Below are 444,321 nucleotides of genomic sequence, written 5' to 3' on the forward strand. Positions count from 1 at the left end.
GGTCGGTTTCCGACGGTTTGAACAAGGCGAAGTAGACTTCGTTCTTGTTGCTCGAACGATTGAATTGGTTGACCGTTGCCCCTGGGCTGACGAAGGTGGTGTCGGTCTTTAGTACATCCTGGAGGATCTGACTGAAAGCAGCACTCAATTGCGAGGCGTTTTCTGCTGTGTGGGCCTTGCCTTTGCCGTTGGCGGCCAGGTCGTTGAGGAAGGCCTGTGGCTTGGTATTGGGCGCCATGGCGCCCAAGGCAAAGCCGATCGTGTGGGTGGTGATGAAGTTGTCGCCGCTGATTGAGGACTGATCGTTCGCGGCGAGCCAGGTCGCCAGAGTTCGACCGCACTGCTCATCCGAGTCCGAGGCATCGTCTTTACAGTCTGTGCCTGTCCAGCCCTCGATGCCGCCGGTCGACGAGCTGCTGGATCCATTGGCCTGTCCGTCGGTGAGTAGCACGAGGTGAGTAGACTGGCAGGCGCTGGTGATGGGGCTAGTGAAACCACTGCGTTCTCCTCTGAGATATTGCGCAGCGTCGTAATAGGTCGGTACCAGAGGCGTGCCGTTTCTCGCATCCATCGCCTGCACAAGGTCGTTAAGGTGCTGGCGTACGGTATAAGTGCTGGTCGCGAGGCCGCCGCTTTCCAGCTTGATGCGCAGCTTGAGCGCTTGCGCCGGGTTGCTCTCGTAGGCTTTGACTTCGAGATTGGTGTCAGCGTTCTGAACCGACATCAGGGTGATTGCGTTGCCTGGAGCCCAGCCAGGACGGTCGACGACCGCCTGCAGGCCTTGCTTGAGTTCGTCTGATTTGCAGATAACCGGGCTGCCCGCCACCCAGCTGCTAATTAGACAGGTGCTATTCGGGGTGTCCGAGCGATTGGTGATGTTGCGGTTGCTACTGGTAAACGGCAGTGAATTGTCGGCGTTCTCGAAGCGCAGAACGGTGGAGATGTTCGGGCTGCTCTCGGTCTTGGTCGGGGTCAGGAATGCCTCGACAGACATGATCTTCGCGCCCTTGGTCAGTGGTATATCCTCGAAGCGCGCGGCAAATCTGCTGCGCTTGACCGGCAGTGTGGCGTCGCCGAGCACCATGCTCCCGTCCCTCTTTTCATAGGCATCGTTCTTCGGGCTGCTAACGGTCGCCTCGATAATCGGGTTGAGGCAGCCCCCGGTCCCGCCTGTGTAACTGATCGTGAGGGTCGGCTGCAGGCTCGGCGCGGCGTCAAAGCTGTAGGCCGTGCGACTGCCGTTGCCGCTCAAGTGCTCAAGATGAATGGCCAGGGAATTGTTGCCACACCAGTTCCCCAGATTCACCACGCCCTGCACCAAGCTGGTCACATCTGGACCCTGCAGATGTGTTGGCGGGTTGCTGGGGCCCCAGGATGGCGCGTTCCAGGTGACGACCGCCGGAAGTTTGCCGCGGCCAGAAAGGTTGGTGGTGTTGCTGAAGGTGCTGGCGCTGCCCGTATTCTCCGCCCTGACCTGCAGGGTCAAGGGATCGCTGTTGGCTGCCACTGGGACGAAGTTGAGGTATGCCGAGGTGATGGTGGCGCCTTGTGGGATAGCCACGTTCTGGAAACGCAAGGCTGCGCTGCGGGTTCTGCTGCTTGGACTGGATGAGGTGGAGGTGATCCGCAGTACCGGTAGTTTGTCGATCGTACAGCCTATACCTACCTTCATGCAGATGATGTGGTTTTCGTCTTGATTGCCAAGCAGCTGAAGCACCAAGTTCTCGACTGCTGAATTCGTATGTGGCAGGCCGCGAAGTCCGTTGACTTCCTGGGTAATATCCAGTGTGACCGGGTTCAACGGGTTCCACGCTGCATCGGGAAGGCTGCGCCAGGCACTGAAGGTGCGTCCGGTGATGCTGGTGTTGTCGTTCGGCGGCATCGCATTCTTGCTGCGCTCAACCGAAACTTGCGGTTTCAGTGGGTTGATCTGGCTGAGGACCGGATAGATGGTCAGAGTGGCGGAGTTGACTGTGCTGCTGGCCGGAATACCCAGCCCGGAGAAGTACATCAACGCGGTCCCAGCATTCTTGTCGGTCAGCTTAAGTTGGCTCTGGTTGATGCCGACGCAGGGTGTACCCCCGGGTCGAGAGGAGGCGAGTGAGGCATCAAGCAGGCAAGAGTGATTGTCCTTATTCAGGAATGCATCGGCTCGGGCCAGGGTGTAGCTCTTGGTCGAGGAGCCCGATACCTCGAACTTGCCTATTGGCAGCGTTGGTTCATCGATCACCGCGGTGGTGGCATTGCTCCACTGGGTTGCGTCGTCACCGCTGCTCAGCATCTGCGGATTCCCGGCTATCTGCTTTACAGAGCCAGGCAGCGGGGAGTCGATATTGGTAACGGGGTAGACCATGCGCGTGTCGTTGTACTCACTGCGCGGATTCAGGACCATGATCCCGGCGTTAATCGCGCCGGACTGGTTGATGATCGTAGAGAAGGAATCCTTCAGTACCTGCATCCGTGATTGTTCGCCAGGCTCGTTGGGGACACTTTGATCAGTGGTGCTCCAGGCCATGGAACCGGAATTGTCGAGGACGAACAGCACGTTGGGGCGCACGTCAGAGCTGATGGCCGCGCCACCGAAGAAGATCTCGGTGTCGTCGGCAAAACTGACCGCGCTGTGCAGCACCAGGAGGCTGGCAAAGGCGCTAAGCGCCATTCGGTGGAGTGCTGGTGCGCGCTTGGTCATGATGGAGTCCTCGGGTGCTTCAATCGTTGATGCGAACGGGACAAACCTGCTGTTGCTGGACAAATCGAGTGCCGCTGGTGTTTGAGCTTGGAGTAATGGCTTTTCGCCATTTCAGCGTGAGCCCAAGTGAACGCTAGCCCATGGCGGAGGAAGGTGCAGTCAGGGATGACAGGCGAGCCATAGAGGGGGGCGAGCGGCAACTCTGTGAGCTGCTTCGCACTCTGTTTCGGGTGAAAGGCGACTATCTCCGGCATTCCGGACTGGGCGGTCCGCTAGTCGGGGTTGCTTTAGTGACAATGGGAGTCGTCAGGACGCGTTCAAGCAGCAGGAGCAACGGAGGCTTGTTCTGCCGATCGGTAGCGCCAACGTAGGGTGAAAGCCGGTCGAGCCAAGCCCGCTCAGGTTGCGCAGAGCGATGGCGTCTCCGTCAACCACAGCGTCGGAGAAGGTCCCGGAATGCGTTCAGAGGGATGGTGGGAAGGGTAGGAGTGCGGGGCGGGCGGGGCGGGCGGGGCCAGTTGTACCCCTTTAATATCTATCAGGGGGCAGGCGAGCGGAAAAAAGGGCCTTTCGGCCCTCTTTCCTCACAATCCGCGGCAGCCGTTGTTCCAGACATCCACGGCTATCGGGTTGTCCCCCGGAGGGTTGGCCAGGTCGCCGGTGGCAGCCCTGACTCCGGCGGAGTTAAGCGTCAGGGTGCCCCGACCCGCCAAGCGGCTGCCGGCCAGCGGGGTGGCGGTCAGCAGATAGCCAGTTGCCGTGAGGTTCCCCGGCACGATGGTGAACTGCGCATTGCCGTCCACCGGGCTCTGGTCATAGCCACTGGCGGCCAGGTTGGCGCCCTGGTAAGTGTTGTTCTGCGAGCGGAAGCGTTCCATCACATTGGCCGCCCCCACCAGGGTCGCCGTGGCGTCCTGGCAGGCTGCCCGCATCAAGTAGCTCTGGTAGTTGGGGATGGCGATGGCCGCGAGTATGCCGATCAGGGCGATGACGATCATCATCTCGATCAGGGTGAAACCCGTTATTTCCTTCTTCATGGTTATCGCTCGTCAATCCAGTAGGTCGGGCCGACACTGATGTCGACATCCAGCTCTTCGCACTCGGTGCCGATACACAGCGGCGGTTTGCTGCCATCGCCTTCGGGGAACAGCACCGTTCCGGTCGGTGGAATTCCGGCAGTCAGCAGGATGATGCTGCGATCTGCCCGGTCCGGGGAGCCGACAATGCGCTGCTCGGGCGGCGTCGCGTCGAACAGGCTCACGGCATAGGAGCGGCCTGTGCCCTGCACGGCCTGGCAGGAGGCGTTGGCGGAGGTCGAGCTCGGTTCGTAGGTGTTGAAGAATACCTGACCTGCGAAGGTGATGGCTTGGGCGAGCACCTTCTCCCCCGAGCGTTCCATGCGGATATACCAGCCGCCAGTGTTCTTGTTGAACGCGGCCGCCGCGGCGGCCTTCTGCGAGTCGCTTCCTTCCTGAATCAGGTTGAGGGTCGCGTCGTACATGGCCGATTCGGTCAAGGTGGTGTGGGGGGTATTGCTGCTGATGATTGGAGTTCTGAAGGAGTAGAAGCGGTCCTCGGCGCCGGTATCGAGCGGGTGGCCGCGGTAGCCCGAACCGATATTGACCACCAGTGCCTTACCGGCGTTGACCGTCAACAGGGCGACATCCGGCTCGTTGTAGAAACGGCGTAGCTTGGCCTTGCGCTGAGCGGCGGTTTCGCTGCCGGTATCCGGCGGAATCACGCTGGCGAACACGCCGTCCCCGGTCGTCCCGGTGCTGCTGTCGGTGGGGCTGATCAGATTGCCGACGGTGCTGCCGTTGTTGATGAAGAAGCGCCAGACCTGGCCGCCCATGTCGCCGACGAAGAACTGGTCGGCCAGCCCGTCGCGGTCGATGTCGATGGCGCGCACGCTGCTGGGGATGCTGTAACGCATCTTGCTCAGCTGCTGGTGGGCCTGTGCCGGCGAGTTGGTCAGCTCGTTGCTGCCTGACCAGATCAGCGCCCCGGTCACCGCATTGACCACATAGATGGCGTTGCCCTGGTCATCGTTAACCAGCGGGGTGCTGTCCAGTTCGCCAAGGATGGCAATGTCGTCCTGACGGTCGTCATAGCCGCCGGCGAAGATCAGTACCGGGGTCTTGGTGCCGTTGATGTCGATCTTGGTCACCACTGGGGTCGACCAGGTCTGGGACAGGCGGGCGAAGCCGGGAGTCGTCGGGGTGATGAACCAGCGCATCTTGGGGTTGGCGATGTCGGTGACATCCAGGGCGTAAAGGTTACGTCCCCCTCGGCCCATGGTGGCGTAGGCATAGACGAACTCGCCGCTGTTCACCCCGCCAGGCAGCAGGGTGGGGGTCGATGCAGAAGGATCGCGGCCGCCGTAGATCACGCCGTTGCCGTTCACGTCGTTGACCCAGAGCGCCACGGTGTTGTCCATGCCGTAGGGGCGGCCAGCGTTGGAGGTTTTGCCGTTGGTCTTGAGTTTCTTGATGTTGGCCAGCAGCTCCTGGGGCATGAAAGCCATCTGCTCGTCGCCGTTGTTGGTATCGAAGGCCTGTACGTACCCCTCGTTGGTGCCGACGACTACGCTCTGCTCCTCGCTGGCGCACTGGGTCAGGCTGCTGTCGGTGAAGCTGTTGCACTTGTAGGTCACCAGGCGCGGCACCGAGTGCAATGGATCGCTCATCGTCTTGCGCTGGCTGCCGTCTTCGTTCTGGCCGCGGGCCCAGTTGATCAGCGCCGTGCGTTCGCTGGCATTGGCAGCGCCGAGCATCTCCTTGGTGATGGCCGCGTTCGCGTCGGTGAGCAGGTAGGCGCCTGTGCTCAGGCTGGCTGGGGTGACCGGTGAGGTGCCCAGGTAGGTGTACGCCTTGCGGGTGGCCGCATTGGGCAGGCGGCTGGCCGCACCACCCTGGGCGGTATCGTTGCCGTCTGCCACGGCGCTCCAGAAGCTCTTGGCGCCTGTCTTGAAGAAGCCGGTCTTCTTATCGATGGCGCCGACCTTGTCGGCATCGAGGATGATGTCGCCACCGCCGCTGTTGAGCGCGTAACGCTTGAGGTTGCCCACCCAGTTATCGGTGTCCGATGGCTTGAACAGGGCGAAATACACCTCGTTCTTGTTGCTCGAACGGTTGAACTGGTTGACCGTCGCGCCCGGGCTGACAAAGGTTGTGTCGGTGCTCAGCACATCCTGCAGGATCTTGCTGAAGGCGGCGCTGAGCTCAGCGGCGTTCTCGGCGGTATAGGCCTTGCCTTTGCCGTTGGCGGCCAGGTCGGTTAGGAACTGCTGTGGCTGAGTGTTGGGCGCGAGGGCGCCCATGGCGAAGCCGATGCTGTGGGTGGTGATGAAATTGTCACCGAAGGTGCTCGACTGGTCGGTACTTGCCATCCAGGTCGCCAGGCTGCGGCCGCACTGCTCGTCCCAGTCCGATGCATCGGCGCTGCAACTGCTGCCGGTCAGACTGCCAATCGAGGCCTGGGCGCCGTTGCCGTTGGCCTGGCCATCGGTGAGCACCACCAAATGGGTGGTCTGGCAGGCGCTGGTGATGGGGCTGGCGAAGCCAGAGCGATCGCCCCGCAAATAGCGCGCCGCCTCGTTCATGGTCGGTACTATGGGGGTGCCGTTACCGGTGGTCATGGCCTGGACCAGGGCATTGAGGTGCTGGCGCACCGTGTAGTTGCCGCTGGCCAGCCCGCCGTGGGCGACCTTGATGCGCAGCTTGATCGACTGGGCGGGGTTGCTCTCGTAGGCCTGCACCTCGAGGTTGGTGTTGCTGCTTTGCACGGACATCAGCGCCAAGGCGTTACCGGGCACCCAGCCAGCGCGGTTGACGATGCCTTGCAGGCCGGTGCGCAGTTCTGGGCCGTTGCAGACCACTGGCGTGCCGGTCGTCCAGCTGTTGATGGTGCAGGTGCTGTTGGTGGTATCGGGGCGGTTGGTGACGTTTCTGGTGCTGGCCGAGAACGGCGCGGCATTGTCCGAGTTGTCGAAGCGTACGATGGTATTGATCGGGCTACCGATATTGACGGTGTTGGCCGGCGTCACGACGACTTGGGCGTCGAGGATGGTCGCGCCGTTAATCAGCGGCACGTTCACGTAACGGGCGGCGAAGCGGCTGGTATCGACCGGCAGGGTATTGCCGCCCAGGGTCATGTTGCCGTCGCTGTCCTCGAAGACGTCATCCTTCTCGCTGGCAACGCTTGCCTCGATGATGGGGTTCAAGCAGCCGCCGCTGCCTCCTGTGTAGGTCACGGTGAGTGTCGGTTGCAGGCCGGGGGCGCCGTCGACGCTGTAGGCAGTGCGTGAGCCGCTGCCTGCAGTCGGCGTCAGATAGAAGGCCATGGAATTGTTGCCGCACCAGTTCGACAGGCTCACCACTTCCTGGACCAGGCTCGTGACATCGGGGCCTTGTTCGTGAACGGGCGGGTTCTGGTTGGTCCAGGGGGCAGGGCTCCAGCTGTTCAGGGCCACGGTCTTGGGGGTGCGCCCAGCGACGTTGCTGCCGCTGGTAAAGACGGCGGCGTCCGCTACCCGCTCGGCCTTCACCTCAAGGGTCAACGAATCGGCGTTGCTGGTGGCCGGCGCGAAGTCCAGGCGCGCACTCTGGATGGTCGCGCCCTGGGGGATGCCGACGTTCTGAAAGCGCAACGCCGCGGTCTTGGTTTCATTCTGGATCGCGGTGCTGTCGTAGCTGATCACCAGGCGCGGGGCGTTGCTCACGCCGCCACTGCTGCCGCAGTTGCGTGTACAGAAGGTGTAGTTTCTGGTGCTGGTGGCGCGCAGTTTTAGGAAGACTTGTTGCAGCGCGTCCGCATCGTTGTCCAACACCTGCTTGACCAGGTCGGTGACGTCCAGACGAGTTGTGTTCGACGCATTCCAGGAACTGGCCGCAATATTGCTGGTGGCGAGGTAGCTGCGACCGGGGTCGACCTGGGTCAGGTCATTCAGCGCCGCGGGTGTCTTGCTGTCCTGCAGCGTCACGCCGATGGTCGGCAGGTTGCTGTTCTGGTTGTTGGTCGGGCGCAGGTCCAGGTAGGCGCGAAAGCTGGGCTTCAGACGGGCGGCCGCGGGAATGCTGAGGTTACGGAAATACAGCATGGCCGTGCCGATGATCGGCTCGGCGTCGCCGGTATTCGTGTCGTTGTTGGAGCGGATATTGATGTTGTCGCGGTCGTCGTTGCCGCAGGCATCATTATTTTTATTGTGGTCATTGCCCGGCTCGTCCATTCGGCAAGCCCAGTCAATGTTGCTGTAGCGGCTCTGGAAGAACGCGTCGTTGTCCAGCAAGTCGCTGCTTTGACTCTCGACCGTGGTTGTGCTGGTGGTGACGAAGCCCATCTGCAGGGTGCCGCCGTTGATCACGGCCCCTCCGCCCAGTGTGCTTTGGGTGGCGTCGTCGCCACTGACAATGATTTGTGGAGTGCTGGCAACCTGGGTCACCGAACTGGGCAGCGGCGCATCGATGTTGCTGACCGGGTAGACCATGCGGGTGTTGTTGTAGGCGCTGCGGCTATTCAACACCATGATGCCGGCATTGATGGCGCCCGCATTGTTGATGATGCTGGAAAAGGATTCCTTGAGCACCTGCATGCGCGACTGTTCGGAGCCAGACGGGTTGGTGTTGCTGGTGGTGCGCCAGGCCATCGAACCGGAGTTGTCGAGCACGAACAGGACATTGGGGCGGACGCTGTCGTCGATGGCCGCGCCACCGAAGAAGATTTCGGTGTCGTCGGCGTAGCTGACCGCACTGTGCAGCACCAGCAGGCTGGAGAGGGCGCTAAGTGCCAAGCGGTGAAAAGCTGTGAGGCGCTTGTTCATGTTGGAATCCTTGGGGTGTTTCACTTGATGACGCGATCGCGATAGCCCTGCAGGTGCCGGGCATAAGTGTTGCTGTCGACAATCTGGGCTGCAGTAGTGGCATTGGGGTCAAGCGTGGCGCTACTGATGAAGTCGTAGATGACGGTCTGCGGGGTGCCGCTGCCAACCTCGGCATCCAGGCTGTAACCGTCTGCATAGCGTGAGCTCGACTGCATGCGCGCTCTGATGGTTCTGGCCGGGCGCCCCCCTTCGGCGGGGTAATCGAGGGATAGAACCGTATCGGCGGGCGGTGCTACGCCGCCACCGACCTGATCGGTCAGGGTCGCCAGGGCGCTTTCGGAAGCCTGGAAGGCGATGTTGCTTTCCTGGGCGTTTGTGGCCATGCGCTCTTGCAGGGATGAGCTGGTCGAGGCGGTGATCGCCAGAATGGTCAGCAGCAGCAGCAGGATCAAGCTGACGACCAGCACCACGCCGCTCTGCTTACGCGGGCCGTACAGATGTTTCATGGCCGATTCCTCACGTCCACAATGGTGTTGAATACCCGGCGCAGTCGCCTGTCGCCGATGGCCGCCAACTGAGTGTCTCCGCCGATATTGGCGATGGCGAAGGCCTGGGTGTTGGCGTCGCCGGCTATTTCTTCGGGGCTCGACACCACCAGGCTGATCTGCAGGCGGCTGACCTGCAGGCGCAGAGGGTCGGTCAGGTTGGCGGCATTGAACCAACTGGTCTGGCCGGCGTTGTCCACCCCGTAGAGCACCTGGAAGTTGTCGACGTCGGCAATCATGGCCGCGCCGTTCTTGAACAGGGTCGGGCGATTGTTGTTGGTGGCGTCGTTGGCAATGGCATAGGCATTCTCGACGACCTGAAGAAACTGCGAGCCGTCGCCGGTGGGGATGCCGTACAGGCTGGGCGGCGCGCCGTTATTGGCACCCTGCAGGTTGGTGATGGTGTACTGATTGGGAAATGCCGCTTGGGTGATCGGGTCGCCGTTGTCGACACGGGCGGAGGCGACGCCGGTGAAGATGGCGACCTCGTCACAATTGGTCAGGATGAACTCGTAGCGGTTGCCAGCAACGAACGAAATATTTCCGCCGCTGATAAATGTCACCTGGGTCGCGCCGATGCTGGTGGCGCGCATGCGCGTCGGCGTGGCGTGGCGCATCACCAGGCTATCGCTGGCGGTGCCGGCCCCCTCGTTCAGTTCGGCGTTCTGCACGCCCATGGCGTCCAGGGGAAAGACTCTGCTCGAGTTGGCCCGGCTTACCGTGGTGGGGGTGGCGCAGCCTTGATAACCGGTGCGACGAAAGTCCTGCTTGAGCATGTCCAGGGCAATGCGGCCATTTTCCTGCAAACGGGCCATGGACGAGTTGGCCCTGTCGGTCTCGTTGGAGTTGATGAACAGTTGCAGGATACCGAGCAGCAGGAAGGAGCTGAGCAGCAGCGTGATCATCAGCTCGATAATGGTGAGACCCTGTTGTGTGCGGCGACCGCTGCTTAATAGAAACCTCATAGTGCCGCCCTCAAGACAAATGAGCATTGACGAACACCCAAAACCAGTGGGCAGGCCGTGGAGCTGTCCTCCTGCCAGAAGATGGACACGGTGTAGGCGTTTCCAGCGCGTGCAATTGCGCCAGTCAGGTTGGATTGCACCAATTGGGTCTTCCACTCGAACAGGTCCAGGGCCGCCACGTTATTGGCCGTGCAGCCGTTGGCCTTGCAGCCGGGGTCGGCCGGGACTCCCGCGGCGGCGGCGATGACGTAGTTGTCGGTGCCGGTGGCGACGGCGCTGTTCAGGCGCATGCGTTCGATGATGTCGTAGGCCAGCCAGCTGGCCTGACTGCGCGCGGCGGCGCTCTGGTTCGACTGCATGCTAGTCATCATCAGGCTGGCCGTGCCGAACAGGCCGACGGCGAGGATCAGCAGCGCGATCAGCAGCTCGATCATGCTGAAGCCGCGTTGGTGATGGGGGCTCATGGGCATACAACGTCTCCCTGTGCATTGCCTTTGCTGATCCGGCTCTGCCCGGCGGTATTGAGGCGAACCTGGCGTGAACTGTTGGCGCCGCGCGTATCGCAGATTCTCAGCATGGCACCTGCGGTGAGGGTGCCGTCGGTCGAGAAGCTCAACGCGCCGTTGACCCCGCGAATGGTGTTGCCATTGGTCACTGCAGGCATGACGCGCACCAGTTCGGCTGCCGCCGCGCTGCCGTTGTCGTCCACGTCGCGGAACACGATCATGCCTTGCTCCCAGGAGTTGGTGTTGCAGGTGGCCTGATCGGTGCTCGCGCAGATGCGGGTGGTCACCCGGCTGGTCACGGCCTCGCTGCGAGCCAACTGCATCAAGCCCTGCATCTCGTTGACCTGAGTAGAAAGACGACCGTTTTGCATCATGGTGTTGAATTGCGGGATGCCGTAACTGGCGATCAGCGCCACGAGGGCGATCACGATCATCAATTCGATCAGGGTGAATCCGTTGCTCCGATGCATTGCACTGTTTCCACTTGGGCCCATGTGAACCCTAATCCATGACAGCGCGAAGGGTGTCTTCTGCTTGACCAGCGAGCGAATCGGGCGACGAGCTGCAGCTTAGTGGCAGCGGGCGTTGGCGGGGGCTGCTTGAGTTCTCACTCGGCCTGTTAGGTTGATCACAACTTGCTGTTTAGGCGTGTTCTGATCGCATAGCGTGAAGGTCCCGTTCAGCGCCAAAGTGGTGCCGTCGGCTTCGAATTGGAGATAGCTGCGACTGCGGAAGTTCGACCACCGCCAGCTGAAACCGCTGGGGATGTACAGTTGCTGGAGCAACTCCTCGCCGGCATCGTGTTGGCCATTTTCGTTGAGGTCGGTGAAGATCAGCAGCCGGTCGCGCCATTCCCTTTCCTGAGCGCAGGGGCCGAGACCTGAGCAGAGGGTGGTGGTCACCCGTCCTGTTACGGCCGCACCGCGGGCATAATGCAGTGCACCCAGCAACTGATTGGTTGCTTGTGCCTGCTTGTTGCGTTGCAAGGTCGAGGTAAAAGCAGGTAATGCGGAGGTGAGCGTCAGTGTGCCGATCAACAGGCAGCCCAGAAGCTCGACCAACGAGCGGCCGTGCGTCCTTTGCATGGTTCCAGCGTCCTTGCCAGAAGTTGAGCATTCAGTAGAGAAGCAGTGTAGGACGGAATTGTCGTATGCCAAGTCGTGAAAACGCGGAAGTTTGTGTCATCGGCGGGGGCGTCATAGGGCTGTTGAGTGCCTATGGATTGGCTGCCAGCGGTGTGTCGGTGGTGCTGCTGGACCGCCAGCAGGTAGGTGCCGAATCCTCCTGGGCCGGCGGCGGTATCGTTTCGCCGCTCTACCCCTGGCGCTACAGCGCCGCGGTGACCGCACTGGCGCATTGGTCCCAGGATTTCTATCCGCATTTAGGCGAGCAGCTGCTGGCCGAGACCGGCATCGATCCCGAGGTGTACGTCACCGGCCTGTACTGGCTGGATCTCGAGGATGAGGCCGAGGCGCTGGAGTGGGCGCGTCGTGAGCGTCGGCCGTTGCGCCAGGTCGACATGGCGGCCGTGCAACAGGCCGTGCCGGCACTGGCGCGGGGGTTCAGTCGCTCGGTGCAGATGGAGGACGTGGCCAATGTGCGCAATCCGCGTCTGGTCAAGGCGTTGCGGGCGGCGTTGCTGAAGCTGCCGAACGTGACCCTGCGCGAGCAGTGCGCGGTCACGGGCTTCATTCGAGAGGCGGGTCGGGTCCGTGGTGTGCGCACGGCGCAGGGGGATATCCATGCCGATCGGGTGGTGGTCGCGGCCGGCGCCTGGAGTGGCGAGCTGCTCAAGGGCCTCGGCATCGAGTTGCCGGTCGAACCGGTGAAGGGGCAGATGATTCTCTACAAATGCGCGGAAGACTTTCTGCCGAGCATGGTGCTGGCCAAGGGGCGCTACGCGATTCCCCGGCGCGATGGGCACATTCTGGTGGGCAGCACGCTGGAGCGTGCGGGCTTCGACAAGACCCCTACCGAGCCGGCGCTGGCAAGTCTGAGATCGTCAGCCGAGGCCCTGCTGCCGGCGCTGGCCAATGCAGAGGTCGTAGGGCACTGGGCGGGATTGCGCCCGGGGTCGCCGGAAGGCGTACCCTTTATCGGGCCGGTTCCCCAGCACGAGGGGCTCTGGCTGAACTGCGGCCATTATCGCAACGGCCTGGTGCTGGCTCCGGCATCCTGCCAGCTGCTGGCCGATCTGTTGCTGGAGCGTGCGCCGATCATCGATCCTGCGCCCTATGCGCCGGCGGGGCGGTTGCGCTGACGGGCTGGGGCTCTCCGGGTGCATCTGAGCCGGGGGTCAGTCGATCCCCAGCTTCTTCAGCCGGTAACGCATGGAGCGAAAGCTCAGCCCCAGGCGCTGGGCGGCTGCGGTGCGGTTCCAGCGGGTTTCTTCCAATGCCTGCATGATCAGCTTGCGTTCGATGTCTTCCAGATGGTCTTCCAGGTTATCGATCTGCGCCAGGCTCGCCTCGCCGTTTTCGCCGGCGGGGCCGGCGTCGGCCAGGCGCAGGTCGCTGGCGCTGATGCGGTCGTCTTCGCACAGGGTGTAGGCGCGCTCGAGCATGTTCTCCAGCTCGCGCACGTTACCGGGGAAACGGTAGTTCTTGAGCTTCTCCAGGGCCTCGGGGTCGAGCCGGGCGGGGTCCAGGCCGGTGTCGTTGGCCAGGCGCCTGAGCATCACTTCGGCCAGCTTCGCGATGTCCTCGCGGCGTTCGCGTAGGGGCGGCACGCGCAGCTCGATGACGTTGAGGCGATAGTAGAGGTCCTGGCGGAAGCGCTCGGCGGCGACTTCGGCGGCCAGGTCCTTGTGGGTGGCGCAGAGGACGCGTACATCGACCGTCACCTCCTGCTGGCCGCCGACCGTGCGTATCGCCTTTTCCTGGATAGCCCGCAGCAGCTTGACCTGCATGGCCAGCGGCAGGTCGGCGACTTCGTCGAGGAACAGGGTGCCGCCATTGGCTGCCTGGAACAGGCCCTGTTTGTCCTCGACGGCGCCGGTGAAGCTGCCTTTCTTGTGGCCGAAGAACTCGCTCTCCATCAGCTCCGAGGGAATGGCGCCACAGTTGACCGGCACGAACGGCTGCTCGTTGCGCGGGCCCTGCTCGTGGATGAGGCGGGCGACCAGCTCCTTGCCGCTGCCGGATTCGCCGCTGATATACACCGGCGCCTGGCTGCGGGCGAGCTTGAGGATCTGCTTGCGCAGTGTCTGCATTGGCGGCGAGTCGCCGAGCAGGCGGCTGTCGACCGGCTGCTCCGCGCTCTCTTGCGTGCGCAGGCGCAGGGCGGTGGCCACCAGTTCGCGCAGGCGGCCGAGGTCGACCGGCTTGGTCAGGAAGTCGAAGGCGCCGGCCTTGAGGGCGTGGATCGCCGTGTCCAGGCTGCCGTAGGCGGTGATCATCGCTACCGGCACCTGGGGATGACGCTGCTGAATGTGCTGCACCAGCTCCAGACCGGTGCCGTCGGGCAGGCGCATGTCGGTCAGGCAAAGGTCGAACGGTTCCTTGGCCAGCCATTCGCGCGCTTCCTTGACGTTGCGGGCGCTGCGGGTGTCGAGCTTCATCCGGCCGAGGGTGATCTCCAGCAGTTCTCGGATATCGGGCTCGTCATCGACGATCAGGGCTATCTGGCGGGTCATGGTCAGCTCAGCTTGCGCGGGTGGGCAAAGGTGATGCGAAAGCAGCTGCCGCCGTCTTCGCGAGGTTTGTAGTTGAGGCGTGCCTGGTTGCTTTCGCACAGCTCACGGGAAATATACAGGCCCAGGCCGGTGCCCTTGTTCTCGGTGGTGTAGAACGGCTCGAAGATGTGCTGCAGCTGCTCGGCCGGCACGCCGGGGCCGTCGTCCAGCACCTCGAGCACCGGCAGCTCGCTGTCCGTGTCGCGAAACAGCTTGAGCCAGACCTGGCCCTGGCGATGTTGCTGCGCACTGTAGCGCAGGCCGTTCTGCACCAGATTGGTCAGCACCTGGGTCAGCTGGTGCGGATCCATGCGGGTCTGGATGGTGCCGCCCTGGGTCTCCAGGTGCAGTTGCCTGTCGGGCGGCGCCGAGCTGCGAAACTCGCTGGCAAAGCGGTGCAGCCAGTACTTGAGGTCCAGCAGCTGCGGCTCGGCCTGGCGCCGGCGTGACAGTTGCAGCACGTTCTCGATTACCAGGTTCATCCGCCGCGAGTGGTCCTGGATGATCTGCGCCAGGCGCTGGTCGGGGCCCTGCAGGTCCTCCGACTCCTGCAGAAGCTGGGCGGCATGGCTGATGGCGCCAAGCGGGTTGCGGATCTCGTGGGCGATGCCGGCGGTCAGCCGGCCCAGGGAGGCCAGCTTGAGCTGCTGGGCCTGCTGGGCGACCTGGGAAATATCGTCGAGGAAGATCAGCGTCTCGCGCTGCTCGCCGCGTTGCAGTGGCACGAAGCTCGGCTGCAGAACCGGGCCATCGGGCTGGGCCTGCAGGCTGGCCGGACGCAGGGTCGGATTCTGCTGCCAGTGCTGCAGGCGCTTGACCAGCTCCGGGCAGTGGGGATCGAGAATCCTGCCGGCCAGGGCCTCACGGCCGAGCAGGCTGAGGGCGCCCTGGTTGGCCAGCAGCACGCGGTGCTGGTCGTTGAGGACCAGGATGCCGGTGCGCATGCGTTGCAGGATCAGGGCGTTGAGCGCCTCCAGGCTGGCGACATCGGCGGCCCGCTGTTCGGCCAGGCTTTCGCTGGCATGCAGGCGCCGGGTGATGCCCTGGACGAACAGCGCGGCGGCGAAGCACAGGGCGCCGAGGGCGCCGACCTGAACGAACTGGGCGGCGGCGGCCGGTCGACTGAGGCTGAGGTAGAAGGTCAGGTAGATCAGGCCGATGGCGGCGACGGCGGCGATCAGCAGGCCGATACGCCCGCGCAGCAGGATATTGGCGATCGCTACCGCGACCACCAGCAGAGCACCGATGCCGCTGGGGGTGCCGCCTGCGGCATAGAACAGGCCGGACAGCAGGATGATGTCGACCAGCGCCAGGCTGAACACCTGAATGAGGCTGCGTGGTCGCTGCACCACCACGGCGACCAGGATGTTCAGGATCAGGTAGAACCAGCTGCCGTTGCGGAACAGGTCGACGTGGGCCAGGTCCAGGAGGTCGTTGTCCAGGTCGCTGGAAATCAGCAGCACCAGGGCCAGTCCGATGGCCAGGCGGTACAGGTGATAGAGCCGCAGGATGCGTCGACCCTGGGGGCCGCTCAGGGGCAGAACCTCAGTGCTCACCGGATTTCGGGCCTTGTTCCAGGTGCGCCCGGCTGCAGTACCAGCGCTCGTCCTGATTGAGCGCGTGCTCGCGGGGCACGTGTACGCCGCACTGGGCGCAGCGGACCATGGGGGCGGGCTTGCGGCTGGCGCTCTCGGGGCGCTTTGGTGGGCGGATAAAGCGGCGCCACAGCCAGAAGCCGGCGGCAATGATGGCGATCAAGATCAGCAGGCGAAACAGGCCCATAGCGCACTCTTCTCCAGTAAGGCCTGGCAGTTTAGCCAAGCTGGCGGTCCCAGCACAGCGGCTATAGCCTTTGCTGTGCATTGTTTCCGCGGGCGACGATGCGGGACAATGACCGTTCTGCAGCGGCGCTGCCGATATCCGGTGGTGCGGACGGGACTACTTAGGTGGAGGCGGCCATGAGCCAGACCCTGCGTATCGTGATGGCCCAGTTGAACCTGCGCGTCGGCGACGTGCACGGCAACGTCGAGCGGATAGTCGAGGCGGCGTGCGGCGCCCGCGATCAGTGGCAGGCAGACCTCATCGTGTTCCCCGAACTGGCGTTGTGCGGCTACCCGCCGGAGGACCTGCTGCTGCGCTCGAGCATGCAGCTGCGCATCGAGCAGGCCCTGCAGCGCCTGCAGGATCAGGTGCGTGGCATCTACCTGGTGGTCGGCTATCCCTGGCTGGAAGACGAGCTGCGTTACAACGCCTGTGCGGTGATCGCCGACGGCCGCCTGCTGGCCAGCTATTACAAGCAGAAGCTGCCCAACTACCGGGTGTTCGACGAGAAGCGCTATTTCGAGGCGGGTGCCCAGTCGTGCGTGGTGGATATCAAGGGCGTGCCGGTGGCCTTGAGCATTTGCGAGGACATCTGGTTCGCCGAGCCCATGGCCCAGGCGCGGCAGGCCGGTGCACAGCTGATGCTGAGCCTGAATGCCTCGCCCTTCCACCTGGACAAGCAGGCCGAGCGTGAGGAGGTCCTGGCCGAGCGCGCCCGCGAGGGCGTGATGCCGATCGTCTACGTCAATCAGGTCGGCGGCCAGGACGAGCTGGTCTTCGATGGCGGCAGCTGCGTGGTCGATGCCGACGGCCAGGTCTGCCAGCGGGTGGGCGCGTTCAATGAAGGGCTGTTCCCGGTCGACCTGCAGGTCGGGGCCGAGGCTGTGGTTCCGCGTCATGCGACCTGCGCCCCCCTGCCGACCCTGGAGGCCAGCGTGTACCAGGGGCTGGTCATCGGCGTGCGGGACTATGTGCGCAAGAACGGCTTCAAGGGCGTGGTGCTGGGGTTGTCCGGTGGCATCGATTCGGCCCTGACCCTGGCGGTGGCGGTGGACGCCCTGGGGGCGCAACACGTCGAAGCGGTGATGATGCCCTACCGCTACACCGCGCAGATCAGCCTGGAGGATGCCGAGGCCGAGGCCGAGGCGCTGGGAGTGACCTACCGCGTATTGCCGATCGCGCCGATGGTCGAGGCCTTTATGGAGACGCTTGCGCCGGTGTTCGAGGGGCTGGGGCGCGACGCCACCGAAGAAAATCTGCAGGCACGCTGCCGCGGCACGCTGCTGATGGCGATCTCCAACAAGAAGGGCTATCTGGTGCTGACCACCGGCAACAAGAGCGAGATGGCGGTGGGCTACGCGACGCTCTACGGCGACATGGCCGGCGGCTTCGATGTGCTCAAGGATGTGCCCAAGACCCTGGTGTTCCGCCTCTGCGAGTACCGCAATACCCTCGGGGCGGTGATCCCGCAGCGGGTCATCGACCGGCCGCCATCGGCGGAGCTGGCGCCGGAGCAGAAGGACGAGGATTCGCTGCCGCCGTATCCGGAGCTCGACGAGATCCTCAAGCTGTATATCGAGCATGACCTGTCGGCCAACGCCATCATCGCCGAGGGCTTCGACGAGGACACGGTGCGCCGTGTGCTGCGCCTGGTCGACCTGAACGAGTACAAGCGGCGCCAGGCGGCGGTCGGCGTGCGGGTGACCCAGCGCGGTTTCGGCCGTGACCGGCGCTACCCGATCACCTCGGGCTGGCGCATCGGCGACTGAGGGCTCGCCCCGGGTCCGCGCGGGAATAAAAAAGGGAGGCCGTGGGCCTCCCTTTTTTACGGGCTGAGCGGTCTGTCAGTCGAACAGGCCGAAGGTCAGGTAGCTGAGCCAGGAGCGGCCCTCGGACTGGGCTGCGTCCTGTTGCGGCGACTTGAGCTCGTCGGGGATCTGCTCCTTGGCGTCTTCGTACTGGCGAATCACATCCTGGCTGGCGCGGGTTTCGCCCGGCGGCAGCGGCGTGTCGCTTTCGATCAGGCCCAGGGTGGCCTTGGCCAGCCAGGAGCGGGTGTCGGCTTCTTCCTCGCGCGGCACGAACTGACCGTCGACCAGGGTTGGGTGGTCGGGGTAGTTGAGCTTGAGGGTTTCCAGGCTGGTGGCGGCCAGTTCGTCCAGGGTCAGGCGCTGGTAGGCCTCGGTCATCACCGCCAGGCCGTCGCCGACCGCCGGGGTCTCCTGGAAGTTCTCCACCACGTAGCGGCCTCGGTTGGCGGCGGCCACATAGGCGTGGCGGCTCAGGTAGTAGTGGGCGACGTGGATCTCATAGGCGGCCAGCAGGTTGCGCAGGTAGATCATGCGCTGCTTGGCATCCGGTGCGTAGCGGCTGGTGGGGAAGCGGCTGGTGAGCTGGGCGAACTCGTTATAGGAGTCGCGGGCGGCGCCAGGGTCGCGCTTGGTCATGTCCAGCGGCAGGAAGCGCGCCAGCAGGCCGCGGTCCTGGTCGAAGGAGGCCAGGCCCTTGAGGTAGTAGGCGTAATCGACGTTCGGGTGCTGCGGATGCAGGCGGATGAAACGCTCGGCGGCGGAGCGCGCGGCTTCCGGCTCGACGTTCTTGTAATAGGCGTAGATCAGCTCCAGTTGCGCCTGCTCGGCGTAGCGACCGAAGGGGTAGCGCGACTCGAGGGCCTTGAGCTTGTTGATCGCGCTGGTATAGCTGCTGGTGTCCAGATCGCTCTGGGCCTGCTGGTACAGCTCGGTCTCGCTCAGGTTCTCGTCCAGGACTTCGTTGGACGAGCAGGCGGCGGTGAGGGCGAGGATGGCGATCAGCAGCAGGTGTTTCACGTGCATGGCGGCTTGCGTCCCTGTGACGGCGGCTGTCTTGAGCAGGGCCGTCCTGTTATGATGAGCGCCCCCGGTATCCCTGGGGCAAAGACGCCGTATTTAACCACAAGCGTGTAGCCGAAACCAAAGGCTGCGCCCCCGCCGTTGCCGAGCATGTCTTCTATAAATAAGCAGGCCATTCATTTGACCGCCGAGGTGCCGTCCGATCTGGGCGGTCAACGCCTCGATCAGGTCGCCGCCCAACTGTTCGCCGAGCACTCGCGCTCGCGCCTTTCCGCCTGGATCAAGGAGGGGCTGCTGACCGTCGATGGGACGGTGTTGCGCCCGCGCGACATCGTCCATGGCGGAGCACTGCTGGAGCTGCGCGCCGAGCAGGAAGCCCAGGGCGAGTGGCTGGCCCAGGACATCGAGCTGGATATCGTCTACGAGGACGACCAGCTGCTGGTGATCAACAAGCCCGCCGGGCTGGTGGTGCACCCGGCAGCCGGGCATGCCGATGGCACCCTGCTCAACGCCTTGCTGCACCATGTGCCGGACATCATCAATGTGCCGCGCGCCGGCATCGTCCATCGCCTGGACAAGGACACCACCGGCCTGATGGTGGTGGCCAAGACCATCCAGGCGCAGACCCAGCTGGTCGACCAGCTGCAGAAGCGCACGGTCAGCCGCATCTATGAGTGCGTGGTCATCGGCGTGATCACCGCCGGCGGCAAGATCGACGCGCCCATCGGCCGCAGCTCCGCCCAGCGCCAGCGCATGGCGGTGACCGATGGTGGCAAGCCGGCGGTCAGCCACTACCGGGTGCTGGAGCGCTTCCGCTCGCACACCCACACGCGGGTCAAGCTGGAGACCGGCCGAACCCACCAGATTCGCGTGCACATGAGCCATATCGGCTATCCGCTGGTGGGCGACCCGGTCTACGCCGGGCGCTTCCGTATTCCGCCGGCGGCCAGCCAGACCCTGGTGCAGAGCCTCAAGGAGTTTCCCCGTCAGGCCCTGCACGCGCGCTTCCTCGAGTTGGATCACCCGGTGACCGGCAAACGCATGAAATGGGAGTCGCCGTTGCCGGACGATCTGGTCTGGCTGCTCACCCTGCTGCGCCAGGACCGCGAGGCGTTTATCGGGTGAGCACCCGGGCCCATGACTGGCTGATCCCGGACTGGCCCGCGCCCGTGCGGGTCAAGGCCTGCATCACCACGCGCAGCGGCGGTGTCAGCCAGGCGCCCTACGACAGCCTCAACCTCGGTGCGCACGTCGAGGACGACCCCGTTGCGGTGAGCAAGAACCGCCAGCGCCTGGTCAGTCAGCTGGGCTGCCAGCCCGCCTGGCTCAGCCAGGTGCATGGCATCGGCGTGGTCAGGGCGGAACCGGCTCGCGTGGTCGAGGCCGATGCCAGCTGGACGACCACCCCGACTGTCGCCTGCACCGTGATGACGGCCGATTGCCTGCCCGTGTTGTTCTGCGACCGTGCCGGTAGTCGGGTCGCCGCGGCCCACGCCGGCTGGCGCGGTCTCGCCGCCGGTGTGCTGGAGGTGACCCTGGATGCCCTGGACTGTGCGCCGGAGCAGGTTCTGGTGTGGTTGGGGCCAGCCATCGGCCCGCACAGTTTCGAAGTCGGCGCGGAGGTGCGCGAGGTGTTCGTCGGTGCGCATGCCAATGCCGTCGGCGCTTTCGTGCCCAGCGCCAACGCCGGACGCTTCCTGGCCGATATCTACCAGCTCGCGCGCATCCGTCTGGCGGCTCGCGGGGTGACGGCGGTCCATGGCGGTGGTCTGGATACCTACAGCGATCCGCGCTTCTTTTCCTACCGGCGAGCCCCGCGTACCGGCCGTTTCGCCTCGCTGATCTGGCTCGCCGACTGACCCTGGGCAAGGTCATGCGGCTTGAAACCCGTACAATCGTCCTTATCTAGTCTTCATCTCGGCAGGCATTTGTTGGGGCCGTTTCACCGTGCCGGCCTGCTCTCATAGAAAGGATGACGCCATGCGAATCGATCGTTTGACCAGCAAGCTGCAGCTCGCGCTGTCCGATGCCCAGTCCCTGGCCGTCGGCCTCGACCATGCCGCCATCGAGCCGTTGCATCTGATGCAGGCGCTGCTCGACCAGCAGGGCGGCTCGATCAAGCCACTGTTGATGCAGGTCGGTTTCGATGTGGCCAGCCTGCGCAAGGCGCTGACCAAGGAGCTCGATCACCTGGCCAAGATCCAGAGTCCGACGGGGGACGTGAACCTGTCCCAGGACCTGGCGCGCCTGCTCAATCAGGCCGATCGCCTGTCGCAGCAGAAGGGTGACCAGTTCATCTCCAGCGAGCTGGTGCTGCTCGCCGCCATGGACGAGAGCACCAGGCTCGGCAAGCTGCTGCTCGGCCAGGGGGTGAGCAAGAAGGCGCTGGAAAACGCCGTCGCCAACCTGCGCGGCGGCGATGCGGTGAACGACCCGAACGTCGAGGAGGCCCGCCAGGCCCTGGACAAGTACTGCATCGACCTGACCAAGCGCGCCGAGGAGGGCAAGCTCGACCCGGTGATCGGTCGCGATGACGAGATCCGTCGCACCATCCAGGTGTTGCAGCGCCGCACCAAGAACAACCCGGTGCTGATCGGCGAGCCGGGGGTGGGCAAGACCGCCATTGCCGAGGGCCTGGCCCAGCGCATCGTCAACGGCGAGGTGCCGGATGGCCTCAAGGACAAGCGTCTGCTGGCCCTGGACATGGGCGCGCTGATCGCCGGCGCCAAGTTCCGCGGCGAATTCGAGGAGCGCCTCAAGGCGGTGCTCAACGAACTGGCCAAGCAGGAAGGGCGCTTCGTGCTGTTCATCGATGAGCTGCACACCATGGTCGGCGCCGGCAAGGCCGAGGGCGCCATGGATGCCGGCAACATGCTCAAGCCGTCGCTGGCCCGCGGCGAGTTGCACTGCGTCGGCGCCACCACCCTGGACGAATACCGTCAATACATCGAGAAGGACGCGGCGCTGGAGCGGCGCTTCCAGAAGGTGCTGGTGGATGAGCCGAGCGAGGAGGACACCATCGCCATCCTGCGCGGGCTGAAGGAACGCTACGAGGTCCACCACAAGGTGGCCATCACCGACGGCGCGATCATCGCTGCGGCCAAGCTCAGCCACCGCTACATCACCGACCGCCAGCTGCCGGACAAGGCCATCGACCTGGTCGACGAGGCGGCCAGCCGCATCCGCATGGAAATCGATTCCAAGCCGGAGGTGCTCGACCGCCTGGAGCGGCGCATGATCCAGCTCAAGGTCGAGGCCCAGGCGCTGAAGAAGGAAGACGACGAGGCGGCGATCAAGCGCCTGGCCAAGCTCAAGGAGGATATCGCTCGCCTGGAGCGCGAATACGCCGACCTGGAGGATATCTGGAAGTCGGAGAAGGCCGAGGTGCAGGGTTCCGCGCAGATTCAGGAGAAGATCGAGCAGGCCCGCCAGGAGCTCGAGGCGGCGCGCCGCAAGGGTGACCTGAACCGTATGGCCGAGTTGCAGTACGGCGTCATTCCGGACCTTGAGCGCAGCCTGCAGATGGTCGATCAGCACGGCAGGACGGAGAACCAGCTGCTGCGCAGCAAGGTCACCGAGGAGGAGATCGCCGAGGTGGTGTCCAAGTGGACCGGTATCCCGGTGTCGAAGATGCTCGAGGGCGAGCGCGACAAGCTATTGAAGATGGAGGGGCTGCTGCATCAGCGGGTAATCGGCCAGAACGAGGCGGTGGTGGCGGTGGCCAACGCCGTGCGTCGTTCCCGTGCGGGGCTGTCGGACCCGAACCGGCCCAGCGGCTCCTTCCTGTTCCTCGGCCCCACCGGCGTGGGCAAGACCGAGCTGTGCAAGGCCCTGGCCGAGTTCCTCTTCGATACCGAGGAGGCCTTGGTGCGCATCGACATGTCCGAGTTCATGGAGAAGCATTCGGTGGCCCGCCTGATCGGTGCGCCGCCCGGCTACGTGGGCTACGAGGAGGGCGGTTACCTGACCGAGGCGGTGCGCCGCAAACCCTACTCGGTGATCCTGCTGGACGAAGTGGAGAAGGCCCACCCGGACGTGTTCAACATCCTTCTGCAGGTGCTGGAGGACGGCCGCCTGACCGACAGCCATGGACGTACCGTCGACTTCAAGAACTGCGTGCTGGTGATGACCTCCAACCTCGGCTCGACGCAGATCCAGGAGCTGGTAGGCGACCGCGACGCGCAGCGGGCGGCGGTGATGGATGCGGTGAGCAGTCATTTCCGCCCGGAATTCGTCAACCGCATCGACGAGGTGGTGGTGTTCGAGCCCCTGGCCCGCGAGCAGATCGCCGGTATCGCGCAAATTCAGCTGGGGCGCCTGCGTCAGCGCCTGGCCGAGCGCGAGCTGAGCCTGGAGCTGAGCGAGGAGGCCTTGGACAAGCTGATCGCCGTCGGCTACGACCCGGTCTATGGCGCGCGGCCCCTGAAGCGTGCGATCCAGCGCTGGATCGAGAACCCGTTGGCGCAATTGATTCTGTCCGGACAGTTCGCCCCCGGCAGTGCCGTCACCGCCACGGTGAAGGACGAGGAGATCGTGTTCGGCTGAGTTCGCCGACGGCCCCCGAAGCGGCTGTGCTGTTCCGGGGGCGTCTTCTTGTGTGTGAGCTTGCCCTGTCAGTCCTGGCCCCGGCGGCTAACGGATCTTCCTGTAGGTGCGTATAGGCGCGCCGGTCGGGCGGGGGTCAGAGCTGCTCCAGCAGCAGTGCCAGGGCCGCGGCCTGGTCTTCGGCGAGGTCGATGATATGAAAGCCGGCCCAGGAGTGTTTGCCGTCGGCGCCGGGACGGCTCCACAGGCAGTCCGCGCCCAAGGTGATTTCGCCGACCCCCTCGATCACCTGCTCGCTGACCAGGCGGCACTCCACCACGACGTCGGCCATTTGTGGGCGGTCGCTGAACAGCATGAAGCCGTCGGCCGAGAGGTCCACTATCCGTCCGAGGCGCTCCCCGGAGTGCAGGTCGAACACCTCCAGCTGCAGCTCGGTGCTGTGGCGGCTGTGCTTGCGGCGATCTTCCATGGAGGCTCCTTAGGGGGTCTCGGGCGTGCGCCCGGTGAAGCGCTGCAGCACGCGATAGATGGCGGAGAGCGCGCGATCGACCAGGGGCGCTTCGGCCTCCTGGGGCAGTATGCGTACCAGCCCCTGCTCCATTTCGCTGGCCAGCTGGGCGAGCGGTTTGATCGCCGCGCGCTGGCCACTCTGGTCGACGAACATGTAATTGTGTGTGGTCGGGCTGAACCAGGAAAGCTTCAGCAAGCGTTTCTGTGTGCCGGTTTTGAATTCGAACCAGGTGCCGAACTCGATGTGCTCGAGCTGTTTGGCCAGCACCTGGGCGCGGGGCGACGGGCCTGAGCCTTTCGCTGGGCGGCGGACGAGAGCGGCGTCCTCGCCGAGCATGGCGCCGAGGGGGCTCGCAGGCAGCGTGGGGTTGAGCTTGGCAGCGAGTCCGGGTTGCCTGGCTTGTACCGCATGCTGGCAAGCGACCAGATCGTGGAGCAGGCGGCGGATGCCGTTTTCGTGATAGCTGCCCAGTTGCTGCAGGCCCTTGCGCAGGTCCTCCAGCAGCGGCACGCGGAGCGCCTGCAGGCGCTCCCGCTCGGCACCGTCCAGCACGGTGCCGCTCCAGGCCAGCTGTTCGGCGACCTCGCTGGCGCGCTTCCACTCCTTGCTTTGCTCACCGTGACGCAGGAGCGTGAAGACCAGCACGTCGGCCCAGGTCTGCTGGAGGAAATTGCAAATGATGGCTGGCGGTTCGCGCTCATGGAGGCTGCGGTCAATCACGTCAAGCGCCTGCTGGCGCGCGCCGAGCAGTTTGTCCCGCCCTTTGGCCGCTTCGACTGCCCGCCGCTCACGCAAGTCGACCTTGTGCTTGAGGGTCTCGGTGAACTCGTTGAACTCCTCGAGCAGGCGCTCGAAAAGCCGTAAGTCGCCGCTCGAATCCTGAATGACCTGTTCGACCACCCACTGCAGTTTGGCCAGCAGCCCGCGCTCGTCGCCTTCGCCGCCATGCAGCACGCCGGCCTGGGCCATGGTGTTGAGCAGGCGGCGTGCCGGATGGTGGTGCTGGGTGAACAGTGCCCTGTCCTGCAAGGCGATCTTCAAGTAAGGCGTGTGCAGGTGGGAGAGGATGGTCTTGCAGCTGTCCGGCAGGTTGTCGTCGTCCAGGATGAAGTCGAACAGCATGCCGACCAGGTCGACGGTGTCGGCCTCCTTGTCTGCCAGCTTGTGCTGCTCGGGATGCGGGCTGCTGGCTTCCAGCTGCTGCTGCAGGTCGACCTTCAGCCCTTCGACCTGTTGCCGCTGGCTCAGGCGTTGCGCCAGGTCCTCGGCGGACTGGCGTTGCATCCGGTTCAGCGCGTCGAGCAGGTCGCTGGCGCTGTAGGTGCGGCTGGCATCACGCGGCGCAAAACTTGCGATGCTGCGGGTGCCGCCAAGCAAGGGGGCTTCGGCATCGCGCTGGCGCCGCTCGCCGAGCAGAGCGCCAAGACTGCTCAGCAGCTGCGCGGGGTCGACCGGCGGCGGGCCGTCTAGGTTGAGGGATGGCTGCGCGGGCTGAGTGCTGGTGCCGGGGCTGCCAGGTTCGGTGGCGGCGCCAGGGCCGACATGGGCGTGCTGAGGGGCGTGGCCGGTTGTGGGGGTTGTGTCGCCGGGCGCTGCGCTTTGCGGCGTTGCCGGCGGCGCTGCTGGACGCTCGCCGCTGCTGTTGCTGCGCTGGGCGCTGTATTTCAAGTTGGGCAGGACGCCCTCCTCGATCAGGCGCTGGTTCAGGGCCGTATACAGGCTGTCCAGGCTGTGCATGACGTGCTGATCGAACAGGCCGTAGAGAATCACCTTGATGCGCAGCGGGAACGGGCAGGGCGCCAAGGCTTCGCGGAAGGCCTGGGCAATCATCTGCGGGCCGAAGGGATTGCCGTCCTCGCCGAGCTTCCTGCCGTTGTTGAGCAAGGCGAGGCGTTGCTCCAGCGCGAACAGCGCCTGGGCGCAGCGCGATTTGACGCGGCTCACCATATTGGTGACCTGCAGGCTCTCCTCGTAATCCTCGTTCTGTACCAGGGCCAGTTGCTCGGCGTCGACCTCGGTGGCGCTGGGCGCAGGCTTGAGCTTGCCGTCGAGGAAGTCGGAGAAGTTCTGCGAGACCTTCTGGTGGTAGGTCCGCTCGATCTGCGGACGCTGTTTGCGTATCTCGCGCATGCTGTCGAAGAACAGCGTCTGCACCTGGTTGTTCTCGGCGTGTTCCGCGCACTCGAACAGGGTGTCGTCGACCTGGCCGAATACGCCGGCCAGGTGTTCGGCCAGGCGATTCATCACCAGCTTGCGGCAGCTCTGCCCGAGTTCGCCATAGCGTGGCTGTATGCCACGGCTGGCGAGGGTCTGCACGGAGGTCGGGGAGTCTGGGGGCGTGTCCTGGATACTCATGCATTTTCCTGGCAGAAGCCTTACGGCTGGCGCGTCCCGCAACGAACACAGTCTAAGTAGATATAGCAGCCCCTGTCATGACTGCAAAGCATTGTCATAAAAGCACTTTAAGGGGTTGACAGGGCGTTCTGGAACCGTAAAATGGCGCGCCTCTGATGCGGGAAACGGCGAACACCGGGAACGGCAGCAGAGAATTGAAGGATAGAAGTTCCGCGATAGCTCAGTCGGTAGAGCAAATGACTGTTAATCATTGGGTCCCTGGTTCGAGTCCAGGTCGCGGAGCCAATTCTTCAGCCGGGGTATAGCGCAGTCCGGTAGCGCGCCTGCTTTGGGAGCAGGATGTCGGGAGTTCGAATCCCCCTACCCCGACCATTTTTGGGTCGTTAGCTCAGTTGGTAGAGCAGTTGGCTTTTAACCAATTGGTCGTAGGTTCGAATCCTACACGACCCACCACTTTCCCCTCGCTTCATTCGGGCTCCAGGCCCAGGGCCGATATGGCCCGATCGATGCGCTCACGCAGCCTCCGATCCATTTCCTTGCTGCACATCAGATAGCGCAATTGACCCGGTGGTAGATCCGGCATGCTCAGTTGCGCCAGTCTGGCATCGCGCATGTCGGCTTCCGCCAAAATAAAGGGCAGCTCCCGCTCGTCGACCAAGGTGTAGTCAATGCGCCCGGCGGCGAGCATGCGCACGTTTTGCGTGGGCGCCGCGGTGATGCCGCTGTGGCTGGCCTGGGCGAGCAGGGCATCCAGTTCCCCGTAGGAGAAGCCGTCGATCAGGCCCAGGCGCAGCGGACTCTTCAGCAGGGCGGTAAAGCTTGCGTAGGCGTTGACCTGTTCGGCCAGGGTTGTGCGGGTCAGCACGACCATTGGCGTATCGCGGTGGATGGCACGGGAGAACCAGGCATAGGTGCTGCGCTGCTCGGTCTTGAACCAGCCGATCGAACAGGCCGCCTCACGCTCCAGGGCGAGCTTCATTTGAATGCGCTTGGACGGACGCGACTCGAACTCGACCGCTATGCCAGCCTTGCGGAAAATCGCCCGGGCGCGCTCCAGCAGGAAGCCGGTCGGCTCGCCCTGCTCGCTATGGTAGTAGGGCGGCTTCTCGATGTAATAGACGGGCAGGGGCTGCGCTGCTGTCGCGAGCATCGGCAGCAGGCTCAGCCAGAGCCAGGAGGGGCGGCGCATGGGAGGGCCTCTCGGGTGGACGTCCCATGCGCAGTATAGGTGACGGCCCTAGTGCAGCTTCAGGCGTGGCTCGGTGCTGCGGCCGATGCGGTCGCTGAGCATCAGCAACAGCGTGCGGAACGGACCGTACAGCGCCATCTGGTGCATGCGGTAGAGCGACACGTAGAACACCCGCGCCAGCCAGCCTTCGAGCATCACGCTGCCGGTCAGGTTGCCCATCAGGTTGCCCACCGCGGAAAAGCTCGCCAGCGAGATCAGTGAGCCGTAGTCGCGATAGCGGTACTCCGGCAGGGGTTGGCCGTCGATGCGCTGCTTCAGTGATTTGGCCAGCAGCGAGGCCTGCTGGTGGGCCGCCTGGGCGCGCGGCGGCACGTTGCGCCCCTCGCTGCCGGGCTGAGGGCAGGCGGCGCAATCGCCGAAGGCGAAGACGTTGTCGTCGCGGGTGGTCTGCAGGGTCGGGCGCACCTGTAGCTGGTTGATGCGATTGCTTTCCAGGCCGTCCAGATCCTTGAGGAAGCCGGGGGCGCGGATGCCTGCGGCCCACACCTTGAAGCTGGCGGTAATGGTCTCGCCCTGGGCGGTGTGCAGCGCATCGCTGGTCACCTGACTGACCGCGGCGTTGGTCAGGACGGTCACCCCGAGTTTTTCCAGGGTCTGGTGCACGGGCTGGCCGATGCGCTCCGGCAGCGCCGGCAGCACGCGCGGCCCCGCCTCGATCAGGGTGATGCGCATATTCTCCGGGCGGATACGGTCGAGGCCGTAGGCGGCCAGCTCGTGCGCGGCATGATGCAGCTCGGCCGCCAGCTCCACGCCGGTGGCGCCGGCGCCGACGATGGCCACGCTGATCTGGGCGCTGCTGTCGCCCTGCTCGGCGTGGGCGCGCAGGTAGTGGCTGAGCAGCTTGCGGTGGAAGCGCTCGGCCTGCTCGCGGGTGTCGAGGAACAGGCAGTGCTCCGCCGCGCCGGGGGTGCCGAAGTCGTTGGTGGTGCTGCCCACGGCGATCACCAGGCTGTCGTAGCTCAGCTGGCGCTCGGGCATCAGCACCTCGCCACGCTCGTCGAGTGTCGCCGCCAGAGTGATGCGTTGTTCGGCGCGGTTCAGACCGGTCATGCGGCCGAGCTGGAACTCGAAGTGATTCCACTTGGCCTGGGCCACGTAGTTCAGCTCGTCCTCCGAGGAATTGAGCGAGCCGGCCGCGACCTCATGCAGCAGCGGTTTCCAGATATGCGTCAGGTTGGCGTCGACCAGGGTGATCTTGGCGCGGTTGCGCTTACCCAGGGTTCTACCCAGGCGGGTGGCAAGCTCCAGGCCGCCGGCGCCGCCGCCGACGATGATGATTCGATGGGACATGGGACACACTCACAAGGCTTTGAAGAAAGCGGAGGGCGTGCGGTTGGGCGAGCGCGAAGCAGCTCATAGCACCAACCGGCTCAACAGGCGGCTCAAGAGGCCCAGTCCGATTACCACGACGAAGATGATCAGCAGCAGGCGCCAGAGCTTGAATGGCTGGCGCGGGACTTGATGCTGCGGTGCACTCAGGTACTGGTCGACGCGTTTTTGGTCGTCGGGACTCAGGCGGCTGGACATGGTGACCTCGATGGATCGGGCGCGGGCAGCGTGAAGGCGTTCGCCCGGCTCGGAGATGGTGGCCATTCTAGCCGCGGCGCTTACAGCGGCTCAACGTAAAGCTCGTCATTCAATCTAATAATGCCGCCCTGAAGTACGCGGGCAGTGATGCCGCCATGGCCGCGTACTGCCTGGAAGGTCCCGGGCCCCAGGCGCTCCTCCAGGCGGGCGCAGGGTTGGCACCAGCCGGTGGTTTCCAGCACGGCCTGGCCGATGCGAAAACGCCGGCCTTTGAGGCTGAACAGGTTGATGCCGCTGATGGCGATATTGCGGCGCAGTTCCTCCGGGCGCAGCGGCCGATCGGCGGTTCGTCCGATCAAGGCGCCGATCACCGGCAGATGCTCCCACTGGATCAAGGTCACCTGGCGCGCATTGCGCGGCCCCGGGCGGCTGTGGTCGCCGGTCAGACCGGCTTCGCGGCGCGCCTCCACGGCCTCCAGCTCGAGCATGTCGCCGCGTGCTACCGGGCGCACGCCGATCCAGCGTACCTGGCCGTGCTGGGGCACGGTGGCGAGCAGCTCCTGCAGCGGGCTCATAGGCTGATGCCGACGTCGAACAGCACGACTCGGCCCAGGTTGCCGCGCAGGAAATCCGGGGCGTCCGGGTGAGCGAACAGCACGCGGGCGAAGGTCGGGCCGACCAGCGACAACGAGCGCCAGCCTTGGCGCAGGTACTCGGTGGGGGGCGGGAAGTGGCTGTTGAAGTCCGGTATGGCGCGCTTCAGGTTGACGTAGGCGAGCAGGTCCAGTTCGCTAAGATCGAGGCCCCGCTCGCTGTAGTTGTGGGCCTTCTTGCGCAGGGTCGGCCCCAGGCGCGCCTGCAGTTCTGCGGCGGGGATGCGCCGTGGCTTGGCTTCACGGCGAACCAGCTGTTTGAGGGAAAAGGCGCTGCGCCGCCGCTCCAGTTCGGCGCGCCACTCGTCGTTCAGGCGCCGGCCCTCGTCCAGGACGAAGAACACCTCGAAGCTGGCTTCACGAAACAGCACGTCGGGCGGCTCCTGTTCGCCGGCACTGAACTCCTCGAGGCGATGGTCGATATTCAGGGCTTGCAGCAGGCGTTGGCAGACCCAGCGCTCACGCTCCCATTTACGGGCGTTGGAGAGAAAGGCATTGGCTTGTTCGGCCTGGTGGGTGAGCAGGCGCAGGTAGTCGGAGTCATCCATAGCTTCAGCTTAGCCCGCAGGACAGGGCGCTTGGTAGCCCCTTGGGGCTCCTTATCCTGCACCGTCGGGGTGAATCAGTTGGCTCGAGCGACCGCTTGCCACATCCAGGTTGCGCCGGTTGATCGAGAGGGTGGGGTGTAGACTGGCTGCGTTCATCTTCCAGGTGGGGAGCCTTTGTCGTGATCGCGGCTGCGTTGCTTTCACCGGCCAGCCAGTGGGTTGGCTGGCTGCTGTATCTAGCGGTACTGCTTTGGGCGGTGTGGCGAGCGCCGTGGCTGGAATTGTTCAGTGACCTGCGGCGCCAGCACCTGCTGTTCGGCACGGCCTTCGCGCTGTTTCTGCTGTGGCTGGTGCGCCGCGACTTCGATTCCGGGCTGTCCTACCACTTCCTGGGCATGACCGCGGTAACGCTGCTGCTTGACTGGCCGCTGGCGATCCTTGCCGGCCTCGCGGCGCAACTGGGCATGTTGGCCCTGGGGCGTCAGGACCTGGCGGCGCTGGGGCTCAATGGGCTGCTGCTGGTGTTGGTGCCGGTACTGGTGACCGAGCTGTGCGCCCTGCAGGTCGAGCGCGCTCAGCCGCGCAACCTGTTTGTCTATATCTTCTTCTGCGGCTTCTTCCCCGCCGGGCTGGCGGTGCTTTCGAGCGCTCTGCTCGGCTTGGCTGTGCTCTGGATCGACGGGCTCTTCCCGTTTCCCTACTGGCTGGGCGACATGGCGGGCTATCTGTGGCTGGTGATCTTTCCCGAGGCCTTTATCAACGGCATGGTGATCACCGGGCTGGTGGTGTTCTGCCCGGACTGGCTGGAGACATTCAATCGCACGCGCTACCTGTCGGCGCCCTGGCGGGGCGATGACAGGTGGCGCTGAGGGGCGCTATCAGTGCTGGCGTGGGGGGAGTTCGTCGGAAAACAAATCATCTTCCAACTCGTTGCCGGGGATCGCGTGCTCTTCCGACGCCCAGGCGCCCAGGTCGATCAGTTTGCAGCGTTCGGAGCAGAAGGGTCTGCTCGGGCTCTGCGGGCCCCATTCCACGGGAGCGCCGCAGGTGGGGCAGGCGACTGTGGTGGGTGCACTCATGGTTGGCCTCCGCGTAGGGTGAGATAAAAAGTGTGCAGGCGTTCGACTTCGCTGCGCAACCAGTTCAGGTCGCGGTCGTTGGTCAGCACGTCGTCGGCGTGGCGCAGGCGTTCTTCCCGGGTGGCCTGGGCCTTGAGAATGGCCTGCACCTGCTCCTCCGTGGTCTGGTCCCGCTGCATGGTGCGTTGCACGCGCAGCTGCTCGGGGGCGTCGACCACCAATATCCGCTGGGTCAGCTCGTGCTGGCCCGACTCGACCAGCAGCGGCGATACCAGAATCGTATAGGGGGACTCGGCGCGGGCCAGGTAATCGGTGATTTCCTGGCGGATCAGTGGGTGCAGCAAGGTTTCCAGCCAGCGGCGCTCGGTCGTATCGGCGAATACGCGCGCCCGCAGGGCGGCCCGGTTCAGTTGGCCGTCGGCTTGCAGCACCTCGGCGCCGAAGTGCTCGACTATCTTCGCCAGTGCCGGCTGGCCGGGCTCGACCACCCAGCGCGCGGCATGGTCGGCGTCCACCAGATGGACGCCCAGCTCGATGAAATGCTGCGCGACCGCGCTCTTGCCACTGCCAATGCCGCCGGTAAGGCCAAGAATCCAGGGCTTCATAAAAACGGGTGCGGCTCGTGTGGGTGACTGGGCGTCGATTGTAAGGCATGGCGTCATCCGCAGGCCAATGACCGCAGTTGCAAGCAGGCTTTAGCCGTTGCAGATGATCGCGAGATAAGGTTGGTCGGAGGTGGATCTCGGAGTGGCAGACCGGCTGCTTACGAGATGGCGCTAGCTGGCGACTCGCATGGCAGGTGCGAGTCGTCAGCTGGCTCGTTCATAAGATGGGCGTTAGCGAAAGCCGGCAAATTGCAGGTAGGTTCCGGTGATCGGGTCGCCCCACAGCAAGGCGATCCAGCCGGCAATCGCCAGGTAAGGGCCGAAGGGGATCGGTGTGCTGGTCTCGGCATTGCGCAGGCGCAGCATGATCACGCCGAGCACGGCGCCAACCAGCGAGGACAGCAGGATGGTCAGCGGCAGCACCTGCCAGCCACCCCAGGCGCCGAGCATGGCCAGCAACTTGAAGTCGCCATAGCCCATGCCTTCCTTGCCGGTCACCAGTTTGAACAGCCAGTAGACGGACCACAGGCTGAGATAGCCGGCAACCGCGCCCCAGAGGGCATCGCCCAGACTGGTAAATACGCCGAAGTAGTTGGCAACCAGGCCCAGCCAGAGCAATGGCAGTACCAGGGCATCCGGCAGCAACTGGTGGTCGGCGTCGATCAGGCTCATCGCCAGCAGCCCCCAGGTCAGCAGGAGCATGCCGGCGGTTTGCCAGGTGAAGCCGAAATGCCAGGCGACGTAGGCCGATAGCAGGCCGCAGGCCAGTTCGACCAGCGGGTAGCGCTTGCTGATGGGCGCCTTGCAGCTGGAGCACTTGCCGCGCAGTGCCAGGTAGCTCAGCACGGGGATATTCTCCCAAGGCTTGATCTCGTGGGCACAGTGCGGGCACTGGGAGTTGGGCAGGATCAGGTTGAAGGTTGTCTGTTGCGGCTCGCCGGGCAGGTCGAGAATCTCTCGGGCCTGTGCTTTCCAGTCGCGCTCCAGCATCAGCGGGAGGCGATAGACCACCACGTTGAGAAAACTGCCGATCAGCAGGCCAAGGAGCAGGCAGGAAAAAACAAAGGCCGGCAGATTGCCGGCCAGAAATTCAAGCGCCATAAATCAACCGACCACCGCACCGAGCTGGAAGATCGGCAGGTACATGGCCACGATCAAGCCGCCTACCAGTACGCCGAGTACCGACATGATCAGGGGTTCCATCAGCGTGGTCAGGTTGTCCACGGCGTTATCGACTTCGTCCTCATAGAAGCCCGCCACCTTGTCCAGCATCTCATCTAGCGAGCCGGCCTCCTCTCCGATCGCGGTCATCTGGATCGCCATGGTCGGAAAGATACCGGTGGTGCGCATGGAGAAGTTCAGCTGTGTGCCGGAGGAGACATCATTGCGGATCTTGTGCACGGCATTGCGGAACACCACGTTGCCGGTAGCGCCCGCTACTGAGTCGAGCGCCTCGACCAGGGGCACACCTGCGGCGAAGGTGGTAGCCAGAGTGCGGGCGTATCGCGCGACCACCGCTTTGTACAGAATGTCACCGACGATGGGGGCCTTGAGCAGGGTGCGATCCAAAAAATCCCTGAATTTCTCGGAACGCTTGTAGGTTTCCTTGAAGGCAAAGGCCGCGCCGAACATGCAGAACAAGATGACGAACCACCACTCCTGCAGGCCGCGCGAGAGGTTGACGACGATCTGGGTGAAGGCGGGAAGCTCTGCGCCGAAGCCCTGGAACACGCTTTCGAACTGCGGCACCACCTTGATCAGCAGGATCGCCGTGACGATTACGGCGACAGCGACTACGGCGATCGGATAGGTCATGGCCTTCTTGATCTTGGCTTTCAGTGCTTCGGTCTTTTCCTTGTAGGTGGCAATCCGGTCCAGCAGGGTTTCCAGGGCGCCCGACTGTTCGCCCGAATCGACCAGGTTGCAGTACAGATCGTCGAAATGCAGCGGCTTCTTGCGTAGCGACGCCGCGAAGCTGTTGCCCGCTGCTACTTCCTGCTTAACCTCGTCGATCAGCTTGCGCATGTTGGGGTTGTCGAATCCCTCTCCGATGATGTCGAAGGACTGAAGCAGTGGAACCCCTGCCTTCATCATGGTGGCCATCTGGCGGGTGAAGAGGGCGATGTCGAGTGGCTTGATCTTCTTCCCGGCGCTGAACAAGGAGACAGGCTTCTTGCGTACCTTGGTCGGGTTGATGCCCTGTTTGCGTAGCTGGGCCTTGACCAGGGCGGGGTTCTGGCCGGTCAGTTCGCCCTTGATCTTGCCGCCTTTCTTGTCGGTGCCTTCCCAGGTAAAGACGCTGGTCTTCAGAGCTTTGGCCGCCATGGTTTAGTCCTTGGTTACGCGGTTGACTTCTTCCAGGCTGGTGATGCCTTGCATCGCCTTGAACAGCCCGGATGTGCGCAGATCGTTGAAGCCATCGGCCTTCGCCTGCTTGGCGATATCGATGGAGTTGCCTTCTTCCATGATAAGCCGTTGCAGCGAGGGCGTGATTTTAACCACTTCATAAATCCCGACCCTGCCCTTGTAGCCGCCGTTGCAGTTGTCGCAGCCTTTAGGGGCGTAGAGTTTGAAACTGCCGATCTTGTCCTCGGGGAAACCCTCCTTGAGCAGGGCGTCACGGGGGATCTCCACTTCCTGCTTGCAGTTGCTGCAGAGTTTGCGCGCCAGGCGCTGGGCGATGATCAGGTTGACGGAGGTGGCGATGTTGAAGGCCGGCACACCCATGTTGCGCAGGCGGGTGAGGGTTTCCGCGGCGCTGTTGGTGTGCAGGGTGGACATCACCATGTGTCCGGTCTGCGCCGCCTTGATGGCGATCTCGGCAGTCTCCAGGTCGCGCACCTCGCCGACCATGATCACGTCGGGGTCCTGGCGGAGGAAGGCGCGCAGGGCCTGGGCGAAGTCCATGCCGTGCTTGGGATTGACGTTGACCTGGTTGATCCCTTCCAGGTTGATCTCGACCGGGTCTTCGGCGGTGGAGATGTTGATGTCGACGGTGTTGAGAATATTGATGCCGGTATAGAGCGACACGGTTTTTCCCGAGCCGGTGGGGCCGGTCACCAGAATCATGCCCTGGGGCTGCTTGAGCGCGCTCAGGTAAAGTTCCTTTTGATTCTCCTCGTAACCCAGCGCGTCGATGCCCATCTGCGCGCTGGACGGGTCGAGGATACGCATCACGATCTTCTCGCCCCACAGCGTGGGCAGGGTATTCACGCGAAAGTCGATAGCCTTGGTCTTGGATATCTTCATCTTGATCCGGCCGTCCTGGGGCTTGCGCCGTTCGGAGATGTCCAGGGAGGCCATGACCTTCAGGCGTGCGGATATGCGGCTGGACAGTTGGATCGGCGGCTTGGCCACTTCATGCAGGATGCCGTCGGTGCGAAAGCGCACGCGGTAGGCTTTTTCATAGGGTTCGAAGTGCAGGTCGGATGAGCCGCCCTTGATCGCGTCGAGCAACATCTTGTTGATAAAGCGCACCACGGGTGCATCATCCGCTTCACTCCCCCCAGCGGCCTCCTCTTTATCATCATTGACGGCCTCGACGTCCAGCCCGTCCAGGTCGACGTCGGCCAGGTCCTCCATGCCGCTGGTGCCGGCATCGAAGAACTTATCCAGGGCATCGCCTAGCTTGTCGTCCTCCACTAGCAGGGCTTCGGTGCTGATGCCGGTGCTGAACTGGATGTCGGTTACGGCCTGATGACTGGTCGGGTCGGACAGGGCGATAAACAGCTTGTTGCCGCGTTTATAGAGCGGCAGCACGCGGTGCTGACGGCACAGCTTCTCGCTCACCAGGTCCCGGGGTTGGCTTTCCTTGTCGATGGCGGCCAGGTCGACAAAGGGTACGCCGAACTGTTCTGCGGCGATTTCCGCGATCGCCCGGCTCTTCGCCAGCTTGTTCTGCACCAGGTAGGACACCAGGGGAATCTTGTTGCGCAGGGCCTGGGCCTGGGCCTGGCTGGCTGCGCGCTCGTCCAGCAGTTCGGCGGTGACCAGTTGACGAGCAAGGCCGGTCAGGGCGGCGGTTTCGTTCATTGCGCTTCGCTAGTCGGGTGAGTAGAAAGGAATGCGGAACTTATAGCCTAAATAGTGGGGTAAGCCCAAGTGCGGGACGCGCAGGTGACGAAAAATGTCACTAGTTGTCATTGCTCGTGGGTGTGCAGTAGGGGCAGGCAGCGATGTGCCCAGTATATTGGCGGCTTCATGGAGTTGGCACGGCATCTGCTTAATCAATATCAGGTCGCTGACCTTAACCACATAGGAGCTTGTCCATGAAGACTCTCAAGAAGCAAAAAGGCTTTACCCTGATCGAGTTGATGATCGTAATCGCGATCATCGGCATTCTGGCCGCCATCGCCATTCCGCAATTCAATGATTATCGCGCCAAGGCGAACGACACCTCTGCTGTCGCTGATACAAAAAATGGCATCACTGCCATTATTTCGGCTCTGCGCTGATTCGGATCTAGGAGACTTATAATGAAAAAGATTACTCTGCTGTTCGCTGGGTTGATGGCTTCTGGTGTGGCATCGGCTGTGGAGCTTACTGGTACTGGTCCGGTGCGGATGACTGATTGTGCTCTGCTGAATGAAGATGTCAGTATCACCCTGACCACAGGTGTTGAGGCTGGCGTATCGTGTGACGCTGATTCCATTGTTATTTCTGCTTGCCATACTGCGGGCCGCACTACTAGTCGTTCTGCGAACGTTACTACCTGTGTGAATACCGATGGGGACGCCACTACTGGCGTCAATGGTAACGAAGATTGTTCGACTGCTCCGCAGGCTGTAGCAGGGCCGGCTATGCCGACGGCTTCCACCTTGGCGGGTACGGTTATAAGTGAGTATCCTGCAGGTGCTTGCAGTGCGGCAGATGCTGAGACCTACGCTACTTCTAAGCTTTAATAGCTCTGTATATGGCTAAAGGGAGAGTTTTCTCTCCCTTTTTTATTTTTGCGAAGATAGTCAATAGTCTTTATGGTGTTGCTAGGTTTCTGGTTAAGTAGAATCTCCTATTGATTTTTTCATGTGCTGCACGTGCTCTGTTAGTTTGTGGGGTTGGATTCTCTGATGTCGCTTTTGTTGTAGGTTTAGGCCTGCGCTGATGGCTTTGTTTTTAAGGGGTGTGCTGTTACTTTTATATTTCGATGCGCTCTGCGAGTACTCTTTTTTCTTGCGTTTATTCTTGTTCAATTCAGACCCCGTTCCGTAAATAATGCCTATTTTTCACGATCTCCTGACTGCACTGCGTCTGGTCCTCAAGGCGAGGTTCGCCGGGTTGGCTGTCGGCATCTTGCTGGTGGTGGGCCTTGCCATGATCTTGTCCGCCTACTTCGGCGGACGCCAGCCAGCTACCGTGGCGCTGGATGTGGGTTTTTCCACTATCCGCCTGCTGCTGCCGCTGCTGAACGTGCTGCTGGTGCAGGAGTTGTTGTCCCGCGAGTTCGACAAGCGCTATTACCTCAGCTCTTTGACCTATCCGCGCGCAAGGCGCAGTCTGCTGTTCGGGCGTTTTGTCGCGGTGCTTACTCTGCTGCTGGGGGTGTTGCTGGCACTGAGCCTGTTGCAGATTGGTTTAGGGCGCGTAATTGGCGGCATTTACCCCCAGGCAACGCCGATCGCTTTGGGGCAGCCCTATCTGATAGTCATGGCCTTTATCGCGCTAGACATGCTGGTTTTGGCAGCGATGGCGACCCTGCTGGCGGTTGTGGCGTCCACGCCGAGCTTTGTGTTGATCGGCACCTTCGGCTTTATGCTGGTAGCGCGCTCCTATGGGGCCATCATCGACTTGCTCAGCCGTGAGTCCGGGCTAGTAGTAAATGCAGAGGGCTATCGTGCCAGTCTTGGCGTGCTGGGTTATTTGCTTCCGGACCTTGGTGCGCTGGATATCCGAATGCTGGCGCTCTACGGCAGGCCGGAGTTCCTCCCCGCCGACTGGCCCTGGTTGCTGCTCTCCAGCCTGGGCTATGCCATCGCCCTGCTGGCGCTGGCGGTGTGGGCGCTGCAACGCAAGCGTTTCGCCTGATCATGGGTAGCCGTGCTTATTTACCCCTGGTGTTAGCGCTGCTGGGGTTCGGGCTGTTTTCCGCGGCTTCGCAGTGGCGCACCCAGGTGGCCGAGCAGGCGGCGCCGGTAATCGAGGGCCGCGTGGTGATCGCCGCGCCGGTGCTGCTGGTGCTGTTCGGTGGCGACCGCTTCCTCGCCGCCAACCTGGAAACCATGCGCCTGGCCGCCACCGGGGTGGACTGGGGGCAGGCCGATACCGGCTACCTGGTCCGTGCCCAGCGGGAGGTGGCCAAGCTCAATGCCTGCCATGAAGACAACTACTACCTGGCCAACGGCCTGCTCACCTGGGGCGGGGCGGACCGTCAGGGCACAGAGGTGCTGCGCCGGGCCATGGCATGTCGCTTCTGGGACGAGCTGCCGGCGTTTTTCTATGGCTTCAATCAGTGGTTCTTCAACAAGGATATCGCCGAGGCCAGCCGCGCGCTGGACCTGGCGGCGCAGCGGGCGACCGGCAATGCGGCCGGCTTTCGAAAGCTGGCGGTAATGCTGCAGGCGGAAAGCTTCTCAGACGAGAAGCTGGCATTGAGTTATCTGATTCAGCAGCGCGACGCTGCGAGCGAGCCCAAACTACGCGACATGCTCGACAAGCGTGTTGTTCGTTTGCAAGGGCTGGTTGCCTTGCGCGAGGCCCAGCGGCAATTCGAGGCCAAGCATGGTGTCTTGAGTGCTCTGGAACAACTGGTTGAAAGCGGTCTATTGTCCACCTTGCCGGAAGACCCGCTACGCCTCGGATACGAATTGCGAGGAGGTCAGATCATCCTGAAAAAACTAAAGATCGCCGGAATGGAGGATCAGTAGTGAATGCGGCATTGGAATTTCACGGCGTCAGCCAGACCTTTCGCGTAAAGGGCAAAGCGGTGCAGGCGCTACGCGAGGTCAGCTTCGACCTGGCTGAGGGCGAGGTGTTCGGCTTCGTCGGCCCCAACGGCGCCGGCAAGTCCACCACCATCAAGGTGATGCTCGATCTGATCAACGACTATTCCGGCGAGGTATGCCTCTATGGCATGTCATCGCGCAACCCCAAGGCGCGCGAAGGCATCGCCTATGTGCCCGAGTCCCCGGCGTTGTACGAGCAGTTCACGCCGCTGGAGATCCTGCGCATGGGCCTGTCCATGTACGGCATCAAGCGCAAGGATGCCGATGCCTGGTGTATGCAGTGGCTCGAACGCTTTTCCATTGGCGCTGCCGCCAAGCGCCGCATTCGCGAGCTGTCCAAGGGCACGGCGCAGCGGGTGGCCTTGGCTCATGCCATGGCCGTGCAGCCCAAGTTATTGATCCTCGATGAGCCGCTGTCCGGCCTCGACCCGGTCGGGCGCAAGGACGTGGTAGATATCCTCACCGAGTACAAGCAGCAGGGCGGTGCGATCTTCTTCACCTCCCATGTGCTGCATGACGTCGAGCGCATCGCCGACCGCTTCGGCTTCATCAACAAGGGCGAGCTGCTGACCGTGCGCTCTCCGCGCGAGTTGGCGGCGGAGCGGGCCGATCACATGATCGTGCGGTTCAATGCCGAGCAGCCCCTGGTGTCCGACTCACGGCAGCTGCGTGAGGGTGAGTACGAGTGTGAGGTGACCCAGCAGGCGTTGCCGGCCTTTATCGCGCACTTGAATCAGGTGGGTGGGCATCTGCTCACGGTCAAGCCAGCGGTATCGCTGGAGACCGTGTTCTTCAAGATACTGGACGAAGCCGGCCATAAGAGCGAGGCGTCGCCGGCGTCGACAACACACTCCCGGAGCGGTGTGCCGGCCTAGGCTGGGGTGCCACTCAGGCGTCGACCGGTGGGAGCAGTTCTTTGTATGGGCGCTGGGGCAGTGTGCGCTCATTGCACCTGGACAGTTAGTTACAGGCTCAAGCGCATCGACAGATCCACCGCCTTCACATCCTTGGTCAGCGCGCCAATCGAGACATAATCCACCCCGGTCTCGGCGATCGTGCGCAAGGTGCTTTCGTTGACCCCGCCCGAGGCCTCCAGCTTGGCGCGACCCTGGGTGATGGCCACGGCCTGGCGCATGTCGGCCAGCGACAGTTCGTCGAGCATGACGATATCGGCGCCGGCGTCCAGCGCTTCGCGCAGTTCTTCCAGACTCTCAACTTCGACTTCCACCGGCTTGCCGGGGGCGATCTGGTGGGCGGCTTTTACCGCCGCTTCGATGCCGCCGCAGGCGGCGATGTGGTTTTCCTTGATCAGGAAGGCGTCGAACAGGCCGATGCGGTGGTTGTGGCAGCCGCCGCAGGTGACGGCGTATTTCTGCGCCAGACGCAGGCCGGGCAGGGTCTTGCGGGTGTCGAGCAGTTTCACTGCGGTGCCCTGTACCAGGTCGGCATAGTGCTGGCAGCGGGTCGCCACGGCGGACAGGGTCTGCAGGAAATTCAGGGCGCTGCGCTCGCCGCTCAGCAGAGCGCGGGCCGGACCCTCCAGGTGGAACAGGGCGTGGTTGGCGGCGACCCGTTCGCCGTCGCGCACTTCCCAATGCACCGTGACCCGCGGATCGAGCTGGCGAAACACCGCGTCGACCCAGGCGGTACCGCAGACCACCGCCGCCTCGCGGGTGATCACCGTGGCGTGGGCCAGGCGCTGTTCCGGGATCAGCTGGGCGGTGATGTCGCCGCTGCCGATGTCCTCGCTCAGAGCGCGGCGCACGTTGGCCTCGATTTCGGCGGTCAGGTCGGCGAGGGTTAGGTTGGGCATGACGGGCTCCACTGGCTGAGTGGGGCGATTATAGGGATAGCGGGCGCCGATTGGCAGCTGCGGTCTGCGCGTGGCCAGGGTCGGCCAGCTGCTACTGTTAAAAGGATCGTCGGCGGGTTTTGCACTCTGAGGCCTGCGCTGGTGATCTGGCGCTCGCTTTGGTCGATCGCGACCGGTTGTCCGCTATTTGGCGGAATATGTCAGCGCGGCGCTGCGTTTGTCGTGTGCAGCTGGCCGTTCGGCAGCTGACGCGTTACATCTGTGACCTGGGTCATGTCTGGAGTAGAAGTCTGCTCGGTGCGCAAAGGTGCGTCCCTATAATGACTTTACTTTTTGGGATGTTGACGCCAGGACCTTGACGTTACGGATGACGCCCAGTTGATCGCAGTGCAGACCATTACGCCCCAGGGGACGGTCTGCAGGAGGCTAGGAATGAAGACTGATGCGAAAGTGGTGCACCTGAGCAAGGTGGCCCCTGAGCAATCGCCCACTTCGCCGTTAGGAAGACTGCCCGTGGCGCTCATTCAGGTGCGTGACAAGGCTGCCCAGCAGCTCAAGCAGGCATTGCAGGCGCTGTTCGACAATGCCGACGACACCCTGTTCGAGATGGCCGATCGCGCCACCAGCAACGCCGAGCAGAACAGTTTCTTCGAGGCCATGCGCGATCTGCGTCTGAAGCGCAAGAACATCGAGCGCGGCTTCCTGCAGAAGGTCTTCGAATCCTTTTCCACGCTCAACCAATACGAAATCGGCAAGCCGCCGGCCCTGGATGCCATGTCGTTCGACAGCCTGTCCCTGGTGCAGAACGATGAGCTCGAGGAAACGGTGGCCCTGGATGCCATGGTGGCCAAGGTCATGAGCCGCGACAGCATGGCCGTCAGCCACCTGACCGCGCGGCTCAATGCCATGGTCAGCCGCAAGCTCGACGACCGCTCCAACCCGCTCGGGCCCGCCGCGCTCTGTGAGGCTTTCCTGCAGTCCTGTAGCGGCCTGGGCGTGGAGATCAGGGTCAAGCTGATCATCCTCAAGCTGTTCGAAAAGTACGTGCTGGGCGATCTCGATCAGCTGTACGCGGAGGCTAACCAGGCCCTGATCGAGGCGGGCGTATTGCCGGAGTTGAAGTCGACGCCCGCGCGCCGCCAGCCTAGGCGTGCAGCCGGGTCCTCGGCCGCGACGGGCGAGGGCGCCGGCACGCAGCCCGTCGGCGGCGAACATGCCGAGCAGAGCGTGCAGGAGGTGTTCGGCGCCCTGCAGGAGCTGCTGTCCCAGGCCCGCGGCAGTGTGATCCCGCGGCGCGAGATGCCCGCCGACGCCACGCCCATCTCCAGTCATGACCTGATGCGCCTGCTGTCCTATATGCAGCAGCGCGCGCCGGTGCAGGTCGCAGATGACTTCGACGTGCGCGACCAGCTCGGCCAGTTGCTCACGCGGGCCAGCGCCAAGACCGGCAAGGCGCGGGTGGTGGGCGAGGTCGACGAGGACGTGATCAACCTGGTGGCGATGCTGTTCGAGTTCATCCTCGATGACCGCACCCTGCCGGATTCTCTGAAGGCGCTGATCGGCCGCATGCAGATTCCGATGCTCAAGGTTGCGGTACTCGACAAGACCTTCTTCGGTCGCGGCAGTCACCCGGCGCGGCGCCTGCTCAACGAGATCGCCTCGGCGGCGCTCGGCTGGAGCGAGCAGGACGATGCCCGGCGCGACAGCCTGTTCCAGAAGATTGAGCAGGTGGTGCAGCGCCTGCTCAATGACTTCGTCGACGATCCGGCGATCTTCTCCGAACTGCTCGCCGATTTTCTGGCCTTCACCGGCGATGAGCGTCGGCGCAGCGAGCTGCTCGAGCAGCGCACCCGCGATGCCGAGGAAGGCAGCGCCAAGGCCGAGCTGGCTCGGCGCCAGGTCGAACAGGCCCTGAATGAACGCCTGCTCGGCAAGACCCTGCCGGAAGTGGTGGTGCGCCTGCTGCGTGAGGCCTGGAGCAAGGTGCTGATGCTGACCTGCCTGAAGCACGGCGTGGACTCGCCGCAGTGGCAGGCGGCGCTGGCGACCATGGACGATCTGGTCTGGAGCGTGGCGCCGCACGAGGATCCGGAAGCGCGCCTGCGCCTGCTGGAACTGGTCCCGGGGCTGCTCAAGGCGCTGCGCGAAGGCATGGCCAGCGCGGCGTTCGACCCGTTCTCCACCGGCGAGTTCTTCAGCCAGCTGGAGGCGCTGCATGTGCAGGCGTTCCAGCGCTTCAAGCGGCCGTTGGCCGAGGCTCCGGAAGTCGACGAGACGCAGCGCGCGGCGCTGGCCGAGGCGGGAATCGAGTTGCCGCTGCTCGAACTGCCGCCGGACGAGGAGGCCGCCGCTGCACCCATGGTGGAGGTGGTCGAGGAGATCGTCCTGCTGGCGCCGGGCGAGCGGCGCGCCGCGGAGCCTGAAGTGAATCTGCCGGATGACGACGAATCGCTGCAGCAGGTGGACAACCTGCGGGTCGGCAGCTGGGTCGAGTTCCAGGAGGATGACGAACACAAGCTGCGCTGCAAGCTGGCGGCGGTGATCAAACCCACCGGCAAGTACATCTTCGTCAATCGCACCGGCATGAAGGTGCTGGAGAAGTCCCGCATGGGCCTGGCGGTGGAGTTCCGCCGCTGCGCGATCCGTCTGCTCGACGACGCGCTGCTGTTCGATCGCGCGCTGGAGTCGGTGATCGGCAACCTGCGCAAGCTCAAGGGCGCCTGACACTGGCGAGCGCCGTCGACACGGGGCGAAGCGGGCGCTGGGTCTCAAGGAGGCGTGCAAGGCTTGGCCGCGCTGCACGGCTGCTCTAGAGTGAGGGCTCGACCAAGGAGCCGATATGCAGCTGGATCCTCACAGTGGCTGGTGCGCCGGCATCCGCCACTGCCCTTCGCCCAACTTCAATGCGCGCCCGCACGGGGAAATCTCCCTGCTGGTGATCCACAACATCAGCCTGCCGCCGGGCCAGTTCGGCACCGGCAAGGTGCAGGAATTCTTCCAGAACCGCCTTTCGGCCGACGAGCATCCGTATTTCGCGACCATCGCGGCGATGCAGGTGTCGGCGCATTTTCTGATCGAGCGCGACGGCGTGATCACCCAGTTCGTATCCTGCCGCGCACGCGCCTGGCACGCCGGGCAGTCCTGCTTCGACGGGCGGGAAAACTGCAACGATTTCTCCCTCGGCATCGAGCTGGAAGGCACCGACGAGCAGCCCTTCAGCGAGGCGCAGTACGCTGCCCTGGAGGCGCTGATCCGCGAGTTACAGCGCTGCTATCCGGCACTCACTTCGCAACGCATATGTGGGCACAGTGACATAGCCCCGACGCGCAAGACCGATCCCGGTCCGGCATTCGACTGGTCGCGCTTGCGCGCGGCACTGAAGGACAACAAGGAGGCGTCATGAGTTTTCTGGTGCTGTTGCTGGTGCTGTGGGTCGAGAAATTTTCCGCCTGGCGCAATGTCATCCAGCAGGACGGACCCTGGTTGCGTCTGCTGGCGAAGTCCGAGCAGCAGCCGGACTTTATCGAAAGTCCGTGGTTGGGCATCGCCCTGCTGGTGGTGCTGCCGCTGCTGGCCCTGACCCTGGTACTGTCCGTGCTCGAGCCGTTGCTCTACGGCTGGCTGGCTCTGCCGGTGCATCTGCTGGTGCTGATCTACAGCCTCGGCCGCGGCGACCTGCTGGCGGCCCTGGGCCCGTTCCGCGACAGCTGGCGGCGCGGGGATACCGAGGCCGCCTACCTGGTGGCGCGGCGCGACCTGGCCCTGGACGCCGATGCCGAGGGCGCGCTGCTGCAGCGCGTGCAGGGGCACATGCTGTGGCAGGCCTACCAGAGCTTCTTCGCGGTGATCTTCTGGTATGCCCTGCTCGGTCCCCTGGCGGCCCTGGCGTATCGCCTGCTGGCCCTCTTGGGCGAGCACGCCCAGCAGTCGGCCCTGCGCGAGCGCGCGGTACACCTGCGGCATGCTTTCGACTGGCTGCCGGCCCGCGTGCTGGCGGCGAGCTTCGCCCTGGTCGGCAATTTTGTCGCGGTCAACCGGGCGCTGTTGCACGAGCTGTTGAGCTGGGATATCAGCGCCGCCCAGCTGGTGATCAACGTCGGTCGTGCGGCCTGCGAGATTCCGGAGCCGGAGCTCGGCGAGGCGGGGGTCGGCAGCCTGGACAGCCTGTGGCAGCTGCTGGTGCGCGCCGCGGTGCTCTGGTACGCGGCATTCGCCCTGTGGACCCTGTTCCTCTAGCCCGCCGGTCCCCGCTGGAAAAACGGCCGGGCACGACAGTTCTTACCTTCGGCGCGATAAAGGCGGGGTCCTCGGCCGTCGCGCGGCCCTTCACTGACCGGCAACCCGCGTCGTCAGGCGTCGGGATCAGTGTGTTCGCGCGGTGCCGCCGCTGCGCCTGTTTAACCTTAAGTTACACAGGCGCCTGTCGATAACGGGTATATAAGACGCCGTGCTCGACCAGTGCCCCGCTTGGAGTCAGTCCGGGCGCTCGGGTCGAGTTGCAGGGATCGCCAGCGCCGCCGTCAGCAAGTCCGCGCCACCGACCTTGTACACGCCACAACAATTACAACGGGAGACGTCTTGTGAAGACCGTGTTGTATCCGGCCATCGCGCTGATGAACCGCCTCAGCTTCGGCATGAAGTTCAGCCTGGTCAGCGTGCTGTTCTTCCTGCCCATGCTGGTCACCAACTACTACCTGGTGCGCGATTCCTATCGCCAGTTCGTCGGCACCCAGGTCGCCCTGTCCAGCCTCGAGCTGCTCGGCGACAGCCTGTCGCTGCGGCGCGACCTGGAGAGCTACGCCGACCTGTTGAAGGTCAACGAGATCATCGGCCAGTCCGGCCAGGCCGGTGACCTCAATAGCCGCATCAGTCAGCTGCAAAGCAGCCTTAACACGACCTTGCAGGGGCTGGCGCCGGTGGTGCGGGACGCCGAGCAGGTCGCCGAATTCAATGGCAAGCGCGACGAGCTGATTGCCGGGCTGCAAGCCCTGCAGAAGGAGTCGTCGCTGCAGAGCAAGACGGTGCTGGCCAGGAAGCTGCAGGGCAGCGCCCAGGTCTTCATCAAGCTGGTCGCGGGCCAGGCCGGGTTGAGCCAGGATCGCGAGCGGGAAGTGCGGCAGATGACCGAGCTGGTCACCGTGGTGACGCCCATGGTGACCGCACCGCTCAGCGAGGGGCGGGCTACCGGTTCTTATTCGCTGGGCCAGGGCTTCCTCAATTCGGCGGCCAGCACCGAGTTCGACGAGCTGCTGCTGGAGCTGGAGAAGCTGCACGCCGAATACGGCCTCAACCTGCAGGAGGCGCTGGGCGCCAGCGCGGCCGCTCGGGCGGCGCTGCAGGGGCCGGCGGACGCCAGCCAGGCGACCCTGAAGGACAGCGCCCTGCTGTTCGAGGACAAGGTGGTGATCGCCGACACCCTGGACATGCCCTGGCAGCAGTTCTACGACCAGGTCGGCGCGCAGATCGGCAAGACCTATGCGTTCAATGACGCAGTACTGGCCTTCCTCGATCAGCAGTTGCAGGCGCGCCTGCAGGACAACCGCGGACAGATGGTGCTGCTGGCGGCGGCGCTGCTGGTGGTGTTCCTGCTGATCGTCTATCTCTACAGCGGCTTCTATGTGTCCACTCGCGGAACCCTGAAGAGCCTCGGTCAGGTCATGGATCAGGTCGCCGGCGGCGACATGACCGTCAGCTTCAAGGCGCAGAGCCAGGACGAACTGGGTGAGCTGGGCCAGATGTTCAACGAGACCGTGAAGAAGATCCGTCACCTGATCGAGCGCGTCGGCCACACCGTGACCGAGGTCGAGCGTCAGGCCGACCGGGTGGAGCTGGTCTCCGGCGAGAGCAACCAGGCGGTGGCCGGCCAGCGCAAGCAGATCGAGCAGGTCGCCACGGCGATGAACCAGATGTCGGCCACCGCTCAGGAGGTGGCCCGCAGCGCGGCCGCAGCGGTGGGCAGCGCGCAGAGCGTGAACGATGAAACCGTCAGCGGCCGGGCCCTGGTCGAATCCCAGGTCGACAGCATCCAGCGGCTGGCCGGGGAGATCGATCAGTCGGTGGCGGTGATCAATCAGCTGGCCAGTGACAGCGCCTCCATCAGCCAGGTGCTGGACGTGATCAAGGGCATCGCCGAGCAGACCAACCTGCTGGCGCTCAACGCCGCCATCGAGGCGGCGCGCGCCGGTGAGCAGGGGCGCGGCTTCGCCGTGGTGGCCGACGAGGTGCGCAACCTGGCCAAGCGTACCCAGCAGTCCACCGAAGAGATCGAGAAGATGATCAGCAAGCTGCAGGGTGGCGTCGGCGCGGCGGTGAAGACCATGAGCGTCAGTCACAAGATGGCCGATGGCACCGTCAGCGAGTCGGGCAAGGTGCAGTCGGCACTGGAAAACATCCTCGCCGCGGTGGGCATGATCGTCGACCAGAACCAGCAGATCGCCGCGGCGGCCGAGCAGCAGACCGCAGTGGCCCAGGACATCGACCAGAATATCGTCGAGATCAACCATGCCGGCGAGCGCACCGCCCAGGGCGCCAGCCAGACCGAGCAGGCCAGCCGCGAGCTCTCCGAGCAGGTGTCGCACCTCAAGCAGCTGATCGGTGCCTTCCGCGTCTGATCGCCCTTGCTGCGTCCAAGGCCCGCCCTCCGGCGGGCCTTTTTGTTTCCGCTCGAGGCGTCTTGCCCTTTGCCGCGTGGGCGCTGTGGTTTAGCGATCCCAACCGAACAGTTCGTTGGCGTTGCGGCTGCTGGCGGCGGCCAGCTCATCCGCGCTCAGGCCCAGCAGCGGGGCCAGCTCGGCGCAGATGTCGGGCAGGTATTCCGGGCTGTTGCGCTGATTCGGGTGCATGGCGGGGGCCATGTCCGGTGCGTCGGTCTCCAGCACCACGGCGTCGGCCGGCAACTGCCCGAGGACCTTGCGCAGGCGCTTGGCCTGGGGCCAGGTCGGCGCGCCGCCGAGGCCCAGGCGAAAGCCCAGCTTGAGGTATTCGCGGGCCTCCTCGTAGCTGCCGGCGAAGGCATGGATGATGCCGCCGCGCTTGAGGCGAAAACGCTTGAGGGTGGCGATGGTCGGCGCGTGGGCGCGGCGCACGTGGAGCAGCGCCGGCAGCTCGAACTCGGCGGCCAGGGCCAGCTGGGCCTCGAACAGGGCCTGCTGGCCCTGGCGGTCGAGGTCTTCCAGGAAGTAGTCCAGGCCGAACTCGCCGACCGCGCAGAGTTGCCGGTGGCCGGCCAGGCGTTGCAGCCAGCCACGCAGCTCATCCAGGTGCTCGGGACGATGGTCGTCGAGGTAGACCGGGTGCAGGCCGAAGGCGGCATACAGCTTGGCGTCGCCCTGCACCAGATCCCACAGGCGCTGCCAGTTGTCCCGGTAGACGCCGAGCACCACCAGGCGCTCCACGCCCCGTGTCCGGCAGCGCGCCAGCAGTTCGTCGCGATCGGCGTCGAAGTCGGGGAAGTCCAGGTGGGTGTGGGTGTCGATCAGGCGCATGACTGACAGCATCGGCGATTTGCCCCCGGGGCGCCAGTCGTCGGCTCAGTTCACCGGGGCTTGCTGGCGGCACTTCAGGACCCGGGGGATGGCGTCCACGCCGGGCTGGTAGTGGTCCTGCTCGATCGCCTGCAGTGCCCAGTGCAGTACCCGCTCGGCGATCTGCGCGTGCTGCTGGGAGATGGCGTTGACCCGCTGCGGCAGGAAGTCCAGCAGCTGGGTGTCGCCGAAGGTCGCCAGGCGCGGTTCGGCGCGGCCGGCCGAGGCGCGGCCGGCCGAGGCGCGGCCGGCAGAGGTGTGGCCGGCTTCGGCGCCACCCAGGTCGCGGCGTTCGCGCAGGGCGTCGAACACCCCCTCGAGCAGCACGTAGGCGGTGGTGATCAGCGCGTCCGGCAGCTCGCCGGGGCCGTCCAGCAGGGCGCTCATCTGCCGGTAGCCGCAGTCGCGGCTGAACTGCTCGCCATGGCTGACGCTGACGAGGCCGGCATAGCCCGCGAGCGCCTGGCGAAAGCCCTGCTCGCGGGCCTGGCTGATCGGCAGCTCGGCGCGGGCGCCGAGCAGGGCGATATGCCGCGGCGCCGGGTCCAGCAGGCTGGCGGTGAGCAACTGGCCGGCCTGGTGGTCGTCGCTGATCACCGAGCGGATGGCCGCCGGATCGAGAGCGCGGTCGACGGCGATCACCGGCAGGCCGGCGGCGACCAGTTGGCGATAGAGCGGATCGTCCTGGGGCAGGCAGCTGGCGACGATCAGCGCGTCGCAGCGCCGCGAGCGGAACAGTTCGAGGAGCTGGCGCTCGCTGTGCGGGTCGTCGTCGGAGCTGGCGATCAGTAGCTGATAGCCGGCGGCCCGGGCGCGCTGCTCGAGCAGCTTGGCCAGGCGCGCATAGCTGGGGTTCTCCAGGTCCGGCAGGATGAAGCCCAGGCAGCGGCTCTGTCCGCGGCGCAAACCGGCGGCCTGCTGGTCGGGGCGATAGCCGTGGGCTTCGACCACCTCCAGAACCCGTTGCACCGTGGCCGGGCTGATGCGCCGCTTGGCGGCCTGGCCATTGACCACGTAGCTGGCGGTGGTGACCGAGACTCCGGCCAGGCGGGCGATATCGGAAAGTTTCAAGGCGCGGGCCCCTGACGATTGGGCTTCAAGGATCGCCGATTATGGAGTAACGTGCCAGCACTTGATGAAACGATTCAGCAGGCGACCCGACTGGCTATCCTCATGTGAGGTGTCGGGCGCCGGCAGCAAGCCCAGCGCGGCGGTCGGAGGACAATTCATGCTCGAACTGAATGCCAAACAGATCCAGATGGGGCGCCGTGCGCCGGACAAGCAGGCGGCGCTCGAGCTGTTGGCCGACAGCCTGGTCGGCGAGGGGCTGGTGGCGCCCGGTTACCTGGCCGGCATGCAGGACCGTGAAGTCCAGGGTTCGACCTACCTGGGCCAGGGCATCGCCATCCCCCATGGCACGCCGGAAACCCGCGACCAGGTCTACCGCACCGGCGTGCGCCTGATTCAGTTTCCCGAGGGCGTGGACTGGGGCGATGGCCAGACGGTCTACCTGGCTATCGCCATCGCCGCGCGCTCCGACGAACACCTGCGCCTGTTGCAGCTGCTGACCCGCGCCCTGGGCGAGGGCGATCTCAGCCAGGCGCTGCGCGCGGCCGAGCATCCGGAGGCGATAGTCGCGCTGTTGCAGGGCGCGCCCCAGGCCTTGCTGCTGGACAGCCAGCTGATCGGGTTGAATGTGGCCGCCGAGGACTTCGACGAACTGCTGTGGCGCGGCGCCCAGCTGCTCAAGCGCGCTGCCTGCGTCGAGTCGGGCTTCATCGCCAGCCTGGCGCGCAGCGAGCCCTTGCCGCTGGGCAACGGCCTCTGGTGGCTGCACGGCGAGCAAGCCGTGTTGCGTCCCGGGTTGGCCTTCGTCACCCCGGCGCAGCCGCTGCAACTGAATGGCCAGCCGCTGACCGGACTGTTCTGCCTGGCCAGTCTTGGCGAGGCGCCGCGACAACTGCTCGAGCGCCTCTGCGACCTGCTGATCGCCGGTCAGGGCGATAGCCTCAGCCAGGCCAGCTCCACGCGCGGGGTGCTCGAGGCCCTGGGCGGTGAGGTGCCGGCCGACTGGCCGGCGCTGCGTATTGCCCTGGCCAATGCCCACGGCCTGCACGCCCGTCCGGCCAAGGTGCTGACCGAAGTCGCCCAGGCCTTCGCCGGCGAGGTGCGGGTGCGCCTGGCCGGCGAAGCCGGGCCTGGGGTCTCGGTGAAGAGTCTGAGCAAGCTGCTCGGCCTGGGCGCACGACGCGGCCAGGAGCTGGAGTTCAGTGCCGAGCCGGACATCGCCGGCGATGCCCTGCCGGCCCTGGAGGCCGCCGTGCTGGCCGGCCTGGGCGAGACCGTGGAACCGCTGCCCGCCGCCGGGCTGGCGTCCGCGGCGGGGGCGCCCCTCGATCAGGTTGCCGAGGTGCCGGCGCCCACACCCGGTCAGCGCATTCAGGCGGTCGCCGCGGCGCCGGGAATCGCCATCGGGCCGGCCCTGGTGCGCGTCGCGCCGAGCTTCGACTATCCCCAGCAGGGGCAGGGCGCCGCTGCCGAACGCCAGCGCCTGCGGCAGGCGCTGGAGCAGGTCGGCGTGGATATCCAGGGCCTGATCGAGACGACCGGGCAGGACAATATCCGCGAGATATTCGTCACCCACCAGGCCATGTTGCGCGACCCGGCGCTGCATGAGGATTTCGACGCCCGCCTGGCCGAGGGCGCCAGTGCCGAGGCGGCCTGGCACGGCGCGGTGACAGCCGCGGCGCAGCAGCTGGAGGGCCTGCATGACGAGCTGCTGGCCGAGCGCGCCGCCGACCTGCGGGACATCGGCCGGCGGGTGCTGGGCCGGCTGTGCGGCGTCGAGGCGCCCCGGGAGCCCAGCGAACCCTACATCCTGGTGATGGACGAGGTGGCGCCTTCGGATGTCGCCAGCCTCAATCGCCAGCGCGTCGCCGGCGTGCTTACCGCCCGCGGCGGCGCCACCGCGCACAGCGCGATCATCGCCCGGACCCTGGGCATTCCCGCGGTGGTCGGCGCCGGCGAAACGGTCCTGGCCCTGGCCCAGGGCACCGAACTGCTGCTCGATGGCGACCACGGCCTGGTGCGGGTCGCGCCGGACGCGCCGACCCTGCAGCAGGCCAGGCGCGAGCGCGAAGTCGCCCTGCAGCGCCGGGAGCGCGCCCATGCCGAGCGCCTGCGCCCGGCGGTGACCGGCGATGGTCATGGGGTGGAAGTGGCGGCCAATATCGGTTCCGGCGGCGACACCGCCGAGGCCGTCGAGCTGGGGGCCGAAGGCGTCGGCCTGCTGCGCACCGAACTGGTGTTCATGGACCTGGCCCAGGCGCCGGACCAGGCCACCCAGGAGGCGGCGTATCGCCAGGTGCTGGACGCCCTCGACGGGCGCCCGCTGGTGGTGCGTACCCTGGACGTCGGCGGCGACAAGCCGCTGGCCTATTGGCCGTTGCCGGAGGAGTGCAATCCGTTCCTCGGCGTGCGCGGCATTCGCCTCAGCCTGCAGCGCCCGGACATGCTCGAGACCCAGCTGCGCGCCCTGCTCGCGGCGGCCGACGGGCGCCCGCTGCGGATCATGTTCCCGATGGTCGGCACCGTCGAGGAGTGGCGCGCGGCCCGTGACCTGACCCTGCGCCTGCGCAAGGAAATCCCAGTGAACGATCTGCAGCTCGGGGTCATGGTCGAGGTGCCCTCGGCGGCCCTGCTGGCGCCGGTGCTGGCGCGCGAGGTGGACTTCTTCAGCATCGGCACCAACGACCTGACCCAGTACTGCCTGGCCATCGACCGCGATCACCCGACCCTGTCGGCCCAGGCCGACGGCCTGCATCCGGCGGTGTTGCGCCTGATCGAGATGACGGTCGAGGCGGCCCACGCCCATGGCAAGTGGGTCGGCGTGTGCGGTGAGCTGGCCGGCGACATGCTCGCCGTGCCGCTGCTGGTGGGCCTGGGGGTGGACGAGCTGAGCGTGTCGCCGCGGACCATCGCCCTGGTCAAGGCGCGGGTGCGCGAGCTGGACTACCGCCACAGCCAGGCGCTGGCGCGGCAGGCGCTGATGCTGGAGAGCGCGGCGGCGGTGCGCGCCCTGGTCGGGGAGGCGCTCTGATGGCACGGATCCTCTGCCTGACCCTGAATCCGGCCCTGGACCTGACCCTGAACCTCGAGCAGTTGCAGCCCGGGGCGGTCAACCGCTGCCAGGGCTTGAGCAGCCGGGCCGCAGGCAAGGGCCTGAACGTCGCCCAGGTGCTGGCCGACCTCGGCCACAGGGTCACGGTCAGCGGCTTTCTCGGCGCCGCTAACCCCCAGGCCTTCGAGCGCCTGTTCGAACGCCGGGGCTTCGTCGATGCCTTCGTCCGTGTGCCCGGGGAGACCCGCAGCAACATCAAGCTGGCCGAGCGCGACGGTCGGGTCACCGACCTCAACGGCCCGGGACCGCAGGTCGAGGCCGAGCATCGCGCGGCGCTGCTGGAGGCACTGGAGCCCATAGTCGTCGGGCACGACGCCATCGTGGTGGCTGGCAGCCTGCCCCAGGGCGTCAGCCCCGAGTGGTTCGCCGCGCTGCTGCGGCGCCTGCAGGCCTTCGGCCTGCCGCTGGCGCTGGACAGCAGCGGCGCCGGTCTGCGCGCCGGACTGGCGCTGTCGCCCTGGCTGGTCAAACCGAACGAGGAGGAGCTGGCCGAAGCCTGTGGGCTGGAGGCGTTCGACTCGGCCGCGCTGCTGACGGCGGCACTGCGCCTGCACCGTCAGGGCGTCGAGCACGTGCTGCTGTCGCGCGGCGCCGCCGGGGTCTGCTGGCTCGGTCCGGGCTTCGCCCTTCAGGCCACCCCGCCCTCGGTCAGGGTCGCCAGCACGGTCGGCGCCGGCGATTCGCTGCTGGCCGCCACCCTGCACGGCCTGCTCAGCGGCTGGCCGGCCGAACGCACCTTGCGCCTGGCCACGGCGATCGCCGCCCAGGCGGTGACCCAGTTCGGCATCGGAATTCACGACCGGGAGCAGCTCGCCCGCCTGGAGGCAGGCGTGGCGGTGAAGACCCTGGCTTAAAACAATAAGAGGCTCATTCCATGAATCTGCTGATCGTCACGGCCTGCCCCAATGGCATGGTCACCAGCGTGCTCTGTTCGCGCCTGCTCGAGGCCGCCGCCCAGCGTCTGGGCTGGTCCACCCGCGTCGAGGTGCATGATCCCAGGGCCATCGGCTCGCCGCTCGGCGTCGAAGACATCGCCGCCGCCGAGCTGGTGGTGGTGGTCAAGACCGGCGAGCTGGCGCTGCAGCGTTTCGTCGGCAAGCGCCTGGTGCAGTCGACGCCGGCCGCCGCCCTGGCCGATCCGCAGCGCTTCCTGCGTGACGCCGCCGAGCGCGCCACGCCGTTGTCGGCCGCCGAAGCGGGACCGGCGGCGGGGGCGGCCAAGGCGCGGCCCAGGCTGGTGGCCGTGACGGCTTGCCCGACCGGCGTGGCGCACACCTTCATGGCCGCCGAGGCCCTGCAGCAGGCCGCCGGGCAGCTCGACTTCGATATTCAGGTGGAAACCCGCGGCTCGGTGGGGGCGCGCAACGTGCTCGACGAGGCCGCCATCGCCGCCGCCGATGTGGTGTTGCTGGCCGCCGATATCGAGGTGGACACCGCGCGCTTCGCCGGCAAGCGGGTGCTGCGCTGCGGCACCGGGGTGGCGCTCAAGCAGCCGCGACAAACGCTGCAGCGCGCCCTCGACGAGGCGGCGACTCTGGCCGAGGCGACCAGGCAGGACGGTGCCCAGGCGAGCCAGCCGGCGGGGCAGGGCGGCCCCTACAAGCACCTGCTGACCGGGGTGTCCTACATGTTGCCGATGGTGGTGGCCGGCGGCCTGCTGATCGCCCTGTCGTTCGTATTCGGCATCGAGGCATTCAAGGAGGAGGGCAGCCTGGCCGCGGTACTGATGCAGATCGGCGGCGATGCCGCCTTCAAACTGATGGTGCCGGTGCTGGCCGGCTATATCGCCTACTCCATCGCCGACCGCCCGGGCCTGGCGCCGGGCATGATCGGCGGTCTGCTGGCCAGCTCCCTGGGCGCCGGCTTCATCGGCGGCATCATTGCCGGCTTTCTCGCCGGCTACGCTGCCCGCTCGCTGAACCGCTGGCTGCAGCTGCCGGCCAGCGTCGAGGCGCTCAAGCCGATCCTGCTCATCCCGCTGCTGGCCAGCCTGTTCACCGGCCTGGTGATGATCTACGTGGTCGGCCAGCCGGTGGCCGGCATGCTCGAGGGCCTGACCGCGTTTCTCGACGGCATGGGCAGCACCAACGCCATATTTCTCGGCCTGCTGCTCGGCGGCATGATGTGCGTCGATTTGGGCGGGCCGATCAACAAGGCCGCCTACGCCTTCTCGGTCGGCCTGCTGGCCTCGCAGAGCTACGCGCCCATGGCCGCGACCATGGCCGCCGGCATGGTACCGCCGATCGGCATGGCCATCGCCTCGCTGTTGGCGCGGCGCAAGTTCGCCGAAAGCGAGCGCGAGGCCGGCAAGGCCGCCGGCGTTTTGGGCCTGTGCTTCATCTCCGAGGGGGCGATTCCCTTCGCCGCCAAGGACCCGCTGCGGGTGATACCGGCGTGCATCGCCGGCGGCGCCCTGACCGGCGCCCTGTCGATGTACTTCGGCTGCAAGCTGATGGCGCCCCACGGCGGGCTGTTCGTGCTGCTTATCCCCAATGCCATCAACCTGGCGGCGCTGTACCTGCTGGCGATAGTCGCCGGCAGCCTGCTGACCGGGGTGAGTTATGCCCTGCTCAAGCGGGGCGAGGCGGTGGGGCTGGTGGTGGCCGAGGAGAAGGGCTAGGGGCGACGCCCGCAGGGACAGCGTTCGGCGCCTCTGTCGAGGCGCCGAGCCGCAGGACTCAGTGGTGTTCGCGGGTGGCGCGGAACTTCACGTCCGGCCAGCGCTCTTCCATCAGGCTCAGGTTGACCCGGGTCGGCGCCAGGTAGGTGAGGTGGCCGCCGCCGTCGAGGGCCAGGTTTTCCGCGGCCTTGTTGCTGAATTCCTCGAGTTTCTTCTTGTCGCCGCACTCGATCCAGCGCGCTGACCACACGGTGATCGGCTCATACGCGCACTCGACCTTGTATTCCTCCTTCAGGCGGCTGGCGACCACGTCGAACTGCAGCACGCCGACCGCACCGAGGATGATGTCGTTGCTGCGCTCGGGGAAGAACACCTGGGTGGCGCCTTCTTCGGCCAGCTGCTGCAGGCCCTGACGCAGCTGCTTGGATTTCAGCGGGTCTTTCAGGCGCACGCGGCGGAACAGTTCCGGCGCGAAGTGCGGAATGCCGGTAAAGCCCAGCGCTTCGCCTTCGGTGAAGGTGTCGCCGATCTGGATGGTGCCGTGGTTGTGCAGGCCGATGATGTCGCCGGCGTAGGCCTCTTCCAGCTGCTCGCGCTCGCTGGAGAAGAAGGTCAGCGCATCGCCGATACGGACGTCCTTACCGGTGCGTACATGGCGCATCTTCATGCCCTGGCTGTACTTGCCCGAGCAGATACGCATGAAAGCGATGCGGTCACGGTGCTTGGGGTCCATGTTCGCCTGGATCTTGAACACGAAGCCGCTGAACTTTTCTTCTACCGGCTCCACGGTGCGCTCATTGGCGACGCGGGCCAGCGGGCGCGGCGCCCAATCGACGACGGCGTCCAGCACATGGTCGACGCCAAAGTTGCCCAGCGCGGTGCCGAAGAACACCGGGGTCAGCTGGCCGTTCATGAACTCGTCCTGATCGAATTCGTGGCAGGCGCCCTGCACCAGTTCGAGCTGCTCGATGAAGCGCTCGTACTCGTCGCCCAGGTGGGCGCGGGCTTCATCGGAGTCCAGGTGCTGGATGATCTTGGTTTCGGTGCGCTCGTGACCGTGACCGGGGGTGTAGACGATGATGTAGTCGCCCGCCAGGTGGTACACGCCCTTGAAGTCGCGGTAGCAGCCGATCGGCCAGGTGATGGGCGCGGCCTTGATCTTCAGCACCGCCTCGATCTCGTCGAGCAGCTCGATCGGGTCGCGGATGTCGCGGTCGAGCTTGTTGACGAAGCTGACGATCGGCGTGTCGCGCAGGCGGCACACGTCCATCAGGGCGATGGTGCGTGGCTCCACGCCCTTACCGCCGTCGAGCACCATCAGCGCGCTGTCCACCGCGGTCAGGGTGCGGTAGGTGTCTTCCGAGAAGTCCTCGTGACCGGGGGTGTCGAGCAGGTTGATCATGTGCTCGCGGTAGGGGAACTGCATCACCGAGGTGGTGATGGAGATGCCGCGCTGCTTCTCCATCTCCATCCAGTCGCTGGTGGCATGGCGGTCGGACTTGCGCGACTTGACCGTACCGGCCACGGCGATCGCCTTGCCCATCAGCAGGAGCTTCTCGGTGATGGTGGTCTTACCGGCGTCCGGGTGGGAGATGATGGCGAATGTGCGCCTCTTGGCGACTTCGGCGGCCTGGATACTCATGCTGGGGGAACCCGTCGACTGATTGTCGGTCTGTCAAAAAAGGCGGCGATTATACCGGTAAACGGCGAACCGCGCGGCGCCCTGTGCGCCGCCGGGGAAATCCCGGGCCGTGCAGCATTTCGTCATGCCTTGTTTCATATCCGCAACGCCCGGGCCGCGAGCCGACAAAAAGCCGCGCCGCACGGGCATTTTTTATTGATCTCGGCTCCCCCTGGTCCTAAAGTTCGCGGCCGAACGTCCATGCTGGCAACGATCCATCCGGCTCAAGTACTGACGACGAGAGATCGTGCGCGATACTCGGCGACATGCCTTGGGAAGTAGGCGAACCAAAGTGGGGAAACTGATCAGGCGTTCGCGCTTTGCTATTACTTAGTGAGGCACCCCTAACCACCTTTGTATGTTTTGCCATTTGGAGTCCCCCGCATGTCGATTGAGGTTGAAGACTATTACCCGCGCGAAACCTTCCAGAAGATGAAGGCCTTCGCCGACAAGCAAGAAACCCCCTTCGTGGTGATCGACACCCAGATCATCAGCCAGGCCTACGACGACCTGCGCGCCGGTTTCGAGTTCGCCAAGATCTACTACGCGGTGAAGGCCAACCCGGCGGTGGAGATCATCGAGCTGCTGAAGAACAAGGGCTCGAACTTCGACATCGCCTCGATCTACGAGCTGGACAAGGTCATGAGCTGCGGCGTCGGCCCCGAGCGCATCAGCTACGGCAACACCATCAAGAAAGCCCGCGACGTACGCTACTTCTACGAGAAGGGCGTGCGCATGTTCGCCACCGACTCCGAAGCCGACCTGCGCAACATCGCCAAGGCGGCGCCGGGCTCGAAGATCTACGTGCGCATCCTCACCGAGGGCTCGACCTCGGCCGACTGGCCGCTGTCGCGCAAGTTCGGCTGCCAGACCGACATGGCCCTGGACCTGCTGATCCTGGCCAAGCAGCTGGGCCTGGTGCCCTACGGCATTTCCTTCCACGTCGGCTCGCAGCAGCGCGACATCGACGTGTGGGACGCGGCCATCGCCAAGGTCAAGGTGATCTTCGAGCGCCTCAAGGAAGAAGACGGCATCGAGCTGAAGATGATCAACATGGGCGGCGGCTTCCCGGCCAACTACATCACCCGCACCAACAGCCTGGAAACCTATGCAGAGGAAATCATCCGCTTCCTCAAGGACGACTTCGGCGACGACCTGCCGGAAATCATCCTCGAGCCGGGCCGCTCGCTGATTTCCAACTCCGGCATCCTGGTCAGCGAAGTGGTGCTGGTGTCGCGCAAGTCGCGCACCGCCGTGGAGCGCTGGGTGTACACCGACGTGGGCAAGTTCAGCGGCCTGATCGAAACCATGGACGAGGCGATCAAGTTCCCGATCTGGACCGAGAAGAAGGGCGAGATGGAAGAGGTGGTGATCGCCGGTCCCACCTGCGACAGCGCCGACATCATGTACGAGCACTACAAGTACGGCCTGCCGCTCAACCTGGCCATCGGCGACCGCCTCTACTGGCTGTCCACCGGCGCCTACACCACCAGCTACAGCGCCGTGGAGTTCAACGGCTTCCCGCCGCTGAAAGCCTTCTACCTGTAAGCGCAGCCGCTCTACGAAAACCCGCCTTCTGGCGGGTTTTTGCGTTCTGTGGCGCGCCTGGCCAGTCGAGCCCTCGAAAAGTTCCATAGGCATGCAAAATGTTCTTGATTGGTAATGCTTATCGATTAGAATCGCCGCTCTTTCTAATTGGGAGTGATTCGCATGCGCAAGTGTGGCAAGGGTTTGGGCAGTCTGCCGCAACGTCGTTTACTGGCCAGCGCTGTCGCGTCCGCCAGCCTGGTCTTCGGATTCACGCAGTCGGCTATCGCTGCAGATACCAGCAGCGTGACGCTCGAGCCGATGGAGGTGGTGCAGAAGCTGAACAGCTACGGCGTCGAGCGCACCCGCACCGCTACCAAGACCGATACGCCGCTACGTAACGTGCCGCAGTCCATCAGCGTCGTGACCGACACGCAGATTCGCGACCAGTCCATGCAGGGCATGGCCGACGTGGTGCGCTATGTGCCGGGCGTGCAGATGGCTCAGGGTGAGGGCCACCGCGACGCGCCCATCCTGCGCGGCAATGCCACCACGGCGGACTTTTTTGTCGACGGCATGCGCGACGACGTGCAGTACCTGCGCGACCTGTACAACGTCGAGCGGGTGGAGGTGCTGAAGGGCCCCAATGGCATGATCTTCGGCCGCGGCGGCAGCGGTGGCCTGATCAACCGGGTGACCAAGCAGGCCAACTGGACCGACGGCCGTGAAGTCGGCCTTACCTACGGTTCCTGGGAGAACCGGCGGATGACCGGCGACTTCAACCAGGCGGTCAACGAGCGCCTGGCGCTGCGCCTGACCGCGCTGTTCGAGGATTCCAACAGCTTCCGCGACCATGGTGAGCTGGAGCGCTGGGCGATCAACCCGACCGCGAGCTTCGCCCTGAGCGATGCCACCCTGATAGAGGTCGGCTACGAGCACTTCGAGGACGACCGCACCGTCGACCGCGGCCTGCCGTCCTTCACTGCGTCCGGGCGCAGCCGGGGCGAGCCGCTGAAGGTCAATGAGTCCACCCACTTCGGCAGCCCCGACGACAGCTTTTCCACCGCCGAGGTGGATGCGCTGAACGCTCGCATCAGCCATGAGTTCGCCAACGGCGTGCAGTTGAGCAACCAGACCCGCTACGCCGACTACGCGAAGTTCTACCAGAACCTCTACCCCTCCGCGGCCTACAACGCGGCCACCAACCAGGTGCAACTCGGCGCCTACAACAACGCCACCGATCGCATCAATCTGATCAATCAGACCGACCTGACCATCGCCGGCCACGCGCTGGGCTTCGATCACACCTTGCTGGTCGGCGCCGAACTGAGCCGCCAGGTCACGGAGAACTTCCGCGAGACGGGCTACTTCAATGCGGCCGGCACGCAGAAGAATACCTTCGTGACGCCGCAGGACAGCATCTATCAGGGGCCGGTGGTGTTCAGTCACAGCGCGACCGACGCCGACAATGAGAGCGTTGCCGACAACACGGCGCTCTACGTGCAAGACCAGATTCAGCTGACCCAGCACTGGGAACTGCTGCTCGGCGTGCGCTACGACAACTTCAAGGTCGATGTCGACGACTACAAGGGTGGCGTTCACACCCAGCTGGCCAGCTCGGACGATCTGTTCTCGCCGCGCGCCGGGCTGATCTACAAGCCGCTGGACAACCTGTCCTTCTACACCAGCTACTCGATTGCCTACGTGCCGCGCGCCGGCGAGCAGCTCGCCTCGCTCACGGCCAGCAACCGATCGCTGGACCCCGAGGAGTTCACCAACCGCGAAATCGGCGTGAAGTGGGACATCCATCCGCGCCTGGCCGCGACCGCAGCGCTGTACAACCTGGAGCGCACCAATGTGGCCACCGCCGACCCGAGCGATCCGACTCGCTCGATTCTGGTCGACGGCCAGCGCGTGCGCGGTGTCGAGCTGAGCCTAACCGGCAACCTCACCGATGCCTGGCAGATCACCGGCGGCTACGCCTACCAGAACAGCGAAATGCAGACCCCAGGCTTCGAGGGCAACGAGATCGCCCAGGTGCCGCGTGACTCCTTCTCGCTGTGGAACCGCTACGACTTGAACTCGCAGTGGGGACTGGGGCTCGGCGCGATCTACCAGAGCGACGTGTTTGCCGCGGCAGACAACAAGGTCGTGCTGCCAAGCTTCACCCGGTTCGATGCGGCGGTCTATTACACCGTCAGTCCAGAGCTGCGTCTGCAGCTCAATGTGGAGAACCTGCTGAATGAGGAGTACTACGCCTCGGCCCACGGCAACAACAACATCATGCCGGGCTCGCCGCTGGCCGTTGGCCTGAGCGCTAATGTCTCCTTCTGATTAGGTGCGCGGTCGTCGCCTCGACGCACGCTCGGCAGAAGGCCGCCTTACCGGGCGGCCTTCTGCCGACTGAAGCCTGGGGCCATCGGTGCAGTGGCGTGCAGCTGGACCTCTGTCTAGGCGCTTTCGCAGTGTAAATAGCCGGTAAAGTCCGGCAAACGCAATTCGTTCTCATCTAGTATCCGCTGCCCCCGTCACTCCTGCCTGGTGTCCGAACCGTGTTCAAGCAAATCCTCTTTCAGTTGCACTGGTTGCTGGGCATCAGCGCCGGCCTGGTGCTGGGCCTGATGGGCCTGACCGGCGCGCTCTACAGCTTCGAAGGCGAGATCATGCGCGCCCTCAATCCCCAGGTGCTGCGGGTCGAGGTGCGCGAGTCAGGGATGCTGGCCCCGGCCGAGCTGGTGGCGAGAATCGAGGCGGCCGAGGGCAAGACGGTCTCCGGCCTGTCGGTCGATGGTCGCGACGGCAACGCGGCGCGGGTGTTCTTCACCCCGCCGGCGGGCGAGCGGCGCGGGCCGATGCGTTTCTTCGACCCCTACAGCGGCGAGTTGTTGGCGCCGCCGGTGGGGCAGTCGTTCTTCGGCCTGATGCTGCAGTTGCACCGTTTCCTGGCCATGGGCGAGACGGGCAAGCAGATCACCGCCGCCAGCACCCTGGCGCTGCTGTTCTTCTGCCTGTCCGGCCTCTACCTGCGCTGGCCGCGCCGGGCATTGAACTGGCGCGCCTGGCTGGCGCTGGACTGGGGGAAAAAGGGCCGCGCGTTCAAGTGGGACCTGCACGCGGTCTTCGGCACCTGGTGCCTGGTGTTCTACCTGTGCGCCGCGCTGACCGGCCTGTACTGGTCCTACGACTGGTATCGCCAGGGTCTGACCCGGCTGCTCGGCGACGCGCCGGCGGCTCAGCGGGGCAACCCCGGCGGGCGCGGCGCGGCGCCCCAGGCGTTGCCCGAGGTCGATTACCGGGCGCTGTGGCAGGGCCTGCAGGACGCCGCCGGCCCGCAGCTGGCCAGCTGGAACCTGCGCCTGCCGGACCGGCCGGGGCAGCCGGCGAGCGTGTTGTATCTGCTGAGCGACGCCGAGCATCCGCGCGCTTACAGCCAGCTCGGCCTCGAACCGCTCAGCGGCAGGGTCAGCAGGCATGTCCGCTATGCCGACAGCTCCTTCGGTGCGCGTCTGCTGACCAGCGTCTATGCGCTGCACAGCGGCGAGTACTTCGGCCTGGCCGGGCGCATCCTCATGGCCCTGGCCAGTGCGGCCATGCCGCTTTTCGCTATCACCGGCTGGCTGCTGTACCTGGACCGGCGGCGCAAGCAGCGCGCGATTCGGCTGGCCAAGGGGACAGTGGCCGGGGCCGGCGAGGGTCAGGGCTGGCTGATAGGTTTCGCCAGCCAGAGTGGTCTGGCCGAGCAACTGGCCTGGCGTACGGCCGGGCTGTTGCAGGCCGCTGGCATGCCGGTGCAGGTGCAATCTCTGGCCGAGCTGAGCGAGCAGGCGTTGGCGCAGGCCCGTCGTGCGGTGTTCGTGGTCAGCACCTTCGGCGACGGCGAGGCGCCGGACAGCGCCCGGGGCTTCGAGCGGCGCCTGCTCGGCCGCGAAGTGGCCCTCGGCGACCTGAACTATGCCGTGCTGGCCCTGGGCGATCGGCAGTACCGGAAGTTCTGCGGCTTCGCCCGGCGTCTGCACGATTGGTTGGGCCGCCAGGGCGCCCGCAGCCTGTTCGCGCCGGTGGAGGTGGACAACGGCGACCACGCCACGCTGGCCATCTGGCAGCGCCGGCTCGGCGAACTGACCGGCGTGACCCTGCAGGCGCCGCTGGAGCAGCCCTTCGCCGAGTGGCGCCTGCTGGGGCGCGAATGCCTGAACCCGTCCAGTGGTGGCGCGCTGACTTTCCTGGTGCGTCTGCAGCCGCTTGCCGGGGCGAGCTGGCAGGCCGGCGACCTGTTGCAGGTGTTGCCACACAACGCCGAGGGCGCGGTGCCGCGCGATTACTCGATCGCCTCGCTGCCGGGCGATGGCGCCCTGGAGCTGATCGTGCGCCAGGCGCGTCACGGCGATGGTTCGCTCGGCCTCGGTTCGGGCTGGCTGACCGCCGAGGCGCAGCCCGGTGCAATGCTGAGGGTGCGTCTGCGCGCCAACAGCGCCTTCCACCCGCCGGCCGATGCCCGGCCGCTGATCCTGATCGGCAACGGCACCGGCCTGGCCGGCCTGCGCAGCCTGCTCCAGGCGCGCATTGTCGCGGGGCACTGGCGCAACTGGCTGCTGTTCGGCGAGCGCCGGGCCGCTCACGACTTCTACTGCCGCGAGGAGCTGCAGGGCTTGCTGGCCAGCGGCGAGCTGGCGCGCCTGGATCTGGCCTTCTCCCGCGATCAGGCGGAAAAGATCTATGTGCAGGATCGCCTGCGCGAGGCCGCCGCCGAGCTGCATCACTGGCTGGACGAGGGGGCGGCGATCTACGTCTGCGGCAGCCTCGACGGCATGGCCGCCGGCGTCGACCGAGTGCTGCGGGAGGTCCTCGGCGACGCCGCCCTGGAGCACCTGCGCGAGGCCGGACGCTACCGCCGCGATGTCTACTGAGGTGCACGGGAAGGGGCCAGGGGCTGCCTAAAGCGGACCATGGACTTTTCCCGGCGGCGGCGCGGCTCTAAGCTTGTGCCCATGAATAGACGAATACTGCTGAACTGCGACATGGGCGAGAGCTTCGGCGCCTGGAAAATGGGCGACGACGATCTGGCCATGCCCCTGGTCGACCAGGCCAACCTGGCCTGCGGCTTCCACGCTGGCGATCCGCTGATCATGCAACGCACCGTCGAGCTGGCGGTACAGCATGGGGTGCGCGTCGGCGCTCACCCGTCCTACCCCGACCTGCCCGGCTTCGGCCGCCGCCATGTCGCCTGCACGCCGCAGGAGGTGACCGCGCTGGTGCTCTATCAGCTCGGTGCGCTGGAGGCCTTCTGCCGCGCCGCGGGCACCCAGGTGGCCTACGTCAAACCCCATGGCGCGTTGTACAACGACCTGGTGCGCGACGACGCCCTGCTGGCCGCGGTGCTGGATGCCTGCGCCCTGTATCGCAAGGGCTTGCCGCTGATGGTGCTGGCGCTGGCCGATAATCGCCGCGAGCTGGAGTTCGCCGATGCCGCCGATGTGCCGCTGATGTTCGAGGCCTTCGCCGACCGCGCCTACCTGGCCGACGGTCAGCTGGCGCCACGGCGCCTGACCGATGCGGTGCACAAGGAGCCGCAGCGCATTCTCGACCAGGGCCTGGCCATCGCCCGCGGCGAGCCCTTCGCCGACATAGACGGCCGGCCGCTGCAGCTCTGCGCCGACAGCCTCTGCGTGCATGGTGACAACCCCGAGTCGCTGGCCGTGCTGCGGCGCCTGCGGGCGCTGCTGGACGCCGCGTGATCCGCCTCGAGCCGGCCGGCGCCGAGGCCCTGCTGCTGGTGCTGGCGGAGCAGCCCGATGGGCAGTTGCCGCAACGCCTGGCCCTGCTGGCCGCGCGCATCCGCGCGGAACTGGGACCGCTGCTCAGGGACCTGGTGCCCGGCTGGACCAGCCTGCTGCTGCACTACGACCTGACCCGCACCGATCATGAGCAGCTGACCGCGCGGCTGACCCCGTTGCTCGACCAGTGGCTCGGCGAGCCCCTGGCGAGCGAGGCAGGGCGCCTACACGAAATTCCCATCTGGTACGCCGGCGAAGACCTGGCCGACGTGGCGCGGCTGTGCCGGCTCAGCGTCGACCAGGTGATCGAGTTGCACTGCGCCGGCGAGTACCGGGTCGGCGCCATCGGCTTCGCCCCGGGCTTCGCCTACCTCGGCGAGTTGCACGAGCGCCTGGCGCTGCCGCGCCGGGCCAGCCCGCGCACCCGGGTGCCGGCTGGCAGCCTGGCCATCGCCGAACGGCAGACGGCGGTCTACCCGCAGGCCTCGCCCGGTGGCTGGCACCTGCTGGGCCTGTGCCCCTGGCGCCTGTTCGACGCCCGGCGCGAGCCGCCGTGCCCCCTGACGCTTGGCGACCGAGTGCGTTTCGTGGCCATCGACGAACAGACCTTTCGCGCCGAGGGTGGGCCGCTGTGAGCGGCTTGCGGGTTATCAAGCCGGGGCCGCTGAGCCTGCTGCAGGACGACGGTCGCCACGGCTGGCAACACCTCGGCGTATCGCCGGCAGGTCCCCTGGACCGTCAGGCCGCGGCCTGGGCCAACCGCTTGCTGGACAATCCCTGGGGCACGCCGCTGCTGGAGATCGCCCTGGGCTATGTCGAGCTGGAGGGCGAGCTGGACACCTGGCTGGCGCTGACCGGCGCGGAGGCCGCGGCGACCCTCGATGGCCGGCCGCTGCCGCCCTGGTCGCGCTTCGCCATCGGCGCCGGCCAGCGCCTCAGGCTGGCGTACGCCCACAGCGGCCAGCGCGCCTACCTGGCGGCGGCCGGCGGCTTTCACGCCGAGGCGGTGCTGGGCAGCGTCAGTGCCCAGGCGCGCGAGGGGCTGGGCGGTTTGCATGGCACCGGGGAGCCGCTGCGCGCCGGTGACCGCCTGGCCTGCCGCCAGGCCCGCTTCGCCCGTGGGCTCAGCGTGCCCTGGCCCTACCGGCCGGACTACCGGGCGACGCCGCTGCTGCGGGTGATAACCGGCGGCGATGCCGGCAGCTTCGAGGCCGAGCAGCTGGCGCGGTTCTTCGAGCAGACCTGGCGGCTCAGTCCGCAGTCCGACCGCATGGGCGCGCGCCTGCTCGGCGAGGCCCTGCAGCCGCCCAAGCGGCAGTGGTCACTGGGGGTGACGCGGGGGGCGATCCAGGTGCCGGCCGATGGTAAGCCGATCATCCTCCAGGCCGACCACCAGACCATGGGCGGCTACCCGATCCTCGGCTGGCTGCATCCCCTCGATCAGGACCGTCTGGCGCAGTGCCCGCCCCATCACAAGCTGCGCTTCACCCCGGTCAGCGTCGCCGACGCTCAGGCCGAGCTGCGCACCTTCTACCGCTTTTTCGGGCGCTAGAAACGCGAAACGCCGGGCGCGAGCCCGGCGTTTCTCCAGTTCCCTCAGCCCGTTACTGCGGCGCCTCAGGCGTTGATCCGCTCCGCATGGTGGCAGGCCACCTGCCGCGCATCGATCAGGCGCAGCGGCGGCAGCTCGCTGCTGCAACGCGCGTCGGCATAGGGGCAGCGCTTGTGGAAGGCGCAACCCGGCGGCGGATCGAGGGGGTTGGGCAGCTCGCCGGCGATCTTGATCTTCGGCTTGAGCGGATTGGGGTGGATGGCCGGGGTGGCGGAGAGCAGGGCCTGGGTGTAGGGGTGCAGCGGACGGGTGTAGATCTGCTCGCTGGGGCCCATCTCGGCCGGGCGGCCGAGGTACATCACCAGCACCTCATCGGCGACGTGGCGCACCACCGAGAGGTTGTGGGAGATGAACACGTAGCCGGTGTTGAACTCCTCCTGCAGGTCCATGAACAGGTTGAGCACCTGGGCCTGGATCGACACGTCCAGCGCCGAGGTCGGCTCGTCCGCCACCAGCACCTTGGGCTGCAGCATCATCGCCCGGGCCAGGGCGATGCGCTGGCGCTGGCCGCCGGAAAACATGTGCGGGTAGCGCTGGTAGTGCTCGGGACGCAAACCGACCTGCTGCATCATCGCCTGCACCTTCTCGCGCCGTTCGACGCGCGACAGGTCGGTGTTGATCAGCAGCGGTTCGCCCAGCTGGTCGCCGATCTTCTGCCGCGGGTTGAGCGAGGCATAGGGGTTCTGGAACACCATCTGCACGTCGCGGCGCAGCTGCTTGCGCTGCGCCTTGCTGCTGCCTGCGACCTCCTGGCCGGCGATCCGCAGGGACCCGGAGCTGGGCTCCTCGATCAGGGTCAGGGCGCGGGCCAGGGTCGACTTGCCGCAGCCCGATTCGCCGACCACGGCCAGGGTCTTGCCGGCCTGCAGTTCGAAGGACACGCCGTTGAGCGCCTGGACGCTGGCCGGTGGCTGGAACAGGCCGCGCGACACGCTGTAGTGGCGGGTCAGGTCGCGGGCGCTGAGCACCGCCTCGTTGTTGGCTTGGCCGCTCATCAGGCCACCTCGTCAGTCAGGTTAAGGGGGAAGAAGCAGCGCACCGCACCCTGCCCGTGGGCCTCCAGCGCCGGCCGTTGCTCGCGGCAGCGCGCCTGCGCGTAGGGGCAGCGCGGCGACAGCAGGCAGCCCTTGGGGCGGTCGTAGCGACCGGGGACGATGCCGGGCAGGGTGGACAGGCGCCGCGCGCCCAGGCTGTGCTCGGGAATCGCCTGGAGCAGCGCCTCGGTGTAGGGGTGGGCGGGGGCGTCGAACAGCTGCGGCACACGGCCGACCTCGACCGCTTGCCCGGCGTACATCACGCAGACCCGTTGGGCGGTCTCGGCGACCACCGCCAGGTCGTGGGTGATCAGCACCAGGGCCATGTCCTGCTCGCGCTGCAGGTTGAGCAGCAGTTCCATGATCTGCGCCTGGATGGTCACGTCCAGGGCCGTGGTCGGTTCGTCGGCGATCAGCAGCTTGGGTTCGGCGGCGATCGCCATGGCGATCGCCACGCGCTGGCTCATGCCGCCGGAGAGCTGGTGCGGGTAGGCGTCGAGGCGGCTGGCGGCGCCGGGGATCTCGACCTTTTCCAGCAGTTCCAGGGCGCGCTGGCGGGCCGCCTTGCCCTTGAGACCGAGGTGCTGGCGCAGCACCTCCTCGATCTGGAAACCCACGGTGAAGCTGGGGTTGAGCGCGGTCATCGGGTCCTGGAAGACCATCGACAGGTCCTTGCCGACGATGTGCCGGCGCTGCTTGCCCTTCAGGCGCAGCATGTCGGTGCCGTCGAACTGCAGGCTGTCGGCGGCGACCCGGCCGGGGGCCTCGATCAGGCCCATCAGGGCCATCATGGTCACCGACTTACCGGAGCCGGACTCGCCGACTATGGCCAGCACCTCGCCGCGATCGACGCTGATGTCCAGGCCGTCGACCACCGGTACGGCATTGGCGTCGCCGAAGCGCACGCTGAGATTGTTGATCTGCAAAAGGCTCATGGGCGGCTCCTCAGACGGCATTCTTGAGTTTCGGGTCCAGCGCGTCGCGCAGGCCGTCGCCCATCAGGTTGATCGCCAGCACGCTGAGCAGGATGGTCAGGCCGGGCAGCGAGACCACCCACCAGGCGCGTTCGATATAGTCGCGCGCCGAGGCCAGCATGGTGCCCCACTCGGGAGTCGGCGGTTGCACGCCGAGGCCGAGGAAGCCCAGGGCGGCGGCGTCGAGGATGGCCGAGGAGAAACTCAGGGTGGCCTGGACGATCAGCGGCGCCATGCAGTTGGGCAGCACGATGACGAACATCAGCCGGCCCAGGCCGGCGCCGGCCAGGCGCGAGGCGGTGACGTAGTCGCGGTTGATCTCGCCCATCACCGCGGCACGGGTCAGGCGCACGTAGGAGGGCAGCGAGACGATGGCGATGGCGATCACGGTGTTGATCAGGCCTGGGCCGAGGATGGCGACGATGGCCACCGCCAGCAGCAGCGAGGGCAGGGCCAGCATCACGTCCATCAGGCGCATGATCGAGGGCCCCAGCAGGCGCGGGAAGAAGCCGGCGACCAGGCCCAGGAGGATGCCCGGGATCAGCGACATCAGCACCGAGGACAGGCCGATCAGCAGCGACAGGCGGGCGCCAAAGATCAGCCGCGAGAGCAGATCGCGGCCCAGCTCGTCGGTGCCGAGGAGGAACTGCGCCTGGCCACCTTCCAGCCACACCGGCGGGGTCAGCAGGAAGTCGCGGAACTGCTCGCTGGGGTCATGGGGCGCCACCCAGGGGGCGAACAGCGCGCAGAACACGATCAGCAGCATGAACAGCAGCCCGGCGACGGCGCCCTTGTTGTGGGCGAAGGCCTGCCAGAATTCCTTGAGCGGCGAGGGGTAGAGCAGGCTCTGGTCGATGACCGGCATTTCGGTGGAAGCATTCATGGTCCGGTTCTCCTCAGCGCTGATGGCGAATGCGTGGGTTGGCCAGGCCGTAGAGGATGTCCACGACGAAGTTGACCAGGATCACCAGGCAGGCGATCAGCAGGATGCCGTTCTGTACCACCGGGTAGTCGCGGGCGCCGATCGACTCGATCAGCCACTTGCCGATGCCCGGCCAGGAGAAGATGGTCTCGGTCAGCACCGCGCCGGCCAGCAGCGCGCCGACCTGCAGGCCGAACACCGTGAGTACCGGGATCAGCGCATTGCGCAGGCCATGGACGAACACCACCCGGGACGGCGACAGGCCCTTGGCGCGGGCGGTGCGCACATAGTCCTCGCGCAGCACCTCGAGCATCGCCGAGCGAGTCATGCGGGCGATCACCGCCAGCGGAATGGTGCCCAGCACCACGGCGGGCAGGATCAGGTGCTGCAGGGCGTCGACGAAGGCGCCTTCCTCATCCGACAGCAGAGTGTCGATCAGCATGAAGCCGGTGACCGGCGGGATGTCGTAGAGCAGGTCGATGCGCCCGGACACCGGGGTCCAGCCCAGGCCCACGGAGAAGAACATGATCAGCAGCAGGCCCCACCAGAAGATCGGCATGGAGTAGCCGGCCAGGGAAATGCCCATCACCCCGTGGTCGAACAGCGAGCCCCGTTTCAGCGCCGCGATCACCCCGGCGATCAGGCCCAGGGTGCCGGCGAACAGCAGGGCGGCGATGGACAGCTCGAGGGTGGCGGGGAACAGGGTGAGGAACTCGTGCCACACGCTCTCGCGGGTGCGCAGCGATTCGCCCAGGTCGCCCTGGGCCAGGTCGCCGATGTAGTCCAGGTACTGGGCGTACAGCGGCTTGTTCAGCCCCAGGCGCTCCATGGCCTCGGCGTGCATCTGCGGATCGACCCGGCGTTCACCCATCATCACTTCCACCGGGTCGCCGGGGATCAGGCGAATCAGGGCGAAGGTCAGCAAGGTGACGCCGAAGAAAGTGGGGATCAATAGCCCCAGGCGTCTGGCGATAAAGGCAAGCATGGGATGTCGGTACTCCAACGGCTGGATCGGTACGCCGGGTCACATGGCCCGGCGATCTTGTTGTGAGGGGAGGATCAGCGCGGCCTGCCGCGGATGAGGTTCGCCGCATTCATGGCCGTGACACCCGGGCGTAGTTGTTCGAGCCCATGGGGCTCAGGACGAAGCCGCGCACGTCCTTGCGCAGCGCGCTGAACTGTCTGGGGTGGGCCAGGGCGATCCACGGCGCCTGTTCATGAAAGATAGCCAGGGCCTGGCGATACAAGGCGGCTCGCGTGGCCTGATCCGCTACCTGGCGGGCCTGGGTGATCAGGCGGTCGAACGCGGCGTTGCACCAGCCGGCCTGGTTCTCCCCGGACTCAGCCGCCGCGCAGGACAGGTTGGGGGTGAGGAAGTTGTCCGGGTCGCCGTTGTCGCCGGCCCAGCCCATGAACACCAGGTCGTGCTCGCCGTTCTTGGCCCGCTTGATCAACTCGCCCCACTCGAAGACGCGGATGTCGGCGTCGATGCCGATGGCGGCCAGGTCGGCCTGCAGCATCTGCGCGCCGATACCCGGGTTGGGGTTGGTCGGGCCGCCGCCGGGGCGGGTCCAGATGGACAGCTTGAAACCCTCGGGGTGGCCGGCCTCTACCAGCAACTGCCGGGCCCGCTCGACATCGCGTGGCCAGCCCTGCAGCTGCGGGTCATGGCCCCAGAGGGTCGCTGGGTAGGGCGCCACCGCCGGGCTGGCGCCGCCCTCGCCATACTGGGCCCGCAGGTACGCGTCCTTGTCGAAGGCCAGGTTCAGCGCCTGGCGCACGCGCACGTCGTCCAGCGGCGGGCGGCGGGTGTTGATGCCGATATAGGCGGTCAGCAACGAGTCGAGTTCGAGGACCTGCAGGTCGGGATCGGCCTTCAGTGCCGGAATGTCCACCGGCCGCGGATAGAGGGCGATCTGGCAGTCGCCGGCCTTGAGTTTCTGCTGGCGCACGTTGGGTTCGGGGGTGATGGCGAAGATCAGCTTGCCGATCCGCGGCGCGCCGTCCCAGTACGCTGGGTTGGCCCGGTAGCGTACCTGGGCATCCTTGGCGTAGCGCTCGAAGATGAAGGGGCCGGTGCCGACCGGCAGGCGGTTGAGTTGTTCGGTGTTGCCGGCAGCCAGTAGCTGCTCGGCGTACTCGGCCGAATAGATCGAGGCGAAGGCCATGGCCATGTTGGCCAGAAAGGGGGCCTCGGGGTGACGCAGGACGAAGCGCACGCGGTGCGCATCGAGTTTCTCGATGCGCTCGATCAGCTGCGCCATGCCCATGGCCTCGGCATAGGGGTAGCCGCGCAACGAGCTGCCGTGCCAGGCATGCTTGGGGTCGAGCTGGCGCTGGAAACTCCAGAGCACGTCGTCGGCGTCGAGCGCGCGGCTGGGGCTGAACCAGGCGGTATCGTGAAATTTCACCCCCCGGCGCAGGTGGAAGGTGTAGCTCAGACCGTCTTGCGCAATCTCCCAGCGCTCGGCCAGGGCAGGCACCACCTCGGCGCTGCCCGGGGCAAACTGCACCAGGCGCTCGAGAACGGTTTCCGCGGCGGCATCGGCGGTGGTGGCGGCGGTGTACTGGACGATGTCGAAGCCTTCGGGACTGGCTTCGCTGCACACCACCAGGCTGTCGCTGGCGGCATGGACCTGGCTGGCTGCCGCGAGCGCGGCGACCAGCAGCAGGCGGAGTAGGGGTGAGTGTTTTGGCATTGCAGCGTTCCCATGGGTCGGAGAGGCGGATCAGGGGGCAGCCGGATAGGCCGCGCTGAAACGTAACCCGGGCCGGTGGGTAACCGGCCCGGGTATTCACAGGGGAACTACTTGGTGACGCTTACACCGTAGAAGGAGTTCACGCCGAACGGGCTGATCTTGAAGTCCTGCACGTTCTGACGCATCGGCTGATAGACCGTGGAGTGGGCGATCGGGGTGATCGGCACCTGGGCCTTGAGGACGTGCTGGGCCTGCTTGTACAGCTCGGTGCGCTTGGCCACGTCGGAGGTACGCTTGGCCGCCTGGACCAGCTTGTCGTAATCCTCGAAGCACCACTTGGAGAAGTTGTTGCCGTCCACTGCGTCGCAGCCGTACAGGGTGCCCAACCAGTTGTCCGGGTCACCGTTGTCACCGCTCCAGCCGATCAGCATGGTGTCGTGCTCGCCGGCCTTGGCCCGCTTGAGGTACTCACCCCATTCGTAGGTGACGATATTCGCTTTGATGCCGACCTTGGCCCAGTCGGACTGGAGCATCTCGGCCATCAGCTTGGCGTTGGGGTTGTACGGGCGCTGCACCGGCATGGCCCACAGGGTGATCTCGGTGCCTTCCTTGACGCCGGCGGCCTTGAGCAGTTCCTTGGCCTTCTCGGGGTTGTAGCCGGCGTCCTTGATGGTGTCGTCGTAGGACCACTGGGTCGGCGGCATGCCGTTGACCGCCAGTTGGCCGGCACTCTGGTAGACCGCGTCGAGGATCCCCTGCTTGTTCACCGCCATGTCCAGGGCCTGGCGCACTTCGAGCTTGTCCAGCGGCGGGTGGGTGACGTTGTAGGCGATGTAGCCATCGTTGAAGCCGGCCTGGGACGGCATCTTGATGTTCGGGTCCTGCTTCAGCGAATCCAGGTCGGCCGGGCGCGGATTGAGGGTGATATGACACTCGCCGGCCTTGAGCTTCTGCATGCGCACCGAGGCATCGGTGTTGATGGAGAAGATCAGGTTGTCGACCTTCACATCGTCGGGCTTCCAGTAGTCCTTGTTGCCGGTGAAGCGGATCTGCGCGTCCTTCTGGTAACGCTTGAACACGAAGGGGCCGGTGCCGATAGGTTTCTGGTTGATGTCGGCGGCCTTGCCGGCCTTGAGCAGCTGGTCGGCATACTCCGCCGAATGGACCGAGGCAAAGCTCATCGCCAGGTTCTGGATGAACGCGGCGTCCACCTGATTGAGGTGGAAGCGCACGGTGTGCTCATCGACCTTCTCGACCTTGGCGATGTTGGCGTCCATCCCCATGTCGGTGAAGTAAGGGAACTCGGTGGGGTAGGCCTTGCGGAATGGATGCTCCTTGTCGAGCATGCGCTGGAAGGTGAACAGCACGTCGTCGGCGTTGAAGTCACGGCTCGGCTTGAAGTATTCGGTGCTGTGGAATTTCACTCCGGGGCGCAGGTGGAAGGTGTAGGTCAGACCGTCGTCGGACACTTCCCACTTTTCCGCCAGGCCGGGAATGACCGCGGTACCGCCGCGCTCGAATTGGGTCAGGCGATTGAACATGGTTTCCGCGGCGGCGTCGAAGTCGGTGCCGGTGGTGTACAGGCCGGGGTCGAAGCCGGCGGGGCTGCCCTCCGAGCAGAACACCAGGTTGCTGGCGGCGTGGGCGAAGGGGGCGCTGGCGATCAGCCCAGCAACGACCATGGCCTGGATGACGGCGTTTTTACGCATGTTGACCTCATGTTTTATTGTGGTTGTCAGCGTGAGGGGCCCCTTGTGGAGGCCTCGCAAGAAACTATGCAGGGCATATTCCCGAGGCAAGTGGCATCTTGGACAGAGCCCAGCAACTGTAGGCGTGCTGTACGTAGTTGTCGCATTTACGAAACTTTACGCCCGCCAAGCTGGCAAAACGCCGCCATCCGGGGAGGAGGGCGGCGTGGTGGTGTTGCCCTGTTGCACTGCGCGATCAGGGCATCAGCACTTCGATGACGCCGTCGGCGTTGACCGTCACCTGGCTGGTACCCGCTTCGATCTCCGGGGTGGCCGCCGCGTCCATCATCGCCATGCCCTTGGCCATGCGCATCGGCATTGGCGGCTGGAAGCCGCCGCTGCTGAGGTTCAGGCTGATCAGCTTGTAGCCGCTGCCGCCGAGGGCCTCGGTGGCCAGTTGGGCCCTGGATCTGAAGGCCGCTACGGCGTCCTTGAGCAGGGTATCCTCGTGCTGCTTGCGGGTCGGCGTGGCGATGCTGAAGTCCATGCCGCCCATCTTCAGGGTCTTGAGCATCTCGCCCGTGAGTTTCGACAGGGTGGCGAAGCTGGCGCTTTCCAGGCGCAGCTCGGCGCGCTCGCGCCAGGCGGTGATCTGCTGGTTCTTGTCGTCGTACACCGGGTAGCTATGGCGGCTGCCGAGGGCGACGCTGACGCCTTCGGCGCCACGCGCCTGCTTGACCGCATCATTCAGGGTGCGGGTGATCTGCGCGGCCAGGGCGGCGGGATCGCTGTGCTGCGCTTCGCTGTAGAGGGTGACGTGCATCAGGTCATGGGCGATTTCCTGGCTGACCTCGGCGCGCAGGGCGACCTGGTTGTAACGGGGATCGTCGGCCTGGGCCGCGAAGCTGAGCAGGGCGGCGGCGCTGAGGGCGAGGACGCTGGCGAGGCGGGACAATGGCTGCATGGCAACTCCTTGTAAGGGTGGGGGCACGGAGGGTGCGACAGGTTCCTGAGGTTAGACGTAGCTGTTCGACTGCGCGGGTTAATTCCGGTTCCACTGCGTAGCAGTCGCCCGTTCTGCTGCGGCCAGTTGCCGCACGAGGGCGAGCGGAGCCTTGGTTATACTCGCTCGGCTCGCAAACCGCGGCTATTTGGAGAGCCCATGCTCGCACCTGTGCAGTTGTTGTCGGCCAGTCGGCAAAATCTCTGGCGCCTGACCCTGATCCGCATCCTGGTACTGGCCGCCCAGGCCGGCTCGGTCGGCCTGGCCTACAACTCCGGGCTGCTGCCGCTGCCCTGGCTGGAACTGAGCGTCACCCTGTGCATCTCGCTGATCCTGTGCCTGCTCACCGCCGTGCGCCTGCGCGGCCCCTGGCCGGTCACCGAGCAGGAGTACGCCGTGCAACTGGGCTGCGACCTGATCATTCACAGTGTGCTGCTGTACTACACCGGCGGCTCGACCAACCCCTTCGTCTCCTATTACCTGGTGCCGCTGACCATCGCCGCGGCGACCCTGCCCTGGCTGTTCACCATCGTCCTGTCCGGCCTGGCCCTGGCCGGCTATACCCTGTTGCTGGTGTGGTCCCATCCGCTGGAGCTGCCGCCCGGCCCACGGGAAAGCCTGCTGATCTACGGCATGTGGCTGAGTTTCGCCCTGGCCGCCGGATTGATCACCTTCTTCGTCGCCAAGATGGCCGAGGAGCTGCGCCGGCAGGAGGAGTTGCGTGCCGAGCGCCGCGAGGAGGGCCTGCGCGATCAGCAGCTGCTCGCCGTGGCCACCCAAGCCGCCGGCGCCGCCCACGAGCTGGGTACGCCCCTGGCGACCATGAGCGTGCTGATCAAGGAGCTGCGCCGCGAACATCAGGAACCGCTGCTGCAGGAGGACCTGGCGGTGCTGCAGGAGCAGGTCAAACTGTGCAAGGAGACCCTGCAGCAACTGGTGCGCGCAGCCGAGGCCGATCGTCGTCAGTCGGTGGTCGAGCAAGCCTGCGTCGAGTGGCTGGAAGCCGCGCTCAACCGCTGGCACCTGATGCGTCCCGAGGCCAGCTACCGCTATCAGTGTGTCGGTCGCGGCACGCCGCCGCGGCTGATGCCCCCGGCCGACCTGACCCAGGCCCTGCTCAATCTGCTGAACAACGCCGCCGATGCCTGCCCGGACGAGCTGGACATCCGCCTCGACTGGGACCATCAGTGGCTGCGCCTGAGCATCCGCGATCATGGCGCCGGCGTGCCTTTGGCGATTGCCGAACAGCTCGGCCGGCCGTTCTTCACCACCAAGGGCAAGGGCTTCGGGCTCGGCCTGTTTCTCAGCCAGGCCAGCGTCACCCGTGCCGGCGGCACGGTAAAGTTGTATAACCACGAAGAGGGCGGCACGCTCACCGAGCTGAAGTTGCCGCGTGCCTATGGCCATAGCTGATGCCGGCCCGCAAGGAGTGAACCATGAGTGAAGAGCCGCTGTTCGAAGGCGAAGAACAACCCCACCTGCTGCTGGTCGATGACGATCCGACCTTCACCCGGGTGATGGCGCGGGCCATGAGCAATCGTGGCCTGCGGGTGAGCACCGCAGGTTCCGCCGAGGAGGGCCTGGCCCTGGCCGAGCAGGACCTGCCGGACTATGCGGTGGTCGACCTGAAGATGGAAGGCGACTCCGGCCTGGTGCTGCTGCCCAAGTTGCTGGAACTGGACGCCGAGATGCGCGTGGTGATCCTCACCGGCTATTCGAGCATCGCCACCGCGGTGGAGGCGATCAAGCGCGGTGCTTGCAACTACCTGTGCAAACCCGCCGATGCCGACGACGTGCTGGCGGCGCTGCTGAGCCAGCACGCCGACCTGGACAGCCTGGTGCCGGACAACCCGATGTCGGTCGATCGCCTGCAGTGGGAGCACATCCAGCGGGTGCTGGCCGAGAACGAAGGCAACATCTCCGCCACCGCACGGGCCCTGGGCATGCACCGGCGCACCCTGCAGCGTAAATTGCAGAAGCGTCCGGTACGGCGCTGAAGTTCAGCTCGCCGGGCGCCAGTCGATGGCTGTCCGGGGTCGCGCCCCGGACCCGATGCGGCTGTGCGGAGCGCCGATGATTTCTGTGCGCTTGGCAACGATGATGGAGCGGATTCGGCGATCGGCTTGCTATCATTAGGCTCCTAAGTAACTGCCTGTCCTGGGGCTGTCATGCTCGTCGCTATCCAGCAAACCCTCGTCATCACCGCGCCGGTGTTCTCCATGTTGTTTCTCGGCGTGGTGCTCAAGCGCCTGGGCTGGATCGACGCCGCGTTCATCAACACCGCCTCGGCCCTGGTGTTCCGCGGCACCATGCCGACCCTGCTGTTTCTCGGTATCATCAGGGCGGATCTGGGCACCGCCCTGCAGCCGGCGCTGATCGGCTACTTCGTGCTGGCGACCCTGGCGACCTTCCTGCTGGCCTGGGGCTGGGCCATCCTGCGCTGTCCCGAGGCGGATCGCGGCATCTACACCCAGGGCGCCTTTCGCGGCAACAACGGCATCGTCGGCCTGGCCCTGGCCACCAGCCTCTACGGCGACTACGGCCTGGCGGTGGGCAGCGTCCTGGCCGGGGTGGTGATCCTCAGCTACAACGTGCTCTCGGCCATCGTCCTGGCGATCTACAGCCCCAACGCCAAGGCCGATCCCCGGACCATCCTGCGCAGCATCGTGAGCAACCCGCTGATCATCGGTGTAGTCCTGGCCATCCCGGTCGCCTACTGGCAGCTGGCGCTGCCGGACTGGCTGCTGACCTCCGGCGGCTACTTCGCGCAGATGACCCTGCCCCTGGCGCTGATCTGCATCGGTGGCACCCTGTCCCTGGCGTCGCTGCGCGAGAGCAGCGGCATCGCCCTGAGTTCCAGCGCGATGAAGATGGTCTGGCTGCCGCTGTTGGCGACCCTGGGCGCCTGGCTGTGGGGCTTTCGCGGCGCCGACCTGGGCATCCTGTTCTTCTATTTCGCCAGCCCCACCGCCGCGGCCAGCTTCGTCATGGCGCGGGCGGCGGGTGGCAATCATCAGCTGGCGGCGGCGATCATCGTCATCACCACCCTGGCCGGGGTGCTGACCATCAACCTCGGCCTGCTGCTGTTGCAGTGGGGCGGCTGGGCCTAGGCTCGCGCTGTTCAGGCCGGGCGTTGGCGCTGCCAGGCGCGGGCGCCGATCACCAGCAGGGTCATCGCGGTCAGCGGCAGGGCGTAGCCGAGCATGGCGTCGGCGAAGGTCTCGGCAAAGGGGCGGTCACCGGCGCTCAGCACCAGGTACAGGGTGTAGGCCGCGTAATAGGCGACAAACAGCAGGCCTTCCCAGCGGTTGATGCGGTAGCCGGAGAAGAAGATTGGCAGGCATGCGATGGCCACCGCGATCATCACCGGGAAGTCGAACGCCAGGGCATTGGCCACCACCGGGATCGGCAGCGGCGACACCAGCGAGGCCAGGCCCAGCACGCAGAACAGGTTGAAGATGTTGCTGCCGACGATGTTGCCCACGGCGATGTCCCGCTCGCCCTTGAGGACCGCCATCACCGAGGTGGCCAGCTCCGGCAGCGAGGTGCCGACGGCCACCACGGTCAGGCCGATCACCAGTTCCGACAGGCCCAGGGCGCGGGCCAGCCCGACCGCCCCTTCGACCAGCAGGTTGGAGCCGCCGACCAGCAGCACCAATCCGCCGATCAGCAGGCTCAGGTCGATCAGCCAGGCGCGGGGTTTGGGCTGCTCATGCAGACCGTATTCCGCGGCGAATTCGTCGCCCTCGGCGGCCTTGTCGCGGCGGCTGCTGACGATCAGGAAGGCGGTGTAGGTCAGCACCCCGGCGAACAGCAGGGCGCCATCGAGTCGGCTCAGCTGGCCGTCCCAGGCCAGGGCGAAGGTCAGCAGGCTGGCGCCGATCATGATCGGCACGTCCAGGCGGATCAGCTGGCGCGATACCACCAGCGGGGCGATCAGCGCGGTCACGCCGAGGATCAGCAAGACGTTGGCGATATTGCTGCCCAGCACGTTGCCGATGGCCAGGTCGCCGCTGCCGTTCACCGCGGCCTGCACGCTCACTGCGGTTTCCGGCGCGCTGGTGCCGAAGGCCACCACGGTCAGGCCGATGATCAGCGGCGGGATGCCGAATCGGGCCGCCAGCCGGGCGGCGCCGCGCACCAGCACCTCGGCGCCGACGACCAGCAGCGCCAGGCCAGCGATCAGGTAAACGAAGGTCATCGTCGTCATAGCGAAGGGCTCCAGAAAAGTGCGGCCAGTGTAGCCATCCGCACGCATGGAACCAGAGGGGCGGGGCGGCTATTGGTAACCGCTTGTAAAGGCTGGCGGCTTCAGTCGGCCAGCTGCTGCACGCGCACCGGCACCACGCCGGCGCGCAGCATGTCGAGCTGCTCGGCGGCCTTCTTCGACAGGTCGATGATGCGGCCGCGGGCGTAGGGGCCGCGGTCGTTGATGCGCACCACCACGCTCCTGTCGTTGCGCAGGTTGGTCACCTGCACCCGGCTGCCGAACGGCAGGCTGCGGTGTGCGGCCGTCAGCGCATGCTGGTCGAAGCGCTCGCCGCTGGCGGTCTTCTTGCCATGGTGGCGGGCGCCGTAATAGGAGGCGCGCCCCTCGGCGCTGTAGCCGTCGTCGGCCAGGCGTTGGCCGGCGCAGCCGGCCAGCAGGGCGAACAGCGCCAAAAGCAGAGTGAAACGATGCATAGGTTGTCTCTCCGGATGGATAAACGCCGGGGCAAGCCCCGGCGTCGCATGGTGCGGACATCCCTGTTGTGCTACTTGGGCCGTGCGGCCCGGCTCAGCCTTCGAGCTTCTTCTTCAGCAGTTGGTTCACCTGGCCAGGGTTGGCCTTGCCCTTGGAGGCCTTCATCGCCTGGCCGACGAAGAAACCGAACATCTTGCCGCGCTTGGCTTCGTCGCTGGCGCGGTACTGCTCGACCTGCTCGGCATTTGCCGCCAGGACCTCGTCGAGCATGGTCTCGATGGCGCCGCTGTCGGTGACCTGCTTGAGGCCCTTGGCCTCGATGATCTGGTCGGCCGAGCCTTCGCCATTCGCCATGGCCTCGAACACCATCTTGGCGATCTTGCCGCTGATGGTGTTGTCCTTGATGCGCAGGATCATGCCGCCCAGCTGCGCGGCGGACACCGGCGACTGGTCGATCTCCAGGCCCTCCTTGTTGAGCAGGCTGGACAGCTCGCCCATCACCCAGTTGGCTGCCAGCTTGGCGTCGCCGCAGCTCTGCTGGACCTGCTCGAAGTAGTCGGCCAGCTCGCGGCTGGCGGCCAGCACGCTGGCGTCATAGGCCGACAGGCCGAACTCCCGTTCGAAGCGCTCGCGCTTCTGCACCGGCAGCTCCGGCAGGCCGGCGCGGATTTCTTCGAGGAAGCTCGGCTCGATCACCACCGGCAACAGGTCGGGGCAGGGGAAGTAACGGTAGTCGTTGGCTTCCTCCTTGCTGCGCATGGAGCGTGTCTCGTCCTTGTTCGGGTCGTACAGGCGGGTTTCCTGGACCACCTTGCCGCCGTCCTCGATCAGCTCGATCTGCCGCTGCACCTCGTGGTTGATCGCCTTCTCGATGAAGCGGAAGGAGTTGACGTTCTTGATCTCGGCGCGGGTGCCGAACTCGGTCTGGCCCTTGGGCCGTACCGAGACGTTGCAGTCGCAGCGCAGCGAGCCCTCGGCCATGTTGCCGTCGCAGATGCCCAGGTAGCGCACCAGGGCATGGATCGCCTTGACGTAGGCCACCGCTTCCTTGGCGCTGCGGATGTCCGGCTCGGAGACGATCTCCAGCAGCGGCGTGCCGGCGCGGTTGAGGTCGATGCCACTCATGCCGTGGAAGTCTTCGTGCAGGCTCTTGCCGGCGTCCTCTTCCAGGTGGGCGCGGGTGATGCCGATGCGCCTGACCGTGCCGTCTTCCAGGGTGATGTCCAGATGGCCCTTGCCGACGATGGGGTCATCCATCTGGCTGGTCTGGTAGCCCTTGGGCAGGTCCGGGTAGAAGTAGTTCTTGCGCGCGAAGACGTTCCTCGGCGCGATCTCGGCGTCGATCGCCAGGCCGAACTTGCAGGCCATGCGCACGGCTTCGGCGTTGAGCACCGGCAGGGTGCCGGGCATGCCGAGGTCGACCAGGCTGGCCTGGGTGTTGGGTTCGGCGCCGAAGCCGGTGGCGCTGGCGGAAAAGATCTTCGATTGGGTGCTGAGCTGTGCGTGGATTTCCAGCCCGATCACGGTTTCCCATTGCATCGTTCGTGTTCCTCAGAATCCGGCTGGCGCGCGGGTGTGCCAATCAGTGACTTGTTGATACTGGTGCGCCACGCCCAGCAGGCGGCCTTCCTGGAAGTACGGGGCGAGCAGCTGCACGCCCACCGGCAGACCGTCGACGAAGCCGGCGGGCATCGACAGGCCGGGGATGCCGGCCAGGTTGGCGGTGATGGTGTAGATGTCTTCCAGATACTGGGCGACCGGGTCGTTGTTCTTCTCGCCGAGCTTCCAGGCCGGGTTCGGCGTGGTCGGGCCGAGGATCAGGTCGACCTCGTCGAAGGCGTTGAGGAAGTCGTTCTTGATCAGCCGGCGAATCTTCTGCGCCTTGAGGTAGTAGGCGTCGTAGTAGCCGGCCGACAGGGCGTAGGTGCCGACCATGATGCGGCGCTTCACTTCCGCGCCGAAGCCCTCGCCGCGCGAGCGCTTGTAAAGGTCTTCGAGGTTGACCGGGTTCTCGCAGCGGTAGCCGAAGCGCACACCGTCGAAACGCGACAGGTTGGAGCTGGCTTCCGCGGGGGCGATCACGTAGTAGGCGGGGATCGCGTGCTGCATGTTCGGCAGGCTGATCTCCTTGACGCTGGCGCCGAGCTTCTTCAGCTCCTCGACCACCGCCATGACTTTCTCGGCGATGCGCCCATCCAGGCCGGCGCCGAAGTATTCCTTGGGCAGGCCGATGCGCAGGCCGGCCAGCGGCTGGTTGAGGGCTGCCAGGTAGTCGTCTACCGGCTGGTCGACGCAGGTGCTGTCCTTGGGGTCGAAACCGGCCATGGCCTGCAGCATCAGCGCGCAGTCCTCGGCGGTGCGCGCCAGCGGGCCGCCCTGATCGAGGCTGGAGGCGTAGGCGATCATGCCCCAACGCGAGACCCGACCATAGGTCGGCTTGAGGCCGGTGAGGTTGGTCAGCGCGGCCGGCTGGCGGATCGAGCCGCCGGTGTCGGTGCCGGTGGCGGCCGGCAGCAGGCGGGCGGCCACGGCCGCGGCCGAGCCGCCGGAGGAGCCGCCGGGCACGTGCTCGAGGTTCCAGGGGTTCTTCACTGCGCCGTAGTGGCTGGACTCGTTGGCCGAGCCCATGGCGAACTCGTCCATGTTCAGCTTGCCCAGGGTCACGGCGCCGGCGCTGGCGAGCTTGTCCACCACGGTGGCGTCATAGGGCGCCTTGAACCCGCTGAGGATCTTCGAGCCGCAGCTGGTCAGCACATTCTTGGTGCAGAACAGGTCCTTGTGGCCGATCGGCGCGCCGAGCAGGGCGCCGCTTTCGCCATTGGCGCGGCGTGCGTCGGCGGCCTTGGCCTGGGCCAGGGCCAGCTCCTCGGTGACGCTGATGAAGCTGTTGAGCTGCGGGTCGAGTCGCTGAATACGCGCCAGCAGGTCGCGGGTCAGTTCTTCGGCGGAGAATTGCTTGTCGGCGAGTCCGCGGGCGATCTCGGCCAGGGTCAGTTGATGCATGGCTTGGCTCATTCCGTTACTCGATGACTTTGGGGACCAGGTACAGGCCGTTTTCCACGGCCGGGGCGATGGCCTGGTAGGCGTCGCGCTGGTTTTCTTCGCGCACCTGGTCGGCGCGCAGGCGCTGGGTGGCTTCCAGCGGGTGGGCCAGGGGCTCGATGCCGGTGGTGTCCACCGCCTGCATCTGATCGACCAGACCGAGGATGCTGTTGAGGGTCTCGGTGGTGCGCGGAATATCGTCTTCACTCAGGCCCAGGCGGGCCAGGTGGGCGATTTTTTCCACGTCGGAGCGTTCAAGCGCCATTGGGGTTCTCCAATACGAGGGCAGCCAGTGGAAATGTGATCGGGTCGCCGTGCAGGTGAAATCCTGCAGGGAACGGATGCCGTGAGCTGGCGGTCAAAGGCCGCGATGATGGGCTCTGGAGCCCGGAAAAACAGGCAATCTAACATATTGGCGCCTTGCTCAAAATCCCTGTCGTTGTTAGAGTTTGCCGCACTTTTTTACCCACGCGTTGCCTAGGGTCACTCTCCCATGTTCAAGAAACTGCGTGGCATGTTTTCCAGCGATCTATCGATCGACCTGGGCACTGCCAATACCCTTATTTATGTCCGCGAGCGCGGCATCGTGCTGAACGAGCCGTCCGTGGTCGCGATCCGCACCCATGGCAACCAGAAGAGCGTCGTCGCCGTCGGAACCGAAGCCAAGCGCATGCTCGGCCGTACCCCGGGCAATATCTCCGCCATTCGTCCGATGAAGGACGGGGTGATCGCCGATTTCAGCGTCTGCGAAAAGATGCTGCAGTACTTCATCAACAAGGTGCACGAGAACAGCTTCCTGCAGCCTTCGCCGCGCGTGCTGATCTGCGTGCCGTGCAAGTCGACCCAGGTCGAGCGTCGCGCCATCCGCGAGTCGGCCCTCGGTGCCGGCGCCCGCGAAGTGTTCCTGATCGAAGAGCCGATGGCCGCGGCCATTGGTGCCGGCCTGCCGGTGGAAGAGGCCCGTGGTTCGATGGTCGTCGATATCGGCGGCGGCACCACGGAAATTGCGCTGATCTCCCTCAATGGTGTGGTCTATGCCGAGTCCGTGCGGGTCGGTGGCGACCGTTTCGACGAAGCCATCATCACCTACGTGCGCCGCAACTACGGCAGCCTGATCGGTGAATCCACCGCCGAGCGCATCAAGCAGGAAATCGGCACAGCCTATGCTGGCGGCGAGATCCGCGAAGTCGACGTACGCGGACGCAACCTTGCCGAAGGCGTGCCGCGCAGCTTCACCCTGAACTCCAACGAAGTGCTGGAAGCGCTGCAGGAATCCCTGGCGACCATCGTCCAGGCGGTCAAGAGCGCCCTGGAGCAATCGCCGCCGGAACTGGCCTCGGACATCGCCGAGCGCGGCCTGGTGCTGACCGGTGGTGGCGCACTGCTGCGCGACCTGGACAAGCTGTTGGCCCAGGAAACCGGCCTGCCGGTGATCGTTGCCGAAGACCCGCTGACCTGCGTGGCCCGCGGCGGCGGCAAGGCCCTGGAGATGATGGATCGCCACACCATGGACCTGCTGTCCACGGAATAACGCGCCTGCCCCAAGTCTCGAGCTGCAAGCCGGGTACCCGCCCGCTTGCAGCTTTTTATTGTCGCCTGACGTCTTGAGGAGCCGCCCATCAAACCGCTATTCACCAAAGGACCTTCGCTCGGTGTGCGCCTGCTGGTGCTGGCCGTGCTGTCGGCCGCGCTGATGGTGGTGGATGCGCGCTTCACCGTGTTGCAGCCGGTGCGCGGCCAGCTCGGCGTGATAGTCGAGCCGGTGTACTGGTTGGGCCGACTGCCCGTGACCCTCTGGGAGAGTACGACCGAGGAGTTGAGTTCGCGCAGCGAGCTGGCGGCCGAGAACGAGAAGCTCAAGGCCGAGCAGCTGATGATGCAGCGTCGTCTGCAGAAGCTCGCCACCCTGACCGAACAGAACGTGCGCCTGCGCGAGCTGCTCAACTCCGCGGCGCTGGTCGATGACGAAGTGCTCGCCACCGAACTGATCGGTATCGACCCCAACCCCTTCACCCACCGCATCCTGATCGACAAGGGCGAAAAGGACGGCGTGCTGCTCGGCCAGCCGGTGCTCGACGCGCGCGGGTTGATGGGCCAGGTGGTCGAGGTCATGCCCTATACCTCGCGGGTACTGCTGCTCACCGACACCACCCACAGCATTCCGGTACAGGTCAACCGCAACGGCCTGCGCGCCATCGCCAGCGGCACCGGCAATCCGGAGCGCCTGGAGCTGCGCCACGTGGCCGATACCGCGGACATCAAGGAAGGCGATCTGCTGGTCAGCTCCGGCCTGGGGCAGCGTTTTCCAGCGGGCTACCCGGTGGCCACGGTCACCGAGGTGATTCACGACTCCGGTCAGCCCTTCGCCATCGTCCGCGCCGTGCCGACCGCCAAGCTCAACCGCAGCCGCTACATGCTGCTGGTGTTCACCGACACGCGCAGCCCGGAGCAGCGGGCGACCGAGTCGGCCGAAGCCCAGGAGGCCGCCGATCGCCAGGCCCAGGAGCAGGGCCAGGCGCCCGCGCAACCGGCGGCGCAGGCGGTCGTGCCGGCCGCGCCGGCCACGGAACAGGAGGGCGGCCAATGATCGCCGTACGTGCGCGCAACGTCTGGGTCATCTGGCTCAGCCTGGCCTTGGCCCTGCTGCTCAGTGTGGCGACCCTGCCGAAGTTCATGGAGATCGGCCGGCCCCTGTGGCTGGCGCTGTTTCTGACCTATTGGGTGCTGGTCCTGCCGCATCGGGTCGGCATGGCCAGCGCCTGGTTCATCGGCCTGCTGGCCGACGTGCTCAACGGCACGCTGCTGGGGCTCAATGCCCTGGTGCTGACCCTGATCACCTTCCTGGTGCTGAGCCTGCACCAGCGCCTGCGCATGTTCCCCCTGTGGCAGCAGAGTATGGTGCTGCTGGTGGTGTTCGGTCTGGCCCAGTTGCTGCACTTGTGGCTCAATGCCCTGACCGGCAGCCGCCCGCCGACCCTGGCGTTCGTCCTGCCAGCTGTAGTCAGTGCGCTGTTGTGGCCGTGGGTCTATGCCTTGTTGCGCGGCGTGCATCGGCGTCTCGGCGTCAATTAATCCGGGGGCTGCTCAGCCAGTACCCGACAGGGAGAGGTCTTGATGGCCACGCTTTACCTGGCTTCGGGATCGCCGCGTCGACGCGAGCTGTTGACGCAGATCGGCGTGCCCTTCACCACCCGTATCGCCCCCATCGATGAAACCGCCTTGCCGGACGAGGCGCCCAGCGCCTATGTCGAGCGCCTGGCGCGGGGCAAGGCGCTGGCCGCGCTGGCTACCCTGGAGCACACGGACGATGCCGTGGTGCTTGGCGCCGATACGGCGGTGGTGCTCGATGGGCGCATCCTCGGCAAGCCGGCGGATCGCGACGAGGCGTTGGCCACCCTGGCGGCGCTGTCCGGTCGCGAACACCAGGTGCTGACCGCGGTGGCGCTGGCCTCGGCCAGCCGGGTGGCGGTTCGGGTGGTGGTCAGTCGGGTCAGCTTCCGCCCGCTCAGTGGCGCAGAAATCGCAGCCTACTGGGCCAGTGGCGAACCCGGGGACAAGGCGGGCAGCTATGGTATTCAGGGCCTGGCGGCGGTATTCGTCAGGCAGTTGCAGGGCAGCTACTCGGCGGTGGTCGGTCTGCCCCTGTGCGAAACCGCCGAGCTGCTCGCCGAGTTCGACATTCCCTGCTGGCAGTCGTTGCCGGCCCCCGGCTAGTCGGTGCTGGCCGCAGCACACCGAAGCGCGGCGCCCCAGGGCGAGAGCCCCGGCGCAAGCCCCCATGCAGAAGAGATGGACCCATGAGTGAAGAGATTCTGATCAATATCACGCCAATGGAATCGCGCGTGGCGGTGGTGGAAAACGGCGTATTGCAGGAAGTGCATGTCGAGCGCACCCAGCGCCGCGGTATCGTCGGCAACATCTACAAGGGCAAGGTGGTGCGGGTGCTGCCGGGCATGCAGGCGGCCTTCGTCGACATCGGCCTGGAGCGCGCGGCGTTTATCCACGCCTCGGAAATTTCCAGTCGCGAGGGCCAGGCGGTGGAAACCATCAGCGCCCTGGTGCACGAGGGCCAGAGCCTGGTGGTGCAGGTCACCAAGGACCCGATCGGCAGCAAGGGCGCGCGCCTGACCACCCAGCTGTCGATTCCCTCGCGCTACCTGGTGTACATGCCGCGCACCAGCCACGTCGGCATCTCGCTGAAGATCGAGGACGAAGGCGAGCGCGAGCGCCTCAAGCAGGTGGTCGCCGATTGCGTGAGCGCCGAGGGCATCGAGGAGGCCGGTGGCTTCATCCTGCGAACCGCCGCCGATGGCGCCGGCGCCGACGAGATTCTCATCGACATCCGCTACCTGCGCCGCCTGTGGGACCAGATCGCCGCGCAGATGCAGACCGCCCCGGCCCCCTCGGTGATCTACGAAGACCTCAGCCTGGCCCTGCGTACCCTGCGCGACCTGGTCAGCCTGCGCACCGAGAAGATCCGCATCGACTCGCGGGAAACCTTCCAGAAGATCGCGCAGTTCGTCGGCGAACTGATGCCGGAGATTTCCGACCGCCTGGAGCACTACCCGGGCGAGCGGCCGATATTCGACCTGTACGGCGTCGAGGACGAGGTGCAGCGGGCCCTGGAGCGCAAGGTGCCGCTCAAGTCCGGCGGCTACCTGATCATCGACCCGGCCGAGGCGATGACCACCATCGACGTCAACACCGGCGCCTTCGTCGGTCATCGCACCCTCGAGGAGACCATCTTCAAGACCAACCTCGAAGCCGCCACGGCCATCGCCCGCCAGCTGCGCCTGCGCAACCTGGGCGGGATCATCATCATCGATTTCATCGACATGGAAGACGAGGAGCACCAGCGCCAGGTGCTGCGCACCCTGGAGAAGCAGCTGGAACGCGACCACGCCAAGACCAACATCATCGGAATCACCGAGCTGGGCCTGGTGCAGATGACCCGCAAGCGCACCCGCGAGAGCCTCGAGCAGGTGCTCTGCGAGCCCTGTATCTGCTGCCAGGGGCGCGGCAAGATGAAGACGGCGGAAACCATCTGCTACGAGATATTCCGCGAGATCCTCCGCGAGGCACGCGCCTACCAGCCCGAGGGCTACCGGGTGCTGGCCAACCAGAATGTGGTCGACCGCCTGCTCGACGAGGAGTCGGGCAACGTCGCCGACCTGGAGAGCTTCATTGGCCGCACCATCAAGTTCCAGGTCGAGACCATGTATTCCCAGGAGCAATACGATGTGGTGCTGCTGTGATACAGCGCGCGCCGTTCAGGGATTGAGCTGAATGGACGGACTGGCCCGCGGGGTCGCCGCTCTTTTGCGTTGGACGCTGGCGTGTTGCGCCCTGCTGCTGGTGCTGGCGGCGCTGTTCGTCAGCCTCGGCCGCGAACTGGTGCCCTGGGTCGCCGAGTACCGGCTGCAGGCGGAGGACCAGGGGCGTGCGGCGCTTGGCCTGCCGCTGGCGATTGGCCGCCTGGAAGGTCGCTGGCAGGGTTTCGCGCCGCTGCTGATCGCCCACGATCTGCGTGTCGGCGAGGGCGTCGAGGCGCTGCACCTGGACCAGGTGCGGCTGCGCCCGGACCTGCTGGCCAGTCTGCTGGCGCGCCAGTTGCGGGTGGCCAGCCTGGAGCTGGAGGGGCTGCAGCTCAACCTGCGTCAGGACGAGCAGGGCGCCTGGTCGCTCAAGGGCCTGCCCGCGCGCGCGGACGCCGGGCCTGTCGATGTCGAACGATTGTTCGGGCCGCTGCAGGCGGTCGAGCGTCTGTCCCTGCTCAACAGCCAGGTGACCCTGGACGCCCAGGATCATCCGGTGCAGACCCTGACCTATGTCAACCTGACCCTGCGCAGCGGCGCCACGCGTCAGCGCCTGGACGGCCGCCTGCTGCTGCCCGATGGCCAGCCGCTGGCCTTGCAGCTGCGCTCGCGGCTGCGGGCCGAGCGCTGGCGTGACGCCAAACTCGAGCTGTACCTGAGCCTGCCGCAGAGCGACTGGGCGCGCTGGTTGCCGCCCAGCCTGATGGCGCAGTGGCGCGTCCGGCGTTTGCAGGCCGGCGGCGAGTTCTGGTTGTCCTGGGCCGACGGCCAGTTGCAGCGCGCGGTGGCGCGCCTGCATGCGCCGCAGCTGCAGGCCGGCTATGCCGAGCGCGACGCGGTGCGGCTGCAGGATCTGGCCCTGAATGCCTACTTCAGCCGCACCGAGCAGGGCTTCCAGGTCCTGCTGGACGACGTGGCGCTGAGCCAGGGTGACGAGCGCTGGGGCGAGGCCCAGGTGGCGCTGAGCCAGGTGCGGGACAGCGCCGAAGCCGAAGAGCAGTGGCTGCTGTCGGCCGATCGCCTTGACCTGGCGCCCTTGGTGCCGCTGGTCGCCGCCCTCGCCCCGCTGCCGGACGCCAGTCTGCAGCTGCTCGAGCAGCTGCAGCCCCATGGCGAGCTGCACAACCTCCAGCTGGATTACCGGCCGCGCACCGAGGGTGCCAAGCGCCTGCAGTTCGCCGCCAACCTCGCGCGCATCGGCTTTGCCGCCCACGAGGCTGCGCCGGCGGCGGAAAACATCAGTGGCAGCCTCAGTGGCGATCTGGGGCAGGGCGAATTGCGTCTGGATGCCGAGGACTTCGTCCTGCACCTCGACACCCTGTTTCCCAAGCCCTGGCACTACAGCCGGGCCAATGCCCGCCTGACCTGGAGCCTGGACGAACAGGCCTTCACCCTGCGCAGTCCCTATCTGCGGGTGATCGGTGAGGAGGGCGAGATCGCCGGCGACTTTCTCATCCGCCTGCTGCGCGATCCTAAGGCAGAGGACTACATGGACCTGCGGGTTGGCCTGCGCCAGGGCGATGCGCGCTACACCGAGAAGTACCTGCCGACCCGTTCGTCCGGGCTCAGCCCGCAACTGGCCAGTTGGCTGAAGAGTGCCATTCGCGGCGGTGCTGTCGAGCAGGGCTACTTCCAGTACCAGGGCTCGCTGAACAAGGGGGCGGCGGACGCGGCGCGCAGCCTCAGCCTGTACTTTGCCGTACGCGATGCCGAGCTGGCTTATCAGCCGGGTTGGCCAGCCCTGCGTCAAGGCCGTGGCGAGGTGCTCATCGAGGACAGTGGCGTGCGCGTGCGCCTGGCCGAGGGGCGCCTGCTGGAGAGCCGGGTGACCCAGGCGCTGGCCGAGATTCCCCACGCCCCGCAGGGCGAGGCACCGCGCCTGCAGCTCGAGGCCGATCTGCACAGCAGCGTGAGCGATGCCCTGAAGATCCTGCAGGACGCGCCCATGGGGACCGCCGAGACCTTTGCCGGCTGGCGCGGCGAAGGCTCGTTGAACGGCCATCTGCGACTGGATCTGCCGCTGCAGGCGGGGGCGCCGGTGGCCGTGGTGGTCGATTTCGCCACCGAGGACGCGGAGCTCGAGCTGGCCAATCCGCAGCTGCAGCTCAGTCAGCTGCATGGCGCTTTCCGTTACGACACCGCCAGCGGCCTCAGCGCGCCGGACATCCGTGCCCAGGCCCTTGGCCATGCGCTGCGGGGCAAGGCCGTCGCCGAAGGCAGCGGCGGTCGTCCGCGCAGCCGCATCGAGGCACGCGGGCAGGTGCCCCTGAACGAGTTGGCCGCCTGGCTGGGCGTCGCCACCGAGCTGCCGCTGAACGGGGTCTTGCCCTATCGCCTGGGCCTCAATCTGGACGGCCCCGACAGCCAGCTGCGCGTCGACTCGACGCTCGAGGGCCTGTCTATCGACCTGCCGGCGCCGTTCGGCAAGCAAGCCGATGTGGCGCGTGACGCCAGTTGGCGCATGACCCTGGGGGGGGCGGAGCGGCGCTACTGGTTCGACTACGCCGACCTGGCCAGTCTGGCCTTCGCCGCCCCGCCGGGCGTGCTGAACCAGGGCCGTGGCGAGTTGCGTCTGGGGGCCGGACCGGCCCTGCTGCCGGCGGCGCAGGGGCTGCGGGTGCGCGGACGGCTGTCCGAACTGGACTGGGCGGCCTGGCAGGACGCGCTGCAACCCTACGCCCAGGTGCCGCGGGACGATGCCCAGGCACTGTTCAAGGACGCGCAGCTGAGGATCGACCGTTTCCGCGGCTTCGGCAGCACCCTGGACAACCTCGCCGTGCAGCTCGGACGCGGCGCCAGCGCCTGGGATCTTGACCTGGACAGCCAGACGCTGAAAGGCCGGGTGAGCCTGCCGGATGTGGCCGCGGCGCCCATCGCGGTCAATCTGGACTACGTGCGCCTGCCCCCCGCCGAGCCGAAGGGCGCGGTGGAGCCGGACAAGCCCGACCCCCTGGCGCAGGTCGATCCGCGGCAGATTCCGGCCCTCGACGTACGCATCGATCGGGTGCTGCAGGGTCAGGAGCTGCTGGGCGCCTGGTCGCTGAAGGCGCGACCGTTTGCCGAGGGGGTGCGTTTCAGCGACGTGCGCCTGGAACTCAAGGGCCTGCAGCTGAACGGCGGCGGCGGCTGGCAAGGCGGGCCGGGCGCCAGCAGCAGCTGGTACAAGGGGCGCATGGAGGGCAAGGACCTGGCCGCCGTGCTGCTGGCCTGGGGCTATGCGCCGACGGCCAGCAGCCAAAGCTTCCGCCTGGACGTCGACGGCCGCTGGCCGGGGTCGCCGGCCTGGGTCAGCCTCAAGCGTTTCTCCGGCAGCATGGATGCCTCCCTGCGCAGTGGACAGTTCTCCGAGGTGCAGGGCTCGGCGTCGGCGCTGCGGGTGTTCGGCCTGCTCAACTTCAACTCCATCGGTCGGCGCCTGCGCCTGGACTTTTCCGACCTGCTCGGCAAGGGGCTGAGCTACGACCGGGTCAAGGGGCTGCTGGTCGCCAGTGACGGGGTGTTTGTCACCCGCAAGCCGATCGCCCTGACCGGCCCTTCGAGCAACCTGGAGTTGAACGGCACCCTGAACATGGTCAATCAGCAGATCGACGCCAAGCTGCTGGTCACCCTGCCGGTGACCAACAACCTGCCGCTGGCCGCGCTGATAGTCGGTGCGCCGGCCATTGGCGGCGCGCTGTTCGTGGTGGACAAGCTGCTCGGCGACCGGGTGGCGCGTTTCGCCAGCGTGCAATACGACGTCGAGGGCGACCTGGCGGACCCGAGGATCACCTTCGACAAGCCGTTCGAAAAGCCGCAATGACCCCATTGGGCCATGCGCCCGGCTGTCATGACTTGTAAGCTGGGGGCTCAGAGCCCCTTGAGGTGGACACCATGAGCCTTGCCGTGATTCAGCTGGTCAGTCAGGACGATGTCCAGGCCAATCTGGCGTGCGCCAGACGTCTGCTGGAGCAGGCGGCAGGCGCCGGTGCCCGCCTCGCGGTGCTGCCGGAAAACTTCGCCGCCATGGGCCGTCGCGACCTGGCGGCCCAGGGCCGCAGCGAGGCCCTGGGCGAGGGACCGATCCTGCCCTGGTTGAAACAGGCCGCCCGCGACCTCAGATTATGGATAGTCGCCGGCACCATCCCTTTGCCGCCGGACGGCCAGCCCGAGGCCAAGGCCCATGCCTGCTCGTTGCTTGTCGACGAGCATGGCGAGCGGGTGGCGCGCTACGACAAGCTGCACCTGTTCGACGTGGATGTGAGCGACAGCCGCGGCCGTTATCGCGAGTCCGACGACTATGCCCACGGCGCCCGGGTGGTGGTGGCCGATACGCCCGTTGGGCGGTTGGGTTTGACGGTCTGTTACGACCTGCGTTTCCCTGAGCTCTATGGCGCCCTGCGCGAGGCGGGCGCCGAGTTGATCAGCGCGCCCTCGGCCTTCACCGCCGTCACCGGCGCCGCCCACTGGCAGGTGCTGATTCGCGCCCGGGCCATCGAGACGCAGTGCTACGTGCTGGCGGCTGGCCAGGGCGGCAGTCATCCCGGTGGTCGTGAGACCCATGGGCACTCGGCCATTGTCGATCCCTGGGGATGCATACTGGCCGAGCAGGCCAGGGGCGAAGCGATGCTGCTGGCGCTGCGCGATGCCATCGAGCAGGCGGCGATTCGTCAGCGCATGCCGGTAGCCCGGCACAAACGATTTTTTGCAGCGGCCGACCCGCGGCTGCCCGGTTTGGAGTAGTTATGAACGAGATGTTGATGTCCGTCAGCGAGCACCTGTTGAGTCCGGGTGGCCTGACCCTCGACCACCTGCCCGGGGTGCTCGGCGAGTTGGCCGGCCCGGGGATCGACGCCGCCGATCTGTATTTTCAGAGCCAGATCTCCGAGACCTGGGTGCTCGAAGATGGCATCGTCAAGGAGGGCAGTTTCAACCTCGACCAGGGCGTCGGCGTGCGCGCGCAATCCGGCGAGAAGACCGGCTTCGCCTACAGCAACGCGATCACCGCCGAGGCGCTGAGTCAGGCGGCCGGCGCGGCCCGCTCCATTGCCAGGGCCGGCCAGCATGGCCGCGTGCAGGCTTTCAGCAGCCCGCTGGTCAGCGCCCTGTATGCCCCGGACAATCCGCTGGACGTCATCGACCGGGCGCAGAAGGTCGAGTTGCTCAAGCGCATCGACCAGGCCACCCGCGCCCTCGATTCGCGCATCAAACAGGTCACCGTGAGCCTGGCCGGCGTCTGGGACCGGGTGCTGGTGGCGGCCAACGATGGCAGCCTGGGCGCCGATGTGCGGCCGCTGGTGCGCTTCAACGTCAGCGTCATCGTCGAACAGAACGGTCGCCGAGAGCGCGGTGGTCATGGCGGCGGTGGCCGCACCGACTACCGCTATTTCCTCGACGAGGACCGCGCCATGGGCTATGCCCGCGAGGCGCTGCGTCAGGCCCTGGTCAACCTCGAGGCGATCGCCGCACCGGCTGGCAGCATGCCGGTGGTGATGGGCGCCGGCTGGTCCGGCGTGCTGCTGCACGAGGCTGTCGGGCATGGCCTGGAGGGCGACTTCAACCGCAAGGGCAGCTCCGCCTACAGTGGCCGCATGGGCGAGAAGGTCGCCTCCAGCCTGTGCACCATCGTCGACGACGGCACCCTGGCCGAACGCCGCGGCTCGCTGAGCATGGACGACGAGGGCACGCCGAGCGAATGCACCACGCTGATCGAGAATGGCGTGCTCAAGGGCTACATGCAGGACAAGCTGAACGCTCGCCTGATGGGCATGGCCTGCACCGGCAACGGTCGCCGCGAGTCCTATGCGCACCTGCCGATGCCACGTATGACCAACACCTACATGCTGGCCGGCGAGAGCGATCCGGAGGAGATCATCCGTTCAGTGAAGAAGGGCATCTACTGCGCCAACCTCGGCGGTGGCCAGGTCGACATCACCAGCGGCAAGTTCGTCTTCTCCACCAGCGAGGCCTACCTGATCGAAGACGGCAAGATCACCGCGCCGGTCAAGGGGGCCACGCTGATCGGCAATGGCCCGGAAGCCATGAGCCGGGTGTCGATGGTCGGCAACGACCTGGCCCTGGACAGCGGCGTCGGCACCTGTGGCAAGGATGGCCAGTCGGTGCCGGTCGGCGTCGGCCAGCCGACGCTGAAGATCGATGCGATCACCGTCGGTGGCACCGGCGCTTGATCAAGTGCGTCCGGGCCAGGTTTCCATGGCCCGGCCGAGGACGCAGGGTTAGCGCAGTCCGCGCTGGGCTTCGTCCAGTTCGCGGATGTACTTGAAGATTTTCCGCGAGGCGGCCGGCGCCTTGTTCTGCGCCGCCTCGTGCTGCGCCAAGCGGATCAGCTGGCGCAGGTGCTGGCGGTCGGCCTCCGGGTAGTCGCCGACGAAGGCCTCCAGGGTCTCGTCGGTGCCATTGATCAGGCGGTCGCGCCAGCGCTCGAGGTTGTGGAAGCGCTCGTTGTACTGGCGGGTCGAGGCGTCCAGCTGGTCGAGCAGGGTGGTGATGGCGTCGATGTCTTGATCGCGCATCAGCCTGCCGATGAACTGCAGGTGGCGCTTCCTCGCCACGTTGGCCGTGTGCTTGGGCGCTTCGGCCAGGGCGCGGCGCAAGGCGTCGGTCAGGGGTAGCTTGTTCAGCAGGTCGGGCTTTAAGGTGGTCAGGCGCTGCCCCAGGTCTTGCAACGCATGCAGCTCGCGTTTGACCTGGGATTTGCTCTTCTCGCCGGAGAAGTCGTCAAGGTATTCAGGCATGGGGGTGGTCCAATGGAAAACGCCGTCATGATAGCAGCAAGTTTCCGGCTGCAAGCGTTCGGTCCGCGTCGGGCCTAGCTTGCCGTCCATCGTTCAGGAGTGTGTATGAGTGCAGTAGAAGGGGTTGGCCCCGCAGCGGTGCCGCAGTTGCAGGCCCAGGTCGAGCAGATCATCGCCGAGGCGAAGAAGCAGGGCGCCAGTGCCTGCGAGGTGGCCGTGTCGGTGGAGCAGGGGCTGTCCACCAGCGTGCGGCAGCGCGAGGTGGAGACGGTCGAGTTCAACCGCGACCAGGGCTTCGGTATCACCCTCTATGTCGGCCAGCGCAAGGGTTCGGCCAGCACCTCGGCCAGCGGTGAGGCGGCCATCCGCGAGACCGTGGCGGCAGCCCTGGCGATCGCCAAGCACGCCTCGGAAGACGAGTGCGCCGGGCTGGCCGATGCCGCGCTGATGGCTCGCGAGCTGCCCCAGCTGGACCTCTACCATGCCTGGGCGATCAGTCCCGAACAGGCCATCGAGCAGGCGCTTGCCTGCGAGGCGGCGGCCTTCGCCGCCGACAAGCGCATCAAGAACGCCGATGGCACTACCCTCAACACCCATCAGGGCTGTCGGGTGTATGGCAACAGTCACGGCTTCGTCGGTGGCTACGCCAGCACCCGGCACAGCCTGAGCTGCGTGATGATCGCCGAGGACGGCGGGCAGATGCAGCGCGACTACTGGTACGACGTCAATCGCCAGGGCGAGCTGCTGGCCGATGCCGCGGATATCGGCCGCCGTGCCGCGCAGCGGGCGGTCAGCCGCCTGGGCGCGCGGCCGGTGCCGACCTGCGAGGTGCCGGTGCTGTTTTCCGCCGAGTCGGCGACCGGCCTGTTCGGCCATTTCCTCGCGGCGATTTCCGGCGGCAACCTCTACCGCAACTCCTCCTTCCTCGAAGGCGCCTTGGGCCAGCAGCTGTTCCCCGAGTGGCTCAAGCTCGACGAGCGCCCGCACATCCCGCGCGCCCTGGGCAGTGCGGCGTTCGACGGTGACGGTCTGGCGACCTACGGCAAATCCTTCGTCGAGGGCGGCGAGCTGCTGTCCTATGTGCTGGGCACCTATTCCGGGCGCAAGCTGGGCATGCCCAGCACGGCCAATGCCGGTGGCGTACACAACCTGTTCGTCAGTCACGGCGACGAGGATCAGCAGGCGCTGCTCAAGCGCATGGGACGCGGCCTGCTGGTTACCGAGTTGATGGGCCACGGCCTCAATCTGGTCACCGGCGACTACTCGCGCGGCGCCGGCGGTTACTGGGTGGAGAATGGCGAGATTCAGTTCCCGGTGCAGGAGGTGACCATCGCCGGCAACCTGCGCGACATGTTCAGGCAGATCGTCGCGGTGGGTAACGACCTGGAGTTGCGCAGCAATATCCGCACCGGCTCGGTGCTGATCGAGCGGATGACGGTCGCCGGCAGCTGACGCTTCGGTACGGTTGCACAACGATAAAGGGGGCTGTCCGCCGCGACGGACAGCCCCCTTTATATGGGCGGAAGGTTATTCGCCTTCGTCGAAGTAGTTGTTGATCAGCGCGACCAGCGCCTCGAGCGCGTCGCGGTCCTGCTCGCCTTCGGTGTGCAGGTGGATCGGTGTGCCCTTGCCGGCGGCCAGCATCATCACCGCCATGATGCTCTTGCCGTCCACCAGGCTTTCCGGCGCGCGACCGACCTTGACCTTGCAGGGGTAACGCCCGGCCACGCCGACAAACTTGGCCGCTGCGCGCGCGTGCAGGCCCAGCTTGTTGATGATGGTGATTTCGCAGGAGGGCATCGCGGCGGTTCCTTAGCTGAGGTCGCGGTGGCGAACCTGGACGTTCTTCAGGATGGGTTTCAGGGTTTCGCCAAGGCGGTTGGCCAGGTACACCGAGCGGTGATGGCCGCCGGTGCAGCCGACCGCGACCGTCACGTAGGCCCGATTGCTGGCGGCGAAGCGCGGCAGCCATTTGTTCAGGTAGGCGAGGATGTCCTGGTACATCTCCTCGACATCGGCTTGCGCGGACAGGTACTCGACGACCGGCTGATCGAGCCCGGAGTAGTCGCGCAGGTCCGGCTTCCAGTACGGATTGGGCAGGCAGCGCACGTCGAAGACCAGGTCGGCATCCACCGGCATGCCGCGTTTGAAGCCGAATGACTCGACCAGGAAGGCGGTGCCCGGCTCCGGCTGATTGAGCAGGCGCAGCTTGAGCATGTCGCGCAGCTGGTAGAGGTTGAGGTGGGTGGTGTCGATCTTCAGGTCGGCCAGGTCGATGATCGGCCCGAGCAGCTGGGTCTCGTCGGCAATGGCTTCGGCCAGCGAGCGGGTCTCGCTGGTCAGCGGGTGGCGTCGACGGGTCTCGGAGAAGCGCTTGAGCAGGGTTTCCTCGTCGGCATCCAGGTAGAGCACGTTGCACTGGATGTGCCGGGCGCGCACTTCGTCGAGCAGTTCGGGAAAACGCTTGAGCTGGCTGGGCAGGTTGCGTGCGTCGATGGAGACCGCCACCTGGGGGTGCAGCAGCTCGGTATGCAACAGGGCGCGCTCCGCCAGCTCCGGCAGCAGGCCGGCGGGCAGGTTGTCGATGCAGTAGAAGCCGTTGTCCTCGAGCACATCGAGGGCGGTGCTTTTGCCGGAGCCGGAGCGACCGCTGACGATGATCAAGCGCATGGGGCTAAGTCCTAACGGCTGTTTTGCACGTCCACCACGACCTGGTACAGGGACTCGCTGCTTTGCGCCTGGCGCAGGCGTTCGCGCACGTCGCTGCGGTCAAGCATGCTGGCGATCTGGCGTAGCAGTTCCAGGTGCTCGTCGGTCGCCGCCTCGGGTACCAGCAGGACGAACAACAGGTCGACCGGGGCACCGTCGATGGCGTCGAAGTCGACTGCTGCATCCAGCCGCAGCAGGGCGCTGATCGGGGCGCTGCAGCCGGGTAGGCGGCAGTGCGGAATGGCGATGCCGTTGCCGAAACCGGTGGAGCCGAGCTTTTCGCGGGCGATCAGGCTCTCGAAAATGTCCTGTCCATCCAGGTCGGGCAGCTCGCGCGCCACCAGGTTGGCAATCTGTTCGAGTACGCGTTTCTTACTGCCGCCCGGCACGTTCACCAGGGAACGGCCGGGGGTCAGGATATTTTCAAGTCGGATCATAGGAGGTGAGCGAGGTCAGCGGGCCATGGCGCCCTGCTGGCGTTCGAGCTGCTTTTCCTTGTGCTTGATGAGTTGTCGGTCGAGTTTGTCGGTGAGCAGGTCGATGGCTGCGTACATGTCGTCGTGTTCGGCGTTGGCGACCACTTCGCCGCCGGCGATGTGCAAGGTCGCTTCGATTTTCTGCTTGAGCTTCTCGACCTCCATGGTGACCTGCACATTGGTGATCTTGTCGAAGTGGCGCTCCAGTCGATTGAGTTTCTCGTCGATGTAGTCGCGTAGGGCGTCGGTCACATCCAGTTGATGTCCACTGATGTTGACTTGCATACCGCTTTCTCCTTGTTGCCGTGTGTAAGAGGCAGGCTGTGGAGCCTGCCGCGGGAACACCTTGGCGTGGAAGACTGTGGCACTTCGCTCCCCTCGCGAGCCGGTTTGGCCGCGCGTGGACATGGAGCGAGCGGTGCTCTGTTGTGTGTTGACCTGTCTTCCGTTGAGTGCCGCCTTACATCAACCGCTTGCGCTCACTGGAGGGCGCTATACCGAGGGATTCACGGTATTTGGCGACCGTGCGGCGGGCCACTTGAATGCCCTGTGCCTCCAGTAAACCAGCGATCTTGCTGTCACTCAACGGCTTTTTTGCATTTTCCGCGGCCACCAGTTTCTTGATGATCGCGCGGATGGCGGTCGAGGAGCATTCGCCGCCTTCGGCGGTGCTGACGTGGCTGGAGAAGAAGTACTTCAGCTCGTAGATGCCTCGCGGGGTATGCATGAACTTCTGCGTGGTGACCCGCGAGATGGTCGATTCGTGCATGCCGACCGCTTCGGCGATGTCGTGCAGCACCAGCGGCTTCATCGCCTCGTCGCCGTAGTCGAGGAAGCCGCGCTGATGCTCGACGATCTGGGTGGCGACCTTCATCAGGGTCTCGTTGCGGCTCTGCAGGCTCTTGATGAACCAGCGGGCTTCCTGCAGCTGATTGCGCATGAAGGTGTTGTCGGCGCTGGAGTCGGCGCGCTTGACGAAGCCGGCATACTGCGGATTGACCCGCAGGCGGGGCATGGCTTCCTGGTTGAGTTCGACCAGCCAGCGCTCGTTGTGCTTGCGCACGATGACGTCCGGCACCACGTACTCCGGCTCCCCCGACTGGATCTGCGAGCCGGGTCGCGGGTTGAGGCTCTGGATCAGCTCGATGACCTGGCGCAGCTCGTCTTCCTTGAGCTTCATGCGCCGCATCAGCTGGCTGTAGTCGCGGTTGCCCAGCAGGTCGAGGTAGTCGCCGGCCAGGCGCTGGGCTTCGGCCAGCCAGGGCGTCTTGGCGGGCAGTTGGCGCAGCTGCAACAGCAGGCACTCGCGCAGGTCGCGGGCGGCGATGCCGGCCGGCTCGAACTGCTGGATGCGGTGCAGTACCGCCTCCACTTCGTCGAGCTCGATGTCCAGTTCCGGGTCGAAGGCCTCGAGCACTTCCTCGAGACTCTCCTGCAGGTAGCCCTGCTCGTTGATGCAGTCGATCAGGGTGACGGCGATCAGGCGATCCTTGTCCGACATCGGCGCCAGATTGAGCTGCCAGAGCAGGTGGCTTTGCAGGCTCTCGCCGCTGGAGGTGCGGGTGGTGAAGTCCCACTCGTCGTCGTCGTTGCTCGGCAGGCTGCTGGCGCTGGTCTGGTAGACGTCTTCCCAGGCGGTGTCGACCGGCAGCTCGTTGGGGATGCGCTCGTTCCACTCGCCATCTTCCAGGTTGTCCACCGTCTGCGAGGTTTCCTGGTAGCTGGTCTCCTGGTAGGGCTCTTCCTGCTTGGTGGCCGGGGTGGGGGTGTCGGCGCCATCGGCCATGGGGTCGGAGTTGTCGAAGTCGTCGCCGTCTTCCTGGCGCTCAAGCATCGGGTTGGACTCCAAGGCCTCCTGGATCTCCTGTTGCAGATCCAGGGTGGACAGTTGAAGTAGGCGAATGGCCTGTTGCAGCTGCGGGGTCATCGTCAGCTGCTGGCCCATCTTCAGGACTAGCGATGGTTTCATTGCAGACCTTTTATACCGGCGTCTGTGCGCGATCCACTACAGGGCGCCGTGGCGCCACTAGGAAGCAAATTATATGCCCGACCCCGAGTGTTTTGCCTAGCTCTTGCTGCAGTTCGGCGGTGAAAAGCCGCAGCTAGAGGCGGAACTCGTGGCCCAGGTAAACCTCTTTGACCATCTGGTTGGCCAGGATGGCGGCGGCATCGCCTTCGGCGATCAGTTGGCCGTCGCTGACGATGTACGCCGTTTCGCAGATGTCCAGGGTTTCGCGCACGTTGTGATCGGTGATCAGCACGCCGATGCCCTTGGCCTTGAGGTGATGGATGATCTGCTTGATGTCGCCGACCGATATCGGGTCGACCCCGGCAAAGGGCTCGTCGAGCAGAATGAACTTGGGCGAGGTGGCCAGCGCGCGGGCGATCTCCACGCGGCGCCGTTCACCGCCGGACAGGCTCATGCCGAGGTTGTCGCGGATATGGCTGATGTGGAACTCCTGCAGCAGGTTCTCCAGCTCGTCACGACGCGCGGCGCGGTCCAGCTCCTTGCGGGTCTCGAGGATGGCCATGATGTTGTCGGCCACGCTGAGCTTGCGGAAGATCGAGGCTTCCTGGGGCAGGTAGCCGATGCCGGCGCGAGCGCGGCCATGCATGGGCTGGTGGCTGACGTCGTGGTCGTCGATCAGCACGCGGCCCTGGTCGGCCCGTACCAGGCCGACGATCATGTAGAAACAGGTGGTCTTGCCGGCACCGTTGGGGCCGAGCAGGCCGACGATCTGCCCGCTGTCGATGCTCAGGCTGACGTCGCGGACGACCTGGCGGCCCTTGTAGCTCTTGGCCAGGTGTTGGGCTTTCAGAGTGGCCATTGCTACTGCGCCTGCTGGTCGGCTGGTTTGTTCTTCGGCTGGATCACCATGTCGATGCGCGGGCGCGGCGTGGACACCTTGGTGCCGGTGGCGCGCCCGGCGTTGACGATCTGGCGCTGGGTGTCATAGACGATTTTCTCGCCTTCGAAGGTGTTGCCTTCCTGAATCACCTTGGCCTGGTCGATCAGTACGATGCGCTCGCTGGCGGCGAAATACTGGATGGTCAGGCCGTAGGCCTTGACGATCTGCTTGTCGGCCGCCGGCTTCTGCTCGTAGTAGGCGGGCTTGCCGACGGACGTGAAGATCTCGATATCGCCCTGGGCGTTCTGGGTGATGGTCACGGTGTCGCCGGTGATCTTCAGCGTGCCCTGAGTGATGATGACGTCGCCGCGATAGACGGCCACGCCTTGCTTGTCGTCCAGCTCGGCGCTGTCGGCTTGCACGCGGATGGGCTGGTCACGGTCGGATGGCAGCGCCCAGGCGCAGGCGCTTCCGAGCGCGGCGCTCAAACTGAGTAGAAGGGGGAGGGTTTTAACGAACCTCATGCTGGCCTCTTACGTTGGACAGCAGGAGCATCCTGCCGTCATTCAAGTACGCTTTCATTCCTTGCGCCGTGGTCACCCCGTTCGCCGCATCGATTCTAACGGCTTGCTGGGTCTGCGCATATTCCTTCTCGGGGAACAGTGTCAGGCGGCTGGTGGTGAGAATCGTGGGGCGGCCCTTGGCGTCGGTACGATCGACCCGCACCTGGTCGATCAGTTCGACCTCCTTGCCTTCGGGGGCCACCTCGCCCCGGGCGCTGCGAATCTTCCAAGGGTAAGCGCTGCCGCGGTACAGGTGCATGTTCGGCTCGGTCAGCAGGGTGATGTCGCTGGCCTGGACGTGCTCCAGCTTGCTGGCCGTCATCTCGTAGTGCAGTTTGCCGTCGGCCTGATACTGCACGGTGTTGGCATTGACCACGTAGAAGTCGATGGCGTTTGGCGTGCCCACCGCCGCCGGCCTGTCCGAGAAGCTGTCGGGGTTGATATTCCAGTACCCGACGGCGGCCAGCAGGGCGGCGGCGAGGGTGAACAGGACCGGTGTCAGCAGTTTACGCAGCATAGTGAGCTCTACAGGTAGGCGGCTTGGGCGGCGTCGAGACTGCCCTGGGCGCGCATGATCAGCTCGCAGAATTCGCGGGCCGCGCCTTCACCGCCGCGGGCCTGGGTCACCCCGTGGGCGTGCTGGCGGACGAAGCTGTCGGCGCTGGCGACGGCCATGCCCAGGCCGACTCGGCGTATTACCGGTAGGTCCGGCAGGTCGTCGCCGAGGTAGGCGACCTGTTCATAGCTTAGGCCGAGTTCGCCGAGAAGCTCGTCGAGCACCGCCAGTTTGTCCTCGCGGCCCTGGTACAGGTGCTGGATGCCGAGGTTCTGCGCGCGGCGCTCGACCACCGGGGTCGTGCGCCCAGTGATGATGGCGGTGCGCACGCCCGAGGCGATCAGCATCTTGATGCCGTGGCCGTCCAGGGTGTTGAACGTCTTGAACTCGCTGCCGTCGACCAGGAAGTACAGCTTGCCGTCGGTGAGTACGCCGTCGACGTCGAAGATGGCCAGTTTGACCGCGCGGGCGCGGTTCTGCAGTTCGGGATTCATTACATCACTCCTGCGCGCAGCAAATCGTGCATGTTCAGCGCGCCGATCGGCCGGTCGGCTTCGTCGACCACCACCAGGGCATTGATCTTGTGGTCTTCCATGATCTTCAGTGCTTCGGCGGCGAGCATTTCGGCGCGGGCGGTCTTGCCGTGCACAGTCATCACCTCGTCGATCCGCGCCTGACGCACGTCGAGGCCGCGATCCAGGGTGCGGCGCAGGTCGCCGTCGGTGAAGATGCCGGCGAGGCGGCCATCGGGCTCGACCACTACGGTCATGCCCAGGCCCTTCTGGGTCATTTCCAGCAGGGCGTCGCGCAGCGAGGTGCCACGCCGCACCTGGGGCAGGCTGGCGCCGGCGTGCATCACGTTCTCGACCTTGAGCAACAGGCGCCGGCCGAGGGCGCCACCCGGGTGGGAGAAGGCGAAGTCTTCGGCGGTGAAGCCGCGGGCTTCGAGCAGAGCGATGGCCAGGGCGTCGCCGAGCACCAGGGAGGCGGTGGTGGAGGAGGTCGGTGCCAGGTTCAGCGGGCAGGCCTCCTTCGGCACCCGGGCGTCCAGATTGACCTCAGCGGCCTTGGCCAGTGGCGAGTCCGGATTGCCGGTCATGCTGATCAGGGTGATGCCCAGGCGCTTGATCAGCGGCAGCAGGGTAACGATTTCCGCGGTCGAGCCCGAGTTGGAAAGGGCCAGTACCACGTCGTCGCGGGTGATCATGCCCATGTCGCCATGGCTGGCCTCGGCCGGGTGCACGAAGAACGCAGTGGTGCCGGTGCTGGCCAGCGTCGCGGCGATTTTGCTGCCGATATGCCCGGACTTGCCCATGCCGACCACCACCACCCGGCCCTTGCTGGCCAGGATGAGTTGGCAGGCGCGGACGAAGTCGCCGTCGATCCGTTGCAGCAACTCTTCAACCGCCTCGAGCTCGAGGCGGATGGTCCGTTGTGCGGACTTGATCAGCTCATTGGGTTGATTCATAGCGTTAGTCGTGGGCAGGCCGAGGAAAAAGGCGGCGATTATAACGGGAAAGTGTCGCCTGCTCACCCATGAATCCTGTGGTCGCCGTCTCAGTGTCGCGTCGTTACCCGGTCGACATCTTGGGCGAGTCAATTGGCCGGTGGTATAGTGTGCGGCTGTTTCGGCCCGTCCGGCTGGCGTGGTGTCCTAGGTGCGGGGCGGCGCGTCTACCAGGGAGGCTGTTCGCAAGGAGTCCAGATGAGCGCCGAGAGTCAGTACGCGGTCGAGCTGAAAGGTGTGAGCTTTCGGCGAGGCGACCGGGATATTTTCAAGAATGTCGATATCCGCATTCCGCGCGGCAAGGTTACCGCGATCATGGGGCCCTCCGGCTGTGGCAAGACCACGCTGTTGCGCCTGATCGCCGCGGAGCTCAAGCCGCACCAGGGCGAGGTATGGGTCAATGGGCTCAACCTGCCCAAGCTCTCGCGCAGTGAATTGTTCGACATGCGCAAGCAGATGGGCGTGCTGTTCCAGAGCGGCGCGCTGTTCACCGATCTCGATGTGTTCGAGAACGTGGCTTTCCCCCTGCGCGTGCACACCCAGTTGCCCGAGGAGATGATTCGCGACATCGTGCTGATGAAATTGCAGGCCGTAGGGCTGCGCGGCGCCTATGAGCTGATGCCGGACGAGCTGTCCGGCGGCATGAAGCGGCGTGTGGCGCTGGCCCGCGCCATCGCCCTCGATCCGCAGATTCTGATGTACGACGAGCCCTTTGTCGGCCAGGACCCGATCGCCATGGGTGTGCTGGTGCGCCTGATTCGGCTGCTCAACGATGCGCTGGGCATTACCAGCATCCTGGTGTCCCATGACCTGGCCGAAACCGCGAGCATCGCCGACTACCTCTATGTGGTTGGCGACACCCAGGTACTGGGCCAGGGCACGCCGTCGGAATTGATGGAGTCGGACAACCCGCGCGTGCGTCAATTCATGCAGGGCACGCCAGATGGGCCGGTGCCGTTCCACTATCCGGCGGTGAGCTACCGCGACGACCTATTGGGGGGGCGCTGATGCGCAAGACATCTCCGCTCGAGCGCGTTCGTCTGTTCGGGCGCGCCGGTCTCGATGTGCTGGCCACGTTCGGGCGATCGAGCATTTTCCTGATGCGGGCAATCTTCGGGCGTGGCACCTCGGGCAAGCCGCTGCAGCTGCTGATCAAGCAACTGTATTCCGTGGGGGTGATGTCCCTGGCGATCATCGTGGTGTCCGGGGTCTTCATCGGCATGGTGCTGTCGCTGCAGGGGTTCAACATCCTGGCGCGCTACGGCTCGGAACAGGCGGTCGGGCAGATGGTGGCGCTGACCCTGTTGCGCGAGCTGGGGCCGGTGGTCACCGCCCTGCTGTTTGCCGGTCGCGCCGGCTCGGCGTTGACCGCGGAAATCGGCAACATGAAGTCCACCGAGCAGCTGTCCAGTCTGGCGATGATCGGGGTCGATCCGCTCAAGTACATCGTGGCGCCGCGACTGTGGGCCGGTTTCATCTCGATGCCGTTGCTGGCGATGATCTTCAGCGTGGTCGGGATCTGGGGTGGGGCGATGGTCGCCGTCGACTGGCTCGGCGTCTACGAGGGCTCATTCTGGGCGAACATGCAGAACAGCGTTTCCTTTCGCGAGGACGTGCTCAACGGTGTGATCAAGAGCCTCGTTTTCGCCTTTGTCGTCACCTGGATCGCCGTATTTCAGGGCTATGACTGCGAGCCGACCTCCGAAGGCATCAGTCGCGCCACGACTCGAACTGTTGTCTATGCCTCGCTGGCAGTACTGGGCTTGGACTTTATTCTGACCGCTTTGATGTTTGGAGACTTCTGATGCAAAACCGCACACTGGAAATAGGTGTCGGCCTGTTCCTGCTCGCCGGGCTGCTGGCGCTGCTGCTCTTGGCCCTGCGCGTCAGCGGCCTGGCGCTGGGCAGCGGCGACGATACTTACAAGGTCTATGCGCACTTTAACAATATCGCCGGTCTAACCGTGCGGGCCAAGGTGACGATGGCCGGGGTGACCATCGGCAAGGTGACGGCGATCGATCTGGATCGCGACAGCTACACCGGTCGGGTCACCATGGCCCTGGACAATAGTGTCGATAACCTGCCCGCGGACTCGACCGCATCGATCCTCACCGCTGGCCTGCTCGGCGAGAAGTACGTCGGCATCAGCGTGGGTGGCGAGGAGGAGCTGCTCAGCGATGGCAGCACCATCTACGACACCCAGTCGTCCCTGGTGCTGGAGGACCTGATCGGCAAGTTCTTGCTCAACTCGGTCAATAAAGACCAGTCCAATTAATCGGAGCTGTAAAGATGTTGAAGACGCTGCGTAATAGCCTGTTTCTGCTGCTGGCGGCCCTGCCGCTGTTTGCCGTGGCCGCACCCAGCGCCCACGAGGTGGTGCAGCAGACCACCGCGACCCTGCTGGCCGACCTCAAGGCCAACAAGGAGGAGTACCGCAACAATCCGGATGCCTTCTATACCGCGCTGAACAACATTCTCGGTCCGGTGGTGGATGTCGACGGCATCTCCCGCGGAGTCATGACCGTGCGCTACTCGCGTCAGGCGACGCCTGAGCAGATGGCCCGCTTCCAGGAGAGCTTCAAGCGCAGCCTGATGCAGTTCTATGGCAACGCCCTGCTCGAGTACAACAACCAGGATATCCGCGTGCTCCCGGCCAATGCCCAGCAGAGCCCGCAGCGCACTTCGGTGGACATGGAGATCAAGGATGGCAAGGGGGCGATCTACCCGCTGTCCTACACCATGGTCAGCGAGGGCGATACCTGGAAGATGCGCAACGTGATCATCAACGGCATCAACGTCGGCAAGCTGTTTCGCGACCAGTTCGCCCAGTCCATGCAAAATCATGGCAATGACCTGGACAAGGTGATCGATAGCTGGACCGAAACCGTGGCCAAGGCCCGTCAGGGCAAGGGCGAGTCGTGACCAAGGCGAACATCTCCGAGTCCGCTGCCGGTGAGATCCGTCTCCGCGGCGTGCTCGACTTTCGTACCGGGCCGGCTCTGCGCGAGCGGGGCGGCCAGTTGATCGGCGCCAGTCGCGCCGATACCTGTGTGATCGACTGCTCCGAGGTGGAGAAGTCCAGCAGCGTCGGCCTGGCGTTGCTTCTGGCGCTGGTCCGCGATGCCCAGGCGGCAGGCAAGGAGCCGATGCTGCGTGGCCTGCCCCAGGACATGCGCGAGATCGCCAAGGTTTCCGGCCTGCTGGAGATCCTGCCGCTGCAGGATTGAACAGCGGCGCCGGCAAGGGGGCAGTCGCCCCGTCGTCGAGCAGGGTTAGCGGGCGCAGGGCATTTTTTGTATGATGCTCGGCCCGCAGGCCTAGGCTCTGCTGTCGTTAATCCATACGCCGATCGAGGTTGAGCATGCAGGCCTTAGAAGTGAAGAGCCTCCTGGAGGCTAAACTGCCGAACACCCAGGTGGAAGTTGAAGGTGAAGGCTGTAACTTCCAGCTGAATCTGATTAGTGATGAGTTGGCCGCCTTGAGTCCGGTCAAGCGTCAGCAGCAAATCTACGCCCACCTCAATCCCTGGATCGCCGATGGCAGCATCCACGCGGTGAGCATGAAATTCTTCAGCCGTGCCGATTGGGCCACGCGCTCCTGAGGCGACGAGATAGCTATGGATAAGTTGATTATTACCGGCGGCGTGCGCCTCGATGGCGAAATCCGCATTTCCGGGGCGAAGAACTCCGCCCTGCCGATTCTCGCCGCGACCCTGCTGGGCGATGCGCCGGTGACCATCTGCAACCTGCCGCACCTGCACGACATCACCACCATGATCGAGCTGTTCGGGCGCATGGGCATCGAGCCGATCATCGACGAGAAGCTCAGCGTGGAAGTCGACGCGCGGGCGATCAAGACCCTGGTTGCGCCCTATGAGCTGGTCAAGACCATGCGCGCCTCGATCCTGGTGCTGGGGCCGATGGTCGCGCGCTTCGGCGAGGCCGAAGTGGCGCTGCCCGGCGGCTGCGCCATCGGCTCGCGCCCGGTCGACCTGCACATCCGCGGCCTCGAGGCCATGGGGGCGCAGATCGATGTGGAAGGCGGCTACATCAAGGCCAAGGCGCCGGAAGGCGGCCTGCGTGGCGCGCGCTTCTTCTTCGATACCGTCAGCGTCACCGGTACCGAGAACATCATGATGGCGGCCACTCTGGCCAAGGGTCGCAGCGTGCTGGAAAATGCCGCGCGCGAGCCGGAAGTGGTCGACCTGGCCAACTGCCTGATCGCCATGGGCGCCAAGATCGAGGGCGCGGGTACCGACACCATCACCATCGACGGCGTCGAACGCCTGCATGGCGCGCGTTTCAGCGTGATGCCCGACCGCATCGAAACCGGCACCTATCTGGTGGCCGCCGCCATCACCGGCGGCCGGGTCAAGGTCAAGGACGTCGATCCGACCACTCTCGAGGCGGTGTTGTCCAAGCTGCAGGAGGCCGGTGCGGAAATCACCAGCGGTACCGACTGGATCGAGCTGGACATGAAAGGCAAGCGGCCGAAGGCCGTGACCCTGCGTACCGCCCCCTATCCGGCGTTCCCCACCGACATGCAGGCGCAGTTCATCGCCCTCAACGCGATCGCCGAAGGTACCGGCACCGTCATCGAGACGGTGTTCGAGAACCGCTTCATGCATGTGCATGAAATGCTGCGCATGGGCGCGCAGATCTTGGTCGAGGGCAACACCGCCATCGTCACCGGCAGCGAGAAGCTCAAGGGCGCGCCGGTGATGGCCACCGACCTGCGCGCCTCCGCCAGCCTGGTGCTCGCCGCGCTGGTCGCCGAGGGCGATACGCTGATCGACCGCATCTACCACATCGACCGTGGCTACGAGTGCATCGAGGAGAAGCTGCAGCTGCTGGGCGCCAAGATCCGCCGCGTGCCGGGTTGATTCGCCGCGGCGCATAGCGCTGTCCGCCGCCGGCCCGCTAGGGCCGGCCTGGTCCAGGTTCAAAGGAAATTTGCGTCATGCTCACCATCGCGTTGTCCAAGGGTCGCATTCTCGACGATACCCTGCCGCTGCTCGCCGAAGCCGGCATCGTGCCGACCGAGAATCCGGATAAGAGCCGCAAGCTGATCATTCCCACCACCCAGGACGATGTGCGCCTGCTGATCGTGCGGGCCACCGACGTGCCGACCTATGTCGAGCACGGCGCGGCCGACCTCGGCGTGGCCGGCAAGGACGTGCTGATGGAATACGGCGGCCAGGGGCTGTACGAGCCCCTGGACCTGCGCATCGCCAAGTGCAAGCTGATGACCGCCGGGGCCGTCGGCGCGCCGGAGCCCAAGGGGCGCCTGCGAGTGGCGACCAAGTTCGTCAACGTGGCCAAGCGTTACTACGCCGAGCAGGGCCGGCAGGTCGAGGTGATCAAGCTGTACGGCTCGATGGAGCTGGCGCCGCTGGTCGGCCTGGCCGACAAGATCATCGACGTGGTCGACACCGGCAACACCCTGCGGGCCAACGGCCTGGAGGCCCAGGAGCTGATCGCCACCATCAGTTCGCGGCTGATCGTCAACAAGGCCTCGATGAAGATGCAGCACGCACGCATCCAGTCCCTGATCGACACCCTGCGCGAAGCGGTCGAGACGCGACACCCCAGCTGATACCTCAGGCGCGGCAAAAGGCCGCGCTCGCCTATCCGTGTCATAGCCAATTTTCTCGGGCGTCCATGCGGTGGGCTTGGTAGCCTAGCGACGCCCGAGCATTTGCCAATCATGAGGCCCGCTATGACTGCTCCCATCGCTATTCGCCGACTCGACGCCGCTGACCAGGACTTCGCCCGTCATCTGGATCATCTGCTGAGCTGGGAAAGCGTATCGGACGACGGCGTCAACCAGCGCGTGCTGGAGATCATCGATGCGGTGCGCAGTCGCGGCGATGCCGCCCTGGTCGAATATACCCAGCGTTTCGATGGCCTCGAGGTCGCCGGCATGGCCGACCTGATCCTGCCGCGCGAGCGCCTGGAGCTGGCCCTGACCCGTATCACCCCGGCTCAGCGTCAGGCGCTGGAGACGGCCGCCGAGCGGGTGCGCAGCTACCACGAGAAGCAGAAACAGGACTCCTGGCACTACACCGAGGCCGACGGCACCGTGCTCGGCCAGCAGGTCACCCCGCTGGACCGCGCCGGCCTCTATGTGCCGGGCGGCAAGGCGTCCTACCCCTCATCGGTGCTGATGAACGCCATCCCGGCCAAGGTCGCCGGCGTTCCGGAAGTGGTGATGGTGGTACCGACCCCGCGCGGCGAGATCAACGAGCTCGTCCTGGCCGCCGCCGCCATCGCCGGGGTCGACCGGGTCTTCACCATCGGCGGCGCCCAGGCCGTGGCGGCCCTGGCCTACGGCACCGAGAGCGTGCCGCCGGTCGACAAGATCGTCGGCCCGGGCAATATCTACGTGGCCACCGCCAAGCGTCACGTGTTCGGCAAGGTCGGCATCGACATGATTGCCGGCCCTTCGGAGATTCTGGTGGTCTGCGACGGCCAGACCGACCCGGACTGGATCGCCATGGACCTGTTTTCCCAGGCCGAACACGACGAGGACGCCCAGTCGATCCTGGTCAGTCCCGATGCGGCCTTTCTCGACCAGGTGGCGGCGAGCATCGCCAAGCTGCTGCCGACGATGGAGCGCAGCGAGATCATCCGCACCTCCATCGAGGGGCGCGGCGCGCTGATTCAGGTGGCCGACATGGCCCAGGCCATCGAGGTGGCCAACCGCATCGCCCCGGAACACCTGGAACTGTCGGTGGCCGACCCCGAGCAGTACCTGCCGCAGATCCGCCATGCCGGCGCCATCTTCATGGGTCGCTACACCGCCGAGGCCCTGGGTGACTACTGCGCCGGACCCAATCACGTGCTGCCGACCTCCGGTACCGCGCGCTTCTCCTCGCCGCTGGGGGTGTACGACTTCCAGAAGCGCTCGTCGATCATTTTCTGCTCGGCCGATGGCGCCTCCGAGCTGGGCAAGACCGCCTCGGTGCTGGCTCGCGGCGAGTCGCTGACCGCCCATGCGCGCAGCGCCGAGTACCGCATCAAGTTGTGAAGGTAGGGTGCGCCATGCGCACCTCGTGATCATTCGGTGCGCACTGCGCACCCCAGCAATTCGAGGAGAGAAGGGCAGATGAGCAAATTCTGGAGCCCCTTCGTCAAGGACCTGGTGCCTTACGTGCCGGGCGAGCAGCCCAAGCTGGCCAGGCTGGTGAAGCTCAATACCAACGAGAACCCCTACGGCCCCTCGCCCAAGGCGATCGCGGCGATGCAGGCCGAGCTGAACGACAGCCTGCGTCTGTATCCCGACCCCAATGGCGACCGCCTGAAGCAGGCGGGCGCCGACTACTACGGGGTGCAGTCCAGCCAGGTATTCGTCGGCAACGGTTCCGATGAGGTGCTGGCCCACGCCTTTCACGGCCTGTTCCAGCATGGCAAGCCGCTGCTGTTCCCGGACGTCACCTACAGCTTCTACCCGGTCTATTGCGGGCTGTATGGCATTGCCTTCGAGACCATCGAGCTGGATCAGCAGTTCCAGATCCGCGTCGAGGACTATGCCCGGCCCAACGGCGGCATCATCTTCCCCAATCCCAATGCGCCGACCGGCTGCCTGCTGCCGCTGGAGGCCATCGAGCGCCTGCTGCAGGCCAGCCCGGACAGCGTGGTGCTGGTGGACGAGGCCTACATCGACTTCGGCGGCCAGAGCGCGATTGCCCTGGTGGATCGGTACCCGAACCTGCTGGTGACCCAGACCCTGTCCAAGTCGCGCTCGCTGGCTGGCTTGCGGGTCGGGCTGGCGGTCGGTCATCCCGAGCTGATCGAGGCGCTGGAGCGGATCAAGAACAGCTTCAACTCCTACCCTCTGGATCGCCTGGCGATTGCTGGCGCGGCCGCGGCCTTCGAGGACCGCGCGTATTTCGACAAGACCTGCGCAGCGGTGATAGACAGCCGCGACGCAGTGGTGGCCGGACTCCAGCGGCTGGGCTTCGAGGTGCTGCCATCGGCGGCCAACTTCGTCTTCGTCCGCCACCCGCAGCACGAAGCCGCCGAGCTGGCGGCGCGTCTGCGCGAGCAGGGCGTGATCGTGCGGCACTTCAAGCAGGCGCGGATCGCTCAGTTCCTGCGCATCACCATAGGTGCGCCGGAGCAGAACCGGGCCTTGCTGGATGCGCTGAACGCACTCTAGGCGTGGCGCAGAGAAAAGCCGGGAGCGCGCAAGCGCTCCCGGCTTTTTTATGGCGGCACCGCCGCAGGGGCGGCGATTGTCAGTTGCCGTTGGCCGGCGGACGAACCCCGATGGTTGCGCTCAGGCGCAGCAGTTCGGCGTTGCGGATCACTTCGATGTGGATGGATTCGCCGGGCTTGGCCCGCGCCACCTGGTTCATCGAGCGGCGGCCATCGCTGGCCGGCTCGCCGTCGATGCTGAGGATCAGGTCGCCCGGCTGCAGGCCGGCCTTCTGCGCCGGGCCGCCGCGGTAGATGCCGGCGACGACGATGCCAGGCTGGCCAGCCAGGCCGAAGGATTCGGCCAGTTCCGGGGTCAGCGGCTGTACCTCGATGCCCAGCCAGCCGCGAATCACCTGGCCGTGCTCGATGATGGCCTGCATCACCTCCAGCGCCAGCTTCACGGGAATGGCAAAGCCGATGCCTTGCGAGCCGCCGGACTTGGAGAAGATCGCGGTGTTGATGCCGACCAGGTTGCCCTGGGCGTCGATCAGCGCGCCGCCGGAGTTACCGGGGTTGATGGCGGCGTCGGTCTGGATGAAGTCTTCGTAGGTATTGAGGCCCAGCTGGTTGCGCCCGGTGGCGCTGATGATGCCCATGGTCACCGTCTGGCCGACGCCGAAGGGATTGCCGATGGCCAGGCTGACATCACCTATCTTGATGTCGTCGGAGCGGCCCAGGGTGATCGAGGGCAGGTCCTTGAGGTCGATCTTCAGCACTGCCAGGTCGGTTTCCGGGTCAATGCCGATGACCCGGGCCAGGGTTTCGCGGCCGTCCTTCAGGGCCACCACGATCTGGTCGGCGCCGCTGACCACGTGGTTGTTGGTAAGCAGGTAGCCTTCCGGACTCATGATCACGGCGGAACCCAGGCTCGATTCCATGCGCCGTTGCTTGGGCAGGTTGTCGCCGAAGAAGCGGCGGAATTGCGGGTCCTCGAACAGCGGGTGGTTCGGTTTGTCGACGAACTTGGTGGTGTAGAGGTTGGCCACCGCCGGCGACGCCTGGCTGACCGCATCGGCATAGGACGCCGGGCCTTGGTGCTGGCGGCCGTACAGCGGTGCCTGGCGCAGCTGCACGTCCTGGCGCGGCAGGCCGACCCACTCGGGGAACTGTTGGATGATCAGCAGTGCCAACAGCACGCCAACCAGCAGCGGCCAGCCGAGAAATCGCAGGGCCTTGAACATCAATGAAATCCTGAGGGTTGCGAGGGCCTGGGGAGCCCCTTTAAGGTGCGCCATTATAGAGGGGGCTGCCCTAGAGCGCAGCGCCCTGTAACAGTTAGAGAGGAATCTACATGGCCATTGCCCTGACGACCCTGGTTGAAGAGGCCGAGCGCTACCTGGGCGCCGCGCGCATCAGCGACTACTGCCCCAACGGCCTGCAGGTCGAGGGACGGCCGCAGGTGCGGCGCATCGTCAGCGGGGTCACCGCCAGTCAGGCGCTGGTCGACGCGGCGGTGGAGGCCGAAGCCGACGTGCTGCTGGTGCATCACGGCTACTTCTGGAAGGGCGAGAATCCCTGTGTCACCGGGATGAAGCAGCGCCGCCTGAAGGCGCTGCTGGCCCACGACATCAGCCTGCTGGCCTATCACCTGCCGCTCGACCTGCACCCAGAGGTGGGTAACAACGTGCAGCTGGCGCGTCAGTTGGACATCACCGTCGAGAGGCTGCTGGAGCCCGACAACCCGCGTACCGTCGGACTGCTCGGCTCCTTGGCCGAGCCCATGACCCCGCATGACTTCGCTCAGCGCGTTCAGCGGGTGCTCGGCCGCGAACCGCTGCTGATTGAGGGCGCGGGTCTGATCCGCCGCGTCGGTTGGTGCACCGGCGGCGGTCAGGGCTATATCGATCAGGCCATCGCCGCCGGCGTCGACCTCTACCTTACCGGCGAGGCCTCCGAGCAGACCTTCCACAGTGCCCGGGAGAATGGCATCAGTTTCATCGCCGCCGGCCACCATGCCACCGAGCGCTACGGCGTCCAGGCCCTGGGCGACTACCTGGCGAAACGCTTCGCCCTTGAGCACCAGTTCATCGACTGCCCCAACCCGATCTGAGCCGGGCAGTCTTGCCTCGTCGGTGGCCGAGTCCAGGCGTCGGCGGGGTGGTGCAGGCCTGCCAGGTCGCCGCTGCCTGGGCTCGACTGGTCCGCTGGCGGGTCACTGATTGGCCGGAGCGGGCGGCATAAAGCTAGATTTTTTTGATCTAACCGGGCGCCTCAATAGAAGCTTGCGTCGTGATAGAGTGCGCCCTAGTCCCTGGCCCGTCGGCCTCATCACACAGCAATCCGTGAGTAGCCATGCTCGATAAACTGACGCACCTCAAACAGCTGGAGGCGGAAAGTATCCACATCATTCGTGAAGTGGCCGCCGAATTCGACAACCCGGTGATGCTCTATTCCATCGGTAAAGACTCCGCCGTGATGCTGCACCTGGCGCGCAAGGCGTTCTTCCCCGGCAAGCTGCCGTTCCCGGTGTTGCATGTCGACACCCGCTGGAAGTTCCAGGAGATGTACAAGTTTCGCGCCAAGATGGTCGACGAAATGGGCCTGGACCTGATCACGCACATCAATCCCGATGGCGTGGCCCAGGACATGAACCCCTTCACCTACGGCAGTGCCAAGCACACTGACGTGATGAAGACCGAGGGCCTCAAGCAGGCCCTGGACAAGTACGGCTTCGACGCGGCCTTCGGCGGCGCCCGGCGCGACGAGGAAAAGTCCCGGGCCAAGGAGCGCGTCTACTCCTTCCGCGACAGCAAGCACCGCTGGGACCCGAAGAACCAGCGCCCCGAGTTGTGGAACGTGTACAACGGCAAGGTCAAGAAGGGCGAGTCGATCCGCGTGTTCCCGCTGTCCAACTGGACCGAGCTGGACATCTGGCAGTACATCTACCTGGAGCAGATCCCGATCGTGCCGCTGTACTTCGCCGCCGAGCGCGAGGTGATCGAGAAGAACGGCACCCTGATCATGATCGACGACGAGCGCATCCTCGAGCACCTGTCGGATGAGGAAAAGGCCCGCATCACCAAGAAGATGGTGCGCTTCCGTACCCTCGGCTGCTACCCGCTGACGGGTGCGGTGGAATCCACCGCCACGACCCTGCCGGAAATCATCCAGGAGATGCTCCTGACCCGCACTTCCGAGCGCCAGGGACGGGTCATCGACCACGACGCCGCCGGCTCGATGGAAGAGAAAAAACGCCAGGGCTACTTCTAAGGATTCCGAACCATGAGTCATCAGTCTGATTTGATCGGCGAGGACATCCTCGCCTACCTGGCCCAGCACGAACGCAAGGAACTGCTGCGCTTCCTCACCTGCGGCAACGTCGACGACGGCAAGAGCACCCTGATCGGGCGCCTGCTGCACGACTCAAAGATGATCTACGAGGATCACCTGGAAGCCATCACCCGCGACTCGAAGAAGGTCGGCACCACCGGCGAGGACGTCGATCTGGCGCTGCTGGTCGACGGTCTGCAGGCCGAGCGCGAGCAGGGCATCACCATCGACGTGGCCTATCGCTACTTCAGCACGGCCAAGCGCAAGTTCATCATCGCCGACACCCCCGGCCATGAGCAGTACACCCGCAACATGGCCACCGGCGCCTCGACCTGCGATCTGGCGATCATCCTGGTCGACGCCCGCTACGGCGTGCAGACCCAGACCAAGCGGCACAGTTTCATCACCTCGCTGCTGGGCATCAAGCACATCGTCGTCGCGGTCAACAAGATGGACCTCAAGGACTTCGATCAGGGCGTGTTCGAGCAGATCAAGGCCGACTACCTGAAGTTCGCCGAGCGTGTCGACCTCAAGCCGACCACCCTGCACTTCGTGCCAATGTCCGCCCTCAAGGGTGACAACGTGGTCAACAAGTCCGAGCGCTCGCCCTGGTACGAGGGGCAGTCGCTGATGGAGATCCTCGAGACCGTGGAGGTTTCCGGCGACCGCAACTTCGACGACATGCGCTTCCCGGTGCAGTACGTCAATCGCCCGAACCTCAACTTCCGCGGCTTCGCCGGCACCCTGGCCAGCGGCATCGTGCACAAGGGTGATGAGGTGGTGGTGCTGCCGTCCGGCAAGGGCAGCAGGGTCAAATCCATCGTCACCTACGAGGGCGAGCTGGAGCAGGCCGGTCCGGGCCAGGCGATCACCCTGACCCTGGAAGACGAGATCGATGTGTCCCGTGGCGACATGCTGGTGCACGCCGACAACCGCCCGCAGATCCGTGACAGCTTCGACGCCATGCTGGTGTGGATGGGCGAGGAGCCGATGCTGCCGGGCAAGAAGTACGACATCAAGCGCGCCACCAGCTACGTGCCGGGGACGATCGCCAGCCTGCAGCACCGGGTCGATGTGAATACCCTGGAGCAGGGCGCGGCCAGCAGTCTGCAGCTCAACGAGATCGGCAAGGTCACCGTCGCCCTGGATGCGTCGATTGCCCTCGACGGTTACGACTACAACCGCACCACCGGTGCCTTTATCGTGATCGATCGCCTGACCAACGGCACGGTCGGTGCCGGCATGATCATCGCCGAACCGCTGGCGGTGCGTTACGCCGACGGTCACCACGGCAAGCTGGCCCACGTCGCCACCGAGGAGCGCGCGGTGCGCTTCGGTCAGCGTCCGGCCACCGTGCTGTTCAGCGGCCTGTCCGGCGCCGGCAAGAGCACCCTGGCTTACGCGGTCGAGCGCAAGCTGTTCGACCAGGGGCGCGCCGTCTACGTGCTGGACGGTCAGAACCTGCGTCATGACCTGAACAAGGGGCTGCCGCAGGACCGTGCCGGGCGTAAGGAAAACTGGCTACGTGCCGCCCATGTGGCGCGCCAGTTCAATGAGGCGGGTCTGCTGACCCTGGCGGCATTTGTCGCCCCGGATGCCCTGGGGCGTGATCAGGCCAAGGCGCTGATCGGTCGCGAGCGGCTGATCACCGTCTACGTTCAGGCGTCCCCGGAGGCCTGCCGTGAGCGGGATCCCCAGGGGCTGTATGCCGCCGGGGAGGACAACATCCCGGGCGAGTCCTTCGGTTATGACGTGCCGCTGGACGCCGATCTGGTGATCGACACCCAGAGCCTGTCGGTGGACGAAGGAGTCAAGCGGGTGCTGGCGCTGCTGCGTGAGCGCGAGATGATCTAAGCCGTAACCGCCAACAAAAAGCCCCGCTCTCGAGCGGGGCTTTTTGTTGGTCGGGCGAGCCCGTGGTGGTGACGGCAGGAGACGCCGTCATCGCACTATTTTTTGCTCTTCAGGCCGTAGCTTTCGTCGAGCATGCCCGGGACATCGGCGCTTTTCGGCGCATAGTCCTTGGGCATCTCGTGGTGTTCAGGCGCCTTCAGGCGTTCGCGTTTCTCGCCGCCTTCGCTGGCGTGCAGGGTAGCCAGCAGACGCTGACGGGTCAGTTCGTCCTGAGCCAGGCGGTTGGCCCCTTCGGACAGGTGCTGCTGTACATCCTGCTGGGTCTGGCTGAGTTTCTTGACCAGGTTGGCGGTGGTGTTGAAGTGGGTTACCACCTCGCTCTGGTAAGCGTCGAAGCGTTTCTGCATTTCGTCCAGCTGGCGCTGCGTGCGGTTGGGCACCGCATTGGGAGCCAGGCGGGCGATCAGGAAACCGATGGCAATGCCGGCTACCAGGGTGAGGGCCGGTACCAGCCAGGCTGTGAGCGTCTGTTCCACGAGTCCTTCCTCTCTAAACGGCTTTGCTTTACGTTAACGGCTCGAACCTGCGCTGTATACCGCAATGCAATGCCGAGATGTGTGCGGCGCAGGCTGTCAGCTAGACGTGTCGACCCTGCCTGGGGTCACGGAGTTAAACGTTGCTCACCCGCGAAACCCCCGTATTCATCGATGGCCCCTGCGGCCAACTGGAAGCCCTGTCTCTTGCCGTGCCCGACGCCCGCGGGGTGGCGCTGATCTGTCACCCCAATCCGGTCCAGGGCGGCACCATGCTCAACAAGGTAGTCTCGACCCTGCAACGCACCGCCCGCGACGCCGGCCTGGTGACGCTGCGCTTCAATTATCGGGGTGTGGGCGCCAGTGCCGGCAGTCATGACATGGGCAGCGGCGAGATCGATGACGCCGAGGCCGCCGTCCACTGGCTGCACCAGCAGCACCCGCAGTTGCCGCTGACCTTGCTGGGCTTCTCATTCGGGGGGTTCGTTGCGGCCAGCCTAGGTGGACGCCTGGAGCGGCAGGGTATCGAGCCGGCGCACCTGTTCATGGTGGCGCCAGCGGTGCAGCGACTGAACGAGGACAATCCGCCGGCCCAGCGTTGCGCGCTGACGCTGATCCAGCCGGAGGACGATGAAGTGATCGAGCCGCAGGCGGTGTATGACTGGTCGGCGGCGCTGCAGCGTCCCCATGAGCTGCTGAAAGTGGCAGAATGCGGGCACTTTTTTCACGGCAAGCTGACCGACCTCAAGGACCTGCTCGCGCCGCGACTCTGACTTTCGATTGCCGCCTGATGGGCGCCTCATTCTACAAGCGAACGCCATGACCACTCGTATCCTCACCGGCATCACCACCACCGGTACACCGCACCTCGGCAACTATGCCGGCGCCATCCGCCCGGCCATCGTCGCCAGCCGCGCCGCGGATGCCGACTCCTTCTACTTCCTGGCCGACTACCACGCGCTGATCAAGTGCGACGACCCGGTGCGCATCCAGCGTTCGCGTCTGGAGATCGCCGCCACCTGGCTGGCCTGCGGCCTGGACGTGAGCCGGGCGACCTTCTACCGCCAGTCCGACATCCCGGAGATCCCCGAGCTGTGCTGGTTGCTCACCTGCGTCGCCGGCAAGGGCCTGCTCAACCGCGCTCACGCCTACAAGGCCTCGGTGGACAAGAATGTCGAGGCCGGCGAGGACCCGGATGCTGGCGTGACCATGGGCTTGTTCAGTTATCCGGTGCTGATGGCCGCGGACATCCTGATGTTCAATGCGCACAAGGTGCCGGTCGGGCGTGACCAGATCCAGCATGTGGAAATGGCCCGCGACATCGCTCAGCGTTTCAATCACCTGTTCGGTCAGGGCAAGGAGCTGTTCACCCTGCCCGAGGCGGTGATCGAGGAAGACGTGGCGACCCTGCCGGGCCTGGACGGGCGCAAGATGTCGAAGAGCTACGACAACACCATTCCGCTGTTCGGCAGCGCCAAGCAGCTCAAGGATGCAATCGCCCGGATCGTCACCGACTCGCGCCTGCCCGGCGAGGCCAAGGACCCGGACAGCGCCCACCTGTTTACCCTCTACCAGGCCTTCGCCACGCCGGCGCAGCAGGCCGAGTTCCGTGCCGAACTGCTGGACGGGCTGGCCTGGGGCGAGGCCAAGCAGCGATTGTTCCAGCTGCTCGACGGCGAGCTGGGCGAGGCCCGCGAGCGCTACCAGGCGCTGATCGCCAAGCCGAGTGATCTGGAGGATGTGCTGCAGGCCGGCGCGGCCAAGGCGCGGCGCATCGCCACCCCGTTCCTGGGCGAGCTGCGCGAGGCGGTGGGCCTGCGCTCGTTCCGCGAGCAGGTGCAGGCTGCGGGCGCAGGCAAGAAGAAAGCGGCCAAGACGGCGCGCTTCGTCAGCTTCCGCGAAAAAGACGGCAGCTTCCGCTTCCGTTTCATCTCGGCCGAAGGCGAGGAGTTGCTGCTTTCGCGCCCCTTCAGTGATCCGAAGAGGGCGGGGGCGATCAGTCAGCGCCTGATAGCCCAGGGTCCCGACGCCCTGGAGTTGCGCGAGGACGAAGGCGACCAGTTCACCCTGTGGCTGGATGGCGAGTGCCTGGCCGACAGCCCGGCCTATCCCGATCCGGAGGAGCTCGACGCCGCCATGCTGCGCCTGCGCGACGCCATCGCGGGGATGGCCGAGTAATCCAATCGTCAGCCGCCGCGCCGGTTGCATGCGGGCGCGGCGCCCTCTAAAGGCCTTTCACGGCCTGGGTCCGCGATCGTGGCCCATGGTCTGGATTGCCAAGCGGGGAGGGCGTCGCTAAAGTGGCGACCCCATTTTTGTTGCCCAGCTAACGAATATGACACCCCTAGAGCGCTACCAGGCCGATCTCAAGCGGCCCGAATTCTTCCATGACGCGTCCCAGGAAACGGCGGTGCGCCACCTGCAGCGCCTGTACGACGATCTGGTGGCGGGACAGGCGAGCAAGCCGGGGCTGTTCGGCAAGCTCTTCGCCCGCAAGCCCCAGGGGCCGGTCAAGGGCCTGTATTTCTGGGGCGGCGTCGGTCGCGGCAAGACCTACCTGGTCGACACCTTCTTCGATGCGCTGCCGTTCGAGCAGAAGATGCGCACCCACTTCCACCGCTTCATGAAGCGGGTGCATGAGGAAATGAAGACCCTCAAGGGCGAGAAGAACCCGTTGGTGATCATCGGCAAGCGCTTCGCCGACGAGGCGCGGGTGATCTGCTTCGACGAGTTCTTCGTGTCCGACATCACCGACGCCATGATCCTCGCCACCTTGCTCGAGGAGCTGTTCAAGAACGGTGTGAGCCTGGTCGCGACCTCCAACATCGTCCCGGACGGCTTGTACAAGGATGGCCTGCAGCGCGCCCGCTTCCTGCCGGCCATCGCCCTGCTCAAGGAACACACCGAGATCGTCAATGTCGACAGCGGCGTCGACTACCGCCTGCGGGCCCTGGAGCAGGCCGAGTTGTTCCACTGGCCGCTGGATGCGGCGGCCGAGGAGAGCCTGCAGAAGAGCTTCAGCAGCCTGCTGCCCGAGCACTGCTTGGTGCAGGAGAACGAGGCGCTGATGATCGAGAATCGCGCCATTACCGCCCGCAAGGTCGGCGACGACGTGGCCTGGTTCGAGTTTCGCGAGCTGTGCGACGGTCCGCGCAGCCAGAACGACTACATCGAGCTGGGAAAGATCTTTCACGCCGTCCTGCTCGCCAATGTCGAGCAGATGAGCGTGGCCAAGGAGGACATGGCGCGACGTTTCATCAACATGGTCGACGAGTTCTACGACCGCAACGTCAAGCTGATCATCTCCGCCGAAGTGGAGCTCAAGGATCTCTACACCGGCGGCCGCCTGACCTTCGAGTTCCAGCGCACTCTCAGTCGTCTGCTGGAAATGCAGTCCCACGAGTTCCTCTCGCGTCCGCACAAGCCGTAACCGGCTGCTGCGAAAAAGACTGCCGATGGGCAGCCTTTTTTCTGTCCGCAAGCGGCGCGTTCGCCAGGCGCGGAGCGGTCTCGAACCTGGCGGCCGCCGGCGAGTCCTAGGTGTGGCCGTCCTTCTGCTGAAACTGGCGTCGGTACTGATTGGGCGATAGCTCCGTGTGCTGGCGGAACAGGCGGGCAAAGAAGCTGGCATCGTCATAGCCGACTTCATAGCTGATGGTCTTGATGCTCTTGCGCGTGGCGCTGAGCAGCCCCTTGGCGGTCTCGATGCGCAGACGCTGCAGATAGTGCAGGGGCTTGTCGCCGGTCGCACTCTGGAAGCGGCGCATGAAGTTGCGAATGCTCATGCCGTGCTCGCGGGCCACGTCCTCGAAGCGAAACTTGTCGCTGAAGTGCTCTTCCAGCCATTGCTGGATCTGCAGGATGGTCAGGTCGTGGTGCAGCTTCTGGCCGCCGAAGCCGATGCGTCCCGGGGTATAGCTGCGCTGCACCTCGTAGAGGATGTCGCGGGCCACGCCCTGGGCCACGCCGGCGCCGCAGAAGCGTTCGATCAGGTAGATGTAGAGGTCGCAGGCCGAGGTGACGCCGCCGGCGCAATAGAGGTTGTCGGCATCGGACAGGTGCTTGTCCTGATTCAGCAGCACCCGGGGGAAACGCTCGGCGAACTCATTGAAGAAGCGCCAGTAGGTGGTCGCCTCCTTGCCGTCGAGCAGGCCGGCCTGGGCCATCCAGAACACCCCGGTGGCCTCGCCGCAGATCGCGCTGCCTGCGGCATGGCGTGCCTTGAGCCAGTCGAGTACCTGGGGGTGACGTTGGCAGAGGGCGTCGAAGTCGTCCCAGAAGGCCGGCAAGATGATTACGTCGGCGCTATCGAGTGCGCCGTCCACCGGTATCAGTACGCCGCTGAAGCTGCGCACCGGGAGCCCGTCCGGGCTGACCAGGTGGATCTCGAAGGACGGGGTCAGGCCGCGGCCCTGCTGTTTGCCGTAACGCAGGCTGGCCATGTGGAAGAAATCCTTGGCCTGCATCAGGGTCGAGGCGAAGACGCCCGCGGTGGCAAGGATGGCGACGCGCTTGAGTGGCTCGGGAGACTGGATGGGCATAGTCGGCAAGTTTGAAGGCTAAGTGGTCAGGAGGCGGCTGGATCGTCTTATTTTTTGGCGCTTGTGTCCAGTGCGACCAAGCGTTTGCTTGGCTAAAGTCGAGGCTATTCCATCCCGATCCGTTACCCAGGTGCGCCATGATTCCCAGAACCCTGTTCAGCTCCGACCATGAGCTGTTTCGCGACAGCGTCCGCAAGTTCCTCGAGCAGGAGGCGGTGCCCTTCCATCAGCAGTGGGAGAAGGATGGTCATATCGATCGCCGTCTGTGGAGCAAGGCGGGGGAGGCGGGAATGCTCTGTTCGCACATCCCGGAAGAGTACGGCGGCATGGGGGCGGACTTCCTCTACAGCGCGGTGGTGATCGAGGAGGTTGGCCGTCTCGGCTTGACCGGTATCGGTTTTTCTTTGCATTCCGACATCGTCGCGCCCTACATCCTGCATTACGGCTCCGAGGCCCTGAAGCACAAGTACCTGCCCAAACTGGTGTCCGGCGAGATGGTCACGGCCATCGCCATGACCGAGCCGGGTGCGGGCTCCGACCTGCAGGGGGTCAAGACCACCGCGGTGCTGGATGGTGACGAATACGTGATCAACGGCTCCAAGACCTTTATCACCAACGGCTATCTGGCCGATCTGGTGATCGTGGTGGCCAAGACAGACCCCAAGGCGGGTGCCAAGGGCACCAGTCTGTTCCTGGTCGAGGCTGGTAGTCCGGGCTTCGCCAAGGGCAAGCGACTGGAGAAGGTCGGCATGAAGGCGCAGGACACCTCCGAGCTGTTCTTCCAGGATGTGCGGGTGCCCAAGGAAAATCTGCTGGGCCAGGCCGGCATGGGCTTCGCGTACCTGATGCAGGAGCTGCCTCAGGAGCGTCTGACCGTCGGCGTCAGTGCACTGGCCTCGGCCGAGGCGGCGTTGCAGTGGACGCTCGACTACACCCGCGAGCGCAAGGCGTTCGGCCAGGCGGTGGCGGACTTCCAGAACACGCGCTTCAAGTTGGCCGAGATGGCCACCGAAATCCAGGTCGGCCGGGTGTTTGTCGATCGCTGCCTGGAATTGCACCTGCAGGGGCAGCTCGATGTGCCGACCGCGGCCATGCTCAAGTACTGGGGCACCGACCTGCAGTGCAAGGTGCTGGACGAGTGTGTGCAACTGCATGGCGGCTACGGCTACATGTGGGAGTACCCGGTAGCACGGGCCTGGGCCGATGCCCGGGTGCAGCGCATCTATGCCGGCACCAACGAGATCATGAAGGAAATCATCGCCCGTTCCCTGTAGGGGTGGCAGCCCATGAAAAAGCCCGGCGCGGGCCGGGCTATTTCATGGTGGCGTGTCACCTGGCGTCAGGGCGCCGGGTTCGGCTGCGACCTGTGGATGGCTTCGATGCCGGCCAGGACCTCGTCGCTCAGCGTCAGCTCGACGCTGCTCAGGTCGGCTTCCAGTTGTTCCAGGTTGGTCGCGCCGATGATGTTGCTGGTGACGAAGGGTTGGGCGGTAACGAAGGCCAGGGCCATCTGTGCCGGGTCAAGGCCATGTTCCCGTGCCAGCGCGACATAGCGGGCGCAGGCGTCTTCGGACTCCGGGTTGGTGTAGCGACTGAAGCGCTTGAACAGGCTGAGCCTGGCATTGGCCGGGCGGGCGCCGCCGGCGTACTTGCCTGACAGCATGCCAAAGGCCAGCGGGGAGTAGGCGAGCAGGCCGCACTGCTCGCGCAGGGCGATTTCCGCCAGGCCGACCTCGAAGCTGCGGTTGAGCAGGTTGTAGGGGTTCTGGATCGACACCGTGCGCGGCCAGCCACGGCTCTCGGCCAGTTGCAGAAACTTCATCGTGCCCCAGGGGGTTTCGTTGGACAGGCCTATCTGGCGGATCTTGCCGGCCTTGACCTGTTCGTCCAGCGCTTCCAGGGTTTCCTCAAGCGGCGTGAAGGCGCTGTCCTGGTGGCGGTAGCCGAGCTGACCGAAGAAATTGGTCGGTCGTTCCGGCCAGTGCAGCTGATACAGATCGATCCAGTCGGTGCGCAGGCGCTTGAGGCTGGCATCCACGGCGGCGACGATGTGCGCGCGATTGTGCTTGATCTGGCCGTCGCGGATGTAGTCGATGCCATTGCCGGGGCCGGCAATCTTGCTGGCCAGTACCCAGTCGGCACGGTCGCCGTGCGTGCGGAAATACTCGCCGATGATTTGTTCGGTCTTGCTGTAGGTCTCGGCCCGCGGCGGCACCGGGTACATCTCGGCGGTGTCGATGAAGTTGACGCCATGGGCCTTGGCCCGCTCGATCTGCGCGCAGGCTTCGCTGGCGTCGTTCTGTTCGCCCCAGGTCATGGTGCCCAGGCAGATTGCGCTGACCCGAATCTCCGTTCGGCCAAGTTGGCGATATTTCATGAAATGCTCCTATCTGCGAGGGGCACCATACAAGCAGGTTGAATTTATTTCCGCAATCTGCATAATTACGCACCTCTTTCTGCAGTGGAAGTGATGCGCCGCCTGCCGAAGAATCTTGCCGTGCTACGGACGCGCTGACCCGAGCCCCCGACAGCGTCTGTGTTCGGCTGCCTTTGACTTGTCAAAGTACGCACTATTCAGTAAGATCCGCCGTCTTATTTATCAGGGCGGCCCCTGAGGCTATAAAGAATGAAGACTTTTACTGCTAAACCGGAAACAGTAAAGCGCGACTGGTTCGTCGTCGACGCTGCTGGTCAGACCCTGGGTCGTCTGGCTACCGAAATCGCTAGCCGTCTGCGCGGCAAGCACAAGCCCGAGTACACCCCGCACGTAGATACCGGCGACTACATCGTCGTGATCAATGCCGAGCAGGTACGTGTGACCGGTGCCAAGACCACCGACAAGATGTACTACTCTCACTCCGGTTTCCCGGGTGGCATCAAGTCGATCAGCTTCGAAAAGCTGATCGCCAAGGCGCCTGAGCGTGTGATCGAGACCGCGGTTAAAGGCATGCTGCCGAAGAACCCGCTGGGTCGCGACATGTACCGTAAGCTGAAGGTGTACAAGGGTGCCGCTCACCCGCACACCGCTCAGCAGCCCCAAGAACTGAAGATTTAACGGAATAGTTCATTATGTCGGCGACTCAAAATTACGGCACTGGCCGTCGCAAGACTGCAACCGCTCGCGTATTTCTGCGTCCGGGTACTGGCAGCATCTCCATCAACAACCGCACTCTGGATACCTTCTTCGGTCGTGAAACTGCCCGCATGGTAGTTCGCCAGCCGTTGGAGCTGACCGAGACCACCGAAAAGTTCGACATCTTCGTCACCGTGATCGGTGGTGGCGTGAGCGGTCAGGCTGGTGCGATTCGTCACGGTATCACTCGTGCGCTGATCCAGTATGACGAGACCCTGCGCAGCTCGCTGCGTAAGGCCGGTTTCGTGACTCGCGATGCTCGCGAAGTTGAACGTAAGAAGGTTGGTCTGCGCAAGGCGCGTAAGCGTCCGCAGTACTCCAAGCGTTAATTCGCTATCTGCGTTCAAAAGCGCCCAGTTTCCTTACGGAGCTGGGCGTTTTTTATGGGCGACTGGCTGCTCTGCGACACCATGCCGCAGGCCTGAGGTCCGCGCCCTGCAAGGTGTTCAGAGGCGCTGCCGGGGTAATTACCTTGTCAGTAAAGGGCCTTTTCTTTACCATTTGGCGAATTTTTTGCAGCACCAGATTTTTACTTAGTAGAGGCCTGAACAACAGGCCACAAAGCTGATGGGAGACGACTGAATGAGCAATGACGGCGTGAATGCAGGCCGGCGTCGCTTCTTGGTAGCGGCCACTTCTGTGGTGGGTGCTGCTGGAGCGGTGGGTGCCGCGGTCCCGTTCGTGGGGTCATGGTTCCCGAGTGCCAAGGCCAAGGCTGCCGGCGCACCTGTAAAGGTGAACGTCAGCAAGATCGAGCCGGGTCAGCAGATGGTTGCCGAGTGGCGGGGGCAGCCGGTGTTCATCGTGCGCCGTACCGAGGAAATTCTGGGTAACCTGAGCAAGATCGAAGAACGCCTGGCGGACGTCGACTCCCAGGCCTCGGTTCAGCCGACCTATGTCGATCCGAAGACTCGTTCGATCAAGCCCGAAGTGCTGCTGCTGGTCGGGCTGTGCACCCATCTGGGTTGCGCGCCGTCCTTCCGTCCGGAAGTGGCTCCGGCGGATCTCGGCGCCGAATGGGTGGGGGGCTACTTCTGCCCATGCCATGGCTCCCGCTATGACCTCGCCGGTCGCGTCTACAAGGCCCAGCCAGCGCCTTTGAACCTGCCGGTGCCGCCGCACATGTACGAGTCGGATGACGTGATCGTCATCGGTGTGGATCAGGAGCAAGCATGATGAGCAAGTTCATGGAATGGGTGGATGCGCGCTTCCCCGCGACCAAGATGTGGGAAGACCATCTCTCCAAGTATTACGCGCCGAAGAACTTCAACTTCTTCTACTTTTTCGGCTCGCTGGCCCTGCTGGTGCTGGTCAATCAGATCGTCACCGGGATCTGGCTGACCATGAGTTTCACGCCCTCGGCCGAGGAGGCGTTCGCCTCGGTCGAGTACATCATGCGCGACGTGGAGTACGGCTGGATCCTGCGCTACCTGCACTCCACCGGCGCCTCGGCGTTCTTCGTCGTGGTCTACCTGCACATGTTCCGCGGTCTGCTCTACGGCTCCTACCAGAAGCCCCGTGAGCTGGTGTGGATCTTCGGTATGCTGATCTACCTGCTGCTGATGGCTGAGGCCTTCATGGGCTACCTGCTGCCCTGGGGCCAGATGTCCTACTGGGGTGCCCAGGTGATCATCTCGCTGTTCGGCGCCATCCCGGTGATCGGCGATGACCTGACCCAGTGGATCCGTGGTGACTACCTGATTTCCGGCATCACCCTGAACCGCTTCTTCGCCCTGCATGTGGTGGCCCTGCCGATCGTGATTCTCGGTCTGGTGGTGCTGCACATCCTGGCGCTGCACGAAGTCGGTTCGAACAACCCGGACGGCGTCGACATCAAGAAGAAGAAGGATGCGAACGGTGTTCCGCTGGACGGCATCGCATTCCACCCTTACTACACCGTGAAGGACATCGTCGGTGTGGTGGTGTTCCTGTTCATCTTCTGCTTCATCGTGTTCTTCTTCCCGGAGATGGGCGGTTACTTCCTCGAGAAGCCGAACTTCGAGCAGGCCAACCCGTTCAAGACCCCTGAGCACATTGCGCCGGTTTGGTACTTCACGCCGTTCTACGCGATTCTGCGCGCGGTCCCGGACAAGCTGCTCGGCGTCATCGCCATGGGTGCGGCCATCGCCGTGCTGTTCGTGCTGCCCTGGCTGGATCGCAGTCCGGTCAAGTCGATGCGCTACAAGGGTTGGCTGAGCAAGATCTGGTTGCTGGTGTTCTGCGTGTCCTTCGTCATCCTTGGCGTGCTGGGTGTATTGGCGCCGACTCCGGGCCGTACGTTGCTGTCGCAGGTGTGTACCTTCCTGTACTTCGCGTACTTCATCCTGATGCCGTTCTACACCAGGATGGAAAAAACCAAACCGGTTCCTGAAAGGGTGACAGGCTGATGAAGAAGCTATTTGCTGCACTGATTTTCGCTGCGATGCCAGCCTTCGCTCTGGGGGCCGGCGGCAACTATCCGTTGGACAAGGTCGACATCGACCTGACCGACAAGGCCGCCATGCAGGATGGTCTGCGTACCTTCGCCAACTACTGCATGGGCTGCCATGCCGCCAAGTTCCAGCGTTACGAGCGGGTGGCCGATGACCTTGGCGTTCCCCACGAGCTGATGCTGGACAATGTGGTGTTCAACGATGCCAAGATCGGTGATCACATGAAGATCGGCATGCGCCCTGACGATGCCAAGGCCTGGTTCGGCGCCACTCCGCCGGACCTGACCCTGGTTGCCCGGGTACGTGGCACCGACTGGCTCTACACCTATCTGCGCACCTTCTATGAAGACCCGAGCCGTCCCCTCGGCGCGAACAACAAGGTGTTCCCGAACGTCGGCATGCCGAACGTGCTGGCTGGGCTGCAGGGCCGTCAGTACATCGGTTGCAAGCAGGTCCAGGTGGTCGAGGACGGCAAGAAGCAGTTCGACCCGCTGACCGGTACGCCGATCACCCACGAGGCCTGCGACCAGCTGACCGTCGAGCCGAAAACCGGCGAGCTGAGCGAAGAGCAGTTCGACGAGAAGATCAAGAATCTGGTGACCTTCCTGGCCTACTCGGCCAACCCGGTCAAGCTGGAGAGTCAGCGCATCGGTACCTACGTGCTGCTGTACCTGGCGTTCTTCTTCGTGTTTGCCTACCTGCTCAAGCGTGAGTACTGGAAGGACGTGCATTAATCCGCTGTCGTTCCGTTGTTGACCTGCGCGCCCCTTCGGGCGCGCAGGTTTTTCTGCTTCAGATAACCTTATAAGCGAGGAGGACCGCCATGGGCGTGACCAATCGGTTGGCCTGCTACTCCGACCCCGCCGACCACTATTCCCACCGCGTACGTATCGTGCTCGCCGAGAAGGGTGTCAGCGCCGAGATCATCAGTGTCCAGCCGGGGCGTTGTCCGCCGCAGCTGCTGGAGGTCAATCCCTATGCCAGCCTGCCGACCCTGGTCGATCGTGATCTGGCGCTGTACGAGTCGACGGTGGTGATGGAATACCTGGATGAGCGCTACCCTCATCCGCCGCTGCTGCCGGTGTATCCGGTAGCCAGGGCCAACAGTCGTCTGTTGATCCACCGCATCCAGCGCGACTGGTGTGCACTGGTCGACCAGATTCTCGATCCGCGCAGCAAGGAGCCGGCCCGGGTGCAGGCGCGCAAGGAGTTGCGCGAAAGCCTCACCGGCGTATCGGCGCTGTTCGCCGACAAGCCGTATTTCCTCAGTGAGGAAATGAGCCTGGTGGACTGCTGCCTGCTGCCGATTCTCTGGCGTTTGCCGCTGCTGGGCATCGAGCTGCCGAAGCCGGCCAAGCCGCTGCTCGACTACATGGACCGCCAGTTTGCGCGCGAGGGCTTTCGGGCCAGTCTGTCCGCCGCCGAGCGCGAGATGCGTTAATACCTGAGGAGGTTTCGATGAACTCCAGTCGTCCCTATTTGGTTCGCGCCCTCTATGAGTGGATCGTTGACAACGACTGCACCCCCCATCTGCTGGTCAACGCCGAGTTCGCCGGGGTGCAGGTGCCGCCAGGCTTCGCCAGCGACGGGCAGATCGTCCTGAATGTCTCGCCGGGCGCGGTGCGGCATCTGCATATGGACAACGAGGCGGTGAGCTTCGAGGGCCGTTTCGGCGGCGTGGCGCACAGCCTGTACATTCCCTCCGGTGCGGTGCTGGCGATCTACGCCCGGGAGAACGGTCAGGGCATGGTCTTTGACCTGGAGCCCCCCGTGCCGGATGACGAAGACGGCGATGGGCCGGATGACCAGGGGCCGCCGGATGGCGAGCCGCCACGCCCCAGCGGCCGTCCGAGCCTGAAGGTGGTGAAGTAAACAAAAAAGGCGATCCGAGGATCGCCTTTTTCATTGTTGTAGCCGTCAGTTGGTGTACTGGAACAGCTTGACGATCTTCTGGACCCCGGAAACGCTTTGCACCAGGCTGGTGGCCTGTGCGGCCTCCTGGCGCGACACCAGGCCGAGCAGGTAGACGATGCCGTTCTCGGTAATCACCTTGATGCGCGAGCCCGGCACCGTGGCGTCGGCCAGCATCTGGGTCTTGATCTTGGTGGTCAGCAGGGAGTCGTTGCTGCGGGCCAGCAGGCTGGTCGGCTGGAGCACCTGTAGCTCGTTGTGCACCTTGGTCACATTCTGCACCCGGCGCGCCGCCTGTTCGGCCATGGCCTTGAGGTCGCTGCGCGGGGTTTGTCCGGCCAGCAGCACCACGCCGTTGTAGCTGGTGACGACGATGTGCGAAGTCGGGCTGGTCAGGTCGACGTGGGCCCTGGTGATGTTGCTCTCGACTGCGGGGGCGATGAACTGGTCATCGATCTTGTTGCCGATGCTGCGGCTGCCGCAGCCGGCCAGGACGAAGGTGAATGCCAGGGCGGCGAGGAGCAGGGGGGTACGGGTCATTCTTCACTCCCGAAGAGTTGGCTGTCGATCAGGTCGCAGAGGCAGTGGATGGCCAGCAGGTGCACTTCCTGGATGCGTGCGGTGACTTTCGAGGGCACGCGGATCTCGACGTCTTCCGGCAGCAGCAGCGAGGCCATGCCGCCGCCGTCACGGCCGGTAAGGGCGACCACGGTCATTTCGCGATCGTGGGCGGCCTGGATGGCCTGGATCACGTTGGCCGAGTTGCCGCTGGTGGAAATGGCCAGGAGCACGTCGCCCGGCTGGCCGAGTGCACGAATCTGTTTGGAGAACACCTCGTTGTAGCTGTAGTCGTTGGCGATCGAGGTGATGGTTGAGCTGTCGGTGGTCAGGGCGATGGCCGGCAAGCTGGGGCGCTCGCGCTCGAAGCGATTGAGCAGCTCGGAGGAGAAGTGCTGGGCATCGCCGGCCGAACCGCCGTTGCCGCAGGTGAGAATCTTGCCCTCGCTGAGGAGCGCCTGAACCATGACCAGGCTGCCTTGCTCGATAAACGGCGCGAGCACTTCCATGGCCTGTTGCTTGGTTTCGATGCTGGCTTGGAACAGCTGGCGAATACGGGCTTGCATGTCCATCGGAAATATAACCTTCAGTGGGGTGGCGGCTCAGGTATCAAAGGCGTTCTGAATCCAGTCCAGTCGCGGGGCTGCGCTGCCTTGGGCGTTGATGGCGATCACGTCGAAGCGGCACGGGTGCTTGGCCCAGTGCGACTCCTGTTGCAGAAAGAGCATGGCGGCGGTGGTCAGCCTGTCGCGCTTGCGCGCATCGACGCTGGCCACCGCGCCGCCCCAGGCGGCGTGCCGCCGATAGCGTACCTCGACGAATACTACTGTATCGGCGTCGAGCATGACCAGATCGAGCTCGCCGCGGCGGCAGCGCCAGTTCTGTGCCAGCAGGCGCAGGCCCTGCCGCTCCAGATGCTGGCGGGCCAAGGCCTCGGCGGCCTGGCCGCTGTTCTGGCTGCTGGTCGGCTCGTTCAATTGCTGCTGGCGGGCAGGGCTTGCACCTGGCCGTCGCGGAACTCGGCCCAGGGCAGCTGCCGCTCGATGCGCTGTGCCGGGTTGAGGCTCAGGCTGCCGGACAGGCCGTCGACCCGGCTGTCGGGGAGAGCCTTGAGCTGGTCCAGGCGCGGCGTCAGGCGATAGGCGTCGACGCCCATGGCGTAGAGCCGGCCGAGGCTGCCGCCGGCCTGGGGCCACTGGCTGCTGACCTGCTGGCGTAGGGGCTCCTCGGGGTTGAGCAGCCAGGGTGTCTCGCAGAAGCGGATGCCGTTGAGGTCCAGGTACTGGGCCTGGCTGTGGTTGCCGGTATACAGGTGCGAGGTGGCGTACACCGGTACGTCGCCGGCGTACTGGAAGGCCAGAGTCGGCTTGATCTGCTGGGCCTGCTGCGGGGTGGCGGCGAGGAAGATGAAGTCGACATCCTGGCGCCGCGACGGCTGTGCGGCCACCGCCACGCCGAGGGTGTTCTGCAGGCGTCGGGCGCGGGCTTCGCTCTGTCGCAGCTGGAACAGGTCGGCGATCTGGCGGGCCAGCTCCACCGGCTCGTCGACGTGTTCGGCGGCGATCAGGGTCCCGCCGGCGGCCTGCCAGCTCTCGCGGAAGGCGGCAAGTACCCGGTCACCCCAGTCTCCCTCCGGCACCAGGGCGACGGCGCGGCGCATGCCGTCGGCCCAGGCGCGGCGAGCCGCTTCGCGAGCCTCGTCCTCGGCGGCCAGGCCGAACTGGTAAAGCTGTGGCGGGGCTTCCTGGCTGGATTCGCTGTAGTTCAGCGCCAGGGTGGTGATGGGCAATTGCTCCTGGCTGCTGAGCTGGGTGACCAGGTGCTTCTCCAGCGGGCCGACCACCAATTGCACGCCGGCCGCCTGAGCCTGGCGGTAGAACTCGTCCATCGAACTGAGGCGCGTGCTGTCGTACAGGCGAATGTTCGGCGGGTTCTGCCCGGCCTGCTCGGCCTGGTAATGGGCGGCGAGAAAACCGTCGCGCAATGCCCGCGCCACCGACGCCAGTTGGCCGTCCTGCGGCAGCAGCAGCGCTATTTCAGTAAGCGGTTGGCTGGTCAGCTCCTGCAGTTCGCGCAAGGGCGCCGGCAGGTTCAGGGCGGCGGGGTGCTGGGGGTGTTGGGCAAGCCATTGCTCGATGGCGCTCTGCTGGGCTTCCAGGGGGCCGGTGGTCTTGGCGGCCTGGGCCAGGCTCAGCCAGCCACTGAGGTCGGCGTCACCGTTGGCCTGTAGTTGCTCGGCGGCCAGGCTGGCGACCAATTCCCAGATGGTTTCGTGGTTGCGTGCGGCTGCTTCTCCAGCAAGCAGTGGCGCAATGAACACGCGCTCGCGGGCGGCGCCCAGGGTCTGGCCGTCCGCTTGCAGGGCGGTGGCGCGCGCCAGTTGAGTGCGGGTCTGCTGTTCGATCGGCAGCTCGCCCAGGCGCGCCAGGCTCGGGTGCTCGAGCGCCCGGAGAGCGCCCTTGGGGTTGTCGCGGGCCAGTGCCAGTTCGGCCGCCAGGGTGCTGGCGAAGACCTGCTGGGCGGGCTTGAGCGTGTCGAGCTGCACCTGTTCGAGGATCGCGGCGGCGCGCCCCAGCTGCTTTTGCTGGTACGCCAGGTCTGCCGCCGACAGGCGCAGCAGGTTGGCGGGCGCGGACTGGCTGTCACCGGCTTGCTGCAGCAGCTGCTCGATACTGGCTTGAGGGGTGCGCGGCAACTCGCCCAGGTTGGAGGTGGGCGAGCTGGCGCAGGCGGCCAGCAGGCCGGCGAGGCTGAGCGCGTAGAGCGGGCGCAGACAAGCGATCATGTAAGCCTTCCTGATACTTGGGCAAATGAGCCTCGAATTGTACCCAAGCCCCGGCGGCGGTGCGATGTCGATGCTGTGAAACGGGCTACAATGCGCGCTTTCGTCATATCGAGGCTTGTGCTGTGACCGTTCCCGGTGCTCCGAATCCCCCCCTAGGCACGCTGTATGTGGTGGCCACGCCGATTGGCAACCTGGACGACATCAGTGCCCGGGCGCTGAAGGTGCTTGGCGAAGTGGCGCTGATCGCCGCAGAGGATACCCGGCATTCGGCGCGGCTCATGCAGCACTTCGGTATTGGCACGCCCCTGGCGGCCTGCCATGAACACAACGAGCGCGATCAGGGCAGTCGCTTTCTGGCGCGACTGCAGGCGGGCGAGGATGTGGCGCTGATCTCCGATGCCGGTACGCCGCTGATCTCCGATCCCGGTTACCACCTGGTGCGCCAGGCGCGCGCGGCGGGGGTGGCGGTGGTGCCGGTGCCGGGGGCTTGCGCGCTGATCGCGGCGCTGTCCGCGGCCGGCTTGCCTTCCGACCGCTTCATCTTTGAAGGTTTCCTGCCGGCCAAGGCGGTCGGGCGCCGCGCGCGCCTGGAGCAGGTGCGGGAGGAGTCGCGCACCCTGATCTTCTATGAGGCACCGCACCGCATACTCGAGTGCCTCGAGGACATGCGCGAGGTGTTCGGCGGTGAGCGGCCGGCACTGCTCGCCCGTGAGGTGACCAAGACTTTCGAGACGCTCAAGGGGTTACCGCTGGCCGAGCTGTGCGCCTGGGTCGCGGCCGACAGTAACCAGCAGCGCGGCGAGTGCGTGGTGCTGGTGGCGGGCTGGCAGGCACCAGAGGGCGAGGCGGCGGTCAGCGCCGAGGCCTTGCGCGTGCTCGATCTGCTCTTAAAGGAAATGCCGCTCAAACGTGCGGCGGCGCTGGCGGCGGAGATTACCGGGGTGCGCAAGAATCTGCTCTACCAGGCCGCGTTGGAACGTCAGTCCCGCGACTAATCCTTGTCCTGATGGGCGCGCGCCGTTAACCTTGGCGGCGGAGAGTCGATCGGACAGTCGCTGCCGTGCCCCGTTCTGCGGGATGCGGGGGAGGAAAGTCCGGGCTCCATAGGGCGGAGTGCCAGGTAATGCCTGGGGGGCGTGAGCCTACGGAAAGTGCCACAGAAAATAACCGCCTAAGCGTTTCGGCGCCGGTAAGGGTGAAAAGGTGCGGTAAGAGCGCACCGCGCGGCTGGTAACAGTCCGTGGCTAGGTAAACCCCACTCGGAGCAAGACCAAATAGGGTTCCATTGGCGTGGCCCGCGCTGGAACCGGGTAGGTTGCTAAAGGCGTGCAGTGATGTACGTCGTAGAGGAATGACTGTCCTCGACAGAACCCGGCTTACAGATCGACTCTCCACCTTCCCCCCTTCTATCCGCTTTGCCCTTCCCCCCGCATTCTCATGCCTAAAAAATCTTACTCTTGATAAATCACTTTAAGTTCGCAGCTCAGCTCTCTGAGCTAGTTGATTTTTGCCTCGAGACACTCCCCGCCACGCTCTGATCTACTCCTCTTTAACTCGCTAAATTACCGTCCTGTAAGGATTTTTCCTTTCTGGCGCGCCTTGACGGTGGAGCGCACGCATTCCTATAGTGTGCGTAAGTGGTAAGAAGTGGCACAAAGTGGGTTTTCTGGGCATGGATAGCTAATTACGGGGGAGCACTGTCGTGTTTCGCGGAGCCAACGCCATCAGTCTCGACGCCAAAGGGCGACTCGCGATGCCAAGTCGGTATCGGGACGAGCTCGTGTCGCGCTGCTCCGGCCAGCTCATCGTGACCATTGATGCCATTGACCCTTGCCTCTGCGTCTATCCACTGCCGGAATGGGAGCTGATCGAAAACAAATTGCGCGAGCTGGCCTCCTTTCGCGAGGAGAATCGCCGCCTGCAGCGTTTGCTGATCGGTAACGCCGTCGATCTCGAGCTGGATGCCAGTGGCCGTTTCCTGGTGCCGCCGCGTCTGCGCGAATACGCCAAATTGGACAAGCGCGCGATGCTGGTCGGCCAGCTCAATAAATTTCAACTGTGGGACGAGGATGCCTGGAATGCCGTGGCGGATGCCGATCTGGCCGCCATCAAGCAACCCGGTGCTTTGTCCGACGAACTACGTGACCTGATCCTGTGACTATGACCAACAGCTTCCGCCATATCACCGTCCTGCTCGACGAAGCCGTCGCAGGCCTCGCCGTGCGCGCGGGTGGCTGCTACCTGGACGGCACCTTCGGGCGGGGCGGGCATAGCCGGCTGATTCTCGAAAAGTTGGGGCCGGATGGTCATTTGTTGGGGTTCGATAAAGACCCCCTGGCGATCGAGACGGGGAATGCGCTGGCGGCCGAAGACGGCCGCTTTGTCGTTGTGCAGCGCAGTTTTGCGGAACTTGGTGACGAAGTTGCTGTCCGCGGGTTGTCCGGCAAGGTTGCCGGGATCTTGCTGGACCTGGGAGTGTCTTCGCCGCAACTGGATGACGCCGCGCGCGGCTTCAGTTTCCTCAATGACGGGCCGTTGGATATGCGCATGGACCCCTCCCGTGGGCTCAGTGCCGCGCAGTGGATCGCCACGGCCAGTGAGGAGGAAATCGCCCGGGTCTTCAAGGAATACGGCGAGGAGCGCTTTTCCAAGCGTATGGCACGGGCCGTGGTGCAGCGCCGCGCCGAGCGGCCGTTCGAACGCACCGCCGATCTGGCCCAGGTGCTGACCGACGCCAACCCGGCTTGGGAGAAGGGCAAGCATCCGGCTACCCGGGCCTTCCAGGGCCTGCGTATTCACATCAACAACGAGCTGGGTGATCTCGAGCGTGGCCTGGACGCCGCCCTGGAGGCCCTCGAGGTGGGCGGCCGTCTGGTGGTGATCAGCTTCCATTCCCTCGAGGACCGCATCGTCAAGCAGTTCATGCGGCGCCACGCCAAGGGCGAGCAGGACAAGCTGCCCCGTGACCTGCCGATCATCCCCAAGGCCTTCGAGCCGCGCCTGAAGCTGGCCGGCAAGCCGCAGTACGCCTCCGACGCCGAGCTCAAGGCCAATCCACGTTCGCGTAGCGCGGTAATGCGCGTGGCGGAGAAGGTGCGATGAGCCGCGTGTTCGCCAAGCCCTTGCCGTCTGGCAGCCTGCTGCTGCTGGTGCTGTTCCTGGCCGTGCTGGGTTCGGCGCTGGCGGTGTCCTATAGCGCGCATTGGAACCGCGTGCTGCTCAACAGCCTCTATGCCGAGCTCAGCGTGCGCGACAAGGCGCAGGCCGAATGGGGTCGGCTGGTTCTCGAGCAGAGCACCTGGACGGCGCATAACCGCATCGAGGCCCTGGCCAGCGAACAGCTGCAGATGCGCATTCCCGACGCCGCCGAAGTGCGGCTGGTGACGCCATGATCCGCCTGGAAGGCGCACTCTATCCCTGGCGCTTCCGCCTGGTGCTGTTGCTCCTGGCATTAATGGTCGGCGCCATCGTCTGGCGCATCGTCGACCTGCAGATCATCGACCGCGATTTCCTTCAGGCCCATGGCGACGCGCGCAGCGTCCGCCATATCCCGATCCCGGCGCATCGCGGCCTGGTCACCGACCGCAATGGCGAGCCGCTTGCCGTGAGCACCCCGGTGACCACCCTGTGGGCCAACGGCAGGGAACTGCAGGCCGCCAAGGCGCAGTGGTCGGGCCTGGCCGTCGCCCTGGGGCAGGAGCCGAAGACCTTCGCCGAGCGCCTGCAGGCCAACGCCGAGCGCGAGTTCATGTACCTGGTCCGCGGCCTGACCCCGGAGCAGGGCCAGCGCGTGCTCGACCTCAAGGTGCCCGGCGTGTACGCCATCGAGGAGTTCCGGCGCTTCTATCCGGCCGGTGAGGTGACCGCTCACGTGGTCGGCTTCACCGACATCGACGACCGTGGTCGCGAAGGCATGGAACTGGCGTTCGACGAGTGGCTGGCCGGGGTGCCGGGCAAGCGCCAGGTGCTCAAGGACCGTCGTGGTCGGCTGATCAAGGACGTCCAGGTCGCCCAGAACGCCAAGGCCGGCAAGGCCCTGGCGCTGTCGATCGACCTGCGCCTGCAATACCTGGCCCATCGCGAACTGCGCAACGCCCTGGTCGAGTTCGGCGCCAAGGCCGGCAGCCTGGTGATGATTGACGTTAAGACCGGCGAAGTGCTGGCGATGGTCAACCAGCCCACCTACAACCCGAACAACCGCCGCAGCCTGCAGCCGGCCGCCATGCGCAACCGGGCGATGATCGACGTGTTCGAGCCGGGCTCCACCGTCAAGCCGTTTTCCATGAGCGCCGCGCTGGAAAGCGGACGCTGGAAGCCCACCGACACTGTGGATGTCTACCCGGGCTCCATGCGCATCGGCAAGTACACCATCCGCGACGTCTCGCGCAGCAACGGGCCGCTGGACCTCGCGGGCATCCTGATCAAGTCGAGCAACGTCGGCATGAGCAAGATCGCCTTCGACATCGGCGGTGAGTCCATCTATGCCCTGATGCAGCAGGTCGGTCTGGGCCAGGACACCGGCCTGGGCTTCCCCGGCGAGCGCATCGGCAACCTGCCGAATCACCGCAACTGGCGCCAGGCCGAGACCGCCACCCTGTCCTACGGCTATGGCCTGTCGGTGACCGCGGTGCAGCTGGTGCACGCCTATTCGGTGCTGGCCAACGACGGGCGCAACGTGCCGCTGTCGCTGACCCGGGTCGACCAGGCGCCGGATGGCGTGCAGGTAATGCCAGCGGATATCGCCGAAACCATGCAGGGCATGCTGCAGCAGGTCATCGAGGCGCCGGGCGGTGCCCATCGCGCCATGGTCCCGGGCTACCACGTCGCCGGCAAGAGCGGCACCGCGCGCAAGGCCACCGTGGGCGCCAAGGGTTACACGGAAAACGCCTACCGCGCCCTGTTCGCCGGCTTCGGTCCGATGAGCGATCCGCGCATTGCGGTGGCCGTGGTGATCGACGAGCCGAGCAAAGGCGGCTATTACGGCGGCCTGATCTCGGCACCGGTGTTCGGCAAGGTGATGGCCGGGGCGTTGCGTTTGATGAACATCGTTCCCGACAACCTGCCGCCCGTCGAATCGCAGGAGTTGGCAGTGAACACCGGTACAGGAGGGCGAATCTGATGCCCATGCCGCTTAATCAATTATTGCCTCAAGCGGCCAGCGCTCTGCTGGTTCGTGAATTGACCCTGGACAGTCGCAAGGTGCGTCCGGGGGATCTGTTTCTCGCCGTACCCGGCAGCCAGCAGGATGGTCGCCTGCATATCGCCGACGCGATCGCCCGCGGCGCCGCCGCAGTGGCCTTCGAGGCCGAGGGCGCCCCGGCGCTGCCGCCGGCAGGCGCTACCGAACTGGTGGCGATCAGGGGCCTTGCCGCGCAGCTGTCGGCCATTGCCGGGCGCTTCTACGGCGAGCCGAGCCGCGCCCTGCACCTGGTCGGCGTCACCGGCACCAACGGCAAGACCAGCGTGACCCAGTTGCTGGCCCAGGCCCTGGACCTGCTCGGCCAGTCCTGCGGCATAGTCGGCACCCTCGGCAATGGCTTTTACAACGCTCTGGCGCAGGGGCGCCACACCACGCCCGACCCGATCGGCGTGCAGGCGACCCTGGCCGACCTGAAGAAGAACGGCGCTCGCGCGGTGGCGATGGAAGTGTCGTCCCACGGCCTGCACCAGGGCCGGGTGGCGGCCCTGGCGTTCGACGTGGCGGTATTCACCAACCTGTCGCGTGACCACCTGGATTATCACGGCACCATGGAGGCCTACGCCGACGCCAAGGCCATGCTGTTCCGGGTGCCGGGACTGCGCTGCCGGGTGATCAACCTGGACGACGACGCCGGTCGCAAGCTTGCCGGCGACCCGAGCGAGTCGCGCCTGATCAGCTACAGCCTGGAAGACGCCGGCGCCTATTTGTACTGCCGCGATGCCCAGTTCGATGATCACGGTGTGCGCGCCACACTGGTCACCCCGCGCGGCGAAGGCAACCTGCGCAGCTCACTGCTCGGGCGGTTCAACCTGAGCAACCTGCTGGCCGTGGTCGGGGCCTTGCTCGGCATGGACTACCCGCTGGACGAAATCCTCAAGGTGCTGCCGCGCCTGCAGGGGCCGGTCGGGCGCATGCAGCGCCTCGGCGGGGTGCGGCAGCCGCTGGTGGTGGTCGACTACGCCCACACCCCCGATGCCCTGGATAAAGTGCTCCAAGCGCTGCGGCCTCACGCCCGCGGGCGCCTGCTGTGCCTGTTCGGCTGTGGCGGCGACCGCGATCGCGGCAAGCGGCCACTGATGGCCGAGGTGGTCGAGCGGCTGGCCGACGGCGTCTGGGTCACCGACGACAACCCGCGCAGCGAGTCCCCCGAGCTGATCTTCGACGATATCCGGGCTGGCTTTGCCGCGCCGCAGAACGTGCGTTTCGTGCCCGGACGTGGTCAGGCCATCGCCCAGCTGGTTGCCGAGGCAGGGGCGGACGACGTGCTGGTGCTGGCCGGCAAGGGGCATGAGGACTACCAGGAGATCAAGGGCGAGCGGCAGCCGTTCTCCGATCTCGAGGAAGCCGCCAAGGCCCTGGTGGCATGGGAGGCTGTCCATGCTTAAGGCATTGCGCTTGAGTGACGTGGCGGGACCGCTGCAGGGGCGTCTGGTCGGTGCCGATTGCGCGTTCGACGCGGTCAGCAGCGACAGCCGGGCGATCCGTCCCGGGCAGCTGTTTATCGCCCTGGCCGGTCCGCGCTTCGATGGCCATGATTACCTGGCCGAGGTCGCCGCCAAGGGCGCGGTTGCCGCGCTGGTGCAGCGCGAGGTGGCGGGTGCGCCGCTGCCGCAGCTGCTGGTGGCCGATACCCGCCTGGCCCTCGGCCAACTGGGGGCGATCAACCGCCAGGCCTACGGTGGCCCGCTGGCCGCGGTAACCGGCTCCAGTGGCAAGACCACGGTCAAGGAGATGCTCGCCAGCATCCTGCGGGCCGCCTTCGCCCAGCGCGGCGGCGCGGTATTGGCCACCCGCGGCAACCTGAATAACGACCTCGGCGCGCCCCTGACCCTGCTGGAACTGGGACCAGAGCATGTCGCCGCGGTGATCGAGCTGGGCGCCAATCATGTCGGCGAGATTGCCTACACCGTCGCCCTGACCAGGCCGCAGGTGGCCATCCTGACCAACGCCGGTACCGCCCATGTTGGCGAGTTCGGCGGGCCGGAGAAGATAGTCGAGGCCAAGGGCGAAATAATCGAGGGCCTGGGTGCGGACGGTGTCGCCGTGCTCAACCTGGACGACAAGGCCTTTGCCACCTGGCAGCGCCGCGCCCGGGGCCGTCAGGTGCTGAGCTTCTCCCTGGCCAACGCCGCGGCGGATTTCCACGCCAGCGAGCTGGCCCGCGACGCCCGCGGCTGCTCGGCCTTCAGCCTGCACTGTGCCGAAGGCCAGGCGCGCGTCCAGCTCAACCTGCTGGGCGAGCACAATGTCGCCAACGCCCTGGCCGCTGCGGCCGCCGCCCATGCCCTCGGGGTACCGTTGGTCGAGATCAAGGCCGGGCTGGAAAACCTCCAGCCGGTCAAGGGCCGCGCCGTAGCGCAGCTGGCGACGAATGGCGTGCGGGTGATCGACGACAGCTACAACGCCAACCCTGCTTCGATCTGCGCGGCCGTTGATATACTCGCCGGCTTCTCCGGGCGCACCGTGCTGGTGCTTGGAGACATGGGGGAGCTGGGCGACTGGGCCGAGCAGGGGCATCGCGAAGTGGGCGGCTACGCCGCGGGCAAGGTGGATGCGCTCTACGCAGTGGGGCCGCTGATGGCCCATGCCGTCCAGGCATTCGGGAACAATGGCCGGCATTTCGCCGATCAAGCCAGCCTGATCGACGCGCTTCGCGCCGAGTCGGGTGATACCACCATTCTAATCAAAGGTTCACGCAGTGCCGCGATGGAGAAGATCGTGGCGGCGCTGTGTGGCACATCGGGGGAGAGTCACTAAATGCTGCTGCTGCTGGCCGAGTACCTGCAACAGTTCCACAAGGGTTTTGCCGTGTTCCAGTACCTGACGCTGCGCGGCATCCTCGGCGTACTGACTGCGCTGGCGCTGTCGCTGTGGCTGGGCCCCTGGATGATCCGTACCCTGCAGATCCGTCAGATCGGTCAGGCGGTGCGCCATGACGGCCCGCAGTCGCATCTGTCGAAGAAGGGCACGCCGACCATGGGCGGCGCCCTGATCCTTTCCGCCATCGCGGTCAGCACCCTGCTCTGGGCCGACCTCTCCAACCGCTATGTGTGGGTGGTGCTGGCCGTCACCCTGCTGTTCGGCGCCATTGGCTGGGTCGATGACTACCGCAAGGTGATCGAGAAGAACTCCCGGGGCCTGCCGAGCCGCTGGAAGTATTTCTGGCAGTCGGTGTTCGGCCTGGGCGCCGCCGCCTTCCTCTATATGACCGCGCAGAGCCCGGTGGAGACCACCCTGATCCTGCCGCTGCTCAAGGATGTCAGCATCCCGCTGGGCGTGGGCTTCGTGGTCCTGACCTACTTCGTCATCGTCGGTTCGAGCAACGCGGTGAACCTGACCGATGGCCTGGATGGCCTGGCGATTCTGCCCACCGTGATGGTCGGCGGCGCCCTGGGCATTTTCTGCTACCTGTCCGGCAACGTGAAGTTCGCCGAGTACCTGTTCATTCCCTATGTGCCCGGCGCCGGCGAGCTGATCGTGTTCTGCGCCGCGCTGGTTGGCGCCGGCCTCGGCTTCCTCTGGTTCAACACCTACCCGGCCCAGGTCTTCATGGGCGACGTCGGCGCGCTGGCCCTCGGTGCCGCGCTCGGCACCATCGCCGTGATCGTGCGCCAGGAAGTGGTGCTGTTCATCATGGGCGGGGTGTTCGTCATGGAAACCCTGTCGGTGATCATCCAGGTGGCGTCCTTCAAGTTGACCGGCAAGCGGGTGTTCCGCATGGCGCCGATTCACCACCATTTCGAATTGAAAGGCTGGCCCGAGCCGCGGGTGATCGTGCGTTTCTGGATCATTACCGTAATCCTGGTGCTGATCGGCCTGGCCACCCTGAAACTGAGGTAATAGACAGTGTCGTTGATCGCTTCCGACCAGTTCCGCATCGTTGTCGGCCTCGGCAAGAGCGGCATGTCCCTGGTGCGCTTCCTGGCGCGGCAGGGCATGCGCTTTGCCGTGGCCGATACACGGGCGAACCCGCCGGAACTGGCCACCCTGCGTGAGCAGTTTCCGCAGGTGGAAGTGCGCTGCGGCGAGCTGGACGTGGAGTTCCTCTGCCGCGCCAGCGAACTGCTGGTCAGCCCGGGCCTGGCTGTCGCCACCCCGGCGCTGCAGGCGGCGGCTGCCCGTGGCGTGAAGCTGTCCGGCGACATCGATCTGTTCGCCCGCCATGCCAAGGCGCCGATCGTCGCCATCACCGGCTCCAACGCCAAGAGCACGGTGACCACCCTGGTCGGTCAGATGGCGGCGGCGGCGGGCAAGCGCGTCGCAGTCGGCGGCAACCTCGGCACCCCGGCCCTGGACCTGCTGAGCGACCAGGTCGAGTTGTACGTGCTCGAGCTGTCGAGCTTCCAGCTGGAGACCACCGAGCAACTCAACGCCGAGGTGGCCACCTGCCTGAACATCAGCGAAGACCACATGGACCGCTACGCCTCGCTGGCCACCTATCACCTGGCCAAGCACCGCATCTTTCGCGGTGCCCGTCAGGTGGTGGTGAATCGCGATGATCCCCTGTCGCGGCCGCTGATCGCCGACCAGGTGCCGTGCTGGACCTTTGGCCTGGGCAAGCCCGACTTCAAGCGCTTCGGCCTGATCGAGGAGGGCGGCGAGAAGTACCTGGGCTACCAGTTCGAGGCGTTGTTGCCGACCGCCGAGCTGAAGATCCGCGGCGCCCACAACCAGTCCAACGCCCTGGCCGCGCTGGCCCTGGGCCATGCCGTCGGCCTGCCGATGGCGGCGATGCTCGAGGCCCTCAAGGCCTTCACCGGCCTGGCCCACCGCTGTCAGTGGGTGCGCGAGCGGCGTGAGGTGAACTACTACGACGACTCCAAGGCGACCAACGTCGGCGCCGCCCTGGCGGCCATCGAAGGGCTCGGCGCGGACATCGCCGGCAAGCTGCTGCTGATCGCCGGTGGCGACGGCAAGGGAGCGGACTTCTCCGCCCTGGCCGCGCCTGTGGCGCGCCACTGCCGCGCGGTGGTGCTGCTCGGACGCGACGCCGAGCGCCTGGCCGCCGCCCTCGGCGAGCGGGTGCCGCGGATTCGCGTCGCCAGCCTCGACGAGGCGGTGCAGCGCTGCGCCGAGCTGGCCCAGCCCGGCGATGCGGTGCTGCTGTCGCCGGCCTGCGCCAGCCTAGACATGTTCAAGAACTTCGAAGAGCGCGGGCGTCTGTTCGCCCAAGCGGTGGAGGGCTTGCCGCTATGATCGCGCAGCTGCTCGCCGCCCCCTCGCCGCTGCACAGCCGCCGCGGCATCGACCTGGACTTCCCGTTGCTAGCCGGCTGCCTGGCGCTGCTGGGCCTGGGCCTGGTGATGATCACCTCGGCGTCTTCGGAAGTGGCAGCGTCGCTGTCAGGCAATCCGCTGTATCACATGGTTCGCCACCTGATCTACGTAGCGATCGGCATTGTCGCCGCGCTCGTGACCCTGCTGGTGCCGATGGCCCAGTGGCAGCGCTTCAGCGGCCGTCTGCTGCTGCTGGCGGTGGTCCTGCTGATCCTGGTGCTGTTGCCTGGCATCGGCCGTGAGGTCAATGGCGCCAGCCGCTGGATCGGCTTCGGTCTGTTCAACCTGCAGCCCTCGGAGCTGGCCAAGCTGTTCACCGTCATGTTCATCGCCGCCTATCTGGTGCGCCGCCAGGCCGAGGTGCGGGAGAAGCTCATGGGCTTCCTCAAGCCCCTGCTGGTGCTGGGACCGATCGCCGTGCTGCTGTTGGCCGAGCCGGACTTCGGCGCCACCGTGGTGCTGGTGGGGGCGTCGATCGCCATGCTGTTCCTCGGTGGGGTCAACCTGTTGCGCTTCATTCCGCTGGCCGCCGGTGTGCTCGGTGCGGGTGTGCTGGTGATGACCAGCCAGGCCTACCGCCTGGAGCGCCTGACCAACTTCGTCGACCCCTGGGCCGACCAGTACGGCGCCGGCTATCAGCTGAGTCAGGCGCTGATCGCCTTCGGCCGTGGCGAGTGGTTCGGTGTCGGCCTGGGCAACAGCATCCAGAAGCAGTTTTACCTGCCGGAGGCGCATACCGACTTCGTCTTTGCCGTACTCGCCGAGGAGCTGGGTATGGTCGGCGCCCTGGCGACCGTGGCGCTGTTCGTTTTCGTCAGCGTGCGCGCGCTCTACATCGGCCTGTGGGCGGAGAAGGCCCAGCAGTTCTTCTCGGCCTACGTGGCCTACGGCCTGGCCTTCCTGTGGATTGGCCAGGTGCTGATCAATATCGGCGTGAATGTCGGCCTGCTGCCGACCAAGGGCCTGACCCTGCCGTTCCTCAGCTATGGCGGCAGCTCCCTGGTGATCTGCTGTGTCAGCCTGGCGCTGCTGCTGCGCATCGAGTGGGAGCGGCGCACCCACCTGGGCAGCGAGGACGTCGAGTTCAGCGAGGCGGACTTCGCCGAGGCGGACTCTCCCGAGGCGGGCTCTCCCGGGGAGGTGGTCCATGGCCGGTAACGTGCTGATCATGGCTGGCGGCACCGGCGGCCACGTGTTTCCGGCGCTGGCCTGCGCCCGCGAATTCCAGGCGCGCGGCTATCGCGTGCACTGGCTGGGCACGCCGCGCGGCATCGAGAACGAACTGGTGCCGGCGGCCGGTCTGCCCTTGCACCTGATCAACGTCAGCGGCCTGCGCGGCAAAGGCAAGCTGTCTCTGCTCAAGGCGCCGTTCCAGCTGCTCAAGGCGCTGTGGCAGGCGCGCAAGGTGGTGCGCGAGCTCGAGCCGGTGTGTGTGTTGGGCATGGGCGGCTATGTCACCGGTCCCGGCGGACTGGCGGCCAGGCTGGCCGGTACGCCGCTGATCATCCATGAACAGAACGCCGTGGCCGGCACCGCCAACCGCAGCCTGGTGCCCTTTGCCAGCCGGGTCTGCGAGGCCTTCCCGGATACCTTCGGCCACAGCGCCAAGCGCCGTACCACGGGCAACCCGGTGCGCGAGGAACTGTTCCTGGAGACGCCGCGGGTGTCCCTGCGCGGGCGCCGGCCGCGCCTGTTGATCCTCGGCGGCAGCCTGGGGGCCGAGCCGCTGAACAAGCTGCTGCCCGAGGCGCTGGCGCAGCTGTCCGCCGAGCTGCGCCCGGAGGTGTTTCACCAGGCCGGCAAGCAACATGCCGAGGTCACCGGGGAACGCTATCGCCAGGCTGGCGTCGAAGCGCAGGTCGCGCCCTTTATCACCGACATGGCCAAGGCCTATGCCTGGGCCGACCTGGTGGTGTGCCGCGCCGGCGCCCTGACCGTCAGCGAGCTGGCCGCCGCCGGGTTGCCTTCGTTCCTGCTGCCGCTGCCCCATGCCATCGACGATCACCAGACGCAGAACGCCGGTTACCTCGCCCGTGAAGGCGCCGCCGTGCTTCTGCCTCAACGTACCACTGACGCCGCCGCGCTGGCCGCGCAGCTGACCGAGGTTCTGATGCACCCCGAACGATTGAACGACATGGCGCGCACCGCGCGCCGCCTGGCCAAGCCTGATGCCACCCGCAGCGTGGTCGAGATTTGCCTGGAGGTGGCCCGTGGTTGAGAGTCGCAAAGCCTTCCCGCAGCCGGAAATGCGCCGCATCCGCCGCATCCACTTCGTCGGCATCGGCGGCGCCGGTATGTGCGGCATCGCCGAGGTGCTGCTGAACCTGGGTTACCAGGTGTCCGGCTCGGACCTCAAGAACTCGGCGGTGACCGAGCGTCTGGAAAAGTTCGGCGCGCAGATCTTCATCGGCCACCGCGCCGAGAATGCCGCGAGCGCCGACGTGCTGGTGGTGTCCAGTGCGATCAATACCGCCAACCCGGAAGTGGCCACCGCCCTGGAGCGGCGCATCCCGGTGGTGCCGCGGGCCGAGATGCTCGCCGAACTGATGCGCTACCGCCACGGCGTCGCGGTGGCCGGCACCCACGGCAAGACCACCACCACCAGCCTGCTGGCCTCGGTGTTCGCCGCCGGCGGCCTGGACCCGACCTTCGTCATCGGTGGACGCCTGAACGCCGCCGGCACCAACGCCCAGCTCGGCACCAGCCGCTACCTGATCGCCGAGGCGGACGAGAGCGACGCCAGCTTCCTGCACCTGCAGCCGATGGTCGCGGTGGTCACCAACATCGACATGGACCACATGAGCACCTACGAGGGCGACTTCAACAAGCTGAAGAAGACCTTCGTCGAATTCCTCCACAACCTGCCGTTCTACGGCTTGGCGGTGGTCTGCGTGGACGACCCGGTGGTGCGCGAGATCCTGCCGCTGGTGGCGCGTCCCACCGTCACCTACGGCTTCGCCGAGGATGCCGACGTGCGCGCCATCAACGTGCGTCAGCAGGGCATGCAGACCCACTTCACCGTGCTGCGGCGCGACCGCGAGCCGCTCGACGTGTCGGTGAACATGCCGGGCAACCACAACGTGTTGAACTCCCTGGCGACCATCGCCATCGCCACCGACGAGGGCATCAGCGACGAGGCGATCGTCCAGGGACTGTCCGGCTTCCAGGGCGTCGGCCGACGTTTTCAGGTCTACGGCGATCTGCCGGTGGACGGTGGCAGCGTGATGCTGGTCGACGACTACGGTCACCACCCGCGCGAGGTCGCCGCGGTGATCAAGGCCGTGCGCGGCGGCTGGCCGGAGCGGCGTCTGGTGATGGTCTACCAGCCGCACCGCTTCAGTCGCACCCGCGACCTGTACGACGACTTCGTGCAGGTGCTGGCCGATGCCAACGTGTTGCTGTTGATGGAAGTCTACCCGGCCGGCGAAGAGCCGATTCCCGGTGCCGACAGCCGTCAGCTGTGCCACAGCATCCGTCAGCGCGGCCAGCTGGACCCGATCTACATCGAGCGTGGCATCGAGCTGGCGCCGCTGATCAAGCCGCTGCTGCGCGCCGGTGACATTCTCCTGTGCCAGGGGGCTGGCGACATCGGCGGCCTGGCCCCGCAACTGCAGCAGAGCCCGCTGTTCGCCGCGGCCGAAGGTGAGTCGAAATGAGCGCCGAGAACTTGAAATCGCATCTGCCGGTGGCGGCGTTCGGCCGGGTCGCCGTGCTATTCGGCGGCAAGAGCGCCGAGCGGGAGATCTCCTTGAAGTCTGGCAACGCGGTCCTCGGCGCCCTGCAGGGCGCGGGGGTGGACGCCTTCGGCATCGATGTCGGCGACGACTTCCTGCTACGCCTGACCCGCGAGAAGATCGACCGCGCCTTTATCGTCCTGCATGGTCGTGGCGGTGAGGACGGCAGCATGCAGGGCCTGCTCGAGTGCGCCGGTATCCCCTACACCGGCAGCGGCATACTCGCCTCGGCCCTGGCCATGGACAAGCTGCGCACCAAACAGGTGTGGCAGAGCCTCGGCCTGCCGACGCCGCGCCATGCCGTGCTGAGCAGCGCCGATGACTGCCGCGCGGCCGCCGCGTCCCTGGGTTTCCCGCTGATCGTCAAGCCGGCCCACGAGGGCTCCAGCATCGGCATGGCCAAGGTGCAGTCGGTCGAGGAGCTGATTGTCGCCTGGCAGGCCGCCAGCCAGTATGACGCAGAGGTGCTGGTCGAGCAGTGGATCCAGGGGCCCGAATTCACCATCGCCACCCTGCGTGGCCAGGTGCTGCCGCCGATCGCCCTGGGCACGCCGCACAGCTTCTACGACTACGACGCCAAGTACCTGGCCAATGACACCCAGTACCGCATTCCCTGCGGCCTGGATGCCGCCAAGGAGGAGGAACTCAAGGCCATCACCGTGCGCGCCTGCGAGGCGGTCGGCACCCGCGGTTGGGCGCGGGTCGACGTGATGCAGGATGCCGATGGGCAGTTCTGGTTGTTGGAGGTCAACACCGTCCCGGGGATGACCGATCACAGCCTGGTGCCGATGGCGGCCCAGGCTGCCGGCCTGGACTTCCAGCAGCTGGTGTTGGCGATCCTCGCCGACAGTGTCGAGGCACAGGGGTAGACCATGGGCGCCGTCCTTCGTCATCAGCCAGGCTCACCGCGCATTCCCGCGCGCGGCAAGCCTGTGCCGCGCGGCGCCAGCCGCCTGGTGGCCAAGGAGCCGATCAGTGCGCGCCTGCCGAAGCCCAGCTTCGGCTTGTTCAAGCGTGTGACCTGGCCGTTGCTGCTGCTGGTGCTGGGGTTTGGCGCCTACGAGCTGGCCCAGCGCCTGCTGCCCTACGCCGATCGGCCGATCGCCAAGATCAGCGTCGAGGGTGACCTGAGTTACATCAGCCAGCAGGCGGTGCAGCAGCGTATCGCGCCCTTCGTCTCGGCGAGCTTCTTCAGCGTCGACCTGCCGGGCATGCGCCACGAACTGGAGCAGATGCCCTGGATCGCCAGTGCCGAGGTCCGCCGCGTCTGGCCGGATCAGGTGCTGGTGCGTCTGGAGGAGCAGCTGCCGATCGCCCGCTGGGGCGATGAGGCCTTGCTCAACAATCAGGGTCAGGCTTTCGCCCCGCGGGAGCTGGCCCACTACGAACATCTGCCCCAGCTGCAGGGCCCCAAGCGGGCCCAGCAGAAGGTGATGCAGCAGTACCAGGTGCTCAGCCAGATGCTGCGGCCGATGGGGTTCTCGGTGGCGCGCCTGGAGTTGCGCGAGCGGGGCAGCTGGTTCCTGTCCACCGCCCAGGGCATCGAGCTGCTGCTGGGACGTGACCACCTGGTGGAGAAGATGCGCCGCTTCAGCACCATCTACGACAAGGTGTTGAAAGAGCAGCAAGCGAATATTGCGCGGATCGACCTGCGCTACGCCAACGGCCTGGCCGTGGCGTGGCACGAGCCGATCGCGCCGGCATCGGCCGACAAGGTGGCCGTGCAATGAATCGGGAGAAGACAGGACAAATGGCAAACGTGCAGAGCGGCAAGATGATCGTCGGCCTGGACATCGGCACTTCCAAGGTGGTGGCGCTGGTGGGCGAGGTCACCGCCGACGGCCAGCTGGAAATCGTCGGCATCGGCACTCACCCCTCGCGCGGCCTGAAGAAGGGCGTGGTGGTGAATATCGAATCCACCGTGCAGTCGATCCAGCGTGCGGTCGAGGAGGCCCAGCTGATGGCGGGCTGTCGCATCCACTCGGCGTTCGTCGGGGTGGCCGGCAACCATATCCGCAGCCTCAACAGCCACGGCATCGTCGCCATCCGCGATCGCGAGGTCAGCCCGGCCGACCTCGAGCGGGTGCTGGACGCGGCGCAGGCCGTGGCCATCCCGGCCGATCAGCGGGTGCTGCATACCCTGCCGCAGGACTACGTGATCGATAACCAGGAGGGCGTACGCGAGCCCCTGGGCATGTCCGGGGTACGCCTGGAAGCCAAGGTGCATGTGGTGACCTGCGCGGTCAATGCGGCGCAGAACGTCGAGAAGTGCGTGCGCCGCTGCGGCCTGGAAGTCGACGACATCATTCTCGAGCAGCTGGCCTCGGCCTATGCGGTGCTCACCGACGACGAGAAGGAGCTGGGCGTGTGCCTGGTCGACATCGGCGGCGGCACCACCGACATCTGCATCTTCACCGAGGGGGCGATCCGCCATACCGCGGTGATTCCGATCGCCGGCGACCAGGTGACCAACGACATCGCCATGGCCCTGCGCACGCCGACCCAGTATGCCGAGGAAATCAAGATCCGCTACGCCTGCGCCCTGGCCAAGCTGGCCGGCGCCGGCGAGACCATCAAGGTGCCCAGCGTCGGCGACCGGCCGCCGCGGGACCTGTCGCGCCAGTCCCTGGCCGAAGTGGTCGAGCCACGCTATGACGAGCTGTTCACCCTGATCCAGGCCGAGCTGCGGCGCAGCGGCTACGAGGACCTGATCCCGGCGGGCATCGTGCTCACCGGCGGCACGGCGAAGATGGAAGGCGCGGTGGAACTGGCCGAGGAGATCTTCCACATGCCGGTGCGCCTGGGCGTGCCACACAGTGTCAAGGGTCTGGCCGATGTGGTGCGCAACCCGATCTACTCCACCAGCGTGGGCCTGCTGCTCTACGGCCTGCAGAAGCAGGCGGACGGCATCTCGATGTCGACGCTCGGTGGCTACAACGACGAACCCCGGGTACCGGTACTGGAACGGCTCAAACGCTGGGTCCAGAACAGTTTCTGATGTAAGGCGGCATGTGCAGTAGGCGTTATAACTAGAACAGGAAGGAGAGGGAAAATGTTCGAACTCGTAGACAATGTCCCGCAAAGCGCGGTCATCAAGGTAATAGGCGTGGGTGGCGGCGGCGGCAATGCCGTCAACCACATGGCGAAAAACAACATCGAGGGCGTCGAGTTCATCTGCGCCAACACCGATGCGCAGGCGCTGAAGAACATCGGCGCGCGTACCGTACTGCAGCTCGGCCCAGGCGTGACCAAGGGCCTGGGCGCCGGCGCCAATCCTGAGGTCGGCCGTCAGGCCGCGATGGAAGATCGCGAGCGCATCGCCGAAGTGCTGCAGGGCACCGATATGGTGTTCATCACCACCGGTATGGGCGGTGGCACCGGTACCGGTGCGGCGCCGGTCATCGCCGAAGTGGCCAAGGAGCTGGGCATCCTCACCGTGGCCGTGGTCACCCGTCCGTTCCCGTTCGAAGGGCGCAAGCGCATGCAGATCGCCGACGAGGGCATTCGCGCCCTGTCGGAAAGCGTCGATTCGCTGATCACCATCCCCAACGAGAAGTTGCTGACCATCCTCGGCAAGGACGCCAGCCTGCTGTCGGCCTTCGCCAAGGCGGATGACGTGCTGGCCGGCGCGGTGCGTGGCATCTCCGACATCATCAAGCGTCCGGGCATGATCAACGTCGACTTCGCCGACGTGAAGACGGTGATGAGCGAAATGGGCATGGCGATGATGGGCACCGGCTGCGCCAGCGGCCCGAATCGCGCCCGCGAAGCCACCGAGGCGGCGATCCGCAACCCGCTGCTGGAAGACGTCAACCTGCAGGGCGCCCGCGGCATCCTGGTGAACATCACCGCAGGTCCGGACCTGTCCCTGGGCGAGTACTCCGACGTGGGTAACATCATCGAGCAGTTCGCCTCCGAGCACGCCACCGTCAAGGTGGGCACCGTGATCGATCCGGACATGCGCGACGAGCTGCACGTCACCGTGGTCGCCACCGGTCTGGGCGCGCGCATCGAGAAGCCGGTCAAGGTGGTCGACAACACCGTTCAGGTAAGTACCACCGCCTCGGCTCCGGCTGCCCCGGCGCGTGCCGAGCAGAGCGTCAACTACAAGGACTACGAGCGGCCTACCGTACAGCGTCAGAGCCATGCCGGCGCTGCCACCGCGGCCAAGATGAACCCGCAGGACGACCTGGATTATCTGGATATCCCGGCCTTCCTGCGTCGCCAGGCCGATTGATGGAATGTATCAGGAGTATTGGGGTGATTGGTGTTCAGCAAAGGCCGGTTCTGCTATCATCGCCGGCCATTGTTGAAAACAATTCGCAACTAGTGCTATAGCGGCCAGAGCCATGATCAGACAACGCACCCTGAAGAACATTATCCGCGCCACCGGCGTCGGCCTGCATTCCGGGGAGAAGGTATACCTGACCCTGAAGCCGGCTCCTGTGGACACCGGAATCGTGTTTCGTCGTACCGATCTCGACCCCGTGGTGGAAATTGCCGCACGGGCGAGCAACGTCGGCGAAACCACCATGTCGACCACGTTGGTCAATGGTGACGTCAAGGTGGATACGGTAGAGCACCTGCTCTCGGCCATGGCTGGCCTGGGCATCGATAACGCCTACGTCGAGCTCTCCGCGTCCGAAGTGCCGATCATGGATGGCAGCGCCGGCCCCTTCGTATTCCTGATTCAATCCGCCGGCCTGCAGGAGCAGGACGCGGCCAAGAAGTTCATCCGGATCATCCGTGAGGTCACGGTCGAGGAGGGCGACAAGCGCGCCACCTTCGTGCCCTTCGATGGTTTCAAGGTGACCTTCGAGATCGATTTCGATCACCCGGTCTTTCGCAATCGCACGCAGTCGGCCAGTGTCGATTTTTCCAGCACGTCTTTCGTCAAGGAAGTCAGCCGGGCGCGCACCTTCGGCTTCATGCGCGACATCGAGTTCCTGCGTTCGCAGAACCTGGCGCTCGGCGGCAGCGTGGAAAACGCCATCGTGGTTGACGAGTATCGTGTACTCAACGAAGACGGCCTGCGGTACGAGGACGAGTTCGTCAAGCACAAGATTCTCGACGCGATCGGCGACCTCTACCTGCTGGGCAACAGCCTGGTCGGCGAATTCAAGGGCTTCAAATCCGGGCATGCGCTGAACAATCGCCTGCTGCGGGCTCTGATCGAGCAGACCGATGCCTGGGAAGTGGTCACGTTCGACGACGCCAAGACTGCGCCGATCTCCTACATGCGCCCGGTTGCGGCCGTGTAAGCAACACCTCCTTCCGTTTGTATTCGAGGCCACCCCTGGGGTGGCCTTTTTTTTTATCGGCGCTTGAGAGGAGTCAGTCGCTGTCGGCGCGGTGCCGGGCCAGGCGCTCCAGGGCGGCGCGCAGCTTGGGATCGGTGATGCCTTCGGCGGTGGCCTGGATGTTCTCGGCGGCGCTGTCGGACAGGCTGATAGTGCGACCGGGTGCACGCCTTTCAGCGGTCGGCGGTTGCACCTTGAAGAGGATTTTCGTTAAGGTCGCGAATTCTTCGAGCGCCTGCAGTTGACGAAGCAGGCGTCGTTGTTGGTAACGCAAGCGGGTGGCCCAGTGGCCATCGGTGACTATTAGAAGCAGGCAACCCTCGCGCCACGACGCTACATGGCAGTGCTCGCGGGCCGCAGGTTGCAGCTGGCTCTCCAGCAAGCGCTGCAGATGATCGAGGCGTTGCGCCTGATTGAACAGCGCCCTCAGGGGCTTCGCCTCGCGCAGAAGCGCGGCGGGGGCACGAGCCGGCAAAGGACGAAAGGTCATGGCAGGACGCCTGAAATTGTGGAGCCGCCATGGTAGCAGAATCTCTGCCGCCGACTTGGGCTCCGCCCTATAGGGGAAGCCATGCATATCATTTTATTAAGCCGGCGCCATGGCGCTGCGCGCTCACTCAGCCTGGATTTGCGCTGGTTGCTTGCGGCCCTGACGCTACTGGTCGCTGCCGCCCTCGCCAGCGGCGTGGCGGTCGGGGCCTGGTGGGCGCCGCAAGCGCCGAGGCTGCAGGACAACGCGCAGATCAGCGAGGCGCTCGACCGCCAGCGCGCCGAGGTCGGCGCCGTGCGGATCGACGCGCAGCGCCAGTTGGACGCCTTTGCCGCCCATGTCGCCGAGTTGCAGGCGCGCCTGACCCGCCTGGACGCCTTGGGCGAACGCCTGACCGAGCTGGCCGAGCTGGACTCCAGCGAGTTCGATTTTTCCCTGAATGTCGGGCAGGGCGGCCCGGAAGAGGCGCTCGACGGCGCGGCCTATGCGCCTCCGTCCTTTATCGGCACCCTGGACGACCTGGCCCTGCGCATGGACAGCCGTGAGCAGCAGCTCGAAGTGCTGGAGCAGCTGCTGGCCGATCGCCGTCTCGATGAGGCCGAGTACCTGGCCGGGCGTCCGGTGCTGCAGGGCTATATCTCCTCGCCGTTCGGCCGCCGCACCGACCCCTTGACCGGCCGCCTGAGCGTGCACAAGGGCGTCGACTTTGCCGCCAAGGCCGGCAGCGACGTGGTCGCCGTGGCCGCCGGCGTGGTCACGGCCTCGGGTCGACGTTCCGGTTACGGCAATACCGTGGAGATCAGTCACGCCGACGGCTATGTCAGCCTGTATGCCCACAATCGCAGCAACCTGGTGCAGGTCGGCGACCTGGTTCAGCGTGGTCAGACCATCGCCAAGGTCGGCAGCACCGGGCGTTCGACCGGCTACCACGTGCACTTCGAAGTCAGCAAAGATGGCCGTGTGGTCAACCCCACCAGCTTCATTGCGCGGGTCAGCGGCGTGGAATAACGTCGCTTTCTTCGTTTTCGTTTCCGGGTAGAATGCCCCCTTCGCACGCAGCCATGAGGGCTGCAAAGGGCGGCCCGAGTGCCGGCCTCCATCCATACGCCTGGAAGATCCTGTCGATATGTTTGCCCCTTTGTTGAAAAAACTCTTCGGAAGCAAGAACGAGCGTGAAGTCAAACGCATGCTCAAGATGGTGCAAACCGTCAATGCCTTCGAAGAGCAGATGCTCGCCCTCTCCGACGAGCAACTGCGTGCCAAGACCGAAGAATTCAAAGCCCGCCTGGCGAAAGGTGAAACCCTCGATCAGCTCCTCCCGGAGGCCTTTGCCGTGGCCCGCGAGGCCGGCAAGCGGGTGATGGGCATGCGCCACTTCGACGTGCAGCTGATCGGCGGCATGACCCTGCATGAGGGCAAGATCGCCGAGATGCGCACCGGTGAGGGCAAGACCCTGGTGGCGACCCTGGCGGTCTACCTCAACGCCCTGTCCGGCAAGGGCGTGCACGTGGTCACGGTCAACGACTACCTGGCTCGCCGCGACGCCAACTGGATGCGTCCGCTGTACGAATTCCTCGGCATGTCGGTGGGCATCGTCACGCCCTTCATGCCGCCGGAAGAAAAGCGCGCCGCCTATGCCGCCGACATCACCTACGGCACCAACAACGAGTTCGGTTTCGACTACCTGCGCGACAACATGGCCTTCAGCCTGGAGGAGAAGTTCCAGCGCGAGCTGAACTTCGCGGTGATCGACGAAGTCGACTCGATCCTCATCGACGAGGCGCGCACCCCGCTGATCATCTCCGGCCAGGCCGAGGACAGCTCCAAGCTGTACACCGAAGTCAACAAGCTGATCCCCCGCCTCAAGCAGCACATCGAGGAAGAGGAGGGTGTGGTCACCCAGGAAGGCCATTACAAGGTCGACGAGAAGAGCCGCCAGGTCGAGCTGAACGAGGCCGGCCATCAGTTCGTCGAGGACATGCTGACCCAGACCGGGCTCCTGGCCGAGGGCGAGACCCTGTATTCGGCGCACAACCTGGGCCTGCTGACCCACGTGTATGCCGGCCTGCGCGCCCACACCCTGTTCCACCGCAACGTCGAATACATCGTGCAGAACAACCAGGTGCTGCTGATCGACGAGCATACCGGCCGCACCATGCCGGGCCGCCGCCTGTCCGAGGGCCTGCACCAGGCCATCGAGGCCAAGGAAGGGCTGCCTATCCAGGCCGAGAGCCAGACCCTGGCCTCGACCACCTTCCAGAACTACTTCCGCCTGTACAGCAAGCTGTCCGGCATGACCGGCACCGCCGACACCGAGGCCTTCGAGTTCCATCAGATCTACGGCCTGGCCGTGGTGGTGATCCCCACCAACCGGCCGCTGGCGCGCAAGGACTACAACGACCTGGTCTACCTGACCCAGGAAGAGAAGTACGCCGCGATCGTTACCGACATCAAGGAGTGCCAGGCCCAGGGCAGGCCGATCCTGGTCGGTACCGCCTCGATCGAGACCTCCGAGTACGTTTCTGCGCTGCTCAACAAGGAAGGCATCGAGCACAAGGTGCTCAACGCCAAGTTCCACGAGAAGGAAGCCGAGATCATCGCCCAGGCTGGTCGCCCGGGCGCGCTGACCATCGCCACCAACATGGCCGGTCGCGGTACCGACATTCTTCTGGGCGGCAACTGGGAGGTCGAAGTGGCCGCCCTGGAAAATCCCAGCGCCGAGCAGGTCGCGCAGATCAAGGCCGACTGGCAGAAGCGCCATCAGCAGGTGATCGAGTCCGGTGGCCTGCACGTTATCGCCTCCGAACGTCATGAATCGCGGCGCATCGACAACCAGCTGCGCGGCCGCTCCGGTCGTCAGGGCGACCCGGGCTCGAGCCGCTTCTACCTGTCGCTGGAAGACAGCCTGATGCGTATCTTCGCCTCGGATCGGGTGAAGAACTTCATGAAGGCCCTGGGCATGCAGTCCGGCGAGGCCATCGAGCACCGCATGGTCTCCAATGCCATCGAGAAGGCCCAGCGCAAGGTCGAGGGGCGCAACTTCGACATGCGCAAGCAGCTGCTCGAGTTCGACGACGTGGCCAACGAGCAGCGCAAGGTGATCTACCACATGCGCAACACCTTGCTGGCGGCCGACGATATCGGCGAGACCATCGCCGAGTTCCGCAAGGAAGTGCTGGACGGCACCATCAATACCTATATTCCGCCGCAGTCGATGCCCGAGCAGTGGGATATCGCCGGTCTGGAAGAGGCGCTGCAGAGCAGCTTCAGCGCGAAGTTGCCGATCCAGCAGTGGCTCGACGAGGACAGCAAGCTCTACGAGGAGACCCTGCGCGAGCGCATCCTCGAGGAGCTGGTCGCCGCCTACAACGAGAAGGAAGAGCTGGCCAGCGCCGAGGCCCTGCGCACCTTCGAGAAGCAGATCCTGCTGCGCGTGCTCGACGACCTGTGGAAGGATCACCTGTCGACCATGGACCACCTGCGTCACGGCATTCACCTGCGCGGCTATGCGCAGAAGAACCCCAAGCAGGAGTACAAGCGCGAGTCCTTCACCCTGTTCCAGGAGCTGCTCGACTCGATCAAGCGCGACGCCATCCGCGTGCTGTCCCATGTCCAGGTGCGCCGCGAGGATCCGGCCGAAGAGGAAGCCCGCCTGCGCCGCGAAGCCGAGGCGCTGGCCGAGCGCATGCAGTTCCAGCATGCCGAGGCGTCGGCCCTGGCCCAGCCCGAAGCGATGGCCGAGGACGGTGATGTGGCGGTGGCCACGGCGCCGGTGCGCAGCGAGCAGAAGGTCGGCCGCAACGAGCCTTGCCCCTGTGGTTCCGGCAAGAAGTACAAGCACTGCCACGGCCAGATCAGCTAAAGCGCCAGTGGTCAGCGCCCGGCAGGCCTCGGCTATGCTTGGCGCAGGGTTGCAACGCCGCGAACGGTCCTGACTGCTCGCGGCGTTTTTCCATCGAATCCAGTCCTGTCGCCTGGCTGGTTCTTTATCCACAGGGCGCCGTCCAGTCGACGCGCTGTACTGCATATTCAAGGAGCACTCTCATGGCTGTTGGTCTTGGCCCGCTGTCTACCCTGCACCCGGTCCCAGGTTTCGAGCTGGGCATCGCGTCGGCCGGCATCAAGCGCCCTGGGCGCAAGGATGTGGTGGTGATGCGCTGCGCCGAAGGCTCCAGCGTCGCCGGGGTCTTCACCCTCAATGCGTTCTGCGCCGCGCCGGTGATTCTGGCCAAGAAGCGTGTGCTCGGTCCGGTGCGCTACCTGCTGACCAACACCGGCAACGCCAACGCCGGTACCGGTGAGCCGGGGTTGCAGAACGCGGCGCGCACCTGCGCGGCGCTGGCCCAGCTGGCCGGGGTTGGCGAGGAGGCAGTGCTGCCGTTCTCCACCGGGGTGATCGGCGAACCGCTGCCGGTGGAGAAGATCGAGGGCGCCCTGCAGGCCGCCCTGGACAACCTGTCGGAGAACAACTGGGCCGAGGCCGCCACCGGCATCATGACCACCGACACCCTGCCCAAGGGCGCCAGCCGCCAGTTCGTCCACGACGGCGTGACCGTCACCGTTACCGGCATCAGCAAGGGCGCCGGGATGATCAAGCCGAACATGGCGACCATGCTCGGCTACATCGCCACCGACGCCAAGGTCGCCCAGGGCGTGCTGCAGGACCTGTTGCGCGACGCGGCGAACAAGTCGTTCAACCGCATCACCATCGACGGCGACACCTCGACCAACGACTGCTGCATGCTGGTCGCCACCGGCCAGGCGCCGCTGGCGGAGATCACCCAGGCCAGCGGCGCGCTGTTCGCGGCGCTGAAGCAGGCGGTGTTCGAGGTGTGCATGGACGTGGCCCAGGCGATCGTGCGAGACGGCGAAGGCGCGACCAAGTTCGTCACAGTTACGGTCAACGGCGGCGCCACCCACCAGGAGTGCCTGGACGTCGGTTACGCCGTGGCCCATTCGCCCCTGATCAAGACCGCGCTGTTCGCTTCCGACCCGAACTGGGGGCGCATCCTCGCCGCCGTGGGCCGTGCCGGTGTGGCTCAGCTCGACGTCAGCAAGATCGACGTGTTCCTCGGTGACGTGTGCATCGCCAGCCGTGGCTGCCGCGCAGCCAGCTACACCGAAGAGCAGGGCGCGGCGGTGATGGCCGAGGAAGAGATCGGCATCCGCATCGAACTCGGTCGTGGCGGGTGCAGCGAAACGATCTGGACCACCGACCTGTCCCATGAGTACGTGAAGATCAACGCCGAATACCGCACCTGATCTCGACCGGGGCGCTATGGCGTTGTCCCTATTCCCGTTGTTCATGGCCCCATGAACAACGGGAATTTGCTATTGGGGCAGGCGCCTCTTAAGGTCGACGGACCCTGTCGACAATCCCGTGCCTGGAGCCGCCCCATGCCCCTGACCCTGATCATCGGTGACAAGACCTATTCCTCCTGGTCGCTGCGTGCGGCCCTGGCCCTGGAATTGGCCGAGGCGCCGTACAGCGAACTGCTGATCCCCCTGGATCGGCCGGATACCCATGCGCGCATCCTCGCGCATTCGCCGACGGGCAAGGTGCCGCTGCTGCAGACCGAGGAGGGGCCTGTGTGGGACTCGCTGGCGATCGGCGAATACCTCGCCGAGCGTTTCCCCGAGGCCCACCTGTGGCCGCGTGGCGAGTATGCCCGCGCCCTGGCCCGCAGCCTCTGTGCGGAGATGCACAGCGGCTTCGCGGCTTTGCGTACACACCTGCCGATGGACCTGAAGCGCGATCAGGCGCTGGCGCAGGTTCCCGCCGATGCGCAGGCGGATATCCGGCGCATCTGCGCGCTGTGGACGGACTGCCGTGAGCGCTTCGGCCAGGACGGCCCCTTCCTGTTCGGTCACCCGAGCCTGGCGGACGCTTTCTTCGCACCGGTGGCGGCGCGCCTGCGCAGCTACCGAATCGAACTGCCGCAAGTGGCCGCGGCCTATGTCGAGACTGTCTATCGCTGGCCGGCGTTCCAGCGCTGGTTCCAGGCGGCGCAGACGGAGCGACTGCGGTGAAGCGGCTGCATGTGGCGGCGGCGGTGATCCGCGCCGAGGATGGACGGGTGCTGATCGCCCGGCGTCCGGAGGACAAGCACCAGGGCGGCCTGTGGGAGTTTCCCGGCGGCAAGGTGGAGGCCGGCGAGGCGGTGCAGGTGGCCCTGGCCCGCGAGCTGGAGGAGGAGCTGGGCATTCGCCCGACCGCGGCGCGGCCGTTGATTCAGGTGCACCACGATTACCCGGACAAAGAGGTGCTGCTGGATGTCTGGGAGGTCACCGCCTTCAGCGGCGAGCCCTACGGTGCCGAGGGCCAGCCGCTGGCCTGGGTCGGCCCGCGCCAGTTGGGCGACTACGCGTTTCCCGCCGCCAACCGGCCGATCGTTGCCGCTGCCCGCTTGCCCGGTCGCTACCTGATCACCCCGGATGACCTGCCGGCGCCGGCACTGCTGCGCGGCGTGCAGGCCGCCCTGGACGGCGGCATTCGCCTACTGCAGCTGCGCGCGCCGGGCATGTTCGACGCCCAGTACCGCGACCTGGCCGTGGATATCCAGGGCCTGTGCGCCGGTCGGGCGCAGCTGATGCTCAAGGGACCGCTCGAGTGGTTGGGCGATTTTCCCGCCGCCGGCTGGCACCTGACTTCCGCGCAATTGCGCGAACTGGTCGGCGGCGGGCGGCCGCTACCGGCGGAGCGCTGGTTGGCCGCCTCCTGCCACAGTGCCGAAGAGCTGGCCCTGGCCACGCAGATGGGTGTGGACTTCGTCACCCTGTCACCGGTGCAGCCCACCGCCAGCCATCCGCAGGCCCCGGCGCTGGGCTGGAGTCTGGCCCGCGAGCTGCTGCAGGGCTTCAATCGACCGGCCTACCTGCTCGGCGGCCTGGGGCCCGGGGACGTCGAGCAGGCCTGGCAGGTCGGTGCCCAGGGTGTGGCCGGCATCCGCGCCTTTTGGTCGCGTTGACGAGGTGCGCAGCGCCGCTTGTATAGTGGCTGCCCACAAATGGTGCGCGAAAGGCGGAAGTTCCTGCGGTGAATAGGCTCAAAGGCTGGTTGAGGGCGTTCTGGCCGGACCCCATGGCGGTCAGCCGCGGCGAGCAGCTATTGAGTTGCAGCGGCGCGCTGCTGGGGCTGTTGGTCAGTGGCTGGATCGCCCAGCAGAGCCTGGGCGATGCCGGGCTCTGGCTGGTGGCGCCCATGGGCGCCTGCGCCGTGCTGCTGTTCGCGGTGCCCTCCAGTCCGCTGGCGCAGCCCTGGTCGGTGGTGGGGGGCAACCTGGTGGCGGCCCTGGTCGGTGTCGCCTGCGCCCACTGGGTTGGGCATACCTTGTGGGCCGCCGGCCTGGCGGTGGCCATTGCCATGGCGGCGATGTTCGGCCTGCGTTGCCTGCACCCGCCGGGTGGCGCCATCGCCCTCACCGCGGTGCTGGGCGGCGACGAAGTCGCGCAACTCGGCTACGCCTTCGCCCTCTACCCGGTGACGCTCAATAGCCTGGGCCTGCTGGCCATCGCCCTGTTGTTCAACAACGCCTTCCGCCGGCGTTACCCCTATCGCGCCCTGGTCCCGGACAACCCACGCAAGACCCGCGATCTGCCGCCGCGTGACCGCCTGGGTTTCACCGCGGCCGACCTCGATGAGGTGCTTGCGGCCCGCGGCGAGCTGCTGGACATCTCCCGCGAGGATCTGGCGCAGATCCTCCGCCAGACCGAGGAGCGCGCCTATCGCCGGCGCTTCGGGGAAATCCGCTGTGCCGACATCATGTCCCGGGATGTCCTGTGCCTGGCGCCGGCGGACAGCTGTGCCGAGGCCTGGGCGCGCATGCAGGGCCATCGACTGACCGCCATGCCGGTGGTGAACCAGCGCCGTCAGCTGCAAGGCATGCTCTACCTGCACGATCTGATCCAGACCGACGGCGCCTGTTCCCCCGGGCAGGTGCGTGAGGTGATGCAGACCCAGGTGCCCAGTTGCGGCCCGCAATGGCCCACCATTCGCCTGGTGCAGCGCCTGGCCTCCGGTGAGGTGCACAAGGTGCCCGTGCTCGACGAGGACCGGGTGCTGCTCGGCATCGTCACCCAGACCGATCTGGTGGCGGCCCTGTATCGCCGCTCCCTGGAGACGGTTTCGGCGGGAACCCTGGCGCCCCCGCCTGCAGGCTAGCGGCCAGGCGCTGCGCGCAGTCGAGAAAGCCGCCCAGGCAGGGGTTGGCGTTGCCCTCGTGCCAGTACAGCCCCTGCTCGATCTGCGGCGAGCTCAGCAGCGGGCGGAACACCGCGCCGTCCAGTTGCATGCGCCGCATCGAGTCCGGCACCAGGGACACGCCCAGGCCTTCGCCGACCAGGTTGACGATGGTCTGCTGCAGGTGGGTTTCCAGGCGGATCCGTGGGCTGAAGCCCCCACTCCGGCAACAGTCCATGAACGCCGCGTGCAGCGCCGGCGCGGTGTCGCGGGGAAAGCAGACGAAGGCTTCGTCGGCCAGCTGGGCGACGTCCAGGCGCGCCTGCGCCGCCAGCGGATGCCGGCTCGGCAGCACCGCACAGAGCGGTTCCCGGTGCAGCGGCAGGTAGCGCAGTTGACCGCTCGGCGGGCTGGAAAAGGCGATGCCGAAATCCGCGGCGCCGCTGCCGAGGAGCTGCGCCAGGTCCCGCGGCAGGGTTTCGTTGAGGCGCAGGCCGACCTGCGGCCGCTCGTCGCTGTAGGCCTTCACCAGGCGCGGCAGCAGGCTCCAGGCGGCGCTCATGGTGAAGTTCAGGCGCAGCTCGCCGCGTTCGCCACGGGCGGTGGCCTGGGCGGTGCGCACTGCCGTGTCGAGATCGGCCAGCAGGGCCTTGGCATGGCGATAGAACTGCTCGCCGGCGAGGGTCAGGCTGACCGCGCGCGAGGTGCGCGTCAGCAGGCTGATGCCCAGTTCGGCCTCGAGGGCGGCGATCTGCCGGCTCAAGGGTGGCTGGGTGATATGCAGCTGTTCGGCGGCCCGGCCAAAGTGCAGGGTCTCGGCGAGCGCGGTGAAGTAGCGTAGCTGGCGGATGTCGGTCATCGATACTAACTAGGTATTGGTATTCCCTACAAATAGCATTAGACGGTATCGATCGCCAGGCCTAACCTGCGGACCTCCTTCGGCCCACCGAGCGTGCCTGGCCCATGGCTGCCGTCTTCAACGTATTGCTACCGATTTTCGCCCTGATCCTGGCCGGCTACCTGTGCCGGCGCCTGGGCGTGCTCGGCCCGAGCGCGGCGTCGGAGGTCAATCGCATGGTGGTCTGGCTGTGCCTGCCGGCCCTGCTGTTCGAGGCCACCGCCACCGCGGACTGGGTACAGATCTGGCAGCCCCAGTTCATCCTGGCCTACAGCCTGGGAGCCCTGGCGGTGTTCGTGCTGACCCTGCTGTGGCGCCTGCGTCAGCGCCAAGGACTGGCCGATGCCAGCGTTCAGGGGCTCAGCGCGTCCTACGCCAACACCGGCTACATGGGCATTCCGCTGTGCGTGCTGGTGCTCGGCGACGAGGGCCTGGAGCCGGCGCTGATCGCCAGCCTGATCGTGGTCTGCGTGCTGTTCTCCCTGGCGGTGGTGTGCATCGAGGTCGCCCTGCAGGACGAGAAGCGCCTGCACCGGGCGGTGGCCAAGGTGCTGTTGGCGCTGATCAAGAACCCACTGGTGGTGGCGCCGTTGCTTGGGGGGCTGTGGTCCGTCTTTGATCAGCCGCTGCCGCTGCCCGCGCATCGGCTGCTCGACCTGCTGGCCGCCGCCACGGCGCCCTGCGCGCTGATCTCCCTGGGGCTGTTCCTCGCGCACAAGCAGAGCGGGCGCAGCGAGGGCAGCATCGGCCTGGTGCTGATCAAGCTGATCGTCCATCCGCTGATCACCTGGGTGCTGGCCTTCCAGGTGTTCCAGCTGCCGCCGCTGTGGGCCTACGCGGCGTTGCTGCTCAGCGCCCTGCCGACCGGCACCGGGCCCTTCATGCTGGCCGAGTTCTACCGGCGCGAGGCCTCGGTGGTGTCGAGCAGCATCCTGCTGTCGACCCTGGGTTCGCTGTTCAGCCTGTCGCTGTGCCTGTATCTGATCGGGCAATGAGCGCGGCGCCATCGACGCAGACGGGGCGGCAGCCGCTGGCGCTCAACCTGGGGCTGACTCCGCTGACCTTCTACCTGCAGGTCGGCCGGGTCGAGCGCGCCGTGCTCATTGCCGCGCAACTGGTGGCGTTGAGCCTGATCGCCCTGTTCTGGGCGGTGATTCCGCTGTAGCTCATCGGCGCGCTTTGACGCTGGGCGACGGGCTGCGGCCTAATAGACGGCCCTTTTCCCGCCGTCCGTCGAGTGCCTTGATGTCCGTAGACGCCCGCTCCCCGTCCAACATGCGCCCCAGTACCCTGCACCTGCCCCAGGGCAATTGGGCGACGGTGCTCGATTGCCTGGCCGCGCACTTCCCGGCAGTCGGCCGCGAGCGTTGGGCGCAGCGCATGGCCAGGGGCCGGGTGCTGGATGCCGAGGGCGCGCCCATCGGCCCGCAGCAGGCCTACCGGGCCGGGCTGCGGGTGCACTATTTTCGCGAGGTGGCGGCCGAGACGCCGATTCCCTTTCAGGAGGCCGTGCTGCATGTCGACGAGCACCTGCTGGTGGCCGACAAACCGCATTTTCTGCCGGTGATGCCGGCCGGTGAGTATGTCGAGCAGACCCTGCAGGCGCGCCTGGCCAAGCGCCTGGGCAACGCCGACCTGGTGCCGCTGCACCGCATCGACCGGCACACCGCCGGGCTGGTGCTGTTTTCCACCAACCCGCAGAGCCGTGGCCGCTACCAGGCGCTGTTTCGCGAGCGGCGCATCGACAAGTATTACGAGGCCCTGGCCGCGGCATTGCCTGCGCTGCAGTTTCCGCTGCTGCGCTGCACCCGGCTGGAAGCCGGCGAGCCGTTCTTCCGCATGCGCGAAGGGGGCGGTGCAGCCAACAGCGAGACGCGCATCGAGGTCGCCGAGAAGCTGGGCGAGCTGTGGCGTTACGCCCTGTATCCGGTTACCGGCAAGAAGCACCAGTTGCGCGTGCACCTGGCGGCCCTGGGGGCGCCGATCTGCAATGACCCCTTCTACCCCGAGGTGAGTGCCGCCGCCGACGCCGCGGACGACTACAGCAAGCCGCTCAAACTGCTGGCCAAGGGGCTGGGATTCATCGACCCGCTCAGCGGCGAGCCGCGCCGCTTCGAGAGCCGGCTGAATCTGAGCCCCTGAAACACCATTCCGTGACGGGCGTCGCTAGACGCCGGGCTTGGCGGCCTCCTGCCAGAGCACCTCGTCGACCTGCTGCCGGCGGGCGATAAGCCGGGCGGCGACGAACAGCAGGTCGGACAGGCGATTGACGTAGGCCAGGCCGACCTCGCGAATCGGCTCCAGGGCGTTGAGCTGCTGGCAGCGCCGCTCGGCGGTGCGCGCCAGGCTGCGACAGACGTGGGCCTGGGCGATCAGGCGGGAACCACCGGGAAGGATGAAATTCTGCAGTGGTCCGAGCTCTTCGTTCCAGCGGTCGATGGCGTCTTCCACTCGGGCGATTTCGCTTGGCTGCAGGGCCTGGTAGTCCGGCATCGCCAGCTCGCCGCCGAGGTCGAACAGGCGGTGCTGGCAGGGCGTCAGTACTTCGATGACCTCGTCCAGGGCGGGGCAGGCGCCGGCCTGATCGGCCAGTTCGGCGAGCAGCAGGCCGAGCTGGCTGTTGAGGCTGTCCAGTTCGCCCATGGCCTCCACCCGCGGGTGGTCCTTGGGCACCCGGCGGCCGTCGGCCAGGCCGGTCTCGCCGGCATCGCCGGTGCGTGTGTAGATCTTCGACAGTCGATAACCCATGGTCAGGAACCTGTACCTTCGGTGGGGGCAGCCAGTGGCAGGCGCAGGCTGAAGCAGGTGCCCTGGCCGCGCTTGGACTGTACTTCCATCTGCCCTTTGTGGTTGTTGGTGATGATGAAGTAGGAGACCGACAGACCCAGTCCGGTGCCTTGGCCGACCTCCTTGGTGGTGAAGAAGGGCTCGAAGATGCGCTTGCGCACCGGCTCGGGCATGCCGACACCGTTGTCTTCCACCTGGATCTCCGCCCAGGGCAGGGTGAGCCGGGTGCGCAGGGTGATCTGTCCGGGGGTGTCGGGGCTCTCGCGCTGGTGGATGGCCTGGGCGGCGTTCTTCAGCAGGTTGAGCAGCACCTGCTCCAGTTCGTTGGCGGTGGCGGGCACCGGGCCCAATTCCGGGTCGAACTCGCGCTGGATGATCAGGCTCTTGAAGTCGAAGCTGTCGGTCAGGTCGAAGTCGTTGCTGGCGATCTCAAGGGCCTGGTCGATCAGTGCCGGCAGCAGGCAGGGCGACAGCTGGCGGGTGCTGCGGCGGCTGAAGCTGAGCATATGGCTGACGATCCGCGCCGCCCGGGTGCCGGCCTGCTGGATGCCGTCGAGCAGCGGCGGGATCTGCCGGGCGTGCAGGTACTGGTCGATGGCCTCCAGGCACAGGCCGAGCTGTTCGGCCTCCTCGCGATTCTTCTCCAGTTCCGGCGACAGGCGCCGGCGGATGTTCTGCACGTTGTGCAGGATTGCGCCCAGGGGGTTGTTGATTTCATGGGCCATGCCGGCGGCCAGGCTGCCGACCGAGAGCATCTTCTCCGACTGCACCATCATCTCCTCGAGGCTCAGGCGCTGGGTGATGTCGTCTATGCGGATCACCACGCCGCGCCCGGCGCCGCCCATCAGGGGGTAGAAGGTCAGGGCGTAGTGGCGGGGCTCCTCCTCCTTGCTCCAGGTCACCCGCTCGATCTTCTCCACCTTGTGCTGCTCGGCGGTGCGCCGGAGCTGGTTGATGAAGGGTTTGAGCGGCGGAAAGGCGAGGAACACCGGCTGGTTCAGGGCTTCGCTCAGCGGGGTGCCGGAGAGGGCGCTGGCTTCCTGGTTCCACTGGGTGACGTAGAGCTGCTCGTCGAGGGCGATCAGCGCCGAGGGCATGGAGTCGATGATGCTGTTGAGGTAGTTCTGGAAGCCGGTGAGCTTCTTCTCGATCTTGCTGCGCACCTGCACTTCCAGCTCCAGCTTGCGATTGGAGTGGCGGGTTTCCTCGGCCAGGCTCTGGGCCTGGTCGAAGGCCGTCTGGGCGTCGTCGCGGGCCCGCTTGAGCTGCTGCTCGCGGGCCTCGATGCGCATCAGCATGGTGTTGAAGGCCTCGGCCAGGCTGCCGATCTCGTCGCGATTGCCGGGACGCGCGCGCAGCGCGTAGTTCTCCTCGCGGGTGACCTGGCGCGACAGCTCCTCCAGCTTGCGGATCGGCTTGGTCACCAGGCGGCGGATCTGCCGCGAGACCAACAGCCAGAGCAGCACGCTGAAAGCGAGAATCGCCCCGCTGGCGGTGAGGGTGCCGGTGTAGAAGGCGCCGGGCAGCTCGCCGGAGGCGACCAGCAGCAGGTAGCCGGGGCGCCGACCCGGCTGTGCCAGTTCGACCAGGTGGGTGGTGCGGAATTCATCCCGGCGCCAGGCATCGAGCTGCTCCACCTGTTGCGGCATCCTCAGCGCCTCGCCGCGCTGCAGCTGCGCCAGGCTCATGCCGTTGCTGTCGTAGATCGCCGCGGCGCGCAAGGGGGCGTAGTCGTCCAGGCGGGTGAGCAGGGCTTCGGCGGCCTTCACCGAGCTCAGCGCCTCGTAGCTCAGCGGCGGGCTGGCGATCAGGCGGCCGAGTGTGTGCAAGGCCTGGGGCGCGACGCTCTCCTGGGAGATCCAGTAGGCGGCGCTGATGAACGCCAGGTTCGCCACCAGCAATACGGTGGCCAGCGATACCAGCAGCGCGGCCAGCAGCTTGCGGCCGACCGGCAAATTTTCGAGGCGCTGACGCAGGGGCATGGGCGGGAGGGTCGCGATGACTGAGGTGCGGGCAGGGTAACGCGCGCTCAGTGGCTCGGCAATCCGCGTTGGTTCAGGTGCTTGAGCAGGCGCTGGTGCAGCGCCGCGAGGTGCGGCAGGACCAGGCGGTGGCGTTCGGCCGCGGCGCAGGCGTGACCGATCAGGTAGCCGATCTCGGTGCGCCGGCCCTGGGCGACATCCTGGTGCATCGACGAGTAGTTCGCCGCGGTGGCCCGGATGACCCGCTGCACCTCCTCGTGCAGGCCCTCGGCGGCGGCGGCTTGACCGCAGGTGTGGAGCAGCTCGCCGAGTTCGTCGCAGAGCGTCGCCAGCTCCGCCGGGTGTTGTTGCAGCGCCCCATTGCGGCAGTCGTAGAGCACCGTCAGCGGGTTGATCGCGCAGTTCAGCGCCAGCTTGCGCCACAGTCGGCCGAGGATGTCCAGGCTCCAGTCGTGGACGATGCCGGCCTGTTCGAGTTCCGCCAGCCAGTGCGGTGGGGCCAGGTCCAGCGGATCGCCGAGCCAGGTGTGGCCATGGCCGGCGAACACCACGCGCCAGGCGCCCTCGCGAAAGGCGCCCTCGGTGCTGGAGGCGAGAATGCAGCGGGCCTGGGGTACCCGGGCGGCGACCGCTTCCTGGCTGCCCAGGCCGTTCTGCAGCAGGACCACCTCGGCGTCTCCTGTCAGCCGCGGCGCCAGGGCGGCAATGGCGCCTTCGGCGTCGTAGGCCTTGCAGGCCAGCAGCAGGCGCCGGATGGGCGCCGGGTCGTCGGTGGTCTCGGCGTCCAGGGGGTACAGCCGGGCCTGACCCCGCTCCACCAGGGTCACGCCGCCTGCCTGGCGATAGGCCGCGAGCCGGCCGCGGTCGCGCAGGATCAGCCGTACCGGCGCGCCGGCACGGGCCAGGCGCGCGGCCCACAGGCCGCCGAGGCTGCCGGCGCCGAGGATGTGCCAGGTGGTTCTAGGGTCGCTCATGGGAGGCAAGTCTATCGCGGCTGGCGCTGCCTCGCCCGCACAGCGCGCAGCCGAATCGTCTACTGCTGGCGCGGCAGGCGCATGGCCGTGACCCGGCCGCTGGCGTAGGACTCAGGCAGCAGCTGGGCGGCCTGCTCGATCACCCTGTCCGGGTCGATCGGCAGGGTCTTGGCGTCGAGGCCGACCAGGCTGATGCCGGCCTTGAGGGTGATGAATCCCTCGCTGGTCTTGAACGCCTTGAGGTTGAGGCCTTCGTGCAGGCGGCGAAAGCTGCTCGGCGAGCACTCGTGCAGGTCGGCGGGCAGGGTAAGCAGGGCAAAATGGTTGTCGTCCAGGCGTGCCAGCACGTCCAGTGGACGCACCAGCTGCTGCAGGCGCCGGGCGACACCATGCAGCAGCTCGTTGTAGAAGGTCTCGCCATACTGTTGCAGCAGTTCGCCGGCCTCCTGAAGGCCGATCAGCAGGTAGCACAGCGCGCCCCCGCGGGAGTCGACCTGGCGCAGGCTGTCTTGCAGTTTCTGGCGCAGGTAGCGGGGGTTGCCCAGGCCGGTCAGCGGGTCGACCAGATTGCGCTCTTCCAGGCTGCTGACGTTCTGGGTCAGCAGGCGATTCTCCTGCAGCAGGCGCTGCAGGGTGTTGCACAGGCGGTCGGCGGCGAACACCCGAGGCACCAGCTGTTCGTTCATCGCCGACTTGCTGATGAAGTCATCCACGCCACGGTCGAAGGCCTCGCCCAGGACGTTTTCGCCTTCCTTGCCGGTCAGCAACATGATGTAGGTGTAGTGATCGGTCATCTCGTCCAGCTGGCGCACCCGTCCGGTCAGCTCGAGGCCGTCCATCTCCGGCATCAGCCAATCGGCCAGGAGCACGCTGGCCGGACGCTGCTCGAGCTGCCTGATGGCCTCGGCGGCGCTGTTGGCGAAGCGCAGATCCTGGTAACCGGCCTGACTCAGGGCACGACCGATCATGGCGCTGGAGAACTTGGCGTCGTCCACCACCAGGATGCTGAGATGGGGGTTGGGCATGGGGCAGGCTCGCAGGGATAGTCACATGGACCCGGTACATCGCCGGGCAGTGTTTATAACTAAGGATATATAATGGTCCGGTTTTTCAACCGTCAAGCCAGGTGTGCCCGGTCCGTGACCTGGGTCGCGCCCTTTATCTGGAGGAATCCCATGCCCTCGTTCGACGTGGTGTCCGAACTGGACAAACACGAAGTCACCAACGCCGTGGATAATGCCATCAAAGAGCTGGAGCGTCGTTACGACCTGCGCGGCAAAGGCAGCTTCGAGCTGAAGGAACTGACCGTCAACCTGACCGCCGACGCCGACTTCCAGCTGGAACAGATGCTCGAGATTCTCAAGCTGAGCCTGGTCAAGCGCAAGATCGACGTGCAGTGCCTGGAGTTCAAGGATGCCTACCCCTCGGGCAAGAGCGTCAAGCAGGAGGTGATCCTGCGTGAAGGCATCGACAAGGAGCTGGCGAAGAAGATCGTCGCCCACATCAAGGACAGCAAGCTCAAGGTGCAGGCCGCCATCCAGGGCGAGCAGGTGCGCATTACCGGCAAGAAGCGCGACGACCTGCAGGAATGCATCGCCAGCCTGCGCGCCAAGGACTTCGGCATGCCCTTGCAGTTCAACAACTTCCGCGACTGAACGACGAAAGATTGAACCTCTGCGGCGCACAGGCGTCGCACCAAGGGTAATAGCACTTTGACCGCCATGGCTTGCCATGGCGGTTGCGTTTCATGTGTTGGAAAACGCATGGTGGTGGCAATGCCTAGAAGGAGCGAACGATGGAAATGAACCTCGAGCAACTGGTGAAGATGTCCGAGACCTGGCTGCCAGTGGTACTGAACTACAGCGGCAAGCTGACCTTGGCACTGGTTACCCTGGCCGTCGGTTGGTGGCTGATCAACGGCCTGACCCGCAAGGTCGGCGGCCTGCTGGAAACCCGCAACGTCGACCGCGCCCTGCACAGCTTTATCGGCAGCCTGGCGAGCATCGCGCTGAAGGTGATGCTGCTGGTCAGCGTGGCTTCGATGGTCGGTGTGGAGACCACCTCGTTCATCGCCGCCATAGGTGCTGCCGGCCTGGCCATCGGCCTGGCCCTGCAAGGCAGCCTGGCGAACTTCGCCGGTGGCGTGCTGATCCTGCTATTCCGCCCGTTTCGCGCCGGAGACTGGATCGAAGGGCAGGGCGTGGCCGGTACCGTCGACAGCATCCATATCTTCCACACCACGCTGAAGACCGCGGACAACAAGGTGGTGATAGTGCCCAACGGCAGCCTGTCCAACAGCCACATCACCAATTACTCCCGCGAGCCCAAGCGCCGCGCGGAAATCAAGGTGGGCATCGATTATGCCGCGGACATCAATAAGGCCCGCGAGGTGCTGTTGAAGATCGCCGAGGATTTGCGGGTGCTCAAGGACCCGGCGCCGGTGGTCTATGTGGTCGGCCTGGGCGACAACTCGGTCGACCTGTCGCTGCGGGTGTGGGTGGAAACCGGCGACTTCTGGCCGGTGACGTTCGAGTTCACCGAGCTGGTCAAGGAACGCTTCGACGAAGCCGGTATCGGCATCCCGTTCCCGCAGCGGGTGGTGCATCTGGTCCAGGCCAGCTGATCGTCTGCAGGTTGAAAGCCTGCAGGGCGTCTCGCAGCGTGGCCCTGCAGATTTTTCGAAGAGCGGTCTATGCGGGCAAGCCCTTGAGCGGTCTGCCATAGGCCGCGCGATAGGCGTCGATCAGCAGGTGCCAGTCGCTGTCATTCCAGGAGGAGTGACGCCTTAGCTGATGCATGTCGTGCAGGGCTGCCTGGGCCGACGTCAGTCGCTGGCGGCACTTCTCCAGATCGATCAGTGCCGCCTCCGCGCGCGCCGCCTCGCCCTCACCACTGACCCTGACGAAGATGTGCTTGATGTAGATGCAGCTGTGTTGCCAGCGTGCGCGGTGCAGCTGTGCCAGATTCTTCGCCACCTGCTCCAGCAGCTCGCCGTGCAGGCGCTCGCCATGGCGCTCGCGGCTGCCCTCGACGTACCAGTCCTCGATCGGCTGGAAACCCTCCAGGGCGGCGGTGACCAGCAGTGCGCGCCAGCCTGCATGGTCCTGCTCGGCCTCGCAGAAGACAATTTCCGGAACCCTGACCCCAGCTTGGCGGGCACCCAGCAGCGCATCGCGCTCGCGCAGCACGGTGGGGCGGCCGAAGGGATGGCGCAGGCTGCGGTAGATGTGGCCGGTCTGGCGCTTGGCATACAGCAGACGCCCTTGTGCGTCGCGGATGCGCTGTACGCCGCTGCTGCCGCCGCGCCGTTCGTTGGGCGGCTCTACCCAGTCGCCCTGCAGTTGCCACCAGCTGTCGAGGGTGCCGGCCTTTGCAATCCCGGTTGTATCTGCGTCTGCTTTCATGTGCTGCCTTATCTTCAAGACTCGTGAGCAAGCCGACCGCCAGGGGTCGACCTCGGTGCTACCTCTCAAGGGGTGGAGCGCGGCCGGCAGGTAACGGCATTGGTTACCCTCCTGCCCGGGCGCGGCGTCCGCGGCTGTTGCATTGATGTACTGATTGTGGGGCCTTGGCCAGTCAACGTGGTTGCCAGCGCAGGTCCAATGGGTGTTGAAGCCCGCCAGTTAGAGGCAGTTGGCCTGTACCAGGCAGAAAAAAGTGAGCGCGCCTGATCGCCAGATGGCCGTGGGCCCATGCGTAACAACCGGAAATTGAATGCAATCTCCGTTCCGGTACTCTTCAGGCGTCCGCCGGAAGTGGGGACGCCGGCGGTCATGCCTGCTCGGGCGGTGCGGCCGGCGTCGAGCCATTGGCCAGCGGGCCCTGGCGCTTCCATTGCAAGGCGATCAGCATCAGCGTGGGTATGCCCAGCAGGGCGGTGACGAGGAAGAACTGGGCATACCCCAGTTTCTCCACCATCACCCCGGAATAGCCACCGATCAGGCGCGGCAGCAGCAGCATGATCGAGCTGAGCAGGGCGTACTGGGTGGCGGAGAACTTCAGGTTGGTCAGGCTCGACAGGTAGGCGACGAAGGCGGCGGTGGCCAGGCCGGCGCTGAAGTTGTCGGCGGAGATGGTCAGAATCAGCATCTGCAGGTCCGGGCCCATGCCGGCCAGCATGAGAAACAGCAGGTTGGTCGCCGCCGAAGCCGCGCCGCCGATGAACAGGATCGGCAGGATGCCGAAACGCACGATCAGCAGACCGCCGATGCCGGCGCCGAGCAGGGTCATGACCAGGCCGAACAGCTTGCTGACGCTGGCGATCTGGTCCTTGGTGAAGCCCTGGTCGATGTAGAAGACGTTGGCCATCACCCCCATGACCGTGTCGGACATGCGGTAGGTGGCGATCAGCCCGAGCAGCAGCAGGGCCTGCCAGCGGTAGCGGATGATGAAGTCGTTGACCGGGGTCAGCACCGGCGCCAGGCCACGCCGGCCCATGGCCGACAGGCACAGGCTGGTGAGGATGGTATAGAGCAGGGCGCGCAGGAAGGCGCGGTCTTCCAGCAGCAGGTCGAGCAGGCTCGCCTCGCCGCGCACCAGACTGGCGAAGTCGGTGTAGTAGAACTGGGTGAACATCGCCGGCACCGAGACCAGCAGGACGATCAGCACCAGTACCGAGACCATCTGGTGGCTGAAACCATAGCGGGCCGCCGCCAGCTGGGTTTTCAGCGGTACTGGCGGTTCACGCATCCACAGGCTGGTCAGCAGGCCCGGCAGCATCAGCAGGGCGAACACCAGGTAGGTGCCGGCCCAGGCGCTGTGCTGATAGCTCAGCACGGTGGAGCCGAAGCCCTCGGCGAAATACAGGGCGCCGGCGGTGGCCAGCAGGGCGGCGATCCGGTAGCCGGCCATGTAGCTGGCCGCCAGTGCCGCCTGACGGGTCTGTTCGACGATCTCCAGGCGGTAGGCGTCGATGGCGATGTCCTGGGTGGCCGAGGCGAAGGCCACCAGCACCGCCAGGGCGATCAGCCAGGTCAGGTGGGTCTGTGGGTCGCACAGCGCCATGCCGGCCAGGCCGCAGGCGATCAGCACCTGGGACAGCACCAGCCAGGAGCGGCGCCGGCCCATGCGCCCGAGCAACGGCAGGCGCCATTGGTCGAGCAGCGGCGACCACACCCATTTGAAGGCGTAGGCCAGGCCGATCAGGCTGGCGAAGCCGATGGTCTCGCGGGCCACGCCGGCTTCGCGCAGCCAGACGGACAGGGTCGAGAACACGAGCATGTAGGGCAGGCCGGCGGCGAAGCCGAGGAGCAGGAGCACCAGCGTAGCGGGGCTGGAGTAGGCGGCGATGGCTTCGCGCCAGCTTTTTCGAGGCATTGGGCGGGTTTCAGCCTGGGATGATCTGACAAAGGCCGCACTCTAACCGCTGGACTCCATCGGACGCCAGCCGTGCCGTCGGATATCCACCCGATCCTGGTCGAGCAGAACACCTTCTGCTCGCAGGCGCGCCCGCTGCTCGACACCGGACGGGCTGCCTGGCGGCAGGCTCAGGCGCCCGCCGGCGGCGACCACCCGGTGCCAGGGCAGGGCGGTGCCCTCGGGCAACTGGCTCAGGGTGCGGCCCACCCAGCGCGCCGCGCGGCCCAGGCCGGCCAGTGCGGCCAGTTGCCCGTAGCTCACTACCTTGCCGCGCGGCACCTGCGCCAGCGCCAGGTAGAGCGCCTCGCGCCGGGCGTCCGGTCCGCTCGGCGCGTTGGGCGTGTTGCCGTGTTGTCGTTTGTCCATCTCTTCGGGAGGCTCCGGGAGGCGCGCTGCTTCCGGGCGAGCCTAGCGCGTCGAGGAGCCCGGCAAAAGCCATGGCGTTTCCGGTGCGCCAGGCGCTCGCGGGGAACTTGCGGGTATTTGGTCGGTCAATTCTTGCCCAGTCGCCGGGCTTGCGGATAATGCTCGGCCTTTCGCGAACCAGAGCAACCCTCGGTCCCTTATATGTATGTGAAATCCTTGCTGTGCCTGGGCCTTACCCTGGCCACAACGCCGCTGCTGGCTGATACCGTGTGGCTGAAGAACGGCGACCGCCTGAGCGGCACGATCAGGTTCTTCGACGGCGCCAAGCTCCTGCTCAAGACCGAATATGGCGGCGCCATCGCCCTGGACTGGGACCAGATCGCCACCCTGGAGAGCGACCAGGAACTGCTGATCAAGGAAAGCGCGGAAGGCGGCGAGCGCGCCAAGTCCCTGCATGCCTCCGCCGAGCCGGGCAAGGTAATCCTGGCCAATGGCGAGGCGCCGCGTACCGTCGAGCTGGCCAGCATCCAGCAGATCCTCAAGCCCAAGCCCCTGGTCGAGGACCTGACCTGGAAGGGCAATATCGATGCGGGTCTGGACTACAAGCGCGGCGAAGCCGACAGCGACGACTACGACATCGATGTGAAGACCCAGGCGCGTCACGGCCTGTGGCGGCACAACGCCGAAGGCGGCTACAACCGCCAGTATCAGGACGACCTGGTGTCCACCGACAACTGGTACGCCGAGTACGCCCTGGACCGTTTCCTCGACGAGCATTGGTTCTGGCAGGGACGGCTGGAATACAAGCACGACCAGATCGAGGAGCTGGAACGCCAGCGCACCGTCGGTACCGGTCCGGGTTACCAGTTCTGGGACAACGAACTGGGCGCCTTCTCGGTGACCGGTCTGCTCAACCGCAGCGACTACCAGTTCGACGATGGGCGGAAGGAGAGTTTCTACGCCCTGAGCACCAAGTGGGACTACAACCGCTACGTGGTCGGCAAGACCGTCGAGCTGTTCAGCAGTGGCGAGGTCGGCAAGCCCCTGGCCAATGTCGCCGACTACACCCTGGATGCCGAAGTCGGTCTGCGCTACAAGGTCACCGACTGGGCCTCGCTGAATATGAAGGCCGAGAAGGACCTGGTCAGCGGCGCCGACGGCGAACTGGACGAAACCCACTACAGCCTCGGCTTCGGGGTGGGCTGGTAAGTCTCCTGTCGCCTCCAGCAAAAAGCCCCGCAGATGCGGGGCTTTTTTGTCGTTGGCAGGCGGCGATTACAGGCGCAGGCCGCCGTCCAGCTCGAGGATGCGACCGGTGTAATAGTCGTTCTCGAGGATATAGGCCACCGAGTGGGCGATCTCGGTCGGCTTGCCCATGCGCTTGAGGGGAATGCCGGCGGTCATCTTCTCCAGGGCATCGGGCTTCATGCTCAGGGTCATCTCGGTCTCGATGAAGCCCGGCGCCACGCCGGCGACGCGGATGCCGTAGCGCGCCAGTTCCTTGGCCCAGACCACGGTGTCGGCGGCGACGCCGGCCTTGGCCGCGGAGTAGTTGGCCTGGCCGATGTTGCCGGCGCGGGAGATCGAGGAAATGTTGACGATCGCGCCCTGATTCTGCAGCTCGATCATCTTGGCTGCCACTTCGCGGGTGCAGAGGAACACCCCGGTCAGGTTGACGTCGATCACCGCCTGCCACTGGGCCAGGCTCATCTTGCTGATTTCGCCATCCTTGACCTTGAGGGTCAGCCCGTCACGGAGGATCCCGGCGTTGTTCACCAGGCCGTTGATCGCGCCGAAGTCGGCGGCGACCTGGGCGACCATGTGGGTCACCTGCTCCTCGTCGGCGACGTTGCACAGGTAGCGGCGGGCGTCGCCACCGGCGGCCTTGCAGGCGGCCACGGCTTCGTCGAGCTTCTCCGGGTTGAGGTCGACCAGGGCCAGCTTGGCGCCCCTGGCCGCCAGGTACTCGCCCATGGCGCGGCCGAGGCCCTGGCAGCCGCCAGTGATGATGATGACTTTGTCTTGCAGTTGCATCGCGTTATTCCCTCAAAGTGCTGCATTTGCCCCGCTGGCGCCCGCTAACCGCTATTCTGGTCGCCTGTCCGTTAGTGACGGATTCTTCGCAAGGAGTCATAAGGTGAGCGTGAAAGCCGGCAAGCATGCCCGAGAATTGCTACTCAAGGAATACCGCGGGGTGCTCTCCACCCACTCCAAAGCCATGCCGGGCTTCCCTTTCGGATCGGTGGTGCCCTACTGCCTGGACCCCGCCGGCTTGCCGTTGATCCTCATCAGCCGCATCGCCCAGCACACCCATAACCTCAAGCAGGACGCCAAGTGCTCGCTCTTGGTCGGTGAGCGTGGCGCCGAGGACGTGCAGGCGGTCGGCCGCCTCACTCTGCTCGCCGAAGCACGACAGTTGTGTGACCAGCCGGCTATCGAGGCCGCGGCCGCCCGCTACTACCGCTACTTTCCGGATGCGCGCAATTATCACCGCAGCCATGATTTCGATTTCTGGGTGCTGACACCGGTGCGCTGGCGTTACATCGGCGGCTTCGGGGCGATCCACTGGCTGGACCAGGTGGCCCTGGCCAATCCCTTCGCGGGCGAAGCGGAGCAGGGCATGCTCGAGCACATGAACCGCGATCATGCCGCCGCCATCGCCCATTACGTCGAACTGGCCGGCCTGCCGACCCGGACGCCAGCCGAACTGGTCGGCATCGACGGCGAGGGCTTTCACCTGCGCATCGGCCAGGGGCTCTACTGGCTGGCCTTCCCGGCCGCCTGCGACAGCCCGGGGGCGGTGCGTCAGGCCCTGGTGCAGCTGGCCCACGCCGAAACCTGGCCGACCGACGGTGCCGTTGTGCCTTGAATTGCCGGCATTGCCCCATATCTCAGTGTTACTGGAAGCTGATCTTCCGTTAAGGAACCCTTGATGCGCGTTTTCCTGTTGCTGTTTCTGTTGTTCCCGATCCTCGAGCTGGCGCTGTTGATCAAGGTCGGCGGCGCCATCGGCGTGCTGCCGACCCTGCTGCTGGTGATCGCCACCGCGATTCTCGGCAGCGTGCTGCTGCGCGTCGCGGGTGTCGCCACCGCCTGGCGTGCCCGCGAGAAGATGGCGCGCGGCGAGTTGCCCGAGGAGGAAATGCTCGAAGGCCTGCTGATCGCCGTCGGCGGCGGTCTGTTGCTGCTGCCGGGCTTTATCAGCGACATCTTCGGCGTGCTCTGCCTGATCCCCTTTACCCGCCGCCTGCTGGTGGCCAAGCTGCGCCAGCGTGTCGCCGAGCAGGCCATGCGCCAGCGCGCCTTCGCCGACGACCTGGCGGCGCGCAGCGGGCGCACCCGGCCGGGCGCGGCGCGGCCGAACGTGCTGGACGGCGAATACGAGCGCCACGACTAGCAGCCGGCTGCACCTTGAGAGGGCCGCGCTGGCCTCCGCGCGCAGGCGCCTCAACGCATAATTTTTTCTGCGACGCCCCTTGAAATCCCCTTGTACGCCCTTATGTAGCGGTCACCGCAAGGTTTTCTGTCGGTATCGGCAGAACAGATTTCTGCGTTGTGCCGAGTGTCTCGGGTGGTCGGTTGAACAATCGGTCGTACGCGGCACTTCGCAACGCAACCGGCACCGCCGGACTTTGCTAACCTGCCGGTGAAAACACCGGCCGATGAAAACAACCTATTGGGAGAGATCGACAATGAAGCTTCGTCCCCTGCATGACCGCGTCGTGATCCGTCGCAGCGAAGAAGAAACCAAGACCGCGGGTGGCATCGTGCTGCCGGGCTCCGCTGCCGAGAAGCCGAACCAGGGCGAGATCGTCGCCGTCGGCACCGGTCGCGTACTGGACAACGGCGAAGTCCGCGCGCTGGCCGTCAAGGTCGGTGACAAGGTGGTGTTCGGCCCGTACTCCGGCAGCAACACCATCAAGGTCGACGGCGAAGACCTGCTGGTGATGGGCGAGAGCGAAATCCTCGCCGTCATCGAAGCCTGATTCCCGCGAATCTCCGTTTAACCGTCAAAGAATTGAGGATCAATCACCATGGCAGCTAAAGAAGTCAAATTCGGCGATTCCGCCCGCAAGAAGATGCTCGCCGGCGTCAACGTCCTGGCCGACGCGGTCAAAGCCACCCTCGGCCCGAAAGGCCGCAACGTGGTGCTGGAGAAGAGCTTCGGTGCTCCGACCATCACCAAGGACGGCGTCTCCGTGGCCAAGGAAATCGAGCTGAAGGATCGCTTCGAGAACATGGGCGCCCAGCTGGTCAAGGACGTCGCGTCCAAGGCCAACGACGAGGCCGGTGACGGCACCACCACCGCCACCGTTCTGGCTCAGGCCATCGTCAACGAAGGCCTGAAGGCCGTCGCTGCCGGCATGAACCCGATGGACCTGAAGCGCGGTATCGACAAGGCCACCATCGCCATCGTCAAGGAGCTGAAGCAGCTGTCCAAGCCGTGCGCTGACAGCAAGGCCATCGCTCAGGTCGGCACCATCTCCGCCAACTCCGACACCTCCATCGGCGACATCATCGCCGAAGCCATGGAAAAGGTCGGCAAGGAAGGCGTGATCACCGTTGAAGAAGGCTCGGGCCTGGAAAACGAACTGTCGGTCGTGGAAGGCATGCAGTTCGACCGCGGCTACCTGTCGCCGTACTTCATCAACAAGCCGGACACCATGGTTGCCGAACTGGAAACCCCGCTGATCCTGCTGGTCGACAAGAAGATCTCCAACATCCGCGAAATGCTGCCGGTGCTGGAAGCTGTCGCCAAGGCCGGTCGTCCGCTGCTGATCGTGGCTGAAGACGTCGAAGGCGAAGCGCTGGCCACCCTGGTGGTCAACAACATGCGCGGCATCGTCAAGGTCGCTGCCGTCAAGGCACCGGGCTTCGGTGATCGTCGCAAGGCCATGCTGCAGGACATCGCCATCCTCACCGGCGGTACCGTGATCAGCGAAGAAGTCGGCCTGAGCCTGGAAGGCGCCACCCTGGAGCACCTGGGTAACGCCAAGCGTGTGGTCCTGAGCAAGGAAAACACCACCATCATCGACGGCGCTGGTCAGCAGGTGGACATCGAAGCCCGCGTTGCGCAGATCCGCAAGCAGGTCGAAGACACCAGCTCCGACTACGACAAAGAGAAGCTGCAAGAGCGTCTGGCCAAGCTGGCCGGCGGTGTTGCGGTGATCAAGGTCGGCGCCGGTACCGAAGTCGAGATGAAAGAGAAGAAGGCCCGCGTTGAAGACGCCCTGCACGCTACCCGTGCCGCGGTGGAAGAAGGCGTGGTGCCTGGCGGCGGCGTTGCCCTGGTGCGCGCACTGCAGGCCATCAGCGAGCTGAAGGGCGAGAACGAAGACCAGAACGTCGGTATCGCACTGCTGCGCCGCGCTGTCGAAGCGCCGCTGCGCCAGATCGTTGCCAACGCCGGCGACGAGCCGAGCGTCGTGGTCGACAAGGTCAAGCAGGGCGAAGGCAACTACGGCTACAACGCTGCTACCGGTGTGTACGGCGACATGATCGAGATGGGTATCCTCGATCCGGCCAAGGTCACCCGTTCCGCGCTGCAGGCCGCCGCTTCCATCGGCAGCCTGATGATCACCACCGAGGCGATGATCGCCGAAGTGGTCGACGACAAGGCACCGGCCATGCCTGACATGGGCGGCATGGGCGGCATGGGCGGTATGGGCGGCATGATGTAAGCCACCCGGCACCCTGAGCTGTAACGAAAACCCCGCGCTTGTCGCGGGGTTTTCTTTTTTCGGCGCCCAGGAAGGGGCCGGTATGGTCGCCGTGGCGATTGTCCTGGCGCGGCCCCTGGCGATCGACGGCGTTGATCGGTTTACCGACGTCGGATGTGTGGCCCAGCGGTCGCAGCGTGACGAATCACGACCGTTTGTCGACGAAGGCGACCAGTCGGTGTGCTCTGGTCTAGTGTTGCTGAACAGCGTTTGGCAGCGCTATCAAGAGGTTGCAGTGATGAAACTAGAAATCGCTCGAGGTTTGTTTCTTGCCGCAGCACTGGCCGTGGCCTCACTCGCGGCCGCGGCCTGGCAGGAGCCGACCCCCGAGGTGCTGACCCATAACGGGCTGGGCTACTGCCCGCTGCCGCCCAAGCCGCAGCCGGCCGCCGAGGTCAGGCCGGACCACGACCTGCTGTTGTTCCTGTTCAGCATGAGCCAGGGCCTGGGGCCGCGCGGTTGAGGCGTTGTCTGGTGCTGTCCGCGCCTGAACTGAAAAGCCCCGCATTGGCGGGGCTTTTCAGTGTCGAGGCTCAGCGCGCGGGGGTAGCCTCGGCGATGGGCTCGGGGTCGGGCCTGGCCAGCAGGCTGTAGACGCAGGGCAGCACGAACAGGGTGAACAGGGTACCCACCGTCATGCCGGTGGCGATCACCAGGCCGATGTCGAAGCGGCTCACCGCGCCGGCACCGCTGGCGAGGATCAGCGGCAGCATGGCGAAGACCATCGAGGCGGTGGTCATCAGCACCGGGCGCAGGCGGATCGCCGCGGCTTCTTCCACCGCGGCGCGGCGCGACAGACCCTTGTTGCGGCGCAGCTGGTTGGCGAACTCGACGATCAGGATGCCGTGCTTGGTGATCAGCCCGATCAGGGTCACCAGGCCGACCTGGGTGTAGATGTTCATGGTCGACAGGCCGAGGAACAGCGGCACCAGGGCGCCGCAGATCGACAGCGGCACGGTCACCAGGATCACCAGCGGGTCGCGGAAGCTCTCGAACTGCGCCGCCAGCACCAGGAAGATCAGTGCCAGGGCCAGGCCGAAGGTCAGGTACAGGGCGCTGCCCTCCTGGATGTACTGGCGCGCCGCGCCGGCATAGTCGGCGGCAAAGCCGGCCGGCGCCTCCTCGGCCATGATCTGCCGCACGGTGTCGATGGCCTCGCCCATGCTGACTCCTCTATCGGTTGCAGGCACGCCCTGGATGGTCGCCGAGTTGAGCTGCTGGAACTGGTTGAGCTGGGTCGGCCGGGCACGGTCGCTGACCGTCACCAGGGTCGCCAGCGGCAGCAGCGCGCCGCTCTCGCTCTTCACGTAGTAGCTGCCGAGCCAGCCCGGGTTGTCGCGGTAGGCGCGCTCCACCTGGGCGATCACCTTGTAGCTGCGTCCGTCGATGGTGAAGCGGTTGATCTCGCCCTCGCCGAGCAGGCTGGCCAGGGTCAGGCCGAGGTCCTGCATGGACACGCCCATCTGCGCGGCCTTCTGCCGGTCGATCTCCACCACAACTTCCGGCTTGTCGAAGGCCAGGTCGACATTTAGAAAGTAGAACTTGCCCGACTCCAGCGCCCGCGCCTTGACCCGCTCGGCCACCTGCAGCAGCGACTCGTAGTCGTTGGGCGTGTTGATCACGAACTGGAACGGCGGGCCCTCGCCGGTGCCGGGCAGGGACGGCAGGTTGAAGCCGAAGATCTGCAACCCGGGGATCTGGCTGAGGCGCCCCTGGACCTCGGGCAGAATCTCCATCTGGGTGCGTTCGCGCTCGTCCCACGGGGTCATCAGGAAGCCGCCGATGCCCGACTGCACGCCACTGAAGCCGTTGATCTGGAACGACGAATAGTACTCGGGAAACTCCTTGAAGATTTCCACGAACTCGTCGGTGTAGCGGTTCAGGTACTCCAGGTTGGTCGGCTGCGGCGCGTTGGCGATCATGAAGATGATGCCCTGGTCTTCCTCCGGGGCCAGCTCGCTTTTTGTGAACATTGGCTGCAGCATTACTGGGATCAGGGCCATGACGATCACGGCGAACACCAGCACCACCGGGCGGGTGTCGAGGGTGCCGTGCAGGGCGCGCTGGTAGCGCTGCTTGAGGCGCTCGAACAGCAGGTCCAGGCGGTGCGCCAGGCCACTCGGGTTCTCGTCGTGGCGCAGCAGTTTGGCGCACATCATCGGCGACAGGGTCAGGGCGACGATGCCGGAGATGATCACCGCGCCGGCCAGGGTCAGGGCGAACTCCTTGAACAGCGCACCGGTGAGCCCTTCGAGGAAGCCGATCGGCGCGTAGACCGCGGCCAGGGTGATGGTCATCGACACCACCGGCACGGCGATCTCCCGGGCGCCCTCCAGGGCCGCGTCGAACGGCGTCTTGCCTTCCTCGACATGGCGATGGATGTTCTCCACCACGACGATGGCATCGTCCACTACCAGGCCGATGGCCAGCACCATGGCCAGCAGGGTCAGCAGGTTGATCGAGTAGCCCATCAGCTGCATGAAGAACAGCACGCCGATCATCGACAGCGGGATGGTGATCACCGGGATCAGCACCGAGCGGAAGGCGCCGAGGAACAGGAACACCACCACGATGACGATCAGCACCGCCTCGCCCAGGGTCTTCAGCACCTCGTCGATCGAGGCCTGGATGAACTGGGTGGCGTCGTAGGCGATCGATACCTCGAGGTTGGGCGGCAGCTGGGCCTGCAGCTCCGGCATGATGCCGCGCACCTCCTTGATCACGTCCAGCGGGTTGGCGCTGGGCGTGCCCTTGATGCCGATGTACACGGACGGGATGCCGTCGAAGGAGCTGAGCGAGTCGTAGTTCTCCGCGCCCATCTCCACCCGCGCCACGTCGCGCAGCAGCACCCGGCTGTCACCGACCGTCTTCAGCGGAATGGCGGCAAAGGCCTCGGGGGTCTTGAGGTCGGTCTCGGCGTTGATGCTGGTGACCACGTACTGTCCCTTCACTTCGCCGGCGGCGGCGAGGAAGTTGTACTGGCGCACGGCATCGTTGACGTCGCTGGCGGTGACGCCATAGGCGGCCATCTTCACCGGGTCGAGCCACAGGCGCATGGCGAACACCTGGTTGCCGAGGATCTCCGCCTCGGCCATGCCAGGGAGGGTCGCCAGCTTCGGCTGAATCACCCTTGAGAGGTAGTCGGTGATCTGCGGGTTGCTCAGCTCGTCGCTGAAGAAGCTGATGTACATCAGCGCCGAGGCGCCGGCCGCTTCCTTGCTCAGCACTGGGTCCTGGGCTTCCTGCGGCAGCTGGTTCTTCACCTCGTTGGCCTTGGCCAGCAGCTCGGTGAACAGCCGGTCGCTGTCGGCGCCGATGCGTGCATAGATGGAGATGATCGACAGGTTCTGCCGGCTCACCGAGGTCATGTAATCGATGCCCTCGGCGCTGGCCAGGCTCTGCTGCAGGGGCTGGGTGATATAGCCCTGGATGGTCTCGGCGTTGGCCCCGGGGTAGGCGGTGGTCACCGTGATCAGGGCGTTTTCCAGGTGCGGGTACTGGCGTACGGTCAGCTTGTTGAACGCCTGCAGGCCGAGCAGGACGATCAGCAGGCTGACCACGGTGGCCAGCACCGGGCGGCGGATGAAGGGGTCGGTAAAGGCCATGGCTAAGTTCCTTTGCGCCGGTGGCGGATTATTGCCCGGCTTCTGCCGAGCTGGAGGCGTCGGCCCGGTCTGCAGCGAGGCTGACGTGGGCGCCGTTGTCCAGCTTGAGCTGGCCGGCGGTGACCACCTGTTCGCCGCGCTGCAGGCCCTCGAGGATCACCACCTGGCCGTCACGGCGCTCGCCGGTCTTGACGAAGCGCCGCTCCACCACCAGCTGCGGCTGGCCCTGCTCATCCTGCACCGGCTGGCCGTCTTCATCCTGTATCTCGCCGATCACGTACACCGAATTGCCATACAGGGTGTAGGTGATGGCGGTCTCCGGCACCACCACCTGCAGCGACTCGCCGGGCAGCAGGACTTCGAGGTTGGCGAACATGCCCGGCAGCAGCTTGTCGTCCTGGTTGTCCAGGGTGGCGCGTACCTGCACGTTGCGGGTGGTGTCCTCGACCTTCGGGTTGATCGCGGCGATCTCGCCCTCGAACACCTCGCCGGGGTAAGCGGCGACGCTCAGGCGGACCCGCTCGCCGATCGCCAGCCTGGGCACGGCCTGCTCGGGGAGGAAGAAGTCGACATGCAGTTTCGACAGGTCCTGCAGGGTGGCGATATCGGCGCCGGGCGACAGGTAGTCGCCGACATCCACCTGGCGGATACCGATGGCGCCGGCGAAGGGCGCGAGGATGCGTTTCTTCGCCAGTTGCGCCTGCAACTGGGCGACGCTGGCGCTGGCCTTCTGCTCTTCGGCGGAGAGGCGGTCGAACTCGCTCCTGGAGATGTTCGAACGGCTGACCAGGCTGCGGCCGCGCTTGAGCTCGACGCGGGCCAGGCCCAGCTCGGCTTCGGCGGTGGCCAGGTTGGCCCGCTCGACCTGATCGTCCATCTGCAGCAGGGCCTGGCCCTGGGTGACCTTTTCGCCGGAGCGGAACAGCACCTCGCGGATGATGCCGCCGACCTCCACGGTCAGGTCGACGCCCTGATAGGCCTTGAGCGTGCCGATGGCCGGCAGGCGGCTCTGCCAGGGCTGCTCGCTGGCGGCCTTGGCAGCCACGCTGATGGCCGGTTGCGGCGCAGCGAATTGCTGCACCTGCTGGTAGATGCTGAGGCCTTTATAGGCGGCGAGGGCGAGCACCACGAGGGCGACGACGCCCAGCATGATGAGCATGCGGCGGAGCAACATATTCCGGTTCCTTGGCAGGGCAGATGGGGCCTGGGAATAGGCTAGACGGGCACCTTAGTCCCAACGGTGCGAGCAAGTCAAAACGCTGCCTGTGCAAAGTCTTGCAAGGGGCGGGGAGGGGAAAGTGGCGGCTGCAACGCGACGCACGTTGCAGCCGCGGCGGCGGCGCTTAGGCGCGCAACCGCTGGGTCACCTCGCCCAGCTGGCCGGCCAGGCCATGCAGGTTCTGGCTGGCGGCCTCGGTGCGCTGGACGTTGTCCTGGTTGGCCGTGGCAATGGCGGTGATTTCGGTGAGATTACGCGAGATGTCCTCGGCCACCGAGGTCTGTTCCTCGGCGGCGGTGGCGATCTGCCGATTCATGTCGCGGATCGCCTCCACCGCGCCGGTGATGCGTTGCAGCATGGCCCCGGCTTCGGTGACCTGGGTGACGCCGGCCTCGCTGCGGTTCTGCCCGTTCTCGATGGCGCGCACGGCATTGACCGCGCCGGTCTGTACCGTCTCGATGATCTGATTGATCTCCGCGGTGGATTCGGCGGTGCGCTGCGCCAGGGTGCGCACCTCGTCGGCGACCACGGCGAAACCACGGCCCTGCTCGCCGGCACGGGCGGCCTCGATGGCAGCGTTGAGGGCCAGCAGGTTGGTCTGCTCGGCGATTCCGCGAATTACCTCCAGGACCTTGCCGATGCGGCTGCTGTCCTCTTCCAGCCGGCGGATCACCTCGGCGGTGCTGGCGATCTCGCCGCGCATGCCGGTAATGGTCTCGATGGTGGCGCGCATCACCTGCTCGCCCTGTTGCGCCGAATGATCGGCATCGTCCGCGGCGCGGGCCGCCTCGGCGGCATGGCGGGCCACCTCCTGGGCGGTGGCGGACATCTCGTGCATCGCCGTGGCAACCTGGTCGGTGCGCGAGAACTGCTTGCGCGAGCCTTCGGCCATCAACGCGGCGATGGCGTTGAGTTCGCCGCTGGCACCGTCCAGGTTGGCGCTGCTGCGCTGCAGGTGGCCGAAGGTTTCGGCGAGGAAGTCGCGCAGGGTGTTGGCCGCCGTGGCCAGGCGCCCGAGTTCGTCTTGGCGGCTGGCATCGACCCGCTGCCCCAGGTTGCCACGGCTGAGCTGGGCGATGTGCTCGATCAGCTGGCGAATCGGCTCGATCAGGTTGCGGTTGACCAGCCACAGGCTGAACAGGCCGATCAACAGGCTCGACAGCAGCAACACCAGCAGGCCCAGTTGCACCGTGCGCTCGACCGAGGCGCTGATGGCGGCCGACTGGGCCTGGCCACGCTGGCCAAGCTGTTGCACCAGGGTGCTCATCTGCTCACTGGCGGCCCGGTCGATGCCCTTGACCGCGGCGTCGCCGGCGGCCGCATCGCCCCCGGCGGAGACGAAGGCGTCATGGCCCTGGCGATAAGCGCCGCCCATGTTGCGGTGCTCGCTGCGCAGGCGCTCCACCTGGCCCTTCAATGCCGGGTCCTGCTGGATTTCCGGGCTGCGCAGCAGCTCGCCGAGGATTTCCTGCACCTTGCTTTCCTGGGCCTGGAACTGGCCCCAGTACTTGTTCAGGTCGGCCGGGTTCTTGCCGCGCAGCAGCACGTTCTTCCACTCCTGCACCTGCACCTTGAACTCGAGGTTGGCGCTGTCCACCAGGCGTGAGGCATGCAAGGTGCCGTCAATCAGGTCGCGGTAGGACTGCACGCCACTGGAGAGGAAGGAAAAGCAGGCCAGGGCGATCAGCAGGGTCAGCAGCAGGCTGCCGCCGAGCAGGCTGAGGATTCGGGCGCGCAGTGAGCGTTGCAAGGACATGGTCGAGATCTCGGGTCAGCGGATGGAGGGCAGTAGCCGCGGCGTCCAGGCTAGCGGGCAACTATGACATCCATGTGACGTAGAGCGAGGTGCGGGAACCTTACTGGGGACTGTCGGCCCGCAGCAACCGTTCTTGAGTCCTTTTGTCGGCCTGCGGCGATAGGTCGCGCTGCGCGACTAGGCCAGGCGCAGGTGGTTGTCCCACAGGCCGGCCGGCAGCTCCAGTGGACGGCCGACGATTGGGGCCTGGCGGCAATCGAACAGGCGGCATCGACCGATCCCGGAGCTGACCACGAAGCCGTCGGCCACCGCGCCGACCCCGGCGCAGTCCGGCATCGGCACGTCCAGGCGCAGTTCGGCGCTGTCCAGGTCCCATACGAAGAATCGATTGCCCCGTGGGGCGGTCAATGCCAGCAGGCGCAGCTCGCTGTGAATCGCCAGGCTGGCGGTGTACTGGGTCATCGCCAGGCGTTGCGCCTCGCCCAGGGGAAAGGCCTGGAAGGCCCGGCCCGGGCGCTTGATCGCCAGCAGTGGCGCCGCGTCGCCGACGTCGCCCATGTATTGCTGGCCGCTGACGATGGTGCCGTCGGCGGCCACCGCCAGGTGGCGCACGCTGTTCTGTCGGTCGGCCAGCTGCTCCTTGCTCAGCAGGCGGCCATCGCGCGCCAGCAGCACCAGGCTGGACTCCATGGTGTCCAGGTTCACCTCCACCCGGCTGTCGGCCTCGGTGCGGATGCCGCCGTTGGCCACCACCAGGGTTTCGCCGTCCGGCAGCCAGAGCAGCTGATGGGGACCGAGGCCGTGGCTGGACAGCTCGTCGCTACGCTGCAGGCGCTCGCCCTGCAGGCGGTAGACGCCGATCACCCCGCGGCCGGGGTCGCGGGTGTCGTTCTCGGTGGCGTACAGCCAGTCGCCGCCGCGGTGGAACACCGCGTGGCCGTAGAAGTGCCGGTGCGCCGGCGAGTTCAGGGTCTGCAGCAGGCGCCCGTCGCGGGTGTCTATCAGGTAGCTCCGGGTGCTCGGCCGGCGGCCGACGAACAGGGCCAGGGGCAAGCTGGGATGGGGCACCACGTCGTGGCAGCGTTCGCCGACCGCGGTGGCAAACGCCTGGCGGCCATCGAGGCGGTAGCCGACGGCATAGTGGCGACCCTGGGCATCGTCGCGGGCCGACAGCAGCAGGGGCTGCTGACCGTTGTCGATCAGTTGCCAGCCGGCGAAGGCACCGGCAGCCAGGGCGGCGGCACCGAGGCCGAGGAAGGCTCTGCGTTTCATCGAAGCTGCGCCTCAGTCGCCGTCGTGGGAGTTGAAACCCAGCTGGATGCCGAGCGCCTTGGCCAGCTCGGCCTCGTGCAGACGGTGCAGGGTGCTCAGGCTGTCGTACAGGGCGTTGAGCTCGGCGCGGCCGGCGTCCTCGGCGAGCAACTCGGCGAGCGGACGCTGCAGGGCGGCCAGGCGCTGGCGGGTCTCGGCGTAGGCGGCATCGAGGCGCGCGCCCAGGGCGCTGTGCTCGTTGCCCAGCAACTGCTGCAGGCCGTCGTCCGCGCTGCCCTGCCAGAGCTGCTCGGCGCTGGCCAGTCCGGCGGCGAGGCTGGCCAGGCTGGCGCCGCTGCGCCAGGCCTCGGCCTGGTAGGGCTGCGGCTGCCCCTTGCTCTGCCGGCCGAGCGGCGTGCCGAGCTTCTTCTTCAGGCCATCGAGGGCATTGACCTGGGTGCGCAGCAGTTCCGCCACGGCTTCGCCGGCGTCGGCGTAGCGGGCATTGGGGAAGGCCTTGAGCTGCTCGGCCATGCCGTCCGCGGCCTGCCAGCGCGCCAGCACGTCAGCGGCCAGCGCCTGCTGGTGCTGGCCGATGGCTGTCATCAGCGGGCAGTAGCGGGCGCTCTGCTGCGGGTCATTGAGGTCGATGCCGGCGTCGAACAGCAGGTATTCGTAGGCCGTCAGGCCCTGGACGACCACGCTGGACTTGTCCAGGTCGGCGGGGGTGAGTTGCGGCTTGCGCTCGAGCAGCGCGCCCACCTGGCGCGCCACCAGGTTCTTCTTGTCCGGCCAGAACTGCACCTGCCAGGCGCGGTTGCCCTCGGCCAGCGGACCGATCTGCAGCGGTTGCAGCCCGGCCCAGGCGGCTTGGGCCGTCAGGAACGCCTGGCGGGCGGCGCTCAGGTCCTGCTCGCCGGCGCAGAAGGCCTGGGCGCTGGCGGCGAGCTGGCGGTCGGCTTCGGTCCAGCTGCTGTAACTCGGCAGCAATACACCGTCGACCAGCGCGCGGCTGACCTGTTGCTGCGGGTCGCTGGGCGAGCAGGCGCTGAGTGCCAGGCTCAGCAGGGCAAGGGTGAGGGGCGAGCGGATCATGGGCGACTCCTTACAGCGAGTTCAGGAAGGCCAGCAGCGCGTCGCGCTGCTCGGCGTCGAAGGTGAGGACTTCCTGCTTGGCCGCTTCGGCTTCGCCGCCGTGCCAGAGGATGGCCTCGAGCAGGTTGCGCGCGCGGCCGTCATGCAGGAACTGGGTGTGGCCATTGACCGTCTCGGTCAGGCCGATGCCCCACAGCGGCGGCGTGCGCCATTCGCGGCCCGAGGCGAGAAACTCCGGGCGGTGGTCGGCCAGGTCCTCGCCCATGTCGTGCAGCAGCAGGTCGCTGTAGGGGCGAATCGTCTGGTCGGCCAGCTCCGGCTCGGCGGCATCCGCCGCGGTGGTAAACGCCGGCGTGTGGCAGCCCTGGCAGCCGGCCTGGTGGAACAGACCCTTGCCGGCCAGCACCTGGGGATCGTCGACCCGGCGCCGGGCCGGCACGCCCAGGTTGCGGCTGTAGAACAGCACGCTGGCGAGGATGCTGTCGCTCACCTCCGGCTCGCCGCCATGGCGGGCGTTGCGGCAGTCGAGCTGCCGCGCCGTGCAGCCATCGGCGCTCAGCAGGCTGCTGGTCAGGCCCATGTCGCCGGCGAAGGCATGGGCGTTCTGCTGGTTGAGATTGGGTTGTCCGGCCTTCCAGCCGAAGCGGCCGAGCACCGTGCCTTGCGCGGCGTCGTCCCAGACCCGGTTGGGCCGGCCGGAAATGCCGTCGCCGTCGGCGTCGTCCGGGTCGGCGTTGGCCAGCAGCGCGGCCTCGGGAATGGCCTCGAGCAGGCCCAGGCCGATCATCGGCGGGGCGATGCGCGCGGAGAACTCGGTGTCCGGGTGCAGCGGGCCGTAGCCGAGCTGGCTGATCTGCAGGTGCGGGCGACGCAGTTCGACCACATGGCCATCGGCGAAGCGGATGGTCTGCGGCTCGTAGGCGAAGCGCACCTTGCCCTCGGCGGCGATGCCGGGGTTGGCCATGTCCTGCAGCTGGCCGCCATAGGTCGGCTCTGGCACCACGCCCAGGCGCTTGAGGACTTCAGCGTGCTCGGCGCCGGCCGGCACCGACAGGCGCACCAGCAGCGAGGCGGCGCTGAGGGCGTCGGCGGCCGGCGGGTGACCGCGACCGTCCTTGATGTGGCAGTTCTGGCAGGCGTTGGTGTTGAACAGCGGCCCGAGGCCGTCGCGGGCGAGGGTGGTCGAGGGGGCGATCACCCAGGGGTTGCGAAAGAAGCTGTTGCCGACACTGAAGTCCAGGCGGCGCGAGGGCGGCAGGTTGGCCGAGGGCAGGGAATAGGCATTGTGATCGGCCTTGAACACCGTGGCGGCGCCGCCGGACAGGGCTTCGCCGGGCTCGGCCTGGGTAAAGCGTGGTGACTGGTCGCAGGCGCTCAGGAAGCAGATGAGCAGCAGGCTAAGCAGGGCGGGCAGGCGGGAAAGCAGGGAAGGCATCGAACGGGTCCGCGGCGGCAGATTCGGGCGGACCATCTTAACAGTGAGGCGTAACCTAAATAAGAGAGATTTGCATTTATTCTTTGGGCAAATGGTCGCACCCGACTTCTAGGCCGCCAGACACAGAAAAACCGATGCGCTCGGCGAGCGCATCGGCCTGTTGGTCTGCCGTCAGCTTAGAACTGGTGTTCGGCGGTGTCCGGGTTGAGGTCACCGATGCCCAGCTTGCCGGCGGCCTGCTCGATGGCGCCGGTCTGCGCCACCAGGGCGGCGATGGCGTCGCGGATGATCTGCTGACCTTCGCTGTTATCGGCGGCGATCAGCAGGTCGAAGTGCTGGTCGTGCTGCTCGGCGCTGTCGACCAGGATTTGCAGCTTGGCTTCGGTGGCCTGCAGCTTGGCCTTCAGGCTGCTGTCGGTCTCGGCATCGACCTTGGCCAGCAGTGTGGACAGGCTCGGGCCGCTCAGGGTGGTGCCGTCGACCTTGCGGTACTCGCCCAGGTAGACGTTGCGGATGCCCTTGGCGTTGTAGAAGTGCGAGTTGTGGGTGTTGTCGCTGAAGCAGTCGTGCTCGTCCTCGGTGGAGTTGGCTTCCAGGGCGACCTTCATGCGCTCGCCGGCCAGTTCGCCGAGGGACAGGCTGCCCATGCCGAACAGCATCTTGCGCAGGCCGTTCTCGGCCGACTCGGCCTCCAGGCTGGCGCGGTAGTTGTCGGCCACGCCGGCTTGCCACTGGCCGACCATCTCCTCCAGGTCGGCGACCAGCAGCTCGGCCGCGGCCTTCAGGTAGGCGCGACGGCGCTCGTTGTGGCCGCCGGTGGCGCCTTCACCGACCAGGAAGTCGCTGGCCGGGCGCTCGCCGGCGCCGGGGTTGCTGCCGTTCAGGTCCTGGCCCCAGAGGAGGAATTCGATGGCGTGGTAGCCGGTGGCGACGTTGGCTTCGGAGCCGGCCAGTTCGTTGAGGCTGGCCAGGGTCTGCGGGGTGATCTGGCTGACATCGAGCTTGTCCTCGCCGACCTGGATCTCGCGGTTGGCGATGATGTTGGCGCTGGCGCCGGGGTTGCCCAGGGCATGCTGGTAGTCGCTGGCGACGTAGTCGATCAGGCCCTCGTCCAGCGGCCAGGCGTTGAGCTGGCCTTCCCAATCATCGACCACGGCATTGCCGAAGCGGAACACTTCACTCTGCATGTAGGGCACGCGGGCGGCCAGCCAGGCTTCGCGGGCGGCCTGCAGGGTGGCCGGGGTCGGGTCGGCCAGCAGGGCATCGATGGCCTGCTGCAGGGCTTGGCCGGTGCTGGCGGCGTCGCTGAACACGGCCAGGGCCAGGTCGGCGTAATGGCTGACCACGGCCTTGCCGGCGGCGGCGTCGATCGGGCTGGCCTTGGCTACCGCGGCGTTGGCGGCGGGAACGGCAGCTTGCGTGGTAGCGGCCTGGTCTTCGCCGCAACCGGCGAGGGAGATGGCGATGGCCAGCAGGCTGGCGGAAGCCAGGGGCAGACGAATCATGACGACATCCTTATAGGTCGAGAGGTTTGAGAAGGGGCGGCTGTGCGCGAAAACGACAACATAATGCGAAAGATTTGCATTAAGAGCAAAGGGATATTGCCCCGCACTGGCAAAAAACCCGTGCGCCGGGTCTCCGCGTTTCGCGACCGATGCCGTTAGAATGCCGCCACGAACCCCATCTGCAGTCGTTATGGAGAACACCGCATGAGCCTCAGCAGCGTCGCCTTTTTCGTCATCCTGGCCCTGGTCGCCGCCTATGGGGTGATCCTCTACAACGGCCTGGTGCGCCTCAAGCACGGCGTCGGCAAGGCCTGGGCCAATATCGATGTGCTGCTCAAGCAGCGTCATGAAGAACTGCCCAAGCTGGTGGAGACCTGCAAGCAGTACATGCAGCACGAGCGCACCACCCTGGAACGGGTGATCGCCGCCCGCAGCGCCGTGGCCAGCGCCCGCGAGCAGCACGATGTGAGCGCCCTGGGCAGGGCCGAGAGCGGTCTGCGCGCCGGACTGGGACAGCTGTTCGCCCTGGCCGAGAACTACCCGGAGCTCAAGGCCAACGACAGCTTCCAGCACCTGCAGCAACGCATCAGCGGCCTGGAGAACGGCATCGCCGATCGCCGCGAGCTGTACAACGAGGCGGTCAACCTGAACAACGTGCGCATCGAGCAGTTCCCCGACGTGCTGATCGCGCGCTTCTTCGCCTTCAGGAGTGCCGAACTGCTGCAGTTCAGCGACGCGGAGAAGGCCGACGTCGACCTCAAGACCCTGTTCGGCTGAGCCGTGTCGTTCGAAGAATCGCTGATCGGCCTGGCGTTCAGCCTCGCCGCGACGGTCGGTGGCGGCTGGTGGAGCCTGCGCCGGCTGAGTCAGGCCCGCCACCTGCTGGATACCCCGACCTCGAAGATCCGCTCGGCCGCCCAGGGTTATGTCGAGTTCTATGGCGTGCTGCGCGAGCAGGCGGACACCGCGATAGTCGCGCCGCTGACCGGCAAACCGTGCCTATGGTGGCGCTTCAAGATCGAGGAGTATTGCGGCGACGACGACAAGCGCACCTGGCGGGTGGTCGAGCGCGGCTGCAGCGAGGGCTGGCTGTTGCTCGATGACGGCACCGGCCAATGCCTGATCGATCCGCGCGGCGCGGAAGTCCGGCCCTCGTCCCGCGAGGTCTGGCGAGGCAACCTGCGTCACCCGCGAGGCCCGGCCCAAACGGGCTGGAAGGGCTGGCTGGACAGTGGCAAGCGCTATCGCTACAGCGAGGAACGATTGCACGGCGGCCAGCCGCTCTATGCCATCGGCGAATTTCGCAGCAGTGGCGGCGGCCGCCAGGGCCTGGACCTGGGCGCGGCTCAGGGCGCGGTGATTCGCGAATGGAAGGGCGATTTCGCCGGTCTTCTGCAGCGCTTTGACGGCGATCGTAACGGCCAGCTGGACGAGCGGGAGTGGAATCGCGTGCGCCTGGCCGCGCAGCTCGAGGCGGAGGAGCGCCATCGCCAGCACAGTCAGCGGCCGGCCCAGCACCAAATGGGCAAGCCGCGCGAGGCGCAGCCGTTCATTCTCGCCTGCGCCGGGGAGGACGAGCTGGCCCGGCAGTTCTACTGGCAGGCCGCCGGCGGCGCGCTGCTCTGTGTGGCGGGAGCGCTGGCGACGACCTGGCTGCTGAACGCCTTGCTGGCCTAGTGAGCGCTGGGTTCGGACGCCATTCACCGGGCGTCCGCCAGGGCGCTCGGTGCGCCCAGGAATAGGCAGGGCGCCCGCTGGCGCTCAGAGCGTGGCCGGGTTCGCCGGGCTGGCGACGCGGCGGGACTGCTTGAGGTACTGGGTCAGTTCGCGCGGCGGCAGGGGCTTGCTGTAGAGGTAGCCCTGACCTTCGTGGCAGCCCTGGGCGATGATGTAGTTCTCCTGTTCGATGGTCTCCACCCCTTCGGCGATCACCTGCATGCCCAGGCTGGCGCCGAGCTGGATGATGGCGCGCACGATGGTGGCGTCGTCTTCGTCGTCCATCAGGTCCTGGACGAAGCTCTTGTCGATCTTCATCTTGTCCAGCGGCAGGCTCTTGAGGTAGCTCAGCGAGGAGTAGCCGGTACCGAAGTCGTCGATGGCGATCAGCGCGCCGGAGCGGCGCAGGCTGAGCAGGTGCTGGGCGGCGGTGTGGATGTCCTCCATCAGGCCGGTCTCGGTAACCTCCAGCTCCAGGCTGCGCGACGGCAGGCGATAGACCTGCATCAGGTTGTTGACCACCCGCGGCAGCTCGGCGTGGTGCAGCTGCACGGTGGACAGGTTGACCGCCATGCGCAGCTCGTCGAAGCCCTGGTCATGCCACTCGCGCAGCTGCCGGCAGGCCTGATCGAGCACCCATTCGCCGATCGAGATGATGGTGCCATTCTGTTCCGCCAGGGGGATGAACAGGTCCGGCGGTATCGGGCCGTGCTGCGGATGGTGCCAGCGCAACAGGGCCTCGACGCCGACCACCCGGTGGTCGCGGTAGTCCACCTGGGGCTGATAGACCAGCTCGAACTGCTTCAGCGGCAGGGCCTCGCGCAGGTCCTTTTCCAGCTCGCGGCGCCGGCGCATCTCGCTGTCGACGCTGGCGATATAGAACTGGTAGCGGTTGCGCGAGCGGCTCTTGGCCAGGGTCATGGTTTGCTCGGCCTTCTGCAGCAGCTTCTCGGTGCTGTCGCCGTCCTCCGGGAACAGGGTGATGCCGATGGTCGCGCGCAGACGGACTTCCTGCTCGTCGAAGGTGAAGGGCGCCTCCAGGTTGTCCAGTACGCTCTGTGCCAGCTCGGCCGCTTCGTAGGGCTGCTCGATGTCGGCCTGGACCAGGGCGAACTGGTCGCCGCCCAGGCGCGCCAGGGCGCCGAGGCGACCGCTGTGGCTGCGCAGGCGATCGGACAGGGCGAGCAGCAGCTGGTCGCCGGTCTGGTAGCTGAACTGTTCGTTGATCCCCTTGAAATCGTCCAGGCCGACGCACAGCACGGCCACCCGGCGCTGGCGGCGGCCGGCGTCCTCGAGAATCTGATCGAGCTGCTGCTGCAGTTGCTGGCGGTTGGGCAGTCCGGTGAGGAAGTCGTGCTGGGACATGCGCTGCAGGCTGCTTTCCGCTTCGCGGCGCAGGTGGGTGTTGCGCTCGATGGATTCCAGCAGCTGGTTGGCGGTCCTGATCCACAGCCCCAGCTCGTTCTTCTCGTTGCCCTTGAGCATGGGCAGCTTGTGCTCGCTCGGTCGGTCCGGATTGATGCGGCTCAGGTGATCGATGATCTTCGACAGCGGCTTGGTCAGCAGCAGGTGATAGACCAGGTACAGCACCAGGCCCATGGCCAGCGCGCGCAGCACGCCGGAGATGAAGATCACCACCGAGCTGGTGACGAAGTTCTGGCCGTACAGGGCGGTGTCGAGGGTGATATTGAGGTCGCCGTAATATTCGCTGTAGGGGCCGCGGCCGACCAGGCGGATGGAGTAGCTCTGTTCCCGGTCGAGAATCGGGTCGGTCAGCCAGCGGGTCGGCAGCTGCAACGCTTCGCGGGCTTTCTCCGCGAGCATGGGTTCGTCGGAGTGGCCGATGGCGGCCATGCGCACCGATTCGTGCTGGAACAGGCCTTCGATGACCTGCATGCCCATCTCGCGATCCAGGCTGTAGACCGCCTGGGTGGAAGGGTCGCGGAACATGCCAAGGATGCGTTGGGCATCGCTGGCCACGGCCTGTCGGGTCTTGTAGGCGTCGAAGACGATCTGTGCGCAGCTCAGCACCACACCGACGGCCAGGGCCGAGAGCAGCACGACGCGGAGCAGCTTCAATGACAGGCTGTTCTGGAGTTCCAACTTCAAATGGCGATTCCTTGTGCGATGCCAGAGGCGTCAGGCCGTGGGTGAGTATTGGCAATCTCGCGGTGGCCGTCAAAGGGCCGTGATGTCGAATCGCCTATAGCCGGGGCGAGGAATGATCGCCAGGCCAACTGCCTACCCACGTGAGCTGTGTCGGCGCGCAGGGGTGAGAGCTTGAATGGCAACGGTGCCATATCCGCACGCAGGCGTCATCACGATTGCGCCACATTGTCGGCATTGGAGCGCCTGGTCGCAGCGAGTGGCGCCGGCGCCTGCCTGTTTTGCTCCCCTGTAAACGCAAGAAACCCGGCATCAGCCGGGTTTCTTGTGCGCGGACGCGAGGTCTTAGGCAGCGTAGTTCTTGGCTACGAAGTCCCAGTTGACCAGGTTCCAGAACGCCTCGACGTACTTCGGACGCAGGTTGCGGTAGTCGATGTAGTAGGCGTGTTCCCAGACGTCGCAGGTCAGCAGCGGGGTGTCGCCGCTGGTCAGCGGGCAGCCTGCACCGATGGTGCTGGCCAGCGCCAGGGAGCCGTCGGCCTTCTTCACCAGCCAGCCCCAGCCGGAGCCGAAGGTGCCGATGGAAACCTTGCTGAACTCTTCCTTGAACTTGTCGAAGGAACCGAAAGCCGCGTTGATCGCGTCGGCCAGGGCACCGGTCGGCTGACCGCCGCCGTTCGGGCTCATGCAGTTCCAGTAGAAGGTGTGGTTCCAGACCTGTGCGGCGTTGTTGAAGATGCCGCCCGAGGAGGTCTTGACGATCTCTTCCAGGGTCTTGCCTTCGAACTCGGTGCCCGGCACCAGGTTGTTCAGGTTCACCACGTAGGTGTTGTGGTGCTTGTCGTGGTGGAACTCCAGGGTCTCGGCGGAAATGTGCGGCTCGAGGGCGTTCTTCTCGTACGGCAGCGGCGGCAATTCGAAAGCCATGGTTTATCTCCTTTCTCAGGTCAGGTGCGGTGTGCGCGAGGCCGATCACGGGCGGCCAGACAAGCGGCGGGAGTTTCGACTCCTTGTGCCGCAGACCGGGGATCATAGCACCGGCCCCCTGGCATAACCACGCAGCAACTGTGTGGGAAAGCCGATGCCAGGGCCTCGACTCGGCACGGCCCGGGTGTCCTGGGGGCTTAGGATGACTCAGCGGTCAATGATGAGTTGCAGGGCGATGGCGAACATCATCGCCGCCACGCCCAGGTCGATCAGCCGCCAGGTCGTCGGGCGCGCGAGCCAGGGGGCCAGCCAGGCCGCGCCAAGGGCCAGGGCGAAGAACCAGATCATCGACGCGCTGGCCGCCCCCAGGGCATAGGCGCCGGGCAGCGGCTGCTGGGCGCCGAGCGAGCCGATCAGCAGCACGGTGTCCAGGTAGACGTGGGGGTTGAGCAGGGTCACCGCCAGGGTCGCCAGCAATACCCGGCGCAGCGACCGCGGTGCCTGTTGGCCGCCGGCGTCCAGCGCCTGCGGGCGCCAGGCGCGCAGCAGCGCCTGGGCACCGTACCAGAGCAGGAAGGCGGCGCCGCCCCAGCGGGCGATGCCCAGCAGCAGCGGGCTCTGGCTCAGCGCCGCGGCCAGGCCGAAGACTCCGGCGCTGACCAGCAGTGCGTCGCAGAACATGCACAGCAGGGCCACCGGCAGGTGATGTTCGCGGCGCAGGCTCTGGGCCAGGACGAAGGCGTTCTGCGAGCCGATCGCCATGATCAGGCCGATCGCGACCAGCATGCCGTTGCTATAGCTTTGCCACATGTCAGTCACTCCGCCTGCTGCGCCAGTTGCCGCAGGGCCGCCATGGCGCGCTGGGCATCCGCCTGGGCGACGAACAGGTGGTCGTGGTAGTAGCCGGCGACCACATTGCAGCTGATGTTCTGCTCGGCCAGGGCGGCAGACACCGCCGCGGTAAGGCCGACTGCGGCGAGCGACGAGTGCACCTCGAGGGTGATCCAGGCGGCGCGGTAGTCGTAGCTCAGGCCAGCCTGATCGGCCTGCTGGCGCGGCAGGATCAGGCTCAGGCCCTCGCGTTCGCGAAAGCTGCCGAGCGGTTGCAGCTCGGCCAGCAAGTGGGCGTCGCGCAGGCAGCAGAACACATAGTCGCCGTCGTTGAGCACGGGGCTCATGTGGCGCAGCAGGGTAGGGAGCGAGGTTTCGCCGGCCATGTTCTGTTCCTCGAAAAGTCGGCTGGGGAGGTGGCCAGTCTGCTGCGTCTGGTTGTATAAGAAAAACCAATAATGCTGATTGCTCATTAGGAAAATTGATTTGTTCGACTACAAGCTGTTGGCGGCCCTGGCCGCCGTGGTGGAGCAGGCCGGCTTCGAGCGCGCCGCCCAGGTGCTGGGGTTGTCCCAGTCGGCGGTGTCGCAGCGGATCAAGCTGCTCGAGGCGCGGGTCGGTCAGCCGGTGCTGGTACGGGCGACGCCGCCGACGCCGACGGAAATCGGCCGGCGTCTGCTCAATCATGTGCAACAGGTGCGCCTGCTCGAACGCGACCTGCAGGGCCAGGTCCCTGAATTGGACGAGGGGCGGCTGCCGGAACGCCTGCGCATCGCCCTCAATGCCGACAGCCTGGCCACCTGGTGGGCGGGGGCGGTGAGCGAGTTCTGCGCCGAGCAGCAGGTGCTGCTGGATCTGGTGGTGGAGGATCAGGAGGTGGGCCTTAAGCGCATGCGCGCCGGCGAGGTGGCCGCGTGCGTCTGCGCCGCCGAGCGTCCGCTGGCCGGCGCCCGTTCGCTGCCGTTGGGGGCCATGCGATACCGGGCCCTGGCCAGCCCGGGCTTCATCGCCCGGCATTTTCCCGCGGGGGTCGAGGCGCAACAGCTGGCGCGGGTGCCGGCCATCGTCTTCGGCCCGGACGACCTGCTGCAGCACCGCTACCTGGCGGCGCTTGGCGTCGAGGGGGGCTTCGTCCACCACCTCTGCCCCTCGTCCGAGGGCTTCGTGCGCCTGGCCTGCGCGGGCTTCGGCTGGGGCCTGGTGCCCGAGTTGCAGGTCGAGCGCGAGCTGGTGAGCGGCGCGCTGGTGGAGGTGCTGCCCGAGCGGCCGCTGGATGTCCCCTTGTACTGGCACCACTGGCGCAGCGGTGGCGAGCTGCTGGCGAGCCTCACCCGTCATCTGCAGCGGGCCACGCGGGCGCGTCTGGTTCCGATCGCCGGCTAACGGTGCAACAGCGTCATCGTCCGCTCAGGAGACAAGGATTTTTCCCGAGCCGGGCAGCTGCTCCACGCAGCGTGGGCCGAGTAGTTGCGAGGGGGTGAAGTAGCCGCCGGGGCCGACGTAGTCGAGCAGATGAGCCACTGCCAGGAGCATGCCGTGCACGGTCACCTCGTAGCCGTTGGCGGTCTCCAGGCGAGCGGTCCTGACTGTCCCGTCGCTGTTGCGCGCTTCGCCCCAGAGCCAGGTGCGGCGCTCGCTGCGGCTGCGCGGGTCGGGGCCCTGCACGCGTTTTTCCACCAGCCCCTTGAGCCAGCCCTGCAGCGCGCGACGGCTGAGCAACGGGCGTAGCGGGTCGGCCAGGCGCATGCCGACGGCCAGCGCCGCCGGTGCCGGCAGGTACACCTCGATATTGCCGATACCCGTGGAGTAGTAGGCGGTCGCCACGTCGCCCCAGGGGATGGTCACCGCCGGCGTGCTGCCGCGGCCGAAATCGATGCGGCGGCGCCGGTGCCCCAGCGGTACGTCGGTGATCAGGCCGTCGCGCCGCACCTTGCCACCGAGGCCGAGACCTTCCACGGCGGTCTTGGCGGTGCCCGGCGACAGTCCGCTGGCACTGTCGAAGCCCAGCGCCAGGTGGCTGGCATCGGGCAGCGCCTGATGCAGGCAGGCGGCCAGGCAGTCGCTGGGAATCACGTCGAAGCCGGCCCCGGGGCAGATCACCAGGTCCAGCTCGCGGGCCCGCTGGTCGAAGCCGTGGGCCGTTTCGAACACGTCGATTTCGCCGGTGATGTCCAGGTAGTGGGTCTGGCTGGCCAGGCAGGCCTGGAGCATCGGCAGGCTGGTGGCCGAGAACGGGCCGGCGCAGTGGGCGACCACGGCCACGTCGGCCAGCGCCTCGCGGGCTCGCTCGCCGTGCTGGAGGTCGAAGATCCGGCAGTCCAGGCCGAGCCGGCTGCCCAGGGCGTGCACCGCCGCCGGGTTGCGGCCGGCCAGTATCGGCGCGAGCCCCTGGCGCTGCGCTTCGCTGGCCAGCAGCTGGCCGGTGTAGCCATTGGCGCCGTAGATCATCCAGTGTCGCTTGGCCATGCGGGGCTCCTGTCGAGGTGTCTGGCTTACAGCCTAGTCGCTCTCGGCGCAGGGGCCGCCGCGCCCGCCAGCACAGGCCGGGCACCGAGTCGCAGTTGGAGCGGGCGGGCCGGGCAGGGCGCTGCTAGAGTGCGCCACGGGTCGAGAGCGATGGAGCGGGGCGATGAAGATACTGGTTACCGGGGCAAGCGGGTTCATTGGCGGTCGCTTCGCGCGTTTCGCCCTGGAGCAGGGGCTCGCGGTGCGGGTCAATGGGCGCCGGCCTGACGGGGTCGAGCACCTGGTCAAACGCGGCGCCGAGTTCATCCAGGGCGACCTGGGCGACGCCGCACTGGCCCAGCGCCTGTGCCACGACGTCGAGGCGGTGGTGCACTGCGCCGGTGCCGTGGGCGTCTGGGGGCGCTACGCGGACTTTCACCAGGCCAATGTGCAGGTGACCGAAAACATCGTCGAGGCGTGCCTGAAGCAGCAGGTGCGGCGCCTGGTGCACCTGTCGTCGCCGTCCATCTACTTCGACGGCCGCGCTCATGTGGGAATCAGCGAAGAGCAGGTGCCCAAGCGCTTCTTCGATCACTACGGCAAGACCAAATACCTGGCCGAGCAGCAGGTGTTCGGCGCCCAGGAATTCGGCCTGGAGGTGCTGGCGCTGCGGCCACGCTCGGTGACCGGGGCGGGCGACACCAGCATCTTCCCGCGCCTGATCAACATGCAGCGCAAGGGCCGCCTGGCGATCATCGGCAATGGCCTGAACAAGGTCGACTTCACCAGCATGGCCAATCTCAACGATGCCCTGTTCAGCGCGCTGCTGGCCGCCGGTCCGGCCCTCGGCAAGGCCTACAACATCAGCAACGGCGCGCCGGTGCCGCTGTGGGATGCGGTCAACTACGTGTTGCGCGGCCTCGACCTGCCGCCGGTGCAGCGGCACCTGCCCTATGCCCTGGCCTATGGCGCGGCGGCGCTCAACGAGGGCGTCTGCCGGCTGCTGCCCGGACGCCCGGAACCGACCCTGTTCCGCCTGGGCGTGGCGATGATGGCCAAGGACTTCTCCCTGGATATCGGGCGCGCCCGCGAGTACCTGGACTACGAGCCCCAGGTCAGCCTGTGGACCGCACTGGATGAATTCTGCCAGTGGTGGAAGGCCCACCACCCCGGCTGACCGCCGTTCAGGCGGGCAGGCGCTGGCCGCGGTAGATGCGCTGTGAGGCATCGGCCGGGCTCAGGCGGATGTCCAGCGCCTGCTCCGCGCGCAGCCGGCGGCGCAGGGTCTTCATGCAGTCCAAGATGTCGCGGTTGAGTTCCATGCTTCGTTCCCGGTGGGTGACGCTGGCGGGCTGCCGTTCGTCGCGCCTGTCGCCCAGGCGTCAGAGCAAGCGGCGTACCCGTTCGGCGAGGGGCGCTACGGCGTGCTCGGCGCGGGCGGCAGGGGCGAAGGCGCGCCCCCGGGTGGTGCGCGGCGCACCGGTCTGGCGCGGCGCTGAAGCGCCGCGCGCGAAACGGTATACTGCGCGGCATTTCGCTCCCTCGATGTTTCTTGAAGGTTGACCCATGCGTAACGATGCCCACGACGAATTCGATGATGTGCCCAGCCTGACCCCCGATTCACGGGATCGCGATGAATTCGATGCCGATCATCCCGCGGCGGCGCGCGCGCCGGCCCATGGCCGCGCTGCGCCGGCCCCGGCCAAGGGCGCCAGTACCGGACCGCTGTGGGCCCTGGTCGGCGCGCTGACCATCGCCCTGGGCGGTCTCGGCTGGTGGAGCTTCCAGCAGATCAGCCTGATGGAACAGCAACTGGTCGCCACCCAGGAGAGTTTCGCCCGTATCAGCGAGGAGGCCGCCGGGCGGATCCAGGACATTTCCGGCAAGGTGGTGGCCACCGAGTCGACCGTCACCACCGGCAGCGAGGCCCTGAAACTGCAGGTCAAGCAGCTGGAAACCAGGCTGGCGGAGGTGGGCAAGCTGCAGCAGGGGGCTGCCGGCCAGTCCGGCGATCGTGACAAGCGCATCGAGCAGCTGGCGGCCGCGTTGAAGAGCCAGCAGGGCGCAACGGGCCAGTTCGAGGCGTCGCTGAAGAGCCTGAGCGGCGCGCAGGCGGCGTTGAAGAGCGAGCTGGCCGCGCTGAAGGGCGCCCAGAGCGGCCTGGGCAAGCTCGAAGGTCAGCTCAAGAGCCTGAATGAGGAGGTGGCGGCGCTGAAGAAGATGGGCAACCCGAACCAGGCCATCGGCCGCCTGGAGCAGGATATCCTGGTGCTCAAGAGCGACCTGGAGAACCGCCCGGCGCCGAAGAGCAACACCGCCGAGTTCGATGCCTTCCGCGCCCAGATGACCCGCAACATCAGCACCCTGCAGGCGCAGATCCAGAACCTGCAGGCGCAGATCGACGCGCGCTGAAGTCCGCCGCTACGAAAAAGCCCGCATCGCTGCGGGCTTTTTTGTGGCTGGCGTTACAGCCGCGGGTAGTCGATATAGCCGACCGGGCCCTGGCCGTAGAAGGTCTGCGCCTGCGGCTGGTTGAGCGGCGCGTCCTGTTGCAGACGGGCCGGCAGGTCGGGGTTGGCGATGAAGGGGATGCCGAAGGCCACGGCGTCGGCCTTGCCCTCGGCCAGCCAGGTGTCGGCCTGCGCCTTGGTGAAGCGCTCGTTGGCGATGAACACGCCGCCAAAGGCCTGCTTGAGGCCGGGCGACAGGCTGTCGTCGCCTTCCTGCTCGCGGGCGCAGACAAAGGCGATTCCGCGCTTGCCCAGCTCCCGGGCGACGTAGCCGAAGGTCTCGGCGCGGTTGGAGTCGCCCATGTCGTGAGCGTCCGCCCGCGGCGACAGGTGCACGCCGACCCGGCCGGCGCCCCAGACTTCGATGGCCGCATCGGTGACCTCCAGCAGCAGTCGTGCACGGTTCTCGATCGAGCCGCCGTAGCGGTCGGTGCGCTGGTTGGTGCTGTCCTGGAGGAACTGATCGAGCAGGTAGCCGTTGGCGCCGTGGATCTCCACGCCGTCGAAACCGGCGGCCTTGGCATTTTCCGCGCCGAGTCGATAGGCCTCGACGATGTCGGCGATCTCCTCGGTCTCCAGGGCGCGCGGGGTGACGAACGCCTTGGTCGGACGCACCAGGCTGACGTGGCCGGCGGGCTGGACCGCGCTCGGCGCCACCGGCAGTTCGCCGTTCAGGTACAGCGGATCGGAAATGCGCCCCACGTGCCACAGCTGCAGGACAATCTTGCCGCCGTGGCCGTGAACGGCCTTGGTGATGTTGCTCCAGCCGCGCACCTGCTCGGCCGACCAGATGCCCGGGGTGTCCGGGTAGCCGACGCCCATGGGGGTGACCGCGGTGGCTTCGCTGATGATCAGGCCGGCCGAGGCGCGCTGTACGTAGTATTCGGCCATCAGGGCATTGGGCACGCGGCCCTCGTCGGCGCGGCAGCGGGTCAGCGGCGCCATGATGACGCGGTTGGCGAGTTCCAGCTCGCCGATCTTGATCGGGTCGAAAAGCGTAGGCATGGGTAATCCTCCGTCAGGGGCATGGGCTGAGGGCAAACTCAGGAAGTTGGGATAGGGCGCGGCACTACAACTCTTGGTCGAGGTGTCGCAGGAACGCCTGGATGGTGCTGTCGTTGCGCTGGAAGAAGTGCCACTGGCCGACTTTCCGGCTGCTCACCAGTTGTGCCCGTTGCAGGGTCGCCAGGTGCGCCGATACCGTCGACTGCGACAGGCCGGTGCGTTGAACGATCTTGCCGGCGCACACGCCGAATGCCAGCGGGTGTTCCTGATCGGCGAAATAGGCCTGGGGCTCCTTCAACCAGTGCAGGATGTCGCGGCGCACCGGATGGGCCAGGGCCTTGATCACCTCATCGATATCGATGGCCATGTGCGGTCCTCCCGGTTGGTGGCGTTGGCGTATCGCGATGGGGCGAACTCTATATCGCTGCAGGGCGATATACAGATCGTTTGCGCCGATAGTGATCATTGCGCGCCCTGATGTGTAAGCTTGCAGGCATGAACTACCTCGCACACCTGCACCTCGGCGGCGACGCGCCGGCCCAATTGCTCGGCAGCCTGTATGGCGATTTCGTCAAGGGGCCGCTGGCCGGGCAATGGCCGGCGGACATCGAGGCGGCCATCCGCCTGCACCGGCGCATCGACGCCTTCACCGACAACCATCCCTTGCAGGCCCGTTCGCGGGCGCGTTTCCCGGCCGCGCGTCGGCGCTATGCCGGCATCCTCCTGGACCTGTTCTTCGACCACTGCCTGGCGTTGCACTGGGCGGACTATGCCGATCAGCCGCTGGAGCAGTTCACCGGCCGGGTGTACCGCCTGCTAGTCGCCGAGCCGGCACTGCCCGGGCGCCTGGCGTCGATCGCGCCGCGCATGGCCGAGCAGGACTGGCTGGGCAGCTACACCGATTTTGCCGTGCTCGAGCAGGTGCTTCACGCCATGCAGCGGCGCCTGTCCAGGCCGGAGGGACTGGACGGCGCCATGGCCGAGCTGGAGCGGCTGTACCAGCCGCTGAGTGAGGATTTCCGCCTGTTCTACCCCGAGCTGCAGCGCTTCGCCGCCGGCCAGCGCCTGGTGACCGAGTAGGCCCGAGGTGCTAGGCGGCCTGCTGTTCGCGCGGGGACGCGGCGGGCGCGGCGCTTGCGCCGAACAGGGCTTGGCTCACCGCCGCCCGGGCGCGTCGGGCCAGTGCGTTGCGATTCAGCGCGTTGCTGACGATGGGCGTCAGCAGCTGGATTTCCACCTCGGCCACCTCGCTCTGCAGCAGGCGCAGCAGGTGCGAAAGCATGTCGTCGTCGCCGATAAAGGGGGCGATGGCGCAGGGCTGGCCGCCGCGCAGGTAGCGGATCGCCACCGGCTGCACGGCCACGCCGCTGTCGATGGCGCTGCTCAGCAGGCGACCGTGGAAGGTGCGCACCGCCTGACCGTCGGTGGTGGTGCCTTCGGGGAAGATCAGCAGATGGCGGCCGCGCTGCAGGTGGGCGCCGAGCTGCTGGCCGAGTATGCTGCTGTCGCCCGCGCCGCGGCGGATGAACAGGGTGCCGGCCTTGTGCGCCAGCCAGCCGGCCAGGGGCCAGTCGCGCACCTCGGCCTTGGACAGGAAGGACAGCGGCGCGAGCAGGCCGAGCAGCGGGATGTCGGTCCAGGACACATGGTTGCTGACCCAGAGCATCGGCGCGTCGGGCAGCTCGCCGCTTACCCGCAGGCGAAACGGCAGGGCGCCGGCGAGGCGGGCGAGGAACCAGCGGGTCATGCGCTGGCGGGTGATCATCAGGTCGTGGCGTACCAGGCGCTCGAGCAGGCTCACGCCGGCGGCCAGCAAGGCGCCGAGGGCGAGCACGGCGGCCAGGCGCAGCAGGCGCCAGGACAGACGCAGTTTCTTCATCGGCTACTCCACGGCAGGCAGGGGCCGACACTGTCTACACAGTGCCGGCGAGCCTGGCAAGTGCGATCAGACGGCGGCCTTGAAGTGCCGGGCATAGCGCGGGCAGAGTTCGTCGCGCTTGAGCAGGATGAACACGTCGGCGACCTGGAAATCCGGGTCCCAGCAGGGTTCGCCGCAGATCTTCGCACCCAGGCGCATGTAGGCCTTGAGCAGCGGCGGCATCTGCGCGATGACGTTGCCCGGCACTTCCTGGGGCGGCAGCGGGGTCTTCGGTTCGGCGCGCAGGTGCTCGGTGCACAGATAGCGCTCGCGCAGGCGCTGCATGATCGCCTGGGCCTGGATGCCGCCGTCCTGCATGGGGATGCTGGCGCAGCCCATCAGGTAGCGGTAGCCGCCCTGGTTGAGCACTTCGGCCAGTTCGCCCCAGAGCACGGCGATGGTGGCGCCGTTGCGGTAGGCGGCATCCACGCAGGTGCGGCCGATTTCCAGCAGCGGGCCCTCGAGGTGGCGCAGGCCGTGCAGGCTGAACTCCTCCTCGCTGTAGAAGCGCCCCAGGCCGGCGGCGGCCTGGTGGTCGAGCAGGCGGGTGGTGGCCACCAGTTCGCCGCTGTCCAGGTCACGCACGCCGATGTGGCTGCAGTGCACGTCGTAGTCATCCATGTCCAGGCCCTGGTCGGCGCCCTTGAGCTTGGCGTCGAATTCGCTGCTGAACACGCGATAGCGCAGCGCCTGGGCTTCACGCAGGGCGGCGGGGCCGAGCAAGCGTTCGGCTCGCAGGCGGCGTACGGCGGTGTTGCGGTCTTGGGTGAGGGCGGTCTGGGTCATGCCTGAGCCTCCATAAGCCGGCTTTCCACTTGCGGCCGGTCGATCTTGTTGGGCAAGCTCAGGCTAGGCAGCCTCGGTGTCACCCCTGTGACGCTGCGGTGATGCTTGTGTGACAGCGCCCCCTTCAACCGTCGAGGACTCCCCCATGCCCTGGCAACGCCTGCTGCAACCCCACGACCGTCTGCCTGCCGCCAGCCTGGACGACTGGTACGCGGCGTTGCTGGAACGCCTGGGCAACCCCTCGCCGTTCGAGCTGGCGTTGCTCGGTGGGCGCCTGGCGGCGACCCCGGGACTGGCTTTTCTCGCCGGCTACCAGGGCGCCCTGCGCGTGCTCTGGCCGTCGGCACCGCGCTCCCTGGGGGCGCTGTGCGTGACCGAGAACAACAGCGTGCGCCCGGCCGACATGAGCACGCGCCTCAGCGGCCTGGCGCTGAGCGGACGCAAGGATTTCGTCACCGCCGCCGATGCCGCCGACTGGCTGCTGGTGGCCGCGCGCGAAGAGGCCCAGGGCCAGGCACCGCGCCTGGCCCTGGGGGTGGTGCACAACGGCGCGCCGGGTGTGCGCATCGAGACTTTGCGGCCCATGCCGATGATGCCGGACATCGGCCATGCCCGCCTGCACCTGGAAGACGCCCACTGCCTGCGACTGGCCGGCGATGGCTGGGATGACTACGTCAGGCCGTTTCGCAGCATCGAGGACCTGCACGTGCTGACCGCGCTGACTGCCTGGCTGCACGGCGTGGGGCGCGAGTCGGACTGGCCGCAGGCCTTGCAGCTGCGCCTGCTGGGCCTGCTGGCCGGCTGCGCCGAGGTCGGCCGCCTGAGTGCCACGGCGGCCGCCAGCCACCTGCTGCTGGGTGGATTGTTCGCCCAGTTCGCCGCCATGGCCGCCGAGGTGGACGCCGCTTGCGCCGCGGGGCCGGCGCACTGGGCGACGATGTGGAAGCGTGACAAGGGCCTGCTGGAGATCGCCGAGACCGCCCGCAGCAGGCGGCTGCAAAAGGCCCTGGCGGCCCTCGACTGAGCGTGTCGGGTCGGCGCGGGCCGGCGGGTTTGCTCCGGGCCTTGCGGACGGCTATCGTGGCGCCAGCGTCGCCTTCCCACCGAGGACCTATGCGCAAGCCGCTTGCCCCGCCGCCTTCCACTGTATCGAAGCTGATTGTGCGCTGATGCCCGGGACCATCTTTCCCTGGCGCAGTGCCAATCAGTTCGTCTTGCTCCGCGACGGCTCGACCTTCTTCCCGCGGATGCTCGAGGTCATCGAGGGCGCGCAACGGCAGATCGAGCTGGAGCTGTACCTGATCGAGAGCGGCGCCTGCAGCGACGCCCTGCTGCAGGCGCTGTGCACCGCGTCCCAGCGTGGCATCGCGGTGCGATGCCTGTTCGATGGCTATGGCAGCCAGGCCCTGCGTCAGGCCGACCGGCGCCGCCTGAGCGTGGCCGGGGTGCAGCTGCGCTTTTACAATCCGCTGCGCTGGCGGCGCGGCATGCGCAACTTCTACCGCGACCACCGCAAGCTGCTGCTGGTCGATGGCGAGCAGGCGTTCGTCGGCGGTACCGGCTCGACCGACGAGTTCTGGCGGCCCGGCGAGGCGCAGAGCCTGTGGCACGAGGTCATGGTGGAAATCGCCGGTCCTCTGGTGGAGGACTGGCTGCAGCTGTTCGAGCACCAGTGGCAGGCGAGCGGCGTGCGCCGGGGCTGGCGTCGTGCAGCCCTGCAGGGGGTCAAGCGCCTGCCCTCGCCACCGCCCGAAGGGCCTGGCTGGGGGCGTGTGGCCTACGCCGATGCGCGCCAGCACCGGGACATTCTGCAGGCCCTGGTGCGTGCGCTGCGCGGCGGCCAGCAGCGCATCTGGCTGGCCACGCCCTATTTTCTGCCGACCTGGAAGGTGCGCCGCGCCCTGCGCAAGGCGGCCGCCAGCGGCGTCGACGTGCGCCTGCTGACCAGCGGCCGGCACAGCGACCATCCGCCGGTGCGCTTCGCCGGCGAGCGCTATTACCCCAAGCTGCTCAAGGCCGGGGTGCGGATCTTCGAGTATCAGCCGCGCTTCCTTCACCTGAAGATGGTGCTGGTGGACGACTGGGTCAGCGTCGGTTCCTGCAACTTCGATCACTGGAACCTGCGTTTCAACCTCGATGCCAACCTGGAAGCCCATGATTCCGAGTTGACCGAGCAGGTCCTGGCCTGCTTCCAGGCGGACTTCACCGACAGCCTTGAGATCAGCCTGGAGCTGTGGCAAGCCCAGCCCTGGTGGCAGCGGGTGCAGCAGCGCCTGTGGGGCTGGCTGGATCGCCTGGCGGTCAACCTGCTCGACCGCCGCCGCTAGCTAGGCACCCTTGACGCGCGGCGGCCCGGCCCCTGCCGGCGGCCACATGGCCGTTCTGGCCTGGACACTGACGCAGATTCGCCCAGACGCCGGTCTACTCCTTAGGTGGCGGAAATTTCTTTCGCCCGCAACCCCGCTCAGGAGAAAGCCAATGGCTGCAAAGCGAGTACTGATGCTGGTCGGCGACTACGTGGAGGACTACGAGGTGATGGTGTCGTTCCAGGCCCTGCAGATGGTCGGACACAGCGTCCATGCGGTCTGTCCGGACAAGACCGCCGGGCAGTCGGTGCGCACCGCCATTCACGATTTCGAAGGCGAACAGACCTACAGCGAAAAGCCCGGGCACAACTTCGCCCTGAACTTCGACTTCGCCGAAGTCGAGGCCAAGCACTACGACGCCCTGCTGATCCCCGGTGGCCGCGCGCCCGAATACCTGCGCCTGAATCCCCAGGTGCTGGCGCTGGTGCAGGCCTTCGCCGAGGCCGACAAGCCGATCGCCGCCATCTGCCATGGCGCCCAGCTGCTGGCCGCCGCTGGGGTGCTCGAAGGCCGCGAGTGCAGCGCCTACCCGGCGTGCGCGCCGGAGGTGCGTCAGGCCGGTGGCAACTATGTGGACATCGCCGTGGATCATGCCCATGTTCAGGGCAACCTGGTCACCGCCCCGGCCTGGCCGGCGCACCCGGTCTGGTTGGCCGCTTTCCTGCGGCTGCTGGGCACCAGGATCAGTCTCTAGGGCCGAGGCGCACTGCGCCGCCGATCGACGTCCAGATACAACTGTGGGGGGACGTTGATGCAGGTCAACTTCACCGATGCGGCTTTGCAGTAGCCTGCGATTGTGCACGGCAATTTTGCGGAGGGCAGCATGCAGGGCATAGCGTCCGATGACCACAGAGTGGCAGCGGCTGCGGGGCGCTGGATGCTTCCCGACCCGATGCGCTCAGCCGCCGCGGCGGCGGCCATTCAAGGCTATCTCACTGAAATCGGCTATTGCCCGCCGCTCGCCGCCGCTGAGGAGTGCTACCTGATGGCCCTGGCGCGCGGTGGGGATGAGGGCAGTGGCGCGCGCCTGGTCGAATGCCATCGGTCGCTGGTGGCGCGGCTGGCCCTGCACTGCGAGGGTCGCGGTGTGCCCTTGCCGGCATTGATCGAGGCAGGGCGCCGGGGGATGGTCCAGGCCGTGGCGTCCTACGATCCGGATTCGGGCTGCGGCTTTTCCATCTACGGCGCCTGGTGGGTGGGGCGCAGCATCGAGCATGCCGTGCAGCGCCGTACCGGCAGCATGCACCTGCCGCTGGCCGTGGCACGCAAGCTCTATCGCTACCTGTGCAGGCAGCGCGGCCAGCGCTAGCGGCCACCCGTTGCCAGACGCGCAGGACTGGCGGCGCGGCGGCGAGCGCCGCGCGTAACCTCAGCCGACTTGGGCGATCCAGTCGTTGAGGTTGTAGTAGTTGCTGATGCGCGCCACCTTGCCGTCCTTGATCTCGAAGAAGGCGCCGGCGGGCAGCTCGTAGGTCTGGCCCTGGGCGGGCGGCAGGCCCTCGTCGTCGGCCAGGTACTCGCCGTGCACCACGAACTCGGCGGCGGCGCGGCTGCCGTCGGCGTTCTGCATCACCACGATGTCGCTCAGGCGTTCGCGGTAGCAGCGGTTCATCTTGTCCATGAAAGCGGCGAAGGTGGCCTTGCCGACCTGGCGTTCGCCCTGGTTGATGTCGTGCACCACCTGGTCGTCCAGCAGGGCGAGAAAGGCGGGCATGTCGCCGGCGTTGAAGGCGGCGTAGTAGGCCTGAACGAGTTCGGTAGCGGTCATGGCAATGCTCCAGTCGCAATGGGGAAAGTAGAAAAGGGTCGACATGATAGTTTCGGCCTCTCATGCCGGCTTAGTCGCCTGCGTCACCTCCCTGCGACGGAACGACCTGACCATGGATATCCGCCTGCTGCAAGGGCCCGCAATCGAGCCCTATATCCCCGACCTCGCCCGGCTTCGCATCGAGGTGTTCCGCGAGTTTCCCTATCTGTATGACGGTTCGCTGGATTACGAGACCGAATACCTGACTACCTACGCGCGCTCGGCCGACAGCCTGGTGGTGCTGGTGCTCGACCATGAGCACGTGGTCGGCGCTTCCACCGGCCTGCCGCTGGCCGATGAAACCGAGGCGTTCCAGCGGCCGTTCATCGAACAGGGCTGGGATCCGGAGCGGGTCTTCTACTTCGGCGAGTCGCTGCTGCTGCCGCAGTACCGTGGCCAGGGCCTGGGCGTAGGCTTCTTCGCCAAGCGCGAAGGCTTCGCCCGCCGCCTCGGCCGCTTCGACTGGTGCGCCTTCTGCGCGGTCGAGCGGCCCCGGGAACACCCCCGGCGGCCGGACGACTACCAGCCGCTGAACGACTTCTGGAAGCGCCGCGGCTACCAGCATCACCCGGAACTGCGCACCGAGTTCCTCTGGCAGGACCTCGACGAGAGCGCCGAGTCGCCCAAGCCGCTGTCCTTCTGGCTGAAGGAGATTCGTCCGTGATCAGGCTTGCCGCCTGCCAGTACCACATCGACCTGCTGGAAGACTGGCAGGCCTACGCCGAGCACCTCGACGGCCTGTGCCGCGACGCGGCGGAGCGGGGCGCCCAGATCCTGCTGCTGCCGGAATATGCCGGGCTGGTGCTCAGCGGCCAGCTGCCGGACGCGCAGCGCGGCGACCTGCATGCCTCCATCGCCGGCATCCAGCCGCTGCTGCCGGCCTGGCTGGAGTTGTGCGAGGACCTGGCGCGCCGTCTCGGCGTGTACCTGCAACCCGGCTCGCTGCCGGTGCTCGGTGCCGATGGCCACTACCGCAACCGCGCCTGGCTGTTCGGCCCCGAGGGCAATCTGGGCTTCCAGGACAAGCTGATCATGACCCGCTTCGAGCGCGAGCAATGGCAGATCGAGGCTGGCGCCGGTCTGCGCGTGTTCGACACCGCCCTGGGCAAGCTGGGCATCCTGATCTGCTACGACAACGAATTCCCCATGCTCGCCCGCCAGCTGGCCGAAGCCGGCGCCGACCTGATTCTCGCCCCCAGCTGCACCGACACCGAGGCCGGCTTTCACCGAGTGCGCATCGGCGCCCAGGCGCGCGCCCTGGAAAACCAGATCGCCGTGTTGCAAGCGCCCACCGTCGGTCTGGCGCCCTGGTCGCCGGCGCTGGACGAGAACATCGGTCGCGCAGCGCTGTACCTGCCCTCCGACTACGGTTTGCCGCCCGCTGGTGTGCTCGCCGAGAGCGCCGAACTCTGCCCATCCTCCAGCCAGTGGCTGATCTGCGATCTGGACCTGGACGGTGTGCGCCGGGTGCGCGAACAGGGCCAGGTGTTCACCCGCCGCGACTGGCCGGAGCAGTTCGAGGCGCAGCGTATTCGCCTGCTGTGAGCGGCGGGCGGAGCCCGCCGTCAGCGGCGATGGGTCAGGCGGTATTGCAACGGCGTCATGTTGCAGCGGCGGGCGAATACCCGGGACAGCTGCTCGTCGGAGGTGAACCCGGCTGCCCGTGCCGCGGCCTTGACCGAGGCGCCGGCCTCGAGCTGTTCGCGGGCGACCTGCAGGCGCAACGCCTCGATGAATGCTGCCGGGCTCTGCCCGGTTTCGGCCTGGAAGTGGCGGTAGAAACTGCGCGCCGATTCCCCCGCCTGTTCGGCCAGCCGCTCGATGTTGAGCGGCTCGCGCAGGTGCGCGCGCAGCCAGTCGATCAGTCGTGCGTAGCGTCCGGCCTGGTTGTCCAGTAACGACGAGAACTGCGACTGGTTGCCCAGTCGGCGCACCGGCAGTATGAGCTGCTTGGCGACCCGCGTGGCGACCACCCTGCCAAGGTCTTCCTCGACCATCGCCAGGCACATGTCGATCCCCGAGGTCACGCCACCCGAGGTCCAGACCTGATCGTTGCGGACATAGATCGCATCGGCCTGCACCTCGATGTGTGGATAGCGGCGCTGCAGGCGAGCCGTCGCTGCCCAATGGGTGGTGGCCCGGAGGCCATCGAGCAGCCCCCACTCGGCGAGGGCGAAGGCCCCCGAGCAGACCGAACCGAAGCGTCGCGCCGTACTCGCCGCCTGGCGTACCCAGGCGCTCAGGGCCGGGTTCTGGATCGCCTCGTTCAGGCCCTGCGGGCTGCCACCGGCAAGGATCAGGGTGTCCAGGCTGGGGGCGGGTACCTCGGACGCCGCCACCGTCGCGATGTCGATGCCACTGGTGGTGGCGGTGTTGCCACCCAGGGCCGAGACGCTGAGCAGCTCGTAAACGGGCTCTAGGTTGAAGCTGTTGGCCATCTCGAATACGTCCGCCGGCCCGGCAATGTCCAGCAGTTGCACGCCCGGGAAGGCGACCAGGGCAATCTTGCGTCGGGCGGCGATGGAGTGGGGCACGGGGGCTCCTGGTTTGGCAGAAATCGGCAATTTATTGTCATGGATGTCAGAGGCTCCGGCAAGAACAATGCTGTCCATGAGCGCCGTGGTGCGCTCTCAGCCCTAGGAGCCAGCAGTGAACATGCCCTTCAGAATCGGATTCCTCCTGTACCCCCATCTCACCCAATTGGACCTGACCGGGCCCGCCCAAGTGCTGGCGGCCATGAGCGACAGCGCACTGCACTTCGTCTGGAAGAGCCTGGAGCCGGTGCCTAGCGACGCCGGAATCAGCCTGCTTCCGAGCGACACCCTGCAGAGCTGTCCCGACCTGGACATGCTGTTGGTGCCCGGTGGCCCGGGTCAGCAGGCGCTGATGCGCGACGGCGCCGTGCTCGCCTGGCTGCAGCGCCAGGGCGCCCAGGCCAGCTGGGTCACCAGTGTCTGTTCCGGCTCGCTGCTGCTCGGCGCGGCGGGCCTGCTCAAAGGCTATAGCGCTGCCTGCCACTGGGCTTACCGCGATTATCTGCCGGCTTTCGGTGCCCGTATCGATGAACGGCGGGTGGTGGTGGACCGCAACCGCATCACCGGCGGCGGGGTCACGTCCGGAATCGACCTGGCCTTGTGGCTCGTGGCCCTGGTGCGCGGCGAGGAGGAAGCCAAGGCCATCCAGTTGCAGCTCGAGTATGCGCCCCAGCCGCCGTTCAACTGTGGCCGTCCGGAGCTGGCCGGCGCGGCGCTGACGGCCCAGGCCAGGCAGCGTTTGGCCGCCGACCTCAAGCGCCTGAATGGGGTTTGACGGGGCGAGTCGATAAGCAAGTGAGCAGCTGGCATGGGCGATCTGCGGCAGCTTTTTTGGCGCGCGGGGCGGTTGAGGGGCCGCCTGGACAGCAGATCACACGGGAGACCGTCGCCATGAGCGCTGTCGCGGTTCCCTAAGCCCTTTCCCGCAGCGGCCCGTTGCCCGAGCTGCTAGGTCTCCTCTATTGCCGGGGCAGTGGCTTGCAGCTGGAAATCGACCGGTCTATGGCCGTGCGCCACGGTTTGTCTGGGGATTGGCGAGCGCATGGGGGCGCTTGCCCCTCGAGCGTTGACCCGCGGCGTGCGCGGGCAGAGGCCGTACGCGGAGCGACGGGGCATTACGTCGCCAACTCCGTCCGGTGCGGGCGGGGTCATCTAGGCTGTCTAGTGATTCGCCGCATCAGGAGCGTGCCCCATGTCGAGAACCGCCTGCACCGATGAGCCATGCCCGAGCGCGCTCGAGGCGCTGCTCTGCCGCTATCGGGCGGTGCGCGGCCAGTCCGAGCGTCTCTGTCAGCCCCTGGCGGTGGAGGACTATGGCGTGCAGAGCATGCCGGACGTGAGCCCGCCGAAATGGCACCTGGCCCATGTCAGCTGGTTCTTCGAGGCCTTCCTGCTGCGTCCCTTCCTGCCCGGCTACCGGCCCCTGGATGAACGCTACGACCACCTGTTCAATTCCTATTACCAGACCCACGGCACGCCCTTTCCCCGCGCCCAGCGCGGACTGCTGTCGCGACCGACCGTGGCCGAGGTCTATCGCTACCGTGCCCATGTCGACGAGGCGATGGCGGCGCTGCTCGAGCGCCCGCCAGGTGAGCGGGTGGCGGAGCTGGCGCGGCGGGTCGAGCTGGGCCTGCAGCACGAGCAGCAGCACCAGGAACTGCTGCTGATGGACATCAAGCACCTCCTCGCGCAGAGCCCGATGCTGCCGGCCTACCGCAGCGACCTGCGCCGCAGCCGTGCAAAACCGGCCACGCCCCTGCGCTGGCAGGGCTACCCCGGCGGCCTCGGGCAGATCGGTCATGGCGACGCGGACTTCGCCTTCGATTGCGAACGGCCGCGCCATCGGGTGTTCGTCGAGGCCTACCAGTTGGCCAGCCGGCCGGTGAGCAATGCCGAATACGCCGCGTTCATCGCCGACGGCGGCTACCGCCGCAGTGACTGGTGGCTGGCCGACGGCTGGACCCTGATCCAGCAGGCCGGCTGGCAGGCGCCGCTGTACTGGCGGGAGGAGGATGGCGGCTGGACGGAGCTGACCCTGGGCGGGCTGCGCGAGCTCGACCCCGATGCGCCGGTCTGCCACCTCAGTTACTACGAGGCGGAGGCCTTTGCCGCCTGGTCCGGTGCGCGCCTGCCGAGCGAGGCCGAGTGGGAGCTGGCCGCCCAGGGCACGCCCCTGAGCGGCAACTTCGTCGAGCAGGATCACCTGCAGCCGATGGCCGCTGCCGATTCTGGCTCGGGGCCAGCGCAGCTGTTCGGCGACGTCTGGGAGTGGACCGGCAGCGCCTACCGCCCCTACCCGGGCTTCCGCGCCCTGGAGGGCAGCCTGGGTGAATACAACGGCAAGTTCATGTGCGGGCAGATGGTGCTGCGCGGCGGCTGCTGCGCCACCCCGCAGGATCACCTGCGCGCCAGCTACCGCAACTTCTTCTACCCCGCCATGCGCTGGCAGTTCTCCGGGTTGCGCCTGGCCAGAGAGGCATGAGTATGGCGACGGCAATCCACTTCCACGACCAGCATCAGCAGGCCCACAGCGATTCGTTGCGCGAGGAGAGCCTGCAGGGGTTGGCCCGCACGCCCAAGGCCATCTCGCCGAAGTTCTTCTACGATCGCCGCGGCTCCGAGCTGTTCGAGCAGATCTGCCGCCAGCCGGAGTATTACCCCACGCGCACCGAGGAGCTGATCCTGCGCCGGGCGGCCCATGAGATCGCCGAGATCGCCGGGCACAGCGCCAACCTGGTGGAGCTGGGCAGCGGCGCCAGCCGCAAGGTACGCTTGCTGCTGGAGGCCATGCACCCGAGCAGCTACCTGGGCGTCGACATCTCCCGCGACTTCCTGCTCAGCAGCGCCCGGCGCCTGGCGGCCGACTACCCCTGGCTCGAGGTGCATGCGGCTTGCGCCGATTTCAGCCAGCCCATGAGCCTGCCGGAAGAGGCGTTGGGCGAGCAGCCCCTGGCGTTCTTTCCGGGCTCGAGCATCGGCAACTTCGACCCCCAGCAGGCCCGGGACTTTCTGCGCAACCTGCACGCCCAGCTGCCCCACGGCGCGGGGTTGCTGATCGGCGTGGACCTGGTCAAGGACACCGCAATTCTGGAGGCGGCCTACAACGACGAGGCCGGGGTGACGGCGGCCTTCAACCTCAATCTGCTCGAGCGCCTGCGCGGCGAGCTGGACTGCGACGTCGACCCGGCGCGGTTCGTCCACCGCGCCTTCTTCAACGCGGCGCAGTCGCGCATCGAGATGCACCTGCTCAGTCCCGAGGCGCAGGAGGTGCGCATCGAGGACGAACACTTCGCCTTCGCCGCCGGGGAGAGCCTGCACACGGAAAATTCCTACAAGTACAGCCTGGACGGATTCGTCGCGCTGGCCGCGCAAGCGGGCTTCAAGGCCATGGCGGTGTGGACCGACCGGCGCCAGCTGTTCAGCGTCCACTACCTGCAGCGCGACTAGCTCAGGCGTTCCGGGCTGCGGCGAGGGGCTCAGTCCAGTGCGGTGCTGGCCCGCGACAGGCGATCGCGGATGGCGGCCCAGGCCTCCTGCTCCGGCGGGCTCTGGATCAGCAGCCGCTGCAGGCCCAGGTTGTCCAGTCGATAGAGCGCGGCATAGAGTGCCTGGGCGTACTGGTCCGGATCGTCGCCCAGATCCAGGGACGGGCCTGCGCTGGGCCTGGCGTCACCGCACCAGAGCCAGCCGCACTGCGGGTCGGCCAGCGCCTCGGGCGGCGCCTGGCGAAAGCGCCAGGTCGGCGTCCCCGGCGCGTAGTGGCGGTGGTGCTGGCCGGGGGCGCGCACGGCCCCTGCGCCACCCCCCTGCAGCGGCTGGCCGAGCTCAAGCTCGATGACGCCGGCCGCCAGCATGCCTTCGCGCAGCAGGCGCGGCGGCTGGCCCGGCAGCAGGCCGACGATGGTCGACTCCAGCCCCACCTGGCATTCGCCCCCTTCGAGGATCAGCAGGTCGCTGTCGGCGAACTGCTGCTGCACATGGGCGCTGCTGGTCGGGCTGATCGACATGTAGCGGTTGGCCGATGGCGCCACCAGTGCACCGCCGAAACGTTCGAGCAACTGGCGCGCCACCGGGTGGGCCGGCACGCGCAGGGCGACGCTGTCCTGGCCGGCGGTGATCGAGCGGGGCACCCAGTCGGCGGCCGGCAGCACCAGGGTCAGCGGACCGGGCCAGAAGCGCGTCATCAGCTGGCGGGCCGCCGGGCCGATGCCGCTGGCCCAGTCGTCCGCCTGGGCGGCGTCGGCCAGGTGCACGATCAGCGGATTGCTGCTCGGCCGCCCCTTGAGCCGGAACACCTTGGCCACCGCATCCGGATTGCGCGCATCGGCAGCCAGGCCGTAGACGGTCTCGGTGGGCAGGGCGAGCAGATGTCCGGCGCGCAGGCGGGCGCAGGCGAGGTCGAGGTCGGTGGTCAGCTGGGGCATGGCGAGTCGGGCAGAGAAACGGAGGCGCTATTGTGCCAGTTTCGCCGACAGCAGGCGCGCGCCGACTATCGCCGGCGGCGGCGAGGGGGCGGCATCGGCGGCAGGCAAGCGTGCCCCGCCGCCGATGACCGTGGGGCTCAGTCGAACATGTCCGGTTCGTTCTGCAGCAGCTGCTCCCAGATCGGCTGGAAGTGCAGCCAGCCGATGTATTCGCTGCCCACGTGCTCGCGGCTGTAGCGGGCGCGATCGGGGGGGACGCGGGTCGGCTTGTGGCCGCTGGCGTCGATCAGCAACTGCTGCTGGCAGCAGCGCTCCAGGGCGATGAACCAGAAGGCCGCCGCCTCGATGCTGTGACGGCTGGCGGTGAGCAGGCCATGGTTCTGGTGAATGGCTGCCTTGACGCCCTTGAAGGCCTTGGCCACGTTGGAGCCGGCATGGTTTTCCACCGCCACGGCGCCGGCTTCGTCGCCGATGATCACGTGATCCTCGAAGAACGCGCAGGCGTCCTGGGTGATCGGTTCGATCGGCCGGCCCAGGGCGGCGAAGGCCGTGCCATAGACCGTGTGGGCGTGGCACATGGCGATGATGTCCGGATGCTCTTCGTGGACGTTGGCATGCAGGATGAAACCGGCCCGGTTGACCGCGTAGTCGCCCTCGACCACCTGGCCTTCATGGTCGACGAGAATCAGGTTCGAGACCTTGACCTGGGCGAAGTGCACGGCCATGGGGTTGGTCCAGTACAGCTCGGGGCGCTCCGGGTCGCGCACGGTCAGGTGGCCGGCGAAACCGTAGTCCAGGCCGTGCAGGGCGAAGGCGCGGCAGGCGGCGACCAGCCTTTCCTTGCGGTGTTGGCGCTCCTGCGCATAGCTGGAAAAGGTGGGCAGTTCTGGAAACTTGAGGCCGCGTTGTTCCGGCTGATAAATGGAAACTCGATTGCCAAGTTCGATCATTGCATGTGCTCCAGTGGTACCAGTGGCGTACTAGTGACGCGTTCAAAGGGGGCTGGCTAAACCGCCAGGGGCCTTGAACGCGGCGTATTGCTCAGGCTAAAGGCCAAGCGAATCCTGCCGCGGGCCGAAACCCGCGCTGCGTTGTCGGTGTGCTAAGTGGTGGGCCCTATCCGAATACGGAGAGCAGGCCGGGGGTGAAGATGAAAAAGACCAGCAATGCCGTGTACAGGAACAGGTAGGGCACGGTGCTCCGGCACACATCCTCGAATCGCCTGTCCGTCAGGTTGGTGGCGATAAACAGGTTCAAACCGACCGGGGGGGTTATCTGGCCCACCGCCACGGCGATGACGATGAACACGCCGAAGAAGATCGGGTCTATTCCCAGGCTGTGAACCACCGGCATCAGGGTCGGGGTAATCAGGATGATGGCCGCGACATTGTCCAGGAACGTGCCGAGGAACAGCAGCATGGCCAGGATGATCAGCATGATCACCAGCGGGCTTTCGGAGAAACCGATCAGTCCTGCGGCCAGCGTCTGCGGCACATTCTCCGAGGTCAGGATGTAGGTGAAGATGTTCGAGGTGCCGATCAGAAAGAGAATGGTGGCAGTCACTTCCACGGTCTTCTTGCTGATGCTGAACACGCTCTTGCCGTTCAGGTTGCGGTACCAGAAGAAACCCACCAGCAGGCCGTAGGCACTGGCGATGGCCGCCGACTCCGTCGGCGTGAAGGCGCCGGAATAGATGCCGCCGAGAATGATCATCGGCATGGCCAGGGCGATCAGGCTGTCGCGGAAGATCTGCACGGCCTCGCGGCGCGGGATCGGCTCGCCGCCGAGGTAGCCCTTGCGGTGGGCGGTGTAGTAGTTCACCCCCATCAGGCCCAGGGAGATGATCAGCGCCGGGATGATGCCGCTGAGAAACAGGTCGCCGATGGACACCCCGGCGACTACGCCGTAGAGCACCATGGTGATGCTCGGCGGTACCACCAGCCCGAGGATTCCCGAGGCGGCGACCACGGCCGCGGAGTCGGCCTGGTCGTAGCCACGCTTGGCCATCGCCGGAATCATCACCGAGCCGATCGCCGCGGTGGTGGCGTTGGCCGAGCCGGAGATCGCGCCGAAGATGGCCGAGGAACCCGTGGCCACCAGGGACAGGCCGCCCTTGAAGCGACCGAGGAACACCGAAGCCAGGGCCACCAGGCGGTCGGAGATCTTCGCCTCGGACATCAGGTAGCCGGAGAACAGGAACAGCGGAATCGCCATCAGGGCGAACACGTCCAGGCCGGAGTACATGCGCTGCACGACCAGCAGCATGGGCATGTCAGTGAACAGGTAGAGCGACAGGATGGACGCCGCCGCCAGGGCGAAGGCGATCGGCACGCCCAGTACGATCAGGACGAAGAAAGCCAGGAACAGGGTGATGACCATTGGGGGCGCCTCAGGACAGGTATTCTTGCTTCAAGGAGGCCGAAGGCTCCTTGCCGGTGCAGGTGCGCGGCAGTACGGCTGCCAGGGCGTAGAGCAGCATCAGTGCGCCACCGAGCGGAAAGGCGCAGACGATCAGTCCTTTGGGAATCTGCAGGGCCGGGGTGGTCTGCATCATGGTGCGCTGGGCCAGTTCGCTGCCCTTGACCATGAACAGCAGGGCGATGGCGGCGATCGCCAACAGGTACAGCAGGGACGCCAGCTTTCTCAGCGGCGCCGGGAAACGGTTGCAGAAATAGTCGATCGCCATGTGCGAGCGGTTACCCACGGCCACTGCGCTGCCCAGCAGGACGATGTAGATCAGGATCGCCCTAGCGGCCTCTTCCGAGCCGGTCAGCGGACTGTTCAGCACGTAGCGGTAGAACACCTGCAGGCAGACCAGGGCGGTCATGACGATGAACAGCGCCGCGGCCAGCCCGTTCAGGGCGCGGGTCAGCAGGGCCAGGGGTTTGTCGAGCATGGTGCAGCCTCCTTAGGGCAGGAGAGGGGCGTGGACCCTCTCCTGCCTTGCGCCTTACTTGGTGGCGATGATCGCGTCGATCAGGTCAGGGCCGAACACTTCGCGGTACTTGGCGATGACCGGCTTGGTCGCATCGATGAAGGGGGCCTTGTCCACCTCGTTGGCCTGCATGCCGAGCTTTTCGATCTCCTGCCACTGTGCGGCTTCCTCGTCGAGCACCAGCTGGGTGTGTTCGGCTGCCAGCTCCTTGCCGGTGTCGAGCAGCACTTTCTGGTAGTCGGCCGGCATGCCCTCGAGCAGGGCCTTGTTGATCAGCACCGGCGAGGACAGGTAGATGTGGCCGGTCTTGGAGGCGTACTTCTGCACCTCGTAGAACTTCTGGGTGAGGATGTGCGCCGGCGGGTTTTCCTGGCCGTCCACCACGCCCAGTTGCAGCGCCGAGTACAGCTCGGTGAAGGCGATGGGCGTGGCGTTGGCGCCCAGGGTGCGGAAGGTGTCGACGAAGATGGGGCCTTCCGGCACGCGCAGCTTCATGCCCTTGAGGTCATCGGGGCTGGTGATCGGCTGCTTGGAGTTGGTGATATGGCGGAAGCCGTTCTCCCACCAGCCGACCACTACGGCGCCCTGTTGCTCGACCTTCTTCGACAGTTCTGCACCGACCTCACCGTCGAGCACCTTGCGCACGTGGTTCGAGTCGCGGAAGAGGAAGGGCAGGTTGATGATGCCGGCCTCGCGCACGGTGTTCGACAGCACGGCGTCGGAGGTCAGCACCATGTCGTTGGTGCCGATGAAGGTGCCTTCCACCAGCTCCACCTGCTTGCCGAGGGAGTCGGAGGGGTAGACGGTGATTTTCACCTTGCCGCCGGTGCGCTCGTCGACCAGCCTGGCATAGCGCTCGGACATCTTCTGGAAATGATGCTCGGGAGAGCCGGTGTGGCCCAGGCGCAGGTTGAAGACTTCATCGGCGGCGAATGCCGCGGATTGGCCGAGGGGCAGCAGTACGGCGAGCCCGAGTGCGGCGGCGAGGCGTGAAACGATTTTCTTAGGCATGTTGTGTTCCTTGTTTTTGTCTAAACAGCAAAATGCAGCCCGTAGGCGAATCCTCATCAATGGATCGGCAAGACTTCTCCCGCTGCTCGCTGGGGAGCAGTTTTCAGTGTGGAGATCCGGAGAGCGCGCCAGCCGTTGCGGTGAGGGCGAGAAGTCGGGCCGGTAAGGGCGCGCAGCATGCCGCCCGTCACGCTCTGGCCTGGCTGGCAAGCGGACTACTGGGCGGTGGTTGCAATCTATCGAGGCACCGCTACCTGGGCAACGGCATGAAACCGATAAGAATTATTGCGTGGGGCAATGAATCGGCTTAGCGGCGGGACCAGGGCGGGGTGACGAATACCTGCACCAGGTAATCGACGAAGGCGCGGATGCGCGGGAGCAGCTCGCGCTCGGGCAGGAAGACGGCGTGGATGGCGGTATCGTCCTGGCCGCGGTACTCCTCCAGCAGCGGCACCAGTGAGCCGTTGGCGATGGCTGGCAGCGCCAGGTGCTCGGCCAGGCGCATGATGCCCATGCCGGCGCAGCAGAGCTCGAACATGGTCTGGCCGCTGGTGCTGCGGAAGTTGCCCTTGACCAACAGCGACTGCGCGCGGCCATCCACCAGGAAGGGCCAGCGGTTGAGGTGGTCGAGGGGGCCTTCCCACATCAGGCAGTTGTGCCGACTCAGTTCGTGGGGCATGTTCGGCGCCCCGTGTGACGCGATGTAGCTCGGCGCGGCGACAACGATCCGTTGCAGGTCGCACAGCTTGCGACTCATCAGCGAGGAGTCCTCGAGGCGGCCCATGCGCACCGCCACGTCGACGTTTTCCTCGATGAGATTGGCGACGGAATCGGTCAGCGCCAGGTGCACGATCACCTGCGGGTGCTCGGCCATGAACGCGGGCAGACGCGGCACGATCTGATCCAGGCCGAAGGCCAGGGGCGCGGTGATGCGCAGATCGCCGCTGACCTGCGAGCGCGCTGCCGAAATCTCGGCCTCGGCCTGTTCGACCTCGTCGAGTATGCGGCGGCACGACACCAGGTAGCGCTCGCCTTCCTCGGTCAGGCGGCGTCCGCGGGTCGAGCGGTGCAGCAGGCGCACGCCCAGCCGACGCTCCAGCTGGGTGATGGTCTGGCTGACGAAGGGCTGGCTGAGGCCCAGCACATGGGCCGCCGCGGTGAAGCTGCCGGCATCGACCAGCGCCTTGAACACGCGCATCTCGAGCAGCCTGTTGTCTTTCATGGGCGGGTCCTCGGTGGCCAGCTGCCAGCAGCTGAGCGGCGAACTTGGATCTGTCCTCGGGCCGCAGGCCTGTTACGAACCTGGGTCATGGGCGGCGGCGCATCCAGGACAGCAGTTTTTTCCGTGGGCAAACAGGGTAGAGCCTGGCGCGGCTGGCCGATAGCAAAATGCCCGGCATTGGGCCGGGCATTTTGTTTGACCTTGGCAGCGCTTACTTCACTTCCACCGCCAGGCTTTCGGCGATCTTCCTGTTCCAGACCGCAGGTCCCGTGATGTGCACCGACTCGCCGTTGGTATCGACCGCCACGGTGACCGGCATGTCCTTGACCTCGAATTCGTAGATCGCCTCCATGCCCAGCTCGGCGAAGGCCAAGACCTTGGACTTCTTGATCGCCTGGGCCACCAGGTAGGCGGCGCCGCCCACGGCCATCAGGTACACGGCCTTGTTGTCCTTGATCGCCTCGATGGCGATCGGGCCGCGCTCGGACTTGCCGATCATGCCCAGCAGACCGGTCTGCTCGAGGATCTGCCGGGTGAACTTGTCCATCCGCGTGGCGGTGGTGGGGCCGGCCGGGCCGACCACTTCGTCGCCGACCGGGTCGACCGGGCCGACGTAGTAGATGAAGCGGCCCTTCAGGTCCACCGGCAGCGGTTCACCGCGGTTGAGCATTTCGACCATGCGCTTGTGCGCGGCGTCGCGACCGGTGAGCATCTTGCCGTTGAGCAATACGGTCTCGCCCGGCTTCCAGCTCTGCACTTCCTCCGGGGTCAGGCTGTCCAGGTCGACGCGGCGGGCGCTCGGCCCGGCTTCCCAGACGATCTCCGGGTAGGCGTCCAGATCCGGCGCCTCCAGCTCGGCCGGGCCGCTGCCATCGAGGACGAAGTGGGCGTGGCGGGTGGCGGCGCAGTTGGGGATCATGCACACCGGCAGGGAGGCGGCATGGGTCGGGTAGTCCATGATCTTGACGTCGAGCACCGTGGTCAGGCCGCCCAGGCCCTGGGCGCCGATGCCCAGCTGGTTGACCTTGTCGAACAGCTCCAGGCGCAGCTCCTCGATACGGCTCTGCGGGCCGCGGGCCTTGAGCTCGTGGATGTCGATGGACTCCATCAGCACTTCCTTGGCCATCACCGCGGCTTTCTCCGCGGTGCCGCCGATGCCGATGCCGAGCATGCCCGGCGGGCACCAGCCGGCGCCCATGGTCGGCACGGTCTTGAGTACCCAGTCGACGATGGAGTCGGACGGGTTGAGCATGGCCATCTTCGACTTGTTCTCCGAGCCGCCGCCCTTGGCCGCGACGTCCACTTCCACCTTGTCGCCGGGGACGATGGAGTAGTGGATCACCGCCGGGGTGTTGTCCTTGGTGTTCTTGCGTGCGCCCGCCGGGTCGGCCAGGATCGAGGCGCGCAGGACGTTTTCCGGCAGGTTGTAGGCGCGGCGCACGCCCTCGTTGATCATGTCGTCGACGCTCAGGGTGGCGCCGTCCCAGCGCACGTCCATGCCCACGCGGATGAACACGGTGACGATGCCGGTGTCCTGGCAGATCGGCCGATGACCGGTGGCGCACATGCGCGAGTTGATCAGGATCTGCGCCATGGCGTCGCGCGCGGCCGGGGACTCTTCCTTCAGGTAGGCCTCGTGCATGGCCTGGATGAAGTCCACGGGGTGGTAGTAGGAGATGAACTGCAGGGCGTCGGCGACGCTCTGGATCAGGTCGTCTTGCTTGATCACGGTCATGCGGGGCGCTCCTTCGTTGGGCAGGCACTGCGGGGCGCCGGATCACGATCCGGCGCAGGCGTTCAAGGTGAACAGCCGCGCTTAAAAAAAGGCGCCGCAGTATAGCGCGCAGCACCGCGGGCGGACAGTCGCCAGGGGACGAAGCCGGGCGCTGATCGCCCGGATCAGTGCTAGGCATTTTGCTATCACGGGGGTACAGTGACGGCCAGATGCCAGTATGGGATGGAGCCCATAACCCTCATGAGCTCGAGCAGCCAGCGGGTCACACAACGACGATTACAAGGCCTCTTGTTCAAGCGCTTCGGCATGGCGGTGGTGACCTACGCCCTGACCATGCTGCTCTGTGTCGTGGCCATGTTCTGCGGGCTGGTGCAGGCTACCCTGCCTGCAGCCGTGCTGATCGGTGCCCTGGTGGTCGTCAGCCAGCTGTGTTTCTTCGCGCTGTTTCGCTCCGGCAGGAATCTGCGCTTCAAGGACCCCAGCCTCACCGAACCCCAGGTGCTGGTGGCCCTGACCTGGCTGACGCTGCTGCTGGCCCTGTTCGAGCACGCCCGGGGCTCTCTGCTGGTGATCTACCTGCTGATCCTGCTGTTCGGCGTGTTCGAGCTGCCGCCCAGAGTCTTCGCCCGCTGCGCGGTGTTGGCCTTCAGCGGCTTTGCCGGGCTGAACCTCTACGAAGCCTTCGCCTCGCGCCTGGCCGATCCGGCGGCGGCGTTCCTGCAGGTCAGCGTACTGGCCGCGGTGCTGCTCTGGCTTAGTCTGTTTGCCAGCTATGTACAGGCCATGCGCCAGCGCATGCTGCAGCGCCGCTTCGCGTTGCAGGCCCACCAAGACACCCTGCGGGGCATGATGCGTCAGCTGGAAGACCTGGCGGCGACCGATGAGTTGACCGGCCTGTTCAACCGGCGGCACTTCCTCAGGCTGGCCGGCCGTGCGCTGGAGAACATGAGCGGCGGACGTCAGCACGGCCTGGCGCTGATCGATCTGGATCATTTCAAGCGGATCAACGATGTCCACGGCCATGCCGCCGGTGACCGGGTGCTGCAGACGTTCGCCGGCGTCGCCCGGGCCTGCCTGCGCGACGGCGACGTGCTGGCCCGCTACGGTGGCGAGGAGTTCGTGCTGCTGCTGCCCAATACCGACTGCGATCAATTCGCCGCCTGTTGCGAGCGCCTGCGCGATGCCTTCAGCCGGGCCGAGCCGTTGGGTGTTAAGGTGGACGACCTGAGTCTGTCCGTCGGAATGACCCTGTTGAGCAAGCACGATGACCTCGACGAGGCGCTGCACCGCGCCGATCAGGCGCTCTACCAGGCCAAGCGCAGCGGGCGTAACCGGTGCGAGGCAGCCTGGGAGGAAGTGGATGCCTGAACTGCGGGTCGGTGAGCGCAGCCTGACCGTCGAACCTGCCTGTAACCTGCTCGATGCCCTGCTCGCGGGGGGCGTTGCCGTGCCCTACAGCTGCCGTGCGGGCAGTTGCCATGCCTGCCTGGTGCGCTGCCTGCGCGGTGAGCCGCTGGACGCCAAGCCCGGGGCTCTGGACGGCGAACGCCGCGAACAGGGCTGGCGGTTGGCCTGCCAGTGCCGGATCGTCGACGACCTGCAAATCGAGGTGTTCGACCCCCTGCGCGATGGCCGGCCCGCGCGCATCGACAGTTGCGATTGGCTCAGCCCCAACGTGCTGCGCCTGCGCCTGGTTCCGCAGCAAACCCTGCGCTACCGGGCCGGCCAGCATCTGGTGTTGTGGACCGAAGGCGGGGTGGCCCGGCCTTACTCCCTGGCCAGCCTGCCCGGCGAGGATCCCTGGCTGGAGTTTCACCTCGATTGCCGGCAGAGCGGCGCCTTCAGCGACGCCGCGCGAAATTTCCGCCCCGGCGACAGTCTGCGCCTGGGCGAGTTGCGCGGCGGCGCGCTGCATTACGATCCGGACTGGCAGGCGCGGCCCCTCTGGCTGCTGGCCGCAGGCACCGGCCTGGCGCCGCTCTTTGGCATTCTGCGCGAGGCGCTGCGTCAGGATCATCAGGGCGACATTCGCGTCGTTCACTTGGCCCAGGACCCCACCGAGCACTATCTGGCCGAGCCCCTGGCCGCGCTGGCCGACAGCCACCCGCAGCTGCAGGTCGAGCAACCGAGCGCGGCGCAGTTGCCGGCAGCTTTGGCCGGACTGCGCCTTGTTTCGCGCAAAACCCTCGCCTTACTCTGCGGTCATCCCCACAGCGTCGAAACCTTTGCGCGGCGCCTGTATCTGGCAGGCATACCGCGCAACCAGGTGTTCGCCGACCTGTTCCTGCCGCACGCCTGAGAGCGCGCGCGGCGCCGCCCGAGGATGACTGATGAGCGAGCATTTGCTGGTTGAGCGCGAGCCGGGGTTGCTGACCCTGCGCCTCAACCGCCCGGACAAGAAGAACGCCCTGACCCGCGCCATGTATGGCGGCCTGGCCGAGTTGCTGCAACAGGCCGACCAGGACGCCAGCGTGCGCGCGGTGCTGCTCACCGGCGGTGCCGAGTGTTTCACCAGTGGCAACGACCTGGCCGACTTCATCCAGGCGCCGCCGACCGGGCCCGACAGCGAAGTATTTCGCTTCATGCGGGCGCTGTTCGACTTCAGCAAGCCCGTGGTGGCCGCGGTGAGCGGTCCGGCCGTGGGCATTGGCACCACGTTGCTGATGCATTGCGACCTGGTCTATGTCAGCCGTGAAGCCTTGCTGAAGATGCCTTTCGTCAACCTGGGCCTGTGTCCGGAGTTCGGCTCCAGCCTGCTCCTGCCGAGGTTGCTGGGACAGGCCAGGGCTGCCGAGCTGCTGCTGCTGGGGGCGCCCTTCGACGGCGAGCAGGCGGCGGCCTGGGGCCTGGCCAATCAGGTATTGGCCGACGGCGCGGCGACCCTGGCCAAGGCCCGCGAAATGGCCCTGGGCTTCCAGCACCTGGCGCCATCGGCGGTGACGGACAGCAAGCGACTGATGCGCGCACCGGGGCGCGAGGAACTGCGCCGGGTGATCGAGGAGGAGGGCGCGCTGTTTGGCCAGCGCCTGCGTTCGGCAGAGGCCATGGAGGCGCTGACCGCATTCATGCAGCGGCGTCCGGCGGACTTTTCCCGGTTCGTTTAAGCGGAACTTGTAGGCTGCGCTGTGCGCACCGGCAGGTCCCATGTCGCCCTCGGTGCGCACGGCGCACCCTACGCCGCACAAACGAAAAGGCCGCTCATCGAGCGGCCTCTGTGCATCTGGCGTTGCTACACCAGCTTCTCGCCGACGTGCAGCATCTTCATGCCGTTGGTGCCGCCGATGGTGTGGTAGCTGTCGCCCTTGGTCAGGATGACCCAGTCGCCCGGCTCGACCACGCCGCGCTTGAGCAACTCGTCCACCGCCGCCTGGCTGACCTGTTCCGGCGGCAACGCGGCCGGGTCGAAGGGCACCGTGTAGACGCCGCGGAACAGGGCCGTGCGGGCCTGGGTGGCGCGGTGCGGGGAGAACGAGTAGATCGGCACGGCGGAGCGGATCCGCGACATGATCAAGGGCGTGTAGCCGCTCTCGGTCAGGGCGATGATCGCCTTCACCCCGGGGAAGTGGTTGGCGGTGTACATGGCCGCCAGGGCGATGCTCTCGTCGCAGCGCTGGAAGGTCTTGCCGATGCGGTGGCTGGACTGCTGGCTGGTCGGGTGCTTCTCCGCGCCGATGCAGATGCGCGCCATGGCCTGCACCGCTTCGAGCGGGTAGGCGCCGGCGGCGCTTTCCGCCGAGAGCATCACCGCATCGGTGTAGTCGAGCACGGCGTTGGCCACGTCGGAGACTTCCGCCCGGGTCGGCATGGGGTTCTGGATCATCGACTCCATCATCTGGGTCGCGGTGATCACCGCCTTGTTGTGGCGGCGCGCGTGCAGAATGATTTTCTTCTGGATGCCGACCAGCTCGGCGTCGCCGATCTCCACCCCGAGGTCGCCGCGGGCCACCATCACCGCATCGCTGGCGCGGATCAGGCCGTCGAGGGTTTCGTCGTCGGCCACCGCTTCGGCGCGCTCGATCTTGGCCACCAGCCAGGCGATGCCGCCGGCCTCGTCGCGCAACTGGCGGGCGTACTCCATGTCCGCGGCGTCGCGCGGGAAGGACACCGCCAGGTAGTCCAGTTCCATTTCCGCGGCCAGCTTGATGTCGGCCTTGTCCTTCTCGGTCAGCGCCGGCGCGGTCAGGCCGCCGCCGCGGCGATTGATGCCCTTGTGGTCGGACAGCGGCCCACCGATCAGCACCGAGCAGTGCAGGGCGTCTTCGGTGGCACTGTCCACGCGCATCACCACGCGGCCGTCGTCGAGCAGCAGTTCGTCGCCCACGCCGCAGTCCTTGACCAGGTCCGGGTAGTCGATGCCGACGATTTCCTGGGTGCCATCGGTCAGCGGATGGCTGGTGGAGAAGGTGAAGCGGTCGCCGACCTGCAGCTCGATGCGCTTGCCGGCGAACTTGGCGATGCGGATCTTCGGCCCCTGCAGGTCGCCGAGCAGGGCGACGTGCCGGCCATGCTTGGCGGCCAGGTCGCGCACCAGCTTGGCGCGGGCCTTGTGCTCGTCCGGCGAGCCGTGGGAGAAGTTCAGGCGGGCCACATCCAGGCCGGCGAGAATCAGCTTTTCGAGAACTTCGGGCGAGTTGCTGGACGGGCCGAGGGTGGCGACGATTTTGGTGCGACGAAAGGTCATGCGCAGACTCCTGAGTTGCAGCTGGTCGCGAGGCTACTATGGCCCACAGCTGTAGTCATTGTTCCTCTGCACTACCTGGCGTCTCGGGTTTCAGGATCAGCAGGTCACAGCTCACGCTATCGAGGATGCGTTCGGCGGTATGCCCGATCAGGGCCGTGTCGAGTTGACCGCGGGCAATGGCGCCCATCAGCAGCAGGTCGATCTGCCGTTCGCCGACGAAGTGCGGCAACGCTTCTTCGGCAAAGCCCTCGACCAGGTGGGTGTCGGGCAGGGCGATGGGGTACTGGCCAAGCAGCTGCTCGAATGCCTCGCGGTGCTGCGCGCCGCTTCGCGTCACGTAGTCTTCGTAGTTGGTCACCAGCTCTGCGTCGAACACCAGGCTGCGCGGCAGCGGTGCGTGACAGTGCAGGTAGTGGGCCTGCAGGCCAAGCTGCTCGCTGAGGCCGATGGCCGTGCGGATCAGCTGGTGGTCCAGGGCCGCCGGCTTGTCGGCGCTGTGCAGGGGGTCGAGGGCGGCGCACAGGTTGCGGCCCTGCCACTCGCCCTGCTGCACCAGCCACAGCGGCACGGGGCAGTGGCGCACCAGCTGCCAGCAACTGTTGCTGTGCAGCAGGCGCTGCAGCAGGTTCTCGTGGGCCATGGACTTGAGCACCAGGTCGGGGCTCATCTCCGCCACCTTCTCCTCGATCAGGGCATGGGGCGGCTTGCCCCAGCGCACGTCCAGGTGCAGCTCCAGGCCCTCGGCGCGCAGCGGCGCGACCAGCTCTTCCAGCCAGGTGCCGCGCTGTTCGAGCAGGGCGGCGCGGGCCCGGACCTGCAGGGCGCTGTCGAAGAAACGGCTGGCGTCCAGGGCGGCGCTGTATTCGACCAGCAGCAGATACAGCTGTGCCTGGCTGTTGCGGGCCAGCCAGACGGCGCGTTCGAGGGCAGGCTGGAGGGACTGATGGGGCTCGATGACGACCAGAAGCTGGTGCAGGTGCATGACGCTGAACCTCGCGGTGAAGGGACTTCCCCTCGCCGGGCGAGGGCGCTTATCCCTTCAGCATAGCCGTCCAGGTTTTATCCATCGCGCAGATGGCGGGCAGTCGCTTTCGGGAAGCCTGCAGGCACTGCAGACTTTCTGGCGCCGGTCGATACACTGGGCAGTGGAGGAGAGTCTCATGCGAACCCTGTTGATCCTGTGCCTGGCGCTGAGCGCTGGCGGCTGTACTCGTTGGTCGCTCGACCATCACTTGAACAATGCCTACCGCGCCTACGAGCAGGGCGAATGCGACGAGGTGATGCTCGAGTTGTCCCAGGCCGAGCGCAAGAGTCGCTCGCGCAGCTACCTGCAGCCGGAAATTTCCCTGCTGCGCGGTCAGTGCCTGGAGCGCCAGAGCCTGTTCGTCGACGCGGCGCAGACCTATCAGTTCATCATCAGCCATTACCCGCGCAGCGAGTATGGCTTCCGCGCCAAGGCGCGGCTGGAAACCCTGCGCCAGCTCGGTCACTATGGCCAGGCGGAGCCCGCCACGGTCTTGCCGGCCGGGCGCTAGCCGCCGCCTATCGGGGTCGGCCAGGCCCTGTCGTGGCCTGGCCCGAGATACTGTCCAGGGAGGAAAACATGCGCGCATGGCTATGCCTGTTGCTGTTGCCGGGGTTGGCGACAGCGGAGATCTATCGCTGGGTCGACGCCCAGGGGCAGGTGCACTTCGGCCAGCGTCCAGCCGGCGCCGGAGCCGAGCCGGTCGAGGTGAGGCCGCAGGTCGTCGAACGGGATGCGGCCACCCGCGAGCGACTGGAACGTACCGAGCGCTTCTACGATGCCCGCCGTCAGGAAAAGGCCGAGGCGGTTGCTGCTTCGGCGGAGCGTCGGGCCGAGCGTGACAGCGAATGCCGCGTGCTGCGCCAGCGCCTGGCGCAGCTGCCCGAGGGGCGCCGCTACTACCAGGAGGAGGCGAACGGCGAGCGTACGTACTACAGTGAAGAGGAGCTCGACGCCGTTCGTCGCCGGCTGCGCGACCGCGTCTCCGAGCGTTGCTCCTGAGTCGAGGGTTAACAGCAGTAGTGCGGTCCTACTCAAGGGCCATCCCATGCGATGCGCCACTATGCCAGCCCAGCGCCACATCCAACGCCACCAGCTACCCTGCTATCTGAAGGTGTTCAACCGCATCACCGACAAGCCAATGGGCTATATCGGCAATGTGTCGCTGGACGGCCTGATGCTGATCAGCCAGTTGCCGATGCTGGTCGGCGGGCGCTTCGACCTGCGCTTGAAGATTCCCGGGGTGGAAGGGCCGCGCTTCATCGATTTTTCCGCCACCTGCCAGTGGAGCCGGGAGGACGTCTCGCCGGGTTATTTCGACTCCGGCTTCGCCCTGGTCGCGCCGCCGGCCGAGTACGTCGAGATGGTCGATGCCCTGCGCCGCTATTTCAGCTTTCGCCCACTGGCCGCCTCCGCTTGACGATGCCGGGGTGATCCGCCAGAAACCATAAAAAAACCGCCCAGCAGGGCGGTTTTTCTTGTGTGGGCAGTGGCCTCAGGCCAGCGCCGTCTCCTTCGCCGTCAGCTCCAGCAACGCATCCGAACGCGCCTGCACCTCGCGGTAACGCTCCGGGTCGCGGGCCAGGACATCGCCCAGGGCGGGGAAGATCTCGTTCATCTTGCTGAGCCACTGCTGCGACTTGGCCTGCTCGGGGAAGCAGCGGCGGATCAGGTCGAGCATGATCGACACGGTCACCGAGGCGCCCGGCGAGGCGCCGAGCAGGGCGGCGATGGAGCCGTCCTCGGCGGCGACCAATTCGGTGCCGAACTGCAGGATGCCACCGCGCTTGGGGTCCTTCTTGATGATCTGCACACGCTGGCCGGCCACTTCCAGGCGCCAGTCCTCGGCCTTGGCCTCGGGGTAGAAGCCGCGCAGGGTTTCCAGGCGCTTTTCCTCGGACTGCAGCACTTCCTTGATCAGGTAGCGGGTCAGGTCGAAGTTGTCGCGGGCCACCGCCAGCATCGGCCCGATATTGCCCGGGCGGACCGACAGCGGCAGGTCGAGGTAGGAACCGTGACGCAGGAACTTGGTGGAGAAGCCGGCATAGGGGCCGAACAGCAGCGAGGTCTTGCCGTCCACCACGCGGGTGTCGAGGTGGGGCACCGACATCGGTGGTGAACCCACGGCCGCCTGGCTGTAGACCTTGGCCTGGTGCTGCTTGACCACTTCCGGGTTGTCGCAGCGCAGCCACTGGCCGCTCACCGGGAAGCCGCCGTAGCCCTTGCCTTCGGGGATGCCGGACAGTTGCAGCAGCGGCAGGGCTGCCCCGCCGGCGCCGAGGAATACGAACTTGGCCTGGATTTCGCGGCTGCTGCCGTCAGCCTGGTTCTTGATGCTTACACGCCAGCCCTGGGCGTTACGCTCGAGGCCGGTGACCTTCTGGCTGCACTTGACCTCGGCCTGGGGCTGCTTGGCCAGATGGTCAAGCAGGTGTTTGGTCACCGCACCGAAGTTGACATCGGTGCCGCCCAGGACACGGGTAGCGGCGATCGGTTCGTTGGGATCGCGGCCCGGCATCATCAAAGGCATCCACTTGGCCATGGTGGCGCGGTCTTCGGTGTAGTCCATGTCGGCGAAGGCGTGGTGCTGGGTCAGGGCGTCGAAGCGCTTCTTGAGGAAGGCGATGCCCTCATGGCCGCGCACGAAGCTCAGGTGCGGCACCGAGCTGATGAAGGACTTGGGCGCGCCGAAGCTGCCTTTCTCGACCAGGTAGGCCCAGAACTGCTTGGATTCCTCGAACTGGGTATTGATGGTTACCGACTTCTTGATGTCGATCGAGCCATCGTCCGCCTCGGGGGTGTAGTTCAGCTCGCACAGCCCGGCATGACCGGTACCGGCGTTGTTCCAGGGGTTGGAGCTTTCGATCGCGCCGGATTCCATCAGTTCGATGATTTCCAGGCTCATGCTCGGGTCGAGCTCCTTCAGCAGCACGGCCAGGGTCGCGCTCATGATGCCGGCCCCAACCAGCACCACATCTACTGCTTCGTAATCGTTGTGCGCCATTACCACTACTCCAAAAAATCAGTACCCAATTGAAGGCAACAAAGCTCGGCGTGTGCTCACGCCGTTCAGCGGTCGCCGAACAGCCTCGGGGTCGTGGAGGTGATGACAGTGCGTTTGCCAGCCGCAAGATCGTTCATTATTCGCCACACTCTTGTGAAGTTGTTGAAACCGTTTTTTCGCGCTCTTTTGGAGCGGTGAACCTCAAAGGTGCGCGTCTGCCTCGGGCTGTCGTTGTCCGTGGTGCAAAGGGGCCATGCAGTGCTGCGCGGCATTATGCAAGTGGGGCAAAAACGGCAACCGAAAGGGGCAGCGCGTAGTGGGCGACTCTCTGGGGCGGGGCCCGATCAGGAGGCGTCCTTATAATCGGGGCGCGATTATAAGACGAAAGCGGGAAAATTGATCGTTCCGTGTGACTTTTCTTCTTCCGCCGGTCAGGCCGCCAACGCTTTGCCGAAGCGCGGGTGTGTGGCGACTGGCTGGGCCCGCGCGCCGGCGGGCAGTGGCTGGTTCAGCCAACTGAGGCGTTGTTCGTTGACCTCGACCCAGCCCTTGCCGTGCGGGGCCTGGGCCGACTGGCGAAAGGCGCGGCATAGACCCTGGACGTCGAGCAGGGCGAAGGTGCGCAGTGGCTGGCGGGGGGCGAATAGCGAACGAAGCGACAACATGGCGCAGAGCTCTTGGCGGTGACGACTAAAGTCTTATGCCATCCGGCGATGACAGGGGCATGACAGGAACCCGCAGGGGGCGTGGTCTGTCATACAGCCGACGCTGTTAGCGCATCGAGCCGCTGGTTATACTGCCGGCCACTTCGCACCCCTCTATGGAGAGATGAGCATGCTGCCTCGCCTGCTGTTTGGATTGATCGCTGCCGCCAGCCTGACCCTGGCCGGCTGTGCCCACAGCCCGCAACAACTCAGCCCGCAACCGAAGATCAACAGCCCCCTGGTTGCCGTAGGCCAGGGCCAGCCCGTGGTGGTGCGGGTGGTCGACGGGCGCCCGTCGCCGGTGCTCGGCACTCGCGGTGGCCTGTACCCGGAAACCAGCGCCATCAGCGTCAGGGGGCAGGATATTCTGCCCAAGCTGCAGGCCGAGGCCGAGGCGGCGGTACGTCTGCTCGGCTTCACCCCGACGCCGAACGCCTACAACGCGCCGCAGCTGACCCTGACCCTGGCCGAGCTCAAGTACCAGTCGCCGAAAGAGGGGATGTACGTCACCGAGTCGGACATCACCGCGACCATTCGGGCTGACGTGCAGAACAGCTCGCGCCGCTACAGCGGCCGTTATGGGGCCTCGTTGAACCAGCGTTTCGGCATGGCGCCGAACCAGGAAACCAACACCAAGCTGGTCAGCGACGTGTTGAGCGATGCGCTGACGCGCGCCTTCAAGGATCCGACTATCGGCAAGCTGTTGCTCCAGTGAGTGGGCAGCGGTAATTGAAAAGCCCGGATTTATCCGGGCTTTTTCTTGCGCGCGGGTCAGGCTTCAGGCCGCTTCGGCGTAAAGCTCCGGCAGGCTCAGGCCGGTGCGCCGGTCGATATCCGGCAGGTCGTAGTGTTCGTGGCCACCGAGGGCGCAGTAGATCAGCCACTGGTGGTCTTGCACATTGAAGGAGAGACCGTCGATAAGGTCTTGCACTTCATCCAGCGAGTCGATCAGGTAGTCGCGGTCAAGGGGTTGTGGGTTGAGCATGGTGATGTCTCCGTGGTCGGGTCGAATACGCGTCCGTGCTGCGGCCGCATATCAAAGAGCAGTCAAACCCTAGGCCAGCCATATGACGATTTCGGGGTGTATTCAGACGATTTCGGGATAGCCCCTTCGTTCGTCGGGAACAAAACTTATAAACATGGCGCTCCAGTAAACTGCCCCGCGTATTTCGGACGGTTCGCGGGAGCGTGGCGGTGTGAAGTGCGATCGACGGCGCTGCGCGTGGCGGTCCGTCGGCGTTGCGAGTGGCTCAAGCCGCGGCTTTGTTCCGCTGATATCCCCCGCCAGATCGCTTCCCGCTGCTCGAGTGAGCCGGTTTTTCCCCTTTGTGGTGCGCATGGCCCGGCCATGCACCGTTGTGATGTGGAGGTTGCTGATGTCCCTGCAGGCGCTCTGGTCGCTGTTTCTTGCCCATCCGGCCCAGGCGGCCAACTCCCTGGCGCTGTTCTTCGCCGTGGCCGGGGCCTGGCTGCTGCTGGCCACCCGCCTGCGCGAGCAGCGCGGTTCTGCTCGCCTGGCGGCCGAAAGCCAGCTCGATGAGGTCGCCGGGCAGGCCAGCCTGCTGAGCGAGCCGACCCTGCGGATGAACCGCTTCTTCTACCGTTTCGGCTACGCCTGCCTGGCGATCGCCCTGGCGGTGTCGGGGATCAGCACCAAGCTGTGACCCGCTTCGGCGAGAAACAAAAAAGGCAGCCCGCGGGCTGCCTTTTTCATGGGACGACGAAGCCTAGAGCGGCAAGCCGGCCTTGACACGGTACTGGTTGCGCACCGGGTTGGCGTACTGCAGCACCAGATAGGGCTGCTGCTCGGCCGGGCAGGCCGCCAGGCGCTGCTGCCACTGCGCCTGGGCGGCGGCCAGCTCTTCGGCGGGGAACAGCTGGGCGGCGTCGGGCACCTGCAGCTCGGGATCGCGCTCGGCCCACATCGCATAGGCCAGGTAGTGCACCGGGAACAGGCGATAGCCGGCGAGTATGTGCCGGTCCATCTCGGCGGCCAGTTGCTTGCTGTCGTCCAGGCCGCGGCTCAGCGGCTCGCCGAAATGCACATGCACCCGGCCCTTGTAGCCGGTGATGCCGAGGGCGATGCTCTTGTCGTCCTCGCCGGGAGCCTTGTCGTAGCGGCCGGTGCTGGCGCGGACATACAGTTCGCGGGCCTTGGCCTGGTCGCAGGGGTCGTACTCGTAGCTGATCGACACCGGCGTCAGCTGCAGCGAGGCGACGACCTCGGCGAACGGCTCATCCTTGCGGCTCATGTGGAACATCTTGAGGATCGCCGAGTCGGTGCGGTCGTCACCGTCCTTGGCCCGCCCCTCGGCCTGGGCGATCCAGATCGACTCGCGGTCCTGGCGGATCGAGTGGTTGATGTAGGCCGACAGCAGCTGGTAGGCGGCGAGCTTCTCGCGGCGGCCGCTGATCGAGCGGTGTACGATGAAACTCTTGTTCAGGCGCATCAGGTCGCTGACGAAGGGCTTCTGCAGCAGGTTGTCGCCGATGGCGATGCGCGGCGTCGGCAGACCGGCGTGGTACACGGCATAGTTGACGAAGGCCGGGTCCATGACGATGTCGCGGTGATTGGCGAGAAACAGGTAAGCGCTGCCGGCCTTGAGGCGCTCGACGCCGGAGTAGGTGACGCCGTCGGTGGCCTGTTCGATGGTGCGGTCGACGTAGTCCTCGACCCTGTCCTGTAGGGCCGCCACCGAGGCGACATCGCGGAACTCGCGGCGCAGCCGATAGGCTATAAGAGGTTTAAGCAGCCAACCCAGGGGATTGGCCAGACGCGGAAAGCGGAACTGGGTGAGGATGTCCAGGAACGCATCGTCGGCCAGCAGGCGTGCCAGGACGGCGGGGACTTCGGCGTCGGCGTAGGGTCGGATGGCATCGAATTCGCCCATCATGCTCTCTTGTCGTTGTTCGGCTGCGGTAAACAGGCCTGTTGTGGGTGAGTCCCCGGTTTGCGGGGCCAGCAATAGACCGGCGATTATACCCGCAAGTCACACGGAGGCCGCGATGCTGGAAACTCAGGCGTATCAATGCCCCTATTGCGGCGAGGCGGTCGAGGCGGTGCTCGACCTGTCCGCCGGTGATCAGCAGTACATCGAGGACTGTCCGGTGTGCTGCCGGCCGATCGTCTTCGACCTGCGCACCGATGGCGTAGACTGGACCCTGGACGTCCGTGGGGAAAACGATTGATGCAACGCATCTACGAACCGCTGGACCTGATGGAGGGCGAGATGCTGCTGGGCATGCTGGCCAGCGAAGGCATCGAGGCCCATCTCGCCGGGCGCCACCTGGTGGGCGCTGTCGGCGAGCTGCCGGCCTGCGGCCTGCTCGGGTTGATGGTCGAGGACCCCCAGGCCGAGCGCGCACAGCGGTTGATCGCCGCGTACAATGCCGCCCAACCGCTGCCCGGCGACGAGCCGGAGAACACCCAGGGCGTGCTGATCTGCTGATCCGCCTTCGCCCGCCCGCCTGCTATCGAGTTGCCCCATGAGTGGACGTTTTGCCCTGTTCCGCTGGACGCCCGCGTTCGCGGCGCTGCCCGGCTTTCCCGCCGACCAGCTCCCCCACTGGAACATCGCGCCCCATGCCCAGGTGCTGTTGCTGCGCCAGCTCGCCGGCGAGCGCCAGCTGGCCCGCGCGCGCTGGGGGCTGACCCCGCCCTGGCTCACCGACCTGTCGAAGACCCCGGCCCAGGCGCGCGCCGAGACCCTGGCCGAGCAGCCGATGTTCCGCCAGGCGTTCCGCCAGCGCCGCGGCCTGCTGCCGGCCAACGGCTTCTACGAGTGGCGCGGCACCACGCGCAAGCGCCCCTACTGGCTGACGGGCGAGGGCTCGCTGCTGTATTTCGCTGCGCTGTGGGAGGCCTATCCGGTGGCGGGACATGTCTACCTGAGCGTCGCCCTGGTGACTCAGGCGGCGGCCAACCAGCGTCGTCCGCTGATTCTCGACGAGGCCGGCCAGGCGGCCTGGCTGGCCGAGGACACGCCACAGGCCGATCTGCTGGCGCTGCTGGCCAGCCCGCCACCGCCGCTGCGCGAGCGGGTGTTGGCCAACCTGGTCAACGACCCCAAGCTCGACGGGCCGGAGTGCCTGACGCCGGCCTGAGCGCGGCCGCCGATGGAGCCGCTCAGACCTTGAACTGGTTGATCAGCCGGCGTTGCTGCTCGGCCAGCTTGGTCAGGTGGGCGCTGGCCTGGCTGGCATCGTCGGCGCCACTGGCCACCTGATTGGCGACCTGGCCGATGTTGCTGACGTTGCGGTTGATGTCCTCGGCCACCGCACTCTGCTCCTCGGCGGCACTGGCGATCTGGGTGTTCATGTCATTGATCACCGAGACCGCCTGGGTGATCGACGCCAGCGCCTCGGCGGCCTCGCTGGCCTGGCGAACGCTGACGTCGGTGCGGCTCTGGCTGTCCTCCATGACCTTCACCACTTCCCGGGTGCCGTGCTGCAGCTGCTCGATCATGTTCTGGATCTCGCCGGTCGCCTGCTGCGTCTTCTGCGCCAGGTTGCGCACTTCGTCGGCGACCACGGCGAAGCCGCGGCCCTGCTCACCGGCCCGCGCCGCTTCGATCGCCGCGTTGAGGGCGAGCAGGTTGGTCTGCTCGGCGATGCTGCGAATGGTCACCAGGATGGCGTTGATGTTCTCGCTGTCCTGGGCCAGGTTCTGCACCACGCCCACCGCGCGGCCGATCTCGCCGGCCAGCGCGCTGATGGCGTCGGCGCTCTGCTGGACGATCTGCTTGCCGTGGCTGGCCGCCTGGTCGGCGTGGTTGGCGGCCTCCGCCGCCTGGGTGGCGTTGCGCGCGACGTCCTGGGCGGTGGCGGTCATCTCATGCACGGCGGTGGCCACCAGCTCGATTTCGGCCAGCTGTTGCTGCACCCCCTGGTTGGTGCGAATGGCGATGTCGGCGGTGTGCTCGGAGGAGTCGCTGACCTGCTGCACCGAGCCGATCACCTGGCCGATCATCGCCTGCAGTTTGCCAAGGAAGGTGTTGAAGCCGCTGGCAATGGCTCCCAGCTCGTCGCGCCGGACGCTGCTCAGGCGGCGGGTCAGGTCGCCCTCGCCCTGGGCGATGTCGTCGAGCATGGCGACCATCTGCCTGAGCGGACGGGCGATGCCGTAGCCGACGAACCACACCACCAGCAGGCCGATAGCGGCGATCAGCAGGCCGACGAGGGCCATGCCGAGGGTATCGGTGTCGCGCTGTTTGCCGAGGTCGCGCTGCATCGCCTGCAGGTCGGCCATCACGGTGTCCAGCGGCAGCTTCAGCATCAGGGTCCAGCGCGCATCCGTGTTGCCGATGGGGAAGCTTTGCAGCAGCTGGATGTGACTGGCGGCGTGATCGCCGTCGATGCCCTGTACGTCATAGCGGGTCTGACCCGGCTGCAGGCCCTGCAGCTTGCCCATGGCGTCGGTGTCGAGGAGTTCGCTGGCCGGCTGGCCGAGCTTGTCCGGGGCCTGGGTCGAGGCCACCAGGCGGCCGTTGCTGGCAATCAGCGCCAGCTCGCCGGCGCCGTCGTAGAGCTGCTGGTCGGCCGCGAGCAGCAGGTCCTGAATGAAGTTCACCGACAGGTCTGCGCCGGCGATGCCGCGGAACTGGCCGTCGACCAGGATGGGGGTGGTGAAGGACGCCAGCATGACCATCTTGCCGCCGACGTCGTAGGGGGCCGGGTCGATGGCGCAGGGACGCTTGCGCTCTTTCGGGCACAGGTAGTACTCGCCCTCGCGCACGCCGGTGGGCAGCAGCTTGTCACTCTCCATGAAGCCGATCACGTCCAGCCCCAGGCTGCCATCGGCGTTGCGGAACCACCAGGGGGTGAAGCGCCCCGTGCCGTCGTTGCCGCCGGCTTTGTCGCCCAGGTAGAACTGATCGTTGCCATCGAAGGCGTTGGGCTCCCAGCCCAGGTAGCTGCCCAGCAACTTGGGATTCTGCGCGGTGGTTTCCCGCACCAGGTTGAACAGCTCCTCGCGGCTCAGCGACAGCAGGCGGCCGCCGTCGGCCGCCTGCATGCCGACCAGGGCGTTGACCCGCGCCAGGTCGGCAGTCACCTGCAGGGGCAGTTCCAGCTCGCGCTGGATCTGCAGCACCTGGGCATTGGCCAGGGCCGTCAGGCGCTGCTCGATGACCTGTTCGAGCTGGGCCTGAGTGCGCCGCTGCACCAGTTCCTGGGTGCGTGCGCCGGCAAACAAGGCGTACAGCACCAGGGCCACGACCACCGCCAGTACGCTGGCGCCGGCCAGTGCGGCCACGGAAAACTGAATGGATCTGAATTTCATGGAGACTCCAAGCTCACGGGAAAACGCTCGTCCCTAAGTCGGCAGCGCAGAAAAAAACTGAGGGACGATTGTGCGAAATGTGTGAGCCTGCTGTCTGTCTAGATGCGACGCGGTTGCCGGTCATTCCCGCGCGGCCGTAGCATAGCCGGCTCAAATTGATGGAGAAGCACCATGGCCAAGCCTTTATACCTGTGTGGACTGACTGCGGCCCTGCTGCTGGCGGGATGCCAGGCGGTAAACACCACCAGCGGCGGCGCCGTGGGCGTCGAGCGCAAGCAGTACATGCTCGGCATGCTGTCGAGCCAAGAGGTCAACCAGATGTATGCGCAGTCCTACCAGGAGACCCTGGCGGAAGCGTCGAGCAAGGGCGTGCTGGACAAGAGCAGCGCCAATGCCAAGCGCCTGCGCGCGATCACCGATCGGCTGATCCGGCAGGCGCCGATCTTCCGTCCCGAGGCCGCGCAGTGGCAGTGGGAGGTCAACCTGATCAAGAGCGATGAGCTCAACGCCAACTGCGGCCCGGGCGGCAAGATCATCTTCTACAGCGGCCTGATGGAGAAGCTCAAGCTCAGCGACGACGAGATCGCCGCGATCATGGGCCACGAGATGGCCCATGCCCTGCGCGAGCACAGCCGCGAAGCCATGTCCAAGGCCTACACCCTGGGGCTCGCCAAGCAGGGGGCCGGGGCGTTGCTCGGCCTGGGCGAGGGCACCATGGCCATCGCCGACGCCGCGGTGCAATACGGCCTGACCCTGCCCAACAGTCGCGGCAACGAGAACGAGGCCGATCTGATCGGCCTGGAGCTGGCCGCCCGAGCCGGCTACAACCCCAACGCTGCCATCAGCCTGTGGCACAAGATGGCCCAGGCCAGCAACGGCGCGCCGCCGGAATTCATGAGCACGCACCCGTCGTCGGGCAGCCGCATCGCGGCCCTGCAGGCGGCGATCCCGAAGGTCATGCCCCTCTACGAGCAGGCCAAGGCCTCGCGCTGATTCCAGCGTCGAGTCGCCGCGCCCGGCTCTGCTGCCGGGCGTTTTACCGTCTTGTGTGAGGAAGCTTCGTGAAATATGCCGTACTCGGTGCCACCGGCCTGCTCGGCCACCACGCGGCTCGTGCGGTCAAGGCCGCGGGGCATGAGCTGCGGCTGATTCACCGTCCGTCCTCGCGCATCGAACGTCTGGCCTATCTGGGGGCCGAGTGCCGCGCCGCCGAGCTGTTCGATCATGCCGAGCTGGTTCGGGCGCTGCAGGGGGTCGACGGCGTGATGTTCTGCGCCGGGCATTACCCGACCCAGCCACGGCGCTGGCAGGATGAGGTGGCCTGCGCCCTGGACCAGAGCAATCATTTCTATGCCGCCTGCCTGGCGACCGAGGTGCCACGGATTCTCTACCTCGGTGCGGCCATCGCCTTGCCCCGCCATCCCGAGGGCCTGCCGGGGCATGAAGGGTTGTTCTACGAGGGCATGCCGCACTGGCGCAACCCCTACCTGCTGTGCAAATGGGCGCTGGACGAGCAGGCGCGCGAGCAGGCCCGCTGCGGCTTGCCGGTGGTCATCGCGATCCCGGGGATGACTCTGGGTCCTTTCGATGTCGGCCCCAGCACCGGGCGCCTGATCACCGCGATCGCCAGCGGTGCGATGCGGCACTACGTGCCGGGGCCGCGCAATCTGATCGACGCGGCGGAAGCGGGGCGCGGGCTGTTGCTGGCCCTGGAGCGCGGCCGGATTGGCGAGCGCTATCTGCTGACCGGGGAGAATATCCAGCTGTCCGCCTTGACGGCGCGCATCGCCGGGCTGCTGGGGGTGCGTGCGCCGAGTCCGGTGCCCCTGGCGCTGGCCCAGGGCGTGGCGGCGCTGGGACGGCTGCGCTACCGCCTGACCGGCCGCGCCCCGTTGCTGGATGACACGGCGTTGGCGGTGATGGCCGGCGGTCAGTTTCTGGACGGCAGCAAGGCGCGCGAAGAGCTCGGCTTCGTCGCCGAGCAGTCACTGGATGACACCCTGGGGCGGGCCATCCAGTGGTTTCGCGAGAACGGCTACGTCGACGCCTGAGCGCCGGGGCGGCTCAGGGCAGGGCTTTCTCCGCGTAGGGTCTTGCCTGCAGGCCGAGCTGCGAGCGGAAGCTCTCCATGTCGAACATGGTGCAGATCTCCTGAATCTCGTTGCGCGCGGTCAGGGTCCAGAAGGCCATGGCCGAGATGCTCAGCACCTTGTCGCTGGGCGGGTAACCGAAGGCCGATTGTTCGATGGTGCCGATCAGCGTACTCCAGGTAACCACCTTGCTGCCTTCGGCGACGCATTCCTCGACGACCACCTCCAGGTCCGGCATGGCGCGGCGAATACCCTGCACCATCTCGGCGAACGCGCCGCTGCGCAGCGATTGCCCGGTAAAGGAGCTCTTGTAGAGAAAGTCCTTGCTGTGCAACTGCTCGACCAGGGCCAGGTGGCCCTTGTTCCAAGACAGGTCGATATGCCGGCGAACCAGCCGTTTCCGATCATCCAATGACATGACGCGCTCCCTGACTGCCCACAATACTGTGCAGATTGTTGCGCAGGATATCAGCAGTCCAGGTCGCGCGAACATCGGCTCGCGCGCTGCGAATCGCGAGGATGGTTCAGGTCAGAGCGCCGAGCTTTAGGGCCTGGTATGCGGCATAGGCCGCCAGCGCCGCGAAGCTGCCGGCCGCCACTCGGCGGATCAGGGTCAGCGGCAGGCGCTCGGCGGCAAAGTTGCCGGCCAGTACCACCGGTACGTTGGCGAGCAGCATGCCCAGGGTGGTGCCGATCACCACCAGGACGAAGTGCGGGTACTGGGCCGACAGCATCACGGTGGCGACCTGGGTCTTGTCACCCATCTCGGCGAGGAAGAAGGCGATCAGGGTGGTGAGGAAGGCGCCATGGCGCTTGAATCGGGCGCCTTCGTCATCGTCCAGGCGGTCGGGGATCAGCGTCCACAGGGCCACCGCGGCGAAGCTGACGGCGAGGCTCCAGCCCAGTTGAGCGGGCGAGAACAGGCCGGCGACCCAGGTGCCGAGGGCGCCGGCGGCGAAATGATTGGCCAGGGTGGCGGCGAGGATGCCGGCGATGATCGGCCAGGGACGACGAAAGCGCGCGGCCAGCAACAGGGCGAGCAGCTGCGTCTTGTCGCCGATTTCGGCCAGGGCGACGATCAGGGTGGGGACGAACAGGGATTCCAGCATCGAAGTTCCAAAGGGGCGGGTCGACTCGGCTATGACACGTACGACCTTCCCGCCCCGGGTGAGGTGTGCGTGTCATAGGTCTTGTCAAACCGCAGGCCCCGCTGAGTGGGCCTTGGGTCGCGCGCGCCATGGTCGGTTGACCAAGTATGTTGACGCGTGCCGGGCGAGCGACCGTTGGCGCTGCTCGCGGGAGACTACTCCCCTAGGACGGGCGCATTCTGCCCAAGCCGGCCGGCTTGGGCAAGGCGGCTTGGCATCCTCAGCGCTTGCTCGCCCGGTAGATGCGAAAGCCGTTGGCCTCGGCCAGGGTCTGGCAGACCCCGAGGTGCTGCTCGATCAGGGGCGGGTACTTGAGGAAGCTGTTGGCCACCAGGCGCAGCTGGCCGCCCTGTTGCAGATGCTGGCCGGCCTGGCGCAACAGCTGTTCGGTGGCCTGGTAATGGGTGTGCACGCCCTGGTGGAAGGGCGGGTTGCTGAGGATCGCGCTCAGCGCCTTGGGCGCCGCATCGATGCCGTCGCCGCTGATCACCTCGGCCTGCAGCCCGTTCGCCGCCAGGGTCAGGCGGCTGCTGGCCACGGCAAAGGCGTCGACATCCAGCAGGGTCACCTGGCTATCGGGGTAGCGGCGCTTCAGGGCGGCGCCGAGCACGCCGGCGCCGCAGCCGAAATCGAGCAGGTGGCCGCCTGGCAGCCGCTCCAGATGCTCCAGCAGCAGGGCGCTGCCGGTGTCCAGGCGGCCGTGGCTGAACACGCCAGGCAGGCTGACCACTTCCAGCGGTCCATCCGCCAGCGGCAGGCTGTAGTGCCGGGCCAGGCTTTCCAGGTCGGGGCTGGCCGGCGTCTGATCCACCTGCACCTGCCACAGCTGGCAATGCCTGGCACTGTCGAGTTTGCGAGGCTTGCCGAAGACCGTCAGCTGTTTGGCCGCGCGCTCGATGCCGGCACGTTTCTCGCCGACCAGGAACAGTTGGCGACCGGCCAGGCGGGCGGCCAGGGCGGTGAGCAGGTAGTCGGTCAGTTCACGGGACTTCGGCAGGAACAGCACCGCCGCATCGAACCCGCGCTCAGGCGGGCTTACGCCGAACTGGCTGCGCCCGGTGAAACGGGTCTCCAGGGCCGCCTGGTCGCCGGCATGCCAGCTCCAGCCGTGCGCCTCGGGCAGTTGGCCGAGCAGGTCGTCGGCCGGCAGGCCGGCCAGCAGGATGGGGCCGGCAAAGAGTTCGGCCTGGCGCAGCAGCACTTCGCTTCGCGGGTCCATAAGCGCTCCTCGAAAAAGCCGCGCAGCTTAGCCGACTACCCGGCGCGGCGCACCGGCGAAAAAGGCCTGGGCGTTCTCGGCCATCTGCATGACGATGCGCTGGCGCGCTTCACGGCTGCCCCAGGCACTGTGCGGGGTGACGATCAGGCGCGGAATGTCGGCAGCCAGCAGGGGATTGCCGTCCCGCGGCGGTTCCTGGGTCAGCACGTCGGTGGCGGCGCCGCCCAGGTGGCCGCGGCGCAGGGCTGCGGCCAGGGCCTGTTCGTCGACCAGGCCGCCACGGGCGGTATTGATCAGAAAGGCGCCCGGTTTCATCAGGCCCAGCTCGTACTCGCCGATCAGGTTGGCCGTCGCCGCGGTCAAGGGGCAGTGCAGGGTCAGGGCGTCGACCTGGGGCAGCAGCTCGGCCAGCGGCAGACGATCTTCCCGCGGCGGGCGGCCCGGCAACTGACCGAGCAGCACGCGCATGCCGAAGGCCTCGGCCAGGCGGGCCACCGCGCCGCCCAGTTCGCCGTGGCCGAGCAGGCCGAGGGTCTTGCCGTCCAGTTCGACGATCGGGTGGTCCAGCAGGCAGAACTGCTGGGCCTGCTGCCAGCGTCCGGCGCGGATGTCCTGCTGGTAATCCGGCAGGCGGGTGGCCAGCGCCAGCAGCAGCATCAGGGTGTGCTGGGCCACCGACGGCGTGCCATAGCCCTGGCAGTTGCTGACGGTGACGCCATGGGCGCGGGCGGCGGCCAGGTCGATGTTGTTGGTGCCGGTGGCGGCGACCAGCACCAGTTGCAGGTCGGGGCAGGCAGCAAAGGTGGCGGCGTCCAGCGGCACCTTGTTGCTGATCGCCACCTGGGCGCCCTGCAGGCGCGCGATGGCTTGCGCGGGCGTGCTCTGGTCGTGCAGTTGCAGGGCGGTGAGGCTCTGCTCGAGCGGCGACAGGTCGAGGTCGCCGAGGTCCAGTGAACTGTGGTCGAGGAAGACCGCGCGGCGGCTGTTGCTCATCAGCTGTACCTTTTTAACTGTTGCGGGTGGGCGTAATGTGGCGAGCCTAACAGACACAACGGACGTCGCGGAGGCCCCATGTATTGGACTGAATTTTTGACCGTGGCGCTGATCCACCTGCTTGCGGTGGCCAGCCCCGGCCCGGATTTCGCCATCGTGGTGCGCGAAAGCGTGGCCTATGGACGCCGTGCCGGCATTTTCACCGCCCTGGGGGTGGGCTGCGGCATCTTCGTTCACGTGGCCTATTCGTTGCTCGGCATCGGGCTGATCGTGTCGCAGTCGATCGTGCTGTTCAATGCGTTGAAGTGGCTGGCGGCGGCCTACCTGCTGTATATCGGCATCCGCGCGCTGCGGGCCAGGCCGGCCGACCCGGCCAGCGCCGAGCTGCAACTGGCGGCTGGCGCACGGGCACCGCGTGCGGCCTTTGTCACCGGGTTCGTCACCAACGGCCTGAACCCCAAGGCCACGCTGTTCTTCCTCTCCCTGTTCACCGTGGTGATCAATCCCCACACGCCGCTGAGCGTGCAGGCCGGCTATGGCGTCTACCTGGCGCTGGCGACGGCGCTGTGGTTCTGCCTGGTGGCCATGCTGTTCAGTCAGCAGCGCGTGCGCGCCGGTTTCGCCCGCCTCGGTCACTGGTTCGACCGGCTGATGGGCGCCGTGCTGGTGGGCTTGGGCGCCAAGCTGGCGCTGAGCGAACTGCACTGACGGCTGGTTCTGCGCCGACGAAAAGCCCCGCTCTCGGCGGGGCTTTTTTGTGGGCGCTCGGTCGCGCCTTACAGCAGCTCGACCGCCACGGCCGTGGCTTCGCCGCCGCCGATGCACAGCGAGGCCACGCCGCGCTTGCCGCCGGTGTTGTTCAGCGCGTTGATCAGGGTCAGGATGATCCGCGAGCCGGTGGAGCCGACCGGGTGGCCCTGGGCGCAGGCGCCGCCGTAGATGTTGACCCTGGCGTGATCCAGACCGTGTTCGCGCATGGCCAGCATGGTGACCATGGCGAAGGCCTCGTTGATCTCGAACAGATCGACCTCGTCCTTGCTCCAGCCGGTCTTGTTGAACAGGTTGCGCATGGCACCGATCGGCGCCAGGGTGAACTCGCTGGGGTCCTGGCTCTGGGTCGCGTGGCCGACGATTCGGGCCAACGGCTTGAGGCCGCGTTTGGCGGCTTCTTCGGCGGTCATCAGCACCAGCGCCGAGGCGCCGTCGGAGATCGAGCTGGCATTGGCGGCGGTGATGGTGCCGTCCTTGCGGAAGGCCGGCTTGAGGCCGGGAATCTTCTCCAGGTTGGCGCTCAGCGGCTGCTCGTCGTCCTTCACCAGCACTTCGCCCTTGCGCGTGCTGACGCTGACCGGGACGATCTCGGCCGTCAGCGAACCGGCCGCGATCGCCGCCTGGGCGCGCTTGAGCGACTCGATGGCGTAGGCGTCCATCGCCTCGCGGGTGATGCCGTACTGGTCGGCGGTGTCCTGGGCAAAGGCGCCCATCAGGCGACCGCTGCGGGCGTCTTCCAGGCCGTCGAGGAACATGTGGTCCTTGATCTCGCCATGGCCCATGCGCAGCCCGGTTCTCGCTTTCTCGAGCACGTAGGGGGCGTTGGACATGCTTTCCATGCCGCCGGCCACCATCACCGAATTGCTGCCGGCCTTGAGCGCGTCGAAGGCCAGCATCACCGCCTTCATCCCCGAGCCACAGAGCTTGTTGATCGTGGTGCAGCCAGCGCTGGCGGGCAGCCCGGCATTCAGCGCCGCCTGGCGGGCCGGACCCTGCTTGAGGCCGGCCGGCAACACGCAGCCCATCTGCACCTCCTGCACGTCCTGCGGTTGGATGCCGGCCCGGCTGACCGCTTCGCGAATGGCGACGGCGCCGAGCTCGACGGCGGACACGCCGGACAAGCTACCCTGGAAACCGCCCATGGGCGTGCGTGCGCCGCTGACGACTACGATATCTGTCATGTTCGTTACCTTTTGCAGTGCTGTTGGTGATTCGGGTTTTGTTCGGCGAGATATCTTCTGCCTGGATGCCTAATATGACTATTTGCATAATTGTGGTCATGTGAAGATTCATCCTTTTGACTGATTTGTGCGTCAGGCTGGCGTCCTAGAGTCACTGTCATCCGAATCCGATACGACTGCAGACAAGGTGCCTTCCCATGTTGCAAACCCGCATCCTTCCGCCCGCCACCAACGCCTATCAATATCCCCTGCTGATCAAGCGCCTGCTGCTTTCCGGCGTACGCTACGAGAAGACCCGGGAAATCGTGTATCGCGATAGCCTTCGCTACAGCTACGCGACCTTCAACGAGCGCGTCGCGCGCCTGGCCAACGTACTGAGCGAGGCCGGCGTCAAGGCGGGGGACACCGTGGCGGTCATGGACTGGGACAGCCACCGCTACCTCGAGTGCATGTTCGCCATCCCCATGCTCGGGGCGGTGCTGCACACCATCAATATCCGCCTGTCCCCCGAACAGATCCTCTACACCATGAACCACGCCGAAGACCGCTTCGTGCTGGTCAACAGTGAGTTCGTGCCCCTCTACAACGGCATTGCCAGCCAGCTGACCACGGTCGAGAAGACTTTGCTGCTGACCGATGGCGAAGAGAAAACCGCCGACTTGCCGGGCCTGGTCGGCGAGTACGAGCAACTGCTGGCGGCCGCCGGCAGCAGCTATGAGTTTGCCGATTTCGACGAGGATTCGGTGGCCACCACCTTCTACACTACCGGCACCACCGGCAACCCCAAGGGCGTCTACTTCACCCACCGCCAGCTGGTGCTGCACACCCTGTCGATGGCCACCACCGTCGGCAGCCTGGACAGCATCCGCCTGCTGGGCACCGACGACGTCTACATGCCCATCACCCCGATGTTCCACGTGCACGCCTGGGGCATCCCCTACGTGGCGACGATGCTCGGCATCAAGCAGGTGTACCCGGGGCGCTACGAGCCGGAGATGCTCTGTCGCCTGATCAAGGAGGAGAAGGTCAGCTTCTCCCACTGCGTGCCGACCATCCTGCAGATGGTGCTCAACGCGCCGGGCGCCCAGGGCCACGATTTCGGCGGCCTGAAGATGATCATTGGTGGCAGCGCGCTCAATCGCGCCCTCTACGATGCCGCCAAGGCCCGCGGTATCCAGCTCACGGCCGCCTATGGCATGTCCGAGACCTGTCCGCTGATTTCCTGCGCCTATCTCAGCGAGGAGCTGCTGGCCGGCAGCGAGGATGAGCGCACCATCTACCGGATCAAGGCCGGTGTGCCGGTGCCGCTGGTCGAGGCCGCGATCATGACCGCCGACGGCAAGCTGCTGCCGGCCGATGGCGAGGCCCAGGGCGAGCTGGTGCTGCGCGCGCCCTGGCTGACCCAGAGTTATTTCCGCGAGGAGCAGAAAGGCGAGGAGCTGTGGGAGCACGGCTGGCTGCACACCGGCGACGTCGCCACCCTCGACGACATGGGCTTCATCGACATCCGCGACCGTATCAAGGATGTGATCAAGACCGGCGGCGAATGGATTTCCTCGCTGGAGCTTGAGGACATGATCAGTCGTCATCCGGCGATTCGCGAGGTGGCGGTGGTGGGGGTGCCCGACCCGCAGTGGGGTGAGCGTCCGTTCGCCTTGCTGGTGCTGGCCGAGGGGCAGGAACTGGACGCCAAGGGCCTCAAGGCGCACCTCAAGCCGTTCGTCGAGCAGGGGCACATCAACAAGTGGGCGATACCCACCCAGATCGCCATTGTTACCGAAATTCCCAAAACCAGCGTGGGCAAGCTGGATAAGAAACGCATTCGCGTGGACATCGCCCAGTGGCAGGCGGCCGGAAGCGAGTTTCTCTCCACCCTCTAGGTCCCGGCCAATCGACCTTAGCGAAGTGACTCATCAGTCAAACAAGCGTTTGGCTTGTTAATTGCTCTCTCCAGTGCATTCTTGGTTTTTCGCAAGGCGGACCGAACGGTCACAAGCGGCGAGCCAGAGTGCCTGGGGGCTGCAAATCACACTTTCGAGGGATCAAGCAGCGCATCCCGCTGGATATAGTCCGCACCATCCATAACAAAAAACACATGGAGTAGCGTCGATGACAAAGACACAACCGTTCTGGCGCCTGGCAAAACTGCCGCTGGCCGTCAGCCTCGCATCTACCCTCGCCGCACCGGCATTCGGCGTTACCTTCAACATCGGCGAGATCGAAGGGCAATTCGACTCCTCGCTGTCGGTCGGTGCCAGCTGGTCGGTGCGCAGCGCGGACCCGGATCTGATCGGTTCCAACAACGGCGGCGACGGTCTCTCCCAGACCACCGACGATTCGCGCCAGAACTTCAAGCGCGGCGAGACCTTCTCGAAGATCTTCAAGGGCATCCACGACCTCGAGCTGAAGTACGGCGATACCGGCGTATTCGTGCGCGGCAAGTACTGGTACGACTTCGAGCTGAAAGACGAGAGCCGCCTGTTCAAGGACATCAGCGACAGCAACCGCAAGGAAGGCGCCCAGGCATCCGGTGCCCAGCTGCTCGATGCCTTCGTTTACCACAACTACGACCTCGCCGATCAGCCGGGCAGCGTGCGCCTGGGCAAGCAGGTGGTGAGCTGGGGTGAAAGCACCTTTATCCAGAACAGCATCAACTCGATCAACCCGGTCGACGCCTCCGCTTTCCGCCGTCCCGGCGCGGAGATCAAGGAAGGCCTGATTCCGGTCAACATGTTCTACGTGTCCCAGAGCCTGACCGACAACCTGTCGATGGAGGCCTTCTACCAGCTGGAGTGGGACCAGACCGTTGTAGACAACTGCGGCACCTTCTTCGCCCAGCCGGACATCATCGCCGATGGTTGTGACAACAACTTGGCGGTGCTTAGTAACAATCCCGCGGCGGGAGCTGGCATCAACGGCACTTTGGGGCTCTTGGGGCAGTCTCAATTTGCTATCCAGCAGTCCAGTGAAGGCGTTGTTATCCCGCGCAGAGGCGATCGTGATGCTCGCGACAGTGGCCAGTTCGGGACGGCCTTCCGCTATTTCTCGGAGCAATTGGACACCGAGTTCGGCGCCTACTTCATGAATTACCACAGCCGAACGCCCGCGTTCAGTGCCACAGGCGCCAGCCAGGCTGTTTATACGATTGCCAATTCAGCCCCGTTCACCACGAGCCCAGCTTTGGCTCAGCTAAGACCATTGTTGGTAGCAGGCAACTCGAGTTATTTCCTCGAGTATCCTGAGGATATTCAGCTCTACGGCCTGAGCTTCTCCACCACCCTGCCCACCGGCACCGCCTGGAGCGGTGAGGTCAGCTACCGGCCCAACGCGCCGGTGCTGCTGAATACCACCGATATCCTTTTCGCTGGTGTAAACCCGCTTGGTGGCCTGTTCGGTAATGCTTCTCTGATCGATGGTCAGCCTGGGCAGGAAGTGAACGGTTACCGCCGCAAGGAAATCACCCAGTTCCAGACCACCTTCACCCACTTCTTCGATCAGGTCATGGGCGCCAGCCGTCTGACCCTGGTCGGCGAAATTGGCGTGGTGCACGTAGGTGGTCTGGAGGACTCCAGCGATCTGCGTTACGGTCGCGATCCGGTCTTCGGCCCAGGCCCGCTGCCGGCTACTCAGGTTGGCCCTGGCACCTTTATCAATACTTGCAGCGCGCTCAACGGCAGCACCCTGGGCACCGCCAGCCGCGAGAACCAAACCAAGTACTGTGAAGATGATGGCTTCGTCACCAGCACCTCGTGGGGCTACCGCGCTCGCGCCATCTGGGATTACCCGGACTTCTTCGCCGGCGTAAACCTGCGCCCGAGCGTGTCCTGGTCCCATGACGTCGACGGCTACGGCCCGAACGGCCTGTTCGGCGAAGGCAACAAGGCCATCAGCCTGGGCCTGGATGCCGAATACCAGAACACCTACACCGCTGGCCTGGCTTACACCGACTTCTTCGGCGGCAAGTACAACACGTCGATCGACCGTGACTTCGTTGCGCTCAGCTTCGGTATGAACTTCTAAGCGGTCAGGAAATTTGAGGAAGACTATGTCCATGAAAACAACAAAAGGTCTGTTGCAAACCGGCGCCCTGACTCTGTCGCTTATGGCCTGCAGCGTGATGGCGGCCGTATCCCCTGAGGAAGCGGCCAAGCTGGGCACCACCCTGACTCCGCTTGGTGCCGAGATGGCCGGCAATGCCGATGGCTCCATTCCTGCCTGGACCGGCGGCCTGCCGACCAATGCAGGCACCGTCGATGGCGCCGGGTTCCTGTCGAACCCGTTCGCCAACGAGCAGCCGCTGTTCACCATCACTGCGCAGAACATGGAGCAGTACAAGGACAAGCTGACCCCGGGTCAGCAGGCCATGTTCAAGCGCTACCCGGAAAGCTACAAGATGCCGGTGTACACCACTCATCGTTCGGCCACGGTGCCGGACAATGTTCTGGAGGCAGCCAAGCGTAACGCGGTCAACACCAAACTGGTGGAGGGCGGCAACGGCCTGGAAAACTTCGACCAGGCCAACCCCTTCCCGATCCCGAACAATGGTCTGGAAGTGATCTGGAACCACATCACCCGCTACCGCGGAGGCAGCGTCAAGCGCCTGGTGACCCAGGCGACTCCGCAGTCGAACGGCTCCTACAGCCTGGTGTACTTCCAGGATGAGTTCACCTTCCGCAGTGCCCTGAAGGATGCCGACAGCAGCAAGCCGAGCAACGTGCTGTTCTACTTCAAGCAGCGCGTAACCGCGCCGTCGCGTCTGGCCGGTAACGTGCTGCTGGTGCACGAGACCCTGAACCAGGTCAAGGAGCCGCGCCTGGCATGGCTGTACAACGCCGGTCAGCGTCGTGTGCGCCGCGCCCCGCAGGTGTCGTACGACGGTCCGGGTACCGCCGCCGACGGTCTGCGTACCTCGGACAACTTCGACCTGTACAACGGTGCGCCGGATCGTTACGAGTGGAAGCTCAACGGTAAGAAGGAAATCTACATTCCTTACAACACCTACGAGTTGGACTCGCCGAAGCTGAAGTATGACCAGATCATCAAGGCTGGCCATATCAACCAGGACCTGACCCGTTACGAGCTGCACCGTGTATGGCACGTGACCGCGACCCTGAAGTCGGGCGAGCGTCACATCTACGCCAAGCGTGACTTCTTCATCGACGAGGACACCTGGCAGGCCGCAGCCATCGATCACTACGACGGTCGTGGCACCCTGTGGCGCGTAGCCGAAGCCCATGCCCAGTACTACTACGACAAGAAAGTGCCGTGGTACACCCTGGAGTCCCTGTATGACCTGCTGTCCGGCCGTTACCTGGCCCTGGGTATGAAGAACGAAGAGAAGACTTCTTATGAGTTCGACTACCCGGCCAAGGAAAGCGACTACACCCCGGCGGCCCTGCGTCAGGCTGGCGTTCGTTAATCACGAGCGCAAGCCGGTGGCGGCCCGAACCGCTGGCGAGTTAGCCAAACCGTTCGCGTCGTGAAAACAGAAAATGCCCGTATCGCGAGATACGGGCATTTTTATTTTTTGGGCTACGGCGCGGAGGGCTTTTCCGCTTCTATACGGCACACGATTGTTGTCACCGTAGCGTGAGTCGGTGCGCAGCGATTGCAAAGAATTGTTAAGAAGCGCGGAGCGGGCTTCAAATGGGGAGAGCAAGGGACTAGGCTGCTGAGCAAGCGTGCCTATAGACCCCACTCTTCCTAGAAACCGGGTAATGACTGATCTGTCCAGTTCTCATAGTTTCGCGAGTCCGACGACGCCCGCGGCTGACGGTCACTTCTACCGTCCGCCGCTGCCGACCGGCCATGTCCTGCGCCCACGCCTGTGCGAGCGCCTGGCCGACGGCTTGTCCGGACGCCTGATATTGGTCAGCGCCCCGGCCGGCTTCGGCAAGAGTTCGCTGGCCATCGAGTTCTGCGAACGACTGCCGGAGCAATGGCAGAGCCTCTGGCTTGGCCTGAGTCGCCGCGACAGCGAACCGGGACGCTTTCTCGAGCGCGTGCTCAGCGGCTTGCAGCAGCTGTTTCCAGGGTTGGGGCGCGATGCCCTGGGGCTGCTCCGGTTGCGCCAACGGCACCAGCCGTTCGCCTACGAAGAATGGCTGGATGGCCTGCTCGACGAGCTGGCGCTGAGGCTCGACCCCGGCAGTCCGGTGCTGCTGGTGCTGGATGACTATCACCTGGCCCAGGGCGCGGTGCTGGACCGCTGTCTGCAGTTCTTCCTCAATCATCTACCGGCGGGCCTGTTGTTGCTGGTGACCAGTCGCTTGCGTCCGGACTGGCACCTGGCGCGCCTGCGCTTGTCACGGCAGCTGCTGGAATTGCAGGAGCAGGATCTGCGCCTGACCCCCGAGGAAGCCGGCGAGTTGTTGTCCAGCCAGGGCGTGCGCATGGCCCAGGACGAGCGCGACGACCTGCTTCAGCGCAGCGAGGGCTGGGTGGCGGGGCTGCGCCTCTGGCTGATCGCGGCGGGCGAGACGGCTGCTGCCGACGGCGGCGTGGCTCGGCCCCACGGCGCCGAAGGGTTGATCCGCGACTACCTGCTGGAGGAGGTGATCGAGCGACAGCCGGTCGAGGTGCGGGCTTTTCTATATGAAACCGCGTGCCAGGAGCGCTTCTGCGCAGAGCTGTGCGACGCCATTCGCGAGGCCCACGACAGTGCCGCCGTGCTTGCTCACCTGCAGGCTCACCAGGTGTTCCTTGTGCCCCTCGACGAGCAGGGCCGCTGGTTTCGTTACCATCATCTGTTCTCCGATCTGCTGCGCGCCCGCCCCGAAGGCGGCCAGACCGCGGGGCCGGCCAGCGCTCACCTGCGCGCCTGCCGCTGGTTCAGCGCCCAGGGCATGCTCGACGAGGCGATCGAGCAGGCGCTGCGCGCCGGCCAACCGGATGTCGCCGCCAATCTGGTGCAGAGCCTGTCCGAGGAACAGTTGCTGGCCGAGCAGAACGTGGTCACCTTGCTGCGCTGGAAGATGGACCTGCCCGACAGCCTGCTGGCCAGCACGCCCCGATTGATCGTCCTGTATAGCTGGGCGCTGGCCATGGCCTGTCAGCTGGATGCGGCAGAGGAGCTGGTCGGCCACCTGAGTCGCTTCCTGCCCGCACCCTCGGCGGCCGAGCAGCAGAACCTGTTGGCGCAAGGTCAGGCTCTGCATGGGATGATCGCTCGCGGTCGTGGCGAAAGCCTTAACGCCCAGCGCCACTGTGCCGAGGCGCTGACCGGGCTGCCGGCGGAGCGCTACGGCCAGCGCCTCATGTGCTTGTCGACCCTGGCCAACCTGGCTGTCGTTCACGGTGATCTGTGGCGCGCTCGCGGCCTCAATCGCGAGGCCCTGGAGCTGGCGCAACGGGTGGGGAATCCGCTGTTCGAGGCGCTGGCTCACTATGACCGTGCCCGGGTGTTGCAGGCCCGTGGCGAGGTGCTGCGTGCCCTCGATGAGGTGCGCCAAGGGCTGGAGCGCCTGCGCGGGCTGCCGCCGCAGCGTCGGTACGCCGTGCGCGCACGCCTGACCTTGTACGAGGGGTATCTGCTGAACCTGCGCTTGCAGCCGCAGCTGGCGCGCCAGCGTCTTGCGGCAGGAATTGCCGAGGCGCGGGCCTGCCGCGACGTCAGTCTGTTGATCGGCCACTGCGTGCTGGCCAGCCTGGAGGGGCGCGACGGCGCGCTGGCCGAGGCCTTCGCGCGACTCGCCGAGGCGGAGCGGCTCATGCATATCTGGGACGTACCGCCGATCTACTACCTGGCGATGATCACCCTGACCAAGTGCGAGCTGTGGCTGCGCCAAGGCCAGAGCGAAGTGGCGGAGGCCTGGCTGGTGCGCCTGGCCGAGGCATACAGCGGTGAGCAGCCGGCCGCAGCGCCGGAGTTCAATCCGCAGTTGGCGCTGTATATCGAGCTGCAGCAAGCAGCGCTTGAGCGTAGTCAGGGGGATTTGGTCGCGGCCGAGCGACGCCTGCGAGCCCTCAGCCAGCGGGCGCAAGTCATGGGTGGCCAGTTGCTGGGTCTGAACGCCCAGGCGCAGCTGGCCGCGCTGCTCTTGTCGAGTGGTCAGGCGCGCGAGGCCCAGCAGCAGTTGATGACTGCCCTGCAGATGGCTTCGGGCGGGGTGCTTTCACCGTTTAATGAGCTATTGACCAAGCATCCGGACTGGTTGCGCGAGCAATTGCTGACGCAGCCGGCAAGCCCGCAGCACGAGGCGTTGCTGGCCTTGCTGCCGACGGCGCAAATACCCGCGGCCAGTCCCGAGCAGGCTGTCGTGGTGGAAAACCTGAGCGCCCGCGAGCTGGCAGTGCTGCAGCTGATCGCCCAGGGCTGCTCGAACCAGCAGATCAGCGACAGCCTGTTCATTTCCCTGCATACGGTGAAAACCCATGCCCGGCATATCAACAGCAAGCTGGGAGTCGAGCGGCGGACCCAGGCGGTGGCGCGGGCCAAGAGCCTCGGCCTGCTGGCCTGATGCCCGTGGCGCCGGCTAGGTCAGGTCCAAAATGCTTGCTTCACTAGGCGGTCTGTCGGACAGCTGAGCCGGGACGGCGGCAGTCCTCTGCTGGCTGTCGAATTCAGTTCGTGTGCGCTGGAGCAACTCGCGGCTATCGTGCTGCCAGGGGTGGAAATCTCGGCGGAAGAAATCCCGGTACGGACCGAGCAGGGGCCGGAACACGCCCTGCCGGCCCCACATCCAGCACAGGCCGTCGCGCCAGACCCGCCAGTTCCACAGCAGGCCATCGCGCTTGAGCATATGGATCAAGCCGCGGCTGGTGTCGAGGACAAAGAAAAAGGTGCTCAGCAACATGGCGCGGCGCAACAGCTTGCGGCTGCCGCAGACCTGGCTGTAGACATCGAAGGCCACGGCCTTGTGTTCGGTCTCCTCCAGCGCATGCCAGCGCCACAGGCGCACCATGCCCGGGTGCGCACCCTCCAGGTGTCGGGGATTGCTCAGCAGGCCAGCGGCCATGATCGCGGTGATATGTTCCAGCGCTGCGGTGGCGGCCAGCTGTCGCTGCGGCGAAAAGCGCTTCCGGACATAGCGGATCCTCGCCTGGGCGGAGCGTTCCAGGTGGCTGATGTCGTAACCGAGGCCGCGCAGGCGCTCGCTGTAGACCTGGTGCTCGCGGCTGTGATGACCCTCCTGGCCGATGAAACCACGGATCTGCTCGAGCAGCAGCGGATCACCGATCTGCTCGCGAAAATGGCGCACCGATTCGATGAAGAACCGCTCGCCATCGGGGAACAGCAGCGACATGGCGTCGAACAGGTGACTCCTGAACGCGTCGCCGCCATGCCAGTGGCGAGGCAGTGGGTCGGGCAGGTTGAAGTCCGGTTGCCGTGGGTGGATGCGCAAACCTTCCGGAGTGGTGCTGGCCATGCTGGCTCCCTCAGCTGACGGGCTGCTCGTGCTTTCACTATCGGAGCATTGGTTGACGGGGCACAGGTTCACTGCTGCCAATGTTCCGGTCATATCCGGCCACCCTGGTGCTTCCCCTTGTGCCAGGTCCCTCGGGGCGCGCTGGCAGCACGGCGTGATGCGCGTTGCCCCGGCTAAGCGGGTGTCAATCTATTCGATTGCTGGGCACTGGATCGCAGGGGTATCTTCTGGCCATCGCGAATCAGGTCCGATGTGGCCAGCGGCGGATAACTGACCATGACAACTCCGCTCAACTTCACGAGCGAACTGGTACCCGTAGCCTATGCGGCGGCTTTGCTCGAGCTGGCCGAGGCGTTCGGTGCGACGCGTCGCGAGCTGTTCGCCGAGGCGCGGGTGAGGCCTGGTGTGCTGGAGAGCCCCCGGGGCCGGCTGTCCATTCTCGAATTCAACCAGTTGGCCAGCTGCGCGCTAAGGCGCTGCAATGAGCCCGCCCTGGGGCTGCTGCTGGGCCAGCGCCTGAATGTCTCGAGCCACGGCATTCTCGGCTACGCCGTACTGGCCAGCGCCAACCTGGGCAAGGCCATCGAGTTCGTGCTCAAGTACTACCGGGTACTGGGGCTGACCTACGAACTGGAGTTGGTCGAGCAGGGCGAGCGCATCGAACTGCGGGCCAGGGAGTCCCTGCCGCTCGGCCCGCTCAGTCGTTTCGCCGGCGAGGCCTTGTTGGCCAGCCTGCACGGCATCGCGTGCTTTCTGCTCGGCAAGCCCTTGGGCGAGGTCGAGGTCGGCTTCGTCCATGCCGCGCCCCCTTATGTCGCGCGTTACGTCGAGCTTTTCGGCGGGCCGGTGGCGTTCCAGCAACCCTACCTGCGCCTGAGCATGCCCGCGGCCTATCTGGCGCGGCCCATGGCCCTGGCCAACCCGGCTACGGTGCAGATGTGCGAGCGGCAGTGCGAGGCGCTGCTGGCCGGACTGGACGTGGAGGATCCCCTGCTGACCCGGGTGCGGCGCCTGCTGCTGGCCCGCCCCGGCAACTTTCCGGACCTGGACGGTGCCGCGCTGGCCCTGCACATCAGCGGCCGTAGCCTGCGTCGGCATCTCGCCGGGATGGGCGTCAGCTACCAGCAGCTGCTGAACGAGGTGCGCAAGGAGCTGGCGCAGCAGTATCTCAGCGGCACGCGTCTGCCCCTGTACGAGATCGCCGAGTTGCTGGGATTCAGCGACCCCTCCAACTTTCGCCGTGCATTCAAGAAATGGACGGGTAAGCTACCCAGCGATTACCGCATTGAGGAGTAACCGATGAGTGCTGCCGCTTCCCCCGCCCTGATTCGCGAGACCTTTCCTGTCGGCCCGCTGCAGTGCAACTGCACGATCATCGGCGATCCGCTGACCAAGAAGGCGATCGTGGTCGATCCGGGCGGCGACCCCGAGCTGATCATGGCGCGCCTGGAGGCCCACGGCCTCAAGGTGGTCAGCATCATCCACACCCATGCCCACCTCGATCATTTCCTCGCCTCCGGGCAGATGAAGGAAAAGACCGGGGCCACCCTGCACCTGCACAAGGAGGATCAGTTCCTCTGGGACAACCTGGAGATGCAGTGCCGCATGTTCGGCGTGCCCTATACCCCGGTGCCGGCGCCGGATCAGTGGTTGGCCGACGACGAGGCTCTGGCCTGCGGTTGCGGCGTGGCGCTGCACACGCCGGGGCATACGCCGGGGTCGATGAGTTTCTGGTTTCCCCAGGACAAGCTGCTGATCGCCGGCGACACCCTGTTCAAGCGCGGCATCGGCCGCACCGATCTGTGGGGGGGCGATTACTCGACCATCGAGCGCTCGATCAAGCAGCGCCTGTACCGGCTCGACGAGGATGCCACCGTGGTCACCGGACATGGCGCCGATACCCGTTTGGGCGATGAGATGCGCGAGAATCCGTTTGTCCGCGCCTGAGGGCGGCTGACGGGTCGCTGGCTAGACTGAAGGTTGAGCCATTCCCAGGAGGGATCGTCATGCCCAGTTCGCGTCTGATACTCACCTGTTGCTGCGCCGGCCTGCTGCTGGGCTGCGCCTCCCAGAATCCCTACGACGGCCAACCCAGCAGCAACAAGACGGCGACCTATGGAGGCCTCGGCGCGCTGGCCGGGGCGGTGGCCGGGGCGGCGATCAGCCATGACAACCGCGGCAAGGGCGCGTTGATCGGTGCCGCCGTGGGCGGGGCGGCAGGGGCCGGCTATGGCTACTACGCCGACAAGCAGGAGGAGGAGCTGCGCCGCAGCATGGCGGGCACCGGGGTGCAGGTGGCGCGGCAGGGCGACGTGATCCAGCTGGTCATGCCCGGGAACATCACCTTCGCCACCGATTCGGCGGAGATTGCCGGCAGCTTCCACGCGCCGCTGAACAACCTGGCCAACTCCTTCCGCCAGTACCCGCAAAACAGCATCGAAATCGTCGGCCATACCGACAGCACCGGCTCCCAATCTCACAACATGAGCCTGTCGCAGCGTCGCGCGCAGAGCGTGGCCAACTACCTGATCGCCCAGGGCGTCGACCAGACACGCCTGAGCACGCGCGGTGCGGGCCCCGATCAGCCGCTGGCGAGCAATGCCACGGCCGAGGGACGGGCGCAGAATCGCCGGGTCGAGGTGAACCTGCGTCCGCTGCCCGGCGCGCAATGACTCTTGTTTCGACCCGCCCTGGCTTGCGGTATCTCTCATCACGCATTGACCACGGCTGCTAAGCTGGCACGGAACTTCGAGGCGCCTGGCGCCTCGAACACCTCTGCGCGCGCTCAAGACGTGCAGAACTATTGAATAAGGACGTATCCATGAAGAACTGGCGTAACCTGACCGCTCTGACAGTCGGCCTGACCCTGTTGGCTGGCTGCACCACCAATCCCTATACCGGCGAGCGCGAGGCCGGCAAGGCGGGGATCTACGGCGGCGTCGGCGCGGTCACCGGAGCGGTGATCGGCGCGGCGACTTCGAGCAAGAAGGACCGCGCCAAGGGTGCGCTGATCGGCGCGGCCGTCGGCGGCGCGGCCGGTGGCGGCTACGGTTACTACGTCGATACCCAGGAAGCCAAGCTGCGCCAGACCCTGCAGGGCACCGGCGTGCAGGTCCAGCGCAATGGCGACGACCTGAAGCTGATTATGCCGGGCAACATCACCTTCGCCAGCAATTCGGCGGATATCTCCAGCGGCTTCTACCCGACGCTCAACTCCCTGGTGACGGTATTCAAGGAGTTCGACAAGAATGGCGTCGACATCGTCGGTCACACCGACAGCACCGGTTCGATGGAGTTGAACCAGAACCTGTCCAATCGCCGCGCGCAGAGCGTCGCCTCCTACCTTTCGGCCAACGGGGTGACGCCGGCCAGGATTTCTGCCTACGGCGCCGGACCGAACCAGCCGATCGCCAGCAATGCCAATGAGGCCGGCCGGGCGCAAAATCGCCGCGTCGAGATCAACCTGCGTCCGCTGTAAGCGAGCGCAAACCGGAAAGCCCCGCCCGTGCGGGGCTTTTTTGTGCTGTCGATTTGTCGCCACGGGACCCGGCGCCGGATTCCTGACTAGACTGCCTCCTTGAACGTTGCAACGTGCTCACACCTTTCTGGGTGCGAGCTTGGTGGGCAGGAAAGGACTCAGGAGAGGTCATGGATGGCGTGACGCGTTCCATTCCCCCCAAACCCTGGCTGGCGCTATGGGTCACCCTGGCCCTGTTGCTGGGTTTGGGCGGGCTGATCGTCTGGCAGTGGCAGGTCCTCGAGGCGAGCAGCCAGCAGGAGGCCCGACAGCGCTTCCAGCTCGAAGCGCAGGACATCGGCGAGCGCATTCTCCATCGCATGGCTGCTTACGAAACGGTGCTGCGCGGCATTTCCGGGCTGATGATCGGCAGCCAGCACGTTTCCCAGGGCGAGTGGCAGCGAGCCGTTGCTCAGCTGCAGCTGCAAGATCGCTATCCGGGCATTCAGGGGCTGGGTTGGGGGCGCTACGTGCGCGACGGCCAGCTCGATGACTTCCTCGCCGGCGTCAAGGCCAGCGGTCGCGAGAACTACCAGATCTTTCCGCTCGGGCCCCGCGAGGAGTACGTGCTGATCGACTACATCAGCCCGCTGGACTGGCGCAACCGGCGCGCCCAGGGTTACGACATGTTCAGCGAACCCTTGCGCCGGGAAGCGATCGAGGCGGCCCTGGGCAGCGGTGATGCGGCCCTTACCGCGCCGGTCATCCTGGTGCAGGAAACCCGCGCCGACGTGCAGGCCGGCATGCTGCTCTATCTCCCGGTGTTTCGCCACGGTCTGCCGCGGACCACCATGGCCGAACGACGCGAGGCGCTGCTCGGTTTCGTCTACGGTGCCTTTCGCAGCCTGGATCTGATGGATGGCATCCTCGGCCCGCAGAGCCGCCTGTTCGAGATCGCACTCAGCGATCGACAAGCCGGTCGGCCGCTGCTGGACGCGCAATCGGTGCTGGCCGGTGCGCAGCCGCAGTTCAGGCACGCCATCGAACTGCCGTTGTACGGCCGCATCTGGGGCCTGGAGGTCAGCAGTACGCCGCAGTACGAAGCCTCCCTGGCGCGGCGCAACATGAGCTTCAGCCTGTGGACCGCCCTGGCCGCGGCGGGCCTGCTGGCCGCGTTGGTCGGCGGCTACCTTTACCTGCGCGAGAGCCAGTTGTTCGTCAGTGAGCGGACGACCGAGCAGTTGCGCGAGCGCGAGGAGCGATTTCGCCTGGTGGTCGAGGCCTCGCCCAATGCCATTGTCCTGGTCGACAGCCAGGGCCAGATCGCCATGGCCAACCAGCAGGCCGAGCAGCTGTTCGGCTATTTGCGCGCCGAGCTGCTCGGCCAGCCGGTGGAGCTGCTTCTGCCCGAGCACCAGCGCAGCGCCCACCTGCCTTCTCGCCGCGGCTACCTGGACCGGCCCGAGCCGCGGCGCATGGGCAGCAACCGCGAGCTGTTCGGCCAGCACCGCGACGGTCGGCTGATTCCCCTGGAGGTCGGCCTGTCGCCGTTGCGCAGCGGCGCCGATAGCCTGGTGCAGGCGGTGATCATCGACATCAGCGAGCGCAAGGAAGCCGAGCAACGGCTGCGCGACCAGGCGGAGCAGCTGGTACTGGCCAACCGCTACAAATCCGAGTTCCTCGCCAACATGTCCCACGAGCTGCGCACGCCGCTCAACAGCATCCTGATCCTCAGCGACCAACTGCGGCAGAACGGTGTCGGCAACCTCACGCAGAAGCAGACCCAGCACGCCGACATCATCCACCGGGCCGGCAGCGACCTGCTGCAGCTGATCAACAGCGTGCTGGATCTGGCCAAGGTCGAGTCCGGTCGCTTGCAGCTAAAACTGGAGTCGCTGGACCTGCACGAGATGCTGGAGGAGCTGGACGCCAGCATGCGACCGATGGCCGAACTCAAGGGCCTGTCGTTGCGCGCACTGGTGGAACCCGGGGTGCCGCGGCTGATTCACAGCGACCGGGCGCGCCTGCAGCAGATACTGCGCAACTTGCTGTCCAACGCGGTGAAATTCACCGAGCACGGCGAGGTGCGCCTGACGGTGGCCTTGCAGCCCGCCGCCGCTGACGACCAGCCGCAGCGTCTGAGCTTCAGCGTGCGCGACACCGGCATCGGCATCGCTGCGGAGCAGCAGGCACAGATCTTTCAGGCGTTTCAGCAGGTCGACGGTTCGGTCAGTCGGCGTTTCGGCGGCACCGGCCTGGGCCTGGCGATCACCCGCCAGTTGGTGCTGGCCTTGGGCGGCGAGGTGGCCGTGCAGAGTGAGCCGGGGCGGGGCGCGTGCTTTACCGTGAGCCTGCCGCTGCAGTCGCCGGGAGCCGCGGCCGGTGATGTGGCCGAGGCGCAGCCGCAGCGTCAGGGCGTGGGGCCCGCGGTGCTGATCGTCGAGGACAATGCCAGCTTTGCCTCGGTGCTGGCCGAGGCGGCCCACGCCCATGGTTTTTCCAGCCTGTGCTGCGGCACCGGCCTGCAGGCGCTCGAGCTGTTGCGCCACGAACGCTTCCGCGCGGTGATTCTGGACATCCTGCTGCCGGACATCAGTGGCTGGCAGCTGTATCGCCAGCTGCGCGGCCAGGCCGAGCACCGTGACACGCCGGTGCACATCATCTCCAGTGCGCCGCAACCGGCCGACTGGAATGACGACGGCACCCGCTACCTGGTCAAGCCGATCAACCGCGAGGACCTCGAGCGGGTCTTCGCCGAGCTTCAGGGTGGCGACCGGACGGAAGTCCCGGCGTTGCTGCTGGTCGAGGATGTCGCAGTGGAGCGTGAGCGCTACAGCGAACATTTGCAGCAGCTGGGTTTCGTGGTGGTCAGCTGCGCCAGCGCCGGCGAGGCGCTCGAGGCTTATGCCGAGCGTCAGTTCGCGGCGCTGGTGATCGACCTCGATCTGCCGGATATGGACGGCTTCGACCTGCTCGAAACCCTCGACCGGCGTACGCCCTTGAAGGGCACGCGGGTAGTGATCAACACCGGCGTGGATATCACCCTGCTGAGCCTGCAGCGGTTGCGGCGCTATTGCGCGGTGGTGGTGCGCAAGCAGGGGGAGGATCTGCAGGCGCTGAGCCTGGCCGTGCAGGGCTTTCTCGGCGAGGTGCGCGCGGCCAACCAGGAGCTGGCCAGCGCCTGCGCACCCGTTACCGGCTCCCTGGCCGGGCGCCGTGTGCTGCTGGTGGACGATGACGTGCGCAATGTTTATGCGCTCACCGCGCTGCTGGACGCCGCGGGGATCGAGGTCAGGGCGGCCAAGAATGGTCTGGAGGCGATCGCGAACTACCGACAGGAAGGCACCGAGCTGATCCTGATGGACATGGCCATGCCCCACATGGACGGCTACAGCGCGACCCGGGAGCTCAAGCAGGCGCATGGCTGCACGGTGCCGATCATTGCCCTGACCGCCCACGCCATGAAGGGTGACCGGGAAAAATGCCTGGCGGCCGGGGCCGACGACTACCTGGCCAAACCGGTCAGCCGCGATGAGCTGTTGACCATGCTGGACCGCTGGTTGAACCAGCCGGCCCAGGTGGCGGCGGGTTCGCCGGCAACGGCCGCCGATCAACCCTGGGGCGCTGGCGTCCGCTAGTCATCACCCTTTTGAGAACACAGGAGGTAGCTATGGCACAGCTGCAGGCCAAGGGCGCAACAGCCAGGACGCAGACGCTGCTGGTGGTGGATGATCGGCCGGAGAATCTCGAAGCCATGCAGGCCCTGCTGGGCGACGGCGACTGGCAATTGCGCTGCGTCAGTTCCGGCGAGGCGGCGCTGCAGTGTCTGCTGGACGAAGAGGTCGGGCTGGTGCTGCTGGATGTGCAGATGCCACACATGGGCGGCTTCGAGGTGGCGCGGCTGATGCGCGGCAACCCGCGCACCCGCTATATACCCATCATCTTCGTCTCGGCCATCGCGCAGACCGCCAACGCCGTGCTCCAGGGCTACGCCACCGGTGCCGTGGACTTCATGCTCAAGCCCTTCGACCCCAAGGTGCTGCGCCACAAGATCCACTCGCTGCTCGAGCACGAGCGCAATCGCAGCGAGCTGATGCAGCTGACCCAGCAGCTGGACAGCGCACGGGCCTTCAACGCCTCGGTGCTGGATAACGCCGCCGAGGGCATCATGGTGGTGGGCGAGGACGGCCTGATCCGCTTCGCCAACCCGGCCATGGCGCAGATGCTCGGCTGCTCGGTGAACGAACTGCAGGGCAGCGCGCTGCTGTCGCATTTGCGCACGCCGGCGGTCGACTGTGAGTGGCCGCAGTCGGCGTTCTACCAGCACTGGCGACAGAACAAGACCTACCGTGTGCATGAGGCCAGTCTGCGCACCCGCGACGGCGGCAGCGTACCGGTGGCGCTGTCCTGCTCGCCGTTGCCCAAGCTGCAGCGGGCCATGGTGGTGCTGGCCCTGGACATGTCGGTAGTGCGCAGCCTGCACTCGCAGCTGGAGTCCCAGGCGGTGACCGACCCGCTGACCGGGCTGCTCAACCGGCGCGGCTTCCATCAGGCCCTGGAGTCGGCGCTCTCGCGCACCGGCCGCAGCGGCCAACGCCTGGCCTTGCTCTATCTCGACCTGGATGGCTTCAAGCGTATCAACGACTCGCTGGGGCACGGTGTCGGCGACCAGTTGCTAAAGCGCGTCGGCGAGCAGCTCAAGGCCAGCCTGCGTCCCTACGACACCCTGGCGCGGGTCGGTGGCGACGAATTCACCGCCGTGCTCGACAGCCTGGGTCATTCGGAAGATGCGGCGCGGGTGGCGGAAAAGCTGATCGAGCAGGTGTCGGTGCGCCACAGCCTCAACGGTGTCGACTTCACCATCGGTGCCAGCGTCGGCATCGCCTGCTTCCCCGAGTGTGGGCAGACCGTCGATAGCCTGCTACGCGCGGCGGATATGGCGATGTACGAGGCCAAGCGCGCCGGGCGCCAACAGTACCGCTTCTTCCTGCCGGAAATGAACGGTCGCGCACGCTCGCGGCTGATGCTCGAGGAGAGTCTGCGCACGGCCATCGAGCACAACGACTTCATTCTGGTCTACCAGCCGCAGATCCACCTGGAAAGCGGCAAGCTGCGCGGCTTCGAGGCGCTGCTGCGCTGGCAGCACCGGGTCGCCGGGACCGTGGCGCCCAGTGTGTTCATTCCCCTGCTCGAGGAAACCCGCCTGATCAACCGCCTGGGTGACTGGATCTTCCACCAGGGGGTGCGCCAGTACGGCGAGCTGAGCCGGCGCTTCAGCGATGACCTGGTGCTCAGCCTGAATGTCAGCCCGGTGCAGTTCGGCATGCCGCAGCTGGTCGAGGACCTGGGCCGGGTGCTGGACGAATACCAGTTGGACCCTGCGCAGCTGGAGGTCGAGGTCACCGAGAGCGCGCTGATGCAGAACCTGGGGAACACCCAGGAACAATTGCGCCAGCTGCGTCTGCTGGGCGTGAAGATCGCCATCGACGATTTCGGCACCGGCTACTCGTCGCTCGCCTATCTGCGGCACTTCGAGCTGGATACCCTGAAGATCGACCGCCTGTTCATCGCCAATATGCTCGACTCACCCCGTGATGCGGCGGTGGTCAGCACCATCATCGACCTGGGGCGCAATCTGGGCCTCGAGGTAATCGCCGAAGGGGTGGAAACCCAGGCCCAGCGCGACTGGCTGATCGAGCACCGCTGCCCGATCATGCAGGGCTTTCTGGTCGCGCCGGGGCTGTCGGCGGCGGACGCCGGGCTATTTCCGGCGCAGCTGGACTGGGAGGCGCTGCCGCTGCACGTCCCACCCAAGGCCTAGGGACGCCGGGCGGGGTGGCGACGGTGCAGCTCGGCCAGCTCGGCGTCCTTGGCTTGCCACAACTGATTGACCCATTGCTGGAATGCCAGGCGGTAGCCGTCATCCTGATCGTAGTTGTTGCCGATGAAGGCGCCGTCGATCGGCAGCTGGCGGAAGCTCACCACCACTTCCTGCACTTCGCCGCTGAGCAGCGCCCAGAAGCCCGGGTTGCCCTGGGGGTAATGGATGGTGACGTTGACGATGGCGTCCAGCTGCTCGCCCATGGCGTCCAGCACGAAGGCGATGCCGCCGGCCTTGGGTTTGAGCAGGTACTGGAAGGGCGAGGCCTGATCCGCGTGCTTGCGCGGGGTGAAGCGGGTGCCTTCGAGGAAGTTGAAGATGGCCGTGGGATGGCCGCGAAACTTGGCGCAGGTGCGCCGGGTGGTCTGCAGGTCCTTGCCGCGCTTTTCCGGGTGCTTGGCCAGGTAGGCCTTGGAGTAGCGTTTCATGAACGGGAAACCCAAGGCCCACCAGCACAGGCCGATCACCGGCACCCAGATCAGCTCCTGTTTGAGAAAGAACTTCAGCGGGCGGATGCGCCGATTGAGCAGGTATTGCAGCACCAGGATGTCGACCCAGCTCTGGTGATTGCTGGTGACCAGGTAGGAGCGCTGATAATCCAGGCCCTGCAGTCCTTCGACCTGCCAGCGGGTCCGGCAGACCAGGTTCATCCAGGCCTTGTTGCAGCTGATCCAGGCCTCGTGGATGAAGTTCATCAGGGCGTTGCACAGGCGTTGCGCGGCGGCGAACGGCAGACAGATCTTCAGCAGGGTCACGGTGAACAGTGGCCAGCACCAGAACAGGGTGTTGAGCGCCAGCAGGCTGGCGCCGATCAGGCCACGAAGGGGAGCGGGCAGAACGTGCAGCATGGGGCCTATGCCTCCGCCAGAGGGGCGAAGGCCCCGGGTCGATGAAAGCCCGGGCTGGTCTACCGCGGGTCGGTCGGCGCACAGGTTAACCGTTGCGGTTCGAACTGCAAGCCCGCCATAGGCTGGCGTTCAGCACAGATCGCCACCTTTTACCGCTGTTTCTGCCATTCACTCCGAATGTTGCGGCACGCTGGCCGCCTGGGTCGCGGTCAGGGCGATGGTGTAGACGATGTCATCGACCAGGGCGCCCCGCGCCAGGTCGTTCACCGGTTTGCGCAGGCCTTGCAGCATCGGCCCGACGCTGAGGCAGTCGGCGCTGCCCTGCAGCGCCTTGTAGGTGCTGTTGCCGCTGTTCAGGTCGGGGAAGACGAAGACCGTGGCGCGGCTGGCTGCCGCACTGTCCTGCCCCGCGCGGCGAGAGCCGCCGACGATGAGGGCGGGGTCGCACGGCAGGGGGCCCTCAAGGGTCAGATCGGGTCGGTCGAGGCGCGCCAGGCGGGTCGCCTCGCGCACCTTGTCGAGTTCGGCGGCGCTGTCCGAGTCGCTCAGCATGGCCACCCGTGGGCTGATGCCCAGGGCCCTGGCCGAGTCGGCGCTCTGCAGGGCGATCTCCGCCAACTGCGCGGCGCTGGGGTCCGAGTTGACCGCGCAATCACCGAACACCACCACCTGCTCCGGCAGGAGCATGAAGTACACCGAGGACACCAGGCTGTAGCCCGGCGCGGTCTTGATCAGCTGCAAGGCCGGGCGAATGGTGTTGGCGGTGGTGTGGACGGCCCCGGAAACCAGTCCGTCGGCCTCGTCCAGGGCCAGCATCATGGTGCCGAGTACCACGTTGTCTTCCAGCTGGGCGGCGGCCATGGGGGCGTTGAGTCCCTTGCTCTGGCGCAGTTCGACCATGGGCGCGACGTAGCGTGCGCGGATCAGGTCCGGGTCGAGGATCTCCAGCCCGGGCGGTAGCTCGATGCCCTGGGCCTGGGCCACGGCCTGGACCTCCTCGGGCTTGGCCAGCAACACGCAGCGGGCGATGCCGCGGGCCTGGCAGATGGCGGCGGCCTGGATGGTGCGTGGCTCGTTGCCCTCTGGCAGAACGATGCGTCGGTCTGCCGCCTGGGCCCGCTGCACCAGCTGGTAGCGGAACGCCGCCGGCGACAGGTGGCGTTCGCGCGGGCTGCCGCAGCGCACGCGCAGCCAGTCGTGGTCGACTTGGCTGGCGATGAACTCGGCGACCCGTTCCGCGCGGTCCCGGTCGTCCAGGGGGATCTCCTTGTTCAGCCGATTGAGGTCGGTTGCGGTGTCGTAGGAGCCGGTGCCCACCGTCAGCACCGGCAGGCCACTGAGCAGGGCCCCGCGACACAGTTCCATGATGCGCGGGTCGGGGCTGAAGTCGCTGCACAGCAGCAGTCCGGCCAGTGGCACGCCGTTCATCGCCGCCAGGCTGGCGGCGAGGATGATGTCGTCGCGGTCGCCCGGGGTGACCACCAGGGTGCCGGGTTTGAGCAGCTGCACGGTGTTGGCCACGGCGCGGGCGCAGAGCACTATCTTCAGCACCCGGCGCTGGTCGTAGTCGCCGGCATTGAGCACGCGGGCGCCGAGCAGGTCGGCGATGTCGCGGGTACGCGGGGCGTTCAGCTCCTCCTCCCAGGGAATGCAGCCGAGCAGGCGGAAGTCCTCGCCCCGAAACAGCGCCGAGCCGCCCTTCACGCGCCGGGCATAGGCCGCGACGCCGTCTTCGCTGCGTACCTTGTTGAGGATCACCCCGAGTACCTTGGGGTCTTTCGGACCGCCGAACTGCTGGGCCTGAATGCCTACCCGGTCGCACAGCTCGCCGAGGCTTTCCTGCTCCGGCGCCGAGATCAGGATCACGTCGGCGTCCAGGCTCTTGGCCAGGTGGAAGTTGACCCGCGCCGCGTAGCTGGCGTGGCGGGTCGGCACCATGCCCTCGACTATCACCACATCCTTGTCCTGCGCGGCCTGTTGATAGCGACTGACGATGTCCTCCAGCAGCTCGTCCAGCTGCCCGTCGCCGAGCATCTGCTCCACCCGGCCGAGCGTCAGCGGGGCGGGCGAGTGCAGGCCATGGGTGCGGGCGATCAGTTCACTGGAGAGTTCCGGCCCGGTGTCGCCCGGATGCGGCTGGGCGATCGGCTTGAAGAAGCCGACCCGCAGGCCGGCGCGCTGCAGGGCGCCGACCAGGCCGAGACTGACGGAAGTGAGGCCGACGCCGAACCCGGTCGGTGCGATGAAGAAGGTGTGCATGAAACTTCCTGAAATAAGGACGTCCCGCTGCTTGGGGCGTCGCTGTTGATCGTGGGGCTGCCTGGCTGGAGCGCGCCAGGCAGGGATTCTCGGGGCCGCTAGCTGCCGGCTGGTGCTTCGTCCTCGACTGCCCCGTCGGCGTGCTGGCACCAGCCGCAGGCGAAGGGCTGGCCCCGCTGGGCCTCGCGGCGCACGGGGTCGAGGACCCAGGGGCGGTTCTGCCAGGGCGGCTGGTGGCGCAGGTGCTGGGTGTGGCCACAGGAGAGCACGGCGACCCAGTGGCCGTCCTCGTCCTGGCGCAAATCCAGCAGGCGCACGGGGCCGCCCATCGGCCGTCCGTCTGCGCTCGGGTCGCTTTCGCGCGTTCCCTTGGTTAAACTTACGCGTTCATTCTTCTTAAGCAAAAGGTCTCGCCCCATGCTGATCGCCGCCAACAAGGCCGTCTCCATCGACTATACCCTGACCAACGATGCCGGTGAGGTGATCGATAGTTCCGCTGGCGGCGCGCCGCTGGTTTACCTCCATGGCGCCGGCAACATCATCGGCGGCCTGGAGCGAGCCCTGCTGGGCAAGCAAGCCGGTGACGAGCTGTCCGTGGCCGTCGAGCCAGTGGATGCCTACGGCGAATACAGCGCCGAGCTGGTCGCCACCCTCAATCGTTCGATGTTCGAAGGCGTCGACGAGCTGGAAGTCGGCATGCAGTTCCACGCCTCCGGTCCGGACGGCAGCATGCAGATCGTCACCATCCGCGAGCTGGACGGCGACGACGTGATCGTCGACGGCAACCACCCGCTGGCCGGCCAGCGCCTGAACTTCCAAGTCAAGGTGGTCAACGTGCGTGACGCCAGTGAAGAAGAGCTGGCTCACGGCCACATTCACGGCGAAGGTGGTCACCAGCACTGATTCACGGCAGGCATGCTGGCGTTGAAATACGACTTATGGTTGGTTCAACCGCGTCAGCGACTGCTACGCTGAGATAAACGAAAAGGCGCCCGTTAACGGCGCCTTTTCTGTCCCTGGTACCCTATCTTCTGCAGTTTCAAGGAGTCAGTCATGAGTGCCTTTCACGACATCAATCTGCGCGCGCTCGATGGTGAGGAGCTGCCATTGGCGCCTTTGAAGGGGCAGGTGGTGTTGGTGGTCAACGTCGCCTCCAAGTGTGGCCTGACGCCCCAGTACGCCGGCTTGGAGAAGCTCCACCAGCAGTACCGGGACCGCGGCTTCAGCGTGCTGGGTTTGCCGTGCAACCAGTTTGCCGGACAGGAGCCGGACGATGAGGCGGCCATCCGCGAGTTTTGCAGCCTGAACTACGGGGTGAGCTTCCCCCTGGGCAGCAAGCTGGAGGTCAACGGCCCCGAGCGTCATCCGCTGTATCGCCTGCTGGTGGGCGAGGGCGCCGAGTTCCCGGGCGACATCACCTGGAACTTCGAGAAGTTCCTGGTCGGCCCCGATGGCCGGGTGCTGGCGCGCTTCTCCCCGCGCACCGCTCCGGATGATCCGGCGCTGATCCAGGCCATCGAAAACGCCCTGGGTTGAGGCGCGCTTCCGACTCGGACTGCCGTCCCCGGCAGTCCGAGTCGGGCACGCCTCGCGATCCGTTCGTCCTGGCGCTTGTCGCAGCGCCGACGGCCGTCGTTTCTTCTCCGATATTCACGCCCGCGCTCGGTACACGATTGCCCGCTGTCGTGCCGCGGCTTCTCGTGGCCAATCACCGTTATCAATAGTGCTGGGCCGGCGAGACGACCGGTCATATCCTCGCGGCCATGAACAGCCGTGTACGACTCGACAAGCGTGACCTGATTCTCGCCAAAGGTGCCGAGGTGATGACCCGTCGTGGCTATCACGGCGCCGGCGTGCAGGAAATCGTCCAGGCCGCCGGGGTGCCCAAGGGCTCCTTCTACCACTACTTCTCCAGCAAGGAAGATTTCGCCCTGCAGGCCCTGCGGCAGCTCTACGAGCCGCGCCTGCAGCGCTATGAGCAGGCGCTGGGCAATGCCGCGCTGAGCCCGCGGGCGCGGATTCTCGGCTACTACCAGGAATTGGTGGAGCACTTCGCCCGTCAGGAACGCCCCGAGCACCACTGTTTCATCGGCAGCCTGAGCTTCGAGATGGCCGAACTGTCGCCGGCCATCGGCGCCGAGGTGGACGCGATCCTGCAGCGCTCGGCGGACAGCCTGCAGCGCTGCCTCCTGCAGGCCCAGGCGCTCGGTGAGCTCCGCGCGGATGAGGACTGCGGCAATCTGGCGAGCTTTATCGCCAGTGCCTGGCAGGGGGCGCTGACCCGCCTGAAGGTGGCGAGCAATGCCCGCGTCCTGGACGACTTCCTGCAGCGCTTGCAGCGCCTGATACAGCCCTGAATTTTTTACAGCCGAATGACTAGACGACCGGTCGCCTGGCGACCCGAGGAGTGACCATGAATGCCCCGGTGAAAGCCCTGTTCCAACCCTTCCAGCTCGGCTCGCTGGCGTTGCCCAGCCGCGTGGTGATGGCGCCCATGACCCGCTCCTTCTCGCCTGGCGGCGTGCCCAACAGCAAGGTCATCGAGTACTACCGCCGCCGCGCCGCGGCCGGCGTCGGCCTGATCGTCACCGAGGGCACCACCGTCGGCCACAAGGCGTCCAACGGCTACCCCAATGTTCCGCGCTTCTACGGCGAGGATGCCTTGGCCGGCTGGCAGAAAGTGGTCGAGGCGGTGCATGCCGAGGGCGGCAAGATAGTCCCGCAGCTGTGGCACGTGGGCAATGTGCGCAAGCTCGGCACCGAGCCAGATGCCGCCGTGCCGGGCTACGGCCCCAGCGAAAAACTCAAGGACGGCCAGGTCATCGTCCATGGCATGAGCCAGGCCGATATCCAGGCGGTCATCGCCGCCTTCGCCCAGGCCGCCCGCGACGCCCAGCGCATCGGCATGGACGGGGTGGAGATTCATGGCGCCCATGGCTACCTGATCGACCAGTTCTTCTGGGCCGGCAGCAACCAGCGCACGGACGAGTACGGCGGCGACCTGGCCCAGCGTTCGCGCTTCGCCATCGAGCTGATCCAGGCGGTCCGTGCCGCGGTCGGCCCGGACTTCCCGATCATCTTTCGCTTCTCCCAGTGGAAGCAGCAGGACTACAGCGCGCGCCTGGTGGAGACCCCGGAGGCCCTGGAGGCCTTCCTCAAGCCGCTGAGCGAAGCCGGCGTGGACATCTTCCATTGCTCGACCCGGCGCTTCTGGGAGCCCGAGTTCGAGGGTTCCGAACTGAACCTGGCGGGCTGGACGCGCAAGCTGACCGGCAAGCCGACCATCACCGTCGGCAGCGTCGGCCTGGACGGCGAGTTCCTGCAGTTCATGGTCAACACCGACAAGGTCGCCCAGCCGGCCAAGCTGGAAGGGCTGCTGGAGCGTCTGCACAAGCAGGAGTTCGACCTGGTGGCAGTCGGCCGCGCCCTGCTGGTCGATCCGGACTGGGCGCTCAAGGTCCGCGATGGCCGTGAAGCGGACATCCTGCCCTTCAGCCGCGAAGCGCTGATGAGCCTGGTCTGAGACCGCTTTGAAGGGTGCGCCGGATCACCGCGCACCGCTCCTCGAGCCCCGTTTTTCGGGGCTTTTTTTCGACCCGGGAAAGGCCGGGAGGGGGCCGGCGATGCCGGGCCCGATCCGGGCGCTGGGGCTTAGAAGCGGTAGTTGACGCCGAGGGTCAGGGTGCGTCCGGGTGCCGGCTGGCGGCCCCATGGGCTGGTGTCGATGCCGCGGAAGTAGTACTGGCGGTCGAACAGGTTGCTGATCCCGGCGGAGGTGGTCAGCAGACTGCCGTCGTCGAGCTTGAACTCGCGCTCGATGGCGGTGTTCCACAGCCAGTAGGCCGGCAGCCGGCCGACCGAGGCGTTGGCGTTCTCGTCGCGGCTGTTGGCCGCATCGGTATAGGCGCCGCTGAAATACAGGCCGTCCAGGCTGTAGGTCCAGACCTCGGCGAAGCGGTAGCGGCCGTCCAGGGTGATCTGGTGGCGGGAGGCGAAGGGCACCTCGTTGCCGGCGAAGGCACCGGCGCGCTGCTCGCTGTCGAGGTAGGCGTAGCCGGCGTGCAGGTCGAGGTTCGGCAGCGCCGCCGGGGTCCAGAACACCTCGCTCTCGAGGCCCTGGTGGCGGGTGCTGCCGAGGTTCTCGAAGCGGTCGTTGCTGCGGTTGTATTCGATCTGATCCTCGAAATCGATGCGGTACAGGCCGAGGTCGACGCGCAGGCCCTGCCAGGGGGTGTAGCGCACGCCCGTCTCGTAGTTCCAGGCCAGCTCGGCGGCGACGTCGCCGTCCTTGACGATCGAGGTGATCTGCGGCAAACGCAGGGACTTCTGCGCATTGGCGTAGAGGAACCAGGCATCGTCGAGCTGATAGCCCAGGCTCAGGCCCGGCAGCCATTCCTCTGCGACGCTCTGGCGCTCCACGCCGCTGACGCCGTCGGCGTACTCCATGCGCGCGTGCTCGTAGCGCACGCCGGGGGTCAGGGTCAGGCGGCCGTCGAGCAGCTTGATCGCGTTGCTGACATAGGCGGCCTTGGCCTCGTCGTCGAAGGTCCAGTCGCGGATCACGCTGTGCGCGCCGCTACCGAGGTTCTGCCGGTTGACCTCGAAGTCGACGTCTTCCTTGACCAGGCGGGCGCCGAGCAGCCAGGTCTGGCTGACGCTGTCGCCGTCCAGGCTCAGGCTCAGGCGCGGCTCGCTGCCCCAGACGCGGAAGTCCCGTGGCGCATCCTGGAAGGTGGTCGGGGTGGCGTCGGGGGTGAAGGGCAGGCCGATGAGGAAGTTGCGGTAGCTGTGCTGGGCGAAGTTGGTCCAGCTGAACTCCGCCGAGTCGAACGGACCGACGGCGCCCAGGTACTGGCTGTAGGTGCCCCAGACGCGGTCGCTATCACCCTCGAAACGGTCGAGGTCGCGGGTCGACTGGCGCGGGTCGTCCTTGTAGTCGGCCACGCTGAGGGCGCCTGCCAGGTCAAGGTCGGCCTTGTAGCGCTGCACGCCGAAGCTCAGGCTGCGCGTGTCGTCGATGTCCCACTGGCCGCGCAGGCGGTAGTTCTGTACCTCGCTGTCGGAGTGCTCGCGGCCGTACTCGCCGGTGACGGTGTTGAGGTCCAGCTGCAGGCCGAAGTTGTCGGTGAGGTAGCCGCCGGTGCCGAGGTAGCTGTCCCACAGGCTGCGCCCGCCGGGTGCGAAGGTGGCCTTCTCCTGCAGGGTGGTTTCCCACTGGCGGGGGATGGGTCGGCTGATGAAGTTGATCACCCCGCCGACGTTGTTCGGCCCGTATTGTACGGCGGCGCCGCCGCGTACGATGTCGATGCGCTCGACCGTGGCCAGGGTCTGCGGGAACAGCGACAGGCTGGTCTGGCCGTAGGGTGCCAGGGCCAGAGGGATGCCGTCGGAGAGCACCTGGACGCGGCCGCTGCGGCTCTCGTAGAGGCCGCGCACGGCGATCTGCGGCAGGGCCCCGGTGCCGGTCTCGTCGAACACCTTGACCCCGGGGACGCGCTGCAGGGCGTCGTCGAGGCCGCGCACGCTGGCCTTGCTCAGCTCTTCGGCGTCGACGACGCTGCGGCTGCCGGGGTAGCTGCGCACCTCCTCGTCGCTGGCGCTGCCCAGCACGTCGCCCTTGATCACCGTGGGGGCGAGGACCGTCTGGGCGCTGGTTGTGTCGGCGAGGGCGGCGTGGCTGATGGCGAGCGTCAGCAGGCTGAGGGGCAATGAAAGAAGTCGAGCGCTGTTGTGCATGAGCGGGTCTCAGTATTAACGAAGGTTTTGCAGGCGCGGGAGGCGCCTCCGAGGGGCGGCGGGTCTAGTGCACGCCGGATTGGCGGGCGTGACCGGTCGGATCGCCGGGACGGGATCCCATGGCGTGGTACTGGGTGGTGCTGGCTTGGACGCGCCCCGTACGAGCGGGTTGCGCAGTTGGGCAGGTGGCCGTGCATTCAATAGAAGTCATTTGCTAATGTTAATAATTCGCATTAGTGAGTGTAAATGACTTTGTCGATCTCGCGCGTGGCACCACGGTTGCGCGTCGTCCGGGTCGGGCGGGGGCGAGCTGGTGGCGGAGTGCGCGCCGTTGCCCGCGAAACGGGGGCGGGGGACAGATGAGTGATCGTCGATGCCCGGACCGGGGGTGGTCGCCAAGGCACGGGCGGCTGCGGCTTTGCTTACTCGCGCTTGAGCAGGATGCCCGCCCCGTCCGGCAGGCTGTCGGCGGCTGGTAGCCGGGCGCTGCGCAGCTGCTGTTCGAAGCGTTCGACTATGGCGTCCCAGCCCTGCTGCGCGGCGTGCTGCCGGGCGTTAAGGCGGGCCCGGCGCAGGTTTTCTCGATCCTCCAGCAGCCACTGCGCCGCCGCGATAAAGCCCTGTTCGTCGCCAGCGCCGGCCAGCACGCCGTTGTGTCCGTGGCGGATGTGCTGTGCTGCCGCGGCCTGGTCGAAGGCCACCACGCCGAGTCCCGAGGCCTGGGCCTCGAGCACCACGTTGCCGAAGGTTTCCGAGAGGCTGGGAAACAGGAACAGGTCGCCCGAGGCGTAGTGCGCGGCCAATGCCTCGCCGCGCTGCAGGCCGCAGAACACGGCGTCCGGCAATTGCTGCTGGAGGCTGGCCCGCGCCGGACCGTCGCCAACCAGGATCAGCTGCAGGCGGCGTCGCGGGTGCGCGGCCTGCAGGGCGCGGAAACTCGTCGCCAGCAGGCCGAGATTCTTCTCGGCGGCGAGGCGGCCGACATGCAGCACGGCGATGTCGTCATCCTCCAGGCCCCAGCTCTGGCGCAGATCCGGTGAGCGCTTGGCCGGGTGGAACAGCTGGGCATCGACGCCACGCGCCAGCAGTTCCAGGCGCTCGAAGCCGCGGCGCTGCAGGTCCTGTTGCTGGCTGAGGCTCGGCACCAGGGTCATCCGGCAGCGGTTGTGAAACCAGCGCAGGTAGCCGGTCAGGGCCCGTGCCAGCAGGCTCAGGCCGTAGTGCCCGGTGTACTGCTGGAAGTTGGTGTGAAAGCCGCTGACCACGGGAATATCCAGGCGCCGCGCGGCACGCAGGGCGGACAGGCCGAGCGGCCCCTCGGTGGCGATATAGAGCACGTCCGGCCGCCGCCGGCGCCACTGGCGCTGCAGCTTGTGCCGCGCCGACTGGCCCCACTGCAGGCCCGGGTAACCGGGCAACGGCCAACCCTGGGTCAGCAGCAGCTGCTCGGCGTCCTGCGGGCCACGGTCGCCGTCCTGTCGCGGACGCACCAGTTGCAGGTGGTGGCCGCGGGCGCGCAAGCCGGCTGCCAGGCGGGCGAGGGTATTGGCCACGCCGTTGATTTCCGGCACGAAGGTTTCACTGATCAGGGCGATGTACAGCGGGGATGGGGTCATGACGGCAGTCTCGGCTGCCGCCATGTCGCGAATATGACGCCGATGTTACGAGAGAGTGACCGCGCGTTCGCCCCGCTCGCGCACCCAGAACAGCGTGGCGCCGGCCACCGCTGCCGGCATCATCAGGATATTGACCCCGGGAATCAGCAGTGCCGCATAGGTGATGCCGCCAAAACCCAGGCTCTGCCAGCGTTTCTCGCGCAGCCAGGCGAGCATGTCCTGCCAGCTCATCTTGTTGTTGTCCGCCGGGTAGTCGATGTACTGGATGGCCATCATCCACACGCCGAACAGCAGCCACAGCGGCGCGGCGATCAGGTTGACCACCGGGATGGAGGTGAGGATCAACAGGCCGATGGCGCGCGGCAGGAAGTACAGCAGCTTGCGCGCCTCGCGGCCGAGGGTGCGCGGCACCATGGCCAGCAGTTCGGCCCAGCTGAAAGCGGGGAAATGGTCTTCGCCGCGCACCACCACCTCGACCTTCTCGGCCAGGAAGCCGTTGAAGGGGGCTGCGATGACGTTGGCCAGCATGGTGAAGCTGAAGAACACCATCAGCAGCACCAGCACCACGAACAGCGGCCAGAGCAGGTATTCGAGAAAACTCAGCCAGTCCGGCAGGCTGGGCATGAAGGTGTCGACCCAGCCGCCGAACTGCTGCACGGCGAAGCCGACCAGGGCGACGAAGAGGATCAAATTGATCGCCAGGGGCAACAGCACGAACAGCCGCAGGCCGGGGCTGAGCACCAGTTTCAGGCCTTCGCCGAGGTATTGCGGGCCGGATAGCACGGGAGCAGGCATGGGGTTCTCCGCCAGGTGGAAGTCGCGCCGACCTTACCGGCTTTGGCGAGTGCAGGAAAGTCGTCGAACTCTTGGCGGGGCCGACGCAAGCGGTTTGCCAGACGCTCATTGGCGATCTCTATCCCACGGATTGGCAATGGGTATTTCCTACGCCCCCGGGCCTTGGGTAGGCTGCGCGGCAGTTGCCCCGTGGCGAACTCATTATCGCCCTACGAGGCCTAACCCTTTTCGGGGCTCGCACGCCTACACAGCCTTCCCCAAGTGCTCGGCTAGCCCCCTTTTATTATTCGCGCCGGTCGAGCCGCCGGCAGGAGTCCGATATGTCTGCAGCACGTCACGCCCGGGTGATCATCCTCGGTTCCGGCCCGGCCGGGTACAGCGCCGCGGTCTATGCCGCCCGCGCCAACCTCAAGCCGTTGCTGATCACCGGGATGCAGGCCGGCGGTCAGCTGACCACCACCACCGAGGTCGACAACTGGCCCGGCGATGTCCATGGCCTGACCGGCCCTGCGCTGATGCAGCGCATGCAGGAACATGCCGAGCGCTTCGAGACCGAGATCGTCTTCGACCACATCAATGCCGTGGACCTGGCCGGCAAGCCGTTCACCCTGATCGGTGACAGCGCCACCTACAGCTGCGACGCGCTGATCATCGCCACCGGGGCCAGCGCGCGTTACCTGGGCCTGCCGAGCGAGGAAGCCTTCATGGGCAAGGGCGTCTCGGCCTGCGCCACCTGCGACGGCTTCTTCTACCGCAACCGCGAGGTGGCGGTGGTCGGCGGCGGCAATACCGCGGTGGAAGAGGCGCTGTACCTGGCCAATATCGCCAGCAAGGTCACCCTGGTGCACCGCCGCGAGACCTTCCGTGCCGAGAAGATCCTGCAGGACAAGCTCAAGGAGCGGATCGCCGAGGGCAAGATCGAGCTGCGCCTCAATGCCGAGGTCGATGAGGTGCTGGGCGACAACATGGGGGTGACCGGGGTGCGCCTGAAGCAGCGCGATGGCAGCAGCGCCGAGCTGAAGGTCGACGGCCTGTTCGTCGCCATCGGCCACACGCCGAACACCTCGCTGTTCGAGGGCCAGCTGGCGCTCAAGGACGGCTACCTGGTGGTCAATGGCGGCCGTGACGGCAATGCCACCGCCACCAATGTGCCTGGGGTGTTTGCCGCCGGCGACGTGGCCGACCACGTCTACCGCCAGGCGATCACCTCGGCCGGGGCGGGCTGCATGGCCGCCCTGGACGTCGAGCGCTACCTCGACGGCCAGTAAGCCGAGCACCACGAAAAAGCCCCGCGAGATGCGGGGCTTTTTTCTGCGCCTGTGTTCGTTGCGGACTCAGGCCTTGCGGGTCAGCGGCAGGCGCTCGAAGCGTACGCCGGCCAGGCCGGTGTCCATCAGCGCGCGGATGTTGCCGTGGTCGCTGCCGTCCGGGGTGGCCAGCACGCTGCGGTAGTGCTCGCCGAAGCACAGCAGGGATTCTTCCAGGCTCAGGCCTTCGAGCAGGGCCAGGCCCAGGGTCTTGCAGGAGCCTTCGTTCTGCCCGGCGGCGTTGTCCACCGCACCGTTGTGGAAGGCGCTGGGCTGGTAGTCGTAGTGCTCGCCGACAAAGGCCAGGGTCTCGGCGAAGGCGAACTGCTCGCTGTGCAGGCGGGCGCGGAAGTCGTTCAAGGCATTCATGCGTTCTTGTCCTTATTGAAGGCGGCCTGTTGCTCGGCGCTGGCTTCCTTCTGGTACTTGGCTTTCCACTCGGCATAGGGCATGCCGTAGATTTCCTCGCGGGCCTGGTCCGGGCTGACCTGCAGTCCGAGGTCGTCGGCGGCGGCCTTGTACCACTTGGACAGGCAGTTGCGGCAGAAGCCGGCGAGGTTCATCAGGTCGATGTTCTGCACGTCGGGACGGCTGCGCAGGTGTTGGACCAGGCTGCGGAAGGCGGCAGCTTCGAGTTCGAGGCGTTCTTGCTCGGTCATGGCGGTGCTCTCTCGGGGCAGGCTGACTGGGTGGTCGCCGATGATAAGAGCCCGCCTGGCTGACGGCAATGGTCCGGCACCCTGGGGCGCCGGGCGGCCTGTCGCGGGCCTCAGCGATGGCCGGCGAGGGTGATCGACACCGATTCGGCGAAGCGCAGGGCGTGGGGCTTGTCGACCTCCACCTCGGCGTATCGCACGCTGGCGTTTTCCATCACCAGGTCGAGGATCTCCTGGGTCAGGCGCTCGAGCAGGGCGAAGCGGTTGCCCTCCACATGCTGGATGATCGCCTTGGTGATGGTGCGGTAGTTCAGCGCGTGGTCGATGTCGTTGTCACGCACCGCGTCCACCGCCGGGTAGAGAATGGTCAGGTTGATCAGCACGTCCTGCTTGTTGTTGATCTCCTCTTCCTTGATGCCGATGAAGGTGCGCAGGCGCAGGTCCTTGACGCGGATGCGCGCCATCCCGGGTTCCAGTCGCGGCATGTTCAGTTGCTCCGTCCGATCAGTTGCAGGAATTCCTGGCGGGTATTGGTCGACTCGCGGAAGGCGCCGAGCATCACCGAGGTGCTCATCACCGAGTTCTGCTTCTCCACCCCGCGCATCATCATGCACATGTGCTTGGCCTCGATCACCACCGCCACGCCGGCGGCGCTGGTCACCTGCTGCACCGCCTCGGCGATCTGCCGGGTCAGGTTCTCCTGGATCTGCAGGCGGCGGGCGAACATGTCGACGATGCGCGCCACCTTGGACAGTCCCAGCACCTTGCCGGTGGGGATGTAGGCGACGTGGGCCTTGCCGATGAAGGGCAGCAGGTGGTGCTCGCACAGCGAGTACAGCTCGACGTCCTTGACCATCACCATCTCGTCGTTGTCGGAGGCGAACAGGGCGCCGTTGACCACCTCCTCGAGGCTGGTCTGGTAGCCGTGACAGAGGTACTGCATGGCCTTGGCCGCGCGCTTGGGCGTGTCCAGCAGGCCCTCGCGCTCGGGATCCTCGCCGACGCCGATGAGGATCTCGCGGTAGTGGTTGGACATGGGTGGGTTCATCGATGGGTCCTCGCGGCACACCTCACTTGAGGTGGCGGCCGCCGTTGACGGTAAGGGTGGTGCCGGTCACGTAGGGGTTATCCAGCAGGTAGCGCAGGCTCTGGTAGATGACCTGCGGCCCCGGCTCGATGCCCAGGGCCGATTTTTCCAGGGTCTTGGTGCGGTACTCGGCGTCGTCTTCCGGGTTGAACATGATCAGGGCCGGGGCGATGCCGTTGACCTTGATCTGGGGGGCGAACTGGGCGGCGAACGACAGCGTCAGGCCGTTCAGCCCGGCCTTGCTGGCACAGTAGGCCACGTGATTGGCGCTGCCCTTGCGCGTCACGTCGTCGCTGATGTGGATGATGTCGGCCGGTGTCGAGCGGCGCAGCAGGTCCGCGCAGTGCAGGTTGATCAGGTAGGGCGCGAGCATGTGCACGCTGAACAGCTGCTGGAACACCGCGGCTTCCTGCCCCGGCGGGGCGTCGAGCCAGGCGGAGGCGTTGTGGATGATCGCCCGCAGGCTATCGGTGTGCTGCTTCAGCTGGCCGATGAAGGCCAGTATGCCGCTTTCGTCCGAGAAGTCTGCCTGCAGGGCCAGGGCGCCCAACTCGCGCAGTCGATGCACCCCTTCGCCCTCGCGGCGAAAGGTCACGATCACGGGGTGACTCTCGTCGAGCAGGCGCTCGGCGCAGTACAGGCCGATCCGCTGGCTGGCGCCGGTGATCAGAATGGGGGCGGGGGTCGCGCGCATGTTCGGACTCGACGTAATGGGGGAGGCTCAGCGACGCAGTGCCCGGGTACCTGACCAGTAGGGCGCCCCATCGACTGAACCAGCAGCAAACTTATACCAGTCAGTTTTTCTGTACAAGCCTGCGTGTCAGGCTAAATCGCTCTGGTTTACCGCCACGGTGGCTATTTCATTGAGTTGAAAGCTGTTTTCGTCGGGAGGCGAAAGGCGGTATATCTTGTTCAGATCCTGTACATATAAGTATTGTTCGTACAGATATGTGGAGGTCAGGGTAAGCCCGTGGCAATTGCGCATGGCGCCGCTGCGAGGTCGGGTGGAGCGGATCGAGGTCGTGCTGACGCGCATCCATTGCCGAAATGGCGATAGCCGGCTGTTCGACCCGCCCGGTGGCGGATCGCTGTGGCCGACCTTGCCGGCGTTGCGCAGGCGGCTTCGGCAGGTCGGCGCGCGGTGGATCGTCCTGCTGCAGCCCGAGGTCCATGGCGAGTTCATCGGCCGGCCCGCGATGCAGCAGGGCGATCCGGGGCTGCGGCGGGGGCTTTAGGCGCCGCGACTCGCCGCCTGTCCGGGGCGGCGCAGGATGGCCGCGCCGTTGCGCTGTAACCAGGGTGCCAGCAGGCGGGTCACCAGCGGGATGAACGCATAGGTCATCAGCGGGGTGAGGGCCAGGGTACTGAGCAGGACCCGGGGCAGCAGCGAGAAGTCGGCCAGGGTGCTGCCGAACAGCAGGTTGAAGGCCAGCGATACCGGAAAGAACGCCAGCCAGATGGCGATGCTCTGCTTCCAGCGCGGCGGTTGCCGGTGGAAGGCGCCGAACCAGGCATCCAGGCCGACGGCCCGTCGTTCCTGGGGCTGGGCGAACAGGCCGCTGCCGCGCTGGAGCCAGGCCCGGCGCGAGGCGGAGTGTTCCCAGGCGGCCAGGGTCTGCTGGTCGGCGAAGCGGAAGACCATCTGGAACTCGTCGTCACCCGGCGGCGGCGCCAGCACGCCGGAGCCCAGGTAGCCGGGAAAATCGGTAGCCAGCTGTTCGCCTTCATGCAGCCAGGCGATCAGGTCGTGATAGCGGCCGTCGGCGACGCGGCGCGCCACCATCAGGGTGACGGGTTCTGCAGACATTGTGTATCTCCACTGCGATCGGCATTTCGCCCGGATAGGGCGAGTGCGCTACGCGGCCCGGGGTGGTGGGCGGCGCATGAATGACGGCCAAGGATTATTCCGGTTTCTGCGAAATTAGCCAGCGCGGCGATGCTGAGTGGACGGCCGGTTGCGGAGGGCCGGTTGCGGAGGGCCGGTTGCGGACGGCCGGTCGGACGACGGGCAAGCTGCAGCGCTGGGCGCTATCGGGATGGGGCCGCCAGGCCAGATGCGGCCGCAGGCGGCAGAACACTCGGTACAGCAGGCCCAGCAGCGGGCGCAGGGGGCGCCACGTCAGGGGCGCCACCCAGCCACCCAGGGCTTCGACCTCGAGGCCGAGGGATGCTGCATCGAAGTCAGTGGCCAGCGGGGTGGGGAAGGCATGCGCCGAAATACTGTACAGATTTTGTACAATGTAAGGTGCCCGGAGCTGGGTTACAATGCCGGCAACCCTTTACGTCGCGATAGCTCCCCATGTCCGATCTCGCTGGTGCCCCCTCCCTCGCCTCCAGTGCCCTCAAGCAGGAAGAGTTGTTTCCCATCCGTGAGGTGTCGCGGCTGACCGGGGTCAACCCGGTGACCCTGCGTGCCTGGGAGCGGCGCTACGGCCTGATTCAGCCCACCCGAACCGAGAGTGGGCATCGCCTGTACTCCCAGGCAGACATCGAGTCGGTGCGCAGCATTCTGGCCTGGATCGAGCGCGGCGTGGCCGTCAGCAAGGTGGGCAAGATCCTCGCCAAGAGCGGCGCGATGAAGGCCGCCGCAGCACCGGTCTACCAGGAGGTCACCTCCGGCGAGTGGGCCGACTGGCAGACCCAGTTGCGTCGGGCGGTCGCCAATTTCGACGAGTCCAGGCTCGATCGCCTTTACGGCCAGGTGTTCTCCAGCTACCCGCTGCCGGTGGTGTTCCAGGACGTGCTGATGCCGCTGTGGCAGGAGCTGCTGATCCGTCAGGACGATTACGGTCAGACCAGCGAATGGTTGTTTCTCGATAGCTTCCTGCGATCCCGCGTTCTCCAGCGCCTGCAGAACCTGCGTGCCCAGGTCGAGGAGCGGGTGCTGATCGCCGCCTTGCCCGGACACTGCCGCGAGCTGGAGCTGCTGGTGGCCGGTTTGCTGCTCGGCGGGCCGGAGGTTGCGGTGAGCGTGCTGGGGCTGGGACAGCCGCTGGAGGAGCTGGCGCTGGTCTGCGACAAGATGCAGCCTCAGGCCTTGGTACTGTTTTCCAACCAGCCGCCGAGCAGCGATCTGCCGCGATTGCTGTCGCGCCTGGTGCTGGCGGTGAACTGCCCGCTGGTGCTGGCCGGCGATGGTTCGGATCTGGCCGAAGACAGCCTGCACGGTTCGCCGATTGCCTGTCTGGGCAACGAGGGGCGCCTGATGCAGCGGCGTCTGCAGCAGTTCCTCGCCGGCCACCTGGATACCTGACAGCCGGCATCAGCCTCTTCAAAACCCTCCCTTCTGTTGCCCACGGTTCGGTGGTCGCGGCGCGCCTCTGTGCGCGCAATCTGTGAACTCGCGACGGTTTCTTTAACATGATGTACAACTACTGCTTGCGATACGGTGGGTAATATTGTACAAAAGCTATACATTTGTTTGGTGTGTAGAGGTCAAGCCCCCTGGGGCAAGGCCGCGGCGGTTCCCGCCGAGCACGTATCAGTTACGCAATCCGACAGCCATGCGCCGCTGGACAGCCATCCTCGATCGGCTTCTTTGGTTGTCGGATTTTTTATCCCGTAAGGGGCTAGACCCTGCAAAGCATTTGACCCGCCGCTCGGCGGGTCTTTTTTTGCCCAGGGCATAGGTGCACTGGGCTAGGCGCGGTGGGCCTCCGGGAAGCGCACGCGGTGCTGGTCGTAGATGAACTGCAGCAGCCGATCGCTTCCGCGCTGGTCGAGGGCCTCGAGCCGGTAGGCCTGCAGACCTCCGCCGGTGCGGCGCACCCGCACGCCTTCGATGGCGATCGGTTTCTGCCCGGAGAGCGGCAGGATCAGGCTGAAATGCACGGGCGGCTGGCCTTTGCCGCGGTATTCGACCAGCAGGCCGTTCATCGACAGCTCATGAACCCAAAGCTCGCTGGCCTTGCCGTTGCGATGGCGCAGCGCTATCGCAGGTTCCAGCGGCAGGCGCCAGGCGCGACTGGCCGGCCCCTCGTCGAAGATCTGTGGGGTGCCGAGTGCCAGATACTGTTCGTGCTGGTCGTCTTCGCTCAGATACGCGGTGAAGGTCAGCCGCTGATTGGCGAAGTGCGCCTCGATGGTGAGCTGCTGGTTGGCGGCGCAGTTGGCCAGCAGTGCCTTGAGCTGTTCGGCGGCGTCGACCTGCAGGCTGGGCGCCGATCCAGGCTTGTCCGTTACCGGCTGATGCAGTTGCTGGATGAAGTCCCTTTCTGCCTGAGTGAGCAGAGGTTGGTCTTGCATGGATGAATACTACGCAGAGGGGGTAGACCTTCTCTGACAGCGAAATTCGCCTTTTGTTACGACTGCGCCCGCAACAAGGCCAGCTCGGCCTCCAGGCTGGCCACCTGGACTTCCAGCTGCTCGACCCGCTGCTGGGCGAGTACCTGCTCGGTGACATCCTTCTGGATGCCGATGTAGTAGGTCAGTTGGTCGGCATCGTTGAACACCGGGGTGATCGACAGCTCGTTCCAGAACAGGCTGCCGTCCTTGCGGTAGTTGCGGATGATCTGCCGGCAGGGCTGGTGGTTCTTCACCGCGTAGCGAATGGCTTGCAGGCCCGGCTGGTCGTGGTCGTCGTTCTGCAGGAAGCGGCAGTCGCGGTAGAGGATCTCATCGTTGCTGTAGCCGGTGAGCTGCTCGAAGGCGGGGTTGGCGTAGATGAGGATGTTGTCGTCGCCCTCCTGCTCGGCCACCACTATGCCGTCGTTGGAGGCGTCGATCACCAGTTGCAGCAGTTTGGCGTTGATCATGAGGCGTATTCCCGGTCCATGTCGCTGCATTCTAAAACATCCGGAGGGGCTGTCCACTTGCGGCATAATGCCCGGCGATTTCCCTCTGGTACGGAGCAATTCTATGAAAGTCGCCATTCTGTCCGGCTCGGTCTACGGCACCGCCGAGGAGGTCGCCCGACATGCCGAACGCCTGCTCAAGGACGCCGGCCTGGAGGCCTGGCACGACCCACGCGCCAGCCTCGGGGAGGTTCAGTCCTTCGCCCCGCAGGCGTTTCTGGTGGTGACCTCGACGACCGGCATGGGCGAGCTGCCGGACAACCTGCAGCCGCTGTACTTCGCCATTCGCGACCACCTGCCGGCCTGGAGCGGCCTGCCCGGCGGGGTGATCGCCCTGGGCGATGCCAGCTACGGCGATACCTTCTGTGGCGGTGGCGAACTGGTGCGCGAACTCTACGCCGAGCTGGGAATCCGCGAGGTCGCCGAGATGCTGCGCCTGGATGCCAGCGAGAGCGTCACCCCGGAGAGCGATGCCGAGCCCTGGCTGGCGGCGTTCATCGCCACGCTGAAGGCCTGATGCACCCGCGCGCGGCGGAGCTGATCGCGGCGCTGCAGCTGCAGGCGCACCCCGAGGGCGGCTACTACCGGCGGCTGTTCGAGTCGGCCCAGCGCCTGCACAGCGGTCGACCTTGCTCCACGGCGATCCTGTTCCTGCTGCCGGCCGGCGTGGCCAGTCGCTGGCACCGGGTGGATGCCGACGAGCTGTGGCACTTCCACGAGGGCGCGCCGCTGGAGCTGCTGGTCGCCGAGTCGCCGACGACCATTCGCGCCGAGCGTCTCGGACCGGTCGGCAGCGGGCAGTTGCCGCAGCGCGCGGTGCCGGCCCAGGCCTGGCAGGCGGCGCGCAGCCTCGGCGACTTCACCCTGGTCGGCTGCACGGTGGCACCGGGTTTCGACTTCGCCGGCTTCCAGTTGCTCAGCGAGGAGCCCGCTGCCCAGGTGGCCTGGCCGCTGTTGCGCCAGCACTACCCGGAGCTGTTCTAGGAACACGGGCGGGGCTTGTCTCGCTGGGTCATTAAGCTGGCTGGCAGGGCGACTCACCGCCGCCGCGCGCCTCGCTAGACTCCATGGCAATCGCTGACATAGATGCCCAGGAGGCCGCCGTGACCCACGCCCATGCTCTGCCCGTTGTGAAGCTCAAGGATCAGGTGTCCGCCGCCGAGTGGCAGGCCCGCGTAGACCTGGCCGCCTGCTACCGGTTGATCGCCCTGTACGGCTGGGATGACCTGATCTTCACCCACATCTCGGCCAAGGTGCCGGGCACCGAAGAGTTCCTGATCAACCCCTACGGCCTGATGTTCCACGAGATCACCGCCTCGAGCCTGGTGAAGATCGACCTGGCCGGCAACAAGCTGATGGACAGCCCCTTCGAGATCAACCCGGCCGGTTACACCATCCACAGCGCGGTGCACGAGGTGCGCCACGACGTGGCCTGCGTGCTGCATATCCACACGGCCGCCGGGATCGCCGTGTCGGCGCAGAAGCAGGGCCTGCTGCCGCTGTCGCAGCAGTCGCTGTTCGTGCTCTCCAGCCTGGCCTACCACGGCTACGAGGGCGTGGCGCTGCACCATGAGGAGAAGGCCCGGCTGCAGGCGGACCTGGGTGGCAAGCACTTCATGATCCTGCCCAACCACGGTCTGCTGACCGCGGCCGGCAGCATCGCCGATGCCTTCCTGATGATGTTCATCCTGCAGCGCGCCTGCGAGATCCAGGTGATGGCGCAGAGCGGCGGCAGCGAACTGATCCAGATTCCCCAGGCGATTCTCGACGGCGCCCAGGCCATGGTCGCCGGGGTGATGAAAACACCCCAGGGCATGGGCGGCGCGCTGCCCTGGCCGGCGCTGCTGCGCAAGCTGGACTTGCAGCTGCCGGGCTACGCCGAGTGACGGCCCTGGCCGGCATCGCCCTGGATGAGTGGCGCGAGCGGGCGCAGGTCTTCGACTTTCGCGGCCATGCCATCCGCTACTGGACGGCGGGGGCGCAGGATGCCGAGCCGCTGTTGCTGATCCACGGCTTTCCCACCGCCAGCTGGGATTGGCACCGCCTGTGGCAGCCCCTGAGCGAGCGCTACCGACTGATTGCCTGCGACATGCTCGGCTTCGGCTACTCGGCCAAGCCGCGCGGCCATGCCTACAGCCTGCTGGAGCAGGCGGATCTGCAGCAGGCCTTGCTGGCGCATTTGGGCGTCGACGGCGGCGTCCACCTGCTGGCCCATGACTACGGCGACAGCGTCGCCCAGGAGCTGTTGGCGCGCCATCACGAAGGGCGCCTGCACCTGGCCAGCGGCGTGTTCCTCAACGGTGGCCTGTTCCCCGAGACCCACAGGCCGGTGCTGGTGCAGAAGCTGCTGCTCAGTCCCCTGGGACCGCTGGTCGGCAGGCTGTTCAACCGGCAGAAGCTGGCGGCCAACTTCGCCCGGATCTTCGGCCCGCGGACCCAGCCCAGCGGCGCCGAGCTGGACGACTTCTGGCACCTGATCGCGCACAACGACGGGCCGGCGGTGATGCACCGGCTGATCCGCTACATGCCGGAGCGTCGCAGACAGCGTGAGCGTTGGCTGGCGGCGATGCAGCAGGGCGCGGTGCCGCTGCGGCTGATCGACGGGGCGTTCGATCCGATCTCCGGGGCGCACATGCTGGCGCGCTACCGGGAGTTGATCCCGGCGCCGGACACCGTATCGCTCGAAGGCATCGGCCACTATCCGCAGACGGAGGCGCCGGAGTTGGTGCTGGCCCACTATCTGGACTTTCGCAAGGATCTGGAGGCAGCGGCATGAACAGGCGGCATCTGCTCAAGCTGGGGGCGCTGAGCGCCGTGGCGGTGGCGGGCGGTGGCTACTGGGCGCTGGGTCGTGGCGAGGTGCCGGGTGAGGTGAGCCTGGCGGGGGCGCGCCAGGTCCTGGCCGCTTTGGTCGACCAGTCGCTGGTCAGCCTCGAGGGCTGGAGCCCGACCGAGGTGTTCAACCACTGCGCGCAGAGCATCGAGTACTCCATCAGCGGTTACCCCGAACTCAAGCCGGCCTGGTTTCGCGCCAGCGTCGGGCCCATGGCCTTCGGCCTGTTCGCCTCCCGTGGCGCCATGCGTCACGGGCTGGCTGAAGCCATTCCCGGCGCCGCGCCTTTGAGCGAGCCGGCCAGCCAGGCCCTGGCGCTGCAGCGGCTGCAGCGGGCATTCGAGGCTTTCGCCGGCTACCGGGGTGAATTGCGGCCGCATTTCGCCTATGGCGAGCTGAGCCATGCCGACTATGCCCAGGCCCATGTGCTGCACCTGTACAACCACCTGAGCCTGATCAGGCCGGCCTGATCATCCCGCTGCCTTATCGGCCGGCATTCAGCGGCGCCCGGGTTGATTGTGACCGCTTTCGCGCTGCCGGACACTCCAGGCACCGTCCCTTTGCCAGGAGTCCCTGCCATGAATGCCGCCATCCGTTTTCAAGACCAGGTCGTGATCGTCACCGGCGCCGGGGGCGGCCTCGGCCGCGCCCACGCGCTGCTGTTCGCGCAGCATGGCGCCAAGGTGGTGGTCAACGACCTGGGCGCCAGCGCCCATGGCGAAGGCGCCAGCGCCTCGGCGGCGGACCAGGTGGTCGCCGAAATCCGCGCCGCCGGCGGCAGCGCGGTGGCCAACCATGACTCGGTGAGCGAGGGCGGCCGGATAGTCGAGCATGCCCTGGATGCCTTCGGCCGCGTCGACGTGCTGGTCAACAACGCCGGTATCCTGCGCGACCGGGCCTTCCACAAGATGGAAGACGACGACTGGGAACCGGTCTACCGGGTGCACGTCGAGGGCGCGTACAAGGTGACCCGCGCGGCCTGGCCGCACATGCGCGAGCAGGGCTATGGCCGGGTGATCTTCACGGCCTCGACGTCCGGCATCTACGGCAACTTCGGCCAGGCCAATTACGCCATGGCCAAGCTCGGCCTCTATGGCCTGACCCGCACCCTGGCGGTCGAGGGGCGCAAGCACAACATCCTGGTCAACGCCATCGCGCCCACTGGCGGTACGCGCATGACCGAGGGCCTGATCCCGGCGCAGTTGTTCGAGCAGCTCAAGCCCGAGCTGGTCAGCCCCCTGGTGGTCTACCTGGGCAGTGCGGCCTGCGCGGACAGCGCCGGGCTGTTCGAGGTCGGTGGCGGCTGGATCGGCAGGACCCGCTGGGAGCGCAGCCCGGGGGTCGGCTTCGACCCGCGCGCCGGCTTCAGCCCGGAGGATGTGGCCAGCCACTGGCAGCAGATCTGCGATTTCGACGGCGCGGTGCATCCGGCCGACAACATCGAGGCCTTGCAGGCGTTAATGGCCAACCTGAAACAGTACGCCCTCTAGGCGCCTAGCGCCTGCCGGTGATGCCGTATTTGCGCAGGCGCATGGCGATGGCGCTGTGCGAGGTCTGCAGCCGGGCGGCCAGTTGCCGGCTGGAGGGATGGCTGACGTAGAGCTTCTCCAGCAGGGCCTTCTCGAAGCCGGCCACCGCCGCTTCCAGGCTGCCGATGTCGCCGTCGAGTGTCGGCGGCGCCACGGCGGTGCCGGCGATGTCCAGGTCGTCGATCTGCACCAGGTTGCTCTCGCAGATGGCCGCGGCGCGGAAGATCACGTTCTGCAGCTGGCGCACGTTGCCGGGCCAGCGGTTGGCCAGCAGCGCCGGGTAGGTGTCCGGCGCCAGGTGGCACTGCAGCCGCTGGATCTGCGTGCAGGCCTGGCGCATGAAGTGCCGCGCCAGCAGCAGGATGTCCTGGCCGCGCTCGCGCAGCGGCGGCACTTCCAGATTGAGCACGTTGAGCCGGTAGAACAGGTCCTCGCGGAAACCGCCGTCGCTGACCATCTTCTCCAGGTCGCGGTGGGTGGCGCTGAGGATGCGCACATCGACCTTGACCTCGCGTTCGCCGCCGACCCGGCGGAAGCTGCCGTCGGAGAGGAAGCGCAGCAGCTTGGCCTGCAGGTAGGGCGACATCTCGCCGATCTCGTCGAGGAATACCGTACCCTGGTTGGCCAGCTCCAGCAGCCCCGGCTTGCCGCCGCGCTGGGCGCCGGTGAAGGCGCCGGGGGCATAGCCGAACAGCTCGCTCTCGGCCAGGTTCTCCGGCAGGGCGGCACAGTTCAGCGCCAGGAAGGGCGCGTTGCGCCGGGCGCTGATGGCATGGCAGCCGCGGGCCACCAGCTCCTTGCCGGTGCCGGTTTCGCCGTGGATCAGCAGCGGCGCATCGAGGCTGGCGACCCGCAGGGCGCGGGTCTTCAGGGTGCGGATCGGCACCGACTCGCCGAGCAGCGAATCGAAGCCTTCGACATGGTCGTGATGCAACGCCGCCAGGCGCTCGCCGATGCGGCTCGGCGCATACAGGGTGAGCAGGCCGCCGGCCAACTGGTGCAGGCCGGTATCGCCGGTCTCGCTGATCGGCGTGGCATCGAGCAGCAAGGCCTGACCGTTGAGGGTGACCTCACGCAGTGGCAGGCGGAAGCGGTGCTCCAGCAGCGCGGCGTGCAGGCTCGGGTCGGCGAACAGTTCGCCCAGGGGCAGGCCGTCCGGCTCGCGCCCGCACAGGTCGGCCAGGGCCGGGTTGGCCAGCAGCACGCGGCCCTCGCCGTCGACCGCCAGCACCGGGTCGCTCATCGCCGCCAGCAGGGCGTCTAGCTGCAGCCGGCGACGCTGGCCGGGAAGGATGTCGACGACGGTCACCGCCTGTACGCCGCGCACCTGGAACAGCGCCTCGCGCAGCTCATCGAGCACCGCGGCGCTCAGCGCCGGCGCGTCGATATAGACGTTGGGCGGCACCATCTCCACCGCGTCCAGGTTGAGGTTGCGCCCGCCGAGCAGGGCCAGGACCTCCTGGGTGATGCCGACGCGGTCTATAAAGGTGACGTGGATGCGCATAGATTTGGGCTGGGCGGCTCGGATGCAGGTGCAGCAGTATGACTGGTCTGCGCCCCGGCGTTAACCGAGATGGCGGCTCCGTGCCGTCATTCGCCCGCTCCGGGGCGGATGCCAGCGCGTGCGGCTCGGCGATTATTACCCTGAGCGTAACGATGTGCCCCCGCGCTTGATTGATGGACCCGGCCGGGGACCCTAAGGTGGCCGACGATCGCGAATTTCATGGAGCCATCATGACGACAACAATCTCCACGCCACCCCAGTGGTCGCGCAGGCGCAGCGAAAAGCAGCGGCGCCTGGAGCGTGTGCGCGCCCTCGCCGATGGTGTGGTGCTGCCCAGCGACCAGATAGTCGCGGCCCTCGAAGCCCTGATCGCCCCGGGTGACCGCGTGGTGCTGGAAGGCAACAACCAGAAGCAGGCGGATTTTCTCTCCCGCGCCCTGGCCAAGGTCGACCCGGGTCGCCTGCACGACCTGCACATGATCATGCCCAGCGTCAGCCGCGCCGAGCACCTGGACCTGTTCGAGCGGGGCATCGCGCGCAAGCTCGACTTCTCCTTCGCCGGACCGCAGAGCCTGCGCATCAGCCAGCTGCTGGAAGACGGCCTGCTGGAAGTCGGCGCCATCCACACCTACATCGAGCTGTACTCGCGCCTGCTGGTCGACCTGATTCCCAACGTCGTGCTGGCCGCCGGTTTCAAGGCCGACCGTGCCGGCAACATCTACACCGGCCCCAGTACCGAGGACACCCCGGCCCTGGTCGAACCCGCGGCCTTCAGCGACGGCATCGTCATCGTCCAGGTCAACGAGCTGGTGGATGACGTCAGCGAACTGCCGCGGGTGGACATCCCGGCCTCCTGGGTCGACTTCGTGGTGGTCGCCGACCGGCCGTTCTACATCGAGCCGCTGTTCACCCGCGATCCGCGCCACATCAAGCCGGTGCACGTGCTGATGGCGATGATGGCGATCCGCGGCATCTACGAGAAACACAAGGTCCAGTCGCTCAACCACGGTATCGGCTTCAACACCGCCGCCATCGAGCTGATCCTGCCGACCTACGGCGAGTCCCTGGGACTCAAGGGCAAGATCTGCCGCAACTGGACGCTCAACCCGCACCCGACCCTGATTCCGGCGATCGAGAGCGGCTGGGTGGAAAGCGTGCACTGCTTCGGCACCGAGCTGGGCATGGAGAACTACATCGCCCAGCGCCCGGACGTGTTCTTCACCGGCCGCGACGGCTCCATGCGCTCCAACCGCATGATGTGCCAGCTGGCCGGTCAGTACGCGGTCGACCTGTTCATCGGCGCGACCCTGCAGGTCGATGGCGACGGCCATTCCTCCACCGTCACCCGCGGCCGCCTGGCCGGCTTCGGCGGCGCGCCGAACATGGGCCATGACCCGCGCGGCCGGCGCCATGCCACGCCGGCCTGGCTGGACATGTGCGCGCCCGGCGGCGAAGGCCCGGTGACCATGCTCGAGCGCGGCAAGAAGCTGGTGGTGCAGATGGTCGAGACCTTCCAGGAGGGCGGTAAGCCAACCTTCGTCGACACCCTGGATGCGGTCGAGGTGGCGAAGAAGAGCGGCATGCCGCTGGCACCGATCATGATCTACGGCGACGACGTGACCCACCTGCTGACCGAGGAGGGCATCGCCTACCTGTACAAGGCGCGCTCCCTGGAGGAGCGCCGGGCGATGATCGCCGCGGTCGCCGGGATCACCGCCATCGGCCTGCGCCATGACCCCAAGGACACCGAGCGCATGCGCCGCGAAGGCCTGATCGCCCTGCCGGAAGACCTGGGCATCCGCCGCGCCGATGCCAGTCGCGAGTTGCTGGCGGCCAAGAGCATCGCCGAACTGGTCGAGTGGTCGGGCGGCCTGTACAGCCCGCCGGCCAAGTTCAGGAGCTGGTGATGCGGGCCGTCAATGCACTGAATGTCCAGCAGCCGCAGCTGAGCCTGTCGGAAGTCCTTGCCGACCTGGCGGTGGATGCGCTGATCGACGAGGCCGACCTGTCGCCCAAACCTGGGCTGGTCGACCGCCGCGGCAGCGGCGCGCACACCGATCTGCACCTGGGCCTGATGCACGCCTCGGCGCTGTCGTTGTGGCCGACCTTCAAGGCCATGGCCGACGCCGCGCTGCACTTCGGCGAGATCGCCCAGCCGCTGCGCGAAACCCTGGGCCGGCTCGGCCGGGAAGGCGAAGTGGACATGCTGGGCATCACCCAGGGGGTGAATACCCATCGCGGGGCGATCTGGGCCATGGGCCTGGTTACCGCCGCCGCCGCCCTGGACTGGCGCGAGGCCACGCCGGCCGCGGTCACCCTGCGCGCCGCGCGGATCGCCCTGATCGGCGATCGCGCCGCGCCCCACTGCGACGCCAGCCATGGCGCCCAGGTGTGCCGCCTGTACGGCGTGCGCGGCGCCCGCGAGGAGGCGCAGCTGGGCTTTCCCGCGGTGATGCAGCTCGGCTTGCCGCAGCTGCTCGGCAGCCGCGCCGCCGGCGCCGGGGAGCAGAATGCGCGCCTCGATTCGTTGCTGGCGATCATGACCACCTTGAGCGATACCTGCGTGCTCTACCGTGCCGGCCTGGCCGGTCTGAGCAGCATGCAGAGCGGCGCCCGCGCGGTGCTCCAGGCCGGTGGTTGCGCCAGCCTGGATGGCCGCCGGCGCCTGCGTGAACTGGATAGCGACATGTTGAGGCTGCGTGCCTCACCCGGCGGTGCAGCCGATTTGCTCGCCGTGACTTTATTCCTCGACCGCCTGGCGCCCGCGTTGCAGGCGCAGATTGGGAGTGACTGAACATGGAAACCTTGTCTTTTGAATTTCCCGCCGGGCAACCCGCCCGCGGACGTGCCCTGGTCGGCTGTGTCGGCTCGGGCGATCTGGAAGTGCTGCTCGAGCCCGGCGCGGCCGGCACCCTGGCGATCCAGGTGGTGACCTCGGTCAACGGCAGCGCACCGCGCTGGCAGCAGCTGTTCGAGCGCATGTTCCGCGAGCAGAGCCTGCCGGCGCTGAGCATCGCGATCCACGATTTCGGCGCGACCCCCGGCGTGGTCCGGCTGCGCCTGGAGCAGGGACTGGAGGCGCTGAACCATGAGTGACACAAGCCTGGACCGGGTCAGCCGCCTGCTGCAGCAACGCAGCTTCGTCGAGCTGGGCGCCCGTCAGCGCGCCCAGGCGCTGCTGGATCCCGGCAGCTTCCGCGAGCTGCTCGATCCCTTCGAACGAATCACTTCGCCCTGGCTGCCCAAGCAGGGCATCGTGGCCCAGGCCGATGATGGCGTGATAGTCGCCAAGGGCCTGATCGACGGTCAGCCGGCGCTGGTCGCCGCCATCGAAGGCGCCTTCCAGGGCGGCAGTCTTGGCGAGGTCGGCGGGGCGAAGATCGCCGGTGCCCTGGAACTGGCCGCCGAGGACAACCGCAATGGCATACCGACCCGCGCCGTGCTGCTGCTGGAAACCGGCGGTGTGCGCCTGCAGGAAGCCAACCTCGGCCTGGCCGCCATTGCCGAGATCCAGGCGGCCATCGTCGAGCTGCGCCAGTACCAGCCGGTGATCGGCCTGATCGCCGGCCCGGTCGGCTGCTTCGGCGGCATGTCGATCGCCGCCGGGCTGTGTAGCTACCTGGTGGTGACCCAGGAGGCGCGGCTGGGCCTCAATGGCCCCCAGGTGATCGAGCAGGAAGCCGGCGTGGAGGAGTACGACTCACGCGACCGGTCGTTCATCTGGAGCCTGACCGGCGGCGAGCAGCGTTTCGCCTCGGGCCTGGTCGACGCCTATGTCGCCGACGACCTGGAGCAGATTCGCCAGCAGGTCTCGGCGCTGTTCCGCCAGGGCCAGCCAGCCCTCGAGCGCAGCCGCCGGCACGCCTGGTACCTGGCGCGTCTGCAGGCCGTCGATACAAGCATCCAGGCGGACGCCGCCGCGGTGCGCAACGCCTACACAGGAGAGTCGGCATGAACGCTGCTGTCGAACAACGGGGCCGCAACTGGTTCAACGCGCTGAGCGACGGCGCCAGCCCACTGGCCGGCCTGCCGGCCTCGCTGTTGGTCGCCGACACCCGGCTGGGCGGGCGCGCCGCACGGCTGCTGGCCGTGGTTGCCGACGACGACAACCCCTTTCCGCGGGCGCGCAACGGTGAGGTCGGCCTGCTCGAAGGCTGGGGCCTGGCCCAGGTCATCGACCAGGCCATCGAGGCGGATGCCGACGGCGCCGAGAAGCGTGCGCTGATCGCCATTATCGATGTGCCGAGCCAGGCCTATGGTCGCCGCGAGGAAGCCTACGGCATCCACCAGGCCCTGGCCGGCGCCGTGGACAGCTACGCCCGTGCGCGCCTGGCCGGACACCCGGTGGTCGGCCTGCTGGTCGGCAAGGCCATGTCCGGCGCCTTCCTCGCCCATGGCTACCAGGCCAACCGCCTGATCGCCCTGAACGATCCGGGGGTGATGGTGCATGCGATGGGCAAGGCCTCGGCGGCGCGGGTCACCCTGCGCAGCGTCGAGGAGCTGGAGGCCCTGGCTGCCAGCGTGCCACCCATGGCCTATGATCTGGACAGCTACGGGTCCCTCGGCCTGTTGTGGAAGACCCAGGCGGTGAGCGACGCGCTGCAGCCCACTGCCGCGGATGTCGCCGTGGTGCGCGACTGTCTCGCGGCGGCCCTGGAGGACATCGCCGGCACTGCGGTCGACCTGCGCGGGCGACTCGGGGCGGCCAATCGCAGCGCCTCGCTGAAGGTGCGCGAGTTGCTCAAGGCGCAGTGGTAGCGCGCCGTCCCTGCTCGGCGCGGTGCCTGTTCAGAAGACGGGAGGTGCCTGCATGACCGATCACGCCGGTGCGCCCAGGCCCCACGACCTGCTCTGGGGCCTGGGCGCCGAGCAACTGCCGGATAGCGCGCCCGCCTGGGCCCTTGAGGCGCTACGCCAGCAGCCGCCGGTGGTGGTGCGGCGCGCCGTTGCCGCGCCCGGCTGGGTCGCAGTCGGCGTCCGCGGCCAGTCCCGCGACCAGCGTTTCGCCACCTGGATGCGCCTGGGCGACATTCGCCGCCGGCTCAGCCCGGAACGGCTCGCCAGCGCGCGCGGCTGGCACGACCATCCCCATTCGCACTGGCCCGCCTTGCGCGCCCTGAGCCTGCTGCAGGCGCCCCTGGACGGCTGCGGCCTGGCCTGGGGCGTGACCGGCAGTATTGGCTTCGAGCTGGCCAGCGGCCTGGCCGCCGCCCATGCCGGCAGCGACCTGGACCTGGTGCTGCGCACGCCTGCGCCGCTTTCTCGGCAGCGGGCGGGGCAATTGTGCGCCCTGTTCGGCGATCTGCCGGGCAAGGTTGACGTGCAGCTGGAAACCCCCCACGGGGCCGTGGCGCTGCGCGAATGGGCCAGCGGAGCGACGCGCGTGCTGCTCAAGGCGCAGGACGGACCACGGCTGGTGGCCGACCCCTGGGCGCCGCTCGGATCGCCCGCATGAGCACGCTCTGGGCCTTTCCCGGTCAGGGTGCCCAGCAGCCCGGCATGCTCCATCAGCTGCCGGACGAACCGTCGGTGCGCGCCTGCCTGGCCGAAGCCAGCGCGGCGCTGGGCGAGGACGTGCTGGCGCTGGACTCCATTCAGGCGCTGGCCTCGACCCGCGCCGTGCAGCTGTGCCTGCTGATCGCCGGGGTGGCCTGTGCCCGCCTGCTGGCCCAGCGCGGCCATCGCCCGGACTATGTGGCGGGGCTGTCCATCGGCGCCTACGCGGCGGCGGTGACCGCCGAATCCCTCGAATTTACCGATGCCGTGCGGCTGGTTGCGCTGCGCGGCGAGCTGATGCAGGCCGCCTATCCAAGCGGCTATGGCATGACCGCCATCCTCGGCCTCGACCTGGGCCAGGTCGAGCGCCTGATCGCCCAGGTGCACGGGCCGGCGCAGCCGGTCTACCTGGCCAATATCAACGCCGAGAGCCAAGTGGTGGTCGCCGGCAGCGTCGCCGGCATGACCGCCCTGGCCGAGAGGGCGCGGGCGGCCGGCGCCGGGGCGGCCAAGCCCCTGGCAGTCAGCGTGCCGTCCCATTGCGAGCTGCTCGCCGCTCCCGCCGAGCGCCTGGCCCGGGCCTTCGCGAAGGTCGAGGTGCGCCGGCCCGGCGTGCGTTACCTGAGCGGCAGCTCGGCGCGCCTGATCGTCGATGCGGACAAGCTGCGTGACGACCTGGCCTATAACATGTGCCGCGTGGTCGACTGGCACAGCACCCTGCAGACCGCCGTCGAACGTGGCGTGCGCCTGCATCTGGAGATGCCGCCCGGCGCCGTGCTCAGCGGCCTGGCGCGGCGGGTCTTCGGCGCCGGCGCGGTGGTCGCCTTCCAGGGCACCCGCCTGGACAGCCTGGACGCCCTGTTGAGCCAGGCCCAGGGGCTGGACCGCTAAGCCGCTTCTCCTCCCTCCCATCTGCTGTCCAGGGCCTCGCTGCCGTGCGTGGCGGCTGAGTCGCACCGGCTGGCCGCCCCGCTGCGCGGTCCGGCAGCCTGCGCCCCGCCCACGCCAAGCCGGCCAATCCAGGGCATAAAAAAGGCTATGTACCAACGATGTGTTGCGAGTACTAATCTAAACGGCAGAGTTCCAATCAGGAGGTCTGCCGATTATGGATACTCAAGCCTTTCACCACTGGCTGGCTCAACTGAGCCAACTCAGCGCCCATCAGAAATCTACGCTTCATCAGGCACTGCGGAACCCGCCGGCGACAGAAGTGCTCGATTGCCTGCCGGCGCTGCAGCGTTGCCCGCATTGCCAGACCAATGCGAATCAGCTTGCGCCCTGGGGTTGGTCGCGCAGTCTGCGCCGCTATCGTTGCCGTAGTTGTCGACGGACTTGCACCGCGCGCTCAGCAACAGGCCTTGCCCGCCTGCACTACCCCGAACGCTGGAAAGACTACGCCCAGGCACTGATTGACGGGCTTAGCGTGCGCAAGGCGGCCCAGGCATGCGGCATCAGCAAAAACACCGCTTTCCTCTGGAGGCACCGCTTCCTGGCTGCAGCGGCTGAGCATCACGCCACGCATGAGGCAGGGATTGTCGAAGTGGATGAGACGTTCTTTCTGGAGTCCTTCAAGGGCCAGAGGCAGTTGCCTCGGCCGCCCCGTAAACGAGGTGGGGTGAGCGTGACCCGCGGCACGGGTAAAGACCAGATCCCGGTGATGGTGGTGCGCGACCGGGAGGGCCACACCGCTGACTTCAAGTTGGCCAAGCTCGATGCCAATCATGTGCGAGAGGCGTTGATGCCGCTGATCGACCGGGAGGCCGTGCTCTGCAGTGACGGGGCGGCAGTCTATGCCAGCTTTGCCCGGGCACAGGGCATCACCCATCAGGTCGTGCATGCCCGCCCCGGCCAGCGAGTGCGCCAAGGCGCTTTCCATATTCAGAACGTCAACGCCTACCACAGCCGCTTGAAGAGCTGGATGACCCGCTTTCACGGCGTGGCCACCCGCTACCTCCCGAATTACCTGGGCTGGCGCCGCATGCTAGAGCGCTATCAGCGGAATATTCGGCCGGCTCACTGCATTCAGGAGGCGGTAGGCAGAACCCTGCAACACGCTATTGGTACATAGCCATAAAAAAACCATCGCGCCCGCTGCCGGACGCGATGGTTGGGGTGTCGTCGGTGCTGCGCGAATCAGTCGTAGAACATGTTCGGCAGGGCCGTGACGATCTCCGGGAAGACCGCCAGCAGGATGATGTACAGGCACATGATGGCGATGAACGGGAGGATGCCGCGGGCGATCTCGCCGAAGGAGATGTCCGGGGCGATGCCGTTGATCACGAACAGGTTGAGCCCCACCGGCGGGGTGATCAGACCCAGCTCCATGTTGATGGTGAGGATGATGCCGAACCAGATCGGATCGAAGCCGGCCGCCAGGATCGCCGGCAGTATCACCGGGGTGACCATCAGGATGATCGCCACCGGCGGCAGGAAGAAGCCCAGCCCCAGCAACAGGATGTTGACCCAGAACAGCAGGGCCCACTTCGACATCTCCAGGCTGATCAGCCATTCCGCGGCGCTCTGGCTGATGCGCAGGTAGCTCATCACGTAGGTGAAGAGGAACGCCATGGCCATGATCATCATGATCATGCAGGACTCGCGGGCCGAGCCGAGCAGGATCGCCTTGATGTCATTCCAGCGGTAGCAGCCGTAGAGCAGGGCGACCAGGATCATCGCGCCGAAGGCGCCGAGGCCGGCCACTTCGGACGGGGTGCCCATGCCGCCGTACATGGCGAACATGATCATGCCGATCAGCAGCAGGAACGGCAGCAGGCGCGGCAGCGACTCGAAGCGCTCGGCCCAGCTGAAGCTTTCTTCCTTGAGCAGCTCGCCACTGCTGGCATGGCCGCTGCCGGCCTGGGCCTGCTTGCGCTCATGGAGGAACTGCACGACCACCCAGCAGGCGAACAGCAGGGCCAGCAGCAGGCCGGGGATGATGCCGGCGACGAACAGCTTGCCGATCGATTGCTCGGCGATCACGCCGTAGATGATCAGGGTGATGCTCGGCGGGATCAGGATGCCCAGGGTGCCGCCGGCGGCGATCAGGCCCGAGGCCAGGCCGCTGGAGTAGCCGCGCTTGCGCATCTCCGGGATGCCGATGCCGCCGATCGCCGCACAGGTGGCCGGGCTCGAACCGCACAGGGCGGAGAAGATGGTGCAGCCGGCGACGTTGGCCACGCCGAGGCTGCCGGGCACCTTGTACAGCCAGCGGTAGGCCGACTCGTAAAGGTCCACCGAGGCCCGGGTCTTGCCGATCGCCGCGCCCATCAGGATGAACAGCGGGATGGTCAGCAGGGTGAAGTTGTCCAGTTCGCCGAAAATGGTTTCGGCGATCATCCCCAGGTTGCTGCTGGGCATGAACAGGAACATGAAAGTCAGGGCCGAGGATCCCAGGGCGAATGCGATGGGCATCCCGGAGAACAGCAGCACCAGGGTGAAGGCCGTGTACAGCAGGCCGATTTCTAATACGCCCATGTCAATCTCCCAGAGATGGCTGGTGTTGATGGGAGGCCGCTATCTGCTCCGCATCACTGGCCTTGAGCGCAAATTGCTCGATGATCTGCACCACGAACTGCAGGGTCAGCAGGCTCATGCCGATGGCCATGAAGATGTAGGGGATCCACAGCTTGGGCGCCCAGGAGGAACTGGATTCCCAGCCGCCATCCCAGGCCTCGTGCCAGTAGAGCCAGGACTGGTAGGCGACGAAGCCACAGAACAGCATCGACAGGACATCGCCCAGCAGGTAGCGCCAGCGGTTCCACTTGGCCGACATGACCTCGTCGAGCACTTCGATGCCGACATGGGCGCGCTCGCGCTGGGTCTGTGCCGCGGCGAGGAAGGTCGCGGAAATCAGCATGAAGATGCTCAGCTCGATCACCCAGTCGTTGGAGATCTGGAGCAGGTAGCGGGTAAGCACTTCGTACACCAGCACCAGGGTGCAGGCGACGATCAGCAGGGCCGACACGTAGGCCATCAGGCTGTTGCAGCCCTTGATGGCCTCGCCGATGCAGCGCCAGGCATTGTTGTTCATATACGGATACCTCAAAAGCAAGCCCCCGGCTCCGTGCGGAGCTGGGGGCAGGAGGGGCGTGTCACTTCACCGCGGTGGCCATGTCCAGCAGTTCCTGACCGTTCCTCACCTCTTCGGCGAAGTCCTTCCAGGAGCTGCCCTTGGCCAGTTCGCGCCACTGGGCGAAGGCGGCGTCATCCATCCGGTAGGCCTTCTTGCCGGCCTTCTCGAAGACTTCGGCGACACGGAAGTCGTCCTTCTTCGACTCGTCGATGCTGAACTGTTCCAGGCTGGCACCGACTTCCATCACCATCTTCTGCTGTTCGGGCGACAGGCGCTCGAAGGTGGACTTGGCCATCAGTAGCGGCTCGAACATGAACCAGAAGGTGTTCTGCTCGGCGGTGGTGACGTGGTCGGCCACTTCCTCCAGGCGGAAGCTGAGGATCGAGGTGCTGGAGGTCACGGTGGAGTCCAGTACGCCGGTCTGCATGGCGCTGTAGACCTCGTTTGACGGCACGTTGGTGACCGAGGCGTCGCCGGCCTTGAACATCATGTCCATGTGCTTGCTGCCGCCGCGGATCTTGGTGCCCTTGATGTCTTCCGGCAGCAGCACTGCCTTGGGCTTGGCTGCCACGCCGCCGGCCTGCCAGATCCAGGTGATGACCTTGACGCCCTTGTCTTCGAGGATGCGCTCAAGCTCCTGGCCGATGGGCGCCTGCTTCCAGCGGTGACCCTGCTCGTAGCTGGTGACCAGGCCGGGCATCAGGGTGATGTTCACCTCCGGGATCTTGCCGCCTTCGTACGCCAGCGGGTACAGGGTCATGTCGATCGAGCCCTTCTGCAGGGCGCCGAACTGGGCCGGGGTCTTGACCAGGGAACTGCCCGGGAAGATCTCGAACTTCAGCTCGCCGTTGCTGCGCTGCTCGACTTCCTGGGCGAACTTGCGCACCAGGCGGTCACGGAAGTCGCCTTCATCGATGGTGCCACCGGGAAACTGGTGGGACACCTTGAGGGTCATGCTGTCGGCCGCGACCGCGCTGAGGCTCATGCCCAGGCTGAGGAGGCCGGCGATGGCGCCGGAGAGGATGGTTTTATGCAGTGCGTTCTTCATTGAGGTCTCCATTGTTTTTGTTTTGTGCGGTTGAGGCTGGGCGGTGCAGTTGTAACGGATTCGATCCTCCAGGGTTATTAGCCGAAAGAATGGGGTCAGTACTTACCCGACAGCAGGGAGCCGAAGCCGGGGGCGTAGGTTTTCAGGCCGAGCTTCTTGAGCATCATGTAAGCGGTCGAGACGGAGCCGGAGAGCACCGGCAGGCCGACACGGTCCTCGATGATCTGGATCGACTCGAGCGACGGCATCTGCACGCAGGCCGAGGCGACGATGGCGTCGACGTTGGTGTTCAGGCGTTTGGTGATCTCGGCCGGGGCCAGCGGGTCCTGGCGGGCCACTTCCAGGTTGTCCGGGATCTCCAGGGAAATGCTGTCGACCACCTCGATGCCCTCGCTTTCGATGTAGTCGATGACCAACTGGGTCAGCGGCTTCATATAGGGGGTGAGAATCGACACCTTCTTGGCGCCGATGGCGTTCAGGCCCTGGATCAGGGCGCCGGCGCTGGTCACCACCGGCGCCGGGCCGCCGGCCGCCACGGTGCGTTCGTGCAGGCGCTGCTCCGAGATGCGGTGATAGCCGCGGCCCATGCTCATGATCGCCACCAGGCAGGCGTAGCCAAGGACGTCCATGCGCGCATCGGCCAGCTCCAGGGCGCAACGGTCGGAGTCGCGGTCCATGGCCTCCAGCTCCTCCTTGGTGACCTTCTGCATGCGCATGCGGCTGGAGTGGAAGGTGAAGCGCTCGGGTTCGACGCCTTCACGGGCGCGCAATATCGCCGGAATTTCGGTTTCCATGGTGGTATTGGAGCTGGGCACGATCTGGCCGATGCGGTAGCTGGTTCTGCTCATAAAAGTTGCCTGTTCATTGGATGCATGGGTGCTAGGCCCCGGGGCAGCTGCGCTGCCGGCCGAGACCCCGGTGCTGCTGGGGGAAGTCTGTTTCTGGCCTCGTACTCAGAGGCCCAGCTGGGCGGCGAGGTCGTTGAAGTCCTCGGCGACCAGGTCGAATTCGTCCGCCTCATAACGATAGGGCGGGTAGCCCTCGCCGAACTCCAGCGGACGGATCACGTAGGCGGTGCGGCAGCCCTGGGCGCGGGCGGCGCGCAGGTCGCTGGGATGGGCGGCCACCAGCATCAGTTCGTCGATCGCGATGTCGAGCAGCCGGGCCGTACCCTGGTAGGTCTGCGGGTCGGGTTTGTAGTGGCCGAACAATTCGGCGGAGATCACGCAGTCCCAGGGCAGCCCGGCCTGCTTGGCCATGTTGGTCAGCAGCGAGAAATTGCCATTGGACAGGGTGGTGAGGGTGAAGCGGCGCTTGAGTCGCGTGAGGCCTTCGAGGGAATCGGCCCAGGGCTGCAGGCGATGCCAGGCACGGTTGAGGTGGTCGCGTTGGGCGTCATCCAGGCCGGCCAGGCCGAAAGGCTCGACGATCGAGTCGAGGATCAGGCGGTGCAGCGAATCGATGTTCATCCAGGGCAGTTCGCCCTTGCGCACCTGGTCCATGGCCGGGGCGTAGCCATCGCGCCAGGCGTCGGCGAACTGCGTCCAGTCGCGCTGGATGTCCAGGGCTGTGCCGATCTGCTGTGCTTCGCGGCTGATGCTGCCGCGCCAATCGACCACGGTACCGAACACGTCGAAGGCGAGTGCTTTGACCTTGCCCAGGGAAGAGAGATCCGACATCACGGTTAACCTCCAGCGCGGCAGTCTGTTATCCACGGCCGACAAGGCGGCTGTAAATCCAGGCAGGCCAGGCTTAAGATGCACCCATAGCCTCTATCGGGTGCAATGTTTGTTGTTGTGCATGCAAGATAGAGGATTCAGAATGCATGTCAATAGCCGTGTATGCAGGAAAGGGTTATCCATGAACAAGATGCGCTCGGAAGCAGTCCGCGACGAAATTGAAGAACTGATAGCCTTCGGCAAGCTGCCGCCCGGCAAACACCTCGACGAGACCGAGCTGGCCGAGCGCTTCGGCGTGTCCCGCACGCCGGTGCGCGAGGCGCTGAACCAGCTGGCCAATGCCGGCCTGGTGGAGATTCGCCCGCGCCGCGGCGCGGTGGTTGCCGAGGTCGGCCCGCAGAAGCTGGTGGAGATGTTCGAGGTCATGGCCGAACTGGAGGGCATGTGCGGGCGCCTGGCGGCGCGGCGCATCAGCAAGGAGCAGGAGGCGGCGCTGGTGGCGGCGCAGCAGGCCTGCGAGGAGGTCCGCGCCTCCGGCGACCCCGACCTTTACTACGAACGTAACGATGAGTTCCACGGCATCATCTATACGGCGAGCCAGAACTCCTTCCTGGTCGAGCAGGCCTGGGTGCTGCGCCGCCGTCTGCGGCCCTATCGCCGCCTGCAGCTGCGGGTACGCGATCGCATCCCCACCTCGCTGAACGAGCATGAGGCCATAGTCGCGGCGATCCAGGCCGGCGACGGCGACAAGGCCAACGAGCTGTTGCGCGAGCACGTGATCATCCAGGGCAAGCGCTTCGGCGACCTGATCGCCAGCCTGCCGTTGCTGCACGCCCAGGCGGACTGAGCCGCCTTGTCCGCCTAAGGCGCGGGCCTATTGTTGACGCTGTACATGCGGCATTCGGCCAGCAGGGCGAGCAGGTTGGGGTCACGCTCCTTGGCCTTGAGGAAGACCACGCCGATATGCTGCTGCAGGTGGTACTGGGCCTGCAGCGGAATCAGCTTCACCCGGTTCTCGTAGACCGCCGCGATGCGCCCCGGCAGCAGGGCGTAGCCGACTCCCGAACTGACCATGCTGAGCAGGGTGAAGACATCGTTCACCTGCATCGCCACCTTCGGCTCGAAGCCCGCCTGCTGAAACACCCGCACGCCATCCTGGTGGGTGGAGAAGCCCTGGGTCAGGGTGATGAAGCTGGCGTCGTGCAATTCGGCCAGGTCGACCTCGGCGCGCTGGGCGAACGGCGATTCGACCGGCACGGCGAGGAACATGTCGTCGGCGAACAGCGGCAGCTGTTCGCAGTCCGGGTCGTTGATCGACCCGTCGAGGGACACCAGGATGGCGTCCACCTCCATGTCCTTGAGTTTGTGCAGCAGGTCGACGTTGGAGCCCAGGATCAGGTCGATATTCAGCTCGCTGCGGCGCAGCTTGAGGCCCATGATCAGCTGCGGCACGGTCTTCACCGTCAGCGAGTAGAGCGCGCCGAGTTTGAAACGCTCGGCGGAGAAGCCGGCGGCCTCGCGGGTCAGGCGCACGCTGTCGAGCACGTCATGGATCAGTCGCTGGGCCCTTTCTTCGAGCACGTAGGCACTCCTGAGTGGCAGCAGGTTGCGCCCCTCGTGCTTGAACAGCGGACAGCGCAGGGCGTTTTCCAGGGAGTGGATGGCGCGGTGCACGCTGACGTTGCTGGTCTCCAGTTCGGCGGCCGCGCGGCTCAGGTTGCCGCTGCGCATAAAGGCCAGAAAGATTTCCAGCTTCTTCAGGGTGAACTCTTCGTCGATCAGCATGGTGCAGTGGGCCCGGGCAGTACGAGGGTCGATTGTGCCGCATTGGTGCCGGACATGGCTTGCGCTCTCGGCGAAAACACCCAGGCCGGCGCGGCGCCGATCGCTCAGCCGCAGTGGATGCGCTGGATCAGCTCGGCTTCGTCGATGTGAATGGTCAGGCGCTGCGGATCATGCTCGAGGGTCGTCATATCGCCGGGCGCCAGCACCCGCACCGATTTCGCCCCGGTCTGCTCCCGTGCCCGCTCGACCCGCTCGGCGGTGGCCGGCTTGCCGAGCATGCCCGGTACCGCCTCGGCGCGGCAGCTGGTGTCGCCACCCGGGTCGCTCGGCTTCGCCGGCGAGCTGCAACCCGCCAGCAGAACGAGCAGGGCCAGGCAGGCGGCGCTGGGGATGGGTTTGATCGGCATGCGAAGGTCCTCCTTGGGGGCGGTTGATGGCGCATTCGAGCCGTTGCCAGCAACGACTCTTGCCTATGGTTGTTTACGATAGGTCAGCAGGACGATGCCGCCGACCACTATGGCCCCGCCGAGCAGTTGCAGCGGGCCCAAAGTCTGGCCGAGCACCAGCCAGCCGAGCAGCAGGGTCGCCACCGGCTCGACGTTCATCACCGGCGCGTTGCGCGCCATGTCCAGACGCGGCATGCAGATGAACAGCAGGCTGAAGCCGGTGCCGTAGAGCAGGGCCAGCACCGCCAGGGCGATCCAGCCGGTGGTACTGGCCGGTTGCGCGGCGCCGCCCGGTATCAGCTCCAGGGCGCCGGCCAGCAGGGAACTGGCGAACACCACCAGCATGGTCAGCATGCTGCGCACCGAACCGCGCAGGCCCGCCAGCCGGTGCTCGGTCACCCACAGGGCACTGGCGAAGGCGCAGGCCGCGCACAGCGCCAGGCCGATGCCCAGCAGCGCTTGCGGGCTGGCCTCTGTGTCGCTGCCCAGGTAGGCCGGCACGTCCAGGGCGAACAGCAGGCCGAACAGGATCAAGCCCATCAGCCAGGCCGTGCGCCGGGTAGGCGGCGGCCCGCCGAGGGCCCAGGTGAGCAGCGCCAGGATGATCGGGAAGGTGCTGGCGGCGAGCAGCGCCAGGGCCACCGGGATGCGCGCCACCGCCGAGTACAGACACAGGCTCTGGGTGGCGAGCAGCAGGCCCATCAGCAGCTGCCAGGGCCAGGTTCCAGGGGGCAGGCGCAGACTTTGACGCTGATAGAGCACCAGCGCGCCGAGCACCAGCAGGGTCGTGCCCGAGCGGCAGAGCACCGCCAGCAGCACGCCGGCATCGTCGTCGAAGGCGACGCGGGCAGCGACATGGTTGCCGGCCAGGATGCAGGCGAGGGCGGCCAGCAGCAGTACGGCGAGATGGCGGGGGAACAACGCATTGGCGGACATGGTGCGCGGGAAATCCTTGGCTGACCTGCGGCGCTGTTGCCGCCGCCGGCGAAGAGTAGCGCACTTGCCCGTGACGGGGTCAGCCCGAGGCTCTATTTCGAGCTATCAGCAGCGGGCCGCCCCAGGGCCTTGCACAGCAGGACGGAGGAGGCCGGACAGAGACCGGCGAACTGCGCGGTGGCCTGCACGGCGGGCGGCGCCTTCGATTTTTCCATGGGCCGATAGCCGAGCCGGATGAAGTAGTCGGCGGCGCTGGTGGTCAGCAGAAACAGCTGCTCGGCGCCCTGGGCGCGGGCGCGGGCTTCGCCGAATGCCACCAGCTGCGCCGCCAGGCCCTGGCTGCGGTAGGCCGGGGCCACCGCCACGGAGCGCAGCAGGCCGACCGCGCCCATGGTTTCGAGGCCGACCACGCCGATCAGCCCGAGCCCGTCGCGCAGGCCGAAGAATTGCTGGGCGGGACCGGGCGCGATATCGGCCACCGGCAGATCGCAGGCGCGCAGCAGCGCCAGGATGTCGTCGAGCTCGTCGATCGGGGCAATGGGCGGCGTCATGGGCGCGACTCGCGTTCAGGTGCGCCGCCGGTGGCGCGGCGCCTTGAGCCGCAGTTTGGCAATTTTTTCGGTCACCCGACAGTACCCGGGGGCCGACATGAGGTACGCCGGCGGACGTCGCCGTCATCTAGGCTCAAGGGGTGTCACTCGGCGCTGGGGGGCGTTATCTCACTGGAGGATTAGCTATGTACAAGACGATGCTCTACCGCACCCTGCCCGCCGCCCTGCTCGCGCTCAGTTGCAGCCTGAGCAGCCAGGCGGGCCCGGCCGACATGACCTTCTTCGTCACCAGCCAGGGCATGGGCAAGGGGGCAGACCTGGGTGGCCTTGTCGGCGCCGACGGCCACTGCCAGCGCCTGGCCAGCAGCGCCGGCGCCGGTCAGCATACCTGGCATGCCTACCTCAGCACCTCGGCACTCGACGGTGCAGTGGCCGTCAATGCCCGTGATCGCATCGGCCCGGGGCCCTGGCAGAACGCCAAGGACGTGGTCATTGCCGGCAGTGTCGCCGAGCTGCACGGTGACAACCGGCTGAACAAGGACACCGCCCTCGACGAGCGCGGTGAAATGATCAAGGGCCGCGGCGACTCGCCGAACCAGCATGACATCCTCACCGGCTCCCGGGCGGACGGCACGGCATTCGCACCTGGCGAGGACCGCACCTGCGGCAACTGGACCAGCAGTGCCGAAGGTGCCGCCCAGGTCGGCCACCACGACCGCATGGGCCTGCGCGACGATGCGCCCTCGCGCTCCTGGAACTCCTCGCACCCCAGTCGCGGCTGCAGTCAGGAGGCCCTGATCGGCACCGGCGGCGCCGGCTTGTTGTACTGCTTCGCGGTGGACTGATACGGCCCGAGACGAGCGGCTAGGGCCCCTCGGCGCGGGGCCTGAACACGTACAGCAGGTTGGGTTCGCTGACCAGGTAGAGGGTGCCGCGCTCGTCCATGGCGACGCCTTCGGCCTGGGGCACCGCTCGTTGCAGGCCGTGCCAGTGGCGACTCAGCTCGAGGAAGCTCAGGGTCCGGCCCTGGGGACTGATCTCGCTCAGCAGGCGCGATTCGTCGCTGAGCACCAGCAGGCTGCCACTGGCCGGGTCGTAGTGCAGCCCCGCCAGGTCGTCGTTGAACGCCAGCGCAGCCCGCGCCTGGGGCAGATCGCGCTGCAGGCTCAGCGATTGCGGCGCAGGCCGCCCGAGCAGCCCGTGCAGCTTGTACAGACGCATGGGGTCGCGCTCCTTGATCACATACAGACCGTTGTCCGCCGGGTCCCAGGCCACTCCCTCGAAGCCCTTGTTGGTGCCGCTTCCCTGGTCGAGGGCGAAGCTGCGGGCGGCACCGCGATCGAGCTGGGTGGCATCGTCGGCCAGTTCGATGAGGATGAGGCTGTGCCTGCGCTCATCGGCCAGCACATAGCGGTCGCCGCCGACCCAGTCGACGCCTTCGACGTCCTCGAAGCCCCGCAGCTCGATGCGCCGCAGCAGCTCGCCCTCGGGGCTGAGTTCCAGCAGCTGGTTGGGCCCGTTGAGGGCGAGGAACAGGGTCTGGCGCTGCCGGTTCCAGGTCAGCCCCGAGGCGTTGTGCGCGACCCCTGGCAGCGGCCGTGCTTCGACCTCGACGCGGTAGTCGGACAAGTCTATGGCGCGCGCCTGTTGTTCGGCGGGGATGCTCCAGTGCAGCCAGGCGAGGTACAGGCGGTCGTCCAGACCCGACCACAGCAGCAGCTGGTGCAGGAGCAGCAAAGAGCAGTAAGTCAGTGCCAGTGACTTCAGCCAGGGCAGGGGCCAGCGGCGAGCGGGCATGGGCAACGGCATTCTTATCGGACGTTATTAAGACGGACGCTGCTCACCCCGGATAGTTCAAACCCTGGGGCGATCGCTAGGGCGTGGGCGCGGCCTCGGCCGGGGCCGCCGCCAGGGCCTTGGCCACCGCGCGCTGGATCTCGTAGGCCGGCGCCTCCACCGCCGCGTGGTCGCGGGTATAACGGCTGGCGAACGCGCCGACGCCCCATTGCTGGTACTGCTGCACGTGTTTCAGCTCATGGGCCCACAACGCCACATCGTTGAGCGCGTCCTGCTCGTGGCGGAAGACGATGATGTCGATCAGGGTCACGGCGCGCACGTCGGGGTTCTGCAGCAGGGTGTGTCCGGCCGTCAGCTGGACATCCTCGCCGACCTTGTAGCGGGCCGAGTCGAGCACCTGCAGGTCGTAGTAGGGCTCGAGGTGGGCGCGGATGTGCAGCGGAATGGGGTGGGTCGTACCGGCGGCTGCCGCGTTGCGCGAGCGCACCAGCCACTGTTCCAGGCTCGTCGCGGCCATCTTGCCGACGTCGTCGAAGATGGCGCCCATCTCCTCGCGGCTGCCGGGGGCGCAGAAGCAGGCGACCACGCACACCTGATGCTGCCCGGGCGGGCAGGCGAAGGCGCAATGACTGGAACCGAGACCAAGGAGCAGTGACGCCAGGCGCAACAGGCGGCGCGAATAGGCAGCTGACAAAGGGGGCTCCCACAAGCAATGAGGATCGACACGACTGGGCGCGGCCCAATCGCGGGTTGGACCGCGGCGGCGGGCGTTCGTTAGCGCCGGCCCGGAGAATTTTCCGCCGTGCGCCCATGGCCTGGCCAGCGGCCGCGCAATCTCCGCCCTTGGCACGTAGAATCGCCTGTTGAAACAGAAACTTGGGGTTGCAGCGGTGGATCTACAGCAGGGTTTCGTGCTGACCCGGCACTGGCGCGATACGCCCGCAGGCACCGAAGTCGAGTTCTGGCTGGCGACCGACCAGGGGCCGCGGCTCATCCGCCTGCCGCACCAGCCCTCGGTGGCCTTCATTCCCGCCGAGCAGCGCGAGCGTGCCGAAGCGCTGCTGCGGGGCGAACGCGAGGTGGAGCTGCGGCCCCTGGAGCTGTGTGATTTTCGCCACCGCCCGGTACTGGGTCTGTATTGCCGCCAGCACCGCCAGCTGATGCGCCTCGACAAGCTGTTGCGCCAGCAGGGCGTGAGCGTCTACGAGGCCGACATCCGCCCGCCCGAGCGCTACCTGATGGAGCGCTTCATCACCGCGCCGGTGCGCTTCGACGGCCGCGCCGACGAGCACGGCGTGCTGCTCGACGCGCGCTTGAAGCCGGCGCCGGACTACCGCCCCAGCCTGCGCCTGGTCTCCCTGGATATCGAAACCACCGCCCAGGGCGAGCTGTACTCCATCGCCCTGGAAGGCTGCGGCCAGCGCCAGGTCTATATGCTCGGGCCGGCCAACGGCGCCGACCCGGCGCTCGATTTCAGCCTCGACTACTGCGCCAGCCGCGCCGAGCTGCTCGAGCGGCTGAACCAGTGGCTGGCCCGCCACGACCCCGACGCCATCATCGGCTGGAACCTGGTGCAGTTCGATCTGCGCGTGCTGCACGCCCATGCCGAGCAGCTGCAGGTGCCCCTGCGCCTCGGGCGCGGCGGCGAGGCGATGGAGTGGCGCGAGCATGGCAGCCGCAACAGCCACTTTTTCGCCGCGGCGGCCGGGCGGCTGATCATCGACGGCATCGAGGCGCTGCGCTCGGCGACCTGGAGCTTTCCCTCGTTCAGCCTGGAGAACGTCGCCCAGACCTTGCTCGGCGAAGGCAAGTCGCTCGACAACCCCTACCAGCGCATGGACGAGATCGACCGCATGTTCGCCGAGGACAAGCCCGCCCTGGCGCGCTACAACCTGCGCGACTGCGAGCTGGTGACCCGGATCTTCGCCAAGACCGAGCTGCTGACCTTCCTGCTCGAGCGCGCCACCGTCACCGGCCTGCCCGCCGACCGCAGCGGCGGCTCGGTGGCCGCCTTCACCCACCTCTATATGCCGCAGATGCATCGCCAGGGCTTCGTCGCGCCGAACCTCGGCGAACGCCTGCCCGAGGCCAGCCCCGGTGGTTTCGTCATGGACTCGCGTCCGGGGCTGTACGAGTCGGTGCTGGTGCTCGACTACAAGAGCCTGTACCCCTCGATCATCCGCACCTTCCTGATCGATCCGGTGGGCCTGGTGGAGGGCCTGCGCCATCCGGCCGACAGCGACTCGGTGCCGGGCTTTCGCGGCGCCCGCTTCTCGCGCAGCCGCCACTGCCTGCCGGCCATCGCGGCGCGAGTCTGGCAGGGGCGAGAGGCGGCCAAGCGCGAGGGCAACCAGCCGCTGTCCCAGGCGCTGAAGATCATCATGAACGCCTTCTACGGCGTGCTCGGCTCCAGCGGTTGCCGCTTCTTCGACCCGCGCCTGGCCTCCTCCATCACCCTGCGCGGCCACGAGATCATGCGTCGCACCCGCGAGCTGATCGAGGCCGAGGGCTATGCGGTGATCTACGGCGACACCGACTCCACCTTCGTCTGGCTCAAGCGGGCCCATGGCGAGGAGGATGCGGCGCGCATCGGCCGGGCGCTGGTGCAGCGGGTCAACCAGTGGTGGCGCGAGCACCTGCGCGCCGAATTCGGCCTCGACAGCGCCCTGGAGCTGCAGTTCGAGACCCATTACAGCCGCTTCCTCATGCCCACCATCCGCGGCGCCGAGGAGGGCAGCAAGAAGCGCTACGCCGGCCTGGTCTGCCGTGCCGATGGCAGCATCGAGATGGTCTACAAGGGCCTGGAAACCGTGCGCACCGACTGGTCGCCGCTGGCCCGACAGTTCCAGCAGGAGCTCTACCAGCGCATCTTCCTGCGCCAGCCCTACCAGGACTACGTGCGCGACTACGTGCGCCGCACCCTGGCCGGCGAACTCGACGAGCTGCTGGTCTACCGCAAGCGCCTGCGCCGGCGCCTGGACGACTACCAGCGCAACGTCCCGCCGCACGTGCGCGCGGCGCGCATCGCCGACGACTACAACGCCCGCCAGGGCCGGCCCCTGCAGTACCAGAGCGGCGGCTGGATCAGCTACGTGATAACCCTGGCGGGGCCGGAGCCGCTGGAGACCCGGCAGGCGGCGATCGACTACGACCACTACCTGACGCGCCAGCTGCAGCCGGTGGCGGACGCCATACTGCCGTTCGTCGACGATGACTTCGGCAGGCTGGTGGACGGCCAGCTCGGGCTGTTCTAGGGCGGGCGGTCGCCTCGGGTCAGGTTAGCTGTAGGAGTTTTCCGAGCGCGCGGGCGCGGCCGCCTGCGGCCGCTTTCCTGGGAGGAACTTGCGCGCCGTGGCCACGAAGGGCGTGACGATCAGGCTGTAGATCGTCAGGTAGCGCTCGTGGTCCGGGGTGCCGAACTGGATGGCTTCGGGCTTGGGGGTGGTGACGTAGAGCGTGCCGAACATCCAGTCCCAGAGCGACAGGTTGGTGGAGAAGTTCTTGTTGAAGTGCTTGGGCGCGTCGCTGTGGTGGATCTGGTGCTGGGCCGGGCTGTTCAGCACATGCTCGATCACCGGCCCGAACGACAGCCAGACGTGGCTGTGGCGCAGGTTGGCCGCCAGGGCGTTGCAGATGAAGATCAGGTAGGTGACGCCGAACAAAGTGTAGCGGCTGATCTCGCCGCCGCAGAGGTACCAGAAGGTCCCAGCGTAGGCGCCGAGGAATACGCCGGTGGCCAGTTTGCCGACGATCTTCTCCACGAAGTGCACCCGGCTCGCGGTCGCCGGCACCAGTACCGGCGCCGAGTGGTGGACCTTGTGGAACTCCCACAGCCAGCGCGAGTGAAAGGCCCGGTGGGCCCAGTAATGGACGAAGTCGAGCACCAGGAACACACCCAGGCCGTACAGCAGCGACAGGGCCAGGTTCTCGCCCAGTTGCGGCCGCGCGCCCCAGAGGTTGGTGAAGAAGGCGACGTAGTCGGCCGAGCGCAGGATGTAGGGATCGACCAGGCCGACGATGGGCACCACCAGCGCCACCTTGAGGATCGCGCGCACGAAGTAGTAGCGGTAATCCAGCAACGCGGAGCGATGGAAATGCACCCGACTGCCGCCGATGAACTGCCAGAACGAGCGCGCCTCGGTCTGCCCGCGCTGTTTGCGCCAGCGATACAGGCCGTAAGCCACGGCGTAGGAGACCGAGAGAAACAGCACGCCGAAGCGCCCGTTGAGGTCGAAAATGCCGGCGAATTGCCTGCTGATCGGCTCGATCAGCAGCTCAGCCAGATGGCTGTAAAAGAGAGTAAGAGCGTCCACGGCGCACCGGCCTCGCGCAAAAAGCCGGCATTATAGACAAAAACGGAATCGTTAGCATTCGCCAGTTGATTCCACTGCGTCGTTCGCAGGCTCGGCAGCGTCATGGGCCTGACCCGCAGCCTGGTGATCCACGGGCTGGCCGTCCCGTGGCACGTCCGCAGGGGGGGGCGAGAGCTTTAGTGGTTGTTCGCAGCCGACGTCATAACACGTAGCGCCACACCGCGACGAAGTGCAGCAAGCTGCCGGCGATGACGAACAGGTGCCAGATGCCGTGCCAGTGGCGGAAGCGTTCGTCGTAGGCGAAGAACAGAATGCCCACCGTATAGCAGACGCCTCCGCCGGCCAGCCAGGCGAAGCCCGCGCCGCCGAGGGCGGCCAGCAGCGGCTTGACCGCGACCAGGACGATCCAGCCCATCAGCGCGTAAATGACGATGGACAGCACCCGCGCCTCGCTGCGTGGCTTGATCTCCTGCAGCATGCCGATCAGCGCTAGGCTCCAGACGATGCCCAGCAGCCACCAGCCCCAGGGGCCGTGCAGGGTCACCAGGCAGAACGGCGTGTAGCTGCCGGCGATCAGCAGGTAGATCGACAGGTGGTCGAGCTTGCGCATGATGGTTTTCGCCCGGCCGCGCAGGCTGTGGTACAGGGTGGAGATGCTGTAGAGCAGCAGCAGGGTGAGGCCGTAGATGGCCATGCTGACGATCTTCCAGGGGTCGCCTTGCAGGCTGGCCAGCACCAGCAGCCAGATGGCGCCGAGTGCGGCGAGGAGGGCGCCGACCAGATGGGTCCAGGCGTTGAGTCGTTCTCCGTGATACATGGGCTCCGATCCGAATCCGTTTGAATGGGCAGAATTGTGGCCGGGCCGCGGGTTGAGCGGTCGACTTCCTCTAGCCTTCTGCCCGGCCCCACGCGGCAAATCGGCGGCCACGGCCGGATGGAAACTCGCCAGCGCGCGGTCGGTCGAGGCCGAATCGGCGACGGAGGTCATGCCTTCCATCATGCAAGGCTGCCTGAGCGGGCTCAACAGCCGTCGGTCATGGCTGTGCGCCGTGCTTGCCTTACCCCACCCCTGTTTCCCTACACTCTGCCTTTCTCTTTTCCAGCCAAGGCCATTTCGTGCAACCGGTTATCTCCATCCAGCAACTGAACAAGACCTACGCCTCCGGCCACCCGGCGCTGCAGAACATCGACCTGGAGATTCGCCGGGGCGAGATCTTCGCCCTGCTCGGGCCCAACGGCGCCGGCAAGACCACCCTGATCAGCATCATCTGCGGCATCGTCAATCCCGGTGGCGGCTCGGTGCGGGTCGGCGGTCACGACATCGTCCGCGATTACCGCGCCGCCCGCGCGCAGATCGGTCTGGTGCCCCAGGAGCTGGTCAGCGATGTGTTCGAGACGGTCTGGGCCACGGTCAAGTTCAGTCGCGGGCTGTTCGGCAAGAAGGCCGACGCGGCCTACCTGGAGCGCCTGCTGCGCGACCTGTCGCTGTGGGACAAGCGTGACGCCAAGATCATGGAGCTGTCCGGCGGCATGAAGCGCCGGGTGATGATCGCCAAGGCACTGTCCCACGAACCGCAGATCCTGTTTCTCGACGAGCCCACCGCCGGGGTCGACGTCGAGCTGCGCCGCGACATGTGGAACATGGTGCGCGGCCTGCGCGCGCGCGGGGTGACCATCATCCTCACCACCCATTACATCGAGGAGGCCGAGGAGATGGCCGACCGCATCGGGGTGATCAGCAAGGGACGCATCGTCCTGGTCGAGGACAAGCAGGTGCTGATGCACAAGCTCGGCAAGAAGCAGCTGACCCTGCAGCTGCAGCAGCCGCTGGCGAGCATTCCCGCCGAGCTGGCCGCCCACCCCCTGGAACTGGCGGACGAGGGCCATGCCCTGGTGTTCACCTTCGACGCCCAGCGCGAGCACACCGGCATCGCCGAGCTGCTCAAGGACCTGGCCCAGCGCGGCATCGACTTCAAGGACCTGCAGTCCAGCCAGAGCTCGCTGGAGGAGATCTTCGTCAACCTGGTGCGGGAGCAACGCGCATGAACCTCTACGCGATCCGCGCCATCTACCTGTTCGAGCTGGCGCGCACCTGGCGCACCCTGCTGCAGAGCATCGCCACCCCGGTGATCAGCACCTCGCTGTACTTCGTGGTGTTCGGCTCGGCCATCGGCTCGAGCATGACCGAGGTGCAGGGGATCAGCTACGGCGCCTTCATCGTGCCGGGGCTGATCATGCTGGCGCTGCTCACCGAGAGCATCTCCAACGCCTCGTTCGGCATCTACATGCCCAAGTATTCCGGGAGCATCTACGAGCTGCTGTCGGCGCCGGTGTCCTACCTGGAAATCCTCATCGGCTACGTCGGCGCGGCGGCGACCAAGTCGATCATTCTCGGCCTGATCATCCTGCTCACGGCGCGGCTGTTCGTCGACTTCGAGATTCTCCATCCGGTCTGGATGCTGGCCTTCCTGGTGCTCACGGCGGTGACCTTCAGCCTGTTTGGCTTCATCATCGGCGTCTGGGCCGACGGCTGGGAGAAGCTGCAGGTGGTGCCGGCGCTGATCGTCACGCCGCTGACCTTCCTCGGCGGCAGCTTCTACTCGATCAGCATGCTGCCGCCGCTGTGGCAGACGGTGACCCTGTTCAATCCGGTGGTGTACCTGATCAGCGCCTTCCGCTGGAGCTTCTACGGCGTGTCGGACGTCAACGTGGGGCTCAGCCTGGCGATGATCCTCGGCTTCCTGCTGCTGTGCATCGTGGCCGTCGGCTGGATCTTCAAGAGTGGCTATCGTCTGAAGAGCTGAGGCCGCGCTGGCCCGGCAAGGGCCTGAGCGGCAGTTTTCCAGTGCCGTCCGTCTGAAGCGGACGACCGCCAGGCCGCGCGCTGGGGCGTCATGGGCCCGCGTCCGCGGATCTCGGACTTCTCCCGTTCGCTGCCGTCTATGCTGGCAGGATGAGGGGTGCCGGCCACGGAGTGGATCGATGTGGCCGGCCGCCGATTCCGCCAAGGAGAAGTCGTATGGATACGCAAGACAGTCAGTTGGCGCAGCTGCTCAGCCTCAATACACGCAGCATGACCCACCTGACCGCGGCGCTGACGCAGCTGTCGTTCGAGCTGATGCGCAGCAGTGATGCCGCCAGCCATCGCGCGGGTCAGCGCATGATCGACCATCTGGCGCAGATCAGCGGCGAACTCGACCAGCAGTGGGCGATGATCGGCGCGCTGACCGGCCAGCCCGCGCCCGAAGAGAAGACCGACCTGGTGGTCGAGGTGCAGATGGAGGCCGCGCCGAGCGACGACCGGTCCTCTGGTAACGGGAACTAGGCCTGGCCGGGTGGGGGAAAGTGCGTAGAATGCGCGGCTTTTTTCCACTGGCTGGAGTCCCCGATGAGCTACAACCTGGCAGACAAACCCGCGGCAGAGCGCGACGTGGCGGAGGCGGAGAAGGCCCGTCTGTTCGAGTTGTGGCAGCACAACCTGCAGCGCGCCAAGGCCGACGCGGCGCGCCTGTTCGCCGAGAAGGGCAAGCGCAAGGGCAAGTGGGAGGAGTGGCTGCGCGCCCAGCTGGGCGACATGTCGCCGCCGGAATACGCCAGCATGGTGCAGCGCGAAGTGAGACGCCTGGCGGCGCCGCGCTGATCGCACAGCGCTGGTTGACGTGCCCCTTCTTTCCCGCACCGGCCAGCGAGCTCGCCCTCACTCCTTGGGCGCGGTCGGATCGAGCAAATCCTCTGCATCATGGGCACGCTGTTCCTGATCGATTTGTTCGACCAGGTCGGTGATCACCCGCGTGTCCGCTTGTGCCGCCGTCGCCGGGGGCGGCTTGCGGTTCGGCGCCGCCGCCTCGGCTGGCGGTTGGGCCTGTTCGTGGACGTGCAGGCGGTAGATGGGCTCCGGCATGTCCATGCCGGCCTCGCCCAATGCTGCGGTGACCTGGCGCATGGCTTCGCTCTTGACCATCAGGAAGTCGTGGCTGCGCTGATCCACCCAACCGTGATAGCGCACTTGCACGTTGGAGTCCCCCAGGGCGCTGATGAAGGCGCGCGGCGGCGGCGATGGCATGACGCCTTCCAGCTGCCTGAGGCGGTCGATGCCGAGCTGCTGGGCCAGCAGCAGGTCCTGGTCGCCGCCCAGGCCGACGTCGAACTCGAAGCGGCGGCTGGGGTTGCGCGTGTAGTTGAGGGTGACGCTGCGGAACACCAGGGCATTGGGCAGGCGCAGGTGATTGCCGTCCGGGGTCATCAGGATGGTCGCCCGCGAGGTCAGGGCGATCACCAGGCCCTCGTTGCCATCGATCACCACATGGTCGCGGGGTGCGAAGGGCTGGCGGAGGCTCATCAGGATGCCGGCCAGGTAGTTCTCCAGGGTTTCCTTGAAGGCGAAACCCAGGGCTACGCCGAGCACACCCGCCGTGCCCAGCACGGCGCCCACCAGCGAGGTGGCGTCCATGATCTCCAGTGCCACCAGCACCCCGACCGAGGTCACCGCCCACTGCGCGGTGGTGCGCGCCAGCTCGCGCAGGAACGGATTGCGCTTGGCCAGGCGCTCGAGCAGGGTGCGCTGCGACAGCCAGCGTCCGACCAGCCAGGCCAGCCACACCACCAGCAGGGCCAGGAGCAGCAACGGCAGGGCGCTGAGCAGGCCGTAGGCCTCGTCCAGCAGGCGCTGGATCACGGCATCGATATCGAAGTGAACAGATTCCACGATCAGCCCCTTTGTCGCCGCGACCGCTGCAGCGTCTGCGCGGCCAGTTACAGTCATCAGCAAGACTAGCCGATCGGCTGACTCGCCACGGTGCCGGCTCCGCAGGCTTGTCCTGGCGCGGACACTGGGTCAAAGTCTGCCGGCCAGTTCGTGAAACCAGCGCAGACGCGCCGGTTTTCAACATTCGACCCCAGCTCCCATTCGGAGGCGGAATGAATGCCATCACACTGAACGCCCTGGCGGCGTTCCCAGACCAGCTGGAAGCCTACTACGGCGCCATTCCGGCTGAGTTCAAGCAATGGTCGCCGGCTTCCTGGGAGGGCGTTCCGAGCGAGCCATTCACCGCCATCGAGCAGGTCTGTCACGTCTACGACATTGAGGTCGAGGGGTATCACGTGCGGTTCCAGCGCACCCTCGAAGAGCTCAATCCCGTGCTGCTCTCGGTTGATGGCGAGGCCCTGGCCAGGGAGCGCGCCTATGCCGAGGCCAATGTGGATGAAGTCTTCGCGGCGTTCCGCGTGGCGCGAGCCAAGACCATGACGCTGATCGCCGGCCTGAGCCCGGAGCAGTTTGCGCGTACCGCCGATTTCGAGGGCTACGGCCCGTTGTCACTGCGCAGCCTGGTGCACTACCTGTGCAGCCATGACCAGCAGCATCTGGCGGGCTTGCAATGGCTGCTGGGCAAGATCGAGGCGTCGCGCGTTCGGCCGGAGGGTTAGGGCGTGCACCGAGCCGGTAGCTTCCAGTGGGTAGATGTGAGCGTGAAGTCGCCTTGTCGGCCTGCTTATGTTTTAGGAGCACCCTGGCAAAAGTGCGGAGGGTGAGGTTCGCAAACCGGATCAGACCAGGTGGGGTTGGCTGAAGAAAACTTGCGGCCCATTGTCCGGGAATGACTGAGCACGACATACTGATCAGCTTTACGATTTGCGAGTAAGGCAGTATGCCGTAGCGGCGACCCCGACTCGACTATGCATAACAATTGTCACCGATGTGCCTAGCGCATCGCTTCCCTGATCCAATCAGCCGGCCCTCCAATACGATGCGTTTCTTATTCGTCCACCAGCGTTTTCCCGGCCAGTTCAAGCACATCGCCTGTGCCCTGGCCGACGACCCGCGGCATGAGGTCGTAGCCGTTGGCGATGTGGCCAATATAAAGGCGAGCCTGACTTTGCACCCTCGGGTCACCGTTTACGGCTATGCCTCGCCAAAGGCCGGCGAACAGCAGACCCATGTGTATCTGCGCGAATACGAAAACCATGTGCGTCGCGGGCAACAGTTGCTGCGGGCTTGCCTGCGACTCAAAGAGCAAGGCTTTGTGCCGGATGTGGTGGCGGTGCATCCGGGGTGGGGGGAGGGCCTGTTCCTCGGAGAGATCTTCCCGACGGCGCGCCATATCCACTACTGCGAGTACTACTATCACGCCGAAGGCGCGGATCTTGGATTCGACCCTGAATTCCCGGCTGGCATCGACTCACGCCTGCACGTACGACTGAGAAATGCAACGCAACTCCTCGGTCTCAGCGAGTGCGCTGCAGGCGTGTCGCCGACCCGTTGGCAGCGCTCACTCTACCCTGCGGAGTTTCAGTCCAAGATTCGTGTTCTGCATGAAGGCATCGACACCAGTCAGGCGAAACCGGACCCGCGGGCTTTTCTGGAGGTGCAGGGCAAGGTCTTCCGCGCAGGTGATCAGGTCATCACCTATGTTGCCCGCAACCTGGAGCCCTATCGGGGGTTCCACCGCTTTGTGCGCGCGCTACCCGAGTTGCAGGCGCGCTGCCCGACGGCGCAGTTCGTGGTGGTTGGTGGCGATGAGGTCAGCTATGGCGCGCGCCTGCCGGCCGGTCAGAGTTACCGGGAAACCTATGTGGCCGAGTTGGGCGAGCGAGTCGATTGGTCACGGGTGCACTTTCTCGGCAGGTTGCCTTACCGGCAATACCTGAAGGTGCTCCAGTTGTCGTCCGCGCATATCTACCTTACTTACCCCTTCGTACTGTCGTGGTCGATGCTCGAGGCCATGGCCTGTGGTTGTCTGGTCATAGGCTCCGCTACTCCTCCGGTGCAGGAGGTGATCACGCACGGCGAGAACGGACTGCTGGTGGATTTCTTCGATACCAGGCAGCTTGCCGACCAGGTTGCCGAGGTATTGGCTGATCCCCTGGCGTTTTCGCGCCTGCGCAGCAGGGCGCGGGAGTATATCGAGCAGCACTATGATCTGCGCACGCATGGCATTCCCGCATGGATCGAGCTGTTGACACAGCATCAGCGGCAAGATCAAGGGATGCCCCGTGTCGCCGTTAACACCGGTGCCGGTTAGCAAGCATCGCGCCCATGCCACCCCTGGCGGCCAGTCGCTCGGGCGTGGGCGGCGAGTGCTGCTGGCCTGGGAAATGGGCGAGGGTCTGGGACATGCCGCGCGCCTGCTCTGGCTGGCTCAGCGCCTGCGCGAGCAGGGTTGGGTGCCGGTCGTGGCGGCGCGCGACCCGGCGGCCTTGGCCGAGCGTTATCGGGCGGCGCATGTGCCCGTCATCGCGACGCCGCCGCACCGAAGTTGTTTCTCCGGTCCGGGGCGTTTTCGCGCGGCGAGCTACGCCGACATCATGGGCGTGTGCGGTTATGCCGACCTGAAGCAGCTGGCCGCCGTGGTGAGGGCCTGGGATGAGGTGCTGCGGAGCCAGGCGCCTGATCTGATCATCGCCGACTATTCGCCGCTGCTATCGCTGGCGGCATTCGCCCGCATACCGTTGATCTGTATCGGCGATGGCTTCGTCACCCCGCCTGGAATGGCCGGTGGTCACTTTCCCCTGCTTGGCGATCCGGTGCCCCATCAATGGCAGCCGGCAGAACTGCTGCACGCGGCGCAGCGCGTCCAGGCCGCGCGGGGGTTGGCCGAGCCCATGAGCCTGGCGCAGGTCATCGAGGGCGTCGGGCAGGTGGTCTGCGTGCCGCCGGAGCTGGATATCTACGCTGCTTCGCGCACGCTTCCCGCCTCCGGTCCATGGGAGCGCCCTGCGCCACCCTTGGCGAAACCCGAGGGAGCCTTCCCCTTTGCCTACCTGCGGATGAGTCACCCGTTGTCGCATCGGGTCCTGCAGGTATGGAGGGAACATCACCTGGCCGGCGAGTGTTACCTGCATGGCGCCGGCCGCGAGACAGTTTCCGCGTTGGAGCGGGCCGGAATCCGGGTACATGTCACGCCACCGCCGCTGCGGGAGGCTCTGTCGCGTGCGTCGATGCTGATTCACCATGGCGGCATCGGCGCGCTGGAGGAGGCGCTGATGGCGGGGCGACCGCAGCTCCTGTTGCCACGTCATCTCGAACAGTCACTGCACAGCCAGCGCCTACTCGCTAGCTTGCCGGGTAATGTGTGCGCCCGTGCGGGTACTTCGTTGCAGTCACTGCGCGAGCGGCTTCCGGAACTGTTGCTAGACCGGGATGGACGCCTGGGGGCGGTGGCGCAAAAGACCGCAACGCGTTTGACCGCGCGGCCGGACAATTCCTGGGCTGCCCTGCAGCGGCTGCTAGGCTCGCTGTTCTAGAACTCCCGGGCGACCTTGGCCTATCCGCGTCCTGTGGCCGGCACCAGCACTTCCAGTAGGTCGAACTTCCACAGCCACATCAGTGCGCGCACGCCGACCTGGGTAGCCACATCGGCATTGGCCAGAGCCGAATCGACGGTTTGCCGAGCGTCCTGATCGAGCGTTGCGAGGAGTGCTGGCAACGCTTCTCTGGAAAGAAGCGGCGAATCGAAGGCATAGTTGGTCATGGGCAGCGATAACAACCGTTCGAGGCGCGCCGCCGCGTCCGGTCGAGCGCGTATCAGCCACTGGCCATTGAGGGTTCTGCTGGAGAAATGGGCAAAGCGATGAAAGGGGTCGGCGCGCTGCGGCCAAGGTTGAGGAGGTTCGCCGATGTCCTGTGGACGGAGCCCGGCAAGCTCTTGCGCGAGTTCGGCATAGCGCCGTAAGACCACCGGCCAGTCGTACTGCGCGGTAGCGCGCGCGCGCCCGGCGGCGCCCATTTGCACACGCAGGCCCGGGTCGTCGGCCAGCAGTTGAAGTGCCTGTGCTAGCGCCTGCGGTTCGACGACGCTGGCGAGGCTGGCATGGCCGATATAGCGATCGTAGGTGTCGAGACTCAGGGCGTGGCGCAGCGCCATGTCCGCGCCTGCCCCGGCGGGAGGTAATACGGTCGGGATGCGAAAGCCATCGATGCCGTCGCGAACCGTGTCCTTGTAGCCGTCCCAGTCCGACACCACCACGGGCAGTCCGGCAGCCATGGCCTCAAGCGGCGTTAGGCCGAAGCTCTCCTGAATATTGTCGGCAAGGGAAACGAAGATATCCGCGGCCTGCCAGGCGGGGCGGTAGCTGGCGGGCTGATGGCCGTCGATCCACAAGAAACGCACGGACGGGGCGAGGGCTTGCTGGGTCGTCAGGTAGCTGTGCTTCATTCCTGGATTGGCAAACACCCCTGCCTCGATGCAGACAACAGAGCGCTGGCCGGCGAGTTTCTCCAGCGCTTGGTACAACGACACCGGGTTGGCCTTGGCGTGAAAGGCCAGGCGGCCGGCGAAGAGTAAGACCAGGTCTTCCGCGCCCAGCCCCAGCTCGCTGCGCGCGGCTTCGCGGGCAGCGGCTCGGGGGGCGAAGGCCGGTACGTCGACTCCCAGGGGGATCACTGGCAGTTGCATCTCGACAAAGCGTGTGGCGCCTATGCTCTCGCGCCAGTATTCGCGCATTTCCTCATGCAACCGGGTGACGTAGGTCTTCACCGCTAGGGAGGGACAGATCAGCGCGTCCCAGGGTTTGAACGGCGGCAGGATCAGCTCCGCCAGTCTATCCATCGCCCCGAGCGACGACAGGCTATGCGCAACTCCCATCAGGCTAAAGGCGGCAGGGTTGCCGAGGTTGCGCGCGGCGGCCAGGTCCTTGTCGGGCGGGGCGGGGTAATAGAGCGCGCCCGCGTCGGCGGCGGCCTGCAAGCTGGGCAGGCTGCTCCATTGCAATTGGCCGCTGAAGCCCTGCTTATGCAACAGTTGAAGAAGGTTTTGCCCTGTGGCTCCGTCCACGCCGAGGCCGTGCAACTGGGACCGCGGCCAGGTTCGGGCAATGCCCGTCAGCAGTGCCTGGCCTGCGGCTTGGCGGCCCATCATTTTCTTGGAGGTGGAATAGGCGTCGCTAGCGTAGTAGAGGGCGAAGTTTGGGGCGTGGCGCATGCGTAATCCTGCTAGGGCTGAGGTTCTGCAGCGCAGGAGCGCAGCGTGAGGGCTCGATGGCCTATAAAACACCGGGATGCGTTGTTTTTCCATCACTGAGTAACGCTCCTGGCGGGGGGCTGAGATAAGATCTGCCCACCGTGCCGCCAGACCGTTGTGCCGCTTATTGATCTTGGCAGCGCCTTCGATGCGGCAATGCAGACAGCTAGCCCTGGAGTGCGACGGTTCGGCCAGGCTGAGGGGTGGAATGAGGCGAATCGGAATTAGCTGGACGCTTGGCTCGCAGAGTGAGGAAGGTCGCTATGGCCTCGAGCTGGCTTCGCAGATTGTCCTGCAGGGGGGGCAGCTGAGTTTGTTGCGCGTCGTCAAACCACTCAACCTTGACGCACGGCAGGCGCGCTTGCTGGCTCCGGCGCTGACAGAGTATGCGGCGCGCCGTGTGGTTCCCGCCCCAGGGCAGCGTTTGCCGTTCCCGGTGCTGCAGTTCTTGGGCGACCGGCTGAGCCTAGAGTGCTTCCCCGAGGACAGTCCCGGTAAACCCAACATTGGCTTGGCGGGTTTCAACCATGTCGACATGTCGCGAGAAAGTCTCGAGCGGGCCGGCGACTGGCCACTGATCATCACCAACTCATCATGGGCTACCCAGGTGCTGCGCGGCAGGGGCTTGAATAACCTGCACTGCTGTCCGCCCGGGGTCGATCTGGAGCGTTTCTATCCGGCCCCGCGAACCGGACTGTTCCGTGACCGCTTTGTAGTGTTTTCCGGTGGCCAGCTGGAGTATCGGCAGGGGCAGGATATTCTGCTCGGTGCGTTTCGCATCTTCCACCAGCGTCATCCAGAGGCCCTGCTGGTCTGTGGCTGGAGTCGTATGGCGGCGCATGGCTCGGATGACCTGTTGCGCTCACCCTATCTCGACGGCGTGCCTGAGCGGGTCAATGGCATCGTGCAGCTTACTCCCTGGTTGCTGCGCAACGGCATCGCCGCGCAGGCCCTGCTCGACCTGAGCCTGGTTGCCGACAGCCAGCTGCCGGACATCCTGCGCGAGAGCGATCTGGCGGTGTTCCCCAGTCGCTGCGAGGGGGGCGCGCAATGGCCGGCCTTGCAGGCCATGGCCTGTGGCGTGCCTACAGTTGTGGCCGCCAATACCGGCTATCTGGATCTACTCGGTGAGCATGTTTATATGCTGCAGAGTCAGGGTGAACTGAGAGGGCAGAGCGGTGCCGGCGGCCAGGACGACTGGGGCGAGAGCTCCATGGATGAGTTGCTGGAACTGATGGAGCGGGCCTACGTGCGCCGCACCGAAGCCATGGCCAAGGGGCAGGCCGGGGCTCAATTCATGGCGAACAGGGGCTGCGACAGCCACGCCAGGCAGCTGTTGACGGCGATCGACCGGGTCGTCGGCGGCGCGGCACTGGCCTCAACCGAGGTCCAGGATGACTACAGCTGGGGTCTGTGCCTGCATCGCGCCGGGCGTTTGGGCGAAGCCGAGCGGGCCTATGATGAGGTGCTGCGACGTCAACCCGAGCATATCGGCGCGCGTGCCGACCGCGGCAATGCGCGACGTGACCTTGGCGATGCGCAGGGCGCCGAGGCGGACTTCCGGACGCTGCTGGCGGCTCATCCAGGTAACCCTAGAGTTTTGCACAGCCTGGGAAACCTGCTGCGCCGCGACGGCCGTGTCGACGAAGCCGCCAACTGCCTCCAGCAGGCCCTGAGGGGGATGCAGTCGGCCGCGTTGCATTGGGATCTGGCCTTCACCCTGTTGTTGCAGGGGCGCTATCGCGAGGCCTGGCCGCATTTCGAACATCGCCATGAAGCTCTTGGGTTGCGCAGCGCCGCGCCGGAGAAGCCGCGCTGGGATGGCCAGCCGCTGTTGGACAGCACCCTGCTGGTGCTGGACGAGCAGGGGCTGGGCGATACCTTGCAGTTCCTGCGCTTTGTATCCCATATCCCCAAGGGACCAGGTGGCCGAGTCATCTTCGCTGGAAAGCCGGCTACCCTGGCGGTGGCGCGGCGGATTCTGCCGGCCGTCGACGTGTATGCCTGGGACCAGCCATTGCCGCGCTCGCAGGTTTGGATACCCTTGATGTCTCTGCCGATGCGCCTGGGGATGCAGCGGCCGCAGGACATTCCCGCCCCCTGTTCGGAGCCGCTGGTAGACCCCGCCCACGTTGCGCATTGGCGTGCGCTGGTGCGTGGCAGCGATGTGCAGCCGGTGGTCGCCCTGTGCTGGCGCGGTAATCCCGAGTTTTCCGGTGACAGTTTGCGCTCCCCTGGATTAGCGGCGCTGCGGCCGATTCTGGAGGTCGAGGGGGTGCGCTTCGTCTCTCTGCAGGTGGGACCTGGGCGTTCTGAGCTTGGCGAGTTGGGGTTGGCAGAGCAGATCTGCGATGTCGGCGCCGCTATCGAAGCGGCGGGTGCGCAGGTGCTCGACACGCTGGCAGTGCTGCAGAGCTGCGACTTCGTTATTTCATCCTGCACATCCGTGCTGCACATGGCCGGCCTGCTCGGTCGCCCGGGGCGCGCTTTGCTGTGCCACCGACCGGACTGGCGCTGGATGTTGACGCGTATGGACACGCCTTGGTACCCGTCTCTGCGGCTGATTCGCCAGGACCGCACTGGAGATTGGTCGGCAGTGGCCTGGGAGGCGGCGACCCAGCTGCGCGCTTGGAGAGATGGCCAGGAAATCAGGCTTGACGATGTGGCGCACAGGCCTTAGGCGCCGCGCCAGTGACGGGCGTTAGAAGCCCAACTCGCGCAGCAGCACATTGGTCGCGCTGCGCAGGAAACGCAGCCCGGGTGCTTCCCAGTTGGCGGCGATGCTGACCTGTCCACGCCAGGCATATTGCGGCGCCCGCCTGTCGTCGGTGACTTTGAGCAGCACCCGGTAGACCGCGCGCTCAGGGTAGAGAATGCCGTTTTTCTCGCGTACCAGCAGGTGACCGCCGAACTCAGTGGCCAGTTCGGGCTCGTTCAGGGTGCGGCTGGCATCGCGGTCGATGCTCACCACCTCGAGACGCAGGATAGGGCCATCAGCGCCGTCATTGACAAAGAGGGCTCGGTCGCCGGGAGCGATGCGCTGTACAGCTTCATCGTCGATATAGGTGATGACCTGTTGCGGGCCCTGGCGTACCAGGCGCGCGAGAATCTCGCCCTGGCTCACCCAGTCGCCGACTCGCAAGTCGGGATCGAGATCGCGCAGGATGCCGGCATAGGGGGCCGTCGGGCTATAACGAGCGGCATCTGCGCTGACGGTGAGGTTTTCGGCCCTGGCGATGCCGAGTTGCTCGTTGAGTACCTGCCACTGCTTACGTTGCTCAGGATCGAAGCCGGCTGACGCGCTCTGCCAGGCGAGTCGTTCGCTGCGCGCCCCTGCTTGTGCGGTGCGGACCTGCAAGTCCGGCGACTCCATGCCGAGCAACAGATCACCTGCGTGAATGCGACTGCCGTTGGCGTGGGGCAGAGTCGTGATGCGTGCATGTGGTGGGGCATAGATCTCCAGGCTCTCGTGCGGCAGTAACAGCGCCGAGGTCGACACCCGTGTCGGCCAGGGCAGCACGAACAGCCCGATCAGCAGTGCGAATAGCAGCAGCGAGCGGCGGCCCCGGCGGCTGTCACGAATCGTTGTCCAGTTGGCATGCCAGACCTTCAGTTCGTTAAACACTGGCAGAAAGATGAACCAGCAGAGCTCCGCGGCGAGCAAGAGGATACCCACCACCTTGATGAAGAACTGGTAAACTAGGAATGCGATGCCGAGAAAAAGCAGGAGACGGTACAACCAAACCGCATAGGCGAACAGGATCAGTCCGTTATGACGCGCCCGCGGAAAGTGTTCCGGCACCGGGGCACCCAGGGCGAACAGGCGTTCGCGCAGATCCCAGCGGGCCAGGGCGAAACTGCGCTCATGCAGGTTGGGCAGCTGCAATGCATCGGATAACAGAAAATAGCCATCGAAGCGCATGAAGGGGCTGGCATTGATTAGCAGGGTGGAGATCCACGTGGTGCTCGACAGCAGGAACGCCACCGTCTTCGGCCACCCTTCCGGCAGCCAGACCCAGGCCAGGGTCGCCCAGGCGGCAACCGACAGTTCGGTGGCGATGCCCGCCGCTGCAACCTGGAGGCGCTGTTCGCGCCTGGTGAGCTTCCATACGTCGTTGGTGTCGGTGTACGCCACCGGCCATAACACCAACAGTGCCACGCCCATGGTTGGCACATGGCACCCGAAGCGTTTGGCGGTAAAGGCATGCCCCAGTTCGTGCAATACCTTGACTCCGACCAGCGTCAGGCCGTAGGCCAGCAGTCCCTGCCAAGACAGCAAGTCGACCAGGGTCGCGGAGAAACGCGGCCACTCGCGGTACACGCTGATCAGCCCGAATAGCGCCGCCAAGAGCGTCAGGAGAAGAAAGTTACGGCTGAACAGGGCGTCGAGTCGCGGGGCCCAGCGGCTCAGCCAGGCGTCGGGGCGAACCAGCGGAATGCGCAGGAACAGATAGTGGTGCAGCAGCCATTGCCCGGCGCTGCCGCGTTGCTTGCGCAGCAACTCGGCCAGGTTCGCTGCTGCACCCAGAACGGGCTGCGACAGCTGATTTTTTTGCAGGAAGGCGGCAAAGGCTTCGACGTCGGGAGTGTCGATGTGCAAGGTCGTTTCGGCCCGGATGCTGCTGACGATTCGCGCGGCATCGCCGAGAGCCCAGCGGCTGAGAATCTCGAAACTCGACCAGTCGAGCTGGAAAAAAAGGTTGCGTACAGGATCGTGCAGGGTCCAACTGGGTTGTCCATCGGAAAGGCGTGGACCTGGAAAAAGGTCCAGCTCTTCGCGCAACTTGGGGAGCGAGTCAGACATGGCGGCTGGGCACCGTCTCAGAGCGCCAGGTACTGGCGAATGGTTGCCAGTGGCCGGCGCAGCATCCAATAGCTGAGCGGCACCCAGTCACCGTATATTTTTGCGGTGCCTTTCAGGCCGATACGCTGCTGGCTCCGTTCGTCGAGTTTGGCGCGCAGGCGGTAAGAGTAGCTGCCATCGGGCCGCGGCACGGCATCGTGGCCGATATAGCGCACTTGGCCGGCGATCGAGCTAAATGGGCTCGCGGCCAGATAGAGGCGAACCGGCGCCTGCTCCTCGATCGGGATGGCATCGCCGATACCGAGCCATACCTCGATTTCCACCTCGTCTGGCGTGGCCAGGCGCATCACGCGCTCGCCGGTCTGCACCGGTCGGCCGACCCAGTCGCTGGGGTCGTCGAACAGCACCACTCCGTCACGGGGTGCCAGCACACGTGAGCGTTCAAGCTGGTTCTGCAAGAACTCCGCTTCGGTGCGGCGTTCGCTAATCTCGCCATACAGCACCATCATTTGCGCCTTGGAGCTGTTATCGCTGAGCGCCAACTGGGCGAACTGGCGGTATTTGGCTTCGGCCGTCGCCAGGGTCAGGCGGGCAACCTGCAGCCGGCTGGAAATTGCCGCCTCGTCGAAGCTGAACAGCAGTTGTTGAGCCTTGACCGTCTCGTTAGGGCGCACGTGAAACTGTCCGATCACTCCATCGAGCGGAGCGCGAATCACGCTTGGGGCGGCGGCAACCAGCTCGCCGGGTGCGAGTACGGTTAAGCGCACGGGGCAGAACAGGGCGCAAACAGCGAGCAGCGCGATCTGGTTGAAGCGGCTGCGCCACCAGCTTTTCTTACGCTCCGCGCTTCGCCAGGTGCGCAGGCTGTCGCCGAGCCGTGCGCGTGACCAGGCGGGCGGGCGAAAGCGTGCCAGCCAGGCATGGCGCCAGGCATGTAGCCATTCTGCGAGTAGGGCGCTGGCGTCGTCGCTGAACGGGTTATCGCCGGCTAGCAGGATGCCTCCCGACCCGCTGCCGGGGTGGGCATCGCTGGCGGGCATGGCTAGCCACAGCGCTTCGCGGGGTAACCACTCGTTCCATTCGGCGGCGAGATCAGCTGGCAGGCTGCCATGGTCGACGGGCTGGGCGACGGCGACGTCCGGAGCGATGGAATTGCCGTCGACTTTCTGTGTGCACAAGGTGCTGCATAAGCGGTTTAACCATTGCACATAGGGGGCATTGGCCTCCGCCTGGACGACGCCAGACAGAGCGCGCACCCCGCCGTCGGAGAACCACAGAGCGGCTTGCCGGTAAGGGAGGAGCGCGCGAGTATCGTTGACCAGCAAGAACGCCAGCTCATCAAGGGTCGCCGCCTGGCGGGCACGATGGCTGAGATCGAGCACTGCAAACAGTGGCTTGATACTCGATGGGGTTGCGCCTATTGATGCGACATTGCTCATGTATGGTTACGGGCGGCCTGTACGCTTTGCGTCAGCGCGGCCAGGCGTGGAGCAAGCTCGCTACGGTTGCTGGCATGGCGCAGCTGCTCCGACAAGCCTGCCCGGCCGCTCGGCGCCAGCGCGGCATTTCGTTCCGCCGCTGTGGCCTCAGGAGCGTCACCGTTGTCAATAACCTCCCCCGAAACGATGTCGAGCTCCAGTTGGATGACCCTCTCATTGCCTTGGCTGTCGCGTGCTATGACTTTTACGCTGACCTTGCCGGTGAAGTCAGCCGGCGCCTTGCCGGAGAACAGGCCGGTCCGAGGGTCGAACGTGAGCCAGTCCGGCAACCCTTGGCCATCGCCTTGCAAGGCTTCGAGTTCAAGGATGATGAACTCACCGGTGGCGGAGAACAGCTCCAGTGGGAGCGCCAGAGAAATCTCACTGCCCTGGACAATGCGTGTGCTGCCGAAGTCGGGCAGCATACGCAGGGCCGGCTCCGAGCTGTCGCCAAGACCCAAGTCGAGAGCAGCGCTGCTTGGGATTGAGAAGACCGCGTCGAATATCGAGGCATCCACAGGGGGGGCAACGAGTCCTGAGGTGCCTAGCGCCCTGTTATGCAGGAAAGGTTGGTTCGCTGGAGCAGGGGGGGCTTCCAGTGTGGGAGTCGTACTCGGGCCTGAGCCTACGCTCGGCGGCGCTGCGGGTGTTGGCGCTGGCGGTAAAATGGGTGCTTGATTGGCTGCGGTGTCGCCTAAATCAGTTACCGTTACCGTGATGGTCTGGACAGCCGTGCCGCCATTGCCGTCGTCGGCCGTCACCTGCACCACATAGCTGTTGTTGCTATCGCTGTCGCTGGGGTTCTCGAAGTCTGGCGCGCTGATGAAGGTGAGCACGCCGGTGTTGGGGTCGATGCTGAACTTGGCCTGGTCGGCGCCACCGCTGATGGAGAAGGTCGGGGTGTCGCTATCGCCGTCGCTGGCCGTGACTGTGGTGACGGCGCTCTGGTTCTCGGCGGCATTGACCGCTGCGTTGACCCCACCGCCATTGCTGGTGATGACCGGCGCCTCGTTGACGTTGGTCACGGTCACCGTGATGGTCTGGATATCGCTGCCGCCATTACCGTCGGCGGCCGTTACCTGTACCACGTAGCTGTTGTTGCCATCGCTGTCGGTGGGGTTCTCGAAGTCTGGCGCGCTGATGAAGGTGAGCACGCCGGTGTTGGGGTCGATGCTGAACTTGGCCTGGTCGGCGCCACCGCTGATGGAGAAGGTCGGGGTGTCGCTATCGCCGTCGCTGGCCGTGACTGTGGTGACGGCGCTCTGGTTCTCGGCGGCATTGACCGCTGCGTTGACCCCACCGCCATTGCTGGTGATGACCGGCGCCTCGTTGACGTTGGTCACGGTCACCGTGATGGTCTGGATATCGCTGCCGCCATTACCGTCGGCGGCCGTTACCTGTACCACGTAGCTGTTGTTGCCATCGCTGTCGGTGGGGTTCTCGAAGTCTGGCGCGCTGATGAAGGTGAGCACGCCGGTGTTGGGGTCGATGCTGAACTTGGCCTGGTCGGCGCCACCGCTGATGGAGAAGGTCGGGGTGTCGCCATCGCCGTCGCTGGCCGTGACTGTGGTGACGGCGCTCTGGTTCTCGGCGGCATTGACCGCTGCGTTGACCCCACCGCCATTGCTGGTGATGACCGGCGCCTCGTTGACGTTGGTCACGGTCACCGTGATGGTCTGGATATCCATGCCGCCAACGCCGTCATCGGCCGTCACCTGCACCACGTAGCTGTTGTTGCCATCGCTGTCGCTGGGGCTCTCGAAGTCTGGCGCGCTGATGAAGCTGAGCACACCGGTGTTGGGGTCGATGCTGAACTTGGCCTGATCGGCGCCACCGCTGATGGAGAAGGTCGGGGTGTCGCCGTCGACGTCGCTGGCCGTGACTGTGGTGACGGCGCTCTGGTTCTCGGCGGCATTGACCGCTGCGTTGACCCCACCGCCATTGCTGGTGATGACCGGCGCCTCGTTGACGTTGGTCACGGTCACCGTGATGGTCTGGATATCCATGCCGCCAACGCCGTCATCGGCCGTCACCTGCACCACGTAGCTGTTGTTGCCATCGCTGTCGCTGGGGTTCTCGAAGTCTGGCGCGCTGATGAAGCTGAGCACGCCGGTGTTGGGGTCGATGCTGAACTTGGCCTGATCGGCGCCACCGCTGATGGAGAAGGTCGGGGTGTCGCCGTCGACGTCGCTGGCCGTGACTGTGGTGACGGCGCTCTGGTTCTCGGCGGCATTGACCGCTGCGTTGACCCCACCGCCATTGCTGGTGATGACCGGCGCCTCGTTGACGTTGGTCACGGTCACCGTGATGGTCTGGATATCCATGCCGCCAACGCCGTCATCGGCCGTCACCTGCACCACGTAGCTGTTGTTGCCATCGCTGTCGCTGGGGTTCTCGAAGTCTGGCGCGCTGATGAAGCTGAGCACGCCGGTGTTGGGGTCGATGCTGAACTTGGCCTGATCGGCGCCACCGCTGATGGAGAAGGTCGGGGTGTCGCCGTCGACGTCGCTGGCCGTGACTGTGGTGACGGCGCTCTGGTTCTCGGCGGCATTGACCGCTGCGTTGACCCCACCGCCATTGCTGGTGATGACCGGCGCCTCGTTGACGTTGGTCACGGTCACCGTGATGGTCTGGATATCCATGCCGCCAACGCCGTCATCGGCCGTCACCTGCACCACGTAGCTGTTGTTGCCATCGCTGTCGCTGGGGTTCTCGAAGTCTGGCGCGCTGATGAAGCTGAGCACGCCGGTGTTGGGGTCGATGCTGAACTTGGCCTGATCGGCGCCACCGCTGATGGAGAAGGTCGGGGTGTCGCCGTCGACGTCGCTGGCCGTGACTGTGGTGACGGCGCTCTGGTTCTCGGCGGCATTGACCGCTGCGTTGACCCCACCGCCATTGCTGGTGATGACCGGCGCCTCGTTGACGTTGGTCACGGTCACCGTGATGGTCTGGATATCCATGCCGCCAACGCCGTCATCGGCCGTCACCTGCACCACGTAGCTGTTGTTGCCATCGCTGTCGCTGGGGTTCTCGAAGTCTGGCGCGCTGATGAAGCTGAGCACGCCGGTGTTGGGGTCGATGCTGAACTTGGCCTGATCGGCGCCACCGCTGATGGAGAAGGTCGGGGTGTCGCCGTCGACGTCGCTGGCCGTGACTGTGGTGACGGCGCTCTGGTTCTCGGCGGCATTGACCGCTGCGTTGACCCCACCGCCATTGCTGGTGATGACCGGCGCCTCGTTGACGTTGGTCACGGTCACCGTGATGGTCTGGATATCCATGCCGCCAACGCCGTCATCGGCCGTCACCTGCACCACGTAGCTGTTGTTGCCATCGCTGTCGCTGGGGTTCTCGAAGTCTGGCGCGCTGATGAAGCTGAGCACGCCGGTGTTGGGGTCGATGCTGAACTTGGCCTGATCGGCGCCACCGCTGATGGAGAAGGTCGGGGTGTCGCCATCGCCGTCGGTGGCGGTCACTGTGGTGACGGCGGTCTGGTTCTCGGCGGCATTGACCGCGGCGTTGACTCCGCCGCCATCGCTGGTGATCACCGGCGGGGCGTTGGGCACCAGGGTGATGGTGGTATTACCGCCGCTAAACACCGCTACGAATTTTCCGCTGGCGGCCGTAATGCCGGTGAGGGTCAGGGTCTGCCCGCCACCCAGGTCGATAGTGCCACTGGCCGCGGTATTGTTGAGCGCGGAGAGGTCGGCGCCTAGAACCAGAATGTTGTCGGCCGTGGTGAAGTCGCCAATGGTATCGCCATCGAGATGGGCCGCGGTGCCGGTGAAGGTGTCGTTATCGGCGCCGCCGAACAAGGTGTCGCTGCCCGCGCCACCGGACAATGTGTCGTTGCCGGCATCCCCATAGATCAGGTCGTTGTCGTTCAGGCCCCGCAGGATGTCGTTGCCGGCGCCGCCATAGAGGGTGTCGTTGCCGGCATCACCGCTGATGGTGTCGTTGCCGTCACCACCGTAGATCAGGTCGTTGTCGTTTTGCCCCCAAATCCAGTCGTTGCCATCTTCGCCGTAGATCAGGTCCGCGCCGTTGCCACCGATTATGGTGTCGTTGCCGATACCGCCCCACATGGAGTCGTTGCCATCGCCGCCGCTGATACCGTCGTTACCGGCGCCACCATAGATCAGGTCGTCATTCTCCAGACCGTAGAGAAAGTCGTTACCGTCGCCACCTGAGAGAGTGTCATTGCCGAGGCCGCCATAGAGGGTGTCGTTGCCGTCGTCGCCAAACAGCAGGTCGTCACCTGCTCCACCACTGAGGGTGTCATTACCGGCACCACCGTAGAGGGTGTCGTTACCGGCACCACCGAGTATCGAATCATGGCCGGCGCCGCCGGTGATGGAGAAGGTACCGTCCGTTTCGGCGCCGCCATTCCAGGTCAGCTTGGCGCTACTGGCGGAGGCATCCACGGCCAGGGTTTGCCCGGCCGCCACCGTGGCGTCGTGGCTGGTGATGTCCTGAATGCCCGCGCTAATGGTGATCACTTCGACGTTGGTCAGGGTGGTGGCGTTGAACGTCACCGTCTGCGCCGCGGAAATCTCCAGGGTATCGGAGCCGGCCAGACCGTCGATCTGGTCGCCACTGTTCAGCGTGTTGGTGGTATCGGCGATGATGCTGTCGGCACCGGCCGAAAGCACTGGGGTGTCGTTGCCGCCGGTCAGGGTGGCACTGGCCAGGATGTTGGCGTAGGCGGCAAGCGCCGGCGAGGTGATAGGCGTCGCCGCTTCGATTCCGCCAGTAGCCGTCTCCAGTTGCCAGTCCCCGCGCAGGACTTCGCTGCCCGTTGCATTGTCTGAAGCGGCGACGTCCGCCCCAGTGGCCGTGGCCATTGCGGAGACGAATGCGTTGCCCTCACCGCTGGCAACCGCGCAGCCGTACAGCAGCAGGTCTCCATCGATGGTCAGGGCAGCCCCCAGGGTGGCCAAATCATCTGTGCGGTTCTGCAGGGCAATAGTGTCGAGCGTCAGGGCGCCCAGGTTGAGGCGGCCTTCCGCTCCGTGGCTTATGAGGTGAATGGCGTCGATCTCACTGCGACCACTCAGGTATTTCGCCATTTGTTGCAGGCCATCACCGCGGCTATCGAGCAAGACGATCTCGATGCCGGCTTTCATGCCGTCAACAAGGCTCTGGTAGTCGCTCACGTTGTCCTCGATGAAGACGACATCCAGGCGTCCTTCATTGAGTGCCCGATCGGCTGTCGCCAGCTGCTGCGCGCTGTAGTCAGTGGTCGGCTTTTCGTGGTTTTGGGACGTATCCTTCTGGCTGGCCGGCGCATGCTCGCTGTGCTGAGTGGCGGCTCCGGCATCTGGCAGGGAATCTGGAACGCTTGGCTCTAGCCCCGCCGTTGCTGCCGCACCATCGAACATGAAGCGCTGCTCCAGCGCCAGCGGGCGAATCCCCGGTGTTCTGATCCGCTTGTGCGACGCAAGCGTCATGGCCCTGGCGAGCTCGCTCGCCGTCTGGTGGAGTGCAGGCAAAAGATCGCTACTGTTGTCTGGGGAGTCTGCGGCGGCGCTCGACTCATCGTGCCAGGTGCCCGCTGAACGGCGCGAGACTACGCTGCAAACATAGCGGTAGAGCTTCTTCAAGGTGCGTCACTCCAAAAATGCGGGCGAGGTCTATTGGCCAGTTGGCGGTGAAATCAGCACTCTGCCGCTCATGCCAGAGATTAGCTCGGTGAACGTGCCGTCGATAGTACCGGTCAGCTTGATCGACTGGCTGACCGGGTCGACCTTGGCTGCTATGCGGGTCACTTTAGCGGGGTAGCTGCGTCCGGTCTCATCGATTTGTACCAGGAAGTCATGCTCGGGCTTGATCCAGGCAAGCCAGCGGGAGGGGACGATGAATTCGAGCTCGAGCTCGGAGTTATCAATGATCTCCAAGAGCGCCTGGCCGGGCTGCACGTACTGCTGCTCGCGTACCTTCTGCTCGGCGACACGCCCGGCATAGGGCGCAACAACCTTGCATTTTCTGAGTACGGCTTGGTTGCCGGCGACCTCGGCCCGACTCTTGTGTACTTCCGCCTCTGAGGTGTCCAGTTCCAACTGGCCGATCGAGTTCAACTCGGTAAGTCGGCTGTTGGCGCTCCATATTTTTTCCGCCGCATTGAGTGCAGCTTGCGCCTTGCTCAGCTGGGCCTGTTGCAGCGAGCAATCAAGCAGGATGAGCGTTTGTCCCGCCTTGAAACTGCCGCTTTCCTGAACCGGAAGCTGCTTGACCTTCGCTCCGATCTCCGCCGCCAGTGTGGTATGGCGGCGGGGTGCCAGTTGGGCGCGAATTTCCCGTTCGACCAGGTCGCTCTCGGCGGCCACTGAGTTCAGGGGCGAGAGCCCCGAAAGTGATACGAGCGCTGCTACCCAGAGCATGCTGCTGGTCAGGGTCAAACGCATGCTGTTCAGGCGTGCTCTGGGCACGACAATTGCGACGGCCGTAAAGTGTTGCATCCGTGGATACCTCAACTATTGCAGCTCAGTCGTATCAAAGCGGGGTACCGGCGGTAGTTCGCCACTGGCCCAGGTTTCAAGGGACTGGCCGACTTTGTCGCTGAGTTCGGCCAAGGACAGGTTTGCTGAATCCTCGAGGTTGGGTTCGAGTCCCAGCGTCGCCTGTAAGCGTGATGCCGCCGCTTGAGCGTTGGATAACGCTTGATAGCGACGCAACAAAGAGAGAATAGCCGCGGTTTGTTGGGCGACGCGCTCCTGTCTACCCAGCTTGGCTGCATGTGCTTGATTGTTGACATGCTCGGCAATGCGGCTGTCGACGTTCGCAATGGTGTTTGCGCGGTCAAATTGATGGGTGGCGTTGCGGTAGAGCAGGCGCGCGATGTGTAACTGAGAGAGGACGGCCAGCTGGGTTGTCACCCGCTTCTGATCGGCGAGCGCAATGCCCGCATCGGCCAGTTGCATCTGAGCCGGGGCGGCCAGCAGGCCAAGCAGATTGAAGGATATCTGCACGCCAGCCTCGTTCCAGGACTGATTGATGAGGAAGTCATCGTTGCTGGTTTTGTGCCCGTAATTGAAGGAAATTCCTGGGAACAGCTTCAATAGCGCTCGACGGGTTTCCAGCTGTGCGATTCGGGCGTTGTACATGCTTTCGCGTAGATCGGCGTTCTGCAGAAGCGCATGGGCTTCCATCTCGTCTGCTGGGGTATCGAGCCAGATCGAGTTAAGTTGCGCGCTAGGCTCGACGACGCGGAAATCTTGCATCAAGGGCAGATTCACCAAGGCCGCGAGTTCTACTCGGGCTGTCGACAGCTCTTGCTCTATGGCTTCTAGCAAACGCAGGTTCTCTAGAAGCTGGCGTTGGTAGCGCAATGGTTCGAGCGGCGAGCGCAGTCCTTCCTGCTCTATTACCTGGGCATCTTGTAAGGCTGCCTCCGCGTCGGTAATGGTCTGGCGCAGAACACTACTAAGCTTCTGGGCACTGGCCGTACGCCAGAAGGCGGTTTGTACATCCTGGGTCAACAGGTGCAGCGTCTTGCGTCGCCGCTCGGCTGCGATCAATACCCGGTCGGCATTTTGCCGGGCGGCGTAGTAACTCTGACCAAAATCGAGCAGGCTCCATGAAAGACTTAGGTCGGTGGTGGTCGCCCTGCGGCTGGAAGAGATGGTTTCGCCGCCAATGGTTTCACCCGTGCTCAAGTCCTTCTGTAGGGTCAGAAGGTCATTGCTGCGCTCTCTGTAACCTGCGGCGGCAACCAGTTGGGGCAGCATGTCGTATCTGGATGCTTCAAATGTGCCGGAGGCGACAGCCTCCTCCATCGTCCTTAACCGGCGCTCCGAATTGTATTTGATGGCACGGGCAATGGCCTCTTCAAGAGACAGGTCTCCCGTAAGAGGCTCGACATCCTGTTGCGCAACGATTCGATCGGCTTGAGTGGTTGTCGCAATCTCGTTGTTGGTCAGTGCAGTTGGCTGCAGCGACGCGCAAGCGCTCAGCAGCGCTGCTGTGCCGACGATTGAAAAGATCTTGATTTGTTTGTTCTTCATAGTCGGCACCTGGGTCAGAGGGTGGGAGGCGTGTGCTGTAAACCAGCCCTTCATTAGCGCAAAGCTGAGCTTCTTTAATAGTGACTTGTCACTGGTCAGGGCGCTCGAAATGGGGGAGGCGTGTCGCAGGGGCGGGGTGTATTCGCGGCAGCATAGTTGTTGGCGGCTAATGCGCCGAGGTTTTGAGTACTGTGCATTCTCATTTAGGCGCTTCCCTGATTTCGTTAGATATCGATCTCACTAGCTGCGCTGTGACACCTCTCTGCGTTGAAAGCAATCCTGCTGGAGGATTTTCGACCGCTACCCTTCCTTTCAAAGCCTGACACCTGGATGAACCCGGTTGCAGGGAGAGCTTCTTGCATCCGCTCTAGCCTAGTTGGGCGATGGTAGATTGCCATATCCGACTTGCGCCTAGATAGGGAAAGAGAGCGCTTGATTGGAGAAAGAACTTAGGGAAACTCTGAAGAAGACTTCCTGATTTTGGCAAAATACCCGGATTCCACCCGCCGAGTTTTCCGATGAAGCAGATGACCTTCGCCGACGCCGAGTACGCCGGCAAGCGCAAGAAAACCCGCAAGGAACTGTTCCTGATTGAGATGGATCAGGTGGTGCCGTGGAAGGGGTTGATTGCCCTGATCGAGCCGCACTACCCAAAGGGTGAAGGCGGCCGGCCCGCTTATCCGCTGCTGGCGATGCTGCGTATTCATCTGATGCAGAACTGGTTCGGCTATAGCGATCCGGCAATGGAAGAGGCTTTGTACGAGACCACTATCCTGCGCCAGTTTGCTGGCCTGAGCCTGGAACGTATCCCGGACGAAACCACCATCCTCAACTTCCGGCGCCTGCTGGAAAAACACGAACTGGCGGCCGGAATACTGGCGGTAATTAACGGATATCTCGGTGACCGCGGCCTGTCGCTGCGCCAGGGCACCATCGTTGATGCCACGCTGATCGATGCGCCCAGCTCGACCAAGAACAAAGACGGCAAACGCGACCCTGAGATGCATCAGACCAAGAAGGGCAACCAGTACTACTTCGGCATGAAGGCCCACATCGGCGTCGATGACGAATCGGGCCTGGTGCACAGCGTGGTCGGTACCGCAGCCAACGTGGCGGACGTGACCCAAGTCGACAAGTTGCTGCATGGCGAGGAGAACGTCATCTGCGCCGATGCCGGCTATACCGGGGTCGAGAAGCGCTCCGAGCATGCCGGCCGTGAGGTGATCTGGCAGGTCGCGGCACGACGAGGCACCTATAAGAAGCTGGGCAAGAGCAGCCCGCTCTATACAGCCAAACGCAAGATCGAAAAGGCCAAGGCCCAGGTGCGGGCCAAGGTCGAGCACCCATTTCGGGTGATCAAGCGCCAGTTCGGTTACGTGAAGGTGCGATTCCGCGGCCTGGCCAAGAACACCGCGCAGCTGATAACGCTGTTCGCGCTGTCGAACCTGTGGATGGCGCGTCGACATTTGCTGGCGACCACAGGAGAGGTGCGCCTGTGATGAGGAGAATGGCTGCCGCGAGATGCTCGCGACGGCCAAGAACGGAGAAATGAGTGGGCCATCTGGTCGATTTTGATCGTTTGCCCGCTTTCAAAATCGGCAAAGGCTGAAGTCAGCCAGAAATGCATGGCTATTTCAGACCATCCTTAGTGGTCATCCTGAACAATAGGTTAAATTTTTCTTCGGCAACCGCGAGCGAAAAACGAGATTTCGTCCATTGTTGGCTGGCGAAATGACTGTGCTTTTGGCCGTTCTATCTGGATGAGACGCCTTCGTACAGTCGGCTCGGAAACTGCTCGACAAGACGAGGTAGCGGCCCAAGAACTGATCAAGGGTGCTGTCACTGATCTGGTCGATATGCTCAATCAGCAACTCGAAAGCGGTCAGAAGTCAATCGATAAGGCCATCGGACAACATTCGGAGCTGCAGTCCTCTGAGACTGAGTTGCAGCACTCACAGGTCGAGTGGAACAGCGGCATTTGAGTAGAGGGAGGCAGGGCGTCGCATCGACGTAATGGCACGGCTCAGGTTGACCCCTGCTGCGTCAGCAAGCCTGATGTGATTGGCGCTCTTGCAGCGCCAATCACGCCTTTTTCTATTGTTTGCCGGTCGCCAAGGGTGGGGTGCGCGGCGGGATCAGGCGTTTGCTGCCGAGCGACTCGAATGCCGCCGCAAAGCGCAGCAGCGCCGAGTCGTCATAGGCCCGGCCGGCGAAGGTCAGGCCGACGGGCATGCCGATATCCGCCATGACGCCCATCGGCACGGTGACCGTCGGCACACCCAGGTGGCGGATGGCGAGGTTGCCGTTGGCGACCCAGACGCCGTTGCTCCAGGCGATGTCGGCGGACTGGGGATCGACATCGGCGTTGGCCGGGCCGACGTCGGCGACGGTCGGGAAGAGCACCGCATCCAGGCCCAGATGCGCCATCCAGTCCTCGAGATCGATACGGCGGGTCTTCTCCAGCCCGCGCAGGCCGTCAGGAACCGTTTCGATCTGGTCCCAGGGGGTGATGCCGCGCTCGGCCATACGCACGTATTCGTCCATGCCTGCGGCCAGGTCGCCCTCGCGGTTCGGCAGAGTACCCGGATCGTGGGGGAAGATCTGCGGTCCGTCGACGTCGACCAGGCGATTCAGCTTGGGATCGCCGTTGGCCTGAAGAAAATCATCGAAGGCCCAGGCCGTCAGGTCCCACAGCTCATGATGGAGGAACTCCTTGGATACCAGGCCGCGATTGAACACGGTCGGCGCACCGGGGCGATCGCCCTCGCAGTTGGAGACCAGCGGGAAATCGACCTCGACCACTTCGGCGCCGGCGGCCTCGAGTGCCTGACGGGCGGCCTGCCACAGCTCGATCACCGAGGGGCGGGTGTGGATGCGCTGGCCCGTCGGGCCGCCGATGCCCGGTGCCTCGGCCGTGCCCGCGTCGGGGTCGGCATTGATGTACATGCGCGGCACGCCGAAGCGCTTGCCCTTGAGTGCTTCGGAAGTCGCAGCAAGCTCGGCATAGGCGGCGGGCCGCACCTCGGCCACGCTGGGAATGGGCACCCAGGGCTGCATGCGCCACAGGTCGCCCCGAGTGTCAGGGTCTTCCGCGACCACCACCTCGAGCACCTCGAGCAGGTCCGCCATGGTCCTGGCGAACGGCACTACGACGTCCATGGTCGGGGTCAGCGGCCAGTTGCCGCGCACCGAGATCACTCCGCGCGACGGCGTATAGGCGCACAGGCCATTGTTCGAGGCCGGGCCGCGGCCGCTCGACCAGGTTTCCTCGGCCAGGCCGAATGCGGCGAAACTGGCGGCGGTGGCCGTGCCTGCGCCATTGGAGGAGCCCGAGGCGAAGGGGGCGGTGAGGTAGCCGGCGTTGTACGGGCTCTCCGCCCGGCCGTATACGCCGCGCTGCATGCCGCCGTTGGCCATGGGCGGCATATTGGTCTTGCCCAGGCAGATCGCGCCGGCCGCGCGCAGGCGTTCGACGGTGAAGGCATCGCGATAGGCAACCAGCTTGGCGAACGCGGGGCTGCCGGAAGCGGCCGTGAGGCCCTTGACCAGGTAGCTGTCCTTGGCCGTATAGGGGATGCCATCGAGCGGACCCAGGGTTTCGCCTCTGGCCCGGCGCGCATCGGAAGCCTGTGCCTCCTCGAGTGCCTCGGGATTGGGCACCACGACGGCGTTTAGGGCGGTGGGCGTGTCCGGGCCGTCGTAGGCAGCGATTCGGTCGAGATAGGCCTGGACCAGCTCGACCGCCGTCGTCTGGCCGGATTCGAGTGCGGCGCGCAGTTCGGCAATGGAGACTTCGGTGACCTCGATCATGGGCTCACCGCCGGCAGTCGATGGGCGGCGGGGAGCAGGCTGGCCTCATGCGCGAGCCTGGGTTCGAGCACAGCAGGTTTCTCGGAGTGGGTTCTCATATCGGTCCTCGTTGTGCCGCACCGCGCGACAGGGTCTGGACTTGCGTCTGGGCTGGCGGAGCGCCTGAGCATTCTGCTGGGCGCCAGGCCAAGTGTTAGGGCATTAGTGTAACGACTCCCTCGCCGATCGCGGCTTCTGGACGAGAGTGAAGGTACAGGTCGGCGCGGCTGCTCGGTCGCTGCCCGGTGTGACGGCGCAAATCATATTGCTCGGCGGCGTCTGTGAAGAGGCATCCCAGGTGGACTGAGTCTAGGGTTCGGCTAGCAGGGCCCTGGCCGTCGGCTTCTTGGGGCGCTCAAGCGGTATACCGTGCCATTCCCTTGCCGACGAGGGCGCGAAGTCGCCGCCCGTTTGCGACCATTGCCGGCGCGCAGAGCGTTGCGCTAGAGCCGTCCATTGTGTGATTGACGCTGCCGGCGAGCCAGCGCGGCAAGCGTTTGTTAATAAATGATTGTCAACCATTAACCATGATGGTAGTTTTTGCCCATGCCGCCGAACGCGTGCGGAACCCATAAGCAGTGACTACTAGCGGAGGATGTAACGATGGCAGAGTTTGAAGGGGCCACTTCGGCCAAGCCGCGCTTCACCCAGGACGAGTGGAATGTACGAGTCGACCTGGCAGCGATGCATCGCCTGGCCAATGTCTACGGCTACGATGACATTGTCTGGAACCACATCACCGCGCGGGTTCCGGGCACCGATCACCACTTCCTGATGAATCATTTCGGTCTGCACAACACCGAGATCACCGCCTCCAACCTGATCAAGATCGACGAGCACGGCAACGTGCTGGACGGTCCGCCCGAAGTGAATACCGCCGGCTTCGTCATCCATCGCGGTATCCACCTGACCATTCCGAACGCCAAGTTCGTGTTCCACTCCCATGCGCCGGCCGGCCTGGCCGCCACCGCGATCCGCGACGTGGTGCACCTGGTGCAGGACTCCTCGATGCTCTACGGCAAGATCGGCTACCACGACTGGGAAGGCCTGTCGGTGGACACCGACGAGAGCCTGCGCATCGCCGACAACCTGGGCAACAACAAGTGCCTGATCATGCGCAACCACGGCTTCCTGACGGTAGGTGAAACCGCTGGTGAGGCCTTCATGAACATGCATTACCTGGTGCGTGCCTGCGCCAACATGCTGCAGGTGTGCGCCACCGGCCTGCCGTTGGCCGAAACCGATCCGAAGATGTGGGAGAAGGCCGCCCAGCAGTACGCCGCCTTCGTTCCGGGCAAGTACGAGTGGCCGGCCCTGCTGCGCCAGATCGATCGCATCGATCCGTCCTACAAGTACTGATCAGCACCCAGCCAGAGCAGGAACCCGATATGCAGATTTCTCTGGAAGGCAAGCGCGTCTTCATCACCGCCGGCGGCGCCGGCATGGGCCGCGCCACCGCCCTGGCCATGCACAAACTCGGCGCCCAGGTGTTTACCTGTGACGTGGACGAGCAGGCGCTTTCTACGCTGCCGGACGGCATCACCACCTTCGTCTCCGACGTTTCCGATCCAGATGCGGTCGACGCGATGTTCGATGCGATCCTCCCGGGCGGTCTCGACATCCTGGTCAACAACGCCGGCATCGGCGGGCCGACCAAGCCGGTCGAGGATGTCACCAACGAAGAGTGGCGGGCCTGCATGAGCGTGTGCATCGACTCGCAGTTCTACTGCGCGCGTCGTGCCGTGCCGACCTTCCGCAAGCAGCAACACGGCGTGATCATCAACCTGGTATCGGCGGCCGGCATCCTCGGCTTCCCCAATCGCAGCCCCTATGTGGCGGCGAAATGGGCGGTCACCGGGTTCACCAAGACCCTGGCCATGGAGCTGGGCCAGGACAATATCCGGGTCAATGGCATCGTCCCGGGGAACGTCAATGGCGAGCGCATGGAGCGGGTGATCAAGGCCCATGCCGAGGCCGAGGGCATCGACCCCGAGGAGGTCCGTCGCTTGTATGGTATTGGCGTGTCCATGCAGTGCTACGTCGACCCGGAGGAGATCGCCGACATGATCTGCTTCCTCTGCTCCGACTACGCAAAGCATGTCTCTGGGCAAATCGTCGGGGTGGACGGGAACACCGAGACGCTGTACCCGCGTCAGTAACCAGAACCCGCGTCGGCGCTGGGTCGAGCGCGCGAATTCTCGCTTAGCGGATCGATGTTCGGTGCCCCGAGGGACTGCGGTCAGACTCAGGGCTTGGGGAGTGGCGAGAAGTGAGCGAAGCGCTAGCAACACCCGGTGCCGCAGGGGATGACGCGGTGGTACGGCGCGGCATCGGCCTCTGCCTGCTGGCGATGCTGGTGTTCGCCAGCCAGGACGCCATCACCAAGGTGCTGGTGCAGGAGTTTGCCGTGGCCCAGTTCATCATGCTGCGCTACTGGCTGTTTCTGCTCTTCGCCCTGGGCTATGCCCACCTGCGCGGCGGTATTGCAATGGCGGCAAGGACGCAGCATCCCTGGCTGCAATTGTTGCGTTCGCTGCTGTCGGTCGGCGAGATCGCCATCTTCAGCCTGGGCCTGCGTTACCTGGGGTTGGCCGAGAGCCATGCCTTGTTCGCGGTGTTCCCCTTGCTGGCCATGGCGTTGGCGGGGGCCGTGCTGGGCGAGTTTATCGGCCTGCGCCGCTGGCTGGCGGCGGCGGTGGGTTTCGCCGGGACCCTGGTTATTTTGCGTCCGGGGCAGGGCTTGTTCGAGTTGGCGGCGCTGATTCCACTCTCGGCGGCGCTGGCCTTCGCGGTCTACAACCTGGTCACGCGCCTGGTCAGCCGCGAGGATGGTTTCACCACCAACATGCTGTACATGGCCGCCGTCGGCGCCGTGGTATCGACGGTATTCGGTCTGCAGGCCTGGCAGCCGCCGAGCCCGGGCGAATGGGGGCTGATGGGCGTGTTGTCGGTGAGCGGGATTTTCGCTCACCTGTTACTGGTAAAAGCCCTGGAGTATGCACCGGCCGGGGTCCTGCAACCGTTCAATTACAGCCTGCTGATTTTCGCCATGCTCATCGGCCTGGTGGTGTTCGGGGATTTCCCCGACACCTGGACCCTGGTCGGTGCCGCGCTGGTGGTGGCAGGCGGTTGTTACGCCATAGGTGCACCTAAGTTAACCAACTCATCGGCCGTCTGATACGGGAGAGAGCTCTTCATGAAAATCGCTTTTATTGGTCTGGGTAACATGGGCGCGCCGATGGCCGCCAATCTGGTCAAGGCCGGCTTCGATCTGAATGTCCATGATGTCGACCGCAGCAAGGCCGAGCCTCTGCTGCAGGCCGGCGCACATTGGGCCGACAGCATTCAGGCGGCCGTCAGCGAAGCCGACGTGGTGATGACCTCGCTGCCATCGCCGGCCATCATCAAGCAGGTTGCCAGCGGGGCGGACGGGCTGATCGCCCTGATGCGCCAGGGTGCGATCTGGATCGAGCTGAGTACCAACAACCTGGAGGTCTGGCGCGAGGTGCGTACCCTGGCCGATGCCAAGCAGATCCGCACCCTCGATGCGCCGATCTCCGGCGGCGCCGAAGGCGCGGCCGCCGGCACCCTGACCGTGCTGGTCGGTGGCGATCAGGCCACCTTCGAGCAGTGCCAGCCGATCTTTGCCGCCATCGGCAAGCGTATCGATTACCTGGGCGAGGCGGGTGCCGGCTATGTCGCCAAGATCGCCCAGGTGGTGCTCTGCTACCTGCACTCGGTGGCCCTGTCCGAGGCGCTGATGCTCGGCGTCAAGGGTGGCGTGCCGGCGGACAAGATGCTCGCCATCATCCAGAACAGCACCGGGCGCAGCTACGTTGCCGACCGCTACGGCCCGAGCATCCTCAATGGTGACTACGACCCGACCTTCGAACTGGGCCTGGCCCTCAAGGACATGCGCCTGACCCTGGAGCTGGCCGGTCAGGTCGCGGCCGAGCTGCCGATGTGCGAGCAGGTCGAGAAAGTCTACGCCCGGGCGGTCGAGCAGTTCGGCGGCAAGGCGCCGCACCTGATGGCGGTCAAGCTGCTGGAGCAGGCCAACGACAAGCCCTTGCGTGGCTGAGCCGCCGGCAGTGCGGTGAATCGCTCGCCGACAGAAGACATAGTGGCACTTCGGTGCTTTTAGCCCTGGATTCCAGGGCTTTTTTTATCCCGTGTGGCGGCGAGCCGGACGGTCCGGAGGGACGATGAATACGCGAGTTGGCGCGGCAGGCGCGCTGCTGCTGAGCATGGGCCTGCTGATGCTGGGCAACGGTCTGCAGGGGTCGTTGATCGCCCTGCGTGCCTCGATGGAAGGTTTTTCCACGCAGATCGCCGGGCTCTTGATGAGCATCTATTTCGTCGGCTTCCTGGCCGGATCGACCCTGACCCCGAAGATAGTCGCGCGGGTCGGCCATGTGCGGGTATTCGCCGCGCTGGCGTCGTTGGCCTCGAGCGCTGTGGTGCTGCACCCACTGTTCATCGACGCCTGGTTGTGGTGCGGCCTGCGTCTGATCAGCGGCTTCTGCATCGCCGGGTTGTTCGTCGTAGCCGAGAGCTGGCTCAACGACGTGGCCAGCAATGCCACGCGCGGGCGCCTGCTTTCACTCTATGTAGTGATCACCATGGCGGCCATGGCCAGTGGCCAGATGCTGCTCAATCTGGCCGATCCGGGAGGCTACGACCTGTTCATCCTGATTACCGTGCTGGTCTCGCTGGCGCTGTTGCCAGTGCTGCTCAGCGCGAGTCCGGCGCCGGCCTTTGCCGCGCCCGAGCACCTCAACCTGCGCGCGCTCTATCGGCTCTCGCCGTTGGGGCTGCTCGGTTGTGTCGGCACCGGCCTGTCGACTGGCGCTGTCATGGGTATGGGTGTGATCTATGCTCAGCAGATCGGCCTCGCGCTGGGCGATATCGCCCGGTACATGGGCCTGGTCTACGCCGGCAGCGTACTTCTGCAGTGGCCAATCGGCCGGCTCTCGGATGCCTTCGACCGGCGTCGGGTGATAGTGCTAGTGACCAGCTTGTCGGCGGCCATGGCGCTGCTGGCACTGGTGGTTGTCGACGCCGCGGCGCCGCTCCAGTTGGCGGTGGCGTTTCTCTTCGGTGGCCTGTCGTTCCCCATGTATTCCCTGTGCGTGGCCCACACCAATGACGCCTTGACACCGAGGCAGATGGTGGCGGCCAGCAGCCACCTGGTGCTGGCTTTCGGTATCGGCGCCGCGCTGGGGCCGAGCCTGGCCGCTGCCTGTATGGGGTGGTTTGGTGCCGACGGCTACTACGCCTACCTGGCTTTGGTGCACTTGGCCATCGGCGTCTTTGCCCTCTATCGCATGACCCGGCGCGGCCCGGTGCCGCTGGCGGAGCAGGGCCCTTGTGTGCCTGTCGCAGCGACCGCTTCGCCGCTGGTCATGACCATGGGCCAGGAGGGCGTGTGCGCCCCATTGGTGCAGGAGCCCGCATCGAACGGCGATGCCTCACCCATTGCCGATGAGCGAGCGTCCCTGGGCCCGCAATAGCCGGCGCCTGGCTCTCTAGAGTATCTGCAGGTTGGGTGGCGGTTGGTGGCAAGGAGGCTACCGGGCTGCAAGCCAGTTGCGCCGGTTGCTTTGCCCAGCTGTGTGGAAGCCGTGGTCAATCACCGATGACGGGAATGGCGCTCTAGAAGACAGCGGGAGCAAAGCGCCGCTCTTGCGGCGATGTGTCCGCAGCGTGCGGTTTGCCCGTGGGCGCAATCGGAGGAGGGATGGCGGGGACGTCGGCGGCGTGTGCAGGTCGATGGACGCGGTCGATGCCGAGCCTAGGAAAGAGACAGGCGCACCCTGGGGTGCGCCTGCCGTTCCGCGTTTACTGCAGGCCGGCGAGCACCTTGTCGGAGACGTTCTTCGGTACCCAGGTCGTCCAGATGGCCTGATGATTCTTCAGGAAGTGTTCAGCGACTTCTGCAGGATCGGCTTTGTTGTCCTCGCCCCAGGCCAGCAGCTTGTTGACCGTGTCATTCTCAAAGCTGACCTTGGTCAGGAACTGGTAGAGCTCCGGCGCACCATCCTTGAGCTTGCTCGAGACCAGCGTGTTGACATCCACCACCGGATAACCGCCAGCGCTGGGCGTCGGGCAATTGGCCTCAGCGTTGCATGCGTCGTTCGCCGCATCGTAGTCGTTCATGCTCAGCTGGACCATGTCGTACTTGCCGAGAATGGCGGACGGCGCCCAGTAGTAGAAGAACACAGGCTTCTTGCGCTTGTAGTTGGAGCTGATGGCCGAATCAAGCGCGGCCCCGGAGCCTGCCGAGTAGATGTCGTAGTGCTGGTCCAGGCCGTAACCGCGGAACAGGTTGGTACTGCGAGTTTCGTTGGACCAGCCGGGCAGGCTGTTGTAGAAGCGGCCCTTGTCCGAACCCTGGCTCTTGAACAGGTGCGCGTAGCGGGCCATGTCCTGAACGGACTTGATGTCGGGGTACTGCTCGACCACGTACTTGGGCACCCACCAGGCATCCAGGCCACCGCTCGCGAAGACCTTGCCGGCGATGCTGATGGTGCCCTTTTTCTCGCCTTCTTCCAGCAGCGTGGCGATGTTGCTGCTCCACACCTCGGGGGCGATGTGCGGGCGGCCCTTGTTGACCATGGTGGTGGCGGCGGTGACGGTTTCGAGGGGGACCAGTTCGGTCTTGCAGTCGTAGCCGAGCTGGAGAATCTTCGACTCGATATGGGCGATCGCCGAGGCCGAGGCCCAGCTCATGTCGGCAATCTGGATCGTTTCGTCGAGCGGGCAGGCTGCCTGGGCGCTCAGCGCACCGGCCGAGATCAACGAAGCGACCAGGAGCGGGAGCTTTTTCACGCGAGTATTCATGCTTCACCTCTTGTTGTTGTAGACGGGCTCACGAATGTTGCGGCGTTGCTTTGTTGCGGTATGCGTTTGCGGGGTTGCCTGTCGGTGACTGCCGATCTGGCCTGGCGCCCATCGGCGAGCCAGGCCTCTCTGCTCAGCGGCCGAGTGCGGCCATCACGTCGGGTTTGTCGAGGTAGCCGACCAGCGTGCCTTCATCGTCGTGCACCGCGAGCGTGTCATCGCTCTCCATCAGCAGCGGCAGTACCTGTTCCAGCGACTGATTGAGCTGCACGCATCGGCTGGAGGGCGTCTGTGGCGCGGCGCTGTCGCCGGCGCTGACCATGCTCAGCGCCGGTTTGCGCAGCAGGTGGCTAACGCGGATCGCCTTGTAGCGATTGACCCCGCCGATGAACTCCTTGACGTAGGCATCGGCCGGGCGCATCAGGATGTCCGACGGAGTGCCCTGCTGGATCAGCTCGCCGTCCTTGAGGATGGCGATGCGGTCGCCGATCTTCAGCGCCTCGTCGAGGTCGTGGGTGATGAACACGATGGTCTTGTTGAGCTTCTTCTGCAGCTGCAGCAGCTGATCCTGCATCTCGCTCTTGATCAGCGGGTCGAGGGCGCTGAAGGCCTCGTCCATCAGCAGGATGTCCGGGTCGTTGACCAGCGCCCGGGCCAGGCCGACGCGTTGCTGCATGCCGCCGGAGAGCTGGCGCGGGTAGTGTTGCTCGACCCCGGCCAGGCCGACCTGCTCCAGCCAGTAGCGCGCCTTCTCTTCGCGTTCGGCGCGGCTCACACCCTGGACCTTGAGGCCGAAGGCGGCGTTGGCCAGCACGGTATCGTGGGGGCACAGGCCGAAGCGCTGGAACACCATGCTGACCTTGTTCCGGCGGTAGTGCTCGAGTTCTTTCTTGCTGAACTTCAGCACGTCCTGGCCGTCGACCAGCACCTGCCCGCTGGTCGGCTCGATCAGGCGGTTGAAGTGGCGGATCAGGGTCGACTTGCCGGAGCCGGACAGGCCCATGATCACATGGATATGCCCGGCTTCGATGGCCATCGAGACGTCGTTGAGACCGACCACGTTGCCAGTCTGCTTGAGGATCTCGCTCTTGCTGGCGCCGCCCTTGATCTTGGCGATGGCGGCTGTCGGGTCCGCACCGAACACCTTGTAGATGTTCTTGATCTCGATCTTGTAATTGCTGCTCATAGTCGTACCCAATCAGCTGTTGGTGTGCAGGTGCGCCTGGGCGCGCTTGCCAAAGGCCTGGGTGATGCGGTCGAAGACCACGGCCAGGAGGACGATGGCCAGGCCGGCCAGCAGGCCGCGGCCGACTTCCAGGCGCGTGATGCCCTGCAGGACCTGGAAACCGAGGCCCTGGGCGCCGATCATCGAGGCGATCACCACCATCGACAGCGCCATCATGGTGGCCTGGTTGATGCCGGCCATGATGCTTGGCAGCGCCAGGGGGATCTGCACCCAGAACAGCTTCTGCATGCGGTTGGCGCCGAAGGACTGGGCCGCCTCGATGATCTCGCCGTCGACATGGCGAATGCCCAGGTCGGTCAGGCGGATCAGCGGCGGTACGGCGTAGACCACGGTGGCCAGCACGGCGGGGATCTTGCCCGGGCCGAACAGCATGATCGCCGGGATCAGGTAAACGAAGCTGGGCATGGTCTGCATGATGTCCAGCACCGGCAGCATCAGCGCGCGGAAGCGGTTGGACCAGGACATCAGGATGCCCATCGGGATGCCGATCAACGTGGCCACCAGGGTGCACACCAGCATCAAGGCCAGGGTGCGCATGCCGTCTTCCCAGAGCCCGAGAAAGCCGATGGCGAACATGGCCAGGGCGATCAACGCCGCGAGCAGGACTTTGCGCGAACTGGCGTAGGCCGCGGCGGAAACCAGGCCGATGATCAGCCACCAGGGGCTGCCCAACAGCAGCGACTCGAACAGGTTGAGCAGTTGCAGGAACGGGTAGAACGACTCTTCGAGGAAGGTCGCCCAGTTGACGACGAACTGCTCGATGGAGTCGTCGACAGCACCCCTGAAATGCCTGGGGTCTATGAATTCTGGAAACATGGCGGCAGGGCCTCGCATCGATCGGGCGCGACCAGGGTCGCGCCTTGGGGCTGATAGTTACTTGAGCTGGGCAATCACTTTGGCGGCGACGTCCTGGGGAACCCAGGTGGTCCAGATGGCCTGATGGGTCTTCAGGAAGTGTTCGGCGGTCTGTTCCGGATCGGCGCTGTTGTCCTCGCCCCAGGCGAGCAACTTGTTCACCGTGTCGTTCTCCAGCTGCACCTTGCTCAGGAACTGGTAGATCGCCGGGGCCTGTTGCTTGATCTTTCCCGCCACCACGGTGTTCACCGCCACTATCGGGAAGCCGCTGGTCGATGGCGTCTGACAGCTGGGCTCGGCGTTGCAGGAGTCGTTGGCGGCATCGAACGGGGCCATGTCCAGCTTGACCATGTCGTACTTGCCGAGGATGGCCGAGGGCGCCCAGTAGAAGAAGAAGATCGGCTTCTTGCGCTTGTAGTTGGACACGATGGCCGCATCCAGGGCGGCGCCGGAGCCGGCCGAGTAGACCTCGAATTGCTCATCCAGGCCGTAGGCGCGCATCAGGTTGCTGCTGCGGGCTTCGCTCGACCAGCCGGGGATGCTGTTGTAGAAGCGGCCCTTGTCCGAGCCCGCCGCCTGGAACAGCTCGCTGTGGCGCGCCAGATCCTGCACCGACTTGATGTCCGGGTATTGCTCGACCACGTACTTGGGCACCCACCAGGCATCTACGCCGCCGTCGGCGAATACGCTGCCGGCCACGCTCACGGTGCCTTTCTGCTCCCCTTCCTCGAGCAGTTTTTTGGCATTGCTGCTCCACAGTTCCGGGGCGATATGCGGACGGCCCTTCTTCACCATGGTGGTGGCGGTGGTGACGGTTTCACCCGGGACAAACTCGGTCTTGCAGCCGAAGCCATGTTCCAGAATCTTCGACTCCACATGGGCAATAGTCGAAGCCGAGGCCCAGCTCATGTCGGCGATCTGGATCGTCTCGTCGAGCTCGCAACTGGCCTGGGCCGTGAGTGCGCCGGCCGAGAGGATGCAGGCTGCCAGGGTGCTGAGGGTTTTGACTGATGTGCTCATGGATTACCTCTTGTACTTATTGGTTATGCAATTGACGTTCGATGGGGCGCTAGCAGTGGGGCGGGCCATCCATGGAGATCCTGGCCTTGGCCTTCGCCGGGTGCGTGGGTGGCCGAGCCACGGGCTGGCGCTCATGCGGGGCGCCCGTACACCGCGACCGGCGTGCCGAGCGACTCGAGGTCGGCCTCCACGCCCAGACCCGGGGTGTCGCTGGCATACAGCTTGCCGTCCGCCACGCGGGGCGCCGGGTAGCCGGTACGCTCGTTGTTGTAGCTGTGCAGGTCGGTGGTGTTGAGGAGGAAGTCGGCCGGCGTGGAGGCGGCGAAGTGCGCCACCGCCGCGGTGGCGATCTCGCCGCCCCAGGTGTCTTCGCTGACCACCTTGATGCGGTGGTCGATCAGGTAGTCGCGCATGCGCTTGGCCTTGGACAGGCCGCCCTGCTTGGACAGCTTCAGGCACACGTACTCGAATGCCCGGTCGGCCACCACCCGTTCGGCCATGCGCAGGTCGGTAATGCACTCGTCCAGCTTCATCGGCTGGTCGAAATGGCGCCGCACCTGCAGGCATTCCTCGTAGCTGTGGCAGGGCTGTTCGATGATGAAGTCCAGGCCGCGGGTCGCGCGGGCCACCTGGATGGCCTCGTCCATGTACCAGCCCTGGTTGGCGTCGGCGATGGCCTTTTCGTTGCTGCGGAGCAAGGGCGCCACGGCATGGATGCGTTCAACATCGGCCTTCCAGTCGTTGCCCACCTTGATCTGGAACTGGCGGTAGCCGTTGCCACGCAGACGCTCCAGTTCGACCTCCAGCTGTTGCGCCGCGCCCTGGGGCGCGGAGCGGTACATGGGCGCGCCGTCGGTGAGCTTGCCGCCGAGCAGCATCCACACCGGCTGGCCGGTGGCCTTGCCGAGGATGTCCCAGCACGCCGAGTCGAAGGGCGCCTTGGCGTAGCCATGGCCGAGAATCACGCTGTCCATCAGCCGCTCGATGCGCGCCAGCTGCCGCGGGTCCTCGCCCAGCAGGCGCGGCGCCAGCAGGCGTGCGGCGGCTTCCGTGCCCTCGCTGTGGGCCACCATGTAGTTCTCGCCGCAAGGGCAGAACTCACCGACGCCGCTTATACCCGCATCGGTGTCGATCACCACCACCGTGGAGGAACTGGACTCGATCACGTTGCCGCGTCCCCAGGCGAAAGCACCGCTTTCGTAGCTGAGGCTCTTTCTATAGATCGAGATGCGCGTGATTTTCACTGTTCGCTCCTGAGTCCGGGAGTTGTTCTGCGGGCCGTGCAGGCCAGTTGGCGCTGCGACTGGTGTTCTTTGTAAATCGATAATTGATGATTGTCAACCATCATCAACGACACTATGCTGGTCACCGTAAGTAGCAGGCCAGGCTCGTGCACGAACAGTGCCCGAGCGACCGGCTTGTCCCGTGCTGAGCCTCAGGTAGGCGCTCAAATCAAGCGAGTCAGGAACTGTGCAAATGAAGATTACGAATCTGCGTACCGTGCTGGTCGAGGTGCCCCTGGAGAAGCCGCTGATCACGGCCATTCACGAGACGCGCTCGGTGGGCTGTGTGCTGGTCTATCTGGAGGCCGACAACGGCCTGGTCGGCGAGAACTACATCTTCACCCTCAATAGCGCCCGGCTGAGCGTGTTCGACACCATGATCAAGAGCCTGGCCCACCATGTGGTGGGGCAGGACCCGCACTACGTGGAGCGGATGTGGGACGGCATGTGGCGCGAGATCAACCCCATCGGCCACGAAGGCATCACTATCGGTGCGATGGCGGCGCTGGACACGGCCTGCTGGGACCTGATCGGCAAGGCCGCCAACCAGCCCGTGTACAAGCTGTTCGGTGCCTACCGCGATTCGGTCAAGGCCTATGCCAGCAGCGGCCTGTGGCTGTCGCAGAGTGTCGACGAGCTGGTGGAGGAGGCCAGGGGCTTTCTGGCTCAGGGCTTCCGCTCCATGAAGATCCGCCTGGGCAAGCCGCGCATGGAAGAGGATGTGGCCCGCGTGGCCGCGGTGCGCGAGGCGATCGGTGCGGACATCGAGCTGCTGGCCGACGGCAACCAGGCCTTCGCGCCCCATCAGGCGATTCGTCTGGGGCGCATGCTGGAGCCCTTCAACCTGGGCTGGTTCGAGGAGCCGGTGGCCTCCTACGATCACCAGGGCCATGCCGCCGTGGCCGCGGCGCTGGACGTGCCGATCGCTTCGGGAGAAACCGAGTACACCCGTCATGGCATGCGCGCGATGATCGAAGCCAAGGCCGCGGACATCCTGATGCCCGACCTGCAGCGCATCGGCGGGCTCACCGAGTTCCGCCGCGCCGCGAGCCTGGCCGCCGCCCACAATATGCCGGTCTCCACCCATATCTTCACCGAGCAGAGCCTGAGCATCGCCGGTTCGGCGCCCAACTGCATCTCGGTGGAGCATGTGTCCTGGTTCTCGCCGCTGTACCGGGAAAAGATGGAAATAGTCGAGGGCAAGATCGCCATCCCGCAGCGTCCTGGGCTGGGCTTCAGCCTCGATCCCGATGCCGTGGACCGCTACCGCGTGCGCTGATCCCATCCACTTCCACAGCGGAGGCCCCATGGCATTGCTGTTCAGTTACGCAGGCGCCGACCCCGAGTCCTGGCGCCAGGAGTTCGCCAAGCACTTACCCGACCTGGACTTCCGGGTATTCCCCGATGTCGGCGACCCGGCCGACATCGAGTACGTGGCGCTGTGGATGCACCCGCTCGGTGACCTGCGGCGCTACCCGAACCTCAAGGCGATCCTGTCGTTCGGCGCCGGCGTGGAGCACATCATCCGTGATCCGGAGTTGCCCGAGGGCGTGCCCATCGTGCGCTTGGTGGACGATCTGGTGGTCCGCGACATGGCCATGCACGCCGTGCACTGGGTGATCCACTTTCACCGCAACTACCATCTCTACCAGCAGGATCAGCCGAAGCAGCTGTGGCGCCGCCATCCCCATCGCGATCCCGCGCAGCGCCGCGTCGGCTTTCTCGGCATGGGCGCCATGGGCGCGGTGGCGGCGAAGTTCGTGCGCGACCTGGGTTTCAGCGTGGCCGGCTGGGGACGCGATCCGGTCAGCGTCGAAGGCGTCGAGTTCTACCAGGGCGACGAGCGCCTGGCCGATTTCCTGCGGCGCACGGACATCCTGATCAACGTGTTGCCGCTCACCCCGGCCACCGAGAACCTGCTCAACGCCGAGCGCTTCGCGCTGCTGCCGGCCGGCGCCTGTGTGATCAACATCAGCCGCGGGCCGATCCTGGTCGAAAAGGACCTGGTGCAGGCGCTGGACAGCGGTCATCTGGAGGCCGCGGCCCTGGACGTGTTCTGCAGCGAACCCCTGGCGGCGCAAAGCCCCCTGTGGAATCACCCCAAGGTGTTCGTCACCCCGCATATCGCCGGCATCAATTACGCCCACTCTGCCGCCAGGCTGATGGCCGACAACGTCAAGCGCATCGAGGCAGGGGAGCAGCCGTTCCCCATCTACGATCCGGTTCGCGGCTACTGAGCCCGGGAGGCTGAGATGAACGGCAGGCTGGCTGGCAAGGTGGCGATCGTCACCGGCGGTACCCGCGGCATCGGCCGGGCCATCGCCGAACGCTTCCTGGACGAGGGCGCGCGGGTGGTGGTGGCCGGGCGCAGCGAGCCCGATCGGCCATTGGCCGGCGGCAACGCTATGTTCTGCCGTACCGATGTGGCCAAGGCCGAGGAAGTGCAGGCGCTGGTGGACTTCACCCTCGAACGCTGCGGGTGCCTCGACGTGCTGGTCAACAGCGCGGGCGTGCAGCTGGAGAAGCCCATCGGCGAGACCAGCGAGGCCGAGTGGGACTGGCTGATGGGCGTCAACCTCAAGGGCGTGTTTCTCTGCGCCAAGGCCGCGCTTGGACCCATGTGCAAAGCCGGCGGCGGGGTCATTCTGAATATCGGCTCCTACGACGGTTTCGCCGCCGATCCGGGGCTGGCCGCGTACTGCGCCTCCAAGGGCGGCGTGCATGCCCTGAGCAAGGCCATCGCGGTGGACTACGGCGCCGCGGGCATTCGCTGCAACGCCATCTGCCCGGGCTGGATTCGCACCGAGATGATGGACGCCTACCTGAAGAGCCAGGCGGACCCGGCCGAGGCCGAGGAGGCGGTGATCGCCCAGCATCCGGTCGGTCGTCTCGGCCAGCCGCAGGACATCGCCAGCCTGGCGACCTGGCTGGCCTCGGACGAGGCCTCATTCGCCAGCGGCCAGCTGTTCGTGCTGGACGGCGGCCTGACCGCCCATGCGCCCTACGTGCAGGGGCGAAAACAGTGATTTCAATCAACCATCCAGGAGTAAGCTGAATGCCGACCATTCGAATCCAGGCCATCGCCCCCGCAAGCTGCGACATCGGCCGCTTGTTGACCCGCTGCACCGCCGCGGCGGCCGATGCGCTGGGCATCCCCCAGGCTTATTGCTGGGCGATCTTCCAGCCGGTCGCCCCCGGCACCTATGCCGAGGGCGACCGCGTCTGGAGCGCGTCGGAAGCCGGGCGAGCCGCGCCGCTGATCTCGATCACCGCCCTGGAAGGGCGCACGGGCGAACTCAAGGCGGCGGTTTTGCGCGCTACCGCCAATGTGGTCGCCGAATCCCTGGCGGTGCCGCTCGAGCAGGTGTTCGCCGAGTACCGTGATATTCCCAAGGGTCAGGCCTTCAGCGGCGGGGATATCTGCTGATCCGCCACCACAGATACAGAGGGAGGTCGACTATGAGTACCGAAAAAGCTGTCGCCGTGGTCGCCGGAGTCGGTTCGGGCCTGAGCGCCGCGGTCTGCCGCACGCTGGCGGCGCAGGGGTATGCGGTGGCCGGGCTGGCCCGGCGCCAGGAAGTCGCTGACGGACTCGCCCAAGAGATCGGCAATGCCGGAGGCCTGATGCGCGCGTACCCGTGCGACCTGACCGACGAGGCCGCTGTGGAGCGGACCTTCGCGGCCATCGAGCGTGAACTCGGGGTGCCCGAGGTGCTGGTCTACACGGCCGGCACCTTCCTCTGCAAACCCTTGCTCGAGACCACGGCAGCCGACTTCGAGGCGCTGTGGCGGGGCAACTGCCTGGGGGCCTTTCTCTGCGCGCAGCAGGCCGTTTCGCGGATGCTGCCGAGGGGAAAGGGGACCGTCATCTTCACCGGCGCCACCTCGGCGGTGAAGCCGGGCGCCCAGTTCGCCGCCTTCGGCGCCAGCAAGTCCGCCCAGCGCGGCCTGGCCCAGGCCATGGCCCGTGAGCTGGGGCCGCGCGGGATTCATGTGGCGCACGTGATTCTCGACGGGGTCATTTGGGCGCAAGGGGAAGATGAGGCCTCTACCCTCAAGGCCGAGGCCATCGCTGCCAGCTACCTGCACCTGATCCAGCAGGACCGTTCGGCCTGGACCTTCGAGCTGGATTTGCGTCCGGATTTGGAGCGCTTTTAACGGAAGTTGCCGCCCGTCGCCTGAGGCCTCGGCGGCAGTTACCACCTCTAAGCCGCCGGCTCGCGGGTCTTGCCCTGGCGTGAGCGCCTGAACATACCCAGGCAGTTACGCAGGTTGTGGCGCAGGCCGGCGTCCCAGGCCGAGCGCAGCAACCGCAGGCGCCGAAAACGCGGAAGCATCTGGCCGGCCAGCAGCATACCCAGCACCCGCGCGGCCACTGCTTGTTTCTTGCGCACTTGATGGGGCTGGAACAGGTCCAGGTCACGAAAGCTCATCGGTCGTTCGAGACAGACTGCGTTGGCACGTTCGGCTTGCTTCAGGAGCTCTAGTCCCTTGTGCGTGCGTGCAATGAAACCGTTGAAGCCGGCGTCTTCGCCTTGTGGCGAACCGCCTGGCCATACATCGGAAACGGCAATGTCGGCTTGCTCGCCAATGGCGTCTGGGCAGATCTTGCAGCGCGCTTGCAGCTGCCAACCCGCTTCGTCACCCCACACCTCGTTGTAGGAGGCCTCGAACGTGCGGCCGTCCTTGGTTTCGATTCGTGTTGGCCCTGGGTTGCCGTTGCCTCGGTAGCGCAGCAGGCCAACCTCCGCTTCCTCGAGCCCGAAGCGGGCGATGATGTTGTGGCTCAGTGTCAGTTCCGAAGCGCCGCCACAGACTGGGCTGAGCAGGTAGCGCACATATTTATCAACGCGCGGGTCAATTTTGGCCAGGTTGCGCACCGCGGCCACATCGCAGGGTTTTCCGACAAAAGCAAATGGTCTTTCCAGGTCGAGCAGCTGGCAGAAGTCGACCAATGGCGCGGCGGGCCCGTAGCGCGAGCCGGCCCCTTCCAGTACTTGGCTACGGTCGAAGCTCAGGTGGCGCTCCGAGCGCATGGGCTGCGCCTTGGAGGCCGCCACATGGAGAATGAAATCGACTCTACCGCTCTCGAGCAAATAGATGCACAACGCAGAAAGCGCACCTCCCGTGGATGCCTTGAAGCGCACATGCGGGTCGGCGGCGTAACCTATGCTCAGGCGTGCAGACTGGCCCCAGATCGGGTCGGTAGCGAAGTCAGGGTCGTTATCGCGCGACTCTAGCCCCTCAACCCGCACGCCGGGGCATACGGAGTAAATTCGTGTCGTGATCTCGGCAGGCAGCGGCTGAATAAGGGAAGGGCGAAGCCGCCCCGCTGCGGTCATGGTCATCTTCAACTTGTTTTCACCGGCAATGCTCTGACATAGCCCGCAACCAATGCACAGGCCATTGCGGACGATGTCGTTTACGTCTTGGGCCATTTGTTTCGTCTCCCTAAAGCGCTCTGCAGATAGGATGCACGGCCTTAAGCCAGCAGGTTCTCTTCGAATGGGTAGCGCGACAGCACCTCGCAGCCATTGGCCGTGACCAGTACTTGCTGTTCCAGCTTGACCCCTTCGTAGCCACCTTCTGCGCCCATGTAGCTTTCCACGCACAGGGTCATGTTCTCCTCGATCACCCCGTCGTAGCCGTGTTTCTCGAAGTCCTGGGGATAGAAGATGCTCGGGTGTTCGTCGCACATGCCGATGCCGTGGGCGATGCACGGGTAACGGTTGGCGACGAACTCGGCCGGCGGCTTGAAGGCCTTCTCCGACAGCTCGCGGTAGCTGACGCCGGGGCGTATCAGCGCGAGGTTGTGCTGGATCTCGTGGTGGGCCAGCTGGTAGAGCCGGCGCTGGGAGTCGGAGGGCTTGCCCGGGCCGCAGTGGAAGGTGCGCGAGACGTCGGCGCAGTAGCCCAGGGGGCCGATCATGTCGGTGTCGAAGGCCACCAGCTCGCCGGGACGGATGATCCGGTCGCTGGCCTCCTGCAACCAGGGGTTGGCGCGGTCGCCGGAGGACAGCAGGCGGCAATCGATCCACTCACCGCCCATGGAAATGTTGGTCTGGTGCAGGATCGACCACAGCTGCACCTCGGTCATGCCGGGCGTCAGCGCCTCGCGCATGCGCGAAATGCCGACCTCGGCCACGGTGATTGCGTGGTTCATGCACAGCACTTCTTCCGGCGACTTGATCAGCCGTGCCGCTTCCACCAGCTCCTGTGCATCGAAAATGTCATGGCCGCAATTGGCCAGAGCCAAAGGAATGCGCGCATCGGTGCGGCCAATCGCCAGGCGCCGGTTGCCGCCGCCATGCTCATGCATCAAGGAGGCGACCTCATCGACCCACTGGTTGACCCACTCCTGCTCCCGGCTGCCGCCGAAGAAATAGTTGAGCTGCAGCGCCGGGCGGCATTCGTCGATGGTCTCAAGGCCGCGGGCTATGTGGTAGGAGGACTCCGACTCGTAGAGGATCACCGGACCCTGGGCCGGCACGAACAGGTAGCTGCAGGGGATATGCATCTGGAACAGTGCGTAGTTCCGAAACCCGGTGGCGTAGCGAATGCTGATCGGGTCGAAGAGGATGCAGGCGGCGTAGTCGCGCTTGATCAGTTGCTCGCGGATGCGGCCCAGGCGGTAGGCGCGCAGGCGGCGCATGTCGATCTGCGCTTCGGTGTCGGTCAGGCGCATCACCGGCGAGGTGTGGGCCAGGCGAACCATGTCGATGTTGTTCATGCTATGGCACCGGATAAGTAGTGGTAGGGGGGCGTGGTGGCGGTGGCGGGCTCAAAAAAAGCGCCGTCGATTGCTCGGACGGCGCTGTAAGGGAGCACAGGGCTCAGTCGAGCAGGCGATCCGGGCGCTGCGCTTCGCGTTCGTAGTGGATCGGCTCGGCGCGACCATAGAACTGCTTGGCCCGCTCCGGCCGGTTGACGCTGTGCGGGTCCAGCACATAGGTCGGCAGGGCGATGTAGCGGGTGCGGTCGCCCTCGATCTTGGTCACCCGGTGCATGGAGAAGCGACCCTTGAAGATCTGCAGGTCGCCGGGCTGCAGGTCCAGCTCTTGGACCGGGCCGCGGTCGCCGCGCAGCACCTTGGTGACGGCTTCGAGGTTCTCGTTCTCCGGGGTGCGCAGGTCCGGGCAGTACTCGAACATGCCGCCTTTCTCGGCCCCCTGGACCAGGATGCTGACGGTGAATTCGTTGCCGTCGAAGTGCCAGGCGAACTCGTGGCCCGGGTCCATCACGCTGTAGGGGTTGCGCCCCAGCGGGTCGGCCCAGCGGTAGATCGGCGCCACGCCGAGGCAGTCGGAGACGAAGCGCAGCACCTCGTCGGAGTCATAGGCCGCGCGCAGGTCCGAGTCGGCCTCGAGGATGTCGGAGTTGATGAAGCCGTTGGTGCGCTTGTTGAAGATGCGCTTGGGATGATCCTCGGGCAGCGACGGATCGTCCTTGGTCATGTAGGGGTTGTTGGCGTTCTCGGACCAGTAGGTCTGCGGCTTCAGACGCTCGGCCTCGGCGAGCATGCGGGCGATCGACTCGGGACGGACGAAACCGCGCACGCAGCAGCAACCCACGGCATCGAGTTCGATACGGCACTGTTCGATCAACGCCAGTGTCAGCGGGTTCTCCGGCTGGTGGATTGGGTAGCGATCGAGGTCGATGATCGCATCCAGCGCTGGGCTGAAGACGGGTTCGGCGAGGGCTTGAGCGGCTTGAGGCATTGCGATGTCTCCGGACGAAAACGTTTTGGGTTGCGGCGCGCTTGGCGCATGGCCGGATCATCTGCAAAACGCTTATATTAGAAAAACGATTTTATTTGCTGCTCCCCATTCAAGAAATCGATTCAATCAGAGAAAAGCCTTGAATATCAATCACATGAAAGCATTTCTGGAAGTCGCCAACAGCGGCGGCTTTCAGCTGGCCGCCGATCGCTTGCACATCACCCAGTCGACGGTGAGCGCGCGCATCAAGGTGCTGGAGACGCAGCTGGGCCGTCAGCTGTTCGTGCGCAAGCGCGAGGGCTGCGAGTTGACCGTGGCGGGGCGGCATTTCCACCGCTTCGCCCATGCGGCGGTGCGGGCCTGGGAGCAGGCCCGTCAGGAGGTGGCGCTGCCCGAGGAACTCAATGCGGTGGTGACCCTGGGCGTGCAGATGAATCACTGGGAGCGGATCGCCCCGGCCTGGGTCGAGACCATGCAGACGCGTGCGGCGAATGTCGGCACGCGGGTGGTGGCCGATTATTCGGAGAATCTCCTGGCCGACCTCAGCGACGGCCTGATCGACCTGGCGATGACCTATATCCCGCGTCAGCAGCCCGGGCTGGCCTGCGAACTGCTGATGGAGGATACCCTGGTGCTGGTCTCGACCACGGCGCGCAAGGTGACCAAGCACTGGCAGCCGGATTACGTGTTCGTCGACTGGGGCGCCGAGTTCCGCGCGGCGCACAGCCTTGCCTATCCGGAAACCCGGGCACCGCGCCTGTCGGTAGGGTTGAGCATGATCGGTCTGGACTACATCCTGAAACATGGTGGTTCGGGCTACTTCTCCGAGCGCACGGTGGAGCCATTGCTCGAGGCCGGCCGGCTGCATTTGATCGAGAAGGCACCAACCTTCCAAAGACCGGTCTATCTGCTGCATCCCAAGGAGCCCATCGATGCCGAACTGCTGGACCTGGCCAAAGGTGCGCTGAAGGACGTGGTGGCCATCGACATGCGCCATGAGCAAATGCCGTGAGGCAGCTCCATGGGGCCAGTCGCCGGCACAAGCGCTCAGTGCCGGCGAATGCCAGTTGAATTTAAGAAATCGATGGATAGCCGGAATTATATTTGTTTGCTTGGTGCGAGAGCGGTGGTGATCATGCGGGCCGATGTGCAACCCATTGGCTGATTGGAGGCCCCATGACTACAGCACCTGCGTCCGTTACAGAGCGCGCCACCCGGTCGCTTGCCGACATCATCGATCTGCAGCGCTACCCGATTCACCAGCCGGAAAACCCCAAAACCCAAGCCCTGATTGCCCAGTGCCGGGCGCAACTGGATGAGACCGGTTGCAGCGTGGTGCCCGACTTCATCCAGCCCGAGGCCGTGGCGCGGATGCGGGCTGAAGCCTACCGCCTGCGTGAGCGGACGTTCTGGTCGAAGCAGAGCCACAACCCCTATATGACCGCGGAGGACCCCTCGCTGCCGGAACATCACCCGAAGCGCTTCTTCGAGCGGCGCACCAGCGGCTTCATCAACTCGGATATCCTCGAGGCCGACTCCGATTTGCGCGCGCTCTACGACTGGGATGCCATGACCCGCTTCGTCGGCGCCTGCGTCGGCGTCTGGCCGATCTACCAATGGGCCGATCCCCTGGCCCGCTGTCCCTACGCGATCATGGAAGACGGGCACTACTTTCCCTGGCACTTCGACGGCAATGAATTCACCATCAGCGTGTCGGTCGAGCAGCCGGAGCAGGGCGGGGAGTTCGAGTACGTGCCGAACATGCGCTCGCTCGAGGATGAGAATTTCGAGGGGGTCAGGCGCGTGCTGGATGGCGACCGCAGTCGCGTGCACAGATTGGTATGGGAGCCGGGCGCGCTGCAGCTGTTCAAAGGGCGCTACTCGCTGCACCGGGTGACCCGGGTAGAAGGCGAGGGCGCGTGGATCACCGCATTGCCGACCTACGTCCTGGACCCTGAAACGGTCAACCGGCCGGAGCGGGCGAAGCAGTTCTATGGATACGCCATGCCCATTCACTATGAGCGAGAGGCCAAGCGGCCTGATCGCTTGACCGACTGACCCGCAGTGGAAGGTCACTCGCCAGCGGCCATGGCCTTGGCGAGTGACCGGGTTGTTAGGCCTACTTCTGGGTTTCCATCTGCCGCAAGCTGCTGATCAGGGCATCGCCCTGACTGGCGTTGTGCTCCTTGGCCAGGCGCTCGGCGGCATCGGCGTCACCTGCCAGTATTGCCTGAACCAGAGCCCCATGGCGTTGGCCGATATTCTTGTAGTCGGAAAATTCGGAATCGCAGGAGGCGATGAACACGCGAATCTGCTGCTCCGTCAGCTTGTAGTGTTCCTGCAGCCGGCCATGTCCCGACAGCGAGACGATCAGCTTGTGCAACTCGAAGTCGGCGTTGGCGATGTCCTTGGGGTCGCCACCTTCGCAGGTCTGGCAGAGGCGTTGATAGGCCTCTTCAAGCTTCTTGGCGCCTTCGGGCTCGATGCGCTCCGCGGCCAGGCGCGCGGCCAGCCCGTCGAGCACTCGGCGCAGATTGTGCAATTCCCAGGCGTCTTGCGCGTTGATGGCGATGACGTGCCAACCGGTGTAGGGCACCTGAGAAACCAGGCCCTCGTTGTGCAGCTTCTGCAGGGCAGCGCGGATGGTGCCACGGGATACGTGAAACTGCTCGGTCAGCTTGGCCTCCGTGAGGCGGGAACCGGCCTCCAGATTGCCCGTAACGATCATCTCGCGAAGAATGTTGGCCGTTTGCACGTCGAAGCTTTGCTTCGAGATCGTACTGCTTCCAGGCATTTTGGTTACTCCAATCACTAAGTACTGTTCAATGCGGGTTCATCCCTGATGCTGCGGCTGATTATCGTACAATTGTTAACAATTGTCATGCCGTGCATCGCAAATGTGCAACCGCATGGTATGCATCGGCGGGCTGTTCTTCGGGCTGGGAACGCGGCGTGAAAGCCGGTGAATAAATGGGCCCGGAGAACCTTCTGGCCCAGGAAACGGGCTCATATCAGCCACACGCAAGCGGCTGGCTCTGCCGGTTAGTGACGCTTGTGAAGGCGTACAGTCCAGAGTTTCATTCCAATCTTGCTGGCGGGTTACGTCGCGCTGGTCAATCTGGAGTGAGCAGGTGGCTTGCTACGAGTCGGGTCAAGAAGCAAGAAAAGGGGAGAGGCTATCCTCAGCCGAGTCGTTGGCCTGGGCAGCGGTAAGCTTCCGCTGAGTCTGATTGCCAAGCGTGTACTGATCGTCGTGCAGTAGAAATCACAGAAAGTGGAAAGCTGCAGGAGTGGCATAACGCCGGATGAGTTCAGTTGCGCTTGCTCGGGGCTGGGCAGGAGCAGGAATCCTGTCTTGAGTGTGCAGGCGTTTCCTGTTCATCGTTCGGGTCAAGAGCAGAACGATGCTGGAAATCATTGAGGGCAAGCAAAACTGATAAGCGGCCCCCGAAACGGACCCCAATCTTCGGATGGGAGACATTGATGGGGTTGGAGGCTGCATGAAATCTGGAGCGGGCGAAGGGAATCGAACCCGTTTCCAAGTCTGTCTGTCGCCGGCATATCTTGGCCAAAACTAGGCATTTTGCGGCATCCCTGTTCGCTCTTCAGGTCAGTGCAGGCCTTCTCTGGTCTATGTTTTCGACATTTTTTCGACACTTTATCGACCCAGAAACTAGGTGCCGTTGCTTGCTAGGTCTATTTTGCTCTGGCCATACGATGGCCTGCGGCCAGCATGCTATAAAGAAGGTGCTACACGTAATACGACCGAGAAAAAGCTTTAAGGAGGAAGTATGTTTCTGAAAAATTTGGCTAGTGCGGTAGTGGTCATGGGGTTGGCGATTGGTGCTCAAGCCGCATTCGCGCAGAGCGTTCATTCCGTCACCTCTGCTAGTGGGACTGAAACAGTTGCTCATGGTGGGGGCTGCCGTAAAAGCTCGCCGCCTGGCCAATGTTGTCATGCTGGCTCCCAACCTTTCCATTGTCACTGACGTTTAGTCTCTGATCGCCCTACTGGGGTAGCTCTGGTGGGGCTCAACCTCTGTTATCAACCTCATCGCCTATGAGAATGGCCTTCCCTGTGTCTCCATCATCACAGGTACTAGTTGGCGCCCAGCTCAGCACCGCTGCCTGCCTACTTAGGTCGATGGAGAGCATTCTCTGCAAACACTCGACCATCAGATTTTTAGCGATAGCGCTAATAGCTTCGCTACTCCAATCGTTTATTTGATAGGTGAATGTCTGGGCCTCCAAATCCTGACCATAGTCATGAAGGAGCAGCATTCCCAAACCCTCTGTGCAGGTCATTAGCTCTTTGGAGCAACGGATCTCAGTGGCTACGGTGGATGGGTGTTTGTAGCCTTCGATGGTGCTCCATGCGCCCCAAATGACCAGCTCTCCGTTATCTTCTGAGAATAATAGTGGGGGGATAGTGAGTTCTTTCTGGAGGGGAGGGGTGTTCGTTAGCCAGATAGCTAACGGAGCGGTGACAACTGCAGAGACAATGGCGGTAGTAAGTAATTTAAGTGTGGTCATGTCGACTCCTTTCGACGGGCGTGACTACAAGCTACATCAGGCAAACGCAAGCCTGTTCTTTTACCCTTCTCTCATCCTTGACCTTGTTCGGGCGTACCAGCGTCTAGTCACTTCCTTTGTGATTGCTATCCCGCGTTTTGACTGGTCAAGTTTCGGTTGGCTTCGTCGTATTCGGGGCTGGTCTGGCCTTTATCCGGCATAACCTCACCAGTCATCAGCCACCAGCGATAGCCCGGGTACAGCGTCCCGAGCTGCTCAATTTCTTCCGCACTAATCCTCGCCTTGCCTCGCTTGATGCTTTGCCACCTCACGTATTCCTTGCTGTTTACCTCAGCAAGGTCTTTGAGGCTCGTCGTCTCAAGCAATTCAAGGGCTCTATCAAGCATTCGGGTACTCATTGTCAAAGACAATCATATGGACTGTTGCCATACGAGCAGGTTTTATGGATGATTTCCATATGGATATATTCCATATCGCTAGCCCAACAAAGACCAACATAGTGCAGGAAAGCCCATGGACTTGGAAGAAAGCAACCTCACTCCGAAAGGCCTGCTCCCGACCCCGCCGGTTCTGCCCTGGCGCGAGTTCGCGGATTGGATTCGCATGGCCGACGACCACAACACCGTATGGGGCTGGATTCGTAACGGCTACATCCCCTCACACAAGGTAGGTAAGCACGTCATGGTCAACGTGGCACTGCTGACCCAGCAACTTTTGGAAAAGGAGTGGTTGGCATGAGCAAAGCCGATGAGAGCCTGGACCTCTGTAGCGTCATCACCTTCGCCGAAATGAGCGGCATATCGGTCGAGGAGGCGATTGGCTGGGTGGATAACGGAACGATCCCCAGCCTCAAGCTGGCTGACTTCCGCATGGTCAATCTGGCGCGCTTGCGTGAAGACCTGCTCAAGGGCAAGACCACCTTCAAAGAGGGGGACTACAGCCATGTCTAGTCAAACGCTCACCCTGGATGCCGCTACGGCTATCGGCTACATCGGCCAGACCGTTCTCGTTGAACTGGTCTGGGACGACGACCCGGAAGCTATCTGGCGTTTCAAGCACATCGTTGGCGTGGTGTTGCCCCTCGAGGGTGTTTACGAGGATGGCTATTTCCTGACTGTTCCCTTCAACGACAGCACCGATTTTCCGACCGAGATCTTCTTCAACACCATCCGAACCATTCGGGCGATGCGGTACCGCGACCGGCAGGGTTCCGGCAACGTACTGGGCCGTATCGCCCGTCCTAACCAGGCTGGGTCAAGGGCCGCGCTCCCGGCTCGTCGGAACAGCTCCACCGTTCCGGCGAACGGAAGCACGGGCGCAGCGCACCCTTGACGCATCACGGCCATGATCAGCCTATCCATGGGAGCAAGGGGCAGCTTTACCGCCCCGCGCTCCCGAGCCCTCGGCGGCAAGAGCGGGATGACAAGGGCAGAGCCCTTGGTGTGCTTCGCCTCTGCCCAGCACCCGTGCCAAGCCCCTGCCTCCCTCGCTGATCGCCCCCGCCTGCTGCACCTGCCGGCCGTGCAGGATGCGCGTCCAGTCCTTCTCGGACTTCTTCTGCTGCTGATTCTCGCCGCGCCCTGGAGTAGCGGGGTAGTCGCCGTGCCACCGGGCAATCAGCAGTCAGCCATCGGGATAGATGAAAGCGTCAGCTGCGGGCGCGGCGGCACAGGTGTGCGCGAGGCACGAGCGCGCAGGTGCGCCGCCCCGCCAGCTGACGTCCCTGTAACACGTCAGATAAATACCAAATGAACAGGCCAGTACTGGTCAATGTTGGAGAACTGAAAAATGAAAGCTAAGGATCAGATTCGGTTAAACCTCGATGGCTTCGAAAGCCCAACCGGCCGCCTGTTCGTTGAGCGCGGCAACGCCAAGATCACCGACCTGTCGAAAGTCCGCCTGCTGCGCTGCGGCGTCGACACGGTGCGTCAGCTGTACCGGGGCATGATCCGCCCGGAAGTGATGGCGCTGTTCGAAACGCCGGGCGTCATGGTCGACTTTGCCGGCCAGCGCTGGCACTCGGGTCGCGTCGGCCGCGATTCGGGCTACCAGTACAAGCTGCAAAACGCCGACCTTGGGCTGATCCTGCTGATCAAGAACTTCAACGCCAAGCTCGACAACATCGGCCCGCACCTGAAGATCGAAGTGTCACCCCACGCGATCGACGCGCTGTCGCCGGAGCGGCTGCAAGAACACCTGGACCACTACGCCGACGCCGTGTTGAGCCACCTGGAAATCAACCAGTGCGCGGTCCATCTGGCGTTGGACCTGCAAGGCTGGACGCCGCCCGCCGATCTGGTCGCCCGGATGCACTGCAAGGCCCGCACGCACCGGGATATCTCGGGAATCAGTGAGGTCAGCTGGGCGACCAAGTCGAGCGTCTACGGGCGCGGCGAAACCTCCATGTTCGGTTCGGCCGGTGGCGTGCAACTGGCCATCTACAACAAGACCGAACAGGCCCGCGCCACGGACAAGCTCGACTACTGGGAAAGCGTCTGGAAGCGGCGCGACAGCTTCGACGCAGACGACCCCAACAACTACGACCCGGAGCAAGATGTGTGGCGGGTGGAGCTGCGCTATCACCACTCGATCATCCAGCAGTTCGCCAGCGGCTCCATTGACGTGCGGACGGGTGAGGCCATCGACACCCGCTCGTTTGCCGCCTTCTCCGGCCATCTGGACGGCCTGTGGCGCTATGGCTTGGGGCAATTCAAGCTGCTGGCTCGCCCTGGTCATTTCGAGGCGATCTGGACCCTGATTCGCGATGACGTGCGGGTCGATCTGCCGGTGGACTCCCTGCTCGATCAGACCGAGTACAAGCGCTACTACAAAACGTCGCGGGGCTTCTCGGGCAAGAACGTGGAGCTGTTCCTGGGAAACTTCGTAAGCCTACTGGCAAGGGAGCAGGTGGGCGCAAAAAAGGCGTTCTCCACCCTAAAACAGTGGGACTGTTGGCCCGTTATACGGGATCACTACGCGGCCAAGGAAAAGACTGAGCGTGACATCTACCGGCACATAAAAGACCTGCTCGAGGAACGACAGGTGAGGTGGGGGCGTGCCGTCTGATGGCGATCCACCAACTGCCAGACGGACGTTGGAAGGTCGATGTAGAGCCCATCAAGGGCAAGCGCTTTCGCAAGACGTTCAAGACCAAGGGGGAAGCCCTGCGGTTCGAGTCGACCTGCCGTAGCAAAATGATCGTCGATGCGGATTGGTCGCCGCGACCTAAAGACAAACGTCGCCTCTCCGAGCTGGTGAAGCTTTGGTACGAGATGCACGGTGTTGCGCTCTCTGATGGACTTCGCAGGTTCGCCATTCTCAAGGCTGCCGCTGAGTTCATGGGTGACCCGATCGCCAGTAAGGTGGATGGCGCTGCGATCGCCACGGTTCGCGCCCGCTGGCTCGCCCTGGGTGTTACAGGTAAGACTGCCAACAATCGGCTCGGCTATCTGAAATCCGTGTACAACGAGCTGCACAAGCTCGACGTGCTCGACTTCCCTTGTCCCTTCACCCGCATCAAGCCCATTCGGTTGCAGGAAAGGCCGTTGGCCTACCTGACCAAGCCGCAGATAGCCGAGTTGCTGGGGGCTCTACGGAATCGCGATACGGCCCCACACACCTACATGGTCGCGGTGATCTGCCTTTCTACTGGGGCGCGATGGGGGGAGGCTCAGGCTTTGACCCCGGAAAGGATCGGCGCGGGGGTTATAACCTTTGCCAACACCAAGTCGAAGCGGGTGAGGGCGGTTCCGGTGGCGCCTGCCCTGGTGGAGTCGATCCAAGCGCATTGGCGCGAGCATGGACCGTTCAGCAACTGTATAGGGGTGTTCCGCAAGGTGCTGCTCGAAACCTCGATCAAACCGCCCAAGGGGCAATCCAGCCACATCCTCCGCCACACCTTCGCGGCTCACTTCATCATGGGCGGTGGGCATATCGTGACGCTGAAAGAGATCCTGGGGCATGCCTCGCTGAGCATGACGATGCGGTACGCACACCTGGCGCCTGAGCATTTGCATGATGCAATCAGATTGGGCCCTCTCGCGGGGAGTGGCCTAATGCCATGATAATGGCGCTTCAAAATTGACCGGTTGAGGGTTTATGGACAAACACAAAAGGCTGTATCAGGAGCTCATCATTGCTGTCGCCTTGGGGAGCATGCCTGCCTTTATTGCTTACTGGTCTGGAGGGGTTGAGTTGCTGGATTCTGTTGTTAAGGCTCAGATGCCACCTGAATCAGTGCTCTGGTATTCGTTCTTCTTGCCGGCACCTTATCTTGTGGCTGTGATTTTTGATCGCTATGTCTGGAAGAGAACAGATTTGATGAGGGCTCGTTCGGCTTTCTGGCGCTCTACTTGGGCAGAGATTGGGACTGCACTTCATTCTTTGTGGCGCGTACTGACTGGGCTTCTCCTGGCTATTCCTGTTCTTTGGGCCAGGTATGAGCCTGAAACGTTTCAGTTCTCGAAGGTGGGATTCTTCATCATCTTGGGGTTGGCACTACTGGCGCAGTGCTGGTTCTTTTCTCTGGGGAGAGGTTTGCTTGAAGGGCGGGCGCATCAGCGCTAGCTGCTTCCTCTTTCCAAGCCTTTCGACACATTTTCGACACCGGAAAGGCTGGAAACGAAAAAGCCCTGTAAAAACAGGGCTTTATCTTTTGGATTCTGGAGCGGGCGAAGGGAATCGAACCCTCGTCATGAGCTTGGGAAGCTCAGGTAATGCCATTATACGACGCCCGCTTTTGCGGGTGACTTTGTACCAGAGTTCGCGGATGAAATGAAGCCCGCACCGAGGGCAATGTGCTGCGCCCCGGTACGACTGCGGCTCGATGTCGTGCTTCATACGGCGACGGCGTGCTGGATTTCGGATTGCGGACGATGGGCCGGTTCGCGCAAGGCGGGGCCTTGCAGGAAGCCCAGCAACACGTCGCGGGTCTGCGTCCAGGCCGTTTTGTGTTCCATGTCGAGAAAGTGCCCGGCATTGTCGACGGTGGCGAACTGGCAGTCGTCGAGGTGCTCGGCGAACAGGCGCACGTCCTGGGGCGAGGTGTACTCGTCGTGTTCGCCATTGACGAACAGCAGGGGGATGTCGATCGCCGCCAGGCACTCCATCTGGCAGTGGTTTTCCAGGTGCACCACCTGATTCACGTGGGCATACATCTGCCGGTATTCGTGTTCGTCCAGGCTGCTGATATGCCGATGATTGAAGCGCTTGAACAGCGAGGGCAGGTGTTTGCCGATGGTGTTGTTGACCAGGTGGCCGAGGCCCACGCCATCCACGGCCTGCAGGCTGATCAGGCCCTTCTGCAGGTAGTCGAGCATGGGCGCGTTGAGCAGCGGCGAGAAGGAGGTGATCACTGCCTTCTCCAGGCGTGCCGGGCGTTGCGACAGGGCCATCATGGCCGGTACGCCGCCCCAGGAGAACGACTGCAGGTAGTCGACTTTGAAGCGCTCGATCAGCTCGAGAAGGATGTAGGCCTCGTCCTCCTTGGTGATCGGCCGGACGTTGCTGTTGTGCGCCTTCGACTGGCCCGCGTAGGGCTGGTCGTAGAGCACCACGTTGAACTGCGGATGCAGGTATTTCAGGGTCTGGGCGAATGCGGCGGTGGTGGCCAGCGAGCCGTTGACCAGGATGATGGTCTTGCGTGCGGTGGGGCTGGCGTAAAACTCGGTGTGAACCTTGAAGTTCCCTTGAACATCGACGACAGCGATAGCTGGCTTCATGGTGCTTCCTCCTGGCGCAAGTAGGCTTGGCAAGCGGCGGGACAGCACCGTTTGCCGGACTAAGTAGGACAGTTAGGAAAGCGCCTGGACGTGACAACGCGATGTCAGGCTGGGGGATTTTATAAGTTATTTATTTTCAATCAGTTAGGGCCGAAATAGAGCATCCGCCCCAGCCTTTTTGCAGGGCTGGAGAGGCGTCGTGTAACCAGGCAGGAACCCATTTCGCGCAGCGCGCAAACAACCGAAAGAACTATTGGTTGGCCTCGGTGACCAGTTGGTCATCAAGAGACCTTATGGTTCGATTAAACCAGTGGCGTCGTGACGCTTGCAAGCCGCCATGTCACTTCACTGGCTACCGTTCGTCGGCAAGCGCGACGGCCTTGTGACCAATTCAGCGACAGGCGTCAGGCGCTCGCGAAGCTGGCGACTTCTTCGGTCGTCAGGACGCGGTACTGGCCGGGGGCGAGCGCGGGGTCGAGCTGGATCGCCCCCACGCTGAGGCGGTGCAGGCCGATGACCTTGTTCTGGAAGTGGCCGAACATGCGCTTGACCTGGTGGTAGCGCCCTTCGTGCAGGGTCAGGCGGGCCTGGCGTGGTGCGAGAATCTGCAGCTGCGCTGGCAGGGTGACCAGGTCCTCGAACGCGAAGTACAGGCCGCGGGCGAACACCTCGACGCAGGCCGGTTCGATCGGGTCTTCGGTCTCCACCAGGTAGACCTTGGGCTGTTTGCTTTTCGGCAGGGTCACCCGGCGCGACCATTGGCCATCGTTGGTGATCAGCAGCAGGCCGCTGGTGTTGAGGTCGAGACGCCCGGCCAGGTGCAGGTCGTGCTTGTCCGGTTCGTCGAGCAGGTCGAGTACGGTGCGGTGCTCCGGATGGGCGGTGGCGCTGACCACGCCGACCGGCTTGTGCAGCATGAAGTAGCGCGCGCACTTGCCGGCCTGGAGCACTTCGCCGTCGCTCATTTCGACCCGGCTGAACACGCTGACCTCGCTGCGCCCGTCGCGACTGATCCGGCCGTCCAGGCGCACGTTGCCACTGGCGAGCAGGTGACGCGCCGCCTGGCGGTTGAAGCGCGGCAGGTTGCTGAGGAAACGGTCCAGGCGCATGGTCAGTCGGTATCGGTATCGGTATCGGTCGCTGCGTTGGGCGGCAGGCCTTGGGCGCAGCGCGGGCAGAGGCAGGCGCGGTTGCGCTGCGCCGCGGGCAGGCGCTCGAGCACGCTGCGCTCGAGGGGCGCGTCGAAGCACCAGCAATGGGTCACCGGCGTCTGCGAGTCGGCCTGCGCGCATCCATTGCGCTGACCGCAGAGCGGGCAGAGTGTGGTGGGGTTGATCATGTGTGGTCTTCGCACAGGCGGTTGCGGCCGGACTGCTTGGCCCGGTACAGGGCGCGGTCGGCGCGGCCGATCAGCTGATCGAGGGCGTCGCCCGCGTGCAGTTCGGCCAGGCCGATGCTGGTGGTGACCTGCAATTCGCTGCCGGCGTGGCTGAAGCGGTTCTGCTCGGTGTGCAGGCGGATCTTCTCCGCCAGCTGGCGCGCCCGCTCGGGCGTGCTGTCCTTGAGCAGGACGATGAACTCCTCACCGCCCCAGCGGCAGATGATGTCCGACTGGCGCAGGTCGTCCTGCAGCTGGGCGGAGAAACCGCGCAACACCTCGTCGCCGGCCAGGTGGCCGTGGGTGTCGTTGAGCTGTTTGAAGTGGTCGAGATCGAGCAGCAGCGCGCACAGCGGCCCCTGGTTGCGTCGCGCCTCCAGGATCGCCTGATTGGCCAGCAGCTCGAAACCGCGGCGATTGGGCAGTTCGGTCAGCGCGTCGGTGGTGGCCAGGGCGGCGATGCGCGTCTGGTGGCGGCGCAGGACGATGCTGACGAGGCCCAGGACCGCGGCGGTCACCAGCAGGCAGATCAGCAGGTTCAGGTAGAGCGAACGGCGGATGTCGGCGACGGCGCCAGTCTCCTGTTTGTCGACGAACAGGTACCAGTTCAGCTCGGGAATGAAGCGCACGTTGAGGAAGTGCCCGCGATCCTGTTCCTCGTAGCTGTAGTTACCGTCCTGAAGCTGTTGCTGCTGGGCCAGTAGCTCCTTCAATCCGGGTATTTCGCGGAGCGCCTGGCCGCTCCGGGCCCCCTGGGGACCGCCGCTGGCGCCGGTGAGGGCGATACGGCCGCTGGCGTCGACGAAATACACGCTGCGCTCGTAGCGCTGCTGGTAGGCGTCGATCAGCTGAACCACCGCATCCACGGTCAGGCCCACGCCGGTGGCGCCGATGAAGCGCTGCTGGTAGTCGAACACCTGGTAGTTGATGAACACGGTCAGGCGGTCCCGGTTGGCCATGTCGACATCGACGTTGATCTCGTAGGGCGCGGCCATGTCGCGTACCCGGAAGTACCAGGCATCGCGCGGCGTGTTCTCCTGCACCTGCTTGAGCACGCCCTTGGCCTGGTAGTAGGCGCGCGTTTTTTCCGAGACGAAGAAGCTGGTGACCGTGCCGTATTGGCTCTGGACCTCGCGCAGGTAGCGGGTCATCTGCTCGACGTCCTGCTCCCCGGCCATGACCCAGTCGCGCACAAAGGTATCGCGGGCCATCATCGAGGCGATCAGCACGGGACGCACCAGGTCCTTCTGGATCTCGGAGTAGACGTTGTCCGAGGTCAGCGGCAGCTCGGTGTTGACGATGCTGGCGCGAATCGAGTCGAGGGCCGCGTAGTAGCTGACCAGCGAGGTGGCGAGAAAGCCGCTGCCGAGCAAGAGCAGCAAGAGCAGGACCAGGGAGCGGCGGCTGGTTTTCGTGGTGGCGAGGGGCATGCGGCGTTCGCGTTCTGTGCGGCGATGGGTGGCGCCATGCTAGCTTGCCGCGGCCTTGGCGTCATTGCTCGCAGGCTCCAGTTTCCGACATGCGCCCGAACTGTCGCGTCCGCAGCCTGGCGATTGCATGGCTGCGCTCGTGTCCTGCGGTGGATGAAAGCCCACGCGACCCGCCCCGGGTCTGCGCATCCGCCGTTGTGGGCGACGGCACGGTTTCCGGGGTAGGGCATCTGTCGGCCACTCTGCAACACCTTGTCATGGATGCGCCGGCTGCCAACGCGGCACCAGATGGAGACTGCGTTGGTCAGATGCAGTGGGAGCGATCCCAGGTGTCGGCTGCGGTCGGCGAGGTGCCAGAGACCGGAGGAGTCCGCGATGCTTTACAAATACATGCTTGCAGCGGTGCTGGGACTTTCCATGACCGGTTGCGCGGTATATGGCGGCGGTTATGACCATGGCTACCGGGGCCATGACCGTTACTACCCGAGCAACCGCTACCAGGTGCAGCGTTACCCGGTGTACGTAGCGCCGCGCTATTACAGTCATGACGCACGGCATTACGACTCCCACCGGCATGACGACAAGCGCTATGACGGCCGCCGATACGACCAGCGTCGCTATCTGCCGGCGCCTTCGCCGCGCATGCTCCATGATGAGCGGCGCGCCGTTAAGCGCATCGACGGGCGCCGCGACCACCGCTTCGACCGGCGCCGCGCCTATCGTTCCGCCGAACCCCGCCCAGGCTGGCGCGGCCAGCACCTCAAGTTGCAGGAGCGCACCCCGCGCTACCAGGGGCGACACGAGGGGCGACACAAGGGACGGCGCGATGGGCGGCGTCGGCACGGCTATTAGGGGCTGGCCGGTCGATTCACTGAGCGAGTTGCTCGGTGTGCGGCACGGTTGTGCCCTGGTCGCGAGGTCCGGCCCACGCAAGGCTCGATTGACCTTCAGGCCTGATGTCAGCTGATGTGACGCCGCGGCGGATAACGTTGCGACCATACGCACCGCGCCGCGCATCACGGTGCTCATTCGGGCGAATGAGTCGCGCACACCCCGTGGAACCCTGCTCTTCACTCCGCGAATGCAGCCTGGCGGCAAGCTTTGTGCCTCCAAGTGAGCAGGCATGTCCCCGGCATAGTGGGGCGGTGTTGAAATTGATGGCACCTTGATATTAAATGCCGTCGCGTTATCTAATTGACGCTACTCAATAATAATTCAAGCGACTCGCTATTTTATTGACGCCCTAATATTGGCGTTTATTCCTAAGTCGCTGCCTCTATGCATTCGGAATCATCTGCGCATGAGTACCTCAAGCGATATCTCAAGTCTGTTCAAGTTGTTTGGTGGTCATTCTGCTCAGTATCGGGAGTTTTCCGACGAGAAGGCGAGGCGCGCACCTGAGCGGCGCTGGCCCGGCCTAACCTGGGGCGAAAGGGCCGACTCGACCTCGACGCCCAGCAGCGTCGCACCGTGCAGCGCAGCTGTTGGCCAAGACGCGACGGTCTCGTCCTGCTCCGTTGATTGGGCCGCGGAAAGCCTGTCCAGCATGTTGGCCAAGTTGGCGCGGGGCGAGCGCGTCGATCGTGAGTCGGTGCAGGCACAGCGCCAACGTCCGCAGCTCGCGCATCTCAAGGTCGTTGCGGTCATCTCTGCCAAAGGGGGCGTCGGCAAGAGTACGGTTGCCGCGAATCTATGTGTGGCCATGCAGCGCCAGGGTAAGGCGGTCCTGGCAGTGGAACTGGACCCGCAAAACGCCCTGTGCCATCACCTGGGGATCGAGGTCGCGCCCGGGCGCGATGCGCTGTCCGGTGGGATCGCCCTGGGGCAGGACGGCGAGGCAGCCTTGCTCGATGGCTGGCAGACCACGCCTCTGGGCGTTTGCATCCTGCCATACGGTTCAGTCGACGAGGCACGGCGCCGGGCGTTCGAGCGACAGCTGGAAGACGAGCCTGACTGGTTGGCGCGGCGACTGTCCGAAATGCAGCTGGCTGAGGGTTCTGTGGTCGTGCTCGATACGCCGCCCGGTCCTTCCGTCTACCTGCAACAGGCGCTGGCGGTGGCCAACCTGGCGTTGGTGGTCAGCTTGCCTGACGCGGCCTCCTATACCACTCTGCCGAAGATCGACAGCCTTATAAGCACTTATGCGGGCAATCGACCCGAGTTCCTCGGCGCCGCCTATGTGATCAACCAGGTCGAGCGCTCGCGCCGATTGAGCCAAGACATCACGCAGATCATGCAGAGCATCCTGGGGGATCGGGTGATTGGCCTGATTCATCGAGATCCTTCGATCGCCGAGGCATTGGCCTACACCCGTAGTGTGCTCGACTGTGACCCTGGCAGTCAGGGATGCCACGACCTACAGGCTTGTTCCCAGGCTGTGCTCGCCAAACTGGCTGCGACTGAACGGCACGAGCAGCCGGCATGAAGGTAGTCGATGCACGCCGTGCTCGGGCGGGCACGGGCGCTTGGCTTCGCTGTCTGGATTTTCTGGTACTACCGTGCCTGCTTGTCCTGGCCGCCGCCTTGTTCATTCTTGTCATTGCCGTGCCGCTGGCGCTTGAGGAGCAGCTGATCTTTTCGGTCGTCTGCCTGGGCGCAGCGCTGGCGCTGCGCAGGACGGCCACCCGGCTCGCGGTGCTGGCCATGGTGGCGCTATCGGTCATTGCCTCTCTGCGCTACATGTATTGGCGACTCACCTCCTCACTGGGCTTCGAGACTTGGTTGGACATGCTGTTCGGCTACGGTCTGGTGCTGGCCGAGCTCTACGCCCTCACGGTGCTGCTGTTCGGTTACCTGCAGACCGCCTGGCCGCTGCGGCGCAAGCCCTACCCGCTGCCCGCGGACTGCGACGTCTGGCCAACCGTGGACGTGTTCATCCCGACCTACAACGAATCCCTGGAAATTATCAAGCTGACCGTGTTCGCCGCCGCAGGTATCGACTGGCCGAAGGACAAGCTGCGCGTGCATGTGCTCGACGATGGGCGCCGCGAGGAGTTCCGCGAGTTCTGCGAGTCATTCGGCGTCGGTTACATCGTTCGACCGGACAACAACCATGCCAAGGCCGGAAACCTCAATTTCGCCCTGACCCAGACGTCGGCTGATTACATCGCCATCTTCGATGCGGACCATGTGCCGACGCGCTCCTTCCTGCAGATCGGCATGGGCTGGTTCCTCAAGGATCCGAAGCTGGCGATGCTGCAGACGCCGCACTTCTTCTTTTCGCCCGATCCGTTCGAGAAGAACCTCAATACCTTCCGCTCGGTGCCGAACGAGGGCGAGCTGTTCTATGGATTGGTTCAGGACGGTAACGATCTGTGGAATGCCACCTTCTTCTGTGGATCGTGCGCCATCATCAAGCGCGCTCCGCTGGAAGAGATTGGCGGCATCGCCATCGAGACGGTGACCGAGGACGCCCACACCGCCCTGAAACTCAATCGCCGCGGCTACAACACGGCCTACCTGGCGATTCCTCAGGCGGCCGGCCTGGCCACGGAGAGCCTGTCCGGGCATATCGGTCAGCGTATCCGCTGGGCGCGGGGGATGGCGCAGATCTTCCGCACCGACAATCCGCTGCTTGGCAAAGGGCTCAAGCTCGGTCAGCGGCTGTGCTACCTGAACGCCATGCTGCACTTCTTCTACGGCCTGCCGCGCCTGGTGTTCCTCACCGCGCCGCTGGCCTACCTGCTGTTCGAGGCGCAGATCTTCCAGGCGCCGGCCATGCTCATCGTCGCCTATGCCCTGCCGCATATCCTGATCGCCAGCGTGACCAACTCGACCATCCAGGGACGTTTCCGCCATTCCTTCTGGAACGAGGTCTACGAGTCGGTACTGGCCTGGTACATCATGCGCCCGGTGTTGCTGGCCATGGTCAATCCGAAACTGGGCAAGTTCAACGTCACGGCCAAGGGCGGGAGGATCGACCAGAGCTACTTCGACTGGAAGATGGCGCGGCCCTATATCGTGGTGCTGACCCTGAACCTGATCGGACTGCTGGTAGGCGTGGTCAAGCTGGGCTTCGATGCGGATGCCAGCGTGGTGACCTTGCTGATCAACCTGGTCTGGACGCTCTACAACATCATCATCAGTTCAGCCGCCGTGGCGGTGGCCAGTGAGACCCGGCAGATCCGTGCCGAGCCGCGGGTCTTCGCCGCGTTGCCGGCCATGCTGACCCTGGCTGACGGCCAGACCATCGTCTGCCAGACCAAGGACTTCTCCCAGCGTGGCGTGGGGGTCAGCCTGCCTGAAGGCGTGCAGGTGGCGCGCGGCGAGCAGGTGCTGGTGTCGTTGTTCCGCGGCAGCGAGGAAGGCGTTTTCCCCGCCAGCGTGGTGTTCAGCAATGACAGGACGCTGGGTCTGAACTTCGTCGATCTGAGCCTGCAGCAGCAGAGTGAGTTGGCGCGCCTGACCTTCTCGCGGGCCGATACCTGGGCCGTTGCCTGGGGCAACGGCGAGGTCGACACCCCGCTGGCTGCGCTGAGTGAAGTCTCCCGTATCGGCCTGCGCGGCATTGCGCTGCTGTCCAAAGCCACCTTGGCCGAACTGCTCCAGCGCGGCCGCGCCCTGTCCCTATCGCCCAAATCCATTCTGAGGAACTCATGAGTCTCACATGCAACGGAGCGCCACTTGCCTGGCGCAAGCTGGCGGTGCTGGCCTCCATCCTGTGCGTATCGACGGTACAGTATGCGCAGGCCGAAGAGGCCGTGGCCGCAGAAGCGGGCGAGGCGACAACAAGCGAGTTGGTCGAAGCGCCCGTAGTCGATAACGCCAGCGCCTATAGCTACACGCTCAAGCAGCTGGGCGCCCACTACCCGATGAACCTGCGTGGGGTCGAAGGCAGCGATAGCGTCACCTTCGATATCCGCGCCGATCAGGTGGTGACTGGCGCGCGTCTGGCTCTGGACTACACCTACTCGCCGGCATTGCTCAGCGACCTGTCGCAGATCAACCTGCTGGTCAACAACGAAGTGGCGGCCAGCCTGGCCCTGCCCACGGAGACCGCCGGGGTGCCGCAGCAGTCGGTAATCGACATTCCGCCGCACCTGATCACCGAGTTCAATCGCCTCAGCCTGCAGCTGATCGGCCACTACACGATGCAATGCGAGGACCCGCTGCACTCCAGCCTGTGGGCCAAGATCAGCAACGCCAGCCGTCTGGAAATCCAGGTGACGCCGATTGCCCTGCCCGATGACCTGGCCAAGCTGCCGCTGCCCTTCTTCGATCCGCGCGATGCGCGCCTGCTCGAGCTGCCCTTCGTGTTTGCCGTCAGCCCCGACAATCGCACCCTGGAGGCCGCCGGCGCGGTGTCGTCCTGGTTCGGCGCCCTGGCCAGCTACCGCGGGGCGAAGTTCCCGGTCAGCCTCGGCGAACTGCCGGCCGCGGGCAATGCCATCGTCCTGCTCAGCGGCGCCGGCGCCGTGGACGGGCTGACGCTGCCGGAAAACGCCGGGCCAAGCCTGACCCTGGTGAGCAATCCCAATGACCCCTTCGGCAAACTGCTGGTGCTTGCCGGCCGCGACAGCGAGCAGCTCAAGCAGGTGGCCCTGGCCCTGGTGAGCGGCAGCCAGACGCTCTCGGGTTCCAGCGTACAGGTCAATCAGGTCGCGACCCTGCAGCCGCGCAAGCCCTACGATGCGCCGAACTGGCTGCCCAGTGACCGTCCGGTGCAACTCGGCGAGCTGATCGAAGCCCGGCAGCTCAATGTCGCCGGTTACGATCCAGGTACCATCAAGGTCGCCATGCGCCTGCCGCCGGACCTGTTCAACTGGCGCCAGCCGGGCGTGCCGCTGCACCTCAAGTACCGCTATACGCCGCAGCCGGTGTCGACCAATTCCTCGCTGCTGGTGAGCATCAGCGACAAGTTCCTCAAGTCGCTGCCGCTGCCGTCGATCGAACGTCTGCAGGCCGATGAGTCGCTGCTGGCCGCTCTGCAGCAGGACGACAGCCTGGTCCAGGAGACCGAGCTGCTGCTGCCGCTGGACAGCATGCCGCTGCAGTCCTCGCTGCAGTTGCGCTTCATGTACGACTACATCAAGCAGGGCGAATGCCGCGACATCATCATCGACAACATGCGCGGGGTGATCGAGCCGGATTCGACCCTCGACCTCAGCGCCTACGAGCACTTCATCGCCATGCCCAACCTGGGCGTATTCCAGAGCAGCGGCTTCCCCTTCACCCGCCTGGCCGACCTCTCGGAAACCGCCGTGGTCATGCCGGAGGCCGCCGGGGCGGCGGAGTATTCGGCCTACCTGACCGTGCTCGGGCGCTTCGGCGAGTCCACCGGCCATCCGGCCACCGCGCTGACCGTGGCCCAGGCGGAGGATGAGGAGGCTCTCAAGGACAGGGACCTGCTGGTGTTTGCCGCGGGCGCGAACCAGCCACTGTTGCAGCACTGGGCCAGCCATCTGCCGGCCGATATCGATGGCCAGCAGCAGCGCTTCGAGCTGTCCGACCTGGTCTATCGGGCGCGCAACTGGATCAGCGCCGATGCCCAGGCCAACCTGCGCCAGACCCGCAGCAGCCTGGCGGTCAGCGGTGCCAGCGCCAGCGGTTACCTGACCGGTTTCGAGTCGCCACTGGCCAGCGGGCGCAGCGTGGTGGTGATTGCCGCCAGCAATCCGGACAAGCTCGCCGATGTCACCGCCGCGTTGATCGGTGGGGAAGACTACGAGCAGTCGATCCAGGGCAGTCTGGCGGTGGTCAATGGCAAGCGCATCGCCTCGCTGCTGGCCGACGAGCAGTATTACGTCGGTGAGCTCGGCTGGTTCCGCTATCTGCAATGGCTGCTGGCCCATCACCTGGGCTGGATGTTGCTGCTGACTGCCCTGAGCGTCGGCCTGACCAGCGTACTGGCGTTCTTCAGCCTGCGTGCCCGGGCACGCGCCCGGCTGAAGGATTGAGGCAGCCCATGGTGCAGCATGTCCTGAGGCTATGCGCCGGCCTGCTGGCGCTCCTGGCTGGCGCTACGGCGCAGGCCAGTTGTGCCGTCGAATGGCCACACTGGCAGCGTTTCGCCGAGCGCTGGATCCAGCCGGACGGTCGGGTGCTGGAGTCCAGCCTGGAGAAGAACCACAGCTCCTCGGAAGGACAGTCCTATGCACTGTTCTTCGCGCTGGTGGCCAACGATCAGCAGCGATTTGCCAACATTTGGCGCTGGAGTCGGGAAAACCTCGCCGGCAACGACCCGCAGAACAACCTGCCGGCCTGGCTCTGGGGCCAGGGCAAGGATGGCCGCTGGCAGGTTCAGGATGTCAACTCGGCCTCCGATGCCGACCTGTGGTTCGCCTATGCGCTGCTCGAGGCTGACCGGTTGTGGGACAAGCCGGACTATCGGGCCGATGCATTGAGCCTGCTGGCCCAGGTCAAGCAGCGCGAAGTCACCGAATTGCCGGGTCTGGGCACGGTGTTGCTGCCCGGCCCGATCGGCTTCTCCCATATCGGTCATCTCTGGCGGATCAATCCCAGTTACCAGCCGCTGCCGCTGATGCGCCGACTGGCGGCGGTGGATCCCGAAGGCCCCTGGGCTGCCATTGCGGAGCAGAGCGTCGGCTTGCTGCGCCAGGCCGGCGAGCACGGCTTTGCCGCCGACTGGATCGGCTATCGCGCGGTTTCCGACAGCGCCGGGCTGTTCACCAGCGATCCGATGAAAGGCGATGTCGGCAGTTACGACGCGATCCGCGTCTACCTCTGGGCCGGCATGACCCACAGCGCCGACCCGCTCGCCGCCAAGGTGCTCGACAGCCTGGGCGGCATGGCTCGGGCCACGGCCTCCAGCGGTCTGCCGCCGGAGAAGGTGAATGTGCGTACCGGTGAGGTCGAAGGCGACTCGCCCAGCGGTTTCTCCGCTGCGCTGGTGCCCTATTTCCAGGCCAAGCAGCAGCCCTGGCTGGCAGACCTGCAGTACCAGCGCGCCAGGGATGCGCTGGAGCGGTGGCACGCCGGCAGCGGCGCAGCGCCTTTCTACTACGACTACATGCTCAGCCTGTTCGGCCTCGGCTGGGCCGACCAGTTCTACCGTTTCGCGGCCGATGGTCGTTTGCAACCGCTTTGGGAGTCTTCATGTTCCGCTACCGCCCGCTGACCCTGGCGCTGTTGGCCGCCCTGGCCCACGGCGGCGTCCAGGCCGAGCCTGGGGACGCTCGCAGCCTGCTGATCGAACAGGGGCATTTCTGGCAGGCCCAGGACAAGCCCAAGCGCGCCGCCGAGGCCTGGAACAAGCTGCTGCTGCTAGACGCCAGCCAGCCGGAAGCCCTCTATGGGCTTGGGCTGATCGAGGTGCAGGCCGGCAGGCCGGACTCGGCCGCCGAGTACCTGCAACGCCTGCAGGCCCTGACGCCGTTGCCGCGCCAGGCGCTGCTGCTCGAGCAGGATATTCGTCTGCTCGACTCGGCTAACCAGCAGCTGCTGGACGAGGCCCGCCTGCTGGTCGAGACCGACCAGCGCGCCGAGGCTGTCGAGGTCTATCGCCGCGCCCTCGGCGGCAAACCCGCCCAGGGCCAGATCGGCCTGGAGTTCTACAACAACCTCGGCTTCGTCGATCGGCACTGGGCCGAGGCGCGCAGCGGCCTGGAGCGCCTGCAGCGCGAATACCCGGACGATGCCTACACCGCGCTGTTCCTCGCCAAGCACCTGGCGCGCAATCAGGGCGCGCGCGAGGAGGGCATTCGCGCCCTGGCCAAGCTGGCCGAGCGCGCGGATATCGGTGGCGACGCCGACGAGACCTGGCGCCTGGCACTGACCTGGATCGGCCCGCCGAAACCGGCTCAGCAACCGCTGTTCGAACAGTTCCTGCGCAGCCATCCGGACGACGCGGAGATTCGCGCCCTGCTGAGCAAGGGGCGTAGCCAGGGCAGTGGCGGCGGCGTCGCCTGGCGGCGCGATCCGCAGCTCGAGCGTGGCCTGAAGGCGCTCGAAAAAGGCGACCTGACGCTGGCCGAGCGCGAGCTGGCGGCTTTCCTGAAAGGCCATCCGAATGATGCCGATGCCCTGGGCGGCCTGGGCCTGCTGCGCCAGCGTCAGGAGCGTTTCGATGACGCCGAGCTGCTGCTGAGCAAGGCGCTCAAGCAGGGCGGCGGGCGCGCCTGGCAGCGCGCGCTGGACGATGTGCGCTACTGGTCGTTGCTGCAGCAGGCGCGCGACAGCCTGGCGCGTGACAGGACCGGCGACGCCCGCCAGCAGCTGGAGCAGGCGCGCCGTCTCAAACCCAAGGACGGCGAGGCGTTGCTGGCCCTGTCCGACTTGCAGGCCCGGCAGGGTGAGCTGGCCGCGGCGGAGGCGGGCTATCGCCAGGCGCTGGCGCTGGGCGCGCAGAAGGCCCGGGCGCTGCGTGGCCTGGCCCAGGTGCTGGGCGGGCAGGGCAAGCCGGACGAGGCCCTGCGCCTGCTCGAAGGCCTACCCGAGGCTGAGCGCGAGAAGCTCGGCGGGCTCGCCCAGTTGCGCGCCGAGCAGGCCCTGCAACGGGCCCGGGCGGCCGAGCAGCGCGGCGACGTCCAGGGCATGCGCCAGGCGCTGGAGTCGGCCCTGCGCGACGATCCGGACAACGCCTGGGCGCGTTTCGCCCTGGCTCGCCTGTATGTCGATCTGGGCGCCGTGGATGAGGCGCGCAGCCTGATGGACGGCTTGCTGGCGGCGCAGCCGAACGATCGTGATGCGCTCTATACCAGTGCCCTGCTGTCCATTGAGCTGGGCGAGTGGAACAAGGCCCAGGCCATGCTTGCCCGCATTCCCTACGACTCGCGCAACGCCGACATCAATCGCCTGGTGGCCGAGGTGGATTTCAACCTGCAGTTGCAGCAGATCGACGAGATCAGCCGCAGCGGCCGCAAAGCCGAGGCGCGGGCCTTCCTCGGCCGCATCGAAGCGCAGGCCGAAGGCAAGCCGGCGCGCCTGTCCGCACTGGCAGCGGCCTATGCCGACGCGGACGATCCGCAGCGGGCCATCGCGATCAAGCGTGACCTGTTGCAGCGCAGCCCGCGTCCCGACCTGTCGTTGACCCTCAGCTACGCCAGCGTGCTGCTGGAGGCCGAGCACGACGTGGAAGTGGCGGGCATCCTGCGCGACCTGCAGGGCCGCGGCATGACCGCGGCGCAGCGCCAGCAGTACGACGACCTGCTGTTCTACTACCGGGTGCGCCAGGCCGAGCAACTGCGCCAGCGCGGCGAGCTGGCCGCCGCCTATGACACCTTGGCGCCGGCGCTGGTCCAGCGTCCCCAGGACCGCCTGGCCGTGTCCGCCCTGGCGCGCATGTACGGCGCCAACGGCGACACCGCCAAGGCGCTGGAACTGCTCAAGCCGCTGGTCAAGCGTCACCCCGACGATGCCAACCTGCAGGTCGGCGCCGCCGACATGGCGGCGCAGCAGGCCGAGAACGGCTACGCCGAGGCAGCGCTGGAGCAGGCGCTGAAGTTGGCCCCCAACGATGTCGACATCCTCACCACGGCCGCGCGCGTCTACCGCTACCTGGGGCGTACCGGCACGGCCGCCAAGCTGCTCGCCAGGGTGGTGGCCCAGGAGAAGCGCGAACAGACGCCGATCTATGCCGCCAGCGCCAAGCCGGCCGCTGCCCCGGCCAACCCCTTCGCCGGAATCGGCTCGACGGCCGTGGCGCCAGGGGCTGTTCCCGCACCGCTGCCAAGCCTGTCCCTCGCGCCGGCGCAGGCCGGCGGCACGATTCCGGCGCCGCTCGAGCGCCCGGCCGGCGACTCGGGCTACCGCACCGCGGCCCTGCCGGCCGGCGCTTATGCCGCTGCCGGGGCCCCGGCCAATCCCTTCGCGGTCTCAAGCGAAGCCGCCGAGTACGATCCGCGCGCCGGCATGAGCGAGGCGGCGCGCGCCCTCGATGACATCCTCCAGCAGCGCAGCCCCTACCTGGTGCAAGGGCTGAGCGTGCGCAGCAATGACAGCGAGTCCGGCCTGAGCAAGCTGACCGATATCCAGGCGCCGTTCGAGGCCAGTATCCCGCTCGGCGACAACCGTCTGGCCGTGCGCGTCACCCCGGTGTCGTTGAATGCCGGCAGCATCGGCGAGGCGGCCCGCGATCGCTTCGGCGGTGGACCGGCGGCGACGCTGGCCAACCCGGGCATGTCGCCGGGCACGCAGCACGACGCGGGCGTCGGCCTGGCGCTGGCGTTCGAGAACCCGGGCCAGGGCCTCAAAGCAGACCTCGGCACCACGCCCCAAGGCTTCCTCTACAGCACCGCCGTCGGTGGCGTCAGCCTGGAGCGCGCCTTCGCCGGCACCCCGGAGCTGCACTGGAGCGCCGGCCTGTCGCGGCGCGCCGTCACCGACAGTCTGTTGTCCTTTGCCGGAGCCGAAGACCAGCGTACCGGGCAGAAATGGGGGGGCGTCACCGCCAATGGCGGGCGGGCGCAGCTGAGCTACGACAACCGTGAGGTGGGCGCCTACCTCTACGGCGGGATACACCGGCTCATGGGCAACAATGTCGCGGACAACGACCGCGGGGAAGTGGGCGCAGGCGTCTACTGGTACCTGGAGAACGACGAGGACGGCCAGGCCACCATCGGCCTGGACCTGCTGGGCATCGGCTACCAGGACAACCAGGCTCACTTCACGTACGGCCACGGAGGCTACTTCAGCCCGCAGAGTTTCTTCGCCGTGGGCGTGCCGGTGACCTGGGCCCGTCGCTACGACCGCCTGAGCTTCCAGCTCAAGGGCTCCGTGGGCGTGCAGGCGATCGAGCAGGACGACGCCGATTTCCACCCCGCCGATGCCGCTCTGCAGGCCGCCGCCAGCAGTGCCTCCGGCGGCGCGGCGGTGTACCAGGGCAGCAGCAGCACCGGTATCGGCTACAACCTGGCCGGCGCCGCCGAGTACCGCCTGGGCAGCAACTTCTTCGTCGGCGGCCAGGTGGGCGTCGACAACGCCCAGGATTATCGCCAGTGGCACGGCGGTCTGTACCTGCGCTACATGTTCGAGGACATGACCGGCCCGCTGGCGCTGCCGGTTTCTCCCTACCAATCTCCTTACGCTAACTGAAGGTTCTCGATGGCTTCTTCATTGCTTGCCGGCCTGTCCATTCTGATCATCGGCGACAGCCACATGGCGACCCCCTACTACCTGATCGGCGGTCTGCATGACGAGCTGCTGCGCAAGGGGGCCAACGTCCACTCCATCGGCATCTGCGGCGCCAACGCCGGCGACTGGCTCAAGGCCACCCCCGGCGGTGCCTGCGGCGCCGCCGAGCGGCGGGGCAAGGAGGCGGCCGTGGTCCTGCGCGGCAAGGCCACCACCACGCCGATCAAGGCGCTGATCGCCAAGGACAAGCCGGACCTGGTGCTGATCGTCATGGGCGACACCATGGCCGGCTACGACAAGCCGACCTTCCCCAAGGCCTGGGTCTGGCAGCAGACCTCCAGCCTGACCAAGGCGATCGCCGAGACCGGCACCCAGTGTGCCTGGGTCGGCCCGAACTGGGGCACCGAGGGCGGCAAGTACGGCAAGACCTACGCCAAGGCGAAGCAGATGTCCGTGTTCCTTTCCAGCAACGTGGCGCCCTGCGAGTACATCGATTCGCTGCAGTTCGCCAAGCCCGGCCAGTGGGCGACCACCGACGGCCAGCACCTGACTGCACAGGGCTACCAGCAGTGGGGGAGCGCCATCAGCGGCGCGCTGGAGGACGTACGCAAGGACGCCGGCCGGTAAGGCGAGCCTCCATCCCTTTTTTTGCAATGATCTAGTCGAGGAGTTCTTCGATGTCTTCATCCGTACTGGCAGGCCTGACCCTTCTGGTGCTCGGCGAGAGCCACATGAGCCTGCAGAACCACCTGACCGAGCCGCTCAATGCGGCGCTCGTCGCCAAGGGCGCCAAGGTCCACTCCATCGGAGCCTGTGGCGCCAGCGCCGCCGACTGGCTGACCACCAAGAAGGTCGACTGCGGCGCCGTGCAGGACAATACCGGCAAGCTGCTGCTCAAGGGCAGCGGCGCCAGCACCACGCCGATCAAGCAGCTGATCGCGCAGAGCAAGCCGGACGTGGTGGTGCTGGTGATCGGCGATACCATGGCCTCCTACGACAAGCCGGCGTTTCCCAAGGCCTGGGCCTGGCAGAGCGTGACCGGCCTGACCAAGGCGATCAGCGAAACCGGCACCCGCTGCGTGTGGGTCGGCCCGGCCTGGGGCAAGGTCGGTGGCATGTACAAGAAGAACGATGCGCGCACCCAGTTGATGTCCAAGTTCCTGGCCGCCAACGTCGCCCCGTGCAGCTACATCGATTCCCTGAACCTGTCCAAGCCGGGCCAGTGGGTCACCACCGATGGCCAGCACTTCACCGTGGCCGGCTACAAGGCCTGGGGCAACGCGATTGCCGATGCCATGAGCAAGCTGCCGGCCGACAAGCTCAAGGGAGCCAAGTGATGATGCGCGCCCTTCGATCGCTGGCCGGCCTGGGCTGCGCCCTGGGCCTGGGAGTCGCCCAGGCCGCCGAGATTCCGCTCTATCCCACCGGCCCCAGCGAGGATGCCGCGTTCCTGCGCTTCGTCAATGCGGGTGAGCAGGCCCTGCAACTGACCGCCAAGGGTTCCGGCGCCAGCCTGCGCCTGGAGGGTGAGCAGCGGGCCTCGGATTTCCTCACGGTGCCGGCTGGCAAGCCGGTGCAAGGCTCGCTGAGCCTGGGCGAGCAGCGGCACGCGCTGGACGTCAGTGTGGCCCCGGGCGAGTTCGCCAGCGTGGTGGCGCTGGCCCAGGCCGGCCAGCCCTTGCAGGTGCTGACCGTGCGCGAGCAGCCGGATGATTTCAATGCGCTGAAGGCCTCCTTGGGCTTCTACAGCCTGGATGCCAGCTGCTTGGATGCCGGCCTGCAAGTGGCCGGGCGCAATGTCGAGATCTTCAAGGCCGTGGCCACTGGCAGCCTGCAGCGGCGCTCGATCAATCCGCTCAACCTGACCGTGCAGTTGCGCTGCGGCGGCGCGGCGGCCGGCGAACCCCTGGCGTTGGGGGACCTGGCAGCCGGTCAACGCTATACCCTGTTTCTGCTGCCATCGGCGCAAGGTCCTCGTCTGTTCCCGGCCCTCGACAACCTGGCGAACTGACGCATAGGCCATGGTCTTCACTTCACTCGAGTTCCTCACGCTCTTCCTGCCCCTTGTCCTGCTGATCTATGTGCTGGCGCGCCCGCAGTGGCGCAACGGCGTGTTGTTGCTGGGCAGCTGGGCGTTCTTCGGCTGGCTCAGCCCTATGTTCATGCTGCTGCACACGGTGCTGACAGTGATCACCTGGGTAGGGGGCTTGCTGATCGCTCGGGCGCCGCTCGAGTCGAAGGGGCGGGTGCGCTGGTTGGCTGGCTTGATCGTGCTCAACCTGCTGGTGCTGTGCTGGTACAAGTACGCCAACATTCTCGCCGCCACCCTCAGCGAGCTGCTGCTGTCCATGGGCGCGTTGCCGCTGGAGTGGCAGAAGGTGGCCTTGCCAGCGGGACTGTCGTTCATCGTGCTGCAGGCGATTTCCTATCTGGTCGATGTGCATCGCGGGACGGTCAAGGTCGAGCGCAGTTTCATCGACTACGCCACCTACCTGCTGATGTTCGGCCAGTCCATCGCCGGGCCGATCATTCGCTACAGCTGGGTCAGCGAAGAGCTGTCCCATCGTGGCCTGAGCCGGCGCAATTTCAGCCTGGGCGCGCGGCGCTTCATGATCGGCATGAGCATGAAGGTGCTGGTGGCCGACAGCCTGTCGCCGCTCGTGGATGTGGCGTTCGCCCTGGAGCAGCCGAGCTTCGTCGATGCCTGGATCGGTTGCCTGGCCTATTCGCTGCAGCTGTTCTTCGACTTCGCCGGCTACAGCGCCATGGCCATCGGAATCGGCCTGATGATCGGCTTTCACTTTCCGGAGAACTTCAACCGGCCCTATCTGGCGCACAGCATCCAGGACTTCTGGCGGCGCTGGCACCTGTCGCTGTCCAGCTGGCTGCGCGATTACCTGTACATCCCCCTGGGCGGCAACCGCGGCAGCCGATGGCTGATCTACCGCAACCTGTTCCTGACCATGGCGATCGCCGGCCTGTGGCACGGCGGCGACAGCTGGAACTTCCTGCTGTGGGGCGCCGCCCACGGTGTCGCCCTGTGCGTGGCGCGGATCTGGAGCGGTGCCGGCTGGTTCGCCATGCCCCGGGCCCTGTCCCATGTGCTGACCCTGCTGTTCGTCGCGCTGGCCTGGACCCTGTTCCGCGCTCCGGACTTCGCCACGGCGTTGAACATGTACGCCGGCCAGTTCGGCTTCAATGCCCTGGGCCTGGGCGATCCCCTGGCGGCGACCTTGCGCCCGGTCCACGGCATCGCCGCCGCGCTGGGTGTGTTCTGCGTGATCGCGCCGATCTACCAGCAGCGCTGCGAGGCGCGACTGGGGGACAACCCGCTGTTCAACCTGCTGGGCTCGCTGTGGCCGGTGCTGGGCTTTCTGCTGGCGTTCGCCCTGATCGCCAGCCGTGAGACCGTGCCCTTCCTGTACTTCCAGTTCTAAAGGCCTGGTGACATGACTGACAACCGTGATTCATCTGCCGAAGACCGGGCCGCGAAGCGCAGCTCCCTGGCCGGTCTGGTCATGCTGTGGTTCCTGCTGACTGGCCTGGCCTGTGCCTTGTGGGCCATGCTCGTGAGCGACCGGGTGGCGCTGAAACCTGCCGCAACCCTCAGCTGGCAGCAGGTCTTCGAGGGGGAGGTGACCCAGCGCATTGCCCGGGAGCTGGCCAAGGTGCCGTTCGCCGAGCATGCCGCCGATCTGGAGCGGGCAGCCAGCTGGCTGCTGCTCGGCGATACCGGCAGCCGCGTGCGCCAGGGCTGCCCCGGCTGGCTGTTTCTCGGCGATGAGCTGAAGGTGCACGCACAGGCTGCCGTAGATGCCCAGGCAAGGGCGCAGAAGGTCATCCGGTTGCAGGCGCAGCTCGCCGACCGCGGCATCGAACTGCTGCTGGTCGTGGTGCCGGACAAGAGCCGTATCGCCTCCGACCAGCTATGCCAGCTCGAGCGCGCCGGGCAACTGACCGGGCGCGTGCAGCGCTGGCGCGACGCGGTGCAGGCGGCGGGGGTTCAGGTACTGGATCTGACGCCGGTGTTGCAGCCCCTGGGCAGCGCCGTCTTCCTGCGTACCGATACCCACTGGAGCGAACTCGGCGCCGATGCCGCCGCGCAAGCGGTGAGCCGGCGTATCGCCGAGCTCGGGGTCGAGGCAACGCCGCGCAAGCAGTACACCACTGAGATGGCCGAGCCCCAGGCGCGGCCCGGGGACCTGGTGCGCCTGGCCGGCCTGGACTGGTTGCCTGCGCAGCTGCAACCCGCCGTTGAGATGGTCAGCACAACCCGCCTGCGGGAAGTGCCGGCGGCGGGGGCGGCTGAGGCACTGGCCGAGGAGGATCTCTTCGGCGACAGCCAGTTGCCGAACATCGCGGTGATCGGCACCTCGTTCTCGCGCAACTCGAACTTCATTGCCTTTCTCGAACGGGCCCTGGGCAGCAGCGTCGGCAACTTCGCCAAGGACGGTGGCGAGTTTTCCGGGGCGGCGAAGGACTACTTCGACAGCCCGGCCTTCAAGCAGACGCCGCCCCGCCTGCTGGTCTGGGAAATCCCCGAGCGCGACCTGCAGTCCCCCTACCGCGACGAACGCCTGCTCGACGCCAGGTAGCGCGTCCAGGCGCCCACAGAAGAAGGCCAGCGCCGAATTGGCGGTCTGGCCTTCCTGCCGGTCGCTTTGGTGGACTACTCGACGAACAGCTGCTGCACCACCGAGAAATCCCGCTGGCCCTTGCCCTGTTTGAGCAGCAGGCGATAGATCTGCAGGGCCAGGGCGCCCATCGGCGTGCTGCTGCCGGTCACCTGGGCCGCTTCCTGGGCCAGGCCGAGGTCCTTGGCCATCAGTTCGGCCATGAAGCCGCCGGAGTATCCCTTCGACGCCGGGGCGTTCTCCATCACCCCGGGCCAGGGGTTGTACTTCTCCAGGGTCCAGTTGCCGCCCGAGCTCTGGCGCATGATCTCGGCCAGCACGGCCGGGTCCAGGCCGTTGGCCACGCCCAGGGCCATGGCTTCGGCGGTGGCGATCATCTGCACCGCCAGCACCTGGTTGTTGCACACCTTGGCCACCTGGCCGGCGCCGTCCGGGCCGGCGTGGAAGATGTTCTTGCCCATGGCCTGGAAGATCGGCTGGGCCTTCTCCAGCACCGCCGCCTCGCCGCCGATCATGAAGGTCAGGGTGCCGGCCGCGGCGCCGGCGGTGCCGCCGGAGACCGGCGCATCGAGCATCTGCAGGCCGCGTTCGGCGGCCGCCTTGTGCACCTTGCGCGCCGACTCCGGGGCGATGGTCGAGCACTCCAGCACCAGGGTGCCGGGCTTGAGCTGGGCGAGCAGCCCGCCGTCGCCCAGGTACAGGCCTTCGACGTGACGGCTGGCCGGCAGCATGCTCACCACCACCGCCATGCCCTGCGCCGCATCGGCGGCGCTGCCGGCAGCCTGGGCACCTTCCTTGACCAGTTCCGCGATGGCGGCGGGGACCAGGTCGAAGACCTTGAGGCCGAAGCCGGCCTTGAGCAGGTTGCGGGCCATGGGCAGGCCCATGTGGCCAAGGCCGATAAAGGCGATCTGGGTCATTGTCGTGCTCCTTGTCGGGTGCGCCCGGCGCACCTTGCCGTCGATTGGTGGTGGGCGCGGCCTGGGCGGCCCCGCCCACCCTATGGGTGTGCCGTCACAGATCGGCGAGGGGGTGGGGGCCTTCCCAGGTCTCGCTGAAGTGGGCCTCGATCACCTCCTCGGCGATGCACGCGACATCCGGCCAGTGCCAGTGTGGCGTCTGGTCCTTGTCGATCAGCCGGGCGCGCACGCCCTCGGGAAAGTCCGGGTGGCGGCAGCAGTTCAGGCTCATGGCGTATTCCATCTGGAACACCTGCTCCAGGGACATGCGCTTGGCCCGGGCGATCTGCTGCCAGACCAGGTGAGCGGTGAGTGGGCAGCCCTGGGCCAGGGTCTTGGCGGCGCGGGCCAGCAGCAGGTCGCTGTCGCCCTGCAGGGCCGTCAGCGCGTGCCAGGCGGCGGGCAGGTCGGGCTGGTCGAGCAACTGGTCGATGCGCTCGCGGCGCGGCAGCCACTGGGCCTCCGGCAGCTCGGCACGGGCCTCGTGCTCGAGGGCCTTGAGCAGGCTGTGCAGCTGCAGCTGCGGTTGTTCCTGCCAGTTGATCTGGATCAGCCCGTCGATCAGCGCATCCTGCTGGTTGTCGAGCAGGAAGCGGTCGGCCAGGTCCAGGTCGAGGGCGTCGCGGGCGTTGATGCCGCTGGCGGTGAGACCGAGGAACAGGCCGAGCTTGCCGGGCAGGCGGGCGAGGAACCAGCTGCCGCCGACGTCCGGGTACAGGCCGATGTTGATCTCCGGCATGCCCAGGCGACTCGAGGGGGTGACGATGCGCAGGCCGGCGCCCTGCATCAGGCCCATGCCGCCGCCCAGCACATGGCCGTGGGCCCAGCAGATCAGCGGCTTGGGGTAGCGGTGGATGCGGTGGTCGAGGCGATATTCGTCGGCGAAGAAGCGCCGCGCCAGGGGCGGTACCTCGCCCGGGTGGGCGCGGCACTGTTGCACCAGCTGGACCACGTCGCCGCCGGCACAGAAGGCCCTCGCGCCGTTACCGCGCAGCAGCACGCAGGTGATCCTGGGGTCCTCGGCCCAGGCCGCGAGCTGGGCGTCCAGCGCCTCGATCATCGGCAGGGTCAGGGCGTTGAGGCTCTTTTCCGCATCCAGGCTGGCGATGCCGATCTGGCAGCCGTGCAGGCTGTTGTGTAGCTCGAAACTCACGTTCATGGTCGCTCTCGTCGGGCGGCTGCCCGGCCCAGGGTTACTTGTTGCGCCACTGCGGGTCGCGTTTCTCCAGGAAGGCGTTGACCCCTTCGCGGGTGTCGTCGGCGTCGAACAGGTCGACGAAGCGCTCGCGCTCCTCCGGCAGCCACTGGTTCGGGTTGCGTTCCCGGGCGCCCTGGATCAGCGGCTTGATGGTGCGCACCGCCACCGGGCTCTGCCGCGCCACCTTGGCCGCCAGCAGCAGGGCGTGGTTGCGCGCCTCGCCGCTGTCGACCAGCTGTTCGACCAGGCCGATGCGCAGCGCGGTCTCGGCGTCGATGCGTTCGCCGCAGAGGATCATGCGTTTGGCCCAGCCCTCGCCGACCAGCCAGGGCAGGGCCTGGGTGCCGCCGGCACAGGGCAGCAGGCCCACCGTGGCTTCCGGCAGGGCCATCTGCGCCTGGCGCTCGGCGATGCGCAGGTCGCAGGCCAGGGCGCACTCCAGGCCACCGCCCATGGCGTAGCCGTTGATCGCGGCGATCGACACGCCGCGGAAGTCGCGCAGCGCCTCGAAGGCCTCGCCGAAGCGCCGGGCCATCTCGCGGGCGCGGGCCTTGTCGCCGTCGGCGAACAGGTTGAGGTCGGCGCCGGCGCTGAAGAACTTGCTGCCCTGGCCGGTGACCACCAGGGCATAGATGTCATTGTCGCGGTTGAGGTGTTCGATCAGCTGCTTCAGGCCGATCAGCGAGTCGCGGTCCCAGGTGTTGGCCGGCGGATGGTTGATGGTGATCAGCGCGGTGTGGCCGTGCTTCTCCACGGTGATCTTGTGGGTCAGATCGAACAGGCCTGGGTTATAAGGTTCTACGGCGGTGCTCATGGGCGTCCTCATCATGGTTCGCGGCGCTCGCCAGCCGGGCGAGCGGCGTCAGTTACAGCAGGCGATCGAGCATGCCGCCCTGCTCGAGCAGGCGGCGGGCGATGATCACCCGCATGATCTCGTTGGTCCCCTCGAGTATCTGGTGCACGCGACTGTCGCGCACCCAGCGCTCCAGCGGGTAGTCGTTCAGGTAACCATAGCCGCCGTGCAGTTGCAGGGCGTCGTTGCACAGGTTGAAGCAGTGGTCGGTGGTGAAGCGCTTGGCCATGGCGCAATAGAGGCTGGCCTCGCTGTGCCGGTGGTCCAGCTTGTGCGCGGCCAGGCGCACCATCTGCCGGCTGGCGGTCAGCTCGGTGAGCATGTCGGCCAGCTTGAACTGCAGGGCCTGGAACTCGCTGAGTGGCTTGCCGAACTGCTTGCGCTCCTCGACATAGCGCAGCGACTGCTCCAGTGCCGCCTGGGCCGCGCCCAGGGAGCAGCTGGCGATATTCAGGCGGCCGCCGTCCAGGCCCTTCATGGCATAGACGAAACCCTGGCCCTCGGGGCCGATGCGGTTGCCGAGGGGAATGCGCACGCCCTCGAAGCTGATGGTGCGGGTCGGCTGGGCGCACCAGCCCATCTTCAGCTCGTTGCGCCCGTACTTGATGCCCTCGGCGTCGGCCGGCACCAGGAAGCAGGAGATGCCCTTGGCACCTTCCTCGCCGGTGCGGGCCATGACGATCAGCACATCGGTGCTGCCAGCGCCGGAGATGAAGCATTTGCTGCCGTCCAGCACATAGTGCTCGCCCTCGCGGCGTGCGCGGGTGCGCAGGCGGGCGGCGTCGGAGCCGGCGTCCGGTTCGGTCAGGCAGTAGGAGGCGAGCAGCTCGCCGCTGATCAGCCGTGGCAGCCAGTGGGCCTTGAGGGCGGTGTCGGCGAAGCTGGCGAGCATCCAGATGGCCATGTTGTGAATGGTCATGTAGGCCGTGGTGGCCACGCAGCCGGCCGCCAGCTGCTCGAAGATCAGCGCGGCGGACAGCCTCGAGAGGCCGAGGCCGCCGTCCTCTTCGTTCAGGTATAGGGCCAGGTAGCCCTGCTCGCCGGCGCGCTTGATCACCTCGACCGGGAAGTGGTGGTCGCGGTCCCAGTCGCCGGCATGGGGCGCCAGCTCCTGCGCCGCGAAGGCGCGGGCGCTGTCGACCAGCAGGCGTTGTTCATCGCTGAGTTCGAAGTCCATTGGCAGTCCTTGTGAGATTCGCTGTCGCCAACGCTGGAGCCAGGCCGATGGAGGTCGGCCTGGCAGCCATCATTTCAGGTGGATGGTCATGTTCGGCGCCGTGACGGGTGACTCGTCGAACCAGCGGGTGGTGACCGTCTTGGTCTCGGTGTAGAAACGCACGCCCTGTTTGCCGTAGGCGTGCAGGTCGCCGTAGAACGAGCCCTTCCAGCCGGTGAAGGAGAAGAAGGGCAGCGGCACCGGCACCGGCACGTTGATGCCGACCTGACCGACTTCCACCGCGTGCTGATAGTGCCGCGCGGCGCCGCCGGAGCGGGTGAAGATCGAGGTGCCGTTGCCGTAGGGGCTGGCGTTGACCAGGGCGATGGCCTCATCCAGGGTGTCGACCTCCATGCACACCAGCACCGGGCCGAAGATCTCCTCGCGATACAGGCCCATCTTGGTCGTGACCCCGCGGAACAGCGTGGGGCCCAGCCAGTTGCCGTTCGGGTAGCCGTCCACGCTGCACTGCGAACCGTCGAGCAGGCACTCGGCACCCTCGGCCTTGCCCTCGGCGATCAAGCGCTGCACCCGTTGCTTGGCCTGCTGGCTGATCAGCGGCCCGAAGGCGGCGTGGGGGTCGGTCCAGGGGCCGGGACGCAGTTCGGCCATTTGCGCGCGCAACGCGTCGATCCACTGCTTCGACTCGCCGACGAACACCGCCACGCTGATCGCCATGCAGCGCTGGCCGGCGGCGCCGCAGCTGGAGCCGACCAGGTTGCTGAGCACCTGATCCTTGTTGGCGTCCGGCAGGATCACCATGTGATTCTTCGCCCCGGCGAAGGCCTGCACGCGTTTGAGGTGGGCGGTGCCGGTGCGGTAGATATGCTGGCCGACCGGCACCGAGCCGACGAAGGAGATGGCGCGGATGTCCGGGTGGGTGAGCAGGCTGTCGACCACCTCGCGGCCGCCGTGCAGCACCTGCAGCACGCCCTGGGGGGCGCCGGCCTCGATGAACAGCTCGGCCAGGCGGTTGGGAGTCAGCGGGTCCTGTTCCGAGGGCTTGAGGATGAAGGTGTTGCCGGCGGCGATGGCCAGGGGAAACATCCACAGCGGAATCATCGCCGGAAAGTTGAACGGGGTGATCCCGGTGCACACGCCCAGGGGCTGGATCCAGCTGGCGGTGTCGATATCGCGGGCCACGTTCTCGGCGGTCTCGCCCATCATCAGGCTGGCGATGTTGGCCGCCTGCTCGACCACCTCGATGCCGCGCCAGACGTCACCCTTGGCGTCGGCCAGGGTCTTGCCGGTTTCCCCGGCGAGGATCTCGGCCAGCTCGTCGTGGTGTTCCTTGAGCAGGTGCTGGTAGCGCAGCATCAGGCGGGCGCGCTCCGGTACCGGCACCTCGCGCCAGCTCTGGAAGGCCGTCTTGGCGCTGGCCACGGCGGCCTCGATCTCCTCGGCCGTGGCCTTGGGCGCCAGGGCCAGCACTTCCTGGGTCGCCGGGTCGGTGACTTCGATGAATTCGCGGCTGCGACTCTCGCGCCATTCGCCTTCGATCAACTGCGGAATTGCCTTGGCCATTGCTCTCTCCACGGGGACCTCGGATTGGGTCCGGTTGTTGTTTTCCTATTGTTATAGCCGCCTCGAAGCGCCTTGTGGATTGACGATCTTGGCCTGGGGATGGACGATCTTGGGATTGGACGGGCTGGGCAGGCCAGGTTCTGGCAGCCCGGCATGCTGGTTTCGGGGCTCACAGGTGAGTAGCAGGGGCGCACGACATGGCGATGGATAAAACTACCCGGATTCGACAGGTCGATACCTCGAACTGGCCGCTGCCGGCCAATGGCGTGCGCTTCATCACGCCGCCGCGCCTGCGTCGCCTGCTGGCCCGCCACCCCCTGGCCCAGGGCTGCTACCCCCTGGCCCTGGGCTTCTACCCGGAGGCCCAGGGCCATCGCATGAACCGCCCGGCGCCGATCGATCATCTGCTGATCTATTGCCGCGCCGGACAGGGGTGGCTGGAGACCGCGGATGGACGAATGGCGGTCGGCGGCGGCGATCTGCTGCTGCTGCCCAAGGGCCAGGCCCACGCCTATGGCGCCGATGCCGGCAAACCCTGGACCCTGTACTTCGTGCACTTCGACGGTGATCTGGCGACGGACTTCCTCCGTCCCCTGGGCAAGGGACCGCTGTGGCACATCGGTGTGCAGCCACGGCTGCTGGCCGAGTTCGATGCGTTGCTGGGGCTGCGCAAGCAGGGTCTGAGCCTGCCGCATTTCATCTACGCCGCCCACCAGCTGCAGGCGCTGCTGGCCTCTCTGGCGGTGCTGCCGGCGCGGGCCAAGCTCAAGTCCGGGCGGGTGCTGGACGTCGACGCGGTGCAGGCGGTGATGCGCGCGCACCTGCACGGCTCGCTCAACCTCGACGAGCTGGCCGCCCAGTTCAAGCTGTCGCGCTTCCATTTCGCCAAGACCTACCGGGCGCTGACCGGTCATGCGCCGATCCAGGACTTCATCCAGCTGAAGATGGCCCATGCCTGCCGCCTGCTCGATGAAGGCACCCAGGGCATCCGCCAGGTCGCCGAACAGCTGGGCTACGAGGACGTCTATTACTTCTCCCGGCTGTTTCGCAAGGTGGTCGGCATGGCGCCCAGCCACTACCGGGCGTTGCACCAGGGCTAGTGACCGGTCCGCTGGCGCAATCCGTGGGCCCGTTGTCCTGGCGCCCATGGCCCGCCGGCCGCAGCATGGCAGCCGACGTGACACCCGGGAGCCGACCATGCACGATCATCCATTCGAGGCACTTGCCGCGCGTGTCCGCCAGCGCCCTCTGGCAGTCGCCATCTTGCTGTTCCCCGAGGTCGAGGTGCTCGACTTCGCCGGGCCGTTCGAGGTGTTCTCGGTGGCTTCGCGCGTGGCGCTGCGCGGCGCGCTGCCGACGCACCCGGCGTTCACCGTGCAGACCGTGGCCGCAACGCCCGCCCTGGTCGCCGCCAGACACGGGCTGCAGGTCCTGCCTGCGGCGAGCTTCGCCGACGCGGCACCCTGCGATGTGCTGATAGTGCCCGGCGGCGTGGTGACCCAGCCGCTGGGCGATGACGCCACCCTGGCCTGGGTCGCCGAGACCGCCGGACGCGCCAGCCTGACCGCCTCGGTCTGCACCGGGGCGTTCATTCTGGCCCGGGCCGGCCTGCTCGGCGGCGGGCCGGTGACCACCCATTGGGAAGACGTCGCCGACCTGCGCGCGGGATATCCGCGGCTCGAGGTGGTCGAAGGCGTGCCCTTCGTCGAGCGCGGATCGATCTTCACCTCGGCCGGCATTTCGGCGGGGATCGGCATGAGCCTGCACCTGGTCGGACGCATACTGGGCGCCGAGCTCGCGCGCGCCACGGCCCGGCAGATGCAGTACGACTGGGTCGAAACCGCGGTCTGAGGGCGCCCGGCCTGGCGCTTGACTTGCGCCAGGGCCTTCACTAGCGTGCCGGCTCCGTTTGTTCGCGAGCCCAGGAATCAGGCATGACCACGGTCGACAACATCAAGCTCGAAGCCGGCTGGAAACAGGCCCTGCGCGAGGAGTTCGACAAACCCTACATGAAGGCGTTGGCCGACTTCCTGCGCCAGGAGAAGGCCGCCGGCAAGGAGATCTACCCGCCGGGTCCGCTGATCTTCAACGCCCTCAACTCGACGCCGCTGGAGCGGGTCAAGGTGGTGGTCATCGGCCAGGACCCCTACCACGGTCCGGGCCAGGCCCATGGCCTGTGCTTCTCGGTGCAGCCCGGGGTGCCGACGCCGCCGTCCTTGTTGAACATCTACAAGGAGCTCAAGCGCGACCTGAACATCGACATCGCCAGCCACGGCTGCCTGCAGCACTGGGCCGAGCAGGGCGTGCTGCTGCTCAACACCTCGCTGACGGTCGAGCGCGGCGTCGCCGGCTCCCATGCCGGCAAGGGCTGGCAGAAATTCACCGACCGGGTGATCGAGGTGGTCAGCGGCCAGTGCCCGCGCCTGGTGTTCCTGCTGTGGGGCGCCCACGCCCAGAGCAAGGAGCGGCTGATCGATCCCACCAAACACCTGATCCTGCGCTCGCCGCACCCCTCGCCACTGTCCGCCCACCGCGGCTTCATCGGCAACGGCCACTTCGGTCGCACCAACAAGTTCCTCGAGCAGAATGGCCTGACCCCGGTGGACTGGCGCCTGCCGGCACTCTAGGCGCAACTCAGGCCTGGGCGGGCGGCAGCGGGCAGAGGTGCTTGGCCAGATCCCGGGCGAACTGGCGCAGACGTTGGCTCAGGCGCTGCCTCTGACGCGGCTCGGCGCTGGCCAGTAGCCGGCTGAACAACGCTGCCGTCGCCCGTCGGGCATGTGGATAGGCCTGGCGGTACTCGGCGTCCTGGAAGCTTTCGCGGGCCTGCAGCAGGCGCGTCATGCGCGCCGCAAAAACGTCGCTGTCGCGCTCCTGCAGGGCGGCCAGGAGCGCGGCCTGCCAGCGCAGGCGGTTGCGTAGCCACAGGCGATTCTGCTCGCCCAGGGCCTGGGCCCAGTGGCTCAGGTGGCGCCGTTGCGTGGCATTGAGGCGGCCGAACCAGGGCTCCAGGCGCTGCTCCATGCGCTCGGCGCGTTCGCTGATCTGGACCGCCAGCGGCGGCTCGAGATACGCCTGGCGATCGTCGTGGTAGTCCTCCTGCAGCGTCGCCTGCAATTCGGCCACCTGCTCTGCGCTGAGACTCTGCAACAGGGCGACGGCGGTCGGGGTGATCTGCACGGCGATGCGTTGCAGCGCCGCATCGGCTTGCGCCAGGTGCTCGGCCAACTGCGCGGTGCTGACCTGCGGCTGCTCGACCAGTTCGCGGCTGCGCTGCAGCCAGGCCAGGTTGCGTGGCAGTTCACGGCTGCAGTGCCAGTCCAGATGAGCCTGCAGGCGTGGCCCGAGCCAGGCGCGCTGCTGGCTGTCGAGGTTGAGGTAGTGATCCAGGCGCCAGGGCAGCAGCCAGTCGAGGTTGCGGTAGATCAGGTCGATCCGGCTGCAGGCGCTCAGCAGCAGCCCCACGGCGAGCAAAAGGGCCAGGCGTTTCGAAGAGATTCGCCAGTGCAGGATCATTGGCACCGCCTCGACGGCGAAGGAAGCAGGTTGCCGAATAGTAAAGGCCAGTTCCGCGCAGGGCGGGACATGACGGCAAAAAAGAGCCCGCACGAGGCGGGCTAAAGCGTGGTCGTCGAAGGGGTGACGGGCCTGAGGCGTTGCCACAGGCGGAACAGCGGCTCGGCCAGGAACATCACCAGAAACAGCCGTAGCACCTGCAGCGCGGTGACCAGCGCCACCGACAGCTGCAGCGCTTCGGCCGTCAGGCACAGTTCGGTGATGCCGCCGGGCATCATGCCGAGCATCAGCGAGGTGGCGTCCTGGCCGGCCAGCCAGCCAAGGGCTTCGGCCAGCAGCACGGCGCTGGCCATGGCGAGCAGGCTGAACAGCAGGATGCGGGCGAGAAAGCCCGGCGCGCTGCGAAAGAAACTGCGGTCGAAATGACAACCCAGGGCGCAGCCGATCAGCCATTGGCCGACCTGGCCGAGACCCGGCGGCAGGCCCAGCTCGAGGTCGAAGGACACGCTGGCCAGGGCGCACAGCGTCAGCGGGCCGAGCATCCAGGGGTTGGGCTGCCTGAGCTTTTTCCACAGCAGTGCCAGCAACAGGCCGCCCGGCAGCAGCACGCCCAGCCAGGTCCAGTCCGCCGGGGCGGGGGCGGGCGCCTGGGCGGGCGCCAGGCTCCAGGTGAACAGGGCCGGCACCAGTAGCACCACCAGCAGCATACGCAGGCTGTGGGCGGCGGCGACCCGGGCGATCTGGGCATTGTGGCGCTGGGCCAGGTTGACCATCTCGCTGGCGCCGCCGGGCATGCTGGCGAAGAACGCGGTGGCGCGGTCGACGCCGGCGCGGCGCAGCAGGGTGACGCCGATCAGGCTGAGCAGCAGGGTGGCGCAGGCACCGGCCAGGATCAGGCCGAAGTGGCCAAGCAGCTGGCCCATCACCTCGTCGGTGAAGTGCAGGCCGATGCCGCTGGCCACCAGCCACTGGCCGGCTTGCCGGCCGCCCGGCAGCTCGCCGATCAGCCAGCCCCCGCAGCGAGCGGCGATCACCGCCAGCAGCGAGCCGATGATCCACGGCAGCGGCCAGCCCAGCAGGCTGGCCAGGTAGCCGCCGGCCAGGCCGACCAGGGGCGTCGCCCACCAGTGGCGCCAGCCTGGCCGGCCGATCAGCGCATCAGGCATTGGCCAGGCGCGCGCGGGTGCGTCCGCGCATCCAGCGCAGGCCCGGCATGGCGAGCATCAGCGCGGCCAGGCCCCACAGGCACAGGGTGATCGGGCTGGACCAGAGGATGCTCAGCTCGCCGGCGGAGATCGACAGGGCGCGGCGCAGGTTGTCCTCCATCAGCTCGCCGAGGACGAAGCCGAGGATCACCGCCGACAGCGGGAAGTCCAGTTTGCGCAGGAGATAGCCGAACACGCCCAGGCCGATCATCAGCAGCAGGTCGAAGGTGGTGCTGTGCACCGCGTAGACGCCGACCATGCTGATCACCGTGATGGCCGGTACCAGAATCCAGTTGGGCACGCTGAGCATGCGCGAGAACAGGCCGATCAGCGGGATGTTCATCACCAGCAGGATGACGTTGCCGATGAACAGCGAGGCGATCAGGCCCCAGACCACGTCCGGCTGTTGCTCGAACAGCATCGGCCCCGGGGTGATGTTGTACAGCGCCAACGCGCCGATCATCACCGCGGTGGTGCCCGAACCCGGTACGCCGAGGGTCAGCATGGGGATCAGCGAGCCGCAGGCCGAGGCGTTGTTGGCCGCTTCCGGGGCGGCCAGGCCGCGCAGGTCGCCTTCGCCGAACTTGCCTGAACTGCCAGCCAGGCGCTTCTCGGTCATGTAGGTCATGGCGCTGGCGATGGTCGCGCCGGCACCGGGCAGGGTGCCGATGACGAAGCCGGCCAGGGCGCTGCGGACCATGGTCCCGAAGGTGCTGCAGAACTCCTTGAAGTTGAACAGCAGCCGACCGCTGGCCTTCACCGCCTGCTGGCCAGCGTGGGTGTTTTCCAGCATCACCAGGATCTCGCTGACGCTGAAGAAACCGATCACCACGATGATGAACTGGATGCCGTCGGACAGGCTGACGCTGCCGAAGGTGAAGCGGTACACCCCGGTGGTCGAATCGACCCCCACGGTGGCCAGGGCCAGGCCGATCAGCGCGGCCATCAGGGTCTTGACCGGCTTGTCGCCGACCATGCCGCCGAGGCAGGCGATGGCGAAGACCATCAGCACGAAGTACTCGGCGGGGCCGAACGCCACTGCCCACTTGGCCAGCAGCGGGGCGAACAGGACCACGCCGCAGGTGGCAATCATGCTGCCGACGAAGGAGCTGACCGCCGACAGCGACAGGGCGATGCCGGCCTTGCCCTGGCGTGCCAGGGGATAGCCGTCGAGGGTGGTCATCACCGCTGCGGCGTCACCCGGCACGTTGAGCAGGATGGCGGAAATGCGGCCGCCGTACTCGCAGCCCAGGTAGACCGCCGCCAGCAGGATCAGCGCGGTTTCCGGCGGCAGGCCGAAGGCGAAGGCCAGGGGCAGCAGCAGGGCCACGCCGTTGATCGGGCCGAGGCCCGGCAGCAGGCCGACCACGGTGCCGACGAAGGCGCCGAACAGCGCGACCAGCAGGTTGTCCGGGCGCGTCGCGACGTCGAACCCCTGGCTCAAGAAATGCAACGTTTCCATCTCAGCTCTCCACGAAGGCTTTGAACAGGCCGAGCGGCAGCGGCACGTCCAGTACGAGGTCGAACAGGCCGAAAAGCAGGCTGCCCATCAGTGCGCCACTGACGACGCAGGGCAGCAGCCGGCCGGTGAACAGCAGGCCCATGGCGAAGGTGGCCAGGGCGGTGCTGAGGACAAAGCCCAGGGGCTCGAACAACAGGGCATAGACCACGAGCGCCAGCACACAGAGCGCTGCGCGTTTTACGCTGGGCAGATGCAGCTGTTGTTCCAGCAGACCCGGCTTGATCAGCAGCCACAGCGAGCCTGCGCCCATCAGCCCCAGCAGCAGCAAAGGGAAGGCGCGCGGGCCGACCGGGTCGTAGGCGAAAGGTGCCTGGAAGCTCCAGGCGCGGACCGCGAGCCCGGCGCAAATCAGCAGCCAGACCGCGGAAAACAGGCGGACGTACATGGGTAAATACCTAGTCGAGCTCAGGAAGTACTCGGAACCGCAAGCTGGGGCGAGCCGCTGCCCAACCCAGCCTGTGGTGATGCGGAGCTGTTACTGCGTCAGGCCAAACTCGCCGGCCAGTGTCTTGTATTCCCCAACTTGCTTGAGGACGAAGGCATTCAGCTCGTCGCCGGTCATGCTCAGCGGCTGCAGGTCGCGCTGCTCGCGCAGGGTGGCGAAGTCCTCGCGGGCCAGCATGCTGTCGAACTGCTGCTTCCACCAGCCGTACTGCTCGTCGCTGACCTCTGGGCCGACATAGAAGCCGCGGATCACCGGCCAGCTGATGTCGAAGCCCTGCTCCTTGGCGGTTGGGATCTCGGCCAGCTTGCCTGGCAGGCGCTCGTCGGACAGCACCGCGAGGATGCGCACCTTGTTTGCCGCCAGTTGCGGGGTGACCTCGCCCAGGCCGCTGCTGGTGACCTGCACATGGCCGCCGAGCATGGCGGTGAGGGTCTCGCCGCCGCCTTCGAAGGCCACGTAGCGCAGGTTCTTCGGATCGATGCCGGCGGCGCGGGCGATCAGCGCGGTCTGCATCCAGTCCTGGCCACCGATGGTGGCGCCGGCACCGAAGACGATGCTCGCGGGGTCCTTCTTCAGTGCGTCGACCAGGTCGTTGAGGGTCTGGTAGGGCGAGTCGGCGCGCACGGTGATGGCGCCGTAGTCGGTGCCGACCGCGGCCAGCCAGCGCACCGCGTTCTCGTCGTAACGGCCGAACTTGCCCTGGGCCAGGTTGAGCAGGGAGCCGCTGGAGAAGGCAACTATGGTGCCCGGGTCATCGGCGCGCTGGGCGACCACCGCGTTGTAGGCCACCGCGCCGACACCGCCGGGCATGTAGGTGACGCGCATCGGCGCCTTGAGCAGGCCGCTGTCCTTGAGGCCGCTCTGGGCCAGCTTGCAGGTCAGGTCGAAGCCGCCGCCGGGCTTGGCCGGGGCGATGCACTCGGGGCGCTTGGGCTCGGCGGCCAGCAGCTGGCTGGAGAAGGCCAGGCAGGCGGTGGCCAGGGCGAGTTTGCTGAAGACAGTTTTCATGGGGGTTACCTCTCGATTGTTATTGTGGATTACAGGATCGGCAGCGTGTAGCCGACGACCACTCGGTATTCGTCCGAGTCGCGGGCGAAGTCGGAGCGGAAGTTCGCATTGCGCAGGCGTACGTAGAGGTTCTTGGCCGGGCCGCTCTGCACCACGTACTTGAACTCGAGGTTGTGCTCGTGCTCGCTGCCACGCTCGTCGCTGCCGATAATTCGCGCGTCACTGCCCTTGATATAGCGAGCAACGAAGTTCAGCCCGGGCAGGCCGAGGGCGGCGAAGTTGTAGTCGTAGCGGGCTGACCAGGATTTTTCGTCGGGGTTGGCGTAGTCGTTGGCGGAGTCGTTGACCAGGTAGGGGTCGCTGCCGTCGATGTAGGCGTAGCCGGTGTCGCCGCTCATGGCCTGGTAGGCCAGGCTGAGCTTGTGCCCGCTGTGGGCGTAGCTGAACACGCCGTTCAGCGCGCGGTTGTCGATCCTGCCGGCTTTGGCCAGGCCGGAATCGTCGCTGAGCATCAGGCGCAGGTCGGCGCCCAGGGTGCCGCCGCCCAGGGGGTAGCTGGCCAACAGGTTGAAGAAGTTCTGCCGGTAGATGTCGTCCAGCTCGGCATGGAAGTAGCGACCCTTGAGGAGCGGGTTGAACTGGTAGTCGAGGCCGGCCAGATTCAGGTGGTCGGCCGTCACGCCACCGGGGAAGCGCTTGTTCCTGTTGTTGAGCACCAGCTCCTCGGAGTTGCTCGAGGCGCGGTCGATCACCTTGTCCAGGCGTCCGCCGGTGAAGGTCAGGCCCTCCAGTTCGGCGGAAGTCAGCAGGCCGCCCTCGAATACCTGGGGCAGCAGGCGGCTGTCGCTGGCCTTGACCACCGGTAGGTCGGGCACGTGGGAGCCGTAGCGCAACTCGGTGGCGGAAACCTTGACCTTGGCGGTCAGGCCCAGGCGGCTGAACTCGTCCGGGGCTCCGCCGCCTTCCTGCGTCGGCAGCAGGCCGGTGCCGGTGCGGCCGCCGCCCGAGTCGAACTTGAGCCCGAGCAGGCCCATGGCGTCGAGGCCGAAGCCGGCGCTGCCCTCGGTGTAGCCGGACTTGATGCCGAGGATGAAGCCCTGGCCCCATTCCTCGCGCTTGTTCTGCCCGTCACCCTCGCGGAAGTCGCGGTTCAGGTAGATATTGGTGGTGGACAGGCTGGCGCTGCTGTCATCGATAAAGGCGGCGTGTGCAGCAGGGGCGAGCAGCGCCGTGCTGATGGCCAGGCTGAGCAGGTGAGCAGGCGACAATGCCTGGCGTGATGCGATGGGCATCCGGTGGTCTCCACTATTATTTTTGTATCGCCTGCACACCACTGTGCAGGCCGTTTGGGCAGGTGGATCGAGCCACCTGGGATGGATGCTAGGGCTGCAAGCTTTCGCCAAGCTTTCAGGTTCGAAAGTTCCCGTCAGTTTTGCGGCTAAACGACTTTGGGGCCTTCACAGGCGTGTGGGGGGCGGTACACTCCCGCCCTCTGATGGCGCAGGCGTGGGCCGAACTGGGGCGGGAGGTGGCGATGCGAATTCTGCTGGTCGAAGACCATCCACAACTGGCCGCCAGCGTTGCCCAGGCGCTGAAAGGGGCCGGCTGGACGGTGGATCTGCTGTGCGACGGGGTGGCCGCCGATCTGGCCCTGGCCAGTGAGGACTATGCCCTGGCGATTCTCGACATCGGCCTGCCACGCCTGGATGGTTTCGAGGTGCTGGCGCGCTTGCGCGATCGTGGCCAGACCCTGCCGGTACTGATGCTGACCGCCCGTGGCGAGGTTCGCGACCGGGTTCGCGGGCTCAACCTTGGGGCCGACGACTACCTGGCCAAGCCGTTCGAACTGACCGAGCTGGAGGCGCGGGTCAAGGCCCTGCTGCGCCGCAGCAGGCTCGGTGGCGAACAGCAGCAGCGCTGCGGCGAGTTGCTCTACGACCTCGGCACCCGGCGCTTCAGCCTGCGCGGCGAGCCGCTGAGCCTGACCTCCCGCGAACAGGCGGTGCTGGAGGCGATGATCGCCCGGCCAGGGCGGGTGATGAGCAAGGAGCAGCTGGCCGCCCAGGTGTTCGGCCTGGACGAGGAGGCCAGCAGCGACGCCATCGAGATCTATGTGCACCGACTGCGCAAGAAGCTCGAGGGCAGCGGCGTGCGCATCGTCACCTTCCGCGGTCTGGGCTATTTGCTGGAGGCAGTCGGTGACTGAGGGCGGGAGGCCGGCGGTGGAGAAGTCGGCCAGTCTGCGCGGGCGCCTGCTGCGTCGCCTGGCCCTGTTGCTGACCCTGATCCTGCTGCTCAGCAGCCTGAGCGCCTACTGGAGCGCCCGGCGCGCGGCCGACACCGCCTACGACCGCACCCTGCTGGCCTCGGCGCGGGCGATCGCCGACGGCCTGTATGCCGAGGCGGGGCGGCTCAAGGCCAATGTGCCCTACGTCGCCCTGGACACCTTCGCCTACGACAGCGCCGGGCGCATCTACTACCAGGTGCTGGATCTGAATGGCGCCCTGGTTTCCGGCTATGAAGATCTACCGGCGCCGCCGCCCGGCACCCGGCGCACCGACGACTACCCGGCCCTGGCCTACTTCTACGATGCCGAGTTCCGTGACCAGGGCGTGCGGGTGGTCAGCCTGCTGCAGCCGGTCAGCGAGCCCCAGGTCAGCGGCATCGCCGAGATTCGCGTGGCCGAAACCCTGGGGGCTCGCGAACGCCTGGCCCGGGAGCTGCTGTTCGGCACCCTGTGGCGCCTGGGTGCCTTGTCGCTCAGTGCCTTGCTGCTGGTGTGGCTGGCGGTGACCGCCGCGCTGCGGCCGCTGGAGAGTCTGCGGCGGGCGGTGGCCGGGCGCAGCAGCGATGACCTGCGGCCGCTGCCGGATGACGGCCTGCCGCGCGAGCTTCGCCCCCTGGTGAGTGCCCTGAATCAGTTCAACGAACGCCTGCTCGGGCTGTTCGAGCGCCAGTCGCAGTTCATCGCCGACGCCGCCCACGAGCTGCGTACGCCGCTGGCGGCCCTCAAGGCGCGGCTCGAGCTGGGCCTGCGCGCGCAGCAATCAGACGATTGGCGCAGCACCCTGGAACAGGCGGCGCAGCACACCGAGCGCCTGACCCAGTTGGCCAACCAGCTGCTGTCGCTGGCGCGTATCGAGAGCGGCGCCCGGGCGATCGCCGAGGGCGGCGCCCAGCGCCTCGATCTCAGTCAGTTGGCCCGTGAACTGGGGCTGGCCCTGGCGCCCCTGGCGCATGCGCGGGGCATCGCCCTGGCCCTGGAGGCCGAGCAGCCGGTGTGGCTGCATGGCGAGCCGAGCCTGTTGAGCGAGCTGCTGTGCAATCTGCTGGACAACGCCCTGGCTCATACGCCGGCCGGTGGCAATGTCGTGCTGCGAGTACTGGCGCCGGCGTTGCTGGAGGTGCAGGACGACGGTCCGGGCATCCCTGAAGAGGAGCGCGACAAGGTGTTCCAGCGGTTCTACCGGCGCGGTGCCCAAGGCAGCGGCGCCGGCCTGGGGCTGGCCATAGTCGGCGAGATCTGCCGCGCCCACCGCGCCTCGATCAGCCTGCATGCGGCAAAGCCGCAAGGGCTGTTGGTGCGGGTGGCGTTCCCTGCCCAGGAGCCTTGAACGGGCCCTCCGGCGCGGCCGGGGCGTTCGGTTGGTCCTGGCCGCGGCGCGGTGCTGCCGCAGAATCAGCCCTGCAGCATGCTCATGGCCGCGTCCATTGCCGCCGAGAGGTCTTCGTCTTCCTGCATGTCGACAGTCGGGTCGAGGCCGAGCTTGGCGAACGCCGGGATCTTGCTCCAGTCCAGCTGGGTGAAGGGATGCTCGCTGCCCAGGTAGCTCTGCAGGGTGGCGACCTGGACGATGTCGACGTAGTCGGCCTTGGCGCTGTCGCGGCTGAAGTTCAGGTGCTGGCTGGGGACCATGGCGATCTGCTCGGGGAATTCCCAGGTGCGCAGGATCTTGTCGCCGATGATCGGGTGAATCTTCTCGATCACATGGTTGAGGCTGATCGAGTCGGCCAGCAGTTCGCTGTGGTCCTCGGCGTAGGTGAGGATCGGCAGCACGCCGATCTGGTGCACCAGGCCGGCGAGGGTCGCCTGGTCCGGCATCAGGCGGGTGTAGTGGCGGCACAGGACGTGGCAGATGCCGGCGATCTCGGTGCTCTTGTTCCACACCTCGCGCATCTTGCGGTCGACCACATCGCTGGTGGCCTGGAACATCTGCTCCATCGCCAGGCCGGTGGCCAGGTTGCTGGTGTAGTTGATGCCCAGGCGGCCCACCGCCATCTGCAGGTCGGTGATTTCCTTGTTGGTGCGCAGCAGCGGGCTGTTGACCACCTTGATGATGCGCGCGGTCAGGGCCGCATCGTTGCCGATCACCTTGCTCAGCTGGGGAATGCCGATGTTCGGGTCTTCCGCGGCCTCGCGCACGCGCAGCGCGACTTCCGGCAGGGTGGGCAGGACCAGGGCGTCGTTGTCGATGGCCTGGAGCAGTTCTTCTTGGACTTTTTCGGCAAGCTTGCTCATGCGCAGTTCTCTTCGGAGTCGGGCAGCGAGGAAGGGTTTAGCGCTGGATTTCGCGATCGGCATCCAGGCCGTAAGGTAGATCGAGCAGCGTCAGCGGCCGGCCCTCGGGGGCGCCGAGGCGGATGCGTCCGTCGTTCACGGCGTCCTCCTGCAGCACGGCGAGCAGCTCGACGCCGCTGTCGCTGCGGGCCGCCAGCACCACTTCGCCCACGCCGGAATTGTGCACCGGCGAGAATAGCTCGACCGATGGCTCTGGCAGACCGTCGTCCGCCAGGGCCAGGCGATACAGGCGACGCTTGAGTTTGCCCAGGTACTGCATGCGCGCGACGATTTCCTGGCCGGTATAACAGCCTTTCTTGAAACTGACCGCGCCCAGGGCCTGCAGATTGAGCATCTGTGGGATGAACAGCTCGCGGGTGGCGCCCAGTACCTGGGCAACGCCGGCGCGCACTTGCGCCAGCATCCAGGCGTTCAGCGGCGCCTCGCTGAGCTGCGCGGCCAGGCGCGCGCGCAGGGTCTCGGCTTCGCTGGCCGGTGCCCAGAGCTCGCTGCGACCGTCGCTCAGGCGCAGGGCCAGCAGGTCGTTGGCGCGGGCCACGCTGTCGGCTTCCTGGGCCAGGTCCAGGCCCAGGCTGACCAGTACGCCGTCGCCGCCGCTGAGGCCGAAACGCACCCAGGCATCGCGCTCATCGCCGAGCTTGGACTTGGAAAACGCCGCATATTTCTGCAGGTCGGCCAGCTGCGGCTCGATCAGTTCGTTGGCCATGGCCAGCAGGAAGCCGTCCGCCACGCTGACGATGCGGAAGCTCGACAGCATGCGGCCCTTGGGTGTGCAGCGGGCGCCCAGGCTGCAACGGCTCTCGCTCAGGTAGTTGAGGTTGCAGGTCAGCTGGCCCTGGAGGAACTTGCTGGCGTCGGCACCGCGAACGGCAAGGATGCCTTCGTGGCTGAGGGTGCAGAAAAATGCGGTTTCGGCCATGGGGAACTGGGGATCGCTGGGTAAGAGTCAGGGGCGACATCATAGAGCGCCACCGGGGGCTTGTCAGCGGTTGCGCGCAGCGCCTGCCCATCGACGGGCGGACGGTCGTCCGTCGAGGTCAACAGCCCGCGCTTTCATCGTTATACTGCCGGGCTGACTCAACGCCGGGCAATCTCAAGGAATCTGCTAATGGTCGACTCGACTGAACTCAATCGCCTGTTCTGGCATAGCCGTCGCGGCATGCTGGAGCTGGACGTGCTGCTGGTACCGTTCGTCAAGGAGGTCTATGCGACCCTCGACGCCGAGGATCGGGCGCGTTACCGCAAGCTGCTCGAGTGCGAGGATCAGGACATGTTCGGCTGGTTCATGCAGCGCGGCGAGCCGGAAGATGCCGATCTCAAGCGCATGGTTCGCATGATTCTGGACCGTGTCCAGCCCAAGTGAAGGCTTCGAGTGTCGCTGGCGGCCGTCGCGGCAACTGTTGCTGTGCTACGGGCTGATCCAGGCGCTGGCGCTGCTTGCCCTGCTGCTGGTCGAGTTGCCGCCCTGGGGCTACGGGCTGGTCGTTGGGCTGTGCCTGGCCCACGCGCTCTGGGTGCTGCCGCGGCATATCCTGCTGAGTGCGCCCGAGGCGTTCCGCGCCCTGCGCTGTGACGCCGAGGGCTGGCAACTGTGGAGTGAGGCGAAGGGCTGGCAGGCGATCCAGCTGCGTCCCGACAGCCTGGCTTTGCCGCTGATCGTGGTGCTGCGTTTTCGCCTGGCGGGCGAGTGGCGGGTGCGTGGTTTGTGCATTCCGCGCGACGCGCTGGCGCACCACCTGCACCGGCGTCTGCGCGTGCGGCTGAAATTCAGTCGGCGTAGGTGGGCGGCGCCAGAATAGTGTCCTCGGCCACCGGCAGCTGCTCGGGGTAATCCAGGGTGTAGTGCAGCCCTCGCGACTCCTTGCGCGCCATCGCCGAGCGGATCATCAACTCAGCCACCTGGGCCAGGTTGCGCAGCTCGATCAGGTCGCGGCTCACCTTGTAGTTGCTGTAGAACTCGTCGATCTCGTCGAGCAGCAGGCGCACCCGGTGCTGGGCGCGTTGCAGGCGCTTGTTGGTGCGCACGATGCCGACGTAGTCCCACATGAAGCGCCGCAGCTCGTCCCAGTTGTGCGCGATGATCACGTCCTCGTCGGAGTCGGTCACCTGGCTGGCGTCCCAGCACGGCAGGTCCGCCGGCATGGGCACCTGGTCCAGCGCTTGGGTGATATGGCTGGTGGCGGCGCGGGCGTAGACGAAACACTCCAGCAGCGAGTTGCTGGCCATGCGGTTGGCGCCGTGCAGGCCGGTGAAACTGGTCTCGCCGATGGCGTACAGGCCTGGGACGTCGGTCTGGCCGTTGCGGTCGACCACCACGCCGCCGCAGGTGTAGTGCGCCGCCGGTACCACGGGGATCGGTTCGCGGGTGATGTCGATGCCGAAACCCAGGCAGCGCTCGTAGACAGTCGGGAAGTGCGACTTGATGAAGTCCGCCGGCTTGTGACTGATGTCCAGGTACACGCAGTCCGCGCCCAGGCGCTTCATTTCATGGTCGATGGCGCGGGCGACGATGTCGCGTGGAGCCAGTTCGCCGCGCTGATCGAAGCGCTGCATGAAGCGTTGGCCGTCGGGCAGTTTGAGCAGGGCGCCTTCGCCGCGCAGGGCTTCGGTCACCAGGAAACTCTTGGCCTGGGGGTGGTACAGGCAGGTGGGGTGGAACTGGTTGAACTCCAGGTTGCCGACTCGGCAGCCGGCGCGCCAGGCCATGGCGATGCCGTCGCCGCAGGCGCCGTCCGGGTTGCTGGTGTAGAGGTAGACCTTGGCCGCGCCGCCGGTGGCAAGCACGACGAAGCGCGCACTGAAGGTATCGACGTGGCCGCTGTTGCGGTTGAGCACGTAGGCGCCGAGGCAGCGCTGGCCGTCAAGCTCCAGCTTGCGCTCGGTGATCAGGTCGACCGCCACGCACTGCTCCAGCAGCTCGATGTTTGGCCGCTGTCGGGCCTGATCCAGCAGGGTGTTGAAGATCGCCGCGCCTGTGGCGTCGGCGGCGTGGATGATGCGCCTGTGGCTGTGGCCGCCTTCACGGGTCAGGTGGAATTCGAACCCCCGCTCTTCGCCAGCGCTCTGCTCATCGCGGGTGAAGGGCACGCCCTGGTCGATCAGCCACTGGATCGCGTCGCGGCTGTGCTCCACGGTGAAGCGCACGGCGTCTTCGCGGCACAGGCCGGCGCCGGCATTGAGGGTGTCTTCGACGTGGGATTCGACCGTGTCACTGTCGTCCAGTACCGCCGCCACACCGCCCTGGGCCCAGTAGGTGGAACCGTTGGCCAGGCTGCCCTTGCTCAGCACGGCGATGCGCAGGTGCTGGGGAAGGGTCAGGGCAAGGGTCAGGCCGGCTGCGCCGCTGCCGATGACTAGAACGTCGTGCTGGTACTGTTGGCTCATGGGCAAATTCCGCGAAAAAGCGCCCCTAGTATATAGAGGGGGTGGTCGGCACAATAGCGCGCTTATGACGGGCTATGGTGCTCGGGAACTTTCTTAGTGTCTCGGGTTCCATAAACGGTCGCCCCAGGTGGGTCGTGTCCATGACGGCGTGGTGGAGCACATCTCAGCGATGGGTTCGCCGACGGAGCGAGCGGGTGGCCTAAGATTATTTGCGCGGCAGGGAGCAGCTCTCTGCCGCGTTATTCCGTGCGACGCGTAAAGCGGTTTGCCGGAAGCTTGTTTGAGGGGGAGAACTTTTGCGCGACGCCCGAGTCTATGTTGGCAAGCCGAATCACCGGCAGGCGCTGCACTCCTTCGAGCTCTACGAGGAGTGTTCATGCTAGCCCAGGAAGAGGATCAGCAGCTGGTCGAGCGCGTTCAGCGCGGCGACAAGCGGGCATTTGATCTGTTGGTGCTGAAGTATCAGCACAAGATTCTCGGGTTGATCGTGCGTTTCGTGCACGACAGCCATGAGGCCCAGGATGTGGCGCAGGAAGCTTTCGTCAAGGCCTACCGGGCATTAGGGAATTTCCGTGGCGAGAGTGCTTTTTATACCTGGCTGTATCGGATCGCCATCAATACGGCGAAAAACCATCTGGTGTCGCGGGGACGGCGACCACCGGACAGTGATGTAAGTGCTGAGGATGCGGAGTTCTACGAAGGCGACCATGCCCTGAAGGATATCGAGTCGCCAGAGCGCGCCCTGCTGAGGGATGAGATCGAAGCCACGGTGCATCGCAGCATCCAGCAGTTGCCAGAAGATTTGCGTACGGCCCTAACCTTGCGTGAATTCGATGGTCTCAGTTACGAGGACATTGCCAGCGTCATGCAGTGTCCGGTGGGCACCGTGCGTTCGCGAATCTTTCGAGCGCGCGAGGCCATAGACAAGTCCCTGCAACCCTTGTTGCAGGACACCTAAGACAGCGGCGACAGCCAAGAGAGGAACCGCCATGAGTCGAGAAGCCCTGCAGGAATCGCTGTCCGCGGTGATGGATAACGAAGCGGACGAATTGGAACTGCGGCGTGTGCTCAGTGCGAGCAACGACGACGAGCTGCGCGCGACCTGGTCGCGTTATCAGATCGCCCGCGCCGTCATGCACAAGGAGTTGCTGGAGCCGAAGCTGGATATCGCGGCGGCGGTGTCCGCGGCGCTTGCCGATGAGACGCTGCCGGTGGCCAGCAAGGTGGTGCGCGGTCCCTGGCGTTCGATCGGTCGTCTGGCTGTAGCGGCCTCGGTGACTGTCGCCGTGCTGGCAGGCGTGCGCCTGTACAACCAGGATGAAGTCACTGGCGCGCAGTTGGCGCAGCAGCAGGCCGCTCAGCCGGCGCTGGCCAGTCCCCAGGCACAGGGCCCGGCAATGCTCGCGGGCTACAGTGCCGCAGCGGAACTGCCTGTGGCGCAGGCGGCTGTCGAGGCTGAGTCGGGCTGGCATGAGCAGCGCCTGCCGGCTTATCTGCGTCAGCATGCCCAGCAGGCCGCCATGAGTGGCGGCGAAAGCGCATTGCCTTATGCGCGCGCGGCTAGCCTGGAAAGCCGTTAAGGAGACGCATGCGCTTTATTCCCCTCTCGTTGTTGCTCTGCGGCAGCTGCTGGGCGTTTTCCGTCTCCGCTGCCGACAGCGCGCAAGACTGGCTGCAGCGCCTGGGCGAGGCTGAGCGCAGCCAGAGCTTTCAGGGTACGTTTGTTTACGAGCGAAACGGCAGCTTCTCCACCCACAGCATCTGGCATAGGGTCGAGCAGGATGGCGCCGTGCGCGAGCGGTTGTTGCAGCTGGATGGTCCGGCCCAGGAAGTGTTGCGGGTCAATGGGCGCGCCGAATGCGTAAGCGGTGCGCTGGCCGACCAGGTCGCCGGAAATCAGGCCTGGCCTGCCCGTGAGCTGGATGTCGAGCAGTTGCAGCAGTGGTATGAGTTGCGCCTCGCGGGGGAGTCCCGAGTGGCCGACCGTGCGGCGGTGGTGCTGCTCTTGGTGCCGCGTGACCAGCATCGTTATGGGGTTGAGCTCCATCTTGATCGCGACAGCGGTCTACCGCTGAAGACGCTGTTGCTGAACGATAAGGGGCAGTTGCTCGAGCGCTTCCAGTTCACGCGCCTGGATACCGCGTCACCGCCCGCCGATGATTCGCTGCAACCGAGCGCTGATTGTCAGTCGGTGCGCCTGGCCGAGGCGAAGGCGCCTGCCGCCGGTGCCTGGCGAGCGGACTGGTTGCCGCCTGGTTTTACCTTGAGCAGTGCCAGTCAACGCCGTAGCCCGGTCTCGGATGAGGCGGTTTCCTGTTTGGTATATGACGATGGCGTGGCCCGCTTCAGCGTGTTCCTGGAGCCGCTGCATGGCGCTGCCGTCGGGGATGCGCGCAGTCAGCTTGGTCCGACGGTTGCGGTTTCCCGGCGAATGGCCACCGACGATGGCGACATGATGGTCACGGTGGTCGGTGAGATCCCGCTGGGAACGGCCGAGCGGGTCGCCCTGTCGATGCGTGCCAGCGAAGCGCAGGTCGCACCATGATCGAGGAGCAGGGGCGGGTCGTCGCCGTCGAGGCGGGGGCGGTGTGGGTCGAGACCCTGCGCAAGAGCACTTGCTCCAGTTGCTCGGTGAGTGCCGGTTGCGGCCAGGGCGTGCTCGATCGCCTCGGTGTGGGCGGCCGCCGCGGCCATGCGCGCGCGCTGTCCGATCTGTCGCTGAGCGTCGGCGACGAGGTGGTGATCGGTGTGCGGGAAGACCTCCTGGTGCGAGCTTCCCTGTTGGTGTACCTGATGCCTCTGCTAGGGTTGTTCGCGGCGGCATTGCTCGCCGGGGCAATGTCGCTGAGTGAGCCCTATGTGGTGCTCTGCGCGGGCGGCGGGATGCTGCTGTCCTGGCTCGGGGTGCGTTGGCGCAGCGCGCGTATTGCCGGAGATCCGGCTTTGCAGCCAGTGGTCTTGCGTGCCCTCATAGCGAATGCTGCGCCTGCGCTGTGAATCTTGTTGTTTCTTGTGGATGGGGAGCTGTATGTCGATGCCTAGGCTGAAACTGTGTTTTTCCGCGTTGCTGGCGGTGGTGCTGTTGGGCCAGACGATCGCCGCGCATGCGGAGTTGCCGGATTTTACCGAATTGGTCGAGGATGCTTCACCGGCGGTGGTGAACATCAGTACCCGGCAGAAGATCCCGGAGCGGGTCGCCAGCGGTGGCGGGCAACTGCCGATCCCCGATCTCGAGGGGTTGCCGCCGATGTTTCGGGAGTTTTTCGAGCGCAATATCCCACAGGTGCCGCGCTCACCCGGCGGTGGTCGTCAGCGCGAGGCGCAGTCGCTGGGCTCGGGCTTTATCATTTCCGCCGACGGTTACGTGCTGACCAACAATCACGTGATTGCCGATGCCGACGAGATCCTGGTGCGCCTGTCGGACCGCAGCGAGCTGGAAGCCAAGCTGGTGGGTACCGATCCGCGCAGCGACGTGGCCTTGCTCAAGATTGACGGTAAAAATCTGCCCACGGTCAAGCTGGGCAAGTCCGAGGAGTTGAAGGTCGGCGAGTGGGTGTTGGCGATTGGTTCGCCGTTCGGTTTCGATCACTCGGTAACGGCTGGCATCGTCAGTGCCAAGGGCCGCAGCCTGCCGAACGAAAGCTACGTGCCTTTCATCCAGACCGATGTGGCGATCAATCCGGGTAACTCCGGTGGCCCGCTGTTCAATCTGGATGGCGAAGTGGTCGGCATCAACTCGCAGATTTTCACCCGCTCCGGAGGCTTCATGGGCCTGTCCTTCGCCATTCCGATGAGCGTGGCCCTGGACGTGGCCGAGCAGCTCAAGGCAGACGGCAAGGTCAGTCGCGGTTGGCTCGGCGTGGTGATTCAGGAAGTGAACAAGGACCTGGCCGAGTCCTTCGGCCTGGACAAGCCGGCTGGCGCGCTGGTCGCCCAGGTGCTGGACAACGGGCCGGCCGCCAAGGGCGGCCTGCAGGTTGGCGATGTGATCCTCAGCCTGAACGACAAGCCGATCATCATGTCCGCCGATCTGCCCCATCTGGTCGGCGCTCTGAAGCCGGGCAGCACGGCCGAATTGGATGTGGTCCGTGAAGGCTCGCGCAAGAAACTCCAGCTCACCATTGGCGCCCTGCCGGAAGAGGGCGAGATGCTGGCCGGCGATACGGCGCCGGGCGGCGAGCGCAGCAGCAATCGCCTCGGGGTCAAGGTGGTCGAGTTGAGCGCTGAGCAGCGTAAGAGTCTCGATCTTCAGGGTGGTGTGGTCATCACCGAGGTACTGGAGGGGCCCGCGGCGATGATTGGTTTGCGGGCTGGCGATGTGATCACTCACCTGAACAACCAGGCGATCGATTCGGCCAAGACCTTCACCCAGGTGGCGCAATCCTTGCCGAAGAATCGTTCGGTATCGATGCGTGTGCTGCGCCAGGGGCGCGCCAGCTTCATCACCTTCAAGCTGGCGGAGTAAATCCGCCGATCCGCAAAAGGGCGACTGCGGTCGCCCTTTTTCATGCCTGCCGGTCGGCGCCCGGGCGTGACGTGCGCGGCGTCGATCGGGTACACTTCCCGGCTATTTTCGGCGGGCAGTCGCCTGCGGCCTTTTCGAGTGTTGTTCTGTGAGTGACCTGAGTCATATCCGCAATTTCTCCATCATCGCCCATATCGATCATGGCAAGTCCACCTTGGCTGACCGCTTCATCCAGATGTGCGGCGGCCTGAGCGAGCGTGAAATGGAGGCCCAGGTGCTGGACTCCATGGACCTGGAGCGCGAGCGCGGCATCACCATCAAGGCGCACAGCGTGACCCTGCACTACAAGGCGCGGGACGGGAAGACCTACCAGCTGAACTTCATCGACACCCCCGGCCACGTCGACTTCACCTATGAGGTCAGTCGTTCCCTGGCCGCCTGTGAAGGTGCGATCCTGGTGGTGGATGCCGGCCAGGGTGTCGAAGCCCAATCCGTGGCCAATTGTTACACCGCCATTGAGCAGGGCCTGGAGGTCATGCCGGTGCTGAACAAGATGGATCTGCCCCAGGCCGACCCGGACAAGGTCAAGGATGAGATCGAACACATCATCGGCATCGACGCCACCGACGCCGTGCCCTGCAGCGCCAAGAGCGGCATGGGCGTAGACGAGGTGCTGGAGCGCTTGGTGCAGGTCATTCCGGCACCCACAGGCGACATAGAGGCGCCGTTGCAGGCATTGATCATCGACTCCTGGTTCGACAACTACCTGGGCGTGGTCTCCCTGGTGCGGGTGCGCCACGGCCGTATCAAGAAGGGCGACAAGGTGCTGGTCAAGTCCACCGGCAAGATCCACCAGGTCGACAGTGTCGGTGTGTTCACCCCGAAACACACTGCCACCGCCGACCTCAAGGCCGGCGAGGTGGGCTTCATCATCGCCGGCATCAAGGACATTCATGGCGCACCGGTAGGCGATACCCTGACCCTGGCCGCCACCCCCGATGTGGAAATGCTGCCGGGCTTCAAGCGGGTCAAGCCGCAGGTCTATGCCGGTCTGTTTCCCGTCAGTTCGGACGACTTCGAGGACTTCCGCGAGGCCCTGCAGAAGCTGACCCTCAACGACGCGGCCCTGCAGTATGAGCCGGAAAGCTCGGATGCCCTGGGCTTCGGCTTCCGCATCGGTTTCCTCGGCATGCTGCACATGGAGATCATTCAGGAGCGCCTGGAGCGCGAGTACGACCTGGACCTGATCACCACGGCGCCAACCGTGGTGTTCGAGGTGGTGATGAAGAACGGCGATACGATCTACGTCGACAACCCGTCAAAGCTGCCGGATCAGGCCTCGGTCGAGGACATGCGCGAGCCGATCGTGCGGGCCAATATCCTGGTGCCTCAGGAGCATCTGGGCAACGTCATCACCCTGTGCATCGAGAAGCGCGGGGTGCAGCGCGACATGCAGTTCCTCAGCAGTCAGGTGCAGGTGTCCTATGACTTGCCGATGAACGAGGTGGTCCTCGACTTCTTCGATCGGCTGAAATCTGTCAGCCGTGGCTACGCGTCCCTGGACTACAGCTTCGACCGTTTCGAGTCGGCCAACCTGGTCAAGCTGGATGTGCTGATCAATGGCGAGAAGGTCGATGCCCTGGCCCTGATCGTCCATCGGGACAAGGCCCACTACAAGGGCCGTGCGTTGACCGAGAAAATGAAGGAGCTGATCCCGCGGCAGATGTTCGACGTGGCGATTCAGGCGGCGATAGGCGGACAGATTGTCGCGCGGACCACCGTCAAGGCGCTGCGCAAGAACGTACTGGCTAAATGCTACGGTGGCGACGTGAGCCGCAAGCGCAAGCTGCTGGAGAAGCAGAAGGCCGGTAAGAAAAGGATGAAGCAGGTGGGCAGCGTGGAAATCCCCCAGGAAGCCTTCCTCGCCGTGCTGAAAGTGGATAGTTAAGGGCCTATGTCGATCAATTTTCCGCTGTTGCTGGTCATTGCCGTTGCGGTCTGCGGTGCCCTGGCTCTCTTCGACCTGGTGTTTCTGGCGCCCCGTCGCCGCGCGGCCATCGATCAGTACCAGGGCCAGGTCGACCAGCCCGACGAGGCGGTGGTCGAGCGCCTGAACAAGGAACCGCTGCTGGTCGAGTACGGCAAGTCGTTCTTTCCGGTGCTGGCGATCGTGCTGGTGTTGCGCTCGTTTCTGGTGGAACCGTTCCAGATTCCGTCCGGTTCGATGAAGCCGACGCTGGAAGTGGGCGACTTCATCCTGGTCAACAAGTTTGCCTACGGCATTCGCCTGCCGGTGCTGGATACCAAGATCATCGAGGTCGACGACCCCCAGCGCGGCGATGTCATGGTCTTCCGCTATCCCAGCGACCCGAACATCAATTACATCAAGCGTGTGGTCGGCCTGGCCGGCGACCATATCCGCTACAGCAGCGACAAGCGCCTGTTCGTCAATGGCAAGCCGGTGGCGGAGCAGTTGCTCGGCGAGGAGTCAGGCAGCCTCGGCAGCGTGGCGCTCTATCAGGAGCGTCTGGGCGAGATGGAGCATCTGATCCGCAAGGAGATGCACCGTTATCGCGTCGAGCCGGGACGGGAGTGGGTGGTGCCCGAGGGGCACTACTTCATGATGGGCGACAATCGCGACAACTCGAACGACAGTCGCTACTGGAACGACCCGAACATCCCCAAGCCATTGCTGGGTATGGTGCCGGACCGGAATATAGTGGGTAAGGCCTTCGCCGTGTGGATGAGCTGGCCGGATCCAAAGTTGCGCAATCTGCCGAACTTCTCCCGGGTCGGCCTGATCCATTGACGGCTTGTTTTTTGCGGCGCTGCTCAATGCAGCGCTTTCAGCTACGTATAAACTTGTCCAAGAGTCTGCGGGGCTCTTTCACTATCTCTAGAACCTTGGGGTCAAACATGACATTTGCGCGTTCGCAAAAGGGCTTGTCGGTACTCAGCTTGCTGTTCGTGTTGGCGGTTGTGGCATTTCTCGCCAGCGCGGTGTTCAAGATGCTGCCGCACTACCTCGACTACATGTCCATGGAAAAGATCATCACCTCGGTGGGCACCGATCAAAGCCTGGATATCAAGACTGTGAGCGATTTCTATGGGCACGTCGGTAGAGGCATGGAAGTCAACAGCATTCGCGATGTGAGTCTGAAAGACATACTCAAGGTCAAGGTCGAGAACAACGAGTTCATTGCCCACCTGCAATACGAGAAGCGCGAGCCGTTGATCCAGAATCTCGATCTGGTGGCGCGCTTCGACAAAGAATACCGCGTGCGCATGCCGTGAGTGCTTCGTTAGACCGTCTGGAGCGTCAGCTCGGCTACAGCTTCAAGGACCGGGACCTGATGGTCCTGGCACTCACCCACCGCAGTTTTGCCGGGCGCAACAATGAGCGCCTGGAGTTTCTCGGCGATGCCATCCTCAACTTCGTCGCCGGCGAGGCGCTGTTCGAGCGTTTTCCCCAGGCCCGGGAAGGCCAGCTGTCTCGGCTACGCGCGCGGCTGGTGAAGGGCGAGACCCTGGCCGTGCTGGCCCGTGGCTTCGATCTGGGCGAGTACCTGCGCCTCGGTTCCGGTGAGCTGAAGAGCGGCGGTTTCCGCCGCGAGTCCATCCTCGCCGATGCCCTGGAAGCGCTGATCGGGGCCATCTATCTGGATGCCGGCATGGACGCGGCCCGCGAGCGGGTGCTGGCCTGGCTGACCAGTGAGCTGGACGGTCTGACCCTGGTCGACACCAACAAGGACCCGAAGACCCGGCTGCAGGAGTTTCTGCAGTCACGTGCCTGTGAACTGCCCCGCTACGAGGTGGTGGATGTGCAGGGCGAGCCGCACTGCCGGACATTCGTGGTCGAGTGTCAGGTCACCCTATTGAACGAAAAGACCCTGGGGCAGGGGGCCAGTCGGCGTATCGCCGAACAGGTCGCCGCGGCAGCCGCCCTGATCGCCCTGGGTGTGGAGAATGGCAATGACTGATGCACCCGTAACACGCTGTGGCTATGTCGCCATCGTCGGCCGGCCCAACGTGGGCAAGTCGACGCTGCTCAACCACATCCTCGGCCAGAAGTTGGCCATCACCTCGCGCAAGCCGCAAACCACCCGGCACAACATGCTCGGCATCAAGACCGAGGGTGAGGTACAGGCCATCTACGTCGACACACCGGGTCTGCACAAGAACAGCGAGAAAGCCCTCAATCGCTACATGAACAAGAACGCTTCGGCGGCGTTGAAGGACGTCGACGTGGTGATCTTCGTGGTCGACCGCACCCGCTGGACCGACGAGGATCAGATGGTCCTGGAGCGCGTGCAGTACGTCCAGGGTCCGGTGATCCTGGCGGTCAACAAGACCGACCGCATCGAGGAAAAAGCCGAGCTGATGCCCCATCTGGAGTGGTTGGCGCAGCAACTGCCGAACGCGGAGATCGTGCCGATCTCGGCGCAGCATGGACATAATCTGGATACCCTGGAGAAGCTGGTGGGCGAGCGCCTGCCCGAGGGTGTGCACTTCTTCCCGGAAGACCAGGTGACCGACCGCTCCAGCCGTTTTTTCGCCGCCGAGCTGGTGCGCGAGAAGATCATGCGCCAGCTCGGCGCCGAGCTGCCCTACCAGATCACCGTGGAGATCGAGGAGTTCAAGCGCGAAGGGCGCATCCTGCATATCCATGCGCTGATACTGGTCGAGCGCGATGGCCAGAAGAAGATCATCATCGGCGACAAGGGTGAGCGCATCAAGCGTATCGGCCAGGAGGCGCGCAAGGACATGGAGGTGATGTTCGACTCCAAGGTCATGCTCAACCTCTGGGTCAAGGTCAAAGGCGGCTGGTCGGACGACGAGCGCGCCCTGCGCTCGCTGGGTTACGACGACATCTGAGCCGTCTCCGGGCGCGTCCTCGCGCCCGCCACTGCGAGTAGCCCACGGTCATGCTTGCACTCAGTCAACCCGCCTTCGTCCTGCACAGCCGTGCCTACCGCGAGACCAGCGCGTTGGTCGACTTTCTCACGCCCCAGGGCCGTCTGCGTGCGGTGCTGCGCGGGGCGCGGGGCAAGGCCGGTACCCTTGCTCGGCCATTCGTACCGCTGGAAGCCGAGTTTCGCGGCCGCGGCGAGCTGAAGAACGTGGCTCGCCTGGAGGCCGGCGGCATCCCCAACCTGCTGAGCGGTGAGGCGCTGTTCAGTGGCCTGTACCTCAATGAGCTGCTGATCCGTCTGCTGCCGGCGGAAGATCCGCATCCGGCGGTGTTCGAGCATTATGCCCTCACGTTGCAGGCCCTGGCCCAGGGCCGTGCCCTGGAGCCACTGCTGCGCGCCTTCGAGTGGCGTTTGCTCGATGAACTCGGCTATGGTTTCGCCCTGGATACGGATCGGCATGGCCAGGCTGTCGTCGCTGGCGGGCTCTATCGCCTGCAGATCGACGCCGGGCTGGAGCCGGTCGGGCAGTTGCAGCCCGGGGTATTCCAGGGCGCCGACCTGCTCGCCATGGCCCAGGCCGACTGGAGCGCGGCAGGCGCCCTGGCTGCCGCCAAGCGCCTGATGCGCCAGGCCCTGGCGCCACACTTAGGCGGCCGGCCACTGGTCAGCCGCGAGTTATTCATGACACTCAAGGAGCCACCGCGTGACTGATGCCAATCGAATTCTGCTAGGCGTGAACATCGACCATGTGGCGACCCTGCGCCAGGCCCGTGGCACCCGCTACCCGGACCCGGTGAAGGCCGCCCTGGACGCCGAGGAGGCCGGCGCCGACGGCATCACCGTGCACCTGCGCGAGGACCGTCGGCACATCCAGGAGCGCGACGTGCGGGTGCTCAAGGAAGTGCTGCAGACGCGCATGAACTTCGAGATGGGCGTTACCGAGGAGATGCTCGCATTCGCCGAGAGCATCCGCCCCGAACATGTCTGCCTGGTGCCGGAAACCCGCCAGGAGCTGACCACCGAGGGCGGCCTCGATGTGGCCGGGCAGGAGGCGCGGATTCGCGCTGCGGTGGAGCGCCTGAGCAATATCGGTTGCGAGGTGTCGCTGTTCATCGACCCAGAGGAGCGGCAGATCGAAGCCTCCAAGCGGGTCGGCGCGCCGGCCATCGAGTTGCACACCGGCCGCTATGCCGACGCCACGACCCCGGTCGAGGCGGCCAAGGAGCTGGCGCGGATTCGCGACGGCGTGGCCTGCGGCCTGGCCCATGGCCTGATCGTCAACGCCGGTCATGGCCTGCACTACCACAACGTCGAGCCGGTGGCGGCGATCGCCGGGATCAACGAGCTGAACATCGGTCACGCGCTGGTAGCCCATGCGCTGTTCGTCGGCTTCAAGCAGGCAGTGGCGGAGATGAAGCAGTTGATCGTCGCGGCGGCCAATCGCCGCTGATTCAAATGCCTGGTGGAAACGCTGCGGGGTTTCCACCCTACAGGGGATGCGCGCTGCACGCCTGTAGGGTGGACGGCCGAAGCCATACACCCGCCTCCGTGTTAAGGCTTGCGCGCCACCAATACCGCGCGGGTCGGCGCCGGCAGGCCCTCGACCGTGCGGCCGTGGTCGGCCGGATCAAGGAACTCCGGCAGCGACTGGAAGCGCATCCATTCGGTGGCGCGCTGTTCGTCCACCGAGGTCATGCTGACATCGACGCAGCGCACCTCGTCGAAGCCGGCGCGGCGCAGCCACAGTTCCAGGGCCGGCACCGAGGGCAGGAACCAGACGTTGCGCATCTGCGCGTAACGGTCTTCGGGTACCAGCACCTGCTGGGCGTCGCCTTCCACCACCAGGGTCTCCAGCACCAGTTCGCCGCCCTTGACCAGGCAGTCCTTGAGATCGAGCAGGTGGTCGATCGGCGAGCGCCGGTGATACAGCACCCCCATGGAGAACACCGTGTCGAAGCCCTGCAGCCTGGCGGGCAGCTCCTCGAAGGCCAGCGGCAGGTGCCAGGCCGGAAGGTCGGGCAGGTAGTGCTTCATCGCCAGGAACTGGCAGAGGAACAGCCAGTTGGGGTCGATGCCCACCACGCTGTCGGCGCCGGCGCCGAGCATGCGCCACATGTAGTAGCCGTTGCCGCAGCCGACATCCAGCACGCGCTTGCCGGCGAGGTCGAGGTAGGGGGCGACGCGCTGCCACTTCCAGTCCGAGCGCCATTCGCTGTCGACCTGCACGCCGAACAGCTCGAAGGGTCCCTTGCGCCAGGGGATCAGCCCTTGCAGGGCATTCTTCAGGGCGGCCCGGGAACGCTCGTCGCAAGGCCCGTCGAAGCTGAAGCGCTGCAGCAGTTCCTGGTGCTCCACCCTCAGGGCGGGCAGGGCTTCGACGGCGCCGTACCAGCGCTGCAGGTCGCCATGGCCGATCGCCAGTTTGGCATCGATCTGCCCCGGCAGGCCGGCCGACCAGTCTTGCAGCGGGGTGCCCGCCAGTTTTTGCTGCAGGGCGTCGAGGTCGAGGCGGCTGATCATGGCAGGGCGATCATCGAGGCGAAGTTCAGGCACTGGAACCAGGGCACCACGCGACTGAACCCGGCGGCCAGCAGGCGCTCGCGGTGCTGCTCGAGGCTGTCGGGGAGCATGACCTTTTCGATGGCGCTGCGTTTCTGGGCGATTTCCAGCTCGCTGTAGCCGTTGGCACGTTTGAAGCCGATATGCAGGTCACCCAGCAGCTCGTGTTGTTGCTCATCCTCGAAGCGCAGCTTCTCGGAGAGGATCAGCGCGCCACCGGGCAGCAGGGCCTGGCGGATGCGGCCGAGCAAGGCCAGGCGCTGTTCAGGCTGGATGAACTGCAGGGTGAAGTTCAGGGCGACCAGCGAGGCCGGCTGGAACTCCAGGGCCAGGATGTCGGCCTCGATCACCTCCACCGGCAGTAGCTCCTGGAACATGGCGTCCTGGGCATGCAGGTACTCGCGGCAGCGCTCGGCCATGGCGCTGGAATTGTCCACCGCGACCACCCGGCAATCGGCGATCTGCACGTGGCGGCGCAGGGCCTGGGTCACCGCGCCGAGGGAGGCGCCCAGGTCGTACAGCACGCTGTGGGGCTGGGCGAACTGGCCAGCCAGCACGCCGATGTTCTCGACTATGGTCGGATAACCCGGCACCGAGCGCTTGATCATGTCAGGGAACACCCTTACCACATCCTCGTTGAAGACGAAGTCCGGCACCTGGGCCAGGGGTTGGGCGAAGAGACGGTCGGGGGGCTGGCGCACGGTGATTCCAAGGCAGGAGGGACGGGCGGCATTTTACCCAAGACCGGGGTCATGACCAAAGCCTGGGTAACGGCGCAGAGAAGAAGGTCGAGCGCGTTCATTGTTATTAGACGCTGACCGATAAGACTTTAGTCCTATATGCGTTAAGACCAATGGTCATATCTGGCCGGGAAATTGGTCTAGGCTGGTTGCGTTAAGGGCTCAGGCCCCTGCAACACTTCCACCAAGGAAAGGCGCACGCGATCCCTTCTTCCTGCTACAGGGCGATGATTTCGCCTGCGCCAAGGTTCGCCGTAATAGAACAAGATCATCTCTATCAGGAGGGTCAAACGGTGAAACACTTAGGCACCCCCTTATTGGCTATCAGCCTGCTCGCCGCCGGCAGCGTCTCCACGCTGGCCGCCGAACCCACCGAACCAGCGGCCGGACCTCCGGCGGGACGGCTGCTGGCGACCCAGTGTTTTCAGTGCCATGGCACCAATGGTGAGTCGCAAAGCGAGATCGGCAGCATCGATGACCAAGGTGCAGACGATCTCCTCGAAGAGCTGTTGGAGATGAAAGCGTCGGACGAAGTCACCGTGATGAACCAGCAAGCGAAGGCCTACAGCGACGAAGAGCTGCGCCTGATCGCCGACTATCTGGGGCGCACGGGGGGCGATCGCGACGACGACTAAGCCAACCCCGCACTGGAGGACAAGTCATGAATAACTTGAACCGTCGTAGATTCATACAGGTCTGCGGGGTTGGGGTCGCACTCGCCGCGTTGCCTTATTCCCTGCAAGCTGCCACGGGCGCTCGAGTCGTTGTGCTCGGAGGCGGTTTCGCCGGCGCCACGGCCGCCAAGTACCTTCGTCTGTTCGGCCATGACCTAAACGTGACCCTGGTCGATCCGGCGGCGGCCCACGTGTCCTGTGTCGGCAGCAATCTGGTGCTGACCGGCGAAAGCGCGTTGGCAGAGCTGACCAATCCGTTGAGCGTCTTGCGCGATCGCTATGGCGTGGAACTGCTGGCCGATAGCGCCGTACGGGTCGACCCGTCGACCAATACAGTCCACCTGGCCAGCGGCGCGAGCCTGGAGTACGAGCATGTGATTCTGGCCCCGGGCATCGATTTCGATGCTGTGCAGGGGCACGACTTCCAGGCCATGCCCCACGCCTGGATTGCCGGCGAGCAGACGCTGCTGTTGCGCGATCAGTTGCTGGCCATGCCGGCAGGTGGCACTTTCGTCATCGCCATTCCCAATACGCCGTTCCGCGCCCATACCGCGCCCTATGAGCGGGCCACGGTGGTGGCCGACTTCTTCCGGCGCGAACGCCCAGGCTCGAAGATTCTCATCCTCGACGCCAATCCAGGTATCGCCGGCATGCGGCGCACCTTCACGACGGCGTTCGAGGGGGTCTACCGGGATATCGTCGAGTACGTGCCGAACGTTACGGTGAACGCCGCAGACGCGCTGAACATGCGCTTGGATATCAGCCGCGATGGCCTGGCGGACTCGGTCACGGCCGAGGTGATCAACCTGATTCCGGCGCAGAAGGCCGGAAAACTGGCGTTCGACAGCGGGCTGGTGCCCGATGGCAGCCGGTTCGCCCCGGTCAATCCGCTGAACTACGCCAGTACCCTGGTGCCCGCGGCGAATGTACATGTGCTGGGAGACTCGCAGTCCACCGGCCAGGCCAAGTCCGGGCACATGGCCAACGCCCAGGCCAAGGTGTGCGTGGATGCGATCCTGCGTGATCTGGCCGGCCTGGAACCGGACCCGGCGCCCAAGACCACCGCGGCAGCGTTCCCACCCATCACCCGCAAGACTGCGAGCTGGACCACGGTGACCTACTCCTTCGATCCGGTGACCATGACTATGGTGTCAACCTCGTCGGCCGAGGCGCCAGAGCCGACTGACGATGTGCGCGAGGAAGAAGGGCCGGGCTGGCTGCGGAACCTGCAGCGCGACAGTTTCGCCTAGTCGCGAGGCCGAGGCGGGGCCGGTTTGAGCGCCGATCCCGCCTCGCCAGAACCAGCTCATTTCAGGAACTGGTCGGACAGAAATTCGCCGGCTCCCTGCAAGGGGCCCAGCGGATTACGCCTGACTTCCAGGTGGCGGATATTCGGCTCGCCGTTGCTGACCTTGTGCACCAGTTTGTCGTCGACCATCACGAACACCGCGCGGAAGGTCCAGCCTTGATGCTCGCGCCGTTTGCGGAAGTTGAACGCGTCGGCCCAGAAGTTGCCGACCCGCTGGGTATCGGTCTTGTTGAACTCGAAGGCATAACCAATGCAGCGGTCCTTGGCCTCCAGGCACTCCAGCAGACCTTCGGGGAGGTACTCGATGGGAATGTTCGGCTGCACGAACATCAATCGCACATCGATGAACGAGAGCATCTTGCCGTTGCCCTCGGCCAGCGGATCGAAACCCAGTGAGAACAGCTCCGAGCGACTGGTTCGCCCGGGTAGCGCCTGCGCATAGCGTATTTCCGCATCCAGGTAATCGTCGAACGGCGATTGTGCTTCGACGCGTTCGCTAGGTAACAGGCTGCTGCAACCGCTCAGATAGATCAGGCTCACGATCACTACAACTTCACGCCAGTCGACTCTCATGTCGTCTTCCCCCAGAAGTTAGATCCGTTCTATTCCCTATAGTCGATCCGGGCGCACTTCGCCCCTTTTTCTCATGCGCGGACGCGGCGGGCCGCTAGGTGCGCCTGCCGGCTTCTGGGAGGATGGGGTTGCTGCTCAACACCTCTAAAGCGGGGGGTTGAGGAGGGGCTTGAGTGGTGCCGTAAGCGAACGCCTGTGCGCCGCCCGTCGAGAAAAAATCCGACGAAAACTCACTCGACCCGAATCGGGCAATCGAAGGTTTTCGCCGGCGCAACCTCGACTTCCCAGGGACGTTGGTAGGTCAGCAGCAGGTGACCTTCACCCGGCTGCTTGGCGTTGAACAGCCAGGTCGACTGTCCGGCGCTGCCGACCAGGCCGGCATCCTCCGGGTTGCTGTAGACCTCCGGTCCCAGGCTGCTGAGCACGCGCTCGGCGCCGTCGCGAATCACCCAACGGAACCCCGTGGTCGGGTTGCTCGGCAGGATCAGCACCAGCTGTTGGCCGCTGTGCAGTTGCAGCGGGCACTGGTTCTGTTTCTGCACGGTGAGGCTACTCGGTTTATGGGCGCAGGCCGTCAGCAGGGCCAGGCCGATCGGCAACAGCAGGCGATGGGCGTTGAGCATGGCGGGACTCCGGAAGGGCGGAAAACGCCTGTCAGCATAGCCGCTGAGCGGTCGCTGGCGGAACCTGCAGCGGGCCGAAGCTTCAGCGCCGGCCCGCTGCGAGGCGTCTATTCAGTCGAACAGCACCTTGGTCACGTCGGCGAAGCGCTTGGCGAAGTGCACGGTCATCCCTTCCTTGAGGTAGTCGGGCAGCTCCTCGTAGGAGCCGCGGTTGGCGTCGGGCAGGATCAGCTCGAAGAGCTTCTGCCGGCGGGCGGCTATCACCTTCTCGCGCACGCCGCCGATCGCCAGCACCTGACCGGTGAGGGTCAGCTCGCCGGTCATCGCCACGCCTGTCTTCGGCGCCTGGTTGCGCGCCAGCGACAGCAAGGCGCTGGCCATGGTCACGCCGGCGCTCGGGCCGTCCTTGGGGGTGGCGCCCTCCGGCACATGCAGGTGGACGAAGGCCTCGTCGAAGAAGCCTGGCTGGCCGCCGAACTTCTTCAGCTGCGCGCTGATGTAGCTGTGGGCGATCTCCGCCGATTCCTTCATCACCGCGCCGAGCTGGCCGGTGAGCTTGAAGCCGCGGCCGAGGGTATGGATGCGCGTCGCCTCGATCGGCAAGGTCGCACCGCCCATGCTGGTCCAGGCCAGGCCGGTGATCACGCCGACGCCGGACAGCAGCTGTTCGCTGCGGAACACCGGCATGCCCAGGTAGCCCTCCAGGTCCTTGGCGCCGATCTTCACCTTGCTGCCGGGGTCGTCGAGCAACTTGACCACCGCCTTGCGTACCAGCTTGCCGAGCTGCTTTTCCAGTTGGCGTACCCCCGCCTCGCGGGCGTAGCCCTCGATCAGCGCCCTGAGCGCGGCGTCGCTGATGCTCAGGTGCTTCTTCGCCACCCCGGCCTTGGCCAATTGCTTGGGCCACAGGTGGCGCTTGGCGATGGCCAGCTTCTCCTCGGTGATGTAGCCGGACAGGCGGATCACCTCCATGCGGTCGAGCAACGGGCCGGGAATGGAATCCAGGGTGTTGGCGGTGCAGACGAACAGCACCTTGGACAGGTCCAGGCGCAGGTCCAGGTAGTGGTCGAGGAACTCGACGTTCTGCTCCGGATCGAGGGTCTCCAGCAGGGCCGAGGCCGGGTCGCCCTGAAAACTGGCGCCGAGCTTGTCGATCTCGTCGAGCATGATCACCGGGTTCATCACCTCGACTTCCTTCAGCGCCTGCACCAGCTTGCCGGGCAGGGCGCCGATGTAAGTGCGGCGATGGCCCTTGATCTCCGCCTCGTCGCGCATGCCGCCGACGCTGAAGCGGTAGAAGGGCCGACCGAGGGACTCGGCGATGGATTTGCCGATGCTGGTCTTGCCGACGCCCGGCGGGCCGACGAGCAGCACGATGCTGCCGGCGATCTCGCCCTTGAAGGCGCCGACCGCGAGAAACTCGGTGATCCGCGCCTTGATGTCGTCCATGCCGGCGTGATGGGCATCGAGCACCTGGCGGGCGTGCTTGAGGTCCAGCTTGTCCTTGCCGTAGACGCCCCAGGGCAGGGCGGTAGCCCAGTCCAGGTAGTTGCGCGTCACCGCGTATTCCGGCGAGCCGGTTTCGAGGATCGACAGCTTGTTCAGTTCCTCGTCGATGCGCTTGCGCGCCTGCTCGGGCAGGGTCTTGCCCTCCAGGCGCTGCTGGAACTGCTCGAGGTCGGCGCTGCGGTCGTCCTTGCTCAGGCCCAGCTCCTGCTGAATGATCTTCAGCTGTTCCTTGAGGAAGAACTCGCGCTGGCGCTCGCCGATCTTGCGATTGACCTCCGCCGACAGTTCCTTCTGCAGGCGGCCAACTTCGACCTCCTTGCGCAGCAGCGGCAGCACCTTCTCCATGCGCTTGAGCATGGGTACGGTGTCCAGCACTTCCTGCAGCTCGGCGCCCGGGGCGCTGGTCAGGGCCGCGGCGAAGTCGGTCAGGGGCGAAGGGTCGTTGGGGCTGAAGCGGTTCAGGTAGTTCTTCAGCTCTTCGCTGTACAGCGGGTTGAGCGGCAACAGCTCCTTGATCGCGTTGATCAGGGCCATGCCGTAGGCCTTCACCTCGTCGCGCGGGTCGAGCGGGCTCTTCGGGTACTCGACTTCCGCCAGGTAGGGCGGCTTGCGGCTGAGCCAGCCGCGGATGCGCACCCGGGTCAGGCCCTGGGCGACGAACTGCAGCTTGCCGCCTTCCTCCGCGGCGTGGTGCACACGCACCAGGGTGCCGTGCTCCGGCAGGTTGTCGGGGTCGAAGGCGCTGGCCTCGCCGGGCGGGCTGTCCAGGTAGAACAGCGCCAGGCACTTGTGCGCCGTGTTCGACACCCGCTCCAGGGTCTTGCCCCAGGGCTGCGGATTGACGATCACCGGCAGTATCTGCGCCGGGAACAGCGGGCGGTTGTGGATCGGGATCACGTACAGCTTGTCGGGCAGCTGCTGGTCGGGCAGCGCCAGGCTGTGGCCGGGTTGAGCGGCCGGTTCGGCGACGACTTCGATATCTTCGGGTTCGTTCATGCTGCACCTGCTGTTGCACGTTGAATGCAACATGGGGCGGAGCGCGGGTTTTTTCAATCGGCACGTGGCCAGTTGCAGTTGCCGGGGCAGAGCTGCCGACCAGCGCGCTCCCGGGTGCTTAGGTCGCGGAGGTCGAACCGGGCACCGGCAGGCCTTGCCAGCGCTGCTCGATCAGCGGCGTCAGCAGGGCGAAGCAGTCGAGTGGCGTCATCCGCGGTTGTGCGGCCTCGATCAGGTCCTGCTGCAGACGCCGCAGCAGGCCGGGCATCGGTTCGTATGGGTGCGTGATGGCAAGCCGCCGACAGAGCTCGCGCAGCTGTGCCTGCAGGCCTGCGGGGCAGCGTTCGTAGTTGGCCGCGCGAACGGCCAGGCCGCGCAGGCGGGCGAGATCCTCGAGTGCCCGGCAGGACTGGCCGAGGCCTTGCAGCTGCGGATCGTGGCGCAGGTTCAGGCGCACCTCGAGCTGCTCGATGACCGTCAGCAGTGCCTCGATTACCTGGCAGTGGGCGGCAAAGTCGGCGGGCTTGCGGCGCAGTTGCGGCCACTGCTGCTGCAGGGCTGGCAACTGCAGGCTGGGTCCCGGCCAGTTCAGCCAGAGCTGGTCGAGCTGGCGGGCCAGGGCCCGGCGTTGGCAGCTGCTGGCCAGGTCCTGCTGGGCGCCGAGACCGCGGTGTTTCTGCAGGGCCCGCAGCAGCGCCAGGCTGCGCTGCAGGGTGGCGCTTTCCAGCTCGGCCAGGGTCTGCCGGTGGCGGCGCTTGGCACGCCCCGTCAGCCATTGGCCGAGGAAAGTCAGCGTGAGCGCCAGGGCTAGGATGATCTGCGGTTCCATGGGCGACCTCGAAGCGGCGTAGTGGGCCTGAGGTGGTGCCTGGAGCAACTTCCCTGCCAGATGCCGTGCAACCGCTCTGGCACAAGCGTCGGCGTGCTGCATGAGAGAACTGAGCGCACCAAGCCTGTGCGTTCCATGGGCACCCCGGTTGTTTTGCTGCAAATCAGTGCGGCGGCCAGTAGCCAGTGGCCTGCGGTCGGCGTGGGCAGACGGCGAGCCTCGCAACTGGGTAGAATTGCGGGTTTAACATCGCGGATTGCCGTCGCAATGCTCAAAGCTCGCCTGATCTGCCTGGATGACCAAGCCCACGAGCACACCCACGACCACCATCAGTTGGTGCTGTCGCTGTCCGGGCGTGCCGAGTTCGAGGTCAACGGTCGAGGCGGCGAGGTGTGCCGGATGCGCGCCTGCCTGGTGCCGGGCGATGCCGATCATCAGTTTGCCGGGGTCGGCGACAACCGCATGCTGATCCTCGACCTGGACGAGCAGGACACCCCCAGCGAAGACCTGGAGCTGCTCACCCACCTGTTCGAGACGCCGCGTTACCCGCAGCTGGACGCCGACTTCCAGAACCTGCTGAGCTACGCGGGAGCCGAACTGGAGCGCTACGGCAGCGACCCGATGCTGGCCCGTGCCCTGGGCGGCGTGCTGCTGCGCGCGCTGCACCTGCGCCTGTTCGGCGAGCGGCAGGGGCGCGGCCAGGGCTCGCTCGACCTGGAGCGCCTGGACGCCTATATCGACGCGCACCTGGTGCGCCGCATCAGCGTCGCCGAACTGGCCCAGGTGGCCTGCCTGAGCCCCAGCCATTTTCATGCCCAGTTCAAGGACAGTGTCGGCCTGACACCCCATCAGTACCTGCTCAAGACTCGCCTGGACCGTGCCGCGCGCCTGCTGCGCGAGAGTCCGCTGCCGCTGATCCGCATCGCCGAGGAGTGTGGCTTCTCCAGCCAGAGCGCCTTGACTACGGCCATGCGGCGCTACCTCGGACTGACGCCCAAGCGCCTGCGCGCCAGCGAGTAGCGGCCAGCCCTCGGCCTGCACCGCCCCCGGCGACCTCATGCCGGAGCGTCGCGGTCCGCCTCGCCTTCAGGTAATTTTGCCGGATTGCCAATCGCATGGAGCAACACCGAGATGCCATACGTCAATATCCAGATCACCAAGGGTGCGAGCCGCGAGCAGAAGGCTCAGCTGGTCAAGGAGGTGACCGAGTCCCTGGTCAGGGTGCTCGGCAAGAAGCCGGAGCATACCCACGTGGTGATTCAGGAGATTCTCGAGGAAGACTGGGGTTTTTCCGGAATGCTTACCGATGAGTGGAAGCGCCAGCAGGCAGACTGAGGGGCGAGTTGCCAGCCGGTGCTGATCGCCGGCGCGGCAGCGACCGTTACGGGGGAGCGTGTCCGGTGCAAGGCTGCTACCTCTGGGGGGCAAGTCCTGGCTGATGGATCGCTTTACCAGAGCCTGCGGCCACTGTCCTCCGTCGTTCGGCCCGTTGCGTCAACTGTGCTGTGCGATATCCTTGACAAGGCACAGGGAACAGACCGTAGCCCGTGCTGCTCTATAGTTGAAACACTCACCTCCGCCGATCGGGTCGTGGTCGCGTCCGCCTGACGACGGTCTTTCAACAGAGAGGTAGGTCCCATGAGCACCCTGCAATGCGTCCATCGTGACCACACCATAGTCGCAGATGTCGTCGAGCATCCCGGCATCCCCACTCCCTGGGCCGGTGGCTGTCATATCACCACGCCGGACGGGCGTACCACCAAGCGCCTGACCCTGCCGGTGGACAGCCTCTATCTCGCCGAGCTGGAAAGCGCCCAGCGTGCCTCGATCGCCCACGGCAAGTGGCTGGTCGACCAGGCCCTGGACCATGGCAAGCCGTTGTTCCACTAGATAGGGACCTGAGCCGCCGCGCCCTGGCCGAGGCGAGCAGTCGCTCATGCTCGAAGGGTGATGCCCTCGGCTGGCGGGCGCGGCCCGCTATCCTTGCAGTAAGAGGGGCGCCGAGCGGAGGTCGAGCCATGAGCCACAAGCATCAGAGCCTGCTGTACTCGATCTTTCAGGATCCGCTGCGCAGCAATATCCACTGGCGGGAGGTCGAATCGCTGCTGCATCACCTCGAGGCCACAATCGAGCCGATTCTGGGCGCGCGTTTCCGGGTGACCCTCAATGGCTACGAGTTCATCCTGCACCACCCGCACAAAGGCAACGAGTGCAGCAAACAGGAGATCAAGCACCTGCGCGAGTGCCTGAGCAACGCCGGCATGACCCCCTCGGGCTACGACCAGAAGTTCGGCCGCGCCGCAGGGCCGGAGTAAGGCCCCGCGATGGCGCGCTGGCTGATGCTGATCGGGGTGGCGATGTTGCTGCTCGGCGCGGCCCTGCATTTCGCGCCCTGGCTGCTGCACTGGTTCGGACGCCTGCCGGGTGATATCCGCATCGAGTCCGAGCGCGGCCGCGTGTTCATACCCCTGACCTCGATGCTGCTCGTCAGCCTGGTGTTGACCCTGCTGATCAATCTGCTCAGGCGCTGAGCGCGCAGCGCTGCCGGCTCGACACGGACGTGCAGCCGCTACTGATCCTGCCAATCCAGGTCGCAACAGAACACCCGCAGTAGGCCGCCGACATGAACGGTCTGCGACAGGGTGATGCACATGCGGGAATCCGCTATTGACAGGTAGGGTCGGCTGACCTGGACGACCCCCGGCTGTTTCAGGGCCCGGTAGTGGTAGTGCTTGTGCGACCAGTTGGCATGGTCGCCGCACAGCAGCGGGGCGAATTGCAGATTCAGCCGCTGCTGGGAATGCAGGGGATAGACGCTGGGCGACACCTGGTGACCCGCCTCATCGAGCAGATAGCAGCGGACCGTGCGCGAATCGCTGAACAGCAGCGCGCTGCTTTGGGCGAACTGCTGGCGGGCGGTGAAGTCGGCCAGGGCCTGCTGGAACAGGCCTTCGATACCGCGCGAGTAGTGCTGCTGGTCGGCGCGGCGTTTGACACTTTGCCACTGCCGGCCGCGTCGCAGCCTGGCGAAGGTCTGGGCGACCCCGGGCGGGTCGACGATGCACGGCTGCGGCTTGGCGAAATGGAAGCCTTGAAGCATGTCGGCGTTGGCCGCGATGGCCAGCAGGGCCTCGTGTTCGCTCTCCACGCCCTCGACTACCACCAGGCAGCCGGCCTCGTGGAGCAGGCTGACGATGCCGTTGAGAATGCGTTCGACGCGACCGGAGCTGCTCGCATCCTGAATCAGGCGACGGTCGATCTTGACGATGTCCGGCTCCAGATCCCAGATCCGGTCGAAATTGGAGTGGCCGGCGCCGAAGTCGTCGATGGCGATCAGGCAACCCAGCTCCCGGAAGTGGCGGATGAACTGCTTCAGTTGCGCCTGATCACGGACTTCGCTTTCGATGATCTCGATGACCAGCCGATGGGCGGGGATGCCGGTCGCGTGCAGCAGGTTTCGGGTGAAGCCGATGTCCGGGCGCTCGCTGACCAGGTATTGCGAGTTCAGGTTGAGGAACAGCCAGGCGTGACCGCTGGCCTGGCGCGCGAAGTTGTGCATGTGCAGCGTGCGGCAGGTGCGGTCCAGCTCCAGGCATTCCCGGCCGTTTCTCGGCATGGCCAGCAGCGCCGCCGGTGACTCCGGGCGACCGTCGTCGTACTGGGCTCGCACCAACCCTTCGTAACCGACCGCGCGCCCGTGGGCGATGCTGAAAATCGGCTGGAAGTGGCTGCCCAGCGACAAATCGCGATAGCGGGTGTAGTGCACCGGTTCGGCTGACGGATCAGGCAGAGCTATGCGGGGGGCTACATTGTCGAGCTCTGGCAAGGGGGAGGCGGCATTGTGCATCTGGCTTCCCCTAGCGCTGCGGCTGCAGTTGCTGCAGTGCGGTATCCACCAGGGCCAGCAGCTCGTCGATGGCCTGGGTGGCGTGCTGAAAATAGGCCTTTGCGGCGATTGCCGGCTGCGCCTGGCCGAGCAACTCCTGTTCGATGCAGCGCAGGAAGTCGTCGATCACCCGTTGCCGATGAGGCAGGTGGAACAGGTCGCCCTGCGGTTGTTCGCCGGTATGGCGCTGCAGGGTCGCGAAGGCTGTGCCGGCCAGCAGCTGAATCTTCTGGTAGAGAAAGCGCAGGCGCACGCGCTGCTCGGCGCTGCTCCTGCCGGCGGCCGCGATACCGGTGCCCAGGGCGCGCGCCTGGCCCGCCCATTCCGCCGCCTGAACCACCTCGCGCCAGATGCAGGGTAGGTAGTTTAGGGCGGCGCGGCCCTCGCTCAGGTCGACTTCGCTGGCCACATCTTCCATCAGGTAGATGCTGTTGCGGATGATCAGGTGGTGCTGGGTCAGGTTGTTCGCCGGGGTGCCGATGCGTCCTTCGCGCAGGCGCGACCAGTGATCGATCAGGCTGCTCCAGGCGTCCTGGTGGCTGCCTCCGAGCTGCTGTGCCTCGCGGATATGCTGGTCCAGTTGCTGCCGCGTATCGGTAAGGTCCTTGTCCATGCTGGCATCGCCACAGAGCAGACCATTGCTCAGGCCTCGGTGGCGCTGAAAACCGGCGATCAGCACGCGTAGAAGGGCCAGCTGGCGGATGTTCAGCTGAATCTGCATCTGCTTGTTCCGCTGCGTTCGCCGGTGCAGGACGTAGAAGGCCAGGGTCAGAGCGGCGGCGCCGGCGCCCAGGTAGAGCCCGAGTGGGTAGAAGTCGTCCATGCCGATTACCCCGTCAGGTGAGCCAGATGGTGGGCGATGGCGCGGGCCTGGTCGGCGGCCCGCAGGTTTTCGGCGTTGCCCTGGCGGACGTGGTCGGCCAGTTCGGCGATCTCCGCCACGGCCTTGCCCTGCTGCTCGGTGCTGACGGCCACCTGATCGACCTGCTCGGTCAGTTGCCGGGTGCATTGCTGCGCCCGATCGAGCAGGCTGCGCACCGCCTCGGAACTGTTGGCACTGCGCTGCGCCAGCTCGCTGAGCCCCGCCACCTGCACGGTGGCGCCCTGTATGTGCTGTTGCACCGACTCGATGTTGCGGCTGATCTCCGCCGCCGACTCCTGGCTGTGCTGCGCCAGGCGGCGCACTTCATCGGCGACCACGGCAAAGCCACGGCCGCTCTCGCCGGCCCGGGCGGCCTCGATGGCCGCGTTCAGGGCGAGCAGGTTGGTTTGCGCAGCGATGCCGCGGATGGTCCCGGACATTTCGTTGATGGTGTGCGAGTTGCTGTTCAGTTGCTGGATCAGCTCGTTGGTGGCCTGAGCCTGCCGGGTCATATCGGCGACCTGAGACACCAGTTCGGTGAGTCGGGCGATGCCGTCGCTCAGCTGTTCGCTGGTCACCAGGCTGGTCTGTCGCGACTCGTCGGCCAGGGCCGCGACCTGGACGATGCTCACATTCAGTTGCTCGACGGCGGCGGCGGCCAAGCTGGCCGAATCGCTCTGGCCCTCGGCGTTGCGGGTCACCAGCACGGCGCTGTGCTCGAGCTCCTGGGAGGAGTGGGAGATCTCATCCAGACGCTGCTGCAGCAGCTGCTGTTGGCGCTGCTCGCGATGCAGCCACTGCTGCAGGCTACGGCTGATCGGCTGGAGCAACGGCCACTCAAGTGAGCCGGGGGCGTCCTGGCTGGCGTCGTCGCAATAGCGTTGCAGCTGCAGCACCTCCTGCCACAGCAGCCACAGGCTGGAGATGCCCAAGTAGGCCAGCAGGACCCAGGCCAGCGCTGCGGGCTGGGTGGGCAGCAGCGCTGCGGCACCTGCTGCCAGGGTGATGCAGGCCAGGGTGCGCAGCATGCCGGCAATGCCCAGTACTCCGAGCAGCAATAAGGCGGGATAGGTAAGCCATTTCATGGGTCTGGTTCTCCAGCTGGTGCCGAAAAAAAACGCCTGAAGCCCCGCGAAACAGCCGCAGTGGGTTCAGGCGCCTTTGCCTTGCAGGGGCGAGCCCTGCCGAAGTGATCGTTCGTAGTGGCAGCAATGCAGAAAGAGTGCCATGGGGACGAGGCATTGGCCGCAGGAGTGGGCAGGGTTCTGGAACGCGGTCGAGCTTCTGTTCGAGGCGGCTTCAGCCGAGGTAATCGCTCACCAGAATGGTGCGCTGAGCGCTCTCCCGGCACGCCTTTCGCCCATTATCTGGCCGGCGTCGTGGGGGCAGCTGCCGGCTGTAGCGCCTCGATGCGCAGTCTATGACGCGCTCGCCCGGCATAGGCGGCTCTGGCGCGGGCATCCGCGGCGTCTCATCGTCGCCTGTCGGCAAACGCGCGTTGGTGATTAGCTCCTGGGCTCGGAGCTTTCTGCAAAAAATACCGAGTTTTCAGCAAGAAGCTGTCATGGCTCTGCCACTAAATTCCGCAATCCACTCGCGCCGTGCGTGCCTGCGTCCCCATGTGGTCGTGCCACAGGGACCGTGCTCAGCCGGTAGCCGCGGTTTTTAACAACAGTCTCCATAAGAGGATGGGCGTGATGTTCAAAGCCAGTCACGTCTTGCAGGACGAGTTCCAGAACCGGATCTCTGCCGCCAAGGCCGCCGATTTTTTTCCTGTCATCAGCGCCAACTACAGCGTTGACGAGGCAGCCTATCTCACCGAGCTGCTGCAGCTCGCCGACCCCGGTGATGCCGGCATCGAGGCCATACGCCGCAGTGCCCGCACCCTGATCGAAGACGTGCGCAGCCGCGACAATGCCGTCGATACCCTCGACGCCCTGCTGCGCCAGTACAGCCTCGACACCCAGGAAGGGCTGATGCTCATGTGCCTGGCCGAGGCGCTGCTGCGCGTGCCGGACGCCGCCACCGCCGATGCGCTGATCCGCGACAAGCTCAACGCCGCCGAGTGGGAACGCCACCTGGGCCAGAGCGACAGCGTGCTGGTCAACTTCGCCGCCTGGGGCCTGGTGATGACCGGCAAGGTTGTCGATCCGGAGGCCGCCGACGGCCGCCCGAAGAGCATCCTCGGCAAACTGATCCAGCGCTCCGGCGAGCCTGTGATTCGCGCGGCGATGAACCAGGCCATGAAACTCATGGGCAAGCAGTTCGTGCTCGGCCGCACCATCGCCGAGGCGCTGAAGAACGGCCGCCCGGAACGCGAGAAGGGCTACACCTATTCCTTCGACATGCTCGGCGAGGCGGCGCTTACACAAGCTGACGCCGAGAAGTACATGGCCGACTACCGCAAGGCCATCGAGACCGTCGGCGCCGAGCCCCAGGTCGGCCCCGGCCCCAAGCCGTCCGTGTCGATCAAGCTGTCCGCCCTGCACCCGCGCTATGAAGTGGCGCAGCGCGAGCGCGTGCTCACCGAGCTGTTCGCCAATGTCCGCGAGCTGGCGATCCTGGCTCGCGAGCTGGGCGTGGGCATCTCGGTGGACGCCGAGGAGGCCGATCGCCTGGAGCTGTCGCTGGAGCTGTACGAGAAGCTGATGCGCGACCCGGCCATCAAGGGCTGGGGCGAGTTCGGCCTGGTGGTGCAGGCCTATTCCAAGCGCTGCCTGCCGGTGCTGGTGTGGCTGACCCTGCTCGGCAAGGAACTCGGCGCCAAGATGCCGCTGCGCCTGGTCAAGGGCGCCTACTGGGACAGCGAGATCAAGCAGTGCCACGTCCAGGGCCTGGATGGCTTCCCGGTGTTCACCCGCAAGGAGGCCACCGACACCTCCTACCTGGCCTGTGCGCGCTTTTTGCTGTCGGACTTCACCCGAGGGGTGATCTACCCGCAGTTCGCCAGCCACAACGCCCACACCGTCAGCTCCATTCTGTCGATGGCCGCCGAGCACCAGCAGCCCCGCGAGTTCGAGTTCCAGCGCCTGCATGGCATGGGCGACGCGCTCTACGACACCGTGCTGGAGAAGCATGGCAGGACCGTGCGCATCTACGCCCCGGTCGGCGCCCACAAGGACCTGCTGCCCTACCTGGTGCGGCGCCTGCTGGAAAACGGCGCGAACTCCTCGTTCGTCCACCAGCTGGTCGACCCGAGCACCCCGGTCGAGTCCCTTCTCGATCACCCGGTGACGCAACTTCGCAAGTTCAAGTCGCTCAGTAATGAGAAAATTCCACTTCCGCCCGCGCTGTTCGGCGCCGCGCGGAAAAACTCCCAAGGCATCAACATGAATATTCAGCACTCCTGGGCCGAACTCGAGTCCGTCTACCAGCCGCACCTCGACCGTCAATGGCAAGCCGCTCCGGTGATCAACGGGCAGAAGCTGGCCGGCACCGCCCAGGAAGTCCGCTGCCCCTACGAGCTGAGCCGTGTGGTCGGCAGCGCCCAGTTCGCCAGCGCCGCCCACGCCGCCCAGGCCCTGGACGTGCTGCAGGCCGCCTGGCCGCGTTGGAATGCCACCGCCATCGATGCCCGTGCGAGCATTTTCGAGCGCCTGGCCGATCAGCTGGAAGCCAACCGTGGCGAGTTGATGGCCCTGTGCACCCTGGAAGCCGGCAAGAGCCTGCAGGACGGCATCGACGAAGTGCGCGAGGCCGTGGACTTCTGCCGTTACTACGCCCAGCAGGCTCGCCTGCGCCTGGGTCGTGAAGAGCTGCAGGGGCCGACCGGCGAGCGTAACGAGCTGTTCCATGAAGGCCGCGGCATCTTCGTCTGCGTCAGCCCCTGGAACTTCCCCCTGGCCATCTACCTGGGCCAGATCGTTGCCGCCCTGGTGGCGGGCAACTGCGTGCTGGCCAAGCCGGCCGAGCAGACCAGCCTGATCGCCGCCCGCGCCCTGGAACTGATGTTCGAAGCCGGCCTGCCGCAGGATGTGATCGCCTTCCTGCCGGGCGACGGCGCCACCCTCGGTGGCGTGTTCTGCCGCGATGCCCGCGTCGCCGGCGTCTGCTTCACCGGCTCGACCGACACCGCGCGCATTATCAACCGCCAGCTGGCCGAGAAGGCAGGCCCGATCGCCGCCCTGATCGCCGAGACCGGCGGCCAGAACGCCATGATCGTCGACTCCACCGCGCTGCCCGAGCAGGTGGTCAAGGATGCCGTGCAGTCGGCCTTCACCAGCGCCGGCCAGCGCTGCTCGGCGCTGCGCGTGATGTACGTGCAGGCCGATATCGCCGAGCGGGTGATCGAGCTGCTCAAGGGCGCCATGGCCGAACTCAAGGTCGGCCCGACCCACCAGCGCGTCAGCGACGTCGGTCCGGTCATCGACGCCGAAGCCAAGGCCGGCCTGGAGGCCCACATCGCCCAGCTCAAGGGCGAGGGCAAGCTGATTGCCGAAGCCACGCTGCCGGCCGGTCTGGACGGCCATTTCGTCGCCCCGGTGGCCTTCGAGATCGGCGGCATCGCCGAGCTGAAGAAGGAAAACTTCGGCCCCATCCTGCACATCGTCCGCTACCAGGCGGCCGACCTGGACAAGGTGGTGGCCGCCATCAACGGCACCGGCTACGGCCTGACCCTCGGCGTGCACAGCCGCAACGAGGAAACCGCTCAGCGCATCGAGTCCCTGGCGCGGGTCGGCAACCTCTACATCAATCGCAACCAGATTGGTGCGGTGGTCGGTGTGCAGCCGTTCGGTGGCTGTGGCCTGTCCGGCACCGGGCCCAAGGCCGGTGGTCCGAGCTACCTGCTGCGCTTCGTCAACGAGCGCACCACCTCGGTGAACACCACGGCAGTAGGCGGCAACGCCTCGCTGCTGTCGCTCGGCGACGAGGTCTGACCGGATAACACAGGGGGGCGCCCAGAAGGCGCCTTCCGGCCCTGGCCGGGTCGCCCACAGGTGGCCCGGTCAGCGGTTCCCAGGCAGTGACTGCAGACCGCGGTCGCTAAAAACCAGTGTCACGGCACGAGCCGTGCTAACACGAGAACAACAAGATGAACGAGCAAAACGTTTTTGTTGTAGGGGTGACCTTCGTGGTCTACCTGATGCTGATGCTGTGGTTGGGCCTGGTGGCCTACAAGCGCACCAGCAACCTGTCCGACTATATCCTCGGCGGCCGCTCCATCGGCCCGGGAACCGCGGCGCTGTCCGCCGGCGCCTCCGACATGAGCGGCTGGCTGCTGCTGGGCCTGCCGGGTTACGCCCTGGTGGCCGGCTTCGAGGCCAGCTGGATCGCCATCGGCCTGCTGGCCGGCACCTGGCTGAACTGGCTGTTCGTCGCCCGTCGCCTGCGTGTCTACTCGCACGCGGCGAATGACTCGGTGACCATGCCGGCCTACTTCGAAAACCGTTTCAACGATAAATCCCGCGCCCTGCGCGTGATCTCGGCGGTGATCATCCTGACCTTCTTCCTGTTCTACACCAGCTCCGGTCTGGTGGCGGCAGGCAAGCTGTTCGAAACCGTGTTCGGCTTCAACTACCAGATCGCCGTCGTGGTCGGTGCCCTGGCGGTGGTCTCCTACACCCTGTTCGGTGGCTTCCTCGCCGTGGCCTGGACCGACGTGGTGCAGGGCCTGCTGATGGCCGCCGCCCTGGTCATGGTGCCGGTGTTCGCCCTGAATGCCGTGGGTGGCATCGACGCCGCCCATGCCGCGATCCTGGCCAAGAACCCGGAGATGCTGACCTTCTTCAACGACACCAAGGGTGAGCCCCTGGGCTGGATCGCCATCCTCTCCCTGCTGGGCTGGGGCCTGGGCTATTTCGGTCAGCCGCACATCCTGGCGCGCTTCAAGGCCATCTCCGACGAGAAGGACATGCCCACCGCGCGCCGCATCGCCGTTAGCTGGACCGCCCTGACCCTGTTCGCCGCCCTGGCCATCGGCTGGGTGGCCGTGGGCTATCTGGAAACCGACCTGGCCGACGCCGAGACCGTGTTCATGGTCCTGGTCAACAGCCTGTTCCACCCGGTGGTCGCCGGCATCCTGATGGCCGCCGTGCTGGCCGCGGTGATGTCCACCGCCGACTCGCAGCTGCTGGTGAGCTCATCGGCCCTGGCCGAAGACTTCTACAAGGCGCTGCTGAAGAAGAACGCCAGCGACGTGGAACTGGTCTGGGTCGGCCGTGGCGCCGTGGTGCTGATCGCCATCATCGCCCTGATCCTGGCGCTGAACCCGGATACCACCGTACTGGGCCTGGTGTCCTACGCCTGGGCCGGCTTCGGTGCGGCCTTCGGCCCGGCCATCCTGCTGTCGCTGTACTGGAAGCGCATGAACCGCAATGGCGCCCTGGCCGGCATCATCCTCGGTGGCGTCACCGTGGTGGTGTGGAAGCAGCTGTCCGGCGGCATCTTCGACCTGTACGAGATCATCCCCGGCTTCATCCTGGCGACCGTCGGCATCGTCGTCGTCAGCCTGCTGAGCGAGGCACCGGAGTCGTCCCTGCAGGCGCAGTTCGACAAGGTCGACGGCCAGCTGGCCTGATGAGTTTCATCCCTGCCTGCAGCCGGTCGTCTGCAGGCAGGGCGCCCGAGCGCGGATTGCGCTGCTGATGCCTGGCTCGGGCCCCACGACGACCCGATAGTGCTTCGCCGGTCCACACCCTCGGGTGTCGGGCCGGTTTTTTTTTGCGAATTTTTCGGCCGTCAGTTGCGGGAGCCGGGTGGCCGCAGTGGACGCCGAAAAAACGCCGGGCGAATCCTTCTCGCGGCGAGCAATTCGGCGGCCCGCAGCTAAGCTCTTGGGTATCCCATGGCGGATCGTCAGGCGGCTCTCAGGCGCCTGCAGGAGTCGACAGCTGTGAGCGTCCAATTTCCGGGCGTTGGCCAACCCGCCCCCTGGTTCACCTGCCGCAGTCCACTGCGCGAGCGCTATGTCTTCGACACGACCGCCGGGCGCTATATCGTCCTGTGCTTCTTCGGTTCGGCCGCCGAGCCGCTGAGCGCCCAGGTGTTGCAACTGCTGGCCGCCGAGCGCCGGCGTTTCGATGACGACAACCTGTGCTTCTTCGGCGTCTCGGTCGATCCCGAGGACGAGCGCCAGCAGCGCCTCACCTGCCGGCTGCCGGGGGTGCGCTTCTTCTGGGACTTCGAGCGGGCGGTCAGCACCCTGTACGGCGCGCAGCAGGCCGACGGCCAGTACCGCCGGGTCAGCTACGTGCTCGACCCGCTGCTGCGGGTGCTCGCCGTGCTGCCCTTCGCCAGCGACGCCCAGGGCCATGTGCGCGAGCTGCTGGCAGTGCTCGATCGCCTGCCGGCCGTCGGTGCGGCCTGTCCGGCGCGGATGCAGGCCCCGGTGCTGGTGCTGCCGCGGGTGTTCGAACCCAAGTTGTGCCAGGCGCTGATCGACCACTACCAGGCCCAGGGCGGCGAGCCTTCGGGCTTCATGCAGGATCAGAATGGCAAGACCGTGCTGGTGCTCGGCCAGGACCACAAGAGCCGGCGCGACTGCCTGGTGGCGGACGAGGCGCTGCGCCAGGCCTGCCAGTGGCGCATCCAAGAGCGGCTGGTGCCCGAGATCCACAAGGCCTTTCAGTTCCAGGTCACGCGCATGGAGCGCTACCTGATCGGCTGCTACGACGCCGGCGAGCAGGGGCACTTTCGACCGCACCGCGACAACACCACCAAGGGCACGGCCCACCGACGCTTCGCCGTGTCGCTGTTCCTCAACACCGGCGAGTACGAGGGCGGCCAGTTGCGTTTTCCCGAGTTCGGTCCGGCCCTGTACTCGGCGCCGACCGGCGGCGCGGTGGTGTTCTCCTGCTCGCTGCTGCACGAGGCCACCCAGGTCACCCAGGGCCGGCGCTACATGTTTCTGCCGTTCCTGTACGACGAGCAGGCGCGGCGCATTCGCGAGGCGAATCAGGGGTTTCTTGAACCCGGGCCAGATGTGGGCTCAGTGGCCAGCGAGGCGGGGTAGGCCCGCTTGCGTTCGGCTGCTGCGCCTGATTTGGCCGGGTGCGCCAGCCTTTGCGCAAACTCACCAGTTTCTTCATCCATAAAGAGCAGAGCCATCGCCCCGGGCAGCGATGCCGCCAATGGCGTGCGCTCGCGCATTCGCCTGGCCGCCTGCAACGGTCGGCGCGAGCTATGCGCCAGGTCGTTTCCGGGAAAGGCCTGGTGCGGCTGGTCGAGCAACATGACGCTGACTTCGCTCACCGCTGCCAGTCCAGCCCTGTTTTCGCGCCGCGTGGGGGCGAACGTCATCGAAGCGTGGTGGGCGCTAAGGAGTAGGGCGGCATGGGTACGTATTTGGTTCTACAGCTTACGCGGACCCTGCGCCGGCCGCTTCAGGGGGCGCGTCTATGCTCGGCGTGACCAAGGCCTTCGGCGCCCTGTACCTGGCCAGCGTGTTGATGCACCTGGGCTCGACCCTGCTGATGACCTACCTGGCCCTGCGTCTCACCGCCTCCGGTGTCGCCGAGTTCTGGGGTGGCGCGCTGATGGCGGCCAACTCCCTGGGTCTGGTGCTCGGCAGCAAGGTCGGCCAGCTGCTGATCGATCGGGTCGGCCATATCCGTACCTATGTCGCCTGCGCCGGGCTGATCTCGGCGGCCGTGCTCGGTCACGAGTTCAGCAGCTCGTTGCCGTTCTGGCTGCTGCTGCGCTTCGTCGTCGGCCTGGCGATGATGAGCCAGCTGATGGTCCTGGAGAGCTGGCTCAACGATCGCGCCCGCAGCGATCAGCGCGGCACCGTGCTGGGGTTGTACATGCTCGCCGTGTATGTGGGCATGGTGTTCGGCCAGCTGGCCCTGAGCTGGAAGGGCGATCTGGGCATCCACGCGCTGCTCGGCGTGGCGGTGGCCTTCTCCCTTTGCCTGGTGCCGGTGGCCCTGACCCGCAGCATGCACCCGGCCGCGCAGCAGCCGACGCCCATCGACTTGCGCCTGTTCCTGCGCCGGGTGCCGCAGTCGTTGATCACCATCTTCGTGTCGGGGATGATCAACGGCGCCTTCTTCGGCCTGGCGGCGATCTTCGCCAGCCAGCAGGGCCTGGACACCGCCGAAGTCGGCCAGTTCATGGCCCTGATGATCGGCGCCGGGCTGCTCGCCCAGTTGCCCATGGGCTGGCTGTCCGACCGCCTGCCGCGGGCCAGTCTGATCCGCGCGCTGGCGCTGCTGCTGGTCCTGGCGTTCCTGCCCTTGGGCTTCTACCAAGGTCTTTCCTTTTCCGCCTTGCTGCTGTTCGGCGGTCTTATCGGTTTTCTGCAGTTTTGCTTGTATCCGCTCGGCGTGGCCCTGGCCAACGATAACGTCGAGCCCGAATTGCGGGTCTCCCTGGCCGGACTGCTGCTGGTGACCTTCGGCATCGGCGCCAGTATCGGCCCGCTGCTGGCCGGTGCGTTGATGGAGCGGTTCGGCGCCTCCAGTCTGTATTTCTTCTCCTCCGCCTGCGCGGCGCTGCTGGCCGTGGCGGTCAGTCAGCGCCGGGTCAGCGGGGTGAACCTGCAGGCCGATGCGCCCTTGCATCACCAGGCCACGCCGGCGGGCCTGGCCAGTGCCACCCTGCCGGCGGCCGTCGAGCCGGCCGACGTGGCCGCGCCAGCCGCCGGTGCCACTGGCCCTGGCGAGCAGCCAGCAGGTTGAACGCTTTGCCCGTAACTGTGCCTGCCTTAATCGAGTGGAAGCTTGCCCATGTTCGACAACAAGAATAAGTACCTGGCCGATGAGGCCGCCGCCCAGCCCCTGCGCAACCCGGTCAGCGCCGAGACTCACCTGGCCGCCCGTGGCTACCGCTTGCAGCGGGTGCGCCAGCAACTGCTGAAGCAGGATTGCGCGGCCATCCTGCTGTACGACCCGGTGAATATCCGCTACGCCACCGACACCTCGAACATGCAGGTGTGGACCCTGCACAACTTCGCCCGCTATGCCCTGGTGTTCGCCGAGGGGCCGGTGGTGCTGTTCGAGTTCCACAACTGCGAGCACCTGCACGAGGGCAACGAGCTGCTCGACGAGATCCGCCCAGCGATCAACTGGAGCTACTTCGGCGCCGGCTCGCGCATCGGCGAGAAGGCCGTGGTCTGGGCCGAGGATATCCGCGCGGTGCTGCGTCAGCATGCCGGCGACAAGGCGCGCCTGGCGGTGGACAAGGCCGATCTGGAGGGCCTCGACCTGCTGCGCGAGCACGGCCTGACCCTGGTCGAGGGCCACAGCCTGATGGAGGAGGCGCGCAAGATCAAATCCGCTGATGAGCTGGAGCTGATGCGCTGGACCATCGCCGTGTGCGAGCGTGGCATCCAGCGCATGCACGACGAGCTGCGCCCCGGCATGACCGAGAACCAGCTCTGGGCCTGGCTGCACTACGAGAACGTCCGCCACGGCGGCGAGTGGATCGAGACCCGCCTGCTGGCCTCGGGGCCGCGCACCAACCCCTGGATGCAGGAGTCCAGCGAGCGGGTGATGGGCGAAGGCGAGATCCTCTGCTTCGACACCGACCTGATTGGCCCCTACGGCTACTGCGCCGACATCTCCCGGGCCTGGACGGTCGGCCACGTGCCGCCCAGCGCCGAGCAGCGCAAGCTCTACCGCCTGGCCCATGAGCAGGTGCAGCACAACATGAGCCTGTTGCGTCCGGGCCTCAGCCACCGCGAGTTCGTCGAGCGCTCCTGGGACATCCCCGCCGCCTACCAGCACAACCGCTACTGCTGCGTGGTGCATGGCGTCGGCCTGGCCGACGAGTACCCGGCCCTGGCGCACAAGGGGGCCGACTGGTCGAGCAGCGGCTATGACGGTGTGTTCGAGGAGAACATGGTGCTCTGCGTGGAGAGCTACATCGGCGAACAGGGCGGCGCCGAGGGCATCAAGCTGGAGCAGCAGGTGCTGATCACCCGCGATGGCTGCCAGGCGCTGTCGCGCTTCCCCTGGCAACAAGACTGGTTGTGAGGCAGGCGTTTGCGCTCGCGACGCGAGGGCCGGTTCGGACGCTGAAGCGCGCTATCGCGGGCACGACAGGTCTTCAGTCGAGAAAGGCTGACCTGTGACAATCATGGCGTTAATGGATCTATACACGGCGCAGATAGAACGGTCGTGGGTGTATCGCGACCCTATAGTCAGCCGCGCACTTCCGCGGTTGGCTTCGTCCTGAAGTTCGTGCTCATTAGTTGCCCTGACGGCATTTTCAGCTCGACTGTTGATTAATTGAGTCGTCGTTTTCTGCCGTCTGCGAAAAATAACAAGCTTGCTTCCTGACCGGGGGTTAGTTGCCCGTTACAGAGATTTTTTGTGCCTTGCTTGCGCTGTTTTGCGCTTGCCAGACTGTCAGCCTGGTTTTGAGCAGTTTTGGCCGAAGGCTCATCGAGCAGGGCGCGAAGAGT

Annotated in this window: 409 protein-coding genes, 4 tRNA genes, 1 other RNA gene and 1 pseudogene (2 of these 415 cut by a window edge); 230 read left to right on the plus strand and 185 right to left on the minus strand. The window is 65.8% G+C overall.

Features of this window, described 5'->3' with window-relative positions; translation table 11 throughout:
• The 8 genes from KDW96_RS16190 to KDW96_RS16230 all read right to left on the minus strand — a co-directional run.
• Nucleotides 1–2,689 carry the 5' portion of a PilC/PilY family type IV pilus protein gene (locus KDW96_RS16190; RefSeq protein WP_255837251.1) on the minus strand. The gene continues 2,045 nt to the left of window position 1, outside the view, so only the first 2,689 of its 4,734 coding nucleotides appear in the window; its start codon is at nucleotides 2,687–2,689; its stop codon lies off the left edge, out of view.
• Nucleotides 2,690–3,273: 584 nt separating this feature from the next.
• Nucleotides 3,274–3,726, minus strand: a complete 453-nt coding sequence (locus tag KDW96_RS16195; protein WP_304665558.1) for a type IV pilin protein — start codon at nucleotides 3,724–3,726, stop codon at nucleotides 3,274–3,276.
• A gap of 2 nt (nucleotides 3,727–3,728) precedes the next feature.
• Nucleotides 3,729–8,507, minus strand: a complete 4,779-nt coding sequence (locus tag KDW96_RS16205) for a pilus assembly protein (RefSeq protein ID WP_255837252.1) — start codon at nucleotides 8,505–8,507, stop codon at nucleotides 3,729–3,731.
• A 20-nt stretch (nucleotides 8,508–8,527) separates the two neighbouring features.
• Nucleotides 8,528–9,013, minus strand: a complete 486-nt coding sequence (locus KDW96_RS16210) for a PilX N-terminal domain-containing pilus assembly protein (RefSeq protein WP_255837253.1) — start codon at nucleotides 9,011–9,013, stop codon at nucleotides 8,528–8,530.
• On the minus strand, nucleotides 9,010–10,017 hold the full coding sequence (locus KDW96_RS16215) for a PilW family protein (RefSeq protein ID WP_255837254.1): 1,008 nt from the start codon (nucleotides 10,015–10,017) through the stop codon (nucleotides 9,010–9,012). The genes KDW96_RS16210 and KDW96_RS16215 overlap by 4 nt, the downstream gene beginning before the upstream one ends.
• A complete protein-coding gene (gene pilV, locus KDW96_RS16220) occupies nucleotides 10,014–10,451 on the minus strand; it encodes a type IV pilus modification protein PilV (RefSeq protein ID WP_255837255.1) in 438 nt (145 codons plus the stop codon). Before pilV ends, KDW96_RS16215 begins: the two co-directional genes overlap by 4 nt.
• A gap of 26 nt (nucleotides 10,452–10,477) precedes the next feature.
• Nucleotides 10,478–10,993: a GspH/FimT family pseudopilin gene (locus tag KDW96_RS16225; protein ID WP_255837256.1), complete on the minus strand. Its 516-nt coding sequence runs from the start codon at nucleotides 10,991–10,993 to the stop codon at nucleotides 10,478–10,480.
• A 99-nt stretch (nucleotides 10,994–11,092) separates the two neighbouring features.
• On the minus strand, nucleotides 11,093–11,608 hold the full coding sequence (locus KDW96_RS16230) for a GspH/FimT family pseudopilin (RefSeq protein ID WP_255837257.1): 516 nt from the start codon (nucleotides 11,606–11,608) through the stop codon (nucleotides 11,093–11,095).
• A 65-nt stretch (nucleotides 11,609–11,673) separates the two neighbouring features.
• Between KDW96_RS16230 and thiO the strand changes: the two genes are divergently transcribed.
• On the plus strand, nucleotides 11,674–12,783 hold the full coding sequence (thiO, locus tag KDW96_RS16235; protein ID WP_255837258.1) for a glycine oxidase ThiO: 1,110 nt from the start codon (nucleotides 11,674–11,676) through the stop codon (nucleotides 12,781–12,783).
• A 36-nt stretch (nucleotides 12,784–12,819) separates the two neighbouring features.
• Here the strand turns inward: thiO and KDW96_RS16240 are convergent, their stop codons facing one another.
• Genes KDW96_RS16240 through KDW96_RS16250 form a run of 3 tightly spaced genes read right to left on the minus strand, consistent with a single transcriptional unit; the run spans nucleotide 12,820 to nucleotide 15,978 of the window.
• Entirely contained in the window at nucleotides 12,820–14,157 is a 1,338-nt protein-coding gene (locus KDW96_RS16240) for a sigma-54-dependent transcriptional regulator (protein WP_255837259.1), read from the minus strand.
• A 2-nt stretch (nucleotides 14,158–14,159) separates the two neighbouring features.
• Nucleotides 14,160–15,752 (minus strand): sensor histidine kinase, encoded by a 1,593-nt coding sequence (locus tag KDW96_RS16245; RefSeq protein ID WP_255837260.1) that lies wholly within the window; start codon nucleotides 15,750–15,752, stop codon nucleotides 14,160–14,162.
• Nucleotides 15,742–15,978 (minus strand): PP0621 family protein, encoded by a 237-nt coding sequence (locus tag KDW96_RS16250; protein ID WP_255837261.1) that lies wholly within the window; start codon nucleotides 15,976–15,978, stop codon nucleotides 15,742–15,744. Before KDW96_RS16250 ends, KDW96_RS16245 begins: the two co-directional genes overlap by 11 nt.
• A 176-nt stretch (nucleotides 15,979–16,154) precedes the next feature.
• Here KDW96_RS16250 and KDW96_RS16255 point away from each other — a divergent pair, with 176 nt between their 5' ends.
• Nucleotides 16,155–17,786, plus strand: a complete 1,632-nt coding sequence (locus KDW96_RS16255) for an NAD+ synthase (RefSeq protein WP_255837262.1) — start codon at nucleotides 16,155–16,157, stop codon at nucleotides 17,784–17,786.
• A gap of 75 nt (nucleotides 17,787–17,861) precedes the next feature.
• Here the strand turns inward: KDW96_RS16255 and KDW96_RS16260 are convergent, their stop codons facing one another.
• On the minus strand, nucleotides 17,862–18,851 hold the full coding sequence (locus KDW96_RS16260) for an outer membrane protein assembly factor BamD (RefSeq protein WP_255837263.1): 990 nt from the start codon (nucleotides 18,849–18,851) through the stop codon (nucleotides 17,862–17,864).
• Between the two features lie 147 nt (nucleotides 18,852–18,998).
• Here KDW96_RS16260 and rluD point away from each other — a divergent pair, with 147 nt between their 5' ends.
• From rluD to clpB, 3 genes are all read left to right on the plus strand, one after another.
• Nucleotides 18,999–19,973, plus strand: a complete 975-nt coding sequence (gene rluD, locus KDW96_RS16265; RefSeq protein ID WP_255837264.1) for a 23S rRNA pseudouridine(1911/1915/1917) synthase RluD — start codon at nucleotides 18,999–19,001, stop codon at nucleotides 19,971–19,973.
• Nucleotides 19,970–20,707, plus strand: a complete 738-nt coding sequence (gene pgeF / locus KDW96_RS16270; protein ID WP_255837265.1) for a peptidoglycan editing factor PgeF — start codon at nucleotides 19,970–19,972, stop codon at nucleotides 20,705–20,707. The genes rluD and pgeF overlap by 4 nt, the downstream gene beginning before the upstream one ends.
• Nucleotides 20,708–20,828: 121 nt before the next feature.
• Nucleotides 20,829–23,393, plus strand: a complete 2,565-nt coding sequence (clpB, locus tag KDW96_RS16275; protein ID WP_255837266.1) for an ATP-dependent chaperone ClpB — start codon at nucleotides 20,829–20,831, stop codon at nucleotides 23,391–23,393.
• 136 nt (nucleotides 23,394–23,529) lie between these two features.
• On the opposite strand, the gene KDW96_RS16280 is transcribed toward clpB, so the two are convergent.
• Both KDW96_RS16280 and KDW96_RS16285 read right to left on the minus strand, forming a co-directional pair.
• Entirely contained in the window at nucleotides 23,530–23,862 is a 333-nt protein-coding gene (locus tag KDW96_RS16280) for a PilZ domain-containing protein (protein WP_255837267.1), read from the minus strand.
• Between the two features lie 9 nt (nucleotides 23,863–23,871).
• Complete coding sequence (locus KDW96_RS16285; RefSeq protein ID WP_255837268.1) at nucleotides 23,872–26,259, minus strand: DUF1631 domain-containing protein; 2,388 nt, start codon at nucleotides 26,257–26,259, stop codon at nucleotides 23,872–23,874.
• Nucleotides 26,260–26,468: 209 nt separating this feature from the next.
• On the opposite strand from KDW96_RS16285, the gene KDW96_RS16290 reads away from it, so the two are divergent.
• The 3 genes from KDW96_RS16290 to KDW96_RS16300 all read left to right on the plus strand — a co-directional run bounded on the left by KDW96_RS16290 (nucleotide 26,469) and on the right by KDW96_RS16300 (nucleotide 26,712).
• A tRNA-Asn gene (locus tag KDW96_RS16290) sits at nucleotides 26,469–26,544 on the plus strand.
• Nucleotides 26,545–26,554: 10 nt separating this feature from the next.
• A tRNA-Pro gene (locus KDW96_RS16295) sits at nucleotides 26,555–26,631 on the plus strand.
• Nucleotides 26,632–26,636: 5 nt separating this feature from the next.
• A tRNA-Lys gene (locus tag KDW96_RS16300) sits at nucleotides 26,637–26,712 on the plus strand.
• 13 nt (nucleotides 26,713–26,725) lie between these two features.
• Here KDW96_RS16300 and KDW96_RS16305 read toward each other — a convergent pair.
• From KDW96_RS16305 to KDW96_RS16325, 5 genes are all read right to left on the minus strand, one after another.
• On the minus strand, nucleotides 26,726–27,448 hold the full coding sequence (locus KDW96_RS16305) for a substrate-binding periplasmic protein (protein ID WP_255837269.1): 723 nt from the start codon (nucleotides 27,446–27,448) through the stop codon (nucleotides 26,726–26,728).
• A 48-nt stretch (nucleotides 27,449–27,496) separates the two neighbouring features.
• A complete protein-coding gene (locus KDW96_RS16310; protein ID WP_255837270.1) occupies nucleotides 27,497–28,798 on the minus strand; it encodes an NAD(P)/FAD-dependent oxidoreductase in 1,302 nt (433 codons plus the stop codon).
• Between the two features lie 63 nt (nucleotides 28,799–28,861).
• Entirely contained in the window at nucleotides 28,862–29,035 is a 174-nt protein-coding gene (locus KDW96_RS16315; protein ID WP_255840547.1) for a DUF3094 family protein, read from the minus strand.
• Between the two features lie 80 nt (nucleotides 29,036–29,115).
• Nucleotides 29,116–29,610 carry an MOSC domain-containing protein gene (locus KDW96_RS16320; protein WP_255837271.1) on the minus strand — a complete coding sequence of 165 codons (495 nt, stop codon included), beginning with the start codon at nucleotides 29,608–29,610 and terminating at the stop codon, nucleotides 29,116–29,118.
• Entirely contained in the window at nucleotides 29,607–30,236 is a 630-nt protein-coding gene (locus KDW96_RS16325) for a DUF1780 domain-containing protein (RefSeq protein WP_255837272.1), read from the minus strand. The genes KDW96_RS16320 and KDW96_RS16325 overlap by 4 nt, the downstream gene beginning before the upstream one ends.
• 179 nt (nucleotides 30,237–30,415) lie before the next feature.
• Here KDW96_RS16325 and KDW96_RS16330 point away from each other — a divergent pair, with 179 nt between their 5' ends.
• Entirely contained in the window at nucleotides 30,416–31,105 is a 690-nt protein-coding gene (locus KDW96_RS16330) for an energy-coupling factor ABC transporter permease (protein ID WP_255837273.1), read from the plus strand.
• 9 nt (nucleotides 31,106–31,114) lie between these two features.
• On the opposite strand, the gene yacG is transcribed toward KDW96_RS16330, so the two are convergent.
• The 5 genes from yacG to pilB all read right to left on the minus strand — a co-directional run bounded on the left by yacG (nucleotide 31,115) and on the right by pilB (nucleotide 35,952).
• A complete protein-coding gene (gene yacG, locus KDW96_RS16335; RefSeq protein WP_255837274.1) occupies nucleotides 31,115–31,315 on the minus strand; it encodes a DNA gyrase inhibitor YacG in 201 nt (66 codons plus the stop codon).
• Entirely contained in the window at nucleotides 31,312–31,920 is a 609-nt protein-coding gene (gene coaE, locus KDW96_RS16340; RefSeq protein WP_255837275.1) for a dephospho-CoA kinase, read from the minus strand. The genes yacG and coaE overlap by 4 nt, the downstream gene beginning before the upstream one ends.
• Nucleotides 31,921–32,151: 231 nt before the next feature.
• A complete protein-coding gene (locus KDW96_RS16345; protein WP_255837276.1) occupies nucleotides 32,152–33,021 on the minus strand; it encodes a prepilin peptidase in 870 nt (289 codons plus the stop codon).
• Nucleotides 33,022–33,024: 3 nt separating this feature from the next.
• A complete protein-coding gene (locus KDW96_RS16350; RefSeq protein WP_255837277.1) occupies nucleotides 33,025–34,245 on the minus strand; it encodes a type II secretion system F family protein in 1,221 nt (406 codons plus the stop codon).
• A gap of 3 nt (nucleotides 34,246–34,248) precedes the next feature.
• Nucleotides 34,249–35,952: a type IV-A pilus assembly ATPase PilB gene (gene pilB, locus KDW96_RS16355; protein WP_255837278.1), complete on the minus strand. Its 1,704-nt coding sequence runs from the start codon at nucleotides 35,950–35,952 to the stop codon at nucleotides 34,249–34,251.
• A gap of 236 nt (nucleotides 35,953–36,188) precedes the next feature.
• Between pilB and KDW96_RS22075 the strand changes: the two genes are divergently transcribed.
• The 5 genes from KDW96_RS22075 (at nucleotide 36,189) to KDW96_RS16380 (ending at nucleotide 39,733) form a co-directional block, all read left to right on the plus strand.
• Nucleotides 36,189–36,374: a prepilin-type N-terminal cleavage/methylation domain-containing protein gene (locus KDW96_RS22075; RefSeq protein ID WP_304665559.1), complete on the plus strand. Its 186-nt coding sequence runs from the start codon at nucleotides 36,189–36,191 to the stop codon at nucleotides 36,372–36,374.
• 21 nt (nucleotides 36,375–36,395) lie between these two features.
• On the plus strand, nucleotides 36,396–36,821 hold the full coding sequence (locus KDW96_RS16365; RefSeq protein WP_255837279.1) for a hypothetical protein: 426 nt from the start codon (nucleotides 36,396–36,398) through the stop codon (nucleotides 36,819–36,821).
• Between the two features lie 310 nt (nucleotides 36,822–37,131).
• Nucleotides 37,132–37,941 (plus strand): ABC transporter permease, encoded by an 810-nt coding sequence (locus KDW96_RS16370; RefSeq protein WP_255837280.1) that lies wholly within the window; start codon nucleotides 37,132–37,134, stop codon nucleotides 37,939–37,941.
• A gap of 2 nt (nucleotides 37,942–37,943) precedes the next feature.
• Nucleotides 37,944–38,780: a hypothetical protein gene (locus tag KDW96_RS16375; RefSeq protein ID WP_255837281.1), complete on the plus strand. Its 837-nt coding sequence runs from the start codon at nucleotides 37,944–37,946 to the stop codon at nucleotides 38,778–38,780.
• A complete protein-coding gene (locus KDW96_RS16380; protein ID WP_255837282.1) occupies nucleotides 38,780–39,733 on the plus strand; it encodes an ABC transporter ATP-binding protein in 954 nt (317 codons plus the stop codon). Before KDW96_RS16375 ends, KDW96_RS16380 begins: the two co-directional genes overlap by 1 nt.
• 89 nt (nucleotides 39,734–39,822) lie before the next feature.
• Here KDW96_RS16380 and nadC read toward each other — a convergent pair whose 3' ends face one another.
• A complete protein-coding gene (gene nadC, locus KDW96_RS16385; RefSeq protein ID WP_255837283.1) occupies nucleotides 39,823–40,671 on the minus strand; it encodes a carboxylating nicotinate-nucleotide diphosphorylase in 849 nt (282 codons plus the stop codon).
• A gap of 432 nt (nucleotides 40,672–41,103) precedes the next feature.
• On the opposite strand from nadC, the gene KDW96_RS16390 reads away from it, so the two are divergent.
• The 4 genes from KDW96_RS16390 to KDW96_RS22290 all read left to right on the plus strand — a co-directional run bounded on the left by KDW96_RS16390 (nucleotide 41,104) and on the right by KDW96_RS22290 (nucleotide 47,282).
• Nucleotides 41,104–43,395 (plus strand): DUF1631 domain-containing protein, encoded by a 2,292-nt coding sequence (locus KDW96_RS16390; RefSeq protein ID WP_255837284.1) that lies wholly within the window; start codon nucleotides 41,104–41,106, stop codon nucleotides 43,393–43,395.
• Between the two features lie 115 nt (nucleotides 43,396–43,510).
• On the plus strand, nucleotides 43,511–44,074 hold the full coding sequence (gene ampD, locus KDW96_RS16395; RefSeq protein WP_255837285.1) for a 1,6-anhydro-N-acetylmuramyl-L-alanine amidase AmpD: 564 nt from the start codon (nucleotides 43,511–43,513) through the stop codon (nucleotides 44,072–44,074).
• The gene (gene ampE / locus KDW96_RS16400) at nucleotides 44,071–44,907 is read left to right on the plus strand and encodes a regulatory signaling modulator protein AmpE (protein ID WP_255837286.1); all 837 of its coding nucleotides are present in this window, start codon (nucleotides 44,071–44,073) and stop codon (nucleotides 44,905–44,907) included. The genes ampD and ampE overlap by 4 nt, the downstream gene beginning before the upstream one ends.
• Before the next feature lie 1,670 nt (nucleotides 44,908–46,577).
• Nucleotides 46,578–47,282 (plus strand): methyl-accepting chemotaxis protein, encoded by a 705-nt coding sequence (locus tag KDW96_RS22290; RefSeq protein WP_370295461.1) that lies wholly within the window; start codon nucleotides 46,578–46,580, stop codon nucleotides 47,280–47,282.
• Nucleotides 47,283–47,372: 90 nt separating this feature from the next.
• Here the strand turns inward: KDW96_RS22290 and KDW96_RS16410 are convergent, their stop codons facing one another.
• Nucleotides 47,373–48,155: a TatD family hydrolase gene (locus tag KDW96_RS16410; protein WP_255840548.1), complete on the minus strand. Its 783-nt coding sequence runs from the start codon at nucleotides 48,153–48,155 to the stop codon at nucleotides 47,373–47,375.
• A 45-nt stretch (nucleotides 48,156–48,200) separates the two neighbouring features.
• On the minus strand, nucleotides 48,201–49,265 hold the full coding sequence (locus tag KDW96_RS16415; protein ID WP_255837288.1) for a catabolite repressor/activator: 1,065 nt from the start codon (nucleotides 49,263–49,265) through the stop codon (nucleotides 48,201–48,203).
• A gap of 157 nt (nucleotides 49,266–49,422) precedes the next feature.
• Between KDW96_RS16415 and ptsP the strand changes: the two genes are divergently transcribed.
• Genes ptsP through KDW96_RS16430 form a run of 3 tightly spaced genes read left to right on the plus strand, consistent with a single transcriptional unit; the run spans nucleotide 49,423 to nucleotide 54,994 of the window.
• Nucleotides 49,423–52,293, plus strand: a complete 2,871-nt coding sequence (gene ptsP / locus KDW96_RS16420) for a phosphoenolpyruvate--protein phosphotransferase (RefSeq protein ID WP_255837289.1) — start codon at nucleotides 49,423–49,425, stop codon at nucleotides 52,291–52,293.
• Nucleotides 52,293–53,228, plus strand: coding sequence for a 1-phosphofructokinase (pfkB, locus tag KDW96_RS16425; RefSeq protein ID WP_255837290.1), 936 nt, complete (start codon nucleotides 52,293–52,295; stop codon nucleotides 53,226–53,228). The genes ptsP and pfkB overlap by 1 nt, the downstream gene beginning before the upstream one ends.
• 20 nt (nucleotides 53,229–53,248) lie before the next feature.
• A complete protein-coding gene (locus KDW96_RS16430) occupies nucleotides 53,249–54,994 on the plus strand; it encodes a fructose-specific PTS transporter subunit EIIC (RefSeq protein WP_255837291.1) in 1,746 nt (581 codons plus the stop codon).
• A 58-nt stretch (nucleotides 54,995–55,052) separates the two neighbouring features.
• Here KDW96_RS16430 and KDW96_RS16435 read toward each other — a convergent pair whose 3' ends face one another.
• On the minus strand, nucleotides 55,053–56,636 hold the full coding sequence (locus KDW96_RS16435) for a peptide chain release factor 3 (protein WP_255837292.1): 1,584 nt from the start codon (nucleotides 56,634–56,636) through the stop codon (nucleotides 55,053–55,055).
• 423 nt (nucleotides 56,637–57,059) lie between these two features.
• Here KDW96_RS16435 and KDW96_RS16440 point away from each other — a divergent pair, with 423 nt between their 5' ends.
• From KDW96_RS16440 to KDW96_RS16465, 6 genes are all read left to right on the plus strand, one after another.
• Nucleotides 57,060–58,223 (plus strand): type III PLP-dependent enzyme, encoded by a 1,164-nt coding sequence (locus KDW96_RS16440; protein ID WP_255837293.1) that lies wholly within the window; start codon nucleotides 57,060–57,062, stop codon nucleotides 58,221–58,223.
• 162 nt (nucleotides 58,224–58,385) lie between these two features.
• A complete protein-coding gene (locus tag KDW96_RS16445; RefSeq protein WP_255837294.1) occupies nucleotides 58,386–60,536 on the plus strand; it encodes a TonB-dependent receptor in 2,151 nt (716 codons plus the stop codon).
• Nucleotides 60,537–60,754: 218 nt separating this feature from the next.
• Complete coding sequence (locus KDW96_RS16450) at nucleotides 60,755–63,109, plus strand: PepSY domain-containing protein (protein ID WP_255837295.1); 2,355 nt, start codon at nucleotides 60,755–60,757, stop codon at nucleotides 63,107–63,109.
• Between the two features lie 81 nt (nucleotides 63,110–63,190).
• On the plus strand, nucleotides 63,191–63,937 hold the full coding sequence (locus tag KDW96_RS16455; protein WP_255837296.1) for a 5-oxoprolinase subunit PxpA: 747 nt from the start codon (nucleotides 63,191–63,193) through the stop codon (nucleotides 63,935–63,937).
• Nucleotides 63,934–64,611 carry a 5-oxoprolinase subunit PxpB gene (pxpB, locus tag KDW96_RS16460; RefSeq protein ID WP_255837297.1) on the plus strand — a complete coding sequence of 226 codons (678 nt, stop codon included), beginning with the start codon at nucleotides 63,934–63,936 and terminating at the stop codon, nucleotides 64,609–64,611. The genes KDW96_RS16455 and pxpB overlap by 4 nt, the downstream gene beginning before the upstream one ends.
• On the plus strand, nucleotides 64,608–65,528 hold the full coding sequence (locus KDW96_RS16465) for a 5-oxoprolinase subunit C family protein (protein ID WP_255837298.1): 921 nt from the start codon (nucleotides 64,608–64,610) through the stop codon (nucleotides 65,526–65,528). The genes pxpB and KDW96_RS16465 overlap by 4 nt, the downstream gene beginning before the upstream one ends.
• Before the next feature lie 65 nt (nucleotides 65,529–65,593).
• On the opposite strand, the gene KDW96_RS16470 is transcribed toward KDW96_RS16465, so the two are convergent.
• The 7 genes from KDW96_RS16470 to KDW96_RS16500 form a co-directional block, all read right to left on the minus strand.
• Nucleotides 65,594–66,583 carry a peptide ABC transporter ATP-binding protein gene (locus tag KDW96_RS16470; RefSeq protein ID WP_255837299.1) on the minus strand — a complete coding sequence of 330 codons (990 nt, stop codon included), beginning with the start codon at nucleotides 66,581–66,583 and terminating at the stop codon, nucleotides 65,594–65,596.
• Nucleotides 66,583–67,557 carry an ABC transporter ATP-binding protein gene (locus tag KDW96_RS16475; protein WP_255837300.1) on the minus strand — a complete coding sequence of 325 codons (975 nt, stop codon included), beginning with the start codon at nucleotides 67,555–67,557 and terminating at the stop codon, nucleotides 66,583–66,585. The genes KDW96_RS16470 and KDW96_RS16475 overlap by 1 nt, the downstream gene beginning before the upstream one ends.
• A 10-nt stretch (nucleotides 67,558–67,567) precedes the next feature.
• Nucleotides 67,568–68,479, minus strand: coding sequence for an ABC transporter permease subunit (locus KDW96_RS16480; RefSeq protein ID WP_255837301.1), 912 nt, complete (start codon nucleotides 68,477–68,479; stop codon nucleotides 67,568–67,570).
• A gap of 13 nt (nucleotides 68,480–68,492) precedes the next feature.
• On the minus strand, nucleotides 68,493–69,503 hold the full coding sequence (locus KDW96_RS16485; protein ID WP_255837302.1) for an ABC transporter permease subunit: 1,011 nt from the start codon (nucleotides 69,501–69,503) through the stop codon (nucleotides 68,493–68,495).
• Between the two features lie 109 nt (nucleotides 69,504–69,612).
• Nucleotides 69,613–71,217 (minus strand): ABC transporter substrate-binding protein, encoded by a 1,605-nt coding sequence (locus KDW96_RS16490; RefSeq protein WP_255837303.1) that lies wholly within the window; start codon nucleotides 71,215–71,217, stop codon nucleotides 69,613–69,615.
• Nucleotides 71,218–71,324: 107 nt separating this feature from the next.
• Nucleotides 71,325–72,926, minus strand: a complete 1,602-nt coding sequence (locus KDW96_RS16495; protein WP_255837304.1) for an ABC transporter substrate-binding protein — start codon at nucleotides 72,924–72,926, stop codon at nucleotides 71,325–71,327.
• A 235-nt stretch (nucleotides 72,927–73,161) separates the two neighbouring features.
• Nucleotides 73,162–73,869, minus strand: coding sequence for an SIMPL domain-containing protein (locus KDW96_RS16500; RefSeq protein ID WP_255837305.1), 708 nt, complete (start codon nucleotides 73,867–73,869; stop codon nucleotides 73,162–73,164).
• 198 nt (nucleotides 73,870–74,067) lie between these two features.
• Here KDW96_RS16500 and KDW96_RS16505 point away from each other — a divergent pair, with 198 nt between their 5' ends.
• The 3 genes from KDW96_RS16505 to KDW96_RS16515 all read left to right on the plus strand — a co-directional run bounded on the left by KDW96_RS16505 (nucleotide 74,068) and on the right by KDW96_RS16515 (nucleotide 77,018).
• Entirely contained in the window at nucleotides 74,068–75,321 is a 1,254-nt protein-coding gene (locus KDW96_RS16505; protein WP_255837306.1) for an ATP-binding protein, read from the plus strand.
• A 23-nt stretch (nucleotides 75,322–75,344) separates the two neighbouring features.
• On the plus strand, nucleotides 75,345–75,905 hold the full coding sequence (locus KDW96_RS16510) for a response regulator transcription factor (protein WP_255837307.1): 561 nt from the start codon (nucleotides 75,345–75,347) through the stop codon (nucleotides 75,903–75,905).
• Between the two features lie 171 nt (nucleotides 75,906–76,076).
• Nucleotides 76,077–77,018: an AEC family transporter gene (locus KDW96_RS16515; protein WP_255837308.1), complete on the plus strand. Its 942-nt coding sequence runs from the start codon at nucleotides 76,077–76,079 to the stop codon at nucleotides 77,016–77,018.
• Nucleotides 77,019–77,029: 11 nt separating this feature from the next.
• Here KDW96_RS16515 and KDW96_RS16520 read toward each other — a convergent pair whose 3' ends face one another.
• The 5 genes from KDW96_RS16520 to gatC form a co-directional block, all read right to left on the minus strand.
• On the minus strand, nucleotides 77,030–78,118 hold the full coding sequence (locus tag KDW96_RS16520) for a calcium/sodium antiporter (protein ID WP_255837309.1): 1,089 nt from the start codon (nucleotides 78,116–78,118) through the stop codon (nucleotides 77,030–77,032).
• Between the two features lie 101 nt (nucleotides 78,119–78,219).
• Entirely contained in the window at nucleotides 78,220–78,591 is a 372-nt protein-coding gene (locus KDW96_RS16525; RefSeq protein WP_255837310.1) for a septal ring lytic transglycosylase RlpA family protein, read from the minus strand.
• A gap of 94 nt (nucleotides 78,592–78,685) precedes the next feature.
• Nucleotides 78,686–80,131: an Asp-tRNA(Asn)/Glu-tRNA(Gln) amidotransferase subunit GatB gene (gene gatB / locus KDW96_RS16530; RefSeq protein WP_255837311.1), complete on the minus strand. Its 1,446-nt coding sequence runs from the start codon at nucleotides 80,129–80,131 to the stop codon at nucleotides 78,686–78,688.
• Between the two features lie 12 nt (nucleotides 80,132–80,143).
• Nucleotides 80,144–81,595: an Asp-tRNA(Asn)/Glu-tRNA(Gln) amidotransferase subunit GatA gene (gatA, locus tag KDW96_RS16535; protein WP_255840549.1), complete on the minus strand. Its 1,452-nt coding sequence runs from the start codon at nucleotides 81,593–81,595 to the stop codon at nucleotides 80,144–80,146.
• Nucleotides 81,596–81,611: 16 nt separating this feature from the next.
• Nucleotides 81,612–81,899, minus strand: a complete 288-nt coding sequence (gene gatC, locus KDW96_RS16540; protein WP_255837312.1) for an Asp-tRNA(Asn)/Glu-tRNA(Gln) amidotransferase subunit GatC — start codon at nucleotides 81,897–81,899, stop codon at nucleotides 81,612–81,614.
• Between the two features lie 228 nt (nucleotides 81,900–82,127).
• On the opposite strand from gatC, the gene mreB reads away from it, so the two are divergent.
• The 8 genes from mreB (at nucleotide 82,128) to tldD (ending at nucleotide 93,113) form a co-directional block, all read left to right on the plus strand.
• Complete coding sequence (mreB, locus tag KDW96_RS16545) at nucleotides 82,128–83,165, plus strand: rod shape-determining protein MreB (protein WP_255837313.1); 1,038 nt, start codon at nucleotides 82,128–82,130, stop codon at nucleotides 83,163–83,165.
• Nucleotides 83,166–83,300: 135 nt separating this feature from the next.
• Nucleotides 83,301–84,221 carry a rod shape-determining protein MreC gene (gene mreC, locus KDW96_RS16550; protein ID WP_255840550.1) on the plus strand — a complete coding sequence of 307 codons (921 nt, stop codon included), beginning with the start codon at nucleotides 83,301–83,303 and terminating at the stop codon, nucleotides 84,219–84,221.
• Nucleotides 84,218–84,706: a rod shape-determining protein MreD gene (gene mreD, locus KDW96_RS16555; RefSeq protein WP_255837314.1), complete on the plus strand. Its 489-nt coding sequence runs from the start codon at nucleotides 84,218–84,220 to the stop codon at nucleotides 84,704–84,706. The genes mreC and mreD overlap by 4 nt, the downstream gene beginning before the upstream one ends.
• A 42-nt stretch (nucleotides 84,707–84,748) precedes the next feature.
• The gene (locus tag KDW96_RS16560) at nucleotides 84,749–85,348 is read left to right on the plus strand and encodes a Maf family protein (RefSeq protein ID WP_255837315.1); all 600 of its coding nucleotides are present in this window, start codon (nucleotides 84,749–84,751) and stop codon (nucleotides 85,346–85,348) included.
• An 83-nt stretch (nucleotides 85,349–85,431) separates the two neighbouring features.
• The gene (rng, locus tag KDW96_RS16565) at nucleotides 85,432–86,889 is read left to right on the plus strand and encodes a ribonuclease G (protein ID WP_255837316.1); all 1,458 of its coding nucleotides are present in this window, start codon (nucleotides 85,432–85,434) and stop codon (nucleotides 86,887–86,889) included.
• A 31-nt stretch (nucleotides 86,890–86,920) separates the two neighbouring features.
• On the plus strand, nucleotides 86,921–90,748 hold the full coding sequence (locus KDW96_RS16570; protein ID WP_255837317.1) for a YhdP family protein: 3,828 nt from the start codon (nucleotides 86,921–86,923) through the stop codon (nucleotides 90,746–90,748).
• Between the two features lie 71 nt (nucleotides 90,749–90,819).
• Nucleotides 90,820–91,668, plus strand: a complete 849-nt coding sequence (locus KDW96_RS16575) for a carbon-nitrogen hydrolase family protein (RefSeq protein ID WP_255837318.1) — start codon at nucleotides 90,820–90,822, stop codon at nucleotides 91,666–91,668.
• 2 nt (nucleotides 91,669–91,670) lie between these two features.
• The gene (gene tldD / locus KDW96_RS16580; RefSeq protein ID WP_255837319.1) at nucleotides 91,671–93,113 is read left to right on the plus strand and encodes a metalloprotease TldD; all 1,443 of its coding nucleotides are present in this window, start codon (nucleotides 91,671–91,673) and stop codon (nucleotides 93,111–93,113) included.
• A 48-nt stretch (nucleotides 93,114–93,161) separates the two neighbouring features.
• On the opposite strand, the gene yjgA is transcribed toward tldD, so the two are convergent.
• The gene (gene yjgA, locus KDW96_RS16585; RefSeq protein WP_255837320.1) at nucleotides 93,162–93,680 is read right to left on the minus strand and encodes a ribosome biogenesis factor YjgA; all 519 of its coding nucleotides are present in this window, start codon (nucleotides 93,678–93,680) and stop codon (nucleotides 93,162–93,164) included.
• Between the two features lie 105 nt (nucleotides 93,681–93,785).
• Between yjgA and pmbA the strand changes: the two genes are divergently transcribed.
• Nucleotides 93,786–95,132, plus strand: a complete 1,347-nt coding sequence (gene pmbA, locus KDW96_RS16590; protein ID WP_255837321.1) for a metalloprotease PmbA — start codon at nucleotides 93,786–93,788, stop codon at nucleotides 95,130–95,132.
• Nucleotides 95,133–95,207: 75 nt separating this feature from the next.
• Here the strand turns inward: pmbA and KDW96_RS16595 are convergent, their stop codons facing one another.
• From KDW96_RS16595 to KDW96_RS16640, 10 genes are all read right to left on the minus strand, one after another.
• Nucleotides 95,208–95,480 (minus strand): HPr family phosphocarrier protein, encoded by a 273-nt coding sequence (locus KDW96_RS16595; RefSeq protein ID WP_255837322.1) that lies wholly within the window; start codon nucleotides 95,478–95,480, stop codon nucleotides 95,208–95,210.
• Nucleotides 95,481–95,492: 12 nt separating this feature from the next.
• Nucleotides 95,493–96,350: an RNase adapter RapZ gene (gene rapZ / locus KDW96_RS16600; protein ID WP_255837323.1), complete on the minus strand. Its 858-nt coding sequence runs from the start codon at nucleotides 96,348–96,350 to the stop codon at nucleotides 95,493–95,495.
• 11 nt (nucleotides 96,351–96,361) lie between these two features.
• Nucleotides 96,362–96,826 (minus strand): PTS IIA-like nitrogen regulatory protein PtsN, encoded by a 465-nt coding sequence (gene ptsN, locus KDW96_RS16605; protein WP_255837324.1) that lies wholly within the window; start codon nucleotides 96,824–96,826, stop codon nucleotides 96,362–96,364.
• Between the two features lie 15 nt (nucleotides 96,827–96,841).
• Nucleotides 96,842–97,150 (minus strand): ribosome hibernation-promoting factor, HPF/YfiA family, encoded by a 309-nt coding sequence (gene hpf / locus KDW96_RS16610; protein WP_255837325.1) that lies wholly within the window; start codon nucleotides 97,148–97,150, stop codon nucleotides 96,842–96,844.
• Between the two features lie 175 nt (nucleotides 97,151–97,325).
• Nucleotides 97,326–98,834, minus strand: a complete 1,509-nt coding sequence (locus KDW96_RS16615) for an RNA polymerase factor sigma-54 (RefSeq protein ID WP_255837326.1) — start codon at nucleotides 98,832–98,834, stop codon at nucleotides 97,326–97,328.
• A 133-nt stretch (nucleotides 98,835–98,967) separates the two neighbouring features.
• Nucleotides 98,968–99,693, minus strand: a complete 726-nt coding sequence (gene lptB, locus KDW96_RS16620; protein WP_255837327.1) for an LPS export ABC transporter ATP-binding protein — start codon at nucleotides 99,691–99,693, stop codon at nucleotides 98,968–98,970.
• Nucleotides 99,694–99,695: 2 nt separating this feature from the next.
• Nucleotides 99,696–100,238: a lipopolysaccharide transport periplasmic protein LptA gene (gene lptA, locus KDW96_RS16625; RefSeq protein WP_255837328.1), complete on the minus strand. Its 543-nt coding sequence runs from the start codon at nucleotides 100,236–100,238 to the stop codon at nucleotides 99,696–99,698.
• Nucleotides 100,225–100,794, minus strand: coding sequence for an LPS export ABC transporter periplasmic protein LptC (gene lptC / locus KDW96_RS16630; RefSeq protein ID WP_255837329.1), 570 nt, complete (start codon nucleotides 100,792–100,794; stop codon nucleotides 100,225–100,227). The genes lptA and lptC overlap by 14 nt, the downstream gene beginning before the upstream one ends.
• A gap of 8 nt (nucleotides 100,795–100,802) precedes the next feature.
• Complete coding sequence (locus KDW96_RS16635; protein WP_255837330.1) at nucleotides 100,803–101,327, minus strand: KdsC family phosphatase; 525 nt, start codon at nucleotides 101,325–101,327, stop codon at nucleotides 100,803–100,805.
• Nucleotides 101,327–102,301, minus strand: coding sequence for a KpsF/GutQ family sugar-phosphate isomerase (locus tag KDW96_RS16640; RefSeq protein WP_255837331.1), 975 nt, complete (start codon nucleotides 102,299–102,301; stop codon nucleotides 101,327–101,329). The genes KDW96_RS16635 and KDW96_RS16640 overlap by 1 nt, the downstream gene beginning before the upstream one ends.
• Before the next feature lie 237 nt (nucleotides 102,302–102,538).
• On the opposite strand from KDW96_RS16640, the gene KDW96_RS16645 reads away from it, so the two are divergent.
• The 10 genes from KDW96_RS16645 to hisC all read left to right on the plus strand — a co-directional run bounded on the left by KDW96_RS16645 (nucleotide 102,539) and on the right by hisC (nucleotide 110,500).
• Nucleotides 102,539–103,348 (plus strand): ATP-binding cassette domain-containing protein, encoded by an 810-nt coding sequence (locus KDW96_RS16645; protein WP_255837332.1) that lies wholly within the window; start codon nucleotides 102,539–102,541, stop codon nucleotides 103,346–103,348.
• Nucleotides 103,348–104,145, plus strand: a complete 798-nt coding sequence (gene mlaE / locus KDW96_RS16650) for a lipid asymmetry maintenance ABC transporter permease subunit MlaE (protein WP_255837333.1) — start codon at nucleotides 103,348–103,350, stop codon at nucleotides 104,143–104,145. The genes KDW96_RS16645 and mlaE overlap by 1 nt, the downstream gene beginning before the upstream one ends.
• Entirely contained in the window at nucleotides 104,145–104,615 is a 471-nt protein-coding gene (mlaD, locus tag KDW96_RS16655) for an outer membrane lipid asymmetry maintenance protein MlaD (RefSeq protein ID WP_255837334.1), read from the plus strand. Before mlaE ends, mlaD begins: the two co-directional genes overlap by 1 nt.
• Before the next feature lie 14 nt (nucleotides 104,616–104,629).
• A complete protein-coding gene (locus KDW96_RS16660; protein ID WP_255837335.1) occupies nucleotides 104,630–105,262 on the plus strand; it encodes an MlaC/ttg2D family ABC transporter substrate-binding protein in 633 nt (210 codons plus the stop codon).
• Nucleotides 105,259–105,567: an STAS domain-containing protein gene (locus KDW96_RS16665; RefSeq protein ID WP_255837336.1), complete on the plus strand. Its 309-nt coding sequence runs from the start codon at nucleotides 105,259–105,261 to the stop codon at nucleotides 105,565–105,567. The genes KDW96_RS16660 and KDW96_RS16665 overlap by 4 nt, the downstream gene beginning before the upstream one ends.
• 134 nt (nucleotides 105,568–105,701) lie before the next feature.
• Entirely contained in the window at nucleotides 105,702–105,941 is a 240-nt protein-coding gene (locus KDW96_RS16670; RefSeq protein WP_255837337.1) for a BolA family protein, read from the plus strand.
• A gap of 15 nt (nucleotides 105,942–105,956) precedes the next feature.
• Nucleotides 105,957–107,222 (plus strand): UDP-N-acetylglucosamine 1-carboxyvinyltransferase, encoded by a 1,266-nt coding sequence (gene murA, locus KDW96_RS16675; RefSeq protein WP_255837338.1) that lies wholly within the window; start codon nucleotides 105,957–105,959, stop codon nucleotides 107,220–107,222.
• Nucleotides 107,223–107,299: 77 nt separating this feature from the next.
• Complete coding sequence (gene hisG, locus KDW96_RS16680; protein WP_255837339.1) at nucleotides 107,300–107,935, plus strand: ATP phosphoribosyltransferase; 636 nt, start codon at nucleotides 107,300–107,302, stop codon at nucleotides 107,933–107,935.
• Nucleotides 107,936–108,058: 123 nt separating this feature from the next.
• Nucleotides 108,059–109,369: a histidinol dehydrogenase gene (gene hisD, locus KDW96_RS16685; RefSeq protein ID WP_255837341.1), complete on the plus strand. Its 1,311-nt coding sequence runs from the start codon at nucleotides 108,059–108,061 to the stop codon at nucleotides 109,367–109,369.
• Nucleotides 109,370–109,447: 78 nt separating this feature from the next.
• Entirely contained in the window at nucleotides 109,448–110,500 is a 1,053-nt protein-coding gene (gene hisC / locus KDW96_RS16690) for a histidinol-phosphate transaminase (RefSeq protein ID WP_255837342.1), read from the plus strand.
• Between the two features lie 79 nt (nucleotides 110,501–110,579).
• Here the strand turns inward: hisC and algW are convergent, their stop codons facing one another.
• Nucleotides 110,580–111,722, minus strand: coding sequence for a Do family serine endopeptidase AlgW (gene algW, locus KDW96_RS16695; protein WP_255837343.1), 1,143 nt, complete (start codon nucleotides 111,720–111,722; stop codon nucleotides 110,580–110,582).
• A 110-nt stretch (nucleotides 111,723–111,832) separates the two neighbouring features.
• Between algW and KDW96_RS16700 the strand changes: the two genes are divergently transcribed.
• The 3 genes from KDW96_RS16700 (at nucleotide 111,833) to cysN (ending at nucleotide 115,665) form a co-directional block, all read left to right on the plus strand.
• Entirely contained in the window at nucleotides 111,833–112,591 is a 759-nt protein-coding gene (locus tag KDW96_RS16700; RefSeq protein ID WP_255837344.1) for a Nif3-like dinuclear metal center hexameric protein, read from the plus strand.
• Nucleotides 112,592–112,833: 242 nt separating this feature from the next.
• Nucleotides 112,834–113,751 carry a sulfate adenylyltransferase subunit CysD gene (cysD, locus tag KDW96_RS16705; RefSeq protein ID WP_255837345.1) on the plus strand — a complete coding sequence of 306 codons (918 nt, stop codon included), beginning with the start codon at nucleotides 112,834–112,836 and terminating at the stop codon, nucleotides 113,749–113,751.
• A 12-nt stretch (nucleotides 113,752–113,763) separates the two neighbouring features.
• Entirely contained in the window at nucleotides 113,764–115,665 is a 1,902-nt protein-coding gene (gene cysN, locus KDW96_RS16710) for a sulfate adenylyltransferase subunit CysN (protein ID WP_255837346.1), read from the plus strand.
• 95 nt (nucleotides 115,666–115,760) lie between these two features.
• Here the strand turns inward: cysN and KDW96_RS16715 are convergent, their stop codons facing one another.
• Nucleotides 115,761–116,201 carry a Z-ring associated ZapG family protein gene (locus KDW96_RS16715; protein WP_255837347.1) on the minus strand — a complete coding sequence of 147 codons (441 nt, stop codon included), beginning with the start codon at nucleotides 116,199–116,201 and terminating at the stop codon, nucleotides 115,761–115,763.
• A 140-nt stretch (nucleotides 116,202–116,341) separates the two neighbouring features.
• Between KDW96_RS16715 and KDW96_RS16720 the strand changes: the two genes are divergently transcribed.
• The 3 genes from KDW96_RS16720 (at nucleotide 116,342) to zapE (ending at nucleotide 119,628) form a co-directional block, all read left to right on the plus strand.
• Nucleotides 116,342–116,971, plus strand: coding sequence for an alpha/beta hydrolase (locus KDW96_RS16720; RefSeq protein WP_255837348.1), 630 nt, complete (start codon nucleotides 116,342–116,344; stop codon nucleotides 116,969–116,971).
• Between the two features lie 46 nt (nucleotides 116,972–117,017).
• Nucleotides 117,018–118,376 (plus strand): tryptophan--tRNA ligase, encoded by a 1,359-nt coding sequence (locus tag KDW96_RS16725; protein ID WP_255837349.1) that lies wholly within the window; start codon nucleotides 117,018–117,020, stop codon nucleotides 118,374–118,376.
• Between the two features lie 157 nt (nucleotides 118,377–118,533).
• Entirely contained in the window at nucleotides 118,534–119,628 is a 1,095-nt protein-coding gene (gene zapE / locus KDW96_RS16730) for a cell division protein ZapE (RefSeq protein ID WP_255837350.1), read from the plus strand.
• A 106-nt stretch (nucleotides 119,629–119,734) separates the two neighbouring features.
• Here the strand turns inward: zapE and KDW96_RS16735 are convergent, their stop codons facing one another.
• On the minus strand, nucleotides 119,735–120,640 hold the full coding sequence (locus KDW96_RS16735) for a GlxA family transcriptional regulator (protein ID WP_255840551.1): 906 nt from the start codon (nucleotides 120,638–120,640) through the stop codon (nucleotides 119,735–119,737).
• A gap of 236 nt (nucleotides 120,641–120,876) precedes the next feature.
• On the opposite strand from KDW96_RS16735, the gene KDW96_RS16740 reads away from it, so the two are divergent.
• On the plus strand, nucleotides 120,877–122,013 hold the full coding sequence (locus KDW96_RS16740; RefSeq protein WP_255837351.1) for an acyl-CoA dehydrogenase family protein: 1,137 nt from the start codon (nucleotides 120,877–120,879) through the stop codon (nucleotides 122,011–122,013).
• Nucleotides 122,014–122,078: 65 nt separating this feature from the next.
• On the opposite strand, the gene KDW96_RS16745 is transcribed toward KDW96_RS16740, so the two are convergent.
• Nucleotides 122,079–123,116 (minus strand): NADP(H)-dependent aldo-keto reductase, encoded by a 1,038-nt coding sequence (locus KDW96_RS16745; RefSeq protein ID WP_255837352.1) that lies wholly within the window; start codon nucleotides 123,114–123,116, stop codon nucleotides 122,079–122,081.
• 249 nt (nucleotides 123,117–123,365) lie between these two features.
• Here KDW96_RS16745 and rplM point away from each other — a divergent pair, with 249 nt between their 5' ends.
• The 7 genes from rplM (at nucleotide 123,366) to KDW96_RS16780 (ending at nucleotide 128,176) form a co-directional block, all read left to right on the plus strand.
• Nucleotides 123,366–123,794, plus strand: coding sequence for a 50S ribosomal protein L13 (rplM, locus tag KDW96_RS16750; RefSeq protein ID WP_255837353.1), 429 nt, complete (start codon nucleotides 123,366–123,368; stop codon nucleotides 123,792–123,794).
• 14 nt (nucleotides 123,795–123,808) lie between these two features.
• Nucleotides 123,809–124,201: a 30S ribosomal protein S9 gene (rpsI, locus tag KDW96_RS16755; RefSeq protein WP_213641191.1), complete on the plus strand. Its 393-nt coding sequence runs from the start codon at nucleotides 123,809–123,811 to the stop codon at nucleotides 124,199–124,201.
• Between the two features lie 253 nt (nucleotides 124,202–124,454).
• Nucleotides 124,455–125,048, plus strand: coding sequence for a ubiquinol-cytochrome c reductase iron-sulfur subunit (gene petA, locus KDW96_RS16760; protein ID WP_255837354.1), 594 nt, complete (start codon nucleotides 124,455–124,457; stop codon nucleotides 125,046–125,048).
• On the plus strand, nucleotides 125,048–126,259 hold the full coding sequence (locus KDW96_RS16765; protein ID WP_255837355.1) for a cytochrome b: 1,212 nt from the start codon (nucleotides 125,048–125,050) through the stop codon (nucleotides 126,257–126,259). Before petA ends, KDW96_RS16765 begins: the two co-directional genes overlap by 1 nt.
• Nucleotides 126,259–127,038, plus strand: a complete 780-nt coding sequence (locus KDW96_RS16770; protein ID WP_255837356.1) for a cytochrome c1 — start codon at nucleotides 126,259–126,261, stop codon at nucleotides 127,036–127,038. The genes KDW96_RS16765 and KDW96_RS16770 overlap by 1 nt, the downstream gene beginning before the upstream one ends.
• Before the next feature lie 89 nt (nucleotides 127,039–127,127).
• A complete protein-coding gene (locus KDW96_RS16775) occupies nucleotides 127,128–127,745 on the plus strand; it encodes a glutathione S-transferase N-terminal domain-containing protein (RefSeq protein WP_255837357.1) in 618 nt (205 codons plus the stop codon).
• Between the two features lie 17 nt (nucleotides 127,746–127,762).
• The gene (locus KDW96_RS16780; RefSeq protein ID WP_255837358.1) at nucleotides 127,763–128,176 is read left to right on the plus strand and encodes a ClpXP protease specificity-enhancing factor; all 414 of its coding nucleotides are present in this window, start codon (nucleotides 127,763–127,765) and stop codon (nucleotides 128,174–128,176) included.
• Between the two features lie 45 nt (nucleotides 128,177–128,221).
• On the opposite strand, the gene KDW96_RS16785 is transcribed toward KDW96_RS16780, so the two are convergent.
• Genes KDW96_RS16785 through KDW96_RS16800 form a run of 4 tightly spaced genes read right to left on the minus strand, consistent with a single transcriptional unit; the run spans nucleotide 128,222 to nucleotide 131,558 of the window.
• The gene (locus KDW96_RS16785) at nucleotides 128,222–128,755 is read right to left on the minus strand and encodes a BON domain-containing protein (protein WP_255837359.1); all 534 of its coding nucleotides are present in this window, start codon (nucleotides 128,753–128,755) and stop codon (nucleotides 128,222–128,224) included.
• Entirely contained in the window at nucleotides 128,752–129,345 is a 594-nt protein-coding gene (locus tag KDW96_RS16790; RefSeq protein ID WP_255837360.1) for a phosphoheptose isomerase, read from the minus strand. Before KDW96_RS16790 ends, KDW96_RS16785 begins: the two co-directional genes overlap by 4 nt.
• Before the next feature lie 30 nt (nucleotides 129,346–129,375).
• Nucleotides 129,376–129,750: a YraN family protein gene (locus tag KDW96_RS16795; protein ID WP_255837361.1), complete on the minus strand. Its 375-nt coding sequence runs from the start codon at nucleotides 129,748–129,750 to the stop codon at nucleotides 129,376–129,378.
• Complete coding sequence (locus tag KDW96_RS16800; RefSeq protein ID WP_255837362.1) at nucleotides 129,747–131,558, minus strand: penicillin-binding protein activator; 1,812 nt, start codon at nucleotides 131,556–131,558, stop codon at nucleotides 129,747–129,749. The genes KDW96_RS16795 and KDW96_RS16800 overlap by 4 nt, the downstream gene beginning before the upstream one ends.
• A gap of 122 nt (nucleotides 131,559–131,680) precedes the next feature.
• On the opposite strand from KDW96_RS16800, the gene rsmI reads away from it, so the two are divergent.
• The 18 genes from rsmI (at nucleotide 131,681) to lpxC (ending at nucleotide 151,029) form a co-directional block, all read left to right on the plus strand.
• Nucleotides 131,681–132,553 carry a 16S rRNA (cytidine(1402)-2'-O)-methyltransferase gene (gene rsmI, locus KDW96_RS16805; protein ID WP_255837363.1) on the plus strand — a complete coding sequence of 291 codons (873 nt, stop codon included), beginning with the start codon at nucleotides 131,681–131,683 and terminating at the stop codon, nucleotides 132,551–132,553.
• A gap of 41 nt (nucleotides 132,554–132,594) precedes the next feature.
• An RNA gene (rnpB, locus tag KDW96_RS16810) (RNase P RNA component class A) lies at nucleotides 132,595–132,953 on the plus strand.
• 307 nt (nucleotides 132,954–133,260) lie between these two features.
• Nucleotides 133,261–133,716 (plus strand): division/cell wall cluster transcriptional repressor MraZ, encoded by a 456-nt coding sequence (mraZ, locus tag KDW96_RS16815; protein WP_255837364.1) that lies wholly within the window; start codon nucleotides 133,261–133,263, stop codon nucleotides 133,714–133,716.
• A 2-nt stretch (nucleotides 133,717–133,718) separates the two neighbouring features.
• The gene (rsmH, locus tag KDW96_RS16820; RefSeq protein WP_255837365.1) at nucleotides 133,719–134,660 is read left to right on the plus strand and encodes a 16S rRNA (cytosine(1402)-N(4))-methyltransferase RsmH; all 942 of its coding nucleotides are present in this window, start codon (nucleotides 133,719–133,721) and stop codon (nucleotides 134,658–134,660) included.
• Nucleotides 134,657–134,950 carry a cell division protein FtsL gene (gene ftsL / locus KDW96_RS16825; RefSeq protein ID WP_255837366.1) on the plus strand — a complete coding sequence of 98 codons (294 nt, stop codon included), beginning with the start codon at nucleotides 134,657–134,659 and terminating at the stop codon, nucleotides 134,948–134,950. The genes rsmH and ftsL overlap by 4 nt, the downstream gene beginning before the upstream one ends.
• A complete protein-coding gene (locus tag KDW96_RS16830) occupies nucleotides 134,947–136,677 on the plus strand; it encodes a peptidoglycan D,D-transpeptidase FtsI family protein (RefSeq protein ID WP_370295146.1) in 1,731 nt (576 codons plus the stop codon). The genes ftsL and KDW96_RS16830 overlap by 4 nt, the downstream gene beginning before the upstream one ends.
• Nucleotides 136,677–138,143 carry a UDP-N-acetylmuramoyl-L-alanyl-D-glutamate--2,6-diaminopimelate ligase gene (locus KDW96_RS16835; RefSeq protein ID WP_255837367.1) on the plus strand — a complete coding sequence of 489 codons (1,467 nt, stop codon included), beginning with the start codon at nucleotides 136,677–136,679 and terminating at the stop codon, nucleotides 138,141–138,143. The genes KDW96_RS16830 and KDW96_RS16835 overlap by 1 nt, the downstream gene beginning before the upstream one ends.
• A complete protein-coding gene (locus tag KDW96_RS16840; RefSeq protein ID WP_255837368.1) occupies nucleotides 138,136–139,515 on the plus strand; it encodes a UDP-N-acetylmuramoyl-tripeptide--D-alanyl-D-alanine ligase in 1,380 nt (459 codons plus the stop codon). The genes KDW96_RS16835 and KDW96_RS16840 overlap by 8 nt, the downstream gene beginning before the upstream one ends.
• Nucleotides 139,516–140,598 carry a phospho-N-acetylmuramoyl-pentapeptide-transferase gene (gene mraY, locus KDW96_RS16845; RefSeq protein ID WP_255837369.1) on the plus strand — a complete coding sequence of 361 codons (1,083 nt, stop codon included), beginning with the start codon at nucleotides 139,516–139,518 and terminating at the stop codon, nucleotides 140,596–140,598.
• Nucleotides 140,599–140,604: 6 nt separating this feature from the next.
• Nucleotides 140,605–141,954, plus strand: a complete 1,350-nt coding sequence (murD, locus tag KDW96_RS16850; protein WP_255837371.1) for a UDP-N-acetylmuramoyl-L-alanine--D-glutamate ligase — start codon at nucleotides 140,605–140,607, stop codon at nucleotides 141,952–141,954.
• Nucleotides 141,951–143,192 carry a putative lipid II flippase FtsW gene (ftsW, locus tag KDW96_RS16855; RefSeq protein WP_255837372.1) on the plus strand — a complete coding sequence of 414 codons (1,242 nt, stop codon included), beginning with the start codon at nucleotides 141,951–141,953 and terminating at the stop codon, nucleotides 143,190–143,192. Before murD ends, ftsW begins: the two co-directional genes overlap by 4 nt.
• Nucleotides 143,182–144,252, plus strand: coding sequence for an undecaprenyldiphospho-muramoylpentapeptide beta-N-acetylglucosaminyltransferase (murG, locus tag KDW96_RS16860; protein WP_255837373.1), 1,071 nt, complete (start codon nucleotides 143,182–143,184; stop codon nucleotides 144,250–144,252). The genes ftsW and murG overlap by 11 nt, the downstream gene beginning before the upstream one ends.
• 28 nt (nucleotides 144,253–144,280) lie before the next feature.
• On the plus strand, nucleotides 144,281–145,690 hold the full coding sequence (murC, locus tag KDW96_RS16865; protein WP_255840553.1) for a UDP-N-acetylmuramate--L-alanine ligase: 1,410 nt from the start codon (nucleotides 144,281–144,283) through the stop codon (nucleotides 145,688–145,690).
• Entirely contained in the window at nucleotides 145,687–146,637 is a 951-nt protein-coding gene (locus KDW96_RS16870) for a D-alanine--D-alanine ligase (protein WP_255837374.1), read from the plus strand. Before murC ends, KDW96_RS16870 begins: the two co-directional genes overlap by 4 nt.
• A 3-nt stretch (nucleotides 146,638–146,640) precedes the next feature.
• A complete protein-coding gene (locus KDW96_RS16875; RefSeq protein ID WP_255837375.1) occupies nucleotides 146,641–147,498 on the plus strand; it encodes a cell division protein FtsQ/DivIB in 858 nt (285 codons plus the stop codon).
• 20 nt (nucleotides 147,499–147,518) lie between these two features.
• Entirely contained in the window at nucleotides 147,519–148,766 is a 1,248-nt protein-coding gene (gene ftsA, locus KDW96_RS16880) for a cell division protein FtsA (protein WP_255837376.1), read from the plus strand.
• 54 nt (nucleotides 148,767–148,820) lie between these two features.
• A complete protein-coding gene (ftsZ, locus tag KDW96_RS16885; protein ID WP_255837377.1) occupies nucleotides 148,821–150,005 on the plus strand; it encodes a cell division protein FtsZ in 1,185 nt (394 codons plus the stop codon).
• 112 nt (nucleotides 150,006–150,117) lie between these two features.
• The gene (gene lpxC / locus KDW96_RS16890; protein ID WP_255837378.1) at nucleotides 150,118–151,029 is read left to right on the plus strand and encodes a UDP-3-O-acyl-N-acetylglucosamine deacetylase; all 912 of its coding nucleotides are present in this window, start codon (nucleotides 150,118–150,120) and stop codon (nucleotides 151,027–151,029) included.
• A gap of 73 nt (nucleotides 151,030–151,102) precedes the next feature.
• Here lpxC and KDW96_RS16895 read toward each other — a convergent pair whose 3' ends face one another.
• Nucleotides 151,103–151,558: a DciA family protein gene (locus tag KDW96_RS16895; protein ID WP_255837379.1), complete on the minus strand. Its 456-nt coding sequence runs from the start codon at nucleotides 151,556–151,558 to the stop codon at nucleotides 151,103–151,105.
• A gap of 81 nt (nucleotides 151,559–151,639) precedes the next feature.
• Between KDW96_RS16895 and KDW96_RS16900 the strand changes: the two genes are divergently transcribed.
• The 6 genes from KDW96_RS16900 to KDW96_RS16925 all read left to right on the plus strand — a co-directional run bounded on the left by KDW96_RS16900 (nucleotide 151,640) and on the right by KDW96_RS16925 (nucleotide 159,719).
• Nucleotides 151,640–152,566, plus strand: coding sequence for a M23 family metallopeptidase (locus tag KDW96_RS16900; RefSeq protein ID WP_255837380.1), 927 nt, complete (start codon nucleotides 151,640–151,642; stop codon nucleotides 152,564–152,566).
• A 118-nt stretch (nucleotides 152,567–152,684) separates the two neighbouring features.
• On the plus strand, nucleotides 152,685–155,420 hold the full coding sequence (gene secA / locus KDW96_RS16905; RefSeq protein ID WP_255837381.1) for a preprotein translocase subunit SecA: 2,736 nt from the start codon (nucleotides 152,685–152,687) through the stop codon (nucleotides 155,418–155,420).
• Nucleotides 155,421–155,602: 182 nt separating this feature from the next.
• Nucleotides 155,603–156,820: a bifunctional glutamate N-acetyltransferase/amino-acid acetyltransferase ArgJ gene (gene argJ / locus KDW96_RS16910; protein WP_255837382.1), complete on the plus strand. Its 1,218-nt coding sequence runs from the start codon at nucleotides 155,603–155,605 to the stop codon at nucleotides 156,818–156,820.
• Nucleotides 156,821–156,955: 135 nt separating this feature from the next.
• On the plus strand, nucleotides 156,956–157,588 hold the full coding sequence (locus KDW96_RS16915) for a glutathione S-transferase family protein (protein ID WP_255837383.1): 633 nt from the start codon (nucleotides 156,956–156,958) through the stop codon (nucleotides 157,586–157,588).
• Nucleotides 157,585–158,526, plus strand: coding sequence for a Nudix family hydrolase (locus tag KDW96_RS16920; protein ID WP_255837384.1), 942 nt, complete (start codon nucleotides 157,585–157,587; stop codon nucleotides 158,524–158,526). The genes KDW96_RS16915 and KDW96_RS16920 overlap by 4 nt, the downstream gene beginning before the upstream one ends.
• A 68-nt stretch (nucleotides 158,527–158,594) precedes the next feature.
• Nucleotides 158,595–159,719, plus strand: coding sequence for an HPP family protein (locus tag KDW96_RS16925; protein WP_255837385.1), 1,125 nt, complete (start codon nucleotides 158,595–158,597; stop codon nucleotides 159,717–159,719).
• Here KDW96_RS16925 and KDW96_RS16930 read toward each other — a convergent pair.
• Nucleotides 159,631–160,596 (minus strand): LysR family transcriptional regulator, encoded by a 966-nt coding sequence (locus KDW96_RS16930; protein ID WP_255837387.1) that lies wholly within the window; start codon nucleotides 160,594–160,596, stop codon nucleotides 159,631–159,633. The genes KDW96_RS16925 and KDW96_RS16930 overlap by 89 nt on opposite strands.
• 104 nt (nucleotides 160,597–160,700) lie before the next feature.
• Between KDW96_RS16930 and KDW96_RS16935 the strand changes: the two genes are divergently transcribed.
• The 3 genes from KDW96_RS16935 (at nucleotide 160,701) to KDW96_RS16945 (ending at nucleotide 162,777) form a co-directional block, all read left to right on the plus strand.
• Nucleotides 160,701–161,630 (plus strand): AEC family transporter, encoded by a 930-nt coding sequence (locus tag KDW96_RS16935; protein WP_255837388.1) that lies wholly within the window; start codon nucleotides 160,701–160,703, stop codon nucleotides 161,628–161,630.
• On the plus strand, nucleotides 161,627–161,800 hold the full coding sequence (locus KDW96_RS16940) for a hypothetical protein (protein ID WP_370295149.1): 174 nt from the start codon (nucleotides 161,627–161,629) through the stop codon (nucleotides 161,798–161,800). The genes KDW96_RS16935 and KDW96_RS16940 overlap by 4 nt, the downstream gene beginning before the upstream one ends.
• Before the next feature lie 80 nt (nucleotides 161,801–161,880).
• A complete protein-coding gene (locus KDW96_RS16945; protein WP_255837389.1) occupies nucleotides 161,881–162,777 on the plus strand; it encodes a pseudouridine synthase in 897 nt (298 codons plus the stop codon).
• Nucleotides 162,778–162,801: 24 nt separating this feature from the next.
• Here the strand turns inward: KDW96_RS16945 and KDW96_RS16950 are convergent, their stop codons facing one another.
• From KDW96_RS16950 to KDW96_RS16965, 4 genes are read right to left on the minus strand one after another with little or no spacing between them, the layout of a single operon-like run.
• Nucleotides 162,802–163,383: a cob(I)yrinic acid a,c-diamide adenosyltransferase gene (locus tag KDW96_RS16950; RefSeq protein ID WP_255837390.1), complete on the minus strand. Its 582-nt coding sequence runs from the start codon at nucleotides 163,381–163,383 to the stop codon at nucleotides 162,802–162,804.
• A gap of 2 nt (nucleotides 163,384–163,385) precedes the next feature.
• Nucleotides 163,386–165,404: a sensor histidine kinase gene (locus KDW96_RS16955; protein ID WP_255837391.1), complete on the minus strand. Its 2,019-nt coding sequence runs from the start codon at nucleotides 165,402–165,404 to the stop codon at nucleotides 163,386–163,388.
• Between the two features lie 47 nt (nucleotides 165,405–165,451).
• Nucleotides 165,452–166,378 (minus strand): putative 2-dehydropantoate 2-reductase, encoded by a 927-nt coding sequence (locus tag KDW96_RS16960; RefSeq protein ID WP_255837392.1) that lies wholly within the window; start codon nucleotides 166,376–166,378, stop codon nucleotides 165,452–165,454.
• A gap of 59 nt (nucleotides 166,379–166,437) precedes the next feature.
• Complete coding sequence (locus tag KDW96_RS16965) at nucleotides 166,438–167,403, minus strand: response regulator (RefSeq protein ID WP_255837393.1); 966 nt, start codon at nucleotides 167,401–167,403, stop codon at nucleotides 166,438–166,440.
• A 150-nt stretch (nucleotides 167,404–167,553) separates the two neighbouring features.
• Between KDW96_RS16965 and KDW96_RS16970 the strand changes: the two genes are divergently transcribed.
• Both KDW96_RS16970 and KDW96_RS16975 read left to right on the plus strand, forming a co-directional pair.
• Entirely contained in the window at nucleotides 167,554–168,033 is a 480-nt protein-coding gene (locus tag KDW96_RS16970; protein WP_255837394.1) for a YajQ family cyclic di-GMP-binding protein, read from the plus strand.
• 140 nt (nucleotides 168,034–168,173) lie between these two features.
• The gene (locus KDW96_RS16975) at nucleotides 168,174–169,001 is read left to right on the plus strand and encodes a mechanosensitive ion channel family protein (RefSeq protein ID WP_255837395.1); all 828 of its coding nucleotides are present in this window, start codon (nucleotides 168,174–168,176) and stop codon (nucleotides 168,999–169,001) included.
• Between the two features lie 67 nt (nucleotides 169,002–169,068).
• Here KDW96_RS16975 and KDW96_RS16980 read toward each other — a convergent pair whose 3' ends face one another.
• The 3 genes from KDW96_RS16980 to KDW96_RS16990 form a co-directional block, all read right to left on the minus strand.
• Nucleotides 169,069–169,782 carry a lipopolysaccharide kinase InaA family protein gene (locus tag KDW96_RS16980; RefSeq protein ID WP_255837396.1) on the minus strand — a complete coding sequence of 238 codons (714 nt, stop codon included), beginning with the start codon at nucleotides 169,780–169,782 and terminating at the stop codon, nucleotides 169,069–169,071.
• A gap of 367 nt (nucleotides 169,783–170,149) precedes the next feature.
• Nucleotides 170,150–171,694 carry an AmpG family muropeptide MFS transporter gene (locus KDW96_RS16985; RefSeq protein ID WP_255837397.1) on the minus strand — a complete coding sequence of 515 codons (1,545 nt, stop codon included), beginning with the start codon at nucleotides 171,692–171,694 and terminating at the stop codon, nucleotides 170,150–170,152.
• Nucleotides 171,695–171,736: 42 nt separating this feature from the next.
• Entirely contained in the window at nucleotides 171,737–172,102 is a 366-nt protein-coding gene (locus tag KDW96_RS16990) for an MGMT family protein (RefSeq protein ID WP_255837398.1), read from the minus strand.
• Between the two features lie 201 nt (nucleotides 172,103–172,303).
• Here KDW96_RS16990 and KDW96_RS16995 point away from each other — a divergent pair, with 201 nt between their 5' ends.
• On the plus strand, nucleotides 172,304–173,311 hold the full coding sequence (locus tag KDW96_RS16995) for a DUF481 domain-containing protein (protein ID WP_255837399.1): 1,008 nt from the start codon (nucleotides 172,304–172,306) through the stop codon (nucleotides 173,309–173,311).
• A gap of 66 nt (nucleotides 173,312–173,377) precedes the next feature.
• On the opposite strand, the gene KDW96_RS17000 is transcribed toward KDW96_RS16995, so the two are convergent.
• Entirely contained in the window at nucleotides 173,378–174,136 is a 759-nt protein-coding gene (locus KDW96_RS17000) for an SDR family oxidoreductase (RefSeq protein WP_255837400.1), read from the minus strand.
• A 103-nt stretch (nucleotides 174,137–174,239) separates the two neighbouring features.
• On the opposite strand from KDW96_RS17000, the gene KDW96_RS17005 reads away from it, so the two are divergent.
• From KDW96_RS17005 to KDW96_RS17025, 5 genes are all read left to right on the plus strand, one after another.
• The gene (locus tag KDW96_RS17005; RefSeq protein WP_255837401.1) at nucleotides 174,240–174,971 is read left to right on the plus strand and encodes a HugZ family pyridoxamine 5'-phosphate oxidase; all 732 of its coding nucleotides are present in this window, start codon (nucleotides 174,240–174,242) and stop codon (nucleotides 174,969–174,971) included.
• Between the two features lie 63 nt (nucleotides 174,972–175,034).
• Entirely contained in the window at nucleotides 175,035–175,499 is a 465-nt protein-coding gene (locus tag KDW96_RS17010) for an FxsA family protein (protein WP_255837402.1), read from the plus strand.
• Nucleotides 175,500–175,794: 295 nt separating this feature from the next.
• Nucleotides 175,795–176,088, plus strand: a complete 294-nt coding sequence (locus KDW96_RS17015; protein ID WP_160343741.1) for a co-chaperone GroES — start codon at nucleotides 175,795–175,797, stop codon at nucleotides 176,086–176,088.
• A 48-nt stretch (nucleotides 176,089–176,136) separates the two neighbouring features.
• A complete protein-coding gene (gene groL / locus KDW96_RS17020) occupies nucleotides 176,137–177,783 on the plus strand; it encodes a chaperonin GroEL (protein ID WP_255837403.1) in 1,647 nt (548 codons plus the stop codon).
• Between the two features lie 277 nt (nucleotides 177,784–178,060).
• A complete protein-coding gene (locus tag KDW96_RS17025; RefSeq protein ID WP_255840554.1) occupies nucleotides 178,061–178,285 on the plus strand; it encodes a hypothetical protein in 225 nt (74 codons plus the stop codon).
• A gap of 70 nt (nucleotides 178,286–178,355) precedes the next feature.
• Here the strand turns inward: KDW96_RS17025 and KDW96_RS17030 are convergent, their stop codons facing one another.
• The 7 genes from KDW96_RS17030 to KDW96_RS17060 all read right to left on the minus strand — a co-directional run bounded on the left by KDW96_RS17030 (nucleotide 178,356) and on the right by KDW96_RS17060 (nucleotide 189,688).
• Nucleotides 178,356–181,427: a multidrug efflux RND transporter permease subunit gene (locus KDW96_RS17030; protein WP_255837404.1), complete on the minus strand. Its 3,072-nt coding sequence runs from the start codon at nucleotides 181,425–181,427 to the stop codon at nucleotides 178,356–178,358.
• 28 nt (nucleotides 181,428–181,455) lie between these two features.
• Nucleotides 181,456–182,601, minus strand: coding sequence for an efflux RND transporter periplasmic adaptor subunit (locus tag KDW96_RS17035; RefSeq protein ID WP_255837405.1), 1,146 nt, complete (start codon nucleotides 182,599–182,601; stop codon nucleotides 181,456–181,458).
• Between the two features lie 169 nt (nucleotides 182,602–182,770).
• Nucleotides 182,771–183,859 (minus strand): methyl-accepting chemotaxis protein, encoded by a 1,089-nt coding sequence (locus KDW96_RS17040; RefSeq protein ID WP_440447122.1) that lies wholly within the window; start codon nucleotides 183,857–183,859, stop codon nucleotides 182,771–182,773.
• Between the two features lie 720 nt (nucleotides 183,860–184,579).
• Nucleotides 184,580–185,674: a DUF1513 domain-containing protein gene (locus tag KDW96_RS17045; protein WP_255837407.1), complete on the minus strand. Its 1,095-nt coding sequence runs from the start codon at nucleotides 185,672–185,674 to the stop codon at nucleotides 184,580–184,582.
• 12 nt (nucleotides 185,675–185,686) lie between these two features.
• Nucleotides 185,687–186,748 (minus strand): imelysin family protein, encoded by a 1,062-nt coding sequence (locus KDW96_RS17050; protein ID WP_255837408.1) that lies wholly within the window; start codon nucleotides 186,746–186,748, stop codon nucleotides 185,687–185,689.
• 10 nt (nucleotides 186,749–186,758) lie between these two features.
• On the minus strand, nucleotides 186,759–188,183 hold the full coding sequence (locus KDW96_RS17055; protein ID WP_255837409.1) for a di-heme oxidoreductase family protein: 1,425 nt from the start codon (nucleotides 188,181–188,183) through the stop codon (nucleotides 186,759–186,761).
• A 176-nt stretch (nucleotides 188,184–188,359) separates the two neighbouring features.
• The gene (locus KDW96_RS17060; protein WP_255837410.1) at nucleotides 188,360–189,688 is read right to left on the minus strand and encodes an imelysin family protein; all 1,329 of its coding nucleotides are present in this window, start codon (nucleotides 189,686–189,688) and stop codon (nucleotides 188,360–188,362) included.
• Between the two features lie 204 nt (nucleotides 189,689–189,892).
• Between KDW96_RS17060 and KDW96_RS17065 the strand changes: the two genes are divergently transcribed.
• Together KDW96_RS17065 and KDW96_RS17070 are read left to right on the plus strand one after the other, a co-directional pair.
• Complete coding sequence (locus KDW96_RS17065) at nucleotides 189,893–190,465, plus strand: LemA family protein (RefSeq protein WP_255837411.1); 573 nt, start codon at nucleotides 189,893–189,895, stop codon at nucleotides 190,463–190,465.
• Nucleotides 190,466–190,468: 3 nt separating this feature from the next.
• Nucleotides 190,469–191,365 carry an E3 ubiquitin ligase family protein gene (locus KDW96_RS17070; RefSeq protein ID WP_255837412.1) on the plus strand — a complete coding sequence of 299 codons (897 nt, stop codon included), beginning with the start codon at nucleotides 190,469–190,471 and terminating at the stop codon, nucleotides 191,363–191,365.
• A gap of 84 nt (nucleotides 191,366–191,449) precedes the next feature.
• On the opposite strand, the gene KDW96_RS17075 is transcribed toward KDW96_RS17070, so the two are convergent.
• The 4 genes from KDW96_RS17075 to KDW96_RS17090 form a co-directional block, all read right to left on the minus strand.
• Nucleotides 191,450–193,513 (minus strand): putative bifunctional diguanylate cyclase/phosphodiesterase, encoded by a 2,064-nt coding sequence (locus KDW96_RS17075; protein ID WP_255837413.1) that lies wholly within the window; start codon nucleotides 193,511–193,513, stop codon nucleotides 191,450–191,452.
• A 342-nt stretch (nucleotides 193,514–193,855) separates the two neighbouring features.
• A complete protein-coding gene (locus KDW96_RS17080) occupies nucleotides 193,856–194,437 on the minus strand; it encodes a superoxide dismutase (RefSeq protein ID WP_255837414.1) in 582 nt (193 codons plus the stop codon).
• 207 nt (nucleotides 194,438–194,644) lie between these two features.
• Nucleotides 194,645–195,247 carry a LysE/ArgO family amino acid transporter gene (locus KDW96_RS17085; RefSeq protein WP_255837415.1) on the minus strand — a complete coding sequence of 201 codons (603 nt, stop codon included), beginning with the start codon at nucleotides 195,245–195,247 and terminating at the stop codon, nucleotides 194,645–194,647.
• Between the two features lie 5 nt (nucleotides 195,248–195,252).
• Entirely contained in the window at nucleotides 195,253–195,654 is a 402-nt protein-coding gene (locus tag KDW96_RS17090) for an ACT domain-containing protein (protein WP_255837416.1), read from the minus strand.
• A gap of 94 nt (nucleotides 195,655–195,748) precedes the next feature.
• Between KDW96_RS17090 and KDW96_RS17095 the strand changes: the two genes are divergently transcribed.
• Nucleotides 195,749–196,651, plus strand: coding sequence for a LysR family transcriptional regulator ArgP (locus KDW96_RS17095; protein ID WP_255840555.1), 903 nt, complete (start codon nucleotides 195,749–195,751; stop codon nucleotides 196,649–196,651).
• Between the two features lie 24 nt (nucleotides 196,652–196,675).
• Here the strand turns inward: KDW96_RS17095 and KDW96_RS17100 are convergent, their stop codons facing one another.
• The gene (locus tag KDW96_RS17100; protein ID WP_255837417.1) at nucleotides 196,676–197,734 is read right to left on the minus strand and encodes a saccharopine dehydrogenase family protein; all 1,059 of its coding nucleotides are present in this window, start codon (nucleotides 197,732–197,734) and stop codon (nucleotides 196,676–196,678) included.
• 163 nt (nucleotides 197,735–197,897) lie between these two features.
• Here KDW96_RS17100 and KDW96_RS17105 point away from each other — a divergent pair, with 163 nt between their 5' ends.
• Nucleotides 197,898–198,890 (plus strand): NAD-dependent epimerase/dehydratase family protein, encoded by a 993-nt coding sequence (locus KDW96_RS17105; RefSeq protein WP_255837418.1) that lies wholly within the window; start codon nucleotides 197,898–197,900, stop codon nucleotides 198,888–198,890.
• Between the two features lie 7 nt (nucleotides 198,891–198,897).
• On the opposite strand, the gene KDW96_RS17110 is transcribed toward KDW96_RS17105, so the two are convergent.
• Nucleotides 198,898–199,035, minus strand: coding sequence for a hypothetical protein (locus KDW96_RS17110; RefSeq protein WP_255840624.1), 138 nt, complete (start codon nucleotides 199,033–199,035; stop codon nucleotides 198,898–198,900).
• 244 nt (nucleotides 199,036–199,279) lie between these two features.
• Between KDW96_RS17110 and KDW96_RS17115 the strand changes: the two genes are divergently transcribed.
• Complete coding sequence (locus KDW96_RS17115) at nucleotides 199,280–200,125, plus strand: ATPase (RefSeq protein WP_255837419.1); 846 nt, start codon at nucleotides 199,280–199,282, stop codon at nucleotides 200,123–200,125.
• 53 nt (nucleotides 200,126–200,178) lie between these two features.
• Here KDW96_RS17115 and KDW96_RS17120 read toward each other — a convergent pair whose 3' ends face one another.
• Both KDW96_RS17120 and KDW96_RS17125 read right to left on the minus strand, forming a co-directional pair.
• Nucleotides 200,179–201,228, minus strand: a complete 1,050-nt coding sequence (locus KDW96_RS17120) for an alkene reductase (protein ID WP_255837420.1) — start codon at nucleotides 201,226–201,228, stop codon at nucleotides 200,179–200,181.
• Between the two features lie 64 nt (nucleotides 201,229–201,292).
• On the minus strand, nucleotides 201,293–201,595 hold the full coding sequence (locus KDW96_RS17125; RefSeq protein WP_255837421.1) for an ArsR/SmtB family transcription factor: 303 nt from the start codon (nucleotides 201,593–201,595) through the stop codon (nucleotides 201,293–201,295).
• 128 nt (nucleotides 201,596–201,723) lie between these two features.
• Between KDW96_RS17125 and KDW96_RS17130 the strand changes: the two genes are divergently transcribed.
• The gene (locus KDW96_RS17130) at nucleotides 201,724–202,308 is read left to right on the plus strand and encodes an acyl carrier protein phosphodiesterase (protein ID WP_255837422.1); all 585 of its coding nucleotides are present in this window, start codon (nucleotides 201,724–201,726) and stop codon (nucleotides 202,306–202,308) included.
• 10 nt (nucleotides 202,309–202,318) lie between these two features.
• On the opposite strand, the gene KDW96_RS17135 is transcribed toward KDW96_RS17130, so the two are convergent.
• Both KDW96_RS17135 and olsB read right to left on the minus strand, forming a co-directional pair.
• Nucleotides 202,319–203,107: a lysophospholipid acyltransferase family protein gene (locus tag KDW96_RS17135; protein ID WP_255837423.1), complete on the minus strand. Its 789-nt coding sequence runs from the start codon at nucleotides 203,105–203,107 to the stop codon at nucleotides 202,319–202,321.
• Nucleotides 203,108–203,173: 66 nt separating this feature from the next.
• Nucleotides 203,174–203,932: an L-ornithine N(alpha)-acyltransferase gene (gene olsB, locus KDW96_RS17140; RefSeq protein ID WP_255837424.1), complete on the minus strand. Its 759-nt coding sequence runs from the start codon at nucleotides 203,930–203,932 to the stop codon at nucleotides 203,174–203,176.
• 145 nt (nucleotides 203,933–204,077) lie between these two features.
• Here olsB and KDW96_RS17145 point away from each other — a divergent pair, with 145 nt between their 5' ends.
• From KDW96_RS17145 to KDW96_RS17160, 4 genes are all read left to right on the plus strand, one after another.
• Nucleotides 204,078–204,956 (plus strand): acyl-CoA dehydrogenase family protein, encoded by an 879-nt coding sequence (locus KDW96_RS17145; protein WP_255837425.1) that lies wholly within the window; start codon nucleotides 204,078–204,080, stop codon nucleotides 204,954–204,956.
• Nucleotides 204,957–205,101: 145 nt separating this feature from the next.
• Entirely contained in the window at nucleotides 205,102–206,259 is a 1,158-nt protein-coding gene (locus tag KDW96_RS17150) for a phospholipase D-like domain-containing protein (RefSeq protein ID WP_255837426.1), read from the plus strand.
• 151 nt (nucleotides 206,260–206,410) lie between these two features.
• On the plus strand, nucleotides 206,411–206,992 hold the full coding sequence (locus KDW96_RS17155; RefSeq protein ID WP_255837427.1) for a DJ-1/PfpI family protein: 582 nt from the start codon (nucleotides 206,411–206,413) through the stop codon (nucleotides 206,990–206,992).
• Nucleotides 206,993–207,175: 183 nt separating this feature from the next.
• Nucleotides 207,176–207,607: a sigma factor gene (locus tag KDW96_RS17160; protein WP_255837428.1), complete on the plus strand. Its 432-nt coding sequence runs from the start codon at nucleotides 207,176–207,178 to the stop codon at nucleotides 207,605–207,607.
• A 60-nt stretch (nucleotides 207,608–207,667) separates the two neighbouring features.
• Here KDW96_RS17160 and KDW96_RS17165 read toward each other — a convergent pair whose 3' ends face one another.
• Nucleotides 207,668–208,066, minus strand: a complete 399-nt coding sequence (locus KDW96_RS17165; protein WP_255837429.1) for a nuclear transport factor 2 family protein — start codon at nucleotides 208,064–208,066, stop codon at nucleotides 207,668–207,670.
• A gap of 112 nt (nucleotides 208,067–208,178) precedes the next feature.
• On the opposite strand from KDW96_RS17165, the gene KDW96_RS17170 reads away from it, so the two are divergent.
• Entirely contained in the window at nucleotides 208,179–208,769 is a 591-nt protein-coding gene (locus KDW96_RS17170) for a GNAT family N-acetyltransferase (RefSeq protein WP_255837430.1), read from the plus strand.
• A complete protein-coding gene (locus tag KDW96_RS17175; protein WP_255837431.1) occupies nucleotides 208,766–209,650 on the plus strand; it encodes a carbon-nitrogen hydrolase family protein in 885 nt (294 codons plus the stop codon). Before KDW96_RS17170 ends, KDW96_RS17175 begins: the two co-directional genes overlap by 4 nt.
• 20 nt (nucleotides 209,651–209,670) lie before the next feature.
• On the opposite strand, the gene KDW96_RS17180 is transcribed toward KDW96_RS17175, so the two are convergent.
• Entirely contained in the window at nucleotides 209,671–210,639 is a 969-nt protein-coding gene (locus KDW96_RS17180; protein WP_255837432.1) for a GlxA family transcriptional regulator, read from the minus strand.
• A gap of 121 nt (nucleotides 210,640–210,760) precedes the next feature.
• Between KDW96_RS17180 and KDW96_RS17185 the strand changes: the two genes are divergently transcribed.
• From KDW96_RS17185 to egtD, 3 genes are all read left to right on the plus strand, one after another.
• Nucleotides 210,761–211,414, plus strand: coding sequence for a DJ-1/PfpI family protein (locus KDW96_RS17185; protein ID WP_255837433.1), 654 nt, complete (start codon nucleotides 210,761–210,763; stop codon nucleotides 211,412–211,414).
• A 417-nt stretch (nucleotides 211,415–211,831) separates the two neighbouring features.
• On the plus strand, nucleotides 211,832–213,121 hold the full coding sequence (gene egtB / locus KDW96_RS17190) for an ergothioneine biosynthesis protein EgtB (protein WP_255837434.1): 1,290 nt from the start codon (nucleotides 211,832–211,834) through the stop codon (nucleotides 213,119–213,121).
• Between the two features lie 2 nt (nucleotides 213,122–213,123).
• Entirely contained in the window at nucleotides 213,124–214,086 is a 963-nt protein-coding gene (egtD, locus tag KDW96_RS17195; RefSeq protein ID WP_255837435.1) for an L-histidine N(alpha)-methyltransferase, read from the plus strand.
• A 29-nt stretch (nucleotides 214,087–214,115) separates the two neighbouring features.
• Here the strand turns inward: egtD and KDW96_RS17200 are convergent, their stop codons facing one another.
• The 7 genes from KDW96_RS17200 to KDW96_RS17230 all read right to left on the minus strand — a co-directional run bounded on the left by KDW96_RS17200 (nucleotide 214,116) and on the right by KDW96_RS17230 (nucleotide 221,966).
• Nucleotides 214,116–215,063 carry an L-threonylcarbamoyladenylate synthase gene (locus KDW96_RS17200; protein ID WP_255837436.1) on the minus strand — a complete coding sequence of 316 codons (948 nt, stop codon included), beginning with the start codon at nucleotides 215,061–215,063 and terminating at the stop codon, nucleotides 214,116–214,118.
• A gap of 137 nt (nucleotides 215,064–215,200) precedes the next feature.
• Nucleotides 215,201–216,013, minus strand: a complete 813-nt coding sequence (locus KDW96_RS17205; protein WP_255837437.1) for a class II aldolase/adducin family protein — start codon at nucleotides 216,011–216,013, stop codon at nucleotides 215,201–215,203.
• Between the two features lie 166 nt (nucleotides 216,014–216,179).
• Nucleotides 216,180–217,442 carry a TRAP transporter large permease gene (locus tag KDW96_RS17210; RefSeq protein ID WP_255837438.1) on the minus strand — a complete coding sequence of 421 codons (1,263 nt, stop codon included), beginning with the start codon at nucleotides 217,440–217,442 and terminating at the stop codon, nucleotides 216,180–216,182.
• Nucleotides 217,443–217,452: 10 nt separating this feature from the next.
• On the minus strand, nucleotides 217,453–217,959 hold the full coding sequence (locus KDW96_RS17215; protein ID WP_255837439.1) for a TRAP transporter small permease: 507 nt from the start codon (nucleotides 217,957–217,959) through the stop codon (nucleotides 217,453–217,455).
• A gap of 54 nt (nucleotides 217,960–218,013) precedes the next feature.
• Nucleotides 218,014–219,009, minus strand: coding sequence for a TRAP transporter substrate-binding protein (locus tag KDW96_RS17220; RefSeq protein ID WP_255837440.1), 996 nt, complete (start codon nucleotides 219,007–219,009; stop codon nucleotides 218,014–218,016).
• A 307-nt stretch (nucleotides 219,010–219,316) separates the two neighbouring features.
• Nucleotides 219,317–220,231: a LysR family transcriptional regulator gene (locus KDW96_RS17225; protein WP_255837441.1), complete on the minus strand. Its 915-nt coding sequence runs from the start codon at nucleotides 220,229–220,231 to the stop codon at nucleotides 219,317–219,319.
• Nucleotides 220,232–220,442: 211 nt separating this feature from the next.
• On the minus strand, nucleotides 220,443–221,966 hold the full coding sequence (locus tag KDW96_RS17230; protein WP_255837442.1) for a fumarate hydratase: 1,524 nt from the start codon (nucleotides 221,964–221,966) through the stop codon (nucleotides 220,443–220,445).
• Between the two features lie 240 nt (nucleotides 221,967–222,206).
• Between KDW96_RS17230 and KDW96_RS17235 the strand changes: the two genes are divergently transcribed.
• From KDW96_RS17235 to KDW96_RS17245, 3 genes are read left to right on the plus strand one after another with little or no spacing between them, the layout of a single operon-like run.
• Nucleotides 222,207–223,334, plus strand: a complete 1,128-nt coding sequence (locus tag KDW96_RS17235; protein ID WP_255837443.1) for a GGDEF domain-containing protein — start codon at nucleotides 222,207–222,209, stop codon at nucleotides 223,332–223,334.
• Nucleotides 223,327–224,265, plus strand: coding sequence for an iron-sulfur-binding ferredoxin reductase (locus KDW96_RS17240; RefSeq protein WP_255837444.1), 939 nt, complete (start codon nucleotides 223,327–223,329; stop codon nucleotides 224,263–224,265). Before KDW96_RS17235 ends, KDW96_RS17240 begins: the two co-directional genes overlap by 8 nt.
• A 31-nt stretch (nucleotides 224,266–224,296) precedes the next feature.
• Entirely contained in the window at nucleotides 224,297–225,070 is a 774-nt protein-coding gene (locus KDW96_RS17245) for an enoyl-CoA hydratase (protein WP_255837445.1), read from the plus strand.
• Nucleotides 225,071–225,195: 125 nt separating this feature from the next.
• On the opposite strand, the gene pyk is transcribed toward KDW96_RS17245, so the two are convergent.
• Nucleotides 225,196–226,647 carry a pyruvate kinase gene (gene pyk, locus KDW96_RS17250; RefSeq protein ID WP_255837446.1) on the minus strand — a complete coding sequence of 484 codons (1,452 nt, stop codon included), beginning with the start codon at nucleotides 226,645–226,647 and terminating at the stop codon, nucleotides 225,196–225,198.
• A 55-nt stretch (nucleotides 226,648–226,702) separates the two neighbouring features.
• The gene (locus KDW96_RS17255; RefSeq protein WP_255837447.1) at nucleotides 226,703–227,629 is read right to left on the minus strand and encodes a universal stress protein; all 927 of its coding nucleotides are present in this window, start codon (nucleotides 227,627–227,629) and stop codon (nucleotides 226,703–226,705) included.
• A 178-nt stretch (nucleotides 227,630–227,807) separates the two neighbouring features.
• Here KDW96_RS17255 and KDW96_RS17260 point away from each other — a divergent pair, with 178 nt between their 5' ends.
• The 3 genes from KDW96_RS17260 (at nucleotide 227,808) to KDW96_RS17270 (ending at nucleotide 229,091) form a co-directional block, all read left to right on the plus strand.
• Entirely contained in the window at nucleotides 227,808–228,182 is a 375-nt protein-coding gene (locus KDW96_RS17260) for a tetratricopeptide repeat protein (RefSeq protein ID WP_255837448.1), read from the plus strand.
• A 68-nt stretch (nucleotides 228,183–228,250) separates the two neighbouring features.
• Nucleotides 228,251–228,673 carry a DUF4124 domain-containing protein gene (locus KDW96_RS17265; RefSeq protein WP_255837449.1) on the plus strand — a complete coding sequence of 141 codons (423 nt, stop codon included), beginning with the start codon at nucleotides 228,251–228,253 and terminating at the stop codon, nucleotides 228,671–228,673.
• 61 nt (nucleotides 228,674–228,734) lie between these two features.
• The gene (locus KDW96_RS17270) at nucleotides 228,735–229,091 is read left to right on the plus strand and encodes a PilZ domain-containing protein (protein WP_255837450.1); all 357 of its coding nucleotides are present in this window, start codon (nucleotides 228,735–228,737) and stop codon (nucleotides 229,089–229,091) included.
• A gap of 75 nt (nucleotides 229,092–229,166) precedes the next feature.
• Here the strand turns inward: KDW96_RS17270 and mqo are convergent, their stop codons facing one another.
• Both mqo and KDW96_RS17280 read right to left on the minus strand, forming a co-directional pair.
• Complete coding sequence (gene mqo / locus KDW96_RS17275) at nucleotides 229,167–230,675, minus strand: malate dehydrogenase (quinone) (RefSeq protein WP_255837451.1); 1,509 nt, start codon at nucleotides 230,673–230,675, stop codon at nucleotides 229,167–229,169.
• 431 nt (nucleotides 230,676–231,106) lie between these two features.
• Nucleotides 231,107–231,340 carry a hypothetical protein gene (locus KDW96_RS17280; protein WP_255837452.1) on the minus strand — a complete coding sequence of 78 codons (234 nt, stop codon included), beginning with the start codon at nucleotides 231,338–231,340 and terminating at the stop codon, nucleotides 231,107–231,109.
• A 169-nt stretch (nucleotides 231,341–231,509) separates the two neighbouring features.
• On the opposite strand from KDW96_RS17280, the gene KDW96_RS17285 reads away from it, so the two are divergent.
• Nucleotides 231,510–232,094, plus strand: coding sequence for a YajG family lipoprotein (locus KDW96_RS17285; protein ID WP_255837453.1), 585 nt, complete (start codon nucleotides 231,510–231,512; stop codon nucleotides 232,092–232,094).
• A gap of 63 nt (nucleotides 232,095–232,157) precedes the next feature.
• Here KDW96_RS17285 and KDW96_RS17290 read toward each other — a convergent pair whose 3' ends face one another.
• A complete protein-coding gene (locus tag KDW96_RS17290; protein WP_255837454.1) occupies nucleotides 232,158–232,364 on the minus strand; it encodes a hypothetical protein in 207 nt (68 codons plus the stop codon).
• Between the two features lie 391 nt (nucleotides 232,365–232,755).
• On the opposite strand from KDW96_RS17290, the gene KDW96_RS17295 reads away from it, so the two are divergent.
• Complete coding sequence (locus KDW96_RS17295) at nucleotides 232,756–233,043, plus strand: hypothetical protein (protein WP_255837455.1); 288 nt, start codon at nucleotides 232,756–232,758, stop codon at nucleotides 233,041–233,043.
• Between the two features lie 63 nt (nucleotides 233,044–233,106).
• On the opposite strand, the gene KDW96_RS17300 is transcribed toward KDW96_RS17295, so the two are convergent.
• Nucleotides 233,107–234,273, minus strand: coding sequence for a 1-acyl-sn-glycerol-3-phosphate acyltransferase (locus tag KDW96_RS17300; protein ID WP_255837456.1), 1,167 nt, complete (start codon nucleotides 234,271–234,273; stop codon nucleotides 233,107–233,109).
• Between the two features lie 112 nt (nucleotides 234,274–234,385).
• Between KDW96_RS17300 and KDW96_RS17305 the strand changes: the two genes are divergently transcribed.
• Genes KDW96_RS17305 through KDW96_RS17315 form a run of 3 tightly spaced genes read left to right on the plus strand, consistent with a single transcriptional unit; the run spans nucleotide 234,386 to nucleotide 235,483 of the window.
• A complete protein-coding gene (locus KDW96_RS17305) occupies nucleotides 234,386–234,568 on the plus strand; it encodes a CPXCG motif-containing cysteine-rich protein (RefSeq protein WP_255837457.1) in 183 nt (60 codons plus the stop codon).
• Nucleotides 234,568–234,828, plus strand: coding sequence for a putative signal transducing protein (locus KDW96_RS17310; RefSeq protein WP_255837458.1), 261 nt, complete (start codon nucleotides 234,568–234,570; stop codon nucleotides 234,826–234,828). The genes KDW96_RS17305 and KDW96_RS17310 overlap by 1 nt, the downstream gene beginning before the upstream one ends.
• Nucleotides 234,829–234,865: 37 nt before the next feature.
• A complete protein-coding gene (locus KDW96_RS17315; protein ID WP_255837459.1) occupies nucleotides 234,866–235,483 on the plus strand; it encodes an SOS response-associated peptidase in 618 nt (205 codons plus the stop codon).
• Nucleotides 235,484–235,505: 22 nt separating this feature from the next.
• Here the strand turns inward: KDW96_RS17315 and KDW96_RS22295 are convergent, their stop codons facing one another.
• Together KDW96_RS22295 and KDW96_RS22300 are read right to left on the minus strand one after the other, a co-directional pair.
• Entirely contained in the window at nucleotides 235,506–236,348 is an 843-nt protein-coding gene (locus KDW96_RS22295) for a methyl-accepting chemotaxis protein (RefSeq protein ID WP_370295462.1), read from the minus strand.
• Nucleotides 236,349–236,408: 60 nt separating this feature from the next.
• Nucleotides 236,409–237,659 (minus strand): annotated as a pseudogene (locus KDW96_RS22300) (methyl-accepting chemotaxis protein); the annotation flags it as partial.
• Between the two features lie 171 nt (nucleotides 237,660–237,830).
• Between KDW96_RS22300 and KDW96_RS17325 the strand changes: the two are divergent.
• Together KDW96_RS17325 and KDW96_RS17330 are read left to right on the plus strand one after the other, a co-directional pair.
• Nucleotides 237,831–238,652 carry a M48 family metallopeptidase gene (locus tag KDW96_RS17325; RefSeq protein WP_255837461.1) on the plus strand — a complete coding sequence of 274 codons (822 nt, stop codon included), beginning with the start codon at nucleotides 237,831–237,833 and terminating at the stop codon, nucleotides 238,650–238,652.
• 68 nt (nucleotides 238,653–238,720) lie between these two features.
• Entirely contained in the window at nucleotides 238,721–239,710 is a 990-nt protein-coding gene (locus KDW96_RS17330) for an NAD-dependent epimerase/dehydratase family protein (RefSeq protein WP_255837462.1), read from the plus strand.
• 13 nt (nucleotides 239,711–239,723) lie between these two features.
• Here the strand turns inward: KDW96_RS17330 and KDW96_RS17335 are convergent, their stop codons facing one another.
• The 4 genes from KDW96_RS17335 to KDW96_RS17350 form a co-directional block, all read right to left on the minus strand.
• Nucleotides 239,724–240,167 (minus strand): ketosteroid isomerase-related protein, encoded by a 444-nt coding sequence (locus KDW96_RS17335; protein WP_255837463.1) that lies wholly within the window; start codon nucleotides 240,165–240,167, stop codon nucleotides 239,724–239,726.
• Nucleotides 240,168–240,273: 106 nt separating this feature from the next.
• Nucleotides 240,274–240,855: a TMEM165/GDT1 family protein gene (locus KDW96_RS17340; RefSeq protein WP_255840556.1), complete on the minus strand. Its 582-nt coding sequence runs from the start codon at nucleotides 240,853–240,855 to the stop codon at nucleotides 240,274–240,276.
• A 262-nt stretch (nucleotides 240,856–241,117) separates the two neighbouring features.
• Nucleotides 241,118–242,116 (minus strand): methyltransferase, encoded by a 999-nt coding sequence (locus KDW96_RS17345; protein ID WP_255837464.1) that lies wholly within the window; start codon nucleotides 242,114–242,116, stop codon nucleotides 241,118–241,120.
• Nucleotides 242,117–242,143: 27 nt separating this feature from the next.
• Complete coding sequence (locus KDW96_RS17350) at nucleotides 242,144–243,109, minus strand: 2-hydroxyacid dehydrogenase (RefSeq protein WP_255837465.1); 966 nt, start codon at nucleotides 243,107–243,109, stop codon at nucleotides 242,144–242,146.
• A gap of 78 nt (nucleotides 243,110–243,187) precedes the next feature.
• Between KDW96_RS17350 and KDW96_RS17355 the strand changes: the two genes are divergently transcribed.
• The gene (locus tag KDW96_RS17355) at nucleotides 243,188–243,817 is read left to right on the plus strand and encodes a LysE family transporter (RefSeq protein WP_255837466.1); all 630 of its coding nucleotides are present in this window, start codon (nucleotides 243,188–243,190) and stop codon (nucleotides 243,815–243,817) included.
• 68 nt (nucleotides 243,818–243,885) lie between these two features.
• On the opposite strand, the gene KDW96_RS17360 is transcribed toward KDW96_RS17355, so the two are convergent.
• Nucleotides 243,886–245,061 (minus strand): acetyl-CoA C-acyltransferase, encoded by a 1,176-nt coding sequence (locus KDW96_RS17360; protein WP_255837468.1) that lies wholly within the window; start codon nucleotides 245,059–245,061, stop codon nucleotides 243,886–243,888.
• A gap of 197 nt (nucleotides 245,062–245,258) precedes the next feature.
• Here KDW96_RS17360 and KDW96_RS17365 point away from each other — a divergent pair, with 197 nt between their 5' ends.
• From KDW96_RS17365 to KDW96_RS17380, 4 genes are all read left to right on the plus strand, one after another.
• Entirely contained in the window at nucleotides 245,259–246,941 is a 1,683-nt protein-coding gene (locus tag KDW96_RS17365; RefSeq protein WP_255837469.1) for a fatty acid--CoA ligase, read from the plus strand.
• A gap of 229 nt (nucleotides 246,942–247,170) precedes the next feature.
• Entirely contained in the window at nucleotides 247,171–249,081 is a 1,911-nt protein-coding gene (locus KDW96_RS17370) for a DUF1302 domain-containing protein (protein ID WP_255837470.1), read from the plus strand.
• 31 nt (nucleotides 249,082–249,112) lie between these two features.
• A complete protein-coding gene (locus KDW96_RS17375; protein ID WP_255837471.1) occupies nucleotides 249,113–250,480 on the plus strand; it encodes a DUF1329 domain-containing protein in 1,368 nt (455 codons plus the stop codon).
• 298 nt (nucleotides 250,481–250,778) lie between these two features.
• On the plus strand, nucleotides 250,779–253,520 hold the full coding sequence (locus KDW96_RS17380) for a winged helix-turn-helix domain-containing protein (protein ID WP_255837472.1): 2,742 nt from the start codon (nucleotides 250,779–250,781) through the stop codon (nucleotides 253,518–253,520).
• A gap of 15 nt (nucleotides 253,521–253,535) precedes the next feature.
• Here KDW96_RS17380 and KDW96_RS17385 read toward each other — a convergent pair whose 3' ends face one another.
• Nucleotides 253,536–254,429 carry a metal-dependent hydrolase gene (locus KDW96_RS17385; protein ID WP_255837473.1) on the minus strand — a complete coding sequence of 298 codons (894 nt, stop codon included), beginning with the start codon at nucleotides 254,427–254,429 and terminating at the stop codon, nucleotides 253,536–253,538.
• 276 nt (nucleotides 254,430–254,705) lie between these two features.
• On the opposite strand from KDW96_RS17385, the gene KDW96_RS17390 reads away from it, so the two are divergent.
• The 6 genes from KDW96_RS17390 (at nucleotide 254,706) to KDW96_RS17415 (ending at nucleotide 263,707) form a co-directional block, all read left to right on the plus strand.
• Nucleotides 254,706–255,725, plus strand: a complete 1,020-nt coding sequence (locus KDW96_RS17390; protein ID WP_255837474.1) for an AraC family transcriptional regulator — start codon at nucleotides 254,706–254,708, stop codon at nucleotides 255,723–255,725.
• A gap of 3 nt (nucleotides 255,726–255,728) precedes the next feature.
• On the plus strand, nucleotides 255,729–256,376 hold the full coding sequence (locus tag KDW96_RS17395; protein WP_255837476.1) for an MBL fold metallo-hydrolase: 648 nt from the start codon (nucleotides 255,729–255,731) through the stop codon (nucleotides 256,374–256,376).
• A 59-nt stretch (nucleotides 256,377–256,435) separates the two neighbouring features.
• A complete protein-coding gene (locus tag KDW96_RS17400; RefSeq protein ID WP_255837477.1) occupies nucleotides 256,436–257,101 on the plus strand; it encodes a YiaD family glycine zipper/OmpA-like lipoprotein in 666 nt (221 codons plus the stop codon).
• Nucleotides 257,102–257,250: 149 nt separating this feature from the next.
• Nucleotides 257,251–257,907 (plus strand): YiaD family glycine zipper/OmpA-like lipoprotein, encoded by a 657-nt coding sequence (locus KDW96_RS17405; RefSeq protein ID WP_255837478.1) that lies wholly within the window; start codon nucleotides 257,251–257,253, stop codon nucleotides 257,905–257,907.
• 170 nt (nucleotides 257,908–258,077) lie between these two features.
• A complete protein-coding gene (locus tag KDW96_RS17410) occupies nucleotides 258,078–261,524 on the plus strand; it encodes a CHASE domain-containing hybrid sensor histidine kinase/response regulator family protein (RefSeq protein ID WP_255837479.1) in 3,447 nt (1,148 codons plus the stop codon).
• Between the two features lie 32 nt (nucleotides 261,525–261,556).
• Nucleotides 261,557–263,707: an EAL domain-containing response regulator gene (locus KDW96_RS17415; RefSeq protein WP_255837480.1), complete on the plus strand. Its 2,151-nt coding sequence runs from the start codon at nucleotides 261,557–261,559 to the stop codon at nucleotides 263,705–263,707.
• Here KDW96_RS17415 and yihG read toward each other — a convergent pair.
• The 3 genes from yihG to KDW96_RS17430 all read right to left on the minus strand — a co-directional run bounded on the left by yihG (nucleotide 263,704) and on the right by KDW96_RS17430 (nucleotide 267,323).
• Entirely contained in the window at nucleotides 263,704–264,615 is a 912-nt protein-coding gene (gene yihG, locus KDW96_RS17420) for a 1-acylglycerol-3-phosphate O-acyltransferase, YihG family (RefSeq protein WP_255837481.1), read from the minus strand. The two genes, KDW96_RS17415 and yihG, sit on opposite strands and share 4 nt — an antisense overlap.
• 168 nt (nucleotides 264,616–264,783) lie before the next feature.
• Nucleotides 264,784–266,874, minus strand: a complete 2,091-nt coding sequence (pta, locus tag KDW96_RS17425) for a phosphate acetyltransferase (protein WP_255837482.1) — start codon at nucleotides 266,872–266,874, stop codon at nucleotides 264,784–264,786.
• A 98-nt stretch (nucleotides 266,875–266,972) separates the two neighbouring features.
• Nucleotides 266,973–267,323 carry a DUF3565 domain-containing protein gene (locus KDW96_RS17430; RefSeq protein ID WP_255837483.1) on the minus strand — a complete coding sequence of 117 codons (351 nt, stop codon included), beginning with the start codon at nucleotides 267,321–267,323 and terminating at the stop codon, nucleotides 266,973–266,975.
• Here KDW96_RS17430 and KDW96_RS17435 point away from each other — a divergent pair.
• From KDW96_RS17435 to KDW96_RS17450, 4 genes are all read left to right on the plus strand, one after another.
• Complete coding sequence (locus tag KDW96_RS17435) at nucleotides 267,292–267,777, plus strand: FKBP-type peptidyl-prolyl cis-trans isomerase (protein ID WP_255837484.1); 486 nt, start codon at nucleotides 267,292–267,294, stop codon at nucleotides 267,775–267,777. The genes KDW96_RS17430 and KDW96_RS17435 overlap by 32 nt on opposite strands.
• Before the next feature lie 150 nt (nucleotides 267,778–267,927).
• Nucleotides 267,928–268,410, plus strand: a complete 483-nt coding sequence (locus KDW96_RS17440; RefSeq protein WP_255837485.1) for a glutathione peroxidase — start codon at nucleotides 267,928–267,930, stop codon at nucleotides 268,408–268,410.
• Nucleotides 268,411–268,637: 227 nt separating this feature from the next.
• Nucleotides 268,638–269,231, plus strand: a complete 594-nt coding sequence (locus KDW96_RS17445; RefSeq protein WP_255837486.1) for a TetR/AcrR family transcriptional regulator — start codon at nucleotides 268,638–268,640, stop codon at nucleotides 269,229–269,231.
• A 56-nt stretch (nucleotides 269,232–269,287) separates the two neighbouring features.
• On the plus strand, nucleotides 269,288–270,397 hold the full coding sequence (locus KDW96_RS17450) for an NADH:flavin oxidoreductase (protein WP_255837487.1): 1,110 nt from the start codon (nucleotides 269,288–269,290) through the stop codon (nucleotides 270,395–270,397).
• Nucleotides 270,398–270,525: 128 nt separating this feature from the next.
• Here KDW96_RS17450 and KDW96_RS17455 read toward each other — a convergent pair whose 3' ends face one another.
• From KDW96_RS17455 to cysZ, 3 genes are all read right to left on the minus strand, one after another.
• On the minus strand, nucleotides 270,526–272,610 hold the full coding sequence (locus KDW96_RS17455) for a TonB-dependent receptor family protein (RefSeq protein WP_255837488.1): 2,085 nt from the start codon (nucleotides 272,608–272,610) through the stop codon (nucleotides 270,526–270,528).
• A gap of 422 nt (nucleotides 272,611–273,032) precedes the next feature.
• Nucleotides 273,033–274,226: a glycosyltransferase family 4 protein gene (locus KDW96_RS17460; protein WP_255837489.1), complete on the minus strand. Its 1,194-nt coding sequence runs from the start codon at nucleotides 274,224–274,226 to the stop codon at nucleotides 273,033–273,035.
• A 45-nt stretch (nucleotides 274,227–274,271) separates the two neighbouring features.
• Complete coding sequence (gene cysZ, locus KDW96_RS17465; protein WP_255837490.1) at nucleotides 274,272–275,021, minus strand: sulfate transporter CysZ; 750 nt, start codon at nucleotides 275,019–275,021, stop codon at nucleotides 274,272–274,274.
• Nucleotides 275,022–275,341: 320 nt separating this feature from the next.
• Between cysZ and trxB the strand changes: the two genes are divergently transcribed.
• Entirely contained in the window at nucleotides 275,342–276,289 is a 948-nt protein-coding gene (gene trxB / locus KDW96_RS17470; RefSeq protein ID WP_255837491.1) for a thioredoxin-disulfide reductase, read from the plus strand.
• A gap of 66 nt (nucleotides 276,290–276,355) precedes the next feature.
• Here trxB and KDW96_RS17475 read toward each other — a convergent pair whose 3' ends face one another.
• From KDW96_RS17475 to folM, 5 genes are all read right to left on the minus strand, one after another.
• On the minus strand, nucleotides 276,356–276,697 hold the full coding sequence (locus tag KDW96_RS17475; protein WP_255837492.1) for a HopJ type III effector protein: 342 nt from the start codon (nucleotides 276,695–276,697) through the stop codon (nucleotides 276,356–276,358).
• Complete coding sequence (locus KDW96_RS17480; RefSeq protein ID WP_255837493.1) at nucleotides 276,694–276,987, minus strand: DUF1244 domain-containing protein; 294 nt, start codon at nucleotides 276,985–276,987, stop codon at nucleotides 276,694–276,696. Before KDW96_RS17480 ends, KDW96_RS17475 begins: the two co-directional genes overlap by 4 nt.
• 110 nt (nucleotides 276,988–277,097) lie before the next feature.
• A complete protein-coding gene (folX, locus tag KDW96_RS17485) occupies nucleotides 277,098–277,469 on the minus strand; it encodes a dihydroneopterin triphosphate 2'-epimerase (protein WP_255837494.1) in 372 nt (123 codons plus the stop codon).
• 2 nt (nucleotides 277,470–277,471) lie between these two features.
• Nucleotides 277,472–278,032, minus strand: a complete 561-nt coding sequence (folE, locus tag KDW96_RS17490) for a GTP cyclohydrolase I FolE (protein ID WP_255837495.1) — start codon at nucleotides 278,030–278,032, stop codon at nucleotides 277,472–277,474.
• Between the two features lie 22 nt (nucleotides 278,033–278,054).
• Entirely contained in the window at nucleotides 278,055–278,765 is a 711-nt protein-coding gene (gene folM, locus KDW96_RS17495) for a dihydromonapterin reductase (RefSeq protein WP_255837496.1), read from the minus strand.
• A 289-nt stretch (nucleotides 278,766–279,054) separates the two neighbouring features.
• Between folM and KDW96_RS17500 the strand changes: the two genes are divergently transcribed.
• Nucleotides 279,055–279,306, plus strand: a complete 252-nt coding sequence (locus tag KDW96_RS17500; RefSeq protein WP_255837497.1) for a hypothetical protein — start codon at nucleotides 279,055–279,057, stop codon at nucleotides 279,304–279,306.
• On the opposite strand, the gene KDW96_RS17505 is transcribed toward KDW96_RS17500, so the two are convergent.
• On the minus strand, nucleotides 279,303–279,878 hold the full coding sequence (locus KDW96_RS17505) for an antibiotic biosynthesis monooxygenase (protein ID WP_255837498.1): 576 nt from the start codon (nucleotides 279,876–279,878) through the stop codon (nucleotides 279,303–279,305). The genes KDW96_RS17500 and KDW96_RS17505 overlap by 4 nt on opposite strands.
• A 492-nt stretch (nucleotides 279,879–280,370) precedes the next feature.
• Here KDW96_RS17505 and KDW96_RS17515 point away from each other — a divergent pair, with 492 nt between their 5' ends.
• On the plus strand, nucleotides 280,371–281,324 hold the full coding sequence (locus KDW96_RS17515) for a MerR family transcriptional regulator (RefSeq protein ID WP_255837499.1): 954 nt from the start codon (nucleotides 280,371–280,373) through the stop codon (nucleotides 281,322–281,324).
• Between the two features lie 386 nt (nucleotides 281,325–281,710).
• On the opposite strand, the gene KDW96_RS17520 is transcribed toward KDW96_RS17515, so the two are convergent.
• On the minus strand, nucleotides 281,711–282,316 hold the full coding sequence (locus KDW96_RS17520; protein ID WP_255837500.1) for a hypothetical protein: 606 nt from the start codon (nucleotides 282,314–282,316) through the stop codon (nucleotides 281,711–281,713).
• 56 nt (nucleotides 282,317–282,372) lie between these two features.
• Nucleotides 282,373–282,825, minus strand: a complete 453-nt coding sequence (locus tag KDW96_RS17525) for a PAS domain-containing protein (RefSeq protein WP_255837501.1) — start codon at nucleotides 282,823–282,825, stop codon at nucleotides 282,373–282,375.
• 103 nt (nucleotides 282,826–282,928) lie between these two features.
• On the opposite strand from KDW96_RS17525, the gene KDW96_RS17530 reads away from it, so the two are divergent.
• The 6 genes from KDW96_RS17530 to KDW96_RS17555 all read left to right on the plus strand — a co-directional run bounded on the left by KDW96_RS17530 (nucleotide 282,929) and on the right by KDW96_RS17555 (nucleotide 287,187).
• Nucleotides 282,929–283,381, plus strand: a complete 453-nt coding sequence (locus tag KDW96_RS17530) for a flavodoxin (protein ID WP_255837502.1) — start codon at nucleotides 282,929–282,931, stop codon at nucleotides 283,379–283,381.
• Nucleotides 283,381–283,848 carry a cupin domain-containing protein gene (locus tag KDW96_RS17535; RefSeq protein ID WP_255837503.1) on the plus strand — a complete coding sequence of 156 codons (468 nt, stop codon included), beginning with the start codon at nucleotides 283,381–283,383 and terminating at the stop codon, nucleotides 283,846–283,848. Before KDW96_RS17530 ends, KDW96_RS17535 begins: the two co-directional genes overlap by 1 nt.
• Nucleotides 283,849–283,967: 119 nt before the next feature.
• On the plus strand, nucleotides 283,968–284,750 hold the full coding sequence (locus KDW96_RS17540) for a class II aldolase/adducin family protein (protein ID WP_255837504.1): 783 nt from the start codon (nucleotides 283,968–283,970) through the stop codon (nucleotides 284,748–284,750).
• Nucleotides 284,747–285,640, plus strand: coding sequence for an alpha/beta fold hydrolase (locus KDW96_RS17545; RefSeq protein ID WP_255837505.1), 894 nt, complete (start codon nucleotides 284,747–284,749; stop codon nucleotides 285,638–285,640). Before KDW96_RS17540 ends, KDW96_RS17545 begins: the two co-directional genes overlap by 4 nt.
• Entirely contained in the window at nucleotides 285,637–286,167 is a 531-nt protein-coding gene (locus KDW96_RS17550; protein ID WP_255837506.1) for a DUF1569 domain-containing protein, read from the plus strand. Before KDW96_RS17545 ends, KDW96_RS17550 begins: the two co-directional genes overlap by 4 nt.
• 108 nt (nucleotides 286,168–286,275) lie before the next feature.
• Entirely contained in the window at nucleotides 286,276–287,187 is a 912-nt protein-coding gene (locus KDW96_RS17555) for an SDR family oxidoreductase (protein WP_255837507.1), read from the plus strand.
• Nucleotides 287,188–287,191: 4 nt separating this feature from the next.
• Here the strand turns inward: KDW96_RS17555 and gcsR are convergent, their stop codons facing one another.
• On the minus strand, nucleotides 287,192–288,730 hold the full coding sequence (gcsR, locus tag KDW96_RS17560) for a transcriptional regulator GcsR (protein WP_255837508.1): 1,539 nt from the start codon (nucleotides 288,728–288,730) through the stop codon (nucleotides 287,192–287,194).
• 230 nt (nucleotides 288,731–288,960) lie between these two features.
• On the opposite strand from gcsR, the gene mdcA reads away from it, so the two are divergent.
• The 8 genes from mdcA to KDW96_RS17600 all read left to right on the plus strand — a co-directional run bounded on the left by mdcA (nucleotide 288,961) and on the right by KDW96_RS17600 (nucleotide 296,294).
• Entirely contained in the window at nucleotides 288,961–290,637 is a 1,677-nt protein-coding gene (gene mdcA / locus KDW96_RS17565) for a malonate decarboxylase subunit alpha (protein WP_255837509.1), read from the plus strand.
• Entirely contained in the window at nucleotides 290,637–291,524 is an 888-nt protein-coding gene (locus KDW96_RS17570) for a triphosphoribosyl-dephospho-CoA synthase (protein ID WP_255837510.1), read from the plus strand. Before mdcA ends, KDW96_RS17570 begins: the two co-directional genes overlap by 1 nt.
• 2 nt (nucleotides 291,525–291,526) lie before the next feature.
• Nucleotides 291,527–291,826: a malonate decarboxylase subunit delta gene (locus KDW96_RS17575; RefSeq protein WP_255837511.1), complete on the plus strand. Its 300-nt coding sequence runs from the start codon at nucleotides 291,527–291,529 to the stop codon at nucleotides 291,824–291,826.
• A gap of 7 nt (nucleotides 291,827–291,833) precedes the next feature.
• Complete coding sequence (locus KDW96_RS17580) at nucleotides 291,834–292,685, plus strand: biotin-independent malonate decarboxylase subunit beta (RefSeq protein WP_255840557.1); 852 nt, start codon at nucleotides 291,834–291,836, stop codon at nucleotides 292,683–292,685.
• Nucleotides 292,682–293,488, plus strand: coding sequence for a biotin-independent malonate decarboxylase subunit gamma (mdcE, locus tag KDW96_RS17585; protein ID WP_255837512.1), 807 nt, complete (start codon nucleotides 292,682–292,684; stop codon nucleotides 293,486–293,488). Before KDW96_RS17580 ends, mdcE begins: the two co-directional genes overlap by 4 nt.
• Before the next feature lie 52 nt (nucleotides 293,489–293,540).
• The gene (locus tag KDW96_RS17590) at nucleotides 293,541–294,185 is read left to right on the plus strand and encodes a malonate decarboxylase holo-ACP synthase (protein ID WP_255837513.1); all 645 of its coding nucleotides are present in this window, start codon (nucleotides 293,541–293,543) and stop codon (nucleotides 294,183–294,185) included.
• The gene (gene mdcH / locus KDW96_RS17595; RefSeq protein WP_255837514.1) at nucleotides 294,182–295,117 is read left to right on the plus strand and encodes a malonate decarboxylase subunit epsilon; all 936 of its coding nucleotides are present in this window, start codon (nucleotides 294,182–294,184) and stop codon (nucleotides 295,115–295,117) included. Before KDW96_RS17590 ends, mdcH begins: the two co-directional genes overlap by 4 nt.
• A gap of 214 nt (nucleotides 295,118–295,331) precedes the next feature.
• Nucleotides 295,332–296,294, plus strand: a complete 963-nt coding sequence (locus tag KDW96_RS17600; protein ID WP_255837515.1) for an IS1595 family transposase — start codon at nucleotides 295,332–295,334, stop codon at nucleotides 296,292–296,294.
• Nucleotides 296,295–296,359: 65 nt separating this feature from the next.
• Here KDW96_RS17600 and KDW96_RS17605 read toward each other — a convergent pair whose 3' ends face one another.
• The 5 genes from KDW96_RS17605 to KDW96_RS17625 form a co-directional block, all read right to left on the minus strand.
• Nucleotides 296,360–297,700, minus strand: coding sequence for a TRAP transporter large permease (locus KDW96_RS17605; protein ID WP_255837516.1), 1,341 nt, complete (start codon nucleotides 297,698–297,700; stop codon nucleotides 296,360–296,362).
• Nucleotide 297,701: 1 nt separating this feature from the next.
• The gene (locus tag KDW96_RS17610; RefSeq protein WP_255837517.1) at nucleotides 297,702–298,256 is read right to left on the minus strand and encodes a TRAP transporter small permease; all 555 of its coding nucleotides are present in this window, start codon (nucleotides 298,254–298,256) and stop codon (nucleotides 297,702–297,704) included.
• A 61-nt stretch (nucleotides 298,257–298,317) separates the two neighbouring features.
• Entirely contained in the window at nucleotides 298,318–299,346 is a 1,029-nt protein-coding gene (gene dctP / locus KDW96_RS17615; protein WP_255837518.1) for a TRAP transporter substrate-binding protein DctP, read from the minus strand.
• Nucleotides 299,347–299,441: 95 nt separating this feature from the next.
• Nucleotides 299,442–300,194 (minus strand): maleate cis-trans isomerase family protein, encoded by a 753-nt coding sequence (locus KDW96_RS17620; RefSeq protein ID WP_304665560.1) that lies wholly within the window; start codon nucleotides 300,192–300,194, stop codon nucleotides 299,442–299,444.
• A gap of 105 nt (nucleotides 300,195–300,299) precedes the next feature.
• Nucleotides 300,300–301,025 (minus strand): haloacid dehalogenase type II, encoded by a 726-nt coding sequence (locus tag KDW96_RS17625; RefSeq protein ID WP_255837519.1) that lies wholly within the window; start codon nucleotides 301,023–301,025, stop codon nucleotides 300,300–300,302.
• Nucleotides 301,026–301,206: 181 nt separating this feature from the next.
• Here KDW96_RS17625 and KDW96_RS17630 point away from each other — a divergent pair, with 181 nt between their 5' ends.
• Nucleotides 301,207–301,872, plus strand: coding sequence for a GntR family transcriptional regulator (locus KDW96_RS17630; protein WP_255837520.1), 666 nt, complete (start codon nucleotides 301,207–301,209; stop codon nucleotides 301,870–301,872).
• A 14-nt stretch (nucleotides 301,873–301,886) separates the two neighbouring features.
• Here the strand turns inward: KDW96_RS17630 and KDW96_RS17635 are convergent, their stop codons facing one another.
• The 4 genes from KDW96_RS17635 to arsN2 form a co-directional block, all read right to left on the minus strand.
• Nucleotides 301,887–302,810: a LysR family transcriptional regulator gene (locus KDW96_RS17635; protein WP_255837521.1), complete on the minus strand. Its 924-nt coding sequence runs from the start codon at nucleotides 302,808–302,810 to the stop codon at nucleotides 301,887–301,889.
• A 104-nt stretch (nucleotides 302,811–302,914) separates the two neighbouring features.
• Nucleotides 302,915–303,217, minus strand: a complete 303-nt coding sequence (locus tag KDW96_RS17640) for an I78 family peptidase inhibitor (protein ID WP_255837522.1) — start codon at nucleotides 303,215–303,217, stop codon at nucleotides 302,915–302,917.
• Between the two features lie 63 nt (nucleotides 303,218–303,280).
• On the minus strand, nucleotides 303,281–304,192 hold the full coding sequence (locus KDW96_RS17645; protein WP_255837523.1) for an EamA family transporter: 912 nt from the start codon (nucleotides 304,190–304,192) through the stop codon (nucleotides 303,281–303,283).
• Nucleotides 304,193–304,284: 92 nt separating this feature from the next.
• The gene (arsN2, locus tag KDW96_RS17650) at nucleotides 304,285–304,743 is read right to left on the minus strand and encodes an arsenic resistance N-acetyltransferase ArsN2 (protein ID WP_255837524.1); all 459 of its coding nucleotides are present in this window, start codon (nucleotides 304,741–304,743) and stop codon (nucleotides 304,285–304,287) included.
• Nucleotides 304,744–304,928: 185 nt separating this feature from the next.
• On the opposite strand from arsN2, the gene KDW96_RS17655 reads away from it, so the two are divergent.
• Nucleotides 304,929–305,588: a hypothetical protein gene (locus KDW96_RS17655; protein ID WP_255837525.1), complete on the plus strand. Its 660-nt coding sequence runs from the start codon at nucleotides 304,929–304,931 to the stop codon at nucleotides 305,586–305,588.
• A gap of 19 nt (nucleotides 305,589–305,607) precedes the next feature.
• On the opposite strand, the gene KDW96_RS17660 is transcribed toward KDW96_RS17655, so the two are convergent.
• Nucleotides 305,608–306,540 carry an SdiA-regulated domain-containing protein gene (locus KDW96_RS17660; protein WP_255837526.1) on the minus strand — a complete coding sequence of 311 codons (933 nt, stop codon included), beginning with the start codon at nucleotides 306,538–306,540 and terminating at the stop codon, nucleotides 305,608–305,610.
• 76 nt (nucleotides 306,541–306,616) lie between these two features.
• The gene (locus tag KDW96_RS17665) at nucleotides 306,617–307,234 is read right to left on the minus strand and encodes an eCIS core domain-containing protein (RefSeq protein ID WP_255837527.1); all 618 of its coding nucleotides are present in this window, start codon (nucleotides 307,232–307,234) and stop codon (nucleotides 306,617–306,619) included.
• A gap of 196 nt (nucleotides 307,235–307,430) precedes the next feature.
• On the opposite strand from KDW96_RS17665, the gene KDW96_RS17670 reads away from it, so the two are divergent.
• On the plus strand, nucleotides 307,431–309,794 hold the full coding sequence (locus tag KDW96_RS17670; protein WP_255840559.1) for a DNA polymerase II: 2,364 nt from the start codon (nucleotides 307,431–307,433) through the stop codon (nucleotides 309,792–309,794).
• 24 nt (nucleotides 309,795–309,818) lie between these two features.
• On the opposite strand, the gene KDW96_RS17675 is transcribed toward KDW96_RS17670, so the two are convergent.
• Together KDW96_RS17675 and trhA are read right to left on the minus strand one after the other, a co-directional pair.
• Nucleotides 309,819–310,853, minus strand: a complete 1,035-nt coding sequence (locus tag KDW96_RS17675; protein ID WP_255837528.1) for a sterol desaturase family protein — start codon at nucleotides 310,851–310,853, stop codon at nucleotides 309,819–309,821.
• Between the two features lie 199 nt (nucleotides 310,854–311,052).
• On the minus strand, nucleotides 311,053–311,670 hold the full coding sequence (gene trhA, locus KDW96_RS17680; protein WP_255837529.1) for a PAQR family membrane homeostasis protein TrhA: 618 nt from the start codon (nucleotides 311,668–311,670) through the stop codon (nucleotides 311,053–311,055).
• A 299-nt stretch (nucleotides 311,671–311,969) separates the two neighbouring features.
• Here trhA and KDW96_RS17685 point away from each other — a divergent pair, with 299 nt between their 5' ends.
• From KDW96_RS17685 to KDW96_RS17700, 4 genes are all read left to right on the plus strand, one after another.
• Complete coding sequence (locus KDW96_RS17685; RefSeq protein WP_255837530.1) at nucleotides 311,970–312,899, plus strand: ABC transporter ATP-binding protein; 930 nt, start codon at nucleotides 311,970–311,972, stop codon at nucleotides 312,897–312,899.
• Nucleotides 312,896–313,657 (plus strand): ABC transporter permease, encoded by a 762-nt coding sequence (locus tag KDW96_RS17690; protein ID WP_255837531.1) that lies wholly within the window; start codon nucleotides 312,896–312,898, stop codon nucleotides 313,655–313,657. Before KDW96_RS17685 ends, KDW96_RS17690 begins: the two co-directional genes overlap by 4 nt.
• A gap of 215 nt (nucleotides 313,658–313,872) precedes the next feature.
• Nucleotides 313,873–314,178 carry a PlzR type 4 pili assembly inhibitor gene (plzR, locus tag KDW96_RS17695; protein ID WP_255837532.1) on the plus strand — a complete coding sequence of 102 codons (306 nt, stop codon included), beginning with the start codon at nucleotides 313,873–313,875 and terminating at the stop codon, nucleotides 314,176–314,178.
• Between the two features lie 63 nt (nucleotides 314,179–314,241).
• Nucleotides 314,242–314,493 carry a hypothetical protein gene (locus KDW96_RS17700; protein ID WP_255837533.1) on the plus strand — a complete coding sequence of 84 codons (252 nt, stop codon included), beginning with the start codon at nucleotides 314,242–314,244 and terminating at the stop codon, nucleotides 314,491–314,493.
• Nucleotides 314,494–314,550: 57 nt separating this feature from the next.
• On the opposite strand, the gene KDW96_RS17705 is transcribed toward KDW96_RS17700, so the two are convergent.
• Complete coding sequence (locus tag KDW96_RS17705; protein ID WP_255837534.1) at nucleotides 314,551–315,558, minus strand: mechanosensitive ion channel family protein; 1,008 nt, start codon at nucleotides 315,556–315,558, stop codon at nucleotides 314,551–314,553.
• Between the two features lie 212 nt (nucleotides 315,559–315,770).
• Here KDW96_RS17705 and KDW96_RS17710 point away from each other — a divergent pair, with 212 nt between their 5' ends.
• The 3 genes from KDW96_RS17710 to KDW96_RS17720 all read left to right on the plus strand — a co-directional run bounded on the left by KDW96_RS17710 (nucleotide 315,771) and on the right by KDW96_RS17720 (nucleotide 319,094).
• Complete coding sequence (locus KDW96_RS17710) at nucleotides 315,771–316,277, plus strand: DinB family protein (protein ID WP_255837535.1); 507 nt, start codon at nucleotides 315,771–315,773, stop codon at nucleotides 316,275–316,277.
• 320 nt (nucleotides 316,278–316,597) lie between these two features.
• Entirely contained in the window at nucleotides 316,598–317,872 is a 1,275-nt protein-coding gene (locus KDW96_RS17715; RefSeq protein ID WP_255837536.1) for a glycosyltransferase family 4 protein, read from the plus strand.
• Between the two features lie 55 nt (nucleotides 317,873–317,927).
• On the plus strand, nucleotides 317,928–319,094 hold the full coding sequence (locus tag KDW96_RS17720) for a nucleotide disphospho-sugar-binding domain-containing protein (protein ID WP_255837537.1): 1,167 nt from the start codon (nucleotides 317,928–317,930) through the stop codon (nucleotides 319,092–319,094).
• Nucleotides 319,095–319,114: 20 nt separating this feature from the next.
• Here the strand turns inward: KDW96_RS17720 and KDW96_RS17725 are convergent, their stop codons facing one another.
• Entirely contained in the window at nucleotides 319,115–320,770 is a 1,656-nt protein-coding gene (locus tag KDW96_RS17725) for a glycosyltransferase family 4 protein (RefSeq protein ID WP_255837538.1), read from the minus strand.
• A 574-nt stretch (nucleotides 320,771–321,344) separates the two neighbouring features.
• Here KDW96_RS17725 and KDW96_RS17730 point away from each other — a divergent pair.
• Nucleotides 321,345–323,489: a tetratricopeptide repeat protein gene (locus tag KDW96_RS17730; RefSeq protein WP_255837539.1), complete on the plus strand. Its 2,145-nt coding sequence runs from the start codon at nucleotides 321,345–321,347 to the stop codon at nucleotides 323,487–323,489.
• 21 nt (nucleotides 323,490–323,510) lie between these two features.
• Here KDW96_RS17730 and KDW96_RS17735 read toward each other — a convergent pair whose 3' ends face one another.
• The 5 genes from KDW96_RS17735 to KDW96_RS17755 all read right to left on the minus strand — a co-directional run bounded on the left by KDW96_RS17735 (nucleotide 323,511) and on the right by KDW96_RS17755 (nucleotide 335,091).
• Complete coding sequence (locus KDW96_RS17735) at nucleotides 323,511–325,613, minus strand: site-2 protease family protein (protein ID WP_255837540.1); 2,103 nt, start codon at nucleotides 325,611–325,613, stop codon at nucleotides 323,511–323,513.
• A 17-nt stretch (nucleotides 325,614–325,630) separates the two neighbouring features.
• Complete coding sequence (locus KDW96_RS17740) at nucleotides 325,631–327,052, minus strand: efflux RND transporter periplasmic adaptor subunit (protein WP_255837541.1); 1,422 nt, start codon at nucleotides 327,050–327,052, stop codon at nucleotides 325,631–325,633.
• On the minus strand, nucleotides 327,049–332,538 hold the full coding sequence (locus KDW96_RS17745; RefSeq protein WP_255837542.1) for a cadherin domain-containing protein: 5,490 nt from the start codon (nucleotides 332,536–332,538) through the stop codon (nucleotides 327,049–327,051). The genes KDW96_RS17740 and KDW96_RS17745 overlap by 4 nt, the downstream gene beginning before the upstream one ends.
• Nucleotides 332,539–332,721: 183 nt before the next feature.
• On the minus strand, nucleotides 332,722–333,546 hold the full coding sequence (locus tag KDW96_RS17750) for an efflux RND transporter periplasmic adaptor subunit (RefSeq protein WP_255837543.1): 825 nt from the start codon (nucleotides 333,544–333,546) through the stop codon (nucleotides 332,722–332,724).
• 15 nt (nucleotides 333,547–333,561) lie between these two features.
• A complete protein-coding gene (locus KDW96_RS17755) occupies nucleotides 333,562–335,091 on the minus strand; it encodes a TolC family protein (protein ID WP_255837544.1) in 1,530 nt (509 codons plus the stop codon).
• A gap of 518 nt (nucleotides 335,092–335,609) precedes the next feature.
• On the opposite strand from KDW96_RS17755, the gene KDW96_RS17760 reads away from it, so the two are divergent.
• Nucleotides 335,610–336,590 (plus strand): IS5 family transposase, encoded by a 981-nt coding sequence (locus tag KDW96_RS17760; RefSeq protein WP_255837545.1) that lies wholly within the window; start codon nucleotides 335,610–335,612, stop codon nucleotides 336,588–336,590.
• 595 nt (nucleotides 336,591–337,185) lie between these two features.
• On the opposite strand, the gene KDW96_RS17765 is transcribed toward KDW96_RS17760, so the two are convergent.
• Nucleotides 337,186–338,901: an amidase gene (locus KDW96_RS17765; protein ID WP_255837546.1), complete on the minus strand. Its 1,716-nt coding sequence runs from the start codon at nucleotides 338,899–338,901 to the stop codon at nucleotides 337,186–337,188.
• 642 nt (nucleotides 338,902–339,543) lie between these two features.
• On the opposite strand from KDW96_RS17765, the gene KDW96_RS17770 reads away from it, so the two are divergent.
• From KDW96_RS17770 to KDW96_RS17790, 5 genes are all read left to right on the plus strand, one after another.
• On the plus strand, nucleotides 339,544–340,299 hold the full coding sequence (locus KDW96_RS17770) for a class II aldolase/adducin family protein (RefSeq protein ID WP_255837547.1): 756 nt from the start codon (nucleotides 339,544–339,546) through the stop codon (nucleotides 340,297–340,299).
• A gap of 29 nt (nucleotides 340,300–340,328) precedes the next feature.
• Nucleotides 340,329–341,099, plus strand: a complete 771-nt coding sequence (locus KDW96_RS17775) for an SDR family oxidoreductase (protein ID WP_255837548.1) — start codon at nucleotides 340,329–340,331, stop codon at nucleotides 341,097–341,099.
• A gap of 110 nt (nucleotides 341,100–341,209) precedes the next feature.
• Complete coding sequence (locus KDW96_RS17780) at nucleotides 341,210–342,118, plus strand: DMT family transporter (RefSeq protein ID WP_255837549.1); 909 nt, start codon at nucleotides 341,210–341,212, stop codon at nucleotides 342,116–342,118.
• A gap of 18 nt (nucleotides 342,119–342,136) precedes the next feature.
• Nucleotides 342,137–343,021 carry an NAD(P)-dependent oxidoreductase gene (locus KDW96_RS17785; RefSeq protein ID WP_255837550.1) on the plus strand — a complete coding sequence of 295 codons (885 nt, stop codon included), beginning with the start codon at nucleotides 342,137–342,139 and terminating at the stop codon, nucleotides 343,019–343,021.
• A 124-nt stretch (nucleotides 343,022–343,145) separates the two neighbouring features.
• Nucleotides 343,146–344,453, plus strand: coding sequence for an MFS transporter (locus KDW96_RS17790; protein WP_255837551.1), 1,308 nt, complete (start codon nucleotides 343,146–343,148; stop codon nucleotides 344,451–344,453).
• A gap of 328 nt (nucleotides 344,454–344,781) precedes the next feature.
• Here the strand turns inward: KDW96_RS17790 and KDW96_RS17795 are convergent, their stop codons facing one another.
• The 5 genes from KDW96_RS17795 to KDW96_RS17815 all read right to left on the minus strand — a co-directional run bounded on the left by KDW96_RS17795 (nucleotide 344,782) and on the right by KDW96_RS17815 (nucleotide 350,148).
• The gene (locus tag KDW96_RS17795; RefSeq protein ID WP_255837552.1) at nucleotides 344,782–345,783 is read right to left on the minus strand and encodes an ABC transporter substrate-binding protein; all 1,002 of its coding nucleotides are present in this window, start codon (nucleotides 345,781–345,783) and stop codon (nucleotides 344,782–344,784) included.
• A gap of 133 nt (nucleotides 345,784–345,916) precedes the next feature.
• The gene (locus KDW96_RS17800) at nucleotides 345,917–346,969 is read right to left on the minus strand and encodes a quaternary amine ABC transporter ATP-binding protein (protein ID WP_255837553.1); all 1,053 of its coding nucleotides are present in this window, start codon (nucleotides 346,967–346,969) and stop codon (nucleotides 345,917–345,919) included.
• Between the two features lie 12 nt (nucleotides 346,970–346,981).
• Entirely contained in the window at nucleotides 346,982–347,845 is an 864-nt protein-coding gene (locus KDW96_RS17805) for an ABC transporter permease (RefSeq protein ID WP_370295165.1), read from the minus strand.
• A gap of 57 nt (nucleotides 347,846–347,902) precedes the next feature.
• Complete coding sequence (locus KDW96_RS17810; protein ID WP_255837554.1) at nucleotides 347,903–348,904, minus strand: ABC transporter substrate-binding protein; 1,002 nt, start codon at nucleotides 348,902–348,904, stop codon at nucleotides 347,903–347,905.
• 131 nt (nucleotides 348,905–349,035) lie between these two features.
• Nucleotides 349,036–350,148, minus strand: a complete 1,113-nt coding sequence (locus tag KDW96_RS17815) for a mandelate racemase/muconate lactonizing enzyme family protein (RefSeq protein WP_255837555.1) — start codon at nucleotides 350,146–350,148, stop codon at nucleotides 349,036–349,038.
• Between the two features lie 232 nt (nucleotides 350,149–350,380).
• Between KDW96_RS17815 and KDW96_RS17820 the strand changes: the two genes are divergently transcribed.
• The 5 genes from KDW96_RS17820 to KDW96_RS17840 are packed head-to-tail and all read left to right on the plus strand — an operon-like array spanning nucleotide 350,381 to nucleotide 354,345.
• A complete protein-coding gene (locus KDW96_RS17820) occupies nucleotides 350,381–351,466 on the plus strand; it encodes a mandelate racemase/muconate lactonizing enzyme family protein (protein ID WP_255837556.1) in 1,086 nt (361 codons plus the stop codon).
• 28 nt (nucleotides 351,467–351,494) lie between these two features.
• A complete protein-coding gene (locus tag KDW96_RS17825; protein ID WP_255837557.1) occupies nucleotides 351,495–352,424 on the plus strand; it encodes a 2-hydroxyacid dehydrogenase in 930 nt (309 codons plus the stop codon).
• A 15-nt stretch (nucleotides 352,425–352,439) separates the two neighbouring features.
• A complete protein-coding gene (locus tag KDW96_RS17830; protein WP_255837558.1) occupies nucleotides 352,440–353,213 on the plus strand; it encodes an SDR family NAD(P)-dependent oxidoreductase in 774 nt (257 codons plus the stop codon).
• 29 nt (nucleotides 353,214–353,242) lie between these two features.
• Nucleotides 353,243–353,614 (plus strand): tautomerase family protein, encoded by a 372-nt coding sequence (locus tag KDW96_RS17835; RefSeq protein WP_255837559.1) that lies wholly within the window; start codon nucleotides 353,243–353,245, stop codon nucleotides 353,612–353,614.
• Between the two features lie 32 nt (nucleotides 353,615–353,646).
• Nucleotides 353,647–354,345 (plus strand): SDR family NAD(P)-dependent oxidoreductase, encoded by a 699-nt coding sequence (locus tag KDW96_RS17840; protein WP_255837560.1) that lies wholly within the window; start codon nucleotides 353,647–353,649, stop codon nucleotides 354,343–354,345.
• A 47-nt stretch (nucleotides 354,346–354,392) separates the two neighbouring features.
• Here KDW96_RS17840 and KDW96_RS17845 read toward each other — a convergent pair whose 3' ends face one another.
• The 3 genes from KDW96_RS17845 to KDW96_RS17855 form a co-directional block, all read right to left on the minus strand.
• Nucleotides 354,393–355,625: a Coenzyme F420 hydrogenase/dehydrogenase, beta subunit C-terminal domain gene (locus tag KDW96_RS17845; protein ID WP_255837561.1), complete on the minus strand. Its 1,233-nt coding sequence runs from the start codon at nucleotides 355,623–355,625 to the stop codon at nucleotides 354,393–354,395.
• A gap of 44 nt (nucleotides 355,626–355,669) precedes the next feature.
• Nucleotides 355,670–356,917 carry a M24 family metallopeptidase gene (locus KDW96_RS17850; RefSeq protein ID WP_255837562.1) on the minus strand — a complete coding sequence of 416 codons (1,248 nt, stop codon included), beginning with the start codon at nucleotides 356,915–356,917 and terminating at the stop codon, nucleotides 355,670–355,672.
• 103 nt (nucleotides 356,918–357,020) lie between these two features.
• Nucleotides 357,021–357,905: a HalD/BesD family halogenase gene (locus tag KDW96_RS17855; protein WP_255837563.1), complete on the minus strand. Its 885-nt coding sequence runs from the start codon at nucleotides 357,903–357,905 to the stop codon at nucleotides 357,021–357,023.
• A gap of 154 nt (nucleotides 357,906–358,059) precedes the next feature.
• Here KDW96_RS17855 and KDW96_RS17860 point away from each other — a divergent pair, with 154 nt between their 5' ends.
• Nucleotides 358,060–358,917 (plus strand): LysR family transcriptional regulator, encoded by an 858-nt coding sequence (locus KDW96_RS17860; protein WP_255837564.1) that lies wholly within the window; start codon nucleotides 358,060–358,062, stop codon nucleotides 358,915–358,917.
• A gap of 164 nt (nucleotides 358,918–359,081) precedes the next feature.
• Nucleotides 359,082–359,963 carry a HalD/BesD family halogenase gene (locus KDW96_RS17865; protein WP_255837565.1) on the plus strand — a complete coding sequence of 294 codons (882 nt, stop codon included), beginning with the start codon at nucleotides 359,082–359,084 and terminating at the stop codon, nucleotides 359,961–359,963.
• Between the two features lie 61 nt (nucleotides 359,964–360,024).
• Here KDW96_RS17865 and KDW96_RS17870 read toward each other — a convergent pair whose 3' ends face one another.
• From KDW96_RS17870 to KDW96_RS17880, 3 genes are all read right to left on the minus strand, one after another.
• Complete coding sequence (locus KDW96_RS17870) at nucleotides 360,025–360,699, minus strand: GntR family transcriptional regulator (protein WP_255837566.1); 675 nt, start codon at nucleotides 360,697–360,699, stop codon at nucleotides 360,025–360,027.
• A gap of 1,238 nt (nucleotides 360,700–361,937) precedes the next feature.
• Nucleotides 361,938–362,438 carry a hypothetical protein gene (locus KDW96_RS17875; protein ID WP_255837567.1) on the minus strand — a complete coding sequence of 167 codons (501 nt, stop codon included), beginning with the start codon at nucleotides 362,436–362,438 and terminating at the stop codon, nucleotides 361,938–361,940.
• Nucleotides 362,439–362,563: 125 nt separating this feature from the next.
• Nucleotides 362,564–362,824: a DNA-binding protein gene (locus KDW96_RS17880; RefSeq protein WP_255837568.1), complete on the minus strand. Its 261-nt coding sequence runs from the start codon at nucleotides 362,822–362,824 to the stop codon at nucleotides 362,564–362,566.
• Between the two features lie 127 nt (nucleotides 362,825–362,951).
• Between KDW96_RS17880 and KDW96_RS17885 the strand changes: the two genes are divergently transcribed.
• The 6 genes from KDW96_RS17885 (at nucleotide 362,952) to KDW96_RS17910 (ending at nucleotide 367,004) form a co-directional block, all read left to right on the plus strand.
• Nucleotides 362,952–363,176 carry a helix-turn-helix domain-containing protein gene (locus KDW96_RS17885; protein ID WP_213640738.1) on the plus strand — a complete coding sequence of 75 codons (225 nt, stop codon included), beginning with the start codon at nucleotides 362,952–362,954 and terminating at the stop codon, nucleotides 363,174–363,176.
• Nucleotides 363,173–363,388 (plus strand): hypothetical protein, encoded by a 216-nt coding sequence (locus tag KDW96_RS17890; protein WP_255837569.1) that lies wholly within the window; start codon nucleotides 363,173–363,175, stop codon nucleotides 363,386–363,388. The genes KDW96_RS17885 and KDW96_RS17890 overlap by 4 nt, the downstream gene beginning before the upstream one ends.
• Nucleotides 363,381–363,770, plus strand: a complete 390-nt coding sequence (locus KDW96_RS17895) for a hypothetical protein (RefSeq protein WP_255837570.1) — start codon at nucleotides 363,381–363,383, stop codon at nucleotides 363,768–363,770. The genes KDW96_RS17890 and KDW96_RS17895 overlap by 8 nt, the downstream gene beginning before the upstream one ends.
• 456 nt (nucleotides 363,771–364,226) lie before the next feature.
• Nucleotides 364,227–365,504, plus strand: a complete 1,278-nt coding sequence (locus tag KDW96_RS17900; RefSeq protein ID WP_255837571.1) for a phage replication initiation factor — start codon at nucleotides 364,227–364,229, stop codon at nucleotides 365,502–365,504.
• The gene (locus KDW96_RS17905) at nucleotides 365,504–366,502 is read left to right on the plus strand and encodes a phage integrase (protein WP_255837572.1); all 999 of its coding nucleotides are present in this window, start codon (nucleotides 365,504–365,506) and stop codon (nucleotides 366,500–366,502) included. Before KDW96_RS17900 ends, KDW96_RS17905 begins: the two co-directional genes overlap by 1 nt.
• Nucleotides 366,503–366,536: 34 nt before the next feature.
• Nucleotides 366,537–367,004 carry a hypothetical protein gene (locus KDW96_RS17910; protein WP_255837573.1) on the plus strand — a complete coding sequence of 156 codons (468 nt, stop codon included), beginning with the start codon at nucleotides 366,537–366,539 and terminating at the stop codon, nucleotides 367,002–367,004.
• 96 nt (nucleotides 367,005–367,100) lie between these two features.
• On the opposite strand, the gene KDW96_RS17915 is transcribed toward KDW96_RS17910, so the two are convergent.
• From KDW96_RS17915 to KDW96_RS17935, 5 genes are all read right to left on the minus strand, one after another.
• A tRNA-Gly gene (locus KDW96_RS17915) sits at nucleotides 367,101–367,174 on the minus strand.
• A 99-nt stretch (nucleotides 367,175–367,273) separates the two neighbouring features.
• Nucleotides 367,274–368,158 carry an alpha/beta fold hydrolase gene (locus KDW96_RS17920; protein ID WP_255837574.1) on the minus strand — a complete coding sequence of 295 codons (885 nt, stop codon included), beginning with the start codon at nucleotides 368,156–368,158 and terminating at the stop codon, nucleotides 367,274–367,276.
• A 404-nt stretch (nucleotides 368,159–368,562) separates the two neighbouring features.
• Complete coding sequence (locus tag KDW96_RS17925) at nucleotides 368,563–369,267, minus strand: pseudouridine synthase (RefSeq protein WP_255837575.1); 705 nt, start codon at nucleotides 369,265–369,267, stop codon at nucleotides 368,563–368,565.
• A 2-nt stretch (nucleotides 369,268–369,269) separates the two neighbouring features.
• Nucleotides 369,270–369,497 (minus strand): cysteine-rich CWC family protein, encoded by a 228-nt coding sequence (locus KDW96_RS17930; protein WP_255837576.1) that lies wholly within the window; start codon nucleotides 369,495–369,497, stop codon nucleotides 369,270–369,272.
• Nucleotides 369,494–370,966: a sensor domain-containing diguanylate cyclase gene (locus KDW96_RS17935; protein ID WP_255837577.1), complete on the minus strand. Its 1,473-nt coding sequence runs from the start codon at nucleotides 370,964–370,966 to the stop codon at nucleotides 369,494–369,496. Before KDW96_RS17935 ends, KDW96_RS17930 begins: the two co-directional genes overlap by 4 nt.
• Before the next feature lie 375 nt (nucleotides 370,967–371,341).
• Here KDW96_RS17935 and KDW96_RS17940 point away from each other — a divergent pair, with 375 nt between their 5' ends.
• The 11 genes from KDW96_RS17940 to KDW96_RS18000 all read left to right on the plus strand — a co-directional run bounded on the left by KDW96_RS17940 (nucleotide 371,342) and on the right by KDW96_RS18000 (nucleotide 387,591).
• On the plus strand, nucleotides 371,342–371,818 hold the full coding sequence (locus KDW96_RS17940) for a hypothetical protein (protein ID WP_255837578.1): 477 nt from the start codon (nucleotides 371,342–371,344) through the stop codon (nucleotides 371,816–371,818).
• A gap of 448 nt (nucleotides 371,819–372,266) precedes the next feature.
• Nucleotides 372,267–373,391: a cellulose biosynthesis protein BcsQ gene (gene bcsQ, locus KDW96_RS17945; protein WP_255837579.1), complete on the plus strand. Its 1,125-nt coding sequence runs from the start codon at nucleotides 372,267–372,269 to the stop codon at nucleotides 373,389–373,391.
• Nucleotides 373,388–375,565 carry a UDP-forming cellulose synthase catalytic subunit gene (bcsA, locus tag KDW96_RS17950; RefSeq protein ID WP_370295168.1) on the plus strand — a complete coding sequence of 726 codons (2,178 nt, stop codon included), beginning with the start codon at nucleotides 373,388–373,390 and terminating at the stop codon, nucleotides 375,563–375,565. The genes bcsQ and bcsA overlap by 4 nt, the downstream gene beginning before the upstream one ends.
• Nucleotides 375,562–377,862, plus strand: a complete 2,301-nt coding sequence (gene bcsB / locus KDW96_RS17955; protein WP_255837580.1) for a cellulose biosynthesis cyclic di-GMP-binding regulatory protein BcsB — start codon at nucleotides 375,562–375,564, stop codon at nucleotides 377,860–377,862. Before bcsA ends, bcsB begins: the two co-directional genes overlap by 4 nt.
• 8 nt (nucleotides 377,863–377,870) lie before the next feature.
• Nucleotides 377,871–379,043: a cellulose synthase complex periplasmic endoglucanase BcsZ gene (gene bcsZ / locus KDW96_RS17960; protein ID WP_255837581.1), complete on the plus strand. Its 1,173-nt coding sequence runs from the start codon at nucleotides 377,871–377,873 to the stop codon at nucleotides 379,041–379,043.
• Nucleotides 379,022–382,957: a cellulose biosynthesis protein BcsC gene (locus tag KDW96_RS22080; RefSeq protein ID WP_304665561.1), complete on the plus strand. Its 3,936-nt coding sequence runs from the start codon at nucleotides 379,022–379,024 to the stop codon at nucleotides 382,955–382,957. The genes bcsZ and KDW96_RS22080 overlap by 22 nt, the downstream gene beginning before the upstream one ends.
• A gap of 9 nt (nucleotides 382,958–382,966) precedes the next feature.
• Nucleotides 382,967–383,623 carry an SGNH/GDSL hydrolase family protein gene (locus tag KDW96_RS17980; RefSeq protein ID WP_255837582.1) on the plus strand — a complete coding sequence of 219 codons (657 nt, stop codon included), beginning with the start codon at nucleotides 382,967–382,969 and terminating at the stop codon, nucleotides 383,621–383,623.
• A 50-nt stretch (nucleotides 383,624–383,673) separates the two neighbouring features.
• Nucleotides 383,674–384,333 carry an SGNH/GDSL hydrolase family protein gene (locus KDW96_RS17985; RefSeq protein ID WP_255837583.1) on the plus strand — a complete coding sequence of 220 codons (660 nt, stop codon included), beginning with the start codon at nucleotides 383,674–383,676 and terminating at the stop codon, nucleotides 384,331–384,333.
• A 2-nt stretch (nucleotides 384,334–384,335) separates the two neighbouring features.
• Entirely contained in the window at nucleotides 384,336–385,007 is a 672-nt protein-coding gene (locus KDW96_RS17990) for an alginate O-acetyltransferase AlgF (RefSeq protein WP_255840562.1), read from the plus strand.
• 10 nt (nucleotides 385,008–385,017) lie between these two features.
• On the plus strand, nucleotides 385,018–386,433 hold the full coding sequence (locus KDW96_RS17995; RefSeq protein ID WP_255837584.1) for an MBOAT family O-acyltransferase: 1,416 nt from the start codon (nucleotides 385,018–385,020) through the stop codon (nucleotides 386,431–386,433).
• A gap of 12 nt (nucleotides 386,434–386,445) precedes the next feature.
• Complete coding sequence (locus KDW96_RS18000) at nucleotides 386,446–387,591, plus strand: alginate O-acetyltransferase AlgX-related protein (protein WP_255837585.1); 1,146 nt, start codon at nucleotides 386,446–386,448, stop codon at nucleotides 387,589–387,591.
• A 74-nt stretch (nucleotides 387,592–387,665) separates the two neighbouring features.
• Here KDW96_RS18000 and mmsB read toward each other — a convergent pair whose 3' ends face one another.
• From mmsB to KDW96_RS18025, 5 genes are all read right to left on the minus strand, one after another.
• The gene (gene mmsB, locus KDW96_RS18005) at nucleotides 387,666–388,550 is read right to left on the minus strand and encodes a 3-hydroxyisobutyrate dehydrogenase (RefSeq protein ID WP_255837586.1); all 885 of its coding nucleotides are present in this window, start codon (nucleotides 388,548–388,550) and stop codon (nucleotides 387,666–387,668) included.
• A gap of 94 nt (nucleotides 388,551–388,644) precedes the next feature.
• Complete coding sequence (dspII, locus tag KDW96_RS18010) at nucleotides 388,645–389,748, minus strand: enoyl-CoA hydratase/isomerase DspII (RefSeq protein ID WP_255837587.1); 1,104 nt, start codon at nucleotides 389,746–389,748, stop codon at nucleotides 388,645–388,647.
• 34 nt (nucleotides 389,749–389,782) lie between these two features.
• Nucleotides 389,783–390,601 carry an enoyl-CoA hydratase gene (locus KDW96_RS18015; RefSeq protein ID WP_255837588.1) on the minus strand — a complete coding sequence of 273 codons (819 nt, stop codon included), beginning with the start codon at nucleotides 390,599–390,601 and terminating at the stop codon, nucleotides 389,783–389,785.
• 52 nt (nucleotides 390,602–390,653) lie between these two features.
• Complete coding sequence (locus KDW96_RS18020) at nucleotides 390,654–391,817, minus strand: acyl-CoA dehydrogenase family protein (protein WP_255837589.1); 1,164 nt, start codon at nucleotides 391,815–391,817, stop codon at nucleotides 390,654–390,656.
• 69 nt (nucleotides 391,818–391,886) lie between these two features.
• Complete coding sequence (locus KDW96_RS18025; RefSeq protein WP_255837590.1) at nucleotides 391,887–393,380, minus strand: CoA-acylating methylmalonate-semialdehyde dehydrogenase; 1,494 nt, start codon at nucleotides 393,378–393,380, stop codon at nucleotides 391,887–391,889.
• A gap of 203 nt (nucleotides 393,381–393,583) precedes the next feature.
• Here KDW96_RS18025 and KDW96_RS18030 point away from each other — a divergent pair, with 203 nt between their 5' ends.
• The 3 genes from KDW96_RS18030 to ung all read left to right on the plus strand — a co-directional run bounded on the left by KDW96_RS18030 (nucleotide 393,584) and on the right by ung (nucleotide 396,007).
• A complete protein-coding gene (locus tag KDW96_RS18030) occupies nucleotides 393,584–394,480 on the plus strand; it encodes an AraC family transcriptional regulator (protein ID WP_255837591.1) in 897 nt (298 codons plus the stop codon).
• Nucleotides 394,481–394,577: 97 nt separating this feature from the next.
• On the plus strand, nucleotides 394,578–395,231 hold the full coding sequence (locus KDW96_RS18035; RefSeq protein WP_255837592.1) for a DJ-1/PfpI family protein: 654 nt from the start codon (nucleotides 394,578–394,580) through the stop codon (nucleotides 395,229–395,231).
• 83 nt (nucleotides 395,232–395,314) lie between these two features.
• A complete protein-coding gene (ung, locus tag KDW96_RS18040) occupies nucleotides 395,315–396,007 on the plus strand; it encodes a uracil-DNA glycosylase (protein ID WP_255837593.1) in 693 nt (230 codons plus the stop codon).
• 7 nt (nucleotides 396,008–396,014) lie between these two features.
• Here the strand turns inward: ung and KDW96_RS18045 are convergent, their stop codons facing one another.
• The 6 genes from KDW96_RS18045 to KDW96_RS18070 form a co-directional block, all read right to left on the minus strand.
• The gene (locus KDW96_RS18045) at nucleotides 396,015–396,896 is read right to left on the minus strand and encodes a DUF6279 family lipoprotein (protein ID WP_255837594.1); all 882 of its coding nucleotides are present in this window, start codon (nucleotides 396,894–396,896) and stop codon (nucleotides 396,015–396,017) included.
• A gap of 101 nt (nucleotides 396,897–396,997) precedes the next feature.
• Entirely contained in the window at nucleotides 396,998–398,062 is a 1,065-nt protein-coding gene (locus KDW96_RS18050) for an AbrB family transcriptional regulator (RefSeq protein ID WP_255837595.1), read from the minus strand.
• Nucleotides 398,055–399,563, minus strand: a complete 1,509-nt coding sequence (locus tag KDW96_RS18055) for a tripartite tricarboxylate transporter permease (protein WP_255837596.1) — start codon at nucleotides 399,561–399,563, stop codon at nucleotides 398,055–398,057. Before KDW96_RS18055 ends, KDW96_RS18050 begins: the two co-directional genes overlap by 8 nt.
• A 1-nt stretch (nucleotide 399,564) precedes the next feature.
• Nucleotides 399,565–400,008 (minus strand): tripartite tricarboxylate transporter TctB family protein, encoded by a 444-nt coding sequence (locus KDW96_RS18060; RefSeq protein ID WP_255837597.1) that lies wholly within the window; start codon nucleotides 400,006–400,008, stop codon nucleotides 399,565–399,567.
• Between the two features lie 90 nt (nucleotides 400,009–400,098).
• Entirely contained in the window at nucleotides 400,099–401,076 is a 978-nt protein-coding gene (locus tag KDW96_RS18065) for a Bug family tripartite tricarboxylate transporter substrate binding protein (RefSeq protein ID WP_255837598.1), read from the minus strand.
• Between the two features lie 29 nt (nucleotides 401,077–401,105).
• Nucleotides 401,106–402,368 carry an OprD family porin gene (locus tag KDW96_RS18070; RefSeq protein WP_255837599.1) on the minus strand — a complete coding sequence of 421 codons (1,263 nt, stop codon included), beginning with the start codon at nucleotides 402,366–402,368 and terminating at the stop codon, nucleotides 401,106–401,108.
• Nucleotides 402,369–402,610: 242 nt separating this feature from the next.
• On the opposite strand from KDW96_RS18070, the gene tctD reads away from it, so the two are divergent.
• Nucleotides 402,611–403,282 (plus strand): response regulator, encoded by a 672-nt coding sequence (tctD, locus tag KDW96_RS18075; RefSeq protein ID WP_255837600.1) that lies wholly within the window; start codon nucleotides 402,611–402,613, stop codon nucleotides 403,280–403,282.
• A gap of 16 nt (nucleotides 403,283–403,298) precedes the next feature.
• On the plus strand, nucleotides 403,299–404,690 hold the full coding sequence (gene tctE, locus KDW96_RS18080) for a sensor histidine kinase (protein WP_255837601.1): 1,392 nt from the start codon (nucleotides 403,299–403,301) through the stop codon (nucleotides 404,688–404,690).
• Nucleotides 404,691–404,755: 65 nt separating this feature from the next.
• Here the strand turns inward: tctE and KDW96_RS18085 are convergent, their stop codons facing one another.
• Nucleotides 404,756–405,595, minus strand: coding sequence for an HDOD domain-containing protein (locus KDW96_RS18085; RefSeq protein ID WP_255837602.1), 840 nt, complete (start codon nucleotides 405,593–405,595; stop codon nucleotides 404,756–404,758).
• A 37-nt stretch (nucleotides 405,596–405,632) separates the two neighbouring features.
• Nucleotides 405,633–406,574: a CAF17-like 4Fe-4S cluster assembly/insertion protein YgfZ gene (gene ygfZ / locus KDW96_RS18090; RefSeq protein WP_255837603.1), complete on the minus strand. Its 942-nt coding sequence runs from the start codon at nucleotides 406,572–406,574 to the stop codon at nucleotides 405,633–405,635.
• Between the two features lie 189 nt (nucleotides 406,575–406,763).
• On the opposite strand from ygfZ, the gene KDW96_RS18095 reads away from it, so the two are divergent.
• Nucleotides 406,764–407,018, plus strand: a complete 255-nt coding sequence (locus KDW96_RS18095; RefSeq protein ID WP_255837604.1) for an FAD assembly factor SdhE — start codon at nucleotides 406,764–406,766, stop codon at nucleotides 407,016–407,018.
• Nucleotides 407,002–407,454, plus strand: a complete 453-nt coding sequence (locus tag KDW96_RS18100) for a protein YgfX (RefSeq protein WP_255837605.1) — start codon at nucleotides 407,002–407,004, stop codon at nucleotides 407,452–407,454. The genes KDW96_RS18095 and KDW96_RS18100 overlap by 17 nt, the downstream gene beginning before the upstream one ends.
• Here the strand turns inward: KDW96_RS18100 and nadB are convergent.
• A complete protein-coding gene (gene nadB / locus KDW96_RS18105) occupies nucleotides 407,423–409,039 on the minus strand; it encodes an L-aspartate oxidase (protein WP_255837606.1) in 1,617 nt (538 codons plus the stop codon). The two genes, KDW96_RS18100 and nadB, sit on opposite strands and share 32 nt — an antisense overlap.
• Nucleotides 409,040–409,415: 376 nt before the next feature.
• Between nadB and rpoE the strand changes: the two genes are divergently transcribed.
• The 12 genes from rpoE (at nucleotide 409,416) to pdxJ (ending at nucleotide 419,867) form a co-directional block, all read left to right on the plus strand.
• Entirely contained in the window at nucleotides 409,416–409,997 is a 582-nt protein-coding gene (rpoE, locus tag KDW96_RS18110) for an RNA polymerase sigma factor RpoE/AlgU (RefSeq protein ID WP_255837607.1), read from the plus strand.
• A gap of 31 nt (nucleotides 409,998–410,028) precedes the next feature.
• Complete coding sequence (locus KDW96_RS18115) at nucleotides 410,029–410,619, plus strand: sigma-E factor negative regulatory protein (protein ID WP_255837608.1); 591 nt, start codon at nucleotides 410,029–410,031, stop codon at nucleotides 410,617–410,619.
• An 8-nt stretch (nucleotides 410,620–410,627) separates the two neighbouring features.
• Nucleotides 410,628–411,584 carry a MucB/RseB C-terminal domain-containing protein gene (locus KDW96_RS18120; protein ID WP_255837609.1) on the plus strand — a complete coding sequence of 319 codons (957 nt, stop codon included), beginning with the start codon at nucleotides 410,628–410,630 and terminating at the stop codon, nucleotides 411,582–411,584.
• Nucleotides 411,581–412,036: a SoxR reducing system RseC family protein gene (locus KDW96_RS18125; protein ID WP_255837610.1), complete on the plus strand. Its 456-nt coding sequence runs from the start codon at nucleotides 411,581–411,583 to the stop codon at nucleotides 412,034–412,036. The genes KDW96_RS18120 and KDW96_RS18125 overlap by 4 nt, the downstream gene beginning before the upstream one ends.
• Nucleotides 412,037–412,073: 37 nt before the next feature.
• The gene (locus tag KDW96_RS18130) at nucleotides 412,074–413,504 is read left to right on the plus strand and encodes a DegQ family serine endoprotease (protein WP_255837611.1); all 1,431 of its coding nucleotides are present in this window, start codon (nucleotides 412,074–412,076) and stop codon (nucleotides 413,502–413,504) included.
• Between the two features lie 148 nt (nucleotides 413,505–413,652).
• On the plus strand, nucleotides 413,653–415,452 hold the full coding sequence (gene lepA / locus KDW96_RS18135; RefSeq protein WP_255837612.1) for a translation elongation factor 4: 1,800 nt from the start codon (nucleotides 413,653–413,655) through the stop codon (nucleotides 415,450–415,452).
• Between the two features lie 6 nt (nucleotides 415,453–415,458).
• Complete coding sequence (gene lepB / locus KDW96_RS18140; protein WP_255837613.1) at nucleotides 415,459–416,313, plus strand: signal peptidase I; 855 nt, start codon at nucleotides 415,459–415,461, stop codon at nucleotides 416,311–416,313.
• A gap of 107 nt (nucleotides 416,314–416,420) precedes the next feature.
• The gene (locus KDW96_RS18145) at nucleotides 416,421–416,798 is read left to right on the plus strand and encodes a DUF4845 domain-containing protein (protein WP_255837614.1); all 378 of its coding nucleotides are present in this window, start codon (nucleotides 416,421–416,423) and stop codon (nucleotides 416,796–416,798) included.
• A complete protein-coding gene (gene rnc / locus KDW96_RS18150; RefSeq protein WP_255837615.1) occupies nucleotides 416,795–417,484 on the plus strand; it encodes a ribonuclease III in 690 nt (229 codons plus the stop codon). The genes KDW96_RS18145 and rnc overlap by 4 nt, the downstream gene beginning before the upstream one ends.
• Complete coding sequence (gene era, locus KDW96_RS18155) at nucleotides 417,477–418,379, plus strand: GTPase Era (protein WP_255837616.1); 903 nt, start codon at nucleotides 417,477–417,479, stop codon at nucleotides 418,377–418,379. The genes rnc and era overlap by 8 nt, the downstream gene beginning before the upstream one ends.
• 50 nt (nucleotides 418,380–418,429) lie before the next feature.
• Nucleotides 418,430–419,128: a DNA repair protein RecO gene (recO, locus tag KDW96_RS18160; RefSeq protein ID WP_255837617.1), complete on the plus strand. Its 699-nt coding sequence runs from the start codon at nucleotides 418,430–418,432 to the stop codon at nucleotides 419,126–419,128.
• Nucleotides 419,121–419,867, plus strand: coding sequence for a pyridoxine 5'-phosphate synthase (pdxJ, locus tag KDW96_RS18165; protein ID WP_255837618.1), 747 nt, complete (start codon nucleotides 419,121–419,123; stop codon nucleotides 419,865–419,867). Before recO ends, pdxJ begins: the two co-directional genes overlap by 8 nt.
• A 101-nt stretch (nucleotides 419,868–419,968) precedes the next feature.
• Here pdxJ and cmoB read toward each other — a convergent pair whose 3' ends face one another.
• Together cmoB and cmoA are read right to left on the minus strand one after the other, a co-directional pair.
• The gene (gene cmoB, locus KDW96_RS18170) at nucleotides 419,969–420,937 is read right to left on the minus strand and encodes a tRNA 5-methoxyuridine(34)/uridine 5-oxyacetic acid(34) synthase CmoB (protein WP_255837619.1); all 969 of its coding nucleotides are present in this window, start codon (nucleotides 420,935–420,937) and stop codon (nucleotides 419,969–419,971) included.
• Nucleotides 420,934–421,677, minus strand: a complete 744-nt coding sequence (cmoA, locus tag KDW96_RS18175) for a carboxy-S-adenosyl-L-methionine synthase CmoA (RefSeq protein WP_255837620.1) — start codon at nucleotides 421,675–421,677, stop codon at nucleotides 420,934–420,936. Before cmoA ends, cmoB begins: the two co-directional genes overlap by 4 nt.
• Before the next feature lie 332 nt (nucleotides 421,678–422,009).
• Between cmoA and KDW96_RS18180 the strand changes: the two genes are divergently transcribed.
• Together KDW96_RS18180 and KDW96_RS18185 are read left to right on the plus strand one after the other, a co-directional pair.
• The gene (locus KDW96_RS18180) at nucleotides 422,010–422,351 is read left to right on the plus strand and encodes a c-type cytochrome (protein ID WP_255837621.1); all 342 of its coding nucleotides are present in this window, start codon (nucleotides 422,010–422,012) and stop codon (nucleotides 422,349–422,351) included.
• Nucleotides 422,352–422,482: 131 nt separating this feature from the next.
• Nucleotides 422,483–423,640, plus strand: a complete 1,158-nt coding sequence (locus KDW96_RS18185) for an FAD-dependent oxidoreductase (RefSeq protein WP_255837622.1) — start codon at nucleotides 422,483–422,485, stop codon at nucleotides 423,638–423,640.
• A 56-nt stretch (nucleotides 423,641–423,696) separates the two neighbouring features.
• Here KDW96_RS18185 and KDW96_RS18190 read toward each other — a convergent pair whose 3' ends face one another.
• From KDW96_RS18190 to KDW96_RS18205, 4 genes are all read right to left on the minus strand, one after another.
• The gene (locus KDW96_RS18190; protein ID WP_255837623.1) at nucleotides 423,697–424,272 is read right to left on the minus strand and encodes a hypothetical protein; all 576 of its coding nucleotides are present in this window, start codon (nucleotides 424,270–424,272) and stop codon (nucleotides 423,697–423,699) included.
• 230 nt (nucleotides 424,273–424,502) lie between these two features.
• Nucleotides 424,503–424,895, minus strand: coding sequence for a protease inhibitor I42 family protein (locus tag KDW96_RS18195; protein ID WP_255837624.1), 393 nt, complete (start codon nucleotides 424,893–424,895; stop codon nucleotides 424,503–424,505).
• Between the two features lie 111 nt (nucleotides 424,896–425,006).
• On the minus strand, nucleotides 425,007–427,400 hold the full coding sequence (lon, locus tag KDW96_RS18200) for an endopeptidase La (protein ID WP_255837625.1): 2,394 nt from the start codon (nucleotides 427,398–427,400) through the stop codon (nucleotides 425,007–425,009).
• 118 nt (nucleotides 427,401–427,518) lie between these two features.
• Complete coding sequence (locus tag KDW96_RS18205) at nucleotides 427,519–428,229, minus strand: hypothetical protein (RefSeq protein ID WP_255837626.1); 711 nt, start codon at nucleotides 428,227–428,229, stop codon at nucleotides 427,519–427,521.
• Between the two features lie 267 nt (nucleotides 428,230–428,496).
• Between KDW96_RS18205 and KDW96_RS18210 the strand changes: the two genes are divergently transcribed.
• The 5 genes from KDW96_RS18210 (at nucleotide 428,497) to KDW96_RS18230 (ending at nucleotide 430,760) form a co-directional block, all read left to right on the plus strand.
• Nucleotides 428,497–429,249: a helix-turn-helix transcriptional regulator gene (locus KDW96_RS18210; RefSeq protein WP_255837627.1), complete on the plus strand. Its 753-nt coding sequence runs from the start codon at nucleotides 428,497–428,499 to the stop codon at nucleotides 429,247–429,249.
• Nucleotides 429,250–429,360: 111 nt separating this feature from the next.
• Nucleotides 429,361–429,564 carry a tautomerase family protein gene (locus KDW96_RS18215; RefSeq protein ID WP_255837628.1) on the plus strand — a complete coding sequence of 68 codons (204 nt, stop codon included), beginning with the start codon at nucleotides 429,361–429,363 and terminating at the stop codon, nucleotides 429,562–429,564.
• 303 nt (nucleotides 429,565–429,867) lie between these two features.
• Complete coding sequence (locus KDW96_RS18220) at nucleotides 429,868–430,119, plus strand: hypothetical protein (protein WP_255837629.1); 252 nt, start codon at nucleotides 429,868–429,870, stop codon at nucleotides 430,117–430,119.
• A gap of 128 nt (nucleotides 430,120–430,247) precedes the next feature.
• Entirely contained in the window at nucleotides 430,248–430,544 is a 297-nt protein-coding gene (locus KDW96_RS18225) for a hypothetical protein (RefSeq protein WP_255837630.1), read from the plus strand.
• Between the two features lie 9 nt (nucleotides 430,545–430,553).
• Nucleotides 430,554–430,760, plus strand: a complete 207-nt coding sequence (locus tag KDW96_RS18230; protein ID WP_255837631.1) for a DUF2905 domain-containing protein — start codon at nucleotides 430,554–430,556, stop codon at nucleotides 430,758–430,760.
• A 38-nt stretch (nucleotides 430,761–430,798) separates the two neighbouring features.
• Here the strand turns inward: KDW96_RS18230 and KDW96_RS18235 are convergent, their stop codons facing one another.
• The 3 genes from KDW96_RS18235 to KDW96_RS18245 are packed head-to-tail and all read right to left on the minus strand — an operon-like array spanning nucleotide 430,799 to nucleotide 434,062.
• The gene (locus tag KDW96_RS18235; RefSeq protein ID WP_255837632.1) at nucleotides 430,799–432,076 is read right to left on the minus strand and encodes an EAL domain-containing protein; all 1,278 of its coding nucleotides are present in this window, start codon (nucleotides 432,074–432,076) and stop codon (nucleotides 430,799–430,801) included.
• Nucleotides 432,077–432,086: 10 nt separating this feature from the next.
• Nucleotides 432,087–432,938: a nitrate- and nitrite sensing domain-containing protein gene (locus tag KDW96_RS18240; RefSeq protein ID WP_255837633.1), complete on the minus strand. Its 852-nt coding sequence runs from the start codon at nucleotides 432,936–432,938 to the stop codon at nucleotides 432,087–432,089.
• A 5-nt stretch (nucleotides 432,939–432,943) separates the two neighbouring features.
• Nucleotides 432,944–434,062: a methyl-accepting chemotaxis protein gene (locus KDW96_RS18245; protein ID WP_255837634.1), complete on the minus strand. Its 1,119-nt coding sequence runs from the start codon at nucleotides 434,060–434,062 to the stop codon at nucleotides 432,944–432,946.
• Between the two features lie 612 nt (nucleotides 434,063–434,674).
• Between KDW96_RS18245 and putA the strand changes: the two genes are divergently transcribed.
• The 5 genes from putA to KDW96_RS18270 all read left to right on the plus strand — a co-directional run bounded on the left by putA (nucleotide 434,675) and on the right by KDW96_RS18270 (nucleotide 443,890).
• Nucleotides 434,675–437,854 carry a bifunctional proline dehydrogenase/L-glutamate gamma-semialdehyde dehydrogenase PutA gene (gene putA, locus KDW96_RS18250; protein WP_255837635.1) on the plus strand — a complete coding sequence of 1,060 codons (3,180 nt, stop codon included), beginning with the start codon at nucleotides 434,675–434,677 and terminating at the stop codon, nucleotides 437,852–437,854.
• Between the two features lie 155 nt (nucleotides 437,855–438,009).
• Complete coding sequence (gene putP / locus KDW96_RS18255; RefSeq protein WP_255837636.1) at nucleotides 438,010–439,494, plus strand: sodium/proline symporter PutP; 1,485 nt, start codon at nucleotides 438,010–438,012, stop codon at nucleotides 439,492–439,494.
• A 315-nt stretch (nucleotides 439,495–439,809) separates the two neighbouring features.
• Nucleotides 439,810–440,928, plus strand: a complete 1,119-nt coding sequence (locus tag KDW96_RS18260) for a 2OG-Fe(II) oxygenase (protein WP_255837637.1) — start codon at nucleotides 439,810–439,812, stop codon at nucleotides 440,926–440,928.
• Nucleotides 440,929–441,313: 385 nt separating this feature from the next.
• On the plus strand, nucleotides 441,314–442,594 hold the full coding sequence (locus KDW96_RS18265) for an MFS transporter (protein ID WP_255837638.1): 1,281 nt from the start codon (nucleotides 441,314–441,316) through the stop codon (nucleotides 442,592–442,594).
• A gap of 48 nt (nucleotides 442,595–442,642) precedes the next feature.
• The gene (locus tag KDW96_RS18270; protein WP_255837639.1) at nucleotides 442,643–443,890 is read left to right on the plus strand and encodes a M24 family metallopeptidase; all 1,248 of its coding nucleotides are present in this window, start codon (nucleotides 442,643–442,645) and stop codon (nucleotides 443,888–443,890) included.
• A gap of 251 nt (nucleotides 443,891–444,141) precedes the next feature.
• Here KDW96_RS18270 and KDW96_RS18275 read toward each other — a convergent pair whose 3' ends face one another.
• Nucleotides 444,142–444,321, minus strand: the 3' portion of a protein-coding gene (locus tag KDW96_RS18275) for a hypothetical protein (protein ID WP_255837640.1). The gene runs 78 nt beyond the window's last position; 180 of the gene's 258 nt are visible here — the last part of the coding sequence; the start codon falls outside the window, past its right edge; the stop codon is at nucleotides 444,142–444,144.

The organism is Pseudomonas benzenivorans (assembly GCF_024397895.1).
GTDB lineage: Bacteria > Pseudomonadota > Gammaproteobacteria > Pseudomonadales > Pseudomonadaceae > Aquipseudomonas > Aquipseudomonas benzenivorans_A.

What these genes read in the sequence shown, in the direction of transcription:
- KDW96_RS16195 (WP_304665558.1), bottom strand. Translation starts at nt 3,726, where the DNA reads ATGAAGAAGGAAATAACGGGTTTCACCCTGATCGAGATGATGATCGTC.
- KDW96_RS16205 (WP_255837252.1), bottom strand. Translation starts at nt 8,507, where the DNA reads ATGAACAAGCGCCTCACAGCTTTTCACCGCTTGGCACTTAGCGCCCTC.
- KDW96_RS16210 (WP_255837253.1), bottom strand. Translation starts at nt 9,013, where the DNA reads ATGAAACATCTGTACGGCCCGCGTAAGCAGAGCGGCGTGGTGCTGGTC.
- KDW96_RS16215 (WP_255837254.1), bottom strand. Translation starts at nt 10,017, where the DNA reads ATGAGGTTTCTATTAAGCAGCGGTCGCCGCACACAACAGGGTCTCACC.
- pilV (WP_255837255.1), bottom strand. Translation starts at nt 10,451, where the DNA reads ATGATCGAGCTGCTGATCGCGCTGCTGATCCTCGCCGTCGGCCTGTTC.
- KDW96_RS16225 (WP_255837256.1), bottom strand. Translation starts at nt 10,993, where the DNA reads ATGCATCGGAGCAACGGATTCACCCTGATCGAATTGATGATCGTGATC.
- KDW96_RS16230 (WP_255837257.1), bottom strand. Translation starts at nt 11,608, where the DNA reads ATGCAAAGGACGCACGGCCGCTCGTTGGTCGAGCTTCTGGGCTGCCTG.
- thiO (WP_255837258.1), top strand. Translation starts at nt 11,674, where the DNA reads ATGCCAAGTCGTGAAAACGCGGAAGTTTGTGTCATCGGCGGGGGCGTC.
- KDW96_RS16240 (WP_255837259.1), bottom strand. Translation starts at nt 14,157, where the DNA reads ATGACCCGCCAGATAGCCCTGATCGTCGATGACGAGCCCGATATCCGA.
- KDW96_RS16250 (WP_255837261.1), bottom strand. Translation starts at nt 15,978, where the DNA reads ATGGGCCTGTTTCGCCTGCTGATCTTGATCGCCATCATTGCCGCCGGC.
- KDW96_RS16255 (WP_255837262.1), top strand. Translation starts at nt 16,155, where the DNA reads ATGAGCCAGACCCTGCGTATCGTGATGGCCCAGTTGAACCTGCGCGTC.
- KDW96_RS16260 (WP_255837263.1), bottom strand. Translation starts at nt 18,851, where the DNA reads ATGCACGTGAAACACCTGCTGCTGATCGCCATCCTCGCCCTCACCGCC.
- rluD (WP_255837264.1), top strand. Translation starts at nt 18,999, where the DNA reads ATGTCTTCTATAAATAAGCAGGCCATTCATTTGACCGCCGAGGTGCCG.
- clpB (WP_255837266.1), top strand. Translation starts at nt 20,829, where the DNA reads ATGCGAATCGATCGTTTGACCAGCAAGCTGCAGCTCGCGCTGTCCGAT.
- KDW96_RS16280 (WP_255837267.1), bottom strand. Translation starts at nt 23,862, where the DNA reads ATGGAAGATCGCCGCAAGCACAGCCGCCACAGCACCGAGCTGCAGCTG.
- KDW96_RS16285 (WP_255837268.1), bottom strand. Translation starts at nt 26,259, where the DNA reads ATGAGTATCCAGGACACGCCCCCAGACTCCCCGACCTCCGTGCAGACC.
- KDW96_RS16305 (WP_255837269.1), bottom strand. Translation starts at nt 27,448, where the DNA reads ATGCGCCGCCCCTCCTGGCTCTGGCTGAGCCTGCTGCCGATGCTCGCG.
- KDW96_RS16310 (WP_255837270.1), bottom strand. Translation starts at nt 28,798, where the DNA reads ATGTCCCATCGAATCATCATCGTCGGCGGCGGCGCCGGCGGCCTGGAG.
- KDW96_RS16315 (WP_255840547.1), bottom strand. Translation starts at nt 29,035, where the DNA reads ATGTCCAGCCGCCTGAGTCCCGACGACCAAAAACGCGTCGACCAGTAC.
- KDW96_RS16320 (WP_255837271.1), bottom strand. Translation starts at nt 29,610, where the DNA reads ATGAGCCCGCTGCAGGAGCTGCTCGCCACCGTGCCCCAGCACGGCCAG.
- KDW96_RS16325 (WP_255837272.1), bottom strand. Translation starts at nt 30,236, where the DNA reads ATGGATGACTCCGACTACCTGCGCCTGCTCACCCACCAGGCCGAACAA.
- yacG (WP_255837274.1), bottom strand. Translation starts at nt 31,315, where the DNA reads ATGAGTGCACCCACCACAGTCGCCTGCCCCACCTGCGGCGCTCCCGTG.
- coaE (WP_255837275.1), bottom strand. Translation starts at nt 31,920, where the DNA reads ATGAAGCCCTGGATTCTTGGCCTTACCGGCGGCATTGGCAGTGGCAAG.
- KDW96_RS16345 (WP_255837276.1), bottom strand. Translation starts at nt 33,021, where the DNA reads ATGGCGCTTGAATTTCTGGCCGGCAATCTGCCGGCCTTTGTTTTTTCC.
- KDW96_RS16350 (WP_255837277.1), bottom strand. Translation starts at nt 34,245, where the DNA reads ATGGCGGCCAAAGCTCTGAAGACCAGCGTCTTTACCTGGGAAGGCACC.
- pilB (WP_255837278.1), bottom strand. Translation starts at nt 35,952, where the DNA reads ATGAACGAAACCGCCGCCCTGACCGGCCTTGCTCGTCAACTGGTCACC.
- KDW96_RS22075 (WP_304665559.1), top strand. Translation starts at nt 36,189, where the DNA reads ATGAAGACTCTCAAGAAGCAAAAAGGCTTTACCCTGATCGAGTTGATG.
- KDW96_RS16365 (WP_255837279.1), top strand. Translation starts at nt 36,396, where the DNA reads ATGAAAAAGATTACTCTGCTGTTCGCTGGGTTGATGGCTTCTGGTGTG.
- KDW96_RS16370 (WP_255837280.1), top strand. Translation starts at nt 37,132, where the DNA reads ATGCCTATTTTTCACGATCTCCTGACTGCACTGCGTCTGGTCCTCAAG.
- KDW96_RS16375 (WP_255837281.1), top strand. Translation starts at nt 37,944, where the DNA reads ATGGGTAGCCGTGCTTATTTACCCCTGGTGTTAGCGCTGCTGGGGTTC.
- nadC (WP_255837283.1), bottom strand. Translation starts at nt 40,671, where the DNA reads ATGCCCAACCTAACCCTCGCCGACCTGACCGCCGAAATCGAGGCCAAC.
- KDW96_RS16390 (WP_255837284.1), top strand. Translation starts at nt 41,104, where the DNA reads ATGAAGACTGATGCGAAAGTGGTGCACCTGAGCAAGGTGGCCCCTGAG.
- ampD (WP_255837285.1), top strand. Translation starts at nt 43,511, where the DNA reads ATGCAGCTGGATCCTCACAGTGGCTGGTGCGCCGGCATCCGCCACTGC.
- ampE (WP_255837286.1), top strand. Translation starts at nt 44,071, where the DNA reads ATGAGTTTTCTGGTGCTGTTGCTGGTGCTGTGGGTCGAGAAATTTTCC.
- KDW96_RS22290 (WP_370295461.1), top strand. Translation starts at nt 46,578, where the DNA reads ATGTCGGCCACCGCTCAGGAGGTGGCCCGCAGCGCGGCCGCAGCGGTG.
- KDW96_RS16410 (WP_255840548.1), bottom strand. Translation starts at nt 48,155, where the DNA reads ATGCGCCTGATCGACACCCACACCCACCTGGACTTCCCCGACTTCGAC.
- ptsP (WP_255837289.1), top strand. Translation starts at nt 49,423, where the DNA reads ATGCTCGAACTGAATGCCAAACAGATCCAGATGGGGCGCCGTGCGCCG.
- pfkB (WP_255837290.1), top strand. Translation starts at nt 52,293, where the DNA reads ATGGCACGGATCCTCTGCCTGACCCTGAATCCGGCCCTGGACCTGACC.
- KDW96_RS16430 (WP_255837291.1), top strand. Translation starts at nt 53,249, where the DNA reads ATGAATCTGCTGATCGTCACGGCCTGCCCCAATGGCATGGTCACCAGC.
- KDW96_RS16435 (WP_255837292.1), bottom strand. Translation starts at nt 56,636, where the DNA reads ATGAGTATCCAGGCCGCCGAAGTCGCCAAGAGGCGCACATTCGCCATC.
- KDW96_RS16440 (WP_255837293.1), top strand. Translation starts at nt 57,060, where the DNA reads ATGTCGATTGAGGTTGAAGACTATTACCCGCGCGAAACCTTCCAGAAG.
- KDW96_RS16445 (WP_255837294.1), top strand. Translation starts at nt 58,386, where the DNA reads ATGCGCAAGTGTGGCAAGGGTTTGGGCAGTCTGCCGCAACGTCGTTTA.
- KDW96_RS16455 (WP_255837296.1), top strand. Translation starts at nt 63,191, where the DNA reads ATGAATAGACGAATACTGCTGAACTGCGACATGGGCGAGAGCTTCGGC.
- KDW96_RS16470 (WP_255837299.1), bottom strand. Translation starts at nt 66,583, where the DNA reads ATGAGCGGCCAAGCCAACAACGAGGCGGTGCTCAGCGCCCGCGACCTG.
- KDW96_RS16475 (WP_255837300.1), bottom strand. Translation starts at nt 67,557, where the DNA reads ATGAGCCTTTTGCAGATCAACAATCTCAGCGTGCGCTTCGGCGACGCC.
- KDW96_RS16480 (WP_255837301.1), bottom strand. Translation starts at nt 68,479, where the DNA reads ATGAATGCTTCCACCGAAATGCCGGTCATCGACCAGAGCCTGCTCTAC.
- KDW96_RS16485 (WP_255837302.1), bottom strand. Translation starts at nt 69,503, where the DNA reads ATGCTTGCCTTTATCGCCAGACGCCTGGGGCTATTGATCCCCACTTTC.
- KDW96_RS16490 (WP_255837303.1), bottom strand. Translation starts at nt 71,217, where the DNA reads ATGCCAAAACACTCACCCCTACTCCGCCTGCTGCTGGTCGCCGCGCTC.
- KDW96_RS16495 (WP_255837304.1), bottom strand. Translation starts at nt 72,926, where the DNA reads ATGCGTAAAAACGCCGTCATCCAGGCCATGGTCGTTGCTGGGCTGATC.
- KDW96_RS16500 (WP_255837305.1), bottom strand. Translation starts at nt 73,869, where the DNA reads ATGCAGCCATTGTCCCGCCTCGCCAGCGTCCTCGCCCTCAGCGCCGCC.
- KDW96_RS16505 (WP_255837306.1), top strand. Translation starts at nt 74,068, where the DNA reads ATGCTCGCACCTGTGCAGTTGTTGTCGGCCAGTCGGCAAAATCTCTGG.
- KDW96_RS16510 (WP_255837307.1), top strand. Translation starts at nt 75,345, where the DNA reads ATGAGTGAAGAGCCGCTGTTCGAAGGCGAAGAACAACCCCACCTGCTG.
- KDW96_RS16515 (WP_255837308.1), top strand. Translation starts at nt 76,077, where the DNA reads ATGCTCGTCGCTATCCAGCAAACCCTCGTCATCACCGCGCCGGTGTTC.
- KDW96_RS16520 (WP_255837309.1), bottom strand. Translation starts at nt 78,118, where the DNA reads ATGACGACGATGACCTTCGTTTACCTGATCGCTGGCCTGGCGCTGCTG.
- KDW96_RS16525 (WP_255837310.1), bottom strand. Translation starts at nt 78,591, where the DNA reads ATGCATCGTTTCACTCTGCTTTTGGCGCTGTTCGCCCTGCTGGCCGGC.
- gatB (WP_255837311.1), bottom strand. Translation starts at nt 80,131, where the DNA reads ATGCAATGGGAAACCGTGATCGGGCTGGAAATCCACGCACAGCTCAGC.
- gatA (WP_255840549.1), bottom strand. Translation starts at nt 81,595, where the DNA reads ATGCATCAACTGACCCTGGCCGAGATCGCCCGCGGACTCGCCGACAAG.
- gatC (WP_255837312.1), bottom strand. Translation starts at nt 81,899, where the DNA reads ATGGCGCTTGAACGCTCCGACGTGGAAAAAATCGCCCACCTGGCCCGC.
- mreB (WP_255837313.1), top strand. Translation starts at nt 82,128, where the DNA reads ATGTTCAAGAAACTGCGTGGCATGTTTTCCAGCGATCTATCGATCGAC.
- mreD (WP_255837314.1), top strand. Translation starts at nt 84,218, where the DNA reads ATGATCGCCGTACGTGCGCGCAACGTCTGGGTCATCTGGCTCAGCCTG.
- KDW96_RS16560 (WP_255837315.1), top strand. Translation starts at nt 84,749, where the DNA reads ATGGCCACGCTTTACCTGGCTTCGGGATCGCCGCGTCGACGCGAGCTG.
- rng (WP_255837316.1), top strand. Translation starts at nt 85,432, where the DNA reads ATGAGTGAAGAGATTCTGATCAATATCACGCCAATGGAATCGCGCGTG.
- KDW96_RS16570 (WP_255837317.1), top strand. Translation starts at nt 86,921, where the DNA reads ATGGACGGACTGGCCCGCGGGGTCGCCGCTCTTTTGCGTTGGACGCTG.
- KDW96_RS16575 (WP_255837318.1), top strand. Translation starts at nt 90,820, where the DNA reads ATGAGCCTTGCCGTGATTCAGCTGGTCAGTCAGGACGATGTCCAGGCC.
- tldD (WP_255837319.1), top strand. Translation starts at nt 91,671, where the DNA reads ATGAACGAGATGTTGATGTCCGTCAGCGAGCACCTGTTGAGTCCGGGT.
- yjgA (WP_255837320.1), bottom strand. Translation starts at nt 93,680, where the DNA reads ATGCCTGAATACCTTGACGACTTCTCCGGCGAGAAGAGCAAATCCCAG.
- pmbA (WP_255837321.1), top strand. Translation starts at nt 93,786, where the DNA reads ATGAGTGCAGTAGAAGGGGTTGGCCCCGCAGCGGTGCCGCAGTTGCAG.
- KDW96_RS16595 (WP_255837322.1), bottom strand. Translation starts at nt 95,480, where the DNA reads ATGCCCTCCTGCGAAATCACCATCATCAACAAGCTGGGCCTGCACGCG.
- rapZ (WP_255837323.1), bottom strand. Translation starts at nt 96,350, where the DNA reads ATGCGCTTGATCATCGTCAGCGGTCGCTCCGGCTCCGGCAAAAGCACC.
- ptsN (WP_255837324.1), bottom strand. Translation starts at nt 96,826, where the DNA reads ATGATCCGACTTGAAAATATCCTGACCCCCGGCCGTTCCCTGGTGAAC.
- hpf (WP_255837325.1), bottom strand. Translation starts at nt 97,150, where the DNA reads ATGCAAGTCAACATCAGTGGACATCAACTGGATGTGACCGACGCCCTA.
- KDW96_RS16615 (WP_255837326.1), bottom strand. Translation starts at nt 98,834, where the DNA reads ATGAAACCATCGCTAGTCCTGAAGATGGGCCAGCAGCTGACGATGACC.
- lptB (WP_255837327.1), bottom strand. Translation starts at nt 99,693, where the DNA reads ATGGCCACTCTGAAAGCCCAACACCTGGCCAAGAGCTACAAGGGCCGC.
- lptA (WP_255837328.1), bottom strand. Translation starts at nt 100,238, where the DNA reads ATGAGGTTCGTTAAAACCCTCCCCCTTCTACTCAGTTTGAGCGCCGCG.
- lptC (WP_255837329.1), bottom strand. Translation starts at nt 100,794, where the DNA reads ATGCTGCGTAAACTGCTGACACCGGTCCTGTTCACCCTCGCCGCCGCC.
- KDW96_RS16635 (WP_255837330.1), bottom strand. Translation starts at nt 101,327, where the DNA reads ATGAATCCCGAACTGCAGAACCGCGCCCGCGCGGTCAAACTGGCCATC.
- KDW96_RS16640 (WP_255837331.1), bottom strand. Translation starts at nt 102,301, where the DNA reads ATGAATCAACCCAATGAGCTGATCAAGTCCGCACAACGGACCATCCGC.
- KDW96_RS16645 (WP_255837332.1), top strand. Translation starts at nt 102,539, where the DNA reads ATGAGCGCCGAGAGTCAGTACGCGGTCGAGCTGAAAGGTGTGAGCTTT.
- mlaE (WP_255837333.1), top strand. Translation starts at nt 103,348, where the DNA reads ATGCGCAAGACATCTCCGCTCGAGCGCGTTCGTCTGTTCGGGCGCGCC.
- mlaD (WP_255837334.1), top strand. Translation starts at nt 104,145, where the DNA reads ATGCAAAACCGCACACTGGAAATAGGTGTCGGCCTGTTCCTGCTCGCC.
- KDW96_RS16660 (WP_255837335.1), top strand. Translation starts at nt 104,630, where the DNA reads ATGTTGAAGACGCTGCGTAATAGCCTGTTTCTGCTGCTGGCGGCCCTG.
- KDW96_RS16670 (WP_255837337.1), top strand. Translation starts at nt 105,702, where the DNA reads ATGCAGGCCTTAGAAGTGAAGAGCCTCCTGGAGGCTAAACTGCCGAAC.
- murA (WP_255837338.1), top strand. Translation starts at nt 105,957, where the DNA reads ATGGATAAGTTGATTATTACCGGCGGCGTGCGCCTCGATGGCGAAATC.
- hisG (WP_255837339.1), top strand. Translation starts at nt 107,300, where the DNA reads ATGCTCACCATCGCGTTGTCCAAGGGTCGCATTCTCGACGATACCCTG.
- hisD (WP_255837341.1), top strand. Translation starts at nt 108,059, where the DNA reads ATGACTGCTCCCATCGCTATTCGCCGACTCGACGCCGCTGACCAGGAC.
- hisC (WP_255837342.1), top strand. Translation starts at nt 109,448, where the DNA reads ATGAGCAAATTCTGGAGCCCCTTCGTCAAGGACCTGGTGCCTTACGTG.
- algW (WP_255837343.1), bottom strand. Translation starts at nt 111,722, where the DNA reads ATGTTCAAGGCCCTGCGATTTCTCGGCTGGCCGCTGCTGGTTGGCGTG.
- KDW96_RS16700 (WP_255837344.1), top strand. Translation starts at nt 111,833, where the DNA reads ATGGCCATTGCCCTGACGACCCTGGTTGAAGAGGCCGAGCGCTACCTG.
- cysD (WP_255837345.1), top strand. Translation starts at nt 112,834, where the DNA reads ATGCTCGATAAACTGACGCACCTCAAACAGCTGGAGGCGGAAAGTATC.
- cysN (WP_255837346.1), top strand. Translation starts at nt 113,764, where the DNA reads ATGAGTCATCAGTCTGATTTGATCGGCGAGGACATCCTCGCCTACCTG.
- KDW96_RS16725 (WP_255837349.1), top strand. Translation starts at nt 117,018, where the DNA reads ATGACCACTCGTATCCTCACCGGCATCACCACCACCGGTACACCGCAC.
- zapE (WP_255837350.1), top strand. Translation starts at nt 118,534, where the DNA reads ATGACACCCCTAGAGCGCTACCAGGCCGATCTCAAGCGGCCCGAATTC.
- KDW96_RS16735 (WP_255840551.1), bottom strand. Translation starts at nt 120,640, where the DNA reads ATGGCCAGCCTGCGTTACGGCAAACAGCAGGGCCGCGGCCTGACCCCG.
- KDW96_RS16740 (WP_255837351.1), top strand. Translation starts at nt 120,877, where the DNA reads ATGATTCCCAGAACCCTGTTCAGCTCCGACCATGAGCTGTTTCGCGAC.
- KDW96_RS16745 (WP_255837352.1), bottom strand. Translation starts at nt 123,116, where the DNA reads ATGAAATATCGCCAACTTGGCCGAACGGAGATTCGGGTCAGCGCAATC.
- rplM (WP_255837353.1), top strand. Translation starts at nt 123,366, where the DNA reads ATGAAGACTTTTACTGCTAAACCGGAAACAGTAAAGCGCGACTGGTTC.
- rpsI (WP_213641191.1), top strand. Translation starts at nt 123,809, where the DNA reads ATGTCGGCGACTCAAAATTACGGCACTGGCCGTCGCAAGACTGCAACC.
- petA (WP_255837354.1), top strand. Translation starts at nt 124,455, where the DNA reads ATGAGCAATGACGGCGTGAATGCAGGCCGGCGTCGCTTCTTGGTAGCG.
- KDW96_RS16765 (WP_255837355.1), top strand. Translation starts at nt 125,048, where the DNA reads ATGAGCAAGTTCATGGAATGGGTGGATGCGCGCTTCCCCGCGACCAAG.
- KDW96_RS16770 (WP_255837356.1), top strand. Translation starts at nt 126,259, where the DNA reads ATGAAGAAGCTATTTGCTGCACTGATTTTCGCTGCGATGCCAGCCTTC.
- KDW96_RS16775 (WP_255837357.1), top strand. Translation starts at nt 127,128, where the DNA reads ATGGGCGTGACCAATCGGTTGGCCTGCTACTCCGACCCCGCCGACCAC.
- KDW96_RS16780 (WP_255837358.1), top strand. Translation starts at nt 127,763, where the DNA reads ATGAACTCCAGTCGTCCCTATTTGGTTCGCGCCCTCTATGAGTGGATC.
- KDW96_RS16785 (WP_255837359.1), bottom strand. Translation starts at nt 128,755, where the DNA reads ATGACCCGTACCCCCCTGCTCCTCGCCGCCCTGGCATTCACCTTCGTC.
- KDW96_RS16790 (WP_255837360.1), bottom strand. Translation starts at nt 129,345, where the DNA reads ATGGACATGCAAGCCCGTATTCGCCAGCTGTTCCAAGCCAGCATCGAA.
- KDW96_RS16800 (WP_255837362.1), bottom strand. Translation starts at nt 131,558, where the DNA reads ATGATCGCTTGTCTGCGCCCGCTCTACGCGCTCAGCCTCGCCGGCCTG.
- rsmH (WP_255837365.1), top strand. Translation starts at nt 133,719, where the DNA reads ATGACCAACAGCTTCCGCCATATCACCGTCCTGCTCGACGAAGCCGTC.
- ftsL (WP_255837366.1), top strand. Translation starts at nt 134,657, where the DNA reads ATGAGCCGCGTGTTCGCCAAGCCCTTGCCGTCTGGCAGCCTGCTGCTG.
- KDW96_RS16830 (WP_370295146.1), top strand. Translation starts at nt 134,947, where the DNA reads ATGATCCGCCTGGAAGGCGCACTCTATCCCTGGCGCTTCCGCCTGGTG.
- KDW96_RS16835 (WP_255837367.1), top strand. Translation starts at nt 136,677, where the DNA reads ATGCCCATGCCGCTTAATCAATTATTGCCTCAAGCGGCCAGCGCTCTG.
- KDW96_RS16840 (WP_255837368.1), top strand. Translation starts at nt 138,136, where the DNA reads ATGCTTAAGGCATTGCGCTTGAGTGACGTGGCGGGACCGCTGCAGGGG.
- mraY (WP_255837369.1), top strand. Translation starts at nt 139,516, where the DNA reads ATGCTGCTGCTGCTGGCCGAGTACCTGCAACAGTTCCACAAGGGTTTT.
- ftsW (WP_255837372.1), top strand. Translation starts at nt 141,951, where the DNA reads ATGATCGCGCAGCTGCTCGCCGCCCCCTCGCCGCTGCACAGCCGCCGC.
- murG (WP_255837373.1), top strand. Translation starts at nt 143,182, where the DNA reads ATGGCCGGTAACGTGCTGATCATGGCTGGCGGCACCGGCGGCCACGTG.
- murC (WP_255840553.1), top strand. Translation starts at nt 144,281, where the DNA reads ATGCGCCGCATCCGCCGCATCCACTTCGTCGGCATCGGCGGCGCCGGT.
- KDW96_RS16870 (WP_255837374.1), top strand. Translation starts at nt 145,687, where the DNA reads ATGAGCGCCGAGAACTTGAAATCGCATCTGCCGGTGGCGGCGTTCGGC.
- KDW96_RS16875 (WP_255837375.1), top strand. Translation starts at nt 146,641, where the DNA reads ATGGGCGCCGTCCTTCGTCATCAGCCAGGCTCACCGCGCATTCCCGCG.
- ftsA (WP_255837376.1), top strand. Translation starts at nt 147,519, where the DNA reads ATGGCAAACGTGCAGAGCGGCAAGATGATCGTCGGCCTGGACATCGGC.
- ftsZ (WP_255837377.1), top strand. Translation starts at nt 148,821, where the DNA reads ATGTTCGAACTCGTAGACAATGTCCCGCAAAGCGCGGTCATCAAGGTA.
- lpxC (WP_255837378.1), top strand. Translation starts at nt 150,118, where the DNA reads ATGATCAGACAACGCACCCTGAAGAACATTATCCGCGCCACCGGCGTC.
- KDW96_RS16895 (WP_255837379.1), bottom strand. Translation starts at nt 151,558, where the DNA reads ATGACCTTTCGTCCTTTGCCGGCTCGTGCCCCCGCCGCGCTTCTGCGC.
- KDW96_RS16900 (WP_255837380.1), top strand. Translation starts at nt 151,640, where the DNA reads ATGCATATCATTTTATTAAGCCGGCGCCATGGCGCTGCGCGCTCACTC.
- secA (WP_255837381.1), top strand. Translation starts at nt 152,685, where the DNA reads ATGTTTGCCCCTTTGTTGAAAAAACTCTTCGGAAGCAAGAACGAGCGT.
- argJ (WP_255837382.1), top strand. Translation starts at nt 155,603, where the DNA reads ATGGCTGTTGGTCTTGGCCCGCTGTCTACCCTGCACCCGGTCCCAGGT.
- KDW96_RS16915 (WP_255837383.1), top strand. Translation starts at nt 156,956, where the DNA reads ATGCCCCTGACCCTGATCATCGGTGACAAGACCTATTCCTCCTGGTCG.
- KDW96_RS16930 (WP_255837387.1), bottom strand. Translation starts at nt 160,596, where the DNA reads ATGACCGACATCCGCCAGCTACGCTACTTCACCGCGCTCGCCGAGACC.
- KDW96_RS16935 (WP_255837388.1), top strand. Translation starts at nt 160,701, where the DNA reads ATGGCTGCCGTCTTCAACGTATTGCTACCGATTTTCGCCCTGATCCTG.
- KDW96_RS16940 (WP_370295149.1), top strand. Translation starts at nt 161,627, where the DNA reads ATGAGCGCGGCGCCATCGACGCAGACGGGGCGGCAGCCGCTGGCGCTC.
- KDW96_RS16945 (WP_255837389.1), top strand. Translation starts at nt 161,881, where the DNA reads ATGTCCGTAGACGCCCGCTCCCCGTCCAACATGCGCCCCAGTACCCTG.
- KDW96_RS16950 (WP_255837390.1), bottom strand. Translation starts at nt 163,383, where the DNA reads ATGGGTTATCGACTGTCGAAGATCTACACACGCACCGGCGATGCCGGC.
- KDW96_RS16955 (WP_255837391.1), bottom strand. Translation starts at nt 165,404, where the DNA reads ATGCCCCTGCGTCAGCGCCTCGAAAATTTGCCGGTCGGCCGCAAGCTG.
- KDW96_RS16960 (WP_255837392.1), bottom strand. Translation starts at nt 166,378, where the DNA reads ATGAGCGACCCTAGAACCACCTGGCACATCCTCGGCGCCGGCAGCCTC.
- KDW96_RS16965 (WP_255837393.1), bottom strand. Translation starts at nt 167,403, where the DNA reads ATGCCCAACCCCCATCTCAGCATCCTGGTGGTGGACGACGCCAAGTTC.
- KDW96_RS16970 (WP_255837394.1), top strand. Translation starts at nt 167,554, where the DNA reads ATGCCCTCGTTCGACGTGGTGTCCGAACTGGACAAACACGAAGTCACC.
- KDW96_RS16975 (WP_255837395.1), top strand. Translation starts at nt 168,174, where the DNA reads ATGGAAATGAACCTCGAGCAACTGGTGAAGATGTCCGAGACCTGGCTG.
- KDW96_RS16980 (WP_255837396.1), bottom strand. Translation starts at nt 169,782, where the DNA reads ATGAAAGCAGACGCAGATACAACCGGGATTGCAAAGGCCGGCACCCTC.
- KDW96_RS16985 (WP_255837397.1), bottom strand. Translation starts at nt 171,694, where the DNA reads ATGCCTCGAAAAAGCTGGCGCGAAGCCATCGCCGCCTACTCCAGCCCC.
- KDW96_RS16990 (WP_255837398.1), bottom strand. Translation starts at nt 172,102, where the DNA reads ATGGACAAACGACAACACGGCAACACGCCCAACGCGCCGAGCGGACCG.
- KDW96_RS16995 (WP_255837399.1), top strand. Translation starts at nt 172,304, where the DNA reads ATGTATGTGAAATCCTTGCTGTGCCTGGGCCTTACCCTGGCCACAACG.
- KDW96_RS17000 (WP_255837400.1), bottom strand. Translation starts at nt 174,136, where the DNA reads ATGCAACTGCAAGACAAAGTCATCATCATCACTGGCGGCTGCCAGGGC.
- KDW96_RS17010 (WP_255837402.1), top strand. Translation starts at nt 175,035, where the DNA reads ATGCGCGTTTTCCTGTTGCTGTTTCTGTTGTTCCCGATCCTCGAGCTG.
- KDW96_RS17015 (WP_160343741.1), top strand. Translation starts at nt 175,795, where the DNA reads ATGAAGCTTCGTCCCCTGCATGACCGCGTCGTGATCCGTCGCAGCGAA.
- groL (WP_255837403.1), top strand. Translation starts at nt 176,137, where the DNA reads ATGGCAGCTAAAGAAGTCAAATTCGGCGATTCCGCCCGCAAGAAGATG.
- KDW96_RS17025 (WP_255840554.1), top strand. Translation starts at nt 178,061, where the DNA reads ATGAAACTAGAAATCGCTCGAGGTTTGTTTCTTGCCGCAGCACTGGCC.
- KDW96_RS17030 (WP_255837404.1), bottom strand. Translation starts at nt 181,427, where the DNA reads ATGGCCTTTACCGACCCCTTCATCCGCCGCCCGGTGCTGGCCACCGTG.
- KDW96_RS17035 (WP_255837405.1), bottom strand. Translation starts at nt 182,601, where the DNA reads ATGTTGCTCCGCCGCATGCTCATCATGCTGGGCGTCGTCGCCCTCGTG.
- KDW96_RS17045 (WP_255837407.1), bottom strand. Translation starts at nt 185,674, where the DNA reads ATGAAACGCAGAGCCTTCCTCGGCCTCGGTGCCGCCGCCCTGGCTGCC.
- KDW96_RS17050 (WP_255837408.1), bottom strand. Translation starts at nt 186,748, where the DNA reads ATGATCCGCTCGCCCCTCACCCTTGCCCTGCTGAGCCTGGCACTCAGC.
- KDW96_RS17055 (WP_255837409.1), bottom strand. Translation starts at nt 188,183, where the DNA reads ATGCCTTCCCTGCTTTCCCGCCTGCCCGCCCTGCTTAGCCTGCTGCTC.
- KDW96_RS17060 (WP_255837410.1), bottom strand. Translation starts at nt 189,688, where the DNA reads ATGATTCGTCTGCCCCTGGCTTCCGCCAGCCTGCTGGCCATCGCCATC.
- KDW96_RS17065 (WP_255837411.1), top strand. Translation starts at nt 189,893, where the DNA reads ATGAGCCTCAGCAGCGTCGCCTTTTTCGTCATCCTGGCCCTGGTCGCC.
- KDW96_RS17080 (WP_255837414.1), bottom strand. Translation starts at nt 194,437, where the DNA reads ATGGCTTTCGAATTGCCGCCGCTGCCGTACGAGAAGAACGCCCTCGAG.
- KDW96_RS17085 (WP_255837415.1), bottom strand. Translation starts at nt 195,247, where the DNA reads ATGTGGCAAAGCTATAGCAACGGCATGCTGGTCGCGATCGGCCTGATC.
- KDW96_RS17090 (WP_255837416.1), bottom strand. Translation starts at nt 195,654, where the DNA reads ATGGCCGGCGAAACCTCGCTCCCTACCCTGCTGCGCCACATGAGCCCC.
- KDW96_RS17100 (WP_255837417.1), bottom strand. Translation starts at nt 197,734, where the DNA reads ATGGCCAAGCGACACTGGATGATCTACGGCGCCAATGGCTACACCGGC.
- KDW96_RS17105 (WP_255837418.1), top strand. Translation starts at nt 197,898, where the DNA reads ATGAAGATACTGGTTACCGGGGCAAGCGGGTTCATTGGCGGTCGCTTC.
- KDW96_RS17110 (WP_255840624.1), bottom strand. Translation starts at nt 199,035, where the DNA reads ATGGAACTCAACCGCGACATCTTGGACTGCATGAAGACCCTGCGCCGC.
- KDW96_RS17115 (WP_255837419.1), top strand. Translation starts at nt 199,280, where the DNA reads ATGCGTAACGATGCCCACGACGAATTCGATGATGTGCCCAGCCTGACC.
- KDW96_RS17120 (WP_255837420.1), bottom strand. Translation starts at nt 201,228, where the DNA reads ATGCCTACGCTTTTCGACCCGATCAAGATCGGCGAGCTGGAACTCGCC.
- KDW96_RS17125 (WP_255837421.1), bottom strand. Translation starts at nt 201,595, where the DNA reads ATGGCCATCGATATCGATGAGGTGATCAAGGCCCTGGCCCATCCGGTG.
- KDW96_RS17130 (WP_255837422.1), top strand. Translation starts at nt 201,724, where the DNA reads ATGAACTACCTCGCACACCTGCACCTCGGCGGCGACGCGCCGGCCCAA.
- KDW96_RS17135 (WP_255837423.1), bottom strand. Translation starts at nt 203,107, where the DNA reads ATGAAGAAACTGCGTCTGTCCTGGCGCCTGCTGCGCCTGGCCGCCGTG.
- olsB (WP_255837424.1), bottom strand. Translation starts at nt 203,932, where the DNA reads ATGACCCAGACCGCCCTCACCCAAGACCGCAACACCGCCGTACGCCGC.
- KDW96_RS17145 (WP_255837425.1), top strand. Translation starts at nt 204,078, where the DNA reads ATGCCCTGGCAACGCCTGCTGCAACCCCACGACCGTCTGCCTGCCGCC.
- KDW96_RS17150 (WP_255837426.1), top strand. Translation starts at nt 205,102, where the DNA reads ATGCCCGGGACCATCTTTCCCTGGCGCAGTGCCAATCAGTTCGTCTTG.
- KDW96_RS17155 (WP_255837427.1), top strand. Translation starts at nt 206,411, where the DNA reads ATGGCTGCAAAGCGAGTACTGATGCTGGTCGGCGACTACGTGGAGGAC.
- KDW96_RS17160 (WP_255837428.1), top strand. Translation starts at nt 207,176, where the DNA reads ATGCTTCCCGACCCGATGCGCTCAGCCGCCGCGGCGGCGGCCATTCAA.
- KDW96_RS17165 (WP_255837429.1), bottom strand. Translation starts at nt 208,066, where the DNA reads ATGACCGCTACCGAACTCGTTCAGGCCTACTACGCCGCCTTCAACGCC.
- KDW96_RS17170 (WP_255837430.1), top strand. Translation starts at nt 208,179, where the DNA reads ATGGATATCCGCCTGCTGCAAGGGCCCGCAATCGAGCCCTATATCCCC.
- KDW96_RS17185 (WP_255837433.1), top strand. Translation starts at nt 210,761, where the DNA reads ATGCCCTTCAGAATCGGATTCCTCCTGTACCCCCATCTCACCCAATTG.
- egtB (WP_255837434.1), top strand. Translation starts at nt 211,832, where the DNA reads ATGTCGAGAACCGCCTGCACCGATGAGCCATGCCCGAGCGCGCTCGAG.
- egtD (WP_255837435.1), top strand. Translation starts at nt 213,124, where the DNA reads ATGGCGACGGCAATCCACTTCCACGACCAGCATCAGCAGGCCCACAGC.
- KDW96_RS17200 (WP_255837436.1), bottom strand. Translation starts at nt 215,063, where the DNA reads ATGCCCCAGCTGACCACCGACCTCGACCTCGCCTGCGCCCGCCTGCGC.
- KDW96_RS17205 (WP_255837437.1), bottom strand. Translation starts at nt 216,013, where the DNA reads ATGATCGAACTTGGCAATCGAGTTTCCATTTATCAGCCGGAACAACGC.
- KDW96_RS17210 (WP_255837438.1), bottom strand. Translation starts at nt 217,442, where the DNA reads ATGGTCATCACCCTGTTCCTGGCTTTCTTCGTCCTGATCGTACTGGGC.
- KDW96_RS17215 (WP_255837439.1), bottom strand. Translation starts at nt 217,959, where the DNA reads ATGCTCGACAAACCCCTGGCCCTGCTGACCCGCGCCCTGAACGGGCTG.
- KDW96_RS17220 (WP_255837440.1), bottom strand. Translation starts at nt 219,009, where the DNA reads ATGCCTAAGAAAATCGTTTCACGCCTCGCCGCCGCACTCGGGCTCGCC.
- KDW96_RS17225 (WP_255837441.1), bottom strand. Translation starts at nt 220,231, where the DNA reads ATGAAAGACAACAGGCTGCTCGAGATGCGCGTGTTCAAGGCGCTGGTC.
- KDW96_RS17230 (WP_255837442.1), bottom strand. Translation starts at nt 221,966, where the DNA reads ATGACCGTGATCAAGCAAGACGACCTGATCCAGAGCGTCGCCGACGCC.
- KDW96_RS17235 (WP_255837443.1), top strand. Translation starts at nt 222,207, where the DNA reads ATGAGCTCGAGCAGCCAGCGGGTCACACAACGACGATTACAAGGCCTC.
- KDW96_RS17240 (WP_255837444.1), top strand. Translation starts at nt 223,327, where the DNA reads ATGCCTGAACTGCGGGTCGGTGAGCGCAGCCTGACCGTCGAACCTGCC.
- KDW96_RS17245 (WP_255837445.1), top strand. Translation starts at nt 224,297, where the DNA reads ATGAGCGAGCATTTGCTGGTTGAGCGCGAGCCGGGGTTGCTGACCCTG.
- pyk (WP_255837446.1), bottom strand. Translation starts at nt 226,647, where the DNA reads ATGACCTTTCGTCGCACCAAAATCGTCGCCACCCTCGGCCCGTCCAGC.
- KDW96_RS17255 (WP_255837447.1), bottom strand. Translation starts at nt 227,629, where the DNA reads ATGCACCTGCACCAGCTTCTGGTCGTCATCGAGCCCCATCAGTCCCTC.
- KDW96_RS17260 (WP_255837448.1), top strand. Translation starts at nt 227,808, where the DNA reads ATGCGAACCCTGTTGATCCTGTGCCTGGCGCTGAGCGCTGGCGGCTGT.
- KDW96_RS17265 (WP_255837449.1), top strand. Translation starts at nt 228,251, where the DNA reads ATGCGCGCATGGCTATGCCTGTTGCTGTTGCCGGGGTTGGCGACAGCG.
- KDW96_RS17270 (WP_255837450.1), top strand. Translation starts at nt 228,735, where the DNA reads ATGCCAGCCCAGCGCCACATCCAACGCCACCAGCTACCCTGCTATCTG.
- mqo (WP_255837451.1), bottom strand. Translation starts at nt 230,675, where the DNA reads ATGGCGCACAACGATTACGAAGCAGTAGATGTGGTGCTGGTTGGGGCC.
- KDW96_RS17280 (WP_255837452.1), bottom strand. Translation starts at nt 231,340, where the DNA reads ATGTTGTCGCTTCGTTCGCTATTCGCCCCCCGCCAGCCACTGCGCACC.
- KDW96_RS17285 (WP_255837453.1), top strand. Translation starts at nt 231,510, where the DNA reads ATGCTGCCTCGCCTGCTGTTTGGATTGATCGCTGCCGCCAGCCTGACC.
- KDW96_RS17290 (WP_255837454.1), bottom strand. Translation starts at nt 232,364, where the DNA reads ATGCTCAACCCACAACCCCTTGACCGCGACTACCTGATCGACTCGCTG.
- KDW96_RS17295 (WP_255837455.1), top strand. Translation starts at nt 232,756, where the DNA reads ATGTCCCTGCAGGCGCTCTGGTCGCTGTTTCTTGCCCATCCGGCCCAG.
- KDW96_RS17300 (WP_255837456.1), bottom strand. Translation starts at nt 234,273, where the DNA reads ATGATGGGCGAATTCGATGCCATCCGACCCTACGCCGACGCCGAAGTC.
- KDW96_RS17305 (WP_255837457.1), top strand. Translation starts at nt 234,386, where the DNA reads ATGCTGGAAACTCAGGCGTATCAATGCCCCTATTGCGGCGAGGCGGTC.
- KDW96_RS17310 (WP_255837458.1), top strand. Translation starts at nt 234,568, where the DNA reads ATGCAACGCATCTACGAACCGCTGGACCTGATGGAGGGCGAGATGCTG.
- KDW96_RS17315 (WP_255837459.1), top strand. Translation starts at nt 234,866, where the DNA reads ATGAGTGGACGTTTTGCCCTGTTCCGCTGGACGCCCGCGTTCGCGGCG.
- KDW96_RS22295 (WP_370295462.1), bottom strand. Translation starts at nt 236,348, where the DNA reads ATGATCGGCCAGGTGATCGGCTCGGTGCAGCAGGTCAGCGACTCCTCC.
- KDW96_RS17325 (WP_255837461.1), top strand. Translation starts at nt 237,831, where the DNA reads ATGGCCAAGCCTTTATACCTGTGTGGACTGACTGCGGCCCTGCTGCTG.
- KDW96_RS17335 (WP_255837463.1), bottom strand. Translation starts at nt 240,167, where the DNA reads ATGTCATTGGATGATCGGAAACGGCTGGTTCGCCGGCATATCGACCTG.
- KDW96_RS17345 (WP_255837464.1), bottom strand. Translation starts at nt 242,116, where the DNA reads ATGGACCCGCGAAGCGAAGTGCTGCTGCGCCAGGCCGAACTCTTTGCC.
- KDW96_RS17350 (WP_255837465.1), bottom strand. Translation starts at nt 243,109, where the DNA reads ATGAGCAACAGCCGCCGCGCGGTCTTCCTCGACCACAGTTCACTGGAC.
- KDW96_RS17355 (WP_255837466.1), top strand. Translation starts at nt 243,188, where the DNA reads ATGTATTGGACTGAATTTTTGACCGTGGCGCTGATCCACCTGCTTGCG.
- KDW96_RS17360 (WP_255837468.1), bottom strand. Translation starts at nt 245,061, where the DNA reads ATGACAGATATCGTAGTCGTCAGCGGCGCACGCACGCCCATGGGCGGT.
- KDW96_RS17365 (WP_255837469.1), top strand. Translation starts at nt 245,259, where the DNA reads ATGTTGCAAACCCGCATCCTTCCGCCCGCCACCAACGCCTATCAATAT.
- KDW96_RS17370 (WP_255837470.1), top strand. Translation starts at nt 247,171, where the DNA reads ATGACAAAGACACAACCGTTCTGGCGCCTGGCAAAACTGCCGCTGGCC.
- KDW96_RS17375 (WP_255837471.1), top strand. Translation starts at nt 249,113, where the DNA reads ATGAAAACAACAAAAGGTCTGTTGCAAACCGGCGCCCTGACTCTGTCG.
- KDW96_RS17380 (WP_255837472.1), top strand. Translation starts at nt 250,779, where the DNA reads ATGACTGATCTGTCCAGTTCTCATAGTTTCGCGAGTCCGACGACGCCC.
- KDW96_RS17385 (WP_255837473.1), bottom strand. Translation starts at nt 254,429, where the DNA reads ATGGCCAGCACCACTCCGGAAGGTTTGCGCATCCACCCACGGCAACCG.
- KDW96_RS17390 (WP_255837474.1), top strand. Translation starts at nt 254,706, where the DNA reads ATGACAACTCCGCTCAACTTCACGAGCGAACTGGTACCCGTAGCCTAT.
- KDW96_RS17395 (WP_255837476.1), top strand. Translation starts at nt 255,729, where the DNA reads ATGAGTGCTGCCGCTTCCCCCGCCCTGATTCGCGAGACCTTTCCTGTC.
- KDW96_RS17400 (WP_255837477.1), top strand. Translation starts at nt 256,436, where the DNA reads ATGCCCAGTTCGCGTCTGATACTCACCTGTTGCTGCGCCGGCCTGCTG.
- KDW96_RS17405 (WP_255837478.1), top strand. Translation starts at nt 257,251, where the DNA reads ATGAAGAACTGGCGTAACCTGACCGCTCTGACAGTCGGCCTGACCCTG.
- KDW96_RS17410 (WP_255837479.1), top strand. Translation starts at nt 258,078, where the DNA reads ATGGATGGCGTGACGCGTTCCATTCCCCCCAAACCCTGGCTGGCGCTA.
- KDW96_RS17415 (WP_255837480.1), top strand. Translation starts at nt 261,557, where the DNA reads ATGGCACAGCTGCAGGCCAAGGGCGCAACAGCCAGGACGCAGACGCTG.
- yihG (WP_255837481.1), bottom strand. Translation starts at nt 264,615, where the DNA reads ATGCTGCACGTTCTGCCCGCTCCCCTTCGTGGCCTGATCGGCGCCAGC.
- pta (WP_255837482.1), bottom strand. Translation starts at nt 266,874, where the DNA reads ATGCACACCTTCTTCATCGCACCGACCGGGTTCGGCGTCGGCCTCACT.
- KDW96_RS17435 (WP_255837484.1), top strand. Translation starts at nt 267,292, where the DNA reads ATGCTGATCGCCGCCAACAAGGCCGTCTCCATCGACTATACCCTGACC.
- KDW96_RS17430 (WP_255837483.1), bottom strand. Translation starts at nt 267,323, where the DNA reads ATGGAGACGGCCTTGTTGGCGGCGATCAGCATGGGGCGAGACCTTTTG.
- KDW96_RS17440 (WP_255837485.1), top strand. Translation starts at nt 267,928, where the DNA reads ATGAGTGCCTTTCACGACATCAATCTGCGCGCGCTCGATGGTGAGGAG.
- KDW96_RS17445 (WP_255837486.1), top strand. Translation starts at nt 268,638, where the DNA reads ATGAACAGCCGTGTACGACTCGACAAGCGTGACCTGATTCTCGCCAAA.
- KDW96_RS17450 (WP_255837487.1), top strand. Translation starts at nt 269,288, where the DNA reads ATGAATGCCCCGGTGAAAGCCCTGTTCCAACCCTTCCAGCTCGGCTCG.
- KDW96_RS17455 (WP_255837488.1), bottom strand. Translation starts at nt 272,610, where the DNA reads ATGCACAACAGCGCTCGACTTCTTTCATTGCCCCTCAGCCTGCTGACG.
- KDW96_RS17460 (WP_255837489.1), bottom strand. Translation starts at nt 274,226, where the DNA reads ATGACCCCATCCCCGCTGTACATCGCCCTGATCAGTGAAACCTTCGTG.
- cysZ (WP_255837490.1), bottom strand. Translation starts at nt 275,021, where the DNA reads ATGCCTGCTCCCGTGCTATCCGGCCCGCAATACCTCGGCGAAGGCCTG.
- trxB (WP_255837491.1), top strand. Translation starts at nt 275,342, where the DNA reads ATGTCTGCAGCACGTCACGCCCGGGTGATCATCCTCGGTTCCGGCCCG.
- KDW96_RS17475 (WP_255837492.1), bottom strand. Translation starts at nt 276,697, where the DNA reads ATGAATGCCTTGAACGACTTCCGCGCCCGCCTGCACAGCGAGCAGTTC.
- KDW96_RS17480 (WP_255837493.1), bottom strand. Translation starts at nt 276,987, where the DNA reads ATGACCGAGCAAGAACGCCTCGAACTCGAAGCTGCCGCCTTCCGCAGC.
- folX (WP_255837494.1), bottom strand. Translation starts at nt 277,469, where the DNA reads ATGCCGCGACTGGAACCCGGGATGGCGCGCATCCGCGTCAAGGACCTG.
- folE (WP_255837495.1), bottom strand. Translation starts at nt 278,032, where the DNA reads ATGAACCCACCCATGTCCAACCACTACCGCGAGATCCTCATCGGCGTC.
- folM (WP_255837496.1), bottom strand. Translation starts at nt 278,765, where the DNA reads ATGCGCGCGACCCCCGCCCCCATTCTGATCACCGGCGCCAGCCAGCGG.
- KDW96_RS17500 (WP_255837497.1), top strand. Translation starts at nt 279,055, where the DNA reads ATGGCGCCGCTGCGAGGTCGGGTGGAGCGGATCGAGGTCGTGCTGACG.
- KDW96_RS17505 (WP_255837498.1), bottom strand. Translation starts at nt 279,878, where the DNA reads ATGTCTGCAGAACCCGTCACCCTGATGGTGGCGCGCCGCGTCGCCGAC.
- KDW96_RS17515 (WP_255837499.1), top strand. Translation starts at nt 280,371, where the DNA reads ATGTCCGATCTCGCTGGTGCCCCCTCCCTCGCCTCCAGTGCCCTCAAG.
- KDW96_RS17520 (WP_255837500.1), bottom strand. Translation starts at nt 282,316, where the DNA reads ATGCAAGACCAACCTCTGCTCACTCAGGCAGAAAGGGACTTCATCCAG.
- KDW96_RS17525 (WP_255837501.1), bottom strand. Translation starts at nt 282,825, where the DNA reads ATGATCAACGCCAAACTGCTGCAACTGGTGATCGACGCCTCCAACGAC.
- KDW96_RS17530 (WP_255837502.1), top strand. Translation starts at nt 282,929, where the DNA reads ATGAAAGTCGCCATTCTGTCCGGCTCGGTCTACGGCACCGCCGAGGAG.
- KDW96_RS17535 (WP_255837503.1), top strand. Translation starts at nt 283,381, where the DNA reads ATGCACCCGCGCGCGGCGGAGCTGATCGCGGCGCTGCAGCTGCAGGCG.
- KDW96_RS17550 (WP_255837506.1), top strand. Translation starts at nt 285,637, where the DNA reads ATGAACAGGCGGCATCTGCTCAAGCTGGGGGCGCTGAGCGCCGTGGCG.
- KDW96_RS17555 (WP_255837507.1), top strand. Translation starts at nt 286,276, where the DNA reads ATGAATGCCGCCATCCGTTTTCAAGACCAGGTCGTGATCGTCACCGGC.
- gcsR (WP_255837508.1), bottom strand. Translation starts at nt 288,730, where the DNA reads ATGCGCATCCACGTCACCTTTATAGACCGCGTCGGCATCACCCAGGAG.
- mdcA (WP_255837509.1), top strand. Translation starts at nt 288,961, where the DNA reads ATGACGACAACAATCTCCACGCCACCCCAGTGGTCGCGCAGGCGCAGC.
- KDW96_RS17570 (WP_255837510.1), top strand. Translation starts at nt 290,637, where the DNA reads ATGCGGGCCGTCAATGCACTGAATGTCCAGCAGCCGCAGCTGAGCCTG.
- KDW96_RS17575 (WP_255837511.1), top strand. Translation starts at nt 291,527, where the DNA reads ATGGAAACCTTGTCTTTTGAATTTCCCGCCGGGCAACCCGCCCGCGGA.
- mdcE (WP_255837512.1), top strand. Translation starts at nt 292,682, where the DNA reads ATGAACGCTGCTGTCGAACAACGGGGCCGCAACTGGTTCAACGCGCTG.
- KDW96_RS17590 (WP_255837513.1), top strand. Translation starts at nt 293,541, where the DNA reads ATGACCGATCACGCCGGTGCGCCCAGGCCCCACGACCTGCTCTGGGGC.
- mdcH (WP_255837514.1), top strand. Translation starts at nt 294,182, where the DNA reads ATGAGCACGCTCTGGGCCTTTCCCGGTCAGGGTGCCCAGCAGCCCGGC.
- KDW96_RS17600 (WP_255837515.1), top strand. Translation starts at nt 295,332, where the DNA reads ATGGATACTCAAGCCTTTCACCACTGGCTGGCTCAACTGAGCCAACTC.
- KDW96_RS17605 (WP_255837516.1), bottom strand. Translation starts at nt 297,700, where the DNA reads ATGGGCGTATTAGAAATCGGCCTGCTGTACACGGCCTTCACCCTGGTG.
- KDW96_RS17610 (WP_255837517.1), bottom strand. Translation starts at nt 298,256, where the DNA reads ATGAACAACAATGCCTGGCGCTGCATCGGCGAGGCCATCAAGGGCTGC.
- dctP (WP_255837518.1), bottom strand. Translation starts at nt 299,346, where the DNA reads ATGAAGAACGCACTGCATAAAACCATCCTCTCCGGCGCCATCGCCGGC.
- KDW96_RS17620 (WP_304665560.1), bottom strand. Translation starts at nt 300,194, where the DNA reads ATGAGCAGAACCAGCTACCGCATCGGCCAGATCGTGCCCAGCTCCAAT.
- KDW96_RS17625 (WP_255837519.1), bottom strand. Translation starts at nt 301,025, where the DNA reads ATGTCGGATCTCTCTTCCCTGGGCAAGGTCAAAGCACTCGCCTTCGAC.
- KDW96_RS17630 (WP_255837520.1), top strand. Translation starts at nt 301,207, where the DNA reads ATGAACAAGATGCGCTCGGAAGCAGTCCGCGACGAAATTGAAGAACTG.
- KDW96_RS17635 (WP_255837521.1), bottom strand. Translation starts at nt 302,810, where the DNA reads ATGCTGATCGACGAAGAGTTCACCCTGAAGAAGCTGGAAATCTTTCTG.
- KDW96_RS17640 (WP_255837522.1), bottom strand. Translation starts at nt 303,217, where the DNA reads ATGCCGATCAAACCCATCCCCAGCGCCGCCTGCCTGGCCCTGCTCGTT.
- KDW96_RS17645 (WP_255837523.1), bottom strand. Translation starts at nt 304,192, where the DNA reads ATGTCCGCCAATGCGTTGTTCCCCCGCCATCTCGCCGTACTGCTGCTG.
- arsN2 (WP_255837524.1), bottom strand. Translation starts at nt 304,743, where the DNA reads ATGACGCCGCCCATTGCCCCGATCGACGAGCTCGACGACATCCTGGCG.
- KDW96_RS17655 (WP_255837525.1), top strand. Translation starts at nt 304,929, where the DNA reads ATGTACAAGACGATGCTCTACCGCACCCTGCCCGCCGCCCTGCTCGCG.
- KDW96_RS17660 (WP_255837526.1), bottom strand. Translation starts at nt 306,540, where the DNA reads ATGCCCGCTCGCCGCTGGCCCCTGCCCTGGCTGAAGTCACTGGCACTG.
- trhA (WP_255837529.1), bottom strand. Translation starts at nt 311,670, where the DNA reads ATGTATCACGGAGAACGACTCAACGCCTGGACCCATCTGGTCGGCGCC.
- KDW96_RS17690 (WP_255837531.1), top strand. Translation starts at nt 312,896, where the DNA reads ATGAACCTCTACGCGATCCGCGCCATCTACCTGTTCGAGCTGGCGCGC.
- plzR (WP_255837532.1), top strand. Translation starts at nt 313,873, where the DNA reads ATGGATACGCAAGACAGTCAGTTGGCGCAGCTGCTCAGCCTCAATACA.
- KDW96_RS17700 (WP_255837533.1), top strand. Translation starts at nt 314,242, where the DNA reads ATGAGCTACAACCTGGCAGACAAACCCGCGGCAGAGCGCGACGTGGCG.
- KDW96_RS17710 (WP_255837535.1), top strand. Translation starts at nt 315,771, where the DNA reads ATGAATGCCATCACACTGAACGCCCTGGCGGCGTTCCCAGACCAGCTG.
- KDW96_RS17715 (WP_255837536.1), top strand. Translation starts at nt 316,598, where the DNA reads ATGCGTTTCTTATTCGTCCACCAGCGTTTTCCCGGCCAGTTCAAGCAC.
- KDW96_RS17725 (WP_255837538.1), bottom strand. Translation starts at nt 320,770, where the DNA reads ATGCGCCACGCCCCAAACTTCGCCCTCTACTACGCTAGCGACGCCTAT.
- KDW96_RS17730 (WP_255837539.1), top strand. Translation starts at nt 321,345, where the DNA reads ATGTCGCGAGAAAGTCTCGAGCGGGCCGGCGACTGGCCACTGATCATC.
- KDW96_RS17735 (WP_255837540.1), bottom strand. Translation starts at nt 325,613, where the DNA reads ATGTCTGACTCGCTCCCCAAGTTGCGCGAAGAGCTGGACCTTTTTCCA.
- KDW96_RS17740 (WP_255837541.1), bottom strand. Translation starts at nt 327,052, where the DNA reads ATGAGCAATGTCGCATCAATAGGCGCAACCCCATCGAGTATCAAGCCA.
- KDW96_RS17745 (WP_255837542.1), bottom strand. Translation starts at nt 332,538, where the DNA reads ATGACGCTTGCGTCGCACAAGCGGATCAGAACACCGGGGATTCGCCCG.
- KDW96_RS17750 (WP_255837543.1), bottom strand. Translation starts at nt 333,546, where the DNA reads ATGCAACACTTTACGGCCGTCGCAATTGTCGTGCCCAGAGCACGCCTG.
- KDW96_RS17755 (WP_255837544.1), bottom strand. Translation starts at nt 335,091, where the DNA reads ATGAAGAACAAACAAATCAAGATCTTTTCAATCGTCGGCACAGCAGCG.
- KDW96_RS17760 (WP_255837545.1), top strand. Translation starts at nt 335,610, where the DNA reads ATGAAGCAGATGACCTTCGCCGACGCCGAGTACGCCGGCAAGCGCAAG.
- KDW96_RS17765 (WP_255837546.1), bottom strand. Translation starts at nt 338,901, where the DNA reads ATGATCGAGGTCACCGAAGTCTCCATTGCCGAACTGCGCGCCGCACTC.
- KDW96_RS17770 (WP_255837547.1), top strand. Translation starts at nt 339,544, where the DNA reads ATGGCAGAGTTTGAAGGGGCCACTTCGGCCAAGCCGCGCTTCACCCAG.
- KDW96_RS17775 (WP_255837548.1), top strand. Translation starts at nt 340,329, where the DNA reads ATGCAGATTTCTCTGGAAGGCAAGCGCGTCTTCATCACCGCCGGCGGC.
- KDW96_RS17785 (WP_255837550.1), top strand. Translation starts at nt 342,137, where the DNA reads ATGAAAATCGCTTTTATTGGTCTGGGTAACATGGGCGCGCCGATGGCC.
- KDW96_RS17790 (WP_255837551.1), top strand. Translation starts at nt 343,146, where the DNA reads ATGAATACGCGAGTTGGCGCGGCAGGCGCGCTGCTGCTGAGCATGGGC.
- KDW96_RS17795 (WP_255837552.1), bottom strand. Translation starts at nt 345,783, where the DNA reads ATGAATACTCGCGTGAAAAAGCTCCCGCTCCTGGTCGCTTCGTTGATC.
- KDW96_RS17800 (WP_255837553.1), bottom strand. Translation starts at nt 346,969, where the DNA reads ATGAGCAGCAATTACAAGATCGAGATCAAGAACATCTACAAGGTGTTC.
- KDW96_RS17805 (WP_370295165.1), bottom strand. Translation starts at nt 347,845, where the DNA reads ATGTTTCCAGAATTCATAGACCCCAGGCATTTCAGGGGTGCTGTCGAC.
- KDW96_RS17810 (WP_255837554.1), bottom strand. Translation starts at nt 348,904, where the DNA reads ATGAGCACATCAGTCAAAACCCTCAGCACCCTGGCAGCCTGCATCCTC.
- KDW96_RS17820 (WP_255837556.1), top strand. Translation starts at nt 350,381, where the DNA reads ATGAAGATTACGAATCTGCGTACCGTGCTGGTCGAGGTGCCCCTGGAG.
- KDW96_RS17825 (WP_255837557.1), top strand. Translation starts at nt 351,495, where the DNA reads ATGGCATTGCTGTTCAGTTACGCAGGCGCCGACCCCGAGTCCTGGCGC.
- KDW96_RS17830 (WP_255837558.1), top strand. Translation starts at nt 352,440, where the DNA reads ATGAACGGCAGGCTGGCTGGCAAGGTGGCGATCGTCACCGGCGGTACC.
- KDW96_RS17835 (WP_255837559.1), top strand. Translation starts at nt 353,243, where the DNA reads ATGCCGACCATTCGAATCCAGGCCATCGCCCCCGCAAGCTGCGACATC.
- KDW96_RS17840 (WP_255837560.1), top strand. Translation starts at nt 353,647, where the DNA reads ATGAGTACCGAAAAAGCTGTCGCCGTGGTCGCCGGAGTCGGTTCGGGC.
- KDW96_RS17845 (WP_255837561.1), bottom strand. Translation starts at nt 355,625, where the DNA reads ATGGCCCAAGACGTAAACGACATCGTCCGCAATGGCCTGTGCATTGGT.
- KDW96_RS17850 (WP_255837562.1), bottom strand. Translation starts at nt 356,917, where the DNA reads ATGAACAACATCGACATGGTTCGCCTGGCCCACACCTCGCCGGTGATG.
- KDW96_RS17855 (WP_255837563.1), bottom strand. Translation starts at nt 357,905, where the DNA reads ATGCCTCAAGCCGCTCAAGCCCTCGCCGAACCCGTCTTCAGCCCAGCG.
- KDW96_RS17860 (WP_255837564.1), top strand. Translation starts at nt 358,060, where the DNA reads ATGAAAGCATTTCTGGAAGTCGCCAACAGCGGCGGCTTTCAGCTGGCC.
- KDW96_RS17865 (WP_255837565.1), top strand. Translation starts at nt 359,082, where the DNA reads ATGACTACAGCACCTGCGTCCGTTACAGAGCGCGCCACCCGGTCGCTT.
- KDW96_RS17870 (WP_255837566.1), bottom strand. Translation starts at nt 360,699, where the DNA reads ATGCCTGGAAGCAGTACGATCTCGAAGCAAAGCTTCGACGTGCAAACG.
- KDW96_RS17875 (WP_255837567.1), bottom strand. Translation starts at nt 362,438, where the DNA reads ATGACCACACTTAAATTACTTACTACCGCCATTGTCTCTGCAGTTGTC.
- KDW96_RS17880 (WP_255837568.1), bottom strand. Translation starts at nt 362,824, where the DNA reads ATGCTTGATAGAGCCCTTGAATTGCTTGAGACGACGAGCCTCAAAGAC.
- KDW96_RS17885 (WP_213640738.1), top strand. Translation starts at nt 362,952, where the DNA reads ATGGACTTGGAAGAAAGCAACCTCACTCCGAAAGGCCTGCTCCCGACC.
- KDW96_RS17890 (WP_255837569.1), top strand. Translation starts at nt 363,173, where the DNA reads ATGAGCAAAGCCGATGAGAGCCTGGACCTCTGTAGCGTCATCACCTTC.
- KDW96_RS17895 (WP_255837570.1), top strand. Translation starts at nt 363,381, where the DNA reads ATGTCTAGTCAAACGCTCACCCTGGATGCCGCTACGGCTATCGGCTAC.
- KDW96_RS17900 (WP_255837571.1), top strand. Translation starts at nt 364,227, where the DNA reads ATGAAAGCTAAGGATCAGATTCGGTTAAACCTCGATGGCTTCGAAAGC.
- KDW96_RS17905 (WP_255837572.1), top strand. Translation starts at nt 365,504, where the DNA reads ATGGCGATCCACCAACTGCCAGACGGACGTTGGAAGGTCGATGTAGAG.
- KDW96_RS17910 (WP_255837573.1), top strand. Translation starts at nt 366,537, where the DNA reads ATGGACAAACACAAAAGGCTGTATCAGGAGCTCATCATTGCTGTCGCC.
- KDW96_RS17920 (WP_255837574.1), bottom strand. Translation starts at nt 368,158, where the DNA reads ATGAAGCCAGCTATCGCTGTCGTCGATGTTCAAGGGAACTTCAAGGTT.
- KDW96_RS17925 (WP_255837575.1), bottom strand. Translation starts at nt 369,267, where the DNA reads ATGCGCCTGGACCGTTTCCTCAGCAACCTGCCGCGCTTCAACCGCCAG.
- KDW96_RS17930 (WP_255837576.1), bottom strand. Translation starts at nt 369,497, where the DNA reads ATGATCAACCCCACCACACTCTGCCCGCTCTGCGGTCAGCGCAATGGA.
- KDW96_RS17935 (WP_255837577.1), bottom strand. Translation starts at nt 370,966, where the DNA reads ATGCCCCTCGCCACCACGAAAACCAGCCGCCGCTCCCTGGTCCTGCTC.
- KDW96_RS17940 (WP_255837578.1), top strand. Translation starts at nt 371,342, where the DNA reads ATGCTTTACAAATACATGCTTGCAGCGGTGCTGGGACTTTCCATGACC.
- bcsQ (WP_255837579.1), top strand. Translation starts at nt 372,267, where the DNA reads ATGAGTACCTCAAGCGATATCTCAAGTCTGTTCAAGTTGTTTGGTGGT.
- bcsA (WP_370295168.1), top strand. Translation starts at nt 373,388, where the DNA reads ATGAAGGTAGTCGATGCACGCCGTGCTCGGGCGGGCACGGGCGCTTGG.
- bcsB (WP_255837580.1), top strand. Translation starts at nt 375,562, where the DNA reads ATGAGTCTCACATGCAACGGAGCGCCACTTGCCTGGCGCAAGCTGGCG.
- bcsZ (WP_255837581.1), top strand. Translation starts at nt 377,871, where the DNA reads ATGGTGCAGCATGTCCTGAGGCTATGCGCCGGCCTGCTGGCGCTCCTG.
- KDW96_RS22080 (WP_304665561.1), top strand. Translation starts at nt 379,022, where the DNA reads ATGTTCCGCTACCGCCCGCTGACCCTGGCGCTGTTGGCCGCCCTGGCC.
- KDW96_RS17980 (WP_255837582.1), top strand. Translation starts at nt 382,967, where the DNA reads ATGGCTTCTTCATTGCTTGCCGGCCTGTCCATTCTGATCATCGGCGAC.
- KDW96_RS17985 (WP_255837583.1), top strand. Translation starts at nt 383,674, where the DNA reads ATGTCTTCATCCGTACTGGCAGGCCTGACCCTTCTGGTGCTCGGCGAG.
- KDW96_RS17990 (WP_255840562.1), top strand. Translation starts at nt 384,336, where the DNA reads ATGCGCGCCCTTCGATCGCTGGCCGGCCTGGGCTGCGCCCTGGGCCTG.
- KDW96_RS17995 (WP_255837584.1), top strand. Translation starts at nt 385,018, where the DNA reads ATGGTCTTCACTTCACTCGAGTTCCTCACGCTCTTCCTGCCCCTTGTC.
- KDW96_RS18000 (WP_255837585.1), top strand. Translation starts at nt 386,446, where the DNA reads ATGACTGACAACCGTGATTCATCTGCCGAAGACCGGGCCGCGAAGCGC.
- mmsB (WP_255837586.1), bottom strand. Translation starts at nt 388,550, where the DNA reads ATGACCCAGATCGCCTTTATCGGCCTTGGCCACATGGGCCTGCCCATG.
- dspII (WP_255837587.1), bottom strand. Translation starts at nt 389,748, where the DNA reads ATGAACGTGAGTTTCGAGCTACACAACAGCCTGCACGGCTGCCAGATC.
- KDW96_RS18015 (WP_255837588.1), bottom strand. Translation starts at nt 390,601, where the DNA reads ATGAGCACCGCCGTAGAACCTTATAACCCAGGCCTGTTCGATCTGACC.
- KDW96_RS18020 (WP_255837589.1), bottom strand. Translation starts at nt 391,817, where the DNA reads ATGGACTTCGAACTCAGCGATGAACAACGCCTGCTGGTCGACAGCGCC.
- KDW96_RS18025 (WP_255837590.1), bottom strand. Translation starts at nt 393,380, where the DNA reads ATGGCCAAGGCAATTCCGCAGTTGATCGAAGGCGAATGGCGCGAGAGT.
- KDW96_RS18030 (WP_255837591.1), top strand. Translation starts at nt 393,584, where the DNA reads ATGGATAAAACTACCCGGATTCGACAGGTCGATACCTCGAACTGGCCG.
- KDW96_RS18035 (WP_255837592.1), top strand. Translation starts at nt 394,578, where the DNA reads ATGCACGATCATCCATTCGAGGCACTTGCCGCGCGTGTCCGCCAGCGC.
- ung (WP_255837593.1), top strand. Translation starts at nt 395,315, where the DNA reads ATGACCACGGTCGACAACATCAAGCTCGAAGCCGGCTGGAAACAGGCC.
- KDW96_RS18045 (WP_255837594.1), bottom strand. Translation starts at nt 396,896, where the DNA reads ATGATCCTGCACTGGCGAATCTCTTCGAAACGCCTGGCCCTTTTGCTC.
- KDW96_RS18050 (WP_255837595.1), bottom strand. Translation starts at nt 398,062, where the DNA reads ATGCCTGATGCGCTGATCGGCCGGCCAGGCTGGCGCCACTGGTGGGCG.
- KDW96_RS18055 (WP_255837596.1), bottom strand. Translation starts at nt 399,563, where the DNA reads ATGGAAACGTTGCATTTCTTGAGCCAGGGGTTCGACGTCGCGACGCGC.
- KDW96_RS18060 (WP_255837597.1), bottom strand. Translation starts at nt 400,008, where the DNA reads ATGTACGTCCGCCTGTTTTCCGCGGTCTGGCTGCTGATTTGCGCCGGG.
- KDW96_RS18065 (WP_255837598.1), bottom strand. Translation starts at nt 401,076, where the DNA reads ATGAAAACTGTCTTCAGCAAACTCGCCCTGGCCACCGCCTGCCTGGCC.
- KDW96_RS18070 (WP_255837599.1), bottom strand. Translation starts at nt 402,368, where the DNA reads ATGCCCATCGCATCACGCCAGGCATTGTCGCCTGCTCACCTGCTCAGC.
- tctD (WP_255837600.1), top strand. Translation starts at nt 402,611, where the DNA reads ATGCGAATTCTGCTGGTCGAAGACCATCCACAACTGGCCGCCAGCGTT.
- KDW96_RS18085 (WP_255837602.1), bottom strand. Translation starts at nt 405,595, where the DNA reads ATGAGCAAGCTTGCCGAAAAAGTCCAAGAAGAACTGCTCCAGGCCATC.
- ygfZ (WP_255837603.1), bottom strand. Translation starts at nt 406,574, where the DNA reads ATGGCCGAAACCGCATTTTTCTGCACCCTCAGCCACGAAGGCATCCTT.
- KDW96_RS18095 (WP_255837604.1), top strand. Translation starts at nt 406,764, where the DNA reads ATGGTCGACTCGACTGAACTCAATCGCCTGTTCTGGCATAGCCGTCGC.
- nadB (WP_255837606.1), bottom strand. Translation starts at nt 409,039, where the DNA reads ATGAGCCAACAGTACCAGCACGACGTTCTAGTCATCGGCAGCGGCGCA.
- rpoE (WP_255837607.1), top strand. Translation starts at nt 409,416, where the DNA reads ATGCTAGCCCAGGAAGAGGATCAGCAGCTGGTCGAGCGCGTTCAGCGC.
- KDW96_RS18115 (WP_255837608.1), top strand. Translation starts at nt 410,029, where the DNA reads ATGAGTCGAGAAGCCCTGCAGGAATCGCTGTCCGCGGTGATGGATAAC.
- KDW96_RS18120 (WP_255837609.1), top strand. Translation starts at nt 410,628, where the DNA reads ATGCGCTTTATTCCCCTCTCGTTGTTGCTCTGCGGCAGCTGCTGGGCG.
- KDW96_RS18125 (WP_255837610.1), top strand. Translation starts at nt 411,581, where the DNA reads ATGATCGAGGAGCAGGGGCGGGTCGTCGCCGTCGAGGCGGGGGCGGTG.
- KDW96_RS18130 (WP_255837611.1), top strand. Translation starts at nt 412,074, where the DNA reads ATGCCTAGGCTGAAACTGTGTTTTTCCGCGTTGCTGGCGGTGGTGCTG.
- lepB (WP_255837613.1), top strand. Translation starts at nt 415,459, where the DNA reads ATGTCGATCAATTTTCCGCTGTTGCTGGTCATTGCCGTTGCGGTCTGC.
- KDW96_RS18145 (WP_255837614.1), top strand. Translation starts at nt 416,421, where the DNA reads ATGACATTTGCGCGTTCGCAAAAGGGCTTGTCGGTACTCAGCTTGCTG.
- era (WP_255837616.1), top strand. Translation starts at nt 417,477, where the DNA reads ATGACTGATGCACCCGTAACACGCTGTGGCTATGTCGCCATCGTCGGC.
- recO (WP_255837617.1), top strand. Translation starts at nt 418,430, where the DNA reads ATGCTTGCACTCAGTCAACCCGCCTTCGTCCTGCACAGCCGTGCCTAC.
- cmoB (WP_255837619.1), bottom strand. Translation starts at nt 420,937, where the DNA reads ATGATCAGCCGCCTCGACCTCGACGCCCTGCAGCAAAAACTGGCGGGC.
- KDW96_RS18190 (WP_255837623.1), bottom strand. Translation starts at nt 424,272, where the DNA reads ATGAGAGTCGACTGGCGTGAAGTTGTAGTGATCGTGAGCCTGATCTAT.
- KDW96_RS18195 (WP_255837624.1), bottom strand. Translation starts at nt 424,895, where the DNA reads ATGCTCAACGCCCATCGCCTGCTGTTGCCGATCGGCCTGGCCCTGCTG.
- lon (WP_255837625.1), bottom strand. Translation starts at nt 427,400, where the DNA reads ATGAACGAACCCGAAGATATCGAAGTCGTCGCCGAACCGGCCGCTCAA.
- KDW96_RS18205 (WP_255837626.1), bottom strand. Translation starts at nt 428,229, where the DNA reads ATGGAACCGCAGATCATCCTAGCCCTGGCGCTCACGCTGACTTTCCTC.
- KDW96_RS18210 (WP_255837627.1), top strand. Translation starts at nt 428,497, where the DNA reads ATGCTCAAAGCTCGCCTGATCTGCCTGGATGACCAAGCCCACGAGCAC.
- KDW96_RS18215 (WP_255837628.1), top strand. Translation starts at nt 429,361, where the DNA reads ATGCCATACGTCAATATCCAGATCACCAAGGGTGCGAGCCGCGAGCAG.
- KDW96_RS18220 (WP_255837629.1), top strand. Translation starts at nt 429,868, where the DNA reads ATGAGCACCCTGCAATGCGTCCATCGTGACCACACCATAGTCGCAGAT.
- KDW96_RS18225 (WP_255837630.1), top strand. Translation starts at nt 430,248, where the DNA reads ATGAGCCACAAGCATCAGAGCCTGCTGTACTCGATCTTTCAGGATCCG.
- KDW96_RS18230 (WP_255837631.1), top strand. Translation starts at nt 430,554, where the DNA reads ATGGCGCGCTGGCTGATGCTGATCGGGGTGGCGATGTTGCTGCTCGGC.
- KDW96_RS18235 (WP_255837632.1), bottom strand. Translation starts at nt 432,076, where the DNA reads ATGCACAATGCCGCCTCCCCCTTGCCAGAGCTCGACAATGTAGCCCCC.
- KDW96_RS18240 (WP_255837633.1), bottom strand. Translation starts at nt 432,938, where the DNA reads ATGGACGACTTCTACCCACTCGGGCTCTACCTGGGCGCCGGCGCCGCC.
- KDW96_RS18245 (WP_255837634.1), bottom strand. Translation starts at nt 434,062, where the DNA reads ATGAAATGGCTTACCTATCCCGCCTTATTGCTGCTCGGAGTACTGGGC.
- putA (WP_255837635.1), top strand. Translation starts at nt 434,675, where the DNA reads ATGTTCAAAGCCAGTCACGTCTTGCAGGACGAGTTCCAGAACCGGATC.
- putP (WP_255837636.1), top strand. Translation starts at nt 438,010, where the DNA reads ATGAACGAGCAAAACGTTTTTGTTGTAGGGGTGACCTTCGTGGTCTAC.
- KDW96_RS18265 (WP_255837638.1), top strand. Translation starts at nt 441,314, where the DNA reads ATGCTCGGCGTGACCAAGGCCTTCGGCGCCCTGTACCTGGCCAGCGTG.
- KDW96_RS18270 (WP_255837639.1), top strand. Translation starts at nt 442,643, where the DNA reads ATGTTCGACAACAAGAATAAGTACCTGGCCGATGAGGCCGCCGCCCAG.